At 72.0% G+C, this 461,373-nt stretch carries 382 protein-coding genes, 1 tRNA gene, 5 pseudogenes and 4 riboswitches (2 of these 392 cut by a window edge); of the genes and pseudogenes, 157 read left to right on the forward strand and 231 right to left on the reverse strand.

Annotated elements, in window-relative coordinates; translation table 11 throughout:
• Positions 1-1,541 carry the 3' end of an isoleucine--tRNA ligase gene (ileS, locus tag ACGFIM_RS08955; RefSeq protein WP_393196967.1) on the forward strand. The gene continues 1,609 nt to the left of window position 1, outside the view, so 1,541 of the gene's 3,150 nt are visible here — the last part of the coding sequence; the start codon falls outside the window, past its left edge; the stop codon is at positions 1,539-1,541.
• 3,360 nt (positions 1,542-4,901) lie between these two features.
• Here ileS and ACGFIM_RS08960 read toward each other — a convergent pair.
• From ACGFIM_RS08960 to mraZ, 17 genes and pseudogenes are all read right to left on the reverse strand, one after another.
• A complete protein-coding gene (locus ACGFIM_RS08960) occupies positions 4,902-5,783 on the reverse strand; it encodes a DivIVA domain-containing protein (RefSeq protein ID WP_393196970.1) in 882 nt (293 codons plus the stop codon).
• Positions 5,784-5,889: 106 nt separating this feature from the next.
• Positions 5,890-6,183 carry a YggT family protein gene (locus tag ACGFIM_RS08965; RefSeq protein WP_364054810.1) on the reverse strand — a complete coding sequence of 98 codons (294 nt, stop codon included), beginning with the start codon at positions 6,181-6,183 and terminating at the stop codon, positions 5,890-5,892.
• A gap of 81 nt (positions 6,184-6,264) precedes the next feature.
• Complete coding sequence (locus ACGFIM_RS08970) at positions 6,265-6,765, reverse strand: cell division protein SepF (protein WP_393196973.1); 501 nt, start codon at positions 6,763-6,765, stop codon at positions 6,265-6,267.
• 137 nt (positions 6,766-6,902) lie between these two features.
• Positions 6,903-7,595 carry a YggS family pyridoxal phosphate-dependent enzyme gene (locus tag ACGFIM_RS08975; protein ID WP_393196976.1) on the reverse strand — a complete coding sequence of 231 codons (693 nt, stop codon included), beginning with the start codon at positions 7,593-7,595 and terminating at the stop codon, positions 6,903-6,905.
• A gap of 137 nt (positions 7,596-7,732) precedes the next feature.
• Positions 7,733-9,268, reverse strand: a complete 1,536-nt coding sequence (gene ftsZ / locus ACGFIM_RS08980; RefSeq protein WP_393196979.1) for a cell division protein FtsZ — start codon at positions 9,266-9,268, stop codon at positions 7,733-7,735.
• A gap of 337 nt (positions 9,269-9,605) precedes the next feature.
• A complete protein-coding gene (locus ACGFIM_RS08985) occupies positions 9,606-10,274 on the reverse strand; it encodes a cell division protein FtsQ/DivIB (RefSeq protein ID WP_393196982.1) in 669 nt (222 codons plus the stop codon).
• A gap of 94 nt (positions 10,275-10,368) precedes the next feature.
• Positions 10,369-11,769 carry a UDP-N-acetylmuramate--L-alanine ligase gene (gene murC, locus ACGFIM_RS08990; protein WP_393196985.1) on the reverse strand — a complete coding sequence of 467 codons (1,401 nt, stop codon included), beginning with the start codon at positions 11,767-11,769 and terminating at the stop codon, positions 10,369-10,371.
• Positions 11,766-12,842: an undecaprenyldiphospho-muramoylpentapeptide beta-N-acetylglucosaminyltransferase gene (murG, locus tag ACGFIM_RS08995; protein ID WP_393196988.1), complete on the reverse strand. Its 1,077-nt coding sequence runs from the start codon at positions 12,840-12,842 to the stop codon at positions 11,766-11,768. Before murG ends, murC begins: the two co-directional genes overlap by 4 nt.
• 12 nt (positions 12,843-12,854) lie before the next feature.
• Entirely contained in the window at positions 12,855-14,141 is a 1,287-nt protein-coding gene (ftsW, locus tag ACGFIM_RS09000; protein WP_393196991.1) for a putative lipid II flippase FtsW, read from the reverse strand.
• Entirely contained in the window at positions 14,125-15,501 is a 1,377-nt protein-coding gene (gene murD / locus ACGFIM_RS09005; RefSeq protein WP_393196994.1) for a UDP-N-acetylmuramoyl-L-alanine--D-glutamate ligase, read from the reverse strand. The genes ftsW and murD overlap by 17 nt, the downstream gene beginning before the upstream one ends.
• Complete coding sequence (gene mraY, locus ACGFIM_RS09010; protein WP_393196997.1) at positions 15,498-16,556, reverse strand: phospho-N-acetylmuramoyl-pentapeptide-transferase; 1,059 nt, start codon at positions 16,554-16,556, stop codon at positions 15,498-15,500. Before mraY ends, murD begins: the two co-directional genes overlap by 4 nt.
• Before the next feature lie 647 nt (positions 16,557-17,203).
• Positions 17,204-18,481: pseudogene (gene murF, locus ACGFIM_RS09015) on the reverse strand (UDP-N-acetylmuramoyl-tripeptide--D-alanyl-D-alanine ligase); the annotation flags it as partial.
• Complete coding sequence (locus ACGFIM_RS09020; protein WP_393196999.1) at positions 18,481-20,010, reverse strand: UDP-N-acetylmuramoyl-L-alanyl-D-glutamate--2,6-diaminopimelate ligase; 1,530 nt, start codon at positions 20,008-20,010, stop codon at positions 18,481-18,483. The gene ACGFIM_RS09020 and the pseudogene murF, both read right to left, overlap by 1 nt.
• Positions 20,011-20,050: 40 nt before the next feature.
• Positions 20,051-21,781, reverse strand: coding sequence for a peptidoglycan D,D-transpeptidase FtsI family protein (locus ACGFIM_RS09025; protein WP_393197002.1), 1,731 nt, complete (start codon positions 21,779-21,781; stop codon positions 20,051-20,053).
• A gap of 752 nt (positions 21,782-22,533) precedes the next feature.
• Positions 22,534-23,268, reverse strand: a complete 735-nt coding sequence (locus ACGFIM_RS09030) for a hypothetical protein (protein ID WP_393197005.1) — start codon at positions 23,266-23,268, stop codon at positions 22,534-22,536.
• On the reverse strand, positions 23,258-24,223 hold the full coding sequence (gene rsmH / locus ACGFIM_RS09035) for a 16S rRNA (cytosine(1402)-N(4))-methyltransferase RsmH (protein WP_393197008.1): 966 nt from the start codon (positions 24,221-24,223) through the stop codon (positions 23,258-23,260). Before rsmH ends, ACGFIM_RS09030 begins: the two co-directional genes overlap by 11 nt.
• 222 nt (positions 24,224-24,445) lie before the next feature.
• The gene (gene mraZ / locus ACGFIM_RS09040) at positions 24,446-24,877 is read right to left on the reverse strand and encodes a division/cell wall cluster transcriptional repressor MraZ (protein ID WP_364054852.1); all 432 of its coding nucleotides are present in this window, start codon (positions 24,875-24,877) and stop codon (positions 24,446-24,448) included.
• Positions 24,878-25,325: 448 nt separating this feature from the next.
• On the opposite strand from mraZ, the gene ACGFIM_RS09045 reads away from it, so the two are divergent.
• The 3 genes from ACGFIM_RS09045 to ACGFIM_RS09055 are packed head-to-tail and all read left to right on the forward strand — an operon-like array spanning position 25,326 to position 30,110.
• Positions 25,326-26,360, forward strand: a complete 1,035-nt coding sequence (locus ACGFIM_RS09045; RefSeq protein ID WP_393197011.1) for an AAA family ATPase — start codon at positions 25,326-25,328, stop codon at positions 26,358-26,360.
• A 40-nt stretch (positions 26,361-26,400) separates the two neighbouring features.
• Positions 26,401-27,660, forward strand: a complete 1,260-nt coding sequence (locus tag ACGFIM_RS09050; RefSeq protein WP_393197014.1) for a DUF58 domain-containing protein — start codon at positions 26,401-26,403, stop codon at positions 27,658-27,660.
• Positions 27,657-30,110, forward strand: a complete 2,454-nt coding sequence (locus tag ACGFIM_RS09055; protein ID WP_393197017.1) for a transglutaminaseTgpA domain-containing protein — start codon at positions 27,657-27,659, stop codon at positions 30,108-30,110. Before ACGFIM_RS09050 ends, ACGFIM_RS09055 begins: the two co-directional genes overlap by 4 nt.
• Positions 30,111-31,415: 1,305 nt before the next feature.
• Here ACGFIM_RS09055 and ACGFIM_RS09060 read toward each other — a convergent pair.
• From ACGFIM_RS09060 to ACGFIM_RS09100, 9 genes are all read right to left on the reverse strand, one after another.
• Complete coding sequence (locus ACGFIM_RS09060) at positions 31,416-31,817, reverse strand: DUF3040 domain-containing protein (RefSeq protein ID WP_393197020.1); 402 nt, start codon at positions 31,815-31,817, stop codon at positions 31,416-31,418.
• A gap of 230 nt (positions 31,818-32,047) precedes the next feature.
• A complete protein-coding gene (gene dinB, locus ACGFIM_RS09065; protein ID WP_393197023.1) occupies positions 32,048-33,289 on the reverse strand; it encodes a DNA polymerase IV in 1,242 nt (413 codons plus the stop codon).
• Positions 33,290-33,357: 68 nt separating this feature from the next.
• The gene (locus ACGFIM_RS09070; RefSeq protein ID WP_393199678.1) at positions 33,358-34,041 is read right to left on the reverse strand and encodes a methyltransferase domain-containing protein; all 684 of its coding nucleotides are present in this window, start codon (positions 34,039-34,041) and stop codon (positions 33,358-33,360) included.
• Positions 34,042-35,223: 1,182 nt separating this feature from the next.
• Positions 35,224-35,634, reverse strand: coding sequence for a transcription antitermination factor NusB (gene nusB, locus ACGFIM_RS09075; protein ID WP_364054876.1), 411 nt, complete (start codon positions 35,632-35,634; stop codon positions 35,224-35,226).
• A gap of 1 nt (position 35,635) precedes the next feature.
• Complete coding sequence (gene efp / locus ACGFIM_RS09080) at positions 35,636-36,196, reverse strand: elongation factor P (RefSeq protein WP_364054879.1); 561 nt, start codon at positions 36,194-36,196, stop codon at positions 35,636-35,638.
• Positions 36,197-36,222: 26 nt separating this feature from the next.
• Positions 36,223-37,284 carry a M24 family metallopeptidase gene (locus ACGFIM_RS09085; RefSeq protein ID WP_393197027.1) on the reverse strand — a complete coding sequence of 354 codons (1,062 nt, stop codon included), beginning with the start codon at positions 37,282-37,284 and terminating at the stop codon, positions 36,223-36,225.
• A gap of 332 nt (positions 37,285-37,616) precedes the next feature.
• Positions 37,617-39,242, reverse strand: a complete 1,626-nt coding sequence (locus ACGFIM_RS09090; protein WP_393197030.1) for a protein kinase — start codon at positions 39,240-39,242, stop codon at positions 37,617-37,619.
• Positions 39,243-39,383: 141 nt separating this feature from the next.
• Positions 39,384-40,664 carry a dicarboxylate/amino acid:cation symporter gene (locus ACGFIM_RS09095; protein WP_393197032.1) on the reverse strand — a complete coding sequence of 427 codons (1,281 nt, stop codon included), beginning with the start codon at positions 40,662-40,664 and terminating at the stop codon, positions 39,384-39,386.
• Positions 40,665-40,877: 213 nt separating this feature from the next.
• Positions 40,878-41,918, reverse strand: a complete 1,041-nt coding sequence (locus tag ACGFIM_RS09100; RefSeq protein WP_393197034.1) for an LLM class F420-dependent oxidoreductase — start codon at positions 41,916-41,918, stop codon at positions 40,878-40,880.
• A gap of 91 nt (positions 41,919-42,009) precedes the next feature.
• Here ACGFIM_RS09100 and ACGFIM_RS09105 point away from each other — a divergent pair, with 91 nt between their 5' ends.
• A complete protein-coding gene (locus tag ACGFIM_RS09105) occupies positions 42,010-42,897 on the forward strand; it encodes an endonuclease/exonuclease/phosphatase family protein (protein ID WP_393197036.1) in 888 nt (295 codons plus the stop codon).
• Between the two features lie 167 nt (positions 42,898-43,064).
• Here the strand turns inward: ACGFIM_RS09105 and ACGFIM_RS09110 are convergent, their stop codons facing one another.
• From ACGFIM_RS09110 to pyrR, 33 genes are all read right to left on the reverse strand, one after another.
• A complete protein-coding gene (locus tag ACGFIM_RS09110; RefSeq protein ID WP_393199681.1) occupies positions 43,065-43,619 on the reverse strand; it encodes an NTP transferase domain-containing protein in 555 nt (184 codons plus the stop codon).
• An 11-nt stretch (positions 43,620-43,630) separates the two neighbouring features.
• Positions 43,631-44,734 carry an XdhC family protein gene (locus ACGFIM_RS09115; RefSeq protein WP_393197039.1) on the reverse strand — a complete coding sequence of 368 codons (1,104 nt, stop codon included), beginning with the start codon at positions 44,732-44,734 and terminating at the stop codon, positions 43,631-43,633.
• A complete protein-coding gene (locus ACGFIM_RS09120) occupies positions 44,727-45,779 on the reverse strand; it encodes a VWA domain-containing protein (RefSeq protein ID WP_393199684.1) in 1,053 nt (350 codons plus the stop codon). Before ACGFIM_RS09120 ends, ACGFIM_RS09115 begins: the two co-directional genes overlap by 8 nt.
• Positions 45,780-45,792: 13 nt before the next feature.
• The gene (locus ACGFIM_RS09125; RefSeq protein ID WP_393197042.1) at positions 45,793-46,713 is read right to left on the reverse strand and encodes an AAA family ATPase; all 921 of its coding nucleotides are present in this window, start codon (positions 46,711-46,713) and stop codon (positions 45,793-45,795) included.
• Positions 46,714-46,818: 105 nt separating this feature from the next.
• On the reverse strand, positions 46,819-47,274 hold the full coding sequence (locus ACGFIM_RS09130; protein ID WP_393197045.1) for a PH domain-containing protein: 456 nt from the start codon (positions 47,272-47,274) through the stop codon (positions 46,819-46,821).
• A gap of 10 nt (positions 47,275-47,284) precedes the next feature.
• A complete protein-coding gene (ribH, locus tag ACGFIM_RS09135) occupies positions 47,285-47,773 on the reverse strand; it encodes a 6,7-dimethyl-8-ribityllumazine synthase (RefSeq protein WP_393197048.1) in 489 nt (162 codons plus the stop codon).
• Positions 47,770-48,987, reverse strand: coding sequence for a bifunctional 3,4-dihydroxy-2-butanone-4-phosphate synthase/GTP cyclohydrolase II (locus ACGFIM_RS09140; RefSeq protein ID WP_393197051.1), 1,218 nt, complete (start codon positions 48,985-48,987; stop codon positions 47,770-47,772). Before ACGFIM_RS09140 ends, ribH begins: the two co-directional genes overlap by 4 nt.
• Positions 48,984-49,670, reverse strand: coding sequence for a nicotinamide riboside transporter PnuC (locus ACGFIM_RS09145; protein WP_393197054.1), 687 nt, complete (start codon positions 49,668-49,670; stop codon positions 48,984-48,986). The genes ACGFIM_RS09140 and ACGFIM_RS09145 overlap by 4 nt, the downstream gene beginning before the upstream one ends.
• Positions 49,667-50,257, reverse strand: a complete 591-nt coding sequence (locus ACGFIM_RS09150; protein WP_393197057.1) for a riboflavin synthase — start codon at positions 50,255-50,257, stop codon at positions 49,667-49,669. Before ACGFIM_RS09150 ends, ACGFIM_RS09145 begins: the two co-directional genes overlap by 4 nt.
• Positions 50,258-51,391, reverse strand: coding sequence for a bifunctional diaminohydroxyphosphoribosylaminopyrimidine deaminase/5-amino-6-(5-phosphoribosylamino)uracil reductase RibD (gene ribD, locus ACGFIM_RS09155; protein WP_393197059.1), 1,134 nt, complete (start codon positions 51,389-51,391; stop codon positions 50,258-50,260).
• A 112-nt stretch (positions 51,392-51,503) separates the two neighbouring features.
• Positions 51,504-51,634, reverse strand: a riboswitch (FMN riboswitch).
• A 267-nt stretch (positions 51,635-51,901) separates the two neighbouring features.
• Positions 51,902-52,711 (reverse strand): oxygenase MpaB family protein, encoded by an 810-nt coding sequence (locus ACGFIM_RS09160; protein WP_393197062.1) that lies wholly within the window; start codon positions 52,709-52,711, stop codon positions 51,902-51,904.
• Between the two features lie 164 nt (positions 52,712-52,875).
• Positions 52,876-53,538 carry a ribulose-phosphate 3-epimerase gene (rpe, locus tag ACGFIM_RS09165; RefSeq protein WP_393197065.1) on the reverse strand — a complete coding sequence of 221 codons (663 nt, stop codon included), beginning with the start codon at positions 53,536-53,538 and terminating at the stop codon, positions 52,876-52,878.
• Positions 53,539-53,550: 12 nt separating this feature from the next.
• Positions 53,551-54,567 (reverse strand): phosphatase PAP2 family protein, encoded by a 1,017-nt coding sequence (locus ACGFIM_RS09170; RefSeq protein WP_393197067.1) that lies wholly within the window; start codon positions 54,565-54,567, stop codon positions 53,551-53,553.
• Between the two features lie 172 nt (positions 54,568-54,739).
• Positions 54,740-56,329, reverse strand: a complete 1,590-nt coding sequence (locus ACGFIM_RS09175) for an RsmB/NOP family class I SAM-dependent RNA methyltransferase (RefSeq protein ID WP_393197070.1) — start codon at positions 56,327-56,329, stop codon at positions 54,740-54,742.
• 154 nt (positions 56,330-56,483) lie between these two features.
• Complete coding sequence (fmt, locus tag ACGFIM_RS09180; protein WP_393197073.1) at positions 56,484-57,410, reverse strand: methionyl-tRNA formyltransferase; 927 nt, start codon at positions 57,408-57,410, stop codon at positions 56,484-56,486.
• 4 nt (positions 57,411-57,414) lie between these two features.
• The gene (def, locus tag ACGFIM_RS09185; protein ID WP_393197076.1) at positions 57,415-57,963 is read right to left on the reverse strand and encodes a peptide deformylase; all 549 of its coding nucleotides are present in this window, start codon (positions 57,961-57,963) and stop codon (positions 57,415-57,417) included.
• A gap of 55 nt (positions 57,964-58,018) precedes the next feature.
• Entirely contained in the window at positions 58,019-59,362 is a 1,344-nt protein-coding gene (locus ACGFIM_RS09190; protein WP_393197079.1) for a hypothetical protein, read from the reverse strand.
• A gap of 37 nt (positions 59,363-59,399) precedes the next feature.
• A complete protein-coding gene (locus tag ACGFIM_RS09195) occupies positions 59,400-60,887 on the reverse strand; it encodes a hypothetical protein (protein WP_393197082.1) in 1,488 nt (495 codons plus the stop codon).
• Positions 60,888-60,936: 49 nt separating this feature from the next.
• On the reverse strand, positions 60,937-63,021 hold the full coding sequence (locus ACGFIM_RS09200) for a primosomal protein N' (protein WP_393197085.1): 2,085 nt from the start codon (positions 63,019-63,021) through the stop codon (positions 60,937-60,939).
• A 555-nt stretch (positions 63,022-63,576) separates the two neighbouring features.
• Complete coding sequence (metK, locus tag ACGFIM_RS09205; protein ID WP_393197087.1) at positions 63,577-64,764, reverse strand: methionine adenosyltransferase; 1,188 nt, start codon at positions 64,762-64,764, stop codon at positions 63,577-63,579.
• Between the two features lie 128 nt (positions 64,765-64,892).
• Positions 64,893-65,135: a hypothetical protein gene (locus ACGFIM_RS09210; protein WP_393197090.1), complete on the reverse strand. Its 243-nt coding sequence runs from the start codon at positions 65,133-65,135 to the stop codon at positions 64,893-64,895.
• Between the two features lie 1,090 nt (positions 65,136-66,225).
• Entirely contained in the window at positions 66,226-67,785 is a 1,560-nt protein-coding gene (gene coaBC / locus ACGFIM_RS09215) for a bifunctional phosphopantothenoylcysteine decarboxylase/phosphopantothenate--cysteine ligase CoaBC (RefSeq protein WP_393197093.1), read from the reverse strand.
• Positions 67,786-67,793: 8 nt separating this feature from the next.
• The gene (rpoZ, locus tag ACGFIM_RS09220) at positions 67,794-68,063 is read right to left on the reverse strand and encodes a DNA-directed RNA polymerase subunit omega (protein ID WP_393197096.1); all 270 of its coding nucleotides are present in this window, start codon (positions 68,061-68,063) and stop codon (positions 67,794-67,796) included.
• Between the two features lie 5 nt (positions 68,064-68,068).
• Positions 68,069-68,656 carry a guanylate kinase gene (gene gmk / locus ACGFIM_RS09225; protein WP_393197099.1) on the reverse strand — a complete coding sequence of 196 codons (588 nt, stop codon included), beginning with the start codon at positions 68,654-68,656 and terminating at the stop codon, positions 68,069-68,071.
• Positions 68,657-68,777: 121 nt separating this feature from the next.
• The gene (gene mihF / locus ACGFIM_RS09230) at positions 68,778-69,101 is read right to left on the reverse strand and encodes an integration host factor, actinobacterial type (RefSeq protein ID WP_055503120.1); all 324 of its coding nucleotides are present in this window, start codon (positions 69,099-69,101) and stop codon (positions 68,778-68,780) included.
• A gap of 2,238 nt (positions 69,102-71,339) precedes the next feature.
• Positions 71,340-72,032: an orotidine-5'-phosphate decarboxylase gene (gene pyrF, locus ACGFIM_RS09235; RefSeq protein WP_393199687.1), complete on the reverse strand. Its 693-nt coding sequence runs from the start codon at positions 72,030-72,032 to the stop codon at positions 71,340-71,342.
• A 34-nt stretch (positions 72,033-72,066) separates the two neighbouring features.
• A complete protein-coding gene (locus tag ACGFIM_RS09240) occupies positions 72,067-73,044 on the reverse strand; it encodes a dihydroorotate dehydrogenase (RefSeq protein ID WP_393197103.1) in 978 nt (325 codons plus the stop codon).
• A complete protein-coding gene (locus ACGFIM_RS09245; protein ID WP_393199690.1) occupies positions 73,034-73,900 on the reverse strand; it encodes a dihydroorotate dehydrogenase electron transfer subunit in 867 nt (288 codons plus the stop codon). Before ACGFIM_RS09245 ends, ACGFIM_RS09240 begins: the two co-directional genes overlap by 11 nt.
• A gap of 23 nt (positions 73,901-73,923) precedes the next feature.
• Entirely contained in the window at positions 73,924-77,223 is a 3,300-nt protein-coding gene (gene carB / locus ACGFIM_RS09250; protein WP_393197106.1) for a carbamoyl-phosphate synthase large subunit, read from the reverse strand.
• On the reverse strand, positions 77,210-78,316 hold the full coding sequence (gene carA, locus ACGFIM_RS09255) for a glutamine-hydrolyzing carbamoyl-phosphate synthase small subunit (protein WP_393197109.1): 1,107 nt from the start codon (positions 78,314-78,316) through the stop codon (positions 77,210-77,212). Before carA ends, carB begins: the two co-directional genes overlap by 14 nt.
• Positions 78,313-79,599: a dihydroorotase gene (locus ACGFIM_RS09260; RefSeq protein ID WP_393197112.1), complete on the reverse strand. Its 1,287-nt coding sequence runs from the start codon at positions 79,597-79,599 to the stop codon at positions 78,313-78,315. The genes carA and ACGFIM_RS09260 overlap by 4 nt, the downstream gene beginning before the upstream one ends.
• A complete protein-coding gene (locus ACGFIM_RS09265) occupies positions 79,596-80,513 on the reverse strand; it encodes an aspartate carbamoyltransferase catalytic subunit (RefSeq protein WP_393197115.1) in 918 nt (305 codons plus the stop codon). The genes ACGFIM_RS09260 and ACGFIM_RS09265 overlap by 4 nt, the downstream gene beginning before the upstream one ends.
• A complete protein-coding gene (gene pyrR / locus ACGFIM_RS09270; protein ID WP_393197118.1) occupies positions 80,510-81,091 on the reverse strand; it encodes a bifunctional pyr operon transcriptional regulator/uracil phosphoribosyltransferase PyrR in 582 nt (193 codons plus the stop codon). The genes ACGFIM_RS09265 and pyrR overlap by 4 nt, the downstream gene beginning before the upstream one ends.
• Positions 81,092-81,331: 240 nt before the next feature.
• On the opposite strand from pyrR, the gene ACGFIM_RS09275 reads away from it, so the two are divergent.
• From ACGFIM_RS09275 to ACGFIM_RS09300, 6 genes are all read left to right on the forward strand, one after another.
• On the forward strand, positions 81,332-82,576 hold the full coding sequence (locus tag ACGFIM_RS09275; protein WP_393197120.1) for an arginine deiminase: 1,245 nt from the start codon (positions 81,332-81,334) through the stop codon (positions 82,574-82,576).
• Positions 82,577-82,601: 25 nt separating this feature from the next.
• Entirely contained in the window at positions 82,602-83,609 is a 1,008-nt protein-coding gene (gene argF, locus ACGFIM_RS09280; protein ID WP_393197123.1) for an ornithine carbamoyltransferase, read from the forward strand.
• 1 nt (position 83,610) lies between these two features.
• Positions 83,611-84,546: a carbamate kinase gene (locus ACGFIM_RS09285; protein WP_393197126.1), complete on the forward strand. Its 936-nt coding sequence runs from the start codon at positions 83,611-83,613 to the stop codon at positions 84,544-84,546.
• 9 nt (positions 84,547-84,555) lie between these two features.
• Complete coding sequence (locus tag ACGFIM_RS09290; RefSeq protein WP_393197129.1) at positions 84,556-85,980, forward strand: amino acid permease; 1,425 nt, start codon at positions 84,556-84,558, stop codon at positions 85,978-85,980.
• On the forward strand, positions 85,977-86,843 hold the full coding sequence (locus ACGFIM_RS09295) for a universal stress protein (RefSeq protein ID WP_393197132.1): 867 nt from the start codon (positions 85,977-85,979) through the stop codon (positions 86,841-86,843). The genes ACGFIM_RS09290 and ACGFIM_RS09295 overlap by 4 nt, the downstream gene beginning before the upstream one ends.
• Positions 86,844-87,145: 302 nt before the next feature.
• A complete protein-coding gene (locus tag ACGFIM_RS09300) occupies positions 87,146-87,640 on the forward strand; it encodes a transcriptional regulator (RefSeq protein WP_026214021.1) in 495 nt (164 codons plus the stop codon).
• A 1,326-nt stretch (positions 87,641-88,966) separates the two neighbouring features.
• Here ACGFIM_RS09300 and ACGFIM_RS09305 read toward each other — a convergent pair.
• The 3 genes from ACGFIM_RS09305 to ACGFIM_RS09315 form a co-directional block, all read right to left on the reverse strand.
• Positions 88,967-89,413: an SAV_6107 family HEPN domain-containing protein gene (locus tag ACGFIM_RS09305; RefSeq protein ID WP_364054994.1), complete on the reverse strand. Its 447-nt coding sequence runs from the start codon at positions 89,411-89,413 to the stop codon at positions 88,967-88,969.
• 1,219 nt (positions 89,414-90,632) lie between these two features.
• Positions 90,633-90,824 (reverse strand): ferredoxin, encoded by a 192-nt coding sequence (locus ACGFIM_RS09310; protein ID WP_393197135.1) that lies wholly within the window; start codon positions 90,822-90,824, stop codon positions 90,633-90,635.
• A 6-nt stretch (positions 90,825-90,830) separates the two neighbouring features.
• The gene (locus ACGFIM_RS09315) at positions 90,831-92,030 is read right to left on the reverse strand and encodes a cytochrome P450 (RefSeq protein WP_393197138.1); all 1,200 of its coding nucleotides are present in this window, start codon (positions 92,028-92,030) and stop codon (positions 90,831-90,833) included.
• A gap of 95 nt (positions 92,031-92,125) precedes the next feature.
• Between ACGFIM_RS09315 and ACGFIM_RS09320 the strand changes: the two genes are divergently transcribed.
• Both ACGFIM_RS09320 and ACGFIM_RS09325 read left to right on the forward strand, forming a co-directional pair.
• Positions 92,126-92,731, forward strand: a complete 606-nt coding sequence (locus tag ACGFIM_RS09320; RefSeq protein ID WP_393197141.1) for a TetR/AcrR family transcriptional regulator — start codon at positions 92,126-92,128, stop codon at positions 92,729-92,731.
• Positions 92,732-93,124: 393 nt separating this feature from the next.
• The gene (locus ACGFIM_RS09325; protein WP_393197144.1) at positions 93,125-93,694 is read left to right on the forward strand and encodes a hypothetical protein; all 570 of its coding nucleotides are present in this window, start codon (positions 93,125-93,127) and stop codon (positions 93,692-93,694) included.
• On the opposite strand, the gene ACGFIM_RS09330 is transcribed toward ACGFIM_RS09325, so the two are convergent.
• Positions 93,691-94,518 (reverse strand): peptidoglycan-binding protein, encoded by an 828-nt coding sequence (locus ACGFIM_RS09330; RefSeq protein ID WP_393197147.1) that lies wholly within the window; start codon positions 94,516-94,518, stop codon positions 93,691-93,693. The genes ACGFIM_RS09325 and ACGFIM_RS09330 overlap by 4 nt on opposite strands.
• Before the next feature lie 99 nt (positions 94,519-94,617).
• Here ACGFIM_RS09330 and ACGFIM_RS09335 point away from each other — a divergent pair, with 99 nt between their 5' ends.
• Both ACGFIM_RS09335 and ACGFIM_RS09340 read left to right on the forward strand, forming a co-directional pair.
• On the forward strand, positions 94,618-95,094 hold the full coding sequence (locus tag ACGFIM_RS09335; protein ID WP_393197150.1) for a YbaK/EbsC family protein: 477 nt from the start codon (positions 94,618-94,620) through the stop codon (positions 95,092-95,094).
• A 10-nt stretch (positions 95,095-95,104) separates the two neighbouring features.
• The gene (locus ACGFIM_RS09340; RefSeq protein ID WP_393197153.1) at positions 95,105-95,677 is read left to right on the forward strand and encodes a GNAT family N-acetyltransferase; all 573 of its coding nucleotides are present in this window, start codon (positions 95,105-95,107) and stop codon (positions 95,675-95,677) included.
• Positions 95,678-95,870: 193 nt separating this feature from the next.
• Here ACGFIM_RS09340 and metF read toward each other — a convergent pair whose 3' ends face one another.
• Entirely contained in the window at positions 95,871-96,791 is a 921-nt protein-coding gene (gene metF, locus ACGFIM_RS09345) for a methylenetetrahydrofolate reductase [NAD(P)H] (RefSeq protein ID WP_393197156.1), read from the reverse strand.
• 93 nt (positions 96,792-96,884) lie between these two features.
• Here metF and ACGFIM_RS09350 point away from each other — a divergent pair, with 93 nt between their 5' ends.
• Complete coding sequence (locus ACGFIM_RS09350; protein WP_393197159.1) at positions 96,885-97,952, forward strand: polyprenyl synthetase family protein; 1,068 nt, start codon at positions 96,885-96,887, stop codon at positions 97,950-97,952.
• 268 nt (positions 97,953-98,220) lie between these two features.
• Here the strand turns inward: ACGFIM_RS09350 and thiE are convergent, their stop codons facing one another.
• From thiE to ACGFIM_RS09365, 3 genes are read right to left on the reverse strand one after another with little or no spacing between them, the layout of a single operon-like run.
• Positions 98,221-98,868 (reverse strand): thiamine phosphate synthase, encoded by a 648-nt coding sequence (gene thiE / locus ACGFIM_RS09355; RefSeq protein ID WP_393197162.1) that lies wholly within the window; start codon positions 98,866-98,868, stop codon positions 98,221-98,223.
• Positions 98,846-99,220 (reverse strand): Rv2175c family DNA-binding protein, encoded by a 375-nt coding sequence (locus ACGFIM_RS09360; RefSeq protein WP_393197165.1) that lies wholly within the window; start codon positions 99,218-99,220, stop codon positions 98,846-98,848. Before ACGFIM_RS09360 ends, thiE begins: the two co-directional genes overlap by 23 nt.
• A gap of 30 nt (positions 99,221-99,250) precedes the next feature.
• Positions 99,251-100,414, reverse strand: a complete 1,164-nt coding sequence (locus ACGFIM_RS09365) for an NAD(P)/FAD-dependent oxidoreductase (protein WP_393197168.1) — start codon at positions 100,412-100,414, stop codon at positions 99,251-99,253.
• Positions 100,415-100,484: 70 nt separating this feature from the next.
• Positions 100,485-100,601: riboswitch (TPP riboswitch) on the forward strand.
• Between ACGFIM_RS09365 and ACGFIM_RS09370 the strand changes: the two genes are divergently transcribed.
• From ACGFIM_RS09370 to pknB, 4 genes are all read left to right on the forward strand, one after another.
• Positions 100,589-101,995 (forward strand): FAD-dependent oxidoreductase, encoded by a 1,407-nt coding sequence (locus ACGFIM_RS09370; protein ID WP_393197171.1) that lies wholly within the window; start codon positions 100,589-100,591, stop codon positions 101,993-101,995. (Overlaps the previous riboswitch by 13 nt.)
• The gene (gene thiS / locus ACGFIM_RS09375; protein WP_378787721.1) at positions 101,992-102,192 is read left to right on the forward strand and encodes a sulfur carrier protein ThiS; all 201 of its coding nucleotides are present in this window, start codon (positions 101,992-101,994) and stop codon (positions 102,190-102,192) included. The genes ACGFIM_RS09370 and thiS overlap by 4 nt, the downstream gene beginning before the upstream one ends.
• On the forward strand, positions 102,185-102,940 hold the full coding sequence (locus tag ACGFIM_RS09380; RefSeq protein ID WP_393197174.1) for a thiazole synthase: 756 nt from the start codon (positions 102,185-102,187) through the stop codon (positions 102,938-102,940). Before thiS ends, ACGFIM_RS09380 begins: the two co-directional genes overlap by 8 nt.
• A 240-nt stretch (positions 102,941-103,180) precedes the next feature.
• A complete protein-coding gene (gene pknB / locus ACGFIM_RS09385; protein ID WP_393197177.1) occupies positions 103,181-105,148 on the forward strand; it encodes a Stk1 family PASTA domain-containing Ser/Thr kinase in 1,968 nt (655 codons plus the stop codon).
• 60 nt (positions 105,149-105,208) lie between these two features.
• Here pknB and alc read toward each other — a convergent pair whose 3' ends face one another.
• The 10 genes from alc to uraD form a co-directional block, all read right to left on the reverse strand.
• A complete protein-coding gene (alc, locus tag ACGFIM_RS09390; RefSeq protein WP_393197180.1) occupies positions 105,209-106,153 on the reverse strand; it encodes an allantoicase in 945 nt (314 codons plus the stop codon).
• Positions 106,154-107,464, reverse strand: coding sequence for an allantoinase AllB (gene allB, locus ACGFIM_RS09395; protein WP_393197183.1), 1,311 nt, complete (start codon positions 107,462-107,464; stop codon positions 106,154-106,156).
• Positions 107,461-108,615 (reverse strand): glycerate kinase, encoded by a 1,155-nt coding sequence (locus tag ACGFIM_RS09400; RefSeq protein WP_393197186.1) that lies wholly within the window; start codon positions 108,613-108,615, stop codon positions 107,461-107,463. The genes allB and ACGFIM_RS09400 overlap by 4 nt, the downstream gene beginning before the upstream one ends.
• 355 nt (positions 108,616-108,970) lie before the next feature.
• Positions 108,971-109,183, reverse strand: a complete 213-nt coding sequence (locus ACGFIM_RS09405; protein WP_393197189.1) for an EF-hand domain-containing protein — start codon at positions 109,181-109,183, stop codon at positions 108,971-108,973.
• A gap of 36 nt (positions 109,184-109,219) precedes the next feature.
• Positions 109,220-110,605, reverse strand: a complete 1,386-nt coding sequence (locus ACGFIM_RS09410; protein ID WP_393197192.1) for an 8-oxoguanine deaminase — start codon at positions 110,603-110,605, stop codon at positions 109,220-109,222.
• Positions 110,602-111,072 (reverse strand): (2Fe-2S)-binding protein, encoded by a 471-nt coding sequence (locus tag ACGFIM_RS09415; RefSeq protein WP_393197195.1) that lies wholly within the window; start codon positions 111,070-111,072, stop codon positions 110,602-110,604. Before ACGFIM_RS09415 ends, ACGFIM_RS09410 begins: the two co-directional genes overlap by 4 nt.
• Positions 111,072-111,932, reverse strand: a complete 861-nt coding sequence (locus ACGFIM_RS09420; protein ID WP_393197198.1) for an FAD binding domain-containing protein — start codon at positions 111,930-111,932, stop codon at positions 111,072-111,074. The genes ACGFIM_RS09415 and ACGFIM_RS09420 overlap by 1 nt, the downstream gene beginning before the upstream one ends.
• A gap of 5 nt (positions 111,933-111,937) precedes the next feature.
• A complete protein-coding gene (gene pucL / locus ACGFIM_RS09425) occupies positions 111,938-112,798 on the reverse strand; it encodes a factor-independent urate hydroxylase (protein ID WP_393197201.1) in 861 nt (286 codons plus the stop codon).
• Positions 112,799-113,098: a hydroxyisourate hydrolase gene (gene uraH / locus ACGFIM_RS09430; protein ID WP_393197204.1), complete on the reverse strand. Its 300-nt coding sequence runs from the start codon at positions 113,096-113,098 to the stop codon at positions 112,799-112,801.
• Positions 113,095-113,610, reverse strand: a complete 516-nt coding sequence (gene uraD / locus ACGFIM_RS09435; RefSeq protein ID WP_393197207.1) for a 2-oxo-4-hydroxy-4-carboxy-5-ureidoimidazoline decarboxylase — start codon at positions 113,608-113,610, stop codon at positions 113,095-113,097. The genes uraH and uraD overlap by 4 nt, the downstream gene beginning before the upstream one ends.
• Before the next feature lie 177 nt (positions 113,611-113,787).
• Between uraD and ACGFIM_RS09440 the strand changes: the two genes are divergently transcribed.
• On the forward strand, positions 113,788-114,627 hold the full coding sequence (locus ACGFIM_RS09440) for a deoxyribonuclease IV (protein WP_393197210.1): 840 nt from the start codon (positions 113,788-113,790) through the stop codon (positions 114,625-114,627).
• A gap of 981 nt (positions 114,628-115,608) precedes the next feature.
• Here ACGFIM_RS09440 and ACGFIM_RS09445 read toward each other — a convergent pair.
• The 5 genes from ACGFIM_RS09445 to ACGFIM_RS09465 form a co-directional block, all read right to left on the reverse strand.
• Positions 115,609-117,099: a cation acetate symporter gene (locus ACGFIM_RS09445; protein WP_393197213.1), complete on the reverse strand. Its 1,491-nt coding sequence runs from the start codon at positions 117,097-117,099 to the stop codon at positions 115,609-115,611.
• Entirely contained in the window at positions 117,096-117,296 is a 201-nt protein-coding gene (locus tag ACGFIM_RS09450; RefSeq protein WP_393197216.1) for a hypothetical protein, read from the reverse strand. The genes ACGFIM_RS09445 and ACGFIM_RS09450 overlap by 4 nt, the downstream gene beginning before the upstream one ends.
• Before the next feature lie 332 nt (positions 117,297-117,628).
• Complete coding sequence (locus ACGFIM_RS09455; RefSeq protein WP_393197218.1) at positions 117,629-118,369, reverse strand: LytR/AlgR family response regulator transcription factor; 741 nt, start codon at positions 118,367-118,369, stop codon at positions 117,629-117,631.
• A gap of 58 nt (positions 118,370-118,427) precedes the next feature.
• Positions 118,428-119,606, reverse strand: coding sequence for a sensor histidine kinase (locus tag ACGFIM_RS09460; RefSeq protein WP_393197221.1), 1,179 nt, complete (start codon positions 119,604-119,606; stop codon positions 118,428-118,430).
• 54 nt (positions 119,607-119,660) lie between these two features.
• A complete protein-coding gene (locus ACGFIM_RS09465; RefSeq protein WP_364057518.1) occupies positions 119,661-120,257 on the reverse strand; it encodes a molybdopterin-dependent oxidoreductase in 597 nt (198 codons plus the stop codon).
• A gap of 242 nt (positions 120,258-120,499) precedes the next feature.
• Here ACGFIM_RS09465 and aroF point away from each other — a divergent pair, with 242 nt between their 5' ends.
• Positions 120,500-121,540 carry a 3-deoxy-7-phosphoheptulonate synthase gene (gene aroF / locus ACGFIM_RS09470; protein WP_393197224.1) on the forward strand — a complete coding sequence of 347 codons (1,041 nt, stop codon included), beginning with the start codon at positions 120,500-120,502 and terminating at the stop codon, positions 121,538-121,540.
• Positions 121,541-121,691: 151 nt separating this feature from the next.
• Here the strand turns inward: aroF and thiI are convergent, their stop codons facing one another.
• On the reverse strand, positions 121,692-122,888 hold the full coding sequence (gene thiI / locus ACGFIM_RS09475; protein WP_393197227.1) for a tRNA uracil 4-sulfurtransferase ThiI: 1,197 nt from the start codon (positions 122,886-122,888) through the stop codon (positions 121,692-121,694).
• Positions 122,889-123,114: 226 nt separating this feature from the next.
• On the opposite strand from thiI, the gene ACGFIM_RS09480 reads away from it, so the two are divergent.
• Together ACGFIM_RS09480 and ACGFIM_RS09485 are read left to right on the forward strand one after the other, a co-directional pair.
• Positions 123,115-124,080, forward strand: coding sequence for an MHYT domain-containing protein (locus ACGFIM_RS09480; RefSeq protein ID WP_393197230.1), 966 nt, complete (start codon positions 123,115-123,117; stop codon positions 124,078-124,080).
• Between the two features lie 301 nt (positions 124,081-124,381).
• Complete coding sequence (locus ACGFIM_RS09485; RefSeq protein ID WP_393197233.1) at positions 124,382-125,200, forward strand: MHYT domain-containing protein; 819 nt, start codon at positions 124,382-124,384, stop codon at positions 125,198-125,200.
• A 137-nt stretch (positions 125,201-125,337) separates the two neighbouring features.
• On the opposite strand, the gene ACGFIM_RS09490 is transcribed toward ACGFIM_RS09485, so the two are convergent.
• Positions 125,338-126,363 (reverse strand): 6-phosphofructokinase, encoded by a 1,026-nt coding sequence (locus ACGFIM_RS09490; RefSeq protein WP_393197236.1) that lies wholly within the window; start codon positions 126,361-126,363, stop codon positions 125,338-125,340.
• 152 nt (positions 126,364-126,515) lie between these two features.
• Here ACGFIM_RS09490 and glpK point away from each other — a divergent pair, with 152 nt between their 5' ends.
• On the forward strand, positions 126,516-127,985 hold the full coding sequence (gene glpK / locus ACGFIM_RS09495) for a glycerol kinase GlpK (protein ID WP_393197239.1): 1,470 nt from the start codon (positions 126,516-126,518) through the stop codon (positions 127,983-127,985).
• A gap of 114 nt (positions 127,986-128,099) precedes the next feature.
• Here the strand turns inward: glpK and ACGFIM_RS09500 are convergent, their stop codons facing one another.
• Positions 128,100-129,440, reverse strand: coding sequence for a N,N-dimethylformamidase beta subunit family domain-containing protein (locus ACGFIM_RS09500; protein WP_393197242.1), 1,341 nt, complete (start codon positions 129,438-129,440; stop codon positions 128,100-128,102).
• Positions 129,441-129,492: 52 nt separating this feature from the next.
• Positions 129,493-130,407 carry a lactonase family protein gene (locus tag ACGFIM_RS09505; protein ID WP_393197245.1) on the reverse strand — a complete coding sequence of 305 codons (915 nt, stop codon included), beginning with the start codon at positions 130,405-130,407 and terminating at the stop codon, positions 129,493-129,495.
• Between the two features lie 94 nt (positions 130,408-130,501).
• Here ACGFIM_RS09505 and ACGFIM_RS09510 point away from each other — a divergent pair, with 94 nt between their 5' ends.
• Complete coding sequence (locus tag ACGFIM_RS09510) at positions 130,502-131,374, forward strand: GNAT family N-acetyltransferase (protein ID WP_393197248.1); 873 nt, start codon at positions 130,502-130,504, stop codon at positions 131,372-131,374.
• 276 nt (positions 131,375-131,650) lie between these two features.
• Here the strand turns inward: ACGFIM_RS09510 and ACGFIM_RS09515 are convergent, their stop codons facing one another.
• Both ACGFIM_RS09515 and ACGFIM_RS09520 read right to left on the reverse strand, forming a co-directional pair.
• A complete protein-coding gene (locus tag ACGFIM_RS09515; protein WP_393197251.1) occupies positions 131,651-132,673 on the reverse strand; it encodes an alkaline phosphatase PhoX in 1,023 nt (340 codons plus the stop codon).
• Positions 132,674-133,080: 407 nt separating this feature from the next.
• On the reverse strand, positions 133,081-133,548 hold the full coding sequence (locus tag ACGFIM_RS09520; protein ID WP_393197254.1) for a Dps family protein: 468 nt from the start codon (positions 133,546-133,548) through the stop codon (positions 133,081-133,083).
• A gap of 116 nt (positions 133,549-133,664) precedes the next feature.
• Between ACGFIM_RS09520 and ACGFIM_RS09525 the strand changes: the two genes are divergently transcribed.
• The 3 genes from ACGFIM_RS09525 (at position 133,665) to mmuM (ending at position 138,116) form a co-directional block, all read left to right on the forward strand.
• Entirely contained in the window at positions 133,665-134,708 is a 1,044-nt protein-coding gene (locus ACGFIM_RS09525; RefSeq protein ID WP_393197257.1) for a MerR family transcriptional regulator, read from the forward strand.
• The gene (locus tag ACGFIM_RS09530) at positions 134,705-137,092 is read left to right on the forward strand and encodes a VIT domain-containing protein (RefSeq protein ID WP_393197260.1); all 2,388 of its coding nucleotides are present in this window, start codon (positions 134,705-134,707) and stop codon (positions 137,090-137,092) included. The genes ACGFIM_RS09525 and ACGFIM_RS09530 overlap by 4 nt, the downstream gene beginning before the upstream one ends.
• Before the next feature lie 157 nt (positions 137,093-137,249).
• Complete coding sequence (gene mmuM / locus ACGFIM_RS09535) at positions 137,250-138,116, forward strand: homocysteine S-methyltransferase (RefSeq protein ID WP_393197263.1); 867 nt, start codon at positions 137,250-137,252, stop codon at positions 138,114-138,116.
• Here the strand turns inward: mmuM and ACGFIM_RS09540 are convergent.
• Entirely contained in the window at positions 138,088-139,434 is a 1,347-nt protein-coding gene (locus tag ACGFIM_RS09540) for an MFS transporter (protein WP_393197266.1), read from the reverse strand. The genes mmuM and ACGFIM_RS09540 overlap by 29 nt on opposite strands.
• A 126-nt stretch (positions 139,435-139,560) precedes the next feature.
• Between ACGFIM_RS09540 and ACGFIM_RS09545 the strand changes: the two genes are divergently transcribed.
• A complete protein-coding gene (locus ACGFIM_RS09545) occupies positions 139,561-140,508 on the forward strand; it encodes a LysR family transcriptional regulator (protein WP_393197269.1) in 948 nt (315 codons plus the stop codon).
• Positions 140,509-140,551: 43 nt separating this feature from the next.
• On the opposite strand, the gene ACGFIM_RS09550 is transcribed toward ACGFIM_RS09545, so the two are convergent.
• Positions 140,552-140,974, reverse strand: coding sequence for a DoxX family protein (locus ACGFIM_RS09550; protein ID WP_393197272.1), 423 nt, complete (start codon positions 140,972-140,974; stop codon positions 140,552-140,554).
• Between the two features lie 82 nt (positions 140,975-141,056).
• On the opposite strand from ACGFIM_RS09550, the gene ACGFIM_RS09555 reads away from it, so the two are divergent.
• Complete coding sequence (locus ACGFIM_RS09555; RefSeq protein ID WP_393197275.1) at positions 141,057-141,518, forward strand: MarR family winged helix-turn-helix transcriptional regulator; 462 nt, start codon at positions 141,057-141,059, stop codon at positions 141,516-141,518.
• 225 nt (positions 141,519-141,743) lie between these two features.
• Here ACGFIM_RS09555 and ACGFIM_RS09560 read toward each other — a convergent pair whose 3' ends face one another.
• Positions 141,744-142,454 carry a lysophospholipid acyltransferase family protein gene (locus tag ACGFIM_RS09560; RefSeq protein WP_393199694.1) on the reverse strand — a complete coding sequence of 237 codons (711 nt, stop codon included), beginning with the start codon at positions 142,452-142,454 and terminating at the stop codon, positions 141,744-141,746.
• Positions 142,455-142,615: 161 nt separating this feature from the next.
• Between ACGFIM_RS09560 and ACGFIM_RS09565 the strand changes: the two genes are divergently transcribed.
• The gene (locus ACGFIM_RS09565) at positions 142,616-143,374 is read left to right on the forward strand and encodes an alpha/beta hydrolase (RefSeq protein WP_393197278.1); all 759 of its coding nucleotides are present in this window, start codon (positions 142,616-142,618) and stop codon (positions 143,372-143,374) included.
• A gap of 46 nt (positions 143,375-143,420) precedes the next feature.
• Positions 143,421-143,912, forward strand: coding sequence for a hypothetical protein (locus ACGFIM_RS09570; protein ID WP_393197281.1), 492 nt, complete (start codon positions 143,421-143,423; stop codon positions 143,910-143,912).
• A 193-nt stretch (positions 143,913-144,105) separates the two neighbouring features.
• Here ACGFIM_RS09570 and ACGFIM_RS09575 read toward each other — a convergent pair whose 3' ends face one another.
• Genes ACGFIM_RS09575 through ACGFIM_RS09605 form a run of 7 tightly spaced genes read right to left on the reverse strand, consistent with a single transcriptional unit; the run spans position 144,106 to position 149,972 of the window.
• Positions 144,106-145,215: a hypothetical protein gene (locus ACGFIM_RS09575; RefSeq protein ID WP_393197284.1), complete on the reverse strand. Its 1,110-nt coding sequence runs from the start codon at positions 145,213-145,215 to the stop codon at positions 144,106-144,108.
• Positions 145,216-145,253: 38 nt separating this feature from the next.
• Complete coding sequence (locus ACGFIM_RS09580) at positions 145,254-146,006, reverse strand: endonuclease/exonuclease/phosphatase family protein (protein ID WP_393197287.1); 753 nt, start codon at positions 146,004-146,006, stop codon at positions 145,254-145,256.
• Positions 146,007-146,011: 5 nt separating this feature from the next.
• Positions 146,012-146,944: an ROK family glucokinase gene (locus tag ACGFIM_RS09585; protein WP_393197290.1), complete on the reverse strand. Its 933-nt coding sequence runs from the start codon at positions 146,942-146,944 to the stop codon at positions 146,012-146,014.
• A 14-nt stretch (positions 146,945-146,958) separates the two neighbouring features.
• Complete coding sequence (locus ACGFIM_RS09590) at positions 146,959-147,510, reverse strand: hypothetical protein (RefSeq protein WP_393197293.1); 552 nt, start codon at positions 147,508-147,510, stop codon at positions 146,959-146,961.
• Between the two features lie 27 nt (positions 147,511-147,537).
• Positions 147,538-148,716, reverse strand: coding sequence for an ArsA family ATPase (locus ACGFIM_RS09595; RefSeq protein WP_393197296.1), 1,179 nt, complete (start codon positions 148,714-148,716; stop codon positions 147,538-147,540).
• A gap of 1 nt (position 148,717) precedes the next feature.
• Entirely contained in the window at positions 148,718-149,155 is a 438-nt protein-coding gene (locus ACGFIM_RS09600; protein ID WP_393197299.1) for an SRPBCC family protein, read from the reverse strand.
• A gap of 49 nt (positions 149,156-149,204) precedes the next feature.
• Positions 149,205-149,972 (reverse strand): metallophosphoesterase, encoded by a 768-nt coding sequence (locus ACGFIM_RS09605; RefSeq protein ID WP_393197302.1) that lies wholly within the window; start codon positions 149,970-149,972, stop codon positions 149,205-149,207.
• A gap of 352 nt (positions 149,973-150,324) precedes the next feature.
• Between ACGFIM_RS09605 and ACGFIM_RS09610 the strand changes: the two genes are divergently transcribed.
• From ACGFIM_RS09610 to ACGFIM_RS09625, 4 genes are all read left to right on the forward strand, one after another.
• Entirely contained in the window at positions 150,325-152,076 is a 1,752-nt protein-coding gene (locus tag ACGFIM_RS09610) for an AMP-dependent synthetase/ligase (RefSeq protein ID WP_393197305.1), read from the forward strand.
• Positions 152,077-152,673: 597 nt separating this feature from the next.
• Complete coding sequence (locus tag ACGFIM_RS09615) at positions 152,674-153,945, forward strand: ABC transporter substrate-binding protein (protein ID WP_393197308.1); 1,272 nt, start codon at positions 152,674-152,676, stop codon at positions 153,943-153,945.
• On the forward strand, positions 153,945-154,817 hold the full coding sequence (locus ACGFIM_RS09620; protein ID WP_393197311.1) for a carbohydrate ABC transporter permease: 873 nt from the start codon (positions 153,945-153,947) through the stop codon (positions 154,815-154,817). The genes ACGFIM_RS09615 and ACGFIM_RS09620 overlap by 1 nt, the downstream gene beginning before the upstream one ends.
• Positions 154,814-155,731 carry a carbohydrate ABC transporter permease gene (locus ACGFIM_RS09625; RefSeq protein WP_393197314.1) on the forward strand — a complete coding sequence of 306 codons (918 nt, stop codon included), beginning with the start codon at positions 154,814-154,816 and terminating at the stop codon, positions 155,729-155,731. Before ACGFIM_RS09620 ends, ACGFIM_RS09625 begins: the two co-directional genes overlap by 4 nt.
• 6 nt (positions 155,732-155,737) lie before the next feature.
• Here ACGFIM_RS09625 and ACGFIM_RS09630 read toward each other — a convergent pair whose 3' ends face one another.
• The 8 genes from ACGFIM_RS09630 to ACGFIM_RS09665 form a co-directional block, all read right to left on the reverse strand.
• The gene (locus tag ACGFIM_RS09630) at positions 155,738-156,838 is read right to left on the reverse strand and encodes a glycosyltransferase family 4 protein (RefSeq protein WP_393197317.1); all 1,101 of its coding nucleotides are present in this window, start codon (positions 156,836-156,838) and stop codon (positions 155,738-155,740) included.
• Complete coding sequence (locus ACGFIM_RS09635) at positions 156,835-158,418, reverse strand: M48 family metallopeptidase (protein ID WP_393197320.1); 1,584 nt, start codon at positions 158,416-158,418, stop codon at positions 156,835-156,837. The genes ACGFIM_RS09630 and ACGFIM_RS09635 overlap by 4 nt, the downstream gene beginning before the upstream one ends.
• An 11-nt stretch (positions 158,419-158,429) precedes the next feature.
• Entirely contained in the window at positions 158,430-159,248 is an 819-nt protein-coding gene (locus ACGFIM_RS09640) for a hypothetical protein (protein WP_393197323.1), read from the reverse strand.
• A gap of 72 nt (positions 159,249-159,320) precedes the next feature.
• A complete protein-coding gene (locus tag ACGFIM_RS09645) occupies positions 159,321-159,827 on the reverse strand; it encodes a C40 family peptidase (protein ID WP_393197326.1) in 507 nt (168 codons plus the stop codon).
• A 94-nt stretch (positions 159,828-159,921) separates the two neighbouring features.
• Positions 159,922-160,086, reverse strand: a riboswitch (cyclic di-AMP (ydaO/yuaA leader).
• Between the two features lie 826 nt (positions 160,087-160,912).
• Positions 160,913-161,827, reverse strand: coding sequence for an NlpC/P60 family protein (locus ACGFIM_RS09650; protein WP_393197329.1), 915 nt, complete (start codon positions 161,825-161,827; stop codon positions 160,913-160,915).
• Between the two features lie 145 nt (positions 161,828-161,972).
• Positions 161,973-163,235 (reverse strand): NYN domain-containing protein, encoded by a 1,263-nt coding sequence (locus tag ACGFIM_RS09655; protein WP_393197332.1) that lies wholly within the window; start codon positions 163,233-163,235, stop codon positions 161,973-161,975.
• A gap of 559 nt (positions 163,236-163,794) precedes the next feature.
• Positions 163,795-164,466: a response regulator gene (locus ACGFIM_RS09660; protein WP_393197335.1), complete on the reverse strand. Its 672-nt coding sequence runs from the start codon at positions 164,464-164,466 to the stop codon at positions 163,795-163,797.
• Positions 164,463-165,701 carry a sensor histidine kinase gene (locus ACGFIM_RS09665; protein WP_393197338.1) on the reverse strand — a complete coding sequence of 413 codons (1,239 nt, stop codon included), beginning with the start codon at positions 165,699-165,701 and terminating at the stop codon, positions 164,463-164,465. The genes ACGFIM_RS09660 and ACGFIM_RS09665 overlap by 4 nt, the downstream gene beginning before the upstream one ends.
• 105 nt (positions 165,702-165,806) lie before the next feature.
• Between ACGFIM_RS09665 and ACGFIM_RS09670 the strand changes: the two genes are divergently transcribed.
• The 6 genes from ACGFIM_RS09670 to ACGFIM_RS09695 all read left to right on the forward strand — a co-directional run bounded on the left by ACGFIM_RS09670 (position 165,807) and on the right by ACGFIM_RS09695 (position 173,432).
• Positions 165,807-166,034: a hypothetical protein gene (locus ACGFIM_RS09670; protein WP_393197341.1), complete on the forward strand. Its 228-nt coding sequence runs from the start codon at positions 165,807-165,809 to the stop codon at positions 166,032-166,034.
• The gene (locus tag ACGFIM_RS09675) at positions 166,031-166,522 is read left to right on the forward strand and encodes a PH domain-containing protein (RefSeq protein ID WP_393197343.1); all 492 of its coding nucleotides are present in this window, start codon (positions 166,031-166,033) and stop codon (positions 166,520-166,522) included. Before ACGFIM_RS09670 ends, ACGFIM_RS09675 begins: the two co-directional genes overlap by 4 nt.
• Before the next feature lie 47 nt (positions 166,523-166,569).
• Entirely contained in the window at positions 166,570-168,708 is a 2,139-nt protein-coding gene (locus ACGFIM_RS09680) for a PH domain-containing protein (protein ID WP_393197346.1), read from the forward strand.
• Positions 168,709-168,961: 253 nt separating this feature from the next.
• Positions 168,962-169,630, forward strand: coding sequence for an ATP-binding cassette domain-containing protein (locus ACGFIM_RS09685; protein ID WP_393197349.1), 669 nt, complete (start codon positions 168,962-168,964; stop codon positions 169,628-169,630).
• A complete protein-coding gene (locus tag ACGFIM_RS09690) occupies positions 169,627-170,439 on the forward strand; it encodes an ABC transporter ATP-binding protein (protein WP_393197352.1) in 813 nt (270 codons plus the stop codon). Before ACGFIM_RS09685 ends, ACGFIM_RS09690 begins: the two co-directional genes overlap by 4 nt.
• Positions 170,436-173,432 carry an FtsX-like permease family protein gene (locus ACGFIM_RS09695; RefSeq protein WP_393197355.1) on the forward strand — a complete coding sequence of 999 codons (2,997 nt, stop codon included), beginning with the start codon at positions 170,436-170,438 and terminating at the stop codon, positions 173,430-173,432. The genes ACGFIM_RS09690 and ACGFIM_RS09695 overlap by 4 nt, the downstream gene beginning before the upstream one ends.
• A 12-nt stretch (positions 173,433-173,444) precedes the next feature.
• Here ACGFIM_RS09695 and ACGFIM_RS09700 read toward each other — a convergent pair whose 3' ends face one another.
• The 3 genes from ACGFIM_RS09700 to ACGFIM_RS09710 all read right to left on the reverse strand — a co-directional run bounded on the left by ACGFIM_RS09700 (position 173,445) and on the right by ACGFIM_RS09710 (position 178,670).
• Complete coding sequence (locus ACGFIM_RS09700; protein ID WP_393197358.1) at positions 173,445-174,953, reverse strand: hypothetical protein; 1,509 nt, start codon at positions 174,951-174,953, stop codon at positions 173,445-173,447.
• Between the two features lie 752 nt (positions 174,954-175,705).
• Entirely contained in the window at positions 175,706-177,169 is a 1,464-nt protein-coding gene (locus ACGFIM_RS09705; RefSeq protein ID WP_393197361.1) for a serine/threonine-protein kinase, read from the reverse strand.
• Positions 177,159-178,670, reverse strand: coding sequence for a serine/threonine-protein kinase (locus ACGFIM_RS09710; RefSeq protein ID WP_393197364.1), 1,512 nt, complete (start codon positions 178,668-178,670; stop codon positions 177,159-177,161). Before ACGFIM_RS09710 ends, ACGFIM_RS09705 begins: the two co-directional genes overlap by 11 nt.
• A 75-nt stretch (positions 178,671-178,745) precedes the next feature.
• Between ACGFIM_RS09710 and ACGFIM_RS09715 the strand changes: the two genes are divergently transcribed.
• Positions 178,746-180,470, forward strand: coding sequence for a DEDD exonuclease domain-containing protein (locus ACGFIM_RS09715; protein ID WP_393197366.1), 1,725 nt, complete (start codon positions 178,746-178,748; stop codon positions 180,468-180,470).
• 17 nt (positions 180,471-180,487) lie between these two features.
• A complete protein-coding gene (locus ACGFIM_RS09720; protein ID WP_364055234.1) occupies positions 180,488-180,775 on the forward strand; it encodes an Lrp/AsnC ligand binding domain-containing protein in 288 nt (95 codons plus the stop codon).
• A 1,093-nt stretch (positions 180,776-181,868) separates the two neighbouring features.
• Here the strand turns inward: ACGFIM_RS09720 and ACGFIM_RS09725 are convergent.
• The 4 genes from ACGFIM_RS09725 to ACGFIM_RS09740 are packed head-to-tail and all read right to left on the reverse strand — an operon-like array spanning position 181,869 to position 186,143.
• Complete coding sequence (locus ACGFIM_RS09725) at positions 181,869-183,560, reverse strand: cytochrome bc complex cytochrome b subunit (protein ID WP_393197369.1); 1,692 nt, start codon at positions 183,558-183,560, stop codon at positions 181,869-181,871.
• Positions 183,557-184,669, reverse strand: a complete 1,113-nt coding sequence (locus ACGFIM_RS09730) for a Rieske 2Fe-2S domain-containing protein (RefSeq protein ID WP_393197372.1) — start codon at positions 184,667-184,669, stop codon at positions 183,557-183,559. Before ACGFIM_RS09730 ends, ACGFIM_RS09725 begins: the two co-directional genes overlap by 4 nt.
• Positions 184,666-185,475 (reverse strand): c-type cytochrome, encoded by an 810-nt coding sequence (locus tag ACGFIM_RS09735; protein WP_393197375.1) that lies wholly within the window; start codon positions 185,473-185,475, stop codon positions 184,666-184,668. The genes ACGFIM_RS09730 and ACGFIM_RS09735 overlap by 4 nt, the downstream gene beginning before the upstream one ends.
• 14 nt (positions 185,476-185,489) lie before the next feature.
• Positions 185,490-186,143: a heme-copper oxidase subunit III gene (locus ACGFIM_RS09740; RefSeq protein ID WP_393197378.1), complete on the reverse strand. Its 654-nt coding sequence runs from the start codon at positions 186,141-186,143 to the stop codon at positions 185,490-185,492.
• 179 nt (positions 186,144-186,322) lie between these two features.
• Between ACGFIM_RS09740 and ACGFIM_RS09745 the strand changes: the two genes are divergently transcribed.
• Together ACGFIM_RS09745 and trpD are read left to right on the forward strand one after the other, a co-directional pair.
• Positions 186,323-186,748, forward strand: coding sequence for a hypothetical protein (locus ACGFIM_RS09745; protein WP_364055249.1), 426 nt, complete (start codon positions 186,323-186,325; stop codon positions 186,746-186,748).
• Between the two features lie 6 nt (positions 186,749-186,754).
• Positions 186,755-187,801, forward strand: coding sequence for an anthranilate phosphoribosyltransferase (gene trpD / locus ACGFIM_RS09750; protein ID WP_393197381.1), 1,047 nt, complete (start codon positions 186,755-186,757; stop codon positions 187,799-187,801).
• Between the two features lie 311 nt (positions 187,802-188,112).
• On the opposite strand, the gene ACGFIM_RS09755 is transcribed toward trpD, so the two are convergent.
• From ACGFIM_RS09755 to ACGFIM_RS09770, 4 genes are all read right to left on the reverse strand, one after another.
• A complete protein-coding gene (locus tag ACGFIM_RS09755) occupies positions 188,113-189,321 on the reverse strand; it encodes an Ig-like domain-containing protein (protein WP_393197384.1) in 1,209 nt (402 codons plus the stop codon).
• Positions 189,322-189,469: 148 nt separating this feature from the next.
• Positions 189,470-189,883: a cytochrome c oxidase subunit 4 gene (locus ACGFIM_RS09760; protein WP_364055258.1), complete on the reverse strand. Its 414-nt coding sequence runs from the start codon at positions 189,881-189,883 to the stop codon at positions 189,470-189,472.
• Positions 189,883-191,481, reverse strand: coding sequence for a cytochrome c oxidase subunit I (gene ctaD / locus ACGFIM_RS09765; protein WP_393199697.1), 1,599 nt, complete (start codon positions 191,479-191,481; stop codon positions 189,883-189,885). The genes ACGFIM_RS09760 and ctaD overlap by 1 nt, the downstream gene beginning before the upstream one ends.
• Before the next feature lie 74 nt (positions 191,482-191,555).
• On the reverse strand, positions 191,556-192,314 hold the full coding sequence (locus tag ACGFIM_RS09770) for a cytochrome c oxidase subunit II (RefSeq protein ID WP_393197388.1): 759 nt from the start codon (positions 192,312-192,314) through the stop codon (positions 191,556-191,558).
• Positions 192,315-192,529: 215 nt separating this feature from the next.
• Here ACGFIM_RS09770 and ACGFIM_RS09775 point away from each other — a divergent pair, with 215 nt between their 5' ends.
• From ACGFIM_RS09775 to ACGFIM_RS09785, 3 genes are all read left to right on the forward strand, one after another.
• Complete coding sequence (locus ACGFIM_RS09775) at positions 192,530-193,672, forward strand: cysteine desulfurase family protein (protein ID WP_393197391.1); 1,143 nt, start codon at positions 192,530-192,532, stop codon at positions 193,670-193,672.
• Complete coding sequence (locus ACGFIM_RS09780; protein ID WP_364055270.1) at positions 193,669-193,914, forward strand: sulfurtransferase TusA family protein; 246 nt, start codon at positions 193,669-193,671, stop codon at positions 193,912-193,914. The genes ACGFIM_RS09775 and ACGFIM_RS09780 overlap by 4 nt, the downstream gene beginning before the upstream one ends.
• 69 nt (positions 193,915-193,983) lie before the next feature.
• Complete coding sequence (locus tag ACGFIM_RS09785) at positions 193,984-194,418, forward strand: CBS domain-containing protein (protein ID WP_393197394.1); 435 nt, start codon at positions 193,984-193,986, stop codon at positions 194,416-194,418.
• An 89-nt stretch (positions 194,419-194,507) separates the two neighbouring features.
• On the opposite strand, the gene ACGFIM_RS09790 is transcribed toward ACGFIM_RS09785, so the two are convergent.
• Both ACGFIM_RS09790 and erpA read right to left on the reverse strand, forming a co-directional pair.
• Entirely contained in the window at positions 194,508-195,494 is a 987-nt protein-coding gene (locus tag ACGFIM_RS09790; protein ID WP_393197397.1) for a carbohydrate kinase family protein, read from the reverse strand.
• 112 nt (positions 195,495-195,606) lie between these two features.
• Positions 195,607-195,960, reverse strand: a complete 354-nt coding sequence (erpA, locus tag ACGFIM_RS09795) for an iron-sulfur cluster insertion protein ErpA (RefSeq protein WP_364055279.1) — start codon at positions 195,958-195,960, stop codon at positions 195,607-195,609.
• A gap of 157 nt (positions 195,961-196,117) precedes the next feature.
• Between erpA and nadA the strand changes: the two genes are divergently transcribed.
• Entirely contained in the window at positions 196,118-197,275 is a 1,158-nt protein-coding gene (nadA, locus tag ACGFIM_RS09800) for a quinolinate synthase NadA (protein WP_393197400.1), read from the forward strand.
• Positions 197,276-197,404: 129 nt separating this feature from the next.
• Here the strand turns inward: nadA and ACGFIM_RS09805 are convergent, their stop codons facing one another.
• The 7 genes from ACGFIM_RS09805 to ACGFIM_RS09835 all read right to left on the reverse strand — a co-directional run bounded on the left by ACGFIM_RS09805 (position 197,405) and on the right by ACGFIM_RS09835 (position 204,840).
• Positions 197,405-198,004, reverse strand: coding sequence for an SIMPL domain-containing protein (locus ACGFIM_RS09805; RefSeq protein ID WP_393197403.1), 600 nt, complete (start codon positions 198,002-198,004; stop codon positions 197,405-197,407).
• Between the two features lie 152 nt (positions 198,005-198,156).
• Complete coding sequence (locus ACGFIM_RS09810; protein ID WP_393197406.1) at positions 198,157-200,478, reverse strand: serine/threonine-protein kinase; 2,322 nt, start codon at positions 200,476-200,478, stop codon at positions 198,157-198,159.
• Positions 200,479-200,547: 69 nt separating this feature from the next.
• Positions 200,548-202,188, reverse strand: coding sequence for an alpha/beta fold hydrolase (locus ACGFIM_RS09815; protein WP_393197409.1), 1,641 nt, complete (start codon positions 202,186-202,188; stop codon positions 200,548-200,550).
• Positions 202,189-202,270: 82 nt separating this feature from the next.
• Positions 202,271-202,828, reverse strand: coding sequence for a hypothetical protein (locus tag ACGFIM_RS09820; protein ID WP_393197412.1), 558 nt, complete (start codon positions 202,826-202,828; stop codon positions 202,271-202,273).
• Positions 202,829-202,833: 5 nt separating this feature from the next.
• A complete protein-coding gene (htpX, locus tag ACGFIM_RS09825) occupies positions 202,834-203,736 on the reverse strand; it encodes a zinc metalloprotease HtpX (protein ID WP_393199700.1) in 903 nt (300 codons plus the stop codon).
• Position 203,737: 1 nt separating this feature from the next.
• The gene (locus ACGFIM_RS09830) at positions 203,738-204,016 is read right to left on the reverse strand and encodes a hypothetical protein (protein ID WP_393197415.1); all 279 of its coding nucleotides are present in this window, start codon (positions 204,014-204,016) and stop codon (positions 203,738-203,740) included.
• On the reverse strand, positions 204,013-204,840 hold the full coding sequence (locus tag ACGFIM_RS09835) for a PspA/IM30 family protein (RefSeq protein WP_393197417.1): 828 nt from the start codon (positions 204,838-204,840) through the stop codon (positions 204,013-204,015). The genes ACGFIM_RS09830 and ACGFIM_RS09835 overlap by 4 nt, the downstream gene beginning before the upstream one ends.
• Before the next feature lie 153 nt (positions 204,841-204,993).
• Between ACGFIM_RS09835 and ACGFIM_RS09840 the strand changes: the two genes are divergently transcribed.
• A complete protein-coding gene (locus ACGFIM_RS09840) occupies positions 204,994-205,584 on the forward strand; it encodes a DUF3043 domain-containing protein (protein WP_393197420.1) in 591 nt (196 codons plus the stop codon).
• A gap of 14 nt (positions 205,585-205,598) precedes the next feature.
• Here the strand turns inward: ACGFIM_RS09840 and ACGFIM_RS09845 are convergent, their stop codons facing one another.
• The gene (locus ACGFIM_RS09845) at positions 205,599-206,606 is read right to left on the reverse strand and encodes an SMI1/KNR4 family protein (RefSeq protein ID WP_393197423.1); all 1,008 of its coding nucleotides are present in this window, start codon (positions 206,604-206,606) and stop codon (positions 205,599-205,601) included.
• 57 nt (positions 206,607-206,663) lie between these two features.
• Between ACGFIM_RS09845 and ACGFIM_RS09850 the strand changes: the two genes are divergently transcribed.
• Positions 206,664-207,662: an aldo/keto reductase family protein gene (locus tag ACGFIM_RS09850; RefSeq protein ID WP_393197426.1), complete on the forward strand. Its 999-nt coding sequence runs from the start codon at positions 206,664-206,666 to the stop codon at positions 207,660-207,662.
• A 75-nt stretch (positions 207,663-207,737) separates the two neighbouring features.
• Here ACGFIM_RS09850 and ACGFIM_RS09855 read toward each other — a convergent pair whose 3' ends face one another.
• Entirely contained in the window at positions 207,738-207,944 is a 207-nt protein-coding gene (locus ACGFIM_RS09855) for a hypothetical protein (protein WP_393197430.1), read from the reverse strand.
• A gap of 691 nt (positions 207,945-208,635) precedes the next feature.
• On the opposite strand from ACGFIM_RS09855, the gene ACGFIM_RS09860 reads away from it, so the two are divergent.
• Complete coding sequence (locus ACGFIM_RS09860) at positions 208,636-209,631, forward strand: bifunctional adenosylcobinamide kinase/adenosylcobinamide-phosphate guanylyltransferase (RefSeq protein ID WP_393197433.1); 996 nt, start codon at positions 208,636-208,638, stop codon at positions 209,629-209,631.
• 54 nt (positions 209,632-209,685) lie between these two features.
• On the opposite strand, the gene ACGFIM_RS09865 is transcribed toward ACGFIM_RS09860, so the two are convergent.
• Positions 209,686-210,486 (reverse strand): ABC transporter ATP-binding protein, encoded by an 801-nt coding sequence (locus ACGFIM_RS09865; RefSeq protein WP_393197436.1) that lies wholly within the window; start codon positions 210,484-210,486, stop codon positions 209,686-209,688.
• 34 nt (positions 210,487-210,520) lie between these two features.
• Here ACGFIM_RS09865 and ACGFIM_RS09870 point away from each other — a divergent pair, with 34 nt between their 5' ends.
• Positions 210,521-211,336 (forward strand): adenosylcobinamide-GDP ribazoletransferase, encoded by an 816-nt coding sequence (locus ACGFIM_RS09870; RefSeq protein ID WP_393197439.1) that lies wholly within the window; start codon positions 210,521-210,523, stop codon positions 211,334-211,336.
• A 22-nt stretch (positions 211,337-211,358) separates the two neighbouring features.
• Here ACGFIM_RS09870 and ACGFIM_RS09875 read toward each other — a convergent pair whose 3' ends face one another.
• Genes ACGFIM_RS09875 through ACGFIM_RS09885 form a run of 3 tightly spaced genes read right to left on the reverse strand, consistent with a single transcriptional unit; the run spans position 211,359 to position 213,660 of the window.
• Positions 211,359-212,360: a CPBP family intramembrane glutamic endopeptidase gene (locus ACGFIM_RS09875; RefSeq protein ID WP_393197442.1), complete on the reverse strand. Its 1,002-nt coding sequence runs from the start codon at positions 212,358-212,360 to the stop codon at positions 211,359-211,361.
• Positions 212,357-213,313, reverse strand: a complete 957-nt coding sequence (locus ACGFIM_RS09880) for a hypothetical protein (protein ID WP_393197445.1) — start codon at positions 213,311-213,313, stop codon at positions 212,357-212,359. The genes ACGFIM_RS09875 and ACGFIM_RS09880 overlap by 4 nt, the downstream gene beginning before the upstream one ends.
• Positions 213,313-213,660, reverse strand: a complete 348-nt coding sequence (locus tag ACGFIM_RS09885) for a GntR family transcriptional regulator (RefSeq protein WP_393197448.1) — start codon at positions 213,658-213,660, stop codon at positions 213,313-213,315. Before ACGFIM_RS09885 ends, ACGFIM_RS09880 begins: the two co-directional genes overlap by 1 nt.
• Positions 213,661-213,765: 105 nt before the next feature.
• Here ACGFIM_RS09885 and ACGFIM_RS09890 point away from each other — a divergent pair, with 105 nt between their 5' ends.
• From ACGFIM_RS09890 to ACGFIM_RS09955, 14 genes are all read left to right on the forward strand, one after another.
• On the forward strand, positions 213,766-215,235 hold the full coding sequence (locus ACGFIM_RS09890) for a leucyl aminopeptidase (protein ID WP_393197451.1): 1,470 nt from the start codon (positions 213,766-213,768) through the stop codon (positions 215,233-215,235).
• 51 nt (positions 215,236-215,286) lie between these two features.
• Positions 215,287-216,651, forward strand: a complete 1,365-nt coding sequence (gene lpdA, locus ACGFIM_RS09895) for a dihydrolipoyl dehydrogenase (protein ID WP_393197454.1) — start codon at positions 215,287-215,289, stop codon at positions 216,649-216,651.
• A gap of 38 nt (positions 216,652-216,689) precedes the next feature.
• Positions 216,690-218,138 carry a 2-oxoglutarate dehydrogenase, E2 component, dihydrolipoamide succinyltransferase gene (sucB, locus tag ACGFIM_RS09900; protein WP_393197457.1) on the forward strand — a complete coding sequence of 483 codons (1,449 nt, stop codon included), beginning with the start codon at positions 216,690-216,692 and terminating at the stop codon, positions 218,136-218,138.
• Between the two features lie 884 nt (positions 218,139-219,022).
• Positions 219,023-219,916, forward strand: a complete 894-nt coding sequence (locus tag ACGFIM_RS09905) for a TIGR01777 family oxidoreductase (RefSeq protein WP_393197460.1) — start codon at positions 219,023-219,025, stop codon at positions 219,914-219,916.
• A 39-nt stretch (positions 219,917-219,955) separates the two neighbouring features.
• Positions 219,956-220,693, forward strand: a complete 738-nt coding sequence (locus ACGFIM_RS09910) for a Type 1 glutamine amidotransferase-like domain-containing protein (RefSeq protein WP_393197463.1) — start codon at positions 219,956-219,958, stop codon at positions 220,691-220,693.
• Positions 220,694-220,730: 37 nt separating this feature from the next.
• Entirely contained in the window at positions 220,731-221,423 is a 693-nt protein-coding gene (gene lipB / locus ACGFIM_RS09915; protein ID WP_364055348.1) for a lipoyl(octanoyl) transferase LipB, read from the forward strand.
• 84 nt (positions 221,424-221,507) lie between these two features.
• Positions 221,508-222,488: a hypothetical protein gene (locus ACGFIM_RS09920; protein WP_393197466.1), complete on the forward strand. Its 981-nt coding sequence runs from the start codon at positions 221,508-221,510 to the stop codon at positions 222,486-222,488.
• A 42-nt stretch (positions 222,489-222,530) separates the two neighbouring features.
• A complete protein-coding gene (lipA, locus tag ACGFIM_RS09925; RefSeq protein ID WP_393197469.1) occupies positions 222,531-223,460 on the forward strand; it encodes a lipoyl synthase in 930 nt (309 codons plus the stop codon).
• Positions 223,461-223,584: 124 nt separating this feature from the next.
• Positions 223,585-224,541 carry a helix-turn-helix domain-containing protein gene (locus ACGFIM_RS09930; RefSeq protein WP_393197472.1) on the forward strand — a complete coding sequence of 319 codons (957 nt, stop codon included), beginning with the start codon at positions 223,585-223,587 and terminating at the stop codon, positions 224,539-224,541.
• A 100-nt stretch (positions 224,542-224,641) separates the two neighbouring features.
• The gene (locus ACGFIM_RS09935) at positions 224,642-225,028 is read left to right on the forward strand and encodes a VOC family protein (RefSeq protein WP_393197475.1); all 387 of its coding nucleotides are present in this window, start codon (positions 224,642-224,644) and stop codon (positions 225,026-225,028) included.
• Positions 225,025-225,819, forward strand: coding sequence for an alpha/beta fold hydrolase (locus ACGFIM_RS09940; protein WP_393197478.1), 795 nt, complete (start codon positions 225,025-225,027; stop codon positions 225,817-225,819). The genes ACGFIM_RS09935 and ACGFIM_RS09940 overlap by 4 nt, the downstream gene beginning before the upstream one ends.
• A 248-nt stretch (positions 225,820-226,067) precedes the next feature.
• Complete coding sequence (locus ACGFIM_RS09945; RefSeq protein WP_393197481.1) at positions 226,068-226,517, forward strand: hypothetical protein; 450 nt, start codon at positions 226,068-226,070, stop codon at positions 226,515-226,517.
• A gap of 68 nt (positions 226,518-226,585) precedes the next feature.
• Positions 226,586-227,266, forward strand: coding sequence for a DUF4191 domain-containing protein (locus ACGFIM_RS09950; RefSeq protein ID WP_393197484.1), 681 nt, complete (start codon positions 226,586-226,588; stop codon positions 227,264-227,266).
• On the forward strand, positions 227,266-228,030 hold the full coding sequence (locus ACGFIM_RS09955) for a class I SAM-dependent methyltransferase (protein WP_393197487.1): 765 nt from the start codon (positions 227,266-227,268) through the stop codon (positions 228,028-228,030). The genes ACGFIM_RS09950 and ACGFIM_RS09955 overlap by 1 nt, the downstream gene beginning before the upstream one ends.
• On the opposite strand, the gene ACGFIM_RS09960 is transcribed toward ACGFIM_RS09955, so the two are convergent.
• From ACGFIM_RS09960 to ACGFIM_RS09970, 3 genes are all read right to left on the reverse strand, one after another.
• Complete coding sequence (locus ACGFIM_RS09960; RefSeq protein WP_393197490.1) at positions 228,011-228,949, reverse strand: hypothetical protein; 939 nt, start codon at positions 228,947-228,949, stop codon at positions 228,011-228,013. The genes ACGFIM_RS09955 and ACGFIM_RS09960 overlap by 20 nt on opposite strands.
• Positions 228,946-229,563, reverse strand: coding sequence for a TetR/AcrR family transcriptional regulator (locus ACGFIM_RS09965; protein ID WP_393199703.1), 618 nt, complete (start codon positions 229,561-229,563; stop codon positions 228,946-228,948). The genes ACGFIM_RS09960 and ACGFIM_RS09965 overlap by 4 nt, the downstream gene beginning before the upstream one ends.
• A 65-nt stretch (positions 229,564-229,628) precedes the next feature.
• Positions 229,629-230,090, reverse strand: coding sequence for an RDD family protein (locus ACGFIM_RS09970; RefSeq protein ID WP_393197492.1), 462 nt, complete (start codon positions 230,088-230,090; stop codon positions 229,629-229,631).
• A 229-nt stretch (positions 230,091-230,319) separates the two neighbouring features.
• Here ACGFIM_RS09970 and glnA (ACGFIM_RS09975) point away from each other — a divergent pair, with 229 nt between their 5' ends.
• The 4 genes from glnA (ACGFIM_RS09975) (at position 230,320) to ACGFIM_RS09990 (ending at position 233,489) form a co-directional block, all read left to right on the forward strand.
• Positions 230,320-231,744, forward strand: a complete 1,425-nt coding sequence (gene glnA, locus ACGFIM_RS09975) for a type I glutamate--ammonia ligase (RefSeq protein ID WP_393197495.1) — start codon at positions 230,320-230,322, stop codon at positions 231,742-231,744.
• Between the two features lie 205 nt (positions 231,745-231,949).
• The gene (locus tag ACGFIM_RS09980) at positions 231,950-232,666 is read left to right on the forward strand and encodes a hypothetical protein (RefSeq protein ID WP_393197498.1); all 717 of its coding nucleotides are present in this window, start codon (positions 231,950-231,952) and stop codon (positions 232,664-232,666) included.
• Positions 232,667-232,951: 285 nt separating this feature from the next.
• The gene (locus ACGFIM_RS09985) at positions 232,952-233,107 is read left to right on the forward strand and encodes a hypothetical protein (RefSeq protein ID WP_364055387.1); all 156 of its coding nucleotides are present in this window, start codon (positions 232,952-232,954) and stop codon (positions 233,105-233,107) included.
• A gap of 184 nt (positions 233,108-233,291) precedes the next feature.
• Complete coding sequence (locus tag ACGFIM_RS09990) at positions 233,292-233,489, forward strand: DUF5708 family protein (RefSeq protein ID WP_393197501.1); 198 nt, start codon at positions 233,292-233,294, stop codon at positions 233,487-233,489.
• 5 nt (positions 233,490-233,494) lie between these two features.
• On the opposite strand, the gene ACGFIM_RS09995 is transcribed toward ACGFIM_RS09990, so the two are convergent.
• From ACGFIM_RS09995 to ACGFIM_RS10025, 7 genes and pseudogenes are all read right to left on the reverse strand, one after another.
• A complete protein-coding gene (locus ACGFIM_RS09995; RefSeq protein WP_393197504.1) occupies positions 233,495-234,196 on the reverse strand; it encodes a B3/4 domain-containing protein in 702 nt (233 codons plus the stop codon).
• 140 nt (positions 234,197-234,336) lie between these two features.
• Positions 234,337-234,699, reverse strand: a pseudogene (locus tag ACGFIM_RS10000) (GNAT family N-acetyltransferase); the annotation flags it as partial.
• Positions 234,700-234,704: 5 nt separating this feature from the next.
• Complete coding sequence (locus ACGFIM_RS10005) at positions 234,705-235,457, reverse strand: amino acid ABC transporter ATP-binding protein (RefSeq protein ID WP_393199706.1); 753 nt, start codon at positions 235,455-235,457, stop codon at positions 234,705-234,707.
• 8 nt (positions 235,458-235,465) lie between these two features.
• Positions 235,466-236,380, reverse strand: a complete 915-nt coding sequence (locus ACGFIM_RS10010) for an amino acid ABC transporter permease (protein WP_393197507.1) — start codon at positions 236,378-236,380, stop codon at positions 235,466-235,468.
• The gene (locus tag ACGFIM_RS10015) at positions 236,377-237,303 is read right to left on the reverse strand and encodes an ABC transporter substrate-binding protein (RefSeq protein WP_393197510.1); all 927 of its coding nucleotides are present in this window, start codon (positions 237,301-237,303) and stop codon (positions 236,377-236,379) included. The genes ACGFIM_RS10010 and ACGFIM_RS10015 overlap by 4 nt, the downstream gene beginning before the upstream one ends.
• On the reverse strand, positions 237,296-238,117 hold the full coding sequence (locus tag ACGFIM_RS10020; protein WP_364055405.1) for a deaminated glutathione amidase: 822 nt from the start codon (positions 238,115-238,117) through the stop codon (positions 237,296-237,298). The genes ACGFIM_RS10015 and ACGFIM_RS10020 overlap by 8 nt, the downstream gene beginning before the upstream one ends.
• Entirely contained in the window at positions 238,114-239,049 is a 936-nt protein-coding gene (locus tag ACGFIM_RS10025; RefSeq protein ID WP_393197513.1) for a hypothetical protein, read from the reverse strand. Before ACGFIM_RS10025 ends, ACGFIM_RS10020 begins: the two co-directional genes overlap by 4 nt.
• A 112-nt stretch (positions 239,050-239,161) precedes the next feature.
• On the opposite strand from ACGFIM_RS10025, the gene ACGFIM_RS10030 reads away from it, so the two are divergent.
• Complete coding sequence (locus ACGFIM_RS10030) at positions 239,162-240,511, forward strand: PLP-dependent aminotransferase family protein (RefSeq protein WP_393197516.1); 1,350 nt, start codon at positions 239,162-239,164, stop codon at positions 240,509-240,511.
• Here the strand turns inward: ACGFIM_RS10030 and ACGFIM_RS10035 are convergent.
• Both ACGFIM_RS10035 and ACGFIM_RS10040 read right to left on the reverse strand, forming a co-directional pair.
• Positions 240,495-241,511 (reverse strand): hypothetical protein, encoded by a 1,017-nt coding sequence (locus tag ACGFIM_RS10035; protein ID WP_393197519.1) that lies wholly within the window; start codon positions 241,509-241,511, stop codon positions 240,495-240,497. The two genes, ACGFIM_RS10030 and ACGFIM_RS10035, sit on opposite strands and share 17 nt — an antisense overlap.
• Before the next feature lie 80 nt (positions 241,512-241,591).
• Positions 241,592-244,519, reverse strand: a complete 2,928-nt coding sequence (locus ACGFIM_RS10040) for a bifunctional [glutamine synthetase] adenylyltransferase/[glutamine synthetase]-adenylyl-L-tyrosine phosphorylase (RefSeq protein WP_393197522.1) — start codon at positions 244,517-244,519, stop codon at positions 241,592-241,594.
• Positions 244,520-244,734: 215 nt separating this feature from the next.
• On the opposite strand from ACGFIM_RS10040, the gene ACGFIM_RS10045 reads away from it, so the two are divergent.
• Positions 244,735-245,262, forward strand: coding sequence for an HXXEE domain-containing protein (locus ACGFIM_RS10045; RefSeq protein WP_393197525.1), 528 nt, complete (start codon positions 244,735-244,737; stop codon positions 245,260-245,262).
• 192 nt (positions 245,263-245,454) lie between these two features.
• On the opposite strand, the gene ACGFIM_RS10050 is transcribed toward ACGFIM_RS10045, so the two are convergent.
• Positions 245,455-246,180: a type 1 glutamine amidotransferase gene (locus ACGFIM_RS10050; RefSeq protein ID WP_393197528.1), complete on the reverse strand. Its 726-nt coding sequence runs from the start codon at positions 246,178-246,180 to the stop codon at positions 245,455-245,457.
• Positions 246,181-246,230: 50 nt separating this feature from the next.
• Between ACGFIM_RS10050 and ACGFIM_RS10055 the strand changes: the two genes are divergently transcribed.
• Complete coding sequence (locus ACGFIM_RS10055; protein WP_393197531.1) at positions 246,231-247,085, forward strand: alpha/beta fold hydrolase; 855 nt, start codon at positions 246,231-246,233, stop codon at positions 247,083-247,085.
• A 163-nt stretch (positions 247,086-247,248) separates the two neighbouring features.
• On the opposite strand, the gene ACGFIM_RS10060 is transcribed toward ACGFIM_RS10055, so the two are convergent.
• Complete coding sequence (locus ACGFIM_RS10060) at positions 247,249-247,974, reverse strand: hypothetical protein (RefSeq protein WP_393197534.1); 726 nt, start codon at positions 247,972-247,974, stop codon at positions 247,249-247,251.
• Positions 247,975-248,951: 977 nt separating this feature from the next.
• Here ACGFIM_RS10060 and ACGFIM_RS10065 point away from each other — a divergent pair.
• Positions 248,952-249,509 (forward strand): AAA family ATPase, encoded by a 558-nt coding sequence (locus ACGFIM_RS10065; RefSeq protein WP_393197537.1) that lies wholly within the window; start codon positions 248,952-248,954, stop codon positions 249,507-249,509.
• Positions 249,510-249,569: 60 nt separating this feature from the next.
• On the opposite strand, the gene glnA (ACGFIM_RS10070) is transcribed toward ACGFIM_RS10065, so the two are convergent.
• Entirely contained in the window at positions 249,570-250,931 is a 1,362-nt protein-coding gene (gene glnA / locus ACGFIM_RS10070) for a type I glutamate--ammonia ligase (protein ID WP_393197540.1), read from the reverse strand.
• Between the two features lie 154 nt (positions 250,932-251,085).
• Between glnA (ACGFIM_RS10070) and ACGFIM_RS10075 the strand changes: the two genes are divergently transcribed.
• Both ACGFIM_RS10075 and ACGFIM_RS10080 read left to right on the forward strand, forming a co-directional pair.
• Entirely contained in the window at positions 251,086-251,631 is a 546-nt protein-coding gene (locus ACGFIM_RS10075; protein ID WP_393197543.1) for an EF-hand domain-containing protein, read from the forward strand.
• A 65-nt stretch (positions 251,632-251,696) separates the two neighbouring features.
• On the forward strand, positions 251,697-252,755 hold the full coding sequence (locus ACGFIM_RS10080) for a terpene synthase family protein (RefSeq protein ID WP_393197546.1): 1,059 nt from the start codon (positions 251,697-251,699) through the stop codon (positions 252,753-252,755).
• Here the strand turns inward: ACGFIM_RS10080 and ACGFIM_RS10085 are convergent, their stop codons facing one another.
• Positions 252,756-253,718 (reverse strand): DUF5937 family protein, encoded by a 963-nt coding sequence (locus ACGFIM_RS10085; protein ID WP_393197549.1) that lies wholly within the window; start codon positions 253,716-253,718, stop codon positions 252,756-252,758. It abuts the gene before it with no gap.
• Positions 253,719-253,777: 59 nt separating this feature from the next.
• On the opposite strand from ACGFIM_RS10085, the gene ACGFIM_RS10090 reads away from it, so the two are divergent.
• Positions 253,778-254,971: an MDR family MFS transporter gene (locus ACGFIM_RS10090; protein ID WP_393197552.1), complete on the forward strand. Its 1,194-nt coding sequence runs from the start codon at positions 253,778-253,780 to the stop codon at positions 254,969-254,971.
• Between the two features lie 143 nt (positions 254,972-255,114).
• Complete coding sequence (locus ACGFIM_RS10095; protein WP_393197555.1) at positions 255,115-256,887, forward strand: NAD+ synthase; 1,773 nt, start codon at positions 255,115-255,117, stop codon at positions 256,885-256,887.
• 125 nt (positions 256,888-257,012) lie between these two features.
• On the opposite strand, the gene ACGFIM_RS10100 is transcribed toward ACGFIM_RS10095, so the two are convergent.
• Both ACGFIM_RS10100 and ACGFIM_RS10105 read right to left on the reverse strand, forming a co-directional pair.
• Positions 257,013-257,363: a hypothetical protein gene (locus tag ACGFIM_RS10100; RefSeq protein WP_393197558.1), complete on the reverse strand. Its 351-nt coding sequence runs from the start codon at positions 257,361-257,363 to the stop codon at positions 257,013-257,015.
• A gap of 189 nt (positions 257,364-257,552) precedes the next feature.
• A complete protein-coding gene (locus ACGFIM_RS10105; protein WP_393197561.1) occupies positions 257,553-258,233 on the reverse strand; it encodes a TetR/AcrR family transcriptional regulator in 681 nt (226 codons plus the stop codon).
• Positions 258,234-258,314: 81 nt separating this feature from the next.
• Here ACGFIM_RS10105 and ACGFIM_RS10110 point away from each other — a divergent pair, with 81 nt between their 5' ends.
• Complete coding sequence (locus ACGFIM_RS10110) at positions 258,315-259,463, forward strand: hypothetical protein (RefSeq protein WP_393197564.1); 1,149 nt, start codon at positions 258,315-258,317, stop codon at positions 259,461-259,463.
• Positions 259,464-259,493: 30 nt separating this feature from the next.
• Here ACGFIM_RS10110 and ACGFIM_RS10115 read toward each other — a convergent pair whose 3' ends face one another.
• The 3 genes from ACGFIM_RS10115 to ACGFIM_RS10125 all read right to left on the reverse strand — a co-directional run bounded on the left by ACGFIM_RS10115 (position 259,494) and on the right by ACGFIM_RS10125 (position 263,349).
• The gene (locus ACGFIM_RS10115; protein WP_393197567.1) at positions 259,494-260,099 is read right to left on the reverse strand and encodes a TetR/AcrR family transcriptional regulator; all 606 of its coding nucleotides are present in this window, start codon (positions 260,097-260,099) and stop codon (positions 259,494-259,496) included.
• 129 nt (positions 260,100-260,228) lie between these two features.
• The gene (locus ACGFIM_RS10120) at positions 260,229-261,782 is read right to left on the reverse strand and encodes an MFS transporter (RefSeq protein WP_393197570.1); all 1,554 of its coding nucleotides are present in this window, start codon (positions 261,780-261,782) and stop codon (positions 260,229-260,231) included.
• A 223-nt stretch (positions 261,783-262,005) separates the two neighbouring features.
• Positions 262,006-263,349 carry an MFS transporter gene (locus ACGFIM_RS10125; RefSeq protein ID WP_393197573.1) on the reverse strand — a complete coding sequence of 448 codons (1,344 nt, stop codon included), beginning with the start codon at positions 263,347-263,349 and terminating at the stop codon, positions 262,006-262,008.
• A 132-nt stretch (positions 263,350-263,481) separates the two neighbouring features.
• Here ACGFIM_RS10125 and panB point away from each other — a divergent pair, with 132 nt between their 5' ends.
• Positions 263,482-264,342, forward strand: coding sequence for a 3-methyl-2-oxobutanoate hydroxymethyltransferase (gene panB / locus ACGFIM_RS10130; RefSeq protein WP_393197576.1), 861 nt, complete (start codon positions 263,482-263,484; stop codon positions 264,340-264,342).
• On the opposite strand, the gene ACGFIM_RS10135 is transcribed toward panB, so the two are convergent.
• Entirely contained in the window at positions 264,339-265,265 is a 927-nt protein-coding gene (locus ACGFIM_RS10135) for a serine/threonine dehydratase (protein ID WP_393197579.1), read from the reverse strand. The two genes, panB and ACGFIM_RS10135, sit on opposite strands and share 4 nt — an antisense overlap.
• Positions 265,266-265,295: 30 nt before the next feature.
• Positions 265,296-266,438 carry a trans-sulfuration enzyme family protein gene (locus tag ACGFIM_RS10140; RefSeq protein ID WP_393197582.1) on the reverse strand — a complete coding sequence of 381 codons (1,143 nt, stop codon included), beginning with the start codon at positions 266,436-266,438 and terminating at the stop codon, positions 265,296-265,298.
• A 280-nt stretch (positions 266,439-266,718) separates the two neighbouring features.
• On the opposite strand from ACGFIM_RS10140, the gene ACGFIM_RS10145 reads away from it, so the two are divergent.
• The 5 genes from ACGFIM_RS10145 to ACGFIM_RS10165 all read left to right on the forward strand — a co-directional run bounded on the left by ACGFIM_RS10145 (position 266,719) and on the right by ACGFIM_RS10165 (position 271,558).
• Complete coding sequence (locus ACGFIM_RS10145) at positions 266,719-267,417, forward strand: alpha/beta hydrolase (protein ID WP_393197585.1); 699 nt, start codon at positions 266,719-266,721, stop codon at positions 267,415-267,417.
• Positions 267,418-267,462: 45 nt separating this feature from the next.
• Positions 267,463-268,380, forward strand: a complete 918-nt coding sequence (locus tag ACGFIM_RS10150; protein ID WP_393197588.1) for an ATP-binding cassette domain-containing protein — start codon at positions 267,463-267,465, stop codon at positions 268,378-268,380.
• Complete coding sequence (locus ACGFIM_RS10155; RefSeq protein WP_393197591.1) at positions 268,377-269,090, forward strand: ABC transporter permease; 714 nt, start codon at positions 268,377-268,379, stop codon at positions 269,088-269,090. Before ACGFIM_RS10150 ends, ACGFIM_RS10155 begins: the two co-directional genes overlap by 4 nt.
• A gap of 9 nt (positions 269,091-269,099) precedes the next feature.
• Positions 269,100-270,452: a sensor histidine kinase gene (locus ACGFIM_RS10160; RefSeq protein ID WP_393197594.1), complete on the forward strand. Its 1,353-nt coding sequence runs from the start codon at positions 269,100-269,102 to the stop codon at positions 270,450-270,452.
• 500 nt (positions 270,453-270,952) lie between these two features.
• Positions 270,953-271,558, forward strand: coding sequence for a DNA-binding response regulator (locus ACGFIM_RS10165; RefSeq protein WP_393197597.1), 606 nt, complete (start codon positions 270,953-270,955; stop codon positions 271,556-271,558).
• Positions 271,559-272,336: 778 nt separating this feature from the next.
• Here the strand turns inward: ACGFIM_RS10165 and npdG are convergent.
• On the reverse strand, positions 272,337-272,990 hold the full coding sequence (gene npdG / locus ACGFIM_RS10170) for an NADPH-dependent F420 reductase (RefSeq protein ID WP_393197600.1): 654 nt from the start codon (positions 272,988-272,990) through the stop codon (positions 272,337-272,339).
• A gap of 75 nt (positions 272,991-273,065) precedes the next feature.
• Positions 273,066-274,208: a lipase family protein gene (locus ACGFIM_RS10175; RefSeq protein WP_393197603.1), complete on the reverse strand. Its 1,143-nt coding sequence runs from the start codon at positions 274,206-274,208 to the stop codon at positions 273,066-273,068.
• 172 nt (positions 274,209-274,380) lie between these two features.
• Between ACGFIM_RS10175 and ACGFIM_RS10180 the strand changes: the two genes are divergently transcribed.
• On the forward strand, positions 274,381-274,959 hold the full coding sequence (locus ACGFIM_RS10180; protein WP_393197606.1) for a hypothetical protein: 579 nt from the start codon (positions 274,381-274,383) through the stop codon (positions 274,957-274,959).
• Positions 274,960-275,051: 92 nt separating this feature from the next.
• Here the strand turns inward: ACGFIM_RS10180 and ACGFIM_RS10185 are convergent, their stop codons facing one another.
• Positions 275,052-276,020 (reverse strand): LysR family transcriptional regulator, encoded by a 969-nt coding sequence (locus ACGFIM_RS10185; protein ID WP_393197609.1) that lies wholly within the window; start codon positions 276,018-276,020, stop codon positions 275,052-275,054.
• A 69-nt stretch (positions 276,021-276,089) separates the two neighbouring features.
• Here ACGFIM_RS10185 and ACGFIM_RS10190 point away from each other — a divergent pair, with 69 nt between their 5' ends.
• On the forward strand, positions 276,090-276,365 hold the full coding sequence (locus ACGFIM_RS10190; RefSeq protein WP_393197612.1) for a hypothetical protein: 276 nt from the start codon (positions 276,090-276,092) through the stop codon (positions 276,363-276,365).
• Here ACGFIM_RS10190 and ACGFIM_RS10195 read toward each other — a convergent pair.
• Positions 276,350-276,526 carry a hypothetical protein gene (locus ACGFIM_RS10195; protein WP_393199763.1) on the reverse strand — a complete coding sequence of 59 codons (177 nt, stop codon included), beginning with the start codon at positions 276,524-276,526 and terminating at the stop codon, positions 276,350-276,352. The genes ACGFIM_RS10190 and ACGFIM_RS10195 overlap by 16 nt on opposite strands.
• Positions 276,527-276,558: 32 nt before the next feature.
• Here ACGFIM_RS10195 and map point away from each other — a divergent pair, with 32 nt between their 5' ends.
• Complete coding sequence (gene map / locus ACGFIM_RS10200) at positions 276,559-277,407, forward strand: type I methionyl aminopeptidase (protein WP_393197615.1); 849 nt, start codon at positions 276,559-276,561, stop codon at positions 277,405-277,407.
• A 205-nt stretch (positions 277,408-277,612) separates the two neighbouring features.
• Here the strand turns inward: map and ACGFIM_RS10205 are convergent, their stop codons facing one another.
• The 4 genes from ACGFIM_RS10205 to ACGFIM_RS10220 form a co-directional block, all read right to left on the reverse strand.
• The gene (locus tag ACGFIM_RS10205; RefSeq protein WP_393197618.1) at positions 277,613-278,005 is read right to left on the reverse strand and encodes a sensor histidine kinase; all 393 of its coding nucleotides are present in this window, start codon (positions 278,003-278,005) and stop codon (positions 277,613-277,615) included.
• Positions 278,006-278,802: 797 nt separating this feature from the next.
• Positions 278,803-280,782: a cytochrome c oxidase assembly protein gene (locus ACGFIM_RS10210; protein ID WP_393197621.1), complete on the reverse strand. Its 1,980-nt coding sequence runs from the start codon at positions 280,780-280,782 to the stop codon at positions 278,803-278,805.
• Positions 280,779-281,429, reverse strand: coding sequence for a copper resistance protein CopC (locus ACGFIM_RS10215; protein ID WP_393197624.1), 651 nt, complete (start codon positions 281,427-281,429; stop codon positions 280,779-280,781). Before ACGFIM_RS10215 ends, ACGFIM_RS10210 begins: the two co-directional genes overlap by 4 nt.
• Positions 281,430-281,729: 300 nt before the next feature.
• Complete coding sequence (locus ACGFIM_RS10220; RefSeq protein ID WP_393197627.1) at positions 281,730-283,055, reverse strand: tetratricopeptide repeat protein; 1,326 nt, start codon at positions 283,053-283,055, stop codon at positions 281,730-281,732.
• A gap of 636 nt (positions 283,056-283,691) precedes the next feature.
• On the opposite strand from ACGFIM_RS10220, the gene ACGFIM_RS10225 reads away from it, so the two are divergent.
• Complete coding sequence (locus ACGFIM_RS10225) at positions 283,692-283,832, forward strand: hypothetical protein (RefSeq protein ID WP_393197630.1); 141 nt, start codon at positions 283,692-283,694, stop codon at positions 283,830-283,832.
• Positions 283,829-284,437, forward strand: a complete 609-nt coding sequence (locus tag ACGFIM_RS10230) for a BTAD domain-containing putative transcriptional regulator (protein WP_393197633.1) — start codon at positions 283,829-283,831, stop codon at positions 284,435-284,437. The genes ACGFIM_RS10225 and ACGFIM_RS10230 overlap by 4 nt, the downstream gene beginning before the upstream one ends.
• Here the strand turns inward: ACGFIM_RS10230 and ACGFIM_RS10235 are convergent.
• The gene (locus ACGFIM_RS10235) at positions 284,319-285,812 is read right to left on the reverse strand and encodes a PucR family transcriptional regulator (protein WP_393197636.1); all 1,494 of its coding nucleotides are present in this window, start codon (positions 285,810-285,812) and stop codon (positions 284,319-284,321) included. The two genes, ACGFIM_RS10230 and ACGFIM_RS10235, sit on opposite strands and share 119 nt — an antisense overlap.
• Positions 285,813-285,907: 95 nt before the next feature.
• Between ACGFIM_RS10235 and ACGFIM_RS10240 the strand changes: the two genes are divergently transcribed.
• Genes ACGFIM_RS10240 through ACGFIM_RS10250 form a run of 3 tightly spaced genes read left to right on the forward strand, consistent with a single transcriptional unit; the run spans position 285,908 to position 289,781 of the window.
• The gene (locus ACGFIM_RS10240; protein WP_393197639.1) at positions 285,908-288,082 is read left to right on the forward strand and encodes a molybdopterin cofactor-binding domain-containing protein; all 2,175 of its coding nucleotides are present in this window, start codon (positions 285,908-285,910) and stop codon (positions 288,080-288,082) included.
• Positions 288,083-288,104: 22 nt separating this feature from the next.
• On the forward strand, positions 288,105-288,338 hold the full coding sequence (locus tag ACGFIM_RS10245) for an EF-hand domain-containing protein (protein ID WP_393197642.1): 234 nt from the start codon (positions 288,105-288,107) through the stop codon (positions 288,336-288,338).
• Between the two features lie 57 nt (positions 288,339-288,395).
• On the forward strand, positions 288,396-289,781 hold the full coding sequence (locus ACGFIM_RS10250) for an NCS2 family permease (RefSeq protein ID WP_393197645.1): 1,386 nt from the start codon (positions 288,396-288,398) through the stop codon (positions 289,779-289,781).
• Here the strand turns inward: ACGFIM_RS10250 and ACGFIM_RS10255 are convergent.
• Entirely contained in the window at positions 289,778-290,800 is a 1,023-nt protein-coding gene (locus ACGFIM_RS10255; protein WP_393197648.1) for an excalibur calcium-binding domain-containing protein, read from the reverse strand. The genes ACGFIM_RS10250 and ACGFIM_RS10255 overlap by 4 nt on opposite strands.
• A gap of 163 nt (positions 290,801-290,963) precedes the next feature.
• Here ACGFIM_RS10255 and ald point away from each other — a divergent pair, with 163 nt between their 5' ends.
• Positions 290,964-292,079, forward strand: a complete 1,116-nt coding sequence (gene ald, locus ACGFIM_RS10260) for an alanine dehydrogenase (RefSeq protein ID WP_393197651.1) — start codon at positions 290,964-290,966, stop codon at positions 292,077-292,079.
• A gap of 13 nt (positions 292,080-292,092) precedes the next feature.
• On the opposite strand, the gene ACGFIM_RS10265 is transcribed toward ald, so the two are convergent.
• Entirely contained in the window at positions 292,093-292,803 is a 711-nt protein-coding gene (locus ACGFIM_RS10265) for a DUF3105 domain-containing protein (RefSeq protein WP_393197654.1), read from the reverse strand.
• A 133-nt stretch (positions 292,804-292,936) separates the two neighbouring features.
• Between ACGFIM_RS10265 and ACGFIM_RS10270 the strand changes: the two genes are divergently transcribed.
• On the forward strand, positions 292,937-293,563 hold the full coding sequence (locus tag ACGFIM_RS10270) for a DUF305 domain-containing protein (protein ID WP_393197657.1): 627 nt from the start codon (positions 292,937-292,939) through the stop codon (positions 293,561-293,563).
• Positions 293,564-293,567: 4 nt separating this feature from the next.
• A complete protein-coding gene (locus ACGFIM_RS10275; RefSeq protein WP_393197660.1) occupies positions 293,568-295,097 on the forward strand; it encodes a phytoene desaturase family protein in 1,530 nt (509 codons plus the stop codon).
• Positions 295,098-295,142: 45 nt separating this feature from the next.
• On the opposite strand, the gene ACGFIM_RS10280 is transcribed toward ACGFIM_RS10275, so the two are convergent.
• From ACGFIM_RS10280 to ACGFIM_RS10325, 10 genes are all read right to left on the reverse strand, one after another.
• Positions 295,143-296,198: a threonine aldolase family protein gene (locus ACGFIM_RS10280; protein ID WP_393197663.1), complete on the reverse strand. Its 1,056-nt coding sequence runs from the start codon at positions 296,196-296,198 to the stop codon at positions 295,143-295,145.
• Positions 296,195-296,824, reverse strand: coding sequence for an SDR family NAD(P)-dependent oxidoreductase (locus ACGFIM_RS10285; protein WP_393197666.1), 630 nt, complete (start codon positions 296,822-296,824; stop codon positions 296,195-296,197). Before ACGFIM_RS10285 ends, ACGFIM_RS10280 begins: the two co-directional genes overlap by 4 nt.
• Complete coding sequence (locus tag ACGFIM_RS10290; RefSeq protein WP_393197669.1) at positions 296,821-298,887, reverse strand: DUF6421 family protein; 2,067 nt, start codon at positions 298,885-298,887, stop codon at positions 296,821-296,823. The genes ACGFIM_RS10285 and ACGFIM_RS10290 overlap by 4 nt, the downstream gene beginning before the upstream one ends.
• 453 nt (positions 298,888-299,340) lie before the next feature.
• Positions 299,341-301,191 (reverse strand): serine/threonine protein kinase, encoded by a 1,851-nt coding sequence (locus ACGFIM_RS10295; protein WP_393197672.1) that lies wholly within the window; start codon positions 301,189-301,191, stop codon positions 299,341-299,343.
• On the reverse strand, positions 301,191-302,654 hold the full coding sequence (locus tag ACGFIM_RS10300) for a zinc ribbon domain-containing protein (RefSeq protein WP_393197675.1): 1,464 nt from the start codon (positions 302,652-302,654) through the stop codon (positions 301,191-301,193). The genes ACGFIM_RS10295 and ACGFIM_RS10300 overlap by 1 nt, the downstream gene beginning before the upstream one ends.
• 401 nt (positions 302,655-303,055) lie before the next feature.
• Positions 303,056-303,697, reverse strand: a complete 642-nt coding sequence (locus ACGFIM_RS10305) for an adenosylcobinamide amidohydrolase (RefSeq protein ID WP_393197678.1) — start codon at positions 303,695-303,697, stop codon at positions 303,056-303,058.
• On the reverse strand, positions 303,694-304,467 hold the full coding sequence (locus ACGFIM_RS10310; RefSeq protein ID WP_393197681.1) for an ABC transporter ATP-binding protein: 774 nt from the start codon (positions 304,465-304,467) through the stop codon (positions 303,694-303,696). The genes ACGFIM_RS10305 and ACGFIM_RS10310 overlap by 4 nt, the downstream gene beginning before the upstream one ends.
• Positions 304,464-305,492: a FecCD family ABC transporter permease gene (locus ACGFIM_RS10315; protein ID WP_393197684.1), complete on the reverse strand. Its 1,029-nt coding sequence runs from the start codon at positions 305,490-305,492 to the stop codon at positions 304,464-304,466. The genes ACGFIM_RS10310 and ACGFIM_RS10315 overlap by 4 nt, the downstream gene beginning before the upstream one ends.
• A 1-nt stretch (position 305,493) precedes the next feature.
• Positions 305,494-306,468, reverse strand: a complete 975-nt coding sequence (locus ACGFIM_RS10320) for an ABC transporter substrate-binding protein (protein WP_393197687.1) — start codon at positions 306,466-306,468, stop codon at positions 305,494-305,496.
• Between the two features lie 37 nt (positions 306,469-306,505).
• Positions 306,506-306,628, reverse strand: a riboswitch (adenosylcobalamin-variant (AdoCbl-variant) riboswitch).
• Positions 306,629-306,667: 39 nt separating this feature from the next.
• Positions 306,668-307,534, reverse strand: a complete 867-nt coding sequence (locus ACGFIM_RS10325) for a Gfo/Idh/MocA family protein (protein WP_393197690.1) — start codon at positions 307,532-307,534, stop codon at positions 306,668-306,670.
• Positions 307,535-308,318: 784 nt separating this feature from the next.
• Here ACGFIM_RS10325 and ACGFIM_RS10330 point away from each other — a divergent pair.
• Positions 308,319-308,900, forward strand: coding sequence for a histidine phosphatase family protein (locus ACGFIM_RS10330; protein ID WP_393197693.1), 582 nt, complete (start codon positions 308,319-308,321; stop codon positions 308,898-308,900).
• 172 nt (positions 308,901-309,072) lie between these two features.
• On the opposite strand, the gene ACGFIM_RS10335 is transcribed toward ACGFIM_RS10330, so the two are convergent.
• From ACGFIM_RS10335 to ACGFIM_RS10355, 5 genes are all read right to left on the reverse strand, one after another.
• Positions 309,073-309,336, reverse strand: a complete 264-nt coding sequence (locus ACGFIM_RS10335) for a sigma factor (RefSeq protein WP_393197696.1) — start codon at positions 309,334-309,336, stop codon at positions 309,073-309,075.
• Between the two features lie 36 nt (positions 309,337-309,372).
• Positions 309,373-310,386, reverse strand: coding sequence for a maleylpyruvate isomerase N-terminal domain-containing protein (locus tag ACGFIM_RS10340; RefSeq protein ID WP_393197699.1), 1,014 nt, complete (start codon positions 310,384-310,386; stop codon positions 309,373-309,375).
• 527 nt (positions 310,387-310,913) lie between these two features.
• The gene (locus ACGFIM_RS10345) at positions 310,914-311,189 is read right to left on the reverse strand and encodes a hypothetical protein (RefSeq protein WP_393197702.1); all 276 of its coding nucleotides are present in this window, start codon (positions 311,187-311,189) and stop codon (positions 310,914-310,916) included.
• An 88-nt stretch (positions 311,190-311,277) separates the two neighbouring features.
• Positions 311,278-311,514: a DUF397 domain-containing protein gene (locus ACGFIM_RS10350; protein ID WP_345400620.1), complete on the reverse strand. Its 237-nt coding sequence runs from the start codon at positions 311,512-311,514 to the stop codon at positions 311,278-311,280.
• Positions 311,515-312,336 (reverse strand): helix-turn-helix domain-containing protein, encoded by an 822-nt coding sequence (locus ACGFIM_RS10355; RefSeq protein WP_393199709.1) that lies wholly within the window; start codon positions 312,334-312,336, stop codon positions 311,515-311,517.
• 230 nt (positions 312,337-312,566) lie between these two features.
• On the opposite strand from ACGFIM_RS10355, the gene ACGFIM_RS10360 reads away from it, so the two are divergent.
• Together ACGFIM_RS10360 and ACGFIM_RS10365 are read left to right on the forward strand one after the other, a co-directional pair.
• A complete protein-coding gene (locus tag ACGFIM_RS10360; protein WP_393197705.1) occupies positions 312,567-313,064 on the forward strand; it encodes an ATP-binding protein in 498 nt (165 codons plus the stop codon).
• Between the two features lie 78 nt (positions 313,065-313,142).
• Positions 313,143-315,557: a helicase-associated domain-containing protein gene (locus tag ACGFIM_RS10365; RefSeq protein WP_393197708.1), complete on the forward strand. Its 2,415-nt coding sequence runs from the start codon at positions 313,143-313,145 to the stop codon at positions 315,555-315,557.
• Between the two features lie 61 nt (positions 315,558-315,618).
• Here the strand turns inward: ACGFIM_RS10365 and ACGFIM_RS10370 are convergent, their stop codons facing one another.
• On the reverse strand, positions 315,619-316,638 hold the full coding sequence (locus ACGFIM_RS10370) for an ABC transporter substrate-binding protein (protein WP_393197710.1): 1,020 nt from the start codon (positions 316,636-316,638) through the stop codon (positions 315,619-315,621).
• A gap of 90 nt (positions 316,639-316,728) precedes the next feature.
• Between ACGFIM_RS10370 and ACGFIM_RS10375 the strand changes: the two genes are divergently transcribed.
• From ACGFIM_RS10375 to ACGFIM_RS10385, 3 genes are read left to right on the forward strand one after another with little or no spacing between them, the layout of a single operon-like run.
• On the forward strand, positions 316,729-317,829 hold the full coding sequence (locus ACGFIM_RS10375; RefSeq protein WP_393197713.1) for a FecCD family ABC transporter permease: 1,101 nt from the start codon (positions 316,729-316,731) through the stop codon (positions 317,827-317,829).
• On the forward strand, positions 317,826-318,833 hold the full coding sequence (locus tag ACGFIM_RS10380) for a FecCD family ABC transporter permease (protein WP_393197716.1): 1,008 nt from the start codon (positions 317,826-317,828) through the stop codon (positions 318,831-318,833). Before ACGFIM_RS10375 ends, ACGFIM_RS10380 begins: the two co-directional genes overlap by 4 nt.
• Positions 318,833-319,642 carry an ABC transporter ATP-binding protein gene (locus ACGFIM_RS10385; RefSeq protein WP_393197719.1) on the forward strand — a complete coding sequence of 270 codons (810 nt, stop codon included), beginning with the start codon at positions 318,833-318,835 and terminating at the stop codon, positions 319,640-319,642. The genes ACGFIM_RS10380 and ACGFIM_RS10385 overlap by 1 nt, the downstream gene beginning before the upstream one ends.
• 10 nt (positions 319,643-319,652) lie before the next feature.
• On the opposite strand, the gene ACGFIM_RS10390 is transcribed toward ACGFIM_RS10385, so the two are convergent.
• Positions 319,653-320,909 carry an ArgE/DapE family deacylase gene (locus ACGFIM_RS10390; protein WP_393197722.1) on the reverse strand — a complete coding sequence of 419 codons (1,257 nt, stop codon included), beginning with the start codon at positions 320,907-320,909 and terminating at the stop codon, positions 319,653-319,655.
• A gap of 75 nt (positions 320,910-320,984) precedes the next feature.
• Between ACGFIM_RS10390 and ACGFIM_RS10395 the strand changes: the two genes are divergently transcribed.
• Positions 320,985-321,305 carry a co-chaperone GroES gene (locus tag ACGFIM_RS10395; RefSeq protein WP_364055646.1) on the forward strand — a complete coding sequence of 107 codons (321 nt, stop codon included), beginning with the start codon at positions 320,985-320,987 and terminating at the stop codon, positions 321,303-321,305.
• 41 nt (positions 321,306-321,346) lie between these two features.
• Here ACGFIM_RS10395 and ACGFIM_RS10400 read toward each other — a convergent pair whose 3' ends face one another.
• Entirely contained in the window at positions 321,347-322,288 is a 942-nt protein-coding gene (locus tag ACGFIM_RS10400) for a hypothetical protein (protein ID WP_393197725.1), read from the reverse strand.
• Between the two features lie 106 nt (positions 322,289-322,394).
• Positions 322,395-322,859, reverse strand: coding sequence for a TIGR02611 family protein (locus ACGFIM_RS10405; RefSeq protein WP_393197728.1), 465 nt, complete (start codon positions 322,857-322,859; stop codon positions 322,395-322,397).
• 147 nt (positions 322,860-323,006) lie between these two features.
• Here ACGFIM_RS10405 and ACGFIM_RS10410 point away from each other — a divergent pair, with 147 nt between their 5' ends.
• The 3 genes from ACGFIM_RS10410 (at position 323,007) to ACGFIM_RS10420 (ending at position 324,930) form a co-directional block, all read left to right on the forward strand.
• Entirely contained in the window at positions 323,007-323,918 is a 912-nt protein-coding gene (locus tag ACGFIM_RS10410) for a phosphotriesterase (RefSeq protein WP_393197731.1), read from the forward strand.
• Positions 323,919-323,938: 20 nt separating this feature from the next.
• Positions 323,939-324,163 (forward strand): pyridoxamine 5'-phosphate oxidase family protein, encoded by a 225-nt coding sequence (locus tag ACGFIM_RS10415; protein ID WP_393197734.1) that lies wholly within the window; start codon positions 323,939-323,941, stop codon positions 324,161-324,163.
• 182 nt (positions 324,164-324,345) lie between these two features.
• Entirely contained in the window at positions 324,346-324,930 is a 585-nt protein-coding gene (locus ACGFIM_RS10420; RefSeq protein ID WP_393197737.1) for an AAA family ATPase, read from the forward strand.
• Here ACGFIM_RS10420 and ACGFIM_RS10425 read toward each other — a convergent pair.
• Positions 324,884-325,108 carry a hypothetical protein gene (locus tag ACGFIM_RS10425; protein WP_393197740.1) on the reverse strand — a complete coding sequence of 75 codons (225 nt, stop codon included), beginning with the start codon at positions 325,106-325,108 and terminating at the stop codon, positions 324,884-324,886. The two genes, ACGFIM_RS10420 and ACGFIM_RS10425, sit on opposite strands and share 47 nt — an antisense overlap.
• An 87-nt stretch (positions 325,109-325,195) precedes the next feature.
• On the opposite strand from ACGFIM_RS10425, the gene ACGFIM_RS10430 reads away from it, so the two are divergent.
• A complete protein-coding gene (locus tag ACGFIM_RS10430; protein ID WP_393197743.1) occupies positions 325,196-325,483 on the forward strand; it encodes a hypothetical protein in 288 nt (95 codons plus the stop codon).
• The gene (locus ACGFIM_RS10435; RefSeq protein WP_393197746.1) at positions 325,441-325,671 is read left to right on the forward strand and encodes a hypothetical protein; all 231 of its coding nucleotides are present in this window, start codon (positions 325,441-325,443) and stop codon (positions 325,669-325,671) included. The genes ACGFIM_RS10430 and ACGFIM_RS10435 overlap by 43 nt, the downstream gene beginning before the upstream one ends.
• Here ACGFIM_RS10435 and ACGFIM_RS10440 read toward each other — a convergent pair.
• Positions 325,634-326,413 carry a putative hydro-lyase gene (locus tag ACGFIM_RS10440; RefSeq protein ID WP_393197749.1) on the reverse strand — a complete coding sequence of 260 codons (780 nt, stop codon included), beginning with the start codon at positions 326,411-326,413 and terminating at the stop codon, positions 325,634-325,636. The two genes, ACGFIM_RS10435 and ACGFIM_RS10440, sit on opposite strands and share 38 nt — an antisense overlap.
• A gap of 113 nt (positions 326,414-326,526) precedes the next feature.
• On the opposite strand from ACGFIM_RS10440, the gene ACGFIM_RS10445 reads away from it, so the two are divergent.
• Genes ACGFIM_RS10445 through ACGFIM_RS10455 form a run of 3 tightly spaced genes read left to right on the forward strand, consistent with a single transcriptional unit; the run spans position 326,527 to position 329,481 of the window.
• A complete protein-coding gene (locus tag ACGFIM_RS10445; protein ID WP_393197752.1) occupies positions 326,527-327,594 on the forward strand; it encodes an AAA family ATPase in 1,068 nt (355 codons plus the stop codon).
• Positions 327,595-327,652: 58 nt separating this feature from the next.
• Positions 327,653-328,768 carry a VWA-like domain-containing protein gene (locus ACGFIM_RS10450; protein WP_393197755.1) on the forward strand — a complete coding sequence of 372 codons (1,116 nt, stop codon included), beginning with the start codon at positions 327,653-327,655 and terminating at the stop codon, positions 328,766-328,768.
• Positions 328,765-329,481, forward strand: a complete 717-nt coding sequence (locus ACGFIM_RS10455; protein ID WP_393197758.1) for a hypothetical protein — start codon at positions 328,765-328,767, stop codon at positions 329,479-329,481. The genes ACGFIM_RS10450 and ACGFIM_RS10455 overlap by 4 nt, the downstream gene beginning before the upstream one ends.
• A gap of 204 nt (positions 329,482-329,685) precedes the next feature.
• Here the strand turns inward: ACGFIM_RS10455 and ACGFIM_RS10460 are convergent, their stop codons facing one another.
• Together ACGFIM_RS10460 and ACGFIM_RS10465 are read right to left on the reverse strand one after the other, a co-directional pair.
• Positions 329,686-329,925, reverse strand: a complete 240-nt coding sequence (locus tag ACGFIM_RS10460) for a hypothetical protein (protein ID WP_393197761.1) — start codon at positions 329,923-329,925, stop codon at positions 329,686-329,688.
• Positions 329,922-330,140, reverse strand: coding sequence for a DUF6158 family protein (locus ACGFIM_RS10465; protein WP_393197764.1), 219 nt, complete (start codon positions 330,138-330,140; stop codon positions 329,922-329,924). Before ACGFIM_RS10465 ends, ACGFIM_RS10460 begins: the two co-directional genes overlap by 4 nt.
• Before the next feature lie 104 nt (positions 330,141-330,244).
• Between ACGFIM_RS10465 and ACGFIM_RS10470 the strand changes: the two genes are divergently transcribed.
• From ACGFIM_RS10470 to ACGFIM_RS10480, 3 genes are all read left to right on the forward strand, one after another.
• Positions 330,245-331,177: a LysR family transcriptional regulator gene (locus tag ACGFIM_RS10470; RefSeq protein ID WP_393197767.1), complete on the forward strand. Its 933-nt coding sequence runs from the start codon at positions 330,245-330,247 to the stop codon at positions 331,175-331,177.
• Between the two features lie 509 nt (positions 331,178-331,686).
• Positions 331,687-331,763, forward strand: a tRNA-Ile gene (locus ACGFIM_RS10475).
• 481 nt (positions 331,764-332,244) lie between these two features.
• Positions 332,245-333,177, forward strand: coding sequence for an NAD-dependent epimerase/dehydratase family protein (locus ACGFIM_RS10480; protein ID WP_393197770.1), 933 nt, complete (start codon positions 332,245-332,247; stop codon positions 333,175-333,177).
• Between the two features lie 149 nt (positions 333,178-333,326).
• Here ACGFIM_RS10480 and ACGFIM_RS10485 read toward each other — a convergent pair whose 3' ends face one another.
• The 4 genes from ACGFIM_RS10485 to ACGFIM_RS10500 all read right to left on the reverse strand — a co-directional run bounded on the left by ACGFIM_RS10485 (position 333,327) and on the right by ACGFIM_RS10500 (position 347,743).
• The gene (locus ACGFIM_RS10485) at positions 333,327-333,770 is read right to left on the reverse strand and encodes an SRPBCC family protein (RefSeq protein ID WP_393197773.1); all 444 of its coding nucleotides are present in this window, start codon (positions 333,768-333,770) and stop codon (positions 333,327-333,329) included.
• 67 nt (positions 333,771-333,837) lie between these two features.
• Positions 333,838-334,788 carry a threonine/serine dehydratase gene (locus ACGFIM_RS10490; protein ID WP_393197776.1) on the reverse strand — a complete coding sequence of 317 codons (951 nt, stop codon included), beginning with the start codon at positions 334,786-334,788 and terminating at the stop codon, positions 333,838-333,840.
• Entirely contained in the window at positions 334,785-342,959 is an 8,175-nt protein-coding gene (locus ACGFIM_RS10495; RefSeq protein ID WP_393197779.1) for an amino acid adenylation domain-containing protein, read from the reverse strand. Before ACGFIM_RS10495 ends, ACGFIM_RS10490 begins: the two co-directional genes overlap by 4 nt.
• A complete protein-coding gene (locus tag ACGFIM_RS10500) occupies positions 342,956-347,743 on the reverse strand; it encodes an amino acid adenylation domain-containing protein (protein WP_393197782.1) in 4,788 nt (1,595 codons plus the stop codon). Before ACGFIM_RS10500 ends, ACGFIM_RS10495 begins: the two co-directional genes overlap by 4 nt.
• A gap of 754 nt (positions 347,744-348,497) precedes the next feature.
• Here ACGFIM_RS10500 and ACGFIM_RS10505 point away from each other — a divergent pair.
• Complete coding sequence (locus ACGFIM_RS10505) at positions 348,498-349,352, forward strand: hypothetical protein (RefSeq protein WP_393197785.1); 855 nt, start codon at positions 348,498-348,500, stop codon at positions 349,350-349,352.
• Complete coding sequence (locus tag ACGFIM_RS10510) at positions 349,346-352,063, forward strand: PQQ-binding-like beta-propeller repeat protein (protein WP_393197788.1); 2,718 nt, start codon at positions 349,346-349,348, stop codon at positions 352,061-352,063. The genes ACGFIM_RS10505 and ACGFIM_RS10510 overlap by 7 nt, the downstream gene beginning before the upstream one ends.
• A 97-nt stretch (positions 352,064-352,160) precedes the next feature.
• Here ACGFIM_RS10510 and ACGFIM_RS10515 read toward each other — a convergent pair whose 3' ends face one another.
• Positions 352,161-353,123, reverse strand: a complete 963-nt coding sequence (locus ACGFIM_RS10515) for an alpha/beta fold hydrolase (protein ID WP_393197791.1) — start codon at positions 353,121-353,123, stop codon at positions 352,161-352,163.
• 199 nt (positions 353,124-353,322) lie between these two features.
• Between ACGFIM_RS10515 and ACGFIM_RS10520 the strand changes: the two genes are divergently transcribed.
• Both ACGFIM_RS10520 and ACGFIM_RS10525 read left to right on the forward strand, forming a co-directional pair.
• Positions 353,323-353,787, forward strand: coding sequence for an SAM-dependent methyltransferase (locus ACGFIM_RS10520; RefSeq protein ID WP_393197794.1), 465 nt, complete (start codon positions 353,323-353,325; stop codon positions 353,785-353,787).
• 277 nt (positions 353,788-354,064) lie between these two features.
• Positions 354,065-356,770 (forward strand): ATP-binding protein, encoded by a 2,706-nt coding sequence (locus ACGFIM_RS10525; protein ID WP_393197797.1) that lies wholly within the window; start codon positions 354,065-354,067, stop codon positions 356,768-356,770.
• Here ACGFIM_RS10525 and ACGFIM_RS10530 read toward each other — a convergent pair.
• Positions 356,755-357,471, reverse strand: a complete 717-nt coding sequence (locus ACGFIM_RS10530) for a hypothetical protein (RefSeq protein WP_393197800.1) — start codon at positions 357,469-357,471, stop codon at positions 356,755-356,757. The two genes, ACGFIM_RS10525 and ACGFIM_RS10530, sit on opposite strands and share 16 nt — an antisense overlap.
• Before the next feature lie 222 nt (positions 357,472-357,693).
• Between ACGFIM_RS10530 and ACGFIM_RS10535 the strand changes: the two genes are divergently transcribed.
• Positions 357,694-358,539: an SDR family NAD(P)-dependent oxidoreductase gene (locus tag ACGFIM_RS10535; RefSeq protein WP_393197802.1), complete on the forward strand. Its 846-nt coding sequence runs from the start codon at positions 357,694-357,696 to the stop codon at positions 358,537-358,539.
• 23 nt (positions 358,540-358,562) lie between these two features.
• Positions 358,563-359,237: a carboxymuconolactone decarboxylase family protein gene (locus ACGFIM_RS10540; protein ID WP_393197805.1), complete on the forward strand. Its 675-nt coding sequence runs from the start codon at positions 358,563-358,565 to the stop codon at positions 359,235-359,237.
• A 66-nt stretch (positions 359,238-359,303) separates the two neighbouring features.
• On the opposite strand, the gene ACGFIM_RS10545 is transcribed toward ACGFIM_RS10540, so the two are convergent.
• On the reverse strand, positions 359,304-360,278 hold the full coding sequence (locus ACGFIM_RS10545) for an alpha/beta hydrolase fold domain-containing protein (protein WP_393197808.1): 975 nt from the start codon (positions 360,276-360,278) through the stop codon (positions 359,304-359,306).
• An 11-nt stretch (positions 360,279-360,289) separates the two neighbouring features.
• Positions 360,290-361,051 carry an SDR family NAD(P)-dependent oxidoreductase gene (locus ACGFIM_RS10550; protein ID WP_393197811.1) on the reverse strand — a complete coding sequence of 254 codons (762 nt, stop codon included), beginning with the start codon at positions 361,049-361,051 and terminating at the stop codon, positions 360,290-360,292.
• A gap of 114 nt (positions 361,052-361,165) precedes the next feature.
• Between ACGFIM_RS10550 and ACGFIM_RS10555 the strand changes: the two genes are divergently transcribed.
• Positions 361,166-361,732, forward strand: a complete 567-nt coding sequence (locus tag ACGFIM_RS10555; protein WP_393197814.1) for a TetR/AcrR family transcriptional regulator — start codon at positions 361,166-361,168, stop codon at positions 361,730-361,732.
• A gap of 15 nt (positions 361,733-361,747) precedes the next feature.
• On the opposite strand, the gene ACGFIM_RS10560 is transcribed toward ACGFIM_RS10555, so the two are convergent.
• The 3 genes from ACGFIM_RS10560 to ACGFIM_RS10570 are packed head-to-tail and all read right to left on the reverse strand — an operon-like array spanning position 361,748 to position 365,396.
• Positions 361,748-363,043 carry an MFS transporter gene (locus tag ACGFIM_RS10560; RefSeq protein ID WP_393197817.1) on the reverse strand — a complete coding sequence of 432 codons (1,296 nt, stop codon included), beginning with the start codon at positions 363,041-363,043 and terminating at the stop codon, positions 361,748-361,750.
• The gene (locus ACGFIM_RS10565; protein WP_393197820.1) at positions 363,040-364,257 is read right to left on the reverse strand and encodes a pyridoxal-phosphate dependent enzyme; all 1,218 of its coding nucleotides are present in this window, start codon (positions 364,255-364,257) and stop codon (positions 363,040-363,042) included. The genes ACGFIM_RS10560 and ACGFIM_RS10565 overlap by 4 nt, the downstream gene beginning before the upstream one ends.
• A complete protein-coding gene (locus tag ACGFIM_RS10570; RefSeq protein WP_393199712.1) occupies positions 364,254-365,396 on the reverse strand; it encodes a M24 family metallopeptidase in 1,143 nt (380 codons plus the stop codon). The genes ACGFIM_RS10565 and ACGFIM_RS10570 overlap by 4 nt, the downstream gene beginning before the upstream one ends.
• A 109-nt stretch (positions 365,397-365,505) precedes the next feature.
• Here ACGFIM_RS10570 and ACGFIM_RS10575 point away from each other — a divergent pair, with 109 nt between their 5' ends.
• Positions 365,506-366,696 (forward strand): PucR family transcriptional regulator, encoded by a 1,191-nt coding sequence (locus ACGFIM_RS10575; RefSeq protein WP_393197823.1) that lies wholly within the window; start codon positions 365,506-365,508, stop codon positions 366,694-366,696.
• A gap of 38 nt (positions 366,697-366,734) precedes the next feature.
• Here ACGFIM_RS10575 and ACGFIM_RS10580 read toward each other — a convergent pair whose 3' ends face one another.
• Complete coding sequence (locus ACGFIM_RS10580) at positions 366,735-368,804, reverse strand: DEAD/DEAH box helicase (RefSeq protein WP_393197825.1); 2,070 nt, start codon at positions 368,802-368,804, stop codon at positions 366,735-366,737.
• 2 nt (positions 368,805-368,806) lie between these two features.
• Positions 368,807-369,313 (reverse strand): annotated as a pseudogene (locus ACGFIM_RS10585) (BREX system ATP-binding domain-containing protein); the annotation flags it as partial.
• Between the two features lie 59 nt (positions 369,314-369,372).
• Here ACGFIM_RS10585 and ACGFIM_RS10590 point away from each other — a divergent pair.
• The 6 genes from ACGFIM_RS10590 to ACGFIM_RS10615 all read left to right on the forward strand — a co-directional run bounded on the left by ACGFIM_RS10590 (position 369,373) and on the right by ACGFIM_RS10615 (position 388,283).
• Positions 369,373-369,687, forward strand: a complete 315-nt coding sequence (locus ACGFIM_RS10590; protein WP_393197828.1) for a hypothetical protein — start codon at positions 369,373-369,375, stop codon at positions 369,685-369,687.
• Positions 369,688-370,701: 1,014 nt separating this feature from the next.
• A complete protein-coding gene (locus ACGFIM_RS10595) occupies positions 370,702-376,926 on the forward strand; it encodes a protein kinase (protein ID WP_393197831.1) in 6,225 nt (2,074 codons plus the stop codon).
• A complete protein-coding gene (locus ACGFIM_RS10600; RefSeq protein WP_393197834.1) occupies positions 376,926-379,796 on the forward strand; it encodes a DEAD/DEAH box helicase in 2,871 nt (956 codons plus the stop codon). Before ACGFIM_RS10595 ends, ACGFIM_RS10600 begins: the two co-directional genes overlap by 1 nt.
• Positions 379,796-383,923: an Eco57I restriction-modification methylase domain-containing protein gene (locus ACGFIM_RS10605; RefSeq protein ID WP_393197837.1), complete on the forward strand. Its 4,128-nt coding sequence runs from the start codon at positions 379,796-379,798 to the stop codon at positions 383,921-383,923. Before ACGFIM_RS10600 ends, ACGFIM_RS10605 begins: the two co-directional genes overlap by 1 nt.
• A gap of 125 nt (positions 383,924-384,048) precedes the next feature.
• Complete coding sequence (locus ACGFIM_RS10610) at positions 384,049-386,193, forward strand: UvrD-helicase domain-containing protein (RefSeq protein ID WP_393197840.1); 2,145 nt, start codon at positions 384,049-384,051, stop codon at positions 386,191-386,193.
• 122 nt (positions 386,194-386,315) lie between these two features.
• Complete coding sequence (locus ACGFIM_RS10615; protein WP_393197843.1) at positions 386,316-388,283, forward strand: N-6 DNA methylase; 1,968 nt, start codon at positions 386,316-386,318, stop codon at positions 388,281-388,283.
• Here the strand turns inward: ACGFIM_RS10615 and ACGFIM_RS10620 are convergent.
• Positions 388,270-389,727 carry a serine/threonine protein kinase gene (locus ACGFIM_RS10620; protein ID WP_393197846.1) on the reverse strand — a complete coding sequence of 486 codons (1,458 nt, stop codon included), beginning with the start codon at positions 389,725-389,727 and terminating at the stop codon, positions 388,270-388,272. The genes ACGFIM_RS10615 and ACGFIM_RS10620 overlap by 14 nt on opposite strands.
• A 293-nt stretch (positions 389,728-390,020) precedes the next feature.
• On the opposite strand from ACGFIM_RS10620, the gene ACGFIM_RS10625 reads away from it, so the two are divergent.
• From ACGFIM_RS10625 to ACGFIM_RS10640, 4 genes are read left to right on the forward strand one after another with little or no spacing between them, the layout of a single operon-like run.
• Entirely contained in the window at positions 390,021-391,442 is a 1,422-nt protein-coding gene (locus tag ACGFIM_RS10625) for a PD-(D/E)XK nuclease family protein (protein WP_393197848.1), read from the forward strand.
• The gene (locus ACGFIM_RS10630) at positions 391,439-392,587 is read left to right on the forward strand and encodes a hypothetical protein (RefSeq protein ID WP_393197851.1); all 1,149 of its coding nucleotides are present in this window, start codon (positions 391,439-391,441) and stop codon (positions 392,585-392,587) included. The genes ACGFIM_RS10625 and ACGFIM_RS10630 overlap by 4 nt, the downstream gene beginning before the upstream one ends.
• The gene (locus tag ACGFIM_RS10635) at positions 392,580-396,152 is read left to right on the forward strand and encodes a hypothetical protein (protein ID WP_393197854.1); all 3,573 of its coding nucleotides are present in this window, start codon (positions 392,580-392,582) and stop codon (positions 396,150-396,152) included. Before ACGFIM_RS10630 ends, ACGFIM_RS10635 begins: the two co-directional genes overlap by 8 nt.
• A 7-nt stretch (positions 396,153-396,159) precedes the next feature.
• Positions 396,160-399,048: a pPIWI_RE module domain-containing protein gene (locus ACGFIM_RS10640; protein ID WP_393197857.1), complete on the forward strand. Its 2,889-nt coding sequence runs from the start codon at positions 396,160-396,162 to the stop codon at positions 399,046-399,048.
• Between the two features lie 12 nt (positions 399,049-399,060).
• Here ACGFIM_RS10640 and ACGFIM_RS10645 read toward each other — a convergent pair whose 3' ends face one another.
• Positions 399,061-401,592 carry a DUF262 domain-containing protein gene (locus tag ACGFIM_RS10645; RefSeq protein ID WP_393197860.1) on the reverse strand — a complete coding sequence of 844 codons (2,532 nt, stop codon included), beginning with the start codon at positions 401,590-401,592 and terminating at the stop codon, positions 399,061-399,063.
• Between the two features lie 428 nt (positions 401,593-402,020).
• On the opposite strand from ACGFIM_RS10645, the gene ACGFIM_RS10650 reads away from it, so the two are divergent.
• The 5 genes and pseudogenes from ACGFIM_RS10650 (at position 402,021) to ACGFIM_RS10670 (ending at position 404,733) form a co-directional block, all read left to right on the forward strand.
• Positions 402,021-402,203: an MFS transporter gene (locus ACGFIM_RS10650; RefSeq protein WP_393197863.1), complete on the forward strand. Its 183-nt coding sequence runs from the start codon at positions 402,021-402,023 to the stop codon at positions 402,201-402,203.
• Positions 402,204-402,237: 34 nt separating this feature from the next.
• Positions 402,238-402,351: pseudogene (locus ACGFIM_RS10655) on the forward strand (hypothetical protein); the annotation flags it as partial.
• Between the two features lie 59 nt (positions 402,352-402,410).
• Positions 402,411-402,836 carry a hypothetical protein gene (locus tag ACGFIM_RS10660; RefSeq protein ID WP_393197866.1) on the forward strand — a complete coding sequence of 142 codons (426 nt, stop codon included), beginning with the start codon at positions 402,411-402,413 and terminating at the stop codon, positions 402,834-402,836.
• Positions 402,837-402,973: 137 nt separating this feature from the next.
• Positions 402,974-404,038 (forward strand): hypothetical protein, encoded by a 1,065-nt coding sequence (locus tag ACGFIM_RS10665; RefSeq protein WP_393197869.1) that lies wholly within the window; start codon positions 402,974-402,976, stop codon positions 404,036-404,038.
• Positions 404,039-404,073: 35 nt separating this feature from the next.
• A complete protein-coding gene (locus tag ACGFIM_RS10670) occupies positions 404,074-404,733 on the forward strand; it encodes a TetR/AcrR family transcriptional regulator (RefSeq protein ID WP_393197872.1) in 660 nt (219 codons plus the stop codon).
• Between the two features lie 2 nt (positions 404,734-404,735).
• On the opposite strand, the gene ACGFIM_RS10675 is transcribed toward ACGFIM_RS10670, so the two are convergent.
• The 3 genes from ACGFIM_RS10675 to ACGFIM_RS10685 form a co-directional block, all read right to left on the reverse strand.
• A complete protein-coding gene (locus tag ACGFIM_RS10675) occupies positions 404,736-406,439 on the reverse strand; it encodes an ABC transporter ATP-binding protein (protein WP_393197875.1) in 1,704 nt (567 codons plus the stop codon).
• The gene (locus tag ACGFIM_RS10680; protein ID WP_393197878.1) at positions 406,436-408,235 is read right to left on the reverse strand and encodes an ABC transporter ATP-binding protein; all 1,800 of its coding nucleotides are present in this window, start codon (positions 408,233-408,235) and stop codon (positions 406,436-406,438) included. The genes ACGFIM_RS10675 and ACGFIM_RS10680 overlap by 4 nt, the downstream gene beginning before the upstream one ends.
• Positions 408,236-408,413: 178 nt before the next feature.
• Positions 408,414-409,367, reverse strand: coding sequence for a helix-turn-helix domain-containing protein (locus ACGFIM_RS10685; protein WP_393197881.1), 954 nt, complete (start codon positions 409,365-409,367; stop codon positions 408,414-408,416).
• Positions 409,368-409,450: 83 nt separating this feature from the next.
• Here ACGFIM_RS10685 and ACGFIM_RS10690 point away from each other — a divergent pair, with 83 nt between their 5' ends.
• Positions 409,451-410,461, forward strand: a complete 1,011-nt coding sequence (locus tag ACGFIM_RS10690; protein WP_393197884.1) for a hypothetical protein — start codon at positions 409,451-409,453, stop codon at positions 410,459-410,461.
• Between the two features lie 146 nt (positions 410,462-410,607).
• Here ACGFIM_RS10690 and ACGFIM_RS10695 read toward each other — a convergent pair whose 3' ends face one another.
• From ACGFIM_RS10695 to ACGFIM_RS10715, 5 genes are all read right to left on the reverse strand, one after another.
• Positions 410,608-410,955, reverse strand: a complete 348-nt coding sequence (locus tag ACGFIM_RS10695; RefSeq protein ID WP_393197887.1) for a hypothetical protein — start codon at positions 410,953-410,955, stop codon at positions 410,608-410,610.
• Positions 410,956-411,116: 161 nt separating this feature from the next.
• Complete coding sequence (locus ACGFIM_RS10700) at positions 411,117-413,894, reverse strand: P-loop NTPase fold protein (RefSeq protein WP_393197890.1); 2,778 nt, start codon at positions 413,892-413,894, stop codon at positions 411,117-411,119.
• A 71-nt stretch (positions 413,895-413,965) separates the two neighbouring features.
• Positions 413,966-415,429 carry an MFS transporter gene (locus tag ACGFIM_RS10705; RefSeq protein ID WP_393197893.1) on the reverse strand — a complete coding sequence of 488 codons (1,464 nt, stop codon included), beginning with the start codon at positions 415,427-415,429 and terminating at the stop codon, positions 413,966-413,968.
• A 215-nt stretch (positions 415,430-415,644) separates the two neighbouring features.
• Positions 415,645-417,609: a tetratricopeptide repeat protein gene (locus ACGFIM_RS10710; RefSeq protein WP_393197896.1), complete on the reverse strand. Its 1,965-nt coding sequence runs from the start codon at positions 417,607-417,609 to the stop codon at positions 415,645-415,647.
• Between the two features lie 199 nt (positions 417,610-417,808).
• A complete protein-coding gene (locus tag ACGFIM_RS10715; RefSeq protein ID WP_393197899.1) occupies positions 417,809-417,955 on the reverse strand; it encodes a hypothetical protein in 147 nt (48 codons plus the stop codon).
• 150 nt (positions 417,956-418,105) lie between these two features.
• On the opposite strand from ACGFIM_RS10715, the gene fxsT reads away from it, so the two are divergent.
• Positions 418,106-420,643 carry an FxSxx-COOH system tetratricopeptide repeat protein gene (gene fxsT, locus ACGFIM_RS10720; protein ID WP_393197902.1) on the forward strand — a complete coding sequence of 846 codons (2,538 nt, stop codon included), beginning with the start codon at positions 418,106-418,108 and terminating at the stop codon, positions 420,641-420,643.
• On the opposite strand, the gene ACGFIM_RS10725 is transcribed toward fxsT, so the two are convergent.
• The 5 genes from ACGFIM_RS10725 to ACGFIM_RS10745 form a co-directional block, all read right to left on the reverse strand.
• Positions 420,633-422,048, reverse strand: coding sequence for an aKG-HExxH-type peptide beta-hydroxylase (locus ACGFIM_RS10725; RefSeq protein ID WP_393197905.1), 1,416 nt, complete (start codon positions 422,046-422,048; stop codon positions 420,633-420,635). The two genes, fxsT and ACGFIM_RS10725, sit on opposite strands and share 11 nt — an antisense overlap.
• A 46-nt stretch (positions 422,049-422,094) precedes the next feature.
• Positions 422,095-423,255, reverse strand: coding sequence for an FxsB family cyclophane-forming radical SAM/SPASM peptide maturase (locus ACGFIM_RS10730; protein ID WP_393197908.1), 1,161 nt, complete (start codon positions 423,253-423,255; stop codon positions 422,095-422,097).
• A gap of 380 nt (positions 423,256-423,635) precedes the next feature.
• The gene (locus ACGFIM_RS10735) at positions 423,636-424,058 is read right to left on the reverse strand and encodes a hypothetical protein (protein ID WP_393197911.1); all 423 of its coding nucleotides are present in this window, start codon (positions 424,056-424,058) and stop codon (positions 423,636-423,638) included.
• A gap of 727 nt (positions 424,059-424,785) precedes the next feature.
• Positions 424,786-426,006: a site-2 protease family protein gene (locus ACGFIM_RS10740; protein ID WP_393197913.1), complete on the reverse strand. Its 1,221-nt coding sequence runs from the start codon at positions 426,004-426,006 to the stop codon at positions 424,786-424,788.
• A 260-nt stretch (positions 426,007-426,266) separates the two neighbouring features.
• Positions 426,267-427,928, reverse strand: a complete 1,662-nt coding sequence (locus tag ACGFIM_RS10745; RefSeq protein ID WP_393197914.1) for a cytochrome bc complex cytochrome b subunit — start codon at positions 427,926-427,928, stop codon at positions 426,267-426,269.
• A 311-nt stretch (positions 427,929-428,239) separates the two neighbouring features.
• On the opposite strand from ACGFIM_RS10745, the gene ACGFIM_RS10750 reads away from it, so the two are divergent.
• Positions 428,240-429,058 (forward strand): DUF817 domain-containing protein, encoded by an 819-nt coding sequence (locus ACGFIM_RS10750; RefSeq protein WP_393197917.1) that lies wholly within the window; start codon positions 428,240-428,242, stop codon positions 429,056-429,058.
• Positions 429,059-429,503: 445 nt separating this feature from the next.
• Entirely contained in the window at positions 429,504-430,682 is a 1,179-nt protein-coding gene (gene corA, locus ACGFIM_RS10755; RefSeq protein ID WP_393197920.1) for a magnesium/cobalt transporter CorA, read from the forward strand.
• 15 nt (positions 430,683-430,697) lie between these two features.
• Here corA and ACGFIM_RS10760 read toward each other — a convergent pair whose 3' ends face one another.
• Positions 430,698-432,176, reverse strand: a complete 1,479-nt coding sequence (locus tag ACGFIM_RS10760) for a serine/threonine-protein kinase (RefSeq protein WP_393197923.1) — start codon at positions 432,174-432,176, stop codon at positions 430,698-430,700.
• Positions 432,177-432,662: 486 nt separating this feature from the next.
• On the reverse strand, positions 432,663-433,868 hold the full coding sequence (locus tag ACGFIM_RS10765) for an SRPBCC family protein (protein ID WP_393197926.1): 1,206 nt from the start codon (positions 433,866-433,868) through the stop codon (positions 432,663-432,665).
• Between the two features lie 369 nt (positions 433,869-434,237).
• On the opposite strand from ACGFIM_RS10765, the gene ACGFIM_RS10770 reads away from it, so the two are divergent.
• Positions 434,238-435,629, forward strand: coding sequence for an APC family permease (locus tag ACGFIM_RS10770; RefSeq protein WP_393197929.1), 1,392 nt, complete (start codon positions 434,238-434,240; stop codon positions 435,627-435,629).
• Positions 435,630-435,718: 89 nt separating this feature from the next.
• Here ACGFIM_RS10770 and ACGFIM_RS10775 read toward each other — a convergent pair whose 3' ends face one another.
• The 6 genes from ACGFIM_RS10775 to ACGFIM_RS10800 form a co-directional block, all read right to left on the reverse strand.
• Positions 435,719-436,564 carry a hypothetical protein gene (locus tag ACGFIM_RS10775; protein ID WP_393197932.1) on the reverse strand — a complete coding sequence of 282 codons (846 nt, stop codon included), beginning with the start codon at positions 436,562-436,564 and terminating at the stop codon, positions 435,719-435,721.
• Positions 436,565-437,622: 1,058 nt separating this feature from the next.
• Positions 437,623-438,093: a SigE family RNA polymerase sigma factor gene (locus tag ACGFIM_RS10780; RefSeq protein ID WP_393197935.1), complete on the reverse strand. Its 471-nt coding sequence runs from the start codon at positions 438,091-438,093 to the stop codon at positions 437,623-437,625.
• A gap of 160 nt (positions 438,094-438,253) precedes the next feature.
• Positions 438,254-438,766, reverse strand: a complete 513-nt coding sequence (locus ACGFIM_RS10785) for a DUF1579 family protein (protein ID WP_393197938.1) — start codon at positions 438,764-438,766, stop codon at positions 438,254-438,256.
• 357 nt (positions 438,767-439,123) lie between these two features.
• A complete protein-coding gene (locus ACGFIM_RS10790) occupies positions 439,124-439,330 on the reverse strand; it encodes a cold-shock protein (RefSeq protein ID WP_393197941.1) in 207 nt (68 codons plus the stop codon).
• A 280-nt stretch (positions 439,331-439,610) separates the two neighbouring features.
• A complete protein-coding gene (locus ACGFIM_RS10795) occupies positions 439,611-440,912 on the reverse strand; it encodes a tetratricopeptide repeat protein (RefSeq protein ID WP_393197944.1) in 1,302 nt (433 codons plus the stop codon).
• A 48-nt stretch (positions 440,913-440,960) separates the two neighbouring features.
• Positions 440,961-441,719 carry a hypothetical protein gene (locus ACGFIM_RS10800; protein WP_393197947.1) on the reverse strand — a complete coding sequence of 253 codons (759 nt, stop codon included), beginning with the start codon at positions 441,717-441,719 and terminating at the stop codon, positions 440,961-440,963.
• 309 nt (positions 441,720-442,028) lie between these two features.
• On the opposite strand from ACGFIM_RS10800, the pseudogene ACGFIM_RS10805 reads away from it, so the two are divergent.
• A pseudogene (locus ACGFIM_RS10805) lies at positions 442,029-443,185 on the forward strand (citrate synthase).
• 123 nt (positions 443,186-443,308) lie between these two features.
• Positions 443,309-443,725, forward strand: a complete 417-nt coding sequence (locus ACGFIM_RS10810; protein ID WP_393197950.1) for a cold-shock protein — start codon at positions 443,309-443,311, stop codon at positions 443,723-443,725.
• Between the two features lie 164 nt (positions 443,726-443,889).
• On the opposite strand, the gene ACGFIM_RS10815 is transcribed toward ACGFIM_RS10810, so the two are convergent.
• A complete protein-coding gene (locus ACGFIM_RS10815; RefSeq protein ID WP_393197953.1) occupies positions 443,890-444,651 on the reverse strand; it encodes a thioesterase II family protein in 762 nt (253 codons plus the stop codon).
• A 114-nt stretch (positions 444,652-444,765) separates the two neighbouring features.
• On the opposite strand from ACGFIM_RS10815, the gene ACGFIM_RS10820 reads away from it, so the two are divergent.
• Positions 444,766-445,512 (forward strand): 4'-phosphopantetheinyl transferase, encoded by a 747-nt coding sequence (locus tag ACGFIM_RS10820; RefSeq protein ID WP_393197956.1) that lies wholly within the window; start codon positions 444,766-444,768, stop codon positions 445,510-445,512.
• Positions 445,513-445,530: 18 nt separating this feature from the next.
• Here the strand turns inward: ACGFIM_RS10820 and ACGFIM_RS10825 are convergent, their stop codons facing one another.
• Positions 445,531-446,109, reverse strand: coding sequence for a TetR/AcrR family transcriptional regulator (locus ACGFIM_RS10825; protein WP_393197959.1), 579 nt, complete (start codon positions 446,107-446,109; stop codon positions 445,531-445,533).
• Positions 446,110-446,259: 150 nt separating this feature from the next.
• Between ACGFIM_RS10825 and ACGFIM_RS10830 the strand changes: the two genes are divergently transcribed.
• The gene (locus ACGFIM_RS10830) at positions 446,260-447,804 is read left to right on the forward strand and encodes an MDR family MFS transporter (protein ID WP_393197962.1); all 1,545 of its coding nucleotides are present in this window, start codon (positions 446,260-446,262) and stop codon (positions 447,802-447,804) included.
• Positions 447,805-447,919: 115 nt separating this feature from the next.
• Here the strand turns inward: ACGFIM_RS10830 and ACGFIM_RS10835 are convergent, their stop codons facing one another.
• Positions 447,920-448,315 (reverse strand): arsenate reductase family protein, encoded by a 396-nt coding sequence (locus ACGFIM_RS10835; protein ID WP_393197965.1) that lies wholly within the window; start codon positions 448,313-448,315, stop codon positions 447,920-447,922.
• Positions 448,316-448,408: 93 nt separating this feature from the next.
• On the opposite strand from ACGFIM_RS10835, the gene hutH reads away from it, so the two are divergent.
• From hutH to ACGFIM_RS10875, 8 genes are all read left to right on the forward strand, one after another.
• Positions 448,409-450,085 (forward strand): histidine ammonia-lyase, encoded by a 1,677-nt coding sequence (gene hutH / locus ACGFIM_RS10840; RefSeq protein WP_393197968.1) that lies wholly within the window; start codon positions 448,409-448,411, stop codon positions 450,083-450,085.
• A gap of 408 nt (positions 450,086-450,493) precedes the next feature.
• On the forward strand, positions 450,494-452,311 hold the full coding sequence (locus ACGFIM_RS10845; protein WP_393197971.1) for a glycosyltransferase: 1,818 nt from the start codon (positions 450,494-450,496) through the stop codon (positions 452,309-452,311).
• 100 nt (positions 452,312-452,411) lie between these two features.
• Entirely contained in the window at positions 452,412-453,587 is a 1,176-nt protein-coding gene (locus tag ACGFIM_RS10850; RefSeq protein WP_393197974.1) for an acyl-CoA dehydrogenase family protein, read from the forward strand.
• Positions 453,588-453,898: 311 nt separating this feature from the next.
• Positions 453,899-456,517, forward strand: coding sequence for a nitrate- and nitrite sensing domain-containing protein (locus tag ACGFIM_RS10855; RefSeq protein WP_393197977.1), 2,619 nt, complete (start codon positions 453,899-453,901; stop codon positions 456,515-456,517).
• On the forward strand, positions 456,510-456,935 hold the full coding sequence (locus tag ACGFIM_RS10860) for a roadblock/LC7 domain-containing protein (RefSeq protein WP_393197980.1): 426 nt from the start codon (positions 456,510-456,512) through the stop codon (positions 456,933-456,935). Before ACGFIM_RS10855 ends, ACGFIM_RS10860 begins: the two co-directional genes overlap by 8 nt.
• Positions 456,932-457,282 (forward strand): DUF742 domain-containing protein, encoded by a 351-nt coding sequence (locus ACGFIM_RS10865; RefSeq protein ID WP_393197983.1) that lies wholly within the window; start codon positions 456,932-456,934, stop codon positions 457,280-457,282. Before ACGFIM_RS10860 ends, ACGFIM_RS10865 begins: the two co-directional genes overlap by 4 nt.
• A complete protein-coding gene (locus tag ACGFIM_RS10870) occupies positions 457,263-457,844 on the forward strand; it encodes an ATP/GTP-binding protein (RefSeq protein ID WP_393197986.1) in 582 nt (193 codons plus the stop codon). The genes ACGFIM_RS10865 and ACGFIM_RS10870 overlap by 20 nt, the downstream gene beginning before the upstream one ends.
• 98 nt (positions 457,845-457,942) lie before the next feature.
• On the forward strand, positions 457,943-458,260 hold the full coding sequence (locus ACGFIM_RS10875; protein ID WP_393197989.1) for a hypothetical protein: 318 nt from the start codon (positions 457,943-457,945) through the stop codon (positions 458,258-458,260).
• 39 nt (positions 458,261-458,299) lie between these two features.
• On the opposite strand, the gene ACGFIM_RS10880 is transcribed toward ACGFIM_RS10875, so the two are convergent.
• The 3 genes from ACGFIM_RS10880 to ACGFIM_RS10890 all read right to left on the reverse strand — a co-directional run.
• Positions 458,300-458,797 (reverse strand): proteasome activator, encoded by a 498-nt coding sequence (locus tag ACGFIM_RS10880; RefSeq protein WP_393197991.1) that lies wholly within the window; start codon positions 458,795-458,797, stop codon positions 458,300-458,302.
• A 95-nt stretch (positions 458,798-458,892) separates the two neighbouring features.
• Entirely contained in the window at positions 458,893-460,491 is a 1,599-nt protein-coding gene (locus ACGFIM_RS10885; RefSeq protein ID WP_393197994.1) for an ABC-F family ATP-binding cassette domain-containing protein, read from the reverse strand.
• 136 nt (positions 460,492-460,627) lie between these two features.
• A protein-coding gene (locus ACGFIM_RS10890; protein WP_393197997.1) for a hypothetical protein crosses the window boundary here: on the reverse strand, positions 460,628-461,373 show its 3' portion. Its footprint extends 91 nt past the window's final position; the window shows 746 of its 837 coding nt (coding positions 92-837); the start codon falls outside the window, past its right edge; the stop codon is at positions 460,628-460,630.

Genomic DNA, 461,373 nt, shown 5'->3' on the forward strand with positions numbered 1-461,373 from the left:
CGCAGTGGGGCGAGCGCGGCAAGCCCGAGGGCGTCTACCCCGCCGACTTCATCTGCGAGGCCACCGACCAGACGCGCGGCTGGTTCTACTCGCTGATGGCCGTCGGCACGCTGGTCTTCGGCCAGTCCTCCTACCGGAACGTGCTCTGCCTCGGCCTCATCCTCGCCGAGGACGGCCGCAAGATGAGCAAGCACCTCGGCAACGTCCTCGAGCCGATCCCGCTGATGGACCGGCACGGCGCCGACGCGCTGCGCTGGTTCATGGCCTGCTCGGGCTCGCCGTGGGCGGCCCGCCGCGTGGGGCACGCCACGCTGGAGGAGATCGTCCGCAAGGTCCTGCTGACGCTCTGGAACACCGCCTCCTTCTTCACCCTGTACGCCAACGCCGAGTCCTGGTCGCCGGCCAAGCTCGCCGAGGCCGTCCCGCCGGCCGAGCGCCCGCTGCTCGACCGCTGGGCGCTGTCCGAGCTGCACCGCACCGTGGCCGAGGTCACCGCGGCGCTCGACGACTACGACACCCAGCGCGCCGGCCGCCGCCTGGCCGACTTCCTCGACGACCTGTCCAACTGGTACGTGCGCCGGTCGCGCCGCCGCTTCTGGCAGGGCTCGGAAGAGGCGTTCGCCACGCTGTACGAGTGCCTGGAGACGGTGCTCAAGCTGATGGCGCCGATCACGCCGTTCATCACCGACTACCTGTGGGACGTGCTGCGCGGCGAGGACACGCCGACCTCGGTGCACCTGGTCTCCTGGCCGCAGGCGCGCGAGGAGCTCATCGACGCCGAGCTGTCGGAGCAGATGGCCCTCGTCCGCCGCCTGGTCGAGCTGGGCCGCTCGGCCCGCGCCTCCTCCGGGGTCAAGACCCGCCAGCCGCTGCGGCGGGCCCTGGTGGGCGCGCACGGCTGGCCGTCCCTGCCCGACGAGCTGCGCGGGCTGGTCGCCGAGGAACTGAACGTCCAGGCGCTCGAGGACATGTCGGGCTTCAGCGCCGACCTGGTGTCCTACACGGTCAAGCCCAACTTCCGGGCGCTGGGCAAGCGGTTCGGGCCGCGTACCAAGCTGGTGGCCGCCGCACTGGCCGCCGCCGACGCCACCCGCGTGGCGCGCGCCCTGCGCTCCGGCTCCACCGTCATGGTCGAGGCCGAGGAGCTGGGCGAGGTCATGCTCGGCCCCGACGAGGTGATCGTCAACGAGCAGCCCCGCTCCGGCTGGGCCGTCGAGACCGGCGCCATCGGCACCGGCACCGGCGAGACCGTGGCGCTCGACCTGGAGCTGGACGACGAGCTGCGCCGCGCCGGCCTGCTGCGCGAGGTCATCCGCCTGGTCCAGGACGCCCGCAAGTCGACCGGCCTGTCCATCACCGACCGCATCGACCTGTGGTGGACCGCGTCCTCCCCCGACCTGGCCACGGCGCTGCGCACCCAGGGCCAGGTGGTGACCGAGGAGGTGCTCGCCACCTCGTTCACCGAGGGCACCGCCCCCGACCTGCCCGCCCACACGGACGCGGACCTCGGCCTCACCTTCCAGCTCCGCCGCGCGGAGTGACCGCCCCGTCCGGGGCATAGCCCTTCGGACGACGGCAACGCATCAAGCGGGCCCCGGGTTTCACACCCGGGGCCCGCTCACGTATCCGGCGAACGTCCCGCCACCGCGCCCACCCACCGCCCGCGGACGAAGAGAACCCAGAACCGAACCCTCCCACCCGCGAAAAGCACAGACGACCATCCCGCCGCACGCCGAGACCCCTCACCGGACCCGCAGGCGGTGCCCCCTTATCTCACCCGCACAGGCACGAACCCACCGGCCGATGCATTCAACCCACGCACGTCAGCGGCGAGTGCGGCGCGACGCGTGACCGCACGCCGGAATGACACCCCGCGAAACCACGTCCTAGGGACTGACGCCCCGCGGAAAACTGCGCCGCAGAACGACACCCCGCACGAACTCGCGACAGAGACCAGCATGGCCTCAGGCCAGGTGGCCGAGCCTCGGCCGACGGCCTCACGATCGCGCCGGCTGACCGAGCAACTCCCAACCCGGCAGCCCGACCAGCCGAGCCACGGGACAAACCGACCGAAACGTCAGTGGATGGTTCGGCAATCACGCCAACAGACCGAGCACCCCCAGCCCGACCAGCCGAACCACAGGACAAACCGACCGAACCCCAGCAGACGGCTCCCCAATCACGCCGACGCACCGAACAACCCCCAGCCCAATGGCCCGGCGAGCCGGAGCCGCGCAACAGGTGGCCGAAATCTCAGCTGACGGTTTCGCGATCGTGCTGGCAGACCGGGCAGCTCGTCAGCCCGGCGGCCTTGGCGGCGGCGAGGGTCATCGTCTCGACGCCGTCACCCGCGCCCCGGACCAGCGGGCAGGCGGAGCCGTGGTAGCGGCGAGTACCGATGATGACCTTGACGGTCTGCGACCCGCGCTCCTTGCCGTCACCGCTGCCGTTGGACCCGGCGGACCCGTCACCGGACCTGCCGGCGGATGAGCCGGCCCCGGCGGCCTTGGGGTCCGCGGCCTTGGATGCGGCACCGCCGTTGGCGGATCCGCTCCCCTGCTCGCGAGGCCCTTGCCCCGGAGAAGCACTCCCCTTGACGGCCGGCGCTTCCTTACCGGCGGACGAGGCGCTCTGCTCGCCGCTACCGGACGCCTCGCCCTTTCCCTGCGTGGCCCCGGGCTTGGCACCAGGGGACCTGACCGGCGCGCCTGGAGGCAGCGGCCCCCGGGGCTTGGCGGTCGCCTCGGCAGAGGACGCGGGCCGCTCGTGCAGGATGACGGTCTCCCCCGGCGCGGGCTCATCGCCCCCGCCGGACGGACGCTTGGCCGACTTGCCCTCCGAGGCAGAGGATCGCTCCGAGGACCCGGAGGCCCCCGAACGCTGCGGCCCACCGGACGACCCGGACGCGCCCGACGCTCCCGGCCGCTGTGACGCGCCGGAAGCCTCGGACGTTCCTGAACGCTGTGACGCACCGGACGGGCCGGAGGCACCGGCACGCTGCGGCGCACCGGACGTATTGGATGATCCGGGACGCTGCGGGGCGCCCGAGGCCGTCACCCGAGGCTGCGGCGCCGTGACGGGCCCGGCGTCGTCATCCGGCTCGCCGGAGCCGGATCCCTGCCCGGCCTTGCCGCTGCTCTGCCCGGGCTTTCCTGACGCGGCTCCGCCGGAGGTTCCGGGCTTGCCGGGCGCGGCTCCAGTCGCCGTCCCGGGGGCGGACGAAGTCGACGCCCTCGGCTTTCCAGCAGTGGCCCCGGCCGACGTGCCCGGCTTCGCAGCTCCGGACGCACCGGTGGCCGTCGAGTCACCGGCCCTGGCGGCCTTCCCGGACGTGGTCTCTCCGCTCGTCCCGGACTTGCCGGAAGCGCTCCCGCCCGCGGCACCCTGCTTCCCGGACGCGGACACACCGGACGTTCCAGGCTTTCCGGAAGCAGGCGTACCAGGCTTGGCGGGCGTCGATGCGGCGGCCGTGCCGGGCTTGCCATCGGGCCGACCGGGACGGCCGCTCTCACTGCCCGGCGAATCAGCAGCACCCGGACGACCAGGCCCGCCACCGGACGAACCGGCGGCACCCGGGCGGCCGGGCTTGTCGCCAGGACCGCCGGGGCGGGCAGAGCCCGGGCCCTGGCCCGCCTTGGCAGGGCTGGACCCGGAGCCCGAGCCGGCCTTCGCAGGGCTCGGACCCGTGCCGGCCTTGGCGGAGCCGGGGCCTGTGGAGCCGGGGCCTGTGCCGGTCTTGGGAGAGCCGGGGCCCGAGCCCGAGGTGGCCTTGGCGGGGCTGGGGACGTTCGGGGAGGTCTCGTCGTCGGCGGGGGCGGCGGACTCCCTCGACGCGGTGGACGCGGTCTTCGGCGAGGACCCGCTCTTGCCGGGCGCTCCTCCCGAAGCTCCGGACGCTTTCGCCGAGGTCCCGGGGGCTCCGCCCGAGGAGCCGGGCCCGGGCGTGGCGGAGCCGGCCTTCGAAGGGCCGGCCTTCGGGGATCCGGACGGGGAGGACGCGGTGCCGGCGCCGCGTGACGTCGGCGGCCGGAAGAAAGAAGTCTCTGACTCCGCCTGCTCATCGTCCGAGCCGGCGCCGGCGGCGGTCTCGGGGACGGCGGAGGTGGAGCCCGATGCCTGGTCGGCCGGGGCGGCCTTGGGACGGCCGAACCACCCGGCGGCGCCTTCCTCGTGGGCGGCGGCAGGCTCCGGGCTGGGGGTGGAAGCCTTCGTGTCGGGCTTCGGCGGGGTGACCTGCGGACGAAGATCGCGGGTCTCCGCGGAGTCTTCTGCACGGGTCTTGGCAGAAGCGGTGCTGGGGTGGACGGCGGGCTCGGGGTCGGCGGCAGGCGGCAGCTGCCGTCCGCCGAGCGCAGCGTCGGGCAGGCACGCCGTGCAGGGCGTGAAGCCCTCCTCGCGTGCCTCTTCGTACGTGAGCTCCTCGTGCTCCCGCCCGATCAGCTGCCTGCACCCGTGGATGTGGTAGCGCTTGCGTCCGGGGATGACCAGCACGATCGCATCCGGCGCGATGCCGGCGGCCGCGGGGCGGCGCGGTGCGGGGGCCGGAGTGGCCGCCGTGCGCTGCTGCGGCGCCTGCGGATGCGGTCGGGGCTGCGGGGGCGGCTGATGAGCCATAGGGCCGGTCTGGGTGTACGGCGCCGTGGGCGGCGTGAGCCCCTTCGGGGGGGTGGCCGGCGCAGCGGCCTGCCCACCTCCGGGAAAAAGCTCGTTCCGCCGCAGGAACGCCCCGATCACCAGGAACAGCGCGGACAGCACACTGACCACGATGGACCACATGATCAGGAACGGCTTCGCCAGTACGAAGCCCGCGATCAGCAGCACCACTGCCGCGAGCACCAAACCAGCACTGATAAGGATCACAGGGGGCTCTTTCGAGTGGCAGGTCCTAGTGACCCGTTACTTTACCGCCGGTCGTTGTGAGGACCGTCACCGCCGGGGAAAGCGCCCTGCGGAGCGTCGCCGCCGAACGGAGCGGGGCCTCCGGGCAGAGGCTGCTGGCCGCTCTGGGGCACGGCGTGCGACATGGCGGGTGCCTGCTGGCCCTGCGGACCGCCGGACAGCACGGGGAAGCCACCGCTGCCTTCTGCGGACACGTTGAGCTCGGCGAGCTGGTTTTCGAGGTAGAGCTTGAGCCTGCTGCGGTATTCGCGTTCGAAGCTGCGGAGTTCCTCGACCTTGCGCTCGAGCTCGTCGCGGGTCTGCACGAGCGAGCCCATCGCCTGGCGGTGGCGCTCCTGGGCGTCGCGCTCGAGCGTCTCGGCGCGGGCCCTGGCGTCGCCGATGACCTGCTCGGCCTGGCGGCGCGCCTTGGTGAGGATCTCGTCGGCCTCGCGCCGGGCCCGGGTCACCGTCTCGTCCGCCTCCCGGCGGGCGTCGGCGATCGCCTGGTCGGCGGTCTGCTGGGCCAGAGCGAGCACGCGGGCCGCGGTGTCCATGTTGTCCTCTGCTGGCGGCATGTTCATGCCCACCGGGACCTGCGGCTGCTGGGGCTGCTGCTGCGGCTCGGGCGCCCGCATGGGCTCCGGCTGCGGCGGCTGCATCATCTCCGGCTTGGGCTGCTCCTGGACGGGCGCCGAGGCCATGGGCATGTTCATGCCGCCCGGCACCTTCCCGCGCAGGCACTCGGCCAGCTTGGCGCGGAGCTCCTCGTTCTCTTGGATCAGGCGGTCAAGCTCAGCTTCCACCTCGTCGAGGAAGGCGTCGACCTCCTCCTCGTCGTAGCCCGGCCTGAGCCGGGTGGTACTGAACTGCTTGTTCCGCACATCAGCGGGCGTCAGCGGCATTTTTTGGTCTCCTTGGCGCGCTTGGAGTCTGTCCGGAGGACGGTAACCCGAATCACTTCAGCGCGGACACGAGTTGGAACACGACCGGCGGCCTCACAGGCCATGCTCACCGTGGGCCGAGAGCCTGGGCGATCTGAATCAAGATCAGAACCACGATGAACAGGACAGTGAAGCTTAGGTCAAAGGCCACCGTACCCAACCGGAGCGGAGGAATGAAACGGCGGAGGAACTTGAGGGGTGGGTCAGTTGCGGTGTAGGTGGCCTCCGCCACGACGAGCACCACGCCCGACGGACGCCACTGACGTGCGAACGCCTGCACCGTCTCAAAGATCATCCTGCCGATGAGCAGCACCAAGTAGAGAGACAGGACTACGACCAAGATCCCACTAACGATCTCCACGGCCCGGCCGCGCCTCCACTTCTGATGTGCCTCCAGGCCTTGGGGAGACCTGGTTGGGTCCGATAGGCATACACAGAGACTCTAACTCTGATTGAAGAACCCGCGTTCCGCGATTCGAGCCTTGTCCTCGGCGGTCACCTCGACATTGGCAGGGGACAACAGGAACACCTTGTTGGTAACACGTTCAATGCTGCCATGTAGGCCGAAGACGAGACCTGCCGCGAAATCAACCAGTCGCTTCGCGTCACTGTCGACCATCTCGGTCAGGTTCATGATGACGGGGGTCCCGTCACGGAAGTGCTCACCGATTGTACGCGCCTCGTTGTACGTGCGAGGATGCAGGGTCGTGATGCGAGCCAGATCCGTCGTACGGCGTTCCACGATGGTCGTGGTGGGCCTGGGCGCGGGGCCGCCGGTCTCGGGCTCGTCGTCGCGGTCTTGGACCGCGACAGGACGCTCCTCACCGGGGCGCTGCACGTCGTCGTCGTAGGCGTAGTCGTCGTTGTAGGTCTCGTACCTCTCGTAGCGGTCGTCCTCCACGAGACCGAGGTAGACCGCCATCTTGCGCATCGCGCCGGCCATCGCTACGTCGTCCTCCTGCTCATGGTCGCACTCGCTCGGGCCCGTCGCCGTGCCCTGAGGCGGTAGGGGCACCCCCGGAGCTCACCGCTGATCGACCTCTACTCGGTCATGGGCCTGAAGACCCACTTGAGGGGACATTACCTGACGAAGGGCTTGCGACGACCGAGCAACGCCGTACCGACCCGAACATGTGTCGCGCCGTACGCGATCGCCTCGGCGAGATCGCCGCTCATCCCGGCCGAGACCATGGTGGCCCGCGGGTGCTGCTCCTGCAGCGCCGTGGCGAGCTCGCGGAGCCTGGCGAAGGCCTTGGCGGGCTCCTCGCCCAGCGGGGCGACCGCCATGACGCCGCCCAGCCACACACCTTCGGCCAGCGCCACCTCGTCGGCGAGGGCGAGCAGGTCGTCGGGCCGGACGCCGCCCCTGCCGGGGTCGTCGTCGAGCGCGACCTGGACCAGGCAGCCGATGCGCCGGCCCTGCCTGACCGCCTCCTTGCTGATGGCGTTCACCAGTTTGGAACGGTCGACAGAGTGGATCACGTCGGCGTAGGAGACCACCGAGCGGACCTTGTTGGTCTGCAGCTGGCCGACGAAGTGCCAGGTCAGCGGCAGCCCGGCCAGCTCGCGCGCCTTGGGCGCGGCCTCCTGGTCGCGGTTCTCGCCGATGTCGCGCACGCCCAGCTCGGCCAGGATGCGGATGTCGTCGGCGGGCCTGGTCTTGGTGACGGCGATCAGCGTGACCTCGCCGCGGTCGCGGCCCACGGCGTGACACGCAGCGGTGATGCGCTCCTCGACCTCGGCGAGACCGGCCGCGATCTCGTCCCTTCTCACGTGCCTCTCCTTCGTTACCGCACCGCCCGCTCTCCCGCTCCCCCGCCGGCCCGGCGCGCCCTGCCGCCGCAGGCACGACGGCGCCGCTCCCGGGTCGCTGCGGGGAGCGGCGTCAGGCGATCGACTTCGTTGACCGGCTACTTGAGGAAGTCGGGAACGTCGAGTTCCTCTTCCTGCTCCTCGAAGATCACCCGGGGACGTTTGGGAGGCTCCGACATGCGGGAGGTGATGGGCGTGGGCGGATTGGCCGGCTCGGGCGTGGGCCTCGGGATCGAGACGGGGCCGGACGCTCCGTCGGCCTCACCGGACTCCTGCCTTCCCTCGTCGCGGCCCTCGCTCCTGCTCTCGGCGCGGTCGTCCGCCCTGGCGTCGGAACGCTCCTGCGCCGTATCGTGCACGGGCTCGACCGGCCGCACCGGCTCGGGCCTGGCCTCGGCGCGCGGCTCGGGACGGAACTCGGGCCGCGGCTCGGGGCGGGGCTCGGGACGGGGCTCGACGCGCGGCTCCGGCCTGATCTCGGGGCGCGGCTCTGGCCGCACCTCGGCGCGGGGCTCGGGGCGCGGCTCGGGACGGAACTCCGTACGCGGCTCAGGGCGCGGCTCGGCGCGCAACGGCGGCGGGTCGGACTTCACACTCGGGGAGGCCGCGTTCGGCCGCGCAGGAGCCGACACGGGCGGCGCCGCGGGGCGACCGGCCGGCCTGGGCGTCTCCTTGCTGGACGGGCCCGGCACGTCGTCGAAGCCGGCCGCGATCACCGTGACCCGCACCTCGTCGCCGAGCGCGTCGTCGATGACCGTGCCGAAGATGATGTTGGCGTCGGGCGCGGCGGCCATCGACACCAGCTGGGCGGCCTCGTTGATCTCGAACAGGCCGAGGTCGGAGCCCCCCGCGATGGACAGCAGCACGCCGTGCGCGCCGTCGATGCTGGCCTCCAGCAGCGGGCTGGAGACGGCCATCTCGGCGGCCGCCACCGAGCGGTCGTCGCCGCGGGCGTGGCCGATGCCCATGAGCGCCGAGCCGGCGCCCGACATGACCGACTTGACGTCGGCGAAGTCGAGGTTGATCAGACCGGGCGTGGTGATGAGGTCCGTGATGCCCTGGACACCCGACAGCAGCACCTGGTCGGCCGCCTTGAACGCGTCGAGCACGCTGACCTGCCGGTCGGAGATCGACAGCAGCCGGTCGTTGGGGATCACGATGAGCGTGTCGACCTCGTCGCGCAGCGTCTCGATGCCCGCTTCCGCCTGCGAGGCCCTGCGCCGTCCCTCGAAGCTGAACGGACGGGTCACGACGCCGATGGTGAGCGCGCCGAGCGACCTCGCGATGTTGGCCACGACGGGCGCGCCGCCCGTGCCGGTGCCGCCGCCCTCGCCCGCCGTGACGAAGACCATGTCGGCCCCCTTGAGGACCTCCTCGATCTCCTCACGGTGGTCCTCGGCCGCCTTGCGGCCGACATCGGGGTTGGCGCCGGCGCCGAGCCCGCGCGTGAGCTCGCGGCCCACGTCGAGTTTCACATCGGCGTCACTCATCAGCAGCGCCTGGGCGTCGGTGTTTATCGCGATGAACTCGACGCCCTTGAGTCCCTCCTCGATCATCCGGTTGACGGCGTTGACTCCGCCGCCGCCGATGCCGACGACCTTGATGACCGCGAGGTAGTTCTGCGGTGCTGCCACGACGAGGGGCCTTTCCGCTCGTTGACTTGCCATTCCGGTGCGGATTGTCTCCGCTTTTTTGTCACTTCAGGTAACTCTCAACCTCAGGTTGAGATTTAGATTTATGTCAACCTGATGATTGATACGGACAGTAGGAGTTACGCTCCGGGCCGGTCAACTAACCGCGCCGCAAGCACGTCCGGCGTGTCGCGCGCTGTCCGATTCGCTCCGCCGACGCGCCAGGTGGCGCGCCTCCTCTGCCGAAAGTCCGGCTTACAGGCTCTCATGTTCCGGGCCCCGACTCGTACAGGCTCGGCGATCTGCTTGCCGCTGACTTGCCGGACTCTGACGATCACGATCACTTCAGCGTCACCACGTCCGGGGAACTGACGTCGTAGAAGGTGGCGGATCGTTCCCGTTTGAGGAGCGAGGCCAGGATGCGGCCCTTCTCCTCGAGGCGGTCGGCGCCGCCCCACAGGACCGTACGCCCGTCGGACAGCTCCAGCGTGACCCCCTCGGCCGTGCCCGCGCGCACCCGCCTCACCTTGCCCGCCACCTCGGACGGAACGGCCTGGACGACCTTGAGCGCGGCCGTCATGACCGGATCGCCGGGCACCGGCCGGTCCACCTTGAGCACGGGCAGCAGGGGCGGCGGCGCCGGTTTGACCTCGATGACCACGCCCTGGCCGTCGACCACCGCCACCTTGCCGCCGGTCTCGATCGCGGCGACCGGCTCGCGCTCGACCACCTCGATCCTGAGCGTGCCCGGCCACACCCGGTCCACCTTGGCGGAGGCGAGCTGCCGGATGCCGAGGACACGGCTTTCGACACCGGCCAGGTCGACGGTGGCGAGGGGGTGCAGCTCCGGCACGCCCACCTGCTGCTTGATGCGCTCGCTCGGCACTGTGAGATTTCCCACGATCTCGATCGAACGCACGCCCAGCACGGGCGAGAAGAACACCAGCCACGCGGTGATGCCCACCACGCCCGCCGTCAGCAGCACCAGGAACGCCGTGCGCGCCTTCATCGCCCTCCCCTCGGCATGCGGCTCATGTCGGCACCGAACCTAGCCCGGCGGCGGCTCCGAGGCCCGTGCGCCACGCCCAAGAGCACGCCCTCGCTCAGGGCGACAGGCGGGCGACGATCTGCGGCCCCAGCTCCGTGACGTCGCCCGCGCCCATCGTCAGCACGATGTCGCCGGGCCGCGCCCGCTCGGCCACCAGCGCCGGTACGGCCGACCTGTCGGGCGCGTACGCCACCCGCTCGGGCGGCAGCGGCACCCGCCCGGCCACCATGGCGCCGGACACCCCGGGCTCGGGGTCCTCCCTGGCGCCGTAGACGTCGAGCACGATGACCTCGTCGGCCAGGCCGAGCGCGGCGCCGAACTCGTCGGCGAAGAACCGGGTGCGCGAGTACAGGTGCGGCTGGAAGATCGCGATGACCCGGCCGGTGCCCGAGTACGAGGCGACCACGTCGCGGGCGGCGCGCAGGTCGGCGGCGAGCTCGGTGGGGTGATGCGCGTAGCTGTCGAAGACCGCCACGCCCCCGGCCTCGCCCTTGGCCTCGAAGCGGCGCTTGGCCCCCGTGAAGGCCCCCAGGCCGTCTCTGATCTCCTCGAACGGCATCCCGAGCTCATCGGCCACGGCGATCACCGCCGTGGCGTTGAGCGCGTTGTGAGCCCCGGGAACGGCCAGTCTGACCTCTCCCCTGCCTTCGATGGAGAACACCGTGCCGAACCCGTCGGGCCGCACCCCGCCCACGCGGTAGTCCTCGCCGCGCACGCCGTAGGTCTTGACCCGCAGCCCGCGCTCGGCGGCGCGGCGCGCCAGCTCGGCCGCGCCCGGGTCGTCGGCGCAGCAGATGAGCAGCGAGCCGACCCGCTCGGCGAACCGCGCGAAGCTGTCGTGCACCGCCCGCGGATCGCCGTAGTTGTCGAGGTGGTCGGCCTCGACGTTGGTGACCACGGCGATGTCGGGCGCGAGCATGAGGAACGAGCCGTCGCTCTCGTCGGCCTCGGCCACGAACACCCGCCCCTGGCCGTCGTCGGCGCCGAGCCCGGTGGTGACGAGCTGGCCGCCCACGCAGTAGGACGGGTCGGCGCCGCACTTCTGCAGCGCCACGGTGAGCATGGAGGTGGTCGTGGTCTTGCCGTGGGTGCCGGCGATGGCGACGCCGGTGCGCCCGGCCATGACGGAGGCGAGGGCGGCGGCCCGCGGGATGATCCGCAGCCCCTGCTTGAGCGCCTCGCCCAGCTCGGGGTTGGAGTCGCGGATGGCCGTGGAGACCACGACGGTGTCGACGTTCCTGATGTGGGAGGCGGCGTGGCCGATGTGGACCGTGGCGCCCAGCTCGCGCAGCTCGGTGATCAGCTCGGAGCTGCGCGCGTCGCTGCCGGTCACGCGTACGCCGCGCTTGAGCAGGATGCGGGCGATGCCCGACATGCCCGCGCCGCCGATGCCGATGAAGTGCACGCGCCCAAGATCTTCGACGGCGACGGGATCGACCAGCTTCACGAGACTCATCGGGCTATCTCCAACACTTTCCTGGCGAGCATGATATCGGCGTCCTTGCTCCCCAGCCTGGAGGCGGCCTCCGACATGACGGCGACCCGCTCGGGGTCGTGGAGCATGGGCAGCACGTTCTGGATGATCCAATCGGCGGACAGCTCGGCGTCGTCGACCATGAGCCCGCCGCCGCCCGCGACGATCCGCTCGGCGTTGATGCGCTGCTCGCCGTTGCCGTGGGGCAGCGGCACGTACGCGGCGGGCAGCCCCACCGCGGTCAGCTCGGCGCAGGTCAGCGCGCCGCTGCGGCACAGGGCGACGTCGGCGGCGGCGTAGGCGAGGTCCATGCGGTCGACGTAGGGCAGCAGGACGTACTGCGGGTCGCCGGGCGGCGGCTCGTGGTCGACGGTGTTCTTCGGGCCCAGCACGTGGAGCACCTGCACCCCGGCCCTGCGCAGCGCGGGCGCGGCGGCCAGCGCGGCCTGGTTGATCGATCGCGCGCCCTGCGAGCCGCCGAACACCAGCAGCGTCGGCCGGTCGTTCTCCAGGCCGAACCACGAGCGCGCCTTGTCGCCCATGGACAGCCGGTCGAGCGTGGTGATCTCGCGGCGCAGCGGCGTGCCGACGAACTCCGCCTTGGGCAGCGCGGAGTCGGGGAAGCCGGTGAAGACGTGCTCGGTCAGCCGTGCGCCCAGCCGGTTGGCCAGCCCGGGACGCGGGTTGGCCTCGTGGACGACGATCGGCAGGCCGCGCCGCTTGGCGGCGAGGTAGGCGGGCGTGGCGACGTAGCCGCCGAAGCCCACCAGGATGTCGGCCTGCACCCGGTCGAGGATGCCCGCCGCGGCGTTGATCGCCCCCGCGAGCCGCCCCGGCACGGTGAGCAGGCTCGGCGTGAGGGTCCTGGGCAGCGGCACGGCGGGCACCAGCTCCAGCTCGTAACCCCGCGCAGGCACGAGCCGCGTCTCCAAGCCGCGTTCCGTGCCCACGCAGGTGATGCCGACGCTCTGGTCAAGATGGCGCAGCGCGTCCGCAAGGGCGAGCGCGGGCTCGATGTGCCCGGCCGTCCCCCCACCGGCGAGGACCACCCTCATCTCGGTCACTCCCTAACGTGTCGCTCGGCCTCTGGTCGTACGCCGCAGGCCCAGCCAGCTTAGGGCCCGGGCGGCCGGTCCGGGGCCACGTGCCGCCAAGGCCTCGCGCGCCCCCGGCTCGCGCCGGGCGAACGACAGCAGCATGCCGAGCGCCGCGAGCGTGGGCAGCAGTGACGAGCCGCCGTACGAGACCAGCGGCAGGGGGATGCCGGTGATCGGCAGCACCCCCAGCACCGCGCCCATGTTGACGGTCGCCTGGCCCACCACCCACGCCACCGTGGCGGCCGCGGCGAGCCTGATGAAGGCGTCGTTGACGCGTATGGCCACCCGCAGGCCCGCGTAGCCGAGCAGCCCGAACAGCGCCACGACGGTGAGCGTGCCCATGAGCCCCAGCTCCTCGCCGATGATGGCGAAGATGAAGTCGCTCTCGCTGTTGGGCAGCCAGTTCCACTTCTGCCGGCTCTCGCCCAGGCCGACGCCGAACCAGCCGCCGGAGCCGATCGCGATCTGCCCCTGCACGGCCTGGTAGCCGGCGCCCTGCGCGTCGGCCCACGGGTCGAGGAAGGAGCTGATGCGGGCGGTGCGGTACGGCTCCACTTTGATCGCGATGACGGCGGCCAGCACCGCGAGCGCCATGAAGCCGCCGAACAGCTTGATCGGCGCGCCCACCACCCACAGTAGCGCGAGAAAGATCAGGAAGAGTACGAGCGTGGTGCCGAGGTCGCTGCCCAGCATGACCATGACGGCCAGGATCGCGGTACCGGGCAGCAGCGGGATCAGCATCTGCCGCCACTCGATGCGGCCCTGCTTGACCCGCCTGGACAGCAGGTCCGCCCCCCACAGCGCGAGGCCGAGCTTGGCCGGCTCCGACGGCTGGATGGTCAGCGGGCCGAGGTAGATCCACCGCTGCGCGCCCCACTCGGCCGAGCCGACGAACAGCACCATGACCAGCGCGATGATCGACAGCGCCATCAGCGGGTAGCCGGCCCAGCGGAAGAACTTGACCGGCAGCCGCGAGCAGGCGTACATGAGCGGCACGCCGATCGCGGCCGACAGCGACTGCTTGATGAACCACGAGAACGGGCTGCCGGTCTTGTTGAGCGCCTCGATGCTGGATGCCGACAGCACCATCATCAGCCCGAGCGCGAGCAGCAGCGCGCTGCACATGATGATCAGGTAGTAGGTGGTCAGCGGCTTGTCCAGCAGCTCCTTGAGCGCGAGCAGCTGCTCGCGCAGGAAGCTCTGCGGGCTCTCCTCGGCGCGCGCGGGCCGTACCCGCTCCTCAGCGCTCGTGCTCACGTCGCGCCCTCAGCTCGCGTACGGCACGCGCGAAGGCCTCCCCTCGCGCCGGATAGTTCGCGAACATGTCGAAGGATGCCCCCGCCGGGGAGAGCAGCACGGTGTCGCCTGGCGAGGCCAGCCGTGCCGCTTCGGTGACGACTTTGTCCATCGCACCAGTGTCGCGATCCGCGATGTCCACGAGGGGGACATTCGGCGCGTGTCGCGCCAAGGCTTCGGCGATCCTGGCGCGGTCGGCGCCGATCAGCACGGCCGCGCGCAGCCGCGGAGCCGCCTGGCGCACCAGGTCGTCGACGTCCGCGCCCTTGAGCAGGCCGCCCGCGATCCACACCACCGAGCGGTAGGAGGCGAGCGCCGCGGCGGCGGCGTGCGGGTTGGTGGCCTTGGAGTCGTCGACGTAGTCGACCTCGCCGATCCTGTCGACGTGGGCGAGCCGGTGCGGGTCGGGCACGAAGTCGCGCAGCCCCTGGCGCACGGCCTCGGCGGGCACGCCGAGCGAACGGGCCAGGGCGGCCGCGGCCAGCGCGTTGGCCACGTTGTGCGGCGCGAACGGCTTGATGTCGTCCAGCGTGGCGAGCTCTTCCGCGGCGTCCACGGGGTCGGCGACGAACGCGCGGTCCACCAGCAGGTCCTCGACCACGCCGATCTCGCCGCGCCGGGGGATGCGCAGCGTGAACCCGACGGCTCCCGGGTAGGGCTCGGCCAGCCTGGCGGCCTCGGGGTCGTCGGCGTTGTAGATCACCGTGCCGGCGCGCTCGAAGATCCGGCCCTTGGCGGCGGCGTACTCCTCCATGGAGCCGTGCCAGTCGATGTGGTCGGGCGCCACGTTGAGCACGGCGGCGGCGTGCGGGGCCAGCGTGGAGGACCAGTGGAGCTGGAAGCTGGACAGCTCGACGGCCAGCGCGTCGTACGGCTCCCCCACCGCCCGCACCACGGGCACGCCCACGTTGCCCACCGCCAACGCCTTGCGGCCGGCGGCCAGCAGGATCGAGGTGAGCATGCGCACGGCGGTGGTCTTGCCGTTGGTGCCGGTCAGCGCCAGCCACGGCGCCGCCTGCCCGGAACGCAGCCGCCAGGCCAGCTCGACCTCGCCCACGACCTCGACCCCGGCCTTCAGCGCCGCGGCGATGAGCGGATGATGCGGCGGCCAGCCGGTGGTGACCAGCCGCGCCACCCCCTCGGGCAGCGCCATCTCGCCGAACCTGGTCTCCACGCCGACGCGGGCGAGCTCCGCCGCCGCGGCGAGCTGCCGCTCGCCCTCGGTCGCCTCGACCACCACGACCCGCTCACCCCGCGCGGCCAGCACCTCGGCCACGGCGGTACCGGACACGCCGAGCCCGGCCACACACGTGTACGTCATGGCCGCGGCATCCACTCGACGTAGAACAGGCCGAGCCCGAGCGCCGCGCACAGCATGGCGATCAGCCAGAAGCGGACCACGATCGTGGTCTCCGCCCAGCCCTTGAGCTCGAAGTGGTGCTGCAACGGCGCCATCCTGAACACTCGCTTCCCGGTCATCTTGAACGATCCGACCTGGATGATGACCGACAGCGTGATGATCACACACAGGCCGGCCAGGATGATCAGCAGGAGCTGGGTGCGGGTGGCGATGGCGAGCCCGGCCAGCACGCCGCCCAGCGCGAGCGAGCCGGTGTCGCCCATGAAGATGCGGGCGGGCGGCGCGTTCCACCACAGGAACCCGATGAGCGCCCCGAGCACGGCGGCGGCCACCACGGCCAGGTCGAGCGGGTCGCGCACCCAGTAGCAGTTGGGGCCGAGCTGGTCGATGCAGTTGTTGCGCAGCTGCCAGTTGCCGATCAGCACGTACGCCGCGAGCACCGTGCCGGTCGCACCACTGGCCAGACCGTCGAGACCGTCGGTGAGGTTCACCGCGTTGGAGAACCCGACGATCATGATGAGCACCCAGATGGTGAACCCGACGATGCCGATCGAGGGGCCGAAGTCCCGCAGGAACGACAGCCGGGTCTCGGCGGGCGTGATGCCGTACACGTTGGGCTGGCGGACCACCAGGACGGCGAAGACCGCACCCACGATGAGCTGGCCGAGCGCCTTGGCGCCGCTGCGCAGGCCCAGGCTGCGCTGCTTGTAGATCTTGATGAAGTCGTCGAGGAAGCCGACCGCGCCGAGGCCCGTCATGAGGAACAGCACCAGCATGCCCGACACGGTCACGGGGGTCAGGGTGGCCAGGTGTGAGGCTCCGTAGGCGAGCAGGGCGGCCAGGACGAACACCGTGCCGCCCATGGTCGGGGTGCCCCGCTTGCCGAGATGCGCCTGCACGCCCTCCTCGCGGACCTGCTGGCCGATGCCGCGCCGCGAGAACAGCCGGATCGCCAGCGGGGTGCACAGCATCGAGAGGATGAGGCCAACCGCGCCGGCGATGATGATGTTGGTCACTGGGGGGCACCTCCGAGCACCAGCTCGGCCGTTCGCTCCAGGCCCATCGCTCGCGGGCCCTTGATCAATACCGCGTCACCCGGCCGCAGCCACGCGGCGAGCTGCGCCGCCGCGGCCTCGGCGTCGGAGACGTGCACGACGGTCGTGGGGCGGCCGAAGCCGCCGGGGACGGCCGGGGGCGGCCCTCCCGCTGCTCCGCCCGCCGATCCGCCGGGCGGCCCGATGGGCGGGCCACCGGCCGGCGGCCGCCACCCCGGCACCGGCGCGGGCGCCCCCGGCACGGCGGGAGCGCCGGGAACCGGCACGGCGGCCGGCTGAGGCTCGGAACCGGGCGTTCCCGGCCCCTGCGGCCCGGGAACGGGCGCCTGCGGCACCCCTGCGGGGGCGCCGGAAACCTGCGCCCCGGAGCCCTGCGGACCCTGGGGACCGGGAACGGGTCCCGCAGCAGCCTGCGGACCGGGAACAGGCCCCCCAGCAGCCTGCGGACCGGGAACAGGCCCCCCAGGAGCCTGCGGGCCGGGAACGGGTGCTCCAGGAGCCTGCGGGCCGTAGGCGGGGGCGCCGGGTCCCTGCGGGCCCGCGGCCTGACCGGTCGCGGGCGCCCCGGGAGCCTGGGGGTCGATGGCGGGCGGTGCGAAGGTCTGGGTGGCGGCGGCGTCCTGGGCGGCGGCCTCGAGCGCGGCCGCCGTCTCCACGGCGGCGGCGCGCGCCCCCTCCAGGACCGGTTCGGCGTCGGGGCCCGCCACGATCAGCCCGGCGAGACCGGCGCCGCCGGCCAGGCGGCCCAGCTCGGTGTTGAGCTTCCTGCTGTCCTCGCCGAGCTCGCGCAGCGCCGCGATGACGGCGAAGCGCCGCCGCCCGCGGCCGATCACGTCGAACGCCTGGAAGGCGGCCCGCATGGAGTCGGGGTTGGCGTTGTAGGCGTCGTTGACCACGGTGACGCCGTCGGGCCGGTCGGTGACCTCCATCCGCCACCGGCTGACCGGTGTGGCTGCCGACAGCTCCTCGGCGATCGTGGCCACCGGCAGCCCCAGCTCGTAGGCGGCCGCGGCGGCGGCGAGGGCGTTCTGGACGGCGTGCGCGCCGATCAGCTTGAGCGACACGTGCGCCGAGCCCGAGGGAGTGCGCAGCGTGAACGAGGCCCGCCCGCGCACGTCGATCACGACGTTCTCGGCCCTGATCGCCGCCTGCTCGCCCTGCCCGAAGTACGTCACCCGCGCCTCGGTGCGCGAGGCCATGCCGCGCACGAGCGGGTCGTCGGCGTTGAGCACCGCCACGCCGTCGCGCGGCAGCGCCTCGACGAGCTCGCCCTTGGCCTTGGCGATGGCCTCCTTGCCGCCGAAGACGCCGAGGTGCGCGGTGCCGACGTTGAGCACGACGCCGATCTTCGGGGGCGCGACGCGGGTCAGGTCCTTGATGTGGCCGATGTTGCGCGCGGCCAGCTCCAGCACCATGTAGCGGGTGTCGAGGTCGGCCCGCAGCACGGTGAGCGGGTGGCCGAGCTCGTTGTTGTAGCTGCCGACGGGCGCGATGGTCGGCCCGATGCGCCCGGTGAGCCGGGCCAGCAGGTCCTTGGTGGTGGTCTTGCCCGCCGAGCCGGTCACGCCGATGACGGTCGTCTTCGTGAGCGTGCGCACCTGCGCGGCGGCCAGCTCGGCGAGCGCGGCGGCGGCGTCGGGGACGATCACCGCGGGCGCGTCGACCGGCCTGCTGGCGAGTACGGCGACGGCGCCGTCGCGTACGGCCTGGGCGGCGAAGTCGTGACCGTCGACCCGCGAGCCCTTGATGGCGACGAAGAGGGATCCCGGTTCTACGGCCCGCGAGTCGATCACGACGGGCCCGCGCACCACCGCGCGGGGATCGGCCATGCCCGACAGGGCGCCCGAGGTAATCTCGGCGATCCTGGCCAGAGGCAACGGGATCATTAGTGCTTCCTGCTTTCCTTGCGTGCGTCGATCGCTTCGGCGACCACTTCGCGGTCGTCGAAGGGGATCACCTCGCCTGAGACGTACTGGCCCTGTTCGTGGCCCTTGCCCGCTACGACGATCACGTCGCCGCGCCCGGACCGGGCGATCGCCAGGCCGATGGCGGCCGCGCGGTCGGGCTCAATGATCACATGAGCGCGGTGGTGCCGGGGAACGCGGAGCGCCCCTTCCATCATCGCGGCGAGGATGGCCAGCGGATCCTCGGATCGCGGGTTGTCGCTCGTAAAGATTGCCACATCGGCCAGTTGTGCGGCGATTTCCCCCATGAGAGGGCGTTTGCCGGCGTCGCGGTCGCCGCCGCAGCCGAGCACGATCGTCAGGCGGCCCTCGGTGACCGAGCGCAGCGAGCGCAGCACCGACTCCACGGCCCCCGGCTTGTGCGAGTAGTCCACGACGGCCTGGAACTCGTCGTCGGCGCCCGTGACGCGCTCCATGCGTCCCGGCACCCCGGAGAGCGTGCCGATGCCGTGCACGGCCGCCTGGAGCGGCACGCCGGCCTCGACGAGGGTCACCACGGCGCCGAGCGCGTTGGCCACGTTGTACGGGCCGGGCAGCGCCACGGTCGCGTCGGCCTCGACACCGCCGGGGCCCACCACGCGGAACGCGCTGCCGTCCGAGCCCAGCCTGGTGTCCACCGCCCGCCAGTCGGCCTCGGGGTCACCGAGCGCCGAGAACGTGGTCATCGGCACCTTCGCCAGCTCCACCAGCTCGCGGCCGTAGCGGTCGTCGATGTTCGTCACGCCGGCCCGGCTCATCTCCGGTTGGAACAGCCTGACCTTGGTCGCGAAGTAGTCCTCGAAGTCCTTGTGGAAGTCGAGGTGGTCCTGCGACAGGTTGGTGAACAGGGCGACGTCGTAGTAGACGCCGTCGACCCTGCCGAGCGCCAGCGCGTGGCTGGAGACCTCCATGGCCGCCGCCGTGACGCCCTCCTCGCGCATGAGCGCGAACAGGGCGTGCAGGTCGGTCGCCTCCGGCGTGGTGAGCCTGGGCCGGAAGCGCAGCTCGCCGGCGTGGATCTCGACGCCGCCCACCAGGCCCGCGCGGTGACCGGCGGCCCGCAGCCCGGCCTCGATCATGAACGTGGTGGTGGACTTGCCGCTGGTGCCGGTCACGCCGAGTATCTGGATGTCGTGGGCCGGCTGGCCGTACACCCAGGCGGAGATCTGCCCGAGCAGGGCGCGCGGGTCGGACACGACGAGCACGGGCAGCCCGGTGGCCACCGCGGCGTCGCGGCCGGCGCGGTCGGTGAGCACGGCCACGGCTCCGTTCGCCATCGCGTCGGCGGCGAACTCGGCGCCGTGCACGTGGTTGCCGGGCAGCGCGACGTACAGGTCGCCGCGCCTGACCTCGCGCGAGTCGATGGTGACGCCGGTCAGCACGGCGTGCGGCGAGCGCGACGTGCCCGACTCGGCGTCGAGCATGGTCGCGAGCCCGCTCAGCGGGCGGGGCGGGCTGGTCGTGGGACGCATAGACGACGGGGGACGCACGGCGAGAGCGTACCTTCCCTGGTCACTGTCCCGCGCCGACCCGCACCGGCGAGACGGCCGAGCCTGTGGGAGGAATCTTCTTGCTCTTGATGGCGAACGTCATCACATCCTTGAAGACGGGGGCCGCGAGCTGCCCGCCGAAGTGGCCGTTCTTCGGGTTCTGCAGCACCGACAGCACCACCAGGCGTGGCTTGTCGGCCGGCGCGAACCCGGCGAACGACGCCGTATAGCCGTGATAGCGGCCGAGTTCGGCATCGTAGCGGTTCGCGGTGCCCGTCTTGCCCGCAACGCGATATCCGTCGATGGCGGCGAGCTGCCCGGTGCCCTCCTCGCCCACGGCGCTCTCCAGCATCGTCGTGATCTCCTTGGCCGTCGTCTCGCTCACCACCCTGGTCTGCTTACCGGGAGGAGCGGGGACGAACCTGCCGTGCTCGTCCATCGTGCCGGCCACGATCTGCGGCTCGACCTTGACGCCGCCGTTGGCGATGGTCTGGTAGACGCTGGCCATCTGCAGCGCCGTCACCGAGACGCCCTGGCCGTAGGCGACCGTGCAGTTCTGGCTGCCCGACCACTTCTTGTAGTCGGGCAGCAGGCCGGCCTCCGCGCCGGGGATGCCGCCGCCGGGCCTGGTGCCGAAGCCGAACGCCTTGAGCATGGCGTACAGCCGCTCGCTGCCGACCTTGCGCGCCGCCATGACCGTGGCCACGTTGCTGGACTGCGCCATGGCCTGGCGGAACGTCATCGACTCCGTCTTGTGGCTGTGGGCGTCGCGCAGCACCTGGTCGGCGCACTTGATCCGGTCGGGCACCCGGTAGACCGTGTCGGGCGTCACCACCTTGGCCTCCAGCGCCGCCGCGGCGGTGATCACCTTGTTGGTGCTGCCGGGCTCGAACACGACGGAGGCCGCCTTGTTGACGAAGCTCGACTCGGGCGCATTGCGCCAGTTGTTCAGGTCGAGCTCGGGCGCGTTGGCCATGGCGATGATCTGGGCCGTCTGGACGTCCATGACGATCACGGTGCCGCTGTCGGCGCCCGACTTCTTCACCTGCTCGGCGATGGACTTCTGGGCCGCCCACTGGATGTCGCGGTCGATGGTCAGCCGCACGTCGCGGCCGTCCACCGGCGGCGTCTGCTCGCTGCTGGTCATCGGGATCTGCTGGCCGTCGCGGCCGGTCTCGACGCGCATCTTGCCGTCGCGGCCGGCCAGCAGCTCGTTCTGCTCGCGCTCGATGCCGCCGAGGCCGGTGCCGTCGTCGCCGACGAACCCGATGAGGCTGCCCGCCAGGTCGCCCGCGGGATAGACCCTGCGGTAGGTCTTCTTCGCCGCCAGCGACGGGATCTTGGCCTGCAGCAGCCGGGTCGCGACGAACGGGTCGACGTCCCTGGCCAGCAGCTGGTAGTGGGTGCCGGTCTTGGCCAGCTTGGCGGCGATCTCCTGCTCGCTCTTGCCGAGCTGCTGGGCGAGGACGGCGGCGACCTTGGACCGGGAGGCCGCGGGCACCTTCGTCGGGTCGATCGACAGCTCGCGCGCCTCGCGGGTGACGGCGAGGTCGTAGCCCTTGACGTCCTTGATCGAGCCGCGCTTGGCGGGGATCGCCACGGTCTGCGTGCGCTGCTCGGCCGCCGCGGCCTCGTACACCTTGGCGTCGAGCCCCTGCATCTGGATGAGCCGGCCGGCGAAGATCGACAGCACGAACGTCATGCCGATCAGGCCGATGTTGATGCGCCTGCGCGGGTTACCGAGGCGCAGCACGAGCGGCGGGCGCGGCGGCGGCCGGCGCGGCCCCCTGGGCGGCGGCACGTCCCCGCCGCGAGACGCCCCGGAAGAGGCCCCGCGAGGAGCCCCGGAAGAGGCGCTGTGCGGGGCGCGCCCGGCCCCCGCGCCCTCCCGGCCGCGGGCGGCGCCCGCGGGCCCTCTGGAACCGCCCTGTGCGGCTCCGCGGGGGGCCGCGGACGGTGTGCGGCGCAGCGGGCCGTCCTGGCCGCGTCCACGGGGCTCCTCGTCCCCCGGACGGCGCGCCTTGCCGGGCTGCCCCGCCGCCTTCGAGCCCGCCCCCTTCGAACCTGCTCCCTTCGAGCCGGTCCCCTTCGAGCCGGCCCCTTTCGAGCCGGCCGCCTTGGAGTCCGCCGCCTTGGAGCCCGCCGCCGGTCCCGTACGGCCGGTGCCGCCGGGCTTGGCGGTCCTGCCCCGATCGTCGTCGCCGGGACGCCTGCGCGCCGGCGGCCGGTCGTCGCCGCGCGAGCGGCCGCGCGCGTCGCCGGCGGGACCGAACGCCTCGGGCCCGAACGGCAGGTCGAGAGGGTCGTCGGGGTCGCGCGGGCGGCGGGGCGGCTGCTGCGACGGCGGACGGCCCTCGCCGGAGGAGCCGCCGCGCGACGTGCCGCCGCTCTGCCGTGTCGTCCTTCCGGGACCGCCCGGCGTACGACGAGCGGCGCCGGGCCCTCCTTGAGAGCCGGCGCCGCCTGCGCCGCGGCCGGGGCCCTGCCCCCTGCCGCCTGATTCCCTCACCGTTCCGTGTCCGCCTGGTTCGGCCGCTCGTCGCCGGTGTAGGCGTTGACCTCGTCCCAGTCGGGGTGCTGCCCCTGCATCTCGGCCAGCCTGGCGATGTTGCCCGGCTGGGTCTTGAGCTGGTATTCCTGGTCGATCTTCTCGTTCTCGCGCCGCGCCACCGCGATCTCCTCGCGCAGCTTGGCGTCGGTGATCGTGTCCTGGGCCAGCATCGTGTTGAGCAGCAGCAGGCTCACCAGGCCGCCGCAGAGCAGGCCGACGACGAGCAGCACGAACGGCGTGCGCTGCCGGCGCGCCGGGCCGCGGCCGCCCGCGGGGCGTGCGGCGGGCGCCTTGCGCACGCGTGCGCCGGTCGGCTCGCCCGGCCTGCGCTCGGTGGCCGCAGCGGCCGGCTTGCCGCGTTCGGGTGCGGCGGTCCGCCCGCGTGTGGGAGCCTTGGTCCGTTCGGGCGCGGGGGCCTTGCCGCGTACGGGGGCCGCCGTCGCACGACCCGTGGCACGACCGCGCGCGGGAGCGCCCGCGGAGCCGCTCGCCCGCGCGTCCAGGCGCGCGCGCTCGGCGGCCGGGCGCCTGCCCGCCGCTTCGGAGCGCACGTCGGCTCGCGCCTCGGCCCGCACGTCAGGACGGGGCCGGGGCTTGGGCTGCTGCGACACGGCCGGCCTGCGGACGCCCGTCCTGGGCACCGCGCGGCGGACGGGAGCCCCCCGGCCGGTCTCCTGCTCAGTCGTCAACACGGATCCTCTCTGCCGCCCGTAGCCGGGCCGAGGCCGCCCGCGGATTGCGGGCGATCTCTTCTTCGCTCGGGAGCTCTGCTCCCCTCGTCAGCAGGCGGAACCTCGGCTGGTGAGCCGGAAGCGGGACGGGCAGCCCGGGAGGGCTGGTGTCCCTGGTTCGCGCCGTGAGGGCCTGCTTGGTGAGCCGGTCCTCGAGTGAGTGGTAGGAGAGCACGACGACTCGCCCACCGAGCGCCAGCGCGTCGAGCGCCGCGGGCAGCGCCGCCTCCAGGGCGGACAGCTCCGCGTTCACCTCGATGCGCAGCGCCTGGAAAGTCCTCTTGGCGGGGTTGCCCCCGGTACGCCGGGTCGCGGCGGGGATGGCCTCGCGAACGATGTCCGCGAGCCGCTTCGTCGAGGTTATTGCCTCTTTGGCACGTTCTCTGATGATCAGGCCCGCGACACGCTGAGCGAATCTCTCCTCGCCGTAGTCGCGCAGGATGCGAGTGAGGTCGGCGGCGGAGTACGTGTTGACCACCTGCTCGGCCGTGAGCTCCTGCGAGGTGTCCATGCGCATGTCGAGCGGCGCGTCGTAGGAGTAGGCGAATCCGCGCTCGGCCTCGTCGAGCTGCGGCGATGACACGCCGAGGTCGAACAGCGCCCCGTTGATCGTGGTGCGCCCGGCACGCTCGAGCACGTCGGGCAGGTCTGCGGACGAGGCGTGGACGAGGGTGATGCGGTCGGCGTAGGGGCTCAGCCTGCGGGTGGAGTATTCGATCGCGTAGGGGTCGCGATCGATGCCGATGAGGTGGAGCGCCGGGTGGGCGGCGAGCAGCGCGGCGGAGTGACCGCCGAGTCCGAGGTTGGCGTCGACGACGACGGGGTCGGGGCCGGACAGCGCGGGGCCGAGCAGCTCCAGAACGCGGTCGAGCATCACCGGAACGTGACCGCCCGTGGCGACGCTGTCGTCCATCTCCAACCCCCCTTTCGCGTCCTTGCTCGCGGATGACGCGTTCATCGATCGATCGCCGGTCATTCCTGGGTCCCCAACCGGCGCCGCCCGGCCAGGTCCCCATCCGCACCCTCTTCGTGGACGCCCGCCATCTGACACCGGGGAAGGTGCATCAGCTGACGGACAGTGGTTGCGGGTGGAGACCTCGCCGAACGACATCACCGACGGATCGACCGTGGTTCTTTACAGAATCCCTGGCAGCACCTCCTCGGACAGTTCGGCGAACGCCTGCTCCTGTGCACTGAGATAGCTGTCCCAAGCCTGTGCGTCCCAGATCTCCAGCCGGGTGTTGGCCCCGATGACGACGCAGTCACGTTCCAGGCCCGCGTACGTGCGGAGACTCTGCGGAATGGTGATGCGCCCTTGCTTGTCTGGTTTCTCGTCGGACGCGCTGGCGAAGAAGACGCGGCTGTAGTCACGCACCGCCTTGGCGGTGACCGGGGCGGTGCTGAGAGCCTCGGTAATGCGCTGGAACTCCTCCACGGGAAAGACGTAGAGGCATCGCTCCTGGCCTTTGGTGATCACAAGACCCTCCGCCAGCTCCTCACGGTACTTAGCCGGCAGGAACAGCCGTCCCTTGTCGTCCAGACGCGGTTGATGGGTGCCGAGGAACACCGGCCCCACCTCCCGTGCCTCGTGAAGCGCTCAGCGCTGGTGCACCGTGCCCTCCACTGCGCACCACCATACTCCACTTCTCCCCACCGTCAACTGATTCGAACCGTCTTCATCATTGGTTTCCGTTGCATTACCGCAGGTCAGAGGCATGGCGCGGGGTGGAGCGCCCCGGGGCGGCGGTGACCGCCATGGGCGTGTCGAGGCTTTGAAACCGCCTTCAAATAGGCCACTCAGGGGAGGGGCGAAGCGTGGGGTGGAGGAAAGTGGAGCGCTCGGTGGAGGGCGGCGCCGGGGCCTTCCTGCGGCCCTTCGCTGTGCTCTGTGTCACGGGATTCGCACGACCATGCCACAAGAACCGGAACATGACGGTGTTCCCTGAATATCCACAAATGTCGCTACGGAACCCGCAGCGTCGTAGGGTCGTACAGAACAATGGAAAAGGAATGGCATGGCTCCCGCAAAGGCACCGTACCGGGACAGCCGTCGCACTTCTCATGGAGGCCTGGTGGCAGTAACCCATGACGTCCCTCCCCAGCTCGACGAGCTGGTCACCACCGCCCACCGGATCCGGCAGGCCATCGAATCGGTGATCGAGGGCAAGAGCGACGCCGTCCGCCTCACCCTTACCGTCCTGCTCAGCGAAGGCCACCTCCTCATCGAGGACGTGCCGGGAGTCGGCAAGACGATGCTCGCCAAGGCTCTCGCCCGCTCCATCGACTGTCCCGTACGCCGTGTGCAGTTCACCCCCGACCTGCTGCCGAGTGACATCACCGGGGTGAGCGCGTACAACCAGCAGACGCGGGAGTTCGAGTTCAAGCCCGGTCCCGTGTTCGCCAACATCGTCGTCGGCGACGAGATCAACAGAGCCTCGCCGAAGACGCAGTCGGCGCTCCTGGAGTGCATGGAAGAGGGCCAGGTGACGGTGGACGGGCGGACGTACCAGCTCGAATCGCCGTTCATGGTGATCGCCACCCAGAACCCGATCGAGATGGAGGGCACCTACCCCCTCCCCGAGGCCCAGCGCGACCGCTTCACCGCCCGCGTGGCGATGGGCTACCCCGAGCCCACCGCCGAGCTGGAGATGCTCGACGTGCACGGCGGCACCTCGCCGCTCGACAAGCTGGAGCCGGTCGCCACCACCGCAGAGGTGCGCGCCCTCATCGAGGCCGTGCGCGGCGTCTACGTCTCCCAGGCCATCAAGAAGTACGCCATCGACCTCGTCGTGGCCACCCGCCACTCCCCCGACCTGCGGCTCGGCGCCTCCCCGAGGTCCACGCTGCAGCTCGTGCGCGCCGCCAGGGCGCACGCGGCGCTGTGCGGCCGCGACTACGTCATCCCCGACGACCTGCAGGACCTCGCCATCCCCGTGCTCGCGCACCGCCTGCTGCCCAGCATCGAGGCCCAGGGCCAGCGCCGCCTGCCGGAGCACGTCGTGGCCGACCTGGTCAAGCGGGTCCCGGTGCCGGAGACGCGGGGCACCTGATGACGGGCATGCAGGACCTGCGCCCGCGGGGCAGGGCGCGGTGAGGGCCGGGCTGCGGGCACTGACCTCCCGTGGCAGGTCGTTCCTGGCATCGGGGATCGCGGCGCTGCTCATGGCGCTGCTGCTGGGCGAGAACGACCTGTTCCGCATCGGTGTCCTGATCACGGCGCTGCCGCTGCTCGCCGCGATGGTGGTGGCGCGGACCCGCTACCGGCTGAGCTGCGCCCGCCACCTCGACCCGACGCGCACCGAGGCAGGCGGCGAGGCCACCGTGACGCTGCGGCTGGAGAACGTCACCCGCCTGCCCACCGGGCTGCTGCTCATCGAGGACACGGTGCCGTACGCACTGGGCGTGCGCCCCCGGTTCGTGCTGGACCGGGTGGAGGCCAGAGGCGTGCGGGAGATCGACTACCGGGTGCGCTCCGACCTGCGCGGCCGCTACACGATCGGGCCGCTGTCGATCCGCATCGCCGACCCGTTCGGGCTCGTCGAGCTGACCCGCTCGTTCACCATCAGCGACACGCTCGTGGTGACGCCGCAGGTGGTGGCGCTGCCCCACGTGCGGCTGTCGGGCGAATGGGCGGGCGGCGGCGAGAGCCGTACGCGGAGCGTCGCGGCGGCCGGCGACGACGACGTGGCGCCGCGCGAATACCGGCAGGGCGACGACCTGCGCCGGGTGCACTGGCGCTCCACCGCCCGCCACGGTGAGCTGATGGTGCGCCGCGAGGAACAGCAGTGGCAAAGCCGCGGCGCGCTGCTGCTCGACACCCGCAGGCACGCGCACCGCGGCGAGGGCCCGCGCTCGTCGTTCGAGGTGGCCGTCTCGGCGGCGGCCTCGATCGGCGTGCACCTCTCCCGCGAGGGCCTCGGCCTGCGGCTGGTCACCGACCAGGGCGCCGCGCACCTGACCGACCAGGGCAGCCAGTCGCTGCTCGACACGCTCGCCGTCATCAGGCACAGCCCCGCCCGCTCGCTGGAGATGGGCCTGTCCGCGCTGCGCCAGGGCGGCGGCGACGGGCTGATCGTGGCCGTGCTCGGCGCGATGGAGCCGGAGGAGGCCAGAGAGCTGGCCAGGCTGCGGCACAGCAGCATCACCGGGGTGGCGGTGCTGCTGGACGTGAGCTCCTGGGAGGGCGGTGACCACACCGCCGCGGAGAACCAGCAGGCCGTGCAGACGGTCTTCGCCGGGTACGGCTGGCGCATCGTCAACCTGCCCGCCGGCGTCTCCATCGCCTCGGTCTGGCCGGACGCCGCCAACCGCGGCAGATACGTGCTCGATCCCACAGGAGGGGCGGCATGAGACTGACGATCGCCTCGGGGGCGGCCTCCTTCTCCGCCGCCGTCCTGCTCTACCCCCTCTTCTCGGGCGGTACATGGTTCTGGACCTCGCTCGGCGCGGTGCTCTCCGTCGTCGCGGCGGGCCTGCTGAGCAGCCGCCTGTCGCTGCCCGCGTGGGCGGCGCCGCTCGTGGAGCTGGCGGCCACGTGGATCTTCCTGACCGTCTCGTTCGCATCCGACAAGGCGTGGGCGCTGATCGTGCCCACCAAGAGCTCGGTGGCGGAGCTGATCAGGCTGCTCGGCGTCGGATGGGCCGACATCCAGCGGTTCGCGGCGCCCGTACCGAACACCGAGGGCATCACGCTGCTGACGGCGGGCGGAGTGGCGCTCATCGCGATCACCGTGGACCTGCTCGCCGCGCGGCTGCGCCGGGCGGCGCTGGCCGGGCTGCCGCTGCTCGCGCTCGCCACCGTGCCGGCGACGATCCTCCCCGACCCGATCAGCTGGCCCGCGTTCATCATCGCCGCGCTCGGCTTCGTCGGGCTGCTCATCTCCGACGGGCGCGAGCGGATCGGCCGCTGGGGGCGCGCGGTGCTGGTGCGCCGTACGCGCGTGGTCAACCCCTCCCACGGGAGGGCGCAGGACAGGGCCCGGGAAAGGACGCCGTACGACACCGCCGACACCAGCGGGCTGCGGCTGTCGGGCAAGCGCATCGGGTTCGCGGCGATCCTGCTGGCCGTGCTGGTGCCCGCGGCGCTGCCCACGATGGAGCCGGTGTCGTTCTTCACCTTCGGCGTGGGCGGCAGGGGCAACGGTCCCGGCAACTCGATCAGCATCCCCAATCCCATCGCCAACCTCAAGGGCCAGCTCCAGCTGCCGCAGCGGCGCGTGGTGCTCACCTACACCAACACCGACAACAGGCCGCGCTACCTGCGGATCTACGCCCTGGACACGTTCGACGGCCAGCAGTTCGGCATGACCCAGCCGAAGGGCGCGCCGCAGAACAGGACCGAGAACGGCCCGCTGCCCGACCCGCCGGGGCTCAACCCGCAGACGACGATCAGGGACGTCCGGACGAACATCCGGATCAGCGACGAGATCGCGAAGCTGCAGTTCCTGCCGCTGCCGTACCCGCCCCGGCAGATCGACATCGACGGCGACTGGCGGGCCGACGTGGACACCCTCATGGTCTTCTCCACCCGCGAGGAGGCCGCGGGCGTCGACTACGAGGTCCGCACCACCGAGCCCGAGCCCACCGCCGACCTGCTGGACGCGACCGACACTCTGCCGTCCGAGGCCGACGACCGCTTCCTCGCCCTGCCGAAGAACCTGCCGTCCGGCATCAAGGAGCTCGCCGACGAGGTGACCGCCGACGCGCGCACCCGCTACGAGGCCGCGGTGCTGCTGCAAAAGTTCTTCACCACCGACGGCGGCTTCATCTACAGCCTGGAGACGCAGGGGCACAGCAACTCGGCGCTCGCCGACTTCCTGCTGCGCACCCGGGCCGGCTACTGCGAGCAGTTCGCCGCCTCGATGGCGGTGCTGGCCCGGCTGGTCGGCATCCCGTCGCGGGTCGCGATCGGCTACACCGGCGGCATCCAGGTCGGCGACCACTGGGAGGTCGGCACCAACGACTCCCACTCCTGGCCCGAGCTGTACTTCGAGGGCGTGGGCTGGCTGCCGTTCGAGCCGACCCCGACCGGCGCCGCCGGGCAGGGCAGCGCCCGCGTGCCCGAGTACTCGCAGCCCAGGCCCGAGCCGGCCGCCACCTCCAGCGAGCCGTCGCCCGGCGCCACCAGCTCCGAGGCCGACGAGCCGCAGAACCCGCAGGCCCGGCGCAACCCCCGCGAGCTGGACCGCGAGGGCACGGTCGCGACCGGCACGACGCCGCCGGACGACTCGATGCCGCTGGCCGGGAAGATCGGCCTGGGGGCGGGCGCGGTGCTGCTCGTCCTGCTGATCCCGGCCGGTCTGCGGCTCATCTCCCGCAACCGGCGGGTGCGCCGCCTCACCTGGAAGGTCTCCCAGCCGTCCGACGAGCTGACCGCCAGGATGGCCACCCGCCGCGGCCAGGCGACCGTCGCCGCCGTATGGGCCGAGCTCGACGACGTCCTGTACGACTACGGCATGGCCCGCCTGCCGAGCGAGACGCCCCGCGCGCTGGCCCGGCGGCTGACCGAGCAGTACGAGTTCGACGCCGAGTCCGCGGCGGCCATGACGGCCATCGCGCAGAGCGTCGAGCGGGTGCTGTTCGCCCGTGACCCCGGGCAGATCGGGCCCATGGGGAAGGAGCTGCGCCGGGTGCGCCTGGCGCTGGCGGCCACCGTCTCGCGCGGGCGCCGCGTCCGCGCCGTGCTGCTGCCGCCGTCCACGCTGCGGCGGATGCGGCAGGTGGGCGAGCGGCTGCTCGACGGGTTCGACCTGCTGGAGACCATCCGTCTCCGCCACACCTCGCCGCAGCGAGGCGCCTGACCGCTCCACGCGACCGCCCGGCCCGCCCTCCTCACGGGCTTGGGCGGTCGCGCCATGTCCAGGACTTGTCATGCCACGGGGTGTCGTGGCGAACCGACCCGGCCCAGGGCGGTCTGCCGTCCACGTGCCGTGCCGCCCAACCCGCCCGCATCGTGCCGCGCAGCCTGTGCCGCCCGACCCCGCCCGCGTGCTGTGCCGCCCGACCCCGCCCGCGCGTCGTGACAGCTAGGCCGCTCACGCGTCGTGACAACTGGCCCGCCCAGACATCGTGCTGCCCAGCCCCGCCGCGCGTTGTACCACCCGACCCCGCCCACGCACCGTGACAGTCGGCACCGCCCACGTGTCGTGCCGGCCGGTGCGGACCGCGTGCTGCGCCGGCCGGTCCGGGGCGTTGTGCGGGCCGGTCCGGGCCGTGACTCGACGGTCACCGAGACGGCCCTCAGCCCGCGAGCAAGGCCCCGAGACCGGGCGATCGGACGGCGCCGAGCGGCCGTCAGGCGGACCGGGCCGCTACCACCGGCGCCTCCCCCACCCGCCGAAGGGACCGCGACCGGCGACGGCGAGCGAGACCGGCACCTGCAGACGCCTGCGGGCGACGGGAGCGGAAGGGCGCGACCCCGCCCGAACGGAGCAGTGGCCGGAAAGGTGCTGGGAGGGTGCACGAGAATCGGGCGCGGAGTTCGCCACCCGGTGAAGCGGGGACGGGCGCGGACAGGCCGCCACCGCCTGAACGCGCGAACACCTACCGATGGCGGAACAAGAGGCGGGACACAGGACCGATTGCCTGGACGAAGCAGGACGCGCCGCCGATACCTGGACGAGGCGCGAAGACGTACCGGCGACCGAGCGAGGTGCGGACACGCTGCCGATGCCGGACGAAGCGCGAACACGTACCGGTAACTGAACCAGGCGCGGAACGCCCTACCGATGCCGGACGAAGCGCGAACACGCACCCGTAGCTGAACCAGGCGCGGAACGCCCTACCGATGCCGGACGAAGCGCGAACACGCACCCATAGCTGAACCAGGCGCGGAACGCCCTACCGATGCCGGACGAAGCGCGAACACGCACCCATAGCTGAACCAGGCGCAGTCGGCGCCACCGATACCTGGACGAGGCGCGAAGACGTACCGGTGACCGAGCGAGGTGCGGACACGTTGCCGATGCCTGGGGACGCGCGGGCGCGGGCACGGCGGTGCTGTCCGTGAGGAGGCGCAAGGGTGCCTGGGCGGGGCGGGGCGGCACCGGTGAGCGTGCGGGCGGCCGTCCCCTGCCGGGGGCGGCCGCGACGCTTGCCCGGACGGGTCAGCGTTCGTCGTGACGGCGGCGCCAGCGCTCTTCCATGCGCTCCATGAAGGTGCCCCGGTGACCCCGGCGGGCCTGCTTGCCCGGAGGGGTGGCCGTGCCGGCGGGGCCGTCGCCGAACCCGTTCATCTTTTTCCAGCTGGACAGGCCCCACAGACACGCGGCGAGCATGACCACGAAACCGCCGACGCCGAGCGGGATCAGGGCGGTGCCGCTGATGACCACGCCGACCATCATGATGACGACGCCGAGCGCAAAGCCGATGGAGGCTTTGATCAGGCGGCGCTTGTAATGGTTACGCGGGTCGCTGATCCTTACGGTGTTGGCCCACTTCGGGTCCTCGGCGTAGAGGGCCTGCTCGATCTGGTCGAGCAAGCGCTGCTCGTGCTCAGAGAGCGGCACGGCGCCTCCCAAGGACGGCCCCAGGACGGGGAAGACGGCAACGGACGACACGGGGTGTCCGAACCTCGCGGTCGGTTATCCCCAGAATACGAGGCTGTAGACGTAGGCGAAAGCAAACGTCCAACGCAGACCAAACCGGAGGCGACGTCATAGCTCTATTGTGGCTCATCTCGCCCCCCTTCCCCCAAAATCCTGACACGGACGCCCCCAGCAAGTCCTGACATCGAACGTCATGTCTCTATTTCATCAAGCTTGCCACGTACCAGCGACGCCGGGAGCACCGCGTCAGGACCGAATCTCTGGATCGCCCGATCCATGGCCTGCTCCGCCTCGCGCCACCCGGTCTCCTTCTCTCCGATGCTGAGCTGGCGGGTGGCCTCGCCGGCCGGTCGCAGGTTCTCCATCCGGACCCCCACCAGGCGCAGCCGTACCCGCTGGAGCCCGGCCGCCTCGAACAGCCCACAGGCGGTGGCGTAAATCACCTGCGCCACGTCGGTCGGCTCGCGCAGCGTGCGCGAGCGGGTGATCGTGGTGAAATCGGCTCGGCGTAGCTTCACACTTACTGTCCTTCCCACGTGACCGGCCTTACGCATGCGAGCTGCGACCCGCTCCGACAGGCGCAGCAGCTCGCGCTTGATCACGTCGGGATCGTCGACGTCGGCGGCGAACGTCTCCTCGTTGCCGATGCTCTTGTCGGGTACGTGGGCGGTCACCGGGCGCTCGTCGCGCCCCCAGGCCAGGGCCGCCAGATGGCCGCCCACCGCCTGCCCCAGCTCGCGCCGGAGGGTGGCAGGCGGCACCTTGGCGAGGTCGCCGACCGTACGGATGCCCAGGCGCACCAGCGCCTGCTCGGTGCGCTCGCCGACGCCCCACAGGGCCGAGACCGGCAGCGGATGGAGGAAATCGACCACCTCGTCGGCGGGCACCACCAGCAGGCCGTCGGGCTTGCACTGCTTGGAAGCGAGTTTTGCGATGAATTTGCTGCTCGCAACCCCCACGGAACACGTGATGCCGTAGCGCTCGAACACCTGCTCCCTGATCATGGCGGCGACCGTCGCGGGCGGGCCGAGCCGCCGCCTGGCGCCGCCCACGTCGAGGAACGCCTCATCGGAGGCGATGGGCTCCACCAGCGGGGTGATGGCGTGGAAGATCTCCATGACGCCCTTGGAGACCTCGGCGTACTTGCCGTGACTCGGCGGGATGATCGTGGCCTGGGGACAGAGCCTGCGCGCCCGGCTCATCGGCATCGCCGAGTGCACGCCGAACGCCCTCGCCTCGTACGTGGCGCTGAGCACGACGCCGCGCCCCGCGGGCGAGCCCACGATCACCGGACGCCCCTTCAGCTCGGGCCGCTCGAGCAGCTCGACGCTGGCATAGAAGGCGTCCATGTCGACGTGGAGGATCGGGCAGCCGCTGTCATCGGCCCCGGTGCGCGGAGCGGGGCCGATGCCGGTGATCTGCTTGCGAGACACGCAGCCGATTCTATCCGAACACGCGTTCTATACCGAGGGGAGCGGCCATCCTTTACCTTCCCTTCGGCTCAGGCCCGATGAGCGAGCACGTGGAGCTGCGTCGCGATGTCGCGCAGCACGGGATGGGTCGAGGCGGCCTGTTCGAGCGCGACCAGCGACTCCGCCGCGCCGGGCTCGCCGTCGATCAGCCGGCTCGGCACCAGGTCGGCGAAGACCCGCACGCCGTGAATCGAGCCCACCGTGAACCCGGCCGCCTCCAGCAGCTCCGTCAGCGTGCCCGCGGAGAAGCGGCGCGGCGTCGGGTCGCGGTCGCCCCACGTGCCGCCCGGGTCGGCCAGCACCGCCCTGGCCTCCTCGAACTGCCCGGCCAGCGCCCGGTGGATGGCGCTCGCCACCGGATTGGCGGCCAGCACGCTGACCGTGCCGCCCTTGCGCAGCAGCCCCGCGACCGCGGTCAGCGCGCTGGTCGGGTCCTCGACGTACTCCAGCACGCTGTGGCACAGCACCAGGTCGGCCGACTCGCGGCTGAGCAGGTCGCTCAGGTCGGCCGCGTCGCCCTGGATGCCGCGTACGCTCACGCCGCGCTCCTTGGCCCGGCGCTCCAGCGCGGCCAGCGAGTCGGGGCTCGGGTCGACGACGGTGACGGAGTGACCCAGCTCGGCCAGCGGCACCGCGAACCCGCCGGTGCCGCCACCGGCGTCGACGATGTCGAGCGACTCTCGCCCGGTGGCCGCCGTGCGCTCGGCCAGCATGGACCGCAACGCGTCCCAGACGACGGCGGTGCGCACCGCCGGGGTCCTCGTGGTGACGCCTTCTGCACGCAACCTCGGCTCGCCTCCCTCTCCGCCGCGACCGGCGCCCCTGCGGCGGCTCCCGGACACCCCGGGCATCCGCCGCTCAACGCGCGGTTCCGCGAACGCGCGTCCCGCGAAACGTGCACTTCGCGGACGGCTTTCTATGTGGACGCGCCCCAGCCTACGCCGTACGCGGCAGCGCCCGCTCCCCACCAGGAGGACGCATTACCGCCCGCCCTCGGCCACCCCGCCCCTTCGCCACCGCTTCCCCGCCGGTCCTCGCCCGGCGGCCTCGATCACGACCTGCTCGGCCGACTCCCGGACCGCCCCTCCGCCCGCGCGCCCCGCCCGGTAACACCTTGCGCACCCCCGCCCGGAGGTCCCGCGCCTCGGGTCCAGGAGATGTCCCGCCCCGGTGCGGAAGGTTCCGCGCGCTCGGCTGCGGAGCGCTGTGAGCGGCGGCTGGTGCGAGCGCCCTGCGCGGTGGTTCCGGCATGCGGCGCGCAGCCCCCTCGTGAGAAGTCCGGCCTTCGTGAGAAGTCCAGCGCGGTTGTGCGTGGACGGCCCGCGTGCTCGCTCGTAAGAGGCCCAGCGCTTGTTACATGCGGACGGCCTGCGTGGTCGCTCGTAAGAGGCCCAGCGCAGTTGCGCGTGGACGGCCTGTGGGGGCGCGTTGGTGCCCCTGCGCTGTTGCGCGGGGAGCACCTGCGCGGGTTCGGGTGGCACGGTCCGTCGCTGGCGGCACGGAGCCATCGAAGCGACCGAAGGCGCCCGGGGGTGAACCGGCCCGATGGGCTCGGCGCCGTCAGTCGGGAGGCGGGGGCGGGGTGGCGGCGAGGCGTTTGGGGCGCGCAGACGCCAGGCCTCGGCCAGGAGCTCGCCCGTCTCGTCCGCGTCCACCTCCCCCATCCGGACAAGGACGCTCGCGTGGCCGTCACAGTGGGGAGTGGTGGTGAACGTGGCGGGGTCGGCGGTCAGGAGCTCGTGTCACCCTGGCCATCGCCACCGGCAAGAAACCGGCACGGAGAAGGGCGCGTCGCGGCTGGTGACGCGCCCCTCCTCCGTACGGAAACCGGCGTGCTCGAAACGTACCTCGAACGCGCCCCTCCGGTCCCCCGAAACGGGGTGCCTGTTGGGTGTCTAAAGGGTGAGGCTTGGCTTGAGTTGCTTGAACCGCGCCAGCAGCCCGTTGACGAACTGCGGCGATTCGTCGGTGGACAGCTCCCCAGCCAGGTGCACCCATTCGCTGATGACCACGCCCTCGGGGACGTCGGGCATCCACAGCAGCTCGTACGTGCCGCCGCGCAGCAGATTGCGGTCGACGGCGGGCATCCGGTCGAGGGTCCAGCCCTCGGCGTACGTCGTGATCAGTTCGTCGATGCGCGCATGGTGCCGGGCGACTCCCTCGACGATGGCCGAGGTGTACTCGTTGACCGGTGGTTCTTTCCGTTCCACGCGCTCGGCGAGGATCTTCAGTGGATCCTCGCCGCGCAGCTCGGCCTCGAAGAGGATGTCGAGCGCTCTCCTGCGTGCTTTGCCGCGTGCCGACACCTCAGGCCCGGCCGAGGTACTCGCCGCTACGGGTGTCTACCTTGACCTTCTCGCCGGTGGTGATGAAGAGCGGCACCTTGATCTCGGCGCCGGTCTCCAGCGTGGCCGGCTTGGTGCCGCCGGTGGAGCGGTCACCCTGCAGGCCCGGCTCGGTGTTGGCGATGGTCAGCTCGACGGCGGCCGGCAGCTCGACGTAGAGCGCGGAGCCCTCGTTGAACGCGACCGTGGCCAGAGTGTTCTCCAGCATGTAGTTGGCGGCGGTGCCGACGGTGGCGGCCGGCACGTTGACCATGTCGTAGGTCTCGGTGTCCATGAACACGAACTCGTCGCCGTCCTTGTACGAGAACTGCATCTCGCGCTTGTCGACGTTGGCCACCTCGACCTTCACCCCGGCGTTGAAGGTCTTGTCGACGACTTTGCCGGAGAGGACGTTCTTGAGCTTGGTGCGCACGAACGCGCCGCCCTTGCCCGGCTTGACGTGCTGGAACTCGACAACGCTCCAGAGCTCACCGCCCTCGAGCTTCAGCACCATGCCGTTCTTGAGGTCGTTGGTCGTCGCCACTCGTTCTTCTCCCGCGTGTGGCCGCTCTAAAGGACGAGCAGCTCCTTGGTCGTCTTGGTGAAGAGTTCCGGCCCGCCCTCACGTGTCACGAGGGTGTCCTCGATGCGAACCCCGCCCCGGCCTGGGAGATAGACCCCTGGCTCGACGGTGATCGGAACTCGATCCTCTAGTTTACCGGTCCGCGAGGGGCCCAGGAACGGCTCCTCGTGGATCTCCAGGCCGACGCCGTGGCCGAGGCCGTGCCTGAAGTGCTCGCCGTGACCCGCGCGTTCGACGACGGACCGCGCGGCGGCGTCCACCTCCCGGGCTCCCGCGCCGGGTGCCAGGGCGTGGCGCCCGGCCCGCTGGGCGTCGGCCACCAGATCGTACAGCTCGCGCTGCCAGCCGGTGGGCGGGCCCAGGCTGACGGTACGCGTCATGTCGGCGTGGTAGCCCCGGTACCGGGCCCCGAAGTCCATCGTGACGAGGTCTCCGGCGCGCAGCTCGCGGTCGGTGGGGCTGTGGTGCGGGACCGCGCCGTTCTCCCCCGCCGCCACGATCGTGTCGAACGCGGGCTTGTCGGCGCCCAGCTCGGCCATCCGCCGCTCCAGCAGGCGGGCCAGCTCGCGCTCGGTCATGCCGGGGGCGATCTTGGGCGTGACGTCGGCGAACGCCTGGTCGGTGATCGCGCAGGCGGTGCGGATGAGGTCGAGCTCCTGCTCGTCCTTGACCGCGCGGAGGCGTTCCACGACCTGTTCGAGCGGTACGAGGCCCTCACCCAGGCGCAGGTACGTGGCCACGCTCATGGCCGCCGCCTCGATGCCGACCCCCTTGGGCGGGCCGTCACCCTGGCTCGATGCGAGCAGCGCGCCCGCCACGTCGCCGGCCTCCATGACGGGCAGGTCCAGCTCGCGGGCCGCGCCGATGTAGCGGTTGTCGGTGGCCAGCCTCGCCGTGCCGTCGGCGTTCACCAGGACGGCGGCGTTGGAGCTGGCCAGGCCGGTCAGGTAGCGCACGTTGACGGGCGAGGTGACCAGCAGGGCGCGGACCCCGTGGCCGGGCAGCGACTCGGCCAGCCGTGCCCGCCGCGCCGCGTAGTCGAAGGTCATCCCGCCAATCTACGCGCTCCGGACGCCCTGGACAGAATGCGGGCACCGCCCGATCCCGTCCCCGCCGCCGATCGTCCCGTACACCTGCCCCCGCACTGATCGGCGTCCCGAGCGGACACCGCCCACGCGCCGGCGACCGTCCGTGCGGATGCGCCGCCGCGCGACCGTGCCGCCTCCGCCACGCGGGGTGCCATCCGTGCCGCCGCGAAGTCGTCGCGGGAAGGGCGGTGGCGGACGCTCCAGCCTCTGACCGAGCGATCAGCGGAAGCGGACGCTCCAGCCTCCTCCCGCGATGGAGCGGAGGCGGACGCTCCGATCTCCCCGCCGAGCGATCAGCGGAGGCGGACGCTCCAGTCGCGCATGAAGTCGGATGCCGGGCCCGACTGCTCCATGCGGCCCTTCTCCTGGGCCCGCAGCAGGTCACGGTAGACGCCCATGACGTCCTTGAGCGTGGCGTCCGGGTGGCCCTCGCCGAGTTTCCTCGCGGCCTTCCTGAGCCTGTCGCGGGCCTTGCCCGCGACGTGCGGGTCGATCCCGCCCGCCGCCTCCTGCGCCATCAGCGCCTCGTCGAACCGCTTGAGCCAGGTCTCGTACCCGCCGGCCGGGACCGACCTGCCCAGGGTCGCCTTGGGCGTGGCGACCTCCCGCAGGGAGGTCATGTCCTCTTCGTCGATCGTGGTCACGACGTCCGGCGTGGACTCGGCGGTGGGGGTGGCGGGCGGCTCGGAGGGCTCGGTCTGCGTCGTGGCGGTAGGACTCGGGGTCTGCGTGGCCTCGGCGAGCGGCTGCTCCTCGCGCCGTCCCGCGATCATGACCATGGCCACGGTCACCGCCGCGATGACAACGACGGCGATGCCGAGCTGCAGGATCAGCTTGCGGTTGGGCGATCCGGACGGCGGGTCGGGCTCCAGGTCCGCCGCCTGGAAGACGGCGGTGTCACCGGCCCGCGGCGGCGCAGGGTAGCCCCCGGTGGCCCCGCCCGGCCCCTGCGAGAAGCCCGCCCCGCGCAGCGAAGCCCCGGTCTGCGGCACGGCCCCCTGCGACAAGGCACCCCCGGGCACGGCACCCTGCGGCACGGCACCCCCAGGCGCGCCCGCTCCCCCAGCGACCCCGGCCCCAGCGACCCCGGCCCCAGCGGCTCCGGCGGCGAACGCGCCCGTCCGGGACGGCGCGGCGGGCTTGGGGCGGGCGATCGCGGCCAGCGTGCGCCGGATGTACTCGCCGCTGGCGGGCCGCTTGGCCGGGTCCTCGTCGAGCATGGCGAGCACCAGGCGGTCGAGCTCGGGCGGCACCTCGGACCTGATGGCGCTGGGCGGGGCGGCCTGGCCTCTGGGTGCGCCGTCCTCGAAGGGCGGGCGGCCGCACAGCAGCTCGTAGCAGACGCAGCCGAGCGCGTAGATGTCGCCCGGCGCCTCGGCGGGCTGCCCGGGGACGCGCTCGGGCGCGGCGTAACGGCCGCTGCCGCGTACGGGCTCGCGCCCGTCCATCCCGAATCCGACGACCTTGAGCACGCCGCTCGCGGCCATCCTGAAGGCGTCGGGGTCGACCTGCCCGTGCACGACGCCGGCCCGGTGCGCGGCGTCGAGCCCGGCGGCGGCCTGCCCGATGAGGTCGCACACCTCGACGATGCTCAGGCTGCCGCGCGCGGCCAGCTCCTCGCCGAGGCTGAGCCCGGTCAGGTGCTCCATGACGAGGAACGGGGCCCCGTCGTGCTCGCCGACGTCCAGGACCATGGCCACGTTGGGGTGGATGACCTTGGCGACGGCCTGGGCATGCTGCCTGAGCACCTCGCGGGTGGCGGCGCCCGCCGCTCTCGCGCCGAGTACCTTGACGGCCACGACCCAGTCGGCCCGCGTGTCGTAGCCTCGCCACACTTCGCCCATCGGCCCGCTGCCGATGCGCTCGTCGAGCCGGTAGCGGCCGGCGATCAGGGAGGGCTCGCGCTCCGCGTCGGACATATCCCCGCCAAATACTCGGATACTCGGAATCTTCAGGATTTCCGACTTACCTTAGGCCACAGCCGCCGCACCCACACGCGAGCGGAACGCGTACGGGCACGAAAAAAGGGGGCGGTGTGCCCGCCCCCTTCGCGAGGAACCTCAGGCCGTCGCCGGCTCCGCCACGCGCGGCGCGCGCGGCTGGTCGAGCGGCTGCGGCGGCGCGTTGAACACGGCCGTGTCGAGCCGGCCCTCCGACCGCGCCACCAGCACCGGGACGACCATCTGGCCGGTCACGTTGGTGGCGGTGCGGATCATGTCGAGGATCGGGTCGATGGCCAGCAGCAGGCCGACGCCCTCAAGCGGCAGCCCCAGCGTGCTGAGCGTGAGCGTCAGCATGACGGTCGCGCCGGTCAGGCCCGCCGTGGCGGCCGAGCCGACCACGGAGACGAACGCGATGAGCAGGTAGTCGCCCACCCCGAGCGGGACGCCGAACACCTGGGCCACGAAGATCGCGGCGAGCGCCGGGTAGACGGAGGCGCAGCCGTCCATCTTGGTGGTCGCGCCGAAGGGCACGGCGAACGAGGCGTAGTCGGCGTCCACGCCGTTGCGCTCGATGGAGACCCGCTGCGTCAGCGGCAGCGTGCCGACCGAGGAGCGGGAGACGAACGCCAGCTCGATCGCCGGCCAGGCGTTGCGGTAGAAGCGCAGGGGGCTGACCTTGCCCCAGACGGCCAGCAGCGTCGGGTAGACGGCGAGCAGCACCAGCAAGCAGCCGACGTAGACGCCGGCGCTGAACTTGGCCAGCGGCGCGAGCAGGTCCCATCCGTACGTGGCGACGGCCTTGCCGATCAGGCCCGCGGTGCCGATGGGGGCCAGGCGGATGACCCACCACAGCGCCTTCTGCACCAGCTCCAGGACGGAACGGGCGAGGTTGAGGAACGGCTCGGCCTTCTCGCCGACGGCCAGGGCGGCCGCGCCGAGCACGACGCCGAGGAAGACGATCTGCAGGACCTCGACGTCGGTGAAGGCGGTGACGATGTTCGTGGGCAGGATGCCGGTGACGAAGTCGAGCCAGGTGCCGGTGTGCTCGGGCGCCTTGGCCGAGCCGGTGTCGAGCGTGACGCCCTGGCCCGGGTTGATGATCAGGCCGAGGCCGATGGCCAGCGCCACCGAGATCGCCGCGGTGATCAGGAACCAGACCAGCGTCTTGGTGGCGAGCCTGGCGGCGCCGTTGACGTTGCGCAGGTTCGCGACGCTGACCAGGACGGCGGTGAAGACGAGCGGCGGTACGGCGAGCTTCAGGAGCTGGACGAAGATCGAGCCGACCTTGGTGAGGGTCTCGGCGAGCCAGGTGACGTCCCAGATCTTGGCGACGAAGCCCAGCGCGATACCGACGACGAGACCGAGCAGCAGCTGGAGTGAGAAGGAGAATCTCTTCACGGGGGGATGCCTTCGCGTTGCGCATGCTCGTGGCATGCCGGGAGTGAGGATGTTGTTGACGGTCGACGGGAAGGGGCGTCAGCTACAGAGCGATCCGTGCAGCCGGCACAGATCGATGTGCAGCCGCTCGATGAGCCACACGATCACCACGGAAAACCTCACAGCCCGGCATAACCAGCAGAGAATGCCGGAAATTCCCCCACTTAGTGTGATCTACACCACAATCTCCTTGATTCGCTCGATGAGGCGGACCCGCTCCTCGTGCGTGGACGCGATGGGCGCCACGTTCAGCGTGGTCACGCCCGACTCCTTCAGCACCTGGACACGGTCGCGCACGAAGCCCTCGCTGCCGATGAGCGAGGTCTTCTCCAGCAGCTCGGCCGGCACCAGCGCGGCGGCCTCGTCCTTCTTGCCCTCCAGGTAGAGGTCCTGGATCTGCTCGGCCTCCTTCTCGTAGCCGTAGCGCCTGGCCAGGTCGTTGTAGAAGTTGCGGCCCTTGGCGCCCATGCCGCCGATGTAGAGCGCGGCCATCGGGCGGCCGAACTCGCGCAGCCCGGTCACGTCGTCGCCGATCGCGAGCGTGGCGTGCGCGACGACGTCGAGCTCGCCCAGCTCGGGGTCACGCTTGGCCCTGCCCGCGGCCAGCGAGGCGCCCCAGACGTCGGCGGCCTTCTCCGGCATGTAGAAGATCGGCTCCCAGCCCTCGGCCAGCTCGGCGGCGAGCTGGACGTTCTTGGGACCGATGGCGGCCACCATGATCGGGATGCGCGGGCGCACGGGGTGGTTGATGATCTTCAGGGGCTTGCCCAGGCCGGTGCCCTGATCGGACGGGAGCGGCACGGTGTAGTGGCGGCCCTCGTACCGGACGCGCTCGCGCCGCCAGACCTGGCGGCAGATCTCGATGACCTCCCGCGTACGCCCGAGCGGCGCGGTGTACGGCACCCCGTGGAAGCCCTCGATCACCTGCGGCCCCGACGCGCCGATGCCCAGCGTGAACCGCCCGTCGGAGACGTAGTCGAGCCCGGCGGCCGTCATGGCGAGCAGCGTCGGCGTGCGCGAGTAGATCGGCAGGATGCCCGAGGCGATCTGCAGCCGCTCGGTCTTGGCCGCGATGTAGCCCATCTGGCTGACGGCGTCGAACGAGTAGGCCTCGGCCACGAAGACGATGTCCAGCCCGGCCTTCTCGTAGTCGGCCAGCTCGGCCACCGACTCCTTGAAGCCGCCCGCGTAGTTGAGTGCCATACCGATGCGCATTCAGGGCTCCCACTGACCGAATGATGTTCTGTTGAGGTGGCACCATGCTATCGCGCCGGTGCGTCTCGCAGGAGCCGCTAGCCTGGTTCGGGTGCTGAAGCGGGTCGTCATCGTCGTGTCCGTCGTGGTTTCCGCCACTTTGGCGGGTCACCGGCTGATCCCCGCGCTCGGAGGGTTCACGCCGGTCCTGGAGAGCCTGCTGCCGTGGACGGGCCTGGTGGTGCCGCTGCTGCTGACGGCCGCCGCGCTGGCGCGCTCCACCGGCGCCGTGCTGGCCGCGCTGCTGCCCGGGGCGGTCTGGGCCGCGATGTTCGGCTCCACCCTGCTGCGGACGCCTCCCGGCGGGCCCAGCGATCTGGCCGTCGGCACCGTCAACGTGGGGGTGCGCAACAACGCCTCCGGCGAGGCCGTGCGCGCCATCGCCAAAGACCTCGACCTGCTGGCCGCGCAGGAGCTGACGCACGGCGGCCCGGCGGCCAAGCAGCTGAACAAGATGTTCAAGTACCACTACCCGGTCAGCACGGTCGGGCTGTGGAGCCGCTACCCGCTCAGCAAGACCGAGCCGCTCGACGTCGGCCTGGGCTGGCCGCGCGCCCTGCGCGCCGTCGTCACCACACCCAAGGGCAAGGTCACCGTGTACGTCATGCACCTCGCGTCGGCCAGGCCCGGCCACACCACCTCGCGCGACGCCTCGCTGGCCAAGGCGCGCGAGCTCATCGACGCCGACCCGAGCAAGCGCATCATCCTGCTCGGCGACCTCAACACCGCCACCACCGACCGCGGTATGCGGGGGCTCACGCCGCCGCTGATCGACGCGCAGAGCGAGGCGGGCGACGGGTTCGGCTTCACCTGGCCGGCGGGCTTCCCGGTGACCAGGCCCGACCACATCCTTTATCGCGGCATGACGGCCACCAAGGCAGGCGTGGCGCCGGCCACCGGCAGCGACCACCGGGCCGCGATCGCCTGGCTGCGCTTCTGACCGCGCCCCTCGAACTCTCCGGCCGCGCCCCTGGAGCCTCCCCCGCGCCCCCGGCCCGCCGGCCGCGCCCCACCGGCTCCTGGCCCGCGCGCCTCGAACTCCCGGCCGCGCCCCTCAAGCGTCCGGCCGTGCGTCTCAGACGTGGGGCTTCTCAGACATGGGGCTGCTCAGGCGCGGAGTCGCAGCCGTTCGAGGTCGGCGGGCGTGTCGATGTCGGCGGGGTCGCCGTGCGCGTCGCACGGCACCTCGGTGACCAGCTCGGGATGGGCCTTCATGTACGCCCGCGCCCCCACGTCGCCGACGGCCAGCTCCGCCACCCCGGCGAAGTGCCGGCGGCCGATGAGCACCGGGTTGCGCCGCCGCCCGCCGTACGTGGCGACCGCCAGCTCGGCCCCCGAGTCGATCAGCGCGCGCACCGCGCCCGGCCCGATCAGCGGCTGGTCGACCAGCGCGACCACCACCGCCTCCGCCTGCTCGGGCAGCGCGGCCAGCCCGGCGCGCAGCGACGAGCCCATGCCCGTGGCCCAGGCGGGGTTGCACACGGTCACCGCGCCGCGGACCTGCACCGTGGCCGCGCCGAGCACGACCACGACGGGATGGCAGCCGCCCTCGGCGAGCAGCCGCACGCCGCGCTCGACCAGCCGCTCGCCGGCGTACTCGACCAGCGCCTTGGGCCGCCCCAGCCGCGCGCCCTCGCCCGCGGCCAGCAGCAGCCCGGCCACTTTCGCGTCCTTCACGGCGTCTCGTGCCGCAGGTCGTGGTGGATGCGGCCGTCGGTGGCCGACAGCGGGCGGCCGGTGCCGCCCCAGCGCATCTGGATCAGCTCGGCCGCGATGGACACGGCGGTCTCCTCCGGGGTGCGCGCGCCGAGGTCGAGCCCGATGGGCGAGCGCAGCCTGGCCAGCTCGTCCTCGGTGAGCCCCGACTCGCGCAGCCGCGCCATGCGGTCCTCGTGGGTGCGGCGCGAGCCCATGGCGCCGACGTAGCCGGCGTTCGTGCGCAGCGCCACCTCCAGCAGCGGCACGTCGAACTTGGGGTCGTGGGTCAGCACGCAGATCACCGTACGCTCGTCGACCTCCACCGAGGACAGGTAGTCGTGCGGCCACTTGACCACGACCTCGTCGGCGTCGGGGAAGCGCTTGGAGGTGGCGAAGACCGGCCGCGCGTCGCACACCGTGACGTGGTAGCCGAGGAACTTGCCGATCCTGGCCACGGCGGCGGCGAAGTCGATCGCCCCGAACACCAGCATCCGCGGCGTCGGCGCGAACGACTGCACGAACACCGCGAGGTCGTCGAGCCGCCGCTCCCCCTGCCCGCCGTAGCGGCGCAGGCCGGTCAGGCCCTGGGCGAGCATGCCGCGGGCGTCGTCGTCCACGGCCGCGTCGAGCCGTTCTAGGCCGAGGCTGCCGCTGGCGCGGTCGGGCCAGATGACCCGGCGGGCGCCCACCCTGCCGGGCCCTGAGACGATGGTGGCCACCGCGACCGGGCGGCGCTCCTCCACCGCGGCGGCGATCTCGCCCAGCTCGGGGAAGGTCTCCCGCGAGACCGGCTCGACGAGGACGTCGATGATGCCGCCGCAGGTGAGCCCGACGGAGAACGCGTCGTCGTCGCTGACGCCGTACCGCTGCAGCACCGGCTCCTCGGCCTCGGAGGCCAGCTCGAAGACCGCGCCCTCCACGCAGCCGCCGGACACGCTGCCGACCACCTCGTCGCCGCGCACCGCCATGGCCGCGCCCGGCGGTCTCGGGGCGCTGCTCCAGGTGCCCACCACGGTGGCGAGGCCGAACCTCTCCCCTGCCCGCCACCACTTCGTGATCTCCGGCAGCACGTCACGCATGCGCGAGCCTTTCGCTGAGTCGTTCGAATGCGGCCAGGCTGTGCCCGGCCACCAGGTCGTCGAGATGGGGCAGGGCGGCTCGCATGCCGCCGGTGAGCGGCTGGTAGTCGTCGTATCCCTTGTGCGGGTTGACCCAGATCACCCGGTGCGCCTGCCGGGCGAGCCGCTCCATCTGGGTGCCCAGCAGCCCGGGATCGCCGCGCTCCCAGCCGTCAGAGGCGATCACCGCGATCGCGCCTCTGGCGCTGTAACGGCCCAGGAACTCCTTCAGTTCCTCGCCGAGCCTGGTGCCGCCGCTCCAGTCGGGGATGGCCTTGGACACCTCGGCGAGCGCCGTGCCGGGGTCGCGGTGGCGCAGCTCGGCGGTGATCGGGGTGAGCCGGGTGCCGACCGAGAAGACCCGCGTGGCCCTCGGCTCGCTCCTGACCAGGGCGTGGGCGAAGCGCAGCAGCGTCTCGGCGTACGGGGCCATGGAGCCGCTCACGTCCACGAACAGCACGACGGGGCGCGGCCTGGTGGTGTGCCTGCGGCGGCGCAGCCTGGCCACGTCGCCCTTCCTGAGCGCGTCGCGGATGGTGCGGCGCTGGTCGAGCCTGCCCTGGTGCGCGGGCTCGAACCTGCGGGAGCGGCGTCTGGCCCGCCCGCACCTGAGCATGGCGAGCATGCGGTGCACCTCGGCGCGTTCGGCCTCGGTCAGCCTGGCCACGTCGCGGTGCCGCAGCACCTCGGCCCTGCTCGCCCCGGCCGGGGCCGGCGTCTCGTCGCCGTCGCCCTCGTCGCCGCCGTCGCGTTCGGCCAGGTGCCGGGTGACGGTCGTGACCGCCGTACGGCTCGGCGTGGCCTTGTGCCCGCCGAAGTACGCGGCGAAGCAGCGGTCGTAGCGGGGCAGGTCGTCGGGCCCCGCGCAGAGCGTCAGCCGCCCGGCCCAGTAGACGGCGGCCGCGTCGGTCACGTCGAGGTGGTCGAGCGCCCTGAGGAGGTTCTGGGTGCGTTCGTGGTCGGCCGCGACGCCCGCGGCGCGCAGCGTCCGCGCGAACCCCGTCATGAGGGCGGCGGGCTCACGCACGGCCGGGCCGTCCGTTCGCCTTCAGCGCCTGGTCGAGCAGGCCGTTGCCGAGCACGGCCGCGACGTCCTCCCGGTACTTCAGCGCCGCGCCGAGCGTGGCGGCGGCCCGCCCGGGGTCCAGCTCCTCGGCGCCCAGCGTCAGCAGCGCCTCCGTCCAGTCGAGCGTCTCGGCCACGCCCGGCGGCTTGACCAGGTCGGCCTGGCGCAGCCGCCCGGCCGCCGCGGCGACCTGCTCGGCGAGCTTCTCGGTGCAGGAGGGCAGGCGGCGGCGCAGGATGGCGACCTCGCGCTCGAAGCTCGGGTGTTCGAGCCAGTGGTAGAGGCAGCGCCGCTTGAGCGCGTCGTGCACCTCGCGGGTGCGGTTGGAGGTCACCACGACCACCGGCGGCGTCGCGGCCTTGACCGTGCCCAGCTCGGGGATGGAGATCGTGAAGTCGGAGAGCACTTCGAGCAGGAACGCCTCGAACTCGTCGTCGGCGCGGTCGATCTCGTCGACCAGCAGCACGCTCGGCTGCGTCTCGATGGCCTTCAGCAGCGGCCTGGCGATGAGGAAGCGCCGGTCGTAGATCTCGCCCTCGAGCCGGCCGACGTCGGTGATCCCGGCGGCCTCGGCGGCCTTGAGGTGGAGGAGCTGGCGGGCGAAGTCCCAGTCGTAGAGCGCCTGCGCGGCGTCCAGGCCCTCGTAGCACTGCAGCCTGATGAGCGGCGCGTCGAGCAGCGCGGCCAGCGTCTTGGCCAGCTCGGTCTTGCCGACCCCCGCCTCGCCTTCGAGGAACAGCGGCCGCCCCATGCGCAGGGCCAGGAAGGCGGCCGTGGCCAGCCCCTCGTCGGCCAGGTAGGCGTGCCGGCCGAGAAGCTCGATCAGCTCGTCCGGCGACGTGATGTCCGTCGCCTTGATTGTCCGCCGCAGCACGTTTTCAGGCTACGTCGCGACCGCGCCGCAGGCGATGCCCCGCCGATCGCGGCGCGCCCTGGCCGCCGCCGAAGCACCCGCGTCCGTGCCTGCCCGCGGCGCGCCTCAGCGTTCCTCGTGCGCCTCGCCGCGCTCCCTGATCAGCGCCGCCAGCTCGGCCGTGGCGCGGCGGGCGCGCTCCTTCTCCGAGCCCTGGATGCCCATCGCCCCGATGGTGCGGCCGTCGGAGAAGTCGATGCGCGGCCAGGGGTCGCCCACCAGCAGCGTCACGTCGATGACCTCGGGCCAGGTGTAGCGGTGGGTGCGCACGGCGTTGACGATCGTGATGCCCTCCTCGTCGGCCTCGACCCTGACCCGGCCGAGCAGGTGCAGCACGTACGCCACCGCGCACCCGAACACCACGATCGCCACCCGGTCGGCGATCTGGAACGGCGGGGCGATGAACACCGCCATCACCACCGCCCCCACGACGATCAGCGCGGCGAAGCCGTAGGCGACGACGCGAGCCCGGCGCGGACGCCAGGTGACGGGCAGGGGCGGAGGGGACACGGGCTCTGGCACGAGCGAAAACCTACCGCAGCTGCGCCTCGGGAACGCGCAGCCGCCGCAGCAGCAGGGCGGTCTCGAGCGCGGCGACGGCCGACTCGTACCCCTTGTCCTCCTTGCTGCCCGGCAGGCCGGAACGGTCGATCGCCTGCTCCAGGGTCTCGCAGGTGAGCACGCCGTTGCCGACCGGCGTCTCCTCGTCGAGCGAGACCCTGGTGAGGCCGGAGGTCACCGAGTCGCAGACGTAGTCGAAGTGCGCGGTCTCGCCGCGGATCACCGCGCCCAGCGCCACCACCGCGTCGTGGCGGCGGGCCAGTGCCTGGGCGACCACCGGGATCTCCAGCGACCCCGGCACCCGCACCACGGTCGCGCTCGCGCCGCTGTCGTCGCACGCCCGCAGCGCCCGCGCGAGGAGCTGGTCGGTGATCTCGGCGTGCCAGCTCGCCGCCACCACGCCCACCGTCAGCCCCGCCGCGTCGGGCGCGCTGGCGACCGGCCGTCCTTCACCGCTCATGACGCCTCCGAGATGTCGTGGCCGAGCCGCTCCCGCTTGGCCCTGAGATAGCGCTCGTTGTAGGGGTTCATCGCCACCGGCATCGGCTCCCTGCCGATGACCTTGACGCCGTAGCCGTCCAGGCCCTTGAGCTTGGCCGGGTTGTTGGTCAGCAGCCGCACGGACTTGACCCCCAGGTCGGCCAGGATCTGCCCGGCGTCGGAGAACTCCCGCGCGTCGACCGGCAGCCCCAGCTCGACGTTGGCGTCGACGGTGTCGCTGCCGTTGTCCTGCAGGCTGTACGCCTTGAGCTTGGCCAGCAGCCCGATACCCCTGCCTTCGTGCCCGCGCAGGTAGACGATCACACCCCGGCCCTCGCGCGCGATGGCCGCCATGGCGTTGTCGAGCTGCACACCGCAGTCGCAGCGCAGCGAGCCGAGCACATCGCCGGTCAGGCACTCGGAGTGGGCCCTGACCAGGACGTTCTCCCCGCCGTTCAGGTCGCCGTAGACGAGCGCGAGGTGCTCGACGCCGTCGAGCGCGCCGGCGTAGCCGTAGGCCCGCCATATCCCGTACGCGTTCGGCAGCCGCGTCTCGGCGACCCTGGTGACCATGCTCTCGACCCGCCGCCGGTGATCGACGAGCTGCTCGATCGAGACCAGCGCGAGGTCGTGCTCGTCGGCGAAGCGGCGCAGCTCGGGGAGCCTGGCCATGGTGCCGTCGTCGTTGACCACCTCGGCCAGCGCGCCGGCCGCGGGCAGCCCGGCCAGCCTGGCGAGGTCGACGGCCGCCTCGGTGTGTCCGCGCCTGACCAGCACGCCGCCCTCGCGGTAGCGCAGCGGGAAGACGTGGCCGGGACGTACCAGCTCGTCCGGCGCGGTGGCCGGGTCGGCGAGCGTGCGGATGGTCCGGGCCCGGTCGGCGGCCGAGATGCCGGTGGTGACGCCGTCGCGGGCGTCCACGGTGATCGTGTACGCCGTGCGCATGCGCTCGGTGTTGTGCACGACCATCAGCGGCAGGCCGAGCCGGTCGAGCTCCTTGCCCTCCATGGCCACGCAGATCATGCCGCTGGTGTGCCTGATGGTGAACGTGCACAGCTCCGGCGTGGCCTTGGCGGCGGCGAAGATGAGGTCGCCCTCGTTCTCGCGGTTCTCGTCGTCCACCACGATGACCGGCTTGCCGTCGCGGATGTCCTCGATCGCGCGCTCGATCGGGTCCAGCGTGATGCCGCTCATCGGGCCACTCCCTCGGCCGCCACTTCCCCGGCCACCGGGGCGCCCGGCGCGGCGGCGCGGTACTCGCGCAGCCACTTGACGAACCCGACGAGCACCAGGACGAAGAAGATCCCGTAGACGGCGCCCGAGACCACCAGGCCCGAGCTGAACGCCAGCGGCACCCCGACCAGGTCCACCGCCACCCACACGATCCAGAAGTCCACCAGCGCCCTGCCCTGCGCCCAGGTCGCCATCGCGCTGCCGACGAAGATGTAGGCGTCGGCGAGCACCAGGAACACGCCCGCCGGCGGCGGCACGTGGGCGCCCCACGACAGGCCCGTCACCCAGAACAGCAGCCCGATCACGGCGGTGCCCACGAGGATGCCGCCGATCAGCAGCAGGCGCTCCCACCCCTGTCCGGGCCTGACCGCGAGCCGCCTGCCGCCCTGGGTGCCGCGCCGCCAGGCCCACCACCCGTAGATCGCCAGACCGGCGAACAGCGCCTGCTTGAGCGCGTTGCCGGTGACGTGGGCGCTGATCGAGGCGATGAACAGCAGCACCGCGCCGGTGAACTGCACCGGCCACGTCCACATCGACTTGCGCATCGCCAGCAGGACCGTGGCCAGGGCGGCGATGTTGCCCACCAGGTCGGTCCACAACACGTGCGTGCCGAATATCTCGAATCCGGCCTCGGCCCAGCTCACTTCCTGCCCACCAGCCTCTCCACGTACTTGGCGATCACGTCGACCTCGATGTTCACCACGTCACCCACCTGGCGCTCGCCCATGGTCGTCAGCTTGAGCGTGGTGGGGATGAGGCTCACGCCGAAGCTTTCGTCGTCAACCGTGGTGACCGTCAGGCTGATTCCGTCGATCGCGATCGAGCCCTTCTCGGCGACGTACGGGCTGAGCGCCTCGGGCAGTGAGAACCGCAGGTCGTCCCAGCTCTCTCCGGGCCGCCTGGACAGCAGCACGGAGGTGCCGTCCACGTGGCCCTGCACGATGTGGCCGCCGAGGCGCTGGTCGGCGCGGACGGCGCGTTCGAGGTTGACCGCCGAGCCCACGGTGAGGCCGCCCAGGGAGCTGCGGTCGAGCGACTCCTTGATCACATCGACGGTGAAGACGTCGCCGTCCACCTCGACGACGGTCAGGCAGACGCCGTTGACCGCGATGGAGTCGCCGTGCTTGGCATCGGAGGTGACCAGCGGGCCGCGCACCGACAGCAGGGCGCCGCCGCCCGCGTGCTCGATGGCGGTGACTTCGCCCTTTTCCTCAATGATTCCGGTGAACATTCACTGCTCCCTGGCTGGTTGCGGGCCTGCTAGCGGGGTCTCCTGCGGGGCCGGCCGGCGGACGGGCCGCGCGATGAGCCGCACGTCCGGTCCGATGGCCGAGATGTCGTCGAAGGTGAAGCGGTGGAGCTCGCCGATCGTGCCCACGCCGGCCGCGCCGAGCGCCGGTTTGCCGGAGCCGAGCAGGGCGGGCGCCACGTACGCCACCACGCGATCGACCAGCCCTTCCTTGACGAACGATCCGGCCAGCGCCGGGCCGCCCTCCAGGAACGCGCTGACCAGCCGCCTTGCGGCCAGCTCCGCCAGCAGGGCGCGCAGGTCGAGCCCGGCGTCGTGGCGGGGCAGGCGCAGCAGGTCGGCCTTGAGATCGGTCTGCACGTCGTCGGCCACCGCGATCAGCGTGGGCGCCTCGTCGTCGAGCACCCGCGCCGTCGCCGGCGTCCGCGCGTCGGGGTCCACGACCACGCGGACGGGCTGCCGCGCCGGCCTCTCGCCGCCGGGGCGGGCGGTCAGCCGGGGGTCGTCGGCGAGCACCGTGCCGATGCCGGCCACGATCGCGTCGGACGCGGCCCGCATGCGGTGCACGTCGGCGCGCGCCTCGGGCGAGGTGATCCACTGGCTGGTGCCGTCCTCGGCGGCCGACCTGCCGTCGAGGGTGGCGGCGAACTTCCAGGTGACGTGGGAGCGTCCGAGGCGCATGAAGGTCAGCCACTCTTCGTTGACCCGCTCGGCGGCCTCGGCCAGCACTCCTTCGGTGACGGACACGCCGTGGGCGCGCAGCCGCGCGGCGCCGCCCGCGGCCTCGGGGTTGGGGTCGGGCACCGCGATCACGACGCGGGCCACGCCCGCCTCCAGCAGCGCCCGGCTGCACGGTCCCGTGCGTCCCGTGTGGTCGCAGGGTTCGAGCGTCACGTACGCGGTGCCGCCCCGCGCCCGCTCCCCTGCCTGTGCCAGGGCGACGACCTCGGCGTGCGGCCCGCCCGCGTACGCGTGATGGCCCTCGCCCGCGACCTGCCCCGCGGCATCGAGCACGACGCAGCCGACGACGGGGTTGGGGGTGGTGCTGCCGTGTCCACGACCGGCCAGTTCGACGGCGCGCGCCATGTGCGCGGCGTCCTGCTCGGGTATCTCCACCCGGGTCTCCTACTCGCCAGTAGCTCCAAGCCACGGCGGGCCCCGGGGGATCTTCTCGCCGGGACGCATGCCATACGTCCTCGGCAGGCGGCCGGTGGGGACACCGGACGCCTCGCGCGCTTCCTCCCATCCGGACTTTAACCGTCGGTCCCGGAGTTCCACCGGGTCAACCGGCCGATGGCATCGGCCGGGTCGCGGACTTTCACCGCCGGTTCGGACTTTCACCGACCCCGGAGCACGCTAGCTCTCTTTCGCTACCAGTCTGCCATGTCCTTCACAAAGCACGCGACCACCCCTCCCCTTTTACCCGAGCGACCGCTTGGTTATGGCGAAAGGGCAGGTCAGGGGATGCGGCGAGGGCGTGTCACCGATATGACGGCGGCGGGCGCCGCGCACCGCAGCAGCCGACGGAGGCAGGTGCGGCGCAGGACCCGACGGCGGCGGGTACGCGGGCCATCGGATCGGCGGCGGCGGGCGCACCCCTCGCCGGATCGGATGGCGGCGTCCGGCTCAGGCGGCCATGAGGCGGCGGGCGCGGCGCGCCGCCGGGCTGTGCAGGACGTGCCCGGGGACCAGCCCGATGCCGGTGTGCAGGGTGCGCAGCGTCGCCGTGGCCCACAGGTCGCCGACCGGCGTGGCGGGCAGGCCGTACAGGCGCCTGGCCCAGCGCGGCAGCGTGGCGAAGGCGAGCAGGGTCAGCGCGGGCATCACCGGCTTGAGCGGCGTCAGCAGCAGCGGAAGCGGGGCGTTCAGCGACATGAGCAGCGGATGGGACGCCTCGGGCACGAACCTCAGGTGCGGGCGCTCGGCCTCGATGTAGTCGCGCAGCTCCGCCACCGACCCGGGCACCTCGTCCGCCCGCAGGCCCACCACCTCGGCGGCCCGCCGCCACTCCGCGACGAACGCGTCCGCCTCGGCGTCCGTCAGCCGCACCCCGGCCCTGCGGGCGACCGACAGGTACGAATCGACCTCGCCCACGTGCACCCAGCGCAGCGCGGCCGGCTCGTCGAGCCGGTACGTCTCGCCGGTGTCCGGGTCGTAGGCGGTGAGGCCGGCGTGAATCTTGCGCACCCGGCGGCCGGCCCGTTCGACCTCCTCATGGGTGCCGTACGTGCGCACGCGCACGAACTCGGTCGTCCGTACGAACCGGGACCACGCCTCGTGCGGGTCCATGAGCGCGGAGTTCTGCAGCACCCCGCGCATCGCCCTGGGGTGCAGACCCTGCATGAGCAGCGCACGGAAGCCGCCTACGAGCAGGATCGGCTCCCCCATCACCCGCCATGTCACCGAGCGGGGCCCGAAGATCCCATAGTCGGTCATAAGTGAATAGTTACCCCGGCGACGGATATTTCATGTCACCCACAACTCCGAACCCCATCGGCGGCGACGCCGGTGGCGGGCGGATGAGGCTCAGAGGAGGGCCCGGCCGACGGCGGGCCGATGAGGCTCAGACGAGAGCCCGGCCGACGCCGGGCATACGGGGCTCAGGAGAGGGCGCGGCCGGCGGCGGCGCGGAGCTTGTCGATCGCCTCCGCCGGGTCGGAGGCGCCGTAGACGGCGCTGCCCGCCACGAACACGTCGGCCCCCGCCTCGGCGCACCGGCCGATCGTGTCCTCGTCGACTCCCCCGTCGACCTGCAGCCACACCCGGCCGCCGTGCCGCGAGACCATCTCGCGCGCCCTGCGCACCTTCGGCAGCACCATCTCGAGGAACTTCTGCCCGCCGAACCCCGGCTCGACGGTCATCAGCAGCAGCATGTCGACCTCGCCGAGCAGGTCTTCGTACGGCTCGACGGGCGTCGCGGGGTTGAGCGCCAGCCCGGCGCGGGCGCCCAGGGACCGGATCTCCCGCAGCGTGCGGATCGGCGCCTTGGCCGCCTCGGCGTGGATGGTCACGCTGCCCGCCCCGGCCTCCGCGTACTGCGGAGCCCAGCGGTCGGGGTCGGCGATCATCAGGTGGCAGTCGAGCGGCGTGTCGGTCGCCTTGCGCAGCGCCTCGACCACGGGCAGCCCGAGCGTCAGGTTGGGCACGAAGTGGTAGTCCATGACGTCGACGTGCAGCCAGTCGGCGTTGGGCACGGCGGCGGCCTCATCGGCGAGCCTGGCGAAGTCGGCGGCGAGGATGCTGGGCGAGATCTGTACGGCCATGATGCGCCAAGTCTAATGACCCCGTCCGTGCTCTCCGCCCACGCCGTCCCGTGCGCCCGCCACCTCCGCGCCGCGCGCCGGCTCCATCAGCCCCAGCCGGATGAACAGCACCGGCGCCCCCAGTTGCACCCACAGCGCCAGCACCGCGTACGCCAGGTAGGTGGAGGCCTCGGCGCCGGGCAGCACTTCGCGCTCGGCGTACCAGATGAGCGCCGCCACCCCCGTGCCGAGCACGCACCGCCCGATCCGCAGCCTGAGCGCGCCACCCGGATCGAACCACCCGATCCGGTACATCACCGACGTCCCCGCCAGCGTGCCGAACAGCACTCCGGACACCAGGAAGACGGTGCGCGTGCTCTCGGGATCGATCGCCCCCGCCGCGCTCCAGGCGGGCGGCACGACCCAGTCCCCGTACGGCAGCGCGGCCAGCGCCGCCGCCACCGGCAGCACCCCGGACGCCGCCAGGGAGAGGCAGAGCTGCGCCCACAGCGCCTGCCGCCGCCACCACGCCGTCGCCGGGCGTTCCAGCCGTACGACGAGCACCAGGACGGCTGCGCCGAACGCCACGCCCACCACGACGTCGGAGATGAAGTGCACACCGAGGTAGATGCGGCTCAGGCACACCAGCGCGACGCCGATCCCCGCCGCCCACCATGCCCACGGCCGCGCCGCCGCCACCGCCAGACGGCCCAGGGCGGCGGTGCCGGTCTGCGCGTGTCCCGACGGCAGCCCGAAGCTCTGCTCGGTCGCGAACGCGTGGATCCCGGGATCTATCCAGTACGGCCTGGGCTGGTGGAAGGCGAGCTTGGCGGTCGCGTTCGTCCCCGCGGCCACCAGCACGGTGAGCCCGAGGCGCAGCGCGAGCGGCGGGTTGACGCACCAGTAGAGGACAGGGAGGACGAGCAGGAAGAACGCGTTCGTGCCGAAGAACGAGATGAGCTCCATGACCGGCCTGACGGCGTCGGGCAGGCGCTGCAGCCAGGCGATGGGCCCGAGCTCCGCCAGGTGCAGATCGTCGAGGAAGTCCACGCCGCCGATCGGATCACACCCCGCCCCCGCACACCACCCTGGTGACCCCCCTGTTCGCCTCGCCGCCCGGACCTCCTGCCCCGCACCGCCGCAGGATCACGTCCCCGCCTGAGCGGGCTCGCACTCCAGGACGCGGCCCCGGCCGGCGGGCGGCCAGGGGGCGTGACGCGAGTCAGGCGGGCCGGGCCGGCCTCTTCCGGAGGAGGGCCAGGAACATGGCGTCGGTGCCGTGCCGGTGCGGCCAGAACTGCACGTGCGGGCCGTCGCCGAGCCCCTCGACCTCGGGCAGGTAGTCGCGGGCGTCGAGCTGCTCGACGTCGTCGCGCCGCGCCAGCAGGTCGCCGACCACGACCCGGGTCTCGGCGAGGTGCGGCGAGCACGTCACGTACGCGACCACGCCCCCGGGCCGCACCGCGTCGAGCGCGGTGGCGAGCAGCCGCCGCTGCAGCTTGCCCAGCTCGGCGATGCCGGCCGGGTCGCGCCGCCATCGCGCCTCGGGCCGCCGCCGCAGTGCCCCGAGCCCGGTGCAGGGCGCGTCGAGCATCACGCGGTCGAACACGCCCGGCCGCCACGCCGGCTCGGTGCCGTCGGCGGTGATCACCGAGGCGTCCTTGGTCGTCTCGCGCACGAGCCTGGCCCGATGCTGCTGCACGTCGGCGGCCAGCAACCGCGCCCCGCCGGGGAAGGCCACGCCCCCGAACGCACTCCGCCCCGCACCATCCGCGTCATCGGCCGCCCCATCGTGCGTCCTGGACGGCTGCTCATCCGTCACAGCGCCCGGGACCGGACCCCGCGCCGCACCGGGCTTCCCGCCCGGCGCGCCGGATCGGGCGCGGGCCTCTTCGGCGAGGCCGGCGAGGTCGCCGTGGGCGGCGATGGCGTCGAGCAGGCCCGCCTTGCCGCCGGGGCCCGCGCACATGTCGAGCCACAGCTCCTCGCCGTCGCCCGCCACGGGCACGCGGGTCAGGGCGAGCGCGACGAGCTGGCTGGCCTCGTCCTGGACCGCGGCGCGGGTCTCGGCGACCGCGTCGATGCCGCCGGGGTCGCCTTCGCGCAGGTACGCCGCGTACGGCGAGTAGCGCCCCGGCAGGGCGCCCGCGGCCTCCAGCTCCTCCACCGACGACCGCCCGGGGCGGGCGACCAGGGTCACCAGCGGGCGGGCGTTGTCGGCCTCGAGAAGCTCGGGCATCTCGCCGGGCGCGCCGAGGGCGTCGCGGAAGGCGGAGACGATCCACCGGGGATGGCCGTAGGCGATGGCGAGGTGACCGACCGGGTCGTCGGCCGGGTCGGGGGCGACGATGGGCAGCCACTCGTCGAGCGTCCTGGAGCCGATCTTGCGCAGCACCGCGTTGACGAACTTCGCGGCTCCCGCGCCGATGCGCAGGCGTACGAGATCGACGGTGGTGCCGACGGCCGCGTGCGGCGGCACGCGCATGCGCAGCAGCTGGTGCGCGCCGATGCGCAGCGCGTCGCGCACGTCGGGGTCGGGCGCGCGGTCGCTGCACACCTCGATGATCGCGTCGTACGTGCCGAGCCCGCGCAGCGTGCCGTAGGCCAGCTCGGTGGCGAGCGCCGCGTCGCGCCCCTTGATGCCGCGCTCGCGCAGCAGGCGCGGCAGCAGCAGGTTGGCGTAGGCGTCGCGCTCGTCGACGGCCCGTACGACGTCGTAGGCGGCGTTGCGGGCCGGATCGCGCGCCGGCCTGCGCGGCTTGCGCGTGCGGTTTCCGCCCGAGCCCGCCCCGTGATGTCCCCTGGTCTTCATGCCCCCGAACCCTCACTGGCGCCGGGCACGCCACTCCGGCGAGCGCCCGGCACAAGGCGCGTGCCCGGCGAAAGACGAGCGCCGCGCGAAGATGGCCGGAACGTTCGCACGTCACCCGAACGGCCCGCCCACCGCGCGGACCGCCCGCTCCGTGTCACTGAAAGGTCTCCTTGCCCTCGAGGCGCACCCCGCGGGCCCACTCCCCCGCCGTCATCAGCCGCTTGCCCTGCGGCTGCACCTCGCCCAGCTCGACCGCGTCGGTGGCGGTGCCGACGAGCACGCGGGCCTTGGTGGCGGCCAGCTCGCCGGGGGCCAGGCGCTCGCCGGGCACCGGGCGCACCGGCCCGATCTTGATGCGCGCACCGCGGAACTCGGTCCACGCCCCGGGGTTGGGCGTGCAGGCGCGGATCAGCCGGTCGACGTGCATGGCGGGCTTGGTCCAGTCGATGCGCGCGTCGGCCACGGTGATCTTGGGTGCGATGGTGACGCCGTCGGCGGGCTGGGGACGCGGCTCGAGCGTGCCGTCCTCGATGCCGTCGAGGGTGGCGGCGAGCAGCCCGGCCCCGGAGACCGCGAGCCGCTCGAGCAGGTCGCCGGTGGTGTCGGTGGGGCGGATCTTCTCGGTGACGACGCCGTAGACGGGCCCGGCGTCGAGCTCCTTGACGATCTGGAACGTGGTGGCCCCGCCGATCTCGTCACCGTGGAGGATGGCGTGCTGGACGGGGGCCGCGCCGCGCCAGGCGGGCAGGATCGAGAAGTGCAGGTTGACCCAGCCGTGCTTGGGGATGTCGAGGGCGCTCTGCGGAAGCAGCGCGCCGTAGGCGACGACGGGGCAGCAGTCGGGCTCCAGCGAGCGCAGCCGGTCGAGGAACTCCGGGTCGCCGGCCTTCTGCGGGCGCAGCACCTCGATGCCCGCCTCCTCCGCGAGCTCGGCGACCGGGGAGGGGCGGACCTTGCGCCCCCGGCCCGACTGCGCGTCGGGGCGGGTGACGACCGCGACGACGTCGTGCCGGGGCGAGTCGATCAGAGTGCGCAGCGACGGGAGCGCCGTCTCGGGTGTGCCCGCGAAGACCAGACGCATGCTCTCAGAGCGCCTTTCCGCGGGTGGCGTGGGGCGAGAACTTGACCACGGGCGCGGCCAGGCCGCTCCACTCGGCCTCGCGCACCGCCTTCATGGCGAGCTTGCGCTGCTGGGGGTCCATGCGGTCGATGAACAGGATGCCGTCGAGGTGGTCGGTCTCGTGCTGGAAGCAGCGGGCCATCATGTCGGTGCCCTCGAGCACGACGGGCTCGCCGTACATGTTGAAGCCCTTGGCGACGGCGCGCACCGCCCGCGGGGTGGGGAACGACAGGCCGGGGAAGGACAGGCAGCCCTCCTCGCCCTCCTCGTCGATCTCGCTCGACAGGTCGAGGTCGGGGTTGACGAGGTGGCCGAGCTGCTCGTCGACGTAGTAGGTGAACACCCGCAGCCCCACGCCGATCTGGGGGGCGGCGAGGCCCGCGCCCGGGGCGTCCATCATCGTGTCGGTCAGGTCTTTGACCAGCTTGCGCAGCTCCTTGTCGAAGTCGACGACCGGGGCCGCCGGGGTGCGCAGCACCGGATCTCCGAACAGCCTGATGGGCTGGATCGCCAAGGGGGTCACTCCGTTCTCATGCGTGGATCAGCCCAGTTTAGTGCAGGCGACGGCGTCACCGGTGGCCGTGCGCCCTGGCGTGCTCCAGCGTGCGGGCCTTCAGCGCGGCCTTGCGCGCCGCCTTGACCACGGCGGGGTCGTCGTGGGCGGAGGCCAGCATGTCGAGCACGGCGACGGTGTCGGGGTGCTCGATGCCGGGCATGTCGCCGATGAGCTTGATCAGGTCTTCGCCTGGCTCGGGCAGGTCGATGCGGCCGGCGGCGGGCCCCGACAGGTGCATGAGGGCGGCCAGCGAGTCGACGGCGAGCCAGGTGTGGTCCTCGGGGCTGAGCGCGGGGGCGGGCAGGTCGCGGATGTGCAGCCAGGAGGCGGCGTGGCGGCGCATGAGCGGCTGCCGCAGCGCCTCCCTGACGGGCGCCTCTGCCTCGGGGCCCAGCTCCTCCAGGATGGCTCCGACGGCGCCGCGCTGCCCGGCCGTGCCGGTCGCGGCGATCTCGACGAGGTCGCGGGCGGCCGACTCGGGCGAGCGGCGCTCCAGCCACCCGGCCACCGCGCTCTGCGTGGCGCTGCCCTTGACCAGCGCCTCGACGAGCTCGGCCGCCGACAGGTCGGCGAACACCTCCACCTCCGCCATGGTGGGCGCGTCGTGGCCCTCGCGCAGCAGGTCGCGGCGGATGGCCCACACGCCGAGCGGGGTCAGCGCGGTACGGCCCGCGGGGGTCTGCTCGACGAGCCCGCAGTACGCCAGCAGCGACAGCGCCTCCAGCAGCTCGCCGGGCAGGGAGGCGGCGAGCTTGCGCATCTCGATGGGGCCGGGCGCGCAGGCGACCTCGTGCGACTGCAGGATGCCGCGGGCCAGGTTGGCGGTGGCGACGCCCGAGCGTACGGAGTAGATGGTCGCGAGCATCTCGGCCAGGTGGCCGTCGACCACGGCGGAGCCGGTCAGGCCGTCGTCGGCGCGGTCGAGCACGTCCATGACCACGCCGTCCCAGAACTCCAGCGTGGCCTCGACCGACAGCTGCATCGACAGCGGCCCGCGGCCGGCCTTGCCGCCGAGGATGCGCAGCAGGCCGGTGTTGACGGCGACGACCCAGATCAGGGGCACGCGGGAGACGGGAACGCCGAGGTGGGCCGCGGCGGCCTCGGCGTCGGCCGGGCTGAGGTGGCCGTCGGGGCCGACCTCGCGGGTGCCCGTCCAGTGGGTGAGCCGGATGGCGTCGGCCACCAGCGGCACCGCAGGCACCGCGGCGGCCAGCTCGGCGTCCGGCGCCGTCAGGACCGGCGGGAACGTCAGGGCCTCGCGCTCCTCCGGTGTCTCCTCAGGGGGCCGTGGAGGCACGGCGGCCTGCTCATCGATCAGCTTGCGCAGCTCGGCGAGGTCGAAGACGTTGTTTGCCACCCACGAAACTTACTGCACACCGGTCACATGAGCGTACTCAACGGATCGCCCGCGACCGGGCCTTGAACGCGGCCTTGCGCGCGGCCTTGGCGACCGTGCCGTCGGGGATGGAACGTCCGAGGAGCTCCAGCACCTCGACCACGTCGGGGTGATCGACCCGCCACATCTCCTCGATGAGGTGGGCGGGCGGTCCCGACGCGGCCATGTTCTCGGCGAAGATCTCGGGATCCTCCTCGGCGGCGGGCATGGCGAGCGCCAGCATGTCGACGCTGACCCACAGCAGCTCGTCCTGCGTCAAGGGCGGCGCGGACAGCTTCCTCGCGGCGAGCCAGTGTATGGCGTGCGGGCGCAGCTCCGGGTCGTCGAGGTAGCCGCGTACGGCGGATTCGGCCTCGGGGCCGAGCCGGTCGACGATGGTGATGGCGATGCCGCGCGCCACGGCGGGCGCGCCGGATGCGGCGGCGAGCAGCTCGGCGGCGGCCTCCGCGGGCTCGCGGCCGGCCAGCCAGCGTTCGATGTCGGTCTCGGCCACCTCCGTGGGCACGCCTTCGAGCAGTCCTTCGATGAGGCCGTGCGCGTCGGCCTCGGCGAGGTCGGGCGCCTCGGGGGCCTCGACGCCCATGGACAGGTAGTGCTCACGCAGCGCCCAGACGCCGGCGGGGGTCAGCTCGGCGGTGTCGCCGGTGACGCGCAGCAGGCCCGTCCACTCCAGCCGGGCGAGCACGGCCCGCAGGTCGATCTCGCCGTCGGCGTCGATCTCGTCGATGTGGTCGCCGATCACCGTGACGGGCACGCGCGTCTGGAGCCGGTAGAGCATGTCGAACAGCTCGTACAGGCTCTCGTCGAGCTCGGCGTGGCCGGTGACGGCGCCGCCGGTGTCGTGGTCGAGCAGGTCGGCGACGCGCCGCGCCCACTCCTGCAGCGGGTCGCCGTCGCCGGGCAGCGGCCGCTCGGCCAGCATGGGGATGCTCTCCAGCGCCGCGCGCAGTTCATCGGGCCCGGCCAGGCGTACGGCGGGCAGCGGCGTGCAGGCCGGGCAGTCGCAGGGCGCCTCGTCCAGGTCTCCCAGGTCGGGCATGTCGGACAGCTCGCCTGCGGGGATGGCGATCGACTGCTCGAGCGATTCCGGACCGATGGAGCTGAACAGGCTCTTGGCCATGCCGAAGTTCGCCGGGTCGGCGAGCGCCTCGGGCATGCGGGGCTCGATGTCGTCGAGCCGGGCGCGCATGGCCTGCGCGGTCTCCGCGCTCACGTGGCCGGCCTCGGTGAGGTAGTCGACGAGCGTGCGGGCGGCGGCGATGGTCTCGGGTGCGCTCTCCGGCGGTGCGATGACCTTGCGCGGGTAGATGGACAGCAGCAGCTCGTCGAAGGTCTCGGGAGTGAAGTCGCGAAGTTCGTTGACGTTGAGGTAGTCGCTGGCGTAGTCGCAGAGCAGGCGGACCTCGTCCGCGTCCACTTCGACGTCCCGCGCGCGCCCCCAAGCACGCAGGTCGTCGATGGCCTGGTTCACCCATTCGATCGACACATGGGCACGCTAACGGCTGGCCAACGGATGAGCGAATCGGGGAAACGGGCTAAATCAGGTCGAGGGGGTCGACACACACCCTCACGACATCCGGCGTCTTGCGTGCCGCGCGTACTCCCCCGGCGGCTTTGAGCGCGGCCGACAGCGCGGCGCCCTCCGGCCTGGGCACTCTGATCATGGCGCGTTCCTGGCCGTCGCCGGCCACCGGGACGGGGCCGAGCACCTGCGCGTCGGCCGGCAGGCGGGCCTCGTCCAGCATCTGCCTGACCGCGCCGGCCGGACCCGTGAGCGTGGCCATCCGCACCGCGGGCGGGAAGCCCAGCTCGGCCCGGTCGGCCAGCTCGCGCTCTGCGAAGGTGATCGGATCCCAGCGCAGCAGCGCCTGGACGGCGGGCAGCGCCGCGTCCGCGAGCACCACCAGCTCGGCCCCTGGGCGCAGCAGCGCGGCGGCGTTCATCCAGCGGCGCACGGTCTCCTCGCCGGCCCGCAGGTCGGCCCGGCCGAGCAGGGCCCAGCCGTCGAGCAGCACCGCGGCGGCGTATCCGTCCTCGGCCACCGGCTCCGCCCCCGGGGTGGCGACGACGAGCGCGCGGGCGGCGGGCACCGAGGCCAGCACGCCGTCGCGGCCCGAGGTGCGCACCGGCACGGAGGGGAACGCCCTGCCCAGCTCCTCGGCCGTACGCCGAGCGCCGGTGACCACCGCGCGCAGCCTGGGACTGCCGCAGGACGGGCAGCGCCACGAGGCGTCCACGCGGCCGCACCAGCGGCAGTACGGCGCCGCGTGCCCGCTGCGCAGCGCGAGCGGCCCGTGGCACAGCGGCCCCTCGGCGGCCTCCATCGTGAGGGTGTCGCCGGGGGCGCTCTTGGTGGGCGGCAGGACACAGCGGGCCGGGGCGCGGCAGTGGCGGCAGGCCAGCGCGGGCAGGTAGCCGCGCCTGGGCACCTGGACCAGCACCGGGCCGTCGTCCAGGCCGTGGCGCAGGGCCCGCCAGGCGATGCTGGGCAGGCGGGCCTGCCTGGCGGCCTGATCCTTGGCCAGCTCGGCGTCCTCACCCGCCGGGCGCACGCGCGGGGCGAGGCTCCTGATCGTCGTGCGGGCGGCCGTGATCGGCCTGGCCCAGCCGCTCGCGACGAGCTGGGTGGCCTCGGCGGTACGCGCGTAGCCGCCGATGAGCATGCCCGCGCCCGCCCTGTGGGCGCGCAGCCCGAGCACCTCGCGGGCGTGCGGGTAGGGGGCGAGGCGTTCGGCGTGCAGGTCGTCGCCGTCGTCCCAGATCGCCACCAGGCCGAGATCGGCGACCGGCGCGAACATCGCCGCCCTGGTGCCGACCACCGCCTTGACCTCGCCTCTGAGCAGCCGCAGCCACCTGCGGTAGCGCTCGGCGGGGCCCAGGTCGGCGGTGAGCGCCACATGGGCTCCCGGGCCGAGCACCCGCAGGAACGCGGTGTCGGCCAGCGCCACGTCCTTGCCGTCGGGGACGACGACGACCGCTCCCCTGCCGCCGTCCAGCGTCGCGCGCACCGCCTCGGCGACGGGACCGGCCCAGCCTTTCGCGCCGGGCAGCGCCTGCCAGACGGCCCGGGGCGCGCGGCCGTCGCGCAGGGCGGCGAGGAAGGAGGGGCCCGCAGGGTAGGCGTCCCAGGCGCTCGGCGACGGCGCGGGCGGGCGCTCCTGTGGCGGGACGGGCTTGGGCGTCTCCGCCTCCGCCCTGGCGTGCCGGGGCGGGACCGCGAGGCGCAGCACGTCGGTGAGGGTGCCGGCGTACCGGTCGGCCACGGCCCTGGCCAGGCCGGCGATCTCCGGGGTGAGGACGCGCTCCGGGGAGACGACGCGTTCGAGCGGGGTGAGCCTGCCCTCGTGGTCGCTCTCCTGGACGCGGTCGAGGAGGAAGCCGTCCACGAGCTTGCCCGCGAACCGCACCCGCACCCGCACGCCCGGCTCGGCCGTCTCATGCAGCCGGTCGGGAACGAGGTAGTCGAAGGGGCGGTCGAGATGCGGCAGCGGGCTGTCGACCACCACCTTGGCCACGGGCTTCTCCGGGGCCGGGAGCACCGCCCCCTTGGTGTCCTTCTCGGACGCCGGGGGCCGCACGGCTTCGAGCGGCAGGAGGGCGTCGTCGGAGGAGTCGGTCACGAACAACGTCTACCAGACCCCCGCCTCCGCCATCGCCCATGACGATCCCACCGGCACACCATCACGCCACCCGCCGCACGTACGACACCGGACATCCCCACCGCATCCGGCCGGCCGCCATCCCGCGCACCACGCCACCGAAGACGCCTCACCCCACCGCGCCACATCACCGTGGACCGACGTCACCTCACCCACTCCGCACCGCAAACGGACCTCAACCCGCCACTTCAGGCGCCGCAGACGGACCCCGCGCCACCACTTCACGCCACAGACGGACCGCGCCCCGCCACGCCACACCGGAGACGGACCGCGGCCCTACCACACCACCGCAGGCAGACCTCGCCCCACTGGCACCATCGCGCGGGCAGACCTCACCTCTTACCCACGCCACGCCGAAGCAGCCGAGGGGCGGCGTGCGGTGGATCCCGCCGTCACCCCTCGGCGATGGACGCGAAGACACCGATCGGTGCCGCCCGCCCGCGAAAGCGGACAGACGGCACCGATCGGGATGCTGTGTGCGACGGCCGACGAGGGGCCGTCCCGTCACGCGGAGATTCAGAAACCGGCGGCGGTCCTCAGGGCCTCGGCGCGGTCGGTGGACTCCCAGGAGAAGCCCTCACGGCCGAAGTGCCCGTAGGCGGCGGTCTCGGAGTAGATCGGACGCAGCAGGTCGAGGTCGCGGATGATGGCGGCGGGACGCAGGTCGAAGACCTGGAGCACGGCCTCCTGGATCTTCTCGACCGGCAGCTTCTCGGTGCCGAAGCACTCGACGAACAGGCCGACCGGCTTGGCCTTGCCGATCGCGTACGCCACCTGGACCTCGCACCGGTCGGCCAGCCCGGCGGCCACGACGTTCTTGGCGACCCAGCGCATGGCGTAGGCGGCGGAACGGTCGACCTTGGACGGGTCCTTGCCGGAGAACGCACCGCCACCGTGGCGGGCCATGCCGCCGTAGGTGTCGATGATGATCTTCCGGCCGGTGAGGCCCGCGTCGCCCATCGGACCGCCGATCTCGAAGCGGCCCGTCGGGTTGACCAGCAGGCGGTAGCCCTCGGTCTCGATGTCGAGGTCGGCGAGCACGGGGTCGACCACGTGCTCCTTGATGTCGGGGGTCAGCATCTCCTGCAGGTCGATCTCGGCGGCGTGCTGCGTGGAGACGACCACGGTGTCGAGGCGGACCGGCGTGTCGCCGTCGTACTCGATGGTGACCTGCGTCTTGCCGTCGGGGCGCAGGTAGGGCACGGTGCCGGTCTTGCGCACCTGGGCGAGGCGCTGCGCGAGCCGGTGAGCGAGCGTGATCGGCAGCGGCATCAGCTCGGGGGTCTCACGGCAGGCATAACCGAACATGAGGCCCTGGTCGCCGGCGCCCTGACGGTCGAGCTCGTCGCCCTCGCCGGCGACGCGGAGCTCGTACGCCTCATCGACGCCCTGCGCGATGTCGGGCGACTGCGCGCCGATCGACACCGACACGCCGCACGAGGCGCCATCGAAGCCCTTGTGGGAGGCGTCGTAACCGATCTCCAGGATCTTCTCCCGGATGACGCCCGGAATGTCGACGTAGGTCTCAGTCGTCACCTCGCCTGCGACGTGGACCTGGCCGGTAGTGATCAGCGTCTCGACCGCGACCCGGCTCTTGGGGTCGTCCTTGAGCATGGCGTCGAGAATCGCGTCACTGATTTGGTCGGCGATCTTGTCCGGGTGGCCTTCGGTGACCGACTCGGAGGTGAACAGGCGACGTGACAACTCAGTGGCTCCTCATGCAGCGGCTGCTGACGGATGTAAGGCCCGGAGCCGAAGGGCATGGCCGGGCCTCGCCGAAGTCTAGCCCTACCATGCGCCCCGCGGCGAAACCGTCCACCATCTGTCTCCTATCAGAGTTCGGGCAAAGGGTCGGGCGGCAGCAGCTCGGGCGCGAAAATCTCGGCGTCCGCGGCCGACACGACCGCCGCGTACTCCTCATCGAACTCGAAGACCATCGAGCCGAGCTCGAGCGCGTTGCCGGGCAGAATCGGACCCAGCCGGGTGCGCCGCGGAAACTCCGCGAACACCGACACCGGCCGATCGGTCCGCAGCGTCCTCGTCGCCAGCACGGAAATGGCCGTACGCGTGACCACGATCAGGAAATGTCCCGTTCCCGCCGGCCCCGAGGATAAGGCGGGGAAGAGGTAGTGAATCTCTTCTTGGTCACCGAGCAACGTTCTACAACGGTCTCTTACAGCAGAACCCACCGGCATTCCATCCCCCTTTGCCCCAAGTATCCGCAGGCGTGCGGGGGTATTGCAACGGGTGATCGAGTAGTGGGATTTGTACTCTTTGTACGCCCAACGCTCCTGGAATCCCTTTACCTCTTTGGAACGCCCCACTGTCGCGTCCGTACAGCGGCCTGCCCGCAGGCGACCACCCGGCTTCGGAAAGCCAAGAACGCGCTCGACCTCGCAACGAGCCCGAACCGACCCTCACCCGAGCCACGGCTCGACCACACGGCGGGCGCGAGCCGACCTTCGCGCGGGCCACGTACGAACGCGAGGGGCCCCACGCGAACAACATCCGAACGGGAGGCGAGCACGAACCGCCCCTTGCGCGAGCCACCCCGAACGCACGGCCAGCACGAACCGACCCCCACTCGAGCAGCATCCAAGCGCGAGGCGAGTACGAACCACCCCCTACGGGCCACGCACGAAACGCGCGGCGGCGTGCGGCGAGCCACGCACGAGCGCGAGGCGAGCGCGAACCGATCCCCCGCGAGCCACGCACGAGCGCGAGGCGACCGGCTCTCTCTATTGCCGCGGCCGAGGCGCCGGTGCCTGCCCCCGCTCCCCCATCGGGACCGCGCCTACTCCGCCCCCGTCAGTGCCGCGCGCTGCACCCGCCTTGAGCGAGCCTCCGCACTCAGGTGCACGGCGTTCAGGGGCTCGGAGCGCTCCATGCCCGCACGGCGATTGAGCCGACAGACCCTTCGGCAGGATCGTCGGCCAGCCCCGGCCGAATCAGTGACCAGCCCCAGCCGAATCAGTGACCAGCCCCAGCCGGATCAGTGACCGGCCCCAGCCGGATCTGCGACCGGCCTTCAGGATCAGTGAGCGGCCCGAGCGGGTCAGTGACGGGCCCGAGTCGGATCATCGGCCGGTCTCAGGCAGGATCATCGAAAGGGCCCGGTGCCTGCGACGCTCAAGCCCGCTTCATCGCGGGACTCGGGGCCTGGGCTCAGGAGAGGCGGGCGGCGACCAGGTCCCAGACGGTGTCGGCCAGGTCTTCCTTGGGCCCGAACGGCACCTCGACCGATTCCCCGCCGGCCACCAGGATCGTCGCGGCGTTGTCGGCCGTACCGAAGGCCAGGCCCTCGCCGACCTGATTGACGACCAGCAGGTCGCAGCCCTTGCGGGCGAGCTTGGCCTGCCCGTTGGCGAGCACGTCGTTCGTCTCGGCGGCGAATCCGACGATCACCCGCGGCCCGCTACCGGCGACTTTTTCCTCCGCGTGCCGCCCGGGCGTGTCGCCTCCGGCCGGCTCAGCGGGGCCGCCGCCCAGGGCGGGAGCGCTCCCCTCGTCGGGCACGCCGGGAAGGTCCGCGCGGGCGGAAACCGCCGCCTCCGCCGCAACGGAAGACCCGGAACCGGCAGGCGCCCCTGACTGGGCCGACGCCCCGGCCGCAGCAGGCGACCCGACGCCGGCGGACGACCCGACGCCGGCCGACGATGCAGCGTCAGCAGGCGATGCGGACCCCGCAGACACCCCGGCCCCGGCGGACGCTACAGCGCCGGCGGACGATGCGGCCCCTGCGGACGGTGCCGCGTCATTCAGCGAGCCGGTGGGCTTCCCTGCTCGCGCCCGCCGCCAGCGTTCGCCCAGCTCGGCGAGGATGTCGGGGTTCTTGACCAGGTGGATGGCCTCGGGCTCGCCATCCGTCTTCTTGATCTTGGTGTCGTGCCGCTCCGCGGGCCGGAAGTCGGCGACCGCGGCGGCCATCACCACCACGTCGGCGTCCGCGGAGGCCGCGAGCACGGCCTCGCGCAGCTCGGACGCCGACTCCACGCGTACGACGGTGGCCCCCGCGGGGTCGGGCAGCGTCACGTTGGCCGCCACGACCGTCACCTCGGCCCCGCGGGCGACCGCCGTGCGGGCGAGCGCGTAGCCCTGACGCCCGGACGAGCGGTTGCCGATGAAGCGGACCGGGTCGATGGCCTCGCGGGTGCCGCCGGCGGAGACGACGACCTTGCGCCCTGCCAGGTCGAGGGGCCGCCCCCGGGCGACGCGCAGGCAGACCTCGAAGATCTCGGCGGGGTCGGGCAGCCGTCCTGGGCCCATGTCGGCGCCGGTGAGCCGGCCGACGGCCGGGTCGATCACGATGGCGCCCCGCGAACGCAGCGTCGCGACGTTGGCGCGCGTGGCCGGGTGCTGCCACATCTCGGTGTGCATCGCGGGCGCGAACACGACCGGGCAGGTGGCCGTCAGCAGCGTGTTGGTCAGCAGGTCGCCGGCCAGCCCGTGGGCGGCCTTCGCCAGCACGTCGGCGGTGGCGGGTGCGACCACGACGAGATCGGCGCTCTTGCCGATGCGTACGTGGGGCACCTCGTGAACGTCGTCCCACACCTCGGCCGAGACGGGATTGCCCGACAGGGCGGCCCAGGTGGGCGCGCCCACGAACTTGAGCGCCTCGCGGGTCGGGACGACCCGCACCTCGTGTCCGGACTCGGTGAACAGACGCAGCAGCTCACACGCCTTGTACGCGGCGATGCCGCCGCTGACGCCCAGGACGACCTTCATCGAAGGGGTCAGGCCGCGCCTTCGATGGGCTCGGCGTTGAGCAGCCCCTCGGCGACCTCGCGCAGCGCGATGGACAGCGGCTTCTCCTGCGCGTGCGTCTCGACCAGCGGGCCGACGTACTCCAGCAGGCCTTCGCCGAGCTGGGAGTAGTAGGCGTTGATCTGGCGAGCGCGCTTGGCGCCCATGATCACCAGGGAGTACTTGCTGTCGACGATGTCGAGCAGCGTGTCGATCGGCGGGTTGGTGATGCCCTCCGCGGCCGGGGTGGTGCCTGCCACGATTGTCAGACCTCTCGGTTGGTGGTTGTCGTGACCCCCTGAGGGTCGGTCATCAAGGCTATCAGCCGATGGCACACGTCTTGGACGTTCGTGTTGACAAGTGAGAGGTCGAACTCGTGCTCGGCGGCCATCTCGTTGCGCCCGGCCTCCAGCCGGCGGGCGATGACCTCCTCCGGCTCGGTGCCGCGCCCGCGCAGGCGCTTTTCCAGCTCCTCCCATGAGGGCGGTGCCAGGAAGACCAGCAGCGCCTCCGGCATGGTCCTGCGCACCTGCCTGGCGCCTTCGAGGTCGATCTCGAGCAGGGTGGGCACGCCCTCGGCGAGCTTCTTCAGCACCGGCTCGCGAGGGGTGCCGTAACGGTTACCCGCAAACTCCGCCCACTCCAGCAGCTCGCCCGACTCGATGAGCCGGTCGAACTCCTCGTTGTCGACGAAGTAGTAGTGGACCCCGTGCACCTCCCCGGGACGGGGTCGCCGGGTTGTCACCGAGACCGACAGCCACACCTCGGGGTGTGCCCGCCGGAGCTCGGCGACGACCGTGGATTTGCCGACGCCAGACGGCCCCGAAAGGACCGTCAGCCGCCGTTCGCTCATGGGCAGGAATCCGACCTCCGTTCCAGGCCCGACCGCCTCGTGGGCACTGACATCGCCGGACCAGGACCTCTCGGTCACTTCCTACCCCCCGTTGAACCTGCGATTTCGTGTGGAACAGAGATTAGCTCTCGTTGCCACCGAACTCGCGCTCGAGGGCAGCCCTCTGGTTCGCACCGAGGCCCCGCACACGACGGGACTCGGCGATGGCAAGCCGCTCCATGAGCTGCTTGGCACGGACCTTGCCGACACCGGGGAGCGATTCCAACAAAGCCGACACCTTCATCTTGCCGATGACGTCGTCGGTCTGCCCATCCTTGAGCACCTCAGCCAGAGAAACCGCGCCATGCTTAAGCCGGTTCTTGACCTCGGCACGCTCTTTACGGGCCTTGGCAGCCTTCTCCAGGGCTGCGGCGCGCTGCTCAGGGGTCAGGGGAGGAAGAGCCACGCCGGGTCACCTCGAATTTCTGTCGATGTACTCGGACGGGAAGGGAAACTAGCTGGTCATCGCCCCCTAAGCAACGTCAAGAGCCGTTTCTCTCGCGACAAAATCCACTTCATCACTCTCCGTGTTGGTAAAATCACTTTCCGCTGATCAAATCGCCCTCACATCCGCCTACGCGCGTCGGCTCGCGTCGATGTCGCGAAACGCAACGAAGATCGGATTCGAGATACCCTCCGATGTCCGAAACCCCCGCCGCACCTGGGCCGAAACCCTTTTGCGCGATCTTGCACGGGGGCCTGACGGATGCCTTATGATCTTGTTAGCGCAGCCCTCCCGGGCCCCCGGTGCGCCGTCCTCACCCCCGGCCGTCCATCCCCATGCGACCGTTGCGGCGAGGAATCGCTCCGAGGCTCGTACGGGCACCGCCGGCCTCCGTTCCGCACGGCGGCCGGACCGGCCTCGCGATCGTCCCCGGTACGACGTGGCGTCCTCCGGCGACCGCGATCGGCGCCACGTCCGATCCGGTGGGCTGCTCGCCAGCGGTCCGGCGGGGTACAGCAAGGTTCGCGCGGCTCTCGCCCACGCGAGCGCCGACGAGGTCCGGCCAGGCGTACGACCGAACGGACGCACGAACGTGCAGCCGCACGGCCGAACAGCCCACAGGGCCGAGCAGAGACACGGTGCCGAGCAGAGACACGGTCGAGTGGGCGCACGGTTGAGCAGGCGCGCTGCCGGCTGGGCGTACGGCGAACGCGCCGCACGAAGGGCAAGCGCCCCGCAGGTGCGGCAGACGCGGGAGCCGCACATCACGCGCGACGCGGCAGGACCATCGAGGCGTGGGCCACGCGACGAACAGGCGACACCTGAGCCAGAGACGGCCACAACAGGCGGCACTCGAGCCGGACACGGCCCGGACGGACGGCACTCGAGCCGGACACGGCCCCAGCGAACGGCATTCAGGTCAGACACGGCCCCAGCGAACGGCACTCAGGTCAGACACGGCCGCAGCAGACGGGCCCCTGCGCCAAGCAGCAGCAGGCCACGTGCACTGGGCATGGCGACAGCAGGCGGCACCTGCGCCGGGCGCGGCGACAGCACGTCATCCGGGCGGCGAAGAGTTGGCGGGCAAAGAGATCACGCGGGGCAGGCAGCCGCGTAACGACCCTGAAGTCGCGGGGGATCCTCCCGGGGTACTGCGCGGCGCTCCCGACGGTTCTCGCGCCGGACGACCACCGCCACCCCGCGCGGACACCGGCCTCGCAGCCGGCGGGCCATGCGCAGACGGCCGATGCCACGGGAGGGGCGCACTCGCGCGATGTCCCCCGCCGCACGACCGCGCCCCCGCTGCACGTCCGTGACAACGACGCGAGGCAACGACATCCGGTCCAGGCGGATCCACACCAGGCGCACGGGTCGCGCCGCCCCCGCTGCATGAACACGCCGCATGAACACGCCGCATGAAACACGCCGCACGAAGCACGCCGCACGAAGCACGCCGCACGGAGACGGCGCCCAGGGCCGCGCCGAGACGTCCCCACGCCACCAGTCGCGGCTACTCATGCCAGGCGGGAAGCCGATGGTGCCGACGCAGCACCGGACCGAAGCCTGCGCGACACTGGTCCTGCGCGACGCCGAGCCCGCGCAGCAGCCGAGCCAACGCGCTGAGCCCGCACAGCAGCCGAGTCAACGCGTTGAGCCCGCACAGCCCCAGAGCCAGCGCACTGACCCTGCGCGGCGCCGAGCCCGCTCAGTAGCCGAGCCAGCGCACTGAGCCGCGACACTCAGCCCGCGCAGCCGCTGAGCCTGCGCAGCGCTGGGGCCGTGGTGCGCCACACGTACCTGCCCACGGTCCCTTGGGGACGGGCGCCCCTCCGCACGGACCTACGGGCCTTCGGCGCGAGAACGGCGCCGTGCCCGGCAAGGGGGTTGCGCCCGCCGCCCCGAGAAGCCCCCGCACCTGTCAGTCCCCACAGACCCACCATCCGAAGACGGCGCTCACACCATCGTGCAGACACCCACCGTCCGAAGACGGCAGTCGCGGCCGTACAAACACCCCGCCCGGAGACGGCGCTCACACCGCCGTACAGACACCCCCGCCCGGAGACGGCCTCACACCGCTGTACAGACACCCCGCCCGGAGACGGCGCTCACACCGCCGTACAGACACCCCGTCCAAAGACGGGCGCTCACGCCGTGCAGGCTCGCCGTCCGGACGGCGGCGCCCGCAGGTGGGCTGGTGCGTCAGGACGCCCGGCGCAGTGAGGCGGCGATCGCCGCGGCGGCGGCGCCGGGGTCTGGGGAGGCGGTGATGGGGCGGCCGATCACGAGGAGGTCGGCGCCGTCGGCGAGCGCCTGCTCGGGCGTGGCGACCCGCTTCTGGTCCTGGGTGTCGGCACCGGCGGGCCGGACGCCGGGGGTGATGAGCGTGATGCCGTCGCCGACCTCGGCGCGTACGGCGGCGACCTCGTGCGGCGAGCACACGAGCGCGGTGGCGCCGGCTTCGACGGACAGCGCGGCCAGGCGGCGTACGGCGTCGTCGGCGGGCCCGGCGAGCCCGATGCGCTCCAGGTCGGCCTCGGTGAGCGAGGTGAGCACGGTGACGGCGGCGATCTGGGTGTGCGGCGCGGACTCGACGGCCGCCTTGATCATGGCGGATCCGCCGGCGGCGTGCACGGTGAGGATGGCGGGCCGCAGCCGCGCCACGGCCCTGGCGGCCCCTGCGACGGTGTTGGGGATGTCGTGCAGCTTGAGGTCGAGGAAGACGTTCACGCCGCTCGCGCCCTGCACGGAGGCGATCACGTCGGGCCCGTAGCGGAGGTAGAGCTCCAGGCCGACCTTGACGGTGCTGACGTGGGGGGTGACCAGGGCGGCCCAGCGCGCGGCGGTCTCCAGGTCGGGTGCGTCGAGAGCGACGGCGATGGGTGCGGGGGTCAGGGGCGTCAAGTGGTGCTCTCCAGGCGCTCGGGAGTCAAGGCGTGCTCTCCTCGGTGTCTACCAACAGGTGCCGGGGTGCGCTCCCCGGCGGGCGGTGTGCGAGGCCGACGGCGTCGGCCAGCCGCTGGAAGCCGCGGGCCCGCAGCAGGTCTTCGAGCTCGCGTTCGATGCGCAGGCAGGCGTACGGGTCGTGGAACAGCGCCGTGCCCACGCCGACGACGCAGGCGCCGGCCAGGACGAGCTGGAAGGCGTCCCTGCCGGTCATGACGCCGCCGATGCCGATCAGCGGCACGCCGGGGAGTGCCGCGTGGACCTGCCAGACGCAGCGTACGGCCAGCGGCAGGATGGCGGGGCCCGACAGGCCGCCGGTGACGGCGGCGAGCGAGGGGCGCAGCGCCTCGGTGTCGATGGCCATGCCGAGCGGGTTGTTGATCATGGAGAGCGCGTCGGCGCCGGCGTCCACGCAGGCGCGGGCGACGGCGACGATGTCGGCCACGTCGGGCGCGAGCTTGGCGACGACGGGCACGTCGTAGCGCATGATCGACCGTACGGAGGCGATGACCTCGGCGGCGGCGCTGCCTTCGCGGGCGAAGACGCGCCCGCGGTCTTCGATGTTGGGGCAGGAGAGGTTGACCTCGAGCGCGGTCACTCCGGGCGCGTCGGCGAGCCTGCGGGCCAGCTCGGAGTATTCGGCGACGGTGCCGCCGCCGATGGAGACGATGGTCTTGATGCCGCGCTGGGCCAGCCAGGGCAGCTCGCGTTCGAGGAACGCGTCGATGCCGGGCCCTTGGAGCCCGACGGCGTTGAGCATGCCGGAGGGCGTCTCGGCCATGCGCGGCGTAGGACGGCCGGCGCGCGGCGCCATGGTGATGGAGCGCGTGGTCAGGGCACCGAGCCGGTGCAGGTCGAAGAACTGCGCCAGCTCGCGGCCGGACGAGGCGCATCCGGCGGCCGTGGTGATGGGGTTCGCCAGCTCCACGTGCGCCAGAAAAGTCCGCATATCAACTGACATGTCGTGCACCGCCCCCTGGGGCGCCCAGCGCGTCGAACGGGATCGTTCCCACGTCCTCGAAGCGCACCCGCTCCCCCCGGAACACCGGCCCCTCGGCGCACGCCCTGACCATCCTGGTCGAGCCGTCGTCGCCGATGACGGGCAACACGCACGTCATGCAGACCCCGATGCCGCAGGCCATCGACTCCTCGACGGCCACCTGGACCGGGATGTCGAACTCCATCGCCACCGCCGTCACCGCCCGCAGCGTCTCCATGGGCGCGCAGGCGTAGACCACGTCGGCCATGGTGTCGGTGATCACCGACGGCAGCGCGTCGGTGACCTTGCCGCGCAGGCCGAGCGAGCCGTCCTCGGTGGTCAGCGTGGTCGTCTCGGCCAGCCTGCGGGCCCGCATCGCGCCGAACACCCGCTCGGCGCCCGCGCCGCCCAGCACGAAGTCGACCCGGCAGCCGCGCGCCAGCAGCGCGTCGGCCAGCGGGAACAGCACGGCCGAGCCGTACTCGGCGCCCACCAGCACGCAGTTGACCGGATCGCGCGGCAGCGGGAACGGCCGCCCGAGCGGCCCGACGAGGTCGAGCGTGTCCCGGGCGCGCCGCTCCGCCAGCCAGGCGGTGCCGGGTCCGCGCGTGGTGAAGACCAGCTCGACCGTCCCGCCGTAGTCGGACTTCACGTCATGGATGGACAGCGCGCGGCGCGTCACCATCGACGTGTACGCCCCGCCGACCGCCACGGAGACGAAGTGGCCGGGACGGTAACGCTCGGCGATGCCGGGCGCCACCACCGTCAGCGCATGGTAGGCGTCGACCCGGCGCGTCGTGAGCACCGTGCCCGTCACCTGCACCGGTGTGCCGGCCAGTCGTCTTCACCTCCCGTGCGGGGTCATCCCCTGATTGCCTGTGCGTGCTCCTGCAGGGACCGTACGCCCACATCGCCGCGCACGATCGCCTGGATGCCCGCCGCCGCGGCGGCCAGCCCCGACACCGTGGTGATGCACGGGATGCCGCGCAGCACGGCGGCCGTGCGGATCTCGTAGCCGTCGAGGCGCGGCCCCGACTGCCCCGGGCTGCCGAACGGCGTGTTGACGATCAGATCGACCTCGCCGTCCAGAATGGCCTGCACGCTTGTGGGCTCACCTCCGGGACCCGCTCCCTCGCTGTGCTTTCGCACGATCTTGGCATGGACGCCGTTGCGGCGCAGCACCTCGGCGGTCCCCTCGGTGGCCAGGATCTCGAATCCGAGATCCGCCAGCGCCTTCACAGGGAAGATCATCGCACGCTTGTCCCTGTTGGCCACGGATACGAACGCGCGTCCCTTGGTCGGAAGTTCGCCGTAGGCCGCGGCCTGGGACTTGGCGAAGGCGATGCCGAAGAACTCGTCGATGCCCATGACCTCGCCGGTCGAGCGCATCTCGGGCCCGAGGACGGTGTCGACGCCCCGGAACCGGTTGAACGGCAGCACCGCCTCCTTGACCGCGATCGAGGCATCGAGCGGCAGCGTGCCGCCGTCGCCGGTGGCGGGCAGCATGCCCTCGGCGCGCAGCTCGGCGATCGACGCGCCGAGCATCACCCGGGCCGCCGCCTTGGCCAGCGGCGTGGCGGTGGCCTTCGACACGAACGGCACCGTCCGGCTGGCCCGCGGGTTGGCCTCCAGGACGTACAGGACGCCCGCCGACATGGCGTACTGGACGTTGAGCAGCCCGCGCACGCCGACGCCCTGGGCGATGGCCCTGGTGGCCTCCCTGATGGCGGTGATGTCGGCGCTGCCCAGCGTGATGGGCGGCAGCGCGCACGCCGAGTCGCCGGAGTGGATGCCGGCCTCCTCGATGTGCTCCATCACGCCGCCGAGGAACAGCTCCTCGCCGTCGTAGAGCGCGTCGACGTCGATCTCGATGGCCTCGTCGAGGAACTTGTCGATGAGCACCGGGTGGCCGCCGCCGTCGGGCTGCTCCTGGGCCGCCATGTAGGCGGTGAGCGTCTCCTCGTCGTACACGATGGCCATGCCGGCACCGCCGAGCACGTAGGAGGGCCGCACGAGCACCGGGTAGCCGATCTCGGAGGCGATCTCCCGCGCCTCGGCCACGGTCAGCGCGGTGCCGTGCCTCGGGGCGGGCAGCCCGGCCTCGGCCAGCACCCGCCCGAACGCGCCGCGCTCCTCGGCCAGGTGGATCGACTCGGGCGAGGTGCCGACGACGGGCACGCCCGCGTCCTTGAGCGCCTGGGCGAGCCCGAGCGGCGTCTGCCCGCCGAGCTGCACGATGACGCCCGCGACCGGGCCGGTCTGCTGCTCGGCGTGCACGACCTCCAGGACGTCCTCCAGGGTGAGCGGCTCGAAGTAGAGCCGGTCGGAGGTGTCGTAGTCGGTCGAGACGGTCTCGGGGTTGCAGTTGACCATGACGGTCTCGAACCCGGCCCTGGACAGCTCGAACGAGGCGTGCACGCACGCGTAGTCGAACTCGATGCCCTGGCCGATGCGGTTGGGCCCGGAGCCGAGGATGATCACCTTCTGCCGCTCGCCGTAGGGGACCTCGCTCTCCTCATCGTAGGTCGAGTAGAGGTACGGGGTCTTGGCCGCGAACTCGGCGGCGCAGGTGTCGACCGTGTTGTAGACCGGCCGCAGCCCGAGCGCGTGGCGCAGGTCGCGCACGCGGGCCTCGTCGATGCCGCGGATCTCGCCGATCTGCACGTCGCTGAAGCCGTGGCGCTTGGCCCGCTCCAGCACCTCGGCGGTCAGCTCGGGCGCGGCGGCGACGGCCTCGGCCTCCTCGTGCAGCAGGAAGAGCTGGTCGATGAACCACGGGTCGATGCTGGTGGCCTCGTGCAGCTCCTCGGGCGTGGCGCCCGCCCTGATGGCCTGCTGCATCGTGCGCAGCCGCCCGTCGTGGGGCGTGCGGCAGGCGGCCAGCAGCTCGTCCTTGGGCCGGACGTCGCCGGCCCAGGTGAAGGAGGAGTTCTTCTTCTCCAGCGAGCGCAGCGCCTTCTGCAGCGCCTCGGGGAAGGAGCGGCCGATGGCCATGGCCTCGCCGACCGACTTCATGTGGGTGGTGAGCGTCGGGTCGGCGCCGCGGAACTTCTCGAACGCGAAGCGCGGCACCTTCACCACGATGTAGTCGAGCGTCGGCTCGAAGGAGGCCGGGGTCTCCTTGGTGATGTCGTTGGGGATCTCGTCGAGCGTGTAGCCGATGGCCAGCTTGGCGGCGATCTTGGCGATCGGGAAGCCGGTGGCCTTGGAGGCGAGCGCCGACGAGCGCGACACGCGCGGGTTCATCTCGATGACGATCATGCGGCCGGTGCGCGGATCGACCGCGAACTGGATGTTGCAGCCGCCGGTGTCGACGCCGACCTCGCGGATGACCGCGATGGCGACGTCGCGCATGTTCTGGTACTCGCGGTCGGTCAGGGTCAGCGCGGGCGCGACCGTGACGCTGTCACCGGTGTGGACGCCCATCGGGTCGATGTTCTCGATGGAGCAGACGATGACGACGTTGTCGGCCTTGTCGCGCATGACCTCCAGCTCGTACTCCTTCCAGCCGAGGATGGACTCCTCCAGGAGCACCTCGGTGGTCGGAGAGGCGTCGAGCCCGGCACCGGCGATGCGCCGCAGGTCGGCCTCGTCGTAGGCGAAGCCGGAGCCGGCGCCGCCCATCGTGAACGAGGGCCGCACGACCAGCGGGTAGCCCAGCTCGGCCGCGGCGGCCAGGCACTCGTCCATGCTGTGGCAGATGGCCGACCTGGCCGACTCGGCGTTGAGCCCGTGCTCGCGGGCGACCTTGGCGACGATCTCCTTGAACCGCTCGCGGTTCTCGCCCGCCTGGATCGCGTCGAAGTCGGCGCCGATCAGCTCGACGCCGTACTTCTCCAGCACGCCGGACTCGTGCAGGGCCACGGCCGTGTTGAGCGCGGTCTGGCCGCCCAGCGTGGGCAGCAGCGCGTCGGGCCGCTCCTTGGCGATGATCTTCTCGACGTACTCGGGGGTGATCGGCTCGACGTACGTGGCGTCGGCGAACTCCGGGTCCGTCATGATCGTCGCGGGGTTGCTGTTGACCAGGATGACGCGGAACCCCTCGGCCCGCAGCACGCGGCAGGCCTGGGTGCCGGAGTAGTCGAACTCGCACGCCTGGCCGATCACGATCGGCCCTGAGCCGATCACCAGGACCGACCTGATGTCCTCACGCTTGGGCACGGCTCATGACCTCGCAGAACTCGTCGAAAAGATAGGCAGCGTCGTGCGGGCCGGCGGCGGCCTCGGGGTGGTACTGGACGCTGAAGGCGCGCCCGTCGAGCAGGCGCAGCCCCTCCACGCAGCGGTCGTTGAGGTTGATGTGGCTGACCTCGGCCGGCCCGAACGGGGTCTCGAACGGCCCGTCGAGCGGCGCGTCGACCGCGAACCCGTGGTTGTGGGCGGAGATCTCGACCTTGCCGGTGCGCACGTCCTGGACCGGCTGGTTGACGCCGCGGTGGCCGTAGCGCAGCTTGTACGTCGAAAGCCCCAGCGCCCGGCCGAAGAGCTGGTTGCCGAAGCAGATGCCGAAGAACGGCACCTTGGCCTCCAGCACCTGGCGCAGCGCGGTGACGTCGGCCGTGGCGGGGTCGCCCGGCCCGTTGGAGAAGAACACCCCGTCGGGGCGTACCGCCATGATCTGCTCGAAGGTGGCGTCGGCCGGCAGCACGTGCACCTCGCAGCCGCGCTCGGCCATGCGGTGCGGGGTCATGCCCTTGATGCCGAGGTCGACGGCCGCGACCGTGAAGCGCTTGGTCCCGATGGCCGGCACGACGTAGGTCTCCTTCGTGGCGACCTCGCGCGCCAGGTCGGCGCCCTCCATGCCGGGCGAGCGCCTGACCCGCTCGACGAGCTCCTCGACCGGCGCGTCGGGCGCGCTGAAGATGCCGGCCCGCATGGCGCCGCGCTCGCGCAGGTGGCGGGTGAGCGCGCGGGTGCCGGAGATGGCGATCCCGACCACGCCCTGCTCCTTGAGGTAGTCGTCGAGCGAGCGGTTGGCCCGCCAGCTCGACACGATCCTGGACGGCTCGCGCACGACGTAGCCGGCCACCCAGACGCGGCCCGACTCGGGGTCCTCGTCGTTGACGCCGGTGTTGCCGATGTGGGGGGCCGTCATGGCGACGATCTGCCGGTGGTAGGACGGGTCGGTCAGGGTCTCCTGGTAGCCGGTCATGCCGGTGTTGAAGACCATCTCGCCGAACGTCTCGCCTTCGGCGCCGTACGGAGATCCGCGGAAGACGCGGCCGTCTTCCAGGACGAGCACCGCTGTGTTCAAACCAGCTTCCCTTCGAGTACGGTCGGCCTGCCGCGCAGGAACGTGGCCACCACGCGTCCGGGCAGCGTCATCCCCTCGTAGGGGGTGTTGCGGCTCTTGGACGCGAAGGCGGACGGGTCGACCTCCGTGCGCACGGACGGGTCGTACAGCGTGATGTTGGCCGGCTCGCCCACGGCGAGCGGGCGTCCCTGACCGGCCAGGCGGCCGATGCGGGCGGGCGCGATCGACATGCGCTCGGCCACCTGCGCCCAGTCGAGCAGGCCCGTGTCGACCATGGCGGCCTGTACGACGCTGAGCGCGGTCTCCAGGCCGATCATGCCCATGGCCGCGGCGCTCCACTCGGTCTCCTTGTCCTCGACCGGGTGGGGCGCGTGGTCGGTGGCCACGATGTCGATCGTGCCGTCGGCCAGCGCCGCGCGCAGCGCCTCGACGTCGGCGCGGGTGCGCAGCGGCGGGTTGACCTTGTAGATGGGGTTGTAGGCGCCGACCGGCGAGTCCTCCACGAGGTCGTCGGTGAGCAGCAGGTGGTGGGGGGTCACCTCGGCGGTGACGTTCCAGCCCTTGGACTTGGCCCAGCGCAGGATCTCGACCGAACCCGCGGTGGAGACGTGGCAGACGTGCAGCCGGGAGCCGACATGGGCGGCCAGCAGGCAGTCGCGGGCGATGATCGCCTCTTCGGCGACGGCGGGCCAGCCGGTCAGGCCGAGCCTGCCGGAGATCTCGCCCTCGTTCATCTGGGCGCCGGCGGTGAGCCTGGGCTCCTGGGCGTGCTGGGCGACGACGCCGTCGAACGCCTTGACGTACTCCAGGGCGCGGCGCATGAGCACCGCGTCGTCGACGCAGTGGCCGTCGTCGGAGAAGACGCGGACACGGGCCGCGGAGTCGGCCATCGCGCCCAGCTCGGCGAGCTGCTTGCCCTCCAGGCCGACGGTGACGGCGCCGACCGGGTGGACGTCGCAGTGGCCGTACTCGCGGCCGAGCCGCCAGACCTGCTCGACCACGCCCGCGGTGTCGGCGACGGGCGAGGTGTTGGCCATGGCGTGCACGGCGGTGTAGCCGCCCCTGGCGGCCGCCTGGGTGCCGGTCTGGACGGTCTCGGCGTCCTCGCGGCCGGGCTCGCGCAGGTGGGTGTGCAGGTCGACGAGGCCGGGCAGCGCGATGGCGCCGCCGCCGTCGACGACCTCGCCGTCCTTGAGACCGGTGCCGATCTCCGCGATCACGCCGTCGGCGATGCGGATGTCGGCGGGCTCGCCGCCCAGGATCCTGACGTTTCGAATGATCATGCGGTCTCTCCCCCGAGCAGCAGGTACAGGACGGCCATGCGGATGGTCACGCCGTTGGCGACCTGTTCGACGATCGTCGAGCGGGCCGAGTCGGCCACCTCGGCGGCGATCTCCATGCCCCGGTTCATCGGGCCGGGGTGCATGACGATCGCGTCGTCGGGCATCTTGGCGAAGCGGTCGCGGTCGAGGCCGTAGCGGCGGGAGTATTCGCGCTCGCTCGGGAAGTACGCGGCGTTCATCCGCTCCTTCTGCACCCGCAGCATCATCACCACGTCGGACTTGGGCAGCACGGCGTCGAGGTCGTAGGAGACCTCGCACGGCCAGCTGCCGACCGAGACGGGCAGCAGCGTGGGCGGGGCGACCAGGGTGACCTCGGCGCCGAGGGTGTGCAGCAGCAGCACGTTGGAGCGGGCGACCCGGCTGTGCAGGACGTCGCCGACGATGGTGATCTTGCGGCCTTCGAGCCCGCCGAGGCGGCGGCGCATGGAGAAGGCGTCGAGCAGCGCCTGGGTGGGGTGCTCGTGGGTGCCGTCGCCGGCGTTGACGACGCTGCCGCGCACCCAGCCGGCCAGCCGGTGCGGCGCGCCGGAGGCGCTGTGGCGGATGACGACCGCGTCGGCGCCCATGGCCTCCAGGGTGAGCGCGGTGTCCTTGAGCGACTCGCCCTTGGACACGCTGGAGCCCTTGGCCGAGAAGTTGATGACGTCGGCCGACAGCCGCTTGGCCGCCGCCTCGAAGGAGATGCGGGTGCGGGTGGAGTCCTCGAAGAAGAGGTTGACGACCGTGCGCCCGCGCAGCGTCGGCAGCTTCTTGATGGAACGTTCCGAGACTCTCGCCAGCTCCTCGGCGGTGTCGAGGATGAGCAGGGCGTCGTCCTTGGTCAGGTCTCCGGCGGAGATGAGGTGCCGCTTCACCGGGAGCCTCCCTTCACGAGCAGCACGGCGTCCCGGCCGTCGATCTCCTCGAGATAGACCTTGACCTTCTCGCTCTTGGCGGTCGGGAGGTTCTTGCCGACATAGTCGGCGCGGATGGGCAGCTCGCGGTGGCCGCGGTCGACCAGCGTGGCGAGCTGCACGGCCGTGGGGCGGCCGATGTCGTTGAGCGCGTCGAGCGCGGCGCGCACGGTGCGGCCGGAGTAGAGCACGTCGTCGACCAGCACGACGACCTTGCCGTCGATGCCGTCGGCGGGGACCTCGGTGTGGCCCAGCGGGCGCACGGGGCCGCGCCGCAGGTCGTCGCGGTGCATGGTGATGTCGATCGAGCCGACGGGGATCTTCAGGCCCTCGAAACGCTCGATGCGCTCGCCGAGCCTGCGGGCCAGCGTGACGCCGCGCGTGGGGATGCCGAGCAGGACGACGCCGTCGCCGCCCTTGGTGCGTTCGAGGATCTCGTGCGCGATCCGGGTCAGCGCCCGGTGGATGTCGGGGGCTTCGAGAACCGCCCGGGAGTCCCCCTTATGGCCGGGCTCCCTGGTATCGGGTTCTGCGGACATGGCGAAGCTCACCACCTTTCCCGCCTCACGGGACGGGTCTTAAAAGGGTGTTGGTCGGGACACACAGTATCAGGGGCTACCAGCTGCAACGTGCGCACCCTCCCGGGCGGCGCGATCTCCCTGATCAGGTAATTTCCCCGCCCGCACCGGTGTCGGAGCGGCCCGCACGGGGCACGTGACCCGCGCGCGGCGTGCGGGCGTACGGGCGTGAGGCCGGCCGCCGGAGGGGATGGATCGAAGATGACCTTTCATGTGGACAGCGAGGTCGGGCGCCTGCGGCAGGTCCTGCTGCACAAGCCCGACCTGGCGCTCAAACGGCTGACCCCCACCACCAAGGACTCCTTCCTCTTCGACGACGTGCTGTGGGTGCAGCGGGCCATCGAGGAGCACGAGGAGTTCCAGCGGGTGCTCACCAGCCGCGGCATCCGCGTTCACCTGCTGGCGGACCTGCTCAGGGAGACCGTCGAGATCCCCGAGGCGCGCAAGCACATCCTCGACGCGGTGGTGGACGAGCGCTGGCTCGGCCCGGTCGCGATCGACGACGTGCGCAACACCCTCGACGGCATGGACGCGGCCACCCTGCAGATGTACCTGACGGGCGGCATCACCAAGCGGGAGCTGGTCGAGCTGGGCTGCAACCCCAAGGCCCTGACCTTCCACACGCTGGCCGACGACGACTTCGTGCTGCCGCCGCTGCCCAACCACCTGTTCACCCGCGACACCTCCTGCTGGATCTACGACGGCGTGTCCATCAACGCGATGAAGAAGAAGGCGAGGATGCGGGAGACGGTCCACATGGAGGCCGTCTACATGTACCACCCGACGTTCGCCGACGGTTTCAACCGGCCCGAGCAGGGCGGCTACCACTGCTGGCTGCCTGGCAGGGCGGTGGCGCCGGCCACCATCGAGGGCGGCGACGTGCTGGTCATCGGGCGGGGCGCGGTGCTGATCGGGATGAGCGAGCGCACCCAGCCGCAGGCGGTGGAGATGCTGGCGCAGCGGCTGTTCAGGGCCGGCTCGGCGCGCCGCATCGTGGCGCTCGACATGCCGAAGGCGCGGGCGTTCATGCATCTCGACACCGTGATGACGATGCTGGACGTGGGGGTGTTCACCAAGTACGCGGGGCTCGGCATGCTGCCGGCGTACACGATCGAGCCCGGGGAGACGTCCAAAGAGCTCAAGGTCACCGACCACCCCCCAGAGGACATGCACAAGGCGATCGCGCACGCGCTGGACCTGCCGGACATCACGGTCCTGACGCCCACCCAGGACGTCTACTCCGCCGAGCGGGAGCAGTGGGACGACGGCTGCAACGGGCTGGCGATCGAGCCCGGCGTGGTGGTCGCCTACGAGCGCAACGCCACCACCAACAATCACCTGCGCGACAACGGCATCGAGGTGATCACGATCAGGGGCAGCGAGCTCGGCAGGGGGCGCGGGGGGCCGCGGTGCATGAGCTGCCCGCTCGAACGTGACGCCGTCTAGGGGAAATCCGGGGGGACACCGACCGATGGCATTCGACCTGCGCAACCGCAGCTTCACCAAAGAGCTCGACGTCACGCCGGGCGAGCTCGGCCACCTGGTGGAGCTGGCGGCCGAGCTGAAGGCCGAGCGACGCGCCGGCACCGAGCGGCCGCGGCTCGCCGGCCGCGCCGTGGCGCTGGTCTTCGCCACGGCCTCGACGCGTACGCGCTGCGCCTTCGAGCTGGCGGCGCGCGAGCAGGGCGCGCACACCACGTACCTGGGGCCCGGCGACTCGCAGCTCGGGCACAAGGAGTCGGTCGCCGACACCGCGCGGGTGCTGGGCCGGATGTACGACGGGATCTGCTATCGGGGCGGGGACCACGCCGGCACCGAGGAGCTGGCGGCGCTGGCCGGGGTGCCGGTGTGGAACGGGCGGAGCGACTCCTGGCATCCGGCGCAGACGCTGGCCGACGTGCTGACCATGGCGGAGCACGCCGGCCGGCCGCTGCGCGAGGTGTCGCTCGCCTACCTGGGCGACGGGCGCAACAACATGGGGCACTCGCTGCTGGTGACGGGCGCCATGTGCGGCATGGACGTGCGGGTGGTCGCCCCCAAGGCGCTGTGGCCCGACGCCGGGCTCGCGGTCGGCCCGGCCGAGGAGCTGGCGGCCGCGACGGGCGCGCGGATCACGGTCACCGACGACGTGATCGAGGGCGTCAAGGGCGCGGACTTCCTCTACACCGACGTGTGGGTGTCGCAGGGCGAGCCGCCCGAGGTGTGGGACGAGCGGATCAAGCTGCTGCTGCCGTACCAGGTGAACGACGCCGTGGTGCGGGCGACGGGCAACCCGTCGGTGCGGTTCATGCACTGCCTGCCCGCACTCCACGACCGGCGCACCGCGATCGGCGGGGAGATCTTCGACAGGACCGGCCTCGACGCGCTGGAGGTGACCGCCTCCGTCTTCGGCTCGCCCCGCTCGATCGTCTTCGACCAGGCCGAGAACCGGCTGCACGCGGCCAAGGCCGTCATGGTCGCGACGCTGGGGGGCCGCTGAGATGCGGGTCATCGTGGCGCTCGGCGGCAACGCGGTACTGCGGCGCGGCGAGCGTCCCGACGCCTCCACGCAGCTCGCCAACGTGCGCACCGCGGTCAGGACGCTGGCCGGGCTGGCCGGGCGGCACGAGCTGGTCATCACCCACGGCAACGGGCCGCAGGTGGGGATGCTGGCCGTGCAGAGCGCATCCGACCCCGGCCTCAGCCGCCCCTACCCGTTCGACGCGCTCGGGGCGCAGACGCAGGGCCTGCTCGGCTACTGGATCCAGCAGGCGCTGCAGAACGCGCTGCCGGGACGCCAGGTGCTCGCCATGGTGACGCAGACGCTGGTGTCGGCCGTCGATCCGGCGTTCGCCGCGCCCTCCAAGTTCGTCGGGCGTGCCTACGACCGTGAGGAGGCCGAGAAGCTGGCCGCCGAGCACGGCTGGACCGTCAAGCAGGACGGCGGCAGGTGGCGGCGCGTCGTGCCCTCCCCCGCCCCGCAGCGCGTGGTGGAGACGCGGCTGATCCGGCGGATGATGAGCGAGGGCGTGATCGTGGTGTGCGCGGGCGGCGGCGGCATCCCCGTCGTGCGCGACGAGCGCGGCCGGCTGACCGGCGTCGAGGCGGTCGTCGACAAGGACCTCACGACCGCGCTGCTCGCCGAGGCGCTCGACTGCGACGCCTTCCTCGCGCTGACCGACGTGCCGCACGTCATGCGCGGCTTCGGCACGCCGGCCGCGACCCCGATCCGCCACACCACGCCCCACGAGCTGCGCACGCTCGACTTCCCCGCCGGGTCCATGGGGCCGAAGGTCGAGGCGGTCTGCCGGTTCGTCGAGACGACCGGGGACATGGCCGCCATCGGCAGGCTTGACCAGGCGCAACGCATACTCGACGGCACGGCGGGAACGATCGTGACGCCCAACGGCAGGTGGCCGCTGACGAGCACGCTGTAGGGGGCGCGCGTGACACTGGTCCGACGGCTGCTGCGTACCAAGCCGACGAGTCGCATCGTGGCCGAGGGCGGTCACGGCGAGGGCGGCGAGCTGCGCCGCACGATGTCGCTGTGGCAGCTCACGCTGTTCAGCGTGGGCGCCACGCTCGGCACGGGGATCTTCGTGATCCTCGGGCAGGCGGTGCCCAAGGCGGGGCCCGCGGTGGTGCTGTCATTCGTGCTGGCGGCGGTCACGGCGCTGTTCTCCGCGCTGTCGTACGCCGAACTGGCCGGGACGATCCCGGTGTCCGGCTCGTCCTACTCGTACGCGTACGCGACGCTGGGCGAGCTGGTGGCCTGGATCTGCGGCTGGTGCCTGATGCTGGAGTACGCGGTCTCCGTCGCGGCCGTGGCGGTCGGCTGGGGCGAGTACGTCAACGCGTTCCTGGACTCGGCGTTCGGGTTCGCGCTGCCCGACGCGATCACCCGCTCCCCCGGCCAGGACGGCGGTGTGGTGAACGTCGCCGCCATCGTCATCGTGCTGCTGGCCACCTGGCTGCTGCTGTACGGCGCGTCCGAGAGCGCCACCGCCAACGCCGTCTTCGTGCTCATCAAGGTCGCGGTGCTGGCGTTCTTCTGCGCGGTGGCGTTCACCGCCTTCGACTCGGGCAACCTCGCGCCGTTCGCGCCCATGGGGCTGGCCGGCATCACGGCGGCGGCCTCCCAGGTGTTCTTCTCCTACATCGGCTTCGACGCCGCCTCCACCGCGGGCGAGGAGGCCAAGAACCCCAAGCGCGACCTGCCGCTCGCGATCCTGCTGTCACTGCTCATCGTCACCATCGTGTACGTGGCGGTGGCCCTGGCCGCGATCGGGGCGATGCCGTGGCAGGACTTCGACCCCGAGGGCACCGAGGCGAGCCTGTCGCACATCGCCGACCTGGCGCTGGGCACCACCTGGCCGGGGCTGATCGTCTCGTTCGGCGCGGTCATCGCGATCGCCAGCGTCGTGCTGACCGTCATGTACGGCCAGACCCGCATCCTGTTCGCGATGTCGCGCGACGGCCTGATCCCGCGCGTCTTCCAGCGGGTGAACCCGCGCCGCCAGGTGCCGGTGCTCAACACGCTCATCGTGGCCGGGTTCATCTCCCTGCTGGCCGGGCTGGTGCCGCTCGGGCAGCTCGCCGAGGCGACCAGCATCGGCACGCTGTTCGCGTTCGCCATCGTCAACGTCGGCGTGCTCGTGCTCCGCTACCGCAGCCCCGAGCTGCCGCGCAGCTTCAAGACGCCGCTGTTCCCCGCCACGCCGGTGCTCGGCGCGATCTTGTGCCTCGTCGTGATGGCGGGGCTGGCCGGCGTGACGTGGCTGGCCTTCGCGCTGTGGATGCTCGTCGGCCTGATCTGTTACTTCCTGTACGGCTATGGCCATTCGCGGCTGAATGCCGAGGTGTCTGAATGAAGCTCGACGACGTGCTGGCCGGATATGTGCCGGGTCCCCGCGGGAACGACGGGCTCGCGCTGGCCGTGCTGCTCAAGCGGCAGGCGCACGCCAGGCTGTCGGTCGCGTACGTGCGGCCGCCCGCGGTCACCACGCCTGGGCCCGCGCGGGCCGAGGAGAGCGCGTGGCTTGCATACCTGCGCGAACAGGCCGATTCCGCGCTCGCCCAGGCCCGCGAGCTGGCCGGCGACGACGCCGACTACGTGGTGACCGCCCATCGCGGCAGCGGGCGCGGCCTGGTGGAGCTGGCGCGCAGGCGCGGCGCCGACGTCGTGGTGATCGGCCCGGCCCCGGGCGGCGCCAAGGGCCGCATCAGCCTGGGCAGCACCGCCGACCAGTTGCTGCACTCCTCCTCCGTCCCCGTCATGCTCGCGCCGCGCGGCTTCGCCGATGCGCCCCCTGCCGCCTTCGACCGGGTCACGCTCGCCTACCGGCGCGGCCCGGGCTGTGACCAGGCGGTCAAGGTCGCGGCCAGGACGGCGGCCACGCTGGACGTGCCGCTGCGCCTGGTCACGCTCGTGCTCAGCAGCGGCAGGCGGGCGAGGATCGAGGAAGAGATGCTCATACGCCTGCGCGACCAGGCCGCGGCCGACCTGCGCGCGGCGGCGCGCGGCCAGCGACGGCGCTCCCCCGTGGAGGTCGAGGTGCTGGAGGGCCGCAACGTGGCGCAGGCGCTCGCCGCGACCTCGTGGCTGCCCGGCGAGATGATCATATGCGCTTCGAGCGACACCGGGCCACTCAGGAGGGTCTTTCTCGGCGACACCTCCATCAAGATCCTCAAGGCCGCCACCCGTCCCGTCATGATCTTGACCAGGCAGCCCTGACCTGGTGTCGATTCCTCGTCAAACTCTGACGAAGTACTGTTACCAGCGCGACATGAGGGGCGAATGTGGCGATCCCTACCGGACCGGATTCGGCATCTTTTTTCCAATCAGCTTGACCTCAGGCGTCCACCCCTTTACCGTCACTGTGCGTAACCACACCGCGCGGCGTTCTGGGGTAAACCCAGGGCCATGGCTACCGATGGTGCCGAGCCCGGCACCAGACCCCCCGGTGGCCCGGGCATACGCCGCGAGGGAGCACAATCTACTGAGAGCGATACATACGAGAGCCGGGGGGCCACACCATGCCGTCTGAGTACGCAAAGTCGCTGGGTGCACGACTCCGCGCCATCCGCACCCAGCAGGGCCTGTCCCTGCATGGAGTCGAAGAGAAGTCTCGTGGCCGGTGGAAAGCCGTCGTCGTGGGGTCGTACGAGCGTGGCGACCGCGCCGTGACCGTGCAGAAGCTTGCCGAGCTTGCCGACTTCTACGGGGTGCCCGTCTCCGAGCTGCTGCCGGGCGGAGCCGCCCCCAGCCCGCTCGGGCCGACGCCCAAGCTTGTGATCGACCTGGAGCGCCTCGCCACGCTGCCGAAGGAGAAGGCCGGCGCGCTCGCCCGCTACGCCGCCACCATCCAGAGCCAGCGCGGTGACTACAACGGCAAGGTGCTGTCGATCCGCCAGGAGGACCTGCGCTCCCTGGCGGTGATCTACGACAAGTCGCCGAGCGAGCTGACCGAGGAGCTCATCAGCTGGGGCGTTCTCGACGCCGAGGCCCGCAGGGCCGTCGAGTCGTTCTGAGCCCTCCGCGATCCCCGGACCGGTGCCGGGGTCCGTACGGCTCCCGAGGCTGCGCCCCTCGGGCCGTCCGGCCCCCGGCCTTCCGGCCGGGCATCGCGGGAGGCGCCGCTTGCGAGGTCACCCGCTCACTGAAGGCTCGCCGTCCCGCGGCGAGCCTTCAGCACGTCCCGCTCAGGACCGCGGCCCTCGTACCGCCGAGCCCGCTCCCCGGGACGGCTGGGGCCGTGGCGCCCGCGAACACCGCCGCGGCCCACGAAGGCCCCGCAGAGGGGACCCGTGGGACCGGTCACCGCCCGCGAGACCCGCCGGACTCACCACCCACACCGACGGCAAGACCGGCCGGGCTAACGGACGCCCGCCACCGGCGAAGAGAGCCACCAGCAAAAGGAGCTCCAGCGGCGGAGTGAGAGCCGACGGCGAAGGAAACACCGGCAGCCGAGGGAGAACCGACCGCAGAGGAAACCCAGCGGCCGAGGGAGAACCCTCCGCGGACTGCGGGCCAACGGCGGAGTGCGGACCAGCGGCCGAGTGAGAGCCGGCGGCGAGGATCGGGCTTCGAGCGGACCGCCACCATATCCTGCCTGCACGCGCAAGCGCTGAAGCCTGAGTGCATCGGCACAGCTGCGGACCGCCATTTGGCCATCTACCCGGCGAAGGCCCCAGCCCCGACGGACCGGCCGCCCCAACGGACCGGCCTCCGCCGCCCTTACCCGCCAGGCGAGCGCCCACCGCACACAGCAGGACCAGCCCGGTCCGCCACGGCGCGATCAGCGCTCCGTTGGCGGCGGAGCGACCTGACGGCTCCCGTGGGAGAACCCCGTCGCCCGTCACCGGGCCGACTGCCCATCGCCCACAGCGGCGCCGACAAGGGGCGGCCGGGGAAGTCCGTCTCTAGTGACGCAGTCGGCTCGGCTGTCGTGGTGCGGGATCAGGCCAGATGCCGCGCCGCACACAGACCTACCGCCGTAGCGCGGTCTCAGGCCGACCGGCACGGCGCACTCGGGCGAGCCGCCGAGATGCAGAAACAAGCCAACTACCGAAGCACAGCCACATCAACCGCCACGACCCAAGGCCAGACCGACCGGCACGGCGCACTCAGGTGAACCGCCGAGATGCAGGAAGCCAACTACCGAAGCACAGCCACATCAACCGCCACGACCCAAGGCCAGACCAACCGGCACGGCGCACTCAGGTGAACCGCCGAGAGGCGGGGCATGGCTCGCTGCTGCGGCACAGTCAGGTCAGCCGCCGTGGTGCGGGGTCAGGGTGGCGGCTGCGGCGGGGTGGCATCGCGCCGGCCCCGGTGGGAGGAGCCGGGTGGTGGAGTCAGCCTGCCAGTGGGACGTCCACTGGCAGCTGGGGCTGGCCCGGCACGCCGAGCAGGTCTTCGACCGTGCAAACGAACGTCTCGGCCTCGGCGAGGATCTCGTCGGCGTCGGCCTGGCTGACGCGCCGCACCATGCCCGCCTCGGCGGCGGCGCGCTTGGCGGCGGTCGTCGTAAAGTAGGCGGCCCACTCGGCCAGCTCGGGCTCGACCTCGGGCAACTGCTCCCACGCGCTGCGCAGGCGCCGCCTGCGGCCCTCCATGGGCCGGGGATGGGCGGCCAGGATCGCCGCCGCCGCGCGCAGCGCCGCCAGGTGGGCGGCGACGTAGCGCGATGCCGGGGTGCGAGCGGCGCTCGCCTCCGCCAGGCACGAACGGGAATCGGTCAGGTGTGCCCGAACCGCAGGCGACAGCCGGGGCCCGGGCGTTTCTCTAGGCCGTGGTGCCATCTTGCGCGCCTCCTTTGGAGTCGTGGGCGGCGCCGGCGTCTCCGCCGGTGGTGACAACAATCGCAGACGCCACCGACATTTCCGCCGGGCCGGCCGGACGAGGAGCTTCCCCTCTCCCCGTCCGGCCAGGACACGCCCACTCGCCTCCGCCGACGACGAGGACGTGCCCTTCGCCCAGGGAGCCTGGCCGCGGGGGCTCGCTGGGGTAGCGACGTCCGCGACCAGGCCCGTGTGACGTTGAGCCGCGAGCCTCACCGTCACTAGGTCGAACATAATTTCGATCACGCCACGTTGTCAACCGGTTCGCGAACAAAGGTTCGATGACCTTGAAGCGAGGCCGCCCACCCGCGCGCACGCTCTGCATGGCTTCCTGGAGCCGGAGAACGGCCCGCTGCTGCAGGACCTGGCCGAGATCGCCGACGACGTAAGGGGTTAGTCCCGTCGAGTGACGTGGAAGCGGAGGCCGCAAACCTCGCATGCAGTGACGAGACCGCATGAAAAACCCGCCGTCGTGATGACGGCGGCGGCGTGAACGGCGGTGAAGGTGGCGGTCTCACAGCCGCGATGTGATGCCGGAGGCCGCGAAGGCCCTGAGCGGTCATGTTGTCCGTGGAATGCGCTTGGAGGGGCAGCCCCGCGCCGAACGACCTCGTGCAGCAGCAGCCGCCTCACGGGCACGGAGCGGGCACGGAGCGGGCACGGAGCGGGCACGGAGCGCGCTCTCGGCACGAACGAGTGCCGGCCCGCGGGCCTCGGCGATCGGCACCAGGCCCCGCCAGGCGGGCACGAAGCGGACGGTCGGCAACACCCACACAACACAGCCACGCGGACTCGAAGCGAGCGGTCGGCCTCGGCGCGCGCAGCACAGGCGCAGGGTCGAAGTGGACGGTCGGCCTCGGTGTCGGGAGCGCAGGCAGGCGCCTGAGACGGGCCGCCCGTCTCACGCCCCGCACGGCCGCCCGTCTCACGCCCGACGCGCCTGCGCGAGCGTGGTCGGTGGCGCGGTGCCGCTCCACAGGCCCGCCGCTGCGCGGCCCTTCCCGCACCCCTGACGGACCGCTCGGCCGCAGTGGCACGTTCGCGGTTGCGCCGTGCGGGGCGCGGCCGGTCCCGGCGTGTCCCGCGCGGGAGGGGGCGGCTCCATGCGCAGGTCGTGCCCGGGTGGCCGGCCGCGGTGCGAGCGCCGCCTGGGCGGCCGGTCGCTCGGCGGCTCAGGGCCTCACTCGATCGAGATGGCGCCTGAGGGGCACAGGGTCACGGCGCGCCGCACGGCGTCCTCGAGGTCCTCCGGCGGCACGTCCTGCAACAGCACGACCGTGCCTTCCTCTTCGCTCTGGTCGAAGATCTTGGGCACCGTCAGCGCGCACATGCCCGCCCCGATGCACACCGATTCGTCTGCCTTGATTTTCATGCTGACCTACCAAGTGACAGGGAGGCGGTGCACTCCATAGATCGACATGTTCGAGCGCATCGGCACCTCCTCGGGTGTTACCGCCAAGCGTAGGCCAGGCAGGCGCCGCAGCAGCGCAGGGTAGGCGATGCGCATCTCCGCGCGGGCGAGCTGCTGGCCGAGGCACTGGTGGATGCCGTGGCCGAAGGTCAGGTGGCCGCCGGCGGGGCGGGTGAGGTCGAGGTGCTCGCCGCCGGGGAAGCGTTCGGGGTCGCGGTTGGCGGCGGGCAGGTGGAGGGTGACGGTCTCGCCCGCCTTGATCGTGACGCCTTCGATCTCGACGTCCTGGGTCGCCGTGCGGACGGGCCCGAGGTGGATGATCGTCAGGTGGCGCAGCAGCTCCTCGACGGCGTTCTCGGCCAGGGAGGGGTCGTCGCGCAGCAGGGCGAGCTGCCCGGGGTTGGTGAGCAGCGCGTACGTGCCGAGCCCCAGCATGTTGGCGGTCGTCTCGTGCCCGGCGACGAGCAGCAGCACGCCGACCCCGGTGAGCTCCTCGTCGTTCAGCTCGCCGCTCTGGACGAGCCCGCTGAGCAGGTCGTCGGCCGGCTCCTCGCGCTTGCGCTGGATGAGCCCCTGCAGGTACGCCCAGATCCGCCCCAGCGCCGCCACGGCGTCGTCGGCGCCGGCTTCCAGGTCGGCGAGGGTCCTGGAGTTCTTCTGGAACGTCTCCCTGTCCTCGTACGGCACCCCGAGCAGCTCGCAGATCACCAGCGACGGGATCGGCAGCGCGAACTCCTCCACCAGGTCGGCCGGAGCGCCCTTGGCCTCCATGGCGTCGAGGCGGTCGTCGGTGATCTGGGCGATGCGCGGTTCGAGCATCTTCATCCGCCGCACGGTGAACTGCCCGGTCAGCAGCTTGCGGAAGCGGGTGTGCTCGGGCGCGTCCGTACGCAGGAAGAACCCCGGCGGCAGCTTGAAGTCGCGTTGAGCGAGTTCCAGCCGGGTGGAGGCGATCGGCGGGTGCTGCGTCTCCGGGCGGTTGCTGAAGTGCGGGTGCGCCAGGACGGCGCGGGCGGCGGCGTAGCCGGTGACGAGCCAGCCGAGGTGGCCGTCGGCGTACGTCATGCGGTGGATCGCCCCGTGCTGCCGCAGGCCCGTGACCTCGTCGGGCGGGTCGAGCGGACGCTGGCGGGTCATGGGCAGGGTCAGCGGGGACGTCTCGGTCATGGTCGGCTCCTTTCCTTCGCTCACCCCCAGAAAACCTCAACGAGTGAAAAAATGCAACGAGTGAAAAGAATAATCTCGTGCTCTATAGTTCGGCCATGGTCGAAGGTCTGCGCGAGCGCAAGAAGCAGCGCACCCGCCAGGCGCTGATCCAGGCGGCGCTGCGGTTGTTCGAGGAGAAGGGGTACGAGGAGACGACGCTTGCGGAGATCGCCGCGGAGGCCGAGGTGTCCACGCGCACGTTCTTCAGCTACTTCGCCAGTAAGGAGGACGTGCTCTTCTTCGACTCCCAGCAGCGGCTCGACAGGGCGATGGCGCGGCTGGCGGCCAAGCAGCCCGGCCAGACGGTGGCCGGCATGCTGCGGCAGTTCCTCGAGGACAGCATCGAGCAGGTCATCACCGGCACCGGCGCGTACGGCGCCGCGGCGCTGCGGGCGCGGCTGGTGCTGACCGTGCCGTCGCTGCAGGCGCGGGCGCTGCACCTGCTGCTCGACAGCCAGCTCACGCTGGCCAAGGCACTGCACGAGGCGTTCCCCGACCGGCTCACCCGGCAGGACGCGGGGGCCGCCGTCGGCGCGCTGATCGGCGCGGTCATGCTGACGGTGATGACGTGCGTCGACGAGGGCAAGCCCGTCGACGAGATCATCGCGGCCGTGCGCAGGGCCGGGGATGTCACGATCGCCGGGCTGCAATCACTCGGCTAGCGGCTTGCCGTCCGGGCCGGCCCCGGGCTCACCAGGGAACCGGGCCCTGCTCGCCGAAGAAGTGGCGAGCCGGACGTCCTCGCCTGCGCCCGAGCACGCCACCTCCCCGGCCCCGGCCGCCTTCGTCCGCGCGGCCGCCGTGGCGGGCGAGGCGACGGGCCACGGCGGGGAGAGCGGGGAGACAGCGAGGCGAGGGGCGCCCTCGCCCGTGCTCGCAGGCGTGTGAACACTCCAGGACGCCCTCACGGCCACCGCCGGGATCACCAGGAGGCAGAATGACGGGCACCGGACGGCGAACCGATCACGCGGTCCGACGACCGGGCCGAGCCACCGGCCCGATCCGGTGAGAAGCCGGCTTGCGACGGCCGAGCCGACGAGCGGGAAGGAGATCGCATGGCGGGCAAGGGACGACCGGCCGGTCTCGTGCTGCTGGCCCTGGGTCCCGTGCTGGCGGCGGCGTACGCGGGCGCCGGGTATCTGGGCGTCCGCGCGGCGGTGCGCGCGCAGATCGCCGACCCCGGGTGGGAGGGCGGCAGGATCGACGCCTCGGGCATGACGACGACCGGCGCGGACGCCTGGGGGATCATCGCGCTGACGGCGCTCGTCGCCGGGCTGGTGGCGCTCGCCTACCTGGTCATCGGCCTGCTGTTACGGCGTCCGCGCCGGGGCCGCACGGCGCTGCTGGTGGTCTCGGGGCTGCTGATCCTGCCGTACGCGCTGTCGTTCGTCATCGCGCTGCTCAACCCGGCGCGGGCGCTCGCCGCCCTGGGCGATCAGGCCGGCTTCGTGGCGGGGCTGCCCGACTGGCAGTCGTACGCGGCGTACCTGATCCTCATCGGTGGGCTGGCGCAGGCCGTGGGGGTGGTGATGGCCGCCACCGACGGCAGGCGCGCGGCGGCGGGAACGGCTGAGCACGCCCGGGAGAGCCCGCCGAGCCTGCAGCGGCCCGGCGGGGGCTCCTAGCGGCGGAACTTGCCCCTGACGTGCACCGGTACGCCCTTGCCGAGCAGGCCTGGCAGCTCCTCAGCGACGTTCATGGGCATGCGCACGCAGCCGTGCGAGGCCGGATAGAGCGGCACCGACAGCGCGCCGTGGAAGGCGATGCCGCCGTTGAAGAAGATCGGGTTGTACAGCTCGCCCAGGTACGACCTGTGCCAGCCGCTGACCCGCCACGTCGTGCGGTAGTCACCGGTGGGGGTGGTCGCCGAGCCGCAGAAGCGCTGCTTCCTGCCCTGCCAGGTGGCGGTCTCGCAGTAGGGGATGCCGCTGCCCGACGAGATGTGGCTGATCAGCTTGAGCCGGCCGCCGACGTACAGCGTCATCACCTGCCTGGTCAGATCGACCTCGGCGCGGGTCGGCCGGCCGTTCGGCACCAGCACGCGCGGCGCTTTCGGCGTCTCCAGCGCCTCCCACGTGCGGCGGGCGATGGTGCTGGTCGGCTTGATCCCGTTGACCTTCTGGAACGCCCACACGGCGGCCAGGGTCGTGGTCCCGTACTGGCCGTCCACCTTGCCGGGCCGGTAGCCGAGCTCGATCAGCCGTTTCTGCAGCCACTTGACCGCCGATCCCTTGGCGCCGAGCCGCAGCGTCTTGCGCGGCGCCACCACCGCGGGCTCGGGCTCGGCCGCGGGCGCGCTCTTCCCCGCCGCGGGCGGTGCGACGGAGGCCGCGAGGCTGCTCGTGGGCGGGGCGGCCGTACGTAAGGTGCTCTGCGTTCCGCAGCCCGAGACGACGACCGCGCCGGCCGTCAGGAGGGCAGCCACCCCGGGCAGCCGTGGAAACCCCACAGGTACCACCTCTCACAATCCGTACAGAACAGATCACGGGACCATACACCAGTCACCATGAATCGGTAATCGGGCGGCCATTCTGTTTAGAGTGTCCCCATGTCTGAGAAGTTGCCGCCGAACGCCGTCATCGTCGAGTCCGCGCTGCGCGAGCGGGGCGCGACCGGCGAGATCGTGGTCCTGCCGGAGAAGGCCCCCACGGCCGCGGCCGCCGCGGCCCAGCTGGGCTGCGAGGTGGGCGCCATCGCCAACAGCCTGATCTTCGACGCCGACGGCGCTCCCCTGCTCGTCCTGACCAGCGGGGCGCACCGGGTCGACACCGAGCTCATCGCGCGTACGGCGGGCGTCCAGCGGGTGCGCAGGGCGACGCCGGAGTTCGTCAGGGCGGCGACCGGCCAGCCGATCGGCGGCGTGGCCCCGGTGGGGCATCCGGCTCCGGTGCGCACGCTGGTGGACAACTGGCTGAGCAAGCACGAGGTGGTGTGGGCGGCCGCGGGGCACCCGCACACGGTGTTCCCGACGACGTTCGACGAGCTGGTGCGGATCACCGGGGGTACACCGGTGGACGTCGAGTAGTGTGCGACGGGTGATCGAGTTTCGCGGAGCCGGTCCGGCCCAGTTCACCGAGCGGCTGGACACGGTGATCGACATCTACACGGCGGCCATGAACCCGCCTCTCGACCAGATCACCGGGCGCCAGACCATCATGCGCAATCACGCGACATATCCCTATTTTCAGTGCTATTTCGCGGAGTTGCGTGATTCATCCCCGGGTGGGGGCGATGCGGAACCCCGTATCGTGGGCTTCGCCTACGGCTTCCGCGGCGCGCCCGGCCAGTGGTGGCACGACGTCGTCGTCCGCGGCCTCGCCGACCGCATCGGCCAGGAGGCCGCGCAGGCCTGGATGGGCAACGCCTTCGAGCTGGCCGAGATCCACGTGCACCCCGACTACCAGGGCAAGGGCATCGGCCGCCAGATGATCAGGACGCTGTGCGCGGGGCGGCGCGAGCGTACGGCCATCCTGTCCACGCACGACAAGCCCACGGCGGCCCGCCACCTTTACGCCAGCATGGGCTTCATGGATCTGCTCACGAAGTTCGTCTTCCCCGGCGGTCACGAGGAGTACGCGATCGCGGGCCGCCGGCTCCCGCTCACCTGACCCGGGCGACCTGCTGGAGACGGCGTGACCGCAGGTTTACCGGAGATGACGCACGGGCATCTTTCATAACAGAAAGTAGCCGACACTTTACCCACCGTCTAGTGTCCCCTGCCCGTCACCCGCCCGGTCCCCCTGCGGGCGGGTGGCGGGCTCCCCTTTACACGGCAAGCCGCCTCACGCGGGCAGGCCGGACTTATGCGGGCAGGCCGGCGAGCTGCAGCCGCTGGAACACCTCGCGTGACGCGCTCGACCGGTTGAACGTGATGAAGTGGATGCCGGGCGCGCCCTCGTCGAGCAGCCGCTGGCACAGCTCGGCGCCGTGGTCGATGCCCAGCGCCCGCACCGCCGCCGGATCGTCCTTGACCTCCTCGAAGCGGGCGGCGACCTCGGGCGGGAACGGCGCCCCCGACAGCTGCTCGGAACGAGCGATCGTACTCATCTGGGTGACCGGCATGATGCACGGGATGATCGGCGTCTCGCACCCCTTGGCCGCCACCCGGTCCCGCAGCCGCAGATAGTCGTCGGCCCTGAAGAACATCTGCGTGATCGCGAAATCGGCGCCGGCCCGGCACTTGCGCACGAAGTATTCGGTGTCCGACTCGATGGACGGCGAGCGCGGGTGCTTGTACGGGAAGGCGGCCACGCCCACGCAGAAGTCGCCGGACTGCCGGATCAGCCGCACCAGCTCTTCCGCGTACGTCACGCCCTCCGGGTGAGGCACCCACTCGCCGGTGGGGTCGCCCGGCGGGTCGCCGCGCACGGCCAGAATGTTGCGCACGTCGGCGTCGGCGAAGCGGCCTATGAGATGGCGCAGCTCGCGCACGGAGTGGTTGACGGCCGTGAAGTGGGCCACCGGCGTGAGCGTGGTGTCGTGGGCGATGCGCTCCACGATGTCGACCGTGCGATCCCGGGTGGAGCCGCCCGCGCCGTACGTCACCGAGACGAACGTCGGCCGCAGCGACTCCAGCTCCCTGATCGCGCGCCAGAGCTGCCGCGCACCCTCGTCGGTCTTCGGAGGGAAGAACTCGAACGAGAACGACCGGGCGCCGGAGGCCAGCATTTCGCGGACCGTCGGGACGCGATCGGGCCGGACGGAGGGTCGACCAAGAGCCATGGCGATAAGGCTACCCCGAGAAACTTCTGTCGCACCGGCCAGAGCGGCACCTCCGAGATCGATCTGCGCACTCTCGGCCATTACTCTCAAGGCATGACCACTGACGCCGCCGGCATGGAGATCCTGCGCGCCCATGTGGAGAGCGCGCTCGCGGAGTTCGTCGAACGAAAGCTCCCGGCCGGGGGCGAGCCCGAGTTCGTGCCATTGCGCACGGCCGCCGACGCGCTGCTGTCGGGCGGCAAACGGCTGCGGCCGGCCTTCTGCTACTGGGGCTGGCGCGGCGCGGGCGGCGTCGACGAGCCCGCCGTGTTCACCGCCGTCGCCTCGCTGGAGCTGCTGCAGGCCAGCGCGCTGGTGCACGACGACGTGATGGACAAAAGCGACCTGCGCAGGGGCATGCCGTCGGCGCACCGCCGCTTCCAGGCGATGCACGAGAGCTCGGGCTGGCACGGCTCGTCGGCGCAGTTCGGCGAGGGAGCGGCGATCCTGCTGGGCAACCTGCTGCTGCTCTGGTCGGGCGAGATGTGGCGCACCTGCGGCCTGCCGCACGAGGCGCTGGAGGCGGCGCAGCCCCTCCACGACGACATGCGCAGCGAGCTGATGTGCGGCCAGTACCTCGACCTGCTGGAGCAGGCCACCGGGGAGAACACCTTCGACTCGGCGCTGCGGGTGGCGCTCTACAAGAGCGGCAGGTACTCGGTCGAGCAGCCGCTGCGGCTCGGCCTGGTGCTCGCCGCCCGCGAGCTGACGCCGTGGATGGACGAGCTGTGCACCGGGTACGGCCAGCGCGTCGGCATCGCCTTCCAGCTCCGCGACGACATCCTGGGCGTCTTCGGCGACCCGGCGGAGACGGGCAAGCCCGCCGGTGACGACCTGCGCGAGGGCAAGCGCACGATGCTGGTGGCGCGCACCCTCGCCGCCGCCTCCCCCGCCGGGGCCGCCACCGTGCGCCGGCTGCTCGGCGACCCCGGCCTCGACGAGCGGGGCGTGGCGGAGCTGCGCACGATCATCGAGGACAGCGGGGCGCTGCAGGAGTGCGAGGACCTGATCTCCGACTATCTCGGCCAGGCGCTGACCGCGCTGGAGGCGGCGCCGGTCACGGCGGAGGCCCGTGCGGCGCTGACCGAGCTGGCGATCGCGGCGACGTCCCGTAAGACCTGACGCGCGCCGCCTGATCGGGTACGCCTACGCCTGACGCGGGAGCGCTCCCGCGTCACGGGCGAACCCGCCCCGGCTGCCGAGGGGCGCGCCGGAGCCCCGTGCCGGGCGCCGGCCCCGGTACCGCCCTCCACCGCCGCCAGGCCCCAGCGGGTGAGAGATCGCGGGCCAGGAGGTCTGGACGGACGCGGGAAAGACGCGGAAGAGCGGCGAAGGCCGCCGGAGAAAGACGGGAGGCGCCCGTGCGGGGAGCGCGGGCGCCTCGGAGGTTTCAGCGGGCCGGCCCGGCGGCCAGCCGCTTGGCGAACTCGGCCGCGGCCGCCCCTGGGTCGTCGGCCTCGGTGATGGCGCGCACGACCACCACCCGGGTCACGCCGTACGACATCACCTCGTCGAGGTTGCCCAGGTCGATGCCGCCGATCCCGAACCACGGGCGCGAGGTGCCGAGCGAGGCGGCGTGCCGCAGCAGCGGCGGCCCCGGCGCGGGGCGTCCGGGCTTGGTGGGGGTCGGCCAGATCGGGCCGCAGCAGAAGTAGTCGACGCCCTCCTCCACGGCCGCGGCGGACGCCTCGGCCGCGGAGTGGGTGGACCGTCCGATGAGGATGCCGTCGCCGAGTATCTCTCGCGCGACGCTCACCGGAAGGTCGTCCTGCCCCAGGTGGAGCACGTCGGGCCGGGCGGCGTAGGCGATGTCCGCCCGGTCGTTGACAGCGAGCAGTTTGCCGTGCCGGTCGCAGGCGTCGCGGAAGACCTCGAGCAGCGCGAGTTCTTCGCGCGCCTCGAGACCCTTCTCCCGCAGCTGGATGATGTCCACACCGCCCGCCAGCACGGCGTCGAGGAACTCCGCCAGATCGCCGCGGTCGCGGCGGCCGTCTGTGCAGAGGTAGAGGCGGGCCTCAGAAAGCGAGGGCTTGGGCACGCCGCTTGACCTCTGTGTGACGCCCTGCCCTGATCGCCTCGATGGGCGACCCGGGGAGCGAGTCGTCGGGGGTGAAGAGCCAGCGAAGCGCCTCGACGTCGTCGAAACCGGCGTCCTGCAGCACGGTGAGCGTGCCGGGCAGGCCCTTCATCACGTCCTTTCCGTCGAGGAACTTCGCGGGCACCTGCGGCCCGCCGCTGCCGCGGCGCACGCCGAGCAGCTTGTGGTCCTTGAGGAGTTGCTTGGCCCGGCCGATCGGAAGCTCGAGGCGCTGGGCCACTTCGGGGAGGGTGAGCCACTCGTCGACGAGCTGCTCGGTCTCCCGGTCGATCTGTGCAACAGAAAGCGTCACGAAACCACAACTACCACATGGCGTGCTTGCTCAAACAACACAATCTCGTAGGGGTACCTGTGGATCTACCAGGCGTTCCGTGTCCAGCCGGTGACCCGCTTCGATGATGCGCCGGCCCTGGACGAGGTCCCGCGGCCGGTCCACGGCGAGCACCGCGGTGAGCCCGTCGTCCGGAGTGAGCCAGACGGCCGACCACTTGCCTTCGGGCTCGCCCCGGTACACGAGCCGGTCGGCGCCGGTGTGGTGCCCGGCGTACTGGAGCATGTGGCCGAACTGCTCCGACCAGAAGTACGGCACCGGGTCGTAGACCGCCTCCTCCCCCAGCAGCGTCGCGGCGGCGACGTCGGGGGCGTTGAGCGCGGTGTCCCAGTGCTCGACCCGCATGCGGGTGCCCCAGCGGCGCGACCACCAGGCGGCGCAGTCGCCCACCGCGACCACACCGGGCAGCGAGGTGCGCAGGTGCTCGTCGGTGACGACGCCGTTGTGCAGGTCGATGTCGGCGTTCGCGAGCCATTCGACGGCCGGGCGCACGCCGATGCCGGTGACGACCACGTGGGATTCGACGAACTCGCCGCCCACCAGGCGTACGCCGCCCTCTTCGACCGACTCGACCATGGTGCCGAGCCGCAGATCGATGCCTTCGTACCAGGGGATCGTGCGCCCGCCGAGCTCCGTGCCGATCGCGGCGGCGAGCGGCGTCCGCGCCGCCTCGATGACCGTGACCGCGCAGCCCGCGCGGCGGGCGGCGGTGGCGACCTCCGCGCCGATCCAGCCCGCGCCGATGACCGTGACCCGCGCTCCGGGCACGAGCATCACGCGCAGCTCGTGGGCGTCGTCGAGGGTGCGCAGGACGTGCTGCGGGCCGTCGCCGGGCAGCCTGATGGGCTCGGCGCCGGTGGCGATGACCAGGCCGTCGTAGGGGAGCTCACCCTCGGTGGTCTCCACGACGCCCGCGCGCAGCGACGTGGCCGCGACGCCAGGCCGGAAGTCCACCTGGAGGGCGTCGAGGTCGGTGTCGATGAAGCTGGTGTCGGCCTCGCCCTTCAGCACCGCCTTCGACAGCGGCGGGCGATCGTAGGGGCGGTGGCGCTCCTGGCCGAGCAGCGTGATGCGGCCGCCGAAGCCGCGCCCGCGCAGGGCCTCCACCGTACGCACACCCGCGAGACCCGCTCCCACCACCACGACATGGTTCACGTTCATGACCATAACGGGGACCCTAAGGGGCCGGTGCGTGCGTCCCCTACCGAGGTCGTAGGCTGTGGACGGTAAGACGCGCGGGAGTCCGGCCGTGACCGGGCTGAGAGGAAGGCTGTGACGGGCCTTCGACCGCAAGACACCTGATCCGGATCATGCCGGCGAAGGGAGCGCATGATGGACGTGATCGTGGGCGGCGGGGTCGTCGGGCTGTCCGTGGCCTGGCGGCTCGCACGCGAGGGACGGCCGGTCACCGTGGTCGATCCCGCGCCCGCCACCGGGGCCTCCCACGCGGCCGCCGGGATGCTGGCGCCGGTGAGCGAGGTCACCTACACCGAGGCGCCGCTGCTGCGGCTGGGCCTGGCGGCGCTGAGCCGCTGGCCGGCCTTCGCGGCCGAGCTGGCCGAGGACGCCGGCCTTCCCGCCGGCGAGGTCTCCCCCGCCGCCTTGGCCCGCGGCCCCCGTTCGGCCGCCTCCGCGCCCCTCGGCGCGCACGCCCCGAAGGACCCGTCCGGCTCGGGCGGGCGTGGCTTCGCGAGCGCCGGGCCCGATGCGGGTGGGCGCGATTCCGCGGGCGGGCTGGATCTGCGGGCCGAGGGAACGCTGGACGTCGCGTTCGGCTCCGACGACCTGGCGATGCTGGACGAGCTGGCCGCGTTCATGGAGAAGCTGGACCTGCCGGTCGAGCGGCTGACCGGGCGCGAGTGCCGGCGTCTGGAGCCGATGCTGGCCCCCTCGGTGCGCGGCGGGCTGCTCGCGCCGGGCGACGCCTGGGTGAACCCGCGGCGGGTGACGGCGGCGCTGCTCACCGCTCTGGAGCGGCGCAGCGTTCCCCTGGTGCGGGCGCGCGTCAGCGAGCTGGTCCGTACGAACGGCGCCGTCACGGGCGTCCGCCTGGCGACACCCACCGGGGCACCGGCGACCGGCCTGCGCCTCGGCGGTCACCACGCCGGTGGACCGCCTGCCGCGCCGCACCCCGCGGAGACCGGCGGCCGCGCGGGCGCGGGTGCCGGTGACGCCGCCGGGCGGGCCGATCGCAGCGGCCGGGCCGGTGAGTGGGCCGACGGCGACGTGCTGGCGGCCGACCGGGTGGTGCTGGCGGCCGGGGCGTGGAGCGGTGAGCTGGCCGACGTGCCGGTGCGCCCGGTCAAGGGCCAGATCATGCGCCTGCGCTCGCCGCAGCCGCTGCTCACCCACTGCGTGCGCGGCACCGTTCACGGCTCGCCGGTCTACCTCGTTCCCCGGGGCGACGGCGAGCTGGTGGTCGGGGCCACGCAGGAGGAGCTGGGGTTCGACACATCGGTGACCGCGGGCGGCCTGTACGAGCTGCTGCGCGACGCCAGGGAGCTGGTGCCCGGCGTCACCGAGCTGGAGGTCGCCGACGTGGTCGCGGGCCTGCGGCCGGGCACCCCCGACAATCTCCCGGTCATCGGCCCGGCGAGGACTCCGGGGCTGACGTACGCGACCGGGCACCACCGCGGCGGGGTGCTGATGGCCCCGCTGACGGCGGCCATCCTGATGGGCGAGGAGAGCGAGCTGGCGACGCTGTGCTCGCCAGGGAGGTTTCAGGAAATTTCATGATTGTCACGATCAACGGGTCCGAGCGCGAGGTGGCCGACGGCACCACCGTGGCGGAGGCCGTACGGACGCTGACGACGGCCACCACCGGCGTGGCCGTGGCCGTGAACGACGAGGTGGTCACCCGCAGCGCCTGGGAGACGACGGCGCTCAGCGACCGTGACCGCGTGGAGGTGCTGACGGCGGTGCAAGGTGGATGAGCTGATCATCGCCGGTGAGAAGTTCTCCTCCCGGCTCATCATGGGCACCGGCGGCGCGCCCTCGCTGGAGGTGCTGGACCAGGCGCTGGCCGCGTCCGGCACCGAGCTGACCACGGTGGCGATGCGCCGGCTCGATCCGTCGGCGCGCGGTTCCGTGCTGGACGTGCTGAACAAGCGCAATATCAAGGTGCTGCCGAACACGGCGGGCTGCTTCACGGCGGGCGACGCCGTGCTGACGGCCCGGCTGGCCAGGGAGGCCCTGGGCACCAACTGGGTCAAGCTGGAGGTCATCGCCGACGAGCGCACGCTGCTGCCCGACCCGATCGAGACGTTCGACGCGGCGGAGCGGCTGGTGGCCGAGGGGTTCGTGGTGCTGCCGTACATCGGGGACGACCCGGCGCTGGCCCGCCGCCTGGAGCAGGCCGGCTGCGCGGCCGTCATGCCGCTGGGCGCGCCGATCGGCTCCGGGCTCGGCATCCGCAACCCGCACAACATCGAGCTGATCGTGGAGGCCGCGTCCGTGCCGGTGATCCTCGACGCGGGCATCGGCACGGCCAGCGACGCCGCGCTGGCGATGGAGCTGGGCTGCGACGCCGTGCTGCTGGCCACGGCCGTGACGCGGGCGCAGCGGCCCGACCTGATGGCGGCGGCGATGAAGCAGGCGGTGATCGCCGGGCGGCTCGCGTCCCAGGCGGGCCGCATCCCGCGCCGCCGCTACGCCGAGGCGTCCTCCCCCATGACGCCGTGACACGCTCCTGACAGACGGGCCCGCCCACGATGGGCGGGCCCGTCTCATGAACGCCGTCTCATGAACGCCGCCTCATGAACGCCGCCTCATGAACACCGCCTCATGAACACCGCCTCGTCCGCTCCGGCGACACGCCGGGGCCACATCGGCATCCCCGCGGCGGCGCGGACGAGAACGTCTCCGCATCGGTTTCGGGCGGCAAGGCCATCCCGGTGGCAAATCGCCCGTAAACTCAGCGGGGTGGACACGACGACTGCGGACCCCCTGGTCGGGCGGCTTCTCGATGGGCGTTACCGCATCGAGGGCCGGATCGCCCGGGGCGGTATGGCGACCGTCTATCTCGCGCTGGACGTCCGGCTCGACCGGACCGTCGCGCTGAAGGTCATGCATCGCTCGCTCGCCGAGGACCCTGCGTTCGTCAGGAGGTTCATCGGCGAGGCGAAGTCGGTCGCCAGCCTGTCACACCCCAACGTGGTGGCGGTCTTCGATCAGGGCACCGACAACGACGTCGTCTACCTGTCGATGGAGTACGTCCCCGGCCGCACGCTGCGCGACATCCTGCGCGAGCGCGGCCGCCTGCCGGCCCGCGAGGCGCTGGAGATCCTCATCCCGGTGCTCGCCGCCCTGGGCGCGGCCCACAAGGCCGGCATGGTGCACCGCGACGTCAAGCCGGAGAACGTCCTGATGACCGAGGACGGCCGGGTCAAGGTCGTCGACTTCGGTCTGGCCAGGGCGATCGAGGCGACCAACCAGACCCGCACCGGCATGCTGATCGGCACGATCGGCTACATGGCGCCCGAGCAGGTGCTGACCGGCGCCGCCGACGTGCGCAGCGACGTCTACGCCGCCGGCATCATGCTGTTCGAGCTGGTGACCGGGCAGCAGCCGTACTCCGGTGACACCCCGATGTCGGTGGCCTACCGGCACGTCCACGACACCGTTCCCCCGCCGTCGTCGATCTGTCCGGACGTCCCGCATCTGATCGACCGGCTGGTGGCGAGCGCGACGGCCCGCGAGCCGGACGACCGCCCGGCCGACGCGACCGCGATGCTGGTGGCGGCGGTCGAGACCCATCGCGTGCTGCCGCACACGTCGATCCCGCCGGGCACGTCCTCGCTGCCGGGCACCGCGGCGTTCCACTCGCAGCAGACGGCGGCGCTCACGGCCGTCCAGCCGGATCCGTCCCGGCCGGTCCATTCCGTGCACTCGGCTCCGTCGGTGCCGCACGCGGCGCCGGCCCACACGCTGATCCAGCCGCGGCTGGAGGTGGCCGAGCCCGAGCCGCGGCGGCGGTTCCGCCCGAGCTGGTTCCTGGCCGGCCTGGCCGCGGTGATGGTGATCGCGGTGGGCCTGACCGGCTGGTACTTCTCGCTGCCCGAGATGGTGAAGGTGCCCGACATCGTGGGCAAGGACCTGGCGCTGGCCGAGAAGGACCTCGTAGCCGCCGGGCTGAAGGTGCGCAAGGGCGAGAGCCAGTACGACGAGAAGGTGGCCGAGGGCCTGGTGCTGAGCAGCGACCCGGTGGCCGACGCCGAGCTGGAGAAGGGCTCGACGGTCACGCTGACGCTCTCGCTGGGCCCCGAGCGCATCGTGGTGCCCAACGTGACCGGCATGAGCGGCAACGACGCCCGCGCCGCCATCGCCAGGGCCGGTCTGACCGTCGGCACCGTCAAGCGCCAGCCCAATGAGCAGGTCGAGCGCGACAAGGTGATCCGCACCTCGCCGCAGGTGGGCGAGAAGGTCAGGAAGAGCGCGAAGGTCAACATCTTCGTCAGCGCCGGGCTGACCATGCCCGACGTGTCCGGCATGCCGAAGGACGAGGCGGCCGCCTTCCTCACCTCGCAGGGCTTCCAGGTGCAGGTCAACGAGGTCGACGACGACGCCGAGCCGTGCACGGTCATCGCCCAGGCGCCGAAGGCGAAGGCCGAGGTGGACAAGGGCGCGCCCGCGATGATCACGGTCTCCCGCTGCCAGGTCCCGTTCCTCGACTGGTTCAGGAACGGCGACAACGAGGCCCGCGACGACCAGCAGTTCGCCATGGTGCCCGGGGTGATCGGCAAGAACGTCAACGACGCCAAGTCCGAGCTGGAGGCGCTGGGCTTCCGCGTGCGGGTGCAGCGGCTGGCCAATGCCCCCGTGGTGCAGTTCCAGCGGCCGCTGCCCAACAGCGAGCGCCCGCCGGGCAGCACGGTCATCCTCTGGCACTGACGCGGCCCCGGCCGGGCCCCGAGGAAGCGCTGGGAGACCTCCATCGGGCGGCCGGTGACGTCAGGCCAGGTGGCCGTGCAGCCGCACGCGCGCGAGCCCTCCGTCCGGGTAGATGTCGACCCGCACGTGCGTGACCGGCGTGTCGCCGTCGAGGCGGAAGCGGTGCGGCGTGTCGGGCTGCAGCGGCGTCCTGGGCAGCAGCTCCACCTCGCGGTCGCCGTCGATGCCGGTGAGCGAGACCGCGGCGGGCGCGTTGTACAGCAGGTTCGTGGTGTCGATCTCGGCGAGCCTGATGACGCCGCGCCCGGCGAGCCGGATGACGAGCCAGTCGTTGCCGCCGTCGCGCCGCCGCGCGGTCTCCCAGCCCTCGGCCTGGTGGCGGGCCAGGCCGGGCGCGATGACGTTGTTGGGCGATGAGTAGAACTCGTTGGAGCAGGCGGTGACCAGCCCGCCGTTGGCCAGCGCGGCGAGGTCGAGGCCGAGCCCGTCGTAGAGTGACAGGTCGGGGCGCGCCTCGCCGTGCACGCGCAGCCTGGCCACGCCGCCGTCGGGGTGGATGTTGAGCCGTACGTGGGTGTAGCGGGTGTCGTCGGCGACGGCGAAGAAGTGCTCGCGGTCGCCCCTGAGCCGCACCAGCGGCACGATCTCGGTCCAGGACGCGTCGAGCACCTCGCCCGGCGACGGATGGCCGGGCACGGCCGCGGCCTCGACGGAGGCGTGCGGCGGGTAGTTGCCCTTGAACCAGGCCGTGTCGATCACGACGCCGCGGATCACGCCGGGGATGCCGAGGCGCACCAGCGCCCAGTCGTGGCCGGGCTCGCGGCGGCGGCGGGTCTCCCAGCCGTCGTACACCTGGCCCTTGTTGCCGAACGTCTCCGGTGTGAAGCCGGGGCGGCCCGGCTTGATCAGGCTCTCCTTCTCGGCGAACGACTCGTCGCTCGCGGCCACGACCGAGCCGCCGTACGTGCGCAGGGCCAGGTCGGGCAGGCGGGTGAAGTCGGCCATCTATCGCGCTCCCAGCAGGAATCGCCCGTGCGGCTCGCCGCCGGCGGGGCGGCCGCGCAGCCAGGTGGTCAGGACGGCGCCCTTGAGCGTGCGGCCGTGGTAGGGCGTGACGGGGTTCTTGTGGTGCAGGCGGGCGGCGTCCACGACGGTCTCGGCGTCGGGGTCGAACGCGACGAGGTCGGCGTCGTTCCCGGCCGCGATCGCGCCCTTGCCGGGCAGGCCGGCCAGCTCGGCGGGCGCGGCGGACATCCAGCGGGCGACGTCCGGCAGGGTGAAGCCCCTGCGCGCCGCCTCGGTCCAGACGGCGGCCAGCCCGAGCTGCAGCGAGGCGATGCCGCCCCACGCGGCGGCGAAGTCGGGCACCTTGAGGTCGGCGGTGGACGGCGAGTGGTCGGACACGACGCAGCTCAGCACTCCCCTGGCCAGCCCCTCCCACAGCAGGTCGCGGTTGCGCGCGGAGCGGATGGGCGGGCAGCACTTGTACGCCGTCTCGCACTCGGGCACCTGCTCGGCGGTCAGCGTGAGGTAGTGGGGGCAGGTCTCGGCCGAGACCGGCACGCCCTCCGCTCCGGCGGCCTCCAGCACGTCGAGGCATTCGGCGCTGGAGACGTGCAGGACGTGCACCCGGCAGCCGGTCTCGGCGGCCAGCCGGACGACGCGCTCGACGGCGCTGCGCTCGGCCGCCCCCGGCCGTGAGTCGAGGAACGCCCGGTAACCCGGCCCGTCCGGCTCGCCCAGCAGCGCCGGGTCCTCGGCGTGCACCACCATCAGCCCGCCGAACCCGGCCACCTCCGCCAGCACCTGCCGCAGCTCGCCCGCGCTCAGCGGCGGGAACTCCTCGACCCCCGACGGCGACAGGAAGCACTTGAAGCCGCGCACCCCGCGCTCGTGCAGGGGTCGCAGCTCTTTGAGGTTGCCCGGGATCGCGCCGCCCCAGAACGCGGTGTCCACGTGGCACTGCCCCTCGGCGGCGCGCAGCTTGACGTCGAGCGCCTCCGTGCTGACCGTGGGCGGCAGGCTGTTGAGCGGCATGTCCACGATCGTCGTGACGCCTCCCGCGGCGGCGGCCCTGGTGGCGCAGGCGAAGCCCTCCCAGTGGGTGCGGCCGGGCTCGTTGACGTGGACATGGCTGTCGACCAGGCCGGGCAGCAGCGCCAGGTCCCGCAGGTCGACGTCCTCGGCGGCGGTCAGCGGCTGGTCGTAGTCGTGCAGCGCGGCGATGCGCTCGCCGCGCACGGCGACGGCCAGGGCCCGCTCCCCCTCGGGCGTGACGGTCCTGCGGGATCGGACGACGAGGTCGTACGGTGTCATGCGCCCTCCGCGAGGCGTTCCGCGGCGATCCTGGCCGCGAGCCGTTCGAGCAGCGGGCCCGCCTCGGCCATGCAGCGGGCCGGGTCGGGCTCGATGTCGGTCAGCGCGTACGCGGCCTCGATGCCGGCCGCCTTCAGGTCGGACTCCGAGAGCGTGCTGCGCCCGCACACCGCCACCACCGGCACGCCCGCCCGCGCGGCGGCCCGCGCGACGCCCGCCGGGGCCTTGCCGCGCAGCGTCTGCTCGTCGAGCGAGCCCTCGCCGGTGATCACCAGGCGGGCGCCCTCGGCGTGGGCGTCGAAGCCGAGCAGGTCGAGCAGGTAGTCGATGCCGGGCCGCACCTCGGCGTGCAGGAACGCGAGCGCCGCGAACCCGACGCCGCCCGCCGCGCCCGCGCCCGGCGCGCCCGCCACGCCCATCGCCCTGGGCACGTCGTCGTGCTCGACGGCGCCCATCAGCCCGTGGGTGGCGGTGGCGAGGGCGGCCAGGCGGGCGAGGCCGGCCTCCAGCGTCTTGACGTCCTCGGGGGTCGCGCCCTTCTGCGGACCGTAGACGGCGGCGGCGCCGTGCGGGCCGAGCAGCGGGTTGTCCACGTCGCTCGCGACCACGAACTCGACGCCCGAGATGTCGAGGAAGCCCGACATGTCGATGCGGTCGAGGTTCTTGAGCGCGGCACCGCCGGGCGGCAGGTCGTTGCCTTCCGCGTCGAGGAACCGGGCGCCGAGCGCCTGGGCCAGGCCCGCGCCGCCGTCGGTGCAGGCGCTGCCGCCCAGGCCGAGCACGACCCGCTTCGCGCCGCGGCGCACGGCGTCGGCGATCAGGTCGCCGGTGCCCCGGCTGGTGGCGGTCAGCGGCTCGCGTTCGCCCGGCAGGCGGCGCAGCCCCGACGCCTCGGCCAGCTCGACCACGGCGGTGCCGGTGGGATGCCAGGCGTACGAGGCGGAGACGGGCCGTCCCGTCGGCCCGGTGGCCTCGATCGTGATCCGGCTGTAGCCGCTCGCCACGGCAGCGTCCACCGTGCCGTCGCCGCCGTCGGCCACCGGCAGCTCCACCGCAGGCACGCCGAGGCCCGCCGCGACGTGGGAGGCGACCTCGGCGGCCGTCAGCGAGCCCTTGAACTTGTCGGGGGCCACCAGAACGTGCTGAACCACTACGAACTCCCACCTGATGATGAAGAATGTCCTGACACGCCTTCCTGCCCGGTGCGAGCGGGCAGGAAGGCGTGACTCATCATCACATCCCGCCCCGCCCGGCCCACGCGCCGGGCGGGGCGGCAAGCGCCTGGCCCCTGACGGCTTCCGAAGCGAAGGGGACACCCCGGCTCGCGCGCCCGGGCGGAACTGCAAGCGCCTGCCCCCTGGCGCCTTTTCCGAAGCGGAGGGGACAACCCGGCTCGCGCATCGGGCGAAGCCGGATGCGCCTGCCCCTGGCACCTTCTGAAGCGCCGGGCGCTGCTCCCCGGGCCGCCCGCGAGCGGGTGCGGCGGGGACGGCGGGCGGGTGGCCGTCAGGAGACGGTGCGGATGAACTCCTCGAAGGAGTAGCGCCCATCCTGGTCGGAGTCCGCCTCCTGGCTCATCGCTCCGAGCGCCTCCGCCGGCAGGTCGGGGAAGTGCGCTTTGAACTCGGCCTCGGTGATGTAGCCGTCGCCGTCGGTGTCGATGGCCGCGAAGGCGCTTCTGAGCTCCGCCAGCCGCTCGTCTGGGAGTTCCGCCGACACGGGACCGCCTTTCCTGATCGTCCGTACATCTCCACATTAGTCGTCGTGGACTCGGCGGCCGGCGGCGACTCCGCGTTCCCGGGCCAGCCGCACCAGCCGGCGGTGCGCCTCGGCGCCCGCCCGTCCCGCCGCGTCCTGGGCGACCGTGCGCAGCTCGCCGCCCGCGACCACCGTACGTCCGCCGACCAGCACCAGCTCGACCGGCGGAGGCGGCCCGAAGACGATTGCGCAGACCGGGTCGGCGACGGCGGCGCGGAACGGCTCGCCGGCCCGCCACAGCACCACGTCGGCCAGCTTGCCCGGCTCCAGCGTGCCCAGCTCGTCCTGCCTGCCGAGGTTGCGCGCGCCGCCCAGCGTGGCCAGCTCCAGCGCCTGCGCGGCGGTCAGTCCGCGCGGCCCGTAGCGGGCGCGCTGGAACAGCAGGGCCTGCCGCATCTCCCCCGCCATCGGGGTCAGCTCGGACGAGGCGCTGCCGTCCACGCCGAGCCCGACGTTCACGCCGCGCCGCAGCATCTCCGACACGCGCGCGATGCCCGCGCCGAGCCGCCCGTTGGACGAGGGGCAGTGTGCCGCGCCGGTGCCGGTGGCGGCGAGCTTGCCGATGTCGGCGTCGCTCAGGTGCACGGTGTGCGCGAACCACACGTCGGGCCCGAGCCAGCCCAGCTTCTCCATGTAGTCGACCGGACGCAGCCCGAACTGCTCCAGACAGTGCTCGTCCTCGTCGAGGGTCTCGGCGAGGTGGGTGTGCAGGCGTACGCCCTTGTCCCTGGCCAGCGCGGCGGACTCCGTCATCAGCGCGCCGCTGGCCGAGAACGGCGAGCAGGGCGCGACCGCCACCCGCAGCATGGAGGAGCGCGACGGGTCGTGGTAGGCGTCCACGGCCTCGGCGGTGGCGGCCAGGATGTCGTCCAGCTCCTCGACCACCTCGTCCGGCGGCAGGCCGCCGTGCGAGCGGCCCCGGTCCATCGAGCCGCGCGCCGGGTGAAACCGCAGCCCGACCGCGCGGGCGGCCTCGATCTCGGCGGCCAGCAGGTCGCCCCGGCCCTTGGGGAAGATGTAGTGGTGGTCGCTGGAAGTGGTGCAGCCCGACAGCGCCAGCCAGCCGAGCGCGGCCGTGGCGGCGCCCTCGACGACCTCGGCGTCCATGGCGGCCCACACCTCGTAGAGCGCCACCAGCCACTCGAAGAGCGTGGCGTCCTGTGCCAGGCCCTGCGAGGCCCACTGGTAGAGGTGGTGGTGGGTGTTGACCAGGCCGGGGGTGGCCAGGCAGCCCGCGCCGTCGACGCGCTCGGCGCCGGGCACGTGCGGCGCCGGGCCCGAGCCCACCTCGGCGATCGTGTCGCCCTCGATCCTGAGATATCCGGACGGGATCTCGGGGCCGGAGACGGGCGCGATGTGGAGGTTGTCGATGATCAGCGTCATGGGGCCGCCTTGCGCCCGGCGGCCAGGCGTACGGCGTCGAGGATCTTCTCGTAGCCGGTGCACCGGCACAGGTTGCCCGCCAGCGCCTCCCTGATCTCCGCGTCCGACGGGTGCGGCACGCGTTCGAGCAGGTCGTGCGCCTGGACGATGAGGCCGGGCGTGCAGAAGCCGCACTGCACGGCCCCGCTCTCGGCGAACGCCTCCTGCACCGGGTCGAGACGGTCGCCCTCGGCCAGGCCCTCCACCGTGCGCACCTGCCGGCCCTCCGCCTGGCCGGCGGCGACCAGGCACGCGCAGACCGGCACGCCGTCGAGATAGACCGTGCAGGAGCCGCACTCGCCCTGCTCGCAGGCGTTCTTGGCGCCGGGCAGACCGAGCCGCTCGCGCAGCACGTACAGCAGGCTCTCGCCCTCCCAGACGTCCTCGGCGCTCTCCTCGCGGCCGTTGACGGTGAACGTGACCCGCATCAGGCCGCCCTCCTTCCCAGGTGGTCGTTCCACGCCCACGTGAGCGTGCGGCGGGCCAGCACGCCGATGGCGTGCACCCGGTAGGCGGCGCTGCCGCGCACGTCGTCGATCGGGGCGGCGGCCCGCGCGCACAGCTCGCCGAACCGCCGGGCCAGCGCGGGATCGAGCGGCGCGTCCCAGTCGAGCTCGGCGGCCAGCAGCTCCTCGGCCTCCAGGGCGCGGCGCGGGGTGGGCGCGGCCGAGCCGATCCCGGTGCCGACCCGCCGCTCCCGCGGATGCAGCGCGATCGCGAACGAGCACACCGCGATCACCATGGCGTTGCGGGTGCCGACCTTGGAGAAGTACTGCGGTCCCGTGACGCGCGGCACGTGCACGGCCCTGATCAGCTCGTCCGGCTCCAGCGCGCTGCGCTTGACGCCGCGGTAGAACTCCTCGGCCGGGATCATCCGCACGCCGCGGTCGCGCGACTCCACCTCCACCACCGCGCCCGTGGCGAGCAGCGGCGGGTGACTGTCGCCCGCGGGCGAGGCCGCGCCGAGGTTCCCGCCGACCGAGCCGCGGTTGCGGATCTGCGGCGAGCCGACCGTCCGCGCGGCCTGCGCCAGGCCCGGCAGCTCGCCGCCGAGCCGGTCGACGATCTCCGCGTACGGCACGCCCGCCCCCAGCCGGCAGGCGTCCCCGGTCATCGACCACTCGCGCAGCTCGGCCACCCGGTTGAGGTCGAGCAGCGCGGACGGCCTGCGCACGCCGAAGTTGATCTCCACCATCACGTCGGTGCCGCCCTGGATGGGCACCGCGTCGGGCCGGTCCGCCTTGGCGGCCAGCGCCTCCTCCCACGTCGTGGGGCGCAAGAAGTCCATCGCGTCTACTCCCAGGCGAATCCGGCGTCGGGTGCGTCCTCGCGCAGCACGCCGCCCTCGATCAGCCCGTACGGGCGGTCGGCGGCGTAGAAGACCTCGTTGTCGTTGGTCAGGCCGAACGGCGACAGGTCCACGGCGAAGTGGTGCTTGTTGGGCAGGGCCAGCCGGATCTCGCAGATCCCCTCGCAGGTCAGCAGCGCGCGCTCGCCCATGGCGTACAGGGTCTGCTGCAGCGAGCGGCTGCGCGTGTTCGCGAAGGCGTCCAGCAGGGCCTGCCTGACCTGGGCGTACGACGTGCCGTACGAGGGCGGCTCACCGTCGTGCCGCCACCGGGCGTCGACCGCGGTGGCCAGGATGCGGTCCGTGGTGGGCTCCAGCGTGGTGTACTCGTCGACGGCGAAGCCATGGAACTCCGAGCCGGTCGTGTTCAGCACCACCAGGTCCTTCAGGCCCGACACGACCGTGGTCCGGCCGTCCTCGTCGTGGTGGATCAGGCAGGTGCGCACCTCGCTCCCGTCGCGGACGAACGAGTGCGGGCCCCGCCGGTGCCAGCCGTACTCCTCGATCTCCACCCTGGCGTGCCTGATGGCCTCCTGCGTGGCCACGAAGTGCCTGGCCAGCCGCTGCGCGAACACCTCGATCTGGCCGACCCCGTACTTGCGGGCGAAGGCGTAGACGGTGTTCTTCTGCGTGTCGGTGGGCAGCACGGCGGCGTTGTCGCCGGTCAGGTGCACGGCCTCCATGTCGCCCGACAGGGAGATGCTGACGTTGACGTCCTTGAGGTGATGCACCGGGCCGTCCCTGACCACGTGAACGAGCCTGGTCTCCGCCTTTCCGTAGCGGTTGGCGCCGAGCTTGACGGTCATCTAGCTCCCTCGGTACGTGCTGTAGGCGTACGGGCTGAGCAGCAGCGGCACGTGATAGTGCGCGGCCGGGTCGGTCACCGTGAAGGTGACGACGACCTCCGGGTAGAAGGTGTCCTCCAGGTACGCCCCCGTGTCGAAGACCAGCCGGTGCACCCCTTCGCCCGGGTCCCAGCCCTTTATCCGGCCGTCGTCGTCGGTGCGGCCCTCGGCCACGACCCGGCCGTCGTGTTCGAGCCGTACGCGCAGGCCGGCGGCGGGCCGGCCGGTGACCGCGTCGAGCACATGGGTGGACAGGCTCATGCCCCCTCCTCCTGCAGCAGCTTCGCCAGCCTGAGCCGGGCGATCGCCGCCAGTTCCGCGCGGACGACCTCGCGCTCGCTCTCCTCGTCGTTGGCCAGCCGTTCCTCCAGCCTGGCCAGCAGCTGCGCGCCGGTGAGCCCGGTGGCGCACACCAGGTAGACGTGCCCGAAGCGGCGCTCGTAGGCGCGGTTGGCGTCGGCCAGCGCCGCCCGCAGAGCGTCCGGCACGCCCGACTGCTCCTGGCGGGACCAGGCCGCCTCCCTCCCCTGCCCCGCCGGCCGCTCGCCGATGCGGGGGTGCGCGCTGAGCGCCCGCAGCACCTCGTCCCAGCCGAGGTTCCGCACGGTGCGCGCGGCGGTGTCGAGCAGGTCCTCGATGTCGCCGTACGGCCTGCGCGCCGCCACCTCCTCGGCGAACACCGGGGAGGCACAGCAGGTCAGCAGGTCCGCCACGGCCTCGGCCCTGGGCCGAACGTTGAAGGCGGCGAGCTTGCCGTCGTGCGGGTGCGCCATGGCAGAAGTACACACAGCCCTTCCGTGCCCGGTCCATCCGCCAGAACTCCCAACTGACGACCAGGAACACGGGCACTTTTCGTGTCATGCTCCAATCGCCGGGCTCTGGAGCCCGGTTTCGCGCGGCGGCGCTGAACTGCGGAAGTGCCCGGCGGCGGCCCTAGACTGGGTGCCATCATGACCGTGACATCCCTGATCGGCGGGCACGTGTCCGTCACGGGCGGCCTGGCGACGGGCGGCCTCAAATACATGGCCGAGATCGGCGCCGAGATGATCCAGGTGTTCGTCACCAACCCGCGCGGGTGGGCGCTCACCGAAGGCAAGCCCGACGAGGACGCCAAGCTCGCCGAGTCGGGCGTCCCGACGTTCATCCACCTGCCCTATCTCGTCAACTTCGGCTCGCCCAACCCCGACACGCTGGCCAACTCCGCCGCGGTCGTCCGCCACACGCTGCGGCGCGGCGTCCAGACCGCCGCGCGCGGCGTGGTCGTCCACACCGGCTCGGCGGTCACGCAGCCGCGCGAAAACGCGATGCGCCAGCTGCGCGAACACCTGCTGCCGCTGCTCGACGAGATCCCCGACGGCGGGCCCGACCTGCTCCTCGAGCCGATGGCGGGCCAGGGCGCCATGCTGTGCGCCACCGTCCAGGACCTCGAGCCCTACCTCGCCCAGCTCGACTGGCATCCGCGCGCCGGGGTCTGCCTCGACACCTGCCACGCCTTCGCCGCCGGCCACGACCTCGCCGCCGAGGGCGGGGTGAAGGAGACGTTCGACGCGCTGCACGCCATCGCGCCCGGCCGGCTCAAGCTCATCCACGCCAACGACTCCAAAGACGTCTGCGGCTCCAAGAAGGACCGCCACGAGAACATCGGCGCCGGCCACATCGGCGTCCAGCCGTTCGCCGACCTGATGCGCCACCCGGCGGTGGCCGGGGTCCCGATCTGCATCGAGACGCCGGGTAAGGCTCCGAAGCACGCGGAGGACATCGCCCTGCTGAAGAAGCTCCGCGACGGCTGACGGTCTCCGACCCGGTGCGCCGCCCGGCCGCAGGGAAGCACCTTTCGGCCGGCCGCAGGGAAGCCGCCCGTCAGCCGGTCGCAGGGAAGCCGCCCGTCAGCCGGTCGCAGGCAAGGCGCCCTTCGGTCGGCCGCCGGTGCGGCCGGAGCGCCCAGCCCACCGCCGTCGTGTGTCCTCGTCCGCCGTCTCTCGCCCACGCTGCGACCGCTCAGTGGCGCACCCGCCCACCGAGCGGCGAGGTACCGGACCGTCTCCCAGCGGAGAGCCCAAACCATCTCCCAGCGGAGAGCACGAACCGTCCCCCGGCAGGAGCGCGAACCGTGGCGCGCAGCCGGCACCCTGCCTGTCCTGGGCTGTCCCGCGCGATCGCGCGTGGGTAAAGGGCGAGCGGCAAAGGCACCCCCGTCGGAGACGGTGAAACCCGCAGACGGCGGCATCTGCAAGCGATGGCACCTGCAGACGGTAGGACCCGCAGGCGGTACGAGCCACAGGCGGTGCGAGCCGCAAGCGGTGCAAGCCGCAGACGGTAGGGCCCGCAGGCGGTGCGAGCCGCAGGCCGTGGGAGCCACAGGCCGTGGGAAGGTGCCGTTCTCTCGGTGGAGGCGGCGGGGCTCGTGAGGCGGGGAACGCGGTGCTGTGGGCATGGGCGGGAGGGGTCGTGAAAGGGGCGCCCGCTTGCGCGATGCGGCCGCCCCCGCGTGCCGGATCGCGGGGCCCTGGTGCGCGGCCTCGCGGGCGCCCCTTCACGGATCCGGCGTGGCGGGCCCTACCCCCCGGTCAAGGGCCCGGCCGCCGCGGCGACCTGCGCGTCGCCGGTGAAGCCGGCGCATCGAGCCTGTCGTGAGCCCCCCGGCTCGTCCCTCCCGATGCGCCGGGATGGCTTCCGATGCCGAAACACTACGGTTGCGATCTTGCGGGCGAAACCCTCTTCACGGGCAGCTCGTTGAGCGGTCTGTAGTCATCGCCATACGGAGAGTGGTCTCACGACGAGCGGTCGTCCTGGCGCGACGAACGGTAGGCAGGGGGGCGCGCGATGCGCTCGGGGAGATGCATCCTGGCCATCATGAGACCGACCCCCTGCGGCAGCCGACCGGGCGTGACCAGGGATATCACGACCATGGCGGCGAACGCGGCGGGCACCGCGACGGGCGCGGGAGAGGATGTCAGCACCCCCGTATTCACACCCGCCTGTTCCCCCAGTACGAACGCCCCCGTCACGCCCCCGCCGAGCACGAACCCGGCCGCGACGCCCGCGTCGGTCAGCCTCCGCCACCAGATGCCGAGCACCAGCATCGGGCAGAGCGTGGCCGCCGAGAGGCTGAGCCCGAGCAGCACGAGCGCGACCGACACGCCCGGCATGGAGACGGCGGTGAGAACGAGCGCGGCCGCCAGGACCGCCGGTACGGCCGTGCGGAAGGCACGCGCCCCCGCGCCGGGCACGCACGCCGCCACCGCCCCGCCCACGGCCACCAGCACCCCGCCGGTGGTCGCCAGGAAGGCCGCGAACGCCCCGGTCGCCAGCAGCCCGGTGAGCAGTTCGCCGGCGGCCCCAGGCACCATCCTGGCGGGCAGCAGGAGCACGATCTCGTCGGCCGCGGCGTCGCGGGCGTGGACGTGGCCGAGCACGCCGTACAGGGGCGGCACCACGCAGAAGGCGGCCAGCATGGCCTGGGTGGCGACGATCGAGCGGCGGGCGCCCGCGCCGTCCTTGCTGGTGTAGACCCGCACGATGACGTGGGGCAGCCCCATCGTGCCGAGCGCGCAGGCCAGCAGCACGGCGAGGACGCCGGGCAGCGACGGATCTCCCGCCCCCGCGAGCCCGGCCCCGCCGGCGCGGTAGGCGCCCTCCGGCCACGGCACCGGCCACGAGCCGACCGCCCACCAGCAGACCAGGCCGACGCCGAGGAAGACGACCAGCTTCAGCCAGAACTGCCACGCCTGCACGCTGGTGAGGCTGCCCGCCCCGCCGCCGTACGCCACGGCGAGCGCCGCTCCGGCGACGGCCGCCCAGCCCAGCCACGGCGGCAGCCCGGTGAGCAGCCGCACCACCACCCCGGCGGCGTGGAACTGCGCGACCAGGAACGCGAGCCCGACGAGCAGCACGAAGACGGTGGTGAGGCGGCGCAGCCGGGCCGAGCGCAGCCGCCAGCCGGCGAAGTCGGGCAGCGTGTACGTCCCCGACCGCCGCAGCGGCGCGACCACCAGCGCCAGCACGACGACGAACCCGGCCGCCGCGCCCGCCGGGTACCAGAGCATCGGCGAGCCGTGGGTGGCGATGAGGCCCGCCGTGCCGAGGCAGGCGGCGGCGGAGGTGAACTCGGAGGTGATGGCGGCGCCGTTCCACCAGGGCGGCACCGTCCTCGCGGCCACGTGGAAGTCGGACAGGCCGACCGAGCGCCGGGGTCTCGCGGCGCCCGCCATCACGCCCAGGACCGACACGAACGCGATCCCGGTCAGTACCGCGACGGTCATCGCTCCAGCCGCTCAGCGCGTCTGAGCTGGCGTACGGCCAGCCCGACCCAGGCGAGGTGCACGGCCACCGACATCGCCACCCAGGCGCCCGGCTCGGGCAGCCAGGCGGCCAGCACGGGGATGCCGACGAGGAGGGCGGCGACCGCGCCCACGGTGCGCAGCGCCTGGCGCAGCTGCAGGCTCATGATCGCGGGCACGGCCGGCAAATCGTGCCCGTCCGGACCGTACCGAGCGGAACCGGCCACACCGTGCTCGGCGTGACCGGTCAGACCGTAGCCGGCGGGGCCGGCAGGGCCGGCGAGTCCGGGCGTGCGCCGGGAGCGCCGGAGCGCGGCGCGCCGTACGACGACGCGCCGCCGCGCGCTCACCGGGCCACGCCCCTCACGGCGTCCCTTGCGCGACCGGGCCAAACGGCGCCGCATCGCCCCGGCCTCACCGCGTCACACTCCTCACGGCGCCCCTCACGTGACCGGGCCAAACGGCGCCGCATCGCCCCGGCCATCGCCCCGGCCTCACCGCGTCCCGCTCCTCACGGGATCACGCCGCGGTGCTGGCGGACGAGCTGGTCGCGGACCTGGCGGCTGTGGCGGCGGCTGACCTGGAGGGTCTCGGTGCCGACGGTGAGCGTGACGCGGCCGCCTTCGAAGCGCAGCTCGCTGACGTGCCGCCCGGAGACGAGCGTGCTGCGGTGGATGCGGATGAACCCGGCGCCGGCCCAGCGCCGCTCCAGGGCGGCGAGCGACATGCGGACGAGGTAGCTGCCGTCGGCGGTGTGCAGGCGTACGTAGTCGCCCTTGGCCTCGGCGAACCAGACGGCCTGCTGCGGCACGAACCGGGTGCGCCCGCCCAGCTCGACGGGGATGACGTCGTCCTGGCCCGGCTCGGGCGCGGGGCAGGTGGCCGCCTCCAGCCTGCGCACGGCCTCGGACAGGCGCTCGGCCCTGACGGGTTTGAGCAGGTAGTCGACCGCCTCCAGCTCGAACGCCTGCACCGCGCACTCCTCGTGGGCCGTGACGAAGACCAGCCGCGGCGGGCTGGGGAACCCGCCGACCAGCCGGGCGAGGTCGAGCCCGTCGAGGCCGGGCATGCGGATGTCCAGGAACACGCCGTCGAGCCGCTCGCCGCCGCCGATCATCTGCACCATGTCCTGCAGGGCCGTGACGCCGTCGGCCGCGGTCGTGACGTGCTCGATGCGGTCGTCCTGGCGCAACAGGTAGGCGAGCTCCTCCAGAGCAGGCACTTCGTCATCGACGGCCAGCACTCTCAGCATGTCCACCACGCTGTCGTATGAAAGCAGAGGTCACCAGGGATATGTCAGCATAGCGTAATCATTCGACCACGGAGAGGTGATGCCGGGTTTTGGGCACGCGCAGCCGCACCTTCGTGCCCGCGCCGAGCGCGGTCTCCACGACGAGGCCGTAGCCGTCGCCGTAGATCTGGCGCATGCGCAGGTCCACGTTGGCCAGGCCGATGCCGCCGCCCTCGCGGGCGGGGTCCTCGTCGAGCAGGCGGCGGGCGGCCTCGGGGTCCATGCCGGCGCCGTCGTCCTCGACCGTGATGTGCGCCTCGGGCCCGGCGTCGCGCACCACGACCCGTACCTCGCCGGACCCGCCGCGGCCGCGCATGCCGTGCTTGATGGCGTTCTCGACCAGGGGCTGCAGGCACAGGAACGGCACCGGCACCGGCAGCACCTCGGGCGCGACCTGCATGCTGAAGCGCAGCTTGTCGCCGAAGCGGGCGCGTTCGAGCAGCAGGTAGCGGTCGACGCAGGTCAGCTCGTCGGCGAGAGTGGTGAAGTCGTGGGCGCGGCGCAGCGCGTAACGGGAGAAGTCGGCGAAGTCGAGCAGCAGCTCGCGGGCCCGCCTGGGGTTCGTGCGGACGAACGAGGCGATCGTGGTGAGCGCGTTGTAGACGAAGTGCGGGGAGATCTCGGCGCGCAGGGCGCGCATCTCGGCCTCCATGGCGCGTCGGCGCGAGGCGTCGAGCTCGGCGAGCTCGAGCTGGCCTGACACCCAGCGGGCGACCTCGGTGACGGTGCGCACGAGCGCCGCGCTCACCTCGTCGTCGAGGGCGGCCAGCGTCCCGACGACGGTGCCGTCCACGGTCAGCGGGACCACGACCGCCCCGTACGGTTCGTCGGGGAAGACCTGCGCCCGCCCGGCGGCCAGGGCGGCCCGGGCGTGGCCGAGCACGCCGCCTGCGCCGGGACCGTCGGCGGCGAGCACCGCATCCGCCGAGGTGAGCGCGACGGCCCGGGTGCCGAGCAGCGTGCGCAGGTGGCGTACGGCCTTGCGGGCGGAGTCGCGGTCGAGGCCCGCGCGCAGGGCGGGCGCGGCCATGGCGGCGATGTGGAGCGTGGCGAACGTGGCGTCGTCCGCCCTGCGGGGCGGCGCCTGGCGGCGGCAGGCGGCCCTGGCGAGCGCGCACCCCAGCGCGAAGGCGCCCGGCAGGAGGACCCCCAGCAGGACGGGAGCGCAGGACAGCGCCTCGGACGCGATGATCCGCATGCGGCACACCGTAGCCGCAAACGCTTCGTGCGCGGGCGGGAACGGACGGTGAGATCAGTCCGGTCCTTCGCCGGGTTCCTCCTGATAGGAGTAGCGCTGCTCGCGCCAGGGGTCGGCGATGTTGTGGTAGCCGCGCTCCTCCCAGAAGCCGCGCCGGTCCTCCAGCAGGTATTCGATGCCGCGCACCCACTTGACGCTCTTCCAGGCGTACAGGTGGGGCACCACGATGCGCACCGGGTAGCCGCGCTCGGGGCTGAGCGGCTTCTCGTCGAGCTCCAGGGCGAACAGCGTGCCGGGCGCGGTGAAGTCGGACATGCGCAGGTTGGCGCTGTAGCCGTACTCCGCCCAGATCATCACGTGGCGCACCCCGGGGTCGGGCGGCGCGATGTCCATGATCGTGGCCGGGGTGACGCCGCGCCATTCGTTGGCCATGAGCGAGAACTTGGTGACGCAGTGGAAGTCCTCGACCCGTGTGATGCGCGGCAGCCGCTCGAACTCGGGCCAGCGCAGCGCGTGCTCCTCGCCGGACGCGGTCGCACCGAAGACGCGGAAGTCCCAGGTCTCAGGCTTGAACGTGGGCACGCGACCGTAGTGGATCACGGGCCTGCCGCGTGGGACGTACTGGCCTGGGGGCAGGCGCGACTCCTCCACGAACACTCCCTTCACCGTCTCGCGTCTCACGCCATCCTGCCATCGCACGCCGAGTGGCTCGGCAGCGGGTGCGCGTGCGCTATCGTTGGGGACCATGCACGCAGCGTTCCTGTTTTGGTATGGCGACGGACCCGAGTCCGCTCGCCATGTGACGCTGCGCTAGCACACAGGCGAACGAAAGGCCCCGGGTCCTCCACAGGACCCGGGGCCTTTCGCGTTTTCCGGACAAGGAGAAGCAGCACATGGTGATCGTGATGGGCCCGGAGGCCACCGCGGACGATCTTTCCGCGATCGTGTCGGTCGTCGAGGCGGCCGGGGTCGAGGCGTTCGTCAGCAAGGGTGTGAGCCGGACGATCGTCGGCCTGGTCGGCGACGTGACGCAGCTCGACGCCGCCGCCCTGCGGGGCATGGGCGGGGTGCGCGACGTCATGCGGGTCTCGACGCCGTACAAGCTGGTCAGCAGGGAGAACCATCCGGAACGCTCCACCGTGCACGTGGGCGGCGTGCCCATCGGCCCCGGCACCGTGACGCTGATCGCGGGGCCGTGCGCGGTGGAGACTCACGAGCAGACGCTGGCGGCGGCCAGGATGGCGCAGGCCGCCGGCGCCGTGCTGCTGCGCGGCGGCGCGTTCAAGCCGCGCACCTCCCCGTACGCCTTCCAGGGCCTCGGCGAGCAGGGGCTGCGCATCCTGGCCGACGTGCGCGAGGAGACGGGCCTGCCGATCGTGACGGAGGTGCTGGACGTCCGCGACGTCGAGCTGGTGGCCTCGTACGCCGACATGCTGCAGATCGGCACCCGCAACATGCAGAACTTCGCGCTGCTGCAGGCCGTCGGCGCGGCCGGGCGGCCGGTGATGCTCAAGCGCGGCATGAGCGCCACCATCGAGGAGTGGCTGATGGCCGCCGAGTACATCGCCCAGCGCGGCAACCTCGACATCGTGCTGTGCGAGCGGGGCGTGCGGACGTTCGAGACGGCCACCCGTAACACGCTGGACGTCTCGGCGGTGCCGGTGGCGCAGCGCCTGTCGCACCTGCCGGTCGTCGTGGACCCCTCGCACTCGGGCGGGCACCGCGACCTGGTGCTGCCGCTGACCAGGGCGGCGGTCGCGGCGGGCGCCGACGGGGTGATCATCGATGTGCATCCGCGGCCCGAGCAGGCGCTCGTGGACGGCCCGCAGGCGCTCATGGAGGCGGACCTGGGAGCGCTGGCTCAGATCATGACGGACTTCCCGCCGCTGCTCGGCAAGACTCCCGCCGCGGCCGCGGCCCGCGCCACGGCCTGACGCGCGACGCCCGGGACCCCTCCCCCGGGCGTCTCAGACGGCCCGGCCGCCGTGCGACGCCTGACCCCGGGCGTTCCGGCGGCCGGGGTCAGCTCCCCGGGCCGCCGCAAGCGGCTTCAGGCCGTCAGCGGCGGCCTGCAAGCGGCCCCGCTCAGATCGTGTACTCCTGGATGGAGTCGGCGAGCTGGACGCACAGCTCCTCGGCGTCGAGCCGCTTTTCGATCTGCTTGAGGTCCTCGATCTTGGCCCGGGTCTCGGCCCGCCGGGGAGCGAGCAGCGAGCAGCAGTCCTCGTCGGGCAGCTCGGAGATCTCCAGCGTGCCGATGCGCCGCGCCTCGGCCATGATCTCCGTCTTGTCCCACCCGACCAGGGGCCGCAGGATCGGCAGGTCGACGGCGTTGTCCTGGGCGGTGATGTTGGCCAGCGTCTGGGAGGACACCTGGCCGAGCGCGTCGCCGGTGATCAGCGCCGATGCGTGGATGCGGTGGGCGACCTCTTCGGCGGTCTTGAGCATGAGCCGCCGCTGGGCGATCACCGCCAGGCGGTCCTGGCCGGAGTTGCGGATCGACTGCTGGGCCTTGCCGAACGGCACCACCCACAGCCGCGACTTCCCCTGGAACCTGTCGAGCTTCTTGACCAGCGCGTACGCCTTGTAGATCGACTCGGAGGTGGTGAACGGGATGCCGGAGAAGTGCAGGAAGTCGACGTGCAGCCCGCGCCGCATCATCCGGTAGGCGGCCACCGGCGAGTCGATGCCGCCCGACATGAGCACGAGTGCCCGCCCGCTGCTGCCGACCGGCAGGCCGCCCTGGCCGGGGATGCCGTCGGTGAAGACGAACACCTCGTCCCTGTCGACCTCGATGAAGATCGTCAGGTCGGGGTTGCCGAGGTCGACGGGCAGCTTGTACTCGTCGTTGATGGCGCCGCCCACCAGCCGGTCGAGCTCGTTGGAGCTGAGCGGGAAGCGCTTGTCGCGGCGGCGGGAGCGTACGGCGAAGGTGCCGCCGCGCCTTGCGGCCTCGCTCTCGCCGGCCAGCTCGAGACCGGCCTTGAGCACCGTGTCGGGGTCTTTGGCGACGCGCCAGGCGCGGTGGATCCAGACCAGGCCGGGCACGTCGGCGACGCGCTGCGCGACGCTGTCGGCCTGCTCGGCGGTGGCGCCCTTGGGCAGGAAGATCGCGATGACGCCGTGCCGCCTGCGCACGTCCACCTGGACGCCGACGCTCTTGAGCGCGTCACGGATGTTGCCGATCAGACGGCGTTCGAACAGCTCGCGGTTCTTGCCCTTGAGGACGATCTCGCCCAGCTTGAGCAGAACGCACGGCTCGCCCAGGGCGGACATCGTCATGGTGGAACCTCCGGGAAGATGGGGAAACGCGGCCGTTGATGGCAACGTCGCGACGTCTTGAGTTTAGTCCGCGCCGGGCTCCGGCTCGTTCGCCTGCGAAGATCACCAACTGTGAGTACTTCTCATGTTGCCGACTGGCCGAGTTGACAGATAGTTGCAATATCCATGCGAATAGGACATCCGGGATGGCAAAATCCGGGGACCCCTAATTCGCAAGGACCGATAGATGACCTCCGCTGTCGATCATTTCACTTACGGACTGCTCACGCCGCTGCTCGCGTACGTCATGTCCTGCATCGGCTCGATGCTTGGGCTGCGGCTGACCGCCCAGGCGCACGCTTCGAGCGGCGGAGCACGCGTGCGCTGGCTGCTCGGCGCGGCCGTCTCCATCGGCGGCACGGGTATCTGGGTCATGCACTTCATCGCCATGATGGGCTTCCAGGTGCAGGGCACCCAGATCAAGTACGACGTCTGGCTCACCGCGGCCTCGGCCCTGGTGGCGATCGTGGTCGTCGGCACCGGCCTGTTCCTCGTCTCGTACGGCGCCGGCCGGCTGCCCGCGCTGCTGGGCGGTGGCCTGCTCACCGGCCTCGGCGTGGCCTCCATGCACTACCTCGGCATGTACGCGATGAACATGTCGGCCCGCGTCTCCTACGACCGCCTGCTCGTCGGTCTCTCCGTCGTCATCGCGGTCGTGGCGGCCACCGTCGCGCTCTGGTTCACCACCCGGGTCAAGAAGCCCATCTGGATCACCGGCGCCGCTCTCGTCATGGGCGTCGCGGTGGCCGGCATGCACTACACCGGCATGTACGCGATGCACGTGACGGTGGACCCGCAGCCCGGCGAGGTGCTCGGCGCCGACGCGCTGGACTTCCTCGTCCCGCTCATGACCGTGATCAGCCTGATCACGCTGACCATGCTGCTCATGGTCATCCTGTCCCCCTCCGAGGAGGAGCTGAGCGAGGACGCCGAGCTGCTCGCCAAGCTGGAGGAGCGCCGCCGCAACTCCGAGCAGCAGCAGTCGCAGCCGCAGCCGCCCTACCCGGCGGGCGCCGCCGCCCCGCTGGCGGCCCCGGTCGCCGGCCGGCCGCAGCCGATGCAGCAGCAGCCGATGCAGCCCGCCCAGCCGCAGCCCGTTCCCCAGCCGCAGCCCGCTCCCCGGCGGCAGCCGACGCGCGGCAGGCGGCGCTAGACCGGGCCCAGTAGATCGGGCGCAGCAGATCGGGCGCAGCAGATCAGGCCCAGTAGATCAGGCCCAGTAGATCAGGCCCAGTAGATCAGGCGCAGCAGATCAGGCGCAGTGAATCAGGCCCCAGGAAATCGGGCGCAGCAGATCAGGCGCGCAGTAGATCGGGCAGGTGAGCACCGGGACAGTCGAAGATGACGGCGAGCAGTCGGCAGGTGGCCGGGCGAGCGGGTGACGCCCTGACGCTTGCGCGAAGACCTGAGCCCCACTCATACTCCCTTCATCGGTGCGAGGGAGCGGGTGGGGCATGTCACCGATCGATCATTTCTCGTACGGGCCGGTGACGCCCGTCCTCGCGTACGCCGTCTCCTGCGTGGGCTGCATGCTGGGGCTGCTGCTGACCGCGCGGGCCCGGCTGGCCGGCGGCCGCGAGGCGAAGTTCTGGCTGGCCGGGGCAGCCGTCGCCATCGGCGGCACGGGCATCTGGACGATGCACTTCATCGCGATGCTCGGCTTCTCCGTGCCCGGCTCGGTGATCCGCTACGACGTGCCGCTCACGGCGGCGTCGGCGCTGCTCGCGATCGCCGTCGTGGGCGCCGGGCTGTTCCTCGCCGCGTACGGCGGCGAGCGGATCTGGCGGCTGCTCGCGGGTGGCGTGCTGACCGGGGCCGGCGTGGCCGGCATGCACTACCTGGGCATGGCCGCGATGAACATGCAGGGCCACGTCTCCTACGACCCGGCGATCGTCTCGCTGTCGGTGCTGATCGCGGTGGCCGCGGCGACGGCGGCGCTGTGGTTCGCGCTGCGGGTGAGCGGCGCGCTGAAGATCGGCGCCGCCGCGCTCGTCATGGGCGTCGCGGTGGCCGGCATGCACTACACCGGCATGGCGTCGATGACGGTCGAAGCGCACGCGGCGATGGCACCCGTTCCCGGAGCCCAGGCCATCGACTTCCTGCTGCCGCTCCTCGTCGCCATCAGCCTGATCACGGCGGGGCTGCTGCTCGTCGTCGTGCTGTCGCCGTCGGAGAAGGAGCTGCGCGGCGAGGCGGAGTTCAGGGAGCGGCTGCACCGCGCGAACGCGGAGGGCGCGCCGGAGACCGGTCTCTTCGGCACGCCCCACGGGTGATCTATGTCATGAGTACGGCCTGCGACGCGCAGGTGGGCCGCCGACGTGTCGCGGCGCAGGCCGTACCCTGAGGGGGTTGTAGCGGTCATCCCCGCTGCCCCTGACGGTACGGCCGCGCGCTTGCAGGCCGCTTACAGTCAGCCGAAGAACACCTCGGCCTCGGCGTAGCGCTCCACCGGCACGGTCTTGAGCTCGGCGGTGGCCTCGTCGAGCCCGACGCGGATGATGTCGGTGCCGCGCAGCGCGACCATCTTGCCGTAGTCGCCCTCGTGCACCGCGTCGATCGCCTGCAGGCCGAACCTGGTGGCGAGCACCCGGTCGTAGGCCGTGGGGGTGCCGCCGCGCTGGATGTGGCCGAGCACGGTGGTGCGGGCCTCCTTGCCGGTGCGCTTTTCGATCTCCTTGGCCAGCACCTCGCCGATGCCGCCGAGCCGGACGTGGCCGAACGCGTCGAGCGTGCTGGTCTGCAGCGCCATCTGGCCCTCGATCGGGTGGGCGCCCTCGGCGACCACGATGATCGGCGAGTAGCGGGTGCGGAAGCGGGACTCGACGTACTCGCAGACCCGGTCGATGTCGAACGGCTTCTCCGGGATGAGGATGACGTTGGCGCCGCCCGCCATGCCGGCGTGCAGCGCGATCCAGCCGGCGTGGCGGCCCATGACCTCGCAGATGAGCGCCCTGTGGTGGGACTCGGCGGTGGTGTGCAGCCGGTCGATGGCCTCGGTCGCGATGTTGACGGCGGTGTCGAAGCCGAAGGTGTAGTCGGTGCCCGACAGGTCGTTGTCGATGGTCTTGGGCACGCCCACGACGTGGACGCCGCGGTCGTAGAGCTGCTTGGCGACGCCGAGGGTGTCCTCGCCGCCGATGGCGATGAGCGCGTCCACGCCGGTCGCCGCGAGGTTCTCCTTGATCCGGTCGACACCGCCCTCGATCTTCATCGGGTTGGTGCGGGAGGAGCCGAGTATCGTGCCGCCGCGCGGGAGGATGCCGCGCACGGCCTGGATGTCGAGTGGCATCGTGTCGCCTTCGAGGGGGCCGCGCCAGCCGTCACGGAAGCCGACGAACTCGTGCCCGTAGACGCTCACCCCCTTACGCACCACTGCCCTGATGACGGCGTTGAGGCCGGGGCAGTCGCCGCCTCCGGTGAGCACTCCAATACGCATGGCGGGTTCCTCCCGATAGGGGTCACGAACCAGACCTAGTGTCAGACTCGCATTGTGCCGTGCATCACACGCAGTGGTCTAGACCAAACGCGCGGCTGGGGAAGGAAACCTGGACGCCCGCTCGAGCCGCCATCGATCGAGGAGGAAATATCGTGAGCGTTTTGGCCATCGACGCCGGGACGACGGGAGTGACGGCGCTCGTCGTCGCCGAGGACGGAAGTGCGGCGAGCATGGGGTACGAGGAGTTCGCCCAGCACTTCCCCGAGCCCGGGTGGGTCGAGCACAACCCCGAGGACATCTGGCAGGCCACGCTGTCGGCCTGCGCCGCCGCGCTGCGCGGCACCTCGCTGCGGCCGTCCTGCGTCGGCATCACCAACCAGCGCGAGACCGCCGTGCTCTGGGACCGCCACACGCTGGCCGCGCCGCGCCGCGCCATCGTCTGGCAGGACCGCCGCACCGCCGGGCTGTGCGTGCGGCTGCGCGACGCCGGTCACGAGCCGCGGGTGAGCGAGCTGACCGGGCTGCGGCTCGACCCGTACTTCACCGCCACCAAGCTCACCTGGCTGGCCGAGCACGAACCCGAGGTGTGGGCGGGCGTCGAGTCCGGCGACATCGCCGTCGGGACGGTGGACTCCTACCTCATCGCCAGGCTGACGGCGGGCGCGCAGCACGTGACCGACCCGTCCAACGCCTCCCGCACCCTGCTGTACGGGCTCGCCTCCGGCGGCTGGGAGCCCGAGCTGTGCGAGCTGTTCGGCGTGCCCGAGCGGGCGCTGCCGGAGATCGTGCCCAACTACGGGCCGCTCGGCCGTACGGACCCGTCCGTCTTCCTCGGGCTCGACGTGCCGATCAGCGGGGTGGCCGGCGACCAGCAGGCGGCGCTGTTCGGGCAGACCTGCTTCGACGTGGGCGATGTGAAGTGCACCTACGGCACCGGCTCGTTCGTGCTGGCCAACATCGGCGACAAGATCACCAGACCGGAGAACGGGCTGCTGACCACGGTGGCCTGGCAGACGCCGTCCGGTGAGCGCACGTACGCGGTGGAGGGGTCGATCTTCGTCACCGGCGCGGCGGTGCAGTGGCTGCGCGACGGGCTCGGGCTGATCGGCACCGCGCCGGAGTCGGAGGCGGTGGCGCGCACGGTGCCCGACAGCGGCGGCGTGGTGTTCGTGCCCGCGCTGACCGGCCTCGGCGCGCCGCACTGGGAGCCGGACGCGCGCGGGCTGATCACCGGCATCACGCGCGGCACGACCCGGGCGCACCTGGTGCGGGCGACGCTGGAGGCCATCGCGTTCGAGGTGCGCGACGTGGTGGAGTCGATGACGGCCGGGTCGGTGCCCGTGCTCAAGGCCGACGGCGGCGCCAGCACCAACGACCTGCTCATGCAGTTCCAGGCCGACCAGCTCGGCACCGCCGTGGAGCGGCCGGCCGTGCAGGAGACCACGGCGCTGGGCGCGGCGTTCCTGGCCGGGCTCGGAGCGGGCGTGTGGGGGTCGGAGGCGGAGCTGCGCGAGACGTGGCTGCTCGACCGGCGCTTCGAGCCCGGGGAGCGGGACGAGGCGGCGTACGCGCGCTGGCGGGCCGCCGTCGAGCTGACCCGCACGGCCGCCCGCAACGCCTGACCCGCCGCAGGCGCGCCCCGCTCCGGGCCTGCGCCTTCGCCCCGCGAAGCCCCGGCCCGGCCGCGGGCCCGAAGCGGAGCTCCAGGCTGCGCCCTTCGCGGCGTGGGCGAAGGGTCAGGTGCGGCCGGCGGGGCCCTGGGCGAAGCGGGTGAGGAGGTTGATGGTGGCGCGGCGGGTGAAGGCCGCGGCGGCGTCGGTGACGCCGTGGCCGCAGCGCCTGCCGCGCAGCCCGCACACCCAGCGCATCGTGCCGGAGGCGAACACGCCGGCCCCGCTCGGCGCCGTGTAGTACGTGCTGTGCGCGACGGTGGGCCGCCCGCCGCACGACAGCGGCGACTCGGCGAGCACCTGCACCCCGGCGGGCGAGCCGCGCGAGACCCGGTCGGTCTCGACCCCGGCGAGCCCGGGGAAGACCCGGCCCTTGGTCCCGGCGAAGATCCAGTGGTCCGGCCTGGTGACCCGGTAGGCGGCCTCGGCGGGGTAGCAGTCGTACATCTGCCCCACCAGCGCGCTCTCCGGGCGGGTGTCGCGCCAGAGCCGGCACTGACGCTCCTTGTCGCAGGCGACGGTCCTGCCGTGCACCGCTATGCGCCAGTAGACGGCGTTGGCGCCGAGGAAGGCGAGGTTGGTGCCGCTGTCCCTGGCGCGGGTGACGACCTGGCGCATCCCGGGCGTCCAGTACTCGTCGTGGCCGAGCGAGATCACCGCGCGGGCGCCGTCGAGCGCGCCCGGCACGAGGTCGAGGTTCGTGAGGTACGCGAGCGGCACGCCGCTTTTCTCGGCGACCGCCATGACGTCTTTCTCGAAGTCGAGGAAGAGGCGGGCGCCGACCCCGTCGTACGGGCGGTCGAAGGTGACCGCGCGCGACCTGTCGGCGTACCCGCCGGGCCCCTTGTAGAGGCTGCGCCCGCCCCACAGGTTGTACGCCTGCCAGGTGGTGACCGCGTTCACCAGCACCACGCGCCCGGCGGTGGAGGCCGAGCGCACGGTGACGGGCACGTACCGCTGGGCGCCGGTGGAGGCGTCGAGCCTGATGAGGTACGACCCCTCGGGCCAGCCCGTGGTGTCCACGGTCAGCGAGGGCGGCCAGTGGGCGGCGGTGACCATGCCGTCCACGATGTGGGCGGGCGGCTGCCGCCTGCCCTTGACCGGGTCGGACTCCCACACCTTGGCCGGGTTGGCGCCCATGCGGAAGGCGCGGGCGGTGAAGCGCGGCGCGGTCGTCGAGACGTGCAGGCGCAGCGGCTCGCCGGGCAGCACGCTCACCCGGTCGGCGTACCCCTCGATCTCGTGGTCGGCGCCGAGCCTGGTGATCCGCCAGGACTCCTGCACGTCCAGCTCGGCCGGGATGCGGGGATCGACGGTGACGGGCGCGGACGGAGGCGGCTCGCCGCAGCCGGCGGCGAGCACGACGAGCACGACGAGGAGGGCGGCGACGACGGGCACCTTGCGCACGAGGCCATGGTCGGGGCGCGCCCTCCGTACCGGCGGCGACTTGGTGAACTCCTTACATGATCAGCACGCAGGCGGGACTGTCCACCTCGTACGAGGTGCCGTCCGGCTCGGGCACCCCGTCGCGCAGGCGGAAGCGGGTGACCTTGTTCGCGTACTGGTTGGCCACGTACATCACGTCGCCGTCGATCGCGAAGTGGCGCGGCCAGTCGCCGCCGGTCGGCACCTCGGCCACCCGCGACAGGTCATCGGCGCGCAGCACCGTGATCGTGTTGGGGCCGCGGTTGGCGACGTAGACGAGGTCGCCCTCGACCTGGAGGTGCGAGGGGGCGTTGGCGCCGTCCTGCCGGGAGGCGGGCACGGTGGTGCGGCGCTCGCCGTCGATGAGGGTGACGGTGCCGTCGAGCTCGCCCGCGACGTACAGGCGGCCATCGGCGAACGCGAAGTGGCGCGGGCCGGTGCCGGGGGTCAGTGTGATCGACTCCAGCCGGGTGCCGTCGAGGCGGTAGCGGCGGATCTCGTCGGTGCCGAGGTCGGAGACGTGCAGCAGGCCGTCGTGGAAGACGCACTGGTGGGCGTGGGGGCGCTCCTGGCGCTCGGCGTTCGGGCCCGAGCCCTCGTTGCGCAGCACGATCGGCTCGCCGGAGAACGCGCCGCGCTCGTCGAGGTGGTAGATGACGGCGGTGCCGTCGCCGTAGTTGGCCGCCGCGAGCAGCCTGCCGGTGGGGTCCACCGCGACGTGGCACGGGCTGTGGCCCTCGCTCGGGCGTTCGTCGAGCGGGGCCGGCTCGCCGCTGACCTCGAAGGCGGTGAGCCAGCCGCGTTCGAGCTCGCCCACGGCGTACAGCACCGGGAGCGCCGGGTGGGCGGCCAGGAACGACGGCGCCGCCACCCGCGCGAGGACGCGTGCCTCGCCATCGCCGATCGTGACGATGCCCGGGCCGTATCCGCCTATGCGCACGTGCTTCACAGCGGGGATCCTCCTATGGTTGACTAAGGCAATGAATTCGTTGACAGAAGCAAGGGTCTCTCGGGTCAGAGCTTTCAACCGGTTCTATACGAAGGTGATCGGCGCGCTCCAGGCGGGGATGCTCGACTCGCCGTACTCGCTGACCGAGGTGCGCGTGCTCTTCGAGCTGGCCCAGGCCGGCCGTCTGGAGACCGGCGAGCTGCGCGCGCTGCTCGGCCTGGACGCGGGCTACCTCAGCCGCATCCTCACCCGCTTCGGCAACGACGGGCTCGTCGAGCGCGCACGCTCCGAGTCCGACGGACGCAAGCAGCTCGTCAGCCTCACCCCGAAGGGCGCGGAGGTCTTCGCCGCGCTCGACCGGCGCTCAGGCGAGGAGATCGAGCAGCTGCTCGGCAGGCTGTCCGACGACGACCAGGCGCGGCTGGTCGAGGGCATGGAGACGATCCGGCAGGTGCTCGACGGGACGCGGGAGCGGCGCTCATACGTGATCAGGCCGCCGCGCACCGGCGACCTCGGCTGGGTCGCCTACCGGCACGGCGAGCTCTACAGCGCCGAGTACGGCTGGGGCACCGCGTTCGAGCAGCTCGTCGCCGGGATCGTGGCCGTCTTCGACCCCGCGCACGACACCGGCTGGATCGCCGAGGTGGACGGCGAGCGGGCCGGGTGCATCTTCTGCATGCGGCAGGACGACGAGACCGCCAAGCTGCGCCTGCTGCTGGTCGAGCCGTGGGCGCGCGGCCTCGGCATCGGGCGGCGGCTGGTGGACGAGTGCGTACGGCACGCCCGCGCCGAGGGCTACCGGCGCCTCACGCTGTGGACCCGCGACTGCCTGACCAGCGCGCGGCGCATCTACCGGGCGGCCGGGTTCGAGCTGGAGTCGTCGGAGAAGGGCTCGGAGAACGGGATCGAGCTGGTGGAGGAGATGTGGACCCTCGACCTGTCCACACCCGCCACCGGCTCCGCGTAACCCCCGTCACCCACGCGACCATGGGCTGCCCGGCCCGCCCGGCCGCAGGCACCCCAGCCCGTGCCATTGGCGCCCCGGCCCGCCCGGCCGCAGGCACCGGCACCCGGCTCGGCCGCCTCCACACGAGCGACCCCGCCGCGGCCGCCTCCGCGTGCGGGCCGGTGCATCGCCCGGCGGCCGCCCCCGCACGAGCGCCGTCGCCAATCCCCGCGTCCGCACGATCGGCCCGCCGCCTCCGCGTGCGGGCCGGTGCCCGGCGGGGCCGCCGGGCTGGTGTCAGGAGCGGAACGGGCCGGTGACCTCGAACGTCTGGCCCTCGGTGCGGCCGCGCCTGGCCGAGAAGTAGAGCCGCCGCCCGTCGGGCGAGAACGCGAGCCCCGTCAGCTCGGCCCCGTCGTGGCCCTCCAGCCGCAGGAAGGGCGTCACCGCACGGTCGGGCGCGATCACGTCGATCTCGGGGCGCTCCCTGGCGACGTAGAGGTCACCGGACGGCGCGGCGGTGATGGCGCGCACGCCCGCGCAGAGCCGGTCGAGCGTGGAGGTCTGCGCGTCGTAGGCCCACAGGCCGGTGTCGCCCTTGGTGGTGAAGTAGCACACCCCGCCCGCGTAGTGGCAGGCGTCGCCGCCGTCGAAGTGGCGGGCGTGATCGACCTGGTGGCGGGCCTCCTTGAGCAGGGCGGCCGGCGAGGGCACCTGCTCCCAGCGGCCCGACTCGCACAGCACCTCGAGCGTGCCCTCCGTCAGGTCGCCCCAGTCACTCGGCCGGAACCGATAGAAGCACCCGTCGGGCTCGTCCTCCGTCATGTAGATCACCCCGCGCTCGGGGTCGCAGGCGGCGGCCTCGTGCTTGAACCGGCCCATCGCCAGGCGGGGACGGGCGGCGCGGGCGCCGTACGGGTCGCATTCGAAGACGCGACCGCGGTGGCCGAGCTCGCACGACAGCCACGTGTTCCACGGCGTGGCGCCGCCCGCGCAGTTGAGATCGGTGCCGGAGAGTATGCGGTAGGCGTCGCCGATGCTGCCGTCGGGGCGGAACCGCAGCGCCGACGCGCCGCCGAGCAGGGGCAGCTCGGAGTTGGACACGTAGATCCAGCCGTCGCCGTCGGGGAAGCAGGCGCCGCCGTCGGGGGCGGCGTGCCAGGTCAGACCGGCGACCTTCTCACCGCTACGGGCCACCACCCGGCCGGTGAACCCGGGGGGCAGCGCCAGGCCGTCTGGGCCCGGCAGTCCGAGCGGACCGTACGGGCTGATGCCGCCCGGCAAGAGCGGGCCCGTGCGGAGGAGAGTCTTGTGGGACATCGTGGGGCCTCCCTCTAGGTGCCACGCTAGTCGACCGCACCGACATGAATGGCAGGGACTCGGGTAATCAAACAATCCGCAAACCCCGCCTGTGATCGGCCCGGCCGTGACGCTCCGTGCATCATTCCGGGAGGAGTCCCGCCGCTGTCGCGGGCGGGCGTCACCGTACGTGACGGTGGAATCGTTTCCCGCCTGTCCTCGATCGGGCGGGAAAACCTCGGCGGCTCATCGCCTTCCGGCATGCGAAGGCTCCGGGCATACGAAAGCCCGGGCCGCTGCCCGGGCTCTCCTTCGTCGTACGGCGCCCGCCCACCGCGAGCCGGCGGCGCCGTGGTGGGCCGGCGCTGATGGGCCCGCACTGACAGGCCCACACCGGCAGGCCTGCCCTGCCAGGCCGGCGCCGACGGTCAGCGCTGCGCCTGGAACATCCAGTGCTGCTTGTCGATCTCCTTCGCCACGGCGATGAGCAGGTCCTGGCTGACCGGGTCGGGCTCGTCGGTGGCCTCGATGCGCTCGTACATGCGCTTGCTGATGCCGCTGAGGATCTCGGTGATGGCCGCCACGACCTTGCCGTCCTCCTGCCAGCCGCCTTCGGGCTGCTGGAGCTTGGTGTCGCGGGCGATGGTGGCGGCGCGGCCGTCCGGGTTGGCGCCCAGGGCGACAACGCGCTCGGCGACGGTGTCCGCGTGCTCCCTCGCGATGGACACCAGCTCGTCGAGCTGCAAGTGGATGGGACGGAAGTGGGAGCCGATGAGGTTCCAGTGGAACTGCTTGGCGACCAGGGTGAGGTCGATGAGGTCGACGAGGGCGCCCTGGAGGGCTTCAACAACTGTGCTCTTGGCGTCGTCCGTGAGAGGTCCGGTGATGGTAGCCATGACTACTTTCCTCCCCGCCTGTCGGTGTTTACACCTGCTCCCAACCAATCTCCCCCGCCGCTTCTTCCGGGATCGCAACATTGACACTGTAATAATGACAGTGTCATTGTGGAGGTATGAGCGAGACCTGGACGATCGGCGAGCTGGCCGAGCACGCGGCCCGCGCCCTGCGCGACGGCGCGGCGGCCCCTGTCAACGGCCGGGTCCGCGACGTGCCCGGCGAGCGGCTGATCAGGTGGTATACGACGATCGGGCTCGTCGATCCGCCGCTGACGCGGCGCGGCAGAGTCGCCCGTTACGGCCGCCGCCACCTCCTCCAGCTCGTGGCGATCAAGCGCATGCAGGCGGCCGGGCACTCGATCGCCGAGATCCAGGCGGCGCTCGCGGGTGCTGAAGATCACACCCTTGAGGCGGTCTCAGGGCTGTCTCTGCCGCACCCCGGGACCGTCCACGGCGGCGCCTCCACCGCCGGAGAGCCGCCCGCGAGCGCACGGCCCCTCGATGACCCCGCCTCCCCCGGAGAGCCGCCCACGCGCCTGCGGCCGCTCGACATCCCCGCCCCCACCGGAAAGCCGCCCACGCGCACACGACCCCTCGACGCCCCCGCCGGAGGGCCACCCACCCGCGCGCGGCCGCTCGACATCCCCTCCCCCACCGAAGAGCCGCCCACGCGTGCGCGGCCGCTCACGGGGCGGGCGCGGTTCTGGGCGGAGCGCCCGGGGAGCCCGGCCGAAGGGCCGGACTCCGCCGCCGGACGGCGAGGGCCGGAGCCGAAGGACCCCACGGCCGTAAGACCGGATCGCGCGGGCTCGCAGGCCGCGCAGCACACGCCCGCGGCTGGGGGCACGGCCCCTCGGGCCGATGGGAGCAGCCGGGACGCCGGGCACACGACCCCTCGGACCGGCCGGGGCGCCGGGCGCACGGCCTCCCTGGCCCGTGGAAACGGCCGCGGGACCGGGGACGCGGGCTCCGCGGCCGCGCAGCGGGTGCCGGTGAGCGGGCGGGAGGCCGGGTCCGTGGTGATGAGGGGGGTCAAGCTGGCCGACGGGGTGCGGCTGGTGCTCGACGAGGGCCGGGCGCTGACCGATGAGGACGTTCATGCGGTGCTGGCGGCGGCCGGGCCGCTGCTCGCGGTGCTCGAAGAGAGGGAGCTGACATGAAGATCACTTCGCTGGAGCCCGCGCGGTGCCTGCCGGTGCCCGACGCCGGGTTCGGCGCGCTGCGGACCGAGCGCGGCAATCTGCCGCTGGAGAGCGTGGACGTGGACGCCGCGATCACCGGGCTGATCGCCGGGGTGGAGGTCACGCAGGGCTTCAGGAACCCGTACGACGTGGCCCTGGAGGCCACGTACGTCTTCCCGCTGCCGGACAGGGCGGCGGTGACCGGCTTCCGCATGGAGGCCGACGACCGGGTCGTGGAGGGCGTGCTCAAGGAGCGCGGCCAGGCCAGGGCGGACTACGACCGGGCGCTGCGCGAGGGCAGGCGGGCCGCGATCGCCGAGGAGGACCGGCCCGACGTGTTCACGATCAGGGTGGGCAACATCCTGCCGGGCGAGCGCGTCTCGGTGCGCCTGAGCATGAGCCAGCCGCTGCCGTACGAGGACGGCGCGGCCACGTTCAGGTTCCCGCTGGTGGTGGCGCCGCGCTACATCCCCGGCGGCCCGATCGACGGGCCCGCCGCCGGCGACGGCACGGCGCCCGACACCGACGCCGTGCCCGACGCCTCCAGGATCAGCCCGCCGGTGCTGCTGCCCGGCTTCCCCAACCCCGTACGGCTGTCGCTGGCCGCCACGGTGGACGCCGCCGGTCTCGAGCTGCGCGAGCTGGCCTCCTCCCTGCACGTGACCGAGGAGGAGGGCGGCGCGGACGGCAAGCGTACGGTGCGGCTGCGGCCCGGCGAGCGGCTCGATCGCGACTTCGTGCTGCGGCTGTCGTTCGACGCGTCCACGGCGCTGCTGCTGGACGGGCGCGGCACGTTCGCGCTGACCGTGCTGCCGCCGCCGCTGCAGGCCGCCCGCACGCCGCGCGACGTGGTGCTGCTGCTCGACCGCTCGGGCAGCATGGGCGGCTGGAAGATGGTGTGCGCCCGCCGGGCCGCCGCCCGCATCGTCGACACGCTGACCGCGCAGGACAGGTTCGCGGTGCTGACGTTCGACTCGGTGGTCGAGGAGGCGTTCGAGGGGCTGGTCGAGGCGTCCGACCGCAACCGCTACCGCGCGGTCGAGCACCTCGCCAGGGTGGACGCCCGGGGCGGCACCGAGATGCTCGAACCGCTGCGGCGGGCGATCGCGCTGCTCGACGGCCGCGCCGAGGGCCGCGAGCGGGTCGTCGTGCTCGTCACCGACGGCCAGGTGGGCAACGAGGACCAGATCCTCGAGCAGGCGGGCGGCGCGCTGTCGGCCATGCGCGTGCACACGGTGGGCATCGACAGGGCGGTGAACGCCGGGTTCCTCGGCCGTCTCGCGGGGCTCGGCGCGGGCCGCTGCGAGCTGGTGGAGTCGGAGGACCGGCTCGACGCGGCCATGGATCACATCCACCGCAGGATCGGCGCTCCCCTGGTCACCGACCTGGCGCTCAAGGACCTCGACGTCGAGCCGGACACCGTCACCCACCTGGGGTCGATCTTCCCGGGTGTGCCGCTGCGCGCGTACGGGCGCTATCGCGAGGGCTCATCGGTGACCGTTCGGGGGCTCACCTCGCAGGGGCCGTGGGAGGAGCGCGTGGACGGCGTCACCGTGGACAACCCGGCCCTGCGCGCGGTGTGGGCCCGCGCCCACCTGCGGGAGCTTGAGGACCGATACGCCATGGGCGAGCACGACCTGGAGGAGCGCATCGTGCGGACCTCGCTGGAGTACGGCGTGCTGTGCCGGTTCACCGCGTACGTGGCGGTGGACACCCGGCAGGTCGCCGGCGAGGGGCCGCGGCACCGCGTCATCCAGCCCGTCGAGCCGCCCAGCGGCTGGGAGATGCCGCAGCCGCCGGGGATGGGCGCGTTCGGGGCGAACGTGATGCTGGCCGCCGCGCCGGCGAGCCCGTCCGGCATGCGCGTGCCGCAGCCCGGGCTGGGCGTCCAGGCCGAGCAGCGGGGCTTCTTCGCCGGAGGCCCGGGCGGCGGGCCCGCCGCTCCCTCGCCCAGGCCGGTCGCTCCCGCCGGGCGAGGTGTCTTCGGCGGCCCGGCCGCCGGGCGGCCCGGCTGGGGCCGTGGCGGGCGGGCGGCCGGCGGGCGGCTGGAGTCGGTACGCCCCCAGCTTCGCGCCGAGCTCGACCGGCTGGCGGCCATGCCCGCGCCCGATCTGCTCTACCTGGCCGACCTGGGCACCCGGTTGCGGGCGCTGGCGGCCTACCTGGGAGGCAACGAGGAGCTGGAGCGGCTGGCCGAGGAGCTGGCGGCGGCCGAGCGGCCGGGCGCGGACGCCCAGGCTCTGCACGAGCGCGCCGTCCAGGTCCTCACCGCGCTCACCGGCTCCGCCGCCGCTCCCCCGGCGCCCGGCGCCGGTCCTGACGACGGCCCCCGTCCTCGCGGCCCTTTCTGGAAGCGCGGCTGACCAGGCGGCGCCCCGGGCAGACGGCGACCGCCTGGGGCGCCGGGGCCGCGGCTGATCGCATCCGGACGAGGCCGCGGGCCCGCGCCCTCATCGACCGCGTGGTCGATCGCGTCCGGCTGGGGCGCCAGGTGCGCGTGGCGGCTCGTAGGCTGAACGGGTGACGACTCTTGTCCTGGACGGAGGGCTGGCCACCCAGCTCGAGAGCCTCGGCGCCGACCTGCGCGACGAGCTGTGGTCGGCGCGGCTGCTGGTGGAGGAGCCGGAGCTGATCCGGCAGGCGCACGCGTGTTACTTCGCCGCGGGCGCGGACGTGGCGATCACGGCCAGCTACCAGGCGACGCTGCCGGGCTTCGCGCGGCGCGGGCTCGGCGCCGCCCAGGCGGAGCGCCTGCTGCGGCTGTCGGTCGAGCTGGCCGCGCAGGCCCGCGACGAGCACGGGCGGGGCCTGGTGGCGGCCTCGGTGGGCCCGTACGGCGCCTATCTGGCCAACGGCGCCGAGTACACCGGCGACTATGACCTCGACGAGGACGGCCTGTACGCCTGGCACCGCCCCCGCTGGGAGATCCTCGCCGACGCCGGGGCGGACCTGCTGGCCTGCGAGACGATCCCGTCCTATCCGGAGGCGCGGGCGCTCGCCCGGCTGCTGGCCGCCACGCCGGGGGTGAAGGCGTGGGTGAGCTTCTCGTGCCGCGACGGCGAGCGGCTGTGCGACGGCACGCCGATCGCCGAGGCGGCCGCCCTGTTCGGCGGCAACCCGCACGTGGTGGCCGTGGGCGCCAACTGCACGGCGCCGCGTCACATCCCGGGCCTCATCGGCAGCCTGTCGGGCGGGCTGCCCGTGGTGGTCTATCCGAACTCGGGCGAGACGTGGGACGCGGAGAACCACCGGTGGGCGGGCCTGGCCGACCCGGTGGAGTTCGGCCAGGCGGCCAAGGAGTGGCAGCAGGCGGGCGCGTCGCTGATCGGCGGTTGCTGCCGTACGACACCCGAGCACATCAGGCAGATCCGCGCGCACCTGTCCTGAGCCACCAGCCGGTCAGCAGCCCGCCGGCCAGCACGACGGCGGCGACGGTGCGAAAGCCCGCGCCCATCCCGTACGCGGTCATGGCCGTGCTCATGACGGCCACCCCGACCGCGCTGCCCAGCTCGCGGGTGGCGCTGTTGAGCCCCGATCCGAGGCCCGCGCGCTCGCGCGGCAGCGCCGCCATGATCTCGTGTGACAGCACGGGCACGGCGAGCCCCATGGCGGCGCCCATGACCACCAGCCCCGCGGCGTAGAGCGGGTACGGCATGGCGGCGTCGGCGAACGACAGCAGCGCGAGGCCTGCCGCGTTCCCGGCGAATCCCGCCGCGACGGCGGCGCGCGGGCGGAAGCGGCCCGCCATCCGGGTGAGGGTGATCATGGGGACGGCGACCGGCAGGATCGCCGCACCGGTCAGCAGCGGCGAGAACCCCTTGACCTCCTGCAGGTAGCGGGCGTTGACGAAGAACAGCGCGAACAGCCCGAAGAAGGTCACCGCGATGCCGAGCGTGCCGGCCCGCAGCCGCGCGGAGGCGAACAGGCGCGGGTCGAGCAGCGGCGTGCGGGCGCGGAGCTGGTGGGCGACGAACACCGCGAAGAGCACGATGGCCGCCCCGGACGCGCCGAGCACCGGCACGCTCGCCCATCCGGCCTCCGGGCCTTCGATGATGCCCGCGAGCAGGGCCACGGAGGCGGCGGTGAGCAGCGCCGTACCGGTGAGTCCGAGCGCGGCGGGGTGCCGGGGCACGCGCGGCACCACGACGGCCACCAGCGCCGCGAGCGCGAGTGCCGGCAGCGCCGGCACGGCGAACAGCGCCCGCCACGGCAGGTACTCCATGATCAGCCCGCCGCCGAGGTTGCCGATCACTCCGGCGATGCCGGTGGCGGCGGTCCAGGTGGCGACGGCCCGGCCGCGCAGGGCGGCGGGGTGCGCGCCGACGGTCAGGGCCAGCGAGGAGGGCATGATCAGGGCGGCTCCCGCGCCGCTCAGCGCGCGGGCGGCGATGAGCGTGCCGGTGCCGGGGGCGAGCGCGGCGGCCAGGCAGCCGGCCGCGAACACGGCGAGCCCGGCCAGCAGCACGCCCTTGCGCCCGTAGCGGTCGCCGGCCGCGCCCGCGGGGATGAGCAGGCAGGCGAAGACGATGACGTACGCGTCGACGATCCACGTGAGCTGGGCGGGCGACGGGTGCAGCTCGCTCGCGAGCAGCACGGGGATGGCGAGGTTGACGGCGGCCACCAGGGAGACCGCGACGATCACGGAGGCCGCCATGAGGGCGGTGATCCGGGTGCGCGCGGGATGGCCCGTGTCCGGGCCGGTCATGGAAGCGGTTGGAGGCATGCGAAAGCTCCGGTCAGAGATGGGGTGAACGTGGGCGGAGGCCTCCCGCGGGCTTCACCGTAGACTCGGACCGGACATGACCTCAAATGCATCTTTGTCAGGTGATATATGCGTCGGACGCAAGCGAGCCTCGACCTGCTGATCGCGCTGGACGCGCTGCTGGAGGAGGGCAGCGTCTCGGCCGCCGCACGGCGGCTGCACCTGTCGGAGCCGGCGATGAGCCGCACGCTGGGGCGCATCCGCCGGGCGATGGGCGATCCGGTGCTGGTGCGGTCGGGGCGGCAGATGGTGCCGACGCCGCGGGCGCTGGCCGTTCAGGGCGAGGTGCGGGCGCTGGTGGAGGCGGCGCGCAAGGTGTTCACCCCGCAGGAGGAGCCGGATCCGGCCACGCTGGAGCGGCGGTTCGTGATCCTGGCGTCCGACGCGATGATCACGGCGCTCAGCGTGCCGCTGCTGACCGAGGTGCGGGCGGCGGCGCCGGGTGTGCGCTTCCACTTCATCCCCGAGGGGCACGAGGACGAGCCGGCGCTGCGCAGGGGCAGCGCCGACCTGGTGCTGACGGTGATCGCCGATCCGGAGCCGGAGACGCGGGTGGAGCCGCTGCTCGCCGATCGGGCGGTCGGCGTCGTACGTCCCGGGCATCCGCTGCTCGACGGCCCGGTCACGCCCGAGCGGCTGGCGGCGGCCGAGCACGTGATCGCGAGCCGGCGCGGCCGCGGCGCGGGGCCGGTGGACGAGCTGCTGGCCGCCATGGGGCTGTCGCGGCGAGTGGCGGGCTCGGTGCCGACGTTCGGCGCGATGCTGCTGGCGGTGCGCGAGTCGGAGCTGGTGGGGCTGACGGCGGAGCGGCTCACCCGGCCGATGTACGAGGCGCTGGGGCTGGTGACATTCCCGCTGCCGTTCGATCTGCCGGAGATGACGCTGTCGCAGGCGTGGCATCCGCGCCACGACGCCGATCCCGGGCACGCGTGGCTGCGGTCTCAGGTGCGGAACGTGGTCGGCGCCGCGTTCCCCGCTATGCGGAGGAACGCGGCGCCGGATGATCGCAAGGCGTGAAGGCCGCTCTCACGGGGGGCACTGCGCGGCTTCGCGACCGCGGTTACGCGATGACGGGTGCGCTGCGGCGGCGCGGCAGGACGTTGTCGAGCGCGAACGCTCCCCCGCCGGTGAAGCCGACCGCCAGGCTGGCCGCGGCCAGCGCCAGCACGAACTCGTAGCCGCCCTCGCCGGCCAGGCCGTTGGCGCCGTGCACGAAGACGATGGCGCCCACCATGTCGAGGGCGAGCAGCGTTCCCGCGATGGGCAGCGCGGCGCCGAGGATCAGCGCCAGACCGCCGAGCACCTCCAGCGCGGCCACGGCGGGCGCGGCGATGCCGGCCAGCGGGATGCCCACCGACTCGAAGAACTTGGTCGTGCCCGCGATGCCCATCGTCGCGAACTTCTGGTAGCCGTGCACCAGGAAGATCACCCCGACGGCGACCCTGGCGAGCAGCAGAACGACGGGACGCGCCTGATCCACCATGCGTGCTCCTCGTGAGATGTTCAGATTTGAACGACCACTCTAGCAGTGATGGTTCAAATTCGAACGACAGTACACTGAGCCGGTGACGGACCCCCGATGGCTGGACTCGACGGAGATGGCCGCCTGGCGCGCCTTCCTGTCCACCTTCCACCTGCTTGAGCGCCGCATCGAAGAGCAGCTCAAGTCCACTGCCGGGCTCACCCACCCGCAGTACGAGATCCTGGTGCGGCTCTCCGAGGCCCCCGGGCGCAGGATGCGCATGACCGAGCTGGCCAGGGGGGTGGTGGCGTCGAAGAGCGCGCTGACGTATCAGGTGACCCAGCTGGAGAAGGCGGGGCTGGTGGCGCGCGAGACCTGCCCGTCGGACGACCGGGGCGTGCTCGCCGTGCTCACCGACGAGGGCATGCGGTGCCTGGAGCGGGTGGCGCCCGGCCATCTGGAGGTCGTACGTGCCTACCTCATCGACCGGCTCAGCCGCGAGGAGCTGCAGGCGATGACGGACGCCATGCGCAGGGCGGAGCAGGCGTTACGCTCCCCCGCCTGACCGACCCGGCCTGTATCCTCCACCGCCCGGCCTCCCGGCCGCCCCCGGCTTGCACGCTCCCCCTGACCGCCCCCCGGCCTCCGCCTGACCGTCCCGGCCGCCCCTCGCGGGCGCGCCCGGGACACCGCCCGCAGAGGACGTGGGAGACCGGGCCGGCTCGCGCGCCCGGGTCGGCTCATGCCGGAACGCACTCCGGGCCGGCTCATGCCGGCTCGCGCAGCCGGGTCAGCTCTTGCCGGCGGCCGCGGCGCGGGCCGCGCGCTCCATCTCCACGCGGGCGCTCGCGGCGTACTTGTCGACGTACTCCTGGCCCGACAGTTCCATGAGCGCGTACATGATCTCGTCGGTCACCGCGCGCAGCACCAGCCGGTCGTCCTCCATGCCGTAGTAGCGGGAGAAGTCGAGCGGCTTGCCGAACCGCACGCCGGGACGGATGCCGAGCTTGGGGAACAGGCGCCCAGGCGGCATCATCTCGTGCGTGTTGATCATCGCCCACGGGATGACCGGCGCACGCGACTCCAGCGCGAGCCTGGCCACACCGGTCTTGCCCTTGTAGAGGCGGCCGTCGGGCGAGCGGGTGCCCTCCGGGTAGATGCCGAGGATCTGGCCCTCGCGCAGGATGCGCAGGCCGGTGCGCAGCGCCGCCTCGCTGGCCTTGCCGCCCGAGCGGTCGATGGGCACGGTGCCGACGCCGCTGAAGAACATCCGGGTGAAGAAGCCCTTGATGCCCTTACCGGTGAAGTAGTCGGCCTTGCCGAGCGAGATGACCTTGCGGCGGATCTGCAGCGGGCCGAAGAAGTGGTCGGCGAAGGACAGGTGATTTCCGGCGAGGATGGCGGGCCCGTGCTTGGGCACGTTTTCCGCACCCTCGGTCCAGGGCCGGAACACGAGGTGGAGGAACGGCCCCAGAATGGCCTTGACCACCCAGTAGAACACCTGGCACCTCTTCCTGCTCACGTCGTCGAGATCGGCAGAGTCATCTTCCCACCTCGCGGGCCATGCTCCTACCGCGCCTCTCGCACAATTACCCCAGAACGTGCGACGATCGGGCCGTTCCGGCGGAAATCGCCGGAATGAAACAGCACGGAGGAGCTGTTATGCCGCTCATGCCAGGCGCGGAACCCTACCACCATGATGCAGGCCCGGTGGGCGTGCTGCTGTGCCATGGGTTCACCGGAACGCCGCAGTCGCTGCGGCCGTGGGGTGAGTACCTCGCCGGGCACGGGATCAGCGTGTCGCTGCCCCGCCAGCCCGGTCACGGCACGACGTGGCAGGAGATGAACCGCACTCGCTGGGAGGACTGGTACGCCGAGGTGGAGAAGGCGTTCGCCGATATCCAGGGCCGCTGCACGGAGGTGTTCGTGGCGGGGCTGTCGCTGGGCGGCTGCCTGGCGCTGCGGCTCGCCGAGGTGCACGGCCCGGCGATCAGGGGCGTGATGGTGGTCAACCCCTCGATCGCGCTCGACGTGCCGCTGCTGAGGCTGGCTCCGCTGCTCAAGTGGTTCGTCCCGTCGGTGCCCGGCGTCGCGAACGACGTCAAGAAGCCCGGCGTGACGGAGCTGGCCTACACCCGCACCCCGGTCAAGGCCGCGGCCTCGCTGCCGAGCCTGTGGTCGCTGGTGCAGGCCGACCTGGCGAAGGTGACGCAGCCGCTGCTGGTCTTCCGCAGCACGGAGGACCACGTGGTGAAGCCGACGAGTGTCGCGATCATCCGCGCGAAGGTCCCGCAGGCCACGATCGAGGAGCTTACCGATAGCTACCATGTTGCGACGCTGGACAATGATGCCGACAGGATCTTTGCCGGGAGCCTCGACTTCATCCGGACACATGCCTCGGTACCCTTGCAGAGGGACTGATCGCACCCAGGGGGAAGTCGCGATCGCTGCGGAGAGGCCCATCTAGGTGACGCCCCAGAGTGACGAGGACGAGGTCTGGCGGCAGATCGTCGCGTCCTTCAACGACACAGCCGAGCGCGACTCGGCCGACCAGCCATGGCCGGACAGCGAGAACCTCCCCGCCGAACCGACCCGCCGGGTGGTCAAGCCGTCCGAGGCCGAGCCCGGCGTCAACGGCGCCACGCTGCACGACGGCATCGACGGCGGCCTCGACGACGCCGACGACGCGGCCGGCCCTGACGAGGAGGACGAGGGCCACTACGTGCCCCCGCCGCCGCCTCCGCTGCCCAAGCTCGACCTGCCGACCAAGCTGGCGTGGGTGGCGCTGTTCGGCGGGCCCGCCTACCTCCTGGTGGCGGCCATGGCGAGCTGGCACATGGAGGGGTGGGCGCTGTTCACGGCGGTGGCGGCGTTCATCGGCGGCTTCGTGGCGCTGGTCGTGCGCATGGGCGACGGCCCGCCCAACGACTCCGGCTGGGACGACGGTGCCCGCCTGTAGAACGGCCCGCCTGTAGGCGGGCGCGCGCTGAGCGGCGTCCGCCGCGGAACGGCTCTCGCCTGTGAGCGCCGCCTCCGGCCGGCGCCCGCCTGCTGACGGCGCCGCCTGCTGACGGCGCCGCCCGCTGACGGCGCTCTCAAGAAGCGCCATGAGCGCCGTCTCACGTGCACCCGGGACGTGGCCGGGGCACGGGTCAGGACTTCTGCGTGCTCGTCTTGGGCACGAACGACTCCACCACGTCGGTGTACTGGTCGTCCGAATCGACCGCGTGGCCGACCGCCCAGACCGTGCCCTTGTCCGCGAAGTAGGTGACGGCCTGCAGGCGCACGCTGTTCCTGTCCTTCTGCGCGGCACCCCTGATGATCGTGCAGGAGCCCTTCTCGCAGCGCAGCATGAACGGCACGTTGGCGTGCTCGGGGTCGTAGCCGGTCATCCAGTAGCGGCCCTTGCCGTCGCCGGTGACGCCGTAGAGCCTGGCTTCGGACGAGCCGGGCAGCCGCAGGCGGCTCCAGCGCTTGCCGTTCCAGATGAGGGCGAGCGGCGAGATGTCGCCCGGGCCGCGGTAGACGCCGCCCACGGCCACCGCCCGCTTGGGGCTGTCGACCTGGATGTCGCGCAGGTAGCCGCCGGGGATGGAGGGCAGCGTCATGGACTTCCACGAGCCGCCCGTGTAGTGGACGATCAGCGGCCTGGTGCCGGTGTCGCCGACCGCGAAGCCGTCGGAGACCGCGTAGAGCGCGCCCTTCTCCTTGGTCTGCTGCACGGTCCAGGTGCCGCCCTGGCCGGTGATGATGAGCCCGTTCTTCTCGCGGCTGCCGACCGCGACCACCCGCCCCGGCTTGGCGTCGATGCCGCCCAGCCAGTCGCCGGCGCGCAGCCCCGGCGGCCTGACCCTGTCGAACCCGCTGGTGTCGCCGTGGGCGAGGTACGGCAGCCCGTCGTGCCCGTCGCCGACCGCCCACACGTCGGATGCCGACGCGGCGGCGAGGCTGCGCAGGTTGCCCGCGGCGGTGGCGTCGCGGATGCCGATCTCGGACCACCTGCTGCCGTTCCAGTGGCGGATGGTGCCGCGGTTCTTCCAGACGTCCCAGATCTCCTGCTGGCCGACCGCCCACACGTCGTCGGGCGTGATCGCGAGCACGTCGGACAGCGAGCCGTCTGCCTGCAGGCGCACGCTGCTCGACTGCTGCCACGCTTCGGCGGCGGGCCGGGGATCGGCATGCGCGGCGGGCGTGACCTGCGTCAAGGCCACGGACGTCGCCAAGATCAGAGAGAGCGCACGCCGCTGAGAGCGACGGGTCATGTAGGAAATGCTACGGGCTCGCCCGCCGGTCTTGCCCGCTAGTGCCCAACTCTCAACTCCGCCACGACCGGGAAATGGTCACTGGCACGCACCGCGTCGGATCCGGTTGCGGGCACCGCGCACGACACGACCGGGGTGTCGCGCGCGGCGAACACCGCGTCGATCCGCAGGTGCGGGCCGTGCGCGGGGAAGGTGGGACCGCCTCCCGCGGGGGCCTCGGCGTGGCAGTCGGCCAGCCGGGCGGCCAGGTGCCGCCAGGCCGGCTGGTGGTCCTGCTCGTTGACGTCGCCGCCGAGCACGACCGAGGCGCCGTGGCGGGCGGCGACGTCCTCCATGATCGCGGTGATCTCGGCGGCGTGGTACGTCCTCGCCGCCTGGTCGAGGTCGAGATGGAACGAGCCCACGGCCAGCCGCGCCCCGCCGCTCTCGCTCCGCACGGCCGCATCGCCGCCCCCGCCGCCGCCCTGGTGCCGCACGGGCTCCACGACGGCCACGGCCAGCGCGCGGCGTTCCAGCCCGCGGAAGGCGCGCAGCGCATGGTGCTCGGCGTGCAGCACGCGCACGCGCGGCCCGGTGAGCACGGCGACGCCGCCCACCCTGCCGTGGGTGGCGACGGCGAGCCCGGCGCGGGCCGCGAGCGCGGCCCTCCTGGCCCGCCAGCGGCCGAACCTGAGCGCCTCCTGCACGCACAGCACGTCGGCGCGCAGCCCGGCGATGACCCTGGCCAGCGCGGCGACGTCGTCGCGCAGCCCGTGCAGGTTGTACGTCGCGACCCGGACCGGGACCGCCACGGGCCCTAGCGTCGCCTCGCCAGGTCGGCCGCGCCCACCACGCCCGCCGACGCGCCCAGCTCGGCGAGCCGGATCTCGGCGAGCGGCCGGTGCCCGCGCCCGGTCAGCCGCTCGGCGAACGCCTCCCTGGCCCGGTCGATGAACAGGTCGGCGGCCCTGGACACGCCGCCGCCGACGATGAAGCAGCCGGGGTCGAGGATGGCGGCGAGGTCGGCCATGCCCTGCCCGAGCCAGTCGGCCAGGCTGCGGAACGCCTCAAGGGAGACCTCGTCGCCCTTCCTGGCGGCCTCGGTGACCTCCTCGCCCTCGATCTTGCCGCCGGCCAGGGCGAGCAGCGTGGCGGCCCGCTCGGGGTGCTCGTCGGCCAGCTTCCTGGCCTCCTTGACCAGGGCGTTGCCGCTGGCGTACTGCTCCCAGCAGCCGATGTTGCCGCAGCCGCACTCGCGCCCGCCCGGCTGCACCTGCATGTGGCCCAGCTCGGCGCCCATGCCCCAGCGCCCCCGGTAGAGGCTGCCGTCGAAGACGAGGCCGCCGCCGATGCCGGTGCCGAGCGTGAGGCAGACCACGTGGGACTGACCCCTGCCCGCGCCGAACCTGGTCTCGCCCCAGGCCATCGCGTTGGCGTCGTTCTCGACCACGACCGGCAGGCCGACCAGCCCGCTGATCTTCTTCTGCAGCGGCTCCTCGCGCCAGGCCAGGTTGGGCGCGAAGCGGATGACGGAGCGGCTCTCGTCGACGAAACCCGCCGCGCCGACTCCCACCGCCTCGATGTCGCGGCCCTCGGACAGCTCGCGAACGACGTCGGCCACCGTCTCCGCCACCTTGTCGGGGCGGTCGGCGGCGGTGGGCCTGAGTGTGTGTTCGACGATCTCGCCGTTGTCGTCGACCACACCGGCGGCCACCTTCGTCCCGCCGATGTCGACACCGATCGTGAGCATTGCCGCGTGTCTCCCTATCCCAGATCTATATGTTGAACGTTGTCGCGATGACCGCGATCGTCGCGAGGCTCGTCGCGCCGGTCACGTGGCCCGCGCGGGGCCGGCCTGCTCAGTGCGTCGAGCGCGCCGCGGAAGGCGGCGAACAGCTCACCGCCCGCGGCCACCAGGTGGCCGGCCACGTCGTTGCCCGACTCGCGCTGCGCCGCGATCGCCCGGCACACCGGGCAGGCCCGGCAGATGTACTCGTCGTGGGGCTCGGAGACGGCCTCCTCCCACACGTCGCGCTCCCTGCGGGACCGCCCGCCGACCGCGCCGCCCAACGTGCCGCCCAACGTGCCGCCCAACGTGCCGCTCAGCGTGTCGGCGACGGAGTCGAAGACGCTCTTGCCGACCTGGCGGGTGGCCCGCTCCTGAAGCGACTCGAACAGCTTGCGCGCCTCGTCGGCAACCGTACCGATGGGGTCCCGCTCGGCACCGCCCCGGGTGCCCTCTCCGCTGTCACCGGCGGATTCGCGGGCGGTGTCCCGATAAGGGTCTCTGCCGTTCCTGTCGCTGCTCTCGGTCATCGTGGTCCTCCAAGCTCGTGGGGTCGCTCATCCATTCAACTCATCAGGTCGCGGATTCGCTCCCTCGGCGGACCACGTGACGCGAAGCACACCGTCGCGCAGCGTCGCCCCCCTGATCTGCCTGCGGGCCAGCGCCGCCGGCAGCGCCAGGATCCTGCGGTACGGGCCCGCGGTGACGATCAGCTCGTCGCCCTTGCGGGCCAGATCGACATCGCCCCGGTCGGCGCCGGGCAGCGCGAGCTCCAGCTCGTCGGCGCTCATCCGCAGCGGCGGGCGTACGGAGTGGGGGGCGAACGGGTCGGACTCGCCGTACATCGCGGCGCCCACCTCGGCCAGCGCGTCCTTGCCGACGGGCTCGGCGGGCAGGTAGGGCACGACGTGGATGGGCAGCGGCGCGAACGACTGCTCGGCCTCGGCCAGCAGCCGCGACTGTGCGGCCACCCAGCCGCTGCGCCACTCGTCGGCGTCCTCGCCCGGGAAGACCCGGTTGGCGATGGCGGCGTCGACGCGGTAGCCGTACAGGCTGAGCGAGGTCAGCGTGCGCCTGGCCTCGGCCAGCACCACCGACTCGGGGGTGAACACGAGCCGCACCGAGGCGTGGTCGCCGGTGAGCAGCTCGCGCACCTCCATCAGGCCGCGGTGGAAGCGCTCGCCCGCGCTCATCACCTCGTCGCCCGGCGCGCTGACCTTGGCGACGCCGCGCACGAACGGCGCGGCCAGCCGCATCAGCCTGCGCCCGACCGGCATGAGCCGGTTGACGTGCCAGTCGAGCGCCTCGGGCAGCGCGAGCAGCCGCAGCGTCTCGGCCGTCGGCGCGCAGTCGACCACGATGACGTCCCAGCAGCCGCCGCGGGCGTGACTGCGCAGCTCCAGCAGCGCGATCAGCTCCTCGGCGCCCGGCAGGACGGTGATCTCCTCGGAGGTGATCTCGTCGAGCCCCAGCTCGGCCAGCACGTTCCTGGCGTAGTCGCGCAGCTCGCCCCAGTGGCGCTCCATCGACTTCTGCGTGTCCACCTGGTGCAGGTGCAGGCCGGGCGCGATCTCACCGGGCTCGGCCGCGAGCGCGTCGGCCAGCGAGTGCGCCGTGTCGGTGGAGACGAGCAGCGTCTTCAGCCCGCGCCTGGCCGCCAGCGTGGCCGTCGCGGCCGCCGCCGTGGTCTTGCCGACGCCGCCCTTGCCGGTGAAGAGCAGTACCCGCGGATGCACCTCAGCGGCCTTCGACGCGCTTCTTCAGGCCCTTCAGCGCGGTGTCCACGATGACCTTTTCGGCCTTGCGCTTGATGAGCCCGATCATGGGGACGCTGAGGTCGACCGTCAGCTCGTACGTCACATCGGTGCCACTGCCCGACTCGGAGAGCCGGTAACTTCCGCGCAGGTCGGAGACCATCTTCCCGGGCTCGACCACCTGCCAGCTCACGGCGTCGTCGCCCTGCCAGGTGTAGCCGAGCGTGTAGGTGTCGCTGATCGGCCCGGCGTCGAGCGTGAAGCGGACCGTGCTCGGGCGGCCGTCGTCGTCGCTGGTCAGGACCTCGGCGCTCGTGATCTGGCCGGCCCATTGGGGGTAGCTGGGGAAGTCGGCGATGACCGCCATGATGTCGGCGCGCGTCGCGCCGATCGTGGTGCTCGAAGTGGTCCGATCAGCCATGGCGACCACGTTAGTGCACAATCCACCGGTGACGGCGTAAGGCCGCAGATCACCATTCAAGGACGTACGGGACGCCCCGGCTGCGGAAGTGGCCGACGTTCACGCACTCGGTGCGGCCCACGCGGGCGCGCGCGTGCAGGGGGTTGTGCACGTGGCCGAAGAGGGCGTAGCGCGGCTGCGTCCGCCTGATCGCCTCCAGCGTCGCCTCGCTGCCCCGCTCGAACCGCCTGGCCACCACGTCGTAGAGCAGCTCGGGCAGCGCGGGCGGGATGTGGCAGCACAGCACGTCCACCTCGCCGAGCGCCTCGACCTTGGCGGCGTACTCCTCGTCACTGATCTCGTACGGCGTGCGGTACTGCGTCTTCAGCCCGCCGCCGACGAACCCGAACCGCCACCCGCCGATCTCCGCCACCTGCCCGTCGAGCACCTGGTGGCCGGGCCTGAGGTAGTCGGACCATAGGCGCGGCAGGTCGACGTTGCCGTACGTGAGGTAGGCGGGGGTGGGCATGGCCTCGAAGAGCGCGGCGTACTGGGCCCGGACGTTGCGCTCGATGTGCTCGCGCGGGTCGCCGTCGAGCGTCGCCCACAGCGCCGCCGACATGGCCCTGGCCTCGTCGAACCGCTTGGCCGTGCGCAGCGCGATGAACTCCGCGGCCTTCTCGGCGCCGAACAGGTCGGCGAAGATGCCCTTGGCGTGGTCGTCGTAGTCGACGAACAGGATCAGGTCGCCGAGGCAGATGAGCGCGTCGGCTCCGTCACCCGCCTTGGCGAGCGCGTCCGCCCTGCCGTGGACGTCGCTGACGACGTGGACCCTCATGGCGAAGATCCTATGCGCGAGCGCCCGCCGCCCGCCGCCCGCCCGCCGCCCGATTCCCGGCGTCCCGCCCGCTCGCGCCGCCGTCGGCCCGCCCGCCACCCGATTCCCGCCGCCCCGCCCGCCCGCGCCGCCGTTGACCCGGCGCGCCCGCCCGCCGTCTGGTTCCCGCCGTTCCTCCTGCTCGCGCCGTCCCCGGCCCGGCGCGCTCGCCCGCCGCCCGCGCGTCACCGCAGGACGGACTCCGGCTTGCTAGCGTGTGTGAAAGACCGTTCATAACGCCTCAATGACAGAGCTACCGGCGCGTAACTTCAGACGGTAACGTCCAGGCGGAGCCCGAAGAGGAGTTGAGTTCGTGCGCGAGTACAGCGTCCCCGTCCTGGTCGATGTGCCTGCCGACGCCGGCCTGCCCGACACCGTCTTCCGGCGTGCCGAGCAGGAGCCGGGCGCCGTGGTCATGCGGCGCAAGACGGAGTCGGGCTGGCCCGCCGTCACCGCGGCCGAGTTCCGCGATCAGGTGGTCGAGCTGGCCAAGGGCCTCATCGCGGCCGGCATCGAGCACGGCGACCGGGTCGCGCTCATGTCGCGCACCCGCTACGAGTGGACGCTCATCGACTACGCGCTCTGGACCATCGGCGCGGTCACCGTGCCGATCTACGAGACCTCCTCCGTCGAGCAGATCCGGTGGATCCTCGCCGACAGCGCGGCCAAGGCCGCGTTCGTCGAGCTCGACACGCACGAGCAGGCCGTCAAGGAGGCCGCGCCCGAGCTGAAGGCGCTGTGGCGGGTGGACGCCGCGCTGGACACCGGCGGCGTCACCGACGCCGACGTGAGCGCCCGCAGGGAACAGGTCACCTCCGCCGACCTGGCCACCGTCGTCTACACCTCCGGCACCACCGGGCGTCCCAAGGGCTGCCGGATCACCCACGACAACCTCCTGTTCACCGCCCGCAACGTGATCCGCGGGCCGCTGGAGCCGCTGTTCGCGGGCAGGCAGCCGGCCGCGCTGCTGTTCCTGCCGCTCGCGCACATCTTCGCCCGCATCATCCAGGTGGCGCTCGTCGAGGCCGGCGCGATCATCGCCCACACGCCCAACATGAAGAACGTCGCCCCCGACCTGCAGAGCTTCCAGCCGACGTTCCTGCTGGGCGTGCCCCGCGTGTTCGAGAAGGTCTACAACGCCGCCGAGCAGAAGGCCATCGCCGGCGGCAAGGGCAAGATCTTCGCCCGCGCCGTCGACGTCGCGGTGGCCTGGAGCAAGGCCGAAAGCTCGGGCGGCGCGCCGCTCGGACTGCGGCTGCAGCGGGCGATCTTCGACAAGCTGGTGTACGGCAAGCTGCGCGCCGCCACCGGCGGCCGGCTCTCCGCGGCGATCAGCGGCGGCTCCGCGCTCGGCGACCGCCTCGGCCACTTCTTCCGCGGCGTCGGCATCGAGGTCTTCGAGGGGTACGGGCTCACCGAGACCACCGCGCCCGTCTCGGTCAACCTGCCCGGCGCCAACAAGATCGGCACCGTCGGCAAGCCGCTGCCCGGCGTCACCGTACGCATCGACGACAGCGGCGAGATCCTGGCCAAGGGCCGCAACGTCTTCCACGGCTACTGGAAGAACGAGGCGGCCACCGCCGAGGTGATCGACGCCGACGGCTGGTTCCACACCGGCGACGTCGGCGAGCTCGACGAGGACGGCTACCTGCGCATCACCGGGCGCATGAAGGAGATCCTGGTGACGGCCGCCGGCAAGAACGTCGCCCCCGGGCCGCTCGAGGACGCGCTGCGCGCACACCCGCTGATCTCCCAGGCCATGGTCATCGGCGACGGGCGGCCGTTCGTCGCCGCCCTCATCACCCTCGACCCCGAGGCCCTGCCGGAGGGCGCCACCGTCTCCTCGCTCAAGTCCGACCCCGAGGTGCTGGCGCAGATCCAGGCGGCGGTGGACCGGGCGAACGCGCTCGTGTCGAAGGCCGAGCAGATCAAGAAGTTCGTCGTCCTCGACGCGGACATCACCGAGGAGAGCGGCCACCTCACGCCCACCCTCAAGGTCAAGCGCAACCTGGTGATGCGCGACTTCGCCAAGGAGATCGACGCCATCTACGACTTCCAGTCGTAGTCTCCCTGCCCTCGGGTGGCCGAGGGGCGTCGCCGACGCCCTCCATGTCGCCTGGGCCGCCTTCGGGCGCGGCCTCCTCGTGCTCACCGGTCGCCGGGTCGCAGACCGCGACCGGCTGCGGCGCGGCGCCCGACCGCCCGCGGGCGGGCAGGTGCGCAACGGCCGCGCCGTGCCCGCGCTCCTCCGATCCTCCGTCGTACTTGACGGCGGCAAGCGCTTGCGCGCGTACGTCCGCGAGCACGGTGACGGAGCCCGTGCTCCGCGCCCCCGCACCTCACCGTTCCCGACGCGACCCCGTACCTCACCGGCCCCGACGAGACGCGACCCTCACCTCGGCCTCACGCCCAACCGGGCCCGGCGCCCCACCCCCGCCTCGGCCCCACGCCCCGATCGCGCCGGCAAGCGGTTGCGGGCGCGGGTCGAGCGATCTGCGACCCCGGCGGGCGGCGCGCGCCGCTCCCCCGGTGCGTGCGCACGTTGGAGTGTCTCGGAATCTGTCACGAAACCGTGCGTTGACAGTCCGAAATGTGGGCTTTTCGATGAAGGAAAGTGAGCGAATTCGGGGGAACGTGAAGGGTCCGGCAAGGAGGCACCCACATGGAACCATCGCCGATCTCCCGCCGCAATCTTCTCTTAGGAGCCGCCGCCTTCGGCGTCCCCGCCGTCCTGGCAGGCTGCGGATCGGACGCCCCATCCCCCGGAGGAGGAGGCGATCTGGGCACGGTCACGATCGGCTCGAACGCCTCCGACGAGATCCCCAAGAAGACGCTGGAAGCCGTGGTCGAGGGCTTCACCCAGGCCACGGTCAGGATCAACACCGTCGATCACAACACGTTCCAGGAGAACATCAACCGCTACCTGCGCGGCACCCCGGAGGACGTCTTCACCTGGTTCGCCGGGTACCGGATGCAGTTCTTCGCCCAGCAGGGCCTTGCGGTGGACATCTCGGACGTGTGGCGGGAGATCGGCGCGGACTACACGCAGGCCTTCAAGGACCAGTCGACGGGCGTGGACGGCAAGCAGTACTTCGTCCCGTTCACCTACTATCCGTGGGCGGTCTTCTACCGCAAGAGCCTGTGGGAGGAGAAGGCGTACGAGCCGCCCGCGACGCTGGACGACCTCACCGCGCTGTGCAGGAAGATGAAGGCGGACGGCCTCATCCCGATCGCGTTCGCCGACAAGGACGGCTGGCCGGCGATGGGCACGTTCGACATCCTCAACATGCGGATCAACGGCTACGACTTCCACATCTCGCTCATGGGCGGCAAGGAGTCGTGGACGGATCCGCGAGTGAAGCAGGTGTTCGACACGTGGCGGGGGCTGCTGGAGTTCCACCAGCCGGCCGCGCTGGGGCGGACGTGGCAGGAGGCCGGCCAGTCGCTGGCACAGAAGAAGACCGGGATGTATCTGCTCGGGATGTTCGTCGCCCAGCAGTTCCCCGAGGCCGACCGGGACGACCTGGACTTCTTCACCTTCCCGGAGATCAACCCGGCGTACGGCACCGACTCGATCGACGCCCCCATCGACGGCTACATGATCTCCGCCAAGGCGAAGAACGTGGAGGGCGCGAAGGCCCTGCTCAAGCACTTCGCGCAGGCGTCCGCGCAGAACATCGCCACGAAGATGGACCCGGGCACGCTGGCCGCCGGCTCCAAGGCCGACACCTCCGGCTACAGCCCGCTGCAGAAGCGCGGCGCGGAGCTGGTGTCGAGGGTCAAGCACATCGCGCAGTTCCTCGACCGTGACACCCGGCCCGACTTCGCGTCGACCGTGATGATCCCGTCGTTGCAGACGTTCATCGACAAACCCAACGAGATCGACTCCCTGCTGGCCGGCATCGAGCAGCAGAAGGCGAACATCTTCCGCTGATGGCCGTCAAGACTCATCGCTACTCCGCCCGCGACGTGACCGTGCTGGTCATCGGGCTGGGGGTGGCCATCGCCATCAACGTGGGCCTCATCTGGGGGCCCACGCTGGCCTCCATCGGGCTGTCCGGCACGAGCTGGAGCGGCATCGGGCCCATCGAGTGGGTGGGCGGGCGGAACTACCACGACCTCGCGGCGGAGTATCCGCCGTTCTGGTCGGCGGTCCGCAACAACGTGCTGTGGCTGGCCTTCCTCGGGCTGGTGGCGACGCCGTTCGGCTTGTTCTGCGCGGTGCTGCTGGACCGGCGGCTGCGGCTGTCGCGGTTCTACCAGAGCGCGCTCTACATGCCGGTGGTGCTGTCGCTCGCGGTGGTGGGCTTCATCGCCCAGCTCGTCTACTCCTCCGACTACGGCGTGCTGAACGCGGTGACCGGGCTGAACGTGGACTGGCTGGGCGACCGGTCGATCAACATCTGGGTGGTCATGGTGGCGGCGGCCTGGCGGCACGTCGGCTACGTCATGATCATTTATCTGGCCGGGCTCAAGGCGGTCGATCCGGCGCTGAAGGAGGCCGCGGCCATCGACGGCGCGAACGAGCGGCAGGCGTTCTTCCGCGTGGTCTTCCCCGCGCTCCGGCCGGTCAACGTGATCGTGCTGGTGATCACGGTGATCGAGGCGCTGCGGGCGTTCGACATCGTCTACGCGATCAACAAGGGCAGGAACGGTCTCGAGCTGCTGTCGGTGCTGGTCACGGAGAACATCGTGGGCGAGGCGAGCAGGATCGGCTTCGGCTCGGCGATCGCGGTGATCCTGCTGGTGATCTCGCTGGGGTCCATCGCGACGTACCTGTCGCAGCTGTTCAAGGAGGAGCGATGACGGTCACCGCCCCCGCCCCCGCTCCCCCGTCGCAGGCGGCCGAGCCGCCGGCGCGCCGCCCGGTCCGGCCGCTGCGGGTGCTGCTGCACGCGTTCCTGCTGCTGGTGGCGCTGGGCTGGCTGGTGCCGCCGGCGCTCGCCGTGTACGCCTCGCTGCGCCCGTACGAGGAGACCGCCCGCCTGGGCTACTTCTCGCTGCCGGAGAGCCTGACGTTCGACTACTACGCGCAGGCGTGGACGCAGGCCGAGCTGCCCCGCTACTACCTCAACACGCTGTACGTCGTGGTGCCCGGCGTGCTGGTGACGCTGCTGCTGGCCTCGTTCACCGCGTTCGCGATCGCCCGGCTGCGCATCCCGGGGCGCAAGACGCTGCTGATCGTGTTCACCGCGGGCAACCTGCTGCCGCCGCAGGTGCTCATCACGCCGCTCTACACGCTCTACACGCTGGTGCCGCTGCCCGTGTGGCTGTCGGACTCGCAGGCGCTGTACGACTCCTACCTGGGGCTGATCCTCATCCACGTGGCGTTCCAGTTCGGCTTCTGCGTGTTCGTGCTGGCGAACTTCATGCGCACGATCCCCGAGGAGATCTCCGAGGCGGCGCTGGTGGACGGCGCGGGGGTGTGGCGGCGGTACTGGACGCTGACGCTGCCGCTGTGCCGTCCGGCGCTGGCGGCGCTGGGCACACTGCAGTTCACCTGGATGTACAACGACTTCCTGTGGGCGCTGGTGCTGATGTCGTCGGGCGACAAGCTGCCGGTCACCTCGGCGCTGAACAACCTGCGCGGCCAGTTCTTCACCGACTACAACCTGCTGGCCGCCGGGGCGATGCTGGTGGCGCTGCCCACGCTGATCGTTTTCCAGCTCCTGCACAAGCAGTTCGTGGCCGGTCTGACGCTGGGGTCGACGAAGGGGTGACGCCCGTCAGAGCAGGGCGCGGAAGCGGGCGGCCACCTGGTCCCACGACCACTCGGCGGCGATCCACTCGCGGCCGGCCTCGCCCATCTTGCGTGCCTTGTCGGGGTCGGTGAGCAGCTCGATCACGGCCTCGGCGATCTCGCGGGGGTCCTCGCCGTTCACGATGAGGCCGGTCTCTCCGGGACGTACGGCGTCGGGGGCGCCGCCCGACCGGCCCGCGATCACCGGCAGCCCGGTCGCCGACGCCTCCAGGAACACGATGCCGAGCCCCTCCACGTCCACGCCGCGCAGGCGGGTGCGGCACGGCATGGCGAAGACGTCCGCCGCCGCGTAGTAGTCCGGCAGGTCGGCGGCGGGGACCGTGCCCGCGAACCTGATCGACTCGTGCCCGGCGGCCAGCCGTTCCAGGGTCCGCCGGTACGAGCCGCCGCCGACCAGCAGCAGCACCGCGTCCGGCACCGAGCGCAGCACCCGCGGCCAGGCCTCGATGAGCCGGTCCTGGCCCTTGCGCGGCACCAGCCGCGACACGCACGCCACCACCGGGCGGCCCGCCAGCCCCAGCCGGGCCTTGGCGGGCCGGCCGGCCGGGGCGGGCCGGAACTGCTCGACGTCCACGCCGGGCGCGAGCCGTACCAGCTTGTCCTGTGAGATGACGGCGGCGAGCCGGGCGCGGGTGTAGTCGCCCAGGTACGTCATCACGTCCGCGTGCTCTCCGATCCTGCGCAGCACCGCGCGGAAGCCGGGCGCGCTCGCCCACGACGCCTCGTGGCCGTGGGTGAGCATCACCATCCGCTCGGCGCCCGCCCGGCGCAGGCGCGGGGCGAGCAGGCCGAGCGGCGCCGCCGCCCCGAACACCACGGTCCGCGCACCGCACGCGGCCACCAGGCCGGCGGCCCTGCGGGCGACGGCCGGGGTGGGCAGCATGAGGCGCGTCGGGTGCCGCACCACGCGGTACGGCTGGCGCCGGTCGAACTCGGCGCTGCCCGGCCAGGCGGGGGCGTAGACCGTCACGCCCGGCGTGCGCAGCGCGAGTCCGTGCACGAACGACTGGATCCCGCCCGCGCGGGGCGGGAAGTCGTTCGTGACGAAGAGCACGGGATGCGTCACGGCAGGGGTACGCCGTTCAGCCGCGCCCACGCGCGGGCCATGGCGATGCGCTCGGGACTCGACGGATGGGAGGCATAGAGCACATATTCCACCGCATTCGGCGTCAAGTCGGAAATGTTGGTGGTGGCCAGGCGTTTCTGCATCGCGATGAACGTGGCCGGATCCCGCGTCAGATCCAGCGCGTGCACGTCGGCCCTGGCCTCGATGTGGCGGCTGATGAGGTTCGTAACCGGGCCGAGCAGGAACCCGCCAATCGTCATCAGCCCCATGAGCGCGCCGACCGCCCGCGGGTCGGTGATCGAGATCACCTTCGTACGCCGCCGCAGCGGATCGAAGATCACATACAGCAGGATCGCGCCGAAGGCCGAGCCGAGCGCGCCGATGAGCGTGCCGTGCAGCACGTCGTCGTACTTGGCGTGCCCCAGCTCGTGCGCCACGACCAGCTCCACCTCCTTCTGCGGCGCCTGCAGCAGCGTGTCGTAGACGACGATCCTGCGGGTGGCGCCGAAGCCCGACACGTACGCGTTGAGCGCCGTCGTCCTGCGCGAGGCGTCGGCCACCAGCACATCCTCCACCGGCACGCCGTCGCGCGCGGCCATGTCGAGCAGGTTCGTCCGCAGCGTGCCCTGCGGCATCGGGGTGAAGTCGTTGAACAGCGGCTCGAAGATCACCGGGTAGGCGAACGAGGCCGCCACCGTGAACGCGAACGCCCCTGCGGCCGCCGGGATCCACCAGCGCCGCACCTTGCGGGCCAGCGCCACCAGGACCACCAGCATGAGACAGAGCAGGAACGTCTCCACGCCCAGGCTCTTCAGCCGGTCGGCCGTCCAGCCGGCCCAGTCCTGCGTGGACAGGCCGTACTCGCGCAGGATCGTCTCGAACCACACGCCCAGGGGCCACCGGAGCGCCTCAATGATCGCCGTGATCACCACCGTGCCGAGGATCACCCGCAGCCACCACGGGCCCCTCAGCCAGGCCAGTACCTTCGCGCCGAACGGGGTGGCCACCAGCACCCCGGCGGAGATGAGGGTGAGCGCCAGCGACAGGTAGCTCGGCAGGCTGGTCGCCGCGTCGAACGCCTCTCCCTTGGCGATCTGGGCGGCGGTGAAGTCGCGGGCCGGATCGGGCGGCCCTCCGGTCAGCACGTCCCAGGGCGTGGTGAACGCGGCCACGGCGATGATCACGATGCCGAGCAGCACCAGCGCCAGGGCCGCCTGGCGGCGCAGGGCCGGGGTGGTCGTTCCGCGTTCGTCCATGCCCGCCCCCTTCCCGCTGGTCAAGCGCTGAACGTCCGCCTTTCCGCCGTCCGCGTCCGAGGCCGGCGAGTCCAAGGCCGGCGGGTCCGAGGCCGGCGGGTCCGCCTGCGCGCCGCCTGCCGCGGCCTTTTCGTCCGGGGTCCGCGCGCCCTCCTGCCCGCCTGCGGCCTCCGCGTCCTGGGCGCCGCCTCCGGCGGGCGCACCGGGCGGGTGGGTGGCGCCCACCGTGGCCAGCGCCTCCTCAGCCGCCCGGGTGCCGTCCTTCGCCCCCTCGGCCTCCGCGCGGTCCGTCTCCCGGCCGTCCGGGTGTTGTCGTTCGCTCATCTGCCTCCCCTTCACACGAGCTGATCCCGCACGTACGCGCGCCACCGCGCGGTCAGCGTCGCGACGGAGAGCCCGAGCGCGGCGAGTGCCCGATCGGTCCCGCGTGCGCGGGCCGCACGGTAGAGCCTCACCAGGGTCCCCTCACCGAACCGGTCAGCGAGGAAGCGACACGCCAGCCAGGCCTCCTGGTACGCCCGGGCGAGCGCGGCCGGGTCGGCGCCGTTCGCCGCGAAAGCCGCAGGCCCCGGCAGATCGGTCGGGAGGCGTCCGGCCCGCACCTCGGCGGCCAGCTCGGCGGCGGCGACCGTCACGGGCAGCCCGGCGTCGCGGTAGGCGACGTAGTCGGCGAAGCCCTCGTACAGCCAGACGGGCAGGCCCGCGGTGCCGGCGACGACGTGGGTGAGCTCGTGGGCGAGGACGACGTCCCTGCCCGTGGGGTTGAGCCTGGCGAACGACTCGGGCACGACGATCACCCGTTCGCCGTCGGCCAGTGCCGCCAGGCCGTCCACGCCGCCCACCCGGGCCAGCGCGGCCGCCTCGCGGGCGCCGGCCGGTACGACGATCAAGGGGCGTACGGGGCGGGCGAGCACCGCCGAGACCCGGCGGCCCGCCGTGTCGGCCCTGCGCGCCAGCTCGCCGAGCCCCGTGGCGTCGTGGCCCACGACCGTGGACCACCTGCCGCGGCGCACGGCGTACGGGCCGGGCCACAGGCCGCGTACCGCCTGGGGCAGGATCGGCGCGCCGGGCAGCGGAGCGGCGGCCGGCGCGAGGGAGACGGCGGCGAGCACCAGCCCGGCCGCCACGGCACGTCGGCTCACCTGCTCGGGCACAGCCCCGATGGTAGGCCGTCCCCGGCACGCGAGAGCCCCGCCCGGATCGGAGAGGATCCGGACGGGGCTTCTTCACGCGCCGGGACGGACGGCGCCGACGAAGGACGCCTTACGCCATCCGCTCAGCTTGTCGATGCGTACCCGTTCACCCGTCCGAGGTGAATGGATCATCTTGCCTTTGCCGACGTACATGCCCACATGGCCGAGCCCGTTGAAGAACATCAGGTCACCAGGCTGGAGATTGCGCCAGGAGACCTTCTTCCTGACGCGGGCGAACTGGCTGCTCGCCACGCGCGGGAGCTTGACGCCGGCCTTCCTCCAGGCGTACTGGACGAGACCGGAGCAGTCGAAGGCACCGGGTCCGGCGGCCCCGTAACGGTACGGGTCACCGATCTGCTTCTTGGCCACGGCGACGGCCTTGCCGGCCCTCGCCCTCTGCCGGGCGGCCTTGGCGGCCCTCTTACGGGCCTTGGCCGAGGCGGTGGTGCGGGCGGTGGTGGCCGCCTTCACCGTCGCTCCGGCCGCCGCACCGGCGTCGCGGGTCGTCGCCGCCTGAGCCTCGGGGGCATGGAGGACCATACCTCCGGCTGTCACAGTCAACGTGAGTGCGACACCACTCAGGGCAAGGCGGGACAGGCGGGGGTTCTGCGGGGATTCAGACAGGATTTCTCCTTGGGTCTTCCACGAACGCCTACCGGGTTAGCTGACGGATTCGGGCGTGGAAGTCGCCCTACGGCGCGATGGCGCGCCGATTCACCCCTGATCCCTTGGGGAACGCGGGATCGCTGGGTCCCCGGCTCCGTGCCTCCTGGCTGCACGGATTCGGCAGGTCACGCCCCGATCGATGCGTGCGATGGGGATGTCGGGGCCGACCGGCGGATATGTATCTGTCTCACATCGGGAGTGACCGATGATCGGTTCGCGACGACATGGCTTGTCCGCCGCGACGCCAGAAGTTACGCCGAACGGTCACGAATCGGCAAAGCCCAAGTAACGCTGTAAAGATCAGATAGAGGTATTTGTCAGACTCGGAACCGCTGCTGGGACCCCAGATCCCGTGACCGAAATGTGACCTCACTCACAATTCCATTCCCGCCCCTTTGTAAGGTCTCATCAGTCACATCTGTCACCTGCGTCACAAATGTGAACCCCGTTCCCGCACGGCCGCCCGCCGGCGCGAATGACCACCGCGACAGGATGCACCTTTCGAAATTTCCCCTTTTTCCGACACGTCCTAGCAGCAAGATCGCGCCTTCACCACGGTCTACGGCCCGCACCTTGGCGCCACTACGATGCCGCATCGTAGAAGGAGAGCGACGTATATCACACTCGGAGAAACGGCGACTAAAGCGAATAGCGGTCCTGAATGCGACAGATCATGAAAACGACTCTGGGAATCCGTCCGCTCGGCCGGGTCGCGCCAGTCGGCGCCGTCGGAGGTGCGGGCGGAGCCGCGTCTCAGGTACGGGCGGAGCCGCGTCTCAGGTCCGGCCCCTACCGGCCCGGTCTCTTAGTGAACCGGCCGAAGAGCGGAGACGGTGGCTTCGCAAGCGTGCCGCGAAAAGCGGCCGGCCCGCCCGTCCGAGGTCGTGAACCTCGGCACGAGCGGGCCGTCACCGGAGAAACGGGTGCGCGAAGCGCGGGTCTCCCCGCACGCGTCAGCCTTACGGGCGGATCGCGCCGACGAGGCGGCGGCCGTACTCGGAGAGCTTGACGACCTTGACGACGTCGCCCGTCTGCGGGGCGTGGACGATCTGCCCGTTGCCCGCATAGATACTGACGTGCCCCAAACCCTCGCTGAAGATGAGATCACCAGGCTGGAGGTCGTCCAGCGACACCCGCCGGTTCGCGCCCCAGGCCCACTGCTGCCAGGTCGTACGCGGTAGCCGCACGCCCGCGGCCGCCCACGCCGCCTGAGTGAGCCCCGAGCAGTCGTACCCGCCCGGACCGGTGCCGCCGAACACGTACGGCTTGCCGATCTGCGCGTACGCGAACCGCAGCACCGCCGCGGCGCTCCCCGACGCGGGCCCGGTGTACTTGAGCCCGGTGCTGTTGGGGTTGCCCGGATTGTAGGCGCCCAGCTTGTCGAGCAGCTTCTTCTGCTGCGCGATGAGCTTGAGCACCTCCGCGCGCTCTTTTTGAACGGCGTCGCGCTCCTTGTCGGCCTCTTTGAGCGCCTTCTGCGCCTTGTCCCGCTGGATCTTCAGGCCCCGGTTCTCCCGGTCGAAGGCCGCGAGTTTCTGCAGCCTTTCCTGAGCGAGCTGCCCGGCCACGGCGAGGCCGAACAACCTGCCCTGAGGGTCGTTGGAGCCGAAGATGCCGGGCCAGGACGTGAGGTCCTCGCCCAGCTTGTAGCTGTCGACGGCCATGCCGACCACCTGTTCGCGGAGGTCGGCGACGGTGGCCAGCTTGCGCTTGTAGCTCGCGTCGAGCTTGGTGTAGGTGCTCTTGGCCTTCTTGTAGCGCTCTGTGGCGGTGTTGTAACGGTCGACAACCTTGTCCGCCCTGTCGTTGAGCCTCTCCAGCTTGGCCTTCGCCTGGGCGATCGAGGGTTGGGGATCAGCGAGGGCCGCTCCCATCGGAGTCAGCATCAGTCCGAACGCGAGACCCGCGGCCATCGGCACCCGGCCACACCTCACTGTATCGCCTCCCAGGGATCTTAATCTGGGGCGAAATAGTACAGAAGTGGCGGGTGAGGTAAGGGTAAACGCACTAATTCGTAATTCAGGCCCGGCTGAGCCGGCGCAGCAGCAGTCCAGACGGAACGGGTCTTGCGCCCATCCGCCGTACCGAGTCGGCGACCTCCCTGTCAGAGGAGACCACGGCGATGGCCCGGCCGGGCGGCTCGGCGCGTACGAGCTGGCGGATCAGATCGTCGGCGATCTCCCCCGGCGCGCTGAACAGCACCCGCACCCCCCGCGGCGCCACCACCTGCACCGGCGCGTTGAGCTCGGCTCCGTCGAAGACCACCGTCACCTCCACCCTGGTCTGCGCGACGAGGCCGCCGAGCGCGTTCATCAGGCGGGTGCGCTGGTCGGCGAGGGTGAGGGTGCCGTAGCCGGTCTTGGTGACGTTGTAGCCGTCGATGATGAGGTGGATCTGCGGCAGCGCGAGGAGCTGGTCGAGCAGCTGCGGATCGTCGTCGGCCAGGGCGCGCGCGGGCACGCCGCGCACGCTGGGACGCTCGCCGGTGATCGCGGCGACCGAGTCGGCGGGCCGGCTGATCGTGGTCGGCAGCGCCAGCTCGCGGCGCAGCCCCGCCGAGGCGTCCTGCAGCGCGTCGAGCAGCACGCGGATGCGGGCGTCCTCGATGCTCCTGCCCTCGCGCGCGGCCCGGCGCGAGGCTTCGAGCTGCTTCTCCACGTCGGCCAGGCGCTCGCGCAGCCGCCGCAGCTCGGCCTCGGCGCCGCTGCCGGCGTGAGAGGCCGCGACCCTGGCCTCCTCGGCCGCCCGCTCCATCTCCTCGGCCCGCCGGGTGGCCGCCTTGGCGCGCTCGCGGGCGTCGTGGAGCTTGCGGCGCAGGTCGGAGTTCTCCGCGCGGGCCGCCTTGAGCTGCTCGCGCAGCCGGTCGGCCTCCTCCTTCGCGGCGCTCTTCTGCGCCGCGAGTTGCTCGCGCAGGCGGGCGACGGCCTCCTCGCGCTCGGAGTCCTCCGCCGCCATGGCCGACCGTTCGAGGTCGGCTCGCGCCATTTCGATCATTTCCGCCCAACCGGGCGGCCTGGTCAGGTAGGCTGCCGCCGCCACCAGGACGGGATCGGCCGCCGGTGGCACGTTGCCCTCGGCCAGTGCGGAGACGAGCTCCGGCCAGCCGACGGCGACGGACTCGGCGACCAGCTCGCGGAACTTCTTGTCGTTTTCGAGCTGCGCCGCGATGGGCGCGCTGCCGAGTTTCGCGCGTTTACGGGGGTCGAACTTGGCGATGCCGCGCAGGGGCGGCGGGATCGCGGCAGGCGGCATCGAGCCGAGAACCTGGGAGGCCAGGTCCACGACATTGACCCTCACCTGCTCGGGAAGCGGGCGAGACAGGCCTTCACCCGCTGAACTCATCCCACTTGTCCCTTCGTGACATGCCCTTTCAGACAAGGGTACGGCCGTCGCGTACCTGTCCGTAACGGCCGCCCCAAGGTGGGCGAGCGCTTGCTAGGCGGCGTACGGCCGTCGCGGGGCCCGTGACCACCCGGAAGATCCCTCGAGGCCGACCGGCGCCGAGCACCTGCGTCGCAGGCGGTTCCGATCTTTCCGGACCACGGCCTGCGCGCACAGCTCGGGGTGATGCGCCCGGTGCGCGAAAAAGCTGGGATCCCAGCGCTCGGGCCACTCCGCGGAGCCGCCCGAGCGCTGAGCGCTCCGCAAAGCCGCCCTGCTCACGCCCGCCGAGCGCCGAGCGCCCCCGCCGAGCCGTCCCTGCTCGGGACCCAGCCCGGTAACACGCGCACGCCTAAGCGCGGAGCGCCTCCTACGCATGGGCGTAGCGGCACCTCGCCGTCCGCTGCATGAGCGCCTCCGACCGCCTGCAGCGCACGGGCTGCGCGTCCCCGGCCTGCCGCTACGAATCGGCGTCGTAGACGAGCAGCGCCACCTGGACGCGGTTGTTGAGGTCGAGCTTGGTGAGGATGCGCGAGACGTGCGCCTTGACCGTGGGCACGCTCATGTACAGCTCGCGCCCGATCTCCGCGTTCGACTTGCCCTGCCCGACGGCCCTGGCGACCTCCAGCTCGCGCTCGCTCAGCCGGGCGAGCAGCTTCCTGGCCCGCGCGGTGCGCTCGTCCGCCCCGCCGTCGGAGACGTGGCTGATGAGCTGGCGGGTCACCGCGGGCGACAGGATGGGCTCGCCCGCCGCGACCTTCCTGATGGCCGTCACGAGGTCGGCGGGCGCGATGTCCTTGAGCAGGAACCCGGCCGCGCCCGCCCGCAGCGCCCGCAGCACCTGCGCGTCGGCGTGGAACGTGGTCAGCACCACCACCTCGGGCGGCGCGGACGTGCGGCGCAGCGCCTCGGTGGCGGTCAGCCCGTCGACGCCCGGCATGCGGATGTCCATCAGCACCACGCGCGGCCGGTGCTCGGCGACCAGCGGCGGCACCTCCGATCCGTCTGCCGCCTCCCCCACCACCGTGATGTCGTCGGCGCCGCCGAGGATCATCGTCAGTCCGGCCCGCACCATCGGGTCGTCGTCGACGATGAGCACCGTGATGGGGGCGCCGTCGGCGGGTGCGGTCATGAGATCTCCTCCTTGGTCGCCTCCACCGGCCACGGCAGCCAGGCGCGTACCACGAACTCTCCTTCCGGGGTCGGGCCGTGCTCGAGCCGGCCGCCCGCCAGCTCGGCACGCTCGGTCAGTCCGATGAGCCCGGCGCCCGCGCCGGGCAGGCGGGCGCCGTGGCGCGCCGCCAGCGGGTTGCGCACCTCCGCCGTCAGCTCCTTGCCGCGCTCGCCGCCGACGGTCACGGTCACCGGGACGCCGCCCGCGTGCTTGCGGGCGTTGGTCAGCGCCTCCTGGACGATGCGGTAGAGGTTGCGGCCCTGTCCCTCGGGGACCCCGTCGGCCCGCAGCTCGAGCCGGACGTCCATGCCCGCCTGGCGGCACTCCTCGACCAGGGCCGGCAGGTCGGCCAGCGTGGGCTGCGGCCGGTCGGGCACCAGGTCGGCGTCGGGCTCGCCGTGCCGCAGCACGCCGATCACCTCGCGCAGGTCCTGCAGCGCCTGGTGGGCGCTGGTCCTGATGGCACCCGCGGCCCTGGCGATCTCCTCCGGCGGCGCGTCGGGACGGAACTCCAGCGCGCCCGCGTGCAGGCTGAGAATCGAGATGCGGTGGGCCAGCACGTCGTGCATCTCCCTGGCGATGCGCTCGCGTTCGAGCTGCTTGGCCTGCTGGGCGGCGCTCTCCGCGCGCTGCCTGAGCGACCAGACGAGCTGCCGCCGGGCCCTGACCACGACGCCCCACGCGAACACCATCAGCACGACCGTCACGCCCAGCGCCAGCGCCCAGGCCCGGTCGTCGTCGCTCTGCTGGCGCAGGACCACGTACGGGGCCAGGGTGAGGAGGTTGACCAGCGCGACCGGCGCCGAGATCTTGATCGGCCGGTGCACCGCCACCGTGAACAGCGCCACCACGCACGCCCCGCCCACCAGCTCCAGGTAGGCCGAGAGCACCGCGAGCACCAGCGACAGCGCCACCGGCCAGCGGCGCCGCAGCCACACCGACACGCAGGCCAGCGCCCCCGTCACCTGCTCGACCGCCATCAGCGGCCCGGACGCCGGCTGCTTGGCCAGCTCGCCGAGCGAGAGCGCGGTGATGAAGCAGGCGGCCAGGAACATGAGGATGTCGACGATCCAGTCGCGGGTGGAGCGCCGCACGCGCCCGCCGTCGCGGGCGTCGCCCAGCAGCACCGACGGCAGGGCCCACCGGTATTCGTGGGCGGGCACCTCGCCTCCCCGCAGTTCCGTCACGTTCATCGAGAGTAGGCCCTACCGGGGGTAAGCCGACAGCGACCAAAGTCGATGCCTGACGAGACCTACGGCCGACGCGCGCGGCGCATCGGCCAGGCCAGGCTTGGCGGCATGCGAACGGTGCTGACGGTGGCGGGCTGGCTGCTGCTCCTGCAAGGGGCCGCCGGCCTGGCCGATGCCGTGTGGGGCTGGCACGAGCGGGCCGGCGGCCTGCTCGTGGTCAACGCCCTGCCGGTGCTCAGGAGATATGAGGTGTTCGCGTCCATCGTGATCGGCGCGCTCGGGATCGCGCTGCTGGCCACGGCCGGGTCGCTGCGGCGGAAAAAGGAGGAGGGATGAGCACGATCGCGCTGCGCCCGCCGCGCCACCGGCCCGACCCCAGGGCGATCTCGTGGTGGACGGTGCAGTGGCTCATGCTGATGGCGCCCCTTGCGGGGGCGGCGGTGGCGGCGTACGCGCTGTTCACCTCGCGGCCCGGCTGGCTGGGCGCGCTGGTGGCGGTCTTCGCGCTCGGGTGCCTGGCGCTGGCCGTGGTGGCGCCGCGCGTGTCCTACCGGGTGGAGCGGTGGGAGGTGACCGACGACGCCGTCTACACCCGTACGGGGTTGCTGACGCACCGGTGGCGGGTGGCGCCGATGTCCAGGATCCAGCGGGTCGACACCGCGCGTGGGCCGGTGCAGCGGCTGTTCGGGCTGGCCGACGTCACCGTCACCACCGCGTCGTCGGCGGGCGCGATCACCATCGGCGGGCTCGGCCACGAGCTGGCGGCCGACCTCGCCGACCACCTCACCGCCCGCACCCAGGCCACTCCGGGGGACGCGACGTGAACGTGCCTTCGACGCGGTGGCGGACGGTTTCGCGGCGGAGCCTGTGGGTGACCGGGGTCAAGTCGCTGGCGGTCGCGGCGGGGGCCGCGTTCGGCCTCGTACGGCTGCTCACCGGCCTTGACCTGCCGCCCGGCGGCGTCGTCGCGGCGTGCGCCGGGGCCGCGGTGCTGATCGTGGCGGCGGCGGTCGCGTACGACGTGCTCAGGATGCGCACCACCCGCTGGCGGCTGACCCCCGAACGGCTGGAGCTGCGCTCCGGCATCACCACCCGGCGGCACCGCGCGGTCCCCCGCGACCGCGTGCGCAGCGTCGATCTGCGCGCCGACCCCGTGCGCCGCGTCTTCGGGCTCACCGTGGTGAAAGTCGGCACCGGCGAGCACGCGGGCGACGAACCTGAGCTGGCGCTCGACCCGCTGACCCGGCACGACGCCGAGGCGCTGCGCCGCGCACTGCTGCACCAGGGCGAGACGGCCGAGTCCTGCAACGGGCCGCTCGCCGAGCTGCGGTGGTCGTGGATCAGGTACGCGCCGCTGTCGGTGTGGACGTTCACCGGGACGGCGGCGCTGCTCGCGGCGCTGTTCAAGATGTTCGACTCGTTCGGGCTGAAGAATGTCACCACCCGGCTGGCGCGCGAGCTGTGGGAGTGGGTCGTGACGCAGCCGCTGCTCGCCATCCCGCTGCTGCTCGCTGTGCATGTGGTGGTGGGGGTGGCGGGCGCGATGCTGCTGTTCGCCGAGTCGTGGGGCCGCTACCGGCTCGACCGCGAGCCCGGCAGGATCCGGCTCCGGCGCGGCCTGCTCACCACCCGCTCGCTGACGTTGGAGGAACGCCGCCTGCGCGGGGTGGAGCTGCACGAGCCCCTCCTGCTACGCCTGGCCGGGGCCGCCCGCGTCAAGACCATCGCCACAGGACTGGCCAAGACCGACGACGAGGACACCGAGGACACCGCCGCCCTGACCCCGCCACTCCCCCGCGCCACCGCCCTCCACATCGCCAGCGCCGTTGCGACGCACAGCCCGCTCGCCTCTGTGCCCGCGCGTCCCCCTTCCGCACCCGCGCCCGAGGCGCTGGACCGGGCGTGGGCGCCCGTCCCCGTGTCTGGACGTCCAGGGCTCGCACCGGCGCCCGGCCTTCCACCCCGCATGCCCGCGCCGGACCGCCTTGGCGCTGGGTCGCTGCCTGCGCATCAGGACCTCGCGCCCGACCGCCTCAGCGACGGGCCGCTGCCCGGGCATCAGGACCCCGCGCCCGGCCGCCTCAGCGACGGGCCGCTGCCCGGGCATCAGGGGGTTGCGTCCGAAGGCGCGCATCCGGGCGGCTCCGAACGGCCGTGCACCGTCGCCGTCCCGGGCGTGACGGCGACGGAGAGCGACCCGACGCCAGCCTTCGCGACGACGGAGAGCGACCCGGCACCAGCCTTCACGGCAGCGGAAAGCGCCCCGGCGCCAGCCTTCACGGCGACGGAGAGCGACCTGGCGCGGGCCCTGGTGGCGCCCGTGCGGCATCCGGTCGCCGCGTTGCGCAGGCGCGTGGTACGGGCGCTGGCGGCGGCCGGGGCCGTGGCGATGCTGTCGGCGGGGCTGGTGGTGGCCGTGCGGGCGGGGGCCGTGCCGTGGGCCGAGGGCCTGATCGGCGCGGGTATGAGCGGCCAGAGCGGGGTCGGCGCAGGCTCAGTCGGCGGTAGCGGGATGGGCGACGATGCGATCGGCGGAAGCTGGGCCGGCGCAGGTGCGATCGGCGGAGGCTGGATCGTGGCGGCGGTGGCCGTGCCGGTGGTGGTGCTGGCGTACGGGCTGTGGCTGGCCGTGGCGGGTGCCGCGAACCTCGGCCACGCGCTGAGCCCTCGCCACCTGATCACCAGGAGGGGTGCGGTGGTGCGGCGCACGGTCGCGCTCGACCGGCGCGGTGTCGCGGGCTGGACGTTCACCGAGACGTTCTTCCAGCGCCGCTCCGGCCTGCTCACGGTCTCGGCCGCGACGGCGGCGGGACGCGGCCACTACGAGGTGGTGGACGTGGGCCGCTCAGACGGCCTCGACCTGGCCGCCGCCACCGTCCCCGGCCTGCTCGACCCGTTCCTCGTCCGCGAGGCTCCGAGCGACCGCCGCACCTCCGTGCGTCCGAGGGTCCCGCCCGGTCCACGAAGTTCACCCGACACGATCGAGGGCCTCACCCTGGACCCGCCGTAGGGACCCACCCGGGGTCCGTAGAGACCCGCCAAGCTCCGTAAGCCGCTGAGGGTCCGGCCGAGACGCCGTGAGCAGGCGCGGGAAAGCAGACGAGCCGCGCGATCCCCCAGCGTTTGCCCATGCCCCTGTACTGGGCAAACGCGATCGCGCGGCTCAGGCGCCTGCCCTGATAACGCTATTTGTCCGACTTGCAACCGGGTTGCAGCCCCTTTAACCGTTGACGGGGTTCGTTCCGCCAGAGGATGATCCGCGCGTGACGACTGGAGGACCGGCGCTCGCGTGTCGCGCCCTCGCCTGCCGCGCCGACGGCCGCACGATCATCTCCGATTTCACGCTGGAGCTCTTCCCCGGCGAACGCGTCGCGCTCATGGGCCCGTCGGGCTCGGGCAAGACGACGCTGCTGACCACGCTGTCCGGGCTGCTCCCGCCGGCGGCGGGCCGGGTGCTGGTGCGCGGGGTGCCGCTGGACGAGCAGCCGGAGCTGCGGGCCGAGCTGGCCCTGGTGTTCCAGTCGTACGGGCTGCTGAGCCTGCTCACGGCGGCCGAGAACGTCGAGGTCGCGCTGCGCGCCGCGGGCACGCCGCCGCCGGAGGCGATGCGGCTGGCGGCGCAGGCGCTGCGGCGATTACGGGTGGAGAGGTTCGCCGATCATCTGGTGGAGGAGCTGTCCGGCGGGCAGCAGCAGCGGGTCGCGGTGGCCAGGGCGCTGGCGCTGCGGCCCCGGGTGCTGCTGGCCGACGAGCCGACGGCCGAGCAGGACCCCGACCATCGCGAGATCGTGCTGGACGAGCTGATGGCGGCGGCCGGGCAGGGCACCACGCTGGTGATCGCCACCCATGACCCCGAGGTGGCCGAGCGCTGCGATCGCGTCGTCAGCCTGCGCGCCGGCGCGCCGCCCCGTGCCGGGAAGGGCCGTTCATGAGCCTGGTGAGATGCGACGGAATCGTGCAGATCTACAAGGCGCGCGATGTGGAGGTCGTGGCGCTGCGCGATGTGGATCTGGTCATCGACGAGGGCGAGACGGTCGCCCTGCTGGGCCCGTCGGGGGCGGGCAAGTCGACGTTGCTGTGGCTGCTCGCGGGGCTGCTGCGGCCGAGCGCGGGCCGGCTGTGGCTGGACGGCACCGACGTGGGCCGCCTCGACCAGCGCAGGCTGGACCGGCTGCGGGCCTCGAGGATCGGCATGGTGCTGCAGAACCCGGCGCGCAACCTCATCGGCCATCTCAACGCCGCCCAGAACGTCGCCTTCGCCCAGCGCGCGGTCAAGCGGGACCGCCGGCGGGCCCGCGAGCTGCTGGACCTGGTCGGGCTGGACGGCGCCGGCGACCGCCCGGCGGGGCGCATGTCGGGCGGCGAGCAGCAGCGGCTCGCGCTGGCGGTCGCCCTCGCCAACCGGCCCAGGCTGCTGCTCGCCGATGAGCCGACCAGCCAGCTCGACGAGGAGTCGGGGACGCGGGTGGTCGAGCTGATCAAACGGGCGGCGGCGGCCGAGGGCACGACGGCGGTGGTCGTCACGCACGACACGGCGGTGAGCGCGGCGCTGAGCCGTACGGTGACGATCAGGGACGGCCGGGTCGGCGCGGAGGGCCGGCGCGGCGAGGACTTCGTGGTGGTGGGCAGGGAAGGCGCGGTACAGGTGCCGCCCGAGTACCACCATCTGCTGCCGCCCGGCTCGATGGCGCGGATCGAGGAGCTGCCCGACGGCATCGCGCTCAGGAGGGCCGAGCCGTGATCCTGCGGGGTCTGTGGGAGCGCCGCACGCTCTCGCTGGTCGTGCTGCTCATCGCGCTGGTGCCGATCGCCTCGGCGGCCGTCGGCCCGGTCTACTCGGCCGCCGCGCGTACGGCGATCGCCAGGAACGCGCTGACCACGGCGCCGCTCGAAGGCCGGGGCTGGCGCTACACCACAAAGTCGGGCGGCATCGAGGAGAAGCTGGCGGCGTTCACGGCGGGCGCCGGCTTCATCGCACCGCCGATCCTGGGCATGGAGACGACCAGCGGCCGGGTGAACGACACGACCGTCTACACGCTCATCTGGCAGGACGGCCAGTGCGAGCACCTGACCGTGGCGAAAGGCCGCTGCCCGAGCGCGGGCGGGGAGGTGATGGCGAGCGAGGCGTCCGGGTTCACGGTGGGGCAGCGGCTGCGCCTCAGCTCGATCGTCGAGATGGAGCAGGCCGCGAACCGGCGGGTGCCCGCGCCGCTCACGGTCGTCGGGCTGTACCGTCCCGGCTCGCCCGCGGACCCGTTCTGGTTCGGCCGCACGCTGTTCTCCACGACCGACGACCCGGGCGACGGCAAGGCGGACGCGCTGTTCACGGTGCCGGAGACCCGGCTGCAGACGTACGCGCTGGGCGGCGGCACCGACGCGAAGGGCCGGCCGAACGGCTGGACCGACTACGGCATCGTGTACGTGGACCCGGCCCGCGTCGAGGGCACCGACGTGCCGAAGCTGGCCGCCATGCAGGCGAGCGCGGAGCAGGCGGGCCGGGAGAGCGAGGCGATCGTGTACTCACGCGTCGCCGACACGCTCAAGCGGCTGGCCGCCGACACCGGCTCGCTCGGCGTGCCGACGCTGCTCGTGGTGACCCAGCTCGTCGGGCTCGGCTGGATGCTGCTCTTCCAGACCGTGGGCGACCTGGTCAGGGCGCGGAGCGCGGAGCTGGCGCTGGCCCGGCTGCGCGGGCACGGCAGGGCGCGGGTGTGGCGGTACGCGCTGACGGAGCCGGTGCTGCTGCTGGCCGCGGCGGTGCCGCTCGGGCTGCTGCTCGGCCGGGTGGCGGCGGAGGCGATGGCGCGGGTGCTGCTGCCGCCGGGCATCCCGATCACGTTCCCGCTGGAGGCCGCGGCGGCCGGGACGGCGGCCACCCTGGGCGGGGTGCTGGCGGCGGCGCTGGCCGCCTGGCGCATCGCGACCCGCCCGGTGACCGAGGAGTGGCGGCGCACGCCGCGCAGGCGGGCGCGGAGCTGGGTGCTGGACGTCGCGGTGCTCGCGGTGACCGCGCTCGGCCTGGTCGAGTTGCTGGCCACGGGCGTCATCACCGACGTGTCCGGGCAGAACTCGGGCGCCCTGGCGGTGCCCGGCCTGATCGCGCTGGGCACCGCGCTGCTGGCCGGCCGGGCGGTGCCGGTGCTGGCGGGGCGGCTGTTCGGGGTGACCAGGCGGCGCGGCGGTCTGGGCCCGTTCCTCGCGCTGCGGCAGGTCGCGCGCGGCCCGGTGACGGCGGGCAGCGTGATCGTGCTGGGGACGGCGTTCGGGCTGGCGACGTTCGCGGTGTCGGCGTGGAGCGCCACGTCGGGCGACTACGAGGAGGCGGCGAGGTTCCACAACGGCGCGCCGGTCGCCATCACGGTACGCCCGGTCGAGCCGGGCCGGCTGCTGGCCGCCGTGGCCGCCGCCGACCCGTCGGGCACCCAGGCCGCGCCGGTGATCAGGATGCCCGGGCCGCCGCAGCTCATCGCCACCGACCCGGACCGGCTGGCCGCCGTCGGCTACTGGCGTCCCGAGCTGGCCGGCGGCCGGTCGCCGGCGGAGGCGTTGTCCGGGCTGAAGGGCCCTGACACGCCGCGCGTGTGGCTGAAGGGCGAGCGCCTGCGCGTCCGCGTCGCCCACGACCTGCCGCCGGAGGGCTGGACGATGCGGCTGTCGGCGGTGCTGCGCGTGCCCGACCGGCGCGGCCCGGTGCTGATCCCGCTCGGCGAGCTGCGCGGGCGCTCCGGCGTGCACGCGTGGAACCTGCCGCTGTCCTGCCGGGAGGCGCCGTGCGAGCTGCGCGCTTTCCAGGGCGAGCCGATCCCGCCCGACCAGTACACGGAGCCGGCGTTCGTCCGGGTGCGGGTCACCGCCGTGTCCGTACGCGAGCAGGGCCGCTGGAAGGCGCTCGACCTGCCGCCCTGGCGGGTGGACGGGGACCCGCGCGAGCACAACGACGCCTTCGCCATCACCCCGGTCGGCAACCAGACCCTGCGTCCCTACACCTACCGGCCCGAGCCCGCCGCCCTGGTCGTCGGAGACGTCGGCAGGCGGGCGCTGCCCGGCCTGGACAACGCCTTCGCCGCCCCCGCCGACGCCGTGTCCACCTCCGCCGCCGCCCCTGGGCTGACCGAAGCGGGCGCGATCGTGGACCTGGAGCAGGCCGACAGGATGGCGTACGGCGTGCACGAGCAGGCCCAGTTCCAGGTGTGGACGCGGACGGCCGACGTGGCCGCGCTGGAGCGGGCGCTGACCGAGCAGGGGCTGACGGTGGTGAGCCGGCGGCACGCGAGCGAGCTGGCCGCCTCGTTCGCGGCGCGCGGGCCGGGCCTTGCGCTGTTGCTGCTGCTGGTGTCGGCGCTGGCCGCAGCGGCGCTCGCGCTCGGACGTACGGTGCTGGCGCTGCGCACGGCGGCCCGGCGGCGGGCGTACGAGCTGGCCGCGCTGGAGGCGGCGGGCGCCCGGGTGTCGGCGCTGCGGGTCGCGCTGCTGCTCGAACAGCTCATCACGGTCGCGGCGGGCACGCTGGCCGGGCTGCTCGCCGGGCTGGCGGCGGCGAGCGCGGCGCTGCGGCGCATCCCGCAGTTCGCCGAGCCGCCGGTCACACCGCCGCTGCCGCACGACATCGCGGCGGCGCCCGTCGCGCTGGTCGTGGGCGCCGCCCTGCTGGTCAGCCTGCTGGCCGCGGCGGTGGTGTCGGAGCTGCTGCTGCGCGGCATCCGCGTGGAACGCCTCCGCGACACCCCGGCCTGACGTCCTGGACCGTCAGCCTCCTGAGGACAGCGTGTTCAGGTACGCCTTGGCCAGTGTCAGCGCGCCTTCGAGGCCCTCCTTCTCCGGCATCATCTTGACGTTGGGCGCGTTGGTCTCCGCCTTCTCCGGCCGCTGGTGCCCCGAGTAGTCCACCACGATCACCATCGAGCCTTTGCGGATGACGTACGAGCCGCTGGAGGCCACCACGTCGCCGCCCCTGTGCTGGATGTACTGCTTGAACGCCTCGTCCCCGAGGCCCTTGACGTCGGTCAGCTTGCCCCAGGTGATCGGGCCGATCGAGGACTCCGCGGTGCCCTTGGCCCGGCCGCGATCCGTGGCGTAGAACTCCTTGGCCGCGCCCACGTCCTCGGCGCCCGCCCGGTCGGTGAAGCGGTGGACCGTGATGAGCGCGCTCCGGATCTTGATCGTGCCCTCGCCGCCCGGCAGGTTCTTGTTGAGCCAGCGGCACTCGGTCTGGTTGTCGTCGCCGGCCTGGGTGCCGCGCGCCCGCGTCTCCGCGTCCGGCACCAGCTTGAGCGCCGTGTCGGTGATGGCCGCGCACTCGGCGGGGAATGACGCCAGCACCGTCGGCGACGGCGTCGGGGCGGCGGTCGGCGTCGGAGGGGCCGAGGCGGTCGCCGTGGGCGTCGGGTCCGCCTGCGCCAGCATGTCGGGGTGCTGGCGCTGCCACTCGCTCACGCCCTTGGCGAAGTGCACGATCAGGCCGCTCACCTCGCGGATCGCGTTCTCCTCCGTGACCGCCTGCGCGGTCTCGTTCGACAGGATCCGCGCGTCCTTGCGCTGCTGGCCGGCCTGGTACTTGACCTCGATCGTCATGTCGCCGACCCGCGCGTACGCGGTGCCGTAGGCGTACCACAGGATCTTGCCCGCGCGGCGCCAGGTGTACTGGGCGAACGCGCCGTCGCCGACGTTCGGGATGTCCTTGACGGGCGAGATGTACTCCTTCTCGTCCGGTTTGAGCTCGGGCTTGGCCGTCTCGCGGTACTTGCCGCCGCGGTAGTCGGCCTCGTACGAGTTCTGCGCCATCGCGCGGCCCGTCTTGGTGCCCTCGCCCTTGTGCTGGTCGATCTTGACGTCGATCTCCCGGCTGCGCCAGTACTCGCCGTACGAGATGCGGTTGTTCGTCCAGTTGCAGGAGAAGTTGATCGTGTAGTCGTTCTCCCGCGATTGCCTGGCCACGGTCGCGCCCGGCACCAGGCGGTCGGCCTCGTCCTTGGGCAGCATCGCGCACACGTCGACGGACGCGCCGGTCGCGGCCGGGCTCGCGGTCCCCGTGCCCGACGTGCGGGCCACCGGCGGGTCGCCGCCGCCGCTGTCCTCCGGGCCCCACAGCAGGAACGCGCCCACCCCCGCCGCGGCCACCAGCACGACGAGCGCGGCGGCGAGCGTGGGCACCATCCACGCCGGACGCTTGGAGCCGCCGCCCGGCGTGGGCAACGGGGGGTTGGTGGGCGGCAGCGTCGGCTGCATGGCCGCCTGGTCCTGCGGCATGTGCGACATGGCCGGGGGCAGCGTGGGCGGCAGGTACGCGGTCCCGCCCGGCGCCCGATCCTGCGGACCGCTCGGATACCCGCCCTGCGGCCACCCCGAAGGACCGCCACCCGGCCCATTCTGCGGACCGCTCGGGTAGCCACCCTGCGGCCACCCTGGAGCGCCGTTCCCCTGCGGGTCCTGAGGACCGCTCGGCGGCCCACCCTGCGGCCACCCCGAAGGACCGCCACCCGGCCCATCCTGGGGACCGCTCGGCGGCTCGCCCTGGGGACCGCTCTGGTACGCGCCCGGTGCCCACCCCGCGGGGCCGCTTCCATCCTGAGGACCGCTCGGCGGGCCGGCCTCGGGGCCGTTCGGGTAGCCGCCCTGCGGCCACCCTGAGGGGCCGCTGCCGGGAGGCGGCGAAGGCGGGTGGCCGCCTGGCGGGCCGGGGTGGGGGCCGTTCTGCGGCATGTGCGGCGGCCCGCCATAGGGCCCGCCGGGGAGAGCGCCCGGAGGAGGCGGTGGCTGGTGCTGCTCGTTCGGAGGCCAGACCTGATGGCCGCCAGGAGGACCCTGCGGCGGCGGCCCGCCGGGAGGACCGCCCGCCGCGCCGTCCTGCGGCGGATGGGGTGGCTGGGATTGCCCGCCCGGGACCTGGTAGGGGTTCGGCGGCCCGTACTCATTACCGGGATTCACTGCGACTCCTGAGGTTGCCCTGGCTTGCGGGGAAACATGCTAGTCACACCCCTTGCGCGGCGCTTGCGACACAACTGTCGGATTTATTCCGGCAGTGCCGCGGCGATCAGGCGGGCGGCTTCGACCGCGGTCTCCTGGTCGTTGGCATCCGTCTTCGGGACGTCCACCCGATGCCAGTTGACCTCGGTCAGCAGGTTACTCGTGCGGAAGAGCAACCGGCTGTCCGATGAACCATCCGTATTGGAGTCGAAATACTGTTCAAAGCCGTTCTGCACGATCGCCTGCTTCCCGATGCCGGGGACGTCGCGGACGCTCCCCCAGCTCCGCCGGAAGACCGTGCCCCGGGCGGCCGCCCGCGTCCGCCGTTCGCTGGCGAACCGGCGCTCGGCCACCTCCGGCCCGCTGACGTCCTTCGTGGGCTGCTCGGCCCGTAACCGTACGGTGAGGACGTAGGAGGTGTCGTCGTCCTTCCACTCGCACGCCCCTGCCATGGGGCGCGACATGCGGACCCTGCCGGCCTTCATGACCTTGGTGACCTGCTCGGTGCTCAGCAGCGTGCAGGGGTCGGGCGCGGTGACGTACCGGCCGGCGGGGGCCGTGAACGTGCCGAGCGCGTTGACCGCGTACCAGCCGCCCGCCCCCAGCACCGCGACGGCGGCGAGCGCCGCGGGCAGCACCCACCGGCGGCGCCGCCCGGCGGGCCTGGGCACGGTGGAGGTGCCCGACGGGGCGCTCATGGTGGTCACCGCGGACAGCACCTGGCGTACGTGAGCGACGGGCGGCCGCGCCGCCGGGTCCTTGGCGAGCATGGCCATCAGCAGATCGCCCAGGACGCGGCCGGCCCTGGCCGGATACGGCGGCTCGTGCAGCAGCACCGCGGCGGCGATCGCGGCGGGCATCCCGCGGTCGAACGGCGCGCGCCCCTCGACCGCGGTGTAGAGGCTCGCCCCGAGCGACCACAGGTCGGACGCGGGGCCCGAGGGCTGCTCGTTGAGCCGTTCCGGAGCCATGTAGCCGGGCGAGCCCGCGTGGCCGAAGGGCCCGCCCTGGCCGCTCATCGGCGTGGCGATGCCGAAGTCGGTGAGCATCGCCGTGCCGTCGGCGTCGATGAGGATGTTGGCCGGCTTGACGTCGTGGTGCAGCATGCCGTGGGCGTGCGCGACCTCCAGCGCCGACAGCACGCGCAGCCCGATCGCGGCGACGTACGCCGGGGGCAGCGGGCCGTCCTCCTTGATCACCTTGTCGAGCGAGCGGCCGGTGACGAGGTCCATGATGATCCACGGCTGCGCACCCTCGATGACGACGTCGTGGACGAGCACGATGGCCGGATCCCGCAGCCGTCCCGCGGACCTGGCCTCGTGGATGGCACGGTCGATGAACTCGGCGTACGCGTGCTGGGTCATGCCCTCGGGCACGCGTACCTGCTTGACGGCGACCTGCCGGTCGAGCACCTCGTCGATGGCCCGCCACACGGTGCCGGCCCCGCCCTGGCCGAGCCGCTCGATCAGCCGGTAACGGCCCGCCAGGAGATAGAGCTCAGCCACCATCGCGCAACGTCCGTATGCTCGCCTGCGCGGCTCTCAGAGCCCGCTCCTGGATCTGTGCGTCGGTCGGCCCGTCGGCGAGCGTGGTGTACGAGACGGCCACCACGAGGTTGGCCAGCCGGTAGAAGACGTACGCCGAGTGCATCTGGCCGGTGGGGCCCGCCAGCTCGAAGGCGAACGCCTCGTCGCCGAGCTCGGGGACGTCGCGCAGCGGGGTGCGGGCGGCCTTGGCGCTCGTCTTCTGGCCGATCTCGGGCCAGGTCCAGTCGATGGAGTCGTACCTGCCCCACCAGCGCTTCTGGTTCTGGAACAGCGTGCGCGCCGACGCCTCGGTCATCGACCAGGGATCGACCGTGTCGGAGTCCTTCTGCACCTGGACGCTCACGCCGGTCCTGGCCTGCGGGAGCGCCCAGGCGCACTCGGGACCCGCATCGTCGGCGTCCGGCTGCGCCTCGGGCAGGTTCCTGGTGACCAGGATGCCGCTCAGCTCCTGCTCGCTGATCAGCTTGCAGACGTCCAAGGGCGTGGTGAACCCGGCCGCCGCGACGCCGTCGCGGTCGCGCAGCCACAGGAACACGGTGGTGGCCGCCGCCGCCAGCGCCACCACCACGACCGCGGCGACGAGCACGCCCATCTTGCCGTGACCTCCCGCCCCGCTCGGCTGGGTGGGCACGTCAGGGACCGGCAGCGCGGGCGCGGAGCCGCCCGCGGCGACCTGCCTGAGCGCCTGCACGACCAGCCGGGGGTCGGGCCGGGCGGCGGGGTTCTGCGCCATCATCGCGGCCACGATGGGACCGAGCGGGCCCGGCGCGACCGGCACCGGCCGGGTGAGCGTGGCGCGTACGCGCTCGGCCACCGACCCCACGTAGGCCGGCGTGCCGGTGAGCGCGGCGTAGAGCGTCGCGCCGAGCGACCACATGTCGCTGGCGGGGCCACCGGGGTGGCCCTCCAGCCGCTCGGGCGCGATGAACCCGGGCGAGCCGACCATCAGGCCCTGCTGGGTGAGCGTGGCCTGGCCCTCCTGGCGGGCGATGCCGAAGTCGGTCAGCACCACCCGGCCGCTCTCGGTGATGAAGACGTTGCCCGGCTTGACGTCGCGGTGCTGCAGCCCCTGGGCGTGGGCGGCCATCAACGCCTCGAGCACGTCGGCGCCCACCTTGGCCGCGTAGTCCGCGGGCATGGGGCCGAAGTCGCGTACGGTGTCGCCCAGCGTACGGCCGCGCAGCAGCTCCATGACCAGCCACGGACGGTCCTGCTCCACCACCACGTCGTGCAGGGCCACGATGCCGGGATGGCGCAGCCGCGCCATGGCCTGCGCCTCGCGCACCGCCCGCGTCACCGCCTCGGCGCGCTCCTTGTCCGGCATGCCCTCGGGCAGCGTGAGCTCCTTGACCGCGACGTCGCGCTGGAGCATCTCGTCCCTGGCCTGCCACACCTTCCCCATGCCGCCCGCGCCCAGAGGGCGCTCAAGGAGGTAGCGACCGGCAAGTCTTCCCGCGGACATAAAGGGAAGGGTAACTAAGGATCAAGGGGGGTGCTTACTCGTTCCTGTCGGTCCGTCCTTCTATGGTCTTGGAACGTGGACCCCGTTCAAGGCACCCTCGACGAGCTCGGCACTCCGCTGAGCGACGTCACGTTCGTCGTGTTCGACCTCGAGACGACCGGCGGCGCGCCCGCGGAGGACGCGATCACCGAGATCGGCGCGGTCAAAGTGCGGGCCGGCGAGGTGCTCGGCGAGTTCTCCACGCTGGTCGATCCCGGGGGGCCGATCCCGCCGTTCATCTCGGTGCTGACGGGCATCACCGACGCCATGGTCATGGCCGCACCGAAGATCGAGTCGGTGCTGCCGAGCTTTCTCGAGTTCATCAGGGGCGCCACGCTGGTGGCCCACAACGCCGGGTTCGACACCCGCTTCATCAAGGCGGCCTGCGCCGCGCTCGGCTATCCCCCGCCGGCCAATCCCGTGCTCGACACCGTCGATCTCGCCCGGCGCGTGCTGACCCGCGACGAGATACCCAACGCCAAGCTGTCCACGCTGGCCAGGTTCTTCCGCAGCCCCGTCGAGCCGTGCCACCGGGCGCTGCAGGACGCCCGCGCCACCGTCGACGTGCTCCACGGGCTGATCGAGCGGGCCGGGTCCTTCCAGGTCCACACGCTCGAAGAGCTCAAGTCGTTCGTCCGCGCCCCCACGCCCGAGCAGCAGCGCAAGCGCCACCTCGCCGAGTCCGTGCCCCACGCGCCCGGCGTCTACATGTTCGAGGACGCACGCGGCGAGATCCTCTACATCGGCAAGAGCACCAACCTGCGCAACCGCGTACGCTCCTACTTCACCGCGGGCGAGACCCGGCCGCGCATCCGCGAGATGATCGGCATCGCCGAGCGGGTACGCCACATCGTCTGCGCCACCGCGCTGGAGGCCGAAGTCAGAGAGCTGCGGCTGATCGGCGGTGCCAAGCCGCGCTACAACCGCCGCTCCCGCTTCCCCGAGAAGATGCTGTGGCTGAAGCTGACCAGGGAGGTCTTCCCGCGCCTGTCGATCGTGCGCGACCTCAAGGACGACGGCGCCACCTATCTCGGGCCGTTCACCAGCGCCCGGCTGGCCGACGACGCCCGCATCGCCCTCCACGAGGCCGTCCCGCTGCGCCAGTGCACGCAGCCGGTGACCCTGCGCACCCGGCGCTCGGCGTGCGTGCTGCACGAGATGGGCCGCTGCGGCGCGCCCTGCGAGGGGCGCGAGAGCCCCGAGGAGTACGCCGTCCACGTCGAGAACGCGCGCCGCGCCATGACCCAGGACGCCACCCCCGTCTTCACGGCCGTGGCCGCCCGCATGGAGCGGCTCTCGGCCGAACAGCGCTACGAGGAGGCGTCCGTCGATCGCGACCGGCTCGCCTCCTTCGTTCGTACGGCGGCCCACATGCAGCGGCTGAGCTCCATCACCCGCATCCCCGAGTTAGTGGCCGCGAGCCCCGCCTTCGGGGGCGGCTGGGACATCCACGTCGTCCGCTACGGCCGCCTGGCCGCCGCCGGGGTCCTGCCCAAGGGCGCCCACCCCACTCCCTTCGTGGCCGCGCTCAAGGCGGGCGCAGAGTCGGTGCAGCCCGGTCCTGGGCCGGTCCACGCGGCCAGCGCCGAGGAGACCGAGTGCATCCTGCGCTGGCTGGAGTCGCCCGGGGTCCGGCTGGTGGAGGTCGACGGCGAGTGGAGCCTGCCCGCGTGGGGCGCGGCGCGGCACAAGGCGCGCATCGACCTCGCGTACCGGCATCTCGATCAACGCCGTCCTCGAGAGGGGCGACCTTTGGGGTGAAACGATAGAGTTGGGGCATGGTCACGGCTATCGTCCACATCAATGCAGAGGTAGACCGGATCCCGGAGGTCGCCCAGACGATCGCCGAGATCGAAGGGGTCAGCGAGGTCTACTCCATCACCGGCGAGTACGACCTGCTGGCCATGGTGAGGGTCGCCGCCTACGAGGAGATCGCCGAGGTCGTCCCGGGGCGGATCAACAAGGTGCCCGGAGTGCTCAACACGGAGACGCACATCGCCTTCCGCGCGTACTCCCGCCACGACCTCGACGCCGCCTTCTCCATCGGCTTCCCCGAAGCCGACTGACTCGGCCACCGACCACACCTCGCAGACCGGAGCGGCCCGTCTGTCGCCACCGAGCACGGCGACACGCCTGGACCGGGCAGGGCCGCGCCCCTCGCAGCCGACCGCGTACCGGCATCCCCCGCCACCCCGGCCGGCCGCCCTCCCGTGCCCGCCCACCCCAGAGCCTGCGCGAAGATCGTGCGCTCGGCGCCAGGCGAAGGCGCAGCGCCCCGCGCCCCGCGGCCGGGCGACACCCTCGCGCACGAGCAGGCGCGCTCTGGGGCGAGAACGTCGCCTTCCCTCACGCACAGCAAGACGCGCTCCGACGCGCGAGCGTCGCTCTTCCCTCACGTGAGCAGGACGGGCTCGCCCAGCCCGGCCTGAGCACTCCTCCGGCACGGCAAGCAGAGACGCGCGCCACGCACCGCGAGCCGAAGCGCATACCGAGCACGGCAAGCGGAAGCGCATGCCACACACGGCAAGCCGAAGCGCATGCCACGCACAGCGAGCCGTAGCACGTGCCGCGCACGGCGAGCGGAGGCGCGTGCCGCGCACGGCGAGCGGAAGCGCCCACGTAGGGAAACGCCGGGATCACGCCCAAGCGCCACGCGCTCGGTCCGCCGCTACAGGCGGACGGGCGGTGACCGCCGCGCTGCCTACGGAGACGCCTCGCTCGCCCGGTCGGCCCGGCGCGGTCCGCGCCACGGTCGGCCGGAGATCCGCACCTCGCCCTTGGCGCGGAGGTTTCCTGGCCGCGCGGCGACGGTCCCGACCGCACCGTCCGCCTGAGGTCCACTGGCATCAGTCTGGGGCCGCCTGGGTCAGCCAGAGGCCCACCAGGGTCAGCCAGAGGCCCACCAGGGTCAGCCAGAGAGCCACCTGGCATCGGCCAGAGATCCGCCCGAGGTCCGCTGCTGAGCGCCTGCCGAGTGCCGACGCGTCCGTGTCGGGGCGCGTCCGTCGCCCTTGAGCACGTGCGCGATGCCGCCGGTGAGGACGTGCCCCACCGCCCGGAACCGGCACGTCTGTTCAGATCGCGAACCCCCAGGACACGCCGACGGGCCCGGCCGAGCGAGAGTGCTCGGCCGGGCCCGTGCGGTTGTGGCGTCAGGGATCAGCGGGTGATGCTGTGCTGCTCGTCGCCGGCCCGGGTACCGGCGCCGACGGCGGCGTGCTCCTCGTCCCCGTGCTCGTCGTGCTCGCCGTGGCCGTGCCCGTGCGGGTCCTCCAGCGGGATCTTCTCCCCGCCGTAGGCACGGGACATGCGTCCACGCAGCTTGCCGAGCGGCCCGCGCATGCCCTTCGGCGGGATGCCCGAGGGGTCCTCGTCCACCGGAAGCATCGGCACGGCCTCCTTGCCGCGCATGTGCGCCTCCATGTCCTCCGACGGAGGCGTGTGGACCTCGATGTACTCACCGTGCGGCAGCCGCTTGATCACGCCGGACTCCACGCCGTGCGAGATGATCGCCTGGTCGGCGCGCTGGAGGCCGAGGCACATCCGGTACGTGATCAGGTAGGCGAGTGCCGGGGCGACGAAGATCAGCACTCGACCGGCGTAGGTGGTCCAGTTGAGGCTGATGTGGAAGTTGGCCGCGATCTCGTCGTTGGCGCCGAGCAGCCACAGCACCCCGTAGAACGTGATGGCGGAGACGCCGATCGAGGTGCGGTGGGGGTTGTTGCGCGGACGGTCGGCGATGTGGTGCTCGCGGTTGTCGCCCGTGACCCACCGTTCGAGGAACGGATAGAGCGCGAGGCCCGTCATGATGATGCCCATCGGCACCAGGGCCGGGATGATGACGCTCAGCGGCAGCGTGCCGGCGTGGGCGGTGCCGAAGAGGTTGATCTCCCACGGCGGCATGATGCGCAGCGCGCCTTCGAGGAAGCCCATGTAGAAGTCGGGCTGCGAACCGGCGGAGACGTCGGCCGGGGTGTAGGGGCCGAACAGCCAGATCGGGTTGATCTGGGTGAACGTCGCCAGACCGGCGATGACGCCGAGGGTGAACAGGAAGAACGCGCCCGCCTTGGCCATGAAGGCCGGGTAGAACGGCGCGCCGACCACGTTCTTGTTCGTCCGGCCCTTGCCCGGCATCTGGGTGTGCTTCTGCACCCACATGAGCACCATGTGGGCGGAGACCAGAGCCAGGATGATGCCCGGGATGAGCAGGATGTGCAGCGAGTAGAACCGGGAGATGACATCCTCACCCGGGTATTCGCCGCCGAACAGGAAGAACGTGATGTACGTGCCGACCAGCGGCAGCGAGATCGCCACGCCCTCGGTGATCCGCAGACCGGCGCCGGAGAGCAGGTCGTCGGGGAGGGAGTAGCCGGTCAGACCCTCGGCGAGCGCCAGCGTCAGCAGCAGCACGCCGATGAGCCAGTTGATCTCGCGCGGCTTGCGGTACGCGCCGGTGAAGAAGACACGCAGCGCGTGGGCCATCATGCCGGCCACGAAGAGCAGGGCCGCCCAGTGGTGCATCTGCCGGATGAGCAGACCACCCCGGACGTCGAAGCTGATCTCCAGCGCCGACGCGTAGGCCTCGGACATCATGACGCCCTTGAGCGGCGCGTACGAGCCGTCGTAGGCGACCTCCATCATGCTGGGCTTGAACCAGAGCGTCAGGAACGTACCGGTCAGCAGCAGGACGATGAAGGAGTAGAGCGCGATCTCACCCAGGAGGAACGACCAGTGGTCCGGGAAGATCTTGCGCATGTTGCGCTTGAGGAAGCCGGCACCGCCGAGACGCTGGTCGAGCCAATTCGACGGGCCTGCGATGGCCTTGGGCGCGGCCTTGAGCTCGGTGCTCATGCCTGGTCTCCCTTCGACCTGGCCTCGGCCTCCGCGTCACCGCGCTCCCAGTAGCTGGGGCCGACGGGCACCGCGAAGTCGCCCTTGGCGATGAGGTAGCCCTCGGAGTCGACGGTGATGGGCAGCTGCGGCAGCGGCCGGGCGGCCGGGCCGAAGATGACCTTCGCGCCGTCTGCCGCGTCGAACGTCGACTGGTGGCACGGGCAGAGGATGTGGTGGGTGTTCTGCTCGTACAGGGCCGCGGGGCAGCCCACGTGGGTGCAGATCTTGGAGTACGCGACGATGCCGTCGTGCGTCCAGTTCTTGTTGACGCCGTCCTTGAGCTCTTCGGGACGGAACTTGATCAGGATCAGCGTGGCCTTGGCGAGGGCGTTGAGGTCGTGCTCGTAGCCCTCGGGGACGACCGACAGGATGCCGCCGGGCGAGTTGAAGTCGGCCGCCCTGATGGGCTGGCCGGTGCCCTCGACGACGAGCCTGAGCGGCTTGCCCTCCTTGTTGGTGGTGCCCCACACGGTGTGCCGCAGCGTCTTGTTGAACTTGGCGCCCGGCATCTTGCTGTTGTCGAGGTCGCGCAGCAGGACCAGGGGAACCAGGCCGAGCGGCGCGGCGGCGAGCAGCAGGGTGCGGCGGAGCAGCTTGCGCTTGACGAAGCCGCTCTCGTTGGCGCCCTGCACGAACGTGTCGGCCACGACCTCGCGGTCGTCCTCGTCGGAGGCCATCGTGTGGCGCTCCTGCACCAGCGAGTACTTCGGCATGATCTGGCGGACCCAGATCACGATGCCGATCGCCAGCGCGAGGATCGCGACCGTGAGCGAGGAGCCCAGGGCGAGGTTGGAGGTGCCCGTGGCCTCGGGACTGCCGACCTGGAACACCACGTAGGAGATGATGAACGCGATGGCGGCCAGGAAGGTGATCGTGAAGCAGAGCGCCACGATCTTCTCGGCCTTGCGCGCCTTGGCCTCGTCCTGCAGCGTCACGCCGGGGACGTCGCGTTCGGCCTTGTCGGCCTCCTCGGTGCCGAGCATCGAGGTGCCCGGTGCGGGGGTGCCGATGACGCGCTTGGGGACGCGTTCGTCCGGCTGCTCGATCTCGTGCTCGTTGTCTGTCATGACTTCTGTCGCTTCTTCGCGGTGATCCAGATGGCGGCGAGTGCGAGGGCGCTCAGGCCCACCACCCACGCGGTGAGACCTTCGGTGACCGGGCCGATGCGGCCGAGACCGAAGCCACCCGGGTCCTTCTGCTCGCGAACCTGGGTGATGTACGCGATCATGCTCCGCTTCTCCTCGGGCGTGATCGTCGTGTCGTTGAAGACCGGCATCGCCTGCGGGCCGGTGATCATCGCCTCGTAGATCTGCGTGGGCGTCGCCTCGTTGAGGTTGGGCGCGTACTTGCCCTGCGTCAGGGCACCGCCCGCGCCCACCCAGTTGTGACACTGGATGCAGTTCGCGCGGAACAGTTCACCACCCTTGCCGGCGTCGCCGAGCTTCGGGTCCACCTGCTCCTGGCCGGGCACCTGCGGCCCGCCGCCGAGCGACTGGACGTAGGCGGCGATCTGGCGGGTCGTGGTCTCGTTGACCCAGTCGGCCGGCGGCTTGCGCGGCGCCTGAGGGCCGGGCGCTCCCGCCGGCATGCGGCCGGTGCTCATCTGGAAGTCGACGGCCGCGGCGCCGACACCGATGAGCGTGGGCGCCGAGCTGGTGCCCTGCGCGTTCATGCCGTGACAGCTGGAGCAGTGCTGCTCGAACAGGCTTTTGCCCTGGGCCACGTCGTCGACCTTGCCGGCCGCCAGCGCCGCGTCGGCAGGCTTACCCGCCTGGACAAAGGCGGCGTATACCATCCCGACCAGCGCCAACGCCAAAATCAGGACGGCGTATCTCGCGAGGGGATGCCGCCGCCAAGCGGTGATCCTAGTCACAGAGATCCCGTTCCTTAACGAATGATGTAGATGGTCGCGAAAAGACCAATCCAGACGACGTCTACGAAGTGCCAGTAATAGGACACGACGATCGCGCTGGTGGCCTGCTCATGCGTGAAGCGCTTCGCGGCGTACGTGCGTCCCAGCATGAAGAGGAACGCGATCAGGCCACCGGTCACGTGCAGGCCGTGGAAGCCCGTCGTCAGGTAGAACACCGAGGTGTAAGCGTTAGCGGACAAGGTCGCGCCCTCTGACGCCAGCTCGCCGTACTCGTACAGCTGCCCGGCGATGAAGATCGCGCCCATGAGGAAGCTGACGACGTACCAGAAGCGGAGCTTTCCGACCTGCCCCTTCTCTGCGGCCCACACGCCCAGCTGGCACGTCACACTCGACAGGACCAGGATGATCGTGTTGACCGTCGCGAACGGGATGTTCAGATGAGCGACGTCGCCTGCCTCTGCGCCCGCAGGGAGCAGCGCCGGACCCCACTCGAGGCCCTTGCCGACGCTCACCGACCGGATGGTGAAGTACATCGCGAACAGCGCCGCGAAGAACATGAGCTCAGAGGACAGCCACACGATCGTGCCCACGCTGACCAGGTTGGGTCTGCGGAACGACTGTGCTGTCGTCGTCGAAGTTATTGCGGATGCTGTCGCCACGGGCAGCATTATTGCGGCTCCGGTGGTCGGTCCGGCGCACGACCCCCCGTTAGCAGGTACGAACCACCGAGCAACCTGGGATAATCGCCATAAAACACCCGCCAGGCATGGTGGCCTGGGTACGCATGCCCACGCACCGGTACGATCCCAGGTGACCATACCTCTTCGACTGATAGTGAGCGCGACCGATGTCCAGTGGGAGCACCGACGAGAAGATGAAAGTCCTCGTCTACAGCGACGACGCCGCCACCAGGGCCGAGGTGATCCAGGCCATCGGCAGGCGTCCCGCGGCCGACGTACCCCTCGTGGAGATCGTGGAGTGCGCCACCGAGCCCAAGGTGCACCAGTGGCTGGGCTCCGGCGAGATCGACGTCGCCGTTCTCGACGGCGAGACCCAGCCCGCCGGTGGCATGGGCGTCTCGCGGCAGGCCAAGGACGAGGTCTACGACTGCCCGCCCATCTGCCTGATCATCGCCAGGCGTGACGACCGCTGGCTGGCCGAGTGGTCGAAGGCCGACGCCGTCGTCTCGCAGCCGCTCGAGCCGCTGGTCCTCGCCGACACCGTGGCCGACCTCATGCGCCGCCGCTCCGCCACCCGTCTCAACGCAAAGTAGGTGACCATGGACTCCCGGACGACCTGGCCAACCCTGCTCAACGCTCTCCTGTCGGGAGAGAACCTCACCTCCGACGAGTCGGCCTGGGCGATGCGGGAGATCATGTCCGGCGCCGCGACACCGTCCCAGATCGCCGCCTTCGTGGTCGCGCTGCGGGCCAAGGGCGAGACCGTGGCCGAGGTGGTGGGCCTGGCCCGCACCATGCTGGAGCTCGCCACGCCGCTGAAGGTCGAGGGCCCGGTGGTCGACATCGTCGGCACCGGCGGCGACCGTGCCCACACGGTCAACGTCTCGACGATGGCCGCCATCGTGGCCGCCGCCGCGGGCGCCAGGGTGGTCAAGCACGGCAACCGCGCGGCGTCGTCCTCGTGCGGTGCGGCCGACGTCCTGGAGCACCTCGGCATCCGGCTCGATCTCACCCCTGAGCAGACGGCTCAGGTGGCGCGCGATGCCGGCATCGCCTTCTGCTTCGCGCCGGTCTACCACCCGGCGCTGCGCTTCGCCGGCCCGACGCGCAAGGAGATCGGCGTTCCGACGATCTTCAACTTCCTCGGCCCGCTGACCAACCCGGCCCGCCCGTCGGCCCAGGCGATCGGCGTCTACGACGCCCGCATGCTGCCGGTGCTCGCCGGCGTCTTCGCCGAGCGCGGCGTCTCGGCCCTGGTCTTCCGCGGTGACGACGGCCTCGACGAGCTGTCGATCGCCGCCACCTCCACCGTCTGGGTGGTCAAGGACGGCGCGGCGACGCAGACCACGTTCGACCCGGCGGTGCTCGGCATCCCGCGGGCCGACGTGGGCGCGCTGCGCGGCGGCGACGTGGCGTTCAACGCCCAGGCCGTGCACGACCTCCTGGCGGGCAAGACGGGCCCGGTGCGCGACGCGGTGCTGCTCAACGCGGCCGCGGCGCTCGTGGCGCTCGACGGGCCCGGCGACGACCTCGACTCCGCGATGATCGACGGTTACGCCCGCGCGGCGCAGGCCGTCGACTCCGGCGCCGCCAAGGACACGCTGGAGCGCTGGGTCGAGGTCAGCAGCGCCTTCCCGCGTTCCTGACCCTCATGCTCGGCTTGCTCGGCGGCGTGCCGCCGAGACGGCTCCGAGAGGGCCCTGAGAGGGCTCTGACCTGACGCGACGGCGCCGCCCCTCCTCGGAGAGGCGGCGCCGTTCTCATGCCGTGAGCGTCCTTCTCAGCGCCTCGGAGCGCGTCGCCGCCCGTCAGCAGGCCAGGAGCGCGTGTCGCCTGCAAGACGGCGGCGAGTGCGCGCGGTCAGGACGGGGCCCTCGGGGCAGGGACTCAGAACCGGGCACTCAGAACCGGGCCCTCAGGACAGGGCACTCAGCCCCGGGCCCTCAGAACCGGGCACTCAGGACAAGGCGATGGTGGGGCCGGCCTTGAGCGAGCTCCACTTGAGCCACTCGTTCCAGTCCTCCTGCCAGTGCCCCCAGCCGTTGGTGGGCTCCAGCTTGCGCGGCGAGCCGGTGATGATGATGGGGTCGCCGATCAGCGTGTTCTTGAGGAACCAGATGGCGTCGGCCGGGCTGACGTTCACGCAGCCGTGGCTGACGTTGGCGTGGCCCTGCGAGCCGACCGACCAGGGCGCGCTGTGCACGTACTCGCCGCTGTTGGAGATGCGGACGGTGTTGTAGACGGTCATCCGGTAGTAGCCGGGCTGGCCGGGCCCGATGCCGGGCGAGGTCATGATCGTGACGGGCTCGCGGGACATCGCCAGGTGGATGCCTGAGGTCGTGTGGTACTTCCACTGGCCGCCCTGGCCGGCGCTCATCGGCATCGTCCGGATCTTCTTGCCGTCCCGCCTGACCACGAGCACGTGCTCGTTGACGCTGCCCTTGGTGATCTGCTGACGGCCGATCTTGAAGTCGAGCTGGACGTCGCGCTTGCCGTACATGCCGGGCCCGCCGCGCACGCCCGCCAGCTTGGCCTCCACCCGCACCTTGGTCCTGGCCGGCCAGTACTTCTTCGGCCGGAAGTCCACGTGCTGGTCGTCGAACCAGTGCCAGGCCCCCTCCACCGGCTTGGAGCTGCGGATGGTGAGGTTGCGCTCGACGGCCACCCGGTCCTGGATCGGCTGATCGAAGGCGATCATCACGGGCATGCCGACCCCGACGGTCAGGCCGGTGTCGTCCTTGTTCGGGGTGATGCTCGCGATGTCGAACGTCTTGGTGGCCTTGACCGTGCTGAACTTGCTGGTGGTCTCGTGCTCCTTGCCCGTGGCGTCCACGGAGACCGCGGTCACCGTGTACGACACGCCGGGCCTGGCGGTGCCGAGGCTGCGCCAGCGCGTGCGGTCGGCGCTCAGCACGCCCTTCAGCGGCCCCGACTTGCCGCCGTCCACGCGGACGCTCTTGAGCGTGCCGCCCTGGGCGGAGACGACCACGGGCCGGTCGGTGGGGACGTTCGACGACTTGTCCGCCGGAGTGACGCCCACGGGGGCGCTGTAGGCCGTGCCCGCCATGGCGACGCCCTTCTTGGGGTCATCGGCCGGCTCGCCCGCCGAGCACGCCGCCAGCAGCGCCATGGCCAGCAGGCCGCATCCATACGTACCGCGCCCCACGAGTACTCCCTCGTCCCTTATCGAACCGCTTCCGCCTCCTTATTACCCTGAGTGATCGAATCACCACATCCGTACACCGTTAAAGAACACCAAAAAGCGGGCGTCCTCCCCCAAGGGAGGCCGCCCGCTTCAGGTGCGGCTCAGTGGCTCAGTGCGAGAAGTGGCCCCGGTAGTACTGGAACACGAACCCGATCATGGCCATGATCACGAGGAAGACCCCGATCAGGAACATCCAGAAGCCGATCACGAACCCGGCGAAGGCGAACGCCGCCGCCAGGCACAGGAACAGCGGCCACCAGCTGCTCGGGCTGAAGAACCCGAGCTCGCCTGCGCCCTCGCTGATCTCGGCCTGCTTGTTGTCCTCCGGCTGGGCGCCGATGCGCTTGGCGGTGAACATCAGGTAGTAGCCCACCATGAAGGCGAACCCGACCGAGATGGCCATCGCGGTGGTGCCGACCGGCTCACCCTGGCCGGTGGCGGCCTTGGTCCAGAACCAGTACGCGATGTCCACGCCGGCGAAGAAGACCCCGCACAGCAGGAACAGCCAACCTTGGACCTTCATCAGGCCTCAACCTCCCCGGCGGACTTGCTCGTGACGCTCGTGGCGTGCGGGTAGTGCAGGTCGAACGCCGGGCGCTCGGACCGGATGCGCGGCAGCGAGGTGAAGTTGTGCCGCGGCGGCGGGCAGGAGGTCGCCCACTCGAGCGAGCCGCCGTAGCCCCAGGGGTCGTCGACGGTGACCTTGGGCGCGGTGCGCCAGGTCTTCCAGACGTTGTAGAAGAACGGCAGCGTGGAGGCGCCGAGGATGAACGCGCCCACCGACGACAGCAGGTTGAGGTCGGTGAAGCCGTCGGCCGCGCTGTAGTCGGCGTACCGGCGCGGGAAGCCGAGCATGCCGAGCCAGTGCTGGACGAGGAACGTCGTGTGGAAGCCGACGAACAGCAGCCAGAAGTGCACCTTGCCGAGCTTGTCGTTCAGCATCTTGCCGGTGAACTTCGGCCACCAGAAGTAGAACCCGGCGAACATCGCGAACACGACGGTGCCGAAGACCACGTAGTGGAAGTGGGCCACGACGAAGTAGGTGTCGCTGATGTGGAAGTCGAGCGGCGGGGAGGCCAGGATGACACCGGTCAGGCCGCCCAGCAGGAACGTGAGGAGGAAGCCGACCGAGAACAGCATCGGCGACTCGAACGTCAGGTGCCCGCGCCACATCGTGCCGATCCAGTTGAAGAACTTCACACCGGTCGGCACCGCGATGAGGAACGTCATGAACGAGAAGAACGGCAGCAGCACCTGCCCGGTCGGGAACATGTGGTGCGCCCAGACCGTGATGGACAGGCCGGCGATCGAGATCGTCGCGGCGACGAGGCTGATGTAACCGAAGATCGGCTTGCGGCTGAAGACCGGCAGGATCTCCGTCACGATGCCGAAGAACGGCAGCGCGATGATGTACACCTCGGGGTGACCGAAGAACCAGAACAGGTGCTGCCAGAGCATCGCACCGCCGAACTCCGAGTCGAAGATGTGGGTGCCGAGCTTGCGGTCCGCCTCCAGCGCGAGCAGCGCGGCGGCCAGCACCGGGAACGCCATCAGCACGAGCATGCTGGTCAGCAGGACGTTCCAGGTGAAGATCGGCATCCGGAACATCGTCATGCCGGGCGCGCGCATGCAGACGATCGTGGTGATGAAGTTCACCGCACCGAGGATGGTGCCGAGACCCGACAGCGCCAGACCCATGATCCACAGGTCACCGCCGATGCCCGGCGAGTTGATCGCGTTGGACAGCGGCGTGTAGGCGAACCAGCCGAACGAGGCGGCGCCGCTCGGGGTGAAGAAGCCGGAGACGGCGATGAGGCTGCCGAACAGGTAGAGCCAGTAGCTGACCATGTTCAGGCGCGGGAACGCCACGTCGGGGGCGCCGATCTGCAGCGGCATCAGCTCGTTCGCGAAGCCGGCGAACAGCGGCGTCGCGAACATCAGCAGCATGATCGTGCCGTGCATGGTGAACAGCTGGTTGAACTGCTCGTTGGTGGTGAACTGCAGCCCCGGCTGCGCCAGCTCGGCCCGCATGACCAGCGCCATCACGCCGCCGATGAGGAAGAAGGCGAACGACGTGATCAAGTACATGTGCCCGATGATCTTGTGATCGGTCGAGCTCATCCACTTCGCGATGATCTGGCCCTTGGTCGTGGGCCGGATCCGCGGCGTCGTCGTCAGTGGTTCTTGGATGGCGGTCACTGGGCACTCCCAGCCTGGTGGGTCGCGATGTACTGTTCGAACTCGTTCTGCGGCACGAGCTTGACCGAGAAGAGCATCCGGCTGTGGTCGACACCGCAGAGCTCGGCGCAGCGGCCGGCGAAGACGCCGGTCTTGGAGAGCGTGGTGATCTCGAACTTGCGGCCGGGGTTGTCCTCGGGGATGCCGGGGATGACATCACGCTTGAAGAGGAAGTCAGGCACCCAGAACGAGTGGATGACGTCGTCGGTCGACAGGTCGAACTCGACCTTCGTGTTCACCGGCAGGACCAGCTGAGGACCCTCGTTGTAGTCGCTGACCGGCACGCCCGCGACCGGTTCGATCGTCTTGCCGTTGTAGGTCGTGGTGAAGCGCCAGCTCCACTGGAACGCCTCGACCTTGACCTTGACCGGCGCGTCGCCGCTCACCTTGGTGAGCGTCTCGCTGTCGCGCGCGGTGAAGAAGAAGAACACCGAGACCATCACCAGCGGAATGACGGTGTAGAGGATCTCGATGGGCAGGTTGTAACGCACCTGCGGCGGAAGATCGGCCTTGGCCCTGCGCTTGCGGTGGAAGATGGACGCCCACAAGATCAGGACGACGACCACGGCGCCCGTGGCGAGAGCGGCGATCCAGGCCCCGTTCCACAGGTTCTGGACGACGCCGCCCTGCTCGGTGACGTGTTCGGGAAGAAGGCCGCGAGACCAGTCGGCCTCGGGGACGTCATTAGCACACGCCGTAGCAGTGGCCAGCAGCAACGCCAAAGCGGCGGCGCCTGGCACCCTGCGCCGGGCCAACGAACGCCGCGTCGTACGGCGAGTCGGACTCACGGATCGCCTACCCCACAGATGAAGCCCAAGAGTCTTTCCCCTGGGCGCTCGTATTTCCTGATGCACAGCTTGATTGCAGACACATTAGCGTGCAGGTGCCTCGCCCCACCGCGCGACCCCTCCATGGCGCCGGAAGTGGGACGATGAGTCTCGTGGCGTACTTCGATGCGGCATCAACCGAACCGCTGCACCCCCAGGCGCGTGAGGCGCTGCTGGCGGCGCTGGACGCCGGCTGGGCCGACCCCGCGAGACTCTACGGCGCTGCCCGCCGTGCGCACCTGCTGCTGGAGCAGGCTCGCACGGAGGTGGCCGAGGTGCTCGGCGCGCGACCCGACGAGGTGTCGTTCACCTCGTCCGGCACACAGGCCGTGCATCTCGGTGTGCTCGGAACCCTACACGGCAGGCGCAGGGCCGGGCGCCACATGGTCACCGGCGCGGTGGAGCATTCGAGCGTCCTGCACGCCGCTGAAGTGCACGAACGCGACGGAGGGACGGTCGAGACGGTCGGCGTCGACATCACCGGCAGAGCCGACGCCGCCGCCTTCGCCGAGGCGGTCGCGCGGCCGGGCACGGCGCTCGCGTGCCTGCAGACGGCCAACCACGAGGTCGGCACGCTCCAGCCGGTCGCCGAGGTGGCCGCCGCCTGCCGGGAGCACGGCGTGCCGCTGCTGGTGGACGCGGCGCAGACGGCCGGGCGGCTGCCGATCCCGCCGGGCTGGTCGGTGCTGACGGCCAGCGCCCACAAGTGGGGCGGCCCGGCCGGGGTGGGCGTGCTCGCCGTGCGCAAGGGGACGCGCTTCCGCTCTCCCCTGCCGCTGGACGAACGCGAGCGGCGGCGGGTGCCGGGCTTCGAGAACGTGCCCGCCGTGGTCGCGGCGGCGGCCGCGCTGCGCGCGATGGCCGCGGAGGCCGAGGCCGAGCAGGCGCGGCTGTCGGCGCTGGTCGACCGGATCAGGGAGCAGGTCCCGCGGCTCGTGCCGGACGTGGAGGTCATCGGCGACCCGGTCGAGCGGGCGCCGCACATCGTGACCTTCTCGTGCCTGTACGTCGACGGCGAGGCGCTGCTCACAGAGCTGGACAAGGCGGGCTTCGCGGTATCCTCCGGAAGTTCGTGCACCGCTAGTACGCTTCGTCCATCGCACGTTCTTGAAGCGATGGGCGTGCTGACGCATGGCAATGTCCGGGTGTCGCTGCCCAGGGGCACGTCAGCGGACGAGGTCGACGAGTTCCTCGCCGTGCTGCCCGAGCTGGTGCACCGCATCCGCCAGGACGCAGGAGTCGCATGACCGAGGTTACCCAGCCGGCGTTGACGATCGACGCGCTCGGGAAGAAGTGCCCGATCCCGATCATCATGCTCGCCGAGCAGATCAACCACGTCCCGCTGAACGCGGTGGTGGCCGTGCTGGCCGACGATCCCGCGGCGTACAACGACGTGCCGGCGTGGTGCAGGCTGAAGTCGCATCGCCATGTCGGCTCGTACGAGCTGCCCGAGGGCGGCTGGGCCATCCACGTCCGCCGCAACTACTAGGCGTCCGATTTGTCCCTGTATGGGGGGTAGGGGACTTCCGAAGGAAGTCACCGACACCAAGGGATGACCATGATCAGCTCACAGTCGCACAACTGCGCACGCGACGTCATGAGCACGGGCGCCGAATGTATCAGCGCGCACGAGACCCTCGACCGGGCCGCACAGCTCATGCGCGAACACGAGGTGGGGGCGCTGCCCGTGTGCGGGCCCGACGACAGGGTGACGGGCATCATCACCGACCGCGACATCGTGGTCAAGTGCATCGCCGCGGGGCATGACCCGGCCAAGACCACGGCGGGCGAGCTGGCCACCGGGCTGGTCTGGGTGACCCCGGACGCCACGGTCGAGGAGGCGCTCTCGCGCATGGAAGAGCACCAGATCAAGCGACTGCCGGTGATGGACGGCGGCCGGCTGGTCGGCATGATCAGCGAGGCGGACCTGGCCGCGCACCTGAGCGACGACCAGCTCGCCGAGTTCGTGCACCGCGTCTACGCGCTCCGCTGAGCGCCGCGCCGACAAGGGCCGGACCGCCTGCGAGCGGTCCGGCCCGGCGCGTGCAAGGGCCCGGGAAGCCCCGGGCGGGTCCAGGGGTCTCAGGGGTGGTAGCAGCGGACGTGCTGGGCGATCTCGGCGGCCGCTTCGGCGCCGTAGGCGGCTCCGAAGCGCTCCAGGAACTCCTTCTGCCCCAGCTCGTACTCCTGGCCGCCCACGCGCTCGAGCACGTGCGTGGCGGTGAGGTTGCCGAGCTGCCCGCACCGCTCCAGCGACAGGCCCCAGGCCAGGCCGGCGAGGAAACCGGCCCTGAAGGCGTCGCCCACGCCGGTCGGGTCGGCCTTGCCGCGCTCGGGGGCCGGGGAGACGTGGATGGACGGCTCGCCCTTGCGGTCGATGACCGCGCCCTTGGGGCCGAGCGTGGTGATCCGGACGCCGACGCGGTCCAGGATCTCCGCGTCGGACCAGCCGGTCTTCTGCTCGATGAGGCCCTTTTCGTAATCGTTGGAGAACAGGTAGGCGGCGCCGTCGACGAGCTGGCGGATCTGCTCGTCCTCCATGCGCGCGAGCTGCTGGGAGATGTCGGCGGCGAACGGGATGCCGCGCTGCCGGCACTCGTCGGTGTGGCGCAGCATCGCGTCGGGGTCGTTGGGGCTGATCAGCACCAGGTCGAGCCCGCCCACGCGGTCGGCGACCGGCTTGAGCTCGATGAGCCGCGCCTCGGCCATGGCCCCGGTGTAGAACGAGGCGATCTGGTTGTGGTGCTCGTCGGTGGTGCACAGGAAGCGCGCGGTGTGCTGGGTCTCGGAGACGTGCACGGAGTCGCAGTCGACGCCGTGGCGCTCCAGCCAGGAGCGGTAGTCGGCGAAGTCGTTGCCGACGGCGCCCACGAGGATCGGCCGCAGGCCGAGACAGGCCATTCCGAAGGCGATGTTCGCCGCGCATCCCCCGCGACGGATCTGCAGATCGTCGACCAGGAAGGAGAGCGACACCCGGTCGAGCTGCTCGGCGATCAGCTGGTCGCCGAAACTGCCGGGGAACGTCATCAGGTGGTCTGTCGCGATGGAGCCGGTTACGGCGATGCGCACGGGATTCTTCTTCCTCGTTGTCAGCAGGCCAAATGAGCCCCACGAGAATACGCGAAGGTCCCGCCCGCTCAAAGGCGGACGGGACCCTTGCGGTGGTTACGGGCGGCCCGTTCTAGTTGAACGAGTCACCGCAGGCACACGAGCCCGTGGCGTTGGGGTTGTCGATCGTGAAGCCCTGCTTCTCGATGGTGTCGACGAAGTCGATGGTCGCGCCCATGAGGTAGGGAGCGCTCATCCGGTCGGTGACCACGTTCACACCGCCGAACTCGGACACGACGTCGCCGTCCATCGAACGGTCGTCGAAGAAGAGCTGGTAGCGCAGGCCGGAGCACCCGCCCGGCTGCACGGCGACCCGCAGCTGCAGACCCTCCTCGCCCTGCTGCTCCAGCAGGCTCTTGACCTTTGCGGCGGCCGCGTCAGTCAGGATCAGGCCCTGTGCCGTGGTCTCGCTGCTCTCAACCGTCATCTGCTGACTCCCTAACCCGGCTGTCTGTTTCGACGTCCTACAGATGACGCTACCAACACCTGCGAGTGTCCACACATTCCCGAGTACCGGACATCCCGGAATAAACCGTTTCGGCGGTATGTCATCATGAGTATCGTCAAACCGACGATAAGGGGGTATGGCGATGGCCACCCAGACCGGACTGCCGCTTTTCGTCCTCGGCAGGGGCGCCGATCCGCACAGCGAGAAGGGGGTCGACTGCCCCGGCGAGCTGCCTCCCGCCTCCGACCCCGCGCTGGTGGAACGCGCCCGCAAGGCCAAGGAGGCGCTCGGCGACCGCCTGTTCGTGCTCGGCCACCACTACCAGCGCGACGAGGTCATCCAGTTCGCCGACGTGACGGGCGACTCGTTCAAGCTCGCCCAGAAGGCGGCGGCGCGGCCCGAGGCGGAGTACATCGTCTTCTGCGGCGTGCACTTCATGGCCGAGTCCGCCGACATCCTGACCGGCGACGGCCAGAAGGTGATCCTGCCCGACATGGCGGCCGGCTGTTCCATGGCCGACATGGCGACCTACGACCAGGTCGAGGAGTGCTGGGAGGAGCTGGAGGACGCGGGGCTCGCCGACGTGGTGGTGCCGGTCACGTACATGAACTCCAGCGCCGACATCAAGGCGTTCTGCGGCCGCAACGGCGGCGCGGTGTGCACCTCGTCCAACGCCCGCCGCGCCCTGGAGTGGGCGTTCGAGCAGGGCGAGAAGGTGCTGTTCCTGCCCGACCAGCACCTCGGCCGCAACACCGCCGTGCTGGAGATGGGCATGTCGCTCGACGACTGCGTGGTGTGGAACCCGCACCGCCCGAACGGCGGCCTGACCCGCGAGGAGCTGCAGCGGGCGAAGATGATCCTGTGGCGCGGCCACTGCTCGGTGCACGGCCGCTTCACCGCCGAGTCCGTCGACGACGTGCGCGCCCGCATCCCCGGCGTCAACGTGCTCGTGCACCCCGAGTGCCGCCACGAGGTCGTGACCAAGGCCGATCACATCGGCTCGACCGAGTACATCATCAAGACGCTGCAGGCCGCGCCCGCCGGTTCGAGCTGGGCCGTCGGCACCGAGCTGAACCTCGTCAAGCGGCTCGCCCAGACCTTCCCCGACAAGAACATCTCGTTCCTCGACAGGACGGTCTGCTACTGCTCCACGATGAACCGCATCGACCTGCCGCACCTGGTGTGGGCGCTGGAGTCGCTGGTGCTCGGCGAGGTCGTCAACCAGATCACGGTGGACGACGACACCGCCCACTGGGCCAAGGTCGCGCTCGACCGCATGCTGGCGCTGCCGTGACCCGGCGCCCGGGTCACGCGACGTGGCCCGGCGAGGGCGGGCGGCATCGTGTCCGCTCCGGGTTCAGGCGACGTCGTCGCCGCTCATGGGCACGCGACGTCGCCCCGCGCGGCAAGCACCGCCGCGAGGTCAGGCGAAGTCGTAGCCGACCTCCACGTAGACCGTGACCTGCCGGGTGCCGGGGCTGATCGAGGCCCCGGCCTCGGCCGCCATCGCCGCCGCCCGCACCGGCTGCGGCGGTGCCTGGCGCAGCTCGCTCACCGACACCACCCGGCCGAGCGGCCGGCCGGCCAGCGCGGCGTACTGGGCGGCCTTGGCGGCGGCGTCCCTGAAGGCCCGCTCCCTGGCCCCGGCCAGCGCCCTCACGGGGTCGGACAGCTCGAACGCCACGCCGTTGAGCCTGACCTCCTCGCCGACGCCCGCCACCGTGTCGATGACGTGGTCGGCCCTGCTCACGTCGCGGACGACGGCCTCCACGCCCTGTGCCGCCCGGTAGGCCGACACCTTCGGGTACGCCTCGTACTCGGGGCCCAAGGACAGCTCGACCGTCGTCACGTCACGGGCGGGAACCCCCGCACGTTCCAGCGCCTCGGAGAGCCGCGCCGCGGCGGCGCGGGCGGCGGAGAACGCCTCGGAGGCTGAGGCCCTGCGGACCTCCACGCCCGCGTGCAGCCGCAGGATGTCGGGCGCGGCCAGGACCGAGCCCTCGCCGATCACGGTGATGTCCACGGCGACCCCCTCGGGTGTGTCCAGGCCCCGATCCTAGATCGGGTACGCGCCGCGCGGCGGGCGTGACGACGCGGAAACCCATCCGGCCACGGCGGAGGTGACGACGCGGAGACCCGCCGGGGGCCGCGCGGCGATGCGGGAATCCGCCTGACCTACGCGGTGGGCCTGGCGAAACGGAAGCCCATCGCGTCGAACTGCGCCTTGTCGGGGGCCTTCGCCAGCACCCTGCCGACCCGGCCCTTGAGGTCCACCACGACCGCCTCGTAGCCGTCGCCCGCCCGCCGCCACGCCGCCAGGTGGTCGTCGTCCCACCAGCCGATGAGCCGTTCGGCGGCGATCGGCACGGTGACCGGGTCGCCGCCCGCCGTCGGGCGCACGCACACCGCGGTCCCCTCCGGCGTGCAGTGCGCCAGGAACCGGCCCCCTGACGGCGAGACGTCGTCGCCCTCCACCCACACCGGCGAGCCGGCGTCCTTGAGCGTGCGCAGCACCTTGCCGTCCAGGCCGTAGAACGTCATCGCGCCGCCCGCCCACGTGCCCACCGCGCGGCCGCCCGCGTCCCAGAAGAAGCGCCACTCCCCCGCGCCCTTCTCCCGCACCTCGTACACCTCGCCCCGGCCCGCGGCGACGTCGATGATGCCGAAGCCGTACGTCCGCACGGTGTCGCCCTCGCCCTTGTAGAGGGTGACCAGGCCCCGCTCGCCGTCCGGCGACCAGCGGGGCGTGGTCGGGAACACCGGCTTCTGGCTCAGCTTGACCACGCGCTTGGTACCGGTGCGGTGATCGACGATGGAGACGGTGGAGAACAGGTCCGTGCTGTAGTCCACGTCGGTGGCCAGGGCGAGGTCCGTCCTGGGATCGAGGGCGTACTCGAAGTAGCGCTCCTCCGGGGCGAACTCGTTCGTGTCGTGCTTGCGCACGTAGAGGCGCTTGCCGCCGCCCAGGGTGTAGGAGACCAGCTTGACGGGGTCGGCGTCGCTCTCCCTGACCTCCACGGAGGTGCCCGGCAGCGTGTACGTGCGCACCCCGGGCGCGTCGGCGGTCGCCGCCGTCGTGACGGCCGCCGCCGACGGGGTCGGGCCGGTAGTGGGCGGCGGTGGCGCGTTCAGCCGTACGGCGACCAGCGTGGCCGCGGCCGCCAGCCCCAGCAGCCCCGCGGTGACGCCCGCCACCACCAGCGCCGCCCTCCGCCGCCGCGCCGCCCGCTCAGGCCCGCCGCTCGGGGCCGGCGACGTGCCCCGCCCCTCCGGCGCGGCCGGCGCGCTGCGACCGCCCGGCACGGCGGATGACGCGGCCTGATCGTGCGGCCCGGCGGGCGTTGCCGCGCCGCCCGCTCCGGGTCCGCTGTGCTCTGAGGGCGTGTTCCGCGAGGCGGCGCTGCCCTCCAGGAGAAGGCCCTGCCGGGGCACCGCCTGAGATGCCAGGCCCTGAGACGACGGGTCCTGAGGCGGCGGGCTCTGGGACGGCGGGTTCGGAGGCGGTGAGCCCGGAAGCGGCGAGGCCTGAGGCGGCGGAGCCTGGGGTGACGAGGCTTGAGGCGGCGAGGCCTGAGGTGACGAGGCTTGAGGCGGCGAGGCCTGAGGCGCTGAGGGGTGCGCGGCGGGCCGGCCTGCGGGCTGGGGCGGGAAGGGGTGGCGCGGCGCGGCCGGGACGTGGCCGAGCAGGCGCAGGAGAGCCTCGTCGGCGGCCGGCCTGCTGTCCGGGTCCTTGGCCAGGCACTCGGAGACCAGCGCGCGGAGGGCCGGGTCGCCGATGCAGGAGACGTCGGCCTCGGCGTGCAGGATGCGGTTCACCACGGCGGCCACGCTGTCCTGCCCGAACGGCGGCCGTCCCGAGGCGGCGAAGACGATCGTGCCCGCCCAGGCGAACATGTCCGACTTCGGCCCGGGACCCTCGTCGCCGAGCTGCTCGGGCGCCATGTACGACGGCGTGCCGACCACGGCGCTGGTGAGCGTCGACGCCAGGTCGAGCGCCTTGGCGATGCCGAAGTCGATGACGCGCGGCCCGTCGGGGGCCAGCACCACGTTCGACGGTTTGAAGTCCCGGTGCACGATGCCGGCCTGGTGGATGGCGACGAGCGCGGTGACGGTGCCGATGGCCAGGCGGTGCAGGGCGGTGCCGGTGCGCGGGCCCTGGTCGCGTACGACGTCGCTCAGGGTGCGGCCGTCGATGTACTCGCTGACGATGTACGGCCGCCCGTCGCTCAGCCCGGTCTCGATGACCTGGGCGGTGCAGAACGGCGCCACCCGCCTGGCCATCGCCACCTCGCGGACGAACCGCTCCGACGCCTGGGCGTCGCCCACCAGGTCGGCGCGCAGCAGCTTGACCGCGACACGCGTCCCGTCGGCGGCCGTGGCGAGGTAGACGATGCCCTGCCCGCCCTCGCCGAGCCGCCCGGTCAGGCGGTAGCCGCCGACCGTCGCGGGGTCGCCAGGACGCAGGGGCGCGTGGTCCGGCAGTGGCACATCCCCCACGAAACGGCGACTTTACCGCCATTCTGGCGTCTCGCCGGGCCTCCCGCCGCGGGATCACCGAGCCGCGCGTCAGGCGTTCACGTGGCCGGCCGTCACGGCCTCGGCGATGGCGTGCGGGGCGCGGAGCGGGATGCGGCGGCCGATCTCCGGCAGCCGTACGTGCCTGCCGCCGAGCGCGGCGGCGAGCCTGGCCTGGCACCGGTCGGCGTCCGCACCGCTGATCACGGTGACCGGGACGGCGGGGAAGGGCTTGTCGGCGCGGAGCAGGAGCAGGTCGGCGGCCATGTCGCCCCGGGCGAGCCACTCCCCCACGACGGCGGCGGGCACCTTGCCGAGAACGTACACGCCGGACGGGTCGGGCCGGCCGGTGAGCAGCCGGTGCGCGACGGGACCCGTCAGGCGGGCGAGCACGGCCGCGCCCCACGTGCCGCCCAGCGCGGGCAGCCACCGCCCTGCGTTCCTGGCCGCGGCGTACGGGCGGCGCCCGGCCACGCAGGCCGGGTCCACCAGGACGAGCCCGGCCAGGCACAGCGGGTGCAGCCGGGCGAACGCCTCCGCGTGCCAGCAGGCGACGCCGTGCGCGACGAGCGTCACCTGCTCGGGGTGCGCGGGCGCGAGCGCGGCCAGGCGGGCGACCTCGGCGTACAGGGTCGGCGGGGTCACGGGACGCGGGCTGAGTCCGAGCCCCGGGCGGTCGAAGCGGATGACCCGGCGGCGGCCGGCCAGCAGCTCGGCCACGGCGTCCCAGTGGAACCAGGCGCCACCGGGACCTGCGGTGATGAGCACGGCAGGCCCTTCGCCCTGCTCGACGACGTGCGGCCCGCCCGCGGGCGGCGGAGGCAGGACGCGCCCGCCCGCAGGAGCCGCGGGCACCATCCGGCCGCTCGCTGTGGGAGGCCGTGGCGGTACGCGCCCGTCCGCGGGCGGTGGCGGCGCGGCCTGCCCGTCCCCCGCCGGGGGCGGGATGACGGGGCCTCCGGCGGGCGGCGGTGGCAGGACTCGCGCGCCGCCCACGCCGCCCATGCGGCCGGGCGCGACCCGCAGGCAGCCCGCACCGTACGGGTCGTCGGTGGCGGCGGTCCCGGCACCGTCGGCGCGGTCCTGAGGGACGTCGTCGGTGACCAGGAGGTGGAGCGCGACGTACACGAGCCAGAACGCGATCACCGTGAGCTGGGCGCGGTGCGCGAGGCCGGCACCCTGGCCCGCCAGGAGCGCTATCACCAGCAGCAGCGTGGTGACCAGGCTGAGCCAGGTGAGCAGCCAGGCGACCCACGACCGCCAGCACGCCGCGAGCAGCGCCATGGCGGCCAGGACGGCGAGCGTGCCGAGCGCGCCCGCCGTCTCGTGCAGCCGGTGGGCGAGCGAGACGCCGCCCGCGGCGCAGGAGGGGTCACTGAGCGCGGCGCAGTCGAGCGGGAACAGCCCGCCTACGAAGGTGAGCAGCCCGAACGCGGCCAGCGCCAGCCAGCCCGGCCATTCACGGGCGACGCGGGGCACCAGCAGCACGCCGAGCGCGCACGCGAGCCCCGCGAGCCCGTCGCAGACCCGGAACAGCCGGGTCCACGGCTGGTCGCGGGCGGCGAGTTCGCTGACGAAGCCGTGCGTCCTGTCGACCGCGGGCGTGGTGAACTGGCCGGTGATCCAGGCGCTGCCCAGTACCGCCGCCACGATGAACGCGCACGCGGCGAACACGTACAACCTTCGCTCCACGTGACAATTAGATCACTCGGTGCGATAGTCGCAGATGAGCGCCCCTGCGGATGAGTCCCCGTGGCCCCGCGGCCCCGCAGCCTCAAAGGCCCGGAGCGCCCCACACCGGGAACCAGCGGCCGAGATCCTTCTCCAGCGGCAGCTCCCCCTCCAGCGCGCCCCTCGCCTGAAGTTCGAGCGCGTTGTCGCGCTTCTCCCCCGGCAGCGGCGCGAACGGGTAGAAGGTGCCGCGCTTGTACAGGTAGACGACGGCGAGCCGGCCGCCGTCCTGCCGGGCGAACGACACCAGCGAGCACAGCAGCGACGGGCCGAACCCGGCGCCCTCCAGCGAGGAGTTGACCGCGTGCAGCTCGGTGACCAGGTCGCTGAGCGCCTCCGGCGGTCGGCGTACGAGCAGCCAGGTGTAGCCGTAGCCGTCGGACGACCTCTCGACGCGATCGCCCAGCAGCGCCTGGACGTCGCGTTCGAGACTGGCGAAGGCGCCGCCCTCGGCGGCGCGGAAGGCGACGGAGCCGAGCCCGGTGGGCGTGAGACCGGTCGCCGCCTGCAGCGTCACCGCCGCGGACGGCAGCGCGAACAGCGCGTCGAGATTCGGCTTGACCGGCTTCGTCCGGCCGAGCAGCGCGTCGAGCCAGCCCATGGTTGTCAGCCCCTTCCGAGCTGGCGGGAGATGCCGGCCAGTTGCTCCAGGCGGCGCTCCAGCGGCGGATGCGTGGAGAACAGCGCGGCCAGCGTAGCGCCCTTGGCCAGCGCGGGCGCGAAGTAGAAGGCGTTGAACGGCTCCGCCTCGCGCAGGTCGCGCGTCGGGATCCTCGCCATGTCGCCGGACACCTTGGTCAGCGCGCTGGCCAGCGCGGACGGGCGCTGCGTGAGCAGGGCGCCGGCCCGGTCGGCGGCCAGCTCGCGATAGCGCGACAGGGCCCGGGTGAGCAGGAAGCTGACGGCGTACACGACGACGGACACCAGCAGGATGATGACGCCGACGGGCAGCCCGCCCTGGCCGCCGTTGCGGCGGCCGCCGAGCCCCGTGTAGAGGGCGAACCTGGTCATCAGCCCCGCCACGATGCCGAGGAACGAGGCGATGGTCATGACGGCGACGTCGCGGTGCGCGACGTGGGACAGCTCGTGGGCGATCACGCCCTCCAGCTCCTGCGGCTCGAGGCGGCGCAGGATGCCGGTGGTCACACAGACCACCGCGTGCTTCTGGTCACGCCCGGTGGCGAACGCGTTGGGGACGTCGGACTGCGCGATCGCCACCCGCGGCTTGGGCATGTCGGCCAGCGCGCAGAGCCGGTCGATCATGCCGTGCAGCTCGGGCGCCTCCTGCGGCGAGACCTCCCGCCCGTGCATCGCGAACAGGGCGATGCGGTCGGACAGGAAGTACTGCACCAGCAGGAAGGCGCCCGCCAGCACCAGCACGGTCAGCGCCTGAGCGCCGAGGGCGATCAGCACGCCGACGAACACGACGTAGAGCAACCCCAGCAGGAACAGCGTCACGACCATCCGGCGGGTGAGGCCGGGATCGGACGCGAACCGCGTGCTCACGATGTCAGCCCGGGATGAGGCCCTGGTCGCCCAGCATCTCCCGGACCTCCTCGATCGAGGCGTCCGCAGGGGGAAGGATCAGCTCTGACGGCTCAAGACTGTCGTCGGGTAGCGCCTTGCCCACCTGGCGCACCTTGTCGAGCAGCGCGTGCAGCTTGACGCGGAAGGCCTTCTCGTCGCTCGCGTCGATGGCCGCTTCGAGCTCGGAGTCGAGTTCGTTGAGTACGGCGATGTCGTCGGCGGAGATCTCCACCTGACCCTCGCCCATGATCCTGACGATCATGCGCCCTCCCCAGGCTGACGGTACTGCTGGGTGGGGCCGGCCTGCTGCTGCGGCTGGGCCTGCGGCTGGGGCTGCGCCTGCTGCGGCGCCTGGCCCTGCTCGATGGCCTGCTGCGGCGCCGGGCCCTGGCCCAGCTCGGCCTTCATCCTGGCCAGCTCCAGCTCGACGTCCATGCCGCCGCCCATGCGGTCGAGCTCGGCCTGGATGTCGTCGCCGCGGGTGCCGCTGAAGTCGTCGAGCGCGCCGCTGGCGAGCAGCTCGTCGATGGCGCCGGCGCGGGCCTGCATCTGCGCCGTCTTGTCCTCGGCGCGCTGGATCGCCAGGCCGACGTCGCCCATCTCCTCGGAGATGCCGGAGAACGCCTCGTTGATGCGCGTCTGCGCCTCAGCGGCGGTGTAGGTGGCCTTGATGGTCTCCTTCTTCGTACGGAAGGCGTCGACCTTGGCCTGCAGCCGCTGCGAGGCCGTCGTCAGCTTCTCCTCCTCGGCCTGGAGGTTGTCGTGCTGGACCTTCAGATCGGCGATCTGGGCCTGCAGGTTGGAGCGCCGCTGCAGCGCCTCGCGGGCCAGGTCCTCACGGCCGACGGACAGCGCCTTGCGACCCTGGTCCTCCAGCTTCCTCGCCTGGTTCTCCAAGCCGGTGATCTGCAGCTCCACCCTCTTGCGCGAGGTGGCGACGTCGGCCACCCCCCTGCGCACCTTCTGCAGCAGTTCGAGCTGCCGCTGGTAGGAGTAGTCAAGGGTCTCGCGCGGATCCTCCATCTTGTCCAAGGCCTTGTTGGCCTTGGACTTGAAGATCATCGAAAGTCTCTTCATAACGCTCATGCGCGTCGGCCGTCCCCTTCTAGGTCGTGCTGGTGTACATCCCGATGCAGCGCAGCCGCCTTGGGATTACCCTACGCATAACGCACGAGGGCGTCACTAAGTTGCACTCCAGGTAGGGTTGACGTCGTGTTGCGACGCCGTTCCCAAACCTCTGTGGACGACACCCCCGTCCCCGTCGACGATCCTAAGCCCCAGGGTAAAGGTCGTCCCACACCCAAGCGCCGGGATGCCGAAGGCAGGCGGCGCCAGTACGTCTCCGCGCCGAAGGACCGCAAGGAGGCGTACCGGCAGATGCGTGCCAAGCAGGCGGCCGAGCGGGAAAAGGTCCGTCAGGGCATTCTCGCCGGTGACGAGAGATATCTGCCTGCCCGCGACAAGGGTCCCGCGCGCAAATTCGCGCGTGACTGGGTCGACTCCCGGCGGCTGCCGAGTCAGTATTTCCTGCCGTTCTCGCTAGTGATCCTGCTGGCCACGTGGATTCCGTGGCCGATGTCGATCCGCGCCCAGGTGCTGGGCTACGTCGTGACGATCGGCTGGCCGATCATGATGCTCGGCGTGCTGCTCACCTCGGTCTACGTGGCCTTCAAGGTGAAGAAGCTGGTGGCCGAGAAGATGCCGAACGAGAGCGTCAAGGGCGTGGGCTTCTACGCGGCCATGCGGGCGCTGCAGATCCGCAAGCTGCGCTTCCCGCCGCCGAGGGTGCAGGTCGGCGGGCAGCCGGTGCCGGCCAAGACCAAGAAGTAACGGCACGGGCCGCCCTAGCCGGCGTACTCCCAGCGCAGCACGCCTCGCCTCACCGCGGGCCGCAGGCCGTCGAACTCCGTCCCGTTCTCCAGGGCGTCGGCGACGGCCCGCATGAGCGCGTGGAACGACGGCAGGCGCCGTCCCATGCCGGTGATCCCGTCGTCCCAGCCGACCGAGCCGTCGGCGGAGTCGACCACGGCGTACGGGGCGGAGCCGTTCTCCCTGCCGGCGAAGGCGAGGAACGGGATCATCCTGCCGCTCCACGGCTCCATCCAGGGGTCGTCCCCGGTGTCGGTGTGGTTCCACCTGCACTCCGCGCGCCAGGTGTCCCTGATCTCGCGGATGGGCAGGTTCGACGCCCCGCCGGGGCCCGCGACGAATCCGAAACCGGCGGCGCCGTTGTGGCGCAGCAGCGAGGCCCGCAGGTCGTCGGGGAAGCGCAGCCCCATCTGCGCCTCGGCGATCGCGATCGTGCGCGCCCTGCCCGGTCCGCCGAGCGTGCGGTACGTGCGGGGCGCGTTCGTCTTCAGCCACCGCTCGATGCGCCGCCACTGGCGGTTCACCGCCCGCCTGACCTGGGGGTCGATCGGGCGGATCGTCACCGCGCGGCCCGCCGTCCCCGTGCCGAGCGCGGGCGCGCAGTACGGGTCGGGCCGCGGGGCCGGCTCAGGCGTGACCGTCGGGGCCGTCGTGGCCGGCTCAGATGTGGCCGTCGTGGCCGGCTCGGCGGTGCGCTCCGCCGCCGCGATCGACGCGCTCTGGCGCTCCCGCCGGACCCGCTCGTGCCCGTCCGAAGCGCCGGACGAGGGCGCCAGCGCGGCCGCGAGCACCACGGCCACGATCGCCGCGACCGCCGCCCAGACCGGCCACACCCGCACGCGGCGCTCCGGACCGGCCGGCCACGGCGCCGGTGCGGTCCGCTCCGCGTCCGGCCTGGCGGGCATGCGGGCGCGACGGCGCAGCCGGACCGCGATGGCGGTGAGGATCGCGGCGGTGAGCGCCAGCCGTACGAGCTTCAGCACGTCGCGCACCCTATCCCGAATCAGATCATCCGATGTATGGCTATTAGAGTCGGACGCATGGAATTCCGACACCTTGGCCGCAGTGGTCTCATGGTCAGCGAGATCAGCTACGGCAACTGGCTCACCCACGGCTCTCAGGTCGAGGAGGACGCCGCCAAGCAGTGCGTCCAGGCGGCGCTCGACGAGGGCATCACCACGTTCGACACCGCCGACGTCTACGCAGGGACGAAGGCCGAGGAGGTGCTGGGGCGGGCCCTGAAGGGTGTGCGCAGGGAGTCGCTGGAGATCTTCACCAAGGTCTACTGGCCGACCGGCCCCGGTAAGAACGACCGCGGCCTGTCTCGCAAGCACATCTTCGAGTCGATCCATGGCTCGCTCCGCCGCCTGCAGACCGACTACGTCGACCTCTACCAGGCGCACCGCTTCGACTACGAGACGCCGCTCGAGGAGACGCTCAAGGCGTTCGACGACCTCGTACGCCAGGGCAAGGTCCTCTACGTCGGTGTCAGCGAGTGGACCGCCGACCAGATCGCCCGCGCTCTGAAGATCGCCGACGAGATGGGCTTCGACCGGATCGTGTCCAACCAGCCGCAGTACTCCATGCTGTGGCGGGTCATCGAGTCCGAAGTGGTGCCGCTGTGCGAGAAGGAGGGCGTCGGCCAGATCGTCTGGTCGCCGATCGCTCAGGGCGTGCTGACCGGTAAGTACGTGCCCGGCCAGCAGCCGCCGGAGGGCTCCCGGGCCACCGACAAGAGCGGCTCCGCCATGATCGCCCGCTTCATGCGGGACGACGTGCTGACCCGCGTTCAGGAGCTCAAGCCCATCGCCGCCGACCTGGGCCTGTCCATGGCTCAGCTGGCGGTCGCCTGGGTGCTGCAGAACCCGAACGTCTCCAGCGCCATCGTCGGAGCCACCCGCCCCGAGCAGGTGCGCGACAACGTCAAGGCGGCGGGCGTCAAGCTCGACGCCGACGTGCTGAAGAAGATCGACGACGTGCTCGGCGACGTGGTCGAGCGCGACCCGTCCAAGACGGTGAGCCCGGCCACCCGGCCGTAGCTCCCGTACGAGGAAACCCCTTGAGCCGTACCTCCGCTCAAGGGGTTTCCGCATATTCCCGGTATTCCCGCCGCCTTATTCCTGGCGCAATGACAATCCCGTGTACTCCACGCGGTCCTCCTCGAGCAACGCGACCTGCTCGACACCCGCCTCGAGCAGCTCACGCCAGTTCTCGCCGAGCCAGGACTCGGCGTCGGCCTGGCTCGGGAAAACCTCTCGCGGCAAAGAGCGGTCCGTCACCTCAGCGCCACGCGCGTTCTCATAACGCCATCGCCATGTCATGCCACACGCTCCTTATCCGCGGCTTCGCCGGCACACCCTCCGCAGGCACTGCGAACCCTACCTTCGACCTTTCCCCACCGACCGGCCTCGCGCGCCTCTCACGTGAGGAAGGTGACGCCTTCGCCGGGCGCAATCCTCGCAAGCACCACGAACCCGGCCCCGAACCCCTCCCCACCGACCTACCCCACGCCCCCTCCGCGCGAGGAAGGGCACCGCCCCCCGCGGCCCCTCGCGCGAGAAGGGCGGCGCTTCGCCGGGTGCAGCCTCCGCGGGGACAGCGCGCGTCCGACTCCCGCTTCTCCCCCGCCGACCCGCCCTGCGCGCATTTTCGTGCGGGGGAGCGGCCGGCCGTCCTCCCGCGCCTTCCGTGTGGGGATGGGGGCCGACCGGCCTCCCACGCGAAGGAGGACCGACCGGCCTCACGTCCGAGACAGGGCCACCCGACCTCCCGTCCAGAACAGGACCGACCGGCCTCACGTCCAGCACAGGACCGACCGGCCTCACGTGTGGAAGGGCCAGCCGGGCGCACGTGGCTCTTGTGTCCGGGCTCACGTGGCTCTTGTGTCCGGGCTCACGTGGCCCTTGTGCGAGGGAGGTGGCGGCGCGGCCTGTGCGGGCGGTGCGGCGCCGCGACACGGGCGTGCGGGACCCGGCGGGGGTGTGCGGCCGCCTCCTTTGTACGCTCGGCGCGGTGAAGGTCCTTCTCACCGGTACGGCCGGGGGCGCGGGCTGGCCGGAGCCCGGCTGCCCGTGCGCCTCGTGCGCCGCGCTGCCCGCCGGTCATCGCCGCCCGTTCGGGCTCGTGGTGGACGGCCGCGTCACGTACCCCTTCCGCGACCTGCCCGCCGGTTACCGCACCTCGGCAGGCGGCCTCGGGCTGGTGTGCCCGGACGGCGGCCGGCTGCTGCATCTCCCCCGGGGCGTCCCCGTGCCCGCGCCGGAGCCCGCCCCGTACGACGTCGTGCTGATCGACCTCCTCGACCGCCCGGAACGTCTCGGGGAGCTGCGCAGGGCCGGCCTGGCGGGCGCGGCGACCACGGTGGCGGCCGTCGGGCTCGACCACCGGATCCGCTCGGAGGACGAGCTGGCCAGGCGGCTGCGGCTGTGGGGCGCGATCGCCGTGCCCGACGGCACGGAGCTGGCCCCGGGGCGGGGCACGGCGGCGCGGATCCCGCGGCGGGCGCTGCTGCTCGGCGGGTCCAGGTCGGGCAAGTCGGCGGAGGCGGAGGCCAGGCTGGCGGCGGAGCCGCACGTCACGTACGTGGCCACGGGCCCCTCCGGCGCGGGCGACGGCGAGTGGGCGGCGCGCGTACGGGCGCACCGGGAGCGCAGGCCCGCGCACTGGGACACCGTCGAGACGACCGACCTTGCGGCGGCGATCCGCACGGCCGCCACGCCGCTGCTGATCGACGGCCTGGGCACGTGGCTGGCGGCGGTGTTCGACGAGCACGGGGCCTGGGAGGGCGACCGCGCCCCGGTGCAGGCCCGCTGCGACGAGCTGGTGGCCGCCTGGCGGCAGGCGCCGCGCCCGCTGGTGGCGGTCTCAGACGAGGTCGGCATGGGCGTGGTGCCGGCGACGGCCGGCGGGCGCGCGTTCAGAGACGCCCTGGGACGGCTCAACGAGCGCCTGGCCGCCGAATCCGAGTACGTGGCCCTGGTGGTCGCGGGCCGCGTGCTCGAACTGTGAGCGAAGCCGCCGGCCGCGCAGCCCGGCCCGGCGGCGGGGGTGGGCAGGCGGCGGTCAGGAGCGGGCGGCGCGGGCGTACCAGCGGCCGTCGATCCTGTCCACCTGGAGCGGCCGCCCGAAGCACTCGCTGAGGAGCCGGGAGGTGAGCACGTCCTCGGCCGGGCCGCCGGCGAGCACCCTGGCGTCGCGCATGAGCAGGGCGTGCGTGGTCGTGGCGGGCACCTCCTCCAGGTGGTGGGTGACGGTCACGGTGGTGAGGACGGGCCGGACGGTGGCGAGGTGCTCGACGGCGCTGACGAGGTCTTCGCGTGCGGGCAGGTCGAGGCCCGCGAACGGCTCGTCGAGCAGCAGCACGGCGGGCTCCGGCATGAGCGCCCTGGCCACCCGGATGCGGGCCCGCTCGCCCTGGGAGCACACGCGGAACGGCCGCTCGGCGAGCTCCTTGCAGCCGAGGTCGGCGAGGAGCCGGTGCGCGCGGTCGTGCTCGGCGTCGCCGTACTTGTCCCACAGCGGGACGCTCGTGCCGGTGTGCCCGGTGAGCACCACCGTTTGGGCGGTCGCCCCCTCCTCCTCCATCAGCTCCTCGTCGACGAGCCGCTGGCTGGAGGCGACCAATCCGATGTGGCGGCGCAGCTCGCGGACGTCGACGCGGCCGAGCCGGTGCCCGAGCACCTTGACCGTGCCCTCGCTGGGGTGGCGCACCGCCGCCGCGAGCGACATCAGCGTCGTCTTCCCCGCGCCGTTGGGGCCCAGGACGGCCCAGTGGTCGCCGTAGTCCACCTGCCAGTCGACGCCCTGGAGCAGGGTCTCGCCCGCGACCTTGACGCCGGCGCCTTGCAGTTCGAGCACGTGCATCCCGCCACCCTAGTGGGCCCTAGGATCGCCCGTTATGAGATCGATGGACGGGCTGCGGTTCGCCGTGGGCACGCTGAGCGTGTTCCCCGTACACGTGGAGCGGGTGGACCGCCGCGTGGCGGGGCGGGCGATGGCGCTCGCACCGGTGGTCGGTCTCGTGTTGGGGCTGGTCGCGAGCCTGCCGCTGGTGCTGCTCAACGGGCGTCCGCTGCTGGCGGCGGCGCTGGCGATCGCGCTGCTGGCGCTGCTGACCCGGGCGCTGCACCTGGACGGTCTGGCCGATCTCGCCGATGGGCTGGGCAGCGCGAAACCCGCCGCCCAGGCGCTCGACATCATGAAAAAGTCGGACATCGGGCCGTTCGGCGTGGTGTCGCTGGTGCTCACGCTGCTCGTCCAGGTCGCGGCGCTCTCTTCCGCGACCCGGCCGACGGCCGGCGTCCTGACGCCCTGCGCCGCGCTGGTGACGGCGTGCCTGGCCGGGCGGCTCGCGCTGACGTGGGCCTGCAGGGAGGGGGTGCCCGCCGCGCGGCCCGAGGGGCTCGGCGCGCTGGTCGCGGGCACCGTACGCCGGCCCGCCGCCGTGCTCGCCACCCTGGCCGCCCTGCTGGTCACCGCCGCGATCGGGTGGCTCGCGACGGTCTCCCAGATGGCGCTCCCCCGGCTCTTCGGGTCGTTCTGGATCTTCGCGCCCGTGGCGGCGCCGGTCGCGCTGCTCGCGGGGCTCGGCGCCGCCCTGCTGCTGCTCGGTCGCGCCAGGAGGCGGCTCGGCGGCATCACCGGAGATGTGCTCGGCGCGCTCGTGGAGACGGCCACGACAGCGGCGCTGGTGGCGTTCGCGCTGCTCGCCTGACGTGCCGCCGGGCCGGGGCCGCTCAGCCCCCGTCGGGGTGACGGGTGGAGCCGGACCCGGTGACCTCCTGCCCGGCCTCGCCGGAGGGCGCCGTCTCATCGGAAGGCGCCGTCTCGCCGGAGATCGCCGTCGCGGGGACGGCGGGATGCGGGACGCCCACCGGGAGGAAGCGGAGCAGCGCCGCGCCCAGCAGCGCCAGCAGCACCCACCCTGCCACGCCGGTGATGCCGGCGAAGATCTCGTTCGGCGGGTCCGCGGCGTCACCGAGCAGCAGGACGGGCCCGGCGACGGCGTTCAGCGACGCGTGGGCCACCACCGCGGGCCACACGCTGCCCGACCGCAACCGCAGCCACCCGATGACCACGCCGGCCAGCGTGCAGAAGCCGATGAACGCGAGCGCCGCCCAGGAGCCGAGCCGTGGGTAGTTGTAGCCGAGCAGGGTGAGCGGGGCGTGCCACAGGCCCCAGATGAGCCCGGAGTAGACGAGGCCCATGACGACGCCGTTGCCGGCGATGAGGCGGGGCAGCAGCCAGCCGCGCCAGCCCCACTCCTCGCCGAGCGCCGGGATCAGGATCTGCACGGGCACCAGCAGGGACGCCAGCACGAGCTGGGTGACGGCCACCCCGGTCATGTCGGCGGGCGGCTCGACGCCGCGGGCCCGCAGCATCTCCGCGAGCAGGCTGAACCCGCCGAGGTCGAGCGTGACCAGGCCGGCGGCGGCGCTGATCCCCATGGCGAGCAGCGTCAGCAGCGGCACGCCGAGCCAGGCGGCGAGCACGAGGCGGCCGGTGCGGCCCCTGCGCTCACCGAGGGTGAGCCCGGTCTCCTTGGCGAACCGGCGGAACGGCGTGCGCGAGACGGCCCACACGCCGAGCACGCCGATCGTGGGGGTGAACATCATCAGCGCGCCCAGCGCCTGCACCTTGAGCGGCGTGCCGAGCCCGTCGCCGAACCACAGCGGCAGCGCGGCGGCCCACGAGAGCCCGAATGCGAGGACGACGTAGACGAGCAGCGGTCTTTTCATGGCTGTGCACGCTCCGCGATGAGGGCGTTGATGAGGGCGGCGCCGCGCTCGGCGTCGTCGATGCTGATCGCGAGCTGCCCACCGGAACGGTAGCGGAGCACGAGGCACTCGCCGCCGCGCAACATGATGGTGGCCGCTCCCGGCACCCCGCGAAAGCCCCAGCCGCCGGTTTCGACGGGCGAGCGCTCCTCGACCCAGGCCGACTCGACGGCCGACAGCTTGATGCGCCGGGCGGGCCAGCCGAACGGGCCGAACCCGATCCTGATCACGCCGTCGCCGACGCGTACGGACAGCGCCATGGTGGAGAGCCCGACCAGGAGGAGGATGACCGCGCCCGGCAGCACCGCGGTCACGAACGACTGTCCCTGGCCGCGCACGCTGAACGCGGCCGTCACCACGGTGACGGCCAAGAGCGCGACGACGGCCCAGGTGAGCTTGCGGTTGACGACCCTGCTCACCCAGACCGCCCGCTGGCCGGTGCGGAGCCTGAGCACGGGCGGCTCCTGGCTCTCCGGGGACGGCTCGTCGGGCTCGCCCTTGGCGAGGACGGCGGCCAGCCCCATGACCGCGAACATGACCGCGAGCACGGCGGGGATGTGCCAGCCCGGCAGCGTGGCGGCCGTCCACTCGGGGGCGTCGAGGTTGGCGGCCAGCGTCGCGACCTGGGCGCCGACCAGCAGCGTGCCCATCCCGAACAGCATCGCCCACCAGGTCATCCTGAGCGTGCGGCGGGCCTGCGCCCGCACGGCGAGCACGAGCAGGACCGCGCCGAGCACCGCCCAGAGAACCGTGACCGTGATGAGGTGTCCCGTGAACGAGTTCGAGCCGTCGGGCAGGGTCCCCGACCAGTGGGTGGCCATCGGATCGGGCAGGCGGTCGCGTACGGCGAAGGCCGGCACGATCAGGGCGGCGGTCACGGCCAGCCACCAGACGGCGGAGACGGCTCGGGGCATCACGTCAATCCCTCCAGGATGGCGATGAGGTCGTCACGGCTGTAGCCGTATCTCTTGGCCTCATCCAGCAGCTCGCGGGCCCGCTGGACGAGCAGCGCACGCCCGTCGGCGCGCCCTGCGACGCTGACGCCACGGCCCCTCCTGAACTCCAGCAGCCCCTCGTCGCGCAGCTCGCGCAGGGCCCGCAGCACGGTGTTGGGGTTGATGCCCAGGGCGCCGGCCAGGTCGCGGGCCGGCGGCAGGCGGTCGCCCTGCCGGTAGGAGCCCTCACCGATGGCACGGCGTATCGCCCCGGCCACCTGCTCGTGGAGCGGCCGGGTGTCGTTGAGGTCGAGCGTCAGCAACATGGTGCCAATGACACTAGCACCATTAATTGACCGGCGCGCGGCTGTGATTCATGGGATGAACCCCTGTTTGTGAGTACGCAGAAACCGTGGATAGCATCGGTTTACGTGACCACAGTGCGGCTGAACTCAGCAGATCCCGTCTCCATCGACACCGACGCCCTGATCGTCGGCTTCCGGTCCGGCCAGGACGGCCCCGTCCCCGCGGTGGGCGCGCAGGCCCTGGGTTCCGCCTTCGGCGGCAAGCTGGCCGCGTCGCTCGACGCCGTCGGCTTCACGGGCAAGGCGGGTGAGCTGGCGAAGCTGCCCACGTTCGGTTCGATCACCGCTCCCCTCCTCGTCGCCGTCGGCCTCGGCGACTCCCCCGACCTCGAGGCGCTGCGCCGCGCCGCCGGCGCCGGTGCGCGCTCCGTCGCCGGCCAGTCCAAGGCCGCGCTCGCGCTGCCCGCGGACACCGCGGAAGAGGCCGAGGCCGTCGCGCTCGGCGCCCTGCTCGGCGCGTACACGTTCTCCCGCTACCGCACCGACGGCGACCAGAAGGCTCCCGTCGCCGAGCTGACCGTGCTGTCCGGCCAGGGCGAGGCCGTGGCCGAGCGCGCGAGCGTGCTCGCCGAGTCGGTCGCGCTGGTCCGCGACCTGGTCAACACCCCGCCGTCCGACCTGTGGCCGGCCAGGTTCGCCGAGCTCGCCGAGCAGGAGGGCGGCAAGGCCGGCCTGACCGTCGAGGTGCTCGACGAGCGGCAGCTCAAGGAGGACGGCTACGGCGGCCTCATCGGCGTCGGCCAGGGTTCGTCCAACCCGCCGCGCCTGGTCCGCCTCTCCTACAGCCACCCCGAGGCGAGCAAGACGCTCGCGTTCGTGGGCAAGGGCATCACGTTCGACTCCGGCGGCCTGTCGCTCAAGCCGTCGGCCTCCATGGACTGGATGAAGTCCGACATGGGCGGCGCGGGCGCCGTGCTCGGCGCACTCATCGGCATCGCCAGGCTCGGCCTGCCGGTCAACGCCATCGGCTACCTCTGCCTGGCGGAGAACCTTCCGAGCGGCACCGCCCAGCGCCCCTCCGACGTCATCCACAGCTACAGCGGCAAGACCGTCGAGGTGCTCGACACCGACGCCGAGGGCCGCCTGGTGCTCATGGACGGCATCGCCCGCGCCGCCGAGGACCGGCCCGACCTCATCGTCGACGTCGCCACGCTCACCGGCGCCCAGATCGTCTCGCTCGGCTGGCGCACCGCCGGCGTCATGGCCAACGACGACGCCGTCAGGGAGCTCGTGGTCGAGGCCGCCGGCGCCGCCGGCGAGGGCGCGTGGGGCATGCCGCTGCCCGAGGAGCTGCGCAAGGGCCTCGACTCGGCCGTCGCCGACATCGCCAACCTCCAGCCCGAGCGCTGGGGCAGCATGCTGGCGGCCGGGATCTTCCTGAAGGAGTTCGTGCCCGACGGCGTGCGCTGGGCCCACATCGACATGGCCGGCCCCGCGTACAACAAGGGCGAGCCGTACGGCTACATCCCCAAGGGCGGCACGGGCGCCTTCACCCGCACCCTCATCGGAGTCGCGGAGCGGCACGCGAGCATCTGAAACAAATGAAAAGATGACGGCATCACGAACACCCCGACAAGGAGCCTTCCTGTGGCCTATGACATCGTCGTCCTAGGAGGCGGCAGCGGCGGTTACGCCTGTGCCCTGCGGGCGGCTGAGCTGGGCAAGTCGGTCGCCCTGATCGAAAAGGACAAGATCGGCGGCACCTGCCTCCACAGGGGATGCATCCCCACGAAGGCCCTGCTGCACTCCGCCGAGATCGCCGACGAGACCCGCGAGAGCGAGTCCTACGGCGTCAAGGCGAGCTTCGAGGGCATCGACGTCCAGGGCGTCCACGCCTTCAAGGACAAGATCGTCAATCGGGCCTGGAAGGGCGTGCAGGGCCTGCTGAAGGCCGCGGGCGTGACCATCGTCGAGGGCGAGGGCCGCCTCGTCGGCCCCAACCGGATCCAGGTGGGCTCCGACGTCTACGAGGGCCGCAACATCGTCCTGGCCACCGGTTCCGCGCCCAAGACGCTGCCCGGCCTCGAGATCGACGGCGAGCGCATCATCACCAGCGAGCACACGCTCAAGATGGAGCGCGTCCCCGCCTCCGTCGTCGTGCTCGGCGGCGGCGTGATCGGCGTCGAGCTGGCCAGCGTCTACCGCTCCTTCGGGGCGGAGGTCACGATCGTCGAGGCGCTGCCCCACCTGCTGCCCACCGAGGAGGAGTCCAGCTCCAAGCTGCTCGAGCGGGCCTTCCGCCGCCGCGGCATCAAGTACGAGCTCGGCGTCTTCTTCGACAGCGCCAAGACCACCGAGTCCGGCGTCGTCGTCACCCTCGCGGGCGGCAAGACGCTCGAGGCCGAGGTGCTGCTCGTCGCCGTCGGCCGCGGCGCGGTCTCCTCCGGCATGGGCTTCGAGGAGCAGGGCATCGCCATCGAGCGCGGCGCCGTCGTGGTGGACGAGTACTGCCGCACCTCCGTGCCCGGCGTCTACGCCATCGGCGACCTCATCCCGACCCTGCAGCTCGCGCACGCGGGGTTCGCGGAGGGCATCCTCGTCGCCGAGCACATCGCCGGGCTCAACCCGCCGCCCATCGACTACGCGGGCGTGCCGCGCATCACCTACTCCGACCCCGAGGTGGCCTCGGTCGGCCTCACCTCGAAGCAGGCGGCAGAGCGCGGCATCGAGATCGTCGAGCAGGTCTACGACCTCGCGGGCAACCCCAAGAGCCAGATCCTCGGCACGTCGGGCGCCGTGAAGGTCATCGCGCAGAAGGACGGGCCCGTCGTCGGCGTCCACATGGTGGGCCGGCGCATCGGCGAGCTCGTCACCGAAGGCCAGCTCATCTACAACTGGGAGGCCCTGCCCGCAGAGGTCGCCCAGCTCATTCACGCACACCCGACCCAGTCCGAGGCCATGGGTGAGGCGATGCTGGCTCTCGCCGGCAAGCCGCTGCACGTACACAATTAGTCCAGCCCTCGAGATCCAGAACGCGAGAGAAGATAACGATGCCGGTCTCCGTACAGATGCCCCAGCTCGGCGAGAGCGTGACCGAGGGCACGGTAACCCGTTGGCTGAAGAAAGAGGGCGAGCGCGTCGAGGCCGACGAGCCGCTCCTCGAGGTGTCGACCGACAAGGTCGACACCGAGATCCCGTCGCCGTCCGCGGGTGTCCTGACCAAGATCGTCGTGGCTGAGGACGAGACGGTCGAGGTCGGGGCCGAGCTCGCCATCATCGACGAGAACGGCCAGCCGGGCGCCGCAGCCCCCGCTCCCGAGGCCGCCGCTCCGCCGGCGCCGCAGCCCGAGCCGGAGCCCGAGCCCGCCCCGGCGCAGCCGGCCTCCTCGATCCCGCAGCCCGCTCCCGCGCAGCCCGCCCCGGCTCCCGCGCCGGCTCCGGCTCCCGCGCCGCAGGCTGCTCCGCAGGCCGCCGCTCCGTCGCCCGCGCCCGCCCCCGCGGTGCCGTCGGGTGAGAGCCCCTACGTGACGCCGCTGGTGCGCAAGCTCGCCGCCGAGCACGGAGTCGACCTCGACTCCATCACCGGCACCGGCGTGGGCGGCCGCATCCGCAAGCAGGACGTCCTCGAGGCCGCCAGGGCCCAGCGCGAGAAGGCCCAGGCTCAGGCCGCCTCGCAGGCCGCCCCGGCCCAGGCTCCCGCCGCTGCCGCGCCCGCCGCCCCGGCCGCCCAGGCCCCGGTCGCCGCCGGGCCCGAGCCGGTCGAGGTCGACACCACGCTGCGCGGCCGCACCGAGAAGATGTCGCGCCTGCGCCAGACGATGTCCAAGCGCCTGGTCGAGTCGCTGCACACCGCCGCCCAGCTCACCACCGTGGTCGAGGTCGACGTCACCAAGATCGCCCGGCTGCGCGAGCGGGCCAAGGAGGACTTCCTGCGGCGCGAGGGCGTCAAGCTGACGTTCATGCCGTTCTTCGAGCTGGCCGCCATCGAGGCGCTCAAGCAGCACCCGAAGCTCAACGCGACGATCAACAACGAGACCATGGAGGTCACGTACTTCGACGTCGAGCACCTGGGCATCGCGGTCGACACCGAGCGCGGCCTCATCGCGGCGGTCATCAAGAACGCCGGTGACCTCAACCTCGCCGGCCTCGCCCGCAAGACGGCCGACCTCGCCGAGCGCACCCGCGCCAACAAGGTGACGCCCGACGAGATCACCGGCGGCACGTTCACGCTGACCAACACCGGCAGCCGTGGCGCGCTGTTCGACACGCCGATCCTCAACCAGCCGCAGGTCGGCATGCTCGGCACCGGTGCCGTCGTCAAGCGGCCCGTGGTGATCGACTCGCCCGAGGGCGAGGTCATCGCGGTGCGCTCGATGGTCTACCTGGCGCTGACCTACGACCACCGGCTCGTCGACGGCGCCGACGCCGCCCGCTTCCTCACGACGATCAAGCGTCGTCTGGAGGAGGGCCGCTTCGAGGCGCAGCTCGGCCTCGCGTAGTCACGCGGCTCACGCCCGCCGACCGGCCGGGCGGCCCCGCCCTGGGGCCGCCCGGCCGTCGCGTTTCCACCGGGACCGCGCCACCCGGCCGCTCTTCACAGGCCACCCGCCCCACCCCTGCTCATCGGCGGCACCGAGAGGGGTGGCGCGCGTCTGCTGAGCGGAGCGGCCCGCAAAGGGTGGCGCGTCTGCTGAGCGGGGCGGCCCCGCAGAGGGTGGCGCGCCGCGCTCGGCACGCGCTGTTCGCTGATCACCGCCCGGCCCGGCACGTGGATCGCCGCACGTGCGCACGCTTGCTCACTCGCGATCCGGCATCGAGCGACGCACCCGCCGCCACGGCGTCCGGCGCACGCGTTCGCCGCTCGCCGCGCGCGCACGGGGACAGGGCCGACACCCAGTCGTGACCCATCCGGGTCGTCCCGCTCGCCGCGCGCACGGGGACGGGCGCTGTGAGCTGGGCGATCGCGGGGGCGCAATCCGCTCCAGGTGCGCCGCGTCGCGTGCGGCTTACGTGCCCTGCTCACCGGGGGTCTGTGCGCCCGTCGCGGGGCTGAGGACACGCCGGGGGTAAGGCGGCGGCGAGCCGAGGGCGGCTCTCGGACGCGCACAGGCCGCCCACGACGCGCCGCCATCGGGCTGACCGGCGCGTACAAACCCGCCCCGCGCCAGCAGCAGGCTGACCGGCGCGTACAAACCGCCCCGCGCCAGCAGCGGACTGACCGGCGCGTACAAACCCGCCCGCGTCGGCGGCGGGCTGGCCGGTGCGTACGGGCCGTCCCGTGTCGGTGGCGGGTGGCGGTCACCGTGGATCTCCCCGGTCGTCGCCGGTGCGGTGGGGCGCGTTGAGCGGGTGGTTTCGCCGGGGCGGGACGTATGGTGCGGGTATGGCGATCATCGTGACGGGCGCGTCGGGGCTGCTCGGGTCGGCGCTGGTGGCGGCGCTGGAGGCGCAGGGGCGTACGGTGGTCCGGCTCGTGCGAAGGCCGCCGCGCGGGCCGGGTGAGGCGTTCTGGCAGCCGGCCGAGCAGGCCGTGGACCTCGCGCCGCTGGAGGGGGCGGAGGCGGTCGTGCATCTCGCGGGAGCGCCGATCGCCGACCGCCGCTGGACGCCCGCGTACAAGCGGGAGCTGCTCGCCAGCCGGGTGCGGGGCACGCAGGTGCTGGTGGACGCCCTGCGCGGCCTGGACAGGCCCCCTGAGGTGCTGCTGTCGGCCTCGGGCGTGGACTTCTACGGCGACACCGGCGACCGGGTGGTGGACGAGCAGGAGGGCAAGGGCCGCGGGTTCCTGGCCGGCCTGTGCGAGCGGTGGGAGGGCGCGGCGGCCCGGGCGGAGGAGTCCGGCATCAGGACCGCGTTCCTGCGTACGGGGCTGGTGCTGAGCGGGAAGGGCGGCGCGCTGGCCAGGATGCTGCCGCTGTTCAGGATCGGGCTGGGCGCGCCGCTCGGCACGGGCAGGCAGTACTGGTCGTGGATCAGCCTGGACGACTGGGTGGGGGCGGTGCTGCACCTGCTGGCCGCGCGGGAGATCGCCGGGCCGGTCAACCTCGTCTCGCCGTCCCCGGTGACGAACGCGGAGTTCACCCGCGCGCTCGGTCATGCGATGCGCAGGAGCACGATGCCGATCCCGGTGCCGGCGTTCGCGCTGGCCGCGGGGCTCGGCGAGTTCGCCCGCGAGGGGCTGCTGTCGAGCCACCGCCTCCGGCCGGCCAAGCTGCTGGACGGCGGGTACCGCTTCGCCCATACCAGCATCGACGAGGCGCTGCGCGCCGTACTCTAGTGGCCGTTCATCGTTTTCACAGTGTGGGGGATCCCTGACATGAACCGGTCCGGACAGTCGCACATCCTGGCGATCGGGGGCGGGTCGTTCCGCCCAAGCAGGCGGCACGGGCAGATCGAGGCGAGCGGGCTGCTGCGGTACGGCCTCGACCTCACCGGTCAGGACCGGCCGAAGCTGGGGCTTGTGGCCACCGCGGTGGGCGACTCCGCCGACTGGATCTTGAAGATGTACGGCGCGTTCGCCGGCTGGGACGTCGAGGTGAGCCACCTGACGGTGTTCCCGATGCCCAACGTGGAGGACCCGCGCGCCTGGATGCTCGACCAGGACATGATCTACGTCAGCGGCGGCAGCGTGGCGAACCTGATGGCGCTGTGGCGGCTGCACGGGCTCGACGAGGCGTTCGAGGAGGCGTGGCGGTCCGGGGTGGTGCTGTCGGGGCAGAGCGCGGGCGCGCTGTGCTGGCACGTCGGCGGCAACACCGACTCCTTCGGACCGGAGCTGCGGGTGTGGGCCGAGGGCATGGGGCTGCTGCCGTACGCGTGCGGGGTCCACTACGACTCCGAGCCGCAGCGGCGGCCGCTGCTGCAGGCGTCGGTGGCCTCGGGCGAGCTGCCGGAGGCGTACGCGGCCGACGAGGGCGTGGCGCTGCACTACGTGGGCACGGAGTTCATCCAGGCGGTGAGCGTGGCGCCGGGCGGATATGCGTACAAGGTGGAGCGTGACGGTACGGATGGGGTAAAGGAGTTGAGGATCGAGCCGCGGTCGCTGACCCCCTGATTACCCTTCAAGGGTGAGGGAACGGCACAATAGGCTCATGCGCCCCATCCCCGGGGACGATCCCCACGCACTCGCCATCGTCCGTCTCGGAGTCGACGTCCCCTACGAGCAGGCCTGGTCGCTGCAGCGCTGGGTGCACGGCAAGCGGGTCGCCGGCGAGCTTCCCGACACCGTTCTGATCCTCGAGCACGCGCCCGTCTACACGGCGGGCAAGCGTACGGCCCCGCATGAGCGGCCCTCCGACGGCACCCCGGTCGTCGACGTCGATCGGGGCGGGCGGCTGACGTGGCACGGCCCCGGGCAGCTCGTCGCGTACCCGATCGTGGCCATCACCGATGTGGTCGACTACGCGTGCCGGCTCGAGGACGCGATGATCCAGGTGTGCGCCGACTTCGGCGTGACCGCCCGGCGGGTGAAGGGGCGCGCGGGCGTGTGGGCGTCCGGCGATCCCGCGCTCGGGCTGCCCGACCGTCAGCTCGGCGCGGTGGGGCTGCGGCTGTCGCGCGGCGTCACCATGCACGGGTTCGCGCTCAACTGCGCCAACGACCCGAGCTGGTTCAACCGCATCACGCCGTGCGGCATCCCCGACGTGGGCGTCTCCTCGCTGTCGGCCGAGACGGGCCGGCGCATCGTGGTCGAGGAGGTCATGCCGATCGCGGAGAAGCGGCTGGCGGAGGCGCTCGGCAAGCAGCCGTTCGATCTCCACGAAGAAGATCTGCTACGGCGGTAGTCCAGGCCGGTAAGCGACCCCGGTGACCGAATCGGCACGAAAAAGCAGCGGAAGGTTCGCGGCGGTTCTGCTTACCATCCGCTTGTGAAGCGCCTCACCGCTCTCGCGCTCGCGCTCGTGGTCCATCTGCTGACGCTGGCGTTCGTCGTGCTGGGCGGCTGGATCATCGTGCGGGACCCAGGGTCGGTCCTGTGGTGGCTCCTGGGGCTGCTCTGCCTGGCCGTCGGGTGGGCGCTGCGTCCCCGGCTGGGCCGGATGCCGGCCGGCGCCGAGCCGGTGAGCCGGGCGAGCGCGCCCGAGCTGTACGCGGTCGCCGCCCGGGTGGCCGCCAGGATGGGGGTGCGGCCGCCGCGTGCGATCGCGCTCATCGACCTGAGCCCGGTGACCTCCTACGACCGGATCGGCGTGGCGAGGACCCCGGTGCTGCTCATCGGGCTGCCGCTGTGGCTGGCGCTGCCGCCCCGCCAGCGGGTGGCGCTGCTCGCGACCGCGTACGCGCGGCTGCCGACCGGTGACGAGCGGGTGGTGAGCCAGGCGCTGGCCACGCTGGACGCCTGGCGGGACGCCCTGATGGGCGCGAAGCCGCTTCCGGTCAGGGAGGCGGCCAACGAGCGCATCGTGTACGCGCTGGGCGGCGCGCAGTCGCCCGACACCCCGTACGACGTGGCGACCTTCATCGGCCGGGTGCTCGGCCGCGTGCTGGGCGTGCCGGTGGTGCTGCTGTGGTACGCGCTGTCGTGGCTGGCGCGTTCGGGCGAGCCCCGGGTGCGTGCCAGGCAGCGGGCGCTGGCCGCGCGTGCGGCGCCGGAGGAGGACCTGGACGAGCTGGCGGAGCAGGCGGCGGGCGGCCGCTATCTCGCGCCGATGCAGGCGGCGGCGCTGCGCGGCGAGAGCGTCGCGGCGATCCGGCGTACGGCGCTGACGAAGTTCCAGCTCACCGCCGACGGGGTGCTGCCGGCGCCGCCGCCGTCGGAGCTGCTGGGTGTGGAGGAGTCGGACAGGATCGACGAGGAGCTGGCCGGTCACTACGCGCGGGCGGTCCGCGGGTTCGGCCTCATCTCCTGACCCTCGACCCGGGCGTTTTGCCAGGAGACGTAAGCTGAGAACGTGACCGTTGCTCCTGAAGGCCGAAAGCTCCTCCGCCTGGAGGTGCGTAACGCCGAAACCCCTATCGAGCGCAAGCCCCCGTGGATCAAGACCAAGCTGAAGACGGGCCCCGAATACACCGAGCTGAAATCGCTCGTGCGCCGGGAGGGCCTGCACACGGTCTGTGAAGAGGCGGGCTGTCCCAATATCTACGAGTGCTGGGAAGACCGCGAGGCGACCTTCCTCATCGGCGGCGACCAGTGCACCCGCCGCTGCGACTTCTGCCAGATCGACACGGGCAAGCCCAAGGAGTACGACCGCGACGAGCCGCGCCGCGTGGCCGAGTCGGTCCAGCAGATGGGCCTGAAGTACGCCACCGTGACCGGCGTCGCCCGCGACGACCTGCCCGACGGCGGCGCCTGGCTGTACGCCGAGACCGCCCGGCAGATCCACGCGCTGCTTCCCGACTGCGGCGTCGAGCTGCTGGTGCCCGACTTCAACGGCAAGCGCGAGCAGCTGGAGGAGGTCTTCTCCAGCAAGCCCGAGGTCTTCGCCCACAACATCGAGACCGTGCCGCGCATCTTCAAGCGCATCAGGCCGGCCTTCCGCTACGAGCGCTCGCTCAGCGTGCTGACCATGGCCCGCGAGGCCGGGCTCGTCACCAAGTCCAACCTCATCCTGGGCATGGGCGAGACGCGCGAGGAGGTCGTCCAGGCCATGCGCGACCTCCACGAGGCCGGCACCGACCTGCTGACGATCACCCAATACCTGCGGCCGACGCCGCGCCACCACCCGGTGGAGCGGTGGGTCAAGCCGGAGGAGTTCGTGGAGCTGCAGGCCGAGGCCGAGGCGATCGGCTTCGCCGGCGTGATGTCGGGACCGCTGGTGCGCTCGTCGTACCGCGCCGGCCGGCTCTACAAGCAGGCCATCGAGGCCAGGCAGAGCGCCTGACCGATCAGCTCGGGCCCCGGGTGCGTCCCGGGGCCTGATCGTGCCCGCGTGCGGGGGGCGGGTCCGGCTTACGATGTCGGCTTACGATGTCGGCGCAGCCGACCGCGTTCGCAAGGGATACCGCATGTCCATGCTGTTCCGCACGAGCGACCTGCCCGCCAAGGAGCGCCACAAGACATGGCGGAGCATCGTCTGCGAGCTGCTCGGCCCGCTCGACACCCGCATCGCGCCCGGCGCGCCGCTGCGCGGCGAGATCGAGCTGGGCCGGCTGGGGCCGATGAGCGTGGGCCGGGTGCAGGCCTCCACGCCGCACAGCATGCACCGCACGCCCGGGTTGATCCGCCGCGACGACCCCGGGCTGTACCGGGTGGTGCTGGTGGTCTCCGGCGGCGTGCGGCTGGAGCAGGACGGCAGGCAGGCGCGGCTCGGCACGGGCGACTTCGCGATCTACGACTTCGGGCGGCCGTACGAGCTGGCCTACGACACCTCGGTCAAGCTCGCCGTATTCAGCTTCCCGCGCGAGCTGCTCGCGCTGCCCGAAGGGCGGGTGGCGCCGTTCACCGCGGTGCCCATCGACAGCCGCTCGGGCACGGGCGCGCTGGCCGCGCCGCTGCTGCGGCGGGTGGCCGAGGACCACGCGACCTACCGGCCCGACAGCGCCGCCAGGCTGGCCACGGTGGTGACGGACCTCATCGGCACCGCCGTCGCCGAGCGCGCCGACCGTAGCGACGAGCTGCCGGACGACGCGCGGCGGCGGGCGCTGCTGACACAGGTGCACGCCTTCATCGAGCAGCGGCTCGGCGACCCGGAGCTCGATCCGGCCACGATCGCCGCGGCCTGCCACATCTCCGTGCGCCGGCTGCACCGGCTGTTCGAGTCGGAGGGCACGACGGTGGCGGCCTGGATCCGGCGGCGGCGGCTCGAACGCTGCCGCGCCGACCTGCTCGCGGGCGGCGCGGAGCCGGTCAGCGCCATCGGCGCGCGCTGGGGCCTGCCCGACTCGGCGCACTTCAGCAGGTTGTTCCGGCGTACGTACGGCGTGCCGCCCGCGGAGTTCCGCCGCGCCCACGCCGTGCGCTGAACGTCAATGCGCCGGGCACTCACGTGCAAGACGGCGGGGTCCCGCGCCGGGCATGATCGGCATGGCTGAGAAGGCGCGATGAGAAGAAGGGACTTCAGCGATGCGGCTTTTCGTGAACCTGCCCGTGAAGGACCTCGCCAAGTCCACGGAGTTCTTCACTCGGCTGGGTTTCGAGCTGTTCGGCATGGCCGAGGGCATGGCATCGGTGATCATCAACGAGAAGACGCAGGTCATGCTGCTCGAAGAGCCGGTGTTCGCCACGTACACCACCAGGAGCATCGCCGACACCGGCGCCTCCAGCGAGGCGATCCTGGTGATCGGGATGGAGACGCCCGCGCAGGTGGACGAGCTGGTCGACAAGGCGCTGGCGGCCGGGGCCACCCCGGCGGGCGTGCGCCAGGAGGACGGCGTGCGCTACCAGCGCGGCTTCGCCGACCTCGACGGCCACCACTGGGAGGCGCTGTGCCTGGTCCAGCCCGCGGAGTGAGCACGGTCGCGCGCTCGGCGGACGGCACGCCCATCGCCTTCGACCGCCACGGCTCCGGCCCCGCCGTGGTCCTGGTCCAGGGCGCGTTCGCGGACCGGAGCGACCCGACGATGGCGGCCATCGCGGCCGGGCTGTCCCGCTGGTTCACGGTGTACTCCTACGACCGGCGGGGGCGGGGCGGCAGCGGCGACACCGCGCCGTACGCGGTCGAGCGGGAGATCGAGGACCTGGCCGCGGTGATCGCGGAGGCGGGCGGGACGGCCCGGGTGTTCGGCGGCTCGTCGGGGGCGGCGCTGGCGCTCGAGGCCGCCGCCGCGCTCCCCGGCGTCACGCATCTCGCGGTGTGGGAGCCGCCGTACCACGTGGACGGCAGCGCTCCCCCGCTGCCCGACGACTTCGCCGAGCAGCTCGCCGCGCTCGTCGCGGCCGGGCGGCGGGACGAGGTGGTCGAACGGTTCATGGTGGAGGCGGCCGAGGTGCCCGAGCCCGTCCTGGCCGGGATGCGGGGGCACCCGTCCTGGGCGGACATGGAGGCTCAGGCCCACACGCTGGTCTACGAGGCGGCGGTGCTGGGTCCCGGCAACGCCCTGCCCGCGGCCCGTCTGGCCGGGCTCACCCAGCCGACGCTCGTGCTCAATGGGGGCGAAAGCCCCGGCTGGATGGTGAACGCGGGCGCCGCGGTGGCGGCGGCGGTGCCCGGCGCGGTGCGGCGGGTGCTGCCGGGACAGGCGCACAACGTCGCGCCTGAGGCGCTGGTGCCCGAGCTGCTGGAGTTCTTCGTGGCGGCGTGACGATCGCACGGCCGGGTTCCCCGTGGCCGGATGCGCCGTGGCGGTTCACGGGGCGTGCGGCGGGGTGCGGCCGGTCCGGTGCCGGGGGAAGGGGGACTGCGGGCGGGCGGCGCGCGGAGGGACACTGGGGTCGTGGACCTCGACGCGCTGCTCGCCCGCCTCGGCTCTCGGCCAAGATCCGTCTGCTGACCGGTGCCGGCCTGTGGTCGCTGCCGCCGCTGCCCGAGATCGGGCTCGACCCCATCGTGATGGGCGACGGGCCCATCGGCGTACGCGGCAGGCAGTGGCGCTCCGCAGACCCCTCGATCGCCCTGCCCAGCCCCACCGCGCCGGCCGCCACGTGGGACGTGGACCTGGTCAGGCGGGGGTCGCCGGCGTTCTGGTTCGGGCACGGGCTGAGCGACACGACCTGGTCGTACGACGCGATCGCGGCCGAGGGCACGACCGTCACCGTGTCGGTCACCGACACCGGCGGCCGCGCGGGCCGGGAGGTCGTGCAGGTGTACGCGCGAACGCGGCCGGCCGCGTTCGACGTGGTGGAGGCGGAGCCTGGGCAGACGGTGGTGACCACGATGTTCCTGCCCGAGCGGGCCTTCCAGGTGCGGGACGGCGGGTGGCGGACCGTGGAGGGCGAGCACGTCGTACGCGCCGGGCGTAACGCGGCGGACCTCCCCCTGGCCGCAACGGTGAAAATCTAGGTCACAAGGGAAAAACGGCCGGGGCCGCGTTTTCTCTCCTGCACCTGTTGGTTTGTATCCTTCTGAGCATGGCAAAGTCCGAGGACCCAGAGAAGCCGGGGCGCATCAAGCAGCTCCGCATGATCGCGCAGATCATCAAGCAGGCCAACCCCAAGGGGATGCCGATCGTCTTCCTCTCGGCGGTGGGCACGCTGGCGGTGGTCGTCGTGATCGGTCTGGTCACGGACTACCTGTGGTATTCGATCTTCATCGGCCTGCTGGCCGCGTTCACCGTCGGGCTCGTGGTCTTCGGGCAGTTCGCTCAGAAGGCGCAATACCAGCTCCTCGACGGCCAGAAGGGCGCGGCGGCCGCCGTGCTGCAGGGCATGCGCGGTAACTGGCAGGTCACGCCCGCCATCGCGGCCAACCGTGACCAGGACGTCGTGCACCTCGTGGTCGGCTATCCCGGCGTGGTGCTGGTGTCCGAGGGCCCGGGCAACCGGGTGGCGAAGCTGCTCAAGGCCGAAAAGCAGCGCATCTCGCGCGTGGTGCTCGGCGTCGAGATCTACGACGTGCAGTGCGGTGACGGCCCGGGCCAGGTGCCGCTGGCCAAGCTGCAGCGCCACCTGATGAAGCTGCCGCGCAACTTGAAGAAGCCGTCGGTCAACGAGGTGAAGGACCGCCTGCGCTCGCTGCCGCGCAACATGCCGCTGCCAAAGGGTCCGATGCCGAAGGGCGCCCGCATCCCGCGCGGCCCCAAGATGCGCTAGTGCTGTCGCCTTCGTCGCGGGCCAACCGCGGCTGGTGGGACGGCAACGCCGACGACTACCAGGTCGAACACGGCGACTTCCTGCGCGACACCGGCTTCGTGTGGGGTCCTGAAGGGCTTGATGAGGCCGCTGCGGGCCTGCTCGGCGACGTGCGCGGGCGGCGGGTGCTGGAGATCGGCTGCGGCGCCGCCCAGTGCGCGCGGTGGCTGGTGACGCAGGGTGCGCGGGTGGCGGCGTTCGACATCTCGCACCGCCAGCTCCGCCACTCCCAGCGCATCGACCTCGACACCGGGGTGTCCGTGCCGGTGGTGCAGGCCGACGCCGAGGTGCTGCCGTTCGCCGACGCGGCGTTCGACGTGGCCTGCTCGGCGTACGGGGCGCTGCCGTTCGTGGCCGATCCGCTGGCGGTCTTCCGCGAGGTGCGCAGGGTGCTGCGGCCGGGCGGCCGGTTCGTGTTCTCGGTGAGCCACCCGATCCGGTGGGCGTTCCCCGACGACCCGGGGCCGCGCGGGCTGACCTCCGACCGCTCCTACTTCGACCGCAAGCCGTACGAGGAGCGCGACGAGCAGGGCAGGCTCACCTACGTCGAGCACCACCGCACGATGGGCGACTGGGTCGGCCTGCTGGTCGCGTCGGGCCTGACGATCACCGGGCTGGTGGAGCCCGAGTGGCCGGAGGGCCACGAGCGGGTGTGGGGCGGCTGGAGCCCGCTGCGCGGCCGCCACATCCCGGGCACGGCCATCTTCAGCTGCGCGAATATCTAGCGGCCATGGCGTGGAAGATCTCCCTCGGCCGTCGGCGGGTCTCGTCGAGCATGGTGACGACGCCGTACGAGCCGAGGTCGTCGTCGCCGAGGCGGTTGTAGGCGGCGAAGGTGAACCACAGGGCCGTGTCGACGCCCTCGGCCTCGAACACGTCCATCAGCTCGGTGAAGTAGCGCACCTGCTCGCCCTCGTCGCGCACCGCGCCTTCGGGCACCGCCCACGCCATGCCGCCCAGCTCGCCCGCACCCCGGTACGGGCAGGTGCCGAACTCGGTGACGGCGACCGGCTTGCCGTGCTTGAAACAGGCGCGCAGCTCGTCGGTGAAGTCGTGGGCGTTGTGGGAGGCGCGGTAGGCGTCCACGCCCACGATGTCGTACGGCGTCCAGTCCACCTGCTCCCACGGCCCCGATGCGTACGTCACCCGCCCGCCGAAGCGCGACCGCACGGTCTCGGCCACCCGCGCCAGGTAGGCGTTGAAGCGCGGCATGACCCCCATGACCTCCGTCCACCAGGCGGCATCGCCCTCCCCCATCGCCTTGAGCCGGTCGCGGTAGGCCGCGCCCTCGATGAAGCCGTGGCCGAACGCGGTGATCTCGCAGCCGGTGACGAACACGATCTCGGCGCCGTCGCGGCGCAGCGACTCGGCCTGCCCGGCCGCCTCGGCGAACAGATCGAGCATCTCGTCCTCGGTGAGGTCGACGGGGAACGGCGCGTACCAGACCTCGAGGCCCGCCTGCGCGGCCCGCTCGGCGGCGACGGCCAGCCTGCCGGGGTCGCGGCCGGAGACGCGGACGACCTGGCAGTGCAGGTCGCCGGCGATGACGCCCATCTCCTGGGCGACGGTGGCGGGGTCGAAGCTCTGACGCGACAGGTCGTCGCCCGGCAGGATGCCGGTGTCGTAGTTGATGCCCTTCTTCATGAGCCGGCCCTCTCCGTCGATGTGAGTCCGCGTTCGAGGAGATCGAAGGCCACCTCGACCTCCTCCTCCAGCAGCCGCCCCGCGTTCTCCAGCGGCTCGCCCTGGAACAGCCGCTGGAAGAACGTCTCCTGCAGCGTGGTGATGACGGCGATGATCTGCGCCGCCATGAGGCGCGGCACGACGCCCGCGTCCGGCATGGCGGCCTCGAGCGCGGCGACCAGCTCCTCGCGTTCGGTCACGTCGGTCTGGTGGACCTTCGACATCAGGGCGGGGCTGGTCGCGATCACCTGCACCCTGGTCAGCAGCGTCTCGACCGGCGCCTGCGCGCTTCGCCTGGCGATGCCCCTGCAGTGCTCGCGCAGCGCGGCGAGCGGCGGCACCCCCTCGGGCCGGTTTCGTACGACCGCGGCGTAGTCGTCCTTGATCTGGTCGAGGACCAGGCTCTCCTTGCCGGGGAAGTACGAGAACAGCGTCACCTTGGCGACTCCGGCCGCCTCGGCGATCTCGTTGACGGTCACCGCGTCGTAGCCGCGCTCGGCGAACAGCCGCAGCGCGGTCTCGGCGATGCGCTGCCGGGTCTGCTCCTTCTTGCGCTCTCTGAGCCCTGCCATCATCACACGGGCAGGATAAACCATACCGGGTAAGAATTCATACCCGGTATGGTTTTTATGCTCGTCCGCTACATGCGGACGACGACCGTGTTGGAGACGCGGTCGTGCACGCCGCGGTGGTCGCGATCCCAGATGACGGCCGGAACGGCCAGGCTGAGCAGCACCGTGCGGACGAAGACGGGCAGCCAGCGCGGGTCGCCGCCGTCCATCGCGGCGACCCTGATGCCCATGAGCCGGTGGCCGAACGTCTGCCCCATGAACCCGACGAGCAGCAGGTACTGCACGGCGAACGCGAGCGCGGGCGCCCACGGCGACTCGGCGGGATTCATCCTGAGCACCAGCTGCACGACCACCCACGTGCAGATCATCCAGTCGATGACGAGCGCGCCGATCCTGCGCCCCCACCCCGACACCGACCCGCTGCCCTCCTGGGGCAGCCCCAGGCGCTCACCCGGGTAGCCGAGATCGACCCCTGCGGACCGGACGCCGCCCAGCCAGGTCTGCGTCCACCGAGGCTCCTTGCTGCTCATGCACTCCACGGTAGCCGCAGGCAGGGGCGGTCCGGATCGCAGGGCGCGAGCCGCACTCCGGTCCGCCGCGACGGGGACGACTCGCCGCCCGGGGAGGCGTGAGCGGCCGCCCGTACGCCCTGTGACCAGGCAGACCGCGCGTAACACGTGCGAAACAAGCGGGACACCGTGCGGAAACGGCTACGCCCTAGCTTTCGCATGAGTGGCCAGTCCCCAGGGAGGTTTGAGAGTGTTCAACTCCGCCGACGACGTCCTGAAGTTCATCAGCGACGAAGGGGTGCAGTTCGTCGATGTCAGGTTCACCGACCTGCCGGGGACGACGCACCACTTCACCTTCCCCGTTGAGAACTTCAGCGCGAGCGTCTTCACCGACGGACTCATGTTCGACGGCTCGTCGATCCGCGGCTTCCAGCAGATCCACGAGTCCGACATGCTTCTGCTGCCCGACCCCTCCAGCGCCGTGCTCGACCCGTTCCGTCAGCACAAGACGCTCAACATCAACTTCTTCGTGCACGACCCGCTGACGGGCGAGGCCTACAGCCGCGACCCGCGCAACGTCGCGCGCAAGGCGGAGGAATACCTCAAGGGCACGGGCATCGCCGACACGGTCTACTTCGGCCCCGAGGCCGAGTTCTACATCTTCGACGATGTGCGCTTCGAGACGAAGCAGAACGCCGGCTACTACTACATCGACTCCATCGAGGGCGCCTGGAACACCGGTAAGGCCACCGAGGGCGGCAACCTCGGCTACAAGCCGCGCTACAAGGGCGGCTACTTCCCGGTGCCGCCGATGGACCACTTCACCGACCTGCGCTCGGAGATGGTGCGCAACCTCATCGAGGCCGGCATCGAGGTCGAGATGCAGCACCACGAGGTCGGCACCGCCGGTCAGGCGGAGATCGACTTCAAGTTCGGCACGCTGCTCAAGACCGCCGACAACCTGATGCTCTACAAGTACGTCATCAAGAGCACGGCGCTCGAGTACGGCCACACGGTGACGTTCATGCCGAAGCCGATCTTCGGTGACAACGGCTCCGGCATGCACTGCCACCAGTCGCTGTGGAAGGACGGCCAGCCGCTCTTCTACGACGAGGTCGGCTACGCGGGCCTGTCCGACACCGCCCGCTACTACATCGGCGGCCTGCTCAAGCACGCCCCGTCGCTGCTGGCGTTCACCAACCCGACGGTCAACTCCTACCACCGCCTGGTGCCGGGCTACGAGGCCCCGGTCAACCTGGTCTACTCGCAGCGCAACCGGTCGGCCTGCGTCCGCATCCCGATCACGGGCTCCAACCCGAAGGCCAAGCGCATCGAGTTCCGGGTGCCCGACCCGTCGTGCAACCCGTACTTCGCGTTCTCGGCCATGCTGATGGCCGGCCTCGACGGCATCCGCAACAAGATCGAGCCGCCGGAGCCGGTGGACAAGGACCTCTACGAGCTGCCGCCGGAGGAGGCCCGCAACATCCCGCAGGTGCCCGGCTCGCTGCCCGAGGTGCTCAACGCCCTCGAGGCCGACCACGACTACCTGCTCGAGGGCGGCGTCTTCACGCCGGACCTGATCGAGACGTGGCTGTCGTACAAGCGGGAGAACGAGGTCGACCCGATCCGTCTCCGCCCGCACCCGCACGAGTTCGAGCTCTACTACGACGTGTGATCGGCCGCCGCACGCCGGCCCGCTGCGGGCGGCGCGCGGCGTCCGGCCGGTGCCGTCCCGTCCGCGTGGGCGGCGGCCGTCCGCCACAGGTCGTGAACCCCGGAGGCCCGGGGCGAGGAGATGTGCCTCGCCCCGGGCCTCCGGGCGTTTGCCGCGAGGCCTTCTCCTGCTCGATTGTCGGTGGGCGGCGTTACCCTCTCGGCGCATGACGGGCTTCGAGGTGATCCGGGAGTTCCCGGCGGCGATGGCCGGCCGGGAGGGGGCGTGGCGGTTCATCCGCGGGTTCGCGGCGGCGTGGGTCTCGCCGCCGGCCGACGGCGACGGCTGGTCCGAGCCCGAGCTCGACGCCACCGAGGCGCGGCTGGGCGTGCGCCTGCCCGTGGCGCTGCGCGAGGCGTACGGGCTCTTCGGCCGCCGCACCGACCTGGTCGGGATGCAGGACGTTCTCCTCGGTCCCGATGAGCTGCACATCGTCGACAAGGCGCTGGTGTTCCGCGTCGAGAGCCAGGGCGCGGCTCGCTGGGGCATTCCGCTCGCCGAGCTGGAGCGGCCCGATCCCCCGGTGATGATCCGGTTGGACCTCGCCGACAAGGCCGCCGAGAGCTGGGACGGCTGGCTCGACCGCTTCTCGCACGCCTGCGTGGAGATGGTGCTGTCGGAGTCGCTCGTCTCGCCGGAGGAGCTCGCCGACGGCAGGGAGCTGGACGATGACGAGGGCGGCGTACTGGAGGGGCGCTTCACGCGGCTGCCGCTGCCTGACTATCCGACGTCTCAGGGGGCGCCGGGCATCCGCTGGTACGCCGGTCGCGACGTGATCATCCGCGATGACGGCGCCATGATCCAGGTCCGGGCCCGCACCGTGGAGGCCCTCGATCGGGTCCGCGCCGAGCTGCCCGGCGAGTGGACGACGCGCTTCGGCTGAGCCGGCCGGCCGGGTGACGACCCCGCGTGCGGCGGGCCCGCGCGGCCGTGAGGTGACGGCCCTACGCCGACGCGCTCTGGCGACCGGGCGCGCCCTGTTCCGCACCCGCGCCGTAACGTCCGGACACGCCCCCACCCACGCGACTGGACACGCCCCCACCACGCGCGCCGGACACGCCCCATCCGCCGCCCCGTGCCGTGGCGCGCGCCGGGCGTTCGGGGCCGGGCGGTCCCGTGAACCGGCCGGTATCCGGGGTAGAGGATGGCGAAACCCGAGGAGGAGATCATGACATCCCTGATGAACAAGGTTCGCCACTTCCTGAGCAGCCCTGAGGGCCGCAGGCACGTCGACAAGGGCAGGCGCATGACGCGCGACCCCCGTCAGCGGCAGCGGCTGCACGGCCTGCTCGACAAGCTGCGCGGCCGCCACGACCGGTGGTGAGCGCCGGACCGACACGGACGCCCCGGTGGCGGCCCGCGCGCGCGGGAGCGCTGCGGGTGAGCGCACGGGGGTCAGCCGAAAGGTGTACGGCGATCTCCCTCAGCGGCAGGAGGCCCCGCCGGGGCGCCCCTCACTAGGGTGTGCAGGGTCATCAGCACGCGAATCCCCTTTGTGAGGGTTGTTCATGGCCTCTGCCAGGAAGACGCTGTTCACCGGTTCGCTCACCTTCGTGGTGGGGCTGGCGCTCTGGTTGTTCGGGCTCGATGAGGAGATCTTCATCTTCACCCCGTCCAAGATCGGCGTCGTCCTCATGGTGATCGGCGGGGTGGAGGCCCTGTACGGCCTCTACAAGGTCCTGCGCCCCGGCGACGCCCGCGGCTGACCGGCCTAGTCGCCGGCGAAGTCGAAGGCGGGTTCGGCGGCGGTGAGGACGGCCGACTTGGGGGTGACCGGCCAGAGCGCGTTCAGCTCGGTCGTGAGGGTGGTCACCAGGGAGTCCATGTCGGCCGGGGCCGTGGCGTGCAGGGCCTCGGCGACGATCAGCACGTTCGACGTCGAGTCGCGCACGGCCGACAGGCCGCTTTGGCGGTTGGTCCAGCGGCGGGCGTGTGCGCGGCCCTCGGCGTCGGCGAAGATCACCTCGCCGGGGGCGGGGTGCTCGGTCTCGCCGGAGAAGGTCAGGTACGTCTCGTCGCCGGTGGCGTGGCGGACCTCGAGGTGGCGGGCGATCCGCGAGACGTCGAAGACCGCGATCGGCACCGCGTACGCGATGGAGATCGCGTTGCACAGGTCCACCAGCGGGTGCAGGGACGGCAGCGCGCCCTCCTTCCTGAAGCGGCGCAGCAGCGACTCCGAGGCGCACCGGTACTGCGTGGGCTTCAGGCCCATGCGGGAGAAGGCCCGCCGCCAGGCCTGGATCTCCGGCAGGTCGCTTTCGGAGGCGGTGGCGAGCCTGGCCGCGGCGCGGGCGGCGTACGCGGGCACGCGGTCCGCCACGGACACCTCGGGCGTGATGCCCTCGGCGTAGAGCGCCGCGGGGACCAGTGCGGGGAAGTCGTTCCAGATGGCGGGCGAATGCTGGAAACGCATCGGTCCTCACTCCCCTGTACTGCGCTGTGCAGACTGCCGGGATCGGGATCTTCTTCCGGCAGCCTATAGCGGGGCGGCCCCGGCGCCCGGTCAACGCGGCCGGGCCACGCCATCAGCGGCCCGGCCACGGCCTCCTCGAAGGCGTAGCGGGCGGCGCGCCTGGCGGCCTCGATGGCGTAGCCGTGGCCCCACGCGGAGCGGGCCGGCCGCCAGCCGATCTCGACGGCCGGGAGGAACGGTGCGTCGAAGGTCTGGAGCATCAGCCCGGCGAAGCCGATGAACCGCCCGCTGCCGCGCAGTTCGAGCGCCCACAGCGAGTAGCCGTGCTCGTCGAAGTGCCGCTCGATCCGGTCGACGAGGGCGTCGCTCCGCTCGCGGCCGAGCAGGCCGGGGAAGTGCTCCATGACCTCGGGGCCGGCGTTCATGGCGGCGAAGGGCTCGCGGTCCTCTTCGCGCCACCTGCGCATGATCAACCGCTCTGTTTCCAGTCGAGCGGCTTCCATCAGAGCTACAGTACGCGGCTCAGGAACGCTTTGGTCCGCTCGTTGCGCGGATCGTCCAGCACCTTGGCCGGCGGGCCGGACTCGACGACCACTCCCCCGTCCATGAACACCACGCGGTCGGCCACCTCGCGGGCGAACCCGATCTCGTGGGTCACCACGATCATGGTGAGGCCGTCCTCGGCGAGGCTCTTCATGGTGGCCAGTACCTCGCCGACGAGCTCGGGGTCGAGCGCGCTGGTGGGCTCGTCGAACAGCATGAGCTTGGGCCGCATGGCGAGGGCCCTGGCGATCGCGACGCGCTGCTGCTGGCCGCCGGAGAGCTGGCGGGGGTAGGCGGCCGCCTTGTCCTCCAGGCCGACGCGGCGCAGCAGCGCGTACGCACGCTCTTTGGCCTCGTCGCGCGGCTCGCCGCGGACGCCGACCGGCGCCTCCATGACGTTCTGCAGCACGGTCATGTGCGGGAAGAGGTTGAACTGCTGGAAGACCATGCCGATCTCCCTGCGCTGCCGGGTGATCTCCCGCTTGCGCAGGTGGCGGACCTTGCCGCCCTTCACCTCGAAGCCGATCAGCTCGCCGTCCACGTGGATGGCGCCGCCGTCGATGGTCTCCAGGTGGTTGACGCAGCGCAGGAACGTGGACTTGCCGGAGCCGGACGGCCCGAGGATGACGACGACCTCCCCCGGCTGGACGTCCAGGTCGATGCCCTTGAGCACTTCGAGGTGGCCGAAGCGCTTGCGTACGGCGCGGGCGCGCACCATGGGGACGCTCACGAGGTCACCTCCGTGGGACGGCGGCGGCGGAAGGTCGCGAAGGCCCAGAAGCTCTGCGGCGCGTTCCTGGTGGCGCCGCGCGCGTAGTGGCGCTCGATGAACGACTGGCCGACGTACAGGATCGAGGTGATGATCAGGTACCAGATGCAGGCGACGATCAGCAGCGGGATGGTCTGGAACGTGCGGTTGTAGATGGACTGCACGGTGTAGAGCAGGTCGGACAGCGCGATGACGCTCACCAGCGACGTCGCCTTGAGCATGCTGATGACCTGGCTGCCGGTGGGCGGGATGATGAAGCGCATGGCCTGGGGCAGCACGATGCGGCGGAAGGTGCGGCCGCTGCTCATGCCGAGCGCGGCGGCGGCCTCGCTCTGCCCGGGGTCGACGGACATGAGGCCGCCGCGGATGATCTCCGCCATGTAGGCGCCCTCGTTCAGCCCGAGTCCGAGGATCGCGGCCAGCAGCGGCGTGATGAGCACGTTGGTGTCGGCGGTGACGAACTCGGGCCCGAACGGGATGCCGAAGGAGATCTCCGGCAGCAGGTACGACAGGTTGTACCAGAGCACGAGCTGCACCAGCACCGGCGTGCCGCGGAAGAACCAGACGTAGAGCCCGCAGGCGGCGCGGGCGACGGGGTTCTCCGACAGGCGGCCGACGGCCAGCAGCACGCCCAGCACGACGCCGACCGTCATGGCGATGACGGTGAGCAGCAGCGTGGTGGCGATGCCCTGGCCGATGATCTGGGCGTTGACGTAGCTGCCGACCACGTCCCACTGGAAGTTGGGGTTGGTGACCAGCAGGCTGACGAGCTGGGCGGCGAGGACGAGCAGGACGACCGAGGCGACCCAGCGCAGCGGGTGGCGGGTGCGCGCGGCGCCCGCGACGTCGATCTCGGGAGGTTCGGAGGTCATGACTTCGCCAGGTTGATTCCGGCCTTGTCCAGCTTGTTGTCGCTGGTCTTCCACTTGTCCATGATCTTGTCGTACGTGCCGTCGTCCATGAGCTTCTGGAAGGCGTCCTTGAGCACGTCGCGCAGCGGCGAGTCCTTGGCCACGACGGCGCCCTGGTAGAGGTCGTCGAAGCCGTTGGGCTGGCCCTTGCCGGCCAGCTCCAGCTTGCCGCCGGCCTGGTCGACGAAGTAGGTGAGCGGGGCCTGGGAGGAGAAGAACGCGTCCGCCCGGCCGGAGCTGACCGCGAGCACGGAGGTCGGCTGGTCCTTGTACGACTGCACGGTGATCTTCGGCTTGCCCTCCTTGACGCAGGTGGCGGACTGGCCCTTGATCACCGCCTCGGCGGAGCCGCCGGCCATGACCGAGATCTTCAGGCCGCAGGTGTCGGCGACGGAGCGGATGCCGTGCGGGTTGCCCTTGGGCACGGCGAAGACGACGTACTCCTTGACCCAGTCGATGAAGTCGTTGGCCTTCTGCCGGTCGGGGAAGTCGCCGATGGGGCCGATCGCGAAGTCGTAGCGGCCGGAGGCGATGCCGGTCAGCGAGCTGGGCAGGCCGTCCACCGTGACGTGCTCGATCGTGACGCCGAGCAGCCGGCCGAGCGCGTCGGCCATGTCGGCGGCGGCACCGGTGAGCGACCTGCCGTCGGAGCCGGCGATCTCGTACGGCGGGAACGAGCCGTTGTTGACCGAGACGAGCTTGCCGGCCTTCTTCACCTTGTCGGGCAGCCGGTCGTACAGGGCCTGGTCCTTGGTCTCTCCGGCGGCGGATGAGGCGGTCTGGCCGGTGGGCTCCAGCACGCCCTCGGCCTCGGGCGGGTTGGCTCCGCAGCCGGCCAGCAGGAGCGCGGCGGCGGCGAGGAGCGCGGTCGCGGGCTTAGTCATGGGGCTCCAATCGGGGGTCCACGGCGAAGCGCCGGTTCTCGAGTACGGGCAGCGTCGTGCGGGCGGAGGCGAGTTCGGCGGCGGAGGCGACGGACCACAGCAGGCCGGGCGCGTCGCCGAGCCGGGCGCGGGTGATGCCGAGCGGGTCGACGATCATGCTGGCGCCGATGTTGCGGCGGCCGCATTCGCCGGATGCGGCGACGTAGCAGGTGTTCTCCAGGGCGCGGGCGGTGACCATGACCTCCCAGTGCCATTCCTTGGCCGGGCCGCGCACCCAGGCGGCGGGCAGCGCGAGCACCTGCGCGCCCTGGTCGGCGAGCAGCCGGGCGAGCTCGGGGAAGCGCACGTCGTAGCAGGTCATCAGGCCGACCTTCCAGCCCGAGACGTCGATGACGACGGGGGCGTTGGTGCCGGGGACGACGTTGTCGGATTCGCGGCGGCCGAAGGCGTCGTACAGGTGGAGCTTGACGTAGGTGCCGACGATCCGGCCGTCCCTGGCGGCGACGAGCACGTTGGAGACGCGGCCGTCGCCCGCGGGCACGTGCACGCCGGCGATCACCGTGGTGGACGAGCCGCGGGTGTGCTCGACCAGGCCGGTGACGAACGGGCCGTCCAGCGGCTGTGCGGCCTCGCGGATGCGTACCGGCTCGTCCACGAAGAGCGCGAGCGAGCCTTCGGGCAGCACGAGCAGGTCCGCCCGACCGGCCACGGCGCCGTCGATCATCTCCTTGCAGGTCTTGAGGTTGGCGGTCCAGTCCTCGGACGAGGCGAACTGGCCGACCGCGATGGTCAGGTCGTTGGTCCGGCCGGTCATGCGGGGAAGACCTCCTCGGCTTCGATGCGGCGGTTCGCGATGCCCTGGGCGTGCAGCTCCTCGCAGAACGCGGCGACCATGGCGGCGTTGGGCGCGGCCCCGTACGGCATCCAGTCGGCGCCGAACGTGGCGGCCGTGTCGGTGAGGTCGGCGAGGAGCCACGGCGTGGTGTCGGCGAGCAGGCGGCGGCGGGCCAGCCAATGCCGTTTGGAACGTTCGAACAGCTCGGTGACGGCCTGCGGCAGCCACGGGTGGCGCTCGACGCTCTCGCGTTTGAGCGTCACCAGGTGAATGCCGGGCACGAAGCCGGTCCGCCGGTAGTAGGCGCGCTCGGCGGCGCGGTGGTCGGGCAACAGGTGGCGGAAGCGGCTTTCGGGGGTGAAGAACTCCTCCGGCATGAACGGCGTCATGATGGCGTCGTAGCGGCCCTCGGCGAGTCCTTCCGTCAGGCCGTCCTCGGTGAGCGAGACGTTGCCGGGGAACGGCACGGGGCCGACGCGGTCCTTGCCGGTCTCCCCCGCGACGAGCGGCCCGACCGTCCAGGTGATGCCGGTCAGGTCCACGCCCTCGGCGCGCAGCAGCGCGCGCGTCCAGGTGTTGCCGGAGTCGGGCCAGCCGGTGAGCCCGATGCGGGCGCCGTCGAGCTGGCCGAACGAGGTCAGGTCGCTGTCGCGGCGGACGAGCACGCAGCGGTGGCGGAACCCGCGCATCACGAACACGGGCAGGCCCACGAGCCGGTCGTCGCCCGCGGCGCGGCCGAGCACGTACCGGCTGAAGGAGGTCTCGCCGCCGTCGAGACCGGGCTCGCGGAGAACGTCCGGCGTGACGGCCCTGGAGTCGAGGTGCAGCTCGAACCCCTCGGCGCGCACGGCTCCTGTGACGATCGGCACGAGATGGTCCCAATCGCGTACGGCAAGGCGAATGACCGCCACAAATCCCCCAAACGATGCGAACTTGCTGTGAATTGCCAGAAACCATATGTTCAGCGCAGTGACCTGCACAAGAAGATCTTTGTTGCTGAACAAAGATTTATAAGGGGGCAAAGTGGACGCTGCCTGGCTGGCGCGGCGCATCGACGACCCGAGCGCGCGCGGGATCGCCGCCGCACTCACCGACCTCATCAGGGAGGGGACGGTGACGGCGCAGACGCGCCTGCCCACGGTCCGCGGCCTGGCCAGGGAGCTCGGCGTCAGCTCGGGAACGGTCGCCGAGGCGTGGTCTGAGCTGCGCAGGCACGGCATGATCAAGACCGATCGGCGGCGCGGCACGGTGGTGCTCGGGCCGCCCGACGTGCCGCGCCCCATCCGGTACGAGCGGCTCGGCCACTGGGGCGACCGCCTGGCCGTCGATCTGACCATCGCCTCCCCGGACACGGCGCTGCTGCCGCCGCTGGAGGCCGCGCTGGTCGCCGCCGCGCGTACCGACGGGCTCAACGACTACGCCCGCGAGACCATCACCCCGCGCCTGCGCGCCGCCGTGGAGCCCACCTGGCCGTTCGCCGCGCAGAGCTGGCTCGCGGTCGGCGGCGGGTACGAGGCCGTGCAGCTCCTCTGCCAGACGACGGCGCTGCCCGGCGACCGCATCGCCATCGAGGAGCCCACGGGCGCGCGGCTGCTGGACATCCTGGAGACGATCGGCGTACAGATCATCCCGGTCGCCTGCGACGAGGAAGGGCCGCTGCCGGACGCGCTGGCCAAGGCACTGAAGGCGCGGCCGGTGGCGTTCGTCTACCAGCCGCGCGGGCAGTCGCCGTGCGGGCACGCGGTCACGCCGGAGCGCTCGGCGGAACTGGCCGGCCTCCTGGAGCCGGCCACCACGCTCATCGTGGAGGACGACGGCATCGGCGAGCTGTCGGTCTCGCCGATGGTCAGCATGGGGACGCGCTTTCCCGACCGTACGGTGCTGGTGCGCTCGTACTCGAAGTCGCACGGGCCGGACCTGCGGATCGCGGTGATCGGCGGCGCGGCCGACGCGGTGGAGCGGGTGCGCGTGCTGCGCAGCTTCGGCACCGGCTGGACGAGCAGGATCCTTCAGGACGCGCTCGCCCACCTGCTCGAGGACGCGGGCGCGCAGGCGTGCGTGGCCCGCGCCCGCGAGGTCTACGCGCGGCGGCGGGCGCGGATGGCCGCCGAGCTGGCGGCGCGCGGCGTGCGCACCGGCGGCGGCGACGGGCTGGTGCTCTGGGTCCCCGTACGCGACGAGCCCGCCGCCCTGGTCACGCTGGCCGCGCACGGCATCTCGGTGGCCCCCGGCAGCCGGTACGTCATCGACCAGAGCGCCCGGCCCCACCTGCGGCTGGCCACGGCCCGGCTCACCGACGACCCGGCAGAGCTGGCCGAGCTGGCCGACGTGATCGCGCTTGCCGCCGGGCGCGGGGTCAGCGCCGCGACCTGAGCCCGGCGATGCGGCGCAGCACGTCCCACCAGAACGGCGCGCCGAACAGCAGCGCCACGGAGGTCAGCACGAAGCCGGGCCAGTGGCTCGGCGTGCTGACCCGGTCCCACCACGCGCCCCCGTTCCAGCGCACCTCGGGCTCGCCGTCGGCCGGGAGCGAGACGCTGACCAGCGCCTGGCCCATCAGCTTGACCAGCGCGGGCTCGCTGAGCGTCTCGGTGACGCAGGCGACCGGGTCGCCGGAGCCGCCGCAGCGGGCCTTCAGCTCCTCGTACGCGCCCTGCCCCGACCCGGCCACGGCCGTCACCGAGGCGCGGAAGGCGTCGTCGCGCAGCAGCGTCTTGGCGTACTCCAGGCCGTCCATGCTGAACAGCAGCGTCACCGCGACGCCCAGCACGGCGAGCACCCACTTGGCGTAGCGCTTGTAGAGCATCGACAGGCGTTCCATCTCGCCGTCGAACCACCTCTCGACGCCCTTCCTGAACCGGTCGAGGTCGCCCTGCGCGGACTCCCAGACGCCCTTGAGGTGGCCGTAGAGCGGGCTGCCCATCTGCTGGAGCCTGGCCAGGAGGCCTTCGACGTCGCCATTGGCGGCGGCCAGCTCCATCACCGCCACCGCGAACCTGGCGGGCGGGATCTCGGCGATGCTCGTCCTGCCCTGCTTGCCGTGGTCGATCTCCCTGACCCGCTCGTACAGCAGGTTGATCATGGAGGCGCCGGTGCCGGTCCGCGGCACCTCGCCGGCGCTGGAGGGCGCCGGCCTGGCCTCGTGGGCGGGCCGGGGATCGCGGATGAACGGCATCGTCTTGAACACGTCGACCACCCGCGTGGGCAGCCACGAACCGTGGGGGCCCGCGCCGTCCATGGTGTCCCTGAGATAGGCCCACAGGAACTTGCTGCGGATGGACAACAGCCGTACGACGGCCTCGTTGACGCCGCTCACCAGCAGCGACAGCAGCAGGAACGTCACGGCCAGGCCGATGGCAAGATCCAGATACACCGATAACACGGCGGCCATGAAACACCCCCGGGGGTGACAGCGCAATGACGCAGCGCATCAGGAACCCCCGGAAATGTGGATCAGTCTCCGTAGAAGACCCGTTCCACCACCTTCCGGGCGCGCCGGGTGACCCGGCGGTAGTCGTCGAGGAAGTCCTCCGAGCCTTCCGGCGGGTAGCCGAGCGTGCGGGCGATCAGCCCGCGCTCGGTGGAGTCCTTGGGGACGCTGTCGCCCGGCCGGCCCTTGACCAGCATGATCGCGTCGCGGACACGGGAGGCGAAGCGCCACGCCTCGGCCAGCACCGCCTCGTCCTCGGGCGCGAGCAACTCCTCGGCCACGGCCGCGCGCAGCGCCTCCAGCGTGCGCGTGGTGCGCAGCGCCGGCCGCGCGCCGGCGTGGCGGAGCTGCAGGAGCTGGGCCACCCACTCGACGTCGGACAGCCCGCCGGGGCCGAGCTTGGTGTGCAGGGCCGGGTCGGCGCCGCGCGGCAGCCGCTCGGCCTCCATGCGGGCCTTGAGCCGCCTGATCTGCCTGACCGCGTCGTCGCTGAGCCCCTCGCGCGGGTAACGCAGCTCGTCGATCACGGCGGTGAACGCCTCGCCCAGCTCGGGATCGCCCGCCGAGAACCGGGCCCGCAGCAGCGCCTGCGACTCCCATGGCGACGACCAGCGCTCGTAGTAGGAGCGGTAGGAGGCCAGCGTGCGGACCAGCGGCCCCTGCCGGCCCTCGGGCCGCAGGCCGGGGTCGACGTGCAGGGGCGGGTCGGGCGCGGGCAGCGACAGCAACCTGCGCACCTCGTTGGCGACGGCGAAGGCGGCGTCGGTCGCCGCCCGCTCGTCCACGCCGGGCCGCGGCGCGTGCACGAACATCACGTCGGCATCGCTGGCGTAGGAGCACTCCATGCCGCCCAGCCGGCCCATCGCGATGATCGCGAACGAGGTCAGCTCGTGCGCCTCGCCGAGCGCGGCGTCGAGCGCCGCCTGCAGCGTCACGTCGTTGAGCCGCGACAGCGCCATGCCGACGGTCTCGATGTCGATGAGGCCGGAGATGTCGGCCACGGCGGTGCGGAACAGCTCCTTGCGCCGCAGCGCCCGCACCGCGGTGACGGCGCCCTCGGGGTCGCCCGCGTGCCGGGAGACCGCCGCCGACGCCTCGCCCAGCAGCGACTCGGGCGGGCGCGGGGTCAGCTCGTCGTCGGAACCCAGCATGGCGACCGCTTCCGGGGCGTGCATGAGCAGGCCGGTGGCATAGCGGCTGGTGCCGAGCAGCCGCGCCATCCTGGCCGCGACGGCGGTCTCGTCGCGCAGCAGCCGCAGGTACCACGGCGTGCTGCCGAGCTTGTCGCTGACCTGGCGGAAGCCGAGCAGGGCGGCGTCGGGGTCGGGCGTGTCGGCGAACCAGCCGAGCATCACCGGCAGCAGCGTGCGCTGGATCGCGGCCCGCCGGGAGACGCCGGTGGACAGTGCGGCGATGTGGCGCAGCGCGCCGGCCGGGTCGACGTAGCCCAGCGCCTTCAGCCGGGCCTCGGCGGCCGAGGCGGACAGCCGCGCCTCCGACTCCGGCAGCCGCGCCACGGCCTGCAGCAGCGGCCGGTAGAACAGCTTCTCGTGCAGCCGCCTCGCCTCCATCGCGTGACGGCGCCACCGGGTGGTGAACTCTCCCACCGGGTCGGCGTACATGCCGAGCGCCCGTCCGAGGCGGCGCAGATCGGCCTCGCCGGTGGGCACGACGTGGGTGCGGCGCATCCGGTGGAGCTGCAGCAGGTGCTCGACCTGGCGCAGGAACGAGTACGCCTCGGCCAGGCTCTTCGAGTCGTCGCGCCCGACGTAACCGCCGCGGGAGAGCGCCGCCAGCGCGGGCAGCGTGGCCCTGCGGCGCAGCAGCGGGTCGAGCCTGCCGTGGACGAGCTGGAGCAGCTGCACGGCGAACTCGATGTCGCGCAGCCCGCCGGGCCCCAGCTTCAGATGCCGGTCGCCTTCCTCGCGCACGTGGGCCTCGACCCGGCGGCGCATGGCCTGGACGTCCTCCACGAAGTGCTCGCGGGTGGCGGCCGACCAGACCATCTCGTTGACGGCGGCGACGTAGGAGGCGCCCAGCTCGAGGTCGCCGGCCACCGGCCTGGCCTTGAGCAGCGCCTGGAACTCCCACGTCTTGGCCCAGCGGCGGTAGTAGGCGAGGTGGCTCTCCAGCGTGCGGACCAGCGGCCCCGAGCGGCCCTCGGGCCGCAGCCCGGCGTCGACCTCCCACAGCGAGCCCTCGGACGTGGTCGCCGAGCAGGCCCGCATCATCGCCTGGGCGAGCCGGGTGGCCGTGCGCAGCGCCTTGGTCTCGTCGGCGCCGTCCTTGGGCTCCGCGACGAAGATCACATCGACGTCGCTGATGTAGTTGAGCTCCCTGGCGCCGCACTTGCCCATGCCGATGACCGCGAAGCGCACGTCGGAGGCGTCGATCTCGGCGCGCGCGATGGCGAGCGCGGCCTCCAGCGCGGCGCCCGCGAGCTCGGACAGCTCGGCGGTGACCTCCTGCAGCGCGAGCGTGCCGGTGAGGTCGCGGGCGGCCAGGTGGGCGAGCCTGCCGCGGTAGGCCACGCGCAGGGCCGTGAACGCGTCGTTGCCGCCGCTCCGCGCGCGCGGCTCGCTGTCGTCCGGGTCGGCGCCGACGGCGCGCAGCAGCTCGGCCCTGGCGTCGCCGAGGTCGTCCTCGGCCAGCAGGGCGATGTGGCCGGGATGGCGGACGAAGTGGTCGCCGAGCGCCGCGCTCACCCCGAGCACGGCCAGCAGGCGGCTCTTGAGCCGGTCGTCGCCGCGCACCGTGCCGAGGACGGCCGGCTCGCGCTCGATCAGCCGGGTGAACGAGACCAGCGCCTGGTCGGGGTCGGCGACCTCGACCAGCGCCTCCAGGATGTCGTCGAGATCGTCCGGCGAGCGGCTGACCAGCTGGGCGGCCCTGGCGCCGTCGGCGAAACCGAGTTTGGCGAGCCTGGCCGCGGTGGATTCGATCCTGGGCACCCCTCCATCTTGACAGCTCTTTCCGGTCCGGCCGTAGCATGGTCTCGCAACGCAACGTTGCGTTGCATTTTGGAGAGGGAGACGTGCTGATGAGCCGGGGCGAGGGAGCAGCGGGCCGGGTCGGGGAAACGGCGGGCCGAGTCGGAGGAGCAGCGGGCCGGGTCGGGGAAACGGCGGGACGGGTCGGAGGAGCGGCGGGACGGGTCTCCGCCGGCGTGGCGTGGGGGCTGCTGGGGGCGTGGGTCGTGCACGACGCCGAGGAGCTGGCCACGATGGCGCGGTGGACGCGACAGGCGCGGCCCCGGCTGGAGTCCCGGCTCCCCTGGGTGCCGTGGGAGCGGCTCGAGGTGTCACAGGCGCACGTCAACATGGCCATCGGGCTCATGGGCGGGGTCATGGCGGGCGCGGCGGCGCTGGGAGCGCGTACCGGCGGACGCAGCCCGGTCTTCCAGGCGGCGCTGGCCGGGTTCGGGGCGCACGGGGTGGTGCATCTGGCGCAGGCCGCACTGGTCAGGGGGTACGTGCCCGGCGTGGTGACCGCTCCCCTGGTGGTGCTCCCGTACGCGGTGTGGGCCTGGCGGCGGCTGCGGGCCGCCGGAGTGCCGGTGACGTCGCATGCCGGCGGGCTCGCGGCGCTGCCACTGGTGCTGGCGGGCGTGCACGCGCTCGCCCACGCCCTGACCGGCCGCCGCGGAAACCCGCCGGACGCACGGGCCCGTACGCGACGCCCCCGAAAGCCCTGACCTGCCCCCACCCGCACAAGCCCGACCGGCCCCGCCACGCACGGCGCCCTTCACAGACCTCGACCGGCCCCGCCACGCACGGCGCCCTTCACGGACCTCGACCCGCCCCGCCACCGCACACGGCGCCCTGCACGGACCCCGACCCGCCCCGCCACCGCACACAGGGCGCTTCACGGACCCCGACCGGCTGCGCTACCCCGCTCGGTGGTTCTTGACCAGATTCCCGAAGGCCTCGGCGACCGGGCGCCAGGTCGCCACCAGGTGGTCCTCGGCGGCCTTCATCTCGGCGTTCAGATCCTCGGCCCGGTAGCCCTGGGCGCTCAGGGCGTCGCCCCCCGAGGAGTCCCCCTGAGCGGACTGGGCCGTCCAGGCGGCGAAGATCTCGGGCGTGGCCTCCGGGTGGAACTGCACCGCCCAGGCCGCCTCGCCCAGGCGGTAGCCCTGGTTCGGGTAGCGGTCGCCGGTGAACAGCGGCACCGCGCCGTCCGGCAGCCGCGTCATCGCATCCTGGTGGTACTGCACGGCCACCGCCCGCTCGCCGACGCCCGAGAAGAGCCGGTCCGAGGCGGCGGCGCGCAGCGCGATCACCTCGCACGCGCCGACCTCCAGCCCGGCGGAGCCGCGCTCGACCGTCCCGCCGCAGGCCATGGTGAGCAGCTGCGCGCCCAGGCAGATGCCCAGCGTGGGCGTGCCCTCCTCCACGGAGCGCCGCAGCAGGTCGCGGGTGGCGGGCTGCCACGGGCTGCGTTCGTCCTCCCAGGCCGCCGCCGCGCCGCCGAGCACGATCAGCCCGCCGTCCGCCCGTTCCGGCACCTCCTGGCCCAGGTAGGGCCGCACGACGTCGCAGGGAACGCCGAGCCACTCGGCGAGGTACCCGAGACCGGCCTCGGCCTCGTGCTCGATGACCGTAATCCGCATATCGACAATTATCCGGCCATTTGACAGTGCGAGTCTCTATGCTGCCGCGCATGACTGTTGCATTCGATGAGGTGGACGGACAACGCATCGTCACGTTCGGCAAGGGCCCTCGCAAGATCATCGCCATGCACGGCGTCTCGGCCGTGTCGATGTGCTGGGCCACGATCGGCAGGCGGCTGCCGGACGACTGGTCTCTGATCGCCATCGACCTGCGCGGACGCGGGCAGAGCGACTCGCTGCCCGGGCCGTACGGACTGGACCGGCACGCCGAGGACGTGCTGCGGATCGCCGACCGCGTCGGCGCCGGGCCCGACGCGGTGCTGACCGGACACTCGATGGGCGCGTACGTGGCCGTGCTGGTCGCCGCGCAGCGGGAGTTCGCCAAGGTCGTGCTGGTGGACGGCGGCATCCCGTTCGCCCCGCTGCCCAAGGGCCAGGATCCGGACACGGCCACCCAGGCCCTGCTGGGACCGGCGCTGGAACGGCTGCGGCAGACGTACGCCTCGCCCGAGGAGTACGTGGCGTTCTTCAAGGCCCATCCGGCCTTCGCCGGCAAGTGGACCGACGACGTCGAGGCGTACGTGCGCTACGACCTCACCGGCCCCGAGGGCGCGTTGCGGTCGCGGGCGGTCGGCGAGGCCGTCCTGGAGGACGGCCGGTGGTTGTTCGCCGAGCGGGACAGGATCGCGGCGGACCTTGAGCGGGTCTCCACTCCGATGACGTTGCTGCGGGCTCCGCGCGGCCTGCTCGACCAGCCGGTGGGGATGCTGCCCGACTATCTCGTCAGGCCCTGGGTCGACCGCCTGCCGACGCTGCATGACGAGGTGGTGCCCGACTGCAACCACTACACGATCCTGTTCGACGAGCGCTGCGCGGACATCGTCGCGGAGCGGCTCACGTCCTGACCCCGGACGAGCGAAAAGGCCACCTCACACCCTGACCCCGGACGAGCGAAGGAGCCTCCACACACCCTGACCCCGGACAAGCGAAGGAGCCACCACACACCCTGACCCCGGACAAGCGAAGGGGCCTCCGAGACGCGCTCGGAGGCCCCTTACGCTACGCGGTTCAGCGTGGAGCGATCCAGGTGGCCTTGGCCGCCGCGACCAGCGTGCCGTCCACCTCGTAGATGCCGCTCTGGCCGTAGAGCTTGCGCCCGTCGCGGCCGGTCGGGCGGGCCACCACGGAGTAGCGGCCGCCCGGCAGGATCTCCCCGCGGATCTGCAGGGTCAGCCGGCCCAGCAGGGCGCTCTCGCCCGGGCCGAAGTGGGCCCAACCGGTGATGCAGTCGAGCACCGCGCCGACGATGGAGGCCGGGACGCCGTCATCGTCGGTCACCGTGAACGGCACCCGCCAGCCGGCCGCCACCAGGTCGGTGCCCTCGACCGGGCCGGGGAAGATGCGCAGGCCGTCACCGGGCTCGCGCAGGCCGCAGGCGAAGCACTCGGCGAACGGGTGCTTGCGCAGGCCCGCGAACCCGGCCTCGGCACGGGCCGCGTCGTTGAACGGCACGAAGCCGGGGCCCTCGAGGTCCTCCGTCACGGGGATGGCCTCGACCAGCAGCTTGTCGCCGTGGAAAAGGGAGGCGGAGTTGGCCATGTGGTCGAGACGCAGCTCGGTCTCCAGCGGAGTCGGAGCGTGCAGGGTGACCTCGACGGCTGATCGGCTACCTGATCGGCCACCGTTCAGCGCCTCCTCCATGGTGCCCGCGATCCAGCCGCCGTTGGCGACGCCCACGGGACCACGGAAGCGCTTGGGAACGGTCAACACGGTCTGCAAGGCAGCCGTCGTCATGCCACACCCTCCTATATCGCCCCAATCGGCGAAAAGTCCGGAAATATCATAAAGAGCAGGCCGATTTTACTGGACTCCCGCTTTACCAGGGGACGGGGGCCCTGGCGGCCTCTCGACGCTCCTCCATAACGCCTCGAAGGGGGCCGAAACTTCCCCCCGCCCAGGGGTTTCACGACGATAGGCGTCGCGCATCGCGGGGACGTGTCCCGGGCGTGAGAAGGAACGAAAATCGGCCTCACTCCGAACCGCTTCAGGAGTGAGGCCGATCAAGGCGTCGGCAGTACCTTAACGGGGTTTCCGGCGCGCCGCGAACGATTCCGCCGAATCCGGTGATGAGCCCGCCAAAGCATGCGCAGCCATGCCCGATCACCCCTGGCCAGAGCCTGTCCCGCCCTCCTCCGCACACGAATCCCCGAACCGTGCCGACCGCCCTTCCGCACTCCTGGTCGCGTCCCCGCCGGCCTTCTCCGACACCCTCGCGCACGCGGCGGACGGAGGGAGCGGCGGAGGTGGTGACGCCGTGCTCGCGTATGCGGGAGACGACCTCGTCGAATGTGCTCTGCGCGCAGGCGACGATGACGGCCTCGGCACGTGCGCGGCCGATGGCCTCGGCCACCGCGACCCGATGCCGGAACTGCCGCCGTGCCACGCGCCCCTCCGAACCCTTCGGCGCGGGACCTCCCGGCCCGCGTGGTCCGGCCCCTGGCGCGCGGCTCTCCTGCACCTGCCATAACGACACTCCGAACCCTGGGCGCGTGCCCCTCAGCCCGTGTTCCGTCCGCAGGCCCGCGCTCCTTCCCCAAGGCGCGTGCTCATCCGACCCCATGGCCGCTCGTCTCCGGAAGCGGTCGTGCGCGAGTTCCGCCGGTGTCGGAGAGCCTGGAGGTGCGTACGGCCTATGCTGGCCCGGCGTACAAGATCGGAAATAGCGGGGGTAGGGAGTGGAGGGGGCGAGGCTGCGGTACCCGCCCGGATCCTTGGTCATCCTGACGGGGCTGCCGGGCGCGGGGAAGACCACGCTGCTGCGCCGCCTGTACGGCCTGCACGGCGACGAGAGCGCGCCCGTGACGGCCGGCGCGGTCGTGGTGATCGACTCGTCGCAGTCGCGGCGGCGCTGGGACGGCAGGCTCACGTGGGCGCCGTACCCGCTGCGGCGGGCCGTGGTGTTCGTCACCCATGTGAACCGCATCCGGCGGGCGCTCGCTCAGGGTTCGTCGGTGGTGGCGCACAACCGGGGCTGCGCGCCGTACGTGCTGCGCGGCTTCGCCTGGCTGGCCCGCAGGCACGGCGCGGCCTTCCACCTGCTGCTGCTGGACGCGCCGCCGGAGGAGGCGCTGGCCGGGCAGCGTGCGCGGGGCCGGGTGGTCTCGCCCAGGACGTTCGCCCGCCACCAGCGGCGGGTGGAGAGCCTGTTGACCCGCGTCAAGGGCGGCGACCCCGCTCCGGCCGCGGGCGCGCACGTCATCGACCGCGCCCAGGCCGACCTGCTGGAGTCCATCGTCTTCGACGCCCCCGCCCACCACTTCAGCGGGTGACGCCGGCGCGCGGCCGGCAGGGTCGGCCCGCAGGTGTCGGGACGGCTCCGCGCCCGGGGGTCAGAGGATGGGCAGGTAGCGGCCCAGCTCGAACTCGGTCACGGTGCGGCGGTACTCGCGCCACTCCGAGCGCTTGTTGCGCAGGAAGAAGTCGAAGACGTGCTCGCCCAGCGTCTCGGCGACCAGCTCGCTGCGTTCCATGACCTCGATGGCGTCGTGGAGCGACCCGGGCAGCGGCTGGATGCCCAGGGCGCGGCGCTCGGCGCTGGTAAGGGTCCAGACGTTGTCCTCGGCGGCGGCGGGCAGCTCGTAGCCCTGCTCGATGCCCTTGAGCCCGGCGGCGAGGATGAGCGCGAAGGCGAGGTACGGGTTGCAGGCGGAGTCGAGCGAGCGGAACTCGATGCGGGTGGAGCCGGTCTTGTGCGGCTTGTACATCGGCACCCGGACCAGGGCCGAGCGGTTGTTGTGGCCCCAGCAGATGTAGGAGGGCGCCTCGCCGCCCTGCCCGGCGATGGCCTCGGCGCCGCCCCACAGCCGCTTGTAGGAGTTGACCCACTGGTTGGTGATGGCGGTGATCTCGGCGGCGTGCCTGAGCAGGCCCGCGATGAACGAGCGGCCCACCTTGGACAGCTGGTAGTCGGCGCCGGCCTCGTAGAAGGCGTTTCTGTCGCCTTCGAACAGCGACATGTGGGTGTGCATGCCGGAGCCGGGGTGCTCGGTGAACGGCTTGGGCATGAACGAGGCCCAGATGCCCTGCTCCAGCGCGACCTCCTTCATGACCAGGCGGAAGGTCATGATGTTGTCGGCCGTGGTGAGCGCGTCGGCGTAGCGCAGGTCGATCTCCTGCTGGCCGGGGGCGCCCTCGTGGTGGCTGAACTCGACGGAGATGCCCATCGACTCCAGCATCATGATCGCCTGGCGGCGGAAGTCGTGGCCGGCGCTGTGGGGCGTGTGGTCGAAGTAGCTGCCGGAGTCGATGGGCTCGGGCCGCTCGCCCGGCTCCGGCTTCTTCTTGAGCAGGAAGAACTCGATCTCGGGGTGGGTGTAGAAGGTGAACCCCATGTCGGCGGCCTTGGCGAGCGTGCGCTTGAGCACCCAGCGCGGGTCGGCGTGGGACGGCGAGCCGTCGGGCATGAGGATGTCGCAGAAGATGCGGGCCGCGCCGGGCGCCTCGCTGCGCCAGGGCAGGATCTGGAACGTCGCGGGGTCTGGCTTGGCCAGCATGTCGGACTCGTAGACGCGGGCGAAGCCCTCGATCGCCGAGCCGTCGAACCCGATGCCCTCGGCGAAGGCGCCTTCGAGCTCGGCGGGCGCGATCGCCACGGACTTGAGGAAGCCGAGCACGTCAGTGAACCACAGCCGGATGAACCGGATGTCGCGTTCCTCGAGCGTGCGGAGCACGAACTCTTGCTGGCGGTCCACAGCATCCCCTCGATCGACGAAACTACAGGTCACTTACCAGCATGCCGTGTCCGTGTTTCGCACACGTTACGGGGGTCACCGGTGCGAGCCTCGCTGACAAAGGGCCTCCCCCGACCTACTGTGATCAACGCAGTCAGTCTCGGGGGAGGCATTGGTGGCCATCGACCTGCTCAATCACAAGCTCGATCGGGCGTTCGACCACATCGACGCGAACGGCAACGGCGTCGTCGAGCGTGAGGACCTGCTGGGGCTGGGCGCCCGCATCCTGGTGGGCTTCGGGGAGTCCCCCACCTCGGTCACCGGAGCGCGCCTCATCGACGGCTTCGACCGCATCTGGTTCGCGCTCTCGTACGCGCTCGAACGCGACGGCGACTCCGGCATCGCGCGCCCCGACTTCCTCAAGGGGATGACCGCGGCGTTCGTCACCGGCGAGCACTACGACCCGGTGTTCCGCCCGGCCACGGTGGCGGTGGCCGAGCTGTGCGACGGCGACCGGGACGGCGAGATCGGCATGGGCGAGTTCAGGACGCTGCTGTCGGCGTACGGCGTCGCCTACGACGACGTGGACCAGGCCTTCGATCGGCTCGACAGGTCCGCGAGGGGCGTGCTCACGACGGACGAGCTGGTCGCGGCCTTCGCCGACTACTACCGCAGCGACGACCCCAACGCCGCCGGCAACTGGCTTTTCGGCCCTCTGTAAAGAGCACTGTGAAGAGCGCTGTGAGATGCACGTAGAGAACACGGTGAGAACACGGTGAAAAGCCCATGAAGAGCACAGTCAACAGTCCTTCGAACAGTGGGGAGCCCGCGCCCGCCGACGCGCCATCGGGCCAAGCCGCAAGCCCGTCCACGTCCGGCACCGTGCTGTCCACGGTGCGCACCGCACTGCGTTCGGCGCTGTCGTCGCTGCTGCCGCTGCCGCGCAGGGGCGGCTCGGCCGCGACGGCGCTGCTGCCGCTGACCGAGCGGGTGCCGGCGATGGCCGCGCCGTGCCGGATGCACCCGGCCGTGTACGCGATCGAGGCCGCCGTCATCGACTGGGCCAGGCGTACGGGGCTGCCCGCCGATCCCGGCGTCGGCTACCACCGGGTGGCGGGCCGGGCGTTCTCGGAGTTCGACGCCGCGGCGGCGGCGCTGTTCGCGCAGTGGCTGACGTGGCTGTTCCACCTGGACGACGAGCTGGACGAGCGGTCGGGCCCGCTGGACGTCTTCCACGGCCTGCTCGAGGGAGCCGCCCGCCATCCGCTCGAAGCGGCCTTCGCCGACCTGTGGCGGGTGACGAGCGCGCGGATGAGCGACAGCTGGCGGGCCAGGTTCGCGGTGGGGCTGCAGCGCCAGTACGACGCCTGCCGCACCGAGGCCGACAACCGGGCGGCGGGGCGGATGCCGACGATCGAGGAGTATCCGGCGCTGCGCAGGGGCACCGTGGGCCCCTACCTGTACGACCTGGTCGAGCCGTGCCTGCGGGTCGAGGTGCCCGCCTGGGTGCAGGAGTCGGAGCCGTGGCGGCTGCTGGTGGAGGCCTGCAGCGACGTCACGGCGTGGTGCAACGACGTCGCGTCGCGCCCCAAGGAGCGCGGCGACGTGCACAACTTCGTGGTGCTCGCGATGCGGCAGCTCGGGCTGGGCGAGCGGGAGGCGACGGCCTGGGTGCTCGACAGGATCGCGCGGCGCTGCGAGGACATGCGCGAGGCCGCGCGGCGGCTGCCGCTCGACGATCTCGCGCCCGCGGTGGCGCGGGACGTGAGCAAGGTGGCGTGCACGTATCTGGCGGCGCCCCGCGCCCACCTGGACTGGCTGCTGGAGTCGAAGCGGTACGCCTGATCATCGGGTGCCCGCCAGCATGTCGCCGGCGAGGGTGCGGCGATAGAGCACCTGCTTGCCGATCCGCATCCCCACGGCCAGCCCGCCGCGGCTGAGCACGCCGAGGTGCTGGCTGACCGCGCCGGGCGTGAGGTCCATGCGGGCGGCCAGCGCGGAGGTGGTGGCGGGCTCGGCGAGCGCGAGCAGGATGCGGGCCCGGCTCTTGCCGATGAGCGCGGCGAGCGCGTCGGGCGCGGGCGGCGGGCCCTGCTCCCACAGCGTGCCGACGCCTTCCACGGGGTAGACGAGCATCGACTGGTACGGGGCGGACATCACGGCCACGGCCGGCCAGTAGAAGGCGCTGGGCACGAGCACGAGCCCGTCGCCGTGGAGCCCTTTGAGGTCGCAGTGGGGGCGGTCGATGAGCAGCCGCTCCCCCGTCCACCGCACGGCGGGGCCGAGCCCGGCGAACAGCTCGCGGGCCCCGCCCTCGGCGAGGCGGCGCGAGCGGCGCAGCACGTCGCGTTCGAGCAGGCCGTACACGCGGGGCCAGAACTCGGCGAAGCACCGCTCCCAGTACTCCTCCAGCGTGGCGGCCACCCGCGCGATGCCGGCCTCGGGGTCGGCCATGAACCGGTCGATCACCTCGGGCGCGCCGGCCCGCAGCCGGGCCGCCTCCTGCTTGACCTGCCCCGGGTCGCTGCGCCTGACCCGGTCGAGCTCTCCGGCGAAGTCCGGCATGGGGGTGTCGGGCGGCGGGGTGAGGAAGTCGGCGAGGTAGCCGGTGGGCGGCACGAGCGCGAACAGCTCGGTCAGGTCGAGCCCGGCCAGCCGGGGACGTACGGCCTTGAGCCAGGGCAGGTGGACCGACTGCCTGGCGGGCGCCCGCAGCGTCCGCAGGCTGGCCACCAGCTCCCACATCGGGGAGAACGCGAAGCGGATGCGGGCGACGTCCTCCGAGGTCAAGCGCCAGGCGATGGACATGTTTTCAGTCTGGCCTAAATCGTTCGCGCCGCGAATAACGACATATCACGCTATCCCGCGTGTCTAGTCCTCCTGTCGAGAAGCCCTCCTTCATCAAGGCCCAGGTCGGCGGGCTGCCCCGCCCGTTCTGGGCGTTGTGGGGCGGGACGCTGGTGAACCGCCTGGGCACCATGGTCATGCCCTTCACCGGCGTCTTCCTGACCCAGAGCCGCGGCCTGCCGGTCGCCGCCGCGGGCCTGGTCATGGGCGTGTTCGGCGCCGGTTCGCTGCTGTCGCAGTTCCTGGCGGGCGTGCTCACCGACCGCGTCGGGCGCCGGGCCACGCTCGCGGGCGGCATGGTGGCCACGTCCGTGTTCATGCTGGCGCTCGGCTACAGCACCGCACTGCCCGCGATCCTGGTGTCGATGTTCTTCCTCGGCCTGGTCACGGACATCTACCGGCCGGCCTCCAACGCCCTGGTCGCCGACCTGGTCTCGCCCGAGGAGCGGCCGCGGGCGTACGGGCTGCTGTTCTGGGGCATCAACCTCGGCTACTCGGTCGGTGTGACGGCCGGCGGCTGGCTGGCCCAGCTCGGCTTCCTGTGGTTGTTCTGGATCGACGCGGTGTCCTGCCTGGTCTTCGCCGCGCTGGTGTGGCGGGCGGTGCCGGAGACCCGGCCGCAGGGCCGCGAGCAGGGCGGCGGGTTCGGCGTGGTGCTGCGCGACCGGGTGATGGTCGCCTTCACGCTGGTCGCGCTGGGCAACGCGCTGGTCTACTCCCAGACGCTCTCCATGCTGCCGGTGGCGATGAGCGAGGTGGTCGGGCTGACGCCCGGCGAGTACGGCATGGCCATGGCGCTGAACGGCGTGCTCATCGTCGTCGTCCAGCCGCTCGTCTCGGGATGGCTGGGGCGGCACGACCCCGCCCGCACGTTCGCGCTGGGGGTGGCGGTGATGGCGGCCGGGTTCGCGATGACCGCGTTCGTCACCACCGTGGGGGAGCTGGTACTGACGATCGCGGTGTGGACGGCGGGCGAGGTCATCACCGCGGGCATCCCGGGCTCGATCGTCGCCCGGCTGGCGCCGCCCGAGCTGCGCGGGCGCTACTCCGGGTTGTTCGGGTTCGCCTGGTCGCTGGCGGCGGTGCTGGCACCGACGCTCGGCGGCGTGCTGCTCGCGAGGGGCTCCACGGTGCTGTGGTTCACGATCGGCGGCGTCGGCGCGATCGCGGCGGCCGGCATGCTCCTCCTCGGCCCCGCGATCCGCCGCCGCTGACCGCGCCCTCCCCGCCGGCGCCGGCCCGCTTCCCGGGAGCGCCGGCCCGGTCTTCCCGCCGTTGCCGGCCTGCCCCCCAAAGGAGATAAAGCACACTTTTCGTCTTTTGGACGATAAAAATCGGGGCGTACTAGGCTGGTCACGTGGCACAACTGCGCATTGCCCTGGCACAGACCAATCCGACCGTGGGCGACCTGAGCGCCAACGCCGACCGGCTCATCGCGTGGACGCGCGAAGCCGCCGGCCGCGGGGCCCATCTCGTCGTCTTCACCGAGATGTTCCTCACCGGCTATCCGGTGGAGGACCTGGTGCTGCGCACCTCCTTCGTGGAGGCCAGCATCAGGACGCTTGACGAGGTGGCGCGCAGGCTCGCCGACGAGGGCCTCGGCGAGCTACCGGTCGTGGTCGGCTACGTCGACCGCGCCAACCTCGCCCCCAGGGTCGGGCAGCCGAAGGGCGCCCCGCTCGACGCCGCCGCACTGCTGTACAGGGGCGAGGTGGTCACCAGGACGGCCAAGCACCACCTGCCCAACTACGGCGTGTTCGACGAGTACCGCTACTTCGTGCGCGGCGACCGGCTGCCCATCTTCCGGCTGCACGGCGTCGACGTGGCCATCGCGGTGTGCGAGGACCTCTGGCAGGAGGGCGGCCCCGTGGCCGTCGTGGGCCAGGCGGGCGCCGGGCTGCTCATCGCGCCCAACGCCTCGCCGTACGAGAAGGAGAAGGACGACGTACGGCTGGAGCTCTGCGCGCGGCGCGCCCGCGAGGCCGGGTGCGCGCTCGTCTACGTCAACCAGGTCGGCGGGCAGGACGAGCTGGTCTTCGACGGAGACTCCATCGTGGTCGACGCCTCCGGCGAGCTGGTGGCGCGGGCCGGGCAGTTCCAGGAGGAGCTGCTGGTCGTCGACCTCGACGACCTGCCGGTGTCCGACGCCGAGCCGGGGACGTACCCGTACGACGCGGGCGACGGCACCACCATCACCGTCGAGCGCCTGGTGCTGTCGGACGAGCCCGTCGCCCCCTACGAGGCGCAGCCGGCCACGATCGCCCCGCGCCTCGACACGCTCGCCGAGGTCTACTCGGCGCTGGTGCTCGCGGTGCGCGACTACGTCGCCAAGAACGGCTTCCGGTCCGTCATCCTCGGCCTGTCCGGCGGCATCGACTCCGCGCTGACCGCCACCATCGCCTCCGACGCCATCGGCCCCTCGCGGGTCCACGTCGTCCTCATGCCCTCCCGCTACTCCTCCGACCACTCGGTGACCGACGCGGAGGAGCTGGTCCGCAGGCAGGGCGTCAACGCGCGCGTGGTGCCGATCGCCGAGATCGTCAACGCGTACGAGAAGGAGATCGAGCTGTCCGGCCTGGCCGCCGAGAACCTCCAGGCGCGCGTGCGCGGCATGCTGCTCATGGGGCTGTCCAACCAGCACGGCCATCTGGTGCTCACCACCGGCAACAAGAGCGAGCTGGCCACCGGCTACTCCACCCTCTACGGCGACTCGGCCGGCGGCTTCGCGCCCATCAAGGACGTGCCGAAGACGATGGTGTGGGAGCTGGCCAAGTGGCGCAACGCCAACACGCTCCCCGGGTTCCTGCTCGACGCCGAGCGGCCCATCCCCGAGAACTCCATCACCAAGGAGCCGAGCGCCGAGCTGCGGCCCGGCCAGCGCGACACCGACTCGCTGCCGCCGTACGAGGTGCTCGACCGGCTGCTCGACGACTACGTGGAGAAGGACATGGGCTCGCGGGAGCTCATCGCGGCCGGGCACGACCCCGACCTGGTGGCGCGGGTGATCCGGCTGGTGGACCTGGCGGAGTACAAGCGGCGGCAGTACCCGCCCGGCCCGAAGATCACGCCGAAGAACTTCGGGCGTGACCGCCGCCTGCCGATCACCAACCGCTGGCGCGAGACCACCTGAGCCCGTTCGCGCGCAAGGCCCCGGCTTCCGCTGAGCCGGGGCCTTGCGCGTACAGGAGGCGCGCGGCGCGGTCTCCGGCGTGGAGCCCGATCACGGCGGCACGGCGCTCCCGATGCCCGGCGCGCCTACATGTCGAGGGAGAGGGCGGCGGACTCGGAGAGCCCGGTGCGGGCGGCGAGGCGGCGGCGGGCGCGGACCTCGGCGCTCGTGCGCGGCCTCGGCTTGGGGTCCCGGCCGCATCCGCACGGCTCGAAGCCCTCGTACCGCAGGCCGGCCTCCAGGACGGCGGCGACGGCGCGCCACCGGCGCTCGTCGCCGCGGCGGGGCGCGGCGAAGTCGTGTCCGGCGTAGCGCGCCGGCCGCGCGCAGCGGGGGCAGGGAGGCTCATGCCCCGGCTGCCAGGGGCGCTTGAAGCTGCGGCGGCACGCCACGCACACGTAGTGGACCTTGTAGTCGACGAACGCGTAGGTGCACATGATCTCGCCAGCCTAACGCGCGGGCGGATCGTCCGCGCGGCCGCTCGTGGTCCCCGAGAACCCGCCCCGGACGCCGCCGGCCCGATAAGGGGCGCCTCCGGCCCCGTCAAAGGGGCGCCTCCGGCGACGGAACGCCTCATAAGGGCTTTCCGGGAAGGCGGGCGGTCAGGAGCCCTCTCGGGAAGACGGTCAAGAGGGCTGCTCGGGAAGACGGGCGGCGATGCCGTCGAGGATGAGGCGGAGGCCGAGCAGGAACTGGGCGTCGAAGTCGGCGTCGTCCACCCTGGCCTGGTGGCCCAGCTCGGCCTCGTGCGCGCGCAGGTGAGCGGCCACGCGGGCGCGGAGCTCGGCGTCGGCGGCGGGCGTGCGGACGGTGGCCCACCAGGTGTTCTCGGAGGCGACGAAGCCGTACAGGTAGGAGGAGAGCGTGCCGATCGCAGCGGTCAGCTCGGGCGGGCGCAGGCCCTCGCGGGCGAGCGCGCCGTAGACGGCGCGGGACCCGGCGAGCGCGTTCGGGCCGAGCAGGGGGCGGGTGGCGATGAGGGCGGGCATCCACGGGTGGCGGCGCATGACGGCTCTGCTGCGGACGAGGTGCCCGGTCAGGATCTCGCGCCACGTGCCGTCGGCCGGGGGTTCGCCGATCTCACCGAAGACCTCGTCGAGCGCCAGGTCGAGGACGTCCTCCTTGCTCCGTACGTACTCGTAGAGGGACATCGTGCCTGCGTGCAGGCGGGCGGCGAGCGCGCGCATGGAGAACCCGGCCACGCCCTCGGCGTCGAGCAGCCCGACGGCGGCGGTGACGATGCGCTCGCGGGACAGGCGGGGCCTGCGCGGGCGGGCGTCCTCGCGGAACCAGATCGACTCCGGCATCTCCTCTCCTGTTCCGTGCACTGTACGGAAATCCGTACAGGTAGCTTAGGCCGCCCGCTGAGACGGAAGGGAAGTGACGTCATGGACTGGGATCGCGAGCACGCCCTGCTCGCCCTGCGGCTCAACCGGCTCATGACCGGCGGCGCGACGGGCACCGCGCTCATCTACGACGGCCCCGCCGAGTGGAGCGAGCAGGTGGCGCACGAGCCGCCCGCGACGGCGGGCGCGCTGAAGGAGGAGGCGGAGCGGCTGCTGGAGTGCGCGCCCGACGCCTGCTCGGCCGCCCAGGTACGGGCGATGCGCGCCGCCGCGGGCCACCTGGACGGCGAGCGGCGCCCGCTGGCCGAGTACGCGCGCGAGTGCCTCGGCATGGAGGTCGGGTGGGTGCCCGAGGAGGTGTTCGAGCAGGTGCACGACGAGCTGGACCGGGCGCTGCCGAAGGCCGGGGGCTCGCTGGCGGAGCGGTGGCGGGCCTGGTCGGCGGCGTACACGCTGGATCCGATCGAGCGGCTGCCGGAGTTCGTGGCGCCGGCGGTGGCCGAGACGCGGGCGCGGACGAGCGCCCGCATCGTACCGCTGCCGCAGGACGAGGTGGTCGAGTGCCGGCTGGTGCGGGGTGTGGCCTATCACGGCGCGGGCTCGTACGAGGGCGACCACAGGTCCGCCATCCACATCAACGCCGACATCCCGTTCCCCCTGGCCGACCTGCTGTATCTCGTCGCTCACGAGGGACATCCCGGGCATATCGCCGAATCGATGCTGAAGAGTGAGAAGGTGCGGTTCATGCTGTCGCCGTCGTTCGCGCTCAGCGAGGGTCTGGGGCTGGCGGCGGAGGAGGCGATCTTCCCGGAGAACGAAGCCCGCGACTGGCTGAACGCGACCGTCCTGCCCAAGGCGGGGATGGAGCCGATCGAGGCCGACCTGGCGGCCGTGCACCACGCGAAGAACGTGCTGTGGGGCGTGTGGGGGAACGTCGCGCTGATGGCGGACGAGGGGCGCGGCGAGGCGGAGCTGGCCGCCTACCTGCGGCGCTGGGCGCTCGCGAGCGAGGAGGAGGCGGCGGCCGCGCTGGGCATCCTCCGGCCGTCACCGATGAGTCCGTACATCTTCGGATATTTCCACGGCTGGGAGCTGGTGCGGCGCTGGGTCATCACCCCCGACCGGGAGACGGGGGCCGGGCGCATGCGGCGGCTGATCACCGAACGGCTCGTCCCCGCCGACCTCACCTGACCCGCCGCACCGGCCGGGACGGCGGCACGGTCAGGGGGCCAGGCCGTCGAGGATCGCGTCGACGACGCGCGCCCCCACCTCGGGGCCGAGGGAGAGGCCGAGGCCAGGCCCCCACTTGTTCAGGTACATCATCGTGCCCTGGATCATGGCGAGCGCCAGCTGCGGGTCGAGGTCGCTCCTGAGCTCGCCGGTGGCGATGCCGCGCTCGATGACGGCGAGCACGGCCTGCCTGCGCGGCTCGATGGCGCGCTTGACGAAGCGCTCCATCAGGCTCGGGTAGCGGTCGGCCTCGCCCATCGCGATGTTCATGACGCAGCGGTTGCGGGCGTTGTCGTCGCCGCCCATGCTGTCGACCAGCGCTATGAGGTCGTCGCGTACGGACGAGCCGGGCAGCGGCGGCACCGGCCGCTTGAGCGTGGACAGCGCGTCGGCGACGAGCTCTTCCTTGTTGGCCCAGCGGCGGTAGATGGTGGTCTTGCCGACCCCCGCCCGCGCCGCGATCGCCTCGATGCTCAGCTCGGATACACCCATGCCCTCGGCGATCAGGTCGAGGGTCGCCTCGACGATCGCCTTCTCGGCCTTCTCACTGCGCGGACGGCCCGCGGGTCGGGCGGTCACTGTCTGCTGGTTCGACATCGCGGCCTCACCATACATCCCCGGCGCGGACGGCCTCCGCGCCCTGTCGCCACGGGGACGCGGGGGCGGCGCGGAGGCCGCCTTCCGTGCGCTCCCGTGCCCAACGGTATGTGCCCGCCGGCATGGCCGTCATCCTCTGGACGAGGCCAGCGCCGGCTCCTTCTTCTCAGCGTGCTTGGCGTTGCGCTGCTTCCCCGGCATCCACCGGGCCACCGCGAAGATCCCGACCAGGGCGATCGCCGCGCAGACCAGCGCGGTGACGTGCATGCCGTCGATGAAGGCGGTGAACGCCGGCCGGATGAGCGCCTGTCCCCGGTCGCCGAGCTCCTGCGCCACGCCCATCGTGGCCATGATGGACTCGCCCGCGGCGTGCTGGACGCCGGCGGGCAGCCCGGCCAGCGCGGGTGCGATCTCGCCGCGGTAGCTGGACGACAGCACCGAGCCGAGCACGGCCACGCCGAGCGCGCCGGCGACCTGGCGGACGGTGTTGCTCATGGCCGAGCCGACACCGGCCTTCTCCCTGGGCAGCGACTCCATGATGGCGGTGGTGGCCGGCGGCATGATGTTGGCCATCGCGGCGCCCTGGACGAAGAAGACGATCTCGAGGAGCACGATCGGGGTGTTCTGGTCCATCAGGGCGTAGCTGCCGAGCGCCAGCGTGATCACGATCATGCTCAGGGTGGCCGACAGCTTGGCTCCCAGACGCTGCGTCACCCGCTGGCTGAGCGGGGCGAAGACGAGCTGCGCCGCCGCGAACGGGATCATCAGCGCGCCCGCCTGCACCGGCGTGAAGCCCAGCACGATCTGCAGGTAGAACGTCAGGAAGAACATCCCGCCCATCATCGCGAAGAAGACGATGCCCATCATGCCGAGGGCCGAGCTGAACCGGATGTCGGCGAAGCTGCGCACGTCGAAGACCGGGTGGTCGATGCGCCGCTCCCACCACACGAAGACGCCCAGCACCGCCACCCCGAACAGGGTCGGCACGAGCACCTCCGCGTCGGCGAACGTGGCCAGCTCGCCGCCGCGGATGATGCCGTACACGACGGCCACGAGCCCGATGATCGACAGGACCACGCCGACGGGGTCGAGCCTGGACGGCTTGGGGTCGCGCGACTCCGGCACGAGCGCCGCGATGAGGACGCTGGCGACGATGACGATCGGCACGTTGATGAGGAAGACCGAGCCCCACCAGTAGTTCTCGATGAGCAGGCCGCCGGTGATGGGGCCGATCGCGACGGCGAGGCCCACGCCGGCCGCCCAGACGCCGATCGCCTTTCCCCGCTCAGCGGGCGGGAACACGTTGGAAATGATCGCCAAGGTGGCCGGCATGATGGCCGCGCCGCCGATGCCCATCGCCGCCCTGGCCAGGATCAGCTGGGTCGGGTCCTGGGCGTAGGCGCTGGCCAGTGAGGACAGGCCGAACAGCACCATGCCGATCATCAGCATGCGCTTGCGGCCCGTCCTGTCACCGATCACGCCGAAGGTGAACAGCAGCCCGGCGAACACCAGCGTGTAGGAGTTGATGGCCCACTCCAGCTCGCTCTGGGTGGCGCCAAGGCCGGCGGTCTCGTCGGCGATGGTCTTCATCGCGACGTTCAAGATGGTGTTGTCCAGCACGACCGCCAGCAAGCTGAACACCAGGACGCCGAGGATGCCCCATCGGCGAGGATGGCCCGTCATCGAATCCATTGGCACCGTTCCCTTAATTTCGATACGACTGAGTTTCGCAACGCGACCGTATCGTCGGATATTCCGATACGCGACGGTGCCGTTTCGTAACTGGCGCGTGAACGGCGGCGCTCCGCGGACCGAACGGCGCAGTGAAACCGCAGGTCACAGCCATGAACGGCCGCGGCCGGGGTGCACCTGGACCCCGGCCGCGGCGACGAGCGTGTGAGATGACTCACACGGGATCGGCCTCCGCCGCCCCGGCGACCTCGGCGCTCGGAGCCGCCCCGGACCGCTCCCCCACCGGAGCCGCCCCGGACTTGCCGGCCGCGGGAGCCGCCACGGCCTTCTCCTCCGTAAGAGCGGCCCCGGCCGTCTCCGCGGACGGCTCAGCGGCGGGCGTCCTGGTGCGCTCGGCCGGGCGGCGGCGCCAGAACGGCAGCGCGACCAGCACCATGCCCACGCCGACGAGCCCGGCCACCGCGAAGGCCCAGGACGGCCCCGTACCGTCGATGACGGAGCCCGCGATGGGCGCGGAGACGGCGCCGCCGATCAGCAGCGCCGTGCCGTGCAGGCCCATCGCCTCGCCCCTGGCCGCGCTCGGCACCCACCGGCTGATCGCGTCGACCGTGGACGACAGCGACGGCGCGCACAGCATGCCGGACGGCAGCAGCGCGAGCACCAGCCAGTGCCAGCCGCCGCCGACCAGGCCGACGGGGATGGTCAGCGCCCCCATGCCGCCGATCAGCAGCAGCGGCGAGAAGCCGCGCGACAGGCCGCCGTAGATGAGGCCGCCGACGAGCGAGTAGCAGCTCCAGATGGCGACCGCGAGGCCCACCCACTCGGTCTGACCCGCCTCGTTCATGGTGGCGACCAGGGACAGCTCGGTCGCGGTGAGCACGAACGTGGCGGCGGCGATCGTGCCGAGCAGCGCCGCGAACCCGGCCGTGAGCCACTGCCGCCGCGGCACCTTCACGCCCTGCTCGTTGTCCTCCTCCTCGGACCTGATGGGCGGGTTGAGCAGGATCATCCCAAGGCCCGCGATCGTCATGCCGGCACCGATGGCCAGCATGGTCGCCGTGCTGCCCGCCGTGGTCAGGCCCGCGACGGCCAGCGCGGGACCCACCATGTAGGACAGCTCGACAAGCACGGAGTCGAGCGCGAAGCCGCTGCGCCGCTGCTCCACCGGCACCATCGCGGCCAGGCACTGCCGGGTCACGCTGAACACCGGCATGGCGAGCAGCCCCGCCAGCCCTGCCGCGACGACCAGCGCGGGGAACGGCAGCGCCCACGCGCACGACCAGAAAGCCGCCTGGGCGAGGGTGGTGACGATGAGCACGGGACGCAGCCCGTGACGATCGACGAACCTGCCCGACAGCGGGGACCCGACCGCCATGCCGATCGTGTTGACCGCGGTGATCACCCCGGCTCTGCCGTACCCGAGGTCGAGTGTGTTGGCGACGTGGAGCGTCAGTGTCATCGCGGTGGCCGTGGTCGGCACCCGCGCGAGCAGCCCCACCAGGAGCAGCGTGGGCACGCCGGGAATCTTCAGCAGCCTTCGGTAAGGGTCGAGAGCCATAAACGTTCATTACCTCCGCACCGATTGTGGCAAAGCCCTCCGACGTTTTCGCCACCGGTTTTCCGCGTGCCATCATCGAGAGAGTCCGGGGACGCACCAGGGCGCCTCGAGACGTTTCTGGAGGGTTGTCACATGTCCTCTTCAACCACCCCATCCACCCCAACGACCACGCCGACGACGCTGTACGGCGGCGCGTCAGGACGCCGCGTCACCGTCCGCGACCTCGCCGCCGCCAAGGAGCGCGGAGAGCGGTGGCCCATGGTCACCGCCTACGACGCCATGACGGCCCGGGTGTTCGACGCCGCCGGCATCCCCGTCCTGCTGGTGGGCGACTCGGCGGCGATGGTCGTCTACGGCTACGACTCCACGCTGCCGGTCACGGTCGACGACCTGTTGCCGCTCACGGCGGCCGTGGTGCGCGGCTCGTCGCGGGCGCTCGTGGTGGCCGACCTGCCGTTCGGCTCCTACCAAAGCTCGCCGCAGCAGGCGCTGGAGTCGGCGGCCAGGTTCATGAAGGAGGCGGGGGCGCACGCGGTCAAGCTGGAGGGCGGCCGGCGGGTGCTGCCGCAGGTCGAGGCGCTGGTCTCGGCCGGCGTGCCGGTGATGGCGCACCTCGGGCTGACCCCGCAGTCGGTCAACGTGATGGGCGGCTACCGCGTCCAGGGACGCGGCCAGGCGGGTGACGAGCTGATGGCGGACGCCAAGGACCTGGAGCGGGCCGGGGCGTTCGCGGTGGTGCTCGAATGCGTGCCCGCCGACCTCGCGCAGCGGGTGACGACCTCGCTCGCGATCCCCACGATCGGGATCGGCGCGGGGGCGGCGACGGACGCGCAGGTGCTGGTCTGGCAGGACCTCATGGGGCTGACGCCGCGCCCGGCCAAGTTCGTCAAGCGCTACGCCGACCTCGGGGCCGAGCTCGACCGGGCGGTGCGGGCGTTCGCCGACGACGTGGTCTCGGGCGCCTTCCCGGCGCCCGAGCACACCTACGGCTAGGTCCCCGAGACGAGCGTGGCGGGGTCGGTGTTGGCTCCGCACACCACCACCGCCACGCGCTCACCCGGCTCGGGACGGTACGCGCCCGACAGCAGCGCCGCGTAGGCGGCCGCGCCGCCGTGCTCGGCCGCCACCCGGTGGCGCTCCCAGAGCGTGCGCCGGGCCGCGACGATCGCCTCGTCGCTCACCAGCACGCTCTCCACCCGGGGGCCGGACAGGATCTCGAACGCGAGCCCGCCGATCCTGCTGGCCCCCAGCGAGTCGGCCGCCACGCCGCCGACCTCCACCTGGACCGGCTCGCCCGCCCGCAGCGCCGCGTTGAGCGTGGGGATGCGCTCGGGCTCGACGGCCACGATGCGCGGCCCCGCCACCGACGTGCCGAGCGTGACGCCGGCCGCCAAGCCGCCGCCGCCCACGGCCACCAGCACGGTGTCGACGCCGCCCGTCTGCTCGACGAGCTCGAGCCCGGTCGTGCCCTGCCCGGCCACCACCTCGGGCTGGTCGTAGGCGTGCACGGACAGCGCGCCGGTCTCCGCGGCCCGCTTGGCCGCGGCCTCGGCCGCCTCGGCGTAGATGGCGCCCGTCTGCGTGGTGTGCGCCCCCAGCCGCTCCAGCCCGGCCACCTTCACCGGGCTGGTCACCGTGGGCACGAAGATCTCCGCCCGCACGCCGAGCGCCCGCGCGGCGAACGCCACCGCGAGCCCGTGGTTGCCGCCGCTGGCCGCGATCACCCCGGCAGCGGGCAGGTCACCCGCGGACATGATGCGGTTGAAGGCCCCGCGCACCTTGAAGGACCCGCTGTGCTGCAGCTGCTCCAGCTTCAGCCAGAGCCGCGGCGCGACCTCGATCACGGGTGTGCGCAGGACGTGCCCGGAGATCCGGGCGGCCGCCGCCGTCACATCCTGGTAGGTGACTGTGGTCACGTCTTCCCCTTCACGTCGTCCCGGCTCAGGCTATGCCAGCGCCTGCTCGAAGTCCGCCCACAGATCGTCGGGGTGCTCGATGCCGACGGCGACCCGGACCGTGCCCTCGCCGATGCCGGAGCGGCGCAGCTCCTCGGCGCTGAGCGCGCGGTGCGAGGTGGTCGCCGGGTGCAGGACCAGCGTCTCCACGCCGCCCAGCGAGGGGGCGAGCAGCGCCAGGCGTACGGAGCTCATGAACCGCTCCCCCGCCGCCCGCCCGCCGGCCAGATCGAACGAGAACACGCCGCCGCTCCCGGCCAGCAGCTTGCCCGCCAGCTCGTGCGACGGGTGCGAGGCCAGCCCCGGATAGTGCACGGCGGTGACCGCCGGGTGCCGCTGGAGCCTGGTCGCCAGGTCGAGGGCGTTGGAGCAGTGGCGTTCCATGCGCAGCGCCAGCGTCTGCATGCCGCGCAGCGTGAGCCAGGCGGCGAACGGGTCAGGCGAGGCGCCCAGCTCGATCGCGAAGTGCCAGACCCGTTCGTACAGGGCGGTGTCGGCGAAGACCGCGATACCGCCCACGATGTCGCTGTGCCCGCCCAGGTACTTCGTCGAGGAGTGGACCACGATGTCGGCTCCGTGCTCGATCGGCCGGCACAGCAGCGGCGAGGCGAACGTGTTGTCCACCACCGACAGGATGCCCAGCTCGCGGGCCGCGGCGCACATGCCGGGCAGGTCGGCCACCAGCGTCATCGGGTTGCTGATGGTCTCCAGGTAGACGAGCCTGGTCTGCGGCCGCACGGCGGCGCGCAGCGCGGCGGGGTCGTTCTCCGCCACGTACGTGACCTCGATGCCGAACCTGTCGATCAGCTCGTTGAGCATGGCGGCGGTGCCGCCGTACAGCGAGTTCTGGGCCACCAGGTGGTCGCCGGGCTTGAGCAGGCCGAGCAGCACGGTGTTGATGGCGCCCATGCCGGAGCCGGTGGCCACGGCGGCCACGCCGCCCTCCAGGTCGGCCACGGCCTGCTCCAGCGAGCGCACGGTGGGGTTGCTGTAGCGCCCGTAGACGAACGACTTGTCGGGGCGGCCCATCGACTCGGCCATCGTGGCCGGGTCGTCGAAGGAGAACCCCGAGGTCTGGTAGATCGGCACGGCGATGGGGCGGCTGCCCTCGATGGGGACGTGCGGCACGTGCACGGCCCTGGTCTCCGGCCGCGTTCCTGACGACGCTTCTGACGCTGTTGCGGACGCTGCTTCGGAGGCCGCGGCGGAAAGTGTGCGGGGCTGCGCCTCGGGGCGGAAATCGTTCATACCAGCAGGATCCCCTGCCGGCCGTCCACATGGCAGACCGGGGTCCCGAGATGTGGAACACCTCCGCGCCACCGGTCCTTTCGCGAGCGGTGAAAACCCGCCCTGCGCTGCGCCTCCGCCGTGGCGGCGACATCGCGGGCTCACGCGGTCTGCGAGGGTGGAGGGCATGCAGACGACGTTCGCACTCGTGCACAGCCCCTCCGTCGGCCCCTCCACGTGGGCGCCCGTGGCCGAGGCGCTGGAGCGGCGCGGGCACGCGGCCGTGGTGCCCGACCTGACCGGGATCAGCGCGGGCGGCGCCCCTTATTGGCCGCGCGTGGTCGAGGCCGTACGCGCCGAGCTGGCGGCGAGCGCCCCCGAAGGGCCGGTCGTGCTGGTCGCGCACAGCAACGCCGGATTCTTCCTGCCCGTGATCAAGGAAGGGCTCGGCGAGCGGGTCGTGGCCTGCGTGTTCGCCGACGCGCACGTGCCGCCCGCGCGCGGGCTGATCACGACGGCCGAGGAGGAGTTCCTGCCGTTCCTGCGCGACCTGGCCGGACCCGACGGCGTGCTGCCGCGCTGGACCGACTGGTGGGACGAGGAGGACGTCGTCGACATGCTGCCCGACCCGGCGGTGCGCGTCCGCGTGGCCGGCGAGCAGCCCCGCCTGCCGCTCGACTACTTCACCCAGCCCGTCCCCGTCCCCGCCGGGTGGGACGAGGTCAGGTGCTCGTGCCTGTGGTACAGCCCCGGCTACGCGGACGCCGCCGAGCGCGCGGCACAGCGCGGCTGGCCCGTGACCCGGCTGCCCGGCCTCCACCTGCACCAGCTCATCGACCCCGAGAGCGTCACCGACGCGCTGCTCACCTTGTCCAGGAAGTCGTGAATTCTTCACTGCCGCCCGGAGCCGCGCGCCGCGACAGTGGAGCACATGACAGCGATCGACGTACGCGGGCTGCGCAAGAGCCATCGGGGATTCGAGGCGGTGAAGGACGTCTCGTTCGACGTGGCGGAGGGAGAGATCTTCGCGCTCCTCGGCAGGAACGGCGCGGGCAAGACGACCACAGTGGAGGTGCTGGCCGGCTTCCAGCGGCCCGACGCGGGCACCGTACGCGTGCTCGGCCTCGACCCCTGGGCCGACCGCGCGGCCGTACGCGGGCGCACCGGCGTCATGCTGCAGGAGGCCGGGTTCTTCCCTGACCTGACCGTCGCCCAGACCATCGACACCTGGCGCGGCTTCACCTCCGCGCCCCGCCCCCGCGACGAGGCGCTGGAGCTGGCGGGCCTGACCGCCAAGGCCGGCACCCGCGTCCGGCAGCTCTCCGGCGGCGAGAAGCGCAGGCTCGACCTGGCGCTCGCCCTGCTCGGCCGCCCCGACCTGCTGTTCCTCGACGAGCCCACCGCCGGCATGGACCCCGAGGCGCGCGCCGCCACCTGGGCCCTCGTGCGCGACCTGGCCAGGCGGGGCACCACGGTCCTGCTGACCACCCACTACCTCGACGAGGCACAGCGGCTTGCCTCCAGGCTGGCCATCATGGACGCCGGCCGCATCGTGGCGGGCGGCGACATGGCCGAGACGCTGGCCGGGCACGCGGGCAGGGTCTCGTTCCGCATGCCCGCGCACGTACCACCCGAAGATCTTCCGCTGCCGGTCACGGTCGAGCACGGGCGGGCCGTCTGCCGCGCCGAGAACCCCGACCTGGCCGCGCAGACCCTGCTGACCTGGGCCGCGGCGCGGGGGCTGCGCCTTGAGGGCCTGGAGGTACGCCCCGCCACCCTCGAAGACCTGTTCATGGAGAGCGCGGCGCTCGCGACCGCCGCCACGGACGGCACGGAGGAAGCACGATGAGCCTGACCGCCACCTACCGCCTCGGCACCCGCCTGTTCTGGAGCGACCGTGCCAACCTGTTCGCCTCGGTGATCACGCCGGTCGGCCTGGCCGTCGGCATCCCCACCCTGCTCCGGCACGTCACCTCCCAGGACCACGCGGCTCACATCTTCCAGGGCCTGATCGCGCTGGTCCTGTCGATCACCGCGTTCATGAGCGTCACCGTGACGCTGACCGCGCGCCGCGACCAGCTCGTGCTCAAGCGGCTGCGGGCGAGCGAGCTGACCGACCGGCAGATCCTGGCGGGCCAGATCGCCGGCGCGGCCACGCAGTCCGTCGTCATCATCCTGCTGTGCACGGTGGCCGTGTGGCTCACCGCCGGCATCCCGCTGCCCGCCCATCCGGTGGCGTTCATCGTCGCGGCCCTCGCCGGGTCCGCCGCGATGGCGCTGCTCGGAGCGGCGCTCACGGCGATCGTCCCGCGCGCCGAGCTGGCCTCCGTCTACGCCATACCGGTCTTCATGATCTCTTCGGTCGCGACGGGCGCGATGGGGCCGATCCCGCTGCCCGGCCGGCTGCAGGCGGCCTTGGACCTGCTGCCGACCAGCGCCGCCGTGCACGCGATCAGGACGGGCGAGCTGATCATGCCGCTGCTCGACATCGCCGCCTGGACGGTGCTCGGGCTGGTCGCGCTGCGGCTCTGGTTCCGCTGGGAGCCGCGCAGGTCCTAAAGTCTTCGCGTGCTCCACTCCGCGGCCCAACGGCTGGCGAGCCGGCTCATCACCGCCGTCGCCTGCGCCTACTCGGCGATCTCGCTGACCTACTTCCGGTGGGGCATGGGGTACGGCCTGACGGCCGCCGCCTGCATGCTCGCCGTGATCGCGGCACACTACGTGAGCATGCGGGCCGGGCTGCGCGGCGAGCGCCCGGCCCTGCACCCGCTGCCGCTGGTGCTGCAGGCCGTGATCACCTATCTGCCGGACGTGCTGCTGCCCGCCGGCTGGTCGGCGGTGACGGCGCCGCTGCTGGCCGGGACGCTGCTGGTGTTCCTGCCGCTGCCATGGGGCTGCGCGCTGGTCGTCTGCATGATGCTGTACGAGGGCAGCGCGCTCTGGTCCGGCGCCGAGCTCTTCGTCGTCACCGCGTTCTACGTCTTGACCGTGCCGATCACGGGGGCCATGACGTACGCGCTGGTCCGGCTCACCCGGGTGACCGCCGAGCTGCAGCAGGCCAGGGCCGAGCTGGCGGAGGCCGCCGTGCTCAAGGAGCGGCTGCGCATCTCCCGCGACCTGCACGACGGGCTCGGCCGCAGCCTCACCGCCATCGCGCTCAAGGGCGACCTGGCCGCCCGCCTCATCGGCCGCGACCCGGCCGCCGCCCGCGCCGAGGTCGGCGAGCTGGTGCAGGTGGCGAGGGAGGCGGCCCAGGACGTCCGGCAGGTGGCCCGGGGCTACCGGGCGATGTCGCTGTCGGGCGAGGCGGACCGTGCGGCGGCGCTGCTCGAGTCGTCGGGGGTGAGCGTGCAGGTGCACCTCGCCGACGTGACCCTGCCTCCGAAATCGGAGGAGGCGCTGGCGTGGGCCGTACGCGAGGGCGTCACGAACGTCCTCCGCCACAGCCGCGCCACGACCTGCACGATCACCACGTCCGCGCACGGCGCGAGGGTCCGCCTGGAGATCGCCAACGACGGCGTGCCCACGCAGACCCCTCCCGCGTCCGCCCCGGCCCCCATCACCGGACCCGCTGCGGAACCCACCACCGGACCCACCACCGGACCCACTACGGAACCCACCACCGGACCCACCACCGGACCCACTACGGAACCCACCACCGGACCCACCACGGAACCCACCACCGGACCCACCACGGAACCCACCACCGGACCCACCACGGAACCCACCACCGGACCCACCACCGGACCCACTGCGGAACCCACCACCGCGTCCGCCGCGGGGCCCGCTGTCGCGACCGGCCCCGGCGCGGCGGGCGGCGGCCTCACGGGGCTCGCGGAGCGCGCCGCCCAGGCCGGCGGCACCTGCACCGCCACCCGCACGGACGGCGGCTTCGTCCTGGCGATGGAGGTGAGCGCGTGACCCGCCACGCGCCCGCACCCCACGCGCCCGCACCCCACGCGGCGGCGCCCCACGCGCCCGCGCCACCCCGCGTGGCGGCGCCCCACGCGCCCGCACCATCCCGCGTGGCGGCGCCCTACGCGGCGAGGTCCCACACGGCGGCGTCCCGCCCGCCGACCGCCCGCCGGCACGCCGCACGACCGCTCCCATCGGACGGACGCGCCACCCCACGCCGGACCCGCACGGCCGGACCCCAGAGACGGGCACACCCCCGCAGAACCCACACGATCAGAACCCGCCCAAAGGGGCACACCATCCGCCCCTCGCACCCACACGGCCGGATCACAGAGGCGCGTCCGGCCAGATCCCGCTGGGCGGGCACGGCCGGATCACAGAGGCGCGCCCGACCAGACCACAGTGGGCGGGCACGGCCGGGTCGCGGAGGCGGGCAGGGCGTCCGGCCCGCCCAGGCGGGGCGCGGTGAACCTGCAGGTGACGAGGTGGTGGAAAGGAGGGCAGGGATGATCAGGGTCCTGCTGGCCGAGGACATGCACATGATCCGCGCCGCGCTCACCGCGCTGCTGCGGCTGGAGTCCGACATCGAGGTGGTCTCGGAGGTCACCAGAGGCGACGAGATCGTCCCCGAGGCGCTGCGGGTACAGCCGGACGTCGCGGTGGTGGACATCGACCTGCCGGTGATCGACGGCATCACCGCCGCCGCCACGCTGCGGGAGCGGCTGCCGTCGTGCCGGATCCTCGTGCTCACGGCCATGGGGCAGCCGGGCAACGTGCGCAGGGCGCTGGCGGCGGGGATCGAGGCGTTCCTGGTCAAGGACGCTCCGGGCGACCGCCTCGCAGACGCGATCAGGCGTACGGCCGCCGGGCTGCGCGTCCTGGACCCCGAGCTGGTCTCGGCCGCCATGGAGTACGGCGAGAGCCCTCTCACGCCGAGGGAGACCACCGTGCTCAAGGAGGCCGCCAGGGGCGCGTCGGCGGAGGACATCGCCGCCGCCCTGCACCTGTCCCCCGGCACCGTACGGAACTACCTGACGGGCGCGATCACCAAGACCGGCGCCCGCAACAAGATCGACGCCATCCGCATCGCCCAGGACGCCGGCTGGCTGTAACCCTCACCCGACGACGCGCCTGCACCACCACACCGGCTTCCCGGCCGCTCAGCGCCCCTGGTGGCCGGGAAGCCCTGAGCGCCCCCACCGACCCTCCACGGCACGACGCCCATCGCCCACCCGCCACCACGCGACCCTCCAGAGAACCGCGCAGCCCTGAACGAACCCGCCCGCCCTCAGCGACACGACGCCCATCGCCCACCCGCCACCACGTGCCCCCCTGAGAGCCCCGTAGTTCTCAACGGACCCGCCGGTCCTCGCCGGCCGACGCGACATCCATCGCTCGCCGCCGCGCGCGTCTCCCAGCTGCCCAGGAGCCGCCGTCCGGGGCCTTCGCGGCGCGGCCGGCGGTCTCGACGGCATGGCGGCGCGGCGGCCTCGGCGGGCGGCGACCTCGACGGCGCGACGCTGGCCTCGGGCCCAAGCGGCGCGCCACCCACCGCAGCGGTGAACGGCGTCAAGCCCACCACAACCGCACGCGGCGCCAACTTACCGCGGCCGCAGACGACGCCGAACCCACCGCGGCCGCAGACGACGCCGAACCCACCGCAACCGCACGCGGCGCCAAGCTCACGCGGTCGCAGGGGGCGTGACGCTCACGGCAGCCGCAGGCGGCGCGATGCCCGCGCCGGAGGCACGACGTACCCCCGCCCCTTGCCGTTGACGGAGCCGACGGCTCGGCGCCCCCAGGTGGCCGCTGAGCGGTCCCTGCGGCGCGGCGTGATCTCGTTCAGGCGTGACCCCGCCCATCGGTGCGGTGCGGGCCGTCCTGGCCGGGTCAGATGTCGGTGATGCGGATGCCGGCGTGAGCCTTGTAGCGACGGTTGATGGAGATGATGTTGGCGGTCAGCGCCTCGATCTGGTGGGCGTTGCGCAGCCGCCCGCCGTACACGCCGCGCACCCCGGGGATCGCCTCGGCCAGCGCCTGGACGGTGTCGGTGGCCTCGCGGTCGTCGCCGAGCACCAGCACGTCGAGATCGACCTTCTCCACCTCGGGGTCGAGCAGCAGCACGGCCGACACGTGATGGAACGCGGCCACCACCCGGCTGTCCGGCAGCACGGCGGCCGCCTGCTGGGCGGCGCTGCCCTCCTCGACCGGCAGCGCGTAGGCGCCCTTCTTGTCGAACCCGAGCGGGTTGACGCAGTCAACAACGATCTTGCCGGCGAGCTCGTCGCGCAGCGACTCGAGCAGCGCCTTGTGCCCTTCGTACGGCACCGCCACGATAACGATGTCGGCGCGGCGGGCGACGTCGGCGTTCTCGGCACCGGTCGCGCCGGCGCCGATGGACTCGGCCGCCTCCTGGGCGCGCTGGGCGTTACGGGAACCGATCAGCACGGGGTGCCCGGCCAGCGCGAACCTGCGGGCAAGACCCTTGCCCTGGTCTCCGGTGCCGCCGAGAATTCCAATCGATAGTTTGCTCACGTCGGTCATAACACCGATCATGTCAGGCCCCTTCCCGCCTGCCCCGGCCCCCGCAGGAGGAGGGCCGGGACGAGGGTCACGGGGTCAGCAGTTGCCGTGGGCGGGCAGGCCGAGGATGCGCAGGGCCAGCCATTCGATGGCCGGCGGCCCGCCTTCGATGGCGCCGGTCACGTGATCGGGCGCGGGCAGGGACGTCCACCGCACGTTCACGCCGGCCCGGCAGTACTCCGAGCGCAGGGTGGACCCGACCGAGAGCGGGATGATCTCGTCGCCCCGCCCGTGGTACAGGAACACCGGCACGCGCGGCGGCGTGCCGCCGAGCCGGTTCTCGGCCAGGCGGGCCTGCCACTTGGGCTGGTTCATCAGGTCGACCGGGCTGATGTCGGAGAAGCTGAGCCCGGCGAGCTTGCCGAGGTCGTTCACGCAGGCGTCGGCCGCGTCGGCGAGCAGTTCGCGGCCGCGGTCGGTGAGGTCGGCCTCCAGGTCCAGCTCGGGGTAGGCGGCGTCGAGGCCGATCCCGGCGGCCGCGGCCAGCCCGAAGTTCGGGCCGCCGTCGAGGTTGCGCGCCACGGCGGCCAGGTCGGCCGGCACCCCGCCGGCGGCGACGCCGCGCAGCCGGAGCTCAGGCGCGTACGTCGGCTGGAGCTGTGCGGCCCATCCGGCGGACGCGCCGCCCTGGGAGTAGCCCATGATGCCGACCGGCGCCTTGTCGGACAGCCCGGCGCCGGGCACGCGGGTGGCGGCTCTGATCGAGTCGAGCACGGCGTGCCCCTGCGAGATGCCCGCCATGTACGTGTGCTGCCCCGGCGTGCCGAGCCCTTCGTAGTCGGTGATCGCGACCGCGTATCCCTTCAGCAGGAACAGGCCGACCAGCGCCAGCTCGGCCTCGCGGCCCTGGCTCATGCTGACGGACGGCGCGCACTGGTCGCCGAGGCCGTGGGTGCCGACGGCGTAGCCGATGATCGGGCGGTGGCCGAGCGGGTAGCCCGCCTTGGGCACGAGCAGGGTGCCGGAGACGACGTTGGGCGTGCCGGTGGCGGAGGTGGAGGTGTAGCGCAGGTGCCAGGCGTTGACCGGGACTTCGAGCAGCTTGCCCGGCAGCAGGTAGACGGTGGTGGGCTGGGCGGAGACGACGTCTCCCGGTGCGGCGGCGCGGGCGGGCGCCGCGATGAACGACAGGATCGATAACACGATCAAGGACATGCTGACGCGTACACGTAAGGTCATGTGCCGCCCCTCTCCGTGAGGTCTGCGCTTGGGGGACGGCGCGCCGCGAGCCGATCGTTACCCGCGAGTAACTCCATGTCAAGGCCCGAAATGACGGAGATATACGTTTCGTGTAAATGCGTCACATGAGAAGCGGCCGCCCCGCGACGCACCCGTCAGGCACCATGGAGGCATGGACTCAGGATCGGTGGCCCTCCTGCGCGAACTCCTGGCCGGCACCGGCTGGCTCGAACGCACCCGCGAGCTCGGCCTGGCCCTGCGCGCCACCCGCTCGCCCGGCGGCCTGCTGGTGGTCGGCACCCCCGACGACGAGCCCTGGCACGTGACCGCCCATTTGGCCGACGAGGCCCGATACTCCGGGCTGCCCCAGCTCACACCGACCCTGCTGCGCTGGTCTCCGCCGCCCGACGCTCCGCCCCACCTGCGGGTCGGGATCGAGCGTCTGGAGCAGGCCGGGCGCGGGGAGACGCTGTTCGTGCTGTCGGAGCAGCAGGCGCCCGTGCCGCTGCTCGAGCGGGTGAACGACGCCCGCCGCACCGGGGCCACGATCCTGGCGATCGAGGGCGGCGACCGCGAGCTGGCCGGGCTGGCCCACGACGCGATCGAGGTGCCGCGTGAGGGGCCGGTGACGTTCGACGGGGCCCAGCACCTGGTGAGCGCCGCGGCCGGCGAGGCCGACCGGCGGCCAGGGCTGCGCGAGCGGCTCGCCCGCCTGCTCGACAAGGTCAGCGGCCCCCGCATGACCGACTGACCGCCCGCCTGAAGACCCTCACCATCGAAACCGGCCGCCTGACCGAGGCGGGCCGTCTCGCGGCCCCTCGCCGCCGCCTCATCGCGCGGCCCTCACGCCGGGCCGGCGGCCTCCTCCCCGGCGGCGTCGGAGATGCGGGAACGCAAGGTGGTGGCCAGCTCCTTCGTGACCTCCTCGATCGCCTCGATCACCACGGCCTGCACCGGATCGGGCTCCCCCGACCGCGTACGGCTCGCCCGGGTGACGACGTCGAGCCTGCGGGCCCCGATGCCGCGGATGTCGCTCACGCGCACCTCACCCTCCGGCACGTCGAGCAGCGCGAGCTCCGGCACGATCGCCACTCCGTACCCGGCCGCGACCAGCGCGAGCGCCGGCCCCCACTCGCCGATGACGTGCGGCTTCTGCGGCTCGATGCCGTGCAGCCCGGCCAGCCGGTCGAGCGCCTGCCCGCACGCCTGCCCGGGATCGGCCGACACCCACGGCCGCTGCAGCAGCTCCTCGACGGTGGACGGCGGATCGGGCCAGGAGGGCGGCACGACGATGCGGTACTCGTCGACGTACAGCAGCCGGGTGGTCAGCGACGGCTGCGCCAGGACGGGCAGGCCCATGTCCTGTTCGGTGATGATCAGATCGACCGACCCGAGCCGCAGCTCCTGGAGCGCCGGCGGGCCGTAGAGCTCGCGGATCGCCGGCGCGATCTTGGGATGGCGGCGGGCCAGCTCCCGCATGGCGGGCACGAGCAGGTGGCTGATCGCGGTGGGGAACGCGGCGATGCGCACAGGCCCGGCCAGGCGTTCGGTGAAGCGGGTGAGCTCGCGCTTGGCCTCGGTCAGCTCCTCCTCGACCCGCTCGGCGTAACCGGCCAGCACGCGGCCCGCCGGGGTGAGCGAGACGCTGCGCTGGGAGCGGTCGATGAGCGGCAGGCCGACCTCGCGTTCGAGCTGGGCGAGCTGCTGGGAGACGGCGGAGGAGGTGAGGTGCAGGGCCTGGGCGGCGCGCAGTACGCCGCCGCGCCTCGCGACCTCGCGGAGCACGCGTAAGCGCCGAGGGTCGATCTCCACACGGTCAGCCTAAGCCCGGGCGCCTCGGGTGATTGTGCCGCGAGGCCGCGAATCCGGAGAATGTCCCCCATGGATCTCCTGCTCGACGCCCTCGGCTGGCTCGGCGCCGCCCTGCTGCTGGCGGGCTACGCCCTCGTCTCGTCGTCCCGCCTGTCGGGCGACGGGGTGGCGTACCAGCTCATCAACCTCGCCGGTTCCGTCGGGCTGATGATCAACAGCGCTTATTACGCCGCCTGGCCCTCGGCGGCGCTCAACCTGATCTGGGCCGCCATCGGCGTCACCGCCCTGTTCAAGCTCGCCAGGGCGGCGCTGCCGAAGACGGCAGGACGTCAGTCGTCGTCCTGATCGGCCTCGTCCCACGCCTTGTTGCGCTCGGCGGCGCGCTGCAACGCACCCGCCGCCTCCTCCTCCGACGCGTACGGACCCATACGGTCCTTATTGGGGCAACCCTGGTCGGGCTCGACCCGCATGTGCTTGAGACAGAACCACCACTGGCCTTCGCTCACGGGGTCAATTCTGCCCCGTAGACTCGTGTTTCATGACGACACTGCTCCAGCCAGGGCGAGTTTCGCCCATGCGGAAGGTCCCCGCCCACATCGAGCGGCCGGAGTACGTCGGCAAAAAGCGCCCCAAGACCGGCGAGCCCGACGTGAAGACCCCCGAGATCATCGAGCGGATGCGGGTGGCGGGCAGGATCGCCGCCCAGGCTCTCGAGGAGGTCGGCAAGCACGTCCGGCCGGGCGTCACCACCGACGAGCTCGACAGGATCGGCCACGAGTTCCTCCTCGACCACGGCGCCTACCCCAGCACGCTGGGCTACCGGGGCTTCCCCAAGTCGCTGTGCACCTCGATCAACGAGGTGATCTGCCACGGCATCCCCGACGACACCGTGCTGCAGGACGGCGACATCATCAACATCGACATCACCGCCTACATCGGCGGCGTCCACGGCGACACCGACGCGACGTTCCTGGTGGGCAACGTCGACGAGGAGTCACGGCTGCTGGTCGAGCGCACCCGCGAGGCGATGATGCGGGCCATCAAGGCCGTCGCGCCCGGCCGCCAGCTCAACGTCATCGGGCGCGTCATCGAGGCGTACGCCAAGCGCTTCGGTTACGGCGTCGTACGCGACTTCACCGGCCACGGCATCGGCACCACCTTCCACTCCGGCCTCATGGTGCCCCACTACGACGACCCCAGCCTCAAGGTCGAGATGGTGCCGGGCATGACGTTCACCATCGAGCCGATGCTGACGCTCGGCACGATCGAGTACGAGATCTGGCCCGACAAGTGGACGGCGGTGACGAAGGACCGCAAGCGCACGGCCCAGTTCGAGCACACGATCGTGGTCACCGAGACCGGCAGCGAGATCCTCACCCTGCCCTGACCCGCCCCGGTCGCGGGGGCGGGCCGCGGGGCGCGTCACCGGGGGCCGGCCGCGCCACGGCCGGCGGCCCCACCCACGCTACGGCCGGCGGACCACCCGCACTGCGGCCGGTGAAGCACTGCGGCCGGTGAAGCCACCCGTGCTGCGGCCGGTGCGGTCAGCCGCGCTGCGGCCCGTGAAGCCACCCGTGCTGCGGCCAGTGCGGTCAGCCGCGCTGCGGCGGCACCACCCCGGACACCGTGGTCCCCTCACCGAGCACGCTGTTGACCGACAGGCTCCCCCCGGCCTCGGCGAACGCCGCCCGCATGCGGGCGATGCCGCGCCCCGGCGCCGACGGGTCGAAGCCCTGGCCGTCGTCGCTGATCGTCAGGCGCAGCCCGCTCTTGCCCACCGTCACGGCGATGGACACGGTCCTCGCCCTGCTGTGCCGCTCGACGTTGGACAGTGCCTCCCGCAAGGTGGTCATGACGCCGTTCGACACGCGCGACGGCACGTCCGTGGCCGGCAGTGCCCAGGTCTCGACCCTGATCCCGGTGCGCTCCGACCAGTCGGCCAGGCAGCTTTCCAGCGCCTCCGCCAGGCTCTGCCCCCCGCGCATCCGTGTCTCTTCCGACAATGTGGTCATCGCCTTTCTTGGCACCCGGGCCGTACGCCGGTCCCCACTCCGGCGCTCCCGTCGACGCGGCGCGCATCCCCCTCAAGACCACGCACGCTGCCGCTCGGGGTTATACCCGTCTCCCCTGGGAGAAAGGCTACCCGCCGGTCCACGGGCATGTAGTGGGAAGGAAGAAGCCCATGGCCGAACGGCTACGCGCCCAGGCCCCACCCACCCCTTCGCCCCCACCCGACCAGCACGCACAGGACCGGACCGCCCCCGCCAGGCCGATCGACACGCACAGGACCGGACCGCCCCCGCCAGGCCGATCGACACGCACAGGACCGGACCGCCCTCCGCCCAGGCCCGAACGGCCACACGGCCGGAGCCGGCGGTGCCCCCTCCGCCCGCGCCCGCACCGCCCACGCGGCCGAACGGGACGCGCCCACGCCGCCGTGCGCTCCACAGGGTGCGCCACCCCGCCATGTGGCTCAACAGAGCGTGCGTGCCCCGCCGCCCGGCCGAGCGGGGCGCGCCTCCCCCGCCGTGCCCTCCACAGGGTGCGCCACCCCGCCATGTGGCTCAACAGAGCGTGCGTGCCCCGCCGCCCGGCCGAGCGGGCCGCGCCTCCCCCGCCGTGCCCTCCACAGGGTGCGCCACCCCGCCGTGCGGCTCAACGGCGCGTGCCCGCACCCGCAGTGTGGCCGAACGGGACGTGCCCACCCCGACGGGCGGCCCAACGGCGCGTGCCCGCACACACCCTTGAGCCGCGCGATGCGCCCAGGCGCGGCCGGTGGCGGCTACTCGCTCTTGTCCGCGCGGTTGAGGCGGGCGAGGTAGGCGTTGTAAGCGTCGAGCTCGGCGTCGCCCGTGCCGCCGGCACGGTCGGCCTTGCGGTCGGCGCGGCGGGCCTGCCGGTCGTCGTTCTGGTACCACTGCACGGCGATGGCCAGCAGCACGATGAGCGTCGGGATCTCGCCGAACCCCCACGCGATGGCGCCGCCGTCGCGCTGCGTCTGCAGCAGGGTGTCGCCCCAGGTGCGGCCGAGCTGCTCGTACCAGCCGGAGGCGATGACGGTGCCCATCATCATCAGCGCGATGCCGAAGAAGGCGTGGAACGGCATGGTGACGAACAGCATGAGCAGCCGCCCGACGTGCGGGAGGCGGCTGGGACCGGGATCGACGCCGATGATCACCCAGAAGAACAGCGTGCCGCTGAGCAGGAAGTGCAGGGTCATCCAGATGTGGCCGAGGTGCTCGTTCATCGCCGACTCGAACAGCGGCGTGAAGTAGAGCGCGTACGTGGACGCGACGAAGATCGCGGTGGCGACCACGGGATGCGAGATGACCTTGGTGAACCGGCTGTGCAGGATCGTGGTGATCCACTCGCGCGGCCCCCTGTCGCCCCTCCTGGCGGCGGGCTTGAGCGCGCGCAGGGCCAGGGTGACGGGCCCGCCGAGGACCAGGAAGATCGGCACCACCATGGACAGCGTCATGTGCTCGATCATGTGCATGTCGAACATGACCTTGGCGTAGCGGGCCAGCCCGCTCTGGGTGCAGAACACCAGCACCGCCACGCCGATGTACCAGGAGGCGGTGCGCCCCCACGACCAGCTGTCGCCGCGCCTGCGCAGGCGGGCCACGCCGGCACCGTACAGACCGGCCAGCACCGCCGCCACGACGGCGAAGAACAGGTCGAACCACCACAGCGTGAACACGTTGCCCACCGTCAGCTCGGGCGGCATGGGGAAGCCGAGCAGCTCGTAGGCGCGGTCGGCCGGGATGCTGAAGTCGGGCGGCGGCGTGCGCGAGAGGGCCACGGCCACGCCGATGGTGGCGAACATGAGCACGGTCTCGCCGCCGGCCAGCCGGGTGAACGCCCGCGGCTTGTCCGCCTTGAGGTCGGCGAGCGTGCGCTGCCGGTGCCAGTAGCCGACGTAGCCCAGCAGCACGAAGGCCACGACCTTGGCGAGGGCGAGCAGGCCGTACTCGGTGGTCCACAGGTCGGAGACCGCGCCGAGGCGGGCGACCAGCGCGAAGACGCCGGACAGTCCCACTCCGATGTAGCAGAACAGCGCGAGCCGGGAGAAGCGCTCCGCCGCGATCTCCAGCTGCGGCTGCTTGCGCAGCGCGTGGAGGGCCAGCACGCCGAGCCCGCCGACCCACAGGGCGAGCGAGAGCAGGTGCAGCGCGACCGACGAGGTGGCCAGGTCGTGGTTGGGCGAGGAGGAGGTGTGGCCGGTGAGCGGCACGGGCAGCATCGTCACCAGCGCGAACACCAGCAGGCCCGCCGCCGCCCCCGCGGTGATGGCGCCGCGCGAGAACAGCGCGATAGCCACCCCGAACAGCACCACGAGCGTCAGCGCGACGCCCTGCGTGGTCTGGGTGGCGTAGCTGGTGAGGATCGTCCGGTCGAGGATCTGCGGGATGGTGCGGCCGATGGTCTCGGCGGCGCCGAACAGGATCGAGGCGAACGCGGCTCCCGCCCAGACCAGCGCCGCCCACGAGCTCGCCTTGACGTAGTCGGTGGCGCTCTTGCCGAGCACGCCCTTGTCGTTGGGCAGCAGCAGGGCGGCCATGAGCAGCAGGCCGACGGTGACGACGCCGGAGGCGTCCATGAGCAGCTTCGACACCGGCAGGCCCCAGCGGACGAACGCGCCGGAGTCGGGCAGGCCGGGGATGATCCTGGGGAACGCCCTGCCGCCCGCGATCATGCCGATGACCAGGGCCGCGACGGCGGCGGCCGCGGTCACGATGGCGAGGCGCGCCGTCCGGGTCATGGCTGCTTCTTCCTCGCGCTGATGAGGAAGCCGATGCCGATGCCGATGAGCGCGCCGATGACGACGATCAGCCAGACGGGGAATGTGACGTCCTGCTGGGCGTCCTGCTCGGCGGCCGCGTTGCCGGCCTCGATGGAGGCGCCGGGCTGTGCGGCCGCGGTCTCGGCGGGTGCGGCCGTCTCAGAACCCGCCGTCTCAGAACCCGCCGTCTCAGAGCCCGCCGTCTCGGAAGCGCTCGCGGACGGCTCGGCGCTGGGCGACGCCTCCGCGCCGGCCTTCTCCGCGCCCTTCACCCGGAACGGGATCTCCCCCTCGATGGGGTGCCCGTCGGACGACACGACCCGGTAGGCGATCGTGTACTCGCCGTCGGGCAGCGGCCCCTTGACCGCCTGGGTCACCACGGCGCCGTCGGTCTCGGGCTCGCCGCTGTGATGCTCGGCGTCTCCGTCGCCGCGGACGAGGACGAAGGGCATGCGCACCTTGCTGCTGAACTCCAGCCTGACCTCGTCGAGGGACTCCACCTCGGCGCCCTTGGCCGGGTTGCTGCTCTTGAGCGTGTCGTGCGCCAGCGCGGGAGCGGCGGTGCCGAACACGAACAGGGCGGCGGCGAGAATCGCGGTGAGGGCCGCGAGCGGGGATCTGTTCATGGCAACCCCCAGGCTACCGACGCCCCCGGCCGGTCCGGACCTCACTCCTCCAACGTACGTCTACAATTCCGTCCCTTTGCCCCACATTCGGGCGGTCCGCTTTCCGGCCCCGCCGCCGCACTCCGGACACGCCTGACGGGCCAGGACGCGGGAACGGCCGCACTCCGGGCAGGCGGAGTCCGGGGCGGAACAGGGGCGCGAGCGGACCGGTGGCGCAACGGGACGGAGCCCAGGGGCGGGCCCGGGGGTGAGAACGGGCGTGGCCGGGCGTGCTCACCCGGCCACGGCGTCAGGCGGCGGTCACAGGCCCGCGCAGGCGAGCGCGCGCTGGTAGGCCTCGACCGCGCGATCGGTGTCGCCGAGCTGCTCCATGGTCTCGGCCGTGGCGTACCAGTGGGAGGCCGAACGGCGGGAGTCGGGCAGCGGCCGCAGCCACCTCTCGACGGCGGCGGCGTGCTCGCGGGCCTCATCGACCTGGCCGGCGGCGCCGTAGATGCGGCCGAGCAGCAGGTTGGCCTCGGCACCGCTCACGTGGCCGTACCGGGGCAGCAGGTCGCGGCACTTCGCGGCGTGCTCGGCGGCCTCGTCGAGGTCGCCGCTCATGTATTCGGCGCAGGCCAGCTCCAGGTAGAGGATGGCCTGGTCGATGGTGCTGGTGGAGGTCTGCTCGAACTCGCGGATCGCCGCGTGCAGCACGGTGCGGACGGTCGCCGGGTCCTGGGCGCCGGTCCTGAGCTTGGTACGGGCGGCCTGCACGCGCATCCGCGCGGTGTTACGCGGCTGCCCGTGCTCCAGCTGCACCGCCAGGGCCCGCTCGATGAACGCCACCGCCTCGTCGTAGTGACCGGCGGCGCGGGCCACGATGGAGGCGTTCCAGTTGGCCGCCACGATCGCCCGGGGGGTGCCGAGCGCGTCGGCGGCGTTGAGCAGCTCGGCCGCGAACTGCCGGGCGCGCAGCATGTCGCCGCGCTCGTAGTAGGCCATCAGCAGGGTCGCGCCGAGCTCGACCCGCAGGTCGGTCCAGGGCTCGCGGGTGTCGCCGATCAGCAGCCGCTCGCCCACCTCGACCGCCTCGTGCAGCCGCTCGCTCTCGCGGTAGGCCCGGCACAGCGCGATGGCCACCTCCAGGCCGCGCTCCTGCGGCAGCTCCTCCTCACGCAGGCGCAGCATGAGGGAGATCGCCTCGTCGAGATCGCCGGCCGCCTCCGTGGCGAGTGCAAGGCCGAACTCCGCTTCTTGACGAAGCGATGTCAAGCCTGACAAGTTACTGTTCTCCAGGAGTTCCGCGAAACGCGTGCGGGCCTCGGTGACCTCACCGTTTTCGAGTGCCAGCCGCGCGTAGCCGAGAGCCAGCTCGATGTCCTCCATCTGCTCGGCGGTGACCCCGTTGATCAGGTAGGACAGCGAGCAGTCCAGCTTTGCGGCCAGCAACTCCAAGACCGCAGGAGTGGGAGTGCGCTTGCCGCTTTCGATCAGCGAGACGTAACTATCCGACAACTCGGGGTGTGCCAGCTGTGCCTGCGAGAGGCCGCGCTGCCGGCGAACCGTTTTTATGCGGAGTCCGACTAGGTCCGATGTGGTCACAGCTGCCGCTCCCTGAGATGATGAAGTCCGAGCAACCCACATAGGCGAGGGAGAACCCCCATGCGTAAGCGCATTGCCCTGTCAGTCCTGGCCGTCGCGATCAGCACCGCGGTAGCCCTTGCAGGTAATGTTACGGCCGCGAATGCCTCGTCGTCTCCCCTCTCGAGCGCGTACACCGACCTCGGGTGCTGCTGAGCGACGACCGCCGCTAGCCCGGTTGGCCGTCCCCGGCCTCGGCCGAGGACGTCATCCGGAACACACGCTCGGGCGGCGCACCGCTCCGGGCCGGCACCGCACTCGCCGCGCCCGCCGTGGTGCGCGCACGCTCGTCCGCACCGGTGGAGGGACGACGGGGTCCCGCCACCGCAGGCCGCGCGTCGTCGCCTGAGTCATTGATCAAGGGCCCACGTGACCCAAGAACACCAGGCCGAGCCGGGTGACAAGCCACCGGCCGCCTCTACATTCCAGCTACACGCTCACGTGGGCCCTCCCCCTTTTCAGGGATCGCGATCAAGCTCCGTACGTGCGTCCCGCCGATCACCGACCCTCCTTAGCGTCCGGCCTGGTCATCGGTCTCCTGGGCCCGGTGGCGGGAACGCGGAACGGCAGAGCGCTCGATCGGGCCCGCCGCTCCAGCAGGCCGTCGCCGCGCTGCCGGCGGCGCGGCCGGGCAGGGTGGTGACCCTGCCGCGGCTCATCGAAGGCCTCTGGGGCGAGGCCGCTCCCCACAGCGCCCAGCAGAGCGTCTGCACCTACGTCGCCGGGCTGCGCCGCGCCTTCGAGCCCGGCCGCGGCAGGCGGCGACCGCCCGTACGGTGATCAAGGCCCCGGGCGGCCACCTCCTACGGCGCGATCCGCTCGGGATCGACGCGCACCTCTTCTCCGCCCGGCTCGAGTCCGCGTCGAAGGCGCGTACGGCCGGCGATCTGTCCGATGCGTTGCGTGCCCTCGACGAGGCGCTCGGCCGCCCCGAGGACGCCCTCGCCCCGCCGCGCGAGCCGGCCCGCCGCCATCCGCTGTGCGAACGCCCCCGCGAGCTGCTCATGCTCGCCCTGCACGCGTGCGGGCGGCAGGCCGAGGCGCTGCGGGTCTTCGAGGAGGCACGGCGCGTGCCGACCGCGTACGCGGGCGCCGAGCGGGTGGCCGCCGACCTGGCGCGGACCGGCCGGCCGGTCCGCCTGTGCGACGGGTTCCCCCTCGCGCTGCGCATCGCGGGTGCGCGGCCGGCCGCCGCGTTCCAGGCCATGGAGCACGACGACGGCGTGGCCCGGGCGGGGGCGGCGATCGGCCCGGCGGCCGGATGTGTCACGGCGGCGGGGCGGTGTCCCGCAGGGCGAGGAAGAAGTCCACGCGGTCGGCCATCGTGGACAGGTCGCGGCCGGTCAGCTCCTCGATCCGCCGCACGCGGTAGCGCACGGTGTTGACGTGCACGTGGAGCTGCTCGGCGCAGGAGTGCCAGGAGCCGGCCCGGTCGAGGAAGACGCCGAGCGTGCGCACCAGGTCGGACTGGTGCCTGCGGTCGTAGTCGAGCAGCGGCGACAGCAGCCGCCGGGAGAAGGAGCGGCGCACGTCGGACGGCACGGTGGCGAGCAACAGCGCGTGGGTGTAGATCTCGTCGCTGGTGACGACGCCGCCGTCGCGGTCCTCGGCCAGGCGGCGGGCGTGCCCGGCCTCCTCGACGCCGCCCCTGACGGCGGCGGCTCCGGTGAGCGCGCCGCTGAGCCCGACGCACAGGCGGGTGCCGGGCAGCGCGGACAGCACCTCGGCGCCGGCGCGCAGCCGGGCGGCCAGCTCGCCCGCGCCGCCGTCGCGCAGCGGCACGACGGCCACCGCGCCGTCGGCGCCCGCGGCGGCCACGACCTCGCGGCCGAGCAGGTTCTCCACGATCCGGCCGCCGAGGGTGGCGGGGTCGGGGCCGCGGGTGGCGCCCGGCCTGACGGCGACGGCGTTGACCACCGCGTACGGCTCGTCCGCGCCGATCCCGCAGGTGCGCAGCCTGGCGTTGAGCTCGGCGGGGTCGGCGCCGGCCAGCGCGGCGACGATGAGCTGCTCGGCGAGGCGGCGTTCGACGCGGCGGCCCTCCTCGACGCGGCTGCGTTCGAGTCCCACGCAGGCGGCCAGCTCGTAGCCGACGTCGGCCCGGTCGAGCAGGTCGCCGTGGCAGGCCAGCGCCCAGCCGGCGGCCCGGTGCCCGCGCCCGACGGCGAAGATCGTGTGCCCGCCGGCGACCACGGGCAGGCTGGGCGCGGTCAGGTACGCCTTGGCCAGGCCCACCGGGTCGTCGGCCGCGCCCACCAGGATCTCGCCCGACGGCGTCAGCACGGCGCCGGTGACGCCCAGCTCGGCGGCGGTCAGCTCGAACAGCTCGGCCAGCCCTGCGCCCTCGGCGAGCGCGGCGACGAGCCTGCGGTGGCGGCCGAGCGCGTCGCGCGCGTCGCCGGCCATGCGGGAGGTGACCAGCTCGGCGAGCGTGCGGAAGGAGACCTCCGTCGGGACCTCGACGAGCGGCAGCCCGGCCTGCTCGCAGGCGGAGACCAGGTCGCCGGGCACGTGGCCGAGCAGCGCCTGCCCGGCGCCGAGCGCGGCGACGCCCGACTCGGCCAGCGCCGCCACGAACCTGCCGGAGTCGCCGGGCTCGTGCCACCAGGTCAGCCCGGTCAGCACCAGCTCGCCTCCGGCCAGGTAGCGGCCGGGCTCGGGGAGGTCGGTGATGTGCACGCCGGCGAACTCGCGGGCGGGGTCGCCGGTGAGCAGGGTCAGGCGCAGGTCCTCGATGGCCAGCAGGTCGGAGAGGCGCACCTGTAGGAATGTACAAGGCGGGCAGGACAACCGCTGACCGACATTTCACGTCGTGCGTATAGGACGATCGGGGCGGCCGGTGCTCTACTCGGAGAATGACGCGAACGGCTGACGAGACGGCTGCCGCGATCCTGCACGGGATCGGCGAGAGCGCGCGGCGGCCCGACGCCACGCTGAAGGTGACCGGCGAGTTCGCCTACGCCTCCGATCTGTGGCTCGAGGGCATGGTGTGGGGCGCGACGCTGCGCAGCCCGCACCCGTCGGCGTGGATCCGCTCCATCGACGTGGGCCCGGCGCTGCGGATCCCCGGCGTGCGCGCGGTGCTGACGCACGAGGACGTGCCCGGCGAGAAGTACTTCGGTCTCGAGCACAAGGACCAGCCGGTGCTGGCCGTCGACGAGGTGCGCTATCAGGGCGAGCCGGTGGCGCTGGTGGCGGCCGACCATCCGGAGACGGCGCGCAGGGCGGCCGAGGCGATCGAGGTCGTCTACGAGCCCCGCCCCGCGGTGACCGATCCGCGCGAGTCGCGGCGGTTCGTGCGCCACCAGCCGGTACGCCGGGGCGACACCTTCGAGGCGGAGGTCGTGGTCCGCGGCGAGTACGAGGTCGGCATGCAGGACCAGGCGTTCCTGGGGCCTGAGGCGGGCCTCGCGGTGCCGGCCGAGGACGGCGGCGTCGATCTCTACATCGCCACCCAGTGGCTGCACGTGGACCGCGACCAGATCGCGCCCTGCCTGGGCCTGCCGCCGGAGAAGGTGCGGCTGACGCTGGCGGGCGTCGGCGGCGCGTTCGGCGCGCGCGAGGACCTGTCGATGCAGATCCACGCCTGCATGCTGGCCCTGCGGCTGGGCCGCCCGGTCAAGATCTCCTACGGCCGCGAGGAGTCGTTCTTCGGTCACGTGCACCGGCATCCGGCGCGGATGCGCTACGAGCACGGCGCCACCCGCGACGGCCGCCTCGTCTACGTCAAGGCGGACATCCTGCTGGACGGCGGGGCGTACTGCTCCTCGTCGCGGGCGGTGGTGGGCAACGCGGCGTCGCTGGGCGTGGGGCCGTACGAGGTGCCGAACGTGCACATCGACGCCACCGGCGTCTACACCAACAACCCGCCGTGCGGCGCGATGCGCGGGTTCGGGGCGGTGCAGGCGTGCTACGCCTACGAGTCGCAGATGGACCGGCTGGCGGAGGCGTGCGGGCTGTCGCCGGTCGAGATCCGGGTGCGCAACGCGGTCTCGCAGGGCTCGCGGCTGGCGACGGGGCAGGTGATCGACTCGCCGGCGCCGCTTGCGGACATGCTGAAGCGGCTGGAGTCGATGCCGCTGCCGCCCGAGCGTACGGACACCGATCTGCGCTCGTTGCCCGGCGGCGTCTCGCAGACCACGCACGGCGAGTCCGTGCGGCGCGGGGTCGGCTACGGCGTGGGCATCAAGAACATTTGCTTCTCCGAGGGCTTCGACGACTACTCGACCGCGCGGGTGCGGGCCGAGCTCGTCGGCGGGGAGCCGCACGTGACCGTGCACACGGCGGCGGCCGAGGTGGGGCAGGGCCTGGTGACCGTGCAGGCGCAGATCGCGCGGACCGAGCTCGGCATCCCGGACGTCACCGTGGCCACGGCCGACACCTCGGTCGGGTCGGCGGGCTCGTCGTCGGCGTCGCGGCAGTCGTACGTGACGGGCGGCGCGGTCAGGGCCGCCTGCCGGGCGGTGCGCGAGCGGTTCAAGGGGCTGCCCGCCAGGGAGGCGCTCGAACGGTTCGGGCCGATCGAGGAGACGCGCGAGTACCGGCACCGGCCGACGTACCCGATGGACCCGGTGACCGGGCAGGGCGACTCGCACACGCAGCTCGCGCTGTGCGTGCACCGCGCGGTCGTGGACGTGGACGTCGAGCTGGGCCTGGTCAAGGTCGTCGAGCTGGCGGCGGTGCAGGACGTCGGGCGGATACTCAACCCGCAGGCGCTGGAGGGCCAGATCCACGGCGGCTCGGCGCAGGGACTCGGGCTCGCGCTGATGGAGGAGATCCAGGTACGCGACGGGCGGGTGCTGAACCCGTCGTTCACCGACTACCTCATCCCCACCATCCTCGACATGCCGCCCATGAAGCTGGAGATCCTGGAATATCCGGACCCGGCGGCCCCCTACGGCCTGCGCGGCGCCGGCGAGCCGCCCACGCTCTCCTCCACGCCCGCCATCGCCGCCGCAGTCAGAGCGGCCACGGGACGCCGGTTGACTCGTGTTCCCATCAGGCCGGAAGATATCGCCTTGTCCGTATGACGGCTCGACAAGGGGGCATCGCATGGCAAGCGCACGCGAGGCGGCCGAGGCTGAGTTCCGGCGCTTCGACACCGACGGCGACGGCCTGCTGACCGCCGACGAGATCAGGAGGGCCAACGAGGCACTGGGCGGTCAGGGGGTCTCCGACAGCGAGATCGAGGCGTTCATCGCCTCCGCGGACACCGACGGCGACGGCTCCATCAAGCTGGAGGAGTTCGTGGCGCTGGTCGGCCACGGCCGCCACGAGAAGGCATGATCACCCCCGCCGCTGGGTAGGCAACCGGCACTCCCCCGCCGACCGCGAGGGGGGACAGTGCCGGTGCTCGACAGGTTCTTCGAGCTGACCGGGCGGGGGAGCACCGTCGGCCGCGAGGTGCGTGGTGGGCTCACCACGTTCATGGCGATGGCCTACATCATCCTGCTCAACCCGATCATCCTGGCCGGCGCGACGGACGTCACCGGCGCCCGGCTGTCCATCGCGCAGCTCACCACCTCCACCGCCCTGGCCGCCGCGATCTCCACGCTGCTCATGGCGTTCGTCGGCAACGCGCCGTTCGGCCTGGCGGCCGGGCTCGGCCTCAACGCCGTGGTCGCCTACCAGGCCGCGCCGCGCATGACCTGGCCCGAGGCCATGGGCCTGGTGGTGCTCGAAGGCGTCGTCATCATCGTGCTGGCCGTCACCGGGCTGCGCACACTGATCATGAACGCGATCCCGCTGGCGCTCAAGCACGCGATCAGCGTGGGGATCGGGCTGTTCATCGCGCTCATCGGGCTCGTGGACGCGGGCTTCGTCGCGCGCGGCTCGGGCACACCGGTGCAGCTCGGCGCGACGGGCCACCTCACCGGCTGGCCGGTCGCGGTCTTCAGCTTCGGCCTGCTGCTGATGATCCTGCTGTACGTCCGCAGGGTCCCCGCCGCCATCCTCATCAGCATCGCCATCACCGCGCTGCTCGCCATCATCGTCAACGAGACGGCCACGGTCGAAGAAGGCGCGTGGGGCGTGGTCACCCCGCGCCTGCCCGAGTCGCTGATCGCCGCGCCGGACTTCGGGCTGGTCGGGCGGTTCGACCTGTTCGGCGGGTTCGCCAGTGCGGGGGCGCTGACGGCCACGGTCGTGCTGTTCACGCTGGTGCTGTCGGGCTTCTTCGACGCGATGGGCACGATCATCGGCGTCAGCGACGAGGCCGGCATGGTGGACGCCCAGGGCCGGGTGCCCAGGCTGGGCCGCATCCTCACCGTGGACGGCGTGGCCGGCGTGGTGGGCGGCGCGGTCAGCTCGTCGGCCAACACCGTCTTCGTGGAGTCCGCGGCCGGCGTCGGCGAGGGGGCGCGCACCGGTCTGGCCAGCATGGTGACGGGCGCGCTGATGGCGCTGACGCTGCTGTTCACGCCGCTCGCCGGGGTGGTGCCGGCGGCCGCGGCGGCGCCCGCGCTGGTGCTGGTGGGCGCGCTGATGATGACGCAGAGCAGGAACGTGCCCTGGGACGATCTCGACGTGGCCGTCCCGGCGTTCCTCACCATCGCGCTGATGCCGTTCACGTACTCGATCACCAACGGCGTGGGGGCCGGAGTGATCGTCTACACGCTGATCAAGGCGGCGAGGGGGCGGTTCTCGGAGATCCCGGTGCTGCTGTGGATCGTCTCGCTGGTGTTCTTCGCCTACTTCGCCATCGAGGGGCTGCAGGAGCTGTTCGCCTAGCGGATGTCGGCGCTGTTGCAGGCCACGCCGTTGCCGTCGATGTCGTCGTACCAGGCGTACTCCTCGTGGCGGCCCTTGTGGTACGGGCCGTAGCCGGCCGCCACGGCCTCCTTGCAGCTCGCGAAGCGCTTGTCGGGGACGCGGCCGCCGGTCTGCTGGGCGCCGGGCTGGGGCCGGCCCACACCCGGCTGCGTCTGACCCGGCTGCCCCGTCTGCCCCGTCTCACCGGTCTGACCCGTCTCGCCGGTCTGACCCGTCTGACCCGTCTCGCCGGTCTGACCCGTCTGGCCCGTGCCGGGAGGCGACTGCACGGTGCCCGGCTGGGTCGGCTGGTCGGTGATCGCCGGCTGGTTCTGGCCCGGCGGCTGCCCGGTGCCCGGCGGCGTCTGGCCGGGGGACGGCTGCCCGGTGGCGGTGCCGGCCTGCGTGTCGCCCAGCATGCGCGCCGCCAGCGCCTCGGCGTCCTCCTTGGCGAAGCCGGCGATGCTGATGCTGTCGCCCTCCATGGGCTGGGTGACGATGGGCGCCGCGAGCACGATCTTGGGCTGGTCGGCCTGCTCGGGCGCCAGCACGATCGCCACCTGCCGCTGGTCGAGCGCCATCTCGTCGATGAGATCCGTCAGCTTCTCCTTGTACGCCGGGGCGACCGCGATGCGGACCGAGTAGGAGCCGTCACGCTCGCGCAGCGGCTCGATGCGCTGCACCGCCGGCACGGTCACCCCGTCTTCGAGCAGGTAGCAGGTGGTCTGCTGCTCGTCGAGCACGGCCGGGTCGCCGGGGCAGGGAGCCTGCTTGGTCTCCGCGACCGGCGCGAAGTGGATCGGCACCGCGAGGTGGCGCGGCGGCGTGCCCCCTAACAGGGGCGTGTCAGGATTGCGGGTCATCAGGACGGCGACCGTGCCCAGCACGCCCGCGATGATCACGACGAGGACCAGCGAGACGATCAGCACGATGGTGGTGAGTCTGCTGGCCTTCGGCTCCCCCGGATCCGCGAGCTGCGGCTCTTCCGGCTTGTCCATCGATGATGTTCCCATCCTGACGGCCCATGTCGACGGTCGGGCTGCCGGTGAGCCTATCGAGATGAGGCCGCACCGAGGTAATCAAGCGGAAGTTCCATGCTTGACCCGGAAATGGGCACAAGAGTAGGGGCAGGATCGCACGTTTCGGCGAAAGAGTTACGCCATGAAGGTCGGAGTGCCGCGAGAGGTCAAGAACAGCGAGTATCGAGTGGCGCTGACCCCGGCGGGGGTGCACGAGCTCGTCCGCCACGGGCACCAGGTGCTGGTGGAGCGCCAGGCGGGGGTCGGATCGGCCATCCCCGACGAGCAGTACGCCGCGGCGGGCGCCGTCCTGGTGCCCGAGCCCGACGAGCTGTGGGGCGAGGCCGACCTGGTCATGAAGGTCAAGGAGCCGGAGCCCGAGGAGTACCACCGGCTGCGCAAGGGCCAGGTGCTCTTCACGTACCTGCATCTGGCCGCATCGCGCGGCTGCACGAAGGCCCTGCTGGAGTCGGGCTGCACGGCGATCGCGTACGAGACCGTGCAGACGCCCGACGGCGCGCTGCCGCTGCTCGCGCCCATGTCCGAGGTGGCGGGGCGGCTGGCCGCGCAGGTCGGCGCCTATCACCTGATGCGCTCGTCGGGCGGCAGGGGCGTGCTCATGGGCGGCGTGCCCGGCGTGCACGCGGCGAACGTCGTGGTCATCGGCGCCGGGGTGTCCGGCATGAACGCCGCCGCCGTCGCGCTCGGCATGCAGGCCGAGGTGCTGCTGCTCGACAAGAACATCGACAAGCTGCGCCAGGCCGACCTCATCTACCAGGGCCACTGCCAGACCGTGGCGTCCAACACGCTGGAGATCGAGCGCGCCGTGCTGGAGGCGGACCTCGTCATCGGCGCGGTCCTCGTGCCCGGCGCGAAGGCGCCGAAGCTGGTGAGCAACGACCTGGTCTCACGGATGAAGCCCGGCTCCGTGCTGGTGGACGTCTCGATCGACCAGGGCGGCTGCTTCGAGGACTCCCGCCCGACCACGCACGAGGAGCCCGTCTACCGGGTGCACGACTCGATCTTCTACTGCGTGGCCAACATGCCGGGGGCCGTGCCGCACACCTCGACGTTCGCGCTGACGAACGTCACGCTCCCGTACGCGCTGGCCATCGCCGACCTGGGCTGGCAGCAGGCCCTGCGCGCGGACCCGGCGCTCGCGCTCGGCCTGAACGCGCACGAGGGCCGCCTCACCAGCGAACCGGTCGCGCAGGCGCACGGGCTGGAGTGGACGGCCCTCGAGGACGTGCTCGGCTGAGACCGCTTGCGGCCTACTGCTTCGACTCGCTCGGCGACGGCTGCAGGTTCTCCATCGGGGTCTGCTGGTCGCCCGTGGGCTCGGGCGGCAGCGGAGCCTGGTCGGCGGTCGTGGTGATCGCGTCGGGTCCGCCGCAGGTCGCGCCCGGCTCAGGCGTGTCGGGGCCGTTCTGGTAGCGCTTGATGAACGCGCCCAGCTTCGGGTCCTCAGGATCGGTCAGCTTGAGCTGGTGCCCCCACGAGGACACCACGATCGGCGCGGGCAGATCCGGGTACGGGCTCATCAGCAGGTAGTCCTGCTGGCCCACCGAGGTCGCCGCCTCCCGCAGCTTCTCGACCTTGTCCTTGGGCAGATCCGGCTGGTAGGTGACCCAGACCGCGCCGTGCTCGAGCGAGTGGACCGCGTGCTCGTTGTGGATCGGCTTGTCGTAGATGTCGCACTGCTGCCAGTAGTTGTTGTGCTCGCCGCCCATCGGCGGCGTCTCCTTGTAGTCGACCTTGGTCCACACGTGCTGGCCCGCGTCGTACTTGGCGCTGACCACGGCGTCGAGTGAGGTTTCCTGCGCCCGCTTGACGAGGTAGAAGCCGACCAGGCCGACGAGCACCACGATGATGAGCCCGCCGGTGCCCCACATGAGGAGCGCCGCGCGACGCTCCTTGCGCCGCTGCTCGGCCCGCATCTTCTGCAGATGCTCGCGCCGCGCCTGCGCCTTCTCCTTCGTCATCGTTCCTCCATCGGCGTACCAACCTCGGGTCACCCTATGCCCTCCGGGCGTATGTGGAGAATACGGCCTGCATAAGCATGCGATCACGGCTTCGCACCGGGGTGGGTACGCTGGACGGGTCATGGATAAGCCCGTGAGGAAACCGTTCCTGATCGTCTGCGGTGTGCTGGTGCTCGCCGCGGCCGCGTTCCTGCTGTTCGGCCGCTCCGGCACCCCGGGCGACTCCTCGCCCGAGGCCGGGTTCGCCCGCGACATGGCCGTGCACCACGCGCAGGCCGTCGACATGGCGTTCACGATCAGGGACAAGCGCCCCGCCAAAGAGATCTCCAGCCTGGCCTTCGACATCATCAACACCCAGGCCAACCAGCGGGGCATGTTCCTCGGCTGGCTGCAGCAGTGGGGGCTGAGCCAGGCCACCGACCAGCGGCCCATGGCCTGGATGAGCGGCCACGGCCACAGCGCCGCCGCCTCCCCCGGCGTCCAGGGCCAGATGCCCGGCATGGCCACGCCTGAGGAGCTGACCAGGCTCAAGCAGGCCGAGGGGCGCGACGCCGAGGTGCTGTTCCTGCAGCTCATGATCCGCCACCACGAGGGCGGCGTGCAGATGGCGGAAGGACTGCTGCAGCTGTCCACGCGCAGCGAGGTCGTCAGCATGGCCCAGAAGATCGTCGACGGGCAGTCCGCGGAGATCAAGCTCATGACGGATCTGCTCGCCAAGCGGGGCGCCCAGCCGCTGCCGTCGATACTCAAGCCTCAATAGACCGATGAGCGCCGACGCGGTCGTCGTGGGATCGGGGCCCAACGGGCTGGTGGCCGCCGTCCTGCTGGCGCGCGCCGGGCTGCGGGTGACGCTGCTGGAGGCGGCCGGCCGCTTCGGCGGCGGGCTGGGCTCGGCCGAGCTGACCCTGCCGGGGCGCGTCCACGACATCGGCGCGACCGTGATGGCGATGGCGCTGGCCTCGCCGGCGTTCCGCACGCTGGGGCTCAAGGGAGTCGAGTTCGCCCATCCCCCGGTGCCCGCCGCCCATCCCCTCGACGACCGGCCCGCCGTGCTGGTGCACCGCGACGTGCGGCGTACGGCGCGCGGGCTCGGGCGTGACGGTCCCGCCTGGCTGGCGAGCGCGGGCATGGTGGCGCGCGGCGGGCTTCCGCTGGCCGAGCTGCTGCTGAAGCCTCTGGGGCCGTGGCGGATCGCCCCGCTGCCGGGACGCGGCTCGGGGCGGACGGCACCGGTCGAGTCCGTCTTCGGTACGGCGCCGGCCGGCGAGGCGGCATGCGGGGCGGCGTCCGGGGACGTCCTGGCGATGGGGGCGCTGCCGGTGTCCGCGTTCGTGCGGGCGGCCGCGTTCGGGGCGATGGCGGCGCTGCCCGCCACGACGTTCGCGCGCACGGCCTTCCGCACGGTGCAGGCGCGGGCGCTGCTTGCGGGCATGGCCGCGCACTCGATGCTGGACCTGCGCTCCCCGCTCACGGCGGGCTACGGGCTCATGCTCGCCTCGCTGGCCCACCTGGTGGGCTGGCCGCTGGTGCGCGGCGGCTCCCAGGTGCTGGCCGACGCCCTGGTGTCCGAGCTGCGGGCGCTCGGCGGCGAGGCGGTGACCGGCCACCGGGTACGCCGGCTGGCCGAGGTGCGCGCGCCCGTCGTCGTGCTCGACGTGACGCCCCGCCAGTTCCTCGCCATGGCCGGCGACCTGCTGCCCGCCCGCTACCGGCGGCGGCTCGCCCGCTACCGCCACGGGCCCGGCGCGTTCAAGATGGACTGGGCGCTCGACGGGCCGGTGCCGTGGCGCGATCCGGCCGTCGCGGGCGCGGGCACCGTCCACCTCGGCGGCACGCTGGAGGAGATCGCGCTGAGCGAGGCGGAGACGGCCGCGGGGCGGCACTCGCCCCGCCCGTACGTGCTGCTCGTCCAGCCGTACGCGGCCGACCCGGCGCGCGGCGGCCACACGCTGTGGGCCTACTGCCACGTCCCCCACGGTTCCTCCGTGGACATGAGCGACGCCATCGAGACGCAGATCGAGCGGTACGCGCCGGGCTTCCGCGACCGGGTGCTGGCCCGCCACGCGATGGGACCCGCCGAGCTGGAGGCGGCCGACGCGAACCTGGTGGGCGGCGACATCTCGGGCGGGCTGGCGAGCCTCGGGCAGTTCCTGCGGCGGCCGGTCTGGTCGCCCGCGCCGTGGCGGACACCGCTACCCGGGGTGTTCCTGTGCTCGTCGGCGACGCCGCCGGGGCCCGGGGTGCACGGAATGGGCGGCTGGCAGGCCGCCCGCCTCGCCCTGCGCCGCCGCTGACCCTTGCCGCCCGCAGGCCGCAGGGGTCAGCCGCGGCGAGGGACCTCACGCCGAGGCGGCGGCCTCTTCCGCGAGGGCGGCGGCGAAGGCGTCGACGTCCTCCTCCGTGGTGTCGAACGCGCACATCCAGCGCACTTCGCCCGTGGCCTCGTTCCAGGTGTAGAAGCGGAAGCGCTTGCGCAGCCGGTCGGCGACGTCGGCGGGCAGCACCGCGAAGACCGCGTTGGCCTCGACGGGCCTGCTCAGCCGCACGCCCGGGATGCCCTCGACGGCCTCGGCCAGCCGCCGCGCCATGGCGTTGGCGTGGCGGGCGTTGCGCAGCCACAGGTCGCCGGAGAGCAGCGCCTCGAACTGCACCGACACGAACCGCATCTTCGACGACAGCTGCATGTACGTCTTGCGCAGGTAGTCGACACCGCTCGCCGCGTCGGGGGTGAGCACGACGACCGCCTCGCCGTACAGCAGGCCGATCTTCGTGCCGCCGAAGGAGAGCACGTCCACTCCCGCGTCGGTGGTCAGCGCCCGCAGCGGCACGTCCAGCGCGGCGGCGGCGTTGGTCAGGCGCGAGCCGTCGAGGTGGACGGTCAGGCCGAGGCCGTGGGCGTGGGCGCAGATCGCGGCGACCTCGTCGGGGGTGTAGACGGTGCCGAGCTCCGTGACGTTGGAGATGGAGACGACCTTCGGCTGGGCACGGTGCACGTCGCCGAAGCCCCACGCCTGCCGGTCGATCAGCTCGGGCGTGAGCTTGCCGTCGGGCGTGGGCACGGTCAGCAGCTTGATGCCCGCCGCCACCTCGGGCGCGCCGCCCTCGTCGGTGTTGATGTGGGCGGACTCGGGGCAGATGACCGCCTCCCAGGGGGCGGTCATGGCGCGCAGGGACACGACGTTGGCGGCGGTGCCGTTGAACACCGGCCACGCCTGCGCCGTCTCGCCGAAGTGCCGCCGGAAGACCTCCTGCATCGCCTCGGTGTAGACGTCGTCGCCGTAGGCGACCTGGTGGCCGCCGTTGGCCGTGGCGATGGCCTGGAGGATCTCGGGGTGCACCCCCGCGTAGTTGTCGCTGCCGAACGCCTTCAGCCGGGGGTCGTGCCGGGGATTCAAGAGGTGAGGTCCAATCGCGTGCCGTTGATCTCTTCGGCCGGGCGGTCGTAGAGGCCGCCGATGGCCGCTGCCAGGTCGTCGACGTCGGTGAACCCCGCGAACTTCGCCTCCGGCTTGGCCGCCCGCATGGCGTCGTTGACGAGCGCCTTGACCACGAGGATGACGGCCGCCGCGCCGGTGCCCTTGAGCGCGTCGGCGAGGGAGAGCGTCCACGCCTCCGCCGCCGCCTTGGCGGCCGCGTACGCCGCGCCGCCCGCGGTGGGCGCCTGCGCGGCCTGCGCCGAGACGATCACGAACCTGCCGTTGCCGCTGCGCCGCAGCAGCGGCTCGAAGGCCAGCGACACGTGCTGCAGCGTGCGGATGATCCGGTCGTGCAGGAAGTCCCAGTCGCCGAGGTCCGTCTCCGCGAACGAGGGCGCGCCGCGCCAGCCGCCCACCAGGTGGACGACGCCGTCGACGCGGCCGTGCTCGCGCTCGACGCGGGCGGCCAGCTCCTGCACGGCGGCGCGGTCGAGCAGGTCGACGTCCTTCCTGCCGGCCTCGATGACGGTGTGTCCGCCGTTACGGAAATATGCCGACACCGCCGCACCGGTGGGGCCTCCCGCCCCGGTCACCACGATGATCATGCGCGGAGTCCCTTAGTCGATTCGACCACGTCCGCCAGCTTACGGCGCAGCGCCTCGTAGAACATGCTGAGGGGGAACTCGTCGGGCAGCACCGCGTCCACCTTGGCCTTCTGCTCCTCCGGCAGCGCCTCGACGCCCTTGGCCCACACCGACGCGGGGTGCGGCGGCACGTACGCGCTGACCAGCTCGTACGCCGCCAGCCAGTGCGCCAGCTTGGAGCGGTCGATGCTGTCGCGGTAGAGCTTCTCCACCTCGCCGCGCAGGTCGGCGACGCCGTTCGCGACCCGCTCCCAGTCGATCGAGAGCCGGTTGTCGGTCCAGCGCACGATGTCGTTGCGGTGCAGGTAGGCGAAGAGCAGCTGGCCGCCGAGCCCGTCGTAGTTGCGCACCCGCTCCCCCGTGATCGGGAAGCGGAACAGCCGGTCGAACAGGATCGCGATCTGGACGTACCGGGCGTGCGGCACCCCGCGCTCCTCCAGCGTGACCGCCTCGCCGAACGCGGTCAGGTCGCAGCGCAGCTCCTCCAGCGAGTACAGCCAGTACGGCATCCGCTGCTTGATCATGAACGGGTCGAACGGCAGGTCGCCGTGGCTGTGGGTGCGGTCGTGGACGAGGTCCCACAGCACGTACGTGTCCTGGGCGAGCCGCTGCGAGGCGAGCAGCCGCTCGGCGTCCGGCGGCAGGTCCAGCCTGAGCGTCTCGGCGGCGGCCCCGGCGACCCTGCGGAACCGCGCGGCCTCGCGGTCGGCGAAGATGCCGCCCCAGGTGAAGCGGGCCGGGGTGGTGCGCACGGCGACCGTCTCGGGGAACAGCACGGCCGAGTGGGTGTCGTAGCCGGAGGTGAAGTCCTCGAACGCGATCGGCACGAACATCGGGTTGTCGTAGCCGCCCGCCTCCAGCTCGGCCAGCCAGTCCGGCCAGATCGTGCGGACCCAGACCGCCTCCAGGTTCCTGTTGGGGTTGCCGTTCTGGGTGTACATCGGGAAGACCACGACGTGCTCCAGCCCGTCCACGCGCTGAGTGTCGGGGTGGAACAGGTCGAGCGAGTCCAGGAAGTCGGGCACGCCGAGCCCCTGGGCGGCCCACTTGGCGAGGTCCGCCCGTACGGCCTCCAGGTAGGCGGCGTCGTGCGGGAAGAGCGGGGCGATCTCGGCGACCCGTTCCGCGATCGCCGCGACCAGCCCGGCGGCCCGCTCCTTGTGCTCGTCCGGCACCGAGCCGTCCTTGACCTGCAGCGGGCGCAGCTCCTCCACGGCCTCCTTGAGGCGGGCGAAGCGGGCGGCCTTGATCTCGTCGCGCGGCGTCCGGTCCGTCTCGTCGTCGGGTACGCGGGCGGCCCAGGTGATCACGTTGCCCCAGAGCCTGCGGTGGTCGTGGTCCTCGATCGAGTCGTCACCGAACAGGTCCGAGTCGGCGAACACCACCACCCGGCCCTTGCCGTGCCGCAGCGCGACGGCCAGCGGGGCCTCCGCCGGCGCCGCCGCCTGCGAGGTGCGGAACAGGACCTCGGCCCCCTCGCCCGCGGCCAGCACGCCCGAGCGGTAGAAGCAGGCCGTGCGCACGCCGGCCAGCAGCCCGGACTGCGTGGAACGTTCCCCCAGCACCCAGGTGGCCACGCCGCGGAAGGAGTGGCCGGGGTCGCGCACGGTGGTGTGCTCGACGCGGACGCCGAAGCGGGCCAGCAGGTCGGCCAGGTTGTTGCCGTACTTGTCCTGCTCCTCCTCGGCCAGCACCACCAGGCCGCCGCCGCCGCGTACGTAGGACTCGATCGCGTCCAGCTCGGCCGGGGTGAAGACGGGGCTGCCCTGCCCCGTCGTGCGCTCCCAGCGCGCGTCCGAGGGGTGGGCGATCACCAGGACGTCCTGGGCGGCGAGCGTCTCCTCGTCGAGCGGGCCGCCCGTGTGAGCCTCGACCGTGTGCCCCAGGTGCCGCAGGAGCCCGGCCGCGCGGGCGTAGCTGGTGTCGTCGGGGTGGGCCGGGTTGACGGTCTCGGCCAGCTCGCGGCGGATGGTCCACGACTCGCTGTGCGCCTCGTCGAACAGCACCCGAGGGAACGATCGCATGAAATTTCTCCTGTTTCTGCCGCTTTATGCCGGAAAATATACACACCCTTCCTGCATGCCTCGCCAATCCCTCCCGGATGGCGAGACGGATTCCGGGGATGGACGTTCCGGGACCGGACTCGGCGCACGACGACACCGCGGGCCCCGGGCTCGACGGCGTGAGGCGACTCCGGCCGGCGCCGGCGCGGCGGCACGCCTGCGGGTGGCACGCCTGCGGGTGGCACGGCTCCGAAGCACGCGCGAGCGGCCCGTCGAACACCCGCCAGGTGGGCAGCACGCCGCAACCGGAACACCGCAGGCGTCGGCTCGCGTGCGGGGCCGGGTTCCCCGTGCGCGGACCCGGCCCCTTGCGCGGAGGCGCATCACTCGTGCGCGGGCCGGACCACCCGCGCGGGGCCGACCATCCGCGCGCGGCCGCTCGGGTGCGGGCGGGCACCCGGGTGCGGGGGTGGGTCAGGAGATGTGGACGCTTTGGCGGATGCGGGCTTGGGTGGCGTCGTCGCAGGTGGTGCGGGGGCAGAAGTACATGACGAGCATGGTCTTGGGTTCGCGGTCGATCACGTAACTGACGAAGCCCAGCCGGGTGCCGGTGGCGGGGTCGTGGAGTGAGCCGTCGAAGCGGGTGGCGGGGCTGTTTCCGGCCTGGTCGAGCACGGGCCTGCCGAGGTCGACGCGGCCGGGCAGCAGGGCCTCCATCTTGGGCTTCATCAGCTCCGACGTGCCGTTGGCGTCGAGGGTGTCGGAGACCTGGACGTACACGCCGGTCAGGCTCTCCGGGTCGTCCTCGAAGATCTCGGCGATGGGCGACCAGTCGGCGCCGGGTCCGGCCACGAAGAGCTGCTCCAGCTCCTGGGCGTGCGGCGAGGCGACGGCGAAGAGGTCCTGGTGGGTGCGCACGGTCCAGTCGCCCGGGTACTCGAAGGTGAGCGGGGCGGCGGCGCTGGTCTTGTAGCGGGTCCAGGTCTCGCCGCGGTTGTTGACGATGACGATCGCCACGAGGGCGAGCGCGGCCACGGCGGCGACCAGGGTGGCGAGCACGACGGGCAGGCGGCCCGGCCGTCTCCGGCCCGTGGCGCTCTGCAGGGTGGCGGCAGGGCGCGCGCCCGGTCCCGTGCCGGGTCCGGTTCCCGGGCCGGCGCCAGGGCCCGTGCCGGGGCCTGTGCTCGTCGGGGGTGATGCGGCGGAGCCGGGAGCGGAGGCGGCCAGGTGCGGTACGGCGTGCGGGCCCGAGTGCGGGCTGGTGCCCGGCCTCGGGATGAGGTTCGGGCCCGAGCCCGGCGCGCCGAGGCCCGGACCCGGCGTACCAGGGCCCGAGCCGGGACCGGCCTGTCCCGGACCCGGCGCGCCGAGGCCCGAGCCGGGGCCGCCGTACCCGGCGTTCTGGGGGCCCGAGTCCGGGCTCCTGCGCGGTCCCGGCCCGAAGCCGCCGTACAGGTCGGCGGGCACCCCGTACGGGTCGTACGGCGGGCCGTTGATCGCATCCCGCAGCGCGGTCACGAATTCGGTGCACGTGGCGTAGCGCTGGTCGGGCGACTTGGCCAGGGCCCGGCTCATCACGGCGTCCACGGCGGGCGGGAGTTCGGGCCTGATCTGCGACAGCGGCACGGGCTGCTCGGCCAGGTGGGCCCACAGCAGCGCGATGTCGTTCTCACGCTGGAACGGCAGCCGCCCGGACAGGGCCTCGTAGACCACGCAGGCCAGCGCGTACTGGTCGCTGCGGCCGTCGATGTGCTCCTTGTTGATCTGCTCGGGCGACATGTACCGGGGCGTGCCGATGAACTGGTCGGTCTGAGTGAGCCCGGAGATGGACGAGCGGTGCTTGGTGATGCCGAAGTCGGTCAGGTAGACGTGGTCGCCGGCCAGCAGGATGTTGGCCGGTTTGACGTCGCGGTGGATGAGGTCGTGGGCGTGGGCCGCGTCGAGCGCGGCGGCCACCTGGGCGAAGATCTGGTTGGCGGGGCCGAGCGCCAGCGGGCCGCGGTCGTAGATGAGGCGGCGCAGGTCGAGCCCGTCGACGTAGCGCATGGCGATGTAGAGGACGCCGTCGGCGTCGGCGTTGGCCTCGTAGATGGGGATGATGTTGGGGTGCTCGATGCTGGCGACCGTTCTGGACTCCAGGATGAAGCGCTGCCGGAACCGGTCGTCGACGCTGAGCACCGGGTTGAGGATCTTCAGCGCCACGCGGCGGCTCAGCCGGGGGTCGAGCGCCAGGTAGACGACGGCCATGCCGCCTTTGCCGACGATGTCCTCGATGTAGTACCCGGCCACCTCCTGGCCGATGAGCGATCTTTCGTTCAATGGCATCACGTCTCGATGGGGTGGCCGCAGTAGCCGCAGAAGCGGTGCGCCGGCCCGAGTCTCATGCCGCACGAGGTGCAGTACTTGATCGCCGGGTTGGGCGCTGTCATCACCTGCTGCTGCGAGGCCACGTGGAACGGCTGGGACCGCCGTACGACCACGGTCTGATCGGCGCCGTCGTCGAGCGGTGGGCCGGCCGCGAGGGGCTGTGGCGGTTCTGTCACTACTTCGGGAGTGCGGCGGCGCCACAGCAGATACGCCCCACCGCCGGCGGCCAGGAAAAGTATCCCGGCGGCAAGGATGAGCGGCCACAGGGGCGTGGAGCGCTCGTCCTGCAGCGCCGCGGCCTGCCTGGTGCCCTGGTCCTCGGGTCCGCCCCGCTTGGCCAGCGCGTCCTTGAGCAGTTCGGCGGCCACCACGTTGCCCGGGTAGAGCTCGAGCACGCGCTGGAAGCCCGGCGCGGCCTCGGTGTAGTACTTCGTGTGGTAGCGGGTGAGCGCGGCTTCGAAGGCGGTGTCGATCGCGCCTCTGCGCGGCACGACCTTGGCCTGGCTCAGCAGGCCGGTGACCTCTCTGATGCCGATCATCCGGCCGTCCTTGCCGCCTCCGACGAGCAGGCCGATGACGTGGCCGTCCTTGTCGCCGATCACGGGCGCGCCGATCATGCCCTTGTCGGCCAGGCCGCCGAGCTTGACCGGCTCGTCCGCCTTGTTCTCGGGGTCGGCGAACGGCCGCCCGCCGTCGCCCGCCGAGCCGCCCTTGCCGAGGTGGGCGATCTCGACGGTGTGCTTGACCTTGGGTCCGGGGCGGCCGGTGAAGCCCGCCACGCTGACGGGCGCGCCGACCTGGTCGGGCACCTTGTCGGCGAGCGGCGCGGTCGGCATGCCGACGCCGCCGGACACGGGGGTCACCGGTGCCAGCACGGCCGGCGAGTCGGGTTTCGGCCCGGCCTTGATGCACTTGACCTTGAAGCCGTCAGGGCTGGCCGGCGAGACGTTGGGGTAGGCGGTGATCTCGGTGGTGACGTCGATGATGCAGGTGGCGGTGATGCTTTCGGGCTTGTAGCACTGCTGGAGGTGGCGGTCGAGTATGGGGTTCTTGAGGCGGTGCTTCTTGTCGTCGGCGGGGATCTTGACCTTGTGGTGCTCGGCGAAGATCTTGTTGGCGGCGTAGACGGCGACGTCGTCGGGGTTGATGGCGAGCCGGCGCAGGGTGACGATCGTGCCGTCCGGGTTGATCACGGTGCCCGTTCCCTCGGCGAAGGGGATGTCGTAGGAGCGCTCCACATGTATGAGCTCTCCGACGTGGTCGAGCAGAGTGATCTCCACGTGGGAGACGGCCTCGAGCCGTACGACGGCCGGGGTCACCAGGTCGGTGATCCCGCTGGGGTGCTCGTGCGCCGAGGCGGGTAACGCGGTGAGCACGAGCGCCACCACAATGCCACCGGCAAGGGCTCTGAAGCGCGCCATCTCTCCGCTCCAAACGCACGACTACGACCAGCGTCCCAAGCACGTGCCGTAAGTCAATAGACCACTACACAGACAAGCGCTTGGTTGGGGACATACCGTACCCGGATGGGCATTACGCTCGGCGTCGATGCCGGCGGCACCGTCACCGACGCGGTCGTTCGCAGTACGTCCGGCTCGTTCTCCATGGCCACATGTCCGAACCCCCACTACGACCCATCGCGGGGATCGTCACCGGCGTTACATGCGCGCTCGCGCGGCGCGACCCCTCCCATGCCACCCCGTGGTGCACGCCACCACCCCGGCCGGCGACGCGGTGCTCGAACGCACAGGGGCGCGCGTGACGTCCGTCGATATCCGCGCCACCTGCCCGGCGCGCGGTCACACCTTCGCATTCACCCCGGTCACACGGCGTGATGGCCGCGCCACGCTTCTGCGCCGCGTAACACGGCGGTGTGGACGGCGCGGGCGACGCGGGCGCCCCACTCCGAGCGCGGCCCGCCGAAGACCTCCTGCGGCCCCTCGGCCGGTACGGCGACGCAGACGGCGTCGGACGCGGTGCCGGTGCCCTCGAAGCCCGCCTCCAGCATGGCCTGGGTCTTGGCCTCGGTGACCGTCATGACGGTGTTGACGAGGGCGGCGTCCGTCATGGCGACGGGCAGCTTCACCACGATGTTGATGGTGCCGACGCGGATGGGGGCGAGCTCGGGGTCCTGGTGGCCCTCAGGTGCGGCGGCCCAGGTGGGGACGCGCAGCCCGACGGTGGCCCACGCCTCCGCGCCGCCGTCGGCGGCGCGGACGTACCGGTCCACGGAGGCCGCGGTCATCATGCCGACCCCGGCCCCGTGCGAAGGCCCGAGCGAGATGAGGTGATCGACCGGGTCCATCCGCGCGTACCCGGCGACGACCTGGGCGTTCAGCACCCACTCGCGCTCGCCGATGCCGCCGCCGAGCAGCGCGGAGGAGATCATTCGCCAGCCGGGGCCGAACTCCCACAGCAGCGAGCCGAGCCTGGCGCCGTCCTCGACGCGGTAGGTGAGCTTCATGGCCCTCCCCTGACCAGGTGCACGACGGGCCGCCCGTCAGGGCCCGGCTCGATCTTCACATGCGCGTCGAAGTGCCGCCCGACCAGCTCCTCGGTCAGCACGGCGGCGGGCTCGCCGGTGGCGACGGCACGGCCGCCGGCCAGCAGCGTGAGGGAGTCGGCGTAGAGACCGGCGACGGTGAGGTCGTGCAGGGTGGTGACGACGGTGAGCCCGTCGGCGCGGCGCAGCCGGTCGATCAGCTCCAGCACCTGCTGCTGATGGCCGAGGTCGAGCGCGGTGGTGGGCTCGTCGAGCAGCAGCACCGGCGCCTCCTGCGCGAGCGCCCTGGCCAGCACGGCGCGCTGCCGCTCGCCGCCGGACAGCTCGCCGACCGGCCGCATGGCGAGCTCCGCCAGGTCGAGCCGGTCCAGGACGGACTCGGCGACGGCCCGGTCCCGTGCGCTCTCCCTCCCCAGATAGGGGATGTACGGGGTGCGCCCGAGCAGCGCGTAGTCGAAGACCGTCATGTCGGGCGGCAGTGCCGGGGCCTGAGGCGCGTACGCGACGAGCCTGGCCCGCTCGCGCGGCTTGAGCGCGGCGGCCGGCCGGCCGTCCAGCTCGACCCGGCCCTGGTGCGCGATGAGCCCCATGACGCTCTTGAGCAGGGTGGACTTGCCGGCCCCGTTGGGCCCGATGACGGCGGTCCACTCGCCGCGCCGCACGTCGAGGCTCACCTGGGAGAGCACCTCGCGCTCGCCGAGCCGTACGGTGAGATCGCGCGCCCTGATCACGTGACCACCCGCCTGGTCATGCGCAGGACGGCGACGAAGAACGGCGCGCCCACGAACATGGTGACCACGCCGATCGGCAGCTCGGCAGGGGCGAGCACGGTGCGGGCGACGAGGTCGGCGAGCACCAGGAACGCCGCGCCGCCGATGAGCGACAGCGGCAGCACGATCCGGTACGAGCCGCCGGCCAGCCGCCGCACCACGTGCGGGACGACGATGCCGACGAACCCGATGAGCCCGCTCACCGCGACGGCCGCCGCGGTGGCCAGGGAGGCGGCGAGCAGCACCACGAACCGCACCCGCCCGGCCCGCACGCCGAGCCCCGCGGCCTCCTCGTCGCCGACGGACAGCACGTCGAGCATGCGCCCGTGCAGCAGGAGCAGCACGGCGGAGACGGCGGCGTAAGGCAGCACCAGCAGGACCTGGTCCCACCCGCCGCCGAGGTCACCGAGGATCCACGCGTAGATGCGCTGGAGCTTCTCCACCTCGAGCTGCTGCAGGACGGTCTGGATGGCGGTCAGGAACGAGGTGACCGCCACGCCCGCCAGCACGAGCGTGGCCGTGCCGCCGCTGCGCCCGGCCGTGTTGCCCAGCGTGTACGCGAGGAGCACCCCGCCCACCGCGCCCGCGAAGGCGGCCACGGGCACGCTGGCGGACGGCAGCAGCACGATCGCCGCCGTCGCCGCGAGCCCGGCCCCCGCCGCCGCGCCCAGCAGGTACGGGTCGGCGAGCGGGTTGCGGAAGACGCCCTGGTACCCGGCTCCGGCCATGGCGAGCAGCCCGCCGACCACGGCCGCCATGAGCACCCTGGGCAGCCGCAGCTCGAACAGCAGCCCCTGCTCGACCGGCGCGAGGCCGGAGTCCACGTGGACGAGCGGGAGCCAGTCCACGACCTGGAGCACCACCTGCCAGGGCGAGATGTCGGCGGCGCCGTCGAGCAGCCCCGCGATCATGCAGGCGGCCAGCAGGAGCAGGGCGCCGGCGAGCCACAGCGGCCGGGCCCGTGCGGGGCGGGCCTGAGTCGCCACGTCAGCTCGCGCCGTCGGTCTTCGCCTGCGCCGCGTCGGCCACGGCCGCGCCGATGCTCCTCGCCAGGTCGACGACGCGCGGCCCCCAGCGGGACGCGATGTCGTCGTCCAGCTCGATCACCCGGTCGTTCTCAACGGCGGACAGGTTCTTCCAGCCGGGGCGGGCGGCCAGCGCCTCCTTGTTCTGCCCGCAGCACTTGACGTCGGCGAGGAAGATCAGGTCGGGGTCGGCCTGGGCGACGAACTCGGCCGACAGCTTGGGGTACCCGCCGGCCGCGTCGGGAGCCTTGTCGGCGATGTTGGTCAGGCCGAACATGCCGTAGATCTGGCCGATGAACGTCTTGGACGTCACGGCGTACGGCGTCTGGTCGAGCTCGTGGTAGTAGGTGAGCCCGGCGTCCTTGGGCGCCTTGGAGACCAGGTCGTCGATGGCGGCCTTCATGTCGGTGACGACCTTGTCGGCATCGGCCTGGTGGCCGGTGGCCGCGCCCAGCTCGGAGATCTCCTCATACGCCTCGTCCAGGTTCGTGGCGGCGGGCTGGTGGAGCACGGGCACGTCGACCTTGCCCAGCTCGGAGACGATGTCGTCGATGTCGTCCGACACCACGACGAGGTCGGGCTTCTGGGCGACGATGGCCTCGACGTTCGGCTTGAAGCCGGACAGCTCCGTCGTGGGGGCCTCCGGCGGGTGGTTGGAGCGGTCGTCCACGGCGACGACCTGCGAGCCGGCGCCGATGGCGTACAGGGTCTCGGTGTGGGTGGCCGAGAGCGAGACGATGCGCTCGGGCCGCTTGGGGATGGTGACCTTGCCGTTGGCGGCCTCGACGGTGACGGGGAAGCCGCCGCCGGCGGGGGCGGTGGAGGAAGCGGCGGATGAGGGGGCGGCAGTGCCGGCTGTGGTGCCGGTCTGGCCGCAACCGGCCAGAGCGAGCGTTCCCAGCAGCGCGCCCGCGAGAACCGTGCGTACGGGCCTCACGAGAAGTCCTTTCACACTGTTGGAACCGAGAGACCCGCTTGTAGTGACGGATCACCCTTTTCCACGAGGGTTGATATGCGTCGGCGCAGAGGCAGGCGACCTGGCTATGACAGTTGCGGGACAGCGCCGGAATCTCACCGGACTTCGCTGCGCACTGCGCGTCGGGCAAACGGTATCAATTCCCCGCCCGCCCGAGGAGTCAAGGGGTCGCCAGTTGGGCCTCCGCCTCGGCGATGATCTCCTGGATGCGCAGGCCGTGCGCGGCGTCGAGCGGATGACCGCCGCCCTTCCGTACGGTCGCGGCGAACTCCTCGGCGACCGTGGCCAGGTAGTCGTCGCCATCGACCTGGGGCGACAGGACGGCGCTGCCGGTGCGGCCGTACACGGCGATGCCGGCCGGCGGCGTCTCACCACCGGCCGCCATGCTGAGCGACGCCTCGCTGACCGCGCCGCCCTCGTGCTCGAGCAGCAGGCCGACCCAGCGCAGCGGGTGGCCGTGCGCCCGCACGCCCGTGACGGGGCCGAGCGCGGCGTCCAGCAGATCGATCACGTGCGGTCCCACGTCGAGCAGCGCACCGCGTTCCAGCCGCCAGGGCGTCGCGAACGGATGGTCGCCGAGCAGCACGCCGGAGATGTTGGCCGCGTGGCCGCCGAACGGCTCCACCTCGGCGCAGCGGGCCAGGAACCGGCGGACGGCGGCGGTGTAGCGCAGCGAGAAGACCATCTGGGAGGCGACGCCCGCCTCGGCGATCGCGTCCGCCACCCGGCGGGCGGCCGCCGGCTCGTCCGCGAGCGGCTTCTCCAGCAGCAGGGCCTTGCCGGCGCGGGCGGCGCGCACGGCGTACTCGGCCTGGACGGCGGGCGGCACGCAGAACGCGACCGCCTCGCAGTTGTCGAACAGCTCCTCGACGCTCGCGTACACGGGCGCGCCCAGCTCGGCGGCGGCCTCGGGGCGGCGGGCCCAGACGCCGGCCAGCCTCGTGTGCGGGCTCTTGGCCAGCATGGGCGCGTGCGCCATCCGCGCCCAGGGTCCCGCGCCGATCAGCCCGACCGCCACCGGTTCCATGCACGTCCTCCTTCGCGAATCACCCGATCTTTCACCTTAGACGACACACCACCGAAGATCCCTCCACCTCGATGTCCACCCGCGCCCCGGCCGGACACCCCGAGCAGCCGGCCACACACCGCACGGCCGGCCACCCACCGGACGGCCCGCACGCACCGAGCGACCAGCCCACGCACAGGACCGCAGGCCACACGCCGGACGGCCGTACCGCCCCTCCCCCGCCGCGGCCGCGCCGACCTCCGCGTGCGGTAGGCGAACGATGCGCGCAGGGGCCGGGGCCGGGTCCCTGTCCGCCCGCACAAGCGCGCACCCGGCAGGTCGCTCGCGCGTCAGGCGGGCGACCCGCGGCACAGGCGCGCCTTCTCCGCGCAAGCGATCAAAGCGTGGGGCGAGGCCGAACATCGTTCACGCCGCGAAGGTGCACCGGCGGGCCGGCCGCGCGTGAGCGGATGTGGCTTCCCGAAGCCGGCCACGGCCGGCGGCGCATCCGCCGGCCGCGTGCTTGAGCGGGTGGCGCTTGGCGGTGTGGCGTGAGGCAGGTGTGGCGTCAAGCCGGTGTGGCCTGCCAGGCCGGCTTGGCGCGCCAAGCCGGCTGTGGCACCGTCAAGCCGGTGTGGCGTGTCATGCCGCTGTGGCGCGCCGATCGCCCACGGACCCGATCGCCCACGGATTCCGTGCTGAGCAGCGGCCCGGATGCGGCCGTGCGGGTCGTCGGCGGGCGCGCGGAGAGAGGCGGGCGGGTACCGGCGGGTGGGCGCGATCGGGCGTGCCGGATGATGGAGCCATGAAGGAGATGCTGCTGCTCAGGCATGGAGAGACCGAGTGGAGTAAGGCGGGCAGGCACACGGGCCGTACGGACCTGCCTCTGACGGAGCACGGCGAGGAGCAGGCCAGAGCGCTGGCGCCGCTGACGAAAGAGCCTTTCGACCTGGTGCTCGTCTCCCCCGCGCAGCGGGCGAGGCGGACGGCGGAGCTGGCCGGTTTGACCGAGTACGAGGTGGATCCCGACCTGTGGGAGTGGGACTACGGCGGCTATGAGGGCATCACCACGGCGAAGATCCGTGAGACGCGGCCGGGTTGGTACTTGTGGCGTGACGGCGTGATCCCCGGCGATGCCGAGCATCCGGGCGAGAGCGCCTCGGAGGTGGCGGTGCGCGCCGACCGGGTGATCGCGCGGGCCCGCGCCGTGGAGGGCCGGGTGGCGCTGGTGGCGCACGGGCACTTCCTGCGTGTGCTGGCCGCACGGTGGCTGGGCTTGGCTCCCGAGGACGGCCGGTTGCTCCGGCTGGACACCGGCACGTACTCGCGGCTCGGCTACGAGCACGACGAGCCGGTGCTGCTCGCCTGGAACGCCCCCGTCACCTGACCGGTCCGCGCCCCGGCCATCGGGCTCGGGCGCACGGGACCATCCGGGCTGCGCGCCCCAGACCCACGCCCTCACGGACTCGGGCGCGCGCGGCCATCCGTGTTGCGTGCCCCCAGGCCATCGCGGACTCGGGCGCGCGACCGTCCGGGCTGGCGCGGGCGGGCCGCGTGGATCAGCCGACGTGGGCGTGCAGGGCGGACTCGTGCAGCGCCATGCTCGCCAGCCGGCCGCGGAGCGAGCCGAGTGCCGGGTCGTACGAGAGCGGATTCCCCCACAACGCCACGAACACCCGCTGCGTGATCTCCTCCGCCTGCGCCTGGCTGCCGGTGACCTTGACGGCGACGCCGTAGACGTACGGGCCGTGCCGGTCGTAGGCGTCGGCCAGCGCGTCGAGGTCGCCGGCGGCGAGGCGGGCACGCACGTCCATGTCGCTCATCAGTCGCACCCCAGGGTCGCGGCGGCGGCGATCAGGTCACGGGCGAGCGCGGGGTCGCCCTCGGCCGCGTACGGGAAGGCGCCGGGCGGCCGGCGGTTGCCCAGCAGCCGGCAGAAGCCGGCGGCGTCCGCCGAGATGAGCACGGCCACGTGGTCGGACGCGGGCGAGAGCGGGATCGTCCAGGTGCCGCCGCCGGGGCCGGTGAGCACGATGGTGGCCGAGACGTCGCGGCGCGGCCCGCGCAGCGCGCGGCAGCAGCGCCAGGCCGAACTCGGCGATCATGTGCACGTGCTGGGGCCGTGGCTCAGCCTTGGCGCGGCCGATGGCCGCCCTGATGTCGTCGGTGTGCGCCCAGGTCTCGAACGTGCGCTGGATCATGGCTTGGCGCAGCGGCGCGCGGGCCGGTCGCGCTCCGGCGAGCGCCACCTCCACGCCGAGCAGCACCTCGCTGCCCGCCGCCACCCGCGACAGCAGCAGGCCCGCCTGCTCCCGCCAGCGCCGGTACTCGGGCACGGCGGCCCGAGGGCCGGTGCCGCTCTCTGCCGGTACACCGGAAACGGTGCCGTTCCCTGTGGGAGCGTCCGGGCCGGGGCCGGTCGGTGCGGCCGAGCCTGCGCCGTCGCCGGTGCGGGCGCCGGTCGGTGCGCGGGTCACCGTGGCCGGGACGCCCATGAAGCGGGCCACGGTGGCGTCGTTGGCCGTCAGGTGATCGACCAGACCGCGGACGGTGCCGTGCTTGGGCACCGGCGCCTCCCACTGGGCGGCGCTCAGCTCGGCGAGCAGGTCGTCCATGAGCGCGACCTGCTCGGCGTACGGGACGGCGACGGTGGCCACGCCCACGGCGGCCGGGTTGCGGCGGCGGCGCGCCGCCGAGAGCACGGCCTCGCGCAGCCTGGGCGGTGGTTCGGCGAGCGGCTCGAAGGGAGTCCCGTCAGGCGGGTTCGCCACGGTCTCCGGATGATCGAGCAGCGCGATCGCCGCGCCGCAGTCGAAGCACGAGGCGACGTGCTCGTTCGGGGTCTGCCCGTCGAAGAGGTAGGAGTCCGCCATTGGCCACCTCCGCAGCCGACGCTGTCCCGGCCCGTTTCCTGGCGTGCCGGGAGGCGGCCGGAGAACGGTGCCTGCAGCGTCTCACGCCAGGGACCTCCGAGATAGACGCGAGCGCGTTTTATCCACAGTTGTCCCTGGCGCCGGCCTGCGGCCGCCTCGAGCATGACGGCTCACCGTCGCCGCGGACCCGGCCCGCAGCCACCCCGGGCCCGACGGCCCACCGTCGCCGGGGTCCCGGAGACGGTGGCCGCGTGCTCACGGACGCGGTCCCAGAGACAGCGGCCCCCGTACTCATGGACGCGGCCCCAGACACAGCGGCCCCCGTACTCATGGACGCGGTCCCAAAGGCGGCGGCCCTGTGCTCGTGTGGCCCCGTGCTCGTGGGCGCGGGCCGATGCGGACGCGGCGTGCTCCCGTCGCCGCGGCCGTCATCGAGGCCGTCATCGAGACGGTGGCTCGCGTAAGAGCGCATAAGAGGCCGTCGCGGGCACGGCGGTCGCCGCGGCCGGACATGCGCCCGGCCGCCGTCAGGCCAGGGCCTGGGCGGGTTGCGGCCCGCGTCCCGTCAGCCATTCGAGCACCTTGCGGTGGCCGGTGGCGGCGTCCTCGAAGCGGCCCCAGTGCCAGTAGCGGGGCTGGTCCCGGATGCCCGTCACCCAGGTGCGGTAGGAGACGGTGACCGGTTCCTTCCCGCCGTCCCCGCCGGTCGCGGGCGCGACACCGTATGTGCGGATCACGACCTTGCCGCCCGGCGCGAACAGCACGTCGTCGGCGATCGGATACAGGGTCATCTGGTCGAGCATGACCCCGATACTCGCCGCACGACGAGGCCGGGCGGTTACACCTCCGGCGCGCCGCCGTTAAGCGGACGCGCCGGAGGTTAACACGCTGTTACACGAGCAGGCCGTCGAATTCTCCATCCTTGACACCGAGCACGAGGGCCCGGATCTCGTCACGGGTATAGATGAGGGCAGGTCCGTCGGGGAAGCGCGAGTTGCGCACCGCGATGCCCCCGTCGGGGAGCTCCGCGAGTTCGACGCAGTTGCCCTGGGAGTTGCTGTAGCGGCTCTTGCGCCAGGCGACCTCCGTCAGGTCCGCCGCCGGCATGCCGTTGTAGGTCTGGTTCATCTACATCTTTCTGAGAAGACCGCCGATGAGCTCGACGGTGCCTCCTGGCGTGGTGCTCTCCACGCACAACTGCTCCATGGCCGTGAGGTACGGGTCGATGTCCTCACGTTTGTCCAGGTACAGGGCACCCCAGAGCTGCTCGACGTAGACCACGTCCGACAAATCGGACTCGGGAAACCGCAAGATGCTGAACGCGCCTCCCTCGGCGGCGTGCTTGCCGAACTTGAAGGGCATCACCTGGATGGTGATGTTGGGTAGGGCGGCGACCTCCAGCAAATGCTCGAGCTGCTCGATCATGACCTCCCGCCCGCCGATGGTCCGCTTGAGCGCCGCCTCGTCGATGACGGCCCACAGCTTGGGCCCGTCCTTGCGGGTGAAGCGCTCCTGGCGCTGCATGCGCAGGTGCACGCGCCGTTCGATGTCTTCGGGACTCGCATCGGGGTTGCCGAGCTGGTAGACCGAGCGCGCGTATGCGGCCGTCTGCAGCAGGCCGGGCACGAACTGCACCTCGTAGGTCCTGATCACGCTCGCGGCCTCTTCCAGGCCGATGTACGTGGTGAACCAGTGCGGCAGCACGGCCGAGTACTTGTGCCACCACCCGGGGGTGTTGGCCTCGCGCACCATCTCCAGCAGGGCACGGCGTTCGGCATCGTCGACGACGCCGTACAGGGTGAGGAGGTCTTCCACGTCACGTGTCTTGAATCCCACGCGCCCGAGCTCCATGCGACTGATCTTGGACTCGGATGCCCGGATGTGGAATCCGGCCTGTGCCCGGTCGAGCCCGCAGCGCTCACGGAGACGCCTGAGGCTCGCCCCCAGCATGATGCGCCGAACGGTCGAACCGGTCCCTGGCGGATCAATGGACACGTGCTTGCTCCTTGGTCGTTTCCTTGCCACCAAGTGTGTCACTTCACGGCCGAAAGATCATGGCCGCGGACAAGATCCCCTTTCCCCCAAATTGACCTTTTGAAGAGAACCGTAGCGCGTGCACGCTCACTCTGCACGTGCATTCGCTCTTGCACCTGCACGAGAGTTTGGCGCAGAATGATCACGTGCAATCCACCCCGGCGCACGGCCAGTGGACCACGTTCGAGTGGTGGCCTCCGATCGGCTGGTGGCCCGAGGCGGCTCGCGACCTTCTGGTCCCGGGCCCGGCGGCCAGCGCCACATTCGTCCTTCCGCCCGCGGCGTCCTCCGTACACTCCGCTCGCAGCTTCTGCTCCGGCACGCTGGCCGGCTGGGGTCTCGGCGAGATGGCCGAGAACATGGAGCTGGTGGTCTCCGAGCTCGCCACCAACGCGCTGCGCCACGGCCTGTGCCTCGACGACCCCGACAGCGCCCGCCGCTCGGTGCAGTTCTCCCTGGTACGCCGGGGTCACCTCGTGACCAGCGCCTTCACCGATCCAGGCTCATCGGTGCCGGTGCTGCGATACCCTGGCCCCCTTGACACCGGCGGCCTCGGACTCCACATCGTCGAATCGCTCAGCCTCCGCTGGGGCTGGTCCGCACTCGCGCCCCGCGGGAAGATCGTCTGGGCAGTCCTCTCCTGACCGGGGGTGATCTGCATTACCGTGGATGGTCATGGCTCACGGTGAGTCCCGCGCGCGACCCCATGAGAGTGCTGACAGATGGAAGATCACCTGCTCGGCTGGCTACGAACACTAGACGAGGACAGGCTCGGGCGCATCCTGGCCAACCGGCCTGATGCCATCGCCGCGCCCTGGCCCCGCCGTCTCGACACCCTCGCCCAGCGGCTCGGCAACGGTTTCGCCGTCATGGAGACCCTGCGCCGGCTGCCACTCCCCTGCCTGCAGCTCGCCGAGGCCGCACTGGCCATGAGCCGCCCCGCCCCCGACTCCCTCGCCCGCTTCCTCGACAGCGATCCCGGCACCGTCACCTCCTGGCTCGACCACCTCTACGACCACGCGCTCGCCTGGCCCGGCGACGACGGCGTCATCCACTTCGCCGAAGGCCTCGCCCGCCACTGGCCGGCCCCGCTCGGCCTGGGCGAGCCGCTCGAGCACTACCTCAACTCCTGGTCCATCAGCAACGACGCGCTGCACGCGCTCGCCCGCGCGCTCGGCCTGCCGGTGCAGGGCGGCAAGCGCCGCACGATCACCCGCGTCATCGAGGCGCTGAGCGACGAGGGCCGCCTGCGCGCGCTGCTCGCCTCCGCCCCCGAGGGCACCACCGGGCTGCTCGAACGCTTCGCCTGGGAAGGCCCGTCGCGCGACGTCGACGGCGGCAGGTTCGTCACCCCCGGCACGCCGGAGAAGTGGTGCGCCGACCACGGCCTGCTCTTCCGCCCGAACTGGCACGTCGCCGAGATCCCCCGCGAGGTGGCGATCAGGCTGCGCGGCCCCGGCTACCACCCGCCCTTCCAGCCCGTGGCCCCCGAGATCGCCACGATCCCGATCGACCCGGAAGAGGTCGACCACCTCATGACGCTGGCCGCGCCGCACGTCGTCGAACGCTGCGCGGCGCTGCTCGACAACACCTCCAAGACCCCGCTGCCGCTGCTCAAGACCGGCGGTGTCGGCGTGCGCGAGGTGCGCAGGGTGGCCAAGGAGACCGGCTGCGACGAGGACGAGACCCGCCTGCTGCTGGAGATCTGCGCGGTGGCCAGGCTGCTGGCCTGGGACGAGCCGTCCGGCGGCATGATCCCCACCGAGCGGTTCGACCGGTGGCGGCTGGACGAGAGCTCGGCGCGGCTGCGGGTGCTGCTGGCCGCCTGGTGGCGCATGGAGCGCTCGTCCCTGCGCAAGGTCGACGGCAAGTACGGCACCGTGCTCGGCGACGACCCCGCGGGCGGCACGCTGGCCGAGATCCGCAGAGCCGTGCTGTCGGTGCTCGCCCATCTGCCCGCGGGCACCGCGTTCGCCGACCGCGACAGCCTCATCGCCGCGGTCCACTGGCACGCGCCGCTGCTCGACGTGGCGCTGCTGCGCTCGGCGGCGCCGGCCGTGCTCGACGAGGCCAGGCTGCTCGGGCTGCTGGCCAACAACGCGCTGACCGATCTCGGCCGGGCGCTGGCCGCGCTCACCGCGAAGCCGGGCAGCGAGAACGACGACGCCGTCCCGATGGTCGAGCACGACCCCGTGCTGGCGGAGGCGGCCACCCGGGCGCTGGCCAGCGTCCGCAGGAGCGCGCTGTTCGGCCCCGACCTGACCGCCGTCGTCACCGGCCCGCCGTCGGCCGAGCTGGCGGCGCTGCTCGACCGCACCGCCGAGCGCGAGTCGCGCGGCGCGGCCTCGGTGTGGCGCTTCACCACCGAGAGCGTGCGCCGGGCGCTCGACCAGGGCTACGACGCGGACGGGCTGCTCGACGAGCTGGCGGCCGTGGGCACGATCCCGCAGCCGCTCGAATACCTGATCCGCGACACCGCGCGCCGCCACGGCGAGGTGACGGTCACCACGGTCGGCTGCATCGTGCAGGCCGCCGACCCGGCGCTGCTCGCCGAGATCGCCGCGCACCGGCGGCTCGGCCGGCTCGGGCTGCGACTGCTCGCGCCCACGGTGCTGGTGAGCAAGGCCCCCGCCGACCGCACGCTGGCCGCGCTGCGCGAGGTCGGCTACTCCCCCGTGCCGGTCTCCGACACCGGGGAGATCACCATCCACCGGGCCAAGCCGGAGGAGCCCGCGGGCGGCAAGCTCATCCTGCTGCCCGGCGGCCAGGTGGCCGAGCTGTCCGACTTCCCCGGCATCGCCGAGACGCCGCCGTACATGCTGGCCGAGCCCACGCCCGACCCGTACGAGCACGCCCGCAGGCTGCTCGCCGCCGACCGCCCCGAAGACGACACGAACGGCCGCACCTGGGCCATCATCGGCCGCATGGCCACCCGGCTGCCGACCGCGCAGCAGTCGCTGCTCGGGTTCGTGGTCGATCGCGGCGTGCGGGCCGGCATCACGCTGGCCGACGGGCTGACCGCGACGATCAGCCACGGCGAGCTCAAGGGCGCCGCGCTCGACGCCTGGTGCGAGGAGGCGGGCGACTACCTGGAGTTCCCGCTCGCCGAGATCGTCGAGGTGCGCGGCGCCTACTGAGACACCTGGCGGCGGCTCCTGCCGAGGGCTCTGCCTGAGGCGCCCGCCGGGGCGGCAGGCGCTACTTCAGCGGCTTGGCCTTCGCCAGGTTCTCCACCAGGTCCTCGAGGAAGCCGGCGTACCCCTGGTAGCTGAAGGGCGTCTCGGCCGCCCACGGGTAGAGCTGGCCGGCCTTGACCGCGGGGAGCTTGGCGAAGGTGGGCTTCTTCATCATCTCTTCGGGCTTGAGCGCCTGCGTGCGGGTGTCGTAGAGGATCACGTCGGCGTCGTAGGTGTCGGCGTTCTCCCAGCTCAGCGTCTGGAAGAAGCCGCCCTCGTCGACCTTGTCCGGTTTGACGACGTTCAGGCCGGCGTCGGTGAGGTGCACGATGTCGGGGTACTCGGGCGGGTTGACGATCCAGAACGCGTCGGCGCCGCCCGACACCATGAGCACCCTGAGGTCCTTGAAGTCGGCCAGCTTCTTGGTGGCCGCCTCCATGCGGGCCTTGGCCTCGGGCACGCCCGCCATGTCGGCGCCGAGCGACTGGGCGAGCTTCTCGTACGTGCCGATGACCTCGGTGGCGCTGCGGCCGGTGAGCATGACGCCGACGGTGGGCGCGACCTGCTCGATGGTGTCCTTGGACTTCTCGGGCACGTACCAGAGGGTGCCCTTGACGTACATGCTGCTGACGAGCAGGTCGGGCTGCAGGGCGATGTACTGCTCGACGTTGAACTCGTCCCAGACGTTGCCGAGGCCGGTGACCTTGGTGATGTCGACGTTGCCGACCTGCGGGTCCTTGCTGCCGTCGGCGAGCTTGTGCGGGCCGAAGACGCCGATCGGGCGCACGCCGAAGTCCCACAGCGCGGCGGCGGCGCCGACCTGGGCGACGATCCTGGTCGGGACCTTGGGCAGGTCGATCTTCTTGCCGCGGTCGTCGGTGAACGTCCACCCTTGCGCGGACGGCGCGCCGGACGCGCCCGTGGACGAGGCGGGCGCCGCCTCCGTGCCGCCGCCCTCACCGCACGCCGCGAGTGTCAGGGCCGCGGCGAGACCCGCCGCGCCCGCGAGGAAGCCCCTGCGCGGCAGTACCGGTCCCGACATGTGCATCTCCTCAGGTTGCCTGGCCTTGTCTGATTGCTGGACCATTAGATTAGCCTTGCCTAAGTTTGACGTACGACGAGAGGGGGTCGGGTGCGCCCGGCTGAGGGAACGGCCGACGCCGCGCAGGCGGCGGGCCAGGCCGTGAGCGAACCCGTCGCAGGCACCGGCGGTGCCTCCGGCGGCGCGGCCAAGCGGCGGCCTCCTGTGCTGGTCGCGGGGCTGGTGGCGACGCTCGGGCTGCTGGTCCTCGTCGCGCTGGCCAGCGTGGCGCTGGGCGCGCGGCCGGTGTCGTTCGGCACGGTGATCGACGCCTTCATCGCCCCGGACGGCTCCAGCGACCACACGGTCATCCGGGAGCTGCGCGTCCCCCGCACGCTGCTCGGCCTCGGCGTCGGCGCGACGCTCGGGCTGGCCGGCGCGCTCATGCAGAGCCTGACCCGCAACCCGCTCGCCGACCCCGGCCTGCTGGGCATCAACGAGGGCGCGGCGCTCGGCGTCACGCTGGCGCTCGGCCTGTTCGGGCTCGGCGACCCCGCCGTCTACGTCTGGTTCGCCTTCGGCGGCGCGGCGCTGGCCTCGATCATCGTGTACGCGCTGGCCTCCTCGGGCCGCTCGGGATCGAGCCCGGTACGCCTGGCCCTGGCCGGCGTGGCCTTCGGCATGGTGTGCACCGCGATCTCGTCGGCCATCCTGCGCATGGACTCCGAGACGTTCGACCGCATGCGGTTCTGGCTGACCGGCTCGCTGGCCGGGCAGACGGCCGGCACGCTGGTGCGGCTCGCGCCGTTCATGGCCGCCGGGCTGCTGCTCGGCCTGCTGCTGGCCAGGCCGCTCAACATGCTCGCGCTCGGCGACGACGCGGGCAAGGCGCTCGGCGTGGCGGTCGGCCGCACGCGGATCCTCACCGGCGTGGCGGTCACGCTGCTGTGCGGGGCGGCCACCGCCGCCGCGGGGCCGCTGTGGTTCGTCGGGCTGATCGTGCCGCACGCGGTGCGCGCCGCCGTGGGGCCCGACCAGCGGTGGGTGCTGCCGTACTCGGCGCTGGCCGCGCCCGTGCTGCTGCTCGGCGCGGACGTGATCGGGCGGCTCATCGCCCGGCCGGGCGAGGTGCAGGTGGGCATCGTGTGGGCGGTGATCGGCGCGCCGATCTTCATCCTCATAGCCAGGCGGAAGCGGGTGGCGGCGCTGTGAACGTCCGCGTCGGATCCTGGTCCGTACGGCTCGCGCCCCGCGCGCTGCTCGTCACCATCGTCCTCATCGTCATCGGCTGTGCGGTGAGCGTGGCCGCGCTGGCCACGGGCGAGTTCACCGTGCCGGTGTCCGACATCATCGACGCGCTGTTCGGCCAGGGCACGCCGGTCGCCGAACTGATCGTCAGCAAGCTGCGCGCCCCGCGCGTGGTGACCGGCCTGCTGGTCGGGGCCGCGTTCGGGCTGAGCGGCGCCATCTTCCAGAGCCTGACCAGGAACCCGCTCGGCAGCCCCGACTTCATCGGCTTCACCGCGGGCGCCTCGACCGGCGGCATCGTCGCCGTGGTCGCGGGCGGCTCCGCCATGGTGGTCGCGGGCGGCGCGCTGCTCGGCTGCGTGGCGACGGCCGCGCTGGTGTACCTGCTCGCCTACCGCGGCGGCGTGGCGGGCTACCGGCTCGTCCTGGTCGGCATCGGGGCCAACGCGCTGCTGCTCGCCGTCAACTCGTACCTGCTGACCAGGGCGAACATCAACGACGCGGCCACCGCCGCCGCCTGGCTGACCGGCAGCCTCAGCGGGCGCGGCTGGGACCACGCGGTGCCCGTCGCGCTGGCGCTGGCCGTGCTGGTACCGCTGTGCGCGGCGATCTCGCGGCCGATGCGCATGATCGAGATGGGCGACGACGCGGCCAGGGCCATGGGCATCAGGGTCGAGGCGGTCCGCGCGGCGGCCATCGCGGCCGGGGTGCTGCTGTCCGGCGTGGCCACGGCCGCCGCGGGCCCGGTCGCCTTCGTCGCGCTGGCCTCGCCCCAGCTCGCCCGGCGGCTCACCCGCTCGCCCGGCGTCACCATGGCGTCGTCCGCGCTGATGGGCGCCGTGCTGCTGACCGCCGCCGACCTGGCCGCGCAGCGGCTGCTCGCCCCCACCCAGCTTCCCGTCGGCGTGCTGACCGCCGCGATCGGCGGCACGTACCTCGTCCTGCTCCTGCGAAAGGACCGCCACTGATGGTCTCCTCCCGCCTGTCCGGCACCGGCCTCACCCTCGCCTACGATCAGCGCGTCGTGGCCACCGACCTGAGCGTGACCATTCCCGACGCGTCCTTCACCGTGATCATCGGCCCCAACGCGTGCGGCAAGTCCACGCTGCTGCGCGCGCTGGCGCGGATGCTGAAGCCGAAGGCCGGGGCCGTGCACCTGGACGGGAGCGTGATCACCTCGCTGCCGTCGAAGGAGGTGGCGCGGCGGCTCGGCCTGCTGCCGCAGAGCTCGATCGTGCCGGACGGCATCACCGTGGCCGACCTGGTGGCCCGCGGCCGCTACCCGCACCAGAAGCTGATGCGGCAGTGGTCGAAGGCCGACGAGGCGGCGGTGGCCGAGGCCATGCGCGCCACCGACGTGGCGGGGCTGGCCGACCGGATCGTGGACGAGCTGTCGGGCGGGCAGCGGCAGCGGGTGTGGCTGGCCATGGCCCTCGCGCAGGAGACGCCGATCCTGCTGCTGGACGAGCCGACCACGTACCTGGACATCTCCCATCAGATCGAGGTGCTCGACCTGTGCGCCGACCTGCACGAGGCGGGCCGGACCATGGTGGCGGTGCTGCACGACCTCAACCAGGCGTGCAGGTACGCCACCCACCTCATCGTCATGCGCGACGGCAAGGTCGTCGCGGCGGGCGACCCGGCCGAGATCGTCACCCCTGAGCTGGTGCAGCGGGTGTTCGACCTGCGGTGCGAGATCATCCAGGACCCGCAGACCGGCACCCCGCTCATCGTCCCCGAGGCGCGCCGCCGGGTCGCCGCCGCCGCCACCGCCTGACCGGTCGCGCTCAGCGGGCTGCGCAGCGGCGGACCGCGAGCAGCGCCATCGCGCGGGTCACCTCCAGCATCTCGCTCAGCCGCACCTGCTCCCTGGGGGCGTGCGCGAAGCGGACGTCGCCGGGGCCGTAGTGCAGGGTCGGGATGCCGCCCGCCGCGTACAGGCGCAGGTCGCTCCCGTACGGCGCGGCGGTCTCGGCCGGGGTCGCGCCCGTGACGGCGGTCACCGCGTCGCGCACCTGGCCGAGCAGCTCGTGCCCGGCGGGCAGCCGGCCGCTGGCGAACTGCCCGCCCGGCCAGGTGATCTTCGGCGGGTTGGCCCGCAGCCAGGGGTCGGACACCTCGGCGATCGCCGACTCGAACTCGGCCCGCGCCTGCGCCGGGTCCTCGTCCAGCCGCACCCCGAGCCGTCCTTCGGCGACCAGCAGGTCGGGCACGGTGCTCGCCCAGTCGCCCGCGCGGACCGTGCCGACCTCGATCGGGTACGGCAGCCTGTTGTCGCCGAACAGCTCGGGCACGTCGCGGTTGCGTTCGGCCTCCAGCCGCCTGATCGCCGCGAACACCGGCCAGAACGCCTCGATCGCGTTGACGCCCTCGTTCCTGGTGGCGCCGTGCGCGGCCCGGCCGGCGATCTCGATACGGAACGTCAGCGCCCCCGCGTTGGCGGTGATCACCGCGCCCGAGGTGGGCTCGGTGATGACCGCGGCGTCGGCGGTGTGCCCCCTGGCCAGGGTGGCGAACGCGCCGAGCCCGCCGTCCTCCTCGCTGATCACGCAGTGTACGGCCAGCGGCCTGGCCAGCTTGACGCCGGCGCGGTGGATCGCGCGGGCCACCGCCAGGTTGGCCACCAGTCCCGCCTTCATGTCGCAGGCGCCCCGGCCGTGCAGCACGTCGCCGGTGATGCGGGCGGCGAACGGGTCGCTGCCCGCCCACTTGGCCAGGTCGCCGGTCGGCACCACGTCCACATGGCCTTGGAGCGCCAGGGCGGGCGGTCCCTCGCCGCCGGGGGTGACGGCGACGACGCCGTACCCCTCGCTCCTCGGCGCCTCGGTGCCGGGGAAGCCGGGGCGGGCGGTCAGGTCGGGCAGATCGAGCTTCCAGACGTCCACGTCCATGCCGGCCTCGGTGAGCAGGCGGGCGACGCGGTGCTGCAGCTCGGACTCGGCGTCGGTGCCGGTCACGCTGGGGACCTTGACGGTCTCCACCAGCAGGTTCACGGTCTCGGGCTCATCGATGGCATCGAGGACCCGGGCTTCCACGTCGTGCATGGAGCACACCTTCTCACGGGTGCGCGGGCCGCCGTCCTGGAGCCCGGCGCGTCCGCCTGCTCGTAAACTGAAGCCGTGGAAGAGCCCAAGTTCGAGATTCAGATGCTGCACGACCGCGTGATGATCAAGATGGAGCCGGAGGCCGAAGAGCGGCGCAGCGGCTCCGGGATCGTCATCCCCGCGACGGTCAAGATGGCCAACCGCCTGGCCTGGGGCGAGGTCTGCGGCGTCGGCACGAACGTGCGCTCGGTCAAGGTCGGCGACAAGGTGCTGTTCAACCCGGAGGATCAGTTCGAGGTGGAGATCCACGCGCAGGTCTACCTCGTGATGCGCGAGCGCGACCTGCACGCGGTGGCCACCCAGGAGACCGATCACGGCACCGGCCTCTACCTCTGATCAGCGTCCGTCCCCTCGCTCCCCCGTGACTCGCACGCTCCCTACGACTCCCGCGGCTTCGCCCGCGTGAAGGAGAGCCACAGGTCCGAGTCCCACGTCGCGGCCGGCACCCCGGCCAGCACCCGCGTCACCTTCCCGCTGAAGTCGATCACCGCCAGCCGGCGGGTGTTCCCCTGCGTCATGACGGCGATGAGATGGCTCTCGTCCCACCAGCCGAACACCGCCTCAGGCCGTGCCGGCACCCTGCGCGCGATCGTGCCGGTGGCCGCGTCGACCAGGCAGATCGGCTCCGTGAAGCGGGCCGGGCACCAGGTGGCCAGCCGCCGGCCCGACGGCGAGTAGGCGTCCTCGGGCCCGGTCGGCAGGCCGGCGCCGGCGTACGTGCGCAGCACCGCCCCGTCCGACGGACGGTAGACGCGCAGGCCGGTGCCGTGGCGCGCGACCAGGTTCCCGTCGGGGCTCCACCAGAAGCCCGCCTTGGGGCTGAGCCCGGAGATCCGCACCGTGCGCGCCTGCCGGGCGGCGACGTCCACCACCGTGAAGCCGAGCACCTGCCAGGCGCCGCGCACCTTCTGCTCGACGGTCAGCGCGACCCGCTTGCCGTCGCGCGACCAGGAGGCGTAGGAGGCGGTCAGCGGCCGCTTCACGGTGCGGATCGTGGTGGTGCGGCCGGTGGCGCGGTCGGTGACGACCAGGGCGTCGTAGCCGGACCGGTACGCGGCCGGCACCCCGGCCGTCAGGGAGCCGCCCGGCGCGACCGACACCTCCGACAGGCTCTTCTCCCAGGTGAACGCGTTGCCCGCGGGCGTGCGCAGGTAGGTGCGCTTGGTGCCGAGGCCGTAGGCCGCAAGGCGGACGGGGTCGCCCTTCTGCTCGCGGTAGGTCATGCCGTTCGTGCCCGGCAGCCGCAGGTCGGCGGTGCTCTGAGCGGCAGGTGCGGCGGAGACGAATAAGGCCAGTGCGGCGGCGAGGTGAGCGATCACGTCCCGCAGACTAGACAGGCCGATCGGCGGATTTCCGCAGCGATACCGATCGGGTCTGGGCCGTTTCGGGGGTTACGGCCTCTCCGATCCAGGTCCCGCTGCGGGTCTATCGGGCCGCGACGAAGCTCAGGCCGAGCTTGATGATGTCGATCCCGACCGTGCGCAGCCCCGCGTAGACGATGACCGCGGCGCAGGCCACGGTGACGATCAGCACCAGGATCCGGACGATCCAGCCCTGCCGCTTGTACCACTCCGTCCAGGCGTGCAGCGTGCGCTTGCCGAACTCCAGCAGCTTGCGCGCCCAATGGAACTCCGTGGACAGCACCGCGAGCCCCGCGAACACGACCAGCCAGCCGGGCCCGGGGAACGGCACCATGATCAGCCCGCCGACCACCATGACGGTCCCGACCAGGCCGACCACGATCTTCAGCGTGAGGGCGCCCGTGCGGGTGGCCCTGATGCCGTCCAGCCAGCCGTGCAGGCCCCTGCGGCGTGCGGGCATGCTGGAGCGGGCGGCCGCCTCGCCCTTCACCACGTCGGCGTCGCCGGTACCGGAGTCTCGTACCTGCACACATCCCCCTGCTGTCGGTGTGACCCCAGGATACGGCCCGGCATTCGCGGCCACTTGCAGACGACTAGCAAGGCATTGAAACGCCATCTTCCGTAAAATTTCCTGCTCACGGAGGAAATGGCAGGCAAACATCGGTTAATGTCTGCTATGCCCGATGTTCTGCTCCGTACCGTCACCGGCCCTGTACGCGCGGACGCCATCGACGGCGCCGTGCTCCCCCACGAGCACCTGCGCAACGACATGCGCTGGGCGGTCGGCATCGACTCCGACCCGCACCGGTGGCTCGACGAGGAGCAGACCGTCGCCGCCGAGCTGCGCGAGCTCCGCCTGTCCGGGCGGCTCGGCCTCGTCGTGGACCTCACCTGCATCGGCATGGGCCGCGACGCCGCCGCGCTGGCCCGCATCGCCGCGGCGAGCCGCGTCCCGGTGATCGCCTCCACCGGCCTGTACGCCGAGCCGTTCGCCGACGCCCGCGACGCCGACGTGGACAAGCTCACCGCCCGCCTCATGGAGGAGATCCTCAGCGGCCTGGACGGCACCGGCGTCTTCCCCGGAGTGATCGGCGAGGTCGGCTGCTGGGGCGCCGAGCCCACCGCGTTCGAGGAGCGCTGCCTCATCGCCGCCGCCCGCGCGTCCCTGCGCACCCGGCTGCCGGTCGCCACGCACGGCAGGAACGCCTTCGCGCTGCTGGAGATCCTGCTCGGTCAGAACCTGCCCGCCTCCCGCGTGGCCGTCGGCTACGAGGGCGGCGACCTCGGCACGGCCAGGAAGATCGCCGAGGCGGGGGCGTACGTCTCGCTCGGCTCGCTCGACCGCGGCGCAGACGAGGCGGCGCGGATCGCGCTCGGCCTCATCGAGGACGGCCACGCCGGCCGCCTGCTGCTCAGCACCGGCCTCAGCCGGGTCGCCCAGGTGCGCCGCTACGACGGCGCCGGTTACGCCGACCTGTTCGACGCGCTGCTGCCGCGCCTGCGCGAGGCGGGCGTGGGCGACGAGGTGATCCGGTCGATCACCCGCGACAACCCGCTGCGCTGGCTCACCGAGGGCCTCGCCTCCTGACCCGGCGGCGCGCCCGCCCGATGCGCCTGCTGCGAGGCCGCGCCCGGACCGCCGTTCTCCGCCTCGCCACGGTCACCCCCGGCGGGCAGGTACAGAACAACCCGGTCGGCTTCTTCGTCGACGCCGGGACCGGCACGATCACCATCGGCGGGCACGCGATGGGTAGGTCGAAGAAGATCGCGAACGTGCGGCAGGGCAGCACGGTCGCGCTCGTGGTGGACGACCTGGCCTCCGTGGACCCGTAGGTGGCGCGCGGGATCGAGATCAGAGGCACCGCGCAGGCGCTGACGGACGTGGACCCGCCGCTCCCGTTCTTCTCCGCGAGGTCATCAGGATCACCCCGTCCAAGATCATTTCCTGGGGCCTGAACGGCGACCGGCACAGCCGCGCCGTCTGACGCGCGGCGCGCACCGCGTACGTTGATCGCATGACGACGGTATGGGTGATCAGCGGGCCGCCGGGCGCGGGCAAGTCGACGGTGGCGGCGGAACTGCTCGCCCGGCTCGATCCGGTGCCCGCGCTGCTCGACAAGGACACCGTGTACGGCGACTTCGCCGCCGCGGTGCTGCGCGCCCACGGCCGCCCCGACGGCGAGCGCGAGGGCCCCTGGTACGACGAGCACATCAAGCGTCACGAGTACGCGGGCCTGACGAGGGTCGCCCGGCAGATCCGCGGCCACGGCTGCCCGGTGGCGCTGGACGGCCCGTTCACCACGCAGGTGCACGACGCGGCCTGCTGGGAGCGGTGGGTGGCGGAGCTGGGCGGGCCGCCGGTGCGGCTGCTGTGGGTGCGCTCGGACGGGCCGACGCTGCGCGAGCGGCTGGTGGCCAGGGGTCTTTCGCGCGATGCGGGCAAGCTCGCCGCCTTCGGCGACTACCTGCGCAACATCCGGGTGGACGAGCCGCCCGCCGTACCGCATCTGGAGATCGACAACCGGCCGGGCGCGCCGCCGATCGGCGAGCAGCTCACGGCGGCGGGTATACCGCCGCGAGCACGTCCGGCAGCCGGCTGACGAGCCGCATGAAGCGGCCCTCTTCGCAGCCGACGCCGGGCTGGTTGGCGAGCTGCTGCGAGACGACCCCGGCGATGAGGGACGAGGCGAGGTCGAGCCCTTCCGGCCCGGCGGCGCCGGGGTGCGGCTCGCCGCGCTCGACGGCCTGCCCGATCAGCGTGCGAAAGTGCTCGTGCACGGCCTGCGCGGGCGCTGACCGTCGCCGGCGCGAACGCCCACAACCTCAGGAACGTCACCGTGCACCTGCCGCTCGGCGTGCACCGCCGTGACCGGGGTGGCCGGCTCGGGTAAGAGCACGCTGGTCCGCAAGGAGCTGGTCGAGCGGCACCCCGAGACGATCCTCATCGACCAGTCGCCCATCGCCGCCTCGTCCCGCTCCACGCCCGCCACCTACCTCGGCGCCATGGACCCGCTGCGCCGGATGTTCGCCGAGGCCCACGGGGTGCCGGCCGGGCTGTTCAGCTTCAACTCGGCGGGAGCCTGCCCGGGCTGCCGGGCACGGCACGGCTGGTGCAGCTGCTCGACCGGCTGGTGGACGCGGGCAACACGGTGATCGTGGTCGAGCACGACCTCGACGTGGTCAAGCACGCGGACTGGGTGATCGACATGGGGCCGGAGGCGGGGCGGCTCGGCGGCGAGGCGGTGTTCGAGGGCACGCCGGCCGAGCTGTGCTCGGCCTCCACCTACACGGCGAAGTATCTCGTCAGGTCACTCGATAGCGGTCGTCCCGGACGTCCATGATCGCCATGTGGCCGGGCAGATGGCCGATCGCGTACTTGACGCCGCCGGCCAGCACCGCCTGCTGCGGCGTCACCCCGCACGCCCAGAACAGCGGCACCTCGCCCTCCCGCACCTCCACCGGGTCTCCGTAGTCGGGCGCGCCCAGGTCGCGGATGCCGATGGCGTCCGGGTCGCCGATGTGCACGGGCGCGCCGTGCACCCTCGGGTAGCGGCCGCTCACCTCGACGGCGGTCGCCACCAGCTTCTCCGGCACCGGCCGCATCGACACCACCAGCGGCCCCTCCAGCCGGCCGGTCGGCTCGCAGGGGATGGACGTGACGTACATGGGCACGTTCGTCCCCGCCTCCAGATGCCGCACCGGCACCCCGGCGGCCAGCAGCGCCCGTTCGAACGTGAAGCTGCAGCCGATGAGGAACGGCACCAGATCCTCCCGCCACTCCTCCACCACCTCGTCCAGGTCGGCCACCGCCCTGCCGTCGCGGTAGAGGCGGTAGCCGGGCAGGTCCGTCCGCAGGTCGCCGGAGAACAGCTCCGTCGAGTACGCGCCCGGCTCGCCCACGTCGAGCACCGGGCACGCCTGCGGGTTGCGGTGGGCGAACAGCAGCAGGTCGTAGCGCAGCTCGCTGGGCACGGCGATGAGGTTGGCCTGCGTCCAGCCCCGGCACCAGCCGGCGGTCGGGGCCCGCTCGCCGGAACGGAACCGCTCCCGCGCCTGCGCGGGGGTGAGATCGGCGACGTCCATTTCTCGACAGTAGAAGCGCGTCCCGCCCCGGTCCACCATCGCGGGCTTGACATCTCCGTGTCCGTCAACCTAAGTTGACCCTCATAGGGGGTCAACTTAAGTTGACGCCCGTCGTGGACAGGGGGTTGTGCTTCGTGGACGCGTTGTCCATCGCCGTCACGGCGAACCTGCCCGTGCTGCTGTGGGGCGCGCCGGGCACCGGGAAGACCTCGGCCGTGCTGGCGCTCGGCGAACGGCTCGGGCTGCCGGCCGAGGTCGTCGTCGGCTCGATCAGGGAACCGAGCGACTTCGCCGGGCTGCCCGTGCTGCGGGACGGGCGCACGTGGTTCGCGCCGCCCCGCTGGGCCGAACGGCTCGCCGAATCCGGCACCGGCATCCTGTTCCTCGACGAGCTGACCACCGCGCCGCCCGCCGTGCAGGCCGCGATGCTGCGGGTCGTGCTCGAACGGGCCGTCGGCGACCTGACGCTGCCCGGCTCCGTCCGCATCGTCGCCGCCGCCAACCCGCCCGAGCAGGCCGCCGACGGATGGGACCTGTCGGCGCCGCTGGCCAACCGGCTGATCCACCTCGACTGGACGGTCAGCGCCGCCTCGGTCGCCGACGGGTTCACCGGCGGGTTCCCCGCTCCGTCCCTTCCGGGCTTCGGCTCCTCCGCCGATGTGCACCGGGCGCGGGCGCTGGTGGGCGCCTTCCTCCGGGTACGGCCCGAGCTGGTGCTGTCCGTCCCCGGCGGGCCCGCCCGAGCCTGGCCCAGCCCCCGCACGTGGGAGCTGGCCGCCATCGCGCTCGCGCACACGGCCGACGCGCCCGCCGAGGTGCGGGCCGAGCTGGTGGTCGGCGCGGTCGGGGAGGCCGCCGGGTACGAGCTGCTGTCCTGGCTGCGCGACCTCGACCTGCCCGACCCCGAGACCCTGCTCGCCGACCCCGACGCCCCGCTGCCCTCCCGCGTGGACCGGGTGCACGCCGTGCTCGGCTCGGTCGTCGCGCACGTCGCCGCCGATGGAGGCGCGGACACGTGGGAACGCGCCTGGACGCTGATCGCCCGGGTCGCCCGCCGCACCCCCGACGTGGCGGCCACCGCGGCCCGCTCGCTCGCCGCCCGCCGGCCGCGCGGCGCCGCCCTGCCGGAGACGGTGCTCGGCCTCGCCCCGATCCTCCGCTCCGCCGGCCTGCTGCCATGACCGGCCGCGAGCGAGAGAGCCCCGAACGGCTCGCCGCGACCTCCGGAGGACTGCTGCCATGACCGTCCACGACAGGGAAGTCGCCGAGCGGTTCGCGGCGGCGCGGCTGTGGGCGGCGGCGCGGGCGCCGTACCTGACCTCGGCGCTCTTCGCGCTCCGGCCGCTCGTCCACGACGCCGCCCCGCCCCGGCCCGCGGCCGACGAGCACGGGAACGTGCACCTCGACCCCGCCGCCCTGCCGCCCGTGCCCGAGCTGGGCTGGTGGCTCCTCCACCACGTCGGCCACCTGCTGCGGGACCACCACTCCCGCGCCCCGGACGACACCTCGATCCGCTGGGCTCAGGCCGCGGACGCCGAGATCAACGACGACCTCGGCCGTCCGGACGCCGTTCCCGCCGGCGCGATCACCCCGCACGCGCTGGGCCTGCCGGACGGTCTGCTCGCCGAGCGCTACGCCGAGCTGATCGACCTCATCGACGTCCCGCCCGGCCTGGCGCCCTGCGCGCCGCCGCCCTTCACCGGCCCCGAGGCGATGACCTCCCTGGAACGCGAGCTGCTGGCCAGGGCCGTCGCCGCCGAGATCGCGGCCAGGGGCACCGCTCCCGGCGGCTGGCGGCGCTGGGCCGAGGCCGTGCTGCGTCCCGAGGTGGACTGGCCGGCGCTGCTGGCCCATCACGTCAGGAGGGGCCTTGCGCAGGCGTCCGGCCGGGTCGACTACAGCCACCGCCGCCCGTCCAGACGCGCCGCCGCGACACCGTCGATCGTCCTGCCCGCTCTCGTACGCCCGCTCCCCCGGGTCGCGGTGCTGGTCGACACGTCCGGCAGCGTGACCCGTACGGCGCTGGAGCGGGCGCTCGCCGAACTGGACGGCATCCTCCGCGCGGCCGGCAACCGCTGGATCGACGTGACCTGCTGCGACACGCAGGCCTATCCGGCGCAGCGGGTGCGGTCGGCGGCCCAGGTCGAGCTGACCGGCGGGGGCGGCGCGGACCTGCGCGCCGGCTTCGCGGCCGCCGCGCCCCGCGCCGACCTGCTCATCGTGCTCACCGACGGCGGCACCCCGTGGCCCGCCCGGCGGCCGCGCGCCCGGGTGGTGGTCTGCCTGTTCGGCGACGGCCACGAGGCCCCGCCGTGGGCGAGCACCGTACGCGTGACGGAAAGGAAGGGCGCATGACGGACCGCATGACGAACCGCATGACGGACCGCATGACGGGCAGGGACACGCGGCGGTGGCGGGCCGCCGGGTTCGGACCGGAGGAGGCGGCGGCCTGGCGCGAGGCGGGCGTGACCGACCCGAGCGACGCCCGCCTGTGGGCCACCGCCTCCGCCACTCCCGAGACCGTCGCGACCTGGCAGCACGCCGGGATGACCCCGGCCGAGGCCGTGCGCTGGCACGAGCTCGGCGTCGCCCCGCACGACGCGGCCCGCAGGCACCTCGCCGGCGAGCGCCCGCACCGCATCTCCCTGCCGGCCCGCCTGGCCGGGCGCCTGGCCGTTCCCGAGCCCGAACCGCCCGGCGCGGCCGTCACGGAGTCGCTGCGCAGGCTGCTGCGCGCGGGAGTGCCGGCGGCGGTCGCCCGCACGTACGCCGATGCGGGCTGGGACGGCGACGAGGCCGCCGAGTGGGCGCGGCGGCGCGTGGACCAGGGGGACGCGCGGCTGTTCAGGGCGCTCGGCTTCACCGCCGCCGAGGCCGCCGCGCTCGGACGTCCCGCGCTGGAGGTCATGGCGGCGTGGTGGGGGGTGGTCCCGCTGCACGAGGTGGCCGCCTGGTGTGCGGCCGGGCTGACACCGGAGGAGGCAGCCGCACAGCGGGCGGCGGGTGTCACGGCGGAGCGGGCAGGCGTGCTCAGAGCACTGTCGCCGCTCACCAGCGACTCGCTCTGAAGGCCCGCTCTGAAGGCCTCCTCTGAAGGCCTCCTCTGAAGGCCCCCTCTGAAGGCCCCCTCTGAAGGCCCCCTCTGAAGGCCCGCTGTGTCCGAGGGCCCGCTCTGAAGGTGTGGCAGGACGCTGTCACCGGCCAGTGGCGGCCCCGCCATGGGCCTGGCCGGCACTGTCCACGTGGGCCGGTTGGCGAGGCGGGGATGGCGTTCAGTACTCGACTTCGAAGGTGTGCGGCCCCAACCCGTAGCGGTCGTGGCCCTGCGGCACCACGTACCCGTGCTCCATCAACGTCCCAAGGCTCTCCCGCACCTCCTCCTCGCTCAGCCCCGACGCGTGCGTCAGCCGGTCGAGCCGCGCGCCACCGGACTCGACGACCTGGGCGGCGACGGCCTCGTAGAGGTAGATGTCGACGTCCGACAGCACCTGGACGTCGTGCCCGTCGGTCATGATCGTTGCCTCGCTCCTTCCCTCAGCCTGGCCGGGTCGACCTCCCTGTCGGGGAAACGGCGCAGGTACTCGGCCTCGAGCTCGTTGGTGCGCGTGGTGTGGTGGGCGAGGGCGTCGTCGGATCCGTGGAAGAAGGTGTCGCTCCTGGTGGCGTGGAGCTGGCGCAGCTCGCGTACGACGTCCTCGTCGCTCAGCTGAACCGGGTCAATTCCCATCGTCGTCATGCGAACCCCCTACCCAGGAACGTTCGGACAACATCTGTCACATTTCCTGACAATTAGGCATTGTCTGTAAGATGTCGTCGCTTTACCTTCCCGTTATGGACCTCGAGCTAAGGCACCTCAGGATCGTCCGCGCGGTCGCGGACGCGGGAAGTGTGAGTAAGGCCGCCTCCCTGCTCGGGCTGGCACAACCGGCCCTGACCGCGCAGCTCAAGCGCATCGAGAGGGCGCTCGGCGGCGCCCTCTTCGAGCGTGATCGCCACGGCGCCAGGCCCACCCGCCTCGGCGAACTCGTGCTCGCCCGCGCGCGCGTGCTTCTCCCCGCAGCCAAGGAACTGCAGGACGAAGCCGTACGCTTCGCTCAGGCCCCCTCACCCGGCTTCCGCATAGGCGCCACCAACGGCCCGATCCTGGGCGGTCTGGTCCACCGCCTCGCGGCCGAGCGGAAGGTCAGCACGTACACGTCGTGGTCGGCGTACGAGCTGAACAGCATGGTCGAGCTCGGCCGCCTCGACTACGTGCTCACGGGCGCCTGCGGTGACTCCGGCACCCCCACGGGCACGCTCCTCTGGGAGACCATCAGCATCGACCCCGTGTTCTGCCTGGTCTCCGAGGATCATCCGGCCGCGCGGGAGAAAGAGGTGTCGCTGGCCGACCTCGCCGACGAGCAGTGGGCGGTGACGCCGGGCGACGGCTGCTTCGCCGACTGCTTCGCCATGGCGTGCGCGCGGGCGGGGTTCACGCCGGGGACGATCTACGAGACCGACGTGGCCACCTGCACCCACCTCGCCCAGGTCGGCCGGGCCGTCGTCCTGTGCCAGGCCACTCACCAGGCCGCCCCCGGCCTGGTCATGGTGCCGCTGGAGGGGGTTCCGCTGCGCTGGCGGCAACTCCTCGGCCGCCACCCCACCGCCCCCGAGGCCGAGTGGGTCATCTCGCAGGCCAAGCAGGCGCACCAGGACGCCGTACGCCGCAGCCCCGTCTACTCCGACTGGCTCGTACGCAACCCCGGCTACGGCACCACCCCCTAGCACCCCGTCCGCGTCAGAGGGCCACACAACCGGCCCACCGGTTGATCAGCCGGGAAGGCCGAGCCCGGTCTCCTGGGGCCGGAGTCCGGCACCCCGCCGCTCAAGGCGCTCGGCCGCTTGAGGCCGCAGGTCGACCGCCCGCATCGGGCCGCAGATCGGCGCTCGGCCGTTCGAGGCCGGAGGCTGGTGCCCGGTCGCATGAGGCCGGAGGCCAGTGCCGACGAGAGGCCGCGGCGGCCGCCGTACCCGGTCTCGGTCCCGCTCTGACCGGCTCCTACCGCCCCGTCCCCCGCTCACCCCACCCCGACCAGCCACGCATGGCGCTACGCCGACGGAGAATATGATCGTCTGGCACTCCACCAAGCCCGGCAGACGTGGAATGATGTCGGCGGAGCCCGTTTCTCCCGCCCGGCCCGGCACCACGACCGGATCCGATGCTCTAGCCTTGGTTAGCGCCAGGCCACGGCAAGATCCTTCTCGCCGCGCCGCACGCGACACAACTTCATCCAGGGGCGGTAGCTCAGCCGGTCAGAGCATCGGACTCATAATCCGTGGGTCGTGGGTTCAAGTCCCACCCGCCCTACCACGCTGACCAGCGGCGGGGCACCCAGCCGCGCTTCTGCGTCCCCACCGGACGCAGCCCGGAACCCGAACGGGGACCGGGCGTCCGAGACCCGGCGCGGAACACACGCGGAATGGATCTCGAGGGCAGTTGGCGGCCTCGCCGCCGCTTGCCGCTGCTTGCGAGGTGCGCAGGCCGGCCGCCCTGCCTGGCCGAAGGCCAGCGTACAGGGGAGCGTAGCCCGCGGCAGCAGTCCACACCCCGGCCAGAGAGGGCAGTCGGCGGTGGTCGCCACGGCATCCGGCGAAGCCGTACCGCACTTGGCGGCCGTCCGGCCGTTCGGCGATGATCTCCGTCATGACATGCCGGTGGCACGAGAACCTGTCGTCAAGCTGCGCAGAGCCCGGAGGTGTGACATGAACGTCCTCGTCCCGCACGACGCCGGGGGGTTCCGGATCGGTATCGGAGTGGCGAGGCCGCGCGTGCCGTCCCGGGGGGTGGGCGCGTGAACGTGCTGGTCGCCGGCGCGACGGGCACGCTCGGGTCGGTCCTGGTACGGCGGCTGCTCGCGGCCGGTCACCAGGTGTGCGGCATCACGAGATCCGAGGCGGGCGCCAGGAGGCTCGCCGCCGCGGGGGCCACCGCCGTCGTCGCGGACGTGATGGACCGCGACGCGCTCCTCACCGCGCTCGACGGGCTGCACGCGGACGCGGTCATCCACCAGGCCACCGCGATCAGGGGGCTGCCGCTCTTCCACCGCGCCCTGTACGCGACCGACGCCCTGCGCGAGCGCGGCACCGCGCACCTCGTCGAGGCCGCCGGGCTCGTCGGCGCCCGCAGGTTCCTCACGCAGTCGTTCTTCCTCGGGTACGGCTACCGCGATCACGGCGACGAGCCGGTGACCGAGGAACGCCCGTTCGCCGAGCCCGGTCAGGGAGCCTTCGACCCGCACATGCGCTCGATGCGCGCCAACGAGGAGCAGGTGTTCGCGATCGGCGGCATCTCCCTGCGCTACGGCATGTTCTACGGCCCGGAGCCGACGACGTGGCGCCTGATGCGGATGGCCAGGAGGCGGCTGCTTCCGGTTCCGCGTCCCGCGAGCACGGTCTCGCTCGTCCACATCGAGGACGCGGCCGGCGCGACGGTGGCGGCCCTGGAGCGCGGCAGGCCGGGCCGGGCCTACAACGTCGCCGACGACCATCCGGTCAGATTCGACGAGTACGTCAGGGAGGTGGCGAGGGCGGCCGGCGGTGCCGCCCCGCCGGCGGTGCCGGGGTGGCTGCTGCGCGCCACGCCGTACATGCACGCCCTCATGGTGGGGACGCGGCTGCGGCTGAGCACCGCCCTGGCGAAGGAGGAGCTCGGGTGGACGCCCGCCTACCCGTCCTGCCGGGAAGGGCTGGCCGGCCTCGAACGGAACGGGCGCCCCGCCCGATGAGCCCGCCGCGCCGGCCGTCCCGGCGTGCGAGGTGCCCCCGGGTCGCGGCGCGGGTGGACTCGAATCCCGGCTGAGGAAGCGGTACGAGGGCCGGGGGCCGGCGGGCCTGGCCGCGTCCACCGCCGGCCCTTCGCCCACTTGTGACCGGCTCAGGTGAGGGTGGCCGCGCGGGCGGCGAGGATGCCGGCGCGGGCGAGCTGGACCTGGCGGGCCTTGCGGGCGGCGTACCAGAGCACCGGGGTCAGGGTGGCGTGCACCGTCAGCACGTCCTCCACCTCGGTGCCCGCGCCGTCGGGGGTCAGCCGGAACCGGTAGACGAGCCGCACGCCGCCGGGGCTGTCCACCTCGCCCTCGACGGTGTCCTCGGTGGTGCGCAGCGTCACCTCGATCAGGTTGTCGTACGTGATGAAGCCGAGGAAGCGGAAGCGCTCCACCGACACGTACCGGGTCAGGCCCGGCTCCTTGCGCACGTCGCGGACCGCCACCACGAGCGGTGACAGGCCGATGTAGCTCGACGGCTCGCTGAGATGCGCGAGCACCGCGGGCGGCGGGGCGGGGACGTGGAAGACGTTGCTGAACGTCGTACTGGGCATGGTTCTCCTCTGCTTGCAAGTATTCCGTACGCGCCGGCCCCGCCCGGCCGCCACCGGTTCGCCGCCGCTAGCTCGCCGCCGCGCCGGAGGCGACGTTGCCGCCGGAGAGGATCGCGACCACCGGTCCCGGCGGCAGGGACGCCTGGTGGGTCAGGTAGGCGGCCGTGGCGACGGCCCCGCTGGGCTCGGCGCGCTCCCCCAGCTCCCGCTGGAGCAGGGCGGCGGCGGTGCCGATGGCGTCCTCGGTCACGGTGATCATGTCGTCGACGTACCGGTGGATGTGCTCCCAGGCCAGGGCGCCGAGCACGGGGGCGCGCAGCCCGTCGGCGCGGGTGCGGTAGGTGAGCTCCACCGGCCAGGCCGTACGCGTGCCGGAGCGGAAGCTGGCCGCACCGTCGGCGGCCAGCTCGGGCTCGACGCCGATCACCCGGATCGCCGGGTCGGCGGCCTTGACCGCGACCGCGATCCCGGCGAGCAGGCCGCCGTTGCAGACCGGCACCAGCACCGAGCCCGCGTCCGGCAGGTCCGCGGCGAGCTCGGCTCCGGCGCTGCCGTGCCCGGCGATGACGTCGAAGCCGTCGGAGCGGATGATCGTCGCGCCGAAGCGGTCGGACAGCGCCAGGCAGGCCTCCTCCCGCAGGGCGGGCGGCACGATCACGACCTCGGCGCCGAGCCGGCGGGCGGCGCTCACCTTCAGCTCAGGAGCGGTGTCGGGCAGCACGACGGTGGCCCGCACCCCCTGCTCGGCGGCGGCGTACGCGATGGCCTGGGCGTGGTTGCCCGAGGACTGCGCGATCACGTGCCGCACGCCGTGCCCGGCGAGCCGGACCACGGCGTTGACCGCGCCGCGGACCTTGAACGAGCGGGTCGGCTGCCGGTTCTCCGGCTTGACCCAGAGCCGCTCGCCGGGCAGCCGCAGCAGCGGGGTGCGCCGCACGTACGGCTGGATGCGGGCGCCCGCCGCCCGGATGTCATCGGCGGTGACGAGCCCCGTGCGCACCGCGCTTCCCGTGTTCACGCGCTCAGCACCCTCTCCTGAATGGCGTCCAGGTCGGCCGCGGCCTCGGCGGGCGGCGCGGCGTCGGGGACGCGGTCCTCCAGGTGGTGCAGCGGCCGGTACCACAGCCCCAGCAGTCCCCATATCACCAGGAAGACGCCGCTGGCCAGCAGCACCGCCGCCGCGCCGCCGCCCGGCCCGCCGGTGAAGCGCCCGGCCCACTCGGCCAGCGGGTCGGCGGCGAGGAAGCCGATCGGCTGCATCGCGGTGGCGATCATGATGTTCACCGCGAGCACCCGGCCCTGCAGCTCCTGGCCCACCTTGACCTGGATGATGGACAGCCAGTGCGCGTTGCCGATGCTCATGCACGCGAGCCGGATGAACAGGCCGGCCGCCACCAGCCACACGACCGGCCAGGCGCCCATGAGGATGACGCCGATCCCGGACCCGGCGACGAAGCCGATCATGCCGGTGGCGCGCCGCCTGGTGCCGCCCCACACCATGACCACGCCGGTGCCGATGGCCGCGCCGACGCCGCCGATGGCGGTCACCACACCGAGGTCGGCCGAGGTGCCGATGGCCAGCACGATCGGGGTGACGAGCACCCACATGAGCGCGGTGCAGAAGTTGACCACCGCGAAGTAGAGCGCCATCACCAGCAGCGGCCGCCGCCTGCGCAGGAAGCGCCAGCCGCCGGTGAGCGCCGCCGTGAACGTCTCCTCGCGCCGGTGGAAGAGCCGGTCGGGGAAGCGCACCAGCAGCAGCGTGACGACGCCGACCGCGAACGTGGCCACGTCAACGGCGACCACCGCCGACAGCCCGAACAGGCCGATCAGCGCGCCGCCCGCGAGCGGCGCGACCACGTTGCCGATGCCGAAGCCCACGTTGGCGAGTGCGTTGGCCTGCGGCAGGTACGGTTTCGGCACGAGCTGGGCGACCGCCGCCATCCAGGCGGGCTGCTGGAACGCCGACACGATCGAGGTGACGCCCACGATGAGGCAGACGTTCCAGAACTCCAGCCGCCCGGTGACGAGCAGCAGCACCAGCGCCACCATGGTGAGCCCGGACAGCGCGTCGCAGGCCAGCATGATCGTGCGCCGGTCGATCCGGTCGGCGAGCGCGCCGCCGAGCGGGGTGAGCAGCACGGCCGGGATCTGCGCCAGCATCGTGACCAGCGCGAGGTCCAGGATCTCGCCGCTGAGCTGGTAGGCCCACACGCCGAGCGCGAACGAGCTGAGCGCCGTGCCGAGCGCCGAGACGATCTGCCCGGTGGCGACCGTGTAGAAGGGCCGCAGGTTGGCGCGCTCGGGCGGGCGCACCGGGTCGGGCAAGTCGCCGGCCGCCCACCGGGTCAGGTGGCCGAGCACCAGGGCGGCCAGCGGCTCGGCCTGGTGGCGCAGGAAGTAGTGTCCCGCCCTCGGCAGCACGGCCCGTTCCACGCGGGGCGAGAAGGCCGCCCATTCGGCGTAGCGCTCCTCGTGGAGCTGCGTGGCGCGGTCGCGCTCGCCGACGAGGCTGAGTATGGGGGCGCGCAGCGGCGCCGCCTCGCCGGTCAATTCGCGGGTGAACCACTCCTGCGCCTGGTCGGCGTCGTGCCGCATGGCGCGTACGGCGGTGCGCTTGGCGGCCTCGTCCATGTCGTCGAGCAGCCCGCCGGAGGCGCGCAGCGCGTCGCGGAACATCCGGTCCGACACCCAGCGGTCGCCGCCGAACAGCCGCCTGATCGGTCCGGGCAGCCGTGCGGCGGGGAAGCTCGCGGCGGCGATCACGCCCAGTACCCGCACGCCGTCCGCCTCCAGGCGGCGGGCGAGCGCGACGGCGAGCGCGGAGCCCACGCAGTGGCCGTAGACCGCGACCGGTCCTGACGCGCTCTGCGTCACCTCGGCGGCCAGCCGGTCCGCCAGCTCCTCCAGCGGCAGGGGCGCTTCGCCGGGGCGTGCCGGGTCGTGTCCGGGCAGTTCGGCGGAGAGCACCTGCACCCGGTCGCCGAGCTCCTTGGCGAGCGGCTGGTAGACGGCCGCGGAGCCGCCGCCGTACGGCACGCACACCAGCGTGAACTCGCTGGCCCGCCCGCCGCCCAGGCGGTGCAGCAGCCCGCCGCCGGTCTCGGCGCCGTCCTCGCGGCCGAGGAAGGCGGCCAGCTCGGCGACCGACGGCCGGGTGAACAGGTCGATCACCCGCAGCCCGCGGCCGATCTCCTTGACCGCGCGGACCGCCGCGAACGAGTCGCCGCCGAGCGCGAAGAAGTCGTCGTCGGTCCCCACCCGCTCCACGTCGAGCACGCGGGCGAAGACCTCGGCGACCAGCTCCTCCTCCGGGGTGGCGGGCGCGGCGTAGGCGGCCTGCTCCGCCACCGGCTCGGGCAGGGCGGCCCGGTCGATCTTGCCGTTCGGGTTGAGCGGGAGCCGGTCGAGCGCCACGACGTGCGCGGGCACCATGTAGTCGGGCAGCCGCTCGCGCAGCGCCGAGCGCACCTCGGCCGCGTTCACGGTCGCGGGGGTCACCCACGCCGCGAGCTGCCTGGCCTTGCCCTCGCCGACGGGCAGCACGACCGCCTCGGCGACCTGGGGCAGCGCCCGCAGCGCCGTGGTGACCTCGCCCAGCTCCACGCGGTAGCCGCGCACCTTGACCTGGTCGTCCGCCCGGCCGCGGAACTCGATCCGCCCGTCGGAGGTGAGGCGCAGCAGGTCGCCGCTGCGGTAGCAGCGTCCGTCCCCGGTCAGCGGGTCGGGGACGAAGCGTTCCGCGGTCAGCTCGGGCCTGCCGATGTAGCCGCGGGTGACGCCGGGGCCGCCGACCACCAGCTCGCCGGGCACGCCGGGCGGCACGGGGCGCATCGCGGCGTCCACGAGGTGGCCGTGCACGCCGGGCAGCGGGCGGCCGAGCGGCACGATGCCGGTGCGCCGGTCGGCGGGGACCTCCTCGGTGTCGCACACCAGGCAGATCATCGTGGACTCGGTGTGGCCGTAGTGGCTCTGGATCCGCAGCCCCGGCCGGGCCGCCCTGGCCCGCTCGACCAGGTCCCACGGGCACGCCTCGCCCGCGAGGATCAGCAGCTCGCGCGGCAGCACGGCGGCCAGGTCGCCGCCCGAGGCCAGCAGCTCCAGGTGGCTCGGCACGCATTTGACGACGTCCACCCGGTGCTCGGCGAGGTAGCCGGCGAACGCGGCCGGGTCCATCGCGGTCTCGCGCGGCACCAGGTGCACCGTCCCGCCCGTGGTCAGGGCGCCGAACACGCAGGTCAGGCCGAAGTCGGCGGCGGGCGTGGAGACCACGGCGAACGACCCGCCGGGCACGCCGATGCGCGGCAGCATGCCGCCCAGGTAGTTGAGGACGCTGCGGTGCTCGGCGGCCACCGCCTTGGGCGTGCCGGTGGAGCCCGACGTGAAGATCACGTGGTGCAGGTGCCCGGGCCGTACGTCCACATCCGGCCGGGTGTCCGGCAGGGAGGGCGGCCGGTCGAGCGCCAGCACCCGCCTGCCCTCCCCGATGAGGGGCGCGAACTCGCTCACCGTCACCACGGCCCGCACCCCCGCGGCCTCCAGCATGGCGGCGATCCGCGCGGCCGGGTAGGCCGGGTCCATCGGCAGGTAGCCGCCGCCCGACTTCTGGATGCCGAACAGCGCGCAGGCCAGGTCGGCCCCCGGCTCCAGCAGCACGCCGACCGGTTCGTCGGCCCGCACGCCGGCGTCCATGAGCCAGTGTGCGATCCGGTTCGCGGCCGACTCCAGCTCGGCGTACGTCAGGGCCCGGTCGGCGCCCACCACCGCGAGGGCGCCGGGGGTCTCGTCCACCCAGCGCTCGATCAGGTGGTGCACCGCCCCTGCGGGCGGCTGCGGCGGCGGCCCGCCGTCGATGACCGGACCGGTGACCGGCTCCAGCGGCACCGCGCCCACCGGCGCGTCCAGGTCAGCGAGCAGCCCGTCGAGCAGCGCCGTGTACCAGCGGGTCAGCTTCTCCGCGGTGCCCGGCTCGAACAGGTCCGTCCGGTACGCGAGCCCGCCGCGCAGCGGCGTGCCCGGCCCCTCGTCGATGACGTGCCAGCTCAGGTCGAACTTGGTGGTCTGCTCGGGCAGCTGGATCTCGGAGGTCTCCAGGCCGGGCAGCTCCGGCCGCGCCACGCCGGAGATGTAGTTGAGCATCACCTGGAACAGCGGCGTGGCCGCGAGGTTCCGCTCCGGCCGCAGCCGGTCCACCACCCGGTCGAACGGCGTGCCGGCGTGCGCGAGCGCGCCCAGCGCGGACTCCCGCGCGCGGGCCAGCAGGTCGCGCCCGGTCGGGTCGCCGCCCACGTCGGTCCGTACAACGACCGTGTTGAGGAAGCAGCCCACCACGCCTTCGGTGTCCGGGTGGTCGCGGCCGGAGACCGGCACGCCGACCGCGATGTCCGCGCTCGCCGACAGCCTGGCGAGCAGCGCCTGCAGCCCGGCCAGCAGCACGATGAACGGCGTGGAGCGGTAGGCGGCGGCCACCGACCTGATCCGCTCGCTGAGCCCGGCCGGCAGCTCCAGGTCGAGCTGGGCGCCGCCGGGGCCTGGCACGGCGGGGCGCGGCCGGTCGGTGGGCAGGTCGAGCACCGGCGGCAGGCCGTCCAGCCGCTCGGCCCACCAGTCCAGGTCGGCCGGGTCGGGCACGGGCGACACCTCGGCGTACTGCGCGGGCGGCGGGCCGAGCGGCGGGCGCAGGCCGAGGCGGGCGGCGTACAGGCCGGACAGCTCCTCCAGCAGCAGGCCGCGCGTCCAGGCGTCGGTGGCGATGTGGTGGAAGGTGAGCGAGAGCACGTGCTCGTCGTCATCGACCGTCAGCAGCGTCGCGCGCATGGGCGGCTCGCGGTCCAGCGTGAACGGGGTCGCGAGGTGCGCGGCCAGCACGTCCTCGACCTGCGACCGGTCCGCGCGCTCGGTGGAGATCGGCACCTCGGCGGCGTCCCGCACCACCATCACGGGCTCGGGTCCCGAGTCGTCCACGACGCTGCGCAGGACGTGGTGCCGCTCGGCGAGGTCGCGTACCGCGCCCAGCAGCGCCTCCTCCCGCAGCGGGCCGCGGATCCGCAGCGCGATCGGGACGTTGTAGGCGCTGCTGTCCGGTTCGAGCTGCGCCAGGAACCACAGCCTGGCCTGCACCCCGGACAGCGGCACCGGCCCGTCCACCGGCGCGCGCCGCGCCCGCGCGGCGGCGGCCGGCCGCGGGAGCGCGGCGGCCAGGTCGGACAGCACCGGGTGCTCGAACAGCAGCCGCACCGGCACCGCCGCGCCCAGCCGCTCGCGCAGCCGCCCGGCCACCCGGGTCGCGGCGAACGAGTGCCCGCCGAGCGCGAAGAAGTCGTCGTCCGCCCACACCTCGGCGAGGCCCAGCACTTCGGTCCAGATCTCGCCCACCAGGCGCTCGGCGGGGGTGCCGAGCGGCACCCGCACGGCGGGCGCGGCCTCGGGCTCGGGCAGGGCGGCCCGGTCTACCTTGCCGTTCGGGGTGAGCGGCAGAGCATCGAGCACGCCGATCGCCGCCGGCACCATGTAGTCGGGCAGCCGCTCGCGCAGCGCCGAGCGCACCTCGGCGGCGTTCACCGTCGCCGGGGTCACCCAGGCCGCCAGGCGCCGCTCCAGGCCGGAGCCGACCGGCTGCACGTACGCCTCGGCGACCTGCGGCAGGGCCCGCAACGCCGCGACGACCTCGCCCAGCTCGACGCGGAAGCCGCGCACCTTCACCTGGTCGTCGATGCGGCCCAGGAACTCGATCAGTCCGTCACCGGTGACCCTGACGCGGTCGCCGGTGCGGTACCAGCCGCCGGTGAAGCGCTCCGCGGTGAGGTCGGGGCGGCCCAGGTAGCCGCGCGCCACGCTGGGCCCGCCGATCCACAGCTCCCCCGGCACGCCGGGCGGCAGCGGCCGTCCTGACGGGTCGGCCACCCGGCACACGACGTCGGCCAGCGGGCGGCCCAGCGGCGCCCGTCCCGGGGCGCTCTCGCTCGCGTCGCAGGCCAGCACCGACACCGTGGTCTCGGTGGGGCCGTAGTGGATCTGCACCTCCAGGTCCGGCCGCGCCTCCTTGACGCGCGCCACCAGGTCCGCGGGCACGGCCTCGCCGGCCAGGATCAGCAGCTTGTCCGGCAGCGCGTCCGTGCCGAGGAGTTCGAGCTGGCTGGGCACCATCTTGATCGCGTCCACCGGGTGCTCCGCCAGGCGGGCGGCGAACGCGGCCGGGTCGGTGGCCGTCTCGTGGTCGATCAGGTGGAGGGTGGCGCCCGTGGTCAGCGCGCACCACACGTTCGTCATGCCCAGGTCGGCGGCGGCGGTGGAGACCAGCGCGAACGAGGTCAGCCCCGCGGGGAGCACCCCGGCCACCGCGCCGAGATAGTGCGTGATGTGGCGGTGCTCGACCGCGACCCCCTTCGGCCGCCCGGTCGAGCCCGAGGTGTAGATCACGTACGCCAGGTGCTCCGGCCGCACGTCCACGCCGGGGCGTTCGGCCGGAGCGTCCATGGCGGCGGCGAGCTCGGCTTCGGTGAGCACGATCCGCGCCCCGGCGTCGGCCACCACCGCCTGGTTGCGCCGCTCCGGATAGACCGGGTCGAGCGGCAGGTAGGCCGCGCCCGCCTTGAGCACGCCGAGCATGGCGACCACCAGCTCGGGCCGCCGCTCGAGCAGCACGCCGACCGGCTCGTCAGGGCGCACCCCGCGCTCCAGCAGCCAGTGGGCCACCCGGTTGGCGCGGCGGTCCAGCTCCGCGTAGCTGAGCGTGCCGACCGCGAGCGCATCGGGGCGGGCGTCGGCCACCCGCTCGACCAGCGCGTGCAGCGGCACGTCCACGGGCAGGTCCGCGGCCGGGCCGCGCAGGTCGTCCCCGGCCGGCAGCCGCACGGGCGCGTCCGGGTCGGTGAGCATGCCGTCGAGCAGCTCCAGGTACCAGCCGGCGAGCCGGCGCGCGGTCGCCTCGTCGTACAGGTCGGTGCGGTAGCGCAGCTCGCCGGAGAAGCGGGCGCCGTCGTCGCCGAGCTCGATGTTCAGGTCGAACTTCGCGGTCGGCGCGGGCAGCGGCACCTCCTCCACGCGCAGTCCCGGCAGCGACAGCGGCGCGCCGGTGTCGTAGACGTTGAGCATCACCTGGAACAGCGGCGTGACCGCGAGGTTCCGCTCCGGCTGCAGCCGCTCCACGACCCGCTCGAACGGCGTGCCGGCGTGCGCGTACGCGTCCAGCGCCGCCGTGCGGGCCCGCGCCAGCAGCTCGGCGCCGGTCGGGTCGCCCGAGGTGTCGCCGCGCACCACCAGCGTGTTGACGAAGCAGCCGACCACCCGCTCGGTGTCGGGGTGGTGGCGGCCCGCGTGCGGCACGCCCACGGCGATGTCGTCCACGCCGGACAGGCGGCTCAGCAGCGCCTGCAGCCCGGCGAGGAACACCATGAAGGGCGAGGTCCCCGGTACCGCGCGGATCTTCGCCGCCAGCTCCTCCGGCACCTCCAGCGGCACCGCCGCGCCCTCCCATCCGGGGACGGACGGGCGGGGGCGGGCGAGCGGCAGGTCGAGCACCGGCGGCAGGCCCGCCAGGTGCTCCGCCCACCAGTCGAGGCCGGTGTCCTGCCGCCCGGCCTCCCACGCCGCGACGTCCGCGTACTGCAGGGCGGGGGCTTCGGGGGCCGGCTCCAGGCCGAGGCGGGCGGCGTACAGGCGGGCGAGGTCGTCCAGCAGCACGCGCTCCGACCAGGCGTCGGTGGCGATGTGGTGCAGGGTGAGCGCGAGCACGCACTCGTCGTCGCCGAGCCGGAACACCGTGGCCCGCAGGGGCGGCTCGGCGTCCAGCCGGAACGGCCGCCAGGCGTGCGCGGTCAGCTCGCGCTCCAGCTCGGCCGCCTCCACGTCCACCACGGGCACCGGCACGGTGGCGACGGGGCGGACCCGTCCGTCGGAGATGACGCCGCGCAGGATCCAGTGCCGCTCGGCGAGGTCCGCCACCGCGCCGGTGAGCGCGGCGAGGTCCACCGGGCCGCGCAGCCGCAGCGCCAGCGGCACGTTGTAGGCGGGCGTGTCCGGCTCCAGCTGGGCCAGGAACCACAGCCGCTCCTGGGCCGGCGACAGCGGCATGTCCGCGGCGTGCGTCGCCGGGATGCCTTGCGGCGCCGCCTGCTCGGCCTGCTTGAGCGCGGCGGCGAGCCTGGAGCGGACGAGCCCGGAGATCCGGTCGTCACGTACCTCGGTCATCCCTCGTTCCCCTCCATCAGCTCGGCGGCCAGCAGCTCCTCGAGCGCGGCGGCGAAGTCGGCGAGCACCGGGCGGTCGAACAGCAGCCGCACCGGCACCGGGATCTGCAACATCTCGCGCAGGCGCGCGGCCACCCTGGTCGCGGCGAACGAGGCGCCGCCGAGGGCGAAGAAGTCGTCGCCGGCCCAGACCTCGGGCCGTTCGAGCACCTCGGCCCAGACGGCGGCCACCAGGCGCTCGGCGTCGGTGGCGGGCGCGACCCGCTCCCGCTCGGGTCCGGTGTCCGGCTCGGGCAGTGCGGCGCGGTCCACCTTGCCGTTGGGCAGCGTGGGCAGGGCGGGCAGCGCGACCCAGCGGCGCGGCACCATGTGGGCGGGCAGCGTGGCCCTGGCGTGCCGCTCGATCGCGGCCAGGTCCGCCGTCTCCGGCGCGACGTAGCCGACCAGATGGGCGTCCGCGCCGGTGCCCGCCACGGTCACCGCGACCTCGGCGAGCTCGCGCAGCACGGCCTCGATCTCGCCCGGCTCGATCCGGTACCCGCGGACCTTCACCTGGTGGTCGCGGCGGCCGTGGAACTCCAGCGTCCCGTCGGGCCGCCACCGCGCCAGGTCGCCCGTGCGGTAGGCGCGGCCGCCCGGCGTGAACGGGTCGGCCACGAACGCGGCCTCGGTCAGATCGGGCCGCCCCCGGTAGCCGCGCGCCACGCCAGCGCCGCCCAGCAGCAGCTCGCCGACCTCGCCCGGCGGCACCAGGCGCAGCCGCGCGTCCACCACGTACGCCCGCTCGCCCGGCATCGGCGACCCGATCGGCACCCGCTCGCCCTCGCGGCCGCGCACCCGGTGCAGGGTCGAGGTGACGGTGGTCTCGGTGGGGCCGTAGGCGTTCCACAGCTCGCCGGTGCGCAGCAGGATCTGCTCGGCCAGCGCCGGGTCCAGGGTCTCGCCGCCGACCACGGCGCGCAGCCCCGGTCCGCCCGTCCAGCCGGCCGCCAGCAGCATCCGGTACGAGGTCGGCACCAGGTCGATCACCGTGGCGCCGCTCGTGGTGATCAGCTCGGCCAGCGCGTGCCCGTCGGTGGCCGTGGTCCTGTCCACCACCACCGACGTGCCGCCGGCGGTCAGGACGCTCCACAGCTCGGACGCCGAGGCGTCGAAGCTCAGCGGCGCGACCGCGGGCTGCACGTCATCCGGGCCGAGGCGGAGCGTCGTGATCATGCCGTGCACGAGGGCGGCCAGGCCGCCGTGGGTGACCTCGACGCCCTTGGGGGCACCGGTGGAGCCCGAGGTGTAGATCACGTACGCCAGGTCGGCGGGGCTCATCTCCGGCAGGGCGGCGCGCGGGCCCTCGGCGAGCAGGTCCGCATCGAGCGTCACCTGCGGACCGGGCGTCGCCTGATCGCCGGGCGCTCCGGCCGCGCCGGGCGCCGTCTGCGCGCCGTCCGTCGTCGCCTCCGCGGGTGATCCGCCGCGGGTGAGCACCACGCGGGCGCCCGCGTCCGCGGCCAGCAGGCGCAGCCGCTCCTCCGGAAGATCGGGGTCCAGCGGCAGGTACGCCGCCCCGGCCCGCCACACGCCCAGCAGCACCGCGGGCAGCATCCGGTCCCGCGGCACGCGGACGCCGACCACGTCGCCCCGCGACACCCCGTGCGCGAGCAGCCCGGCCGCGATGCGGTCGGCGCGGTCGTTCAGCTCGGCGTGGCTCAGCCTCGCGCCGTCCGGGCCGACCACCGCCGTGCCCGTCGCGTGGGAGGCGAGGGCCACCGGCACCGGCGGCAGGTCGCCCGGCAGCTCCGGCCCGGCCGCGCGGGCCAGCAGCGCGGCGCGCTCGTCCGGGCTGACCCGCTCGAACGCGCTGATCGCCCGGTCCGGCTCGGCCACCGCGCTGCGCAGCAGCCACAGCAGCCGGTCGAGGTACGCCTCGGCCTCCTGCCGGCCGAGCAGCGCGAGCGCGTACTCCAGGTGCAGCTCGAAGCCCTCGGCCGTACGGTTGACGAGGACGCTGAACTCGTGCACCGCCGCGCCCGCGCCCACCTCGGTGAGCAGGTCGAGGCGTCCGGCGCTGACCGGCACCTCGGCGTGCTGCATGGCCAGCAGCACCGGTGCGCGGGGCAGGTCGGCGGGCGGGACCTCCTGGTGCACCAGCGCCCGCGTCGCGGCCTCGCCGGCCTGCCTGACCAGGTCGCGGAAGGCGGGCGCGGCGTCCGTGCGCAGCCGTACCGGCACCGTGTCGATGAGGGGCCCGATGACCCGGGCCAGCTCCGGCGCGGCGCGGCGCGCGGCCACCATGCCGATCAGCGTGTCCGGCTCCCCCGAGGCCAGGGCGAGCGCGGCCAGGTACACCGCGTACGGGGTCGTGCCGCACGCGCGCGCCAGCGCGGCCACGGCGTCGACGAACTCCCCGGGCAGCGGCCTGATCACCCGGTCCGTCGCCAGGTCGGCGGGCGGCGGCCCGGCGACCGGCGCTCCCGCCAGCTCGTCGCGCCAGAACTCGCGCAGCCCGGCGAGGTCGGGCCGGTCCTCCTGCTCGCGTACCGCCACGTCGCCGAGCTGCACCGCGGGCTCGGGGACGGGCTCGCCGTCCAGCTCGGCGGCCAGCTCCTCCATCAGGACACCGACAGAACCGCCGTCGAAGGCCAGGTGGTCGGTCACCAGCACCAGCTCGGCCGTGCCGTCCCCCACCGGGCACAGGCTCGCGCGCAGCAGCGGCACCTCGCTCGTCACGTCGAACACGTGCTCCGCCGCGACCCGCGCCGCCTTCACCGGGTCCGTGCCCGCCGGGTGCTCGGTCAGGGGGACGGCGGCCGGCGGGTGCACGATCGCGTACGGCACGCCGTCGTCGCCGGTGGCGACCGTGCTGCGCAGGGACTCGTGCCGGCGGACGATCGCGTCCAGCGCGGCGCGCAGCGGCCCGCTCCCGTCCAGGTCGCGCACCCGCAGCCGGACCGGCACCGTGGTGACCGGGCTGCCCGGGTGAAGCTGGCGCAGCGTCCAGAACTCGCGCTGCGCGGCGGTGAGCGGGTGCCGGGTCGCGCCGGTCCGCCGCACCGGCGCGGAACCCGGCTCGCGCAGGCGCGCCGCCAGCCCGGCCGCGGTCGGCTCGGTCAGGAACGCCGCCAGCGGCACGGTGTACCCGAGCCGCCGCGACAGCTCGGTCACCACCCGGGCGGCGGCGAGCGAGTGCCCGCCCAGGTCGGGGAACCGGTCGTACACCCCCACTTCGGGCAGGCCGAGCACGTCCGCGATCACCTCGGCCACCTGGCGCTCGTCGTCCGTGCGCGGCGCGACCGGCGCGTCGCTTCCCGTACGCGCGGGGCGCAGCTTGGGCAGGGCCGCGCGGTCCACCTTGCCCATGGGGGCGATCGGCAGCTCGTCGGTCACGCCGATCCTGGCCGGGACCAGGTAGTCGGGCAGCCGCTCGCGCAGCCAGTCGCGCAGCTCGGGCTCGCTCGCGCCGGGGGCCTCCACGTGCCCGACGAGGTAGGCGATGCCGTCGTCGTCGGTGTGCGCGAGCACGACCGCGCGGCGCACGGCGGGGTGGCGTTCCAGTGCCGACTCGACCTCGCCCAGCTCCACCCGGAAGCCGCGGATCTTCACCTGGTCGTCGGCGCGGCCCACGTAGTGCAGCTCGCCGTCCACCCGGCGGACCAGGTCGCCGCTGCGGTAGACGCGGGAGCCGTCCGGCTCGGTGCGGAACGCGTCCGACTCGTGGCCGAGGTAGCCGCGGGTCACGCCGGGCCCGCCGATCCACAGCTCGCCCACCTCGCCGTCGGGGACCGGCCTGCCGTCGGCGTCGCGCACGCTGAGCACCGCGTTCGCCATGGGCCCGCCCAGCGGCGGATCACCCTTGTGGTCTCGGGTGACCTCGTACAGGGTGCTGCCGGTCGTGCACTCGGTCGGGCCGTACATGTTGAGCACGCGGCGCACGCCCGGGTTCTCGAAGATGCGCGCCACCAGGCCGGCGGTCAGCCGCTCACCGCCGGACAGCACCATGCGCACGCCCTCCGGCAGCGGCTCGCGCAGCAGCACTGACAGCGCTGACGGAACGCCGAACACCGTGCGCACCTCGTCGCGGGCGGGCAGCGTGGGCAGCGACAGGACGTTGTCCGCCATGATCACGGTGCCGCCCGAGGTCAATGGCGTGAAGATCTGGGTGATCGAGGCGTCGAAGCAGATGGAGGAGCCGGCCAGCATGCCGCTCAACTCCTCTGCCGTGTAGGCGGAGGCCTCCCAGCGCACCAGGTTCAGCGTGTTGCGGTGCTCCACGACCACGCCCTTGGGGCGGCCGGTGGAGCCGGAGGTGTAGATGACGTACGCGGCGTCGGACGGCTCGCCGGGCACGTCGGGCCCGCGCTCGGCGGGCGTCGTCTCGTCGGCGAGCACGGTCTCGGCCCCTGTCAGCGACGCGGTCTCCCGCCGGGCCGCCGAGGTGACCACCACGCCCGCACCGGAGTCCTCGGCCATGAAACGTAACCGCTCCGCCGGGTAGGCCGGATCCAGCGGCACGTACGCCGCCCCCGCCTTCAGCACCCCGATCAGCGCCGGGACCAGCCACTCGTCCCGGTCAAGACAGATTCCCGCGAGGTCGCCGCGTCCGACGCCCCGGGCGGCCAGGGCGTTGGCGACCCCGTTGGCCATGCGGTCGACCTCGGCGTAGGTCAGCCGGGTCGTGCCCGCGACGACGGCGACGCGATCGGGCGTGCGCCGGCACTGCGCCTCCAGGGCCTCGTGGAGACGGCCGGGCAGGTCTGCGGGAGGGCGGTTCGCGCCCGTCACAGGGGTGTTCATGTGTCCTCTTTCCAGCAAGGGTCAAACGTGCCCGGATGGGCGGTCGCGAACGGGTCCGCTCCTCGGGAACGACACGCGGGCCATGGCGAGGTCGTCGCCGGCTGCACGAGGTCGCGCGGGCGGTCCAGCGTCGCGAATTCGGCGCGACCGTACGCCGCGCGGGGGTGTCCTCCTCGGGGTCATCTGCTCTCCGCAGACGATCATTATGCTCCGGGATGGGGGCATGTGATCAGGTCTGTCTCCTACGTGTGACCTGCGAAAATCCTTGCTGAGACATCAACTTTGAGTCAGGACAGATCGGACAGACGTCAACGAGCCGGGCAGCGTCAGGCGCACGATCCCGGCACCCCGACACAGAGCCGTTCTCATCGGAGCCGCGGCGCACCCGACGAACGGCCGGAGGCGGTGTGCGGTCTCGCGATCACGCTCGAAAAGCGGACGGATTTATCATGCTCGCCGGAATCATTCGGAAATGGGGAGATCAGGCTCGCCGAACCCGGGCGCCATTTCGTCCATACGGATGGATTCCGCCGCCCATTCGACGGCCGGACCACACGAGCCGAGACCCGATCCACCTGGCACTTCACGTCCGGCTTGACCGCTGCCCACGCGACCACCAAAACAATAAAAATGATGACATTGGGCATTATCAGAGCATTATCTTGATGCGTTCGACGGGCTTGATGGCCGGCGCGCCGCAACGCTATACAGGTGTCACACCAAGCGGTGCCCCGCCATTCCCAGGGAGAACTCCATGGCCAGAGCACGTCAGAAAAGGCGTGCCGCACCCACCCGCGCGAAGGAGGCCGAGGAGGGACGCTGGACGGCCGTGGGGAGGTGGTCGGCGGGGATACTCAGCGCCGTGATCATCGCGGCGATCGGCGCCGTCATCACCGCGTGGGTCAACGCGCGCGGTCCCGCCGCGGTCGATCGGCTCAGCGGCGGGCCGCCCATCAAGGTCGGCCACGTGGCCGTCGACCGCTCCCAGCACGAGATCGCCCTGGGCAGGCCGGTGACCGATCCCGGAGAACGAGCGGTCCTGCGGAGCAACGCGTCCGGCGCGCGGCACGACGCGGTCATGGCCCGCCACCAGGCGGCCCCCATCGAAGAGGCGGCGGTGACGGTCGTCCTCACCGGGAACCGCAGCAGCCTGCGCATCGTCGACATCGAGCCGCGCATCCTCGATCGCGGGCCCGTCGCGGACGGCGCGCTGCTGATCTACAGCTCCGGCGGAACGACCGACACCATCGAACTGTCCGCGGATCTCGACACGCCGGTTCCCCGCTTCGTGACCGCGGCGGACCGGAAGACCCCGTACTTCAGGAAGAAGCAGATCGACCTGAAACGGGACGAGCGGGTCACGCTCTCCCTGTCGGTCAAGGGCAAGGCGGCGTCCTACGCCTTCGATCTCCTGGTCACCGTGCTCGCCGAGGACCGGACCGAGCAGGTGAGCGTCAAAGGGCCGGACGGAGGCCCGTTCCGGGTGACCGGCCTCGCCGGCACGTACCGCTCCTACTACGCCGTCTCCCCGCTCGGCGGCTGGCAGCCCATCTCCAACGCGGAAGCATGTGCGATGGGCCGGCAGAGCCACAAGAGGGCGGCATGCTGAGCCGGCGTCGCGTGGCCGGAGTGCTGCTCGCGGTGGCGGTGCCGGCGTGCGCGGCGGGGGACGCGCCGTGGCGGCGGCTCGTCCCCGTCGAGTGGCGTGCGGTGTGGTCGGTGTCCGCGAACGCCGACATCGACCAGACGTACGGCACCCCGCGTTTCGCCGCGTCCGGCCCTGCCGTCGCCATGGCCGCGCGCGAGAACACCGTCCAGATCCGCGATTCCCGCACCGGTGAGCTCCGGCGCACCATCCCCGCCGGCCCGTCCCCGTCCACGATCGTCACCGGCGTGTGGATCGCCGCGGGCACGCTGGTCGTGGCCCGCCGGCGGCCGGATGCCACCGGCCACACCCTCACCGGTCATGACCTGGCCACAGGCCGGGTGCTGTGGCGGCGCGCGATCACCGTCTCCACCGAGCCGGCCGTGCGGGACGACGTCGGTGCGTACGACGGCCCGCGGATCCTGGTGACCGAGCGCGGCGTCGTGGTGTTCGAACGCTCGGCCGACCCGCTCGACATCCGGGCCCTCGACCTCAGCACCGGGGCGGACACGGCGCGGGCGACGTACGGGCAGGGCTGCCACCTGACGAGTGCCGGGACCGCCCGGTCGGTGACGCTGCTCAGCGGCTGCAAGGAGAACGGGCTCCGGCTCACCTCGATCGATCCGCGCACGCTGCGTCATCGGTGGAGCCGGACGCTGTCGGCGCCGTCCACGCGGTCGTACGCCGACCTCGCGATCGGCCTGACGACCGACGCCGAAGGTCACACGCATGTCCTGACCGGCTCCAGCGGCTCCTTCCACGGACCTGACGGCCGCCCGCTGCCGCGTGCGCGGGAGGCCGGATCCATCACGAGCCCGGAGCGCTGGTCTCCACCGCTCTACGCCGGAACTCTCTCGGCCGCGGCCGGCCCCGGGGGAGCCCCACGGCAGGCGGGCTGGCCATTGCCCGCCTACTTGATCTCCGTCGACCCCGGGACGGGACGGCTCGGCGGGCTGCCGATCGATCAGCCCTTCACCCAGGCGTCCCTCGCCGGGGTGGTCACGAACATGGCCTTCGTGCACGGCAAGTGGCCAGGTGGCGGCCGGATCACCGCGTACAGGCTGATCTACGGCCCGCCTCGCGAGCGCTCCTGGTTCGGCGGAGTCCCGGCGAGCGCCTGGCCGGATGCCTGTGGCCTGCTGACCGAGCGCGATCTGTCCCTGGTCGCGGACGGCTACCGCGCGGTCCCCGGGTCCGTCGGCCCACCGGGGAAAGCCGGGAGATGCGACTGGGTGCCGCCCGGGGACGGCGACCCCGTCGTCTCGCTCTCGGTGGAATGGGTGTCGCCGTCGGACGCCGGTGCGCGCCGGTTGTTCGCTCGCGACGAGCACGTCATCAGAGCGACCGACCACGTCGATCCCACCGCCGAGAGCCCGGGATCTCTCACCTACACCGTGGATGGGACGAACGGGTACCACGGCGGGACGCTCATGAACGTGGGCCCCGTCATCGTCCGGTTGACCTCTCCGTCGCGGCAGGCGGTACGGCTCCTCTCCCCGTTGCTGCGGAACCAGCTGCTCGCCCGTTACCGCCCAGGCGCTCCCGTCCCCGTTCCCGCGCACGCGGACGGCTGGAGCCACCCGACGGACGCGATCGTCCACGCCGGGCCGGTGGTGACCGGCGGCGTGGCATACGCCACCAGCGGCGACGGCACGGTGACCGCGCTGGACGCCGCCTCGGGCGCGCGGCGGTGGCGTTTCCCGACGGGCGGCGTCATCCATCACGGCCATGTGGTCGTGGACGGCACCGTGTACGCCGCGAACGAGTCCGGCCACCTGGTCGCGCTGGACACCGCCACCGGCCGCCCGAGGTGGAGCCGCAGGCTGCTCGTCGTCAGCGACCTCGCCGGTGCGGGAGGCCGCCTGTACGCCTGGACGAGGCGCTCCCACGTGGAGACGACGCCCGAGCTCGTGGCGCTGAGCCGGGCCACGGGCGAGAGGTTGTGGACGTTCCGGCCGAAGGGTCTCTTCCCCGTCACGCCCTATCTCGTTCTCATGGGCGATGCCGTCCACGTCGGCGGCGGGAACGGCATGGTGGACACGCTGGAGGCCGCCTCGGGAGCCCGGAAGTGGCGCGCTCGAGCCGGCGGCGCCACGGACTTCATCCACCTGACGCGCAGCGGCGCGGTGCTCTATGCCGCGAGCGCCAGGGGCGAGGTGCGCGCCCTGGACGCCGCCACCGGAGCACTCCTGTGGCGCACCGCCATCGGCGCCTCCATCGGCTTCCGGCCCGTGGTGACCGGCGGGCGGCTGTACCTCGGCGACAGGGAGGGCACGACGTACGTGCTGGACGCCGCCTCCGGCAAGCCGCTGTGGAACCACCACACGACCGGCGGCGCATTCCCGTACAACTGGGCCATCGCAGTGGCCCGGGGGCGCGCGTACATCAGCGGCATGGACGGCAGGCTGCACGCGCTCGACGCCGCCACCGGCGCATCGCGCTGGACCTTCCCCCTGGGCCGGGACCGGGGAACCGGCCCTGTGGTGGCGGACGGGACCGTGTACATCGGGGACGACGAGGGCACGCTGCACGCGCTCGACGCCGTTACCGGCGTCGAGCGGCGGAGCTTCCGCGCCGGTGGCCGCATCACCACCGAACCCGTCGTGACCGGCGGTTCCGTCTTCGTCGGCAGCTCGAACGGCAACGTGTACGGGTTTCCCGTCCCGGCCCCCTGAGCGGGTGGCTTCACCCCCTCCGGCCCCGTGCGCGACCGGCTGCGGCTGCGCGAGGCCATCGAGGTGGTGGCGGTGACCGGCACCGGTGCCTGCCGGATCAGGACCGGAGGAAGGCGGTGAGGAGCGGGTTGACCTGGTCGGGGGCGTCTTCGTGGACGTTGTGCCCGGCGCCCGGGACGATCCGCACCGTGGCGCCGGGGATGCGCCTGCCGTACTCCCGCGCGTAGGCGGCCGGGAGCCACCGGTCGTCCTCGCCCCAGATCACCATGGTCTCGGCGCGCAGGCCGGCGAGGCCGGCGTCCGTCGGCTTGTAGTCCTGGGTGCGGACGAGGCGGACGAAGGCCGCCCGCCTGTCGGGGCGGGACATCCAGTGCCAGGTCTCGTCCACGACCTCGGCGGTGACGCGGTCCTGGCGGGCGAAGGCGGTGCGCAGGCTCTTCTCGAAGTCGGAACGGCCCATGAGCTTGACCGCCAGCTCCCCCACGACCGGTACGGAGAACAGCGCGGTCTGCGAGGCGAGCGGCTTGTCCAGCCCCGGGGAGTCGAGCAGGACGAGCCGGTCGACGCGGGACGGGTTGCGCTCGGCGTAGTACAGCGACCAGGCGCCGCCCCAGGAGTGGCCGACCAGGGAGACCGTGGCCAGGCCCGCCGCGTCGAGGAACGCGCCGAGCGCCTGCGCCATCGCCGGGATGTCGTAGGCGAACTCGCCCTTCACCGTGGTGTAGCCCTGTCCCGGCAGATCGACGGCGTACACGGTGTGCTCGCGCGCGAGCGCCGGGATCGTGTCCCGGTACGAGTACAGCCACTGCGCGCCGCCCGCCACCAGCACCACCGGCGATCCGCTGCCCGTCTTGCGGTAGTGGAACCGCGCCCGTGGCGTGTCGAGGTAGCTCCCTTCGTACGCCGAGCGGTGGCCCGCCACGGCCGATGGCTGCCAGACGTACGCGATGAGCAGTGTCACGGCCACCAGCAGCGCGAGCGCGCCCGCCATCAGGCGCGGCCACCGGCGCCCGCCTCGCCCGCGCGGGCGCCCCGTCCGCGCCCGCTCCATGTCGATCATGATTCCCCCTTGGTGGATTCGTCGCGGCAAGGACGGGCGCGGGCGCGCCCGTGTGACATCGGCGGAGGTGATCTCGATCACACGGACGCGATGCTGAAGCGGCCGCGCCGCACTTCAGTCCCCTGACTGATGCGGCGTGCCTCGGCCGGGCCGTACGTTCGTGGATCGCTCACCGTACGCAGACACCGGGAGGAATGCCGTGCAGGCCATCACCTTGGAACCCGTGGGCAGCGTCGTCGGCGGCCGTGCCGAGCCGCTCGACGACGGCTGGGACGCCGAAGTCGCGGTGATCCGCATCGACGGGACGCGTTTCGAGCCGGAGGCGCTCGCCGGGCTCGAGGACTTCTCGCATCTGGAGGTGGTGTACCGGTTCCACCTCGTGGACCCGGGCTCCATCACCACGTCGGCGCGCCACCCGCGCGGCAACACCGGCTGGCCCAGGGTCGGCATCTTCGCCCAGCGGGGCAAGAACCGCCCGAACCTCCTGGGCGTCTCCCGCTGCCGCCTGCTCGCCGTCGATGGGCTCGACATCCACGTACGCGGCCTCGACGCCGTGGACGGCAGCCCGGTGCTGGACGTCAAGCCGTACATGGCCGAGTTCGGCCCGCAGGGCGAGACGGTGCAGCCGGAGTGGGCGACGGAGCTGATGCGCGCCTACTACTGAGGCTGCTACCGCGTCTGCTACCGGGGTCTGCTACCGGGGTCTGCTACTGGGGGTCTGCTACCGGGGGCCTGCTGCTACTGAGAACGTGCAGCGTGCGTACCCGGGTGTTCTGCGCGTCGCCCATGGTGGCGGGACGGCCGCCGGTTCGCCCGCGCCCTGCCCGGAACCGCCCAAGAGCCGGACCCGGAGCCCGCGACCAGGTCGTCGGCCTGCGCGATGGTGCGACGCAATCATGAACGTTACGGTGACACCACGGACAAAGGGCGTGAGGAGCGGCATGTTGTACGGCCGTGCGGCGGAACAGGCCGCCATCGACGAGTTGCTGCTCGGCACCCTGGAGAACCGTCCCGGCGTGCTGGCCGTGCGCGGCGAGGCGGGCATCGGCAAGTCCGCCCTGCTCGGCTACGCCGCGGAGAACTTCAACGGGCAGGTGCTGCGGGTGACCGGGGTTGAGTCGGAGGCCGAGCTTCCGTTCGCCGCGCTGCACCTGCTGCTCCGCCCAGCGCTCGACCGGGTGAGCGGGCTGCCGCCGCAGCAGGCCGAGGCGCTGCTCGGCGCGTTCAACCTGGGCGGCACCACCAGGGGCGACCGCTTCCTCGTCGGTCTGGCCACGCTCAGCCTGCTCGTGGAGCTGTCGGCGCAGGGGCCGCTGCTCTGCCTGATCGACGACGCGCAGTGGCTGGACGGCGAGTCGGCCGACGCGCTGCTGTTCGCCGCGCGCCGCCTGCACGTCGAGCCGGTCGCCGTGCTCTTCGCCGCCAGGACCGGCGCCCGGCTGTCCTCCGGAGACCTGCCCGAACTGCATCTGGCAAGCCTGGACGCCGAGGCGTCCCACCGGCTCCTCTCCGAGCACGCGGGGGCGCTCCCGCCGGCGTTACGCGACCAGGTGGTGGCCGAGGCGCAGGGCAACCCGCTCGCCCTCCTGGAGCTGCCGCGCATGCTGAGCCCGGAGGCGACCGGCCCGCTGCCGTTCTGCCTGGGCGGCGCGGCGCCGGTGACCGGCCGGGTGCTCGCCGGCTTCCGCGACCGGGTCGCCGCGCTGCCCGCGGGCACCCGCACGTTCCTGCTGGTGGCCGCGCTCGACGACCGGGGCGAGCTGGGCGTGCTCGCGCACGCGCTCAGCCTGCTCGGCGCCTCGCTGGACGACGCCGCCCCGGCCGAGCGCGCGGGCCTGATCCGGGTCTCCCCCGACGGCGTCGCCTTCCACCATCCGCTGGTACGGGCCGCGGTGCTCATGGCCACCGACATCGCCGCCAGGATGGCGGCGCACCGGGCGCTGGCCGAGGCGGTCGACGACGACCGGCGGGCCTGGCACCTGGCCGCGGTCACGCTGCGCCCCGACGAGCAGGTGGCCATGGAGATGGAACGGCTGGCGCTGCGCGCGCAGCGGCGCGGCGGGCAGGCCGCGGTGTCGGCGGCCTACGCGCGTGCCGCCGAGCTGTCGGCCGGCGCCGCCGAGGCGACACGCCGCTACACGCTGGCGGCGTCGGCGGCGGTCGAGGCGGGGCTGGGGCAGCGCGCCGCCGAGCTGGTCGCCCAGGCGCTGCGGCGGACCGAGCCCGGGACGCCGGAGAGCCCCGTCAGAGCCGAGCTGAGCGTCGTACGCGCGCGGCTCGCGGTCGAGTCGGGCCGCCCGCTGGAGGCCGCGCGGCTGCTCATGGCGGGCGCCCAGGCCGACGTCGGCCATCTCACGCGGCTGTCGCTGCTCGGCACGGCCGGCTACTACACCTGGACGAGCACCGCGCATGCGGACCAGCTCGGCCTGGTGCGCCGCATCGACGAGCTGACCCCGTCCGGCGAGGGCGTGACCGCCGTGGTGAAGGCGATCAACGCGAACTTCCGCACGGCCATCGAGGGCGGCAGCACGGTGACCATCACGCGCGCGGCCAGGCTGGAGGAGATGCCGTTCGACCTGCGGTTGATCGTCGCCTTGCAGGCCGTGATGCCCGCCGACCGCGAGTGGATGCTCGACACGGCGGCGGAGATCGTCAGGGAGTGCCGGGCGGACGGGCGCCTGGGGCGCATGCCGCAGGCGATGACCATACTGGCCATCGCCCAGCTGATGGACGGCAGGCACCCGGACGCGCGGGACACGGTGGCCGAGGGGATGCCCCTCGCCTCGGACGTGGGCCAGCCGGTGTGGCGCAGCTACATGGCGGGCCTGCGCGCCTGGCTGGCCGCGGTCGCCGGGGCGGAGGAGGAGTACACCGAGCTGGCCGCCGAGGCGTTCCGGCTCTCGGAGGCCCGGCGGTGGTTCCCGAGCCGGTGCTGGGCCGAGTTCGCCGGAGCGCTGCTCGACCTGGGCAGGGGCCGCTACGAGGCGGCGATGGACGCGATGGACCGGGCGATGGCGGGCCCGTCGCGGCACGCGTTCATCTGGCGGTACGCCTGGCCGGACTATGTCGAGGCGGCCGTCAGGGCGGGCACGCCCGAGCGGGGGCGTACGGCGCTGCGCAGGCACGCGGAGTGGGCGCGGGCGACCGAGGAGCCGGGCACCCTGGCCGTCCAGCACCGCGCGAGGGCGCTGATGGCCGGCGAGCACCGCGCGGAGCAGGAGTATCAGCGCGCCCTCGAGCTGCACCTGCAGCGCGCGCAGCCCTTCGATCAGGCCCGCACCCGGCTGGTGTACGGGGAGTGGCTGCGGCGGCACCAGCGGCGCGGCGAGGCCCGCACCCACCTGGAGGCGGCCATGAAGACGTTCGACCGGCTGGGCGCCGCGCCGTGGTCCGCCCGCGCGGCGGGCGAGCTGCGCGCGGCCGGCGTGTCCGTCGCCGGCGACGGCGACGACGACCTGCTGTCCAGGCTCACCCCGCAGGAGCTCCAGGTGGTGCGGCTTGCGGTCACGGGGGCGTCCAACCGGGAGATCGCCGCCCGGCTCTTCCTGAGCCCGCGCACGGTGGCATCGCACCTGTACAAGGCGTTCCCCAAGCTGGGCGTGGCCTCGCGTGCCGAGCTGGCCAGGCTGGATCAGACCCGGCGGTAGATGATCGGCTGGGCGGCGATGCCGTTCGCCTTGAAGGTGGCGAGCACGAAGCTGCGGAAGGACGGCCGGAAGATCAGGCTGGGCAGGAAGGTGCCGAGCGCCGGCCAGCTCGCGTGGTTGATGAGCCCGTAGCCGGCGGCGTCGCCGTCGACCGGCCGCATGAGCGCGGAGTCGGGCAGCGCGGTCTTGGCCTGGAACCAGCCCGCGGTGTACTCCCACACCTGCAGCAGGACGTCGCGGTCGTCGGCGTAGAAGTAGTTGAACAGGAAGTAGTGGTCCTGGCCGTGGTCCACGTCGCCGAGCCGGGCCGCGTTCCCCGCGACGGTCTCGTACGTGCGGCGGGCCTGCGCGCGCAGCGTCCCGGCGAGCTCCCGGTACGCCGCGCTCTCGCGTACGGCGCGGGCGGCCTCGACGGAACCGGTGCGGATCAGCACGACGATGTCGTAGCGGGCGGGCGGCACGCCCCTGGCGGCGAGCAGTTCGTCGCCCTCGCCCGGCGGGCGGAGCACGGCACGGAACACGTTGGCCTCGATGGCCTCGATGCCCGCGGCGAGCGCCTTGAGCCGCGCGGCGAGCCGGGTGGGAGCGGATGCGAAGGGGCCGCGCCAGGAGCCGGCCTCGGCGGCGAGCACGACGAAGCCGTCGCCGGTCGCGGGCAGGAGGCGGGCCTTGACGGCCAGATGGTCGTTGATCAGCTTCACGCCGCCGACGCTAGACCGCGGGTGCGACCGGCTGCTTCCGTCATCGCGCTGAATCCGGCTCCATGCCCCTGACCGGCGCGGACGCGGCCCCGATGCCCGTGAGCGCGGCGCCGTTCCGCGGCTTTCGCGGGACCCGGCCGGCGCATGACCGGGTGGCCTCCGCACGCACTTCAGTCACGCGACGGAGGCGGACGCCGAGGCGTTCCGCCTAGTGTCCGGATCATGTCCAAGAGAACCGAGTCCCGGAACGTGCTGGTCACCGGAGCCTCCACCGGCATCGGCAGGGCCACCGCCCTGCTCCTGGCCCGCGAGGGCTTCACGGTGTACGCGGGCGTGCGCAAGGAGGCCGACGGCGAGGCGCTCGGCCCTACCGTCACCCCGATCCTGCTCGACGTCACCGACGCGGAGCGGATCGCCGCCGCCGCCCGGCGGCTCGGCCGCCTCGACGCGCTGGTCAACAACGCCGGCATCGGCGTCACCGGACCTTTGGAGTTCGTCCCCCTGGACGCGCTGCGCCGGCAGTACGAGGTCAACGTCTTCGGCCAGATCGCCGTCACCCAGGCCATGCTGCCGATGCTGCGCGCCTCGCGCGGCCGGGTCGTCACGGTCGGCTCGGTCGGGAGCTGGATCACGCTGCCGTTCGGCGGGCCGCTGTGCTCGTCCAAGCACGCCATCCGCTCGCTCAACGACGCGCTGCGCATGGAGCTCAAGCCGCACGGGGTGGCGGCCGTGCTCATCGAGCCCGGCTCCATTCACACCGACGCGGTGGACAAGCTCGAAGACGAGGTCGAGCCGCGCCTCGCCTCGCTCGGCGAGGAGGGGCGGCGGCTGTACGGCCGGGCGTACCGGACCATGACCGCCGCCGGGCTGAAGGAGGAGCGGAGCGGATCGAGCCCGGACGTGGTCGCGCGCGCCATCCTGCGCGCGCTCACCGCGCGCAGGCCGCGCGCCCGCTACCCGGTCGGCAAGAAGTCCCGGCTGATGAGCACGATGGGCCGCATCCTCCCCCAGTACACCCTCGACGCCGTCCGCATGCGCGCGCTCGGCCTGTCCAAGATCGCTCCCTGAGTCCCCTCGCTGAACGGAGTCCCATGATCCGGCTTTCCGGCGCAGAAGCCCTGACCGCGCTCGACCCCGTCTTCGCCCAGTACGCCGCGGGCGCCGGGCACAACCTGTGGGGCCTGCGCCACCTGACCATGCGGGAGAAGGCGTTCGTCTGCCTGACCGCCGACCTGTGCCATCCGCACCTCGGGCGGCCGCTGGCCATGCACCTGCGGATGGCGCTGGACAACGGCACCGGCCCCGAGGCGATCCGCGAGCTCTGCCGGCACCTCGCGCCGTACGTCGGCTACCCGATCGTGGTCACCGCGCTGCAGCGCCTGACCGAGCTCGGCCTGCCGGAGGCGGAGGACGACAGGCCGGTCGAGCCGACGCCGCTGTCCGGGCCGCTGGCGCGCGCCGTGCACGCCCTGGAGGACGTGGACCCGGGGCTCGCCGCGTTCACCGAGGACCAGTTCGCCCAGCGCTGGGCGCGCCCGCATCTCAGCGTGCGGGAGCGGGCCCTGGCCTGCCTGGTGGTGGACGTCTTCTACCAGACGCTCGGCGAGTCGCTGCGGCTGCACGCCGAGCTCGCGAGGACGGCGGGCGCCACCGACGACACGCTGCGCGACCTGCTGCGCGGCGTGGCCGAGTTCGGCCTGCCGCGGGCCTGGGCGGCGGCCCGCGCGCTGCGCCTGGAGCCGCCTCGGCCGTCCGGCACGGTGTGACCGGCCGGTGCCGGGTGCCGGGCCCGCGTTGAGCATCCCCCGGCCCGCCGGTGCCGGCCGCGCCGTTCAGCCGCGCAGGTTGCGGCGGAGGAAGGTGTGCCAGGTCCGCTCGAAGGAGCGGGCGAGTTCCGAGGAGGCGGCGAAGCGGTCCCAGGCGTGGAAGGCGCGGGCGTACAGGTGCAGATCCACCGGAACGCCGGCGGCGATCAGCTTCCGCGCGAGGTCGAGGCCCTCGTCGCGCAGCAGGTCGAACTGGGCGAGCGCGATGAAGGCGTCCGGCAGGCCGGCGAGGTCGGTGGCCCGGCCTGGCGCGGCGTACGGGTGCACGCCGCCGGTGCCGAGTCTGTCGCCCAGGACCGCCTCCCAGGCCAGCCGGTAGTCGCGGCGGGTGAAGACCACCTCGGAGCCGGCCTCGTGGCTCGACGGCACCTGCAGGCGGTCGTCGAGCATCGGGTACAGCAGGGACAGCGAGCGCGGACGGACGGCGCCCCGGTCGCGCGCCATGAGCGCGACGGCCGTGGCGGGCGCTCCCCCGCCGCTGGCTCCGGCGAGCGCGATCCGGTGCGGGTCGATGCGGTGCTCGGCGGCGTGCGCGGCGAGGTGGGTGTAGGCGAGGTAGCCGTCCTCGGCGGCGCCGGGCGCCGGGGTCTCGGGGGCGAGGCGGTAGGCGACGGCGGCCACCACGCAGCCGAGCGCCAGCGCCAGGGCGCCGTGGTAGGCGTCGTCGTCGTGGACGTCCTCGCCGAGGACCTGCGCGCCGGCGTGGAACCAGAGCACGGCCGGGAAGGTCCGTCCGGCGTCGGCCGCCGGGCGGTAGAGGGCGACGTCCAGTGTCGTCCCGTCCTCGCGGGCGATGGGCAGATCCCCGATCGCCACCCTCGGGTCCGGCGGGGCCGCGGGCAGGCTCGCGCGGGCGGCGCGCTGGCGTGCGCGCAGGCCGGGGATGTCGGACAGGTCGAGCAGCGTGCCGTTGGACGCCTTGGGCATCCGGGCGAGCGCGGCGGCGAGTTCGGGGTCGAGGGCGTCGTGAGCGCCGGGCATGAGCGGTCCTTTCAGAACAGAGGAGGCTGGCCGCTGCCGGCGGTGATGCCGCCGTCGACGGGCAGGATGACGCCGGTGATGAAGCGGGCCTCGTCCGAGGCGAGGAAGCAGACCGCGGCGGCGACGTCGGCGGGGGTGCTGAATCCGTCCAGGGCCCGGCGCTGGTTGAAACGCTCGACGAGGCCGGCGTACTCGCTCGCCCCGTCTTGCGGCAGGGTCAGCGACGGAGCGACGGTGTTCACCCGGATGCCGAACCTGCCGAGGTCGAAGGCGAGCCCGCGGGTGAGGTTGACGACCGCGCCCTTGGCGGCGTTGTAGGCGGCGAGCCTGCGGTCGCCGCCGAGGCCGGAGGCCGAGGCGATCTGCACGATGCCGCCGCGGCTTTCTTTCAGGTACGGCAGCGCCGCCCGCGCGCCGAAGAAGCAGCTGTCGAGGTCGGTGCTCATGATGAGCCGCCAGTCGGCCGTCGTGGTGTCCTCGAACTCCTTGAGTATGCCGAGACCGGCGTTGGATACCAGGACGTCGATGCCGCCGAACCGGCTCGCGGCCGCCTCGGCCATGGCCTGCACGTCGGTCTCGCTGGTGACGTCGGTGGCGACGGCGAGCGCGCGGTCCTCGCCGAGCTCGGCGGCGAGGGCGTCGAGCCGGTCCTTGCGGCGCGCGGCCAGGACGACGTTCGCGCCTTCCGCGGCGAACCGCCGGGCGATGCCCTCGCCGATGCCGGAACTCGCACCGGTGACCACCACCGTGCGGTTGATGAAGCGCTGTTCCATCCGATCTCCATACGTCAGCAACTGACACTTCTCGCGTCAGTCGCTGACGATACAGAGCGGCAGTCACTGACGCAAGAGCGTCAGTGACTGACTGATTGTGGTAGGGTCATGGCCGTGCCACGGAACAGGAACGACGTACGGCTGCGGCTCCAGGAGGCCGCGCTGGAGCTCTATCTCGAGCGTGGCTACGACAAGACCACGGCCGGCGACATCGCCGCCCGCGCCGGCGTCACCGAGCGCACGTTCTTCCGCCACTTCGCCGACAAGCGCGAGGTCTTCTTCGACGGCGAGACCGAGCTGCGCGACCTGCTGACCGGCGCGGTCGCGGCCGTGCCCCACGGCACCAAACCGCTGCCCACCCTGCGCGCCGCCTTCCACCAGGCCGTGCCGCTGATCGAGCGCAACCTCCCGATCACCGAGCGGCGCCGGCCGGTCATCGCCGCCACCCCGGCCCTGCAGGAGCGCGCATTGGCCAAGAACGCCGCCCTGGCCGCCGCGCTCACCGAGGCGCTGTGCGCGCGCGGCGTCGCCGAGCCCATCGCCGCCCTGTGCGCCCAGGTGGGCCTCGACACCTACGTGGCCGCGATCCGCCGCTGGCGCGACGATCGCACCACCGACCTGCACACCCACCTCGACCGCGCCTTCACCGACCTCCGGCTCGCCGCCAACGCCCTGAAGTGACACCGGCGCCGGCGGTTAGCGGGCCGCGGCGGTGACCAGCTCCTCCTGGGTACGGACGGCCGCCACGCACACGATGCTGATCACCACGGCGATCATCCCGTACAGCGTGACCGACGCCGACGAGCCGGTCGCGTCGAACAGCGCGGTCGAGATGAACGGCGCGACGCCGCCGCCGACGATGCCGGAGAACTGGAAGCTGAACGACGTGCCCGTGTAGCGCGTGGCCGGCGGGAAGACCGACGAGATGAGCCCCGCGTACGGCGCCCAGATCGCCATCCCCGCGATGCTGAAGCCGAGCACCATGGCCACCGAGGCCAGCGCCGTGCTGCCGGTGTCGAGCAGCGGGAAGAACAGCAGCTCGGCGGCCCCGAGACCGGCCAGGCCGCACAGCAGCATCCGCTTGCCGCCCACCCGGTCGGCCAGCGCGCCGAACGCCGGCGTGGTGATGAGGGCGAGCGCAGCGGCCACCATCGTGGCGGTCAGCATGGCGCCGCCGGGCATCAGGCCGCGCGTGGTGACGTACGTGATCGAGAAGACCGTGAAGATGTAGAAGGCGATGTCGACGGCGAGCCGGCAGCCGACCGACAGGATGAAGTTGCCCGGGTTCGTGCGCAGCACCGCGACCAGCGGCGCCTTCTCCGGCTCGGCCTTCTTCACGCTCTCCAGGAACTCGGGCGTCTCGGTGATCCGCAGCCGCAGCCAGAGCCCCACGAGCAGGATCGACGCCCCGAGCAGGAACGGCACCCGCCACCCCCACGCCAGGAACTCCGCGTCGTCGGCCACCGTCGTCATCAGCGCGAACGAGGCCCCGGCCAGCAGCAGCCCCAGCGGGTCGCCCGCCTGCGGGATGCTGCCGAGCAGCCCCTTACGCCTGCCGCCGGGCAGCTGCTCGACCGCGAGCAGCACCGAGCCGCCCCACTCGCCGCCGAGCGCGAGCCCCTGCAGGATCCGGCAGACCGTCAGCAGGACGGGCGCCCAGACCCCGATCTGGGCGTGCGTGGGCAGCAGCCCGATGGCGCAGGTGGCCACCCCCATCGTGACGATGGTGGCGAGCAGGACGCCGCGGCGGCCGACCCGGTCGCCGAAGTGCCCGGCGATGACGGCGCCGACCGGCCGGGCGACGAACCCGGCCGCGAACGCGGCGAACGAGTTCAGCGCCCCGGCGACCGGCGAGCTGTCGGGGAAGAACAGCTTGGGGAAGACCAGCGCGGCGGCCTGCCCGAAAATCATGTAGTCGTACCATTCGAGCGTGCTGCCCGCCAGGCTCGCGCCGAGCGCGCGCAGCCTGAGCCTGTCCTGGGTCTGCCTCACGTGCGTTCCTCCAGTGCCCTGTCGAGTGCGGCGAGAGTGGGCGGCAGCACCGGCGGGTCCCGCAGGAGCTCCGCAGTGGCCGCCACGTCCTTCAGCCCGGTGGAGGTGCCCACCGCCGCCACGGTCCGCTCGCGCAGCGCCCCGCCGCCGGCGAGCGTGCGCGCCGCCACCAGAGGCACCACTCCGGTGACCTCCAGATACAGCCCCTCCGTGGCCGCCACCTGCTGCTGCATGGCCAGCAGCGCGCGGTCGTCGCCCGTGACGACCGCCCGGCCGCCGCTGCGGCGCAGGGCGTCCAGCCCCTGGTACGTCCCGACCGGGCTGGCGATCGAGAAGGCCCTGGTGTCCCGGGCGGGCACCGGACCCGCGAGGTCGTCGCCCGCCGTGAGCGCCCGAGTGTAGGGGCCGAACACCTCGCCGGCAATGAGCCTGGGCACGCGTTCCGCCAGGCCGAGGGCCACGAGGTCGGCGAATCCCCGGTAGATGCCGGCCAGGCCGTCCGCGTACGAGGCGGGGACGATGACGTCGTCGGGCACCCGGCCGAGGTCGCGGGCGATCTCGAACGCGATCGTCTTGTAGCCGTCCACGCCGAACGGGTTCGAGCCCACCGGCGGGTCGGCGAAGTTGGACATCGGCACCCAGCCGTGCGCCCTGACCGCCTCCCTCATCACCGCCCAGCGGCTCGGGCCGTCCTCGTAGGCGAAGACGGCCGCGCCGTAGACCTGCATGAGCGTGCGCATCGCCGCGGGGGCCGAGCGCATCGTCAGCACCACGCAGCGCAGGCCCGCGGCGGCGGCGTACGCGGCCACGGCGGCCCCGTGGTTGCCGGACGTGGAGACGATCACGGTGTCGGCCCCGTCGGCCGCCGCCTTGGCGACCGCGACGGAGGCCAGCCGGTCCTTCCACGACCACGTCGGGTTGCGGGACTCGTCCTTCAGATACAGCTCGCCGATGCCCAGCTCGCCGCCCAGCCTGCGCAGCGGCAGCAGGGGCGTGCCGCCCTCGCCGAGCGACACCGGCGGCCGGTCCTGCGGCAGCGGCAGCGCGTCGCGCCACCGCCAGGGCGCGCCGTCCCGGGCGATCGCGTAGTCGGGGCGCAGCGCGACCGGCACGCCCTGCGCGGCGCAGGCCGGGCAGCCGCCGAAGGCCGCGGCCTCGCCGTAGCGTGCCGCGCAGCGCAGGCACACCAGCTCGCCGAGATAGGTGATGCTCACGGGATCACCCGCAGCCCGCGATCGGTCCGGGTGAACAGCTCGAACCCGTCCTCGGTGACCACGCCGGCGTCCTCGGCCATCATCCCGCCCCAGCCGAGCTCGTAGTACGGCGTCTCCAGGCTGAACACCATGCCGGGCCGCAGCACGGTCTCGTCCGCCGGCTCGATCACCGGCGTCTCGTAGACCGACAGCCCGATCGCGTGGCCGGCGTGCCGGCGCCGGTACGGGCGCGGGCCGCCGTGCGCCTCGACCGCGCGTACGGCGGCGGCGAAGACGTCGCAGGCGCGCACCCCCGGCCTGGCCACCGTGAACTCGGCCTCCTGGCCCGCCGCCAGCGCCTCGTAGAAGCGGCGCCGCCGCTCGTCCGGCCCGCCCACGACGGCGGTGCGGGCGACGTCCGACCAGTAGCCCTCGTACCTGCAGCCCACGTCGAAGCGCACCAGGTCGCCCGGCCGGCACGCGCGATCGGCCGGATAGGCGTCGGACAGCGCCGACCGCTCCCCCGACGTCACCACCACGAACCCCGGCTCCGCGCCTCCGGCCGCCATCGCCCCCGCGACCACGGCGGCCAGCTCGCGCTCGGTCACGCCGGCGGCCGCCTGGTCGAGCGCGGCCGCGATCGCGTCCTCGGCCAGCCGCGCGGCCTTGCGCAGCAGCTCCTGCTCGCCGGGGAGCTTGACGGCGCGTACCGCCTTGATCCACTCGTCGGCGCCCGGCGCCCCGCCGAGCACGGCGGGCGTCCGAGGCAGCCCGGCCCGTTCCACCGCCGGCTTCGGCGAGCGGCCGATCACCGCGCCGAGTGCGGACGGCAGATCGGGATGGTCGCCGCTCGTCACCGACCCGTCGGCGTGCGCGAAGTAGAACTCCCCGTACGTCACCAGATCGCCGCTCCCGCCCAGCGCCTCCGCCGCCGCCGCGGCCTCGCCCGCCGGGACGACCAGCACCGTACGCGCCGCCGTCACGACCGCCGCGACCGCCGGGCCGCGGTGCAGCGTCGCGGTGAGGCTGCGGTGGCCGGTGGCGTAGTGCACCGACTCCGGCGTGCTCAGCACCACGGTCTCCAGACCGGATGCGGCCATCTCGGCCAGTACCCGCTCCCTGCGCAGGGCGGGCAGCCCGGGCGATCGGCTGGTCTCCATCGGCACCTGTACGGCTCCTTCCGGGGCGCGATTCAGTGGTTCACACAGGATGCTTCAGAGCCGATCCACGTCATATGGGCAAAGGCCCAGGTCCGCTTATGCTGCCTTTGTGTCAATCACACAAATCAAGCGCCTGCTCGCCGAGTCCGCCGAGGAGATCAACAAGGAGACGTTCGAGAGCGTCTGGGGCATCCCCGGCTACGACACCGCCCACATGCCGAAGGAGGACCTCGCCTCCCGCATCCCCATCTCCATCCAGGCGCTGCTCGACTCCCTGGAGAACGGCGCCCGGCTGACCGGTGCCGCGCGGCGGGCCGCCAAGGAGATCGGCACCAGCCGGGCGCTGTCCGGCGTGCCGCTCGAGGCGATGCTCCAGTCCTGGAACACCTCGGAGCGGATCTGCGTCCAGCACGTGCTCCGGCACGCCGGCGCGTTCCCCGCCGCCGACATCCGGCAGGTCATCACCGAGCTGAACGTCGTCTTCAGCGAGGTGGCACGCCTGTCGGCCGCCGAGTACCGGCGTACCCAGAACGAGGTCACCGCCTACTACGACCGGCTGAGCACCGACCTCGTCGCCCGGCTGGTCGGCGAGCAGCAGGCGACCCCCGACGAGATCCGGCAGCAGGCCCAGGCCATCGGCAGCGACCCCGCACAGCCGCACGCCGCGATCGTCGTCGTGGTCGCCGCCGGCGACGCCGGGCTCAGCCTGCGCATCGAACGCCACCTGCTCGCCCTCCTCGCGGGCCGCACCACGGGACGCATCCTCCTCGGCCGCATCGACCAGCACCTCGTCCTGCTCTGCCCGCTGCCGGAAGAGGGCCACGACATGCTGGACCGGCTGCTGCGGCGCAGCGTCGCCGACCCGCACAGGCCCGGCTCGTTCCTGCTGGCCACCAGCCGCGACAGCGCCCCGCTCGACGACATCACCGACGTCTGCGGCAAGGCCAGGGAGGCGGCGCAGATCGGCGCCCGCCGCGGCTGGACCGACCGCGTCGTCACCTTCGAAGACGTCTGTCTCGACGTCATGCTGGCCCGCAACCCCGACGCGACCGCCGTGCTCTCCGCGCGGCTCGCACCCCTGCTCGACCCCCCCGAGCTCCTCGCCACCCTGCGCGAATACCTCCGCCACGGCATGTCCGCCCGCGCCACCGCCCGGGCGCTCTACGTGCACCCGAACACGGTCCCCTACCGGCTGCGCGCCATCGAACGCCTGCTCGGCCGCGACCTCACCGACGTCACCTCCCTCACCGACCTCCTCCTCGCCCTCCACCACCTCGACACGGCCCCGCAGAACCGGTGAGTCACCCATCGGCCGGACCGAGCGGTCACGACGCGGCGTCACCGCGCCATGAAGACGACGTCCTCGGCAAGAACCTGAGCCGCAGAGGCGATGTCCGCCATGCGAGCCTGCAAAGTGTCGCGGGCGAGGCCGGCAGGTAAGGCGGCGCTGAACTTCAGCCCCTTCAGCGCCTTTTCCTCCACTTCAGGAAGACGCACCGGAATCCCGCGCACTGCATCGCGCCAGGTCCGTATGTCCAGGTCGTTGCGGAGCCGCAGGCTCAACGCGTCAGTCCGTTGAACGGGGTCCGCGAGCGGGCCGAGCGTGGCCCTCAAGGTCGCGTTGGCCCGCCGGCCCGCCCATGTCCACCAGCGGAGATCTCCGTCCTCTCGGGCAACAACGGTCCCACCGCCCCGCACCAGGTCCGCGTACTCCTCCCGCACTTGGTCCAACGCTGCGATGGCCCGTTCAGTGAGGAGCGCCGGTGGATCCGCCCCGAGCACGACGTCACGCATCGCCCGTGCCAGGCGGAACGAGGTGCCCCCGAAAGCGGAAGACGACCAGCGGGCCTCACCTCCGGGTCCCTCGACCGGGTCGACGAAGCAGCGTCGCCGCTTCCAGTCCACCCAATCGACCTGCCAGGTGCGACCGGCGAGCAGAAGCAGCCGTGCTCCCTGCGACGGCGCGGTCAGCAGGCTCGGATCCATCCTGCCGATCTCCGTGTTCCTGTGCAGCACGGTGAATTCCGGCGGAGCAGTGAAGACGGCCACCAGCTCTCTGAAATGCTGACGACCGAAGCGCTGCTCGGCTTCGGTGCCGACGAACAACATGCCCCCGTCGCGTTCGAGGAAGCCCGCGGAGACGAGGAAATCGAGAATCGGCTGTGCCTCATCGAACGGTTCGATCCCGTTCCACCAGTCCGACCACATGCGATCGCCGATCCTCCCCTCTTGCAAGGCGAGAGCCAAGAGCTGCTGAGCGACGATGTGACGGGGGCGAGGTGGCGGCTGTATCGGCTCCACATAGCCGGTCCCCCAGAGCCGCAGAAGCCCTGCCGCCATCAGAAGATCGTCATGATCGAGCGCGAGGAGCAGGCAGTTGCGCGAGGTGTTCGAGCGACGGCCTGTGCGCCCGAGACGCTGCAGGAACGAGGCGACCGACCATGGCGCGTTGATCTGGATGACACGGTCCAGGTCACCGATGTCCACGCCCAATTCGAGAGTCGAGGTGGAGACGATGACGCAGTCACGCGCTTGCTCGAACGCCTTTTCGGCTCGATGTCGTTCCTGTGCCGAGAGGGAGGCGTGCGAGAGGAACGTGGTCACCCCGTGCGCGCGAAGCAGAGCGCCCAGTTCCTCAACCATGCGCCGGGAGTCGCAGAACACCAGCCGTTTCTCGCCGCGATGGAGCGCCGCTATGAGCTTGGCCGCGTTGGCGACCGTTCCCACGTGATCTAATTCGAGGTCCGGCTGAACAGCCGGTCGGCCCTCTTCTGGGCTGACGACTTGCGCACGGCGGCGCCCGGCGCCGGACCCTTGCAACCACGAAAGCAGTTCGTGCGGATTGCCGACGGTCGCCGAGAGACCGACCCGCTGCAGTGGCCGGCCTGCCAGCCTCTGCAAGCGCTCCAGCACCGCCAGAAGGTGCCAGCCCCTGTCGTCCCTGGCGAAGGCGTGCACCTCGTCGACCACGACGACCCGCAAGCTGCGCATGAGATGCCGCTGATCGACCCTGGTCGAGATGAGCATCGCCTCCAGAGACTCGGGAGTGGTCAGCAGGATGTCCGGTGGAGCTTTGAGTATCGACCGCTTGCGAGCCGCGGAGATGTCTCCATGCCATACCGCCACATCGCGCCCAAGCCAGGCGGCATAGCGCTCGATCCGCGGTTGCAGGTTGTTGAGCAAGGCCTTAAGCGGACAGATATAGAGCACCGTCAGGCCGCTCCAGCGCTGCTCCTCCATGAGGGACAGGAGCGGAAAGGCCGCCGCCTCGGTCTTGCCTCCCGCGGTGGGAGCTATCAGGAGCGCATCGTCACCGCGCTGGATCACGCCTTCTGCCGCCTCCTGCAGCGGGCGCAGCCGTGACCAGCCCAGCGTATTGGCGACGTGGTAGGCCAGCGTCTGATGCATGACTAGACGTCGAGCTCGACGTCGGCGGCGGATCGGGCCCAGCGCCCCTCTCGCGCCGCGTTGCGCTCCTCGTCCGTCAGTTCTGTGTCCTGCACGGTGAGCCGATAGTCCCTGCGCGGGTCGAAGTCGGGATGTTCGTCCACTCTGTAGAGCACCTCCGCGACGAGTTTGCGCAGGAAAACCCGTGGCGAGGTGCCGATCCGGCCGCCGAGCCGGCCTGCCACGGCGAGTGCCAGCTCCTCGACGTAATCGTCGTCGACCAGCGTTTTGATCCTCGCCTCCGCGGCAACCCCTTGTGCGTACAGGTCTCGTACGACACAGCCGAGCATGACGAGCTTGCCCTGGTCCAATCCTGTGAGCCGGATCTGCGGAGCGCGGGTGGCATCGAAGCGCGGATCGCCGCTGAAGTCCACGGCCAGCCGCTGTGCCAGCGGCGCGCTCTGCTGGATGCCCTTGGAGCCGTCGAAGAACGCAGGAGTCCCGGTGATGACCAGGTACAAACCGGGAAATCTGCCCTTGTCGTTCCGACGGTGGCCAGCTCGTTGACGCGTTGTGTCAGCTGCCCGACATGTCCGTCCAGTTCCTTGGTGGCCTCGTGGACACCTGTGCCGACGCGGGTGGCCGCCTCCTCCATCGCAGCCCGGATTCCGCTCGTCGTGTCGGCCACCAGGACGCCGAGACGATCACCGGCTTGTTCCATGGCCGCTTCCGCCTTTTCCCCCACCTTGTCGATGGCGTAGGTGGTTCGGTCGACCGTCTGCGTGAGATCCGTGGTGGCACGGGTCACGGAGGTCAGGTGCTCGTCGAGTTTCCCAGCCGCCGCCTGGATGTCGGCTGTGGCCTCCCTCAGGCCTTCCATCGCCTGGCGGGTGCTTTCCAGTGATGCCTCAAGCGAGGCCACCGTTTTCTCCTGGAGAAGCCGCAAGGTGGATCCGACTTCGCTGATCTCCATGGCACTTTTGGTGAGCTCTGCTTGGAAACGCGCCGGGCTCGACAGCCGGACCTGCCCGAGCGTTAGGGTCGCCTCCGTCAGCGCGGCCCGTAATCTGCTTCGGAGCTCCTCGGCCCGCAGCTCGGCATGGCTCTCGATCTTGCGCCGCAATAATCGCTCGAGGAGCACGATGACGATGAGAAGGATGATCGCCGCCAGCGTGGCGAACGCTATGGCGTCAAATCGCATGAATTCGGACAGACGTCCATCGAAACCCTGCTGCCACATCTCCAGGAAAGGACGACGAGCAGCCTCGGCTCCACCTGCGGATATGGCTTCCCTATAGGCGGACGTGGCATGCTGGAGCCCGAACCAGGTGATCACAATGGGCACGAAGACCATGACGGGCTGCACCAGGTCCAAGACGTTCAGTACCCGCGCCCATCTGGACCGGTGGGGCACCGGCGGGACCGTTTCCTCTGGCGAGAAGACGGCGAACAGATCCACCTCGCACCAACGCTCGCCTGCGGCCGGCTCTTCTATTGCCCCGGAAAGTGCACGAAGCTGCGCAGCGCATGCCTCTAAGGACGGCTCTGCGGCCAGTTCCCGCAGCTCCACAGCGAGCGCGTGTTTCATCACGAACAGCCGCATCCCTTCTTGACGGACGGGTGTCCACAATTTGTCAGGAAGGCCAGTGGACCGATCCATCAAATGGCGCGCACCATGACCAACGAGACAGAAGTGTGTAGCGTAATGGATGAGCCAGCAGGTGTCATTATGCGATAAGGCACCATTGGCGCAACCAGAACGACAAACCCGTGCAGAAGAGCCGGCAACGGCTCCTCTTAGCACCATTCGGCCGCCCGCAGCATACTCATTGACTCTGTTTACACACAACCCATTTCGCAATCGCGGCACAGCGTGTACGGTGACCCCACAAATCACGTGCAGGGCGAGGAGCGAACAGTGCACGTCGAGGTGGTTGCGGAACGATTCCGGCTGTTAGCCCCCCTTGGCAAGGGCAACATGGGAGAGGTCCACCGGGCGCAGGATCTTCTTGAGGACAACGCCACCGTGGCCGTCAAGCTGATCCTTCACAGCAGGTCTGGAACGATCCTGAGGTCAGGTGCCGATGCCAAGGCGGTGCAGCGGTTCGAGCGCGAAGTGCGCATTATGCGCAGGCTTCGCCACCGCAATCTGCCCCGCACGATCGCCGGCGGCGTCGACTCCTCCGGCCTGCCGTACCTGGCGATGGAGTTCCTCGACGGCGAACCGTTGAGCGACCTCATCTCCGAACATCCGCAGCTCCCCGTCTCCTGGGCCGCGGCTGTGGGGGCGCAGATGGCCGACGCGCTGTCCCACGCTCATGCCGAAGGGGTCGTGCACCGCGACCTCAAACCCGGCAACGTCATGCTGCTGCGCGGTGGCCTGGTCAAGGTCCTGGACTTCGGCGCCGGCCGGATCATCGGCGACCTCGGGCAGAACAAGATCACCAGCACTGGTGTCACGGTGGGCACCGCTCGCTACATGGCGCCCGAGCAGTTCCGCGCCTCGGCCGTCACCCCGGCGGCAGACCTGTACGCCCTGGGCTGCGTGCTGTTCGAGATGCTCACCGGCGTGCCGCCGTTCCACAGCGAGTCGGCCTTCCACCTGGCCCAGAAGCACCTTACGGAGCAGCCTCCCCCCATCGGCCTGCTCCGCTCGGACGCTCCACAGGCCATTACCCGCCTGGTGGAGCGGTTACTGGCCAAGGATCCGGCAGACCGCCCCGCCGACGCGGTCAAGGTCCGGGAGGCGCTGTTGCCGTTCGCGCGAGAGGCGGCGGACGTACCCGGCTGGTCGGAGTTCGATCCCGTCGGCTGCATCAAAGCCGGTCCCGCTGAGCGACAACGAGATGCGGCTCCGGTGAACGTGCCGCGCCACCCTGGTGCGGGGATGGACGTCTTCGAGGTCCACCAGCGGCTGCTGAAGGACTATCGGGCGTTCACTCAGGGCGGCACGATCATTCGCGACAGCCGGATCGCGGCATTCGTCGAGGACGATCTGGATGCCAAGTCGCAGTGGCCCGACCCGTGGGTGTCACTCAACCCGTTCTTCAAGTCGGGCGGAACGGTGCTGGAGGCGTATCAGAAGGGGATCCTGCATGAGGAGTGCGCGCGCATCTTCCAGGTGGGCAAGACCGAGGGCGGCACGGAGTGCGACGGCCGGCCGCTGACGCTCCACCAGCACCAGCTCGAAGCCATCAAGACCGCGCAATCCGGCAGCTCATACGTGCTCACGACCGGCACCGGCTCGGGCAAATCTCTCGCCTACATCGTGCCGATCGTCGACAGGGTGCTCAAGCAACGGGATCAAGAGGGCCCGGATCCACGCAAGCGGGTGCGCGCGATCATCGTTTATCCGATGAACGCCCTGGCCAACAGCCAGCTCAAGGAACTGGAGAAGTACCTGCGCGACGGTTACGGCCCCGGTCGGGAGAAGGTGAGCTTCGCCCGCTACACCGGCCAGGAGGACGAGGCCACGCGCAAGAGGATTCGCGACAATCCGCCGGACATCCTGCTCACCAACTACGTGATGCTGGAGCTGATGCTCCTCAGGCCTGAGGACCGCCGATCGCTCATCAGGATGGCCGAGGGACTGGAGTTCCTGGTCTTCGACGAGCTGCACACCTACCGCGGCCGTCAAGGAGCCGATGTCGCCCTGCTCATCCGCCGGGTGCGCGATGCCTGTCGTGCCGAGAACCTGCAGTGCATCGGCACCTCGGCCACCATGGCCACCGAAGGCACGGCCCAGGATCGCCGCAAGGAAGTGGCCCGGATCGCGACGACGCTCTTCGGCACGCCCGTCGACCCCTCGAACATCATCGGCGAGACATTGGTCCGCGCCACAGGGGAACCGCCGGAGACGGTGCCGCCCGAGCGGCTGACCGCTCAGGGGGCACCGCGTGCATACGAGGACCTGGTCGAAGATCCACTGGCACGCTGGATCGAGACCCGCTTCGGGCTCGCGGTCGACGAGGAGGGCCGCCTGGTCCGCCGGCAGCCCGCCAAGATCGAGGAAGCCGCCGAGGAACTGGCCGAGGCGAGCGGGGTCGATGCGGACACGTGTGCGGACGCGATCCGGGCCACGCTAAAGGCGGGCTCGGAGGCCTGCCACCCGGTGACCGGCCGCCCGCTGTTCGCCTTCCGGCTGCACCAGTTCCTGTCCAAGGGCGACACCGTGTACGTCACTCTCGAGGACGAGTCCAGCCGTCATCTGACCCGCGACTACCAGCTCTACCAGCCGGGCACCGACGGGAAGATCCTGCTTCCTCTGGCCTTCTGCCGCGAGTGCGGCCAGGAGTACCTCACGGTCTGGCGTTCGGAGAAGAACGGCAAGGTCGTGTACGAGAACCGCCGCGAAACGGCCGCCACCGGAGGCAGCGGTGAGGACGGCTATCTCTACGTCGACTCTGAACATCCCTGGCCGTCCAGCGTCGAGCAGGCCATCAAGGATCGCCGGCTTCCCGAGTCCTGGCTCGAGTACGACGCGCATGGCGAGGAAACCGTCCGAGACTCCTACCGGCCGCGGGTTCCCCGCCTCGTGACCGTCGACCCGTACGGCGTGGAGGGGCAGGGCGAGTTGAAGGCCGCGTTCATTCCGGCGCCGTTCATGTTCTGCCTGCACTGCGGAGTCAGCTATGAACAGGTGCGCGGGAAGGACTTCGCCAAGCTGGCCCGGCTCGACCAGGAGGGCCGTTCATCGGCGACCTCTCTGATTTCGGCGTCGATCGTCCGCTCGCTCAAGGAGGTGCCCGCCGAGGCGCTGAAAAAGGAGGCACGCAAGCTCCTGACCTTCGTCGACAACCGGCAGGACGCCTCCTTGCAGGCCGGCCACTTCAATGACTTCGTCCAGATCACCCAGCTCCGCAGCGCGCTCTATCACGCGGCGGTGGCGGCGGGCGAAGCAGGCATCCGGCACGAGGACCTGGCATCCCGAGTGGCGGAGGCGCTGCGGCTGAGCCCCGACGACTATGCGGCGGGCGAGGACCTGCCACCGTCCATGGCCGCGAGCGCGGCGAAGACCCTGCGCGACGTCATCGCTTTCCGTCTCTACCTCGACCTGCAGCGAGGCTGGCGGGTCACCATGCCCAACCTCGAGCAGACCGGCCTGCTCGTCATCGACTACGCCGACCTCGACTGGCTGGCCGGCAAGGATGAGCGATGGAACGATGCACACCCTGAGCTGCGCCGGGCCGAGCCCGGGCAGCGCGCCGAGATCATGCGAGCGCTGCTGGACGAGATGCGCCGGTCGCTGGCCATCGATGTCGAATACTTCCGGGAGGACTTCGACAGCCTGCAGCGTGCGAGCGAGGAGCGGCTCAAGGACCCATGGCGGCTGGCCGACGGTGATCGTCCGAAGGTGAGCACCGCCTACCCCCAAGGCTCACGTCCCGGCCTCGACCGTTCCGGGCTGTTCCTGTCAGGGAGGGGCAAGTTCGGCAAGTACCTGCGGCGCATCCACTTCCCGCGCGTGTCGAGCGACGACGCCCAGCAGATCATCGCGGATTTGATGAAGGTGCTGGCCAAGGCCCATCTGCTGACGGCCTTTGAGGCCGCGCCGCAGCGAGCCGGCCGCTACCGCCGCCCTTCGGGGCCGCCCATCACCGGTTACCGCATCGCGGCCGCTTGCCTCATCTGGCGAGCGGGCACCGGGGAGACCGGCAGCCACGACCCGCTGACCCGGACGTATGCCAGCGGTGACGGCCCGCGCGTCAACACCTTCTTCCGCGAACTGTATCGCGACACGGCCGCGGCCCTTGCGGGCCTTTCGGCTCGCGAGCACACGGCGCAGGTGTCACCGGAGGACCGGGAGCGGCGTGAGGAGGACTTCCGCAAGGCGGATCTCAAGCTGCTCTACTGCTCCCCCACCATGGAACTGGGCGTGGACATCTCCGAGCTCAATGCGGTGATGATGCGCAATGTGCCGCCTACCCCGGCCAACTACGCGCAGCGCAGCGGCCGCGCGGGCAGACAGGGACAGCCGGCGCTCGTCACCACGTATTGCGCCACCGGAAACAGCCACGATCAGTACTACTTCCGCCGCTCCGATCGCATGGTGGCCGGGGCGGTCCGCCCGCCACGGCTGGACCTGGCGAACGAGGATCTGGTCCGCTCCCACGTCCAAGCCATCTGGCTGGCCGAATGCCGGATCAAGCTCGGTAACAACATTCCCACCATCATCGACTTGAGCTACGACGAGGGTGCCCGCCGTCCCAACCCGATGCTGAAGCTGCACGCCACCGTCGAGGCGGACATCCGTGATCAGGGGGCGCAGCGACGCGCGGTTGAGGCGGCTCACAACGTGCTCGACGGAGTACTCGCCGGTTTCGGTGAACCTCCGACCTGGTGGCATGACCAGTGGATCGAGGACACGGTGCGCCGCGCTCCGGACGAGTTCGACCGGTCCTTCGACCGCTGGCGCGACCTGTTCAGGGCGGCCCTCGCCGACCAGGCCGAGCAGAACCGGCGACGCCTGGACCACAACCTCACCGACCGCGACCGCAAGATCGCAGAGCACCAGCGCAAACAGGCCGAGACCCAGCTCGACCTGCTGAAGAACGAGAGCGTGGACAGCCGGTCGCTGTTGTCGGACTTCAACCCGTATCGATACCTGGCCAGCGAGGGTTTCCTGCCCGGGTACTCCTTCCCTCGCCTGCCGCTGGCGGCGTACATCCCGACGACGGGGCGACGCTACGGCGACGGCGACTACCTGCAGCGTCCCCGTTTCCTGGCGATCAGGGAGTTCGGGCCCGGCGCGCTGATCTATCACGAGGGCAACCGGTACCAGGTCGACCGCATCCAGCTACGGCCCGATGCCTCAGGGGAGGTGGTGACGACAGAGGCGCAGCGCTGCGACGGCTGCGGATACCACTATGACGCTGCCGAACGCGCTGACAGGTGCGACATGTGCGACGCGCAATTGCCCCCGCCCACACGCGGTCTGCTCCAGTTGCACACCGTCTACACCCGCCGGCGCGAGCGCATCTCCTCTGACGAGGAGGAGCGTCGCCGCGCCGGGTTCCGGCTGGTCACCTCCTACCGCTTCAACGACCACGGACAGCGCAGTGGACGCCGGGACGCGATCCTGTCTGACGCCGCAGGACGGATCGCGACCCTCTCCTTCGGCGACTCCGCCACCGTGCGCATCTCCAACCTGGGCCGCCTGCGGGCCAAGAAGGGTGAGCCGGACGGATTCTGGCTCGACCCCGCCGACGGCCGCTGGCTGAACGAGCAGGCGGCCGCCGAGGCCTCCGGGGATTCCAGCGAGATGCCGGTCGTCGACGCCGATGGGAACGAGAAGCGCCAGCGCAAGCGCGTGATCCCCTACGTGCAGGACACCCGTAACATCCTGGTGCTCAAGCTCGATGAACCCCTGCCGGTGCCAGTGGCTCTCTCCCTGATGTACGCGCTGGAACGCGGCATCGAAGCCGCCTTCGAGTTGGAGGACTCGGAGTTGACCAGCGAGCTGCTGCCGCCCAACGAGGGGCCGCGCGATCGCATGCTCTTCACCGAGGCCGCAGAGGGCGGCGCCGGTGTGCTCCGGCTGATGCAGGCCGAGCCCCGCGCGCTGGCCCGCGCTGCCGAGGAGGCTCTGTCCATCTGCCACTTCGACCCCGACGGCACCGACCGCGGCGGCCCGCGGAAGGACCGCCCCTGCGCCCGCGGCTGTTACGACTGCCTGCTCACGTACGGCAACCAGCCGAACCACGCCGACATCGACCGGCATTCGATTCGCGATCTGCTGCTGCGCATGGCCGCTGCCGAGGCCAGGCCGACCGGGCAGGGCGAGAGCCGTACCGAGCAGTTGAAGCGGCTGGCCGATCAATCGGAGACAGGGCTGGAGCGTGACTTCCTGGCCTGGCTCAAGGAGCAGGGGTTGCGCCTGCCTGACGAGGCTCAGACGTTCATCACCGAGGCGCTGGCCAGGCCTGACTACGTCTACCGCCTGCCCGGCGTCAACCTGGCGGTCTTCGTGGATGGACCGGTCCATCAGGATCCGATGATCGCCGAACGGGACGCCGAGGCCGAGGAACGTCTCGTCGATCAGGGCTGGGACGTCATCCGCTTCCCCCACGACGCCGACTGGGCCGCGATCGTGTCCCAGAACGAGCGCTACTTCGGAACCATCACGAGACGAGGGAACAGCTGATGCCCGCATACTCCGCCGGTTCCCTGGTCACGGCCAGGGGCCGCGACTGGGTGGTGCTCCCCGAGAGCGCCTCCGACTTGCTGGTCCTGCGCCCGCTGGGGGGCTCCGAGGATGACGTCGCCGCGGTCTTCCCGGCCTTCGAGGAGGTGGTCAGTGCCACCTTTGCACCACCTTCGCCTAAGGATTTGGGTGACCAGCACGCGGCCGGGCTGCTCCGGTCGGCGCTGCGCATCGGTTTCCGCTCGGGCGCGGGACCGTTCCGATCGCTGGCCGGGATCGCGGTGGAGCCGCGCGCGTACCAGCTCGTTCCGCTGATGATGGCGCTGCGGCAGAAAACCGTGCGCATGCTGATCTCCGACGATGTGGGCATCGGCAAGACCGTCGAGGCCGGGCTGATCGCGGCCGAGTTGCTCGCCCAGGGCAGTGCGGAACGGCTGGCCGTGCTGTGCTCACCCGCCTTGGCCGAGCAGTGGCAGGAGGAGTTACGGGCGAAATTCGGCATCGAGACAGAGCTCGTGCTGGCCAGCACGGTGTCCAAACTGGAGCGGGGCCTCGACCTCGGGCAGTCGCTCTTCGACCGGCACCCCCGCGTGATCGTCTCCACGGACTTCATCAAATCCACGAGGCACCGCGACGACTTCGTCCGGCACTGCCCCGACCTCGTCATCGTGGACGAGGCGCACACCTGCGTTGCGGCGGACGACAGCGCCTCTGCGCAGAACCAGCTCCGCTACGAGCTCCTGCAGCGGGTGGCCGACGAACCTGACCGGCACCTGCTGCTGGTGACGGCGACGCCGCACAGCGGAAAGGAGAGCGCCTTCCGCAATTTGCTGGGCCTGCTCCGTCCCGAATTGGCCACGGTCAAGCTCGACTCCGAGCCCGGCCGGCGACTGCTGGCTCAGCACTTTGTGCAGCGCAAACGGGCCGACGTACGTCACTTCCTCACCGTGAACGACGGCCTGGCCGATGACAGCCAGCGCGAGGACACTTCTTTTCCTTCCGACCGGTACTTCAAGGATGAGACCTACCGTCTCTCCCCTGCCTACCGGGCCTTGCTCGATGACGCCATCGCCTACGCCGGCGAGCGGGTGTCGGCAGCGGGTGAGCGGGGCAAGCGGGAGTCGCGCATCGCTTGGTGGTCGGCGATCGCGTTGCTGCGTTCCATGGTCTCCTCGCCTCGCGCCGCCGCCCAGACCCTGCGGACCCGCTCGGCCGCCGCGGTGGCCGCGAGCGCGGAAGAGGCGGACCGGCTCGGCTCACCGCTGACCAGCGACGCCGCCGACAGCGACGTCATGGAGGGCCTTGACGTCGCACCCGGCGCGGAGACCGACGATGCGGGAGCCCGCCTGCGACAGCTCGCCGAGCGCGCCGCGCAGTTGGAGGGGCCGGACGAAGACCTGAAGCTGGCCGCTCTGATCAAGCACCTCCAGGCGCTGACCCGCGAGGGCTACAACCCGATCGTCTTCTGCCGGTACATCCCCACCGCCGAGTACGTCGCCGAGCACCTTGTCGGCAAGCTCGGCAAGAAGACCGTGATCCGGCACGTCACCGGCGCCCTCTCTCCGCAGCAGCGCCTGCAGCGCATCGAGGAGCTGGCGAACGAGAGCACCGACGCGCCGCGCGTCCTGGTCGCCACGGACTGCCTGTCGGAGGGCGTCAACCTCCAGCACTACTTCGACGCCGTCGTCCACTACGACCTGGCGTGGAACCCGACTCGCCACGACCAGCGCGAGGGCCGCGTCGACCGTTACGGACAGAAGCGCGACGTCGTCAAGGTCATCACCCTGTACGGCAGCGATAACGGCATCGACGGCAAGGTCCTCGACGTTCTGATCAAAAAGCACCGCCAGATCCGCAAGGATCTCGGCATCTCCGTTTCCGTCCCTGACGCCGCCTCCACCGGGGTGACCGACGCCATCGTGGAATGGCTGCTCATGCGCAAGCAGCAGCCTGACCAGGAGGCGCTGTTCGAGCTTGAGGAGATCGACCGCAAGGCCGAGGCGCTGGAGACGGAGTGGAACTCGGCCGCCGAACGCGAACGCACCTCTCGTTCCCGCTTCGCCCAGCGCTCCATTCATCCTGAGGAGGTGGCTCGCGAGGCCGCCGCGATCCGCGAGGCCCTCGGTCGCTCCGACGAGGTGCAGCGGTTCGTACGCAACGCGCTCAACGCGCTGGACGCCGTGATCCGGGAAAGCGGAAGCGCAGGCGATTTCACAGCCGACATCAGCGGCACCCCCGCCGGGCTCCGCGACGCCATAGCCTCGGTCATCGGAGGCGAGCCGAACCGCCCGATCCTGTTCCGGACCACGTCGGCGGTGGCTCGCGGCGAGGTCGCTCTGGTCCGCACCGACCCGGTGGTGGGAGCCATTGCGGAGTACGTGCTCAACACGGCTCTGGAGACGGAGGGCAAGCGGCCGGCCAAGCGCTGCGGGGTGATCCGTACCGACGCTGTGCGGACCCGTACCACCCTGCTGCTGGTCCGTTACCGTTTCCGCCTCACGCTGCCGTCCCGCTCGGGTGAGAAGCAAATCGTCGCCGAGGACGCCCGGCTCCTGGCCTTCCAAGGGGCGCCGGCCAATGCACTCTGGCTGCCGCCGGAGGAAGCGCTGCGGCTCGTCGAGGCCACCGCCGACGGCAACACCGACCCCGCCTTCGGCGAGCGCACCATGACCCGCATCCTCGACGGGCTGTCCGCCACCGCCGGCCATCTGAACGCGTACGGCAAACAGCTCGAAGCCGAGTTAGAGGCGTCACACCGCCGGGTCCGCAGCGCATCCGGTGAGATCGTCCGAGGTTTGAACGTCACGGTGCAAGAACCCGCCGACATCCTCGGCGTGTACGTCTACTTGCCTGCCGGAGGGGCCGCCTGATGTCCGCCGTCACCCGCAATCAGGTCTTCTCCGCCGTCCACACCGTCGGCGGCCTGCTTCCCGCCGACATGCTGCTGCGTATCGCGGAGGGCAAGGACGTCCCCGGCTGCCGCCCCGCCGACTACAAGGTCATCGGGTCCCGAACGGTCCGAGACGACGCCGAGCGGCATTGGGAGTACCTCAAGTCGGTGTGGAAGGAGCTGCGGGAGAAGCTTCCGGTCGCACCCGAGTCGGAAACGCCCGCCGATCCGACCGGCCTGGCCATCTCGCAGTGGCTGGTGCCGCTCTTCGCTGAGCTCGGCTTCGGCGAGCTCACTGCGGTCGGACCGACCGGCATCCCGTCCGACGACGGCAAACGCACGTTCGCCGTCAGTCACCGCTGGCGGCATGTGCCGGTGCACTTGGCCGCGTGGGACACCCACCTGGATAAGCACCGCAAAGGCCAGGTGCCGCCGCAGTCGCTCGTTCAGGAACTGCTGAACCGGACCGAGGCTCACCTCTGGGGGGTCATCACCAACGGACGACGACTGCGCCTGCTCCGCGACTCGAGTGCGCTCGCGACCACCTCGTACGTCGAATTCAACCTTGAGGCGATCTTCGATGGCGAGCTGTTCAGCGAATTCGTGCTGCTCTACCGGCTGCTGCACTACACCCGCTTCAAGATCGAGGATGACGAGGCCCCGTCGGCCTGCTGGCTCGAGAAATGGCGGGTCGAGGCCATCGCCTCCGGTGTCCGTGCGCTGGAGAGCCACCGCAAAGGCGTCGAGAAAGCGATCACCGCACTCGGCACCGGCTTCCTCAAGCACCCGGCCAACGAACGGCTGCGCGCCGAGCTGGACGTGGACAAGTTCCATGTCGCACTGCTCCGGCTCGTCTACCGGATGATCTTCCTCTTCGTCGCCGAGGACCGTGGCGCCCTGCACTCGCCCCAAGCGGATCGGCAGGCCCGCGACCGCTACGAGAAATACTTCTCCTCCGCCCGCCTCCGCCGTCACGCCCTTCGCCGCCGCGGCACCTCGCACACCGACCTCTACCAGGCACTGAAGATCGTGCTGGACGCTCTGGGAGATGAGAACGGCCGGCCAGAGCTCGGCCTCCCCGGTCTCGGCGGCCTCTTCAACGACACCGATGCGGACGTCCCGCTCCACGGCGCGCTGATCTCGAACGCCCACTTGCTGGAGGCTGTGCGCCACCTGGCCCGGGTCAAGGACGAGGGTTCGGCCCGGTGGCGCACTGTGGACTACCGCAATATGGGCGCGGAGGAGCTCGGCTCCATCTACGAGTCCCTGCTGGAGCTGATTCCCCAGCACAGTGCGGTCGACCGTACCTTTGAGCTGGTCAGCCGCGAAGGCAACAACCGCAAGAAGACAGGCTCGTACTACACGCCCAGCTCGTTGATCGAGACCCTGCTCGATGCGACCCTCGATCCCGTCATCGACGACGCGCAGAAGCGCGGCGAGATCAGGGCGTCGGCGGCCGGCGAGCCGGACCCGTCCGGCCGCATCGTCGCCGAGCTGCTCTCCCTGACCGTCTGCGACCCGGCCTGCGGATCCGGGCACTTCTTGGTCGCCGCTGCCCGCCGTATCGCCAAGCGTGTCGCCGCCGTGCGCGAGGGAAACCCGGAGCCGACGCTGGACGCCGTGCGAAACGCCCTCCATGAGGTGATCGCACAGTGCATCTACGGAGTGGACCTCAACCCGATGGCCGTCGAACTGGCCAAGGTCTCGCTCTGGCTGGAGGCCCTCGACCCGGGCAAGCCGCTGACCTTTCTCGACGCGCACATCAAGCACGGCAACGCGCTCATCGGAGCGACACCCGCGCTGATGGCGGACGGCATCCCGAGCAAGGCGTTCAAGGCGGTCGAGGGCGACGATCCCAAGGTCGCAGCGTTCCTTGAGAAGCAGAACGAGCGGGAACGCTCAGGCCAAGGCGTCCTGTTCGCCCTGGACGCCGAGACGAAACCCACCAACGCCACCTTGGCTTCCAAGCTCAAGGCCATCACCGGTGCGCCTTCGGGCACGCTCGCCCAGGTCCATCAGCAGGAGGCGGCCTACGAAAAGTGGATGTCCTCGCCCGAGTACGTCCAGGCCCGGCACGTGGCCGATGCCTGGTGCGCGGCATTCATGTGGCACAAGACGAAGGACGCCCCGCCTGCGATCACCCACGAAGTCTTCCTCAGGCTGCAGAACGGTCAGGCCGCCGGCATCCGTCAAGACGTTCACGACGAAATCGTGCGGCTGCGCGAGGAATACCGGTTCTTCCACTGGCACCTGGCCTTCCCCGACATCTTCACCGTTCCGAAGGACGGCGGCGCGGACGTCGATCCTGCCACCGGTTGGGCGGGCGGCTTCTCCTGTGTCCTGGGCAACCCGCCGTGGGACAAGGTGGACTTCGAAGACAAGAAGTACTTCAGCGTCGTCGAACCGTCCATCGCAGCCATGGCCGGACAGGCGCGCCGCGCGAGGATCGCGCAGTGGCAGAAGGAATACCCGGAAGCAGGCCAGAAGTACAGGGACGCACGCCGCAAGGTGAAGTCAACATTCCTCTTCGCCTCGGCCTCAGGGCGGTTCCCTCTATGCAGCAAAGGCCTCACATTGAAGGGCGTTACCTCCCTTCAAACAGATCAGCTTTTCGTCGAACAGTTCACCACCATCATCGCCCTTGACGGACGAGTGGGATGCATTGTGCCAACCGCCATAGCAACCGGAGCGGGCGCACAATACCTGTTCAGCGAACTCACACAGCGAAGCGCGATCTCATGCCTCTACGACTTCGAGAACCGCAAACAGCTGTTTCCCGGCGTACATGCTAGCTACAAGTTCTGCCTACTGTCCCTTACCAGCCACCGACACAAAGAGGCAGCCGAGTTCGCTTTCTTCCTCGAAGACACCAACGACCTCGACGACGCCACGCGAGTCTTCGAACTGCGCCCAGCAGACATCACCCTCATAAATCCAAATACCGGAACGCTGCCGATCTTTCGCAGCCAAAAGGATGCCGACTTAACCCTAGCGATATACCAGCACATCCCCATCCTCAGCAAGGAGGAATCATCTCCGCCTAAATGGGATATAGATTTCGTTCCAACACCCTTTCACATGACCGACGACTCCGACCTCTTCCGGACGCGAGAACAGTTGCACGCGGAGGGCTGGACTCTGCATGGCAATGTCTTTCTCCGAAGCGACGAGCGCATGCTGCCACTCTACGAGGGAAAGATGGTCCACCACTTCGATCACCGGTGGAACTCCTACTACGGAACCGGCAACGAGGACAGACGACGCCTGAGCCAGGACGAGAAAAGAGACCCCACTGAAGCCGCCAGTCCGCGGTACTGGATAGCAGAGAGTGAGCTCATCTCCACAGTCAGAAAGAACAAGGCAGTCGAAGTCCCCGGGGTCTCACTGAGACTACAAGAACTCAAGTGGGATCGGGACTGGCTCTGTGGATGGCGTGATGTATGTCGAGCCACAGATGAGCGAACAGCAATCGCAGCCTTCATACCGCGCTCAGCAGTCGGACACACATTCCCATTGATGCTGCCTCGTGTCGCACCAAATCTGGCAGCCAGCCTCATCGCCGCTCAGAGTTCCCTCGTCTTCGACTTCGTCAGCCGGCAAAAGATCGGGGGCATCCACATGGCTCTCATGACGTGGAAGCAACTTCCCGTTCCCACCCCAGATACGCTGGAACCCCATACCATCTTCATCGTGCCCCGGGTGCTCGAGCTCGTCTACACCGCCTACGATATGACCGGGCTAGCCCGCGATCTTGGAGACTTCGGCGAGCCGTTCCAATGGGACGAAGATCGCCGAGCGCAGATCCGCGCCGAACTCGACGCCTACTTCTTCCACCTCTACGGCATCAATCGTGCGGACGCGGACTATATCCTGGAATCCTTCCAGTCGAAGACCGGCGGGCTCAAGAACAACGAGATCGCCAAATACGGCACCTACCGTACGAAGAATCTCGTCCTCGCGGAATACGACCGCATGGCACAAGCGGGGGTCAGCCTGACGGTTCCTCTCGTTGACGGAGAGAACTACGTCTCAACGCTCACCCCACCTCCCGGCAATGGTCCGCGCCACCCGGCGAGAGGCGGAACGAAAGACGACCGGGAGAACTGAAGCCTTCCTATCGCGCAACGCCCTGGAGCGGTTTCAGCAGAACCGATCGCCATCGCCAATGTTCAGGCTCCGTGAACCGCCCGCACCACACCCTGGCCATCCTCAGTCACTTCAGGAGGTACCGCGTGCCGCAGCTCGCCTTCGCCAACACGTTCTGGGAGAGCTATGACGCTCTAGAGAAACCGGTCAAGGCGGGCGTGCGGAAGGCCATGAAACGATTCCAGCAGCTCTCCATCGCCGAGCTCTACGCCGACTACGGCCTGCACCTGGAGCAGGTGGTGAACGCCCGCGATCCCCGTATGCGGACCATCCGCATCACCGATTACTGGCGTGGCGTGGTCCTGGCGCCTGACGACGGCACCGACACCTTCCTGCTGCTGAACGTCGTCCCGCACGACGAGGCGTACGGATGGGCGGCCAAGCGGCTCTACACCGTCAACTCCGCCACACATGCCCTTGAGGTGCGCAACGTCGTCGCGCTGGAACAGCTCACCCCGGCTCTGGAGGAGGCGGCGGCCCAGGCGCCCTCACTGCTGTTCGCGAAGTTCTCCGACACCGTCCTACGTCATCTCGGCATCGATGACCAGGTGCTGCGCGCCGTACGGACCATCATCGACCAACCGCAGCTGAACGCCTTCGCCGGGCTGCTGCCCGAGGACCAGTTCGAAGTGCTGCAGTATCTCGCGGAGGGCTTCACGCCCGAAGAGGTCTACCAGCAGGTCGTGGCCGAGCGCCGTCCCACCGGAGCCTCCGCCGAGGCGGATCAGAGCCTCGAGCAGGCGATCATCAACACCACCACCCGCATCACCCTGGTCACCAGCGCGGACGAGCTCACGGAGGTGCTCAGCAAGCCGTTCGCCGCGTGGCGGGTCTTCCTGCATCCGTCGCAGCGGCGCGTCGCGTACCGCCCCTCCTACAACGGCCCGGCGCAGGTGACGGGTGGCCCGGGAACGGGCAAGACGGTGGTCGCACTGCACCGGGTCAAGCACCTGCTCGGCCGCTCGCCCGACAGCCGGATTCTGCTCACGACGTACACCACCGCCCTCGCCGCGACGCTGCGGGAGAACCTCGCCCAGCTCCTTGACGACGACAAGCAGCTTGCGCGGGTGGAGGTCACCACCGTGAACGCCTACGCCTACCGAATCGTGCGGGCGCTGGCCGGCCGCACACCGAAAATGATCGGAGACGCCGACGAGCGGCACATCTGGCGACGTGTCATCCGGCGCTTGGGCCTGCCGTGGACCGAGCAGTTCCTTCAGCAGGAATACCGTCATGTCATCCTGGCGCAGCGCATAAGTTCACGGACCGAGTATCTCCAGGCGTCCCGGCGGGGGCGGGGCACGGCGATCGGACCTCGGCAGCGAGAACGGATCTGGGATGCGGTGGAGGCGTTCACAGCGGAGCTTCGTCAGGCCGGCGCCAGCACGCACCTCCAGCTCTGCGCGGAAGCGACCCGCCTGCTCGACGGCTCTGATCTGAGCCGGTACGGCTTCGACCACGTCATCGTGGACGAAGCTCAGGATCTGCATCCGGCGCAGTGGCGGGTGCTGCGCGCGGCCGTGGTGGAGGGCCCGGACGATCTTTTCATCACCGGCGACCCGCACCAGCGGATTTACGACTCCAAGGTCTCGCTCACTTCACTCGGGATCTCCGTGGCCGGACGAAGCAGCCGGCTGCGCATCAACTACCGCAGCACTGCGGAGATCCTGACCTGGTCGACCGGCCTCCTCAGTGGCTCGCTTGTCGAGGACCTGAGCGGAGAAGGCGACGAAAGCCTTTCCGGCTACCGGTCGCTGCTGCATGGAAAACGCCCGATGACCGCCGGTTTCGCGAGCGAGCAGGCCGAGGTCGCGGCGGTCGTGGACCGCGTGCGGGAGTGGCTGGAGCAGGGGGTGCGGCCGGACGAGATCGCCATCTGCACACGGTTCAACATCCTGCTGAACAAGGTCCTCGACCGTCTGGCGGCCAGCGGCATCCCGGCCGTCAAGGTCAAGGATCAGCCGTCCGCCGATGCCGAAGGTGTCCGCTTGGCGACCATGCATGCCATGAAGGGACTGGAATTCCGGTGCGTGGCCGTGGTAGGGGTAACAGCCACTGCCGTCCCGTTCACGAAGGAGATCACGCCGGTGGAAGCCGACCGGCTCCAGCACGAGAGCGACATGCTGCGAGAGCGCTGTGTGCTCTTCGTCGCCTGCACACGGGCGCGCGAGGCCCTCTACGTGTCGTGGAGCGGCACACCCAGCCCCTTCCTGCTCCCGTCGAACCGATAACTCTCGAACACTCGTACGAGATTTATGGTTACAGCGAATGCGGAGGGGTATGATGAAAACTGCGTCAACAAAGCCTGCTCGGCTCCGCGCGCTTGGGCGGGTTCAGTTCCAGGAAGGGCTTGATGTTCATGGGCGAGCGCCCGGTCGTGGTGACACTCGCCGAAATCGCCCGCATAGCAGGAGTCGGGCGGGCCGCCGTCAGTAACTGGCGCAGGCGGCACGACACGTTTCCCGCCCCCATCAGCGGGACCGATTCCAGCCCGCAGTTCTCCCTGAGCCAGGTCGAAGAGTGGCTACGCCAGAACAACAAGCTCAAATCTCCCACCGGCTCACTGGAGCGTCTCTGGCCTGCTTATGAAGCCCTCGGTGATCGGGATCGCATGGGCGTGGTCATCGCCGAGTTCGGCACACGTCTGCTCCAAGCCCCGCAGCACACGCTGCGACCTCACGAAGAGACACTGATCGACCAGGCGCTCGAGGTGGCTCAGCGGGAAGGCGGCCAGGAGACCTTCCGATATCTGCTCGACCGCTGGCTCGGGACGCACGTCCGGCAGATCGCGACGACTCCTCCCCCGCTCGCCGCGTTCATGGCGGAAGTGGCGGCGCAGGTCAGACCGGGGAAGGCCGGCACCTTGCTCGACCCCGCCTGTGGCGTCGGCGGACTGCTGCAAGCCGGCGCCGAACGGTGGGAGGGCGTGACGCGTCTGCTCGGCAACGAGCGCGACCCCGTGCTCGCCGCCCTTGCGGCGGCCAAGCTGGCGCTGGAGACCACGTCGGCCGAGATCGACATCAAGGCGGCCGACACCCTGCGCACCGATCCTCAAAGCGCCGATGTCATCCTCTGCGACCCGCCGACCAATGAACGCGACTGGGGGCACGCCGAGCTGGCCACCGATCAGCGCTGGCTGTTCGGCCTGCCACCCAGGACCGAATCAGAGCTCGCCTGGGTGCAGCACATCATCTCTTCGCTGGCTCACGACGGCGTCGCCGTCGTGGTGCTGCCGCCGGCCGTGGCCGCGCGCCGCGCCGGCCGCCGTATAAGAGCGGCGATGCTCCGTGCCGGAGCGCTCCGGGCCGTCATAGCCCTGCCGCCCGGGGCGGCTCCGCCTTTCGGCGTCAGCCTGCACCTGTGGGTGCTGCAACCGCCGGTGCAGCGGGAGACCGTTCCGTCGGTCCTCCTCGTGGACGCGGCCGACTGCCGGGCCACCTCGCCGACCTCCCGGACCCAGGCCGTCGATTGGGACGCGGTCCGGGACCGAGTTCTCGGCGCGCTGACCGGCCAGGCGCCGGAAGGCAGCATCGAGGTCCCTGTCATGGACCTGCTCGGCGAAGAGACGGACCTGACCCCCGCCCGGTACGTACCGGCCGCCGTCTCGTTCTCGGCCGTGAACCTCCGCCGGACGTGGCGGCAGTTCGACTCGAGCCTGCGTACGGCTCAAGACCTGGGGGGCGTCCTTCGCGACCTCGAACCCGTGCGCGAGGCGGTCGACGTCCTCCCCATCGCGGTGGGCGATCTGGAACAGGCAGGAGCACTCCAGCTCAGCCCGGGACAACCCATTCCGGAAAGCCACCTGCGCCGAGGTGAGCGGCCCGGCGATGGGGTTCCGGTGCTCACGGTCGCCGACATCAGGGAAGGGCAGCCGCCGCAGTTCTGGATGACCGCCGATGACGTCGAGCAACTCGAGCAAGACAAGGTCATCACCGTGACATCGTCCAATGACGTGGTGGTCGTCATCCCTGCGGCGGAGTTCGACGCGTGGGTGGACGTGCAGGCCCCCACGGTGCTCGGCCCGCATCTGCACCGTCTCCGGCCCGACACCGACCGCCTCGACCCATGGTTCCTGGCCGCGTGTCTGCGCGCGCATTCCAACGCGCGGCAAGCCGGCACACACGCCACGACGGCATCACGAATCGATACGCGGCGTCTCCTGGTGCCACGCCTGCCCATCGAAGATCAGCGCCGCTATGGTGACATCCATCGCCGCCTCGTGGGCTTCGAACATGCGATCGCGGACCTGAGCGCGGTAGGCGCGACACTGAGCCGGACGTTCACGGAGCTGCTGGCCGCCGGACGGCTCAAAGAGCGTTGAGCAGCCGCTCGACCTGGTCCTTATAGCCTGACTCCGCCAGCTCAAGAGCGAACTCGCGACAGCGGCGAAGAACGCGCGGGTAGGGCTGCGGCATGCCGGCAAGCTCGATCATCACCGATTCCCACTCGCTGTAGGCGGCGCTGGTCTCCCCCGTCTCAGGCACCAGACACTCGGCGATGCCGACGCGGGCTTCGAGAAGAAACTCCATGTCCTCGGTGTCGTGGAGTGCCCGTTCGACCTTGCGATACAGCGCCGCCGCTCCCGGCCAGTCCCCTTCGAGGCGGGCGCGGTCGGCGGCGAGGAGCCGGGCCCGGACGACGAGGCGCTCGCGTGGCCCCCAAGCCTCGGTGACCTCCTTCAGGCGGGTTACGACCTCCTCCGTCCGTTGCCCCGGACCCGGCTCCGCCAGTTCGCGTTCAGCGGCCTCGAGCAGGTCGCCGAATTCACGCCGGCCGGGTCGCGGCCGGCGACGCACGGTGGGCCGCCGCCGCTGTACGGGCGCCGCGGCCACGGGCACGGGCCGTGGGCCGGAGCCTTCCCTGAAGATCCGGGTGGGGTCCGGGGTCAGCCGAGGGTTGGGAGCGGGGTCGCCGGGCCGCGGGAGATGGCGGCGCAGCACCTCCAGTCCTTCGGCCAGGGTCGGCCTGCTCAGCGGGTCCTTCTGCAGCATGCGATGAATCAGCTCGGCCAGGTCGGCGGGCACGGAATGCCGCACCGGGTCGAGGAGCGGTGGGGGGTCGCTGCGGTGCTGGTCCTCGATGCTGCGATCGGGGAGCTCGCTGAAGACCTGTTTCGCGGTGACGAACTCGTACAGCATGCAGGCGAAGCCGTAGAGGTCCGCTGCGGGTGCCGGGGTCTTCACGCCGCGGATGATCTCCGGCGCCATGTAACCGGTGCTACCGGGAGTGTGCCCATGCCTGGTGTAGCGAGTGGCCTGCGGGTCGGTGGGCAGGGCGATGCCGAAGTCGATGATGTGGACGGCTCCGTCGTCCGCGAGCAGCACGTTCTGTGGCTTGAGATCGCGGTGGACGACACCTCCCTTGTGGATCCGGTCGAGGATCTCCAGGATCTGCACGCCGACCGCGGCGGTCGCGGCCAGGGTCGGGCGGTGCAGAGAGAGGAAATCTCGCAGGTTCTTCCCTGCGATCAGCTCCATGACCAGGCATGGGTCGCCACAGCGGAAGTCGTAGTGCAGCAGGCGCGGGATGCCCGGACCGGCGAACTTCGTCAGCAGATCCTGTTCACGCTCGAACCGTTTGAGCGCTTCACTGCGGATACGCCGCTCATCGGGGTCGTAAGAGGACCAGTCCTCACGGCCGAGAACCTTGACCGCCACCATCTCCCCCGTGTGGAGGTCGACCCCCTGCCACACCCGCGCCATACCGCCCGTCTTCAACTTGCCGCCGATCTGAAACCTGTCGAAGAGAACGTCTCCCGGCCGCACCGCATCTCCCCTGCTGCATGGCGTTCACACTTGGTGTTGCCGTTACAGAATACAGATTATCGCTTGACTTAGTTCACACATTCAGCTTCTCTGTTCGTGTGAGCACTTATCCCATGCCTCCCGGCCTTTCCGGCCGATCCGACGTGGTGCGGATCGGCCTGTCCTTGCTGCGCGAGGAGGCGGACGCCTGCGCCGGAGGGCGGGCACTACGCGCACGCCCTCTCCTGAGGCAGACTCCTGAGCGTTGCCGCCGGAGACCCGTACAGGACTTCTTCTTCGCACCGGTGGAGAGCATGCTCGATGCGATCGAGCATCACGGCAGCAGCGTGCAGGACGCGCTGACCGACGCCCGGCACACCCGTAACTGCCATCCCGTCCACCGCGCGTGGGCGCGCGACGCAGTGCAGGCCTATCTGGCTGCCCGTGCCCGGCACGAGGCCGGCGGATATCCCGCAACCCGCCCGGTGAGGGCTGAGTGGGTGGGGCTCGATCGGCTGCGCAAGCCGGACGCGAGGGGGATCGTGCAGTACGAACGCACCGCCTGGGGCAGAAGGTACGCCACCGAGGACGGTATGGTGCGGGAAATCTGGATTCCGTCCATCGGTACGGCGAAAGAGGACCGGTCAGAGGCGGAGATCGCGGCCGCCGCCGCCGTCGCGGCGACCGGAGTGCCCGCACGCGCCGGCTTCGGCGAGCCCTACCGGAAGATCGAAACCGGCGTGCTCACTCCGCAACGGGTCCGGGTCGTCGGTGTGGGGCTCGGAGACGGCGAGCCCCGGGTCCTTGCGGACTGGGACGTCGACGAGGCGGCACGGGAGTTCGACGAGCACGCCAAAGCCCGGTACGCCTCCGTACTCGACGGCGGAGAGCTGCGCCCTGGGTCTGGCTGCACCACGTGCGAAGGGCTCCTTGGCTGCACGGCTCTGCCCGTGCTCCCAGGACTGCTCGGCGTGCCCGCTTCGCGGCGTCCTCGGAAGCGGCGCAGCGTCTCCATCAGCGACCTGCGCATCTACAAAGCCTGCCCGGCGCGTTTTCATGCGACCCGGACCCTGTACATCAAGGACGGCCGGGCGGAGAACGAGGCGATCCGCCGCGGCCGGGCCGTCGATGCCTGGCTGACCGACCGGCACAGGCAGCGGCCCAGGGTCCCTTGCCGGAACGTTCCGCTGCCCACTGAACTGCCTGGCCTGGCCGAGGATGAAATGGAGACCGCTGTCCGCATGATCCGGGAGCATCACGCCTTCTGCCCGCTCGATGGCCTGACGGACGGTGACGACATACGCCCCCAGTGGCGTGTGGCCGCCTATGACCCGGCCGCGGACACGGTGATCATTGCCGACCCGGACCTGCTCTACACCGAGTCGGGCGGCTGGGTGTGGCGTGAGACCAAGACCGCGTCCCGGCGCACCTGGGAAGGGCGCTCCCTCCTGCACACCTATCCCCAGCTCGCGTTGGCCGTCCTGCTCATGGCCTCGGGCGTCCCCGGCGGTGATCCCCGCCGTGCGCGGATCGAGCTGGAGATCCTGCGGGAAGACGGATCGGTCTGCGAAGAGTTCGACCCGCTCGACCCGGCGACGCGCGATGAAGCGAGCGACATCGTCGCCAGGCTCGCCGCCGGATGGGCCGACGACGAGACCTATCTCCCCCATCCCGGCGACCACTGCTCCGACTGCGAGGTCCGCCGTTGGTGCTCCGCCTCAGGAGGACCCCGATGACCGCCGGCGCACTACCTGACGCCGTGGCCGATTGGAGCGCCCACCAGGGCGTTCCTCTGGTCCGTACGCTGGCCGGTGCCATGCTCGCGCTCGATGCGCAAACGGACCTCGACGCGTTCACCCTCCCGTATCCGCCGGAAGCCCAGCGAGCGTTGGACCGCACGGTCCTGGCCTGCCTGCTCAAAGGGGCGGTTCCTCCGGCGAGCCTTCCCGAACTCGTGTCGTGGTGCAAGGAGACACCCCTCGCCGACTGGCCCATCGACCTGCCCCCCGACTCCATCGGCCCCGAGGACCGGCTGCTCGACGCCGACTCAGGACGCCCGACCGAACTCTGTCACGAATGGGCCGAACGCACGCGCGACAGCGCTGCAAGCCACCGCGACCGCGAGATCATTCACACCGCGCTCCGTCTGTGCCGGGCTTTCGGCGAGGAGGACGCCTACACCGCCTTCCGCAGGCTGCTCGTCAACCGGCCGGTCCTGACCACCGCCGAGAGCTTCGAGGTGCTCAACGATCTGGTCCTCGAGCCGGTGCACGAGCTGATCCGGCGCATCTATCTCCCGGTTCCCGGCAGCTACCTGTACGACGGCGAATACGTCTGCTGCGGACGGTGTCTCACGCTGCTCGTCCCCATGCAGGACGGGGGGTGGTGGTGCGAACGCGACCGGTGCCGCCGTCAGGGACCGGCACCGCCGGGCACGCGGTTGCGCGTGGAAGACACGGGCGAGGTCTACCAAGTCGAGCGCCCCGTACGGCAGTTCGTCACCGGCCCCGGTCGTGCAGAAGCGGCGCTGGAAGAGGAACTGGTGGCGTTGGGGCTCACCGTACGGATGTGGCCCGGCTATGACGCCTATGACCTGCTCGTCACCTTCCCAGACGGGCACCGCTGGGCCATCGACGTCAAGGACTGGGCGAACCCGCTCTTCCTCGGCCGTTCTGCACACCCCGTACCGCAGGAGCCTCCGTACGACGAAGCGTTCTGGGTGGTGCCGCATCACCGGGTCGCCGCCAGGCGCGACTACATCGCGGTGTACGAGCGCAACCGCCCCGCGCAGGCCCGCGACCTGCCTCTCCTCACCGACACAGACCTGGTGCGCCGGGCCAGGGCCAAGGTCCGCAAGCAGAAGGGGGACGCCCATGCGTGACCGCGAGAGCTGGCATCGACCGGTCAGCCGCGAGCTGGGCCAGCTCTGGAAGAGCCTGCCCATAGAGCTGCAGGGCATGAAACCGGCTCATCTGTGTCAGGTGGAGCTGGCCCTGCGGCTGTTGCAGCGGCTCTCCCCCGATGAGCCCGCAGAGGGCGTCTACACCCTGCTCGGCGGCTACCCCTTCGCCCGCGCCGCCGGTCTGGCCCGTACGGCCGAACACGAGACGATGCTCACCACCGCCCGGCACCTGCTTTGGACGCTGCGCCGCCGCCGCGCCTGGCACCAGCTACTCGACCTGTACCGTCAGGTGCCCGCGAGGCTGCGCGCCTATGACATCCCTGAGGACGGCGGGCCCCCGCGTCAGCTCACGCCGACCATCGCATCCGACCGCGTCACCGTCTACGACGACGCGCTCGCCGGGCTGCCACAGCATGCTCGCAAGAAGCTCCCGCTCGCTCCGGCGGGGCGCAGCGGATTCCTGGACCGCCGCCGCCCGGCATCCGTCACCATTCCGAAGGAACTGATCTTCGATGCTCCGCCCGGCCATGACCTGGAGCAGGGACGGCCGGGAGGCGGCGCCCCGCTGACGATCAAACGCTCCGACCTGATCGCCACGGCCGCATGGATGGATGAGCGCGAACGCATGCTGGAGTCGGAGCGACCCGGTCATTGGCAGGAGCGGCTCGACGAACTGCGGTTCGCGCCTCGGGACGCCGGCGGGCAGAGCTTCAGGGAACGAGACGACATCCACCTCAACGGCCTCATGCATCTGGCCGGCATGGTGGGCGCGGGCAAGAGCACGCTGATGACACTCGTCGCGGTGTGGGCGGCGCGGCACGACCTGCGCGTCACCCTGGTCGTCGGTGACGTCGCCGAGCAGCTACGGCTCTGCGAGCTGCTGGCCGACCTCGACCTGCCCGCCGTTCCGGTGCTGGGCCCTACGACACGCGAAACCCACGTACAGCGGCTGCACCGCCGGCTCGCCGCTCGCGGGCTGGGCAACCTTCTCGATCACGACGCGGCGGGCTTCGACGACCTCAGCACAGCGTGTGTGATCGATGCGCTGCGGGGCACGGAGGCCGCCCTGCCGCTCCGCTACGCCGACGCGCCGTGCACGGCTCTCTACCCTGAGCGGCCCCAGGTCCGGCACACATCTGACATCACCCTGCCCGAGCCGTACCGAGCTGGTGAAACGGCTCCGAAGAGCACGCCGGAGGAGCTACGTGGCAGCCGGCACGGCTGCCCCATCTGGGCGAGATGCCCGCGGCATCGCGCGGCACGCAACCTGGTGGACGGGCTGATCTGGGTCGCGAATCCGGCGAGCCTCGTGCAGAGCGCCGTCCCCCAGCACCTGAACGAGGAGCGACTGCGCTATCTCGAGCTCGCCTGCCTGCTCAGCGACATCATCATCGTCGATGAGGCCGACTCGGTGCAGATGAAGCTGGACGAGATCTTCGCTCCGTCGGCGACGCTCGTCTCCCCCGGGCCCGAGTCCTGGCTCGACCAGTTGCACACCCACAAGATCGAGGAGCTCTCACGCCGCGGCCGGCTTCCTCTCACAGACCAGGACGTCGAGCGATGGAACTCGGCCTTGACCGTCGTCACCGCCGCCACCGATCGCCTGTACCGGCTGCTCATCTCCGATGAGGAATTGCGCGACTGGGCGGACATCGAGTACTTCAGCCCGTGGACCCTCCAAGAGAAGCTGCTCGGGGACTGGTTCGACGAACGAGACCGTGGGCTCAAAGGCGTACACGACGAGCACCAGCTCTACGAGCCGTACGACGACGACTCGAACGACGCCGAGGAGAACCGGAACTTCCAGGACTCCCTGCGTGCACAGCTCACCGAACTCCTGGACGCCTTCCGCGACGACCCACTGGGCGACTCCGGCCCATACGGGACGGTCACCGACGATCTGATCGATACTGCGCGCGACCTCCTGCACACCCTGAACACGGCCCGCACCCGCACCCGGGTCAAGACCCTGCTCGACAAGCTGATCATGGAGACTCCCGCCGCGGGACGGAACGACCAGTGGCGCGATGCGACCTGCCGCCGGCTGGAGTTCCTGCTCGTGCTGTCGGCTCTCCACCAGCGGCTGGAACGCCTGACGTTCCTCTGGCCTCAGGTCGAGGCCGCCCTCCGGCTGGACTCCACCGGCAACGAGCTCTCCAGGCGGCCGCCGCTCGACTACGCCCCGCTCATTCCCGAGGCTCCGATGGGCAACGTCCTCGGCTTCCAATTCCTCCCGGACGAGCGGGAACGCGACGAGGACGGCAACAGCAGCGGCACCCTGCGCTTCTTCCGGTGCGCGGGCGTGGGCAGGGAGCTGCTCGTCTCCCTGCACGAGCTGGGCGCGGATCCCGGGCAGGGACGCCCGGGCCCGCACGTGGTGCTCATGTCCGGCACCAGCTGGGCCGGGGCCTCGACCCGCGCCCACGTTCTGGCTCCCGTGAGCGCAGTCCTCATGCCGTCGCAGCGTTCCCTCGAGGCGGTGGGAAGGTCGCAGTTCGCCACGAGATTTCTCTACGACGCCGATGGAAAGCCGATCCGGCTTTCCGGAACCGATCCCAAGGTCAGGCCGATGGCCGCGCGGACGCTCGCCATGCGTCTGGGAAGCCCTGGGCCAGGCGGCGCGGCGAGCCCGCTGGAGGAGGAGCTGGCCCGCATCGGCGACGACAACCGCCGCCGGGCGCTCCTGCTCGTCGGCAGCTATAAGGAGGCGAGCGTCGTCGCCGACACCCTGCATGGGCTGGACCGCTGGCGGGGCAGAGTGCGGGTGCTGACCGCCGACGATGCCGACCTCGATCAGTCGGTACGCGGCGCGGATCCCGTGGCCGCGGAGCACGCCACAGCATTGCGGCGGGGCGATCTCCCGATGTTCGCCGCGGACCACGACGCCGAACTGCTGGTGGCGCCCCTGCTGGCAGTGGAGCGCGGGCACAACATCCTCAACACCGATCGCAATGCGGCATTCGGCACCGCTCTGTTCCTGGCCAGGCCGCATCCCCGTCCCGACGATCTATCACTGGCCATCTTCGCCGTGAACGACTGGGTCTGCCGTTTCGTACGCGGCCAGAGGCGGCCCGATGACCGCACCGGTCCGGCCACGTTCGACGAGCTCGTCGCCAAGGCCTCCGGACTCGACCGGGCAGGGCTCGACTTCCGCCATGAGGCGCGGCAGGAATGGCGCCGCCTGCTGTCCCGGCGCTACATCTACTCACGGCTGTCGCCGTGGGAGAAACAGGCTTTCGCCTGGGATCAGCTCGTCACCATGTGGCAGGTGATCGGCCGGCTCGTGCGGGGCGGAGTGCCGGCGCGGGTCGTCTTCGTCGACGCCGGTTTCGCCCCGAAAACGGCCCTCGCGCTGTCTCCTGGATCCACTGCACCTCTTCCGCCGGAGGACGGCCTCCTCGCAGCGCTCCGTTTCATCCTCACCCCGTACTTCGACACCCGAGCCGACCCGGCGTCCTTCCCTGACCCGGCGGATCCGGCTCTTGCTCGGCTGCTCTACCAACCGCTGTACAACGCCCTGTCGGCCCTCGAACACCACAGATGAGGACACCATGCGTGTGATCTACGACTCCATTCGCACCGCCTCCTGGCAGCCCGCCTCCGCGGATGCCACCGTGGTGGGCCGGTACCTTGCGCTCCGCTTTCCCGAGACCTGGCGAGAGGCGATCCTCACGCTCTGCAACCTGGACAGCCCCCAAGGAGCCGAGCGCCGCACGGTGCCCACCCACCGCTTCGAGCAGGTGATCCAGGCCTTCGCACCCGACCTTCTGGTGCTGCCGCGTCCGTCCGAGTACTGGTTGTACGTGCCTGAGGGGGTCGCGGATCCACTGCCTGCCCCCGTCTTCCATACGCTGGTGGACCGCTGGCTTGCAGATCTGCGGCCGGAGCCCGAACACCGTGCCTTCCTCAAGGACGTCCGGGCGGAGCTGGCGGCGTCACCGCCTGTCTGGGAACAGGTGGAAACCGAGTTGCTCCGCTGCCCGGCGACCCCGCGCGGTGGCACCGCCGCGCCCCTGCCCCACCAGTTCTCGCTTACCACCGACTGGCTGGCCAGACGAGTCCTGGCACTCGGTCCTTACGAGCACGCGGCCGGGCGGCTCCACTTTCGCGCAGTGCCGCGCGGCCCCCGCGACAAGGGGGCCGAGCTGATCTCGCAACCACTTGCGGCGGGGTCGGGCAAGCGTGACTGGTGGTATTCGATCGTGCTCAACATCACCCTGCACACTGTTCCGTTCGATCCCCTCCCCCGCTTCCACCTGCACTTCGGCATCCGCCGCTGGGCGACACGGGTGAGCGCGGTGACCGGCAAGGTGTATCTGCCGTACCAGCGCAAGACGACCGTGGTGTTGCGGCCGCGCATCCCGTACCTCCCGGGCGTCCCGCTCAGTGAGCGCTATGCGCTGGCCAGAGTGGAGCGCCGCTGGGACAAGGAGCGGGAGGACTGGGTCACCGGCTGGGTGCGCGGCGGCCCTGCCGGTATCCTCAGCGGCATCTCGCTGGCCGAGCCGTTCCCCGACGCGGACGACATCCTGTCCCGGCCGGAGGAGTGGCTGAGCCAGGGAATGCGCGCGGGCATCGTCTACAGCACCGCCATGGGCGGCCACCCGGTCAAAGCCGGCCTGATGTCACATCAGCGATCGGAACTCACCGAGTGGGCCGAGCAGGCCCTTCCTCCTGAACTGCGGCCGACGCCGGCATTCGGCCGCACGCGCCTGGTCAAGTCCGCCAAGCCTGTCAATGCCCCCTCGTCCAGCAAGAAGGGCCAGCCTGAAGAAGACGCGCGCAGGGCAGAGGAACGGCGGGCGGGCGCGGCCTTCGCGATGTCCCTGCTGACCCCGGAGACCGAGCCGGGAACGCTGCCGACGCTGGAGGCACGGCTGCTCTGGCAGACCCGCGAACTGCGCGAGGCCGCGGTCAAGGGGCTTGCCGAGCGCCTCGGGTTGAAGGGGGATGGCGGCGTCCACACCGAAGAGCAGTACGAGGCAGCACGCCCCGGCCACCCGGTGATCCTCGAGTGGCAATCGGCCGAGCTCACGGTGCGGCTGCGCTGCCTCAAGCTGACGGCCGGCCTCGCAGCGGAGCTTGATCTTCCACCGAAGGGGAGGTTCCGGACCTCTCGCGCGATCAGCGAGGCCGTCCGGGACCGGCGGGCGGGTGCCCGCACCTGGCTGGCCGATGACATCACGGGTACGGCACCCACGCTGGCGCTGGTCGAGCTCGACCGCAGGGCCGACTTCGAGACCGGCGACCACGACCCCAAGTTCGCGCTCCGGCTCGGCTTCGCGGACGCCGGCGCGGTCACCCAGTTCGTGACGGTGCCCAAGAAAGAGGGACGATACGACTCGGTGAAGAATCTCGATCACCGTGTCTCCATGGCGTGGGACGACGGCCTGCGGCAGCTCGGCATCCGCGTGCACCCGGAACATGGCCTGGGTGAGCAGCTGCCCGGCGGGCTCCGCTACGCCGCCATCTGGCTGGTCAGGAAGAATCGCACGGCACGCAATCGGCTGGCGGCGTGCGTTCCGGTCGCAGTGCTCGTGACGCCGCAGAAAAGGGGCGGTGGGATCGCTGCCGTGCAGGGCTGGGATCCCGAGGCGAATGAGTGGATCCCCTATCCCGCGTTGCTGCTGAAATTGACCACGCTCGCGGAGGTCGCGGGGCCGCGCGCCGCGAACGATGGGCCGGGCGACTCGTACAGCACCATGGACGAGCAACGGCGTGACACCGAGGAATGGCTGCAGAAGGTGCTGCGCTCTCTGCGCGGCGCTCCCACGCTGCTGCTCGCGCACAGCCAGAACGCGCGCTCGCACTGGACGTGGCTGCAGGACGGTCAGGTCGAGCCGGACCGCATGCGCGACGGCCACGCACCGGCCCGCCGGCTGCACCCGAACCTGCGGCTCGTCCGGGTGCGGACCGCCCAGGGCAAGGAGACCCCCCAGTGGTGGGGCGTCAACGTCAAGGACGAGGCGAACGGGCTGCCGTCCCACCTGTGGGTGCCGCCCTCCGCCGGGACGGGTCGCATCTTCTACAGCACCACGCCCAAGCCCGTCCAGTTCTCGACCTCGGCCATCGCCGCCGACAAACTGGCTCCTCGGCGTACGGGCGGAGACAAAGGCGGAACCAAGATCGATACCAACGTCCCCGGGTGGAACCCCGGGCTCGTGGAGATCGCCGTCCTTGGATGTCATCACGATGACGGTGACGATCCGGAATCGCTGGCGCTGGCCGTGCATCTGCTGCGTCAGCCTCCGGACTATCCGCAGGCTCTCGCTCTGCCCCTGCCGCTCCATCTGGCGGAACTGGGCCAGGAGTACGTCCTGCCGACCCTCGCCGATGAGGCGGAGGATGAGGCCTCGTCCCTGGATCCGGCCACCGCAGCCGCGCTCTACGCGGAGCCGGATCCCGAGGACGAGCAGGATGACTCGCTCATCGAGGAGTGAGGCGCGCCCGGGTCACGCCTGTGTCTCCTGCGCGGTCATCACGGCCTTGAACCAGTCGAGCACCGCCACGATCACATCGAAAACCGCGACGCTCGCCAGCCGGCTGTTCTTGATGGACGGGTACAGCTCCAGCTTGGCGACGGGGATGTCCACGCCGGGCGCGTCGTTGACCCGCTGCCGCAGCTCCTCGCGCAGTGCCGGGTCGTCGAACGGCTTGCGGTTGCGCAGCAGGCCGAACGGGATCTCGGCGGTCTTGGCGTAGAAGCGGATGGCGTACGAGATCTGCCCGCGGACCTTGATGATCGGCGCGCAGGAGGCGGCGGCGGAGGTGCCGTAGTGGACCTCGCCGCCTTGCGAGCGCCAGTGCTCGAGCACCCGCTGGACCGCCCCGGCCGCCTGCGGGCCGCTCTGCTCGTTGAGCTGGCGCAGGAAGCGCTGCTCCAGCTCCGTCAGCCCTTGCGGCGAGAGGTCGGCGCCGGCTGCGGTCTCGGTCTCGGCCAGGTCCGCGGCGACGGGCAGGCCGAGCAGCTCGGCGAGGTCGCGTACGCCGATGTGCTGGTCGGCCGAGGCGCGCCCGGCCTCGTCGAAGACGAGACCTTCGGCGCGCAGCACCTCGTGCACGTCGCGATCGTCGTCGGGGTCGGGCCAGCGGAACCCTTCGGCCACCCGCCCCGACCGGGTGAGCACCCGATGTGCGTTGAGCACCGGGACGGTCGCCAGATGTACCCCGACGGGCACCGGATGGGAGCCGATCAGCTCGGCGAGGTCGCCGTACGAGGTCCAGGTGGCGCTCGGCAGCACGGCCAGGGCGCTGTGCAGTTGCGTCCAGTCGCGGGATGCGGCGCTGCCGCGGCCCGACTCCTCCGGCCCCGGCCAGATGGCGATCGCCCGCTCCGCGAGGCGGTCGGCGCGGGCCAGGACCTCGGCCTTGCCCCAGCGTTCGCAGGCGGCGATCTCCTGGTTCATCACCAGTCCGCTCATCCCGAGCTGCTTGCGCTTGGCGGCGAAGGAGTGGTTGCTCAGTTCGGAGTTGTAGCCGCTGAGCGTGAGGTTGCCCAGCGTGTGAACGAGCTGGCGGTGCAGGAGGTCGGCGTCGTCGCCACCGCCGGAGAGCTCGTTCAGCCAGTCGGCGGTCATGGACTGCGGCATGACGTGCTCGATGGTGATGCGCTTGTCGGCGAGGTCCACTCGCTCCTTGCTGCCCAGGGACTCCTCGATGCGGCGCAGGACGAGCTTCTGCTGCACCGTACGTCCCTGCCAGTAGAAGGCGCGGCTGCGGACCTCCTCCCGCAGCTGCTCGTCCGACGGCCAGTACAGCCGGGCCGGCGACAGCGCGGCCCGCACCGCCTGCGGCACCTCCTCCCCCGCCACCAGCTGCACGGCGAGCCGCTGGAAGATGCGGTTGAGGTTGCTCGCGGTGACGCCGGCGATGAGGCGGCGGACGAGGAAGCTCTCCACGTACGCCAGTGCCTCGTCCACCTCCTCGTCGCCGATGTGGTGGTCCTCGCGCAGCTCCATCAGCCGCATCACCAGCGGGTAGACGGTCGTGGCCTGCCATTCCTTCAAAAAGCGCAGCCGCCTGGCGAACGGCAGGTCATCGCCGGGGGAGAGGATCTGCTTCAGATGCCGGGCGCGCCGGTACAGGTCGCGTACGTACGCCTCGATGCGCGGCTCGTCCCCCGCCATCGCCAGCAGCAGCTGCTGGTGTCCGCGGTAGACGGCGTTGTACTGGGCGTCGTCGCCCTCCTTCAGCACCAGGACCAGGTACATGAGCTGTTCCATGGCCTTGGCGTCCAGCAGGTCCTGGATCGGTTTCCAGTATTCGTCGTAGACGTGCTGACCGCGGGTGGGCAGGCACATGAAGACGTAATTGCGGATCAGGTCCACCTGGCTGAGCCGCATTCCCGTGTTGTTGATCGACTCGAAGATGCGGAACGCGTTGTCGTCCTTTTCCACGAGAATCTGCACGAGATTGAGCCGGTCGAGCAGCACCGACTCCACGCGGGCGATGTCGTGCGGGTCGGCGGGGTCGTCGAACTCTTTCAGCACCCTCCGGAAGAATTGGTAGGCGTTGCCGATCAGGCTGTCGGATTTCCCGTCGAGCGTGCCGTCCACGCACGCTTTGAAGGCCGTCCTGTCCGCCTGCGTGGGCAGCAGGCGGTAGCGCAGCTCGCCCTGCTGGAATTTGTTGATCAGATGGAGCTCGTTGATACGTTCCAGTGCAGTGGGATCCTCGGCCACCAGGTGGTCCCTGATCGCACAGAGCGCGAGCATCAGGGTGGTGAGGCGCTGCTGACCGTCCACGATGATCCATTGGGAGCGGCTCGGCGCCAGCTCCGGCCCCGGCGCGAGCACCACCGATCCGAGGAAATGGCTGGGCGCGTCCTGCCGCTCCTCGGCCAGTACGTCGACCTGGGCGGTGATATCGCTCCACAGCTGGGTGAGCTGCGGGCGTTCCCAGGTGTATTGGCGCTGGTAGAGGGGGACCAGTAATTGCTGATCGCCCTGGATGAGCTTGCGCAGGGTGGTTTCGTTCGCTTTCATGCCATTCCGTCCGCTGCCCGGGAAACCGGCCGATGGAAAGGCACCCAAGTTACGACGCTCCATCGGATCACCGCAAGGCGCGGCAGACGAAAAGCATACGAGCTTACAAATGACGAAAAATGGCAAATAAATAGCAGAAGCTCGTTTTCAAGGGTGCTCCTGAGCATCCTGGACATCCACGCCGACCCGCGCGGCTTCGTGCTGCCCGGCGGCCGTTTCGGCCGGCCGGTGCGGCCTTGCTCCCCTTCCTGGTCGAGCATTGAGGCGAAGAACCGGCCGTCCGGGTGGCATTCTCAGCGCGCTCACCGACGGCGGCGTGACCGCGCTGTCCGTGCTGTCCGCGCTCAAGATCAACGCGCTGCGGGAGATCGTCCTCGAACCCGGCCCGTTCGACCTCGCGATCACCAGGCTCGATCCGGACCGGCTCGATGACCTGGAGTCGTCATCAGCGCTTCGAAGCGTCGGAGTCCACGCTGTCGTGGGTGCTGTCCGGCTACATGCTCGCCTACGGACTGGCGCCGGCCCCGGCGGGCCGGCTCGGTGACCGCTACGGGCACAAGCCCGTCTTCATCATCGGCCTGATCCTGTTCACCCTCACCAGCGTGGCTTGAACCTCGCGCGCGCCGCCCAGGGCCTCTCGGCACCGCGTTCATCCACCTGATGTTCCCCGATCGGCAGCGCGGCAAGGCCCTGGCGATCATGGGGTCGGTCACCGGCGTCTCCAGCGCCGTGGGCCCGCTCGCGGGCGGCCTGATCATCGAGGCGTTCGGTCAGGAGAACGCCCGCTGCTCGGGCTGTTCGCGCTGTGGGAACGCCAGGTGGCCGGGCGCGGCGCCAGCCCGCTGGTCCCGCCGCACCTGTTCGCCGGCCCGGCCTTCACCGGCGGCGTCCTGCCGGCCCTGGTCTACTTCGCCGCCTTCACCAGCATCTTCTTCACCATCTCGCTGCTGTGGCAGGCCGGGCTCGACGCCACGGCACTCGAGTCGGGCCTGCTGCTGATGACCTTCGCGATCGGCACCATCATCGGGGCCGCGCAGAGTGACGAGCCGGCGCGCCGCTTCGGCCGTACCGTGCTCATCATCGGGCTCGCGCTCGTCTCGCCGGGCATGACCTCGATCCTGATCATCCTGGCCGCGGTCCAGCCGAAGGACCTGCTGGGCTGGACGCTGGTCGCGCCCCTGGTCGTGAGCGGCACCGGCAGCGCAGGCCGAGCCGGAGGAGCGCGTACGGACAATGGGATTTAAGCCGCGCTACCCCGCAAAACCGCAGATCAGGGACGGGGGACAACCGCAAAACGGCTCCGCATGAGCGGCGAATCCAGCATCCTGGGCATGGCCCTCGCTCCACTCCGGTCCCCCTTCTTCCGCATAAAGAGGTCTTCGTGACTCGGTACGCGATCGATCGTGCCCACACCACGCTGCTCGCCCAGTGGAGCACCGGTGTCGGCGACACCGCCATCGTCGTGGCCCCGCTCACCCGCGACCAGCCGCGTGCGGACACGTGCCGGCTCGCCGCCGCGCTGACCCGCCTGTCCGCCCTCTGCTGGCGCGCGTACACGCACCCCGCCGGCTGCGGCGACCGGCACGGCGCGGATCGGCGGCGCGAGCGCGAGGCGTTCGCCAGGGTGCTGCCCGCCCTGATCGCGACCAGGCTGCCGCCGGACCTGCCGGACGGCACCGAGATCGAGCGGGCCGCGCACGACGTCGCCAGGGCGCTGCAGGCGATCGGCGCGTCCCAGCTCACCACGCTCGTCACCACCGACGTCGCGGCCGAGCTGGCCGCGGTCGAGCAGGCGGAGCGCGGCGACCTGTCCGAACGCGCCAGGCAGGCGGTCGAGCTGAGCCGCGAGGACGCCTCGCCCCTGCAGATCTCCCGGGCCGACCGGCTGCTGCGCGACGATCCGTGCGGCGGCGAGAGCCTGCCGGCCGAGGTGGACCCCACGGCCGCCGCCATCGCCGCTGCCCACTGGTTCCACGCCGCGCTCGCCGTCACCGCCCGGCACACCGGCCTGCCGCGCGAGCGCATCGTGGCCGCGGCCGGGCGGCCGGGACGCCCGCTCGCCGCCGAGAGCCTCATCGGCGTCACCGCCGCGCTCGACCGCGGCGCCCGCGCCCGGCAGGCGGTCATGCCGCTCATCCGTACGGCCCTGCACGTCGCCGAGGGCCACCTGTGCGGCCTGCACGAGGTACGGCACCGGCTCGCCGCCGCGCAGGAAGTCGTCCGCGCGGCCGGAGACGACGGTGATGCGGCCGCCCACCTGCCGCTCACCGCGCTCGACCCCGTGCGGCCCGCCCCCGACCTGCTGCGCAACCTGCTGCACGGCATCAGGACCTGCCTGCTGCACTACGAGCGGCACGACCGGCCCTCCGGACGGGAGCCGGCGAGCGCGACGTTCGTGGCAGCCGTCAGGGAGGAGGCCGCCGCCCGTACGGATCGCCTGCTGTGATCGCCCCCGCCCGGGCTGCCCGTAGGCTGGTGGCCATGGCACAGGAGCGTGCGAAGGGTGCAGGCCGCCCCCCGCGTCTCACCCTGGAGGCGATCCTGGAGGCGGCCGATCGCATCCTGCGTTCGGAGGGCCCGGACAAGCTGTCGATGCGCCGCCTCGCCCAGGAGCTGGGCAGCGCGCCGATGACGCTCTACTACCACGTACGCGACAAGGACGAGCTGCTGCTGCGCGTGATGGAGGAGCAGGCGCGCAGCATCCCCCGCCCCGAGCTGCCGAAGGACCCGCGCGAGCGGCTGATCGCGGTGGCTGCCATGCTGTACGAGCAGCTCTCCGAACGCCTGTGGATCGTCGAGGTGCTGGCGGGCGGCGACCTCATCGCGCCCTCGGCGCTGTGGTTCGTCGAGGAGATGATCGACGCCGCCGTCGAGTACGGCCACCCGCCGGAGCGCGCCCTGTTCATCTACCGCTCGATCTGGTTCTACATCGTCGGCGATCTCATGATCCGGGTGAAGGGCGCCCGGCGCCGGTCCAGCATCCCCTCGTACGAGGAGTCGGTCGTCGCCGGGCTGCGCGCGGGCACGCATCCGAGGCTGGCGTCGCTGGCCGACCGCTGGATCGAGCTGAACGCCCGCGACACCCACCGCGAAGGGCTGACCGCGATCATCGACGGGCTGCTGCGGGCCACCGCCCCCTGAGGTCACGCCGTCACCGACAGCTCCCAGAACCCCGCGTACCTGCCGCCGCGGCGCACCAGCTCCTCGTGCGTGCCCTCCTCCACGATGCGGCCGCCGTCGAGGAAGACCACGCGGTCGGCGCGGCGCACGGTGCGCATGCGGTGCGCGACCATCACCACGGTACGGCCCGCCATCAGCCGTTCGACGCCCTCGTGCACGGCGGCCTCGTTGACCGGGTCGAGCGCGGAGGTCACCTCGTCGAGCAGCACGATGGGGGCGTCCTTGAGCAGCGCCCGCGCGATCGCGACGCGCTGGCGCTCGCCGCCGGACAGCCGGGCGCCGCCCTCGCCGACCTTCGCCGCCCACCCGCCGGGCAGGCGTTCGACGACCTCGTCCAGCCGGGCGGCGCGGGCCGCGGCGCGCACCTCGGCGTCGGTGGCGCCGGGGCGGCCGAGCCTGACGTTCTCCTCGATGGTGCCGTCGAAGAGGTAGACGTCCTGGAAGACGATGGCGATGCGCGACATCAGGTCCTCGGTGGTGACGTCGCGGACGTCCACGCCGCCGATGCGCACGGCGCCCGCGTCCACGTCGTAGAAGCGGGCGAGCAGGTGCAGCAGCGTGCTCTTGCCCGCGCCCGACGGCCCCACCACGGCCAGCCGCTCGCCTTCGGCCACGGACAGCGAGACCCCGTCGAGGACGGTGCGGTCGCCGTGCCGGAAGGTGACGCCGTCGAGCCGCAGGTCGTGGCGGGCGGGCGGGACGGGCTCTGCGGGTTCGGGCAGCGGCTCGGTGTGCAGCACGGTGTCGAGCCGGTCCAGCTCGGCGCGGGCGCCGCGCAGCTTGCCGCCGATCTCCGCCAGCGACAGCAGCGGGTCGGCGCAGCGGGCCGCGAGCACCAGGATCGCCAGCACCTCGGCGGCGCCGATGCCGCCGCCGAGCGCGAGGTAGGCGCCCAGGGCCAGCAGCGCCGTGAACACCACCTGGACGGTGAGTGTCAGGCCCACGGCGGCGGGCAGCGTGGCGAGCAGGGTGGCGCGCGCGGCCCGCCGTACGTGCCGCAGCGCGTCGTCGAGCAGCGCGAACCGCTCCCCGCTCCGGCCGCCGGCCCGCAGCACCGGCTGGGCCTGGAGGTATTCGATGACCCGGTCGGTGGACTCCTTGTCGCGCTCGTGCCGGTCGGCGTCGGCGGCGGCCGTCGCGCGGGCGGAGTACGCCTGGACCCCCGCGACGGCGGGCGCGGCGACCAGCGCGGCCAGGCCCATCCGCCAGTCGAAGACGGACATCACGGCCACGATCGTCAGCGGCGTCACGACCGCCGAGACGAACGGCGCCAGCAGGTGCGCGGCCACCCCCATCGCCTGGAGCAGGCCGCGGCCCGCCATGACGGAGACCTCGCCGACCCGGCCGGTGTCGTACCAGCCGATGGGCAGCCTGGCCAGGTGGTCGCCGAGCCGGTAGTACATGCCGCGCAGCATCGTGGTGCCGACCCGCATGCCGGACAGGTCGGCGGCGTAGCGCAGCACGGCGTACCCGGCGACCGCCGCGCCGAAGCCCGCGAGCCACGGCACGGCCTGCTCCGGCGCGCCGCCGAACAGCTCGCGCAGGACCGGGACGAGCAGCGCGTACGACAGGCCCTCGGCGACGGCGGCCACCGCCATCAGGGCGAGGGTGCGGCGCATCGGGCGGGCGTGCCGGTCGCCGAGCACCCGCAGCAGCGTCCTGATCATCGTGCCTCCCCTTCGTTCCGTTCCGGGTCGTGGGCGCGCCAGAACGCGGCGAACCTGCCACCCCGCCGCAGCAGCTCGGCCGGGGCCCCCTGTTCGGTGATCACGCCGTCCTCCAGCAGGACGACGGTGTCGGCCCCGGCGACGGTCTCCTGGCGGTGTGCGATGACGAGGATCGTCCGGTCGCCGCCCAGGCTCGCGAGGGCGCGGCGTACGGCCTGCTCGGTCTGCGGGTCGGCGAACGAGGTGGCCTCGTCGAGCACGAGGACGGGCGTGTCGGCCAGCAGGGCGCGGGCGAGCGCGACGCGCTGGGCCTCGCCGCCCGACAGCCGTGCCTCCTCGCCGATGACGGTGTCGTAGCCGCGCGGCAGCTCCATGACGCGGTCGTGGATGCCGGCCAGCCGGGCGGCCCGCACGATGGCGTCGCGGTCGGCGTGCGGCACCGCGAGCGCGATGTTGTCGGCGACGGACGCGCGCAGCAGGCGTACGTCCTGGAAGACGAACGAGACGTGCCGGTAGAGCTCGCCGGCGGCGATGTCGCGCAGGTCGGCGCCGCCGAGCAGCACCGCGCCCGCCGCCGGGTCGAAGAACCGCGGCAGCAGCCGGACCAGGGTGGACTTCCCGCCGCCCGACGGCCCGACCACGGCGGTGGTGGTGCCCGGCTCCAGCACGAGGTCCACGCCGCGCAGCACCTCGCGGTCCGCCTCGTAGCCGAAGCGCACGCCGCGCAGCTCCACCCGGTGGCCGCTCGGCGTCGCCGGGCGTGCGGGCTCCGGCAGCGGGCGTACCGACAGCACCTCCTTGACGCGGCCGAGCGCGCGGCCCGCGGCGGTCACGTCGTCGAACCCGTGGCCGAGCGCCGCCACCGGCGCCGTCAGCCCCAGCCCCAGCAGCAGGAACGGCAGCAGGTCCGCCGGGGCCAGGCCGCCCGACGCGATGCGCACGGTCCCGCCGATCAGCACGACGAGCAGCACGAACGGCGGCGCCAGCACGAGCTGCATGGCCGCCGCGATCGGCGACATGCCGCGCACCCAGCGCAGGAAGGTGCCGGCGAAGTCGTCCACGGCGGCGATGAACGCCCGATGCGCCCGCTGCGACCCGCCGAACGCCTTCACCACCGCGATCCCCTGCACGAACTCGACCACCGAGTCCGCGATGCGCCCCATGGCGGCCTCGAACTCGCGCTGCTCGCGGATCCTGGCCGGCAGCATCATCAGCGGCACCAGCATGAGGGCGAGCGCGACGGGGATCAGCGTGATGAGCGTGAGCCGCCAGTCGACGGTGAGCAGGTAGACCAGCGAGGCCGCGGGCACCACGAACGCGGCGGTCAGCTCGGCGGGCGTGTGGGCGATGAGCGGGTGCACGGCGCTGACGTCGTCTCCGACCACCTTGGCCAGCTCGCCGGTGCGGCGGCGCGACAGCCACCCCATCGGCGCCCGCCCCAGCCGCTCGGCGAGCCGCCTGCGCAGCGCGAGCTGCACGTCGGCGTCGAGCAGGTGGCCGATGCCGGACGAGGCCGCGGTGCACACCAGCCGGACGAGCAGCCCGGCCGCGCCCGCGATCACCACCGTGCGGACGTGCCCGGCGTCGATCGGCCCCGGCGCGAGCAGCGTGCGGCCCAGCTCGGCGACGGCCAGCAGCGGCGCGAGGCCGGCGAGGGCCCCGGCGATCTGGAGGATCACCACGGCGGCGAAGCCCGGGAGGTGCGGGCGCAGCAGTCCGGCCGTGCCCGGGTCGGGCGCGGGGTCGCGGACGCGTCCGCGCCGCGCCGCCGCCGGTGCGGATTCGATGGCGGTCATCGCGTTCCCTTCTTTTTCGTACGCGTACGAATAAGGGTATGCGAGAAGGAGGCGAGGTGCGCGAGCCGATGTCCTGAACGGGGCCCGGGCGCAGGAGGGCGCGATGGAAGAGCCCGAGACGTGCCGCCCACAGCCGGGAACTCAGGGCAGGGGCGGAAAGCGCATCACAAGGCGCGGATCACCGGCGGCGGAAGGCGCGGCGGTAGGCCGCCGGCGCGATGCCGCGACGCGCGGCGAAGTGGTGCCGCAGGGTGTCCGCGCCGCCGAACCCGGCCCGCGCCGCCACCGCCTCCACGCTCAGCTCGGTGGTCTCCAGCAGCTCCTCGGCCAGGCGCAGCCGCTGCTCGAGCAGCCAGCGGTGCGGCGTGGTGCCGGTCAGCGCCTTGAACCGGCGGGCGAACGTACGCGGCGACATGGCGGCACGCGCGGCGAGCACGTCCACGGTGAGCGGCCGGTCGAGGTGCCGGATGATCCAGTCGAGCAGCTCCGCCGGCTCGTACGGGGTGCGCGGCGGCGGCATGGGCGACTCGACGTACTGCGCCTGCCCGCCGGCCCGATGCGCGGGCACCACGAGGCGCCTGGCCAGGGCGTTGGCCGTGGCGGCGCCGTGCTCCAGGCGGATGAGGTGCAGGCAGGCGTCGATCCCGGCGGCCGCTCCGGCGCTGCTGAGCACGGGGCCGTCGCAGACGTACAGGATGTCCGGCTCGACCCGGACGCGGGGGTGAGCGCGGGCGAGCAGGCCGGCGAACTGCCAGTGAGTGGTGGCCCTGCGGCCGTCGAGCAGCCCGGCGGCGGCCGCGAGGAACGCGCCGGTGCAGATGGTGAGCACGCGCGCGCCCCGTTCCGCCGCCGCGCGCAGGGCGGCGAGCAGCGGCTCCGGTACGGGCGCGTCGAGCGCGGGCCAGGCCGGCACGGTCACCAGGTCGGCGCGGGCGATCCGGTCGAGCCCGTGCTCGACCTGGACGGCGAAGCCGGAGGTGGTCGGCACCAGGCCCGGCTCGGGCGCGCAGACCGCGAAGTCGTACCCGGGCAGATCGTCGTCGGAGCGGTCGAGGCCGAACACCTGGCAGACGATCCCCAGCTCGAACGTGGCGGCCACGTCCCCGACCACGGCGACGACATCGCGAATCACGCTTGCGATTCTGGCAGGAAATTCCCGTATCTGGTCGTTCCTGCCACTCCCCCGCTTCCGCTGCCGCCCGCGACGCTGAGGGCATGACCATCACCACGCACCCGCGCTTCCCGCTGCCCGGACACGGCCGCCCGGCGGTCGCCGTGCCCGCTCCCGGCCCGGGACCGCAGCGCTGGGCCGGCGCACCGAGCGCCGCGCTCGACGACGACGGCACGTACGTGCTCGCCTACCGGGTACGCGACGGCGAGGACCACAACGTCGTGGCCCGCTCCGTGGACGGCGAACGCTTCACCACGGTCGCGCTGCTGCCGCGCGACCGCTTCCGCGCGGCCATGGTGGAGCGCCCCGCCCTGGTCCGCACGCCGTCGGGGCGCTGGCGGCTGTACGTCAGCTGCGCCACGCCGGGGACCAAACACTGGTGGATCGGCGTGCTCGACGCCGCATCGCCGGAGGGCCTGGCGACGGCCGGGGTGCGCACGGTGTTCGCGGGCGATTCCCGCACCGGGGTGAAGGACCCGGTGATCCGCCACAACGGCCGCACGTGGCAGGCGTGGCTGTGCTGCCATCCGCTGGACGTGCCGGGGGCCGAGGACCGCATGAGCACCGCGTACGCGACCAGCGACGACGGGCTGACCTGGCGGTGGCACGGCACCGTGCTGACCGGCCGCCCCGGCGCCTGGGACGCCCGCGGCGCCCGGCTGACCACAGTCCTGCCGGACGGCCGTGCATCCTACGACGGCCGCGCCTCGGCCGCGGAGAACTGGCGCGAACGCACCGGACTCGCCGCACCGGTCGGCGCCCCGCCGCCTTCGGCGGCCGCGGAACCGGCCCGCGGCGCGCCTGCTTCGGCGGACACAGAGCGGGCCGGCGGCGCGCCTGCTCCGGTGGACAGGGAGCGGGCCGGCGGCCCGCTCGCTTCGGTGGACACAGAGCCGGTCGGCGGCGCGCTGCTCGCCCCGGTGGGCACGGAGCCTGTGGCGGATGTGCGCTACCTGGAAGTGCTTCCCCTGCCCGAGGGCGGCCACCGCCTCTTCTACGAGGCCCGCCGCCCGGACGGCTCCCACGAGCTCCGCACGGAACTGGTGCCAGGCTGACCCGCACCCCGCGCAGCCGTGATCGCTTTCCGGAGAGCCGGTGCGACGGCCGCCCCCTGAGCCGGCGCGACGAGGCGGCTCAGGGGGCGGCATGCCGCTCCGGCCGCCATGAGACGGCCGGAGCGGTCACGCGGTGACGGAACGGACTACGGTGTCGTCTTGCAGTCCCGCGACACGACCGTGCCGTCCTCCTTACATATCGTGCAGACCTTCTTCGGGTTGACCGGATCGGGCGCCGTATCGCATTCCCTGAGTTTCGGCTTGGTCTGTTTCGGTTCGCAGTACTGGCGTTTCCAGCCGCCGCGCTTCCCCTTGCAGAAGTAGCATCTGCGACCGTTCTCGCCGGTCATCCACTTACACGGTGCCGCGCGCGACTCCGAGACGCCGGCGGCGGTACGGAAGCAGTCCGCGGTATCGGCGTTGACCTGAGACGACGCTGACGGGACGAGGGCGGCGGCCACCATGGCGGCGGTCGCGCATGCTGCTTTGAGCATGTGCTCCTCCCTTCCTCTACGCCCATGGTGACGAACGCTTACGGGAAGCCGTCAAGCGACCGCTGGGAGATTTTTCACACCGCCGCACCGGCCCCCTGGAATCGAAACATCGGGCGGCCCTGAAAATACACGTTCATGACGTACGGACGCGCGTTTCTCCGCTAATTCATGAATGTAGTGGGTGTGACGGCGGCCAGGTGCTCGCGAATCAGCGGATGCACGAAATGGTAGATCCCGTCACCGGCCGGGCAGAGAAGGCCCGCGTCGACGGCGGCGTCCAGGAAGGCCGGCACGTCGTACACGCCCGCGTCACGCAGCTTGGTCCGGACGTCGGTGCTCTCGCCCGACACCACGTGGCCACTCGCCGTAGTGGCTGCACGGCCGATCCCCCGCAGACCCAGTTCCGCAACATGCGGGTCGAAGTCGGCCGCGGCGATCGCGCGGGCGCCACGCTCGACGTACCAGGGCAGGAAGTCGGCGGGATCCCCAGGGAGGTCATCGATCCAGCGCTGGTCGGCGGTGAGGACGCCGAGCAGGAGCGGATGGCTCAACAGCTCGGAGGTCAGGCCGAGCAGCCGGTCGGGGTCGGCCTCGCGGGTGGTCAGCAGGCCCTCCAGCCGCCGCCGGGCCTCAGAGGGCGGGACCCCGAGCACGCGTACCGTCTCGAACCCATCAAGCTCCGCGTCCCGTCCGGTGAGCACGACGCCGCAAGGAGTGTTCCGCGCCCATTCCAGAAAGTCGGCACGTCGGGCGGAATCGAGTTCCTCGATGCCGTCCAGGATGAGCACGAGCGCGCCCCGCATGACCGCGGCGTGCGCGTGAGTGGCCGACAACCCGTACTCGGCGCCCAGGGCGCGCGTCACCCACTGCTGGGGCTGCGGTAGATGAGCGGGGAGCGCGCGGCACGTGAGCAGCACCGGCACCTGTGGGGCCCGCCGGGCGGCCAGCCTGCGGGCCAGCCGTGCCGCCAGCACGCTCTTGCCCGAGCCGAAGTCGCCCGACACGTACACCTTGGCAGGGCGCTCGGCCAAGAGGGCGTCCAAGGAGGCAAGCCCGGTACGCTCCGCACCCCGCACAAGCAGCACGGGCTCGAGCAGATCGTCCTCGTCGCCGGCGCGGGCGAGCAGGTCGGTGGCGAGGGCTTCGAGCGCGGTGCGCAGCTCCAGCTGCCGTTCAAACTCGGAAACGGGCGGCGACGGCTCCGCGGTGAGGTCGCTGGGCTGCGGCACCGGCGACTTGCTGACCAGGTCGATGTAGGCGAGTACGTCGTCAGGGACGCCGGACGGCGAGCGGCGCAGCTCCCTGACGACGTTCAGGGTCAGCTCGCTCAGACCGGCCGTGGCGTCATCCTGCCGCTGCGGCCTGTCGTCCGGACCGAACTCGACGCGCCGCAGCAGCGCTGGATCCGCCACCAGGCGGGCGTAGTCGTCCGGCGCACTGTCCCGCAGCAGCAGGACCGCTGCGAGCAAGGACACGTCGTACGGGTCCAGCCGCCGTTCCTTGGCCACCCGGTCCTGCAGGATCAGCACGTTGACGAAGCGCTTGATGGCCCTGGCGTTGCGCCGCAGCCCGCACCTGAGCATGTCGCCCGCGGGCCGGATCTCGTCGGTGAGCAGGCCGTCCAGATAGCGGGCGAAATCCTCCTCCGAGAGCCTCGGCATCTCGAAGGGGAACTGAATGATCTTGTCGAGGTAGTCACCGACCGGGTTGCGGTACTTCTCGCGTACGGCCTCGATCAGCGGCCCCTTCGCCAGGCCCAGCACGAACACGCAGTTGTCGCGGTCAAAGTGCAGCTTGAGCGCTTCGAGCAGGACGATGATGCGCTCGGGCTCGCAGCGGTCCAGGTCGTCGACGAACACGACCAGTCGCTGCTTGCCGCACGCCGCGAGCGCCTCATCGATGAGGTCGCGCATGTGCTCGTGCAGGCGGGTGCGCTCCGAGCGCAGGCGGAAGTGCTCGTTGTCGTAGTCCTCGACGGACTTGCGCACGTTGGACAGATCGACTTTGAGCGAGGCGGACAGGACGAGGGAGCCGAGCACGTCGGACACGGTCCGCAGGGTGCGGCGCACCTTGTCCCTGCGCGACAGACCGAGATCCTCGACGATGACGTGCAACAGGGGCAGGATCGGGTTCTCGTCGTACTGGTGCTGCCAGGGGTTGAACCAGACGTGCGCGCACTCGGGCGCGTTCTCCTGCAGCCAGTCACGCACCTGCTGCAGCATCGACGTCTTGCCGGTGCCCCACTCGCCGAACACGCCGATGACCATGGGCGGCGTGGCGTGGCGGGCCAGCTCGGCGAGTTGGCGTACGTACTCCGAGCGCCGCAGCGTGTCCACGCGGGCCGGCTCGTCGCTGTGGGTGAATCCCTTCGACGCGGCGGGGACGCGCGACAACGACCCGGCGTCCTTCGCCTTCATACGGGCCTCGTCATGGACCTTCTTACGGGGCCGCGCCGACCTGCGCCAGACCATGACCGCAACGAACGCGGCGAGCAGCAGCACACCACCGGTGACCGTCACCCATGGATACCGCTGCAGGAACGGCGGCGGCGGTGTCACTGCGACCCGCAGCCGATCAGTGCCCGCCGTGGAGATCAGCACGAGCTGACCGGTCCCGGCGTGCGGCCTGCGGCCCGCGATCATGGTGAGAGTGGCCGTACCTCCCGGTTCCAGCCGGACGCGGTTACCGCTCTTGAACGCCAGCGCGTCCGCGATTCTCCCGGCGATGCGGACCTCTGCCTCCAGAGACACCGTGCCCGGATTGACGACCACGATCGGCCAGCTTCCCTTGGTCAGCCGTTCCAGCGGGATCGAGAGCTGGTCCTGCTCGAGGAACTCCGGACCTGCGGCGGCCCCGGCAGCGGCGGACGGCAACACGAAAAAGGGGAGGAAGACGAGGGCGAGACACAGGCGCGGCAGCACGCGGCGTCCACTCGGCATGTCTCAATTGCAACTCTTCGTGCCGCGGCGCGCGCCTTTCGTGATCAATCGGTTATCGCCTGCGGTGCGGCCTACGCCGTGTGACGGGGCGCGGCCGGCTGTGTGGCTGTGTGTGGCGCGGCAGGTGGCGAGGCCGCCTGTGGGGCGGCTGGTGGCAGCGCTACTGCTGGCGGCGCGGGCGTTGCCGACTCGGGCTCCACGCCGCTCGAAGTCAGGGCGGTGCGCAGGGCAGGGACGAACGTCATGAGCACGGCCGCGGCGACCGTGGGCACCGCCAGGGCGGCCAGGGCGTAGACGGAGCCCGCGCATTGGACGAGCAGGCTCGCGAGCAGCGGCCCGATGGCGACGGCGCTGTGAGTGGCAAGGCGCGAGACCCCCACGACCCGCGCCACTCGGTCGGTGGGCACCTGGCTGAGCGCCCGCCGCATGGTGACGTTGCTCAGCCCGCCCGTCAACCCAATGAGGAGCAGGGAGACGGCGAACACCGGGGAAGACGCGAGAAACACCAACGGCAGCAGTAGCGCCACGGCGCACGACCACAGATGCGCCCGCATCGTCGACGGGCCTGGCACCCGTCTCCGCCACCACTCGATGTGCCAGTCCCCCCGGGATCGTTTGTAAGCCCGTGCGCCGAGCTGGCCCCAGATATCCCGCCTCTTGGGGAAGATGAGGGCTCCGACGACTCCGCCGATGCCGGACACCGCCAGGATCGTTCCCATCAGGAACGCGGGCAGGCCGTCGTCGGCCGCCTCGGCGAGGAAGATCATGATCAGGCCCTGGACCATGAGGTTGATGAAGGCGGTCACCAGGGTCGCCCACCGCAGGAACGGGTCCCTCCACAGCTCTACCACCCCGGCCCCGATCTGCCTCAGCAGCCTCTCCTTGCGCGGTACTGAAGCGGTGATGTCGGGCTCCCGTCGGCGCAGTATGAGGGCTGCGGAGAAGAACATGGCTGCGTTCGCGCCGAACGAGACGATCGGCGCGATGCCGAACAGCAACCCGCCCAAGGGCCGCCCGGTCAGCACCATGCTGTGTACCGAGCCCTCGTGCACGGCCAGCGCGCGCTCGACGTCGTCGGGCTTCACCGTGGTCGGGATGAGTGCGGTCTCCGCGACGGACGAGTGCGCTGAGAGTGTGCCTTCCACCAGCGCGATGGCCACGAGGTACTCGACGCGCATTTCCCCGGCGAGCAGCAGAAGGCAGAGGCCGGCGATGAGGACGCCGCGCAGCACCTCGCTCCAGAACATGACCCGCCGCGGTCCGAGCCAGTCGATGATCGCCCCGGCCGGGATGTGGGCGACCAGCGCGGGCACCGTGGAGGCGAACATCACCCAACCGATCCAGGCGGGCGAGTCGGTCAGTTCATAGCCGAGCAGCGGGTAGGTGACGCCTATCGTGCGGCTGCCCAGCATGGAGATCGTCGACCCGATCCAGGACCGCCTGAACTGGGGATGATCGGTAAGTAGTTCCTTGAAGCGCCGAATCTGCTCCGTGCCTGCCTCGGCTTGCGATGTTGGGACGTTGGAGCAGCGCAAAGATTCGGTGCTCCGACCATTACGCCGAGGCACGCTCAGAGAATATAGAGCACCAGAGCCACCGTCGGGCTGGAACCCACGATCTTGTAACACACTTGGCCGGGACCCGAGCAGCTCGTTGTCCTTGCGGGCTGCTTCCGACTGCGGCAAGACGCGTGCCCATCCTTCCTTGACGCGATCAAGCGCCCGGCCCGGCGGCGGCGCGCACCTCTTCGCTAGGACGCCATCAGCCGGTCGGCCTCCGCGGTGAGCTGGGGTGGCAATGGGCGGCGGCCGCGGCCGCTACGGGCGTCATGCGCCAGCCTGGCTGCCTCCTCATGCCGTCCGGCGGCGGCCATCACCCTCGCGGCGCGCAGCAGGGTCGTGGCGTCGTCCTTAGCACCGAGCGGCGGCACCGCTTCGACGGCCTGCCGCAGCTCGCCCTCGCGGGCCAGCGCCAGCGCGTACGCGGCCTGGGTGGAGGCGAGCTCGCGCGGCACCCGCTTGAGGTCGTCGAGCGCACGGGGGTCGGACAAGTCGGAGAGGATCTCGCCACGGGCCCGGAGCGCTTCAGGGGTGTCGTCGCCACCAGCTCGCAAGGCACCCTCGAGCATGTCCATGGCCCCGCTCTCCTGCCCCTGGTACCACAATGCCCAGGCGAGCTGGGTCTGGATGACCGGCTCCGGGCAGCGCCTGACCGCCGAACGCAGCTCACTGACAGCGGTGCGATAGGCGTTCTGGTCCATGAGGATCCGGCCGATGGCGGTGAGCAGGGTGGCCACGATCTGGTCGGTGCCGCGTAACGCGTCGAAAAGGCGGCTGGCCTCGCGGTAGTGGGCCAGCGCGGCGTCGAGGTCACCGTTCAAATAGGCCACGTCGCCGAGCAGCGACTCGGCCTGGGCGCGGGAACGGGGCAGCGAGGGGTCTCGCATCTCCTCCGTGACGAGCCACCGTACGAGATCGAACCAGCCTCGGTGCAGCGCAGATTCTGCGGCTGCCAGCCGGTCGGTCACATCCGACTCGGCCTCTGCCGGCCACGTGGACGGGGCGGCGGAGGCGGCGCGAAGGAACGGCCCGGCGAGCCTGGCGGGCACCTCGTAGCGGCCCTTGTCACCGAACCGCAGCAGATGACGGGCGACCAGGGCAGCGGCGATCCGTGGCGGAGGCTCTTCACGGTCGGGGCCCTCTGACTCGGCAAGAGGCCGGACGAGCGCAAGCAGGTGTTCAACGTCGCCGTCCAGGTGCTCGCGGGCTACCTCGCGTAGAATCCGGCGGCAGTGAGCGGCCAGGACGTCGTCGACGTCGGGCAGGTCATCATCGGTGATGGGACCATCGTCCCAGCGCACCGCCTCCCAGAGCGCGGCGCCAACAAGCTGGAGATGGAGCGGCTCGATGGCGGGGCCTGCCGGTTCCGCGCCGGTCCGCCGCGCGGACGGGTCAGGACTGTCCGGCCGCGATAGCTCAGGCAGGGAACCGGTCAGCGCGTCCACGAGCCGCTCAGCCGTTCCAGGAGCGAAGTTCCGGCCGGCGCCGTCGAGCGGCCTCCGGCACGCCTCCAGAGCCTCTTCACGCCTCAGCGGCTCCAGCTTGTACGATGCTCCTCGCGTGATGTGCGCCTTCAAGCCCTCGTGGCGGCGCAAGCACTCGGCGTACTCATCGCTCACCACCACGAGCAGATGCAACGGCAGATCGTCAGCGAGCACGTCGCCGAGCTGATCGAGGATACGGGCGTGGCCGCCAGGGCGATGGCGGACGTCGGTGAAAAGGTCCTCGGCGTGGTCGAGCACGGCAAGGATGGGGCGGCTGTAAGGGCTCCAATGGTGCCGCCGTAGGTAGGAGCGGACGGTGAGGCCGGCGAACCTGATCGGGTTTTCGTACGGAGACCAGGAGGCGAGCAGCGCTAAAACGTGCGGATCGCTGTCTTCGGGTAACACAGCGGCGGGCACGGCCGAGGGCCACCTCACCTGGCCGACCGGCAGCACATCGACGCGAGACGGGTCGAGGCGAGGCAACAGACCGGCGTGGACGAGCGAGGTCTTCCCTGCGCCCGGCGGCCCGTGCAGGATCGTGAGCCGGTGTGAAAGCCACGCTTTGGTGAGTTCGTCGATGTCGTGATCGCGGCCGAAGAATTTCGTCGCATCATCCCGACGGAAAGGCTGAGGGCCGACGAACGGGTGCGCGCCTCTGCCGCTGGAAGTCATCTGTTACTCCGCCGGTCTCTTAGAGGTTTTGTGCCGTCCACCCGCGCTTTCCGCACAGGCCGTGCTCGGCAGGTGGGGAAGACAAGCAAGTGTGCCCCACTTTACTCCGAGTGCTGTCGCCGCCGGCTGTGCCTTAGGGCACAGATCGCGGAAATTCCCGGCGAGTCTTCACTCGCCGGGGAGATGCCGCCTGCCTCGCTCAGATGGCCGACTGGAAGCCCGCCACCATGGCGCTGCTCTCCGTCAGGTGCTGCACCGCCCTGAACAGAGCGGGGTTGTGCAGCTTCCGGAGATCGTCCAGATCCACCTCACTGACATCGATGAGCCCCGTGTTCTCCTCGCCCACAAAATCCTCCTCGCGCCCATTTTCAGATGACCGAAATTGGCCTCGTCCCGTGCGAAGCTCCGATTGGGCCTCAATTCGATTCTCAAGGCACTTTTCGTGAGAATCAATCGTAGGATCGGTGACAAGGCGGATGGGAGGGTGAGAAATAACGTGAGCGAGCGGGTCGGAAGCCAGTCAGCGCCCAGGACGCCCCCGATCTGGGGCAAGCGCATCCCCGGGCGTAACAAACACTTCACCGGACGCGAGAACCTGCTTGAGGAGCTGCGGGCGAGCCTGGAGAGCAGCACCCAGACCGCCGTCGTGCCTCTCCCCCAGGCACTGCAAGGGCTCGGCGGCGTGGGCAAGACGCAGCTCGCCATCGAATACGCATGGCGCTACCGCGGCCACTACGACCTGGTGTGGTGGGTCCCTGCCGACCAGCCGATGCTGGTGCCCAGCACGCTGGCCGCGCTCACCAACGACCTCAAGCTGCCCTCGGCCAGCAGCACCGGCATCGAGGAGGCGGCCGCGGCCGTCCGCGATGCACTCCAGCGCGGCGACCCCATCGACCGATGGCTGCTCATCTTCGACAATGCCGACGAGCCTGAGGAGATCCGGGACTTCATCCCGCAGGGCGGCCCCGGCCACGTGATCATCACCTCGCGCAACAACCGGTGGAGCGGCGTGGCCGAGACCGTCTCCGTCGACGTTTTCTCTCAGGAGGAGAGCGTCGCCTTCCTGCGCAAGCGGCTGCAGCGCGAACTCGCGCAGAGCGAGGCGCAGCTCCTCGCGCACGAGCTGGGTGACCTCCCGCTCGCGCTCGAGCAGGCCGCCGCGCTGCAGGCGATGACCGGTATGTCCACCGAGGAGTACATCGAGCTGCTGAGGGAGCAGACCCGGGCACTGCTCGGGATGAACAAGTCCACCGAATACCCGCACTCGATGACGGCGGCCTGGCAGCTGTCGGTGATGGAGATCGAAAGCCGACTGCCCGCCGCCGCGGAGGTACTGCGCTGCCTGGCCTTCTTCGGCCCCGACCCGATCCCACGCGAGGTCTTCCGGCGCGGCAACAAGAGCGGCGCCCGGCGCATGGGCCCGATCCTGTCCGACCCGCTCACGCTCAACCAGGCATTCGCCGAGCTCAACCGGTTCGCGCTGGTGAAAATCGAGATGGAGGCCGGCACCGTCCAGGTACACCGGCTGGTCCAGGCCCTGCTGCGCGACTCGCTCAAGCCGGAGGAGCGTGATCAGATCCGCCACGAGGTGCACCAGCTCCTGGCCACCGGTTCCCCGAGCAATCCGGAGGACACCCAGTTCTGGGACTCCTACGCCGTGCTCATGCCGCACGTGCGGCCGTCAGGCGTGATCTCCTGCACCGATGAGAACGTGCAGCGCTTCGGCATCGACGTCATCCGCTATCTTTCCCAGACGGCCAACTACACCTCGGCAAGAAGCTTCGGCGAGGAGTTCCTGAAGAGCTGGACCGAGTCGGGTGATCCGACCAGCCGCAACGTGCTGATCATGCGCCGACACCTCGGCACCGTCCTCTGGCAGACCGGCGCCTATGACGAGTCGTACGCCATGAACGAGGAAACCCTCGATCTGATGCGTACTCACCTGGAACCTCACGACGAGGAAACGCTACGCCAGAGCCTGATCTACGCGGCGAACTTGCGCGCCCAGGGCAACTTCCATGAGGCGCACAACCAGGACAAGCAAGCGCTGGAGGCGCATAAGGCCAAGTTTGGAGAGTACGCTCCTCCGACGATGCGTGTGATCAACAACCTGGCGCTCGACCAGGCCCTGCTCACGCGCTACGACGATGCACTAGAGCTGCAGCAGCTCGCGTTCCTTGAGCAGAACAGCGCGAGCGAGGGCGTGAGCAAGGTAGAACTGCAGTTGAGCTGGAACGGCCTGGCCCGCGTGGCGCGGCTGGCCGGTGACCACGCCAGGGCCGTGGATCTGGGCGAAGAGGCATACGCCCACGGCATCCGCGAGCTGCAGGTCGAGCACGCGCTCACGCTCGCGACCGCGCGCGAACTGTCGATCGCCAGGCGCCGCAACGGCGACATCGAAGGCGCGCTGGAGCTCATCACGGAGACGCACGGCCGCCTCACGAAGCTGTACGGCGCCGACCACCCTGAGACGATGGCCGCCACGGTCGCGCTCAGCAACACATTACGCCAGGCCGGGGAGTCGCAAGAGGCCATGCGGCTGGCCCGCGACGTGCTCCCCCGCTACGAGCGCAGGTTCGGCCCCGATCACCCGTTCACATACGGCTGTGCAATCAATCTGGCGCTGCTCTACCGGCTGCGCGGCGACGCCCAACGGGCCAGAGAGATGGACGAGGACGCCCGTAAGGGGCTGCTCGCCAAGATCAGCCCCGACCACGCCTACAGTTTCAGCAGCGCCATCAACCTCGGCGACGACCTCGCCGCACTTGGCGACTACGAAGGCGCTCTCGCCCTCGATAAGGAGAACCTGGCACAGATCCAGGCCTTCTACGGCGACGAGAACCTGCTGTCGCTGGCCGCCGCCATCAACCTCTCGCTCGACCTGCGGGCACTTGGCAAGGTGACGCAGGCCGAGGAGCTGTATCAGGGCACACTCGCAGAGTATGAGCGGGTATTGCCACCCGGCCACCCCGAGCGGCTCTTCGCGGCCCAAGGCGAGCGGTTCAACTGGGACTTCGACCCGTTCAGCCTGTAAGCGCGGAATCCGCGCCGGTGTTGCGGGCCAGCCAGGCCGCACGGTGGGCTTCCGCCTCGCGCTGTGCCATCGCAAGCGCCTCGGCGGGCACCGGCTCATCCAGCCAAGGCTCCAGCGTGCGCCGCATGCGGGTGACGAAGCGCCGCCCGGTGGCGGTGAGCCGGCCGCTGTCGAGCAGCGTGCTGGTCACGTCGTACGCCGAGCGCCGCCAGCGCGCGAACTCGGCATGCGCCCTCACGTCTTGGTCGGCCTGGCGCTGCCTGCGCCAGAACCCGCTCACACCCAAGTAGGCGTACGCGCCTTGAAGCAAGCCGGACAGCGGGCGCGGGTCCGGCCGCCATGGCGCGTAGTAGCGGCCGCTATCGGGGTGCAGCAGGTGGACGACGTCCAGGACCGCACCGAGCTTGGCGTGCTGGACCTCGTGCGCGAACGTGGACGCCAGCCAGCACCCGTCGAGCGGGGTGGACATCGCGATCGTCCCGAACCTGTCGGCAGCCGACGCGCTGTCCAAGCCACCTTCCGGGCCCTTGATCGGGGTCAGGACGGAGACCATCAGCCGGGTTTCGTCCGCGATCGTCCAGTGGTTGGCGAGCAGCATGTCCCAGGCGGAAGACAGGTCTGCTTCCCACTTGCGGAACTCGTCCTCGCCGAGCCGACCGTCGATCACCGTCTCGGCCGGCCACCTGAAGGGGTCTAGGTCGTCCAGCAGCAGGACGAGGCCGGCACGTGTGCGAAGCTCGTGGATGCGCCGCCAGTGGGGCAGCTCAGATCCGTTAGGGCGCAGCCGCACTCCCTCGCACTCCACCAGCCCATCTGGGTGTACCCGCAGTTCGACGAGGTCGCCGTCGTGTCCCCCCGCACTCGCCGGCGGCAACACGATCTGGCCGAGCGACGGCAGCGTGATCACGCCGTCCGGTGCCGGCACCTCGACCCGGCAGGACAGTCCCGCCTTGAGTGCGGCTACCGCGGCGATCGCGCCGAGCTGCGCCGGTCCGGGCGAGTACGGGCCCGAAGTCCACGGCCGCACGCCTTCTGGCGGGGCGATGGCGAGCTTGGCTGAGGCGGCCTCCGGCGTGGCTGCCGGGGCGGCGGCGTCCGGCTCGTCCGGAGCCTGCCGGGGCGTCTCCTCATGGCGTGCGTCGGCGGCGATCAGCTCCCGTGCGGTGGCCTGGAGCCAGGCCCCCACTGCGGGCCGGTCGAACGCGCTCACCATGGCACCGGGCTGTTTCCGCTGGGCATCGGCGAGGATGCCGTACGCGTGCTCGGCCGCCTTGCTGTGCGGATGGCGCAGTTTGGCGGCCAATTCCAGCATCACCACCATCGTCATCCGGCGCCTGCTCTGCTCGGCGGATATCAGAGGCTTTGCCGCCTGCTTGCCGCCGCCACCGGCGGCAAGCTGGTCCAAGACCTCGTCAGAAAGCCGGAAAGGGCGTGGTTGCATGGGGATCCTTTCAGCGTGCGGCCCGGCGAAGATCGCCGGCGATGCGAGAGCGGATGTGCTCGATGAGGTGGTAGAGGTCGGCACAGTAGACCGACGGGTTGCGAAAACCGGTGCCCCGCCTATAGCGGTGCGGATAGAGACCGGCGCCGCACACCCGCCCGAACCGGCACGATTTGCAGGTGTCGCTCAATGCCTCCCAGCCGAGCTGCCTGGCCACCATGCCGGGGTGCCGCAGGGCGGCGTCGAAGGGGTGGTCCACGATGTTCAGGCCGGTCGCGGCGGCGCCCTGACCGACCGCTTTGAGCGAGTCGGTCTGCTCGATCGTGCCGTCGGTCTCCACGACCACCAGTGACGACGGGGTGAGCCCGACGGCCTCGCTTGCCGAGGCACCGCCGAGCAGCAGGTTGATGATCTCCTGGAAGAGTCGTACGACGGTGCGGCCGCTGTCGGCGTACCAGAGGTCGAAGACCTTGACAAGCCAGTCCCCGTACGGGGTGCCGGAGTCGGGGAAGCGGCCTGGGGGCGGGTTCTCCCAGGTGCCGTGCGGGATGAGGAAGTCGATCGTCGGCGGGTCGAAGCGCAGCAGCGATTCGTAGGTCTCCACGGGGTCGTTGGCGAGGTCGACCGTGCACAGCAGCCCGCTGTAGAGGTGCCGGAACGGCGGACTGCGCAGCAGGTCGAGCGCGGTGGCGACGGCGCCGTAGCTGCTGTTGCCGTTGGCGTAGCGGCGGTTGCGGTCATTGGCTTTGCGGCTGCCGTCGAGGCTCACTCCGACGCTGACGTCGAGGTCGCGGAAAGAGCGGAGGGTGTCCTCATCGAGTAGCACACCGTTGGTCTGCACGGCAGCCTCAACGCGAATATGCGGCCCCGCAGCCGCCCGGACGGTCTCGACGATCTTGCGTAAGTAGGTGTTCCCGGCGAGCAGTGGTTCGCCGCCGTGCAGGATCAGGCGTACAGAGGTGAGCCCGTGTGCGGTGGCGTGTTCGGCGATGCGTTCCGCGGCAGCGGTGACGAGTTCCGGGGCCATGACTTTGGGCTGCGACCGCCAGCTTTGGTCCGCGAGAGTGTAGACGTAGCAGTAGTCACAAGCCAGATTGCAGCGACTGTGCACTTTCAGGAGGAATTGCCGGAAGGGGCGGGGGCGCCATCCGTTGTCCAGCAATTTGGTCACGTCGAGAGTGTCGGGCCACTCTCGCGGCGGATCCTCCCCCAGGTAGGTCAACGTGGAAACACCCCGCACCGCCGGAAATATCCGAGTGAATCACGATGCTAGCCGAGTCATGCCAAATTGTGGAGAACCGCGAAGGTGACAGGCATGATCGGCCGTCGATTTTCGGTCGGTCATTCGTTGAGCGGCGACCGGCCATTTCGCCGGAGGCAGCTTTCGCCGAGCGGGATGATGCGGGCCCGATGGTCTTTCGTCCGGTGCCGCGACAGGGCCGCGGTGCGGGCGGCTGGTGCGGGTCCGTGCGGGCCGTCCCGTCCGGAGCCCCGCAGAACCCACCACTCACACCGCGACCCTGTCGCTTCCGTAGGAGAACCGGTCGCGCATTAGCGCAGCTCGTTCGGCCACCACCAGCGGCCGTCGTTCCTCACCGGCTCGTTCTCGACCTCTTCCTCCGGCAGCTCCACGTTCGGCTGCTCGACCTCCTGCGCCTGCACCTTCTGGGTGCGGTGGTGGCGCAGCTCGTGGCGGCGGTTCTTGTTGTGGTTGCGGTTGTGGATGATCACCCGGATCCGCGGCAGGTGGAACCGCGGGTTGTGGAGAACGGGCTTCTCCTTGGCCACGTGGCGGACCTTGGTGACGTGGCGCACCGGCGCCGCCGGAGCGGGCGGGCCACCGGCCTGAACGGTGTGGTAGCCCGCGCTGGCGGAGGCCACACCCTGGGCCAGCGGAAGGAAGATGACGCTGGAAGCGGCGGCGGCCACGGCCAGCATCGCGTACCGTCCGCGGCGGGACATGTTGGTATTCACTGCACTCGTTTCCTTGCCTGGATAAATCGGCCAGAATCCGGCACCCGCACTTTTGTCGGGACACCTAGACGCAAGCAGACGTACCCATGCAGATGTTCTCAGTTACCTCCTTAAACCCAAACAACCCGTCAAAACCCACAGATTGCATTCAATAACACGACGCTCACCGGCCTCCGGGCTGAGGTTTCCGGAGCGAGAGCGATGAGCTGCCAGGTCCTGCAGGGGCGACGGTTCCGGTACGGGCGATGTCCCGGCAGGAGCCAGAGCGCGCATCGGACAGGGCAGAGCGCTGGGCGGACACATGCGCGCGCGACAGGCCTGGGAGCGGGCCGGACAGAGCGAGAGCCGTAGAGCCGACACATCCGCGCGCGACAAGCCTGAGAGCGGATCGGACAGGGCAGAGCGAGAGCCGTGGGGCCGTACACATGCGCGGGCGGCAGGCCTGGGGACGCGCCGGGTGGGGCGATGCGGAGTTGTGGTTGCGGACGCCGTGCCGCGTGGGGCGGGCCCATGTCCGCGCGTCAGGCCCGCAGGCTTAGGGCAGGCGCCAAGAGGCGGCCCCGGGATGAAACCAGGCGCCAAGGCGGCCCCGGGGTAAAAGGCCGGCGCCAGAGCGGCCCCAGGGTGAAAAGCCGGCGCCAGAGCGGCCCCAGGGCGGAAGGCCGGCCTCAAGCGTGAGGCAGGCGGTGGCTGGGGGCCGATGGGGGCCGCCCTGGCGGGAGCGTGGTCAGGTGGCGTCGTGGGGGTGGTGGATGCGGCCGGGTTCCTCCCGGCGCTGGTGCGGCACGGCGACGTCCGCGCCGCGCGGCCCCAAGGGGTCCGTGGCGCGCAGGCCGGCCGTGGCGACCACGCGGCTGACGTCGCTGGGCGTGATGAGGCCGATGAGGCGGCCGGCGGGGTCGAGGACGACGGCCCGGCCGTCCGCGCTGCCGCCCATGTGCTGGAGCAGGTCGGTGAGCGGCTCGTCAGGACGGGCTGTGGGCACCTGATCCGCCGGGCAGGCGATGTCGCTCAGCCGCGTGACGGCGCGGTCCTGGGGCAGGACCTCGCGGATGCGGTTGAGCGTGACGAGCCCGGTGAAGACGCCGTGCCCGTCGACCAGCGGGTACGTGGACAGCCGGTGCCGCAGCACGACCCGGTCGATGAGCCCGGCGACGGTCTCGTCGGGGTGTGCGGTGATGGGGTCGCCGGACATCACCTCGGCCACGCGCATCCCGTAGAGGGCGTGGCCGAGCTGGGTCTGCTGCTCCTCGGCGGTGGCGGCGTTCACCAGGAACAGGCCGATGAGGACCAGCCAGAGCCCCTGGAACCCGAGCCCGGTGAGCACCTGGACGAAGCCGAGGGCGATGAGCAGGTACCCGAAGCCGCGGCCGGCGCGGGCGGCGGCGACGGCGGCCCGGGTACGGTCGCCCCAGCGCGCCCAGAGCGCGGCCCGCAGCACGCGCCCGCCGTCGAGCGGCGCGGCGGGGATGAGGTTGAAGATGGCGAGCAGGATGTTGACGGCGGCGAGGTACCAGAAGATGCCGGCCAGCAGCGGCGTCCCGAGAGCCGCGTCGGCGAAGAGCGCGATGGCCCCGGACACCACACCGACCACCAGGCTCGTCAGCGGCCCGACGACCGCGATCTTCAGGTCGGCGCCGGGAGTGCGCGGCTCGCCGCGCAGTTCGGCGACGCCGCCGAGCAGCCACAGGGTGATCTGCGCGACGTCGATGCCGTGGCGGCGTGCGGTGACCGCGTGCGCCAGCTCGTGGGCGAGCAACGAGGCGAGGAACAGCACGGCCGCGACCAGCCCGGCCAGCAGGTAGACCGCCGGAGATCGCCCGGGGAAGAAGGCCGGGAACCGTCCGAAGGCCAGCCCGGCGACCAGGATGACGACGATGACCAGCACGCTGATGTTGAGCCCGACCTGGACGCCGGCGATGCGGCCAAGAGGAATCGAGGAGCGCATCTTTCCTCCCGCGGAATGGCTATCGCCGTCCCTTACCCCCAGGGTAGAAAAGGTCACCTGCGCTTCGCAGGGGCGCCGCCACCGCCTCTGCCCGCCCGGCCGACCCGCGCTCCACAGGGGCGCGACACGGCCCGGCCACCCCACATCACCTGCGCTCCGCAGGGGGCGCGGCCCCATCACCCCGTCGGGCGGACCCGCGCCCTCCGCCGGTGGCGCGCCTAGTGCTGGGCAGGCCGGTCCTGGCCGCCGGCCTGGCGCGGCTAGTGATCGGGCGGGCCGGTCCTGGCGGTCGGCGGGGTGTCGCGGCCTTCGACATCGGTGCCGTGCCCGTAACCGTCTCCGTGGCCGTCGCCGCTGACGAGCCGGATCTTCTCGCCTCCGTACGCGCGGCTCATCTTGATCCTGAGCTTGCCGAGCGGCCCGCGCGCGGCCTTGGGCGGCACGCCGTCGCCGTCCGGCTCCGACGGCAGCATCGGGACGGGCTTCTTGCCGAGGACGTGCGCCTCGATGTCCTCGGACGGCGGCGAGTGGACCTCGATGTACTCGCCGTGCGGCAGGCGCTTGATGACGCCCGACTCGACGCCGTGCGCCACGACGGCGGCGTCCGAGCGCTGCAGCCCGAGGCAGATCCGGTACGTGATCCAGTAGGCCAGCGCGGGCCCGATGAAGATGAGCGCGCGGCCGGCGTACGTCGTCCAGTTGAGGCTGATGTGGAAATGGCTGGCGATGACGTCGTTGGCGCCGAGCAGCCACAGCACCCCGTAGAAGGTGATGGCGGAGATGCCGATCGCGGTGCGGTGCGGGTTGTTGCGGGGCCGGTCGGCGATGTGGTGCTCGCGCTTGTCGCCGGTGACCCACCGTTCCAGGAACGGGAAGAGCACGAGCCCCGTCATGATCAGCCCGAGCGGCACGAGGGCCGGGATGAGCACGCTGAGCGGCAGCGTCCCTCCTGCGGTGCCGAACAGGTTGATCTCCCACGGCGGCATGAGCCGCAGCGAGCCTTCGAGGAAGCCCATGTACCAGTCGGGCTGGGAGCCAGCGGAGATGTCGGCCGGCGAGTACGGCCCGAACAGCCAGATCGGGTTGATCTGTGCGAACGTCGCGAGCCCGCACAGCACCGCGAGCGTGAACAGCAGGTAAGCACCCGATTTGCCCATGAACGCGGGGTACAGCGGCGCGCCGACCACGTTGTGCTCGGTACGTCCCTTGCCCGGCATCTGGGTGTGCTTCTGCACCCACATCAGGACGAGGTGGGCGGTGATGAGCGCGAGCAGGATGCCCGGGATGAGCAGGATGTGCAGCGCGTAGAAGCGCTCGATCACGGTCGTGCCGGGATACTCCCCGTTGAAGAGGAAGAACGACAGGTACGTGCCGATCAGCGGGATCGACTGCAGCACGCCCTGCGTGATCCGCAGACCCGCGCCGGACAGCAGGTCGTCGGGCAGCGAGTAGCCGGTCAGGCCCTCGAACAGCGAGAGCGTGAACAGGCCGATGCCGATGAGCCAGTTCAGCTCGCGCGGCTTGCGGTAGGCGCCGGTGAAGAACACCCGCAGCATGTGCACGACCAGGCTGGCCACGAACAGCAGGGCCGCCCAGTGGTGGATCTGCCGCACCAGCAGGCCGCCGCGCACCTCGAAGCTGATCTCCAGCGCGGACGCGTACGCCTCGGACATCTCCACGCCGAGCAGCGGCGCGTACGGGCCGTCGTAGATGACGTCGCCCATGCTGGGGCGGAACCAGAAGGTGAGGAACGTGCCGGTCAGCAGCAGGATGATGAACGTGTAGAGCGCGATCTCGCCCAGCAGGAACGACCAGTGGTCCGGGAAGATCTTGCGCATATTGCGCTTGAGGAAGCCGGCCAGGCCGAGACGGTCGTCCAGGAACTTGCTCGGCCCGCTGATGAACTTCGGCGGTGTCTCCATCGATGGCCTCCCCCATGAGCCGCGGCCCCGGCACCGGCGGGACGATCTCCGCCCCCGCGATCGCCTGCCCCACGCTGGAACCTCCGGGGCGACTGGTTAGGCGGCTGCCCCCGATCGGCCCCGGAAAAACACAAGCACCAGCAAGGACTTCTCCGAACGAGCCTCGGCACCGCTCCGGCCGGCACTCTCGGCACGGGTGTGGGAGACGGGTGTACGACCGAGCACGAGGCGCGCCGGCCGGTGGCGACCCTGCACCGATATTTCACACAATCTCATGAACTCGGATGGGTTGGCGGCCATCGGATACAGGCGTGAGGTTCTTCGTCACCCAGCTGTTCCGTTTCGCCTGGGCCGAGGCGCGGGCGTGCACGTTCGCGGTCGCCATGTTCGCGGGCCTTGCCGTCTCGTCGGTGGTGCCGCTGCCGATCCCGCGGTACGACGCGCTGCTGCTGTACGCCATCGCGGTGACCGTCCTGCTGCGCCTGACCGGCTGGGAGACCGGCGCGGAAACGGCCGTGATCGCCGCCTTCCACCTGGTGGGGCTGGCGTTCGAGCTGTTCAAGGTGCGGATCGGCTCGTGGAGCTACCCCGAGGACGCCTACACCAAGATCGGCGGCGTGCCGCTGTACAGCGGTTTCCTGTACGCGGCCGTGGGCAGCTACGTCTGCTCGGCCTGGCGGATCTTCGAGCTGCGGCTGGTGAACTACCGTACGGTGCCGACGACCCTGGTGGCCCTGGCCATCTACGTGAACTTCGTCAGCCAGCACTTCTCGATCGACCTGCGCATCCCGCTGGCCGCCGCGCTGCTGCTCGTCACGTGGGGGACGGTGGTGCACTTCACGGTGGGCGATCACCGGTACCAGATGCCGCTGGCGCTGTCGCTCGCGCTCATCGGGTTCTTCCTGTGGGTGGCGGAGAACATCGCGACCTTCCTGGGCGCCTGGCAGTACCCGCACCAGCAGGACACCTGGCACCTGGTGCACCCGGCGAAGTTCGGGGCGTGGGCGCTGCTGGTCAGCGTCACGTTCGTGATGGTCGCCTCGTGGCAGGCGACCCGGGGGCGGCTGCACCTGCCCGCCGCGGTCCGCGTGCGGGGGTGGGCGGCGCCGGTGCGCCGGGTACCCTCGTAAGAGCGCGAGCCGTTCCGCCGTCCCGTACGCGCGACCGTCCGCTCCGCACGCAAAGCACGCAAAGTCCGCAGCATCCGTACGCAACGTACGCGAAGTCCGCGAAACCGTCCCCGTCATGAAGATCACTGTTTGCTCCATGACGCGAACCGTTCCGCGAGCCCGCCGGCGGCCGCGCACCCGCCGGCCCGGCGCCGTCCATCCGCGCGTCATGTGCGTGCGGTATGTTGAGCGGGTTCTTCCGGATGCCACCGTAGGCGTGGCCCCAGGGCGAGGAGGTGAGGCTGCATGAGCAGTCAACCTCCTAGTCGCACTCACTGAGCCATTCACTGAGCGGCCGACATCTCCCTTTCGCACCCGGCGCCGCCGCACGCCCTCATGCCGGTCTCCATGCCGTCGCGCGCGCCGGGTCGTCGCCCTTTGAGCACGTTCCGGAGGTCCACCGATGATGTCCGACTGGCGTTCACGCGTTCTGCGTCCCGTACGGCGTATCGCGGCTCCGGCCGTCAAGGCAGAGCCCGAGCGGAAGCCCTCACCCGAGGAGTCCATGGATCCGCGCGGCCACCGCCCGGCCAGGCGCGACGGCGTGCGGGTGCTCGACGGCCAGGTGCTCGACGCCGCCCTGTACCGCGACGGCCGGCGGCTGAACAGCCCGTCATCCCCCGCCGACGTGCGTGCCCGGCTGCGCGACGAGCCGGGCACGATGGCCTGGATCGGCCTCTACCAGCCCGACGCGGAGCACCTGGAGGTGCTCGGCAAGGAGTTCGGGCTGCACGAGCTGGCCATCGAGGACGCCGTCGTCGCCCATCAGCGGCCCAAGCTGGAGCGCTACGGTGACACCCTGTTCGTGGTGCTGCGCGCCGCCCGCTACGACGACGACGCCGAGCAGGTGGAGTTCGGCGAGATCCACCTGTTCTGCGGCCCCGACTTCGTGCTGACCGTCCGCCACGGCAACGCGCCGCCGCTGCGCGCCGTACGCGAGCGCATGGAGGCCGATCCCGCGCTGCTCGCGCGCGGCTCCGAGGCCGTCCTGTACGCCGTGCTCGACCACGTCGTGGACGGCTACGCGCCCGTCGTCGCCGGACTGCAGAACGACATCGACGAAATCGAGACGCAGGTGTTCGGCGGCGACCCCGGCGTCTCGCGGCGCATCTACGAGCTGTCGCGCGAGGTGATCGAGTTCCAGCGGGCGACCAGGCCGCTGCTCGCCATCCTCGACGGCCTGACGGCGGGTTTCGACAAGTACGGCACCGAGGAGGAGCTGCAGCGCTACCTGCGCGACGTCGCCGACCACGCCACCACCGTGGCCGAGCGGGTGGACGGCTTCCGCCAGATGCTGGCCGACATCCTCACCGTCAACGCCACCCTCGTCACGCAGGCGCAGAACGAGGAGATCAAGCACATGACGGAGGCCAGCCTGGCCCAGAACGAGGAGATCAAGAAGATCTCCTCGTGGGCGGCCATCCTCTTCGCGCCCACCCTCATCGGCACGGTCTACGGCATGAACTTCCAGCCGCCGAACATGCCCGAGCTGCGCTGGACCTACGGCTATCCGTTCGCGCTCGCCCTGATGGCGCTGACCTGCCTCAGCCTGTACGTGATCTTCAAGCGGCGCGGCTGGCTCTGACCCCGCCCGGCCCGCTCACAGACCCTGGCCCAGGGCGGCGATCACCGTGATGAGCGCGATCGGCCCCAGGATCGCGGTATTGACGATGACCGCGCTCTGACCGGGCAGCACGCGGGCCAGCCCGGCGGAGGCGACCCGCCGCACCTTGCCCGCGCCCGGCAGCGCGAACAGGCCGATCGTGAACAGGCCCGCCGCCAGCGACTCGGCGTGGCTCGCGTTCAGCCGGCCGGTCATGTGGAGCAGCGTGCCGGCGACGATGCCGGACGCGAGCGACAGCAGCAGGTGGCCGACCGTCACGAGCGCGGCCCTGGTGAGGTCTTCGCGTTCGTCGTCGAGGTAGTGGCCGGCGATCCGCAGCGCCACCGACAGCCCCGCCGCGATCAGGCCGATGGTGACCGGCCGCAGCACGGTGATCGAGGCCAGCATGACGAGCACGAGCACGCCGGAGAAGTCACTGCTCTTGAGGAATCTGCGCAGCTCGAACGGCTCGCGGGGCGGCGCGGGGCGCGGCGGCTCCGGCTTGTCGTCGTGAACGGTGGGCGCCGCGGCGGTCGCGGGGTGCGCCCGCTCGTGGACGCTCGTGGCGTACGTGACGGGCGGCAGCAGGTCGGAGACGGCGTCCTCGCTCGCGGGCATCGTGAGCGTACGGTCGTACGCGGCGACGCCGGCGGGACGGCGGGCGTCGGGGTCGAGCGCGGCGGCCATGCGCGCGAGCTCGCGCGCGGTGGGGCGGGCGGCGGGATCGACGTCGAGCGCGCGGGTGAGCCAGCCGCGCAGCCAGCCGGGGGCGTGCTCGGACTGCCAGCGGCCCTCCATGGTGTTGAAGCAGACCGACTCGAACGTGCCCGTGCCGAACGGCGGCAGCCCCGTGGCGGCGAAGAACACCGTCGAGGCGAGCGCGTGCACGTCGGCCGCCTGGGTGACGAGCGACTCGCGGATGATCTCGGGCGCGAGGTAGCCGGGCGTGCCGACGAACATGCCGGTCTGCGTCAGCCGGGCCGAGTCGACGAGCTGCGCGATGCCGAAGTCGATGACCAGCGGCTCGCCGTCGACCAGCATGACGTTGGACGGCTTGAGGTCGCGGTGGATCACCCCGGCCGCGTGGATGTCCACCAGCGCCTGGCACAGGCCCCGGGCGAGCCTGACGACCTCGTGGGGCTCGAGCGGGCCGTCGCTCAGCACGGTGTCCTCGAGCGTGCGGCCGTTGGCGAAGCGCGTCACCACGTACGGGCGGCCGCCCGCGATCTGGGCGTCGATCACCTCGGCGACGTAGCGGCTGCGCACCCGGCGCATGGTCTCGACCTCGCGGATCAGCCGGTCGCGCGCCTTGAGGTCGGCGGCCACGTGGGGATGCAGCACCTTGATCGCGACATGCCGTCCGGCGGGGTCGATCCCGAGGTGGGCGACGCCCATCCCGCCCTCGCCGATCTTCCTGAGCACCCGGTAGGGGCCCAGCATGTCCTGCGCGTGCGTGCTGCTCGTTCCCGAGGTCATCCTCCGCCTTTCCCCGTCTGGGCGCGCCGTGGTCCTCTCACGTTTCTCTCACCCGTCCAACGCTCCGGCGGGCGCTCTAGGTTTCCCGCCGCCGCGCCGGCGGCGCCGCGATGCCCATACCGTACGGGCTTTCCGATGACCGGAAGTCCGCGTACGGATTTCTTCCGGGTTACTGACGAAATTCCGCGGATGTCGGCAGCCTCTGCGGCATGTCGCGCGGCGGCCGCCTCCGGACGCCCGTGTACCGGACCGCCCGGAAGCAAGACGCGGCGGGGTGAGACGCGGCGATCCGCCGCGGTGAAAGGACGTGCTGATGACTGGCCGGAGGTCCCTGCTGGCGGGCATGGCCGGAGTGGTGGGGGCGGCGGCGCTGCCCGCGACGGCGGCCCACGCGGCTCCCGGCGCCGCCGCGGCCGCTGAGCCCGCGCCGCGCACCGGGCTCCGCGCACCCGAGCCCGGTGCGCGGAGCCCCGCGCCGGCACCGGCTCAGCCGCCGACCGCGACCGGGCGCTCCCCGCGGCCGGTCTCCCGCCGCTCCTGCGCGCGCTCGACGTGCCGCTTCAGCCGCGACAGGTCCTGCCGCAGCTTGTGGCCGGGGTCCGCGCCGAGCAGCTTGGCGACGGCGTGCCCGGCGGCGCCCACCACCGGGTTGTAGGTGAAGCGCACCTGCACCCGGGTCCTGCCCCGCCCCCTGTCCACCAGCCGCAGCGACCCGGTGTGCGCGATGAGCTGGCCTTCCGTGGACTTCCAGGCGATCTCCTTGCCCTCGTCGCGCTTGGTCTCGGTCGCGTCGAAACGGATCGGCACGCCGGCCGGACCCTTGATCATCCAGTGCGAGAGCCCGCCGTCGGGCGAGCGGCGCACCTCGTACACGTCGGGCATGACCTCGGCGAACACCGAGTAGTCGCTCACCAGCTTCCAGATGGCCTCGGGCGGCGCGGTGATCTCGACCGCCTCCGACACGTCCACCGCGTTCCTGCCGGCGTTGATGCCGGTGAGGCGGCGCAGCGGCAGGTTCGTCAGCGCGCGGGCGGCCACGGCGACGCCCGCCGCGCGCGCGATCCAGGCCAGCGGGCCGGGCAGGCGGCGGGAGGCGGCCAGCGCGTACGCGGCGCACAGCCCGGCGACGAACCTGGCCGTCGGGGACCAGCGCTGCTGCCGCAGTTCCGGAACGGGTTCGCGAGGCCGGCCCCGGCCCTGCAGCGTCGGCACGCCGGACGGGTCGACGTGCGGGGTCCAGCGGGCGTCGACCGCCTTCACGCCCGGGATGCGCCGCACCGCCTTCCTCGCGTGCTCCTCCTCTTCCGCGAGCAGGTCGCCCTCCAGCGTCACCACGTGGTCGTGCACGGAGACGCGCACGGCGTGCGGGTGGCTGATATGGCGGCCCAGCTCGGCGCGTACCCGCTCCGACAGCACCCGGTCGTCGGCCGAGCGGCCCGCGAACCGGTAGCGCAGCGCGGCGCCCGCTCCCCGCCCGCGGTTGCCCAGGTCGCGGCTGAGCACGGCCGCGCCGTCGCGCATCTCGTGCGTGGCGTGCGCGGCCTTGTCCCGCACGCGCGCCCGGCGGGCCCGTCCCCTCGCGGGGTCCAGCAGGTACGCGGCCGCGGCCCCCGCGCAGGCTCCCACCCCGGCCGCCTTGAGCAGGCCGGGCAGGCGTGACGGCCCAGCGGTCTCGTCCCGAAAGGTGCTCATGACTCCCCCAGTTCGCACCGGCTTCATGCTGCTGAGGGCCGCTACCCGCCGACGACCTGGGCTAACGGACGGTAGCCGTGACGCCGGTCCGGGTGGCCGTTCCGCCGCCCAGGCACGGCCGTCGCAGCCCGGGGCCCGGTTCTCGCGTACGCGCGTCGCAGCGTGAGGACACGCGCCGACTCTCCGTGACGACGTATTCACGGAGCTCTGCACGCGCCGTAAAGTGTCAGGATGACCGTCGTGATCAGGCTGCCGGTCCGGCCCACGACGCCCGCCGGCGCCACGATCGCTCGACCCACGAGGTTCCCGCGCGCGGGACGCGTTCCCATGCCCATGCAGCCGCACGGCTGACGCACGACAAGGACCCCTATGTCACAGATCAGTCCCCCCGGCCCCGCGGAAACGGGGAGCGACGGCCAGCCCAGCCTCAAGCGGGTGATGGGCCCCGGCCTGCTGCTGCTGTTCATCGTCGGCGACATCCTCGGCACCGGCATCTACGCTCTGACCGGCCAGGTGGCCGGGGAGGTGGGCGGCGCCGCGTGGCTGCCGTTCGCCATCGCGTTCGTCGTCGCGCTGATCACGGCGTGCTCCTATCTGGAGCTGGTCACGAAATACCCGGAAGCGGCAGGCGCGGCGCTGTACGTCCACAAGGCGTTCGGCAAGCACCTGCTGACCTTCCTGGTGTGCTTCGCGGTGATGTGCTCCGGCATCACCTCGGCATCGGCGGCGTCGCGGGCCTTCGCCGCCAACCTCGCCACCGGCTTCGGTCTCGACGTCGGCAACACCGTCATCCTGCTGATCGCGATGGCGTTCATGCTGCTCGTCCTGGCCGTCAACCTGCGCGGCGTGGGCGAGAGCGTCAAGCTCAACGTGGTGCTCACCGCGATCGAGCTGTCCGGCCTGCTGCTCGTGATCGTGCTCAGCCTGTACTTCATCACCGGCGGCGAGGCCGACTTCTCCCGGGTCGTGGCGTTCGAGACCCCCGAGGACAAGAGCGTGTTCCTCGCGGTCAGCGCGGCCACATCGCTGGCCTTCTTCGCCATGGTCGGCTTCGAGGACTCCGTCAACATGGCGGAGGAGACCAAGGACCCGGTCAAGATCTTCCCGCGGATGATGTTCACCGGCATCGGCATCACCGGGCTCATCTACGTGCTGGTGTCCATCTGCGCGGTCGCCGTGGTGCCGGTCGGCGACCTGGAGGCGAGCGAGACGCCGCTGGTGACGGTGGTGGAGAGGGCGGCACCCGGGGTGCCGATCGGCGAGCTGCTGCCGTTCATCTCGATGTTCGCCGTCGCCAACTCGGCGCTGATCAACATGCTGATGGCCAGCCGCCTGCTGTACGGCATGAGCAAGCAGGGCGTGCTGCCGCCGTTCCTGTCCAAGGTCCACCCGAGGCGGCGCACCCCGCACGCGTCGATCGTGTTCACCACCGCGATCGCGCTGCTGCTCATCGCCTACGTCTCGCTGGTGCCCGACAGCCCGGTCGTCGCCCTGCTCGGCGGCACCACCTCGCTGCTGCTGCTCGCGGTCTTCGCGCTGGTCAACGTCTCCGTCCTGGTGCTGCGCAAGGAGGACACGGGGGTCGAACACTTCAAGGCGCCCAGCGTGCTGCCCGTCCTCGGCACGATCACCTGCCTCTACCTCGTCCTGCCCTGGTCGTCCGGCCGGCCGGCCGGGCAGTACCAGATCGCGGGCCTGCTGCTGGCGATCGGCCTGATCCTGTGGGCGATCACCTGGTGGTCGCATAAGAGAGCGACCTGAGCACGGACACCACGGGGCCGCCTTCGCTGCGGCCCCGTTCCATCGGGGCCCGCACTGCTGAAGCGGCCCGCCCGTGCTGACCCGTCCGCTCACCGGGCCGGTGGGACGGCGGCCAGGTTCACCACCCGTAGCCCGTCGCCCTGCTCCCAGTAGATCACCCCGTCCCCTCCCGACCACTCGCTGAGCGGCGCGAAGGAGACCTGCCGGTCGGCGTGGGCGTCGTACACCCCGTCGTGCCCGGAAAAGAACCGGTCGCGGTAAGACTCCCCGTGCAGGCCCTTGACCACCCGCACGTCACGGCCGTCCGTCCGCTGCACCACGGTGTCCTGCCCGCGCCGCCCCACGCACCAGGTGGGCCCGCAGCGCAGCCCCTCGACCCCGCGCGCCGCCCGGATCGTCACCTTCTTGCCCGTCTCCAGGTTCACCAGGCGGGTGACGTTGCGATCGAGAGCGAGCGGCTCGTCGGTCGCCCAGGGCCAGCCCGCGAGCTGCAGCCCCGCCGACCCGGGCACCTTCTTCGCCGCTCCCCCGCTCTTCGCCGCTCCCCCGCCGAGGGGCATCCGCCACACCCCGTCGATCGGGCTCGACCAGACCACCTGACCGCCCGCCAGCTCCAGCCGATCGACGCCGCGCCCCTCGACGCGGGCCATCCGCCGCGCCTGGCCGGCGCCCCGCAGCGGCGCGACCCACACCCAGCCATCGCTCAGCCAGGCGGCGTGCTCGCCATCGACGGCCGGCGCCGTCATCGTGCCGGACGGCGTGGCCACGGTCGTGAACCGCCCGGTGGTGACGTCGTAGACGCCGATCGTGCCACGGCTCTCCCTGGCCAGGAGCCGCGTGGCGTCGATGGCGGCCAGCGGCCGGTAGGCCGCCGGAACGGTGACCACCGCGGCCGGCCACACCCGCTCGATCTCCCTGCCACCCGGCCGCGACACATCCGCCCCCTGCGCCCGCCTCCCATCCGGCCCAGACGCAGCCTCCCTGCCTGATCCCGGCGTGGCGCGTCTCTCCGGCACCGACGCGTCCGGCCCCTGGGCGCGGCTTCCCTCCGCCCCCGGCACATCCGGCCCCTGCGTGCGGCTTCCGTCCGACCGCGACGCATCCGGCCCTTGCGTGCGGCTTCCGTCTGGATCTGTCGTGGCGTCCCTGCCCGCTTCCCCCGTAGCGTCCTCATCCGGCCCGGAGGTCCTGTCGCTGTCGGGCTTCGGCGTGAGGCCGGGGTCGGTTTGGCCCCCGTCCGGCCTTGACGCGGACTCTCCGCCTGGCCCCGGCGTCTCCAACCCTGAGGCGGGATCCGCCGTGCTCGCATCCGTCGCGCCCGGGGCGGCGGCGCTCTGGTCTGCCGTGCTTGGGACTGCGGCGATCTGGTCTGTCGCGCTTGGGGCGGCGGCGCTCTGATCTGTCGTGTTCGGGGGTGCCGCGCTCGGGGCGTCGGCGCTGCCCGCGCCGGGTCCGGGGACCGGCAGAGGCGGCGACGGCCACGCGGCCACCACCGCCCACCCGAGCGCGAGCGCGCACGCCGACGCCAGCACAGCCCCCGTCCGGCGGCGGCGCCGGTCCCGCCGCCGAGCCGCCAGGGCGGCGAGCAGGTCGTGCTGCGGAGCCCGTTCCGCGATCGTCCGCAACGCCGCGGCCAGCTCCTCCTCGCTCAGCCGATCATCGACCGCCTCGTCACCGATCACCTCGTCGCCAACACCATCGACCAGCCCGCCTTCGACCACCGGTCCCTCGGCCGACTGCCCCTCGGCCGACTGCCCCTCGACCAGCGGACCGCCGAACGGCGGGCTCTTGGTGGCCGGCTCGGCCCCAGTCAGTTCGGCTCCAGGCCGCCCGGCCTGGGTCGGCTCAGCTTCGGACCGCTCGACCCGAGTCGGCCCGGCCTCAGGCAGCCCGGCCCGAGTCGGCCCAGCCCCTGACCGCTCGGCCTCAGGCCGCTCGGCCCGGGGCGGCTTGGGCTTGGTCGGGTTGTTGAGCGGGCGTTCGTCGTCGGTTGTCATGCCTGCCTCCCCGACAGGGCGCGTGCGCGGGCGCGGAGGGTGGCGAGGGCGCGGGAGGCCTGGCTGCGTACGGTCGCCTGGGAGATCCCGAGGATCGCGGCGATCTCACCGTCGCCGAGCCCTTCGTGGTAGCGCAGCACCAGCACCGCCCGCTGCTTCGGCGGTAAGGCGCGCAGCCGTTCCCAGACCTCGCGCAGGTCCTCCTCGTCCTCCCGGACCGGCGACGGCACGTCGTCCGTGAGGTGCTCCCGCCGGCGGCGCCGCCACCAGGTCACGTGCTGCCTGGCCATGATCGTGCGGACGTAGCCCTCCGGGTCGTCCTTCCTTCTGACCCGGCGCCAGGTGGAGTTCAGCTTGAGCAGCGCCTCCTGCACCAGGTCCGCGGCGTCGTCGGCGTTCCCCGTCAGCACGAGCCCGTACCGCAGCAGCGCCGGCCCCCTGGCCCGGACGAAATCCTCGAACTCCACCTCCCAGGGACGTCCGGGCCGCGGCTTTCGTTGCAAGAATTTTTCGCAGGCATCAGGCACCAGGTGACCTTGGTGTCGCGGGTTGCCGGGCGAGCCTGGCGTAGCGGCATCAAGCGGCCGCTGCTGTCGCGGGTGCCGGGCGAGGTCTTGTGCTGCGGGGTCAGGCGACTCTGGTGTAGACGAGGGTGAAGTCGTGGCGCCACGGGCCGCCGTTCTCCGACGCCTCCCAGGCGCCCTCGATCGTCTTGCCGTCCGCCGAGATCGTGGCGCGGTAGCGTTGCGCGAAAGCCGGGTCGTCGCGCCAGATCCGCAGCTCGCCGCCCTCCAGGGTCATGAGGTAGTCGCGGGCGGCGCCGCGCGAGTCGTACAGGTGCTGCACGAACACCTCCGGCCGGTCGCTCAGGCCGATGACGCACATGCCGTCGGGGGCGTCGGGGTGCTCGTTGGTGTAGGTCTGGACGAGGAAGTGCCGCCCTTCCATCCAGGAGAACGTCGTGTGCCCGCGCCCGACGATCTCGGGGCTGCCGGGGCCGAAGAAGCCCGCGTCGAAGATGGCGGCCGTGTCCCACTCCCCGACCAGCGCGTCCAGCCGGTCGAGCGCGGGCGAGCGGTCGGACGGCACGTCGGCGGGGGCGATCTGCTGCTCGCTCATGGCGGTGAGTCCTCTCGTCATCCCGGATACGTCCTTGCCACCGTGTTGACTCCCGCCGGCCACAGAATTCATCGCCCCCGGCAGGCTTGGAAACAACCGCACTCCTGACAGCACGGCCCCGGAAGCGGCCCCCGCGCCCGCGCATCCGCAGGTCGCAGAAGGCACCTCACGCCCGCACGGCCCGAGCAGCGCCCGCACGGCCGCATGGCCCCGGAGCGGCCGCACATCCGCGGGTTCCGAAGGCGAGCACGCGTCCTAGCGGCCCCGGAAGCATGCCCGTTCAGGGCCGTGTTCGCCGGTGCAGACGCGAGCCCGGGCGCCGCGTTGTGCGGGCCCGGGCTCGGGAGCCGTGAGGCTCAGGGGTTTCGGTGGCTCAGGTCAGGCGGGAATGATGTTCTCCGCCTGCGGGCCCTTCTGGCCCTGTACGACGTCGAAGGACACCTTCTGGCCTTCGGTGAGCTCGCGGTAGCCGCCGGTGCTCACGATGTTGGAGTAGTGGGCGAAGACGTCGGCGCCACCGCCGTCCTGGGCGATGAAGCCGAAGCCCTTTTCCGAGTTGAACCACTTCACGGTGCCTGTCGCCATGTCGATCTCCTTAGAAAATGCGCAGATCAGACGGAATCCACACTTTGCGGAATCCGTGTCGCCACGATGTGCCCATCCGGAAATGACCGGCGAACAAAAAATGCGCCTGATGGCAATCTGTCAGGCGCACACAAAGTCTTTTATGGGAACCACAACTGCAACGCCCCCAGGCTAGCACAGCGATCCGGGATCGACGATTGAGCGTGCCGTCGATTTTCCGCGGATCTGGAGGTGAAATTACCTGGTTTACGGTGCATTCCGCAGGGGTACTGCCGCACCCTCACGCGGTCTCCGCGAGCAGGGCGCGGGCGCGGACCGCCCCTGCGGGTGAGAAATACGGGTTGATGTCCAAAGCCCGGGTGAGGTGCGTACGGGCCCAGGCGAGGTGCCCGCGGGCGTACTCGATCTCCCCTCGATGGTAGGAGAACAGCGCGTTGCGGCCCCCGAGCGCGGCGGCGCGGGCCGCGTAGCGTGCGGCCTCGGCGTGGCGTCCGGCCCGGTGGAGCGCCCAGGCGAGGGCGTCGGCGACCTCGACGGCCTGCCGTCGCGCCCATTCGAGCCGCAGGTGGCGCACGGCGGTGCGGGGGTCGCCGTGATCGGCCTGGAACACCCCGATGGCGTAGTGGTCGGTGGCGCCGTTGGCGGCGAGCACCTTCTGGTGGGCCACGAACGCGGCGTACTGCTGCTGAGCGCCCGCATGGTCGCCGAGATGGTCGAGCAGCTCACCGTATTCGACGGCGTAGGCGGGCGAGTGGGCCACGGCGGCGGCGTAGTCGCGGCGGGCCTGGTCGGGGTCGCCGAGCGCGGCCTCGGTGCGCGCCTTGCCGGCCCGCGCGGGCACGTGGCCGGGGTCGGCCGCCAGAGCCTGCGTGTACGCCGCCCGCGCCGCCGACGGGTCGCCCTCGTCCCAGGAGAGGTCTCCGAGCTGGCACTGGCAGGAGGCGTATTCGGCGGGGTCGGCGGCCAGGCGGCAGGCGCGGCGCAGCAGCTCGCGGGCCGGGCCGATGCGGCCGCGGAGGTGTTCGATGCGGGCGGCCCTGCTGTAGGAGGCCAGGTCGGGGCGGCCGTCGAGCATGCGGCGCAGCGCGCGTTCGGCCCGGTCGTACTGGCCGAGCTCGAGGTAGGCGTCGGTGAGCACGCCGTAGAGCGCCCAGCGGTGCGGGGCGGCGGCGCGGGCGCGTACGGCCCAGCGGAGCGCGCCGGTGTGGTCGTGGCGGGCGTTGGCCAGCTCGCCCATGCCGATGACCGCCTCGACGGGCGGTCGGCCGCCGGCTCCGAGGCGCAGCGAGCGCTCCAGGGCGGCTTCGGCTTTGGCGTGGTAGGCGGTCTCGGTGGTGCGGCGGGCCTGCTGGAGGTACATGTGGCCGAGGTTCGCCCAGACCGCCGCGTCGCGGGGGTCGCGGCTCAGCCGGCGCCTGGCGGCCTCGATGGTGACGGACGGGTCGTACGGCGCACCCGCCGAGGGCTCCGGCTGCCGCGGCCCCTCCTCGCGCATGACGCCCGTGGGGGTGTGGGGGGTGAGCAGGAGGCCGCCCAGCAGCACGCATCCCAGCAGGGGCAGCACAAGCCGTATGCGTTTCATCGGTTTCGAGGTGTCCTCGTGAGGGGGATGGCGGAGGGGGACTGCCGGTCAGAACGGCAGGATCGGGGCGGGCGGCGCCGAGGTGCGCCGGATGGCGTCGTTCACGAGCTCGATGCCGCGCAGACCGGGCGTGGCGCCGGCGGGGACGGGCCGGCTGGGCTCGCCCTGCCAGGCGATGGCGAGGTCGGCCCAGTGAGTGCCGCCGCGCAGGCGGGTGCCGAGCTCTCTGTTGAGGTGGTCGGCCCAGCTCTGGTGGAGGGTCAGGGCGACCTTGCGCGGCCCGGCGCCGCCGCCGTGCCGGACGAACGTGCGGGGGTCGAGGGCCCGCCGGAGGCCGAAGGTGGCGAGGGTCAGCTCTCCGCGCGGCCTCGCCTCACCGTTGACGGTGGGGGTGGCGAAGAGCGCGCTGCCGCCGCCGGTGGCGAACAGCATGTGGAAGGTGCCGATCTCGTACGTGACGCCGACCTCGTCGTCGGTGAGCCGGAAGCCGCCGGGGTGGCAGATCCGCCCGCTGGGCGTCTCGACGGTGTCGTAACGCTCGCCGACCGGCATCCACAGCGCCCTGCCGCCGTCGGCGAGCTCGGCCGGGCCGAGCGCGGACAACCCGATGCCGGCCCGCTTCAGCTCGCCGGCGAACGCGGCCGAGAGCGTGATCTTCGCGCCGCCCTCCCTGGACAGGTAGCTGCCGACCTGCCCGTACGCGAGACAGCCCGCGCCGGAGCGGACGGCGGCGGCGGGCTGGACGGCGAGCAGGACCGCGGCCAGCGCGGTGCCGCCGGCGATGAGGGAGGCACGGGTCGGGCGCATGCGTGATGCTCCTTCGGGGGGAGGCGGGGGGACACGGCGCCGGGAGACGTCCGCACCGGCGCGCGCTTTTCGCGATTACGGTGAGTAGTTATACCACCGCGTTACGGAATCGTGGGCCGGGTTTTCCCAGCTCCCCGCGCCTTCCGCCCACGGCGGAGCCCGCTCGGGCCCGACATTGACGAAAATCAACGTAACGACGCGGACAAGACCTTCCGACCTGCGAGTGGCCTGCGTCACGTGGATGAAAATCAACGTTGACGCTCCTCCTCCGGAGGCCCGAGAGTGCCGGTATCAGAGGAGGTTCACGTCATGAACAGCACCACCACGACGGCGGGCGACGGGCAGGGCATCGACGTGCCCAAGGGGCTCAGCGGCGTCGTCGTCACCGAGACGCGGCTGAGCGACGTCCGCGGCCGTGAGGGCTTCTACCACTATCGCCAGTACTCCGCGATCGAGCTCGCGGAGAAGCGGACGTTCGAGGACGTCTGGCACCTGATGCTGCTCGGCACGCTGCCGTCCGGCGAGGAGCGGCACCGCTTCCTCGAACGCACGCTTGCGCTGCGCCGCCTCCCCGATGCGCTGCGCCCCGTGCTGCCCGCCCTGGCCACGCCGGGCGGCGGGCCGCTGGAGGCGGTGCGCGGCGCCGTGTCGGCGGCCGGCGCCATGCTCGGGATGAAACCGCTGTACGACCTCTCCCCCGAGCGCCGCCTCGACGACGCGCTGCGGGTGAGCGCGCTCATGCCGACGCTGCTGACCGCGCTGCACCGGCTCTCGCTCGGCCGGTCGAGCCGCGCGACGACCTGCCGTACGCCGCCAACTACCTCTACATGCTCACCGGCGAGGAGCCGGACCCCGCGCACGCCAGGGCGATCGAGCAGTACCTCATCTCCACCGTCGACCACGGCTTCAACGCCTCCACGTTCACCGCGCGGGTGATCGCCTCGACGGGCGCCGACCTGGCCTCCTGCGTGGTGGGGGCGCTCGGTGCGCTGTCGGGGCCGCTGCACGGCGGCGCTCCCAGCCGCGCCCTGGAGACGCTCGACGAGATCGGCACGCCCGATCGCATCGACTCCTGGGTCCGCGAACGCGTGCTCGCCGGCGACCGCATCATGGGCTTCGGCCACGCCGTCTACCGCACCGAGGACCCGCGCTCGCGCCTGCTGTCGGGCATCGCGCGGAGCTTCGGCGGCGCGCTGGTGGACTTCGCGCACGAGGTGGAGCGGCGGGTCGTCGAGATCCTCGCCGAGCTGAAGCCGGGGCGCGAGCTGCACACCAACGTCGAGTTCTACGCGGGCGTGGTGATGGAGCTGTGCGGGGTGCCGCGATCGATGTTCACGCCGACGTTCGCCGCCGCGCGTACGGTCGGATGGTGCGCCAACATCCTGGAGCAGGCCGCCGACCGCAAGATCATCAGACCGGCGGCGCGGTACGTGGGCGCCGCCCCGCCCCAGCCCGTGCCCGCCTGAGCTGCCGCGGGACGCTCGTCGCGCCGCCGGAGCGTGCCGTTGTGCCCCCGCAGCGGCGCGCGGTAGCCTGCGCTCGGGTGTCCCGCAGCTGGTACGCCCGTGGTTTGGTCGAGTGAGGTGCTGGTGGTCACGGGTAGGGTACTGCGGTTCGATCAGGTTCGGGGTTACGGGTTCATCGCGCCGGATTCCGGCGGCGCCGACGTCTTCCTGCACGCGAACGATCTGCTGGACGACAAGCACGCGCTCAGGCCCGGGACCATCGTGGAGTTCCGCCTCGAGGGCGGCGACCGGGGGCTGAAGGCGTCGGACGTGCGCATCGTCGGCCAGCGGGGCACGACCGCGCACCCGCAGGGCTCCTACGCCGGCTCCCACGAGAGCGGCGGCGACGACCTGTGCGAGGTGCTGTCGGAGTCGGAGTTCAAGCGGGAGATCACCGAGCTGCTCATCACGACGGTCCCGACGCTGACGGGCACGCAGATCGCGGCCATCCGGCAGGAGCTGTCGTCGCTCGCCAAGAGTTACAAGTGGGTCGAGAGCTGACCCCGGGCCTCCGCTCGACCTCGCCCGGAAGCCGGAAGCCGGAAGCCCGAGGCTGAAGCCCGCCGGCCTGCTCCGTCACCGGTACCCGGCGTCCATCGGCCCCTCGTCCGCGGACGGGAGCCGTGGCGGCGCTTCCTCTGCGCGCGACTCGGCCGTGTACGCGCTCAGCGGCCGGGCAGGCGGCGGGCCAGCTCGGCGTACACGCGTTCCCACCGGTCCTCGAGGTAGAAGTGGCCGCCGGGGAAGAGCTCCATGTCGAAACCGGCGGTGGTGTGCCCGGCCCAGGCGCCGGTGTCGTCCTGCGTCACCTTCGGGTCCTCCGTACCGAGGAACGCGGTGATCGGGCAGCTCACCGTCGCATCGTCGGCGCAGCGGTAGCGCTCGACGGCGCGGTAGTCGTTGCGGAGCGTGGGCAGCACGATCGAGACGAACTCGGCGTTGTCGAAGGCGGGCGCGATGGCCGGGTTCAGCGCGCGCACCTCGGCCACCAGGCCCGCGTCGTCCAGGCGGTGCACGCCCTCGTCACGCGAGCGGGACGGCGCGCGGCGGCCCGAGGCGAACAGCCGTACGGGCGGGGCCTGGCCCTCGCGTTCCATGATCCTGGCCACCTCGAACGCGACCGTCGCCCCCATGCTGTGCCCGAGAAAGGCGATCGGCCCTTCGACCGGCGCGGACGTCAGCGCCTCATGGATGCGCTCGGCCAGCACGAAGATGTCGTCGATCATGGGTTCGCCGAAGCGGTCCTGCCGGCCCGGATACTGCACGCCCAGCACCTCGACGGACGCGTCCGCACACCGCGCCAGCGGGGTGAAGTAACCGGCGGCGCCGCCGGCGTGCGGGAAGCACAGCAGCGTGACCGCGCGTCCTGGGGCCGGGCGCAAGGAGCGGATCCACAGCTCACGGTCGGCGGCGGCGCGGGCGGGCATGTCGTCCTCCAGACGATCGGGTTAATTCTTGGAGACCACCCAATCATTACGACGATCTCCGCAAACAGTGCTCACCTAGAATGAAGCCATGATCGGCCCGGCCCCGGTGTCCACGTGATCGAAGCCATACTCCCCCCGCAGGTCGTCGCGGTCGAGTCGCGCGACGACGACGATCTCGACGGCGTGCTGTTCCCTGAGGAAGAGGCCTTGGTCGCCCGCGCCGTCGACAAGCGCCGCAAGGAGTTCGCGGCGGCCCGCATCTGCGCGCGCAGGGCGCTTGCGCTGCTCGGCCGCCCGCCCGTGCCCATCCTGTCCGGATCCCGCGGTGAGCCGCTGTGGCCCGACGGCATCGTGGGCAGCATCACCCACTGCGCCGGCTATCGCGGGGCGGTGGCGGCCGTGCGGTCCGACGTGGCGTCCATCGGCATCGACGCCGAGCCCGACGGCCCGCTGCCCGACGGGGTGCTCGACGCGGTCGCGCTGCCCGAGGAGTCGGCGCTCGTACGGGAGCGGGCCGGGCAGGACGGCGTGCACTGGGACCGGCTGCTGTTCTGCGCCAAGGAGGCCGTCTACAAGACGTGGTATCCGCTGACCGGGCGGTGGCTCGGCTTCGAGGAGGCGCGCATCGACCTCGTCGCCGACCCGGTCCCGGCGGTGGCCGCCCCCGCCCCTGGGGCCGCACCCGTCTCCGGAGCGGGCGGCGGGACGGGCGGCGTGCGCGGCAGCTTCAGCGCGCGGTTACTCGTCCCCGGCCCGCAGCTCGGCGGCCGTACGCTCCAGGACTTCTCCGGGCGCTGGCTGGCCGCCGACGGGCTGATCCTCACCGCCATCGTCCTCCCCTGGAAGGACAAGGCCGGGTGACCGCACCGGTGGGGCGGGTCAGGTGAAGGGTGCGGCGAGCTCGTCGAGGGACTGGGTGATGACGTCCTGGAGCGGGCGGGTCTCGTCTTCCGAGCACCACCGCTGGGTGGCCACGCGCAGCGCCGCGAGGAACGCGGCCGCGACGAGCCGGGGGTCGGCGGCGCCCTCGCGCCCGGCCACGGCCTCGCTCAGGTCGTTCTCCAGCTGGATCCGGTTGGCGAGCTGGCGGGCGAGCAGGGACGGGTGGCGCATGGCGAGGCGGGCGCGGATGTGCCATTCGCGGTCGGGCCCGTCGTGCTCGTCGAAGAGGCTCTCCAGCGCCCCGCGCAGGGCGAGCCAGGCGGAGCGGTCGGGCGGCTGCTCGCGCACGCGGCGCACGAGGATGTCGTGCATGTGCTCGTCGCCGTACAGCAGCGCGTCCTCCTTGCCGGCGAAGTAGTTGGAGAACGTCCGGCGCGAGATGTTGGCGGCGTCGGCGATGGCCTCGACGGTGACGTTGTCGAGGCCGTGTTCGACGGTGAGCCGCAGCGCCGCCTCGTGCACGGCCTGCCGCGTCTCGGCCTTCTTGCGCTCGCGCAACCCTGCTGTACCACCCATGGTGCGAGATAGTTTACCCATTGGGAATGAATGCTCAATGCGCAAAGTTGCCGCGTGAGCATGTAAAGTATCCAAGTTGCTTCCCTTACACACCCTGAACGGAGGTTGCGTGTGAGTGCCCAGCCGGCAGCGCCGTCCGCGGCGGAGCCGATGACCCACCGCCAAATCCTCAACGCCCTCAGCGGCCTCCTGCTCGTCCTGTTCGTCGCCATGATCAGCGCCACCATCGTCTCGGTGGCGCTGCCGCAGATCATCGGCGCGCTCAACGGCAGCCAGTCGCAGTACACGTGGGTCGTCACCGCATCCCTGCTGGCCTCGACCGCCTCGACGCCCATCTGGGGCAAGCTCGCCGACCTGTTCAACAAGAAGCTGCTGCTCCAGATCTCCATCGTGATCTTCATGGTCAGCTCGCTGGCCTGCGGGTTCGCGCAGAACACCGGCCAGCTCATCGCCTTCCGCGCGCTCCAGGGCCTGGGCATGGGCGCGCTGCAGATCCTCACCCAGGTCGTGATCGCCGCCATGATCCCGCCGAAGGAGCGCGGCCGGTACAACGGCTACCTCGGCGCCGTCATGGCGGTCGCCACCGTCGGGGGCCCGCTGCTCGGCGGCCTCATCGCCGACACCTCGTGGCTCGGCTGGCGCTGGTGCTTCTTCATCGCCGTGCCGTTCACCATCACCGCGTTCGCGCTGCTCGCCAAGACCCTGCACATGCCGACCGTGCGCCGCGCCGACGTCAGCATCGACTACTGGGGCGCCCTGCTCATCGCCGCCGGCGTCAGCGTCCTGCTCATCTGGGTGACCTTCGTCGACAACTCCTTCGACTGGCTGTCCTGGCAGACCGCCGCCATGGTCGGCGGTGGCGTGGCGCTGCTCGCGCTGGCCACGTACGTGGAGTCGAAGGTGCGCGAGCCGGTCGTGCCGCTGCACGTCATCAGGCGCCGCGATCCCGCGCTCGCCATCCTGGCCAGCCTCTCGGTCGGCATGGCCATGTTCGGCGGCGCGGTCTTCCTCGGCCAGTACTTCCAGATCGGCCGCGGCTACGGCCCGACGGCCGCCGGTCTGCTGACCATCCCGATGATGGTGGGCGTGCTGTTCTCCTCGACGATCAGCGGCCGGATGGTCTCCAAGAGCGGCCGGACGAAGCCGTACATCCTGGTCGGCCTGGTCGTGCTGCTCGCCGGCTTCGGCGGGCTGTCCACCATCGACCACGAGACGTCGCTGGTGCTGGTCTCGCTCTACATGCTCGCCGTCGGCACCGGCGTCGGCATGTCGATGCAGAACCTCGTCCTGGTCATCCAGAACACCGTCCCGCTGCGCGAGGTCGGCGCGGCCAGCGGCGCCATCACGTTCTTCCGCTCGCTCGGCGGCACCGTCGGCGTGTCCGTGCTGGGCGCGGTGCTGGCCAACCGGGTGGCGACGAACATCACGGAAGGGCTGGCCAAGGCCGGCATCCCGGTGACCGGCGGCACGGCGAGCGGCAGCCTGAACCTCAATGCGCTGCCCGAGCCGATCAAGCAGATCGTGCGCGCCGCGTACGGCGACGCGACCGGCCACATCTTCCTCGTCTCGGCCGGCATCGCGGTGGTCGGGCTCATCGCGGCGTCGTTCCTCAAGCCGGCGAAGCTGCGCGACAGCCTCGACCTGCCGGCTCAGCCGAAGAAGGAGGACGCCCCCACCCCGGCCACGCCCGCGTGAGGCCTTGACGGCCCGGTAGCCGCGCCGGCCCTTCGGAGAACGGCCGGAAGATCGGAAGTCTGGAAAGACCCGGAAGGCCGCGTTCCCATCTCGCCCGTGGGAACGCGGCCTTCCGTCATTCCCCCTTCGCGGGCAGGACGGAGCGGACGGCCTCCTCCGTACGGGCGACCACCGCCGTCCCGTCGCCGGCCGTGATGATCGGCCGCTGGATGAGCACGGGATGGGCCGCGAGCACCTCGATCCACCGCTCACGGGCGGCGGCGTCGCGCGGCCAGGAGGCCAGGCCCAGCTCCTTGGCGACCGTCTCGCCGGTCCTCGTGATGTCCCAGGGCTCGAGCCCGAGCCTGGCCAGCACGTCGCGCAGCTCGGCGGCGCTCGGCGGGTCGTCGAGGTAGCGGCGTACGGTGTAGCCGGCGCCCTCCGCGTCGAGGACGGACAGCGCGGCGCGGCATTTGGAGCAGGCCGGGTTGATCCAGATCTCCATGGCCACCGACAGTACCGGGGCCCTCATCACTTGTCCCGGATCAGGTCAGCAGCCGCCTGCCGCCGCGCGTCGCGGACCCTCCCCCGCCTATAACGGAGCGATCCGGAAGGGGAGGCGTTCATGAGGATCGCACGCATCGTCACCGGGCTGGGCCTGCTGGTGACCCTGCTCGTACCGGCGCAGGCCACGGCGGAGCCGGCCGCGCCGGCGCCCGAACCGCTGAACCTGGTGCTCGACGGCCGCTCGTTCACGCTCAAGGACGCCTTCGCGATCCTGGAGGGCCGCCCGGTCTCGGCCAGGATCGCGCCGCAGGCCTGGGCGACGATGGCGCGGACGCGGGCGGGCGCGCTCGAGGCGCTGGAGAGCGGGCAGCGGGTGTACGGCTGGAACCAGGCGCTCGGGCCGTTGAAGGACCGTCCGCTCTCGCCCGAGCAGGCCGAGCAGTTCCAGCGCAACGTGCTCCGCTCGCACGCCGCCGGGGTCGGCGAGCCGCTGCCGGACCCCGTGGCCAGGCTGGCGCTGGTCATCAAGGCCAACCAGATGGCACGCGGCACGTACGGCGTGCGCCCCGAGCTGCCGCAGCGCCTCCTCGCCCTGGTCAACGCCGGGGTCGTGCCGAGGATGCCGCAGATCGGCTCGCTCGGCACCGGCGACCTGCAGCCGCAGGCGGCGGCCGGGCTGGCGGCGATCGGCGAGGACGCGCCGGTCCGGTACGCGGGCGAGGAGGGGCCCGCGTCCGCGCTGCTGCCCAAGGCCGGGCTGCCCGCCTCGTTCACGCTCCAGGCCGGGGAGGCGCTGCCGATCGTCAGCGGCAGCACGGTCGTGGCGGCCCTGCTGATGGACGCCGTACGCCGGGCCACGGTGCTCGCCGACCAGGCGGAGGGCGCGTTCGCGCTGTTCATGGAGGCGACCAGGGCCGAGCGGGGGGCGCTGGACGCGCGTACGCACAAAGAACGGCACATCCCCGAGGAGAACGCGGTCGCGGCACGGCTGCGGGCGATGGTGGCGGGCTCGGGCTGGATGACCGAGGAGGGCCGCAGGCGGCTCGACCCCGAGAACGACGAGCCCCGGGTGCAGGACGCGGTGTCCGTACGGGCCGCGCCGCACATCCTGGCCGGGCTGCGGCACGTGCTCGCCGGCGCCCGCCGCGCCCTGGTACGCGAGGCGAACTCCTCCACCTCCAACCCGCTCGTCTTCCGGCGCAAGCAGGGCAGCGGCTACGAGTTCGTCATGGGCGGCAACTGGGACGCCTCGATCATGGGACACCTCGCCGACAGCCTCAACGCGGAGATCGCCGACGTCGCCGTCCTGTCGCAGGAGCTGTCCGGGCGGCTGCTGTCGCCCCGCTGGAGCTACGGCCTGCCCGCCAACCTCGCCGGCGGCACTCCCGGGCTGAACTCCGGCATGGTGCAGGTGCAGTCCGTCGCCGCGGCGCTGATCCCGGAGCTGCAGGTCAGGGCCACCCCGGCCGGTACGCTGTCCCGTCCGGTCAAGGACGGCCAGGAGGACCACAACACGATGGCCATGGCCTCGGCCCGGCACCTGCACGAGAACCTCGACCGGCTGGAGATCGTGCTCGCGGTCCAGTACCTGATGGCGGCCCAGGGCATCGACCTGATCGCGGACAAGATGACCGGCCTGCCGCTCGGCCCCGGCACCCGCGCCCTCCACGCCGAGCTGCGCCGGCACGTCGCACCGCTCGGCGACGACCGCTACATGACGCCTGACCTGGAGCGGGTCGTCGCGCTGGTCAGAAACGGCCATTTGGTGCCGCCGCCGACGACCGCCCGCCCCTGAGCACGACCGCTCCCACCGCCGTCGCCGGCGTCAGTGCACCCCTGAGCACGACCGCTCCCACCGCCGTCGCCGGCGTCAGTGCACCCCTGACCGCGACCGCGACCGCCGCCGCGGCCTCCCGGCAGTACGCCTGCGGCCGCCTTTCACTCCCGTCGGCCTGCGGCGCTCCGGAGGCGCCGCGCCACGACGGTGGATGCCGCCGGGCGGCGGAACGCCGCAGCGGAGGGGCGCTCGACGACGGGTGAGGACGGTGGCGCGGTTTTCCTGCTTCCTTGACAAATCCTGACAAACCTGACCTGCGGAAACACGGATTCCTGAATGCGGCTCTCGTTGCGTTCCCAGATAAGGGCTCTACAGTGGGCACGCGATCGCCCCGACCGACGACGCGATGAGGGAGTAGCAACGCGCATGTCCGTGACCCCTCGGGACCCTGCAGATGGCCAGGTGCCGCGGATCCGCGGCAACGACTACCGCGTCCTGCGGCCGCCGGAGCGGTTCACGCCCCGGCTGCGGGTCAGCGTGGTCATCCCCGCCTACGGTGCCCAGGACAAGCTGAACCTGGTGCTCGCGGGGCTGGCGCGGCAGACGTATCCGGCGGAGCTGACCGAGATCATCGTGGTGGACAACGGCAGCGATCCACCGCTGTGGCTGCCCGAGGGCAGCGCCGCCCGCCTGGTGGTGTGCGAGCGGCCGGGCCGGGCCCCGGCCCGTAACGCCGGGCTGGCGGAGGCGACCGGCGACGTCATCCACTGGCTCGACTCCGACGTGGTGCTCACTCCGGGCGCGATCGAGGCGCACATGCGCTGGCACCACGCCGCGCCCTACCTGTCGGTGACCGGCTACATCCGCTTCACCAGCGCCCCGCTGCCCGACGAGCTGCCCGAGGACCTGGAGGCGGCGTTCGAGCCGGCCGAGCCGCACGCCTGGCTGGTGGGCCTGGTGGAGCGGACCGACGGGCTCACCGCGAACCCGATACGCCCGTTCAGCCTGCACGTCGGCGGTGCCACCTCGGTCAGCAGGCGGCTCATCGAGGCCGCGGGGCCGATGGACGAGGAGCTGATCCTCGGCCAGGACACCGAGATGGGCTACCGGCTCGCGCAGGCGGGCGCGGTGTTCGTACCGGAGCCGAAGGCGCGCGCCTACCACCTCGGGCCGACCATGCGGATGCGGGAGCAGAAGCGCATCGACCGGGTCAGCCACGCCTTCGTCGCCGACCGCATCCCCACCTACCAGTGGCTGCGCACCCACCCCGCGCGGCAGTGGAAGATCCCGCACGTCACCGCCGTCGTCTCCGGCACCGGAGGGTACGAGGCGGTGCGCTCCAGCGTGGACGCCCTGCTCGCCTCGACGGTGCCGGATCTGTCCGTGGTCGTGACCGGCCCCTGGGACACCCTCGACCGCGACCGCCGCGCCCCGCTCAAGGACCCGAACCTCGATCTCGTGCTGGTCCACGGCCACTACGAGCACGAGGGCCGGGTACGCCTGGCGACCGACGAAGAGATTCACCCGTCGGTGCCGTTCGTGCTGCGGCTGCCCGCCGGGTGGATGCCGGGCGAGGACAGCGTGGCGCGGCTGCTGCGGCTGGCCCGCAACGAGGCGCTCGGACTGATCAGGGTGCTGCTGGACGAGACGCCTGACGGCGTGGTCGAGGCCCGGCTCGAACGCGTGGCGTCCTTCTCGCGGGCCCGGCTGGTCGCCCGGCCCGGCGAGCCGCTGGAGGACGCGGTGGACGACGTGTCCGGCGTACGGTGGGTGACCGGCGAGGAGTACGACTTCTCCCGCGCCGGTGACGAGCTGCCCGAGCTGGTGGGGCGGCGGGCCGCGTACAAGGCGAGAGTGCAGGCGCAGGCCGAGGCGGAGCGCCTGGCCAAGGAGAACGAGCGGCTGCGCGGCCAGGTCGCCAAGTGGCGCGACGAGGCGGGGCGCTGGCGCAAGAGCACGGTCGAGCTGCGGCGCGAGGTGGGCACGCTGCGGCGCGAGCTGCACGCGGCGCAGCGTGCGGCGCGGAAGCCCGCCCCGCCGGTGACCTTCACCGGACGGGTGAAGCGGGTCATCCGCCGCCGCGTGCTCGGCCGCCTGCCCGCCTCCGCGCAGCAGGCCGCCCAGAAGAGCGCCCAGAAGACCGCCCAGAAGACCGCGCAGAAGACCGCGCAGCAGCCCGTCCAGGATGCCGCCAAGCAGCCCGCGCAGGGGAACGCGCGCCGGAACGGTCAGGGCGGCGAGTAGCCGCCCGGCCCTCCGGGGCCGCACTCGAAGCCGTACCCGCCGGTGTCGGGGCGGAGCGGCTGGGTAGGAGGAGCGGCCACGAGCGGAGGAAGCGGGGGCCATGTCGGAGCTGCTGACCGGAGACTTCTACCGGTTCGAGGAGATGCTCGCCGAGGACGAGCGGCGGACGCTGCATCGCGTGCGGGAGTTCCTGCACGACAAGGTGGTGCCGATCGCCAACGACTGCTGGCTGCGCGGCGAGTTCCCGATCGACCTGGTCAAGGAGTACGCCGAGCTGGGCATCGCGGCCCTCGCCCACCCCGAGTGCCCGGGGTCGAAGCCGAGCGGCCTGCTCAGCGGCTTCCTCGCGCTGGAGATGGCGCACGCGGACCCGTCGATGGCGACGTTCTTCGGCGTGCACACGGGCCTGGCCATGGGCAGCATCGCCGCGTGCGGCTCGCGGGAGCAGCGCGAGCGCTGGCTGCCGGCGATGAGCAGGATGGACGAGATCGGCGCGTTCGCGCTCACCGAGCCGCTGGGCGGCTCCGACGTGGCGGGCGGCATGCGGACCACGGCCAGGCGCGAGGGCGATGTGTGGGTGCTGGACGGGGCCAAGCGCTGGATCGGCAACGGCACGTTCGCCGACCTGATCGTGGTGTGGGCGAGGGACGTCGAGGACGGGCAGGTCAAGGGGTTCGTGGTGGAGAAGGGCACGCCCGGGTTCACCGCCACGAAGATCGAGAACAAGATGGCGCTGCGCACGGTGCAGAACGCCGACATCACGCTGTCGGGCTGCCGGGTGCCGGAGCAGAACCGGCTGGCGAACGCCCGGTCGTTCCGCGACACGGCGCGGATCCTGCGCAGGACCCGCAGCGGCGTCGCGTGGCAGGCGGTCGGCATCATGATCGCCGCGTACGAGATCGCGCTGCGTTACGCGGGGGAGCGCGAGCAGTTCGGCCGGCCGATCGCGTCCTTCCAGCTCGTGCAGGACCTGCTGGTGAAGATGCTGGGCAACGCCACCGCCTGCCTGGGCATGGTGGTGCGCCTGGCGCGGCTGCAGGACGAGGGCGTGTTCAAGGACGAGCATTCGGCGCTGGCCAAGGCGTACTGCACGTCGCGGATGCGGGAGGCGGTCGGCTGGGCGCGGGAGCTGCTCGCGGGCAACGGCATCATCCTCGACTACGACATCGCGCGCTTCGTGGCGGACGCGGAGGCGATCTACTCCTACGAGGGCACCCGGGAGATCAACACGCTCATCGTCGGGCGCGCGGTGACGGGGCACGGCGCGTTCGTCTGATCGTGACCGCTCATTCGATCGGTCCCACGCTCGTTCCCGTGATCGATTCCCTTGTCGTTCGCGCGGAAATGGTCGCGGAATCGGTCACTGTGCGTGGCATGACGGCCGTCACGATTCACGAATCGTAGGTTGACAAAGAGTCAACCCGCCATTGGCGATGTTTCTTCGCATCCGTACCTTGAAGTACATCTGCCCCATCGGCATAGTGGACGGACCACAGGCGCAATCAGGTCGTGGCGGGCAACCTCGGGGGGCGGTGTCGAGTCCACGGCCACCCGGCAGCGCACAGGCACGCGCGGAATGGATGAAGGATGAGTTCGCCCCCGCCGATCCGTACCAAGCTGCTCAGAATTCTCCTGCTCCCGCTGGTCTCGATGGTCGCGTTATGGGGGTTCATCGCCTACTCCAGCGTGGACGAGATCGCCGAAGTCTCGCAGACACAGGACCGGTGGGAGGCCATCGGCTCTCCCCTGCTCCAGCTGATCGTCGAGCTGCAGCGCGAGCGCAAGCTCTCCGCCGAGGCGCCCGGCAGCACGGCGGCCTACAAGCCGCTCGCCGACCAGCGGCACAAGACCGATGCCCAGGTCGCCGAGATCCGCGAGATCATCGACGACATTCTCGAAGGCGAGACCGATGAGGCGCCGGCCCAGGTCGAGGCGATGGTGCAGGCCCTCGACGGGCTCCAGTCGCTGCGGGCCTCCGCCGACGGCGGCGTGCTGGCCCCGCCGCTGACCATCATCGAGGCGTACAACAACCTGATCGCGGTGGTGAACCGGCAGTTCACCGACCGGGACGCGCTGAGCGACGTCTCCTCCTACCGCGCCGTACGCGGCATGGCCGCCTTCAGCGCCAGCGCCGAATACCTGTGGCGCGAGCACGCGGTGCTGACCAGCACGGTCGTGCACCGCAGGATGACCCCCACCGACCGGGCCGCGTTCGTGGCCGCCATGACCAGCCGCCGGCTCGTCTTCGCCAACGCCGAGCGCGACGCCGGCCCCGAGCTGCGGGCCGCCTACGACAAGCTGGTGGCGAGCGAGGCCTACCAGCGCGTGGTCGCGGTCGAGGACGAGCTGTTCACCTTCGACACGGGCGGCGTGCCGCCGGTGAACGGCAACGAGTGGCGCGCGGACGCCGAGACCGTGCTGGCCCAGATGAACCAGGCCACGCAGGCCGAGCTGGCCAGGGCCGCCGCCGAGGCCGAGAGCCAGAAGATCGGCGCGTACTGGCGGATCGGGCTGGTCCTGCTGGCCGGCCTCGCGGCGGTGCTGGTGTCGCTGGCGCTGTCGTACCGGTTCAGCCGCTCGCTGGTCGGCGAGCTGCACCGGCTGCAGGGCTCGGCCACCGAGCTGGCCGAGCAGCGGCTGCCCCGCCTCGTCGAACGGCTGCGCCGCGGCGAGGACGTGGACCCGGCCACCGAGGCGCCCCCGCTGGAGCCGGCCGAGACCGCCGAGGTGGACCGCGTGGTCGGCGCCTTCGCCGCGGTGCGCCGCACCGCCGTCGAGGCCGCCGTCGGCCAGGCCGCGCTGCGCAAGGGCGTCAGCCAGGTCTTCCTCAACCTGGCCCGGCGCAACCAGGCGCTGCTGCACCGCCAGCTCTCGCTGCTCGACACGATGGAGCGCAGGGTGGAGGAGCCGGACGTCCTCGAGGACCTGTTCAAGCTCGACCACCTGACCACCCGCATGCGGCGGCACGCCGAGAACCTCATCATCCTGTCCGACTCCGCGCCCGCGCGCCGCTGGCGCGACCCGGTGCCGCTGTTCGACGTCGTACGCGCCGCCGTGCTGGAGGTCGAGGACTACACGCGGGTCACGGTCGCGCCCATGCCGGACGCGCCGCTGCTCGTCGGCCCGGCCGTCACCGACGTCATCCACCTGGTCGCCGAGCTGGTCGAGAACGCGACCGTCTACTCGCCGCCCAACACCACCGTGACCGTGCGCGGCCTCACCGCGGCCAACGGGATGGCGCTGGAGATCGAGGACCGCGGGCTCGGCCTGAACGACGCCACGCTCGCCGAGCTGAACGCCCGCCTGTCGGACGTGCCGGAGTTCGACCTGGACGACACCGACCGGCTCGGCCTGTTCGTGGTCGCCAGGCTCGCCGCCCGGCACGGCATCAAGGTCAACCTGCGGCGCTCCCCGTACGACGGGACCACCGCCATCGTGCTGCTGCCCGCTTCGCTGCTCGCCGAGGCGGAGCGCCCGGCGCTCACCGCCGGCTCGTCCAGCGCGCCGAGCTCGTCCTGGGGCCAGGACACGAGCACCGCCCCCGAGCGCGGCACCTGGTTCGACGCCCCGCACCGGGACAGCGCGCCCGGCCCCGCCTGGCTCTCCGGCACCCTGTCGACCAGTGGGCCGACCAGTGGGCCGACCAGTGTGCCGACCACTGGGCCGACCACTGGGCACGCCTCTGGACCGGCCTCTGTGCAGGCCTCCGTGCCGGCCGCCAGGCCCGCGCCCGAACCGGAGCCGGCACCCGGCTCCCCCACGACGAGACCCGCGACGGCACCCGCCACGGGACACACCATGGGAGACACCACAGCAAACGGCAACGGGCGCTCGGGGCCCCCGCTCACGGGACCCGACACCGGTGACGTGGAACTGCCGATGCGGCGGCCGGACGGCGGCCCCAGACCCACGCCCGTACCCGGATCGGCCGGGAACGGCGCGGCGAAGGAGGCGTGGAGCGTCACGGTGCCGCCCCAGGACGCCGACGACGATCTCGACGGGCTGCCCATGCGGATCCCGCAGGCCAGCCTCGCTCCCCAGCTACGTGACTCCGCACGCGTGCACCGGCGCGTCGTCGCGGAGCGCACCCCTGAGGAGCTCGCACAGCTCATGTCGTCCATGCAGCGCGGCTGGCAGCAGGGCCGCCGCCAGACGGGGCACGAGCACGACATGTGGAACCGAAAGGACGACCGATCCGATGCCTGACTCCAGAAGCGAACTGAGCTGGCTGCTCGACGACCTCATCCAGCGCGTCCCCGGCATCCGGCACGCCATCGTGCTGTCGGCCGACGGGCTGAACATGGGCAGCTCCCGGGGCCTGACCAGAGAGGACGCCGAGCACCTCTCCGCCATCTCGGCCGGCAGCCACAGCCTCGCCACAGGAGCGGGACGGCACTTCGGCATGGGCGGCGTCCGGCAGACCATCATCGAGCTGGAGGAGGGCTTCCTGTTCGTCACGGCCGCCGGCCAGGGCGCCCGGCTCGCCGTGCTCGCCTCGGCCGACGCCGAGCTGGGCATGGTGACGTACGAGATGGCGCTGATGGTCAAGAGGGTCGGCGAGCACCTCTCCGCGCAGCCGAGAGGAGCGGCACCGGCTCCGGCCTGGAACGGTTCGAGGCAGTGAGCGGGGACGATCCGGGGCCGCTGATCCGGCTGTTCGGGCTGACCAGGGGCCGGGCGCGGCCCCAGGGCGAGGCGTTCGACCTCATGGCCATCGTCACGACGGCCGGCGACGCCCCCGAGCCCCCGGACCTGATGCCGGAGCACCGCTCCGTGCTGGCGCTGTGCCGCAGGCCCACCCCCGTGGCCGACGTCGCCTCGCACCTCCGGCTGCCCATCAACGTCACCAGGGTCATCCTGGACGATCTGCGCCGCGACGGCCTCATCACCATCGACCGCCCGCGCCCCGTCGCGCAGACGATCGACGAACGCATCTACAGGGAAGTGCTCCATGGGCTACGCAGTCTCTGAGCAGGGGACGGCGCCGGCCGTCCCGGCCTTGGCCATCAAGATCCTCATCGCGGGCGGCTTCGGCGTCGGCAAGACGACCATGGTGGGCACGATCAGCGAGATCCGGCCGCTGCACACCGAGGAGCTGCTGAGCGACCGCGGCATCGGCGTGGACGACACCTCGGGCGTGGAGTCCAAGGTCACGACCACGGTGGCGCTGGACTTCGGCCGGATCACGATCAGGGACGGTCTGTGGCTGTACCTGTTCGGCACGCCGGGCCAGGACCGGTTCTGGTTCATGTGGGACGAGCTGGCGCTCGGGGCGCTGGGCGCGGTCGTGCTCGCCGACACGCGCAGGCTGCAGGACTGCTTCCCCGCCGTCGACTACTTCGAGCAGCGGCAGATCCCGTTCGTGGTGGGGGTCAACTGCTTCGACGGCGCCCGCCGGTACGAGCCGTCCAAGGTGCGGCGGGCGCTGGGGCTGGCCGAGCACGTCCCGATCGTGATGTGCGACGTGCGGCAGCGCGAGTCGGTCAAGGAGGTGCTGACGACGCTCGTCACGTACGCGGTGAAGGGCCCCTGACGCTCATGAGGTGAGCGCGGCGTCGCGCAGGGCCCTGGCCAGGTGGGCGGCGGGCTCGGGCAGCGGGCCCGGCAGCCGGGCCGGCAGGCAGCGCCGCCGTGATCGGCGCCTCCACCGAGGTCGCCAACTTCGGCACCACGCGGCTGCTGCGCGCCTTCGCGCCGCTGCTGCGCGACGGCGGGCGGCTGTTCGTGGTCGCCAGCCGGCCGGGCACGCTGCACCACCTGGCACCGGTACTGCACGACCACTTCGACGGGCTGCCGTCCCTGGACGAGGTGGACGCGCGCGGCCGAGGCCGCCGTCCCCCTGCTCGACCTGGCCACGGGCCCGGTGGACCCGGCTCACTACGGGCGGCTCGTCCACCACGGCCGGGCCGTACCTGGTCCCCGGCCGGTGGCGAGCTCTCCGTGAGGTGAGGTCCCCCACGCGCGGAGGCGCTGGTCGGTGGCGGTCCGTCACAGATAGGGACCCGCGCCGGGGCCGCCCGGCGGGCGCGGCGGTCCCGGGCGTCCCGGCAGCTCGGGGTGGGTGGCCCTGTGGAGCGACAGCCCCACCTGGATGCCCTGGAACACGCCTTCGAGCCAGCCCACGAGCTGGCTCTGCGCGATCCGGATCTCCCCCTGGGTGAGGGTGCCGGACGTGGCGGGCAGCAGCCGTTCCAGCTCCTCGCGCAGCTCGGGCGCCACCGCCTCGCCGATCTCCGCGACGACGCGCTCGTGGATGTGCCCGAGCTGCTCGCGGGCGTGCTCGTCGAGCGGCAGCCCGCGCGCCTCGTCGAGCAGCGATCGGGCCATCGTGCTGACGCGCAGCAGCCGCGCCGGCTCCTTGACGCGCCCGATCTCCGCCTCCATCGCGGCGTCCTCTGTGGTGTCCCCTGTGGTGTCCTCCGGTTCCGCCGCTCCGGGCGGGAACGGAGGGGCGCCCGGCCGGTGGCGATCGGGTGTAGAGGTCATGTCGCCGTCCTGTCGTCGCAGGTGGCCCCCCTGGTGCGAGGGGCGCGCTCCTCGGGTGCCCCTGCCCCCAGGCACGCGCCCCTCACACCGGGTCCTCAGGCCAGGGTGACGAGCTCGGCGTACTCCTCGTTCCACATGTCCTCGACGCCGTCGGGCAGCAGCAGCACCCGGTCGGGGGCGAGCGCCTCGACGGCCTCCTCGTCGTGGGTGACCATCACGATGGCCCCCTCGTACGCCGACACCGCGGCCAGCACCTCGGCCTTGGACGCCGGGTCGAGGTTGTTGGTGGGCTCGTCGAGCAGCAGCACGTTCGCCTGCGAGCTGACCAGGCCGGCCAGCGCGAGCCTGGTCTTCTCGCCGCCCGACAGCACCCCGACCGGCTTGTCCACGTCGTCCCCGCCGAACAGGAACGACCCGAGCACCGTCCGCGCCTCGCCGTCGCTGAGGTGCGGCGCGGCCTCGGCGAGGTGGCGGCCCACGGTGTGGGCGGGGTCGAGGGTGTCGTGCTCCTGGGCGAAGTAGCCGAGGCGCAGCCCGTGGCCGGGCACCACCCGCCCGGAGTCGGGCCGCTCGTGCCCGGCGAGGATCTTGAGCAGGGTGGTCTTGCCCGCGCCGTTCAGCCCCAGCACCACGAGCCTGCTGCCGCGGTCGATGGCCAGGTCGATGCCGGTCAGCACGGGCATGCCGTCGTACGACTTGGTCAGGCTGATCGCGCCGAGCGGGGTGCGGCCGCAGGGCGCGGGCTCGGGCAGCCGGAACCGCGCGACCTTGGCGGCGCGCCGCACCGGACGGGTCTCGGCGAGCATGCGCTCGGCGCGGCGGGCCATGTCGCGGGCCCGCACGGCGGTGGACGAGCGGGAGCGCATGCGGTCGGCCTGGGCGCGCAGCGCGGCGGCCTTGCGTTCGGCGGCGGCGCGCAGCCTGGCCCTGCGCCGGTCGTCGGCCTCCCGCTCGGCGAGGTACGCCTCCCAGCCCATGTTGCGGATCTCCAGCGTGCCGTCCTCCAGGTGCCAGACCCGGTTGACCACGTCGGCGAGCAGGTCCGTGTCGTGGCTGATGACGACGAGCCCGCCCGGGTAGCCGAGCAGGAACGTGCGCAGCCAGGCGATGGAGTCGCGGTCGAGGTGGTTCGTCGGCTCGTCGAGCAGCAGCACGCCGGGCTCGGCGAACAGCACCCTGGCCAGCTCGGCACGGCGCCGCTGGCCACCGGAGAGCGTGCCGAGCGGCCGGTCGAGCACCCGGTCGGGCAGCCCGAGCCCGGCGGCGACGCGGGCGGCCTCCGCCTCGGCCGGGTAGCCGCCGCGCGCCTGGAACTCGGCCTCGGCCCTGGCGTAGCGGGCCATCGCGCGCTCGGTTGCCTGCGGGTTCGAAGCGGTCTCTGCGAGCGCCTTCTCGGCGGCGCGCAGCTCGCGTACGGCCTGATCGAGACTGCGAGCCGACAGGATGCGGCCGATGACCGTGCTCGCGGGGTCGGCCGCGGCCGGGTCCTGCGGCAGGTAGCCGACCGGGCCGGTACGGACGATCTCGCCGGATGCGGGCTGGAGCCGCCCGGCGAGGGTCTTCATGAGCGTGGTCTTGCCCGCGCCGTTGCGGCCGACCAGGCCGACGCGGTCGCCGGGGGCGACGTGACCGGTGACACCGGACATGAGGAGGGAGGCGCCGGCACGCACGGCGACGCCACGGAAGGTAAGCATGAGATGACGCTCCGGAGAAGCTCAAGGACACAAGGGTGGTGTGGAGGCTGTGTCCTTGGCTAAGAAGTCCGGGGCGTCGACATGCCGATGAGTGTACGGGCGGGCCGCGCGGGCCCGCCACCGATTTTCCCGCCGGTCAGTTCCAGATGCCCGGCACCTGGTCGGGCGTGTCGTCCTTGACCTCGCTGCGGTCGATCACGTCGCCCTCGAGCGGGAGCAGCACGGTCGCCTCGCGGCCCCAGTCGCGGTAGCGGGTGTCGGACTCGACCTGGACGGTGCTCTTGCCGATCGGCACCGTCGCCTTGGCGACGACCCGCCGCAGCAGGCCCTTGTCACCGAAGTAGATCGTGTACGAGATCTTCCCGTCGCGCTTGGCGGTGAAGCCGGTGCCGTAGAAGGCGGCGAACGGCTTCGAGGACTTGACGAGCTTGCTGGCCTTCACGCTGCCCTTGAGTATGCCGTCCTTCCACGAGGTGCGGCTCGCGACGAGCGTCTTGAGCGTGGCCGGGTCGAGCGGCTCGACGACGAGGTTGCTCGGCGGCTGGGCGACCTTGCGGTAGCGCACCCAGCTCGTGCCCGGAGGCAGCGCCTGGTCCACCACAGGGCCGGAGACGTAGCTCACGCCACCGGAGGAGAGCATGCGGATCGGCCCCTCCTGGAGGGCCTCGGTCTCGGCCGGGCTGGTCTTCTTCATGATGCGCAGCAGGGCCGGGCTGTACTGCAGGGTGTGGGCCACGTCGGAGGCGACGGGCCCGCGCGGGCCGAAGCCGATGGTGCCGTCGAGGGCGGAGGTGGCCACCTGTCCGGCCTTATAGGTCACCTTGGCGGTGGCCTCCAGGTTGACCGCCTTGCCCTGCCCTAACTGGGACTGCAGCGCCTTGA

Source organism: Nonomuraea sp. NPDC049309, from assembly GCF_043196965.1.
Lineage (GTDB): Bacteria > Actinomycetota > Actinomycetes > Streptosporangiales > Streptosporangiaceae > Nonomuraea > Nonomuraea fastidiosa.

Excerpts from the sequence above, each read along its gene's own strand:
- ACGFIM_RS09045 (WP_393197011.1), top strand. The coding sequence starts at position 25,326 with ATGGCTCCCGCAAAGGCACCGTACCGGGACAGCCGTCGCACTTCTCAT.
- rsmH (WP_393197008.1), bottom strand. The coding sequence starts at position 24,223 with ATGGACGACAGCGTCGCCACGGGCGGTCACGTTCCGGTGATGCTCGAC.
- ACGFIM_RS09020 (WP_393196999.1), bottom strand. The coding sequence starts at position 20,010 with ATGCGTCCCACGACCAGCCCGCCCCGCCCGCTGAGCGGGCTCGCGACC.
- ACGFIM_RS10325 (WP_393197690.1), bottom strand. The coding sequence starts at position 307,534 with ATGGAACCGGTGGCGGTCGGGCTGATCGGCGCGGGACCCTGGGCGCGG.
- ACGFIM_RS09995 (WP_393197504.1), bottom strand. The coding sequence starts at position 234,196 with ATGCGTTTCCAGCATTCGCCCGCCATCTGGAACGACTTCCCCGCACTG.
- nadA (WP_393197400.1), top strand. The coding sequence starts at position 196,118 with ATGGCGATGGCCACCCAGACCGGACTGCCGCTTTTCGTCCTCGGCAGG.
- ACGFIM_RS10345 (WP_393197702.1), bottom strand. The coding sequence starts at position 311,189 with ATGCTCGACCAGATGACCCTGTATCCGATCGCCGACGACGTGCTGTTC.
- ACGFIM_RS09615 (WP_393197308.1), top strand. The coding sequence starts at position 152,674 with ATGGAACCATCGCCGATCTCCCGCCGCAATCTTCTCTTAGGAGCCGCC.
- ACGFIM_RS09415 (WP_393197195.1), bottom strand. The coding sequence starts at position 111,072 with ATGCGGGTCACGTTCACCGTCAACGGCCGCGAGGAGAGCGCCGAGGAC.
- ACGFIM_RS10365 (WP_393197708.1), top strand. The coding sequence starts at position 313,143 with ATGGAAGATCACCTGCTCGGCTGGCTACGAACACTAGACGAGGACAGG.
- rpe (WP_393197065.1), bottom strand. The coding sequence starts at position 53,538 with ATGGCCGTACAGATCTCGCCCAGCATCCTCGCCGCCGACTTCGCCAGG.
- ACGFIM_RS10590 (WP_393197828.1), top strand. The coding sequence starts at position 369,373 with ATGTCCGTCCAGTTCCTTGGTGGCCTCGTGGACACCTGTGCCGACGCG.
- ACGFIM_RS09520 (WP_393197254.1), bottom strand. The coding sequence starts at position 133,548 with ATGGCTACCATCACCGGACCTCTCACGGACGACGCCAAGAGCACAGTT.
- ACGFIM_RS09420 (WP_393197198.1), bottom strand. The coding sequence starts at position 111,932 with ATGGACTTCTTGCGCCCCACGACGTGGGAGGAGGCGCTGGCCGCCAAG.
- ACGFIM_RS09625 (WP_393197314.1), top strand. The coding sequence starts at position 154,814 with ATGACGGTCACCGCCCCCGCCCCCGCTCCCCCGTCGCAGGCGGCCGAG.
- ACGFIM_RS10180 (WP_393197606.1), top strand. The coding sequence starts at position 274,381 with ATGGACTCAGGATCGGTGGCCCTCCTGCGCGAACTCCTGGCCGGCACC.
- ACGFIM_RS10795 (WP_393197944.1), bottom strand. The coding sequence starts at position 440,912 with ATGAAACGCATACGGCTTGTGCTGCCCCTGCTGGGATGCGTGCTGCTG.
- ACGFIM_RS09930 (WP_393197472.1), top strand. The coding sequence starts at position 223,585 with ATGTCCATGCTGTTCCGCACGAGCGACCTGCCCGCCAAGGAGCGCCAC.
- ACGFIM_RS10115 (WP_393197567.1), bottom strand. The coding sequence starts at position 260,099 with ATGTCGAACCAGCAGACAGTGACCGCCCGACCCGCGGGCCGTCCGCGC.
- ACGFIM_RS09350 (WP_393197159.1), top strand. The coding sequence starts at position 96,885 with ATGACCACTGACGCCGCCGGCATGGAGATCCTGCGCGCCCATGTGGAG.
- ACGFIM_RS10855 (WP_393197977.1), top strand. The coding sequence starts at position 453,899 with ATGAGTTCGCCCCCGCCGATCCGTACCAAGCTGCTCAGAATTCTCCTG.
- ACGFIM_RS10485 (WP_393197773.1), bottom strand. The coding sequence starts at position 333,770 with ATGCCCAGTACGACGTTCAGCAACGTCTTCCACGTCCCCGCCCCGCCG.
- ald (WP_393197651.1), top strand. The coding sequence starts at position 290,964 with ATGAAGGTCGGAGTGCCGCGAGAGGTCAAGAACAGCGAGTATCGAGTG.
- ACGFIM_RS10190 (WP_393197612.1), top strand. The coding sequence starts at position 276,090 with ATGGATCTCCTGCTCGACGCCCTCGGCTGGCTCGGCGCCGCCCTGCTG.
- ACGFIM_RS08960 (WP_393196970.1), bottom strand. The coding sequence starts at position 5,783 with ATGCCGCTGACGCCCGCTGATGTGCGGAACAAGCAGTTCAGTACCACC.
- pyrR (WP_393197118.1), bottom strand. The coding sequence starts at position 81,091 with ATGTCCGCAGAACCCGATACCAGGGAGCCCGGCCATAAGGGGGACTCC.
- ACGFIM_RS10700 (WP_393197890.1), bottom strand. The coding sequence starts at position 413,894 with ATGCCGAGTGGACGCCGCGTGCTGCCGCGCCTGTGTCTCGCCCTCGTC.
- ACGFIM_RS09950 (WP_393197484.1), top strand. The coding sequence starts at position 226,586 with ATGGCAAAGTCCGAGGACCCAGAGAAGCCGGGGCGCATCAAGCAGCTC.
- ACGFIM_RS09700 (WP_393197358.1), bottom strand. The coding sequence starts at position 174,953 with ATGTCGCACATGCCGCAGGACCAGGCGGCCATGCAGCCGACGCTGCCG.
- ACGFIM_RS10005 (WP_393199706.1), bottom strand. The coding sequence starts at position 235,457 with ATGGTGCGCGCCCGCGCCGTACGCAAGCGCTTCGGCCACCTCGAAGTG.
- ACGFIM_RS10860 (WP_393197980.1), top strand. The coding sequence starts at position 456,510 with ATGCCTGACTCCAGAAGCGAACTGAGCTGGCTGCTCGACGACCTCATC.
- ACGFIM_RS09175 (WP_393197070.1), bottom strand. The coding sequence starts at position 56,329 with ATGAAGACCAGGGGACATCACGGGGCGGGCTCGGGCGGAAACCGCACG.
- ACGFIM_RS09835 (WP_393197417.1), bottom strand. The coding sequence starts at position 204,840 with ATGAGCGTTATGAAGAGACTTTCGATGATCTTCAAGTCCAAGGCCAAC.
- ACGFIM_RS10540 (WP_393197805.1), top strand. The coding sequence starts at position 358,563 with ATGATCCGGCTTTCCGGCGCAGAAGCCCTGACCGCGCTCGACCCCGTC.
- ACGFIM_RS10330 (WP_393197693.1), top strand. The coding sequence starts at position 308,319 with ATGAAGGAGATGCTGCTGCTCAGGCATGGAGAGACCGAGTGGAGTAAG.
- thiI (WP_393197227.1), bottom strand. The coding sequence starts at position 122,888 with ATGACGATGTCCGCCCTGGGCGAGCCGTGCGTTCTGCTCAAGCTGGGC.
- trpD (WP_393197381.1), top strand. The coding sequence starts at position 186,755 with ATGGACTCCCGGACGACCTGGCCAACCCTGCTCAACGCTCTCCTGTCG.
- ACGFIM_RS10050 (WP_393197528.1), bottom strand. The coding sequence starts at position 246,180 with ATGCGGATTACGGTCATCGAGCACGAGGCCGAGGCCGGTCTCGGGTAC.
- ACGFIM_RS10265 (WP_393197654.1), bottom strand. The coding sequence starts at position 292,803 with ATGACGAAGGAGAAGGCGCAGGCGCGGCGCGAGCATCTGCAGAAGATG.
- ACGFIM_RS10770 (WP_393197929.1), top strand. The coding sequence starts at position 434,238 with ATGTCACAGATCAGTCCCCCCGGCCCCGCGGAAACGGGGAGCGACGGC.
- ACGFIM_RS10125 (WP_393197573.1), bottom strand. The coding sequence starts at position 263,349 with ATGGCTCTCGACCCTTACCGAAGGCTGCTGAAGATTCCCGGCGTGCCC.
- aroF (WP_393197224.1), top strand. The coding sequence starts at position 120,500 with ATGGTGATCGTGATGGGCCCGGAGGCCACCGCGGACGATCTTTCCGCG.
- ACGFIM_RS09760 (WP_364055258.1), bottom strand. The coding sequence starts at position 189,883 with ATGAAGGTCCAAGGTTGGCTGTTCCTGCTGTGCGGGGTCTTCTTCGCC.
- ACGFIM_RS09070 (WP_393199678.1), bottom strand. The coding sequence starts at position 34,041 with ATGCTGGCCGAGCGCACGGCGGCCACCGGGCGAGAGTCGCTCGACATC.
- ACGFIM_RS10350 (WP_345400620.1), bottom strand. The coding sequence starts at position 311,514 with ATGAACCAGACCTACAACGGCATGCCGGCGGCGGACCTGACGGAGGTC.
- ACGFIM_RS09310 (WP_393197135.1), bottom strand. The coding sequence starts at position 90,824 with ATGAAAATCAAGGCAGACGAATCGGTGTGCATCGGGGCGGGCATGTGC.
- ACGFIM_RS08985 (WP_393196982.1), bottom strand. The coding sequence starts at position 10,274 with ATGAAGGCGCGCACGGCGTTCCTGGTGCTGCTGACGGCGGGCGTGGTG.
- ACGFIM_RS09575 (WP_393197284.1), bottom strand. The coding sequence starts at position 145,215 with ATGACCCGTCGCTCTCAGCGGCGTGCGCTCTCTCTGATCTTGGCGACG.
- ACGFIM_RS09730 (WP_393197372.1), bottom strand. The coding sequence starts at position 184,669 with ATGACAGACAACGAGCACGAGATCGAGCAGCCGGACGAACGCGTCCCC.
- ACGFIM_RS10680 (WP_393197878.1), bottom strand. The coding sequence starts at position 408,235 with ATGACCGCCATCGAATCCGCACCGGCGGCGGCGCGGCGCGGACGCGTC.
- ACGFIM_RS10100 (WP_393197558.1), bottom strand. The coding sequence starts at position 257,363 with ATGTGCACCTACGCGTTCGTCGACTACAAGGTCCACTACGTGTGCGTG.
- ACGFIM_RS10105 (WP_393197561.1), bottom strand. The coding sequence starts at position 258,233 with ATGCCGGAGTCGATCTGGTTCCGCGAGGACGCCCGCCCGCGCAGGCCC.
- ACGFIM_RS10150 (WP_393197588.1), top strand. The coding sequence starts at position 267,463 with ATGACAGCGATCGACGTACGCGGGCTGCGCAAGAGCCATCGGGGATTC.
- ACGFIM_RS10825 (WP_393197959.1), bottom strand. The coding sequence starts at position 446,109 with ATGGGTGGTACAGCAGGGTTGCGCGAGCGCAAGAAGGCCGAGACGCGG.
- ACGFIM_RS10460 (WP_393197761.1), bottom strand. The coding sequence starts at position 329,925 with ATGACCGACGGGCACGACGTCCAGGTGCTGTCGGACGTCGACATCTAC.
- ACGFIM_RS10710 (WP_393197896.1), bottom strand. The coding sequence starts at position 417,609 with ATGACTTCCAGCGGCAGAGGCGCGCACCCGTTCGTCGGCCCTCAGCCT.
- ACGFIM_RS10870 (WP_393197986.1), top strand. The coding sequence starts at position 457,263 with ATGGGCTACGCAGTCTCTGAGCAGGGGACGGCGCCGGCCGTCCCGGCC.
- ACGFIM_RS10675 (WP_393197875.1), bottom strand. The coding sequence starts at position 406,439 with ATGATCAGGACGCTGCTGCGGGTGCTCGGCGACCGGCACGCCCGCCCG.
- ribH (WP_393197048.1), bottom strand. The coding sequence starts at position 47,773 with ATGAGCGGTGAAGGACGGCCGGTCGCCAGCGCGCCCGACGCGGCGGGG.
- ACGFIM_RS09875 (WP_393197442.1), bottom strand. The coding sequence starts at position 212,360 with ATGAAAAGACCGCTGCTCGTCTACGTCGTCCTCGCATTCGGGCTCTCG.
- ACGFIM_RS10015 (WP_393197510.1), bottom strand. The coding sequence starts at position 237,303 with ATGACTAAGCCCGCGACCGCGCTCCTCGCCGCCGCCGCGCTCCTGCTG.
- ACGFIM_RS09720 (WP_364055234.1), top strand. The coding sequence starts at position 180,488 with ATGGTCACGGCTATCGTCCACATCAATGCAGAGGTAGACCGGATCCCG.
- ACGFIM_RS10815 (WP_393197953.1), bottom strand. The coding sequence starts at position 444,651 with ATGCCCGCCCGCGCCGCCGCCGACCGTGAGCTGTGGATCCGCTCCTTG.
- ACGFIM_RS10885 (WP_393197994.1), bottom strand. The coding sequence starts at position 460,491 with ATGCTTACCTTCCGTGGCGTCGCCGTGCGTGCCGGCGCCTCCCTCCTC.
- ACGFIM_RS10355 (WP_393199709.1), bottom strand. The coding sequence starts at position 312,336 with ATGCTGGGGGCGAGCCTCAGGCGTCTCCGTGAGCGCTGCGGGCTCGAC.
- ACGFIM_RS09160 (WP_393197062.1), bottom strand. The coding sequence starts at position 52,711 with ATGACCGACTATGGGATCTTCGGGCCCCGCTCGGTGACATGGCGGGTG.
- ACGFIM_RS10220 (WP_393197627.1), bottom strand. The coding sequence starts at position 283,055 with ATGTGGGTTGCTCGGACTTCATCATCTCAGGGAGCGGCAGCTGTGACC.
- ACGFIM_RS08970 (WP_393196973.1), bottom strand. The coding sequence starts at position 6,765 with ATGGCCGGCGCGATGCGCAAGATGGCGGTCTACCTCGGTCTCGTGGAG.
- ACGFIM_RS10740 (WP_393197913.1), bottom strand. The coding sequence starts at position 426,006 with ATGCGCTCCTCGATTCCTCTTGGCCGCATCGCCGGCGTCCAGGTCGGG.
- ACGFIM_RS10455 (WP_393197758.1), top strand. The coding sequence starts at position 328,765 with ATGACGGACCGCATGACGAACCGCATGACGGACCGCATGACGGGCAGG.
- uraD (WP_393197207.1), bottom strand. The coding sequence starts at position 113,610 with ATGGCGCACCCGCACGACGGCAAGCTCGCCGCCTTCAACGTTCGGCCC.
- ACGFIM_RS10630 (WP_393197851.1), top strand. The coding sequence starts at position 391,439 with ATGACCGCCGGCGCACTACCTGACGCCGTGGCCGATTGGAGCGCCCAC.
- ACGFIM_RS09490 (WP_393197236.1), bottom strand. The coding sequence starts at position 126,363 with ATGCGTATTGGAGTGCTCACCGGAGGCGGCGACTGCCCCGGCCTCAAC.
- ACGFIM_RS09740 (WP_393197378.1), bottom strand. The coding sequence starts at position 186,143 with ATGCTGCCCGTGGCGACAGCATCCGCAATAACTTCGACGACGACAGCA.
- ACGFIM_RS09665 (WP_393197338.1), bottom strand. The coding sequence starts at position 165,701 with ATGAACGTGACGGAACTGCGGGGAGGCGAGGTGCCCGCCCACGAATAC.
- ACGFIM_RS10495 (WP_393197779.1), bottom strand. The coding sequence starts at position 342,959 with ATGACCGAGGTACGTGACGACCGGATCTCCGGGCTCGTCCGCTCCAGG.
- ACGFIM_RS10635 (WP_393197854.1), top strand. The coding sequence starts at position 392,580 with ATGCGTGACCGCGAGAGCTGGCATCGACCGGTCAGCCGCGAGCTGGGC.
- murD (WP_393196994.1), bottom strand. The coding sequence starts at position 15,501 with ATGACGTACACGTGTGTGGCCGGGCTCGGCGTGTCCGGTACCGCCGTG.
- ACGFIM_RS09515 (WP_393197251.1), bottom strand. The coding sequence starts at position 132,673 with ATGTCCCACAAGACTCTCCTCCGCACGGGCCCGCTCTTGCCGGGCGGC.
- ACGFIM_RS09295 (WP_393197132.1), top strand. The coding sequence starts at position 85,977 with ATGAAGCTCGACGACGTGCTGGCCGGATATGTGCCGGGTCCCCGCGGG.
- fmt (WP_393197073.1), bottom strand. The coding sequence starts at position 57,410 with ATGCGTCTGGTCTTCGCGGGCACACCCGAGACGGCGCTCCCGTCGCTG.
- ACGFIM_RS10670 (WP_393197872.1), top strand. The coding sequence starts at position 404,074 with ATGGCACAGGAGCGTGCGAAGGGTGCAGGCCGCCCCCCGCGTCTCACC.
- ACGFIM_RS10545 (WP_393197808.1), bottom strand. The coding sequence starts at position 360,278 with ATGCCCGGCGCTCACGACGCCCTCGACCCCGAACTCGCCGCCGCGCTC.
- ACGFIM_RS09830 (WP_393197415.1), bottom strand. The coding sequence starts at position 204,016 with ATGATCGTCAGGATCATGGGCGAGGGTCAGGTGGAGATCTCCGCCGAC.
- ACGFIM_RS09480 (WP_393197230.1), top strand. The coding sequence starts at position 123,115 with ATGACCTCCGCTGTCGATCATTTCACTTACGGACTGCTCACGCCGCTG.
- ACGFIM_RS10245 (WP_393197642.1), top strand. The coding sequence starts at position 288,105 with ATGGCAAGCGCACGCGAGGCGGCCGAGGCTGAGTTCCGGCGCTTCGAC.
- ACGFIM_RS10415 (WP_393197734.1), top strand. The coding sequence starts at position 323,939 with ATGCGCCTGCTGCGAGGCCGCGCCCGGACCGCCGTTCTCCGCCTCGCC.
- ACGFIM_RS09305 (WP_364054994.1), bottom strand. The coding sequence starts at position 89,413 with ATGGCACCACGGCCTAGAGAAACGCCCGGGCCCCGGCTGTCGCCTGCG.
- ACGFIM_RS10850 (WP_393197974.1), top strand. The coding sequence starts at position 452,412 with ATGTCGGAGCTGCTGACCGGAGACTTCTACCGGTTCGAGGAGATGCTC.
- ACGFIM_RS09370 (WP_393197171.1), top strand. The coding sequence starts at position 100,589 with ATGATGGACGTGATCGTGGGCGGCGGGGTCGTCGGGCTGTCCGTGGCC.
- ACGFIM_RS10120 (WP_393197570.1), bottom strand. The coding sequence starts at position 261,782 with ATGACGGGCCATCCTCGCCGATGGGGCATCCTCGGCGTCCTGGTGTTC.
- ACGFIM_RS10800 (WP_393197947.1), bottom strand. The coding sequence starts at position 441,719 with ATGCGCCCGACCCGTGCCTCCCTCATCGCCGGCGGCACCGCGCTGGCC.
- ACGFIM_RS10145 (WP_393197585.1), top strand. The coding sequence starts at position 266,719 with ATGCAGACGACGTTCGCACTCGTGCACAGCCCCTCCGTCGGCCCCTCC.
- ACGFIM_RS10305 (WP_393197678.1), bottom strand. The coding sequence starts at position 303,697 with ATGAAGCTCACCTACCGCGTCGAGGACGGCGCCAGGCTCGGCTCGCTG.
- ACGFIM_RS10210 (WP_393197621.1), bottom strand. The coding sequence starts at position 280,782 with ATGACCCGGACGGCGCGCCTCGCCATCGTGACCGCGGCCGCCGCCGTC.
- ACGFIM_RS10275 (WP_393197660.1), top strand. The coding sequence starts at position 293,568 with ATGAGCGCCGACGCGGTCGTCGTGGGATCGGGGCCCAACGGGCTGGTG.
- ACGFIM_RS09585 (WP_393197290.1), bottom strand. The coding sequence starts at position 146,944 with ATGCTCACGATCGGTGTCGACATCGGCGGGACGAAGGTGGCCGCCGGT.
- ACGFIM_RS09675 (WP_393197343.1), top strand. The coding sequence starts at position 166,031 with ATGAGCACGATCGCGCTGCGCCCGCCGCGCCACCGGCCCGACCCCAGG.
- sucB (WP_393197457.1), top strand. The coding sequence starts at position 216,690 with ATGCCGGTCTCCGTACAGATGCCCCAGCTCGGCGAGAGCGTGACCGAG.
- ACGFIM_RS10335 (WP_393197696.1), bottom strand. The coding sequence starts at position 309,336 with ATGAGCGACATGGACGTGCGTGCCCGCCTCGCCGCCGGCGACCTCGAC.
- ACGFIM_RS10290 (WP_393197669.1), bottom strand. The coding sequence starts at position 298,887 with ATGCGATCGTTCCCTCGGGTGCTGTTCGACGAGGCGCACAGCGAGTCG.
- ACGFIM_RS09935 (WP_393197475.1), top strand. The coding sequence starts at position 224,642 with ATGCGGCTTTTCGTGAACCTGCCCGTGAAGGACCTCGCCAAGTCCACG.
- ACGFIM_RS10625 (WP_393197848.1), top strand. The coding sequence starts at position 390,021 with ATGCTCGATGCGATCGAGCATCACGGCAGCAGCGTGCAGGACGCGCTG.
- ACGFIM_RS09590 (WP_393197293.1), bottom strand. The coding sequence starts at position 147,510 with ATGACCGAGAGCAGCGACAGGAACGGCAGAGACCCTTATCGGGACACC.
- ACGFIM_RS09260 (WP_393197112.1), bottom strand. The coding sequence starts at position 79,599 with ATGATCATTCGAAACGTCAGGATCCTGGGCGGCGAGCCCGCCGACATC.
- map (WP_393197615.1), top strand. The coding sequence starts at position 276,559 with ATGACGACACTGCTCCAGCCAGGGCGAGTTTCGCCCATGCGGAAGGTC.
- ACGFIM_RS10410 (WP_393197731.1), top strand. The coding sequence starts at position 323,007 with ATGCCCGATGTTCTGCTCCGTACCGTCACCGGCCCTGTACGCGCGGAC.
- ACGFIM_RS10420 (WP_393197737.1), top strand. The coding sequence starts at position 324,346 with ATGACGACGGTATGGGTGATCAGCGGGCCGCCGGGCGCGGGCAAGTCG.
- ACGFIM_RS10525 (WP_393197797.1), top strand. The coding sequence starts at position 354,065 with ATGTTGTACGGCCGTGCGGCGGAACAGGCCGCCATCGACGAGTTGCTG.
- ACGFIM_RS10240 (WP_393197639.1), top strand. The coding sequence starts at position 285,908 with ATGACGCGAACGGCTGACGAGACGGCTGCCGCGATCCTGCACGGGATC.
- npdG (WP_393197600.1), bottom strand. The coding sequence starts at position 272,990 with ATGACCGACGTGAGCAAACTATCGATTGGAATTCTCGGCGGCACCGGA.
- ACGFIM_RS09525 (WP_393197257.1), top strand. The coding sequence starts at position 133,665 with ATGAGCGAGACCTGGACGATCGGCGAGCTGGCCGAGCACGCGGCCCGC.
- ACGFIM_RS09240 (WP_393197103.1), bottom strand. The coding sequence starts at position 73,044 with ATGTCAGTTGATATGCGGACTTTTCTGGCGCACGTGGAGCTGGCGAAC.
- ACGFIM_RS09335 (WP_393197150.1), top strand. The coding sequence starts at position 94,618 with ATGTCTGAGAAGTTGCCGCCGAACGCCGTCATCGTCGAGTCCGCGCTG.
- ACGFIM_RS10165 (WP_393197597.1), top strand. The coding sequence starts at position 270,953 with ATGATCAGGGTCCTGCTGGCCGAGGACATGCACATGATCCGCGCCGCG.
- murG (WP_393196988.1), bottom strand. The coding sequence starts at position 12,842 with ATGAGGGTGGTCCTCGCCGGTGGGGGGACGGCCGGGCACATCGAGCCC.
- ACGFIM_RS10790 (WP_393197941.1), bottom strand. The coding sequence starts at position 439,330 with ATGGCGACAGGCACCGTGAAGTGGTTCAACTCGGAAAAGGGCTTCGGC.
- ACGFIM_RS09705 (WP_393197361.1), bottom strand. The coding sequence starts at position 177,169 with ATGGTGGCTGAGCTCTATCTCCTGGCGGGCCGTTACCGGCTGATCGAG.
- ACGFIM_RS09085 (WP_393197027.1), bottom strand. The coding sequence starts at position 37,284 with ATGACCTTCGACTACGCGGCGCGGCGGGCACGGCTGGCCGAGTCGCTG.
- ACGFIM_RS09545 (WP_393197269.1), top strand. The coding sequence starts at position 139,561 with ATGCGTCGGACGCAAGCGAGCCTCGACCTGCTGATCGCGCTGGACGCG.
- ACGFIM_RS09645 (WP_393197326.1), bottom strand. The coding sequence starts at position 159,827 with ATGGTCCTCCATGCCCCCGAGGCTCAGGCGGCGACGACCCGCGACGCC.
- ACGFIM_RS09100 (WP_393197034.1), bottom strand. The coding sequence starts at position 41,918 with ATGCGCATCGGTATGGCACTCAACTACGCGGGCGGCTTCAAGGAGTCG.
- ACGFIM_RS10110 (WP_393197564.1), top strand. The coding sequence starts at position 258,315 with ATGGACTGGGATCGCGAGCACGCCCTGCTCGCCCTGCGGCTCAACCGG.
- ACGFIM_RS10505 (WP_393197785.1), top strand. The coding sequence starts at position 348,498 with ATGGCCAGAGCACGTCAGAAAAGGCGTGCCGCACCCACCCGCGCGAAG.
- ACGFIM_RS09885 (WP_393197448.1), bottom strand. The coding sequence starts at position 213,660 with ATGTTGCTGACGCTCGACCTCAACGACACCCGGCCGCTCCACGAGCAG.
- ACGFIM_RS09910 (WP_393197463.1), top strand. The coding sequence starts at position 219,956 with ATGAACCGGTCCGGACAGTCGCACATCCTGGCGATCGGGGGCGGGTCG.
- ACGFIM_RS09550 (WP_393197272.1), bottom strand. The coding sequence starts at position 140,974 with ATGGTGGATCAGGCGCGTCCCGTCGTTCTGCTGCTCGCCAGGGTCGCC.
- ACGFIM_RS10285 (WP_393197666.1), bottom strand. The coding sequence starts at position 296,824 with ATGATCATCGTGGTGACCGGGGCGGGAGGCCCCACCGGTGCGGCGGTG.
- ACGFIM_RS10465 (WP_393197764.1), bottom strand. The coding sequence starts at position 330,140 with ATGGGAATTGACCCGGTTCAGCTGAGCGACGAGGACGTCGTACGCGAG.
- pucL (WP_393197201.1), bottom strand. The coding sequence starts at position 112,798 with ATGACCGTCAAGCTCGGCGCCAACCGCTACGGAAAGGCGGAGACCAGG.
- ACGFIM_RS09745 (WP_364055249.1), top strand. The coding sequence starts at position 186,323 with ATGTCCAGTGGGAGCACCGACGAGAAGATGAAAGTCCTCGTCTACAGC.
- ACGFIM_RS09945 (WP_393197481.1), top strand. The coding sequence starts at position 226,068 with ATGGGCGACGGGCCCATCGGCGTACGCGGCAGGCAGTGGCGCTCCGCA.
- ACGFIM_RS10550 (WP_393197811.1), bottom strand. The coding sequence starts at position 361,051 with ATGGAACAGCGCTTCATCAACCGCACGGTGGTGGTCACCGGTGCGAGT.
- ACGFIM_RS09780 (WP_364055270.1), top strand. The coding sequence starts at position 193,669 with ATGACCGAGGTTACCCAGCCGGCGTTGACGATCGACGCGCTCGGGAAG.
- ACGFIM_RS10745 (WP_393197914.1), bottom strand. The coding sequence starts at position 427,928 with ATGGAGACACCGCCGAAGTTCATCAGCGGGCCGAGCAAGTTCCTGGAC.
- ACGFIM_RS10510 (WP_393197788.1), top strand. The coding sequence starts at position 349,346 with ATGCTGAGCCGGCGTCGCGTGGCCGGAGTGCTGCTCGCGGTGGCGGTG.
- ACGFIM_RS09965 (WP_393199703.1), bottom strand. The coding sequence starts at position 229,563 with ATGATGGCAGGGCTCAGAGAGCGCAAGAAGGAGCAGACCCGGCAGCGC.
- ACGFIM_RS10155 (WP_393197591.1), top strand. The coding sequence starts at position 268,377 with ATGAGCCTGACCGCCACCTACCGCCTCGGCACCCGCCTGTTCTGGAGC.
- ACGFIM_RS09605 (WP_393197302.1), bottom strand. The coding sequence starts at position 149,972 with ATGAGGGTCCACGTCGTCAGCGACGTCCACGGCAGGGCGGACGCGCTC.
- panB (WP_393197576.1), top strand. The coding sequence starts at position 263,482 with ATGTCCTCTTCAACCACCCCATCCACCCCAACGACCACGCCGACGACG.
- ACGFIM_RS10695 (WP_393197887.1), bottom strand. The coding sequence starts at position 410,955 with ATGCTCAAAGCAGCATGCGCGACCGCCGCCATGGTGGCCGCCGCCCTC.
- ACGFIM_RS10500 (WP_393197782.1), bottom strand. The coding sequence starts at position 347,743 with ATGAACACCCCTGTGACGGGCGCGAACCGCCCTCCCGCAGACCTGCCC.
- ACGFIM_RS10255 (WP_393197648.1), bottom strand. The coding sequence starts at position 290,800 with ATGGACAAGCCGGAAGAGCCGCAGCTCGCGGATCCGGGGGAGCCGAAG.
- gmk (WP_393197099.1), bottom strand. The coding sequence starts at position 68,656 with ATGAGCGAACGGCGGCTGACGGTCCTTTCGGGGCCGTCTGGCGTCGGC.
- ACGFIM_RS10570 (WP_393199712.1), bottom strand. The coding sequence starts at position 365,396 with ATGGAGACCAGCCGATCGCCCGGGCTGCCCGCCCTGCGCAGGGAGCGG.
- alc (WP_393197180.1), bottom strand. The coding sequence starts at position 106,153 with ATGGCCGACTTCACCCGCCTGCCCGACCTGGCCCTGCGCACGTACGGC.
- ACGFIM_RS09725 (WP_393197369.1), bottom strand. The coding sequence starts at position 183,560 with ATGAGCACCGAGCTCAAGGCCGCGCCCAAGGCCATCGCAGGCCCGTCG.
- ACGFIM_RS10085 (WP_393197549.1), bottom strand. The coding sequence starts at position 253,718 with ATGTCCATCGCCTGGCGCTTGACCTCGGAGGACGTCGCCCGCATCCGC.
- ACGFIM_RS09320 (WP_393197141.1), top strand. The coding sequence starts at position 92,126 with ATGGTCGAAGGTCTGCGCGAGCGCAAGAAGCAGCGCACCCGCCAGGCG.
- ACGFIM_RS10650 (WP_393197863.1), top strand. The coding sequence starts at position 402,021 with ATGACCTGGAGTCGTCATCAGCGCTTCGAAGCGTCGGAGTCCACGCTG.
- ACGFIM_RS10440 (WP_393197749.1), bottom strand. The coding sequence starts at position 326,413 with ATGGACGTCGCCGATCTCACCCCCGCGCAGGCGCGGGAGCGGTTCCGT.
- ACGFIM_RS09120 (WP_393199684.1), bottom strand. The coding sequence starts at position 45,779 with ATGACGGGGTTCGCGCGGACGCTGCGCGCCGCGGGCGTCGCGGCCGAC.
- lipB (WP_364055348.1), top strand. The coding sequence starts at position 220,731 with ATGCGCCCCATCCCCGGGGACGATCCCCACGCACTCGCCATCGTCCGT.
- ACGFIM_RS09990 (WP_393197501.1), top strand. The coding sequence starts at position 233,292 with ATGGCCTCTGCCAGGAAGACGCTGTTCACCGGTTCGCTCACCTTCGTG.
- ACGFIM_RS09300 (WP_026214021.1), top strand. The coding sequence starts at position 87,146 with ATGCCGTCTGAGTACGCAAAGTCGCTGGGTGCACGACTCCGCGCCATC.
- ACGFIM_RS10605 (WP_393197837.1), top strand. The coding sequence starts at position 379,796 with ATGTCCGCCGTCACCCGCAATCAGGTCTTCTCCGCCGTCCACACCGTC.
- ACGFIM_RS09690 (WP_393197352.1), top strand. The coding sequence starts at position 169,627 with ATGAGCCTGGTGAGATGCGACGGAATCGTGCAGATCTACAAGGCGCGC.
- allB (WP_393197183.1), bottom strand. The coding sequence starts at position 107,464 with ATGACACCGTACGACCTCGTCGTCCGATCCCGCAGGACCGTCACGCCC.
- murC (WP_393196985.1), bottom strand. The coding sequence starts at position 11,769 with ATGAGTCTCGTGAAGCTGGTCGATCCCGTCGCCGTCGAAGATCTTGGG.
- ACGFIM_RS09650 (WP_393197329.1), bottom strand. The coding sequence starts at position 161,827 with ATGGGAGCGGCCCTCGCTGATCCCCAACCCTCGATCGCCCAGGCGAAG.
- ACGFIM_RS10175 (WP_393197603.1), bottom strand. The coding sequence starts at position 274,208 with ATGACCTTACGTGTACGCGTCAGCATGTCCTTGATCGTGTTATCGATC.
- ACGFIM_RS09440 (WP_393197210.1), top strand. The coding sequence starts at position 113,788 with ATGACCGTGACATCCCTGATCGGCGGGCACGTGTCCGTCACGGGCGGC.
- ACGFIM_RS10690 (WP_393197884.1), top strand. The coding sequence starts at position 409,451 with ATGACCATCACCACGCACCCGCGCTTCCCGCTGCCCGGACACGGCCGC.
- ACGFIM_RS09115 (WP_393197039.1), bottom strand. The coding sequence starts at position 44,734 with ATGCGTGACGTGCTGCCGGAGATCACGAAGTGGTGGCGGGCAGGGGAG.
- ACGFIM_RS09055 (WP_393197017.1), top strand. The coding sequence starts at position 27,657 with ATGAGACTGACGATCGCCTCGGGGGCGGCCTCCTTCTCCGCCGCCGTC.
- ACGFIM_RS10600 (WP_393197834.1), top strand. The coding sequence starts at position 376,926 with ATGCCCGCATACTCCGCCGGTTCCCTGGTCACGGCCAGGGGCCGCGAC.
- ACGFIM_RS10340 (WP_393197699.1), bottom strand. The coding sequence starts at position 310,386 with ATGGCGGACTCCTACCTCTTCGACGGGCAGACCCCGAACGAGCACGTC.
- ACGFIM_RS09970 (WP_393197492.1), bottom strand. The coding sequence starts at position 230,090 with ATGAGCAGCAAGGAGCCTCGGTGGACGCAGACCTGGCTGGGCGGCGTC.
- ACGFIM_RS09855 (WP_393197430.1), bottom strand. The coding sequence starts at position 207,944 with ATGACATGGCGATGGCGTTATGAGAACGCGCGTGGCGCTGAGGTGACG.
- uraH (WP_393197204.1), bottom strand. The coding sequence starts at position 113,098 with ATGAGCCTGTCCACCCATGTGCTCGACGCGGTCACCGGCCGGCCCGCC.
- ACGFIM_RS09150 (WP_393197057.1), bottom strand. The coding sequence starts at position 50,257 with ATGTTCACCGGAATCATTGAGGAAAAGGGCGAAGTCACCGCCATCGAG.
- ACGFIM_RS09620 (WP_393197311.1), top strand. The coding sequence starts at position 153,945 with ATGGCCGTCAAGACTCATCGCTACTCCGCCCGCGACGTGACCGTGCTG.
- ACGFIM_RS09460 (WP_393197221.1), bottom strand. The coding sequence starts at position 119,606 with ATGCGGATCATCGCGTCCGAGGCGCTGTCCTGCGCTCCCGTCCTGCTG.
- ACGFIM_RS09530 (WP_393197260.1), top strand. The coding sequence starts at position 134,705 with ATGAAGATCACTTCGCTGGAGCCCGCGCGGTGCCTGCCGGTGCCCGAC.
- ACGFIM_RS09870 (WP_393197439.1), top strand. The coding sequence starts at position 210,521 with ATGAGATCGATGGACGGGCTGCGGTTCGCCGTGGGCACGCTGAGCGTG.
- coaBC (WP_393197093.1), bottom strand. The coding sequence starts at position 67,785 with ATGAAGGTCGTCCTGGGCGTCAGCGGCGGCATCGCCGCGTACAAGGCG.
- ACGFIM_RS10385 (WP_393197719.1), top strand. The coding sequence starts at position 318,833 with ATGGTCTCCTCCCGCCTGTCCGGCACCGGCCTCACCCTCGCCTACGAT.
- corA (WP_393197920.1), top strand. The coding sequence starts at position 429,504 with ATGTCCGACTGGCGTTCACGCGTTCTGCGTCCCGTACGGCGTATCGCG.
- ACGFIM_RS10205 (WP_393197618.1), bottom strand. The coding sequence starts at position 278,005 with ATGCGCGGGGGGCAGAGCCTGGCGGAGGCGCTGGAAAGCTGCCTGGCC.
- ACGFIM_RS10765 (WP_393197926.1), bottom strand. The coding sequence starts at position 433,868 with ATGAGCACCTTTCGGGACGAGACCGCTGGGCCGTCACGCCTGCCCGGC.
- ACGFIM_RS10060 (WP_393197534.1), bottom strand. The coding sequence starts at position 247,974 with ATGACGACGGCTGCCTTGCAGACCGTGTTGACCGTTCCCAAGCGCTTC.
- ACGFIM_RS10835 (WP_393197965.1), bottom strand. The coding sequence starts at position 448,315 with ATGAGGGCCCCGGTACTGTCGGTGGCCATGGAGATCTGGATCAACCCG.
- ACGFIM_RS10845 (WP_393197971.1), top strand. The coding sequence starts at position 450,494 with ATGTCCGTGACCCCTCGGGACCCTGCAGATGGCCAGGTGCCGCGGATC.
- argF (WP_393197123.1), top strand. The coding sequence starts at position 82,602 with ATGGCATTCGACCTGCGCAACCGCAGCTTCACCAAAGAGCTCGACGTC.
- ACGFIM_RS09540 (WP_393197266.1), bottom strand. The coding sequence starts at position 139,434 with ATGACCGGCCCGGACACGGGCCATCCCGCGCGCACCCGGATCACCGCC.
- ACGFIM_RS10640 (WP_393197857.1), top strand. The coding sequence starts at position 396,160 with ATGCGTGTGATCTACGACTCCATTCGCACCGCCTCCTGGCAGCCCGCC.
- ACGFIM_RS10580 (WP_393197825.1), bottom strand. The coding sequence starts at position 368,804 with ATGCATCAGACGCTGGCCTACCACGTCGCCAATACGCTGGGCTGGTCA.
- ACGFIM_RS10470 (WP_393197767.1), top strand. The coding sequence starts at position 330,245 with ATGGACCTCGAGCTAAGGCACCTCAGGATCGTCCGCGCGGTCGCGGAC.
- ACGFIM_RS10615 (WP_393197843.1), top strand. The coding sequence starts at position 386,316 with ATGTTCATGGGCGAGCGCCCGGTCGTGGTGACACTCGCCGAAATCGCC.
- metF (WP_393197156.1), bottom strand. The coding sequence starts at position 96,791 with ATGGCTCTTGGTCGACCCTCCGTCCGGCCCGATCGCGTCCCGACGGTC.
- ACGFIM_RS10830 (WP_393197962.1), top strand. The coding sequence starts at position 446,260 with ATGACCCACCGCCAAATCCTCAACGCCCTCAGCGGCCTCCTGCTCGTC.
- ACGFIM_RS10880 (WP_393197991.1), bottom strand. The coding sequence starts at position 458,797 with ATGACCTCTACACCCGATCGCCACCGGCCGGGCGCCCCTCCGTTCCCG.
- ACGFIM_RS10370 (WP_393197710.1), bottom strand. The coding sequence starts at position 316,638 with ATGTCGGGACCGGTACTGCCGCGCAGGGGCTTCCTCGCGGGCGCGGCG.
- ACGFIM_RS09960 (WP_393197490.1), bottom strand. The coding sequence starts at position 228,949 with ATGAAGAAGGGCATCAACTACGACACCGGCATCCTGCCGGGCGACGAC.
- ACGFIM_RS10295 (WP_393197672.1), bottom strand. The coding sequence starts at position 301,191 with ATGCCATTGAACGAAAGATCGCTCATCGGCCAGGAGGTGGCCGGGTAC.
- ACGFIM_RS09485 (WP_393197233.1), top strand. The coding sequence starts at position 124,382 with ATGTCACCGATCGATCATTTCTCGTACGGGCCGGTGACGCCCGTCCTC.
- ACGFIM_RS10515 (WP_393197791.1), bottom strand. The coding sequence starts at position 353,123 with ATGATCGACATGGAGCGGGCGCGGACGGGGCGCCCGCGCGGGCGAGGC.
- ACGFIM_RS09565 (WP_393197278.1), top strand. The coding sequence starts at position 142,616 with ATGCCGCTCATGCCAGGCGCGGAACCCTACCACCATGATGCAGGCCCG.
- ACGFIM_RS10535 (WP_393197802.1), top strand. The coding sequence starts at position 357,694 with ATGTCCAAGAGAACCGAGTCCCGGAACGTGCTGGTCACCGGAGCCTCC.
- ACGFIM_RS10300 (WP_393197675.1), bottom strand. The coding sequence starts at position 302,654 with ATGGCGCGCTTCAGAGCCCTTGCCGGTGGCATTGTGGTGGCGCTCGTG.
- ACGFIM_RS09985 (WP_364055387.1), top strand. The coding sequence starts at position 232,952 with ATGACATCCCTGATGAACAAGGTTCGCCACTTCCTGAGCAGCCCTGAG.
- ACGFIM_RS09325 (WP_393197144.1), top strand. The coding sequence starts at position 93,125 with ATGGCGGGCAAGGGACGACCGGCCGGTCTCGTGCTGCTGGCCCTGGGT.
- ACGFIM_RS09785 (WP_393197394.1), top strand. The coding sequence starts at position 193,984 with ATGATCAGCTCACAGTCGCACAACTGCGCACGCGACGTCATGAGCACG.
- ACGFIM_RS10215 (WP_393197624.1), bottom strand. The coding sequence starts at position 281,429 with ATGAACAGATCCCCGCTCGCGGCCCTCACCGCGATTCTCGCCGCCGCC.
- ACGFIM_RS09315 (WP_393197138.1), bottom strand. The coding sequence starts at position 92,030 with ATGACCGAGACGTCCCCGCTGACCCTGCCCATGACCCGCCAGCGTCCG.
- ACGFIM_RS10645 (WP_393197860.1), bottom strand. The coding sequence starts at position 401,592 with ATGAAAGCGAACGAAACCACCCTGCGCAAGCTCATCCAGGGCGATCAG.
- ACGFIM_RS09445 (WP_393197213.1), bottom strand. The coding sequence starts at position 117,099 with ATGACCGTCGCGGTACTGACCGGGATCGCGTTCGTGTCGGTCCTGGGC.
- ACGFIM_RS09600 (WP_393197299.1), bottom strand. The coding sequence starts at position 149,155 with ATGGCTGATCGGACCACTTCGAGCACCACGATCGGCGCGACGCGCGCC.
- ACGFIM_RS09635 (WP_393197320.1), bottom strand. The coding sequence starts at position 158,418 with ATGAGCGAACGACAACACCCGGACGGCCGGGAGACGGACCGCGCGGAG.
- ctaD (WP_393199697.1), bottom strand. The coding sequence starts at position 191,481 with ATGAGCTCGACCGATCACAAGATCATCGGGCACATGTACTTGATCACG.
- ACGFIM_RS09905 (WP_393197460.1), top strand. The coding sequence starts at position 219,023 with ATGGCGATCATCGTGACGGGCGCGTCGGGGCTGCTCGGGTCGGCGCTG.
- ACGFIM_RS09710 (WP_393197364.1), bottom strand. The coding sequence starts at position 178,670 with ATGTCCGCGGGAAGACTTGCCGGTCGCTACCTCCTTGAGCGCCCTCTG.
- erpA (WP_364055279.1), bottom strand. The coding sequence starts at position 195,960 with ATGACGGTTGAGAGCAGCGAGACCACGGCACAGGGCCTGATCCTGACT.
- ACGFIM_RS09660 (WP_393197335.1), bottom strand. The coding sequence starts at position 164,466 with ATGACCGCACCCGCCGACGGCGCCCCCATCACGGTGCTCATCGTCGAC.
- ACGFIM_RS09670 (WP_393197341.1), top strand. The coding sequence starts at position 165,807 with ATGCGAACGGTGCTGACGGTGGCGGGCTGGCTGCTGCTCCTGCAAGGG.
- ACGFIM_RS10010 (WP_393197507.1), bottom strand. The coding sequence starts at position 236,380 with ATGACCTCCGAACCTCCCGAGATCGACGTCGCGGGCGCCGCGCGCACC.
- ACGFIM_RS09285 (WP_393197126.1), top strand. The coding sequence starts at position 83,611 with ATGCGGGTCATCGTGGCGCTCGGCGGCAACGCGGTACTGCGGCGCGGC.
- ACGFIM_RS10785 (WP_393197938.1), bottom strand. The coding sequence starts at position 438,766 with ATGACGAGAGGACTCACCGCCATGAGCGAGCAGCAGATCGCCCCCGCC.
- ACGFIM_RS09275 (WP_393197120.1), top strand. The coding sequence starts at position 81,332 with ATGACCTTTCATGTGGACAGCGAGGTCGGGCGCCTGCGGCAGGTCCTG.
- ACGFIM_RS10760 (WP_393197923.1), bottom strand. The coding sequence starts at position 432,176 with ATGACCTCGGGAACGAGCAGCACGCACGCGCAGGACATGCTGGGCCCC.
- ACGFIM_RS09820 (WP_393197412.1), bottom strand. The coding sequence starts at position 202,828 with ATGGGCTGGCTCGACGCGCTGCTCGGCCGGACGAAGCCGGTCAAGCCG.
- thiS (WP_378787721.1), top strand. The coding sequence starts at position 101,992 with ATGATTGTCACGATCAACGGGTCCGAGCGCGAGGTGGCCGACGGCACC.
- ACGFIM_RS10055 (WP_393197531.1), top strand. The coding sequence starts at position 246,231 with ATGACTGTTGCATTCGATGAGGTGGACGGACAACGCATCGTCACGTTC.
- ACGFIM_RS09455 (WP_393197218.1), bottom strand. The coding sequence starts at position 118,369 with ATGCTGAGAGTGCTGGCCGTCGATGACGAAGTGCCTGCTCTGGAGGAG.
- ACGFIM_RS10390 (WP_393197722.1), bottom strand. The coding sequence starts at position 320,909 with ATGCACGACGTGGAAGCCCGGGTCCTCGATGCCATCGATGAGCCCGAG.
- ACGFIM_RS09775 (WP_393197391.1), top strand. The coding sequence starts at position 192,530 with ATGAGTCTCGTGGCGTACTTCGATGCGGCATCAACCGAACCGCTGCAC.
- ACGFIM_RS09850 (WP_393197426.1), top strand. The coding sequence starts at position 206,664 with ATGGAATTCCGACACCTTGGCCGCAGTGGTCTCATGGTCAGCGAGATC.
- ACGFIM_RS09880 (WP_393197445.1), bottom strand. The coding sequence starts at position 213,313 with ATGCCCCGAGCCGTCTCCGCCGTCTGGTGGCTGGCCGTGACCGCCGCC.
- ACGFIM_RS10020 (WP_364055405.1), bottom strand. The coding sequence starts at position 238,117 with ATGACCGGCCGGACCAACGACCTGACCATCGCGGTCGGCCAGTTCGCC.
- ACGFIM_RS10450 (WP_393197755.1), top strand. The coding sequence starts at position 327,653 with ATGACCGTCCACGACAGGGAAGTCGCCGAGCGGTTCGCGGCGGCGCGG.
- ACGFIM_RS09980 (WP_393197498.1), top strand. The coding sequence starts at position 231,950 with ATGACGGGCTTCGAGGTGATCCGGGAGTTCCCGGCGGCGATGGCCGGC.
- hutH (WP_393197968.1), top strand. The coding sequence starts at position 448,409 with ATGAGGATCGCACGCATCGTCACCGGGCTGGGCCTGCTGGTGACCCTG.
- ACGFIM_RS09865 (WP_393197436.1), bottom strand. The coding sequence starts at position 210,486 with ATGCACGTGCTCGAACTGCAAGGCGCCGGCGTCAAGGTCGCGGGCGAG.
- ACGFIM_RS09090 (WP_393197030.1), bottom strand. The coding sequence starts at position 39,242 with ATGTCCGACGCGGAGCGCGAGCCCTCCCTGATCGCCGGCCGCTACCGG.
- ACGFIM_RS10080 (WP_393197546.1), top strand. The coding sequence starts at position 251,697 with ATGAAGAGCACAGTCAACAGTCCTTCGAACAGTGGGGAGCCCGCGCCC.
- ACGFIM_RS09140 (WP_393197051.1), bottom strand. The coding sequence starts at position 48,987 with ATGAGCGGCATCACGCTGGACCCGATCGAGCGCGCGATCGAGGACATC.
- ACGFIM_RS09410 (WP_393197192.1), bottom strand. The coding sequence starts at position 110,605 with ATGACGCTGATCATCGACAACCTCCACATCGCGCCCGTCTCCGGCCCC.